This window comes from Arthrobacter sp. KBS0702, assembly GCF_005937985.2.
In the GTDB taxonomy this organism is placed as follows: domain Bacteria; phylum Actinomycetota; class Actinomycetes; order Actinomycetales; family Micrococcaceae; genus Arthrobacter.
The window spans coordinates 1304469-1765841 of record NZ_CP042172.1 but is presented as its reverse complement, the minus strand read 5'-3'; the positions used below and the strand labels follow the sequence as shown (position 1 = coordinate 1765841).

The 461373-nt window shown below is 68.1% G+C and carries 412 protein-coding genes, 8 tRNA genes, 3 rRNA genes, 3 pseudogenes and 1 riboswitch (2 of these 427 running past the window's edge); of the genes and pseudogenes, 167 read left to right on the top strand and 259 right to left on the bottom strand.

Annotated features, from left to right (window positions below; translation table 11 throughout):
- Positions 1–29: 29 nt before the first annotated feature.
- Complete coding sequence (locus FFF93_RS08095; RefSeq protein WP_138769370.1) at positions 30–1628, bottom strand: ABC-F family ATP-binding cassette domain-containing protein; 1599 nt, start codon at positions 1626–1628, stop codon at positions 30–32.
- A 323-nt stretch (positions 1629–1951) separates the two neighbouring features.
- Between FFF93_RS08095 and FFF93_RS08090 the strand changes: the two genes are divergently transcribed.
- From FFF93_RS08090 to FFF93_RS08080, 3 genes are read left to right on the top strand one after another with little or no spacing between them, the layout of a single operon-like run.
- Positions 1952–2659 carry a biotin transporter BioY gene (locus FFF93_RS08090; RefSeq protein ID WP_138769371.1) on the top strand — a complete coding sequence of 236 codons (708 nt, stop codon included), beginning with the start codon at positions 1952–1954 and terminating at the stop codon, positions 2657–2659.
- Positions 2656–3444, top strand: a complete 789-nt coding sequence (locus tag FFF93_RS08085; protein ID WP_138769372.1) for an energy-coupling factor ABC transporter ATP-binding protein — start codon at positions 2656–2658, stop codon at positions 3442–3444. Before FFF93_RS08090 ends, FFF93_RS08085 begins: the two co-directional genes overlap by 4 nt.
- Positions 3441–4073, top strand: coding sequence for an energy-coupling factor transporter transmembrane protein EcfT (locus tag FFF93_RS08080; RefSeq protein WP_138769373.1), 633 nt, complete (start codon positions 3441–3443; stop codon positions 4071–4073). The genes FFF93_RS08085 and FFF93_RS08080 overlap by 4 nt, the downstream gene beginning before the upstream one ends.
- Positions 4074–4267: 194 nt before the next feature.
- On the opposite strand, the gene FFF93_RS08075 is transcribed toward FFF93_RS08080, so the two are convergent.
- Together FFF93_RS08075 and FFF93_RS08070 are read right to left on the bottom strand one after the other, a co-directional pair.
- Positions 4268–5485 (bottom strand): thiolase family protein, encoded by a 1218-nt coding sequence (locus FFF93_RS08075; RefSeq protein WP_138769374.1) that lies wholly within the window; start codon positions 5483–5485, stop codon positions 4268–4270.
- 19 nt (positions 5486–5504) lie between these two features.
- The gene (locus FFF93_RS08070; protein ID WP_138769375.1) at positions 5505–6908 is read right to left on the bottom strand and encodes an AMP-binding protein; all 1404 of its coding nucleotides are present in this window, start codon (positions 6906–6908) and stop codon (positions 5505–5507) included.
- A 58-nt stretch (positions 6909–6966) separates the two neighbouring features.
- Between FFF93_RS08070 and FFF93_RS08065 the strand changes: the two genes are divergently transcribed.
- A complete protein-coding gene (locus FFF93_RS08065; protein WP_138769376.1) occupies positions 6967–7851 on the top strand; it encodes a neutral zinc metallopeptidase in 885 nt (294 codons plus the stop codon).
- 142 nt (positions 7852–7993) lie between these two features.
- Here FFF93_RS08065 and FFF93_RS08060 read toward each other — a convergent pair whose 3' ends face one another.
- From FFF93_RS08060 to FFF93_RS08035, 6 genes are all read right to left on the bottom strand, one after another.
- Positions 7994–8326, bottom strand: a complete 333-nt coding sequence (locus tag FFF93_RS08060; protein ID WP_138769377.1) for a metal-sulfur cluster assembly factor — start codon at positions 8324–8326, stop codon at positions 7994–7996.
- Between the two features lie 13 nt (positions 8327–8339).
- Positions 8340–9137 (bottom strand): Fe-S cluster assembly ATPase SufC, encoded by a 798-nt coding sequence (gene sufC / locus FFF93_RS08055; RefSeq protein WP_138769378.1) that lies wholly within the window; start codon positions 9135–9137, stop codon positions 8340–8342.
- Between the two features lie 116 nt (positions 9138–9253).
- The gene (locus tag FFF93_RS08050) at positions 9254–9613 is read right to left on the bottom strand and encodes a non-heme iron oxygenase ferredoxin subunit (RefSeq protein ID WP_138769379.1); all 360 of its coding nucleotides are present in this window, start codon (positions 9611–9613) and stop codon (positions 9254–9256) included.
- Between the two features lie 29 nt (positions 9614–9642).
- A complete protein-coding gene (gene sufD, locus FFF93_RS08045) occupies positions 9643–10929 on the bottom strand; it encodes a Fe-S cluster assembly protein SufD (protein WP_138769380.1) in 1287 nt (428 codons plus the stop codon).
- Positions 10929–12392 carry a Fe-S cluster assembly protein SufB gene (sufB, locus tag FFF93_RS08040; protein ID WP_138769381.1) on the bottom strand — a complete coding sequence of 488 codons (1464 nt, stop codon included), beginning with the start codon at positions 12390–12392 and terminating at the stop codon, positions 10929–10931. Before sufB ends, sufD begins: the two co-directional genes overlap by 1 nt.
- Positions 12392–13222 (bottom strand): helix-turn-helix transcriptional regulator, encoded by an 831-nt coding sequence (locus FFF93_RS08035; protein WP_395858428.1) that lies wholly within the window; start codon positions 13220–13222, stop codon positions 12392–12394. The genes sufB and FFF93_RS08035 overlap by 1 nt, the downstream gene beginning before the upstream one ends.
- A gap of 114 nt (positions 13223–13336) precedes the next feature.
- On the opposite strand from FFF93_RS08035, the gene FFF93_RS08030 reads away from it, so the two are divergent.
- The 4 genes from FFF93_RS08030 (at position 13337) to FFF93_RS08015 (ending at position 16813) form a co-directional block, all read left to right on the top strand.
- Positions 13337–14302: an ABC transporter ATP-binding protein gene (locus FFF93_RS08030; protein ID WP_138769382.1), complete on the top strand. Its 966-nt coding sequence runs from the start codon at positions 13337–13339 to the stop codon at positions 14300–14302.
- A complete protein-coding gene (locus FFF93_RS08025; RefSeq protein WP_138769383.1) occupies positions 14299–15084 on the top strand; it encodes an ABC transporter permease in 786 nt (261 codons plus the stop codon). Before FFF93_RS08030 ends, FFF93_RS08025 begins: the two co-directional genes overlap by 4 nt.
- 7 nt (positions 15085–15091) lie before the next feature.
- Positions 15092–16036, top strand: a complete 945-nt coding sequence (locus tag FFF93_RS08020) for a heme A synthase (RefSeq protein ID WP_138769384.1) — start codon at positions 15092–15094, stop codon at positions 16034–16036.
- A gap of 117 nt (positions 16037–16153) precedes the next feature.
- Complete coding sequence (locus FFF93_RS08015) at positions 16154–16813, top strand: DedA family protein (protein ID WP_138769385.1); 660 nt, start codon at positions 16154–16156, stop codon at positions 16811–16813.
- 14 nt (positions 16814–16827) lie between these two features.
- Here FFF93_RS08015 and FFF93_RS08010 read toward each other — a convergent pair whose 3' ends face one another.
- Positions 16828–17790 (bottom strand): heme o synthase, encoded by a 963-nt coding sequence (locus FFF93_RS08010; protein WP_138769386.1) that lies wholly within the window; start codon positions 17788–17790, stop codon positions 16828–16830.
- A gap of 523 nt (positions 17791–18313) precedes the next feature.
- Here FFF93_RS08010 and tkt point away from each other — a divergent pair.
- From tkt to pgl, 6 genes are all read left to right on the top strand, one after another.
- Positions 18314–20431, top strand: coding sequence for a transketolase (tkt, locus tag FFF93_RS08005; protein WP_138770474.1), 2118 nt, complete (start codon positions 18314–18316; stop codon positions 20429–20431).
- Between the two features lie 67 nt (positions 20432–20498).
- Entirely contained in the window at positions 20499–21617 is a 1119-nt protein-coding gene (gene tal, locus FFF93_RS08000) for a transaldolase (RefSeq protein ID WP_138769387.1), read from the top strand.
- Between the two features lie 6 nt (positions 21618–21623).
- Entirely contained in the window at positions 21624–23273 is a 1650-nt protein-coding gene (locus FFF93_RS07995; protein WP_138769388.1) for a glucose-6-phosphate isomerase, read from the top strand.
- 15 nt (positions 23274–23288) lie between these two features.
- The gene (gene zwf, locus FFF93_RS07990) at positions 23289–24851 is read left to right on the top strand and encodes a glucose-6-phosphate dehydrogenase (protein ID WP_138769389.1); all 1563 of its coding nucleotides are present in this window, start codon (positions 23289–23291) and stop codon (positions 24849–24851) included.
- Positions 24848–25789 (top strand): glucose-6-phosphate dehydrogenase assembly protein OpcA, encoded by a 942-nt coding sequence (locus FFF93_RS07985; RefSeq protein ID WP_138769390.1) that lies wholly within the window; start codon positions 24848–24850, stop codon positions 25787–25789. Before zwf ends, FFF93_RS07985 begins: the two co-directional genes overlap by 4 nt.
- On the top strand, positions 25779–26597 hold the full coding sequence (pgl, locus tag FFF93_RS07980) for a 6-phosphogluconolactonase (protein WP_138769391.1): 819 nt from the start codon (positions 25779–25781) through the stop codon (positions 26595–26597). Before FFF93_RS07985 ends, pgl begins: the two co-directional genes overlap by 11 nt.
- Here the strand turns inward: pgl and FFF93_RS07975 are convergent.
- The 19 genes from FFF93_RS07975 to FFF93_RS07885 form a co-directional block, all read right to left on the bottom strand.
- Positions 26550–26945, bottom strand: coding sequence for an RNA polymerase-binding protein RbpA (locus FFF93_RS07975; RefSeq protein WP_138769392.1), 396 nt, complete (start codon positions 26943–26945; stop codon positions 26550–26552). The two genes, pgl and FFF93_RS07975, sit on opposite strands and share 48 nt — an antisense overlap.
- 112 nt (positions 26946–27057) lie before the next feature.
- Entirely contained in the window at positions 27058–27315 is a 258-nt protein-coding gene (gene secG, locus FFF93_RS07970) for a preprotein translocase subunit SecG (RefSeq protein WP_138769393.1), read from the bottom strand.
- Between the two features lie 49 nt (positions 27316–27364).
- The gene (gene tpiA / locus FFF93_RS07965) at positions 27365–28180 is read right to left on the bottom strand and encodes a triose-phosphate isomerase (protein ID WP_138769394.1); all 816 of its coding nucleotides are present in this window, start codon (positions 28178–28180) and stop codon (positions 27365–27367) included.
- A 78-nt stretch (positions 28181–28258) separates the two neighbouring features.
- A complete protein-coding gene (locus FFF93_RS07960) occupies positions 28259–29485 on the bottom strand; it encodes a phosphoglycerate kinase (protein ID WP_138769395.1) in 1227 nt (408 codons plus the stop codon).
- Between the two features lie 10 nt (positions 29486–29495).
- Entirely contained in the window at positions 29496–30506 is a 1011-nt protein-coding gene (gene gap, locus FFF93_RS07955; protein WP_138769396.1) for a type I glyceraldehyde-3-phosphate dehydrogenase, read from the bottom strand.
- A 264-nt stretch (positions 30507–30770) separates the two neighbouring features.
- Positions 30771–31394: a superoxide dismutase gene (locus FFF93_RS07950; protein WP_138769397.1), complete on the bottom strand. Its 624-nt coding sequence runs from the start codon at positions 31392–31394 to the stop codon at positions 30771–30773.
- Positions 31395–31570: 176 nt separating this feature from the next.
- Complete coding sequence (gene whiA / locus FFF93_RS07945; RefSeq protein ID WP_066438143.1) at positions 31571–32551, bottom strand: DNA-binding protein WhiA; 981 nt, start codon at positions 32549–32551, stop codon at positions 31571–31573.
- Positions 32552–32561: 10 nt separating this feature from the next.
- Complete coding sequence (yvcK, locus tag FFF93_RS07940; protein WP_138769398.1) at positions 32562–33581, bottom strand: uridine diphosphate-N-acetylglucosamine-binding protein YvcK; 1020 nt, start codon at positions 33579–33581, stop codon at positions 32562–32564.
- On the bottom strand, positions 33581–34504 hold the full coding sequence (rapZ, locus tag FFF93_RS07935; protein ID WP_138769399.1) for an RNase adapter RapZ: 924 nt from the start codon (positions 34502–34504) through the stop codon (positions 33581–33583). The genes yvcK and rapZ overlap by 1 nt, the downstream gene beginning before the upstream one ends.
- Positions 34505–34618: 114 nt before the next feature.
- Positions 34619–36628 carry an excinuclease ABC subunit UvrC gene (gene uvrC / locus FFF93_RS07930; protein WP_138769400.1) on the bottom strand — a complete coding sequence of 670 codons (2010 nt, stop codon included), beginning with the start codon at positions 36626–36628 and terminating at the stop codon, positions 34619–34621.
- Between the two features lie 97 nt (positions 36629–36725).
- Positions 36726–37394, bottom strand: a complete 669-nt coding sequence (locus FFF93_RS07925; protein ID WP_138769401.1) for a 1-acyl-sn-glycerol-3-phosphate acyltransferase — start codon at positions 37392–37394, stop codon at positions 36726–36728.
- Complete coding sequence (locus FFF93_RS07920) at positions 37381–38118, bottom strand: HAD hydrolase-like protein (RefSeq protein ID WP_138769402.1); 738 nt, start codon at positions 38116–38118, stop codon at positions 37381–37383. The genes FFF93_RS07925 and FFF93_RS07920 overlap by 14 nt, the downstream gene beginning before the upstream one ends.
- 92 nt (positions 38119–38210) lie before the next feature.
- Positions 38211–41066 (bottom strand): excinuclease ABC subunit UvrA, encoded by a 2856-nt coding sequence (uvrA, locus tag FFF93_RS07915; protein ID WP_261375416.1) that lies wholly within the window; start codon positions 41064–41066, stop codon positions 38211–38213.
- Positions 41067–41252: 186 nt separating this feature from the next.
- Positions 41253–41645, bottom strand: a complete 393-nt coding sequence (locus FFF93_RS07910) for a GntR family transcriptional regulator (protein ID WP_186372258.1) — start codon at positions 41643–41645, stop codon at positions 41253–41255.
- The gene (locus FFF93_RS07905; RefSeq protein ID WP_395858427.1) at positions 41642–43498 is read right to left on the bottom strand and encodes an ABC transporter ATP-binding protein; all 1857 of its coding nucleotides are present in this window, start codon (positions 43496–43498) and stop codon (positions 41642–41644) included. The genes FFF93_RS07910 and FFF93_RS07905 overlap by 4 nt, the downstream gene beginning before the upstream one ends.
- The gene (locus tag FFF93_RS07900; protein ID WP_138770477.1) at positions 43495–45213 is read right to left on the bottom strand and encodes an ABC transporter ATP-binding protein; all 1719 of its coding nucleotides are present in this window, start codon (positions 45211–45213) and stop codon (positions 43495–43497) included. The genes FFF93_RS07905 and FFF93_RS07900 overlap by 4 nt, the downstream gene beginning before the upstream one ends.
- A gap of 229 nt (positions 45214–45442) precedes the next feature.
- On the bottom strand, positions 45443–46222 hold the full coding sequence (locus FFF93_RS07895; RefSeq protein WP_138769404.1) for a trans-aconitate 2-methyltransferase: 780 nt from the start codon (positions 46220–46222) through the stop codon (positions 45443–45445).
- 99 nt (positions 46223–46321) lie between these two features.
- Positions 46322–46954 (bottom strand): alpha/beta hydrolase, encoded by a 633-nt coding sequence (locus FFF93_RS07890; RefSeq protein ID WP_138769405.1) that lies wholly within the window; start codon positions 46952–46954, stop codon positions 46322–46324.
- A complete protein-coding gene (locus FFF93_RS07885; protein WP_261375374.1) occupies positions 46955–47596 on the bottom strand; it encodes an NADPH-dependent F420 reductase in 642 nt (213 codons plus the stop codon).
- A gap of 201 nt (positions 47597–47797) precedes the next feature.
- Between FFF93_RS07885 and FFF93_RS07880 the strand changes: the two genes are divergently transcribed.
- From FFF93_RS07880 to FFF93_RS07870, 3 genes are all read left to right on the top strand, one after another.
- Positions 47798–50344: an RNA helicase gene (locus FFF93_RS07880; protein ID WP_138769407.1), complete on the top strand. Its 2547-nt coding sequence runs from the start codon at positions 47798–47800 to the stop codon at positions 50342–50344.
- Positions 50345–50363: 19 nt separating this feature from the next.
- A complete protein-coding gene (locus FFF93_RS07875) occupies positions 50364–50864 on the top strand; it encodes a GNAT family N-acetyltransferase (RefSeq protein WP_138769408.1) in 501 nt (166 codons plus the stop codon).
- A gap of 64 nt (positions 50865–50928) precedes the next feature.
- Positions 50929–52194 carry an alpha/beta fold hydrolase gene (locus FFF93_RS07870; protein ID WP_138770478.1) on the top strand — a complete coding sequence of 422 codons (1266 nt, stop codon included), beginning with the start codon at positions 50929–50931 and terminating at the stop codon, positions 52192–52194.
- A 49-nt stretch (positions 52195–52243) separates the two neighbouring features.
- Here the strand turns inward: FFF93_RS07870 and FFF93_RS07865 are convergent, their stop codons facing one another.
- From FFF93_RS07865 to coaE, 4 genes are all read right to left on the bottom strand, one after another.
- Positions 52244–53602, bottom strand: coding sequence for an MFS transporter (locus FFF93_RS07865; protein ID WP_261375372.1), 1359 nt, complete (start codon positions 53600–53602; stop codon positions 52244–52246).
- A 55-nt stretch (positions 53603–53657) separates the two neighbouring features.
- The gene (locus tag FFF93_RS07860; RefSeq protein WP_138769409.1) at positions 53658–54686 is read right to left on the bottom strand and encodes a TerC family protein; all 1029 of its coding nucleotides are present in this window, start codon (positions 54684–54686) and stop codon (positions 53658–53660) included.
- 179 nt (positions 54687–54865) lie between these two features.
- Complete coding sequence (gene uvrB / locus FFF93_RS07855) at positions 54866–56947, bottom strand: excinuclease ABC subunit UvrB (protein WP_138769410.1); 2082 nt, start codon at positions 56945–56947, stop codon at positions 54866–54868.
- A 41-nt stretch (positions 56948–56988) separates the two neighbouring features.
- On the bottom strand, positions 56989–58230 hold the full coding sequence (gene coaE, locus FFF93_RS07850; protein ID WP_138769411.1) for a dephospho-CoA kinase: 1242 nt from the start codon (positions 58228–58230) through the stop codon (positions 56989–56991).
- A gap of 22 nt (positions 58231–58252) precedes the next feature.
- Here coaE and FFF93_RS07845 point away from each other — a divergent pair, with 22 nt between their 5' ends.
- The 3 genes from FFF93_RS07845 to FFF93_RS07835 all read left to right on the top strand — a co-directional run bounded on the left by FFF93_RS07845 (position 58253) and on the right by FFF93_RS07835 (position 60589).
- Positions 58253–58954, top strand: a complete 702-nt coding sequence (locus FFF93_RS07845; protein ID WP_138769412.1) for a YigZ family protein — start codon at positions 58253–58255, stop codon at positions 58952–58954.
- A complete protein-coding gene (locus FFF93_RS07840; RefSeq protein WP_138769413.1) occupies positions 58938–59474 on the top strand; it encodes a GNAT family N-acetyltransferase in 537 nt (178 codons plus the stop codon). The genes FFF93_RS07845 and FFF93_RS07840 overlap by 17 nt, the downstream gene beginning before the upstream one ends.
- A 680-nt stretch (positions 59475–60154) precedes the next feature.
- Positions 60155–60589, top strand: coding sequence for a DUF1810 domain-containing protein (locus tag FFF93_RS07835; protein ID WP_138769414.1), 435 nt, complete (start codon positions 60155–60157; stop codon positions 60587–60589).
- Between the two features lie 162 nt (positions 60590–60751).
- Here the strand turns inward: FFF93_RS07835 and rpsA are convergent, their stop codons facing one another.
- From rpsA to polA, 4 genes are all read right to left on the bottom strand, one after another.
- Positions 60752–62227 carry a 30S ribosomal protein S1 gene (gene rpsA, locus FFF93_RS07830; protein WP_138769415.1) on the bottom strand — a complete coding sequence of 492 codons (1476 nt, stop codon included), beginning with the start codon at positions 62225–62227 and terminating at the stop codon, positions 60752–60754.
- 179 nt (positions 62228–62406) lie between these two features.
- Positions 62407–63105 (bottom strand): polysaccharide deacetylase family protein, encoded by a 699-nt coding sequence (locus FFF93_RS07825; protein WP_261375371.1) that lies wholly within the window; start codon positions 63103–63105, stop codon positions 62407–62409.
- Positions 63106–63542: 437 nt separating this feature from the next.
- On the bottom strand, positions 63543–64829 hold the full coding sequence (locus FFF93_RS07820; RefSeq protein ID WP_138769416.1) for a GNAT family N-acetyltransferase: 1287 nt from the start codon (positions 64827–64829) through the stop codon (positions 63543–63545).
- A gap of 80 nt (positions 64830–64909) precedes the next feature.
- The gene (gene polA / locus FFF93_RS07815) at positions 64910–67549 is read right to left on the bottom strand and encodes a DNA polymerase I (RefSeq protein WP_261375415.1); all 2640 of its coding nucleotides are present in this window, start codon (positions 67547–67549) and stop codon (positions 64910–64912) included.
- Between the two features lie 211 nt (positions 67550–67760).
- Between polA and FFF93_RS07810 the strand changes: the two genes are divergently transcribed.
- Positions 67761–68225, top strand: coding sequence for a hotdog fold thioesterase (locus FFF93_RS07810; protein WP_138769418.1), 465 nt, complete (start codon positions 67761–67763; stop codon positions 68223–68225).
- A gap of 13 nt (positions 68226–68238) precedes the next feature.
- Here FFF93_RS07810 and FFF93_RS07805 read toward each other — a convergent pair whose 3' ends face one another.
- From FFF93_RS07805 to FFF93_RS07775, 7 genes are all read right to left on the bottom strand, one after another.
- A complete protein-coding gene (locus FFF93_RS07805) occupies positions 68239–68787 on the bottom strand; it encodes a dihydrofolate reductase family protein (RefSeq protein ID WP_138769419.1) in 549 nt (182 codons plus the stop codon).
- Between the two features lie 68 nt (positions 68788–68855).
- Positions 68856–69077 (bottom strand): hypothetical protein, encoded by a 222-nt coding sequence (locus FFF93_RS07800; protein WP_138769420.1) that lies wholly within the window; start codon positions 69075–69077, stop codon positions 68856–68858.
- Complete coding sequence (locus FFF93_RS07795; RefSeq protein ID WP_138769421.1) at positions 69074–70285, bottom strand: inorganic phosphate transporter; 1212 nt, start codon at positions 70283–70285, stop codon at positions 69074–69076. Before FFF93_RS07795 ends, FFF93_RS07800 begins: the two co-directional genes overlap by 4 nt.
- A gap of 191 nt (positions 70286–70476) precedes the next feature.
- Positions 70477–71160: a hypothetical protein gene (locus tag FFF93_RS07790; RefSeq protein ID WP_138769422.1), complete on the bottom strand. Its 684-nt coding sequence runs from the start codon at positions 71158–71160 to the stop codon at positions 70477–70479.
- Positions 71161–71240: 80 nt separating this feature from the next.
- Positions 71241–72110, bottom strand: a complete 870-nt coding sequence (locus FFF93_RS07785; RefSeq protein WP_138769423.1) for a universal stress protein — start codon at positions 72108–72110, stop codon at positions 71241–71243.
- A 226-nt stretch (positions 72111–72336) separates the two neighbouring features.
- Positions 72337–73653, bottom strand: coding sequence for an erythromycin esterase family protein (locus FFF93_RS07780; protein WP_138769424.1), 1317 nt, complete (start codon positions 73651–73653; stop codon positions 72337–72339).
- Positions 73650–75032, bottom strand: coding sequence for an MBL fold metallo-hydrolase RNA specificity domain-containing protein (locus tag FFF93_RS07775; protein ID WP_138769425.1), 1383 nt, complete (start codon positions 75030–75032; stop codon positions 73650–73652). Before FFF93_RS07775 ends, FFF93_RS07780 begins: the two co-directional genes overlap by 4 nt.
- Before the next feature lie 209 nt (positions 75033–75241).
- On the opposite strand from FFF93_RS07775, the gene FFF93_RS07770 reads away from it, so the two are divergent.
- Positions 75242–77020, top strand: coding sequence for a long-chain-fatty-acid--CoA ligase (locus FFF93_RS07770; RefSeq protein ID WP_138769426.1), 1779 nt, complete (start codon positions 75242–75244; stop codon positions 77018–77020).
- 346 nt (positions 77021–77366) lie between these two features.
- Entirely contained in the window at positions 77367–79724 is a 2358-nt protein-coding gene (locus FFF93_RS07765; protein WP_138769427.1) for an FdhF/YdeP family oxidoreductase, read from the top strand.
- An 84-nt stretch (positions 79725–79808) separates the two neighbouring features.
- Here FFF93_RS07765 and FFF93_RS07760 read toward each other — a convergent pair whose 3' ends face one another.
- The gene (locus FFF93_RS07760) at positions 79809–80126 is read right to left on the bottom strand and encodes a DUF6457 domain-containing protein (protein ID WP_138769428.1); all 318 of its coding nucleotides are present in this window, start codon (positions 80124–80126) and stop codon (positions 79809–79811) included.
- A 123-nt stretch (positions 80127–80249) separates the two neighbouring features.
- Positions 80250–81230, bottom strand: a complete 981-nt coding sequence (locus tag FFF93_RS07755; RefSeq protein ID WP_138770481.1) for a LysR family transcriptional regulator — start codon at positions 81228–81230, stop codon at positions 80250–80252.
- A gap of 119 nt (positions 81231–81349) precedes the next feature.
- Here FFF93_RS07755 and FFF93_RS07750 point away from each other — a divergent pair, with 119 nt between their 5' ends.
- The 9 genes from FFF93_RS07750 to FFF93_RS07710 all read left to right on the top strand — a co-directional run bounded on the left by FFF93_RS07750 (position 81350) and on the right by FFF93_RS07710 (position 90903).
- Positions 81350–82240 (top strand): xanthine dehydrogenase family protein subunit M, encoded by an 891-nt coding sequence (locus FFF93_RS07750; RefSeq protein ID WP_138769429.1) that lies wholly within the window; start codon positions 81350–81352, stop codon positions 82238–82240.
- A 5-nt stretch (positions 82241–82245) separates the two neighbouring features.
- Entirely contained in the window at positions 82246–82812 is a 567-nt protein-coding gene (locus FFF93_RS07745; protein ID WP_138769430.1) for a (2Fe-2S)-binding protein, read from the top strand.
- Positions 82809–85202 carry an aerobic carbon-monoxide dehydrogenase large subunit gene (locus tag FFF93_RS07740; protein ID WP_138769431.1) on the top strand — a complete coding sequence of 798 codons (2394 nt, stop codon included), beginning with the start codon at positions 82809–82811 and terminating at the stop codon, positions 85200–85202. Before FFF93_RS07745 ends, FFF93_RS07740 begins: the two co-directional genes overlap by 4 nt.
- Complete coding sequence (locus FFF93_RS07735; protein WP_138769432.1) at positions 85202–86128, top strand: XdhC family protein; 927 nt, start codon at positions 85202–85204, stop codon at positions 86126–86128. Before FFF93_RS07740 ends, FFF93_RS07735 begins: the two co-directional genes overlap by 1 nt.
- A complete protein-coding gene (locus FFF93_RS07730) occupies positions 86112–86741 on the top strand; it encodes an NTP transferase domain-containing protein (protein ID WP_138769433.1) in 630 nt (209 codons plus the stop codon). Before FFF93_RS07735 ends, FFF93_RS07730 begins: the two co-directional genes overlap by 17 nt.
- The gene (locus FFF93_RS07725; RefSeq protein WP_186372257.1) at positions 86738–87661 is read left to right on the top strand and encodes a MoxR family ATPase; all 924 of its coding nucleotides are present in this window, start codon (positions 86738–86740) and stop codon (positions 87659–87661) included. The genes FFF93_RS07730 and FFF93_RS07725 overlap by 4 nt, the downstream gene beginning before the upstream one ends.
- 408 nt (positions 87662–88069) lie before the next feature.
- Positions 88070–88981, top strand: a complete 912-nt coding sequence (locus tag FFF93_RS07720) for a VWA domain-containing protein (RefSeq protein WP_144766410.1) — start codon at positions 88070–88072, stop codon at positions 88979–88981.
- The gene (locus FFF93_RS07715; protein WP_138769434.1) at positions 88971–89747 is read left to right on the top strand and encodes an SRPBCC family protein; all 777 of its coding nucleotides are present in this window, start codon (positions 88971–88973) and stop codon (positions 89745–89747) included. Before FFF93_RS07720 ends, FFF93_RS07715 begins: the two co-directional genes overlap by 11 nt.
- A gap of 10 nt (positions 89748–89757) precedes the next feature.
- Entirely contained in the window at positions 89758–90903 is a 1146-nt protein-coding gene (locus FFF93_RS07710) for an XdhC/CoxI family protein (RefSeq protein WP_138769435.1), read from the top strand.
- 63 nt (positions 90904–90966) lie between these two features.
- On the opposite strand, the gene FFF93_RS07705 is transcribed toward FFF93_RS07710, so the two are convergent.
- Positions 90967–91515, bottom strand: coding sequence for an NAD(P)H-dependent oxidoreductase (locus tag FFF93_RS07705; protein ID WP_138769436.1), 549 nt, complete (start codon positions 91513–91515; stop codon positions 90967–90969).
- Entirely contained in the window at positions 91512–92381 is an 870-nt protein-coding gene (locus FFF93_RS07700; protein ID WP_138769437.1) for an SDR family NAD(P)-dependent oxidoreductase, read from the bottom strand. Before FFF93_RS07700 ends, FFF93_RS07705 begins: the two co-directional genes overlap by 4 nt.
- A 182-nt stretch (positions 92382–92563) precedes the next feature.
- On the opposite strand from FFF93_RS07700, the gene FFF93_RS07695 reads away from it, so the two are divergent.
- The 3 genes from FFF93_RS07695 to FFF93_RS07685 all read left to right on the top strand — a co-directional run bounded on the left by FFF93_RS07695 (position 92564) and on the right by FFF93_RS07685 (position 94231).
- On the top strand, positions 92564–93184 hold the full coding sequence (locus tag FFF93_RS07695; RefSeq protein ID WP_138769438.1) for an L-threonylcarbamoyladenylate synthase: 621 nt from the start codon (positions 92564–92566) through the stop codon (positions 93182–93184).
- Between the two features lie 115 nt (positions 93185–93299).
- Complete coding sequence (locus FFF93_RS07690; protein WP_138769439.1) at positions 93300–93614, top strand: hypothetical protein; 315 nt, start codon at positions 93300–93302, stop codon at positions 93612–93614.
- Positions 93615–93676: 62 nt separating this feature from the next.
- The gene (locus tag FFF93_RS07685; RefSeq protein ID WP_138769440.1) at positions 93677–94231 is read left to right on the top strand and encodes a GNAT family N-acetyltransferase; all 555 of its coding nucleotides are present in this window, start codon (positions 93677–93679) and stop codon (positions 94229–94231) included.
- Between the two features lie 185 nt (positions 94232–94416).
- Here FFF93_RS07685 and FFF93_RS07675 read toward each other — a convergent pair whose 3' ends face one another.
- Positions 94417–95121, bottom strand: coding sequence for a class I SAM-dependent methyltransferase (locus FFF93_RS07675; protein WP_138769441.1), 705 nt, complete (start codon positions 95119–95121; stop codon positions 94417–94419).
- 244 nt (positions 95122–95365) lie between these two features.
- Between FFF93_RS07675 and FFF93_RS07670 the strand changes: the two genes are divergently transcribed.
- The 3 genes from FFF93_RS07670 (at position 95366) to FFF93_RS07660 (ending at position 97763) form a co-directional block, all read left to right on the top strand.
- Positions 95366–95956, top strand: a complete 591-nt coding sequence (locus tag FFF93_RS07670) for a DUF2975 domain-containing protein (protein WP_261375369.1) — start codon at positions 95366–95368, stop codon at positions 95954–95956.
- A 74-nt stretch (positions 95957–96030) separates the two neighbouring features.
- On the top strand, positions 96031–96462 hold the full coding sequence (locus FFF93_RS07665; RefSeq protein ID WP_138769442.1) for a LexA family transcriptional regulator: 432 nt from the start codon (positions 96031–96033) through the stop codon (positions 96460–96462).
- Positions 96463–96470: 8 nt separating this feature from the next.
- Positions 96471–97763 carry a Y-family DNA polymerase gene (locus FFF93_RS07660; protein ID WP_138769443.1) on the top strand — a complete coding sequence of 431 codons (1293 nt, stop codon included), beginning with the start codon at positions 96471–96473 and terminating at the stop codon, positions 97761–97763.
- A 55-nt stretch (positions 97764–97818) separates the two neighbouring features.
- On the opposite strand, the gene FFF93_RS07655 is transcribed toward FFF93_RS07660, so the two are convergent.
- Together FFF93_RS07655 and FFF93_RS07650 are read right to left on the bottom strand one after the other, a co-directional pair.
- Positions 97819–98697 (bottom strand): BTAD domain-containing putative transcriptional regulator, encoded by an 879-nt coding sequence (locus FFF93_RS07655; protein WP_261375366.1) that lies wholly within the window; start codon positions 98695–98697, stop codon positions 97819–97821.
- 427 nt (positions 98698–99124) lie between these two features.
- A complete protein-coding gene (locus tag FFF93_RS07650) occupies positions 99125–99802 on the bottom strand; it encodes a DedA family protein (protein WP_138769444.1) in 678 nt (225 codons plus the stop codon).
- 274 nt (positions 99803–100076) lie between these two features.
- Between FFF93_RS07650 and FFF93_RS07645 the strand changes: the two genes are divergently transcribed.
- The 4 genes from FFF93_RS07645 to FFF93_RS07630 all read left to right on the top strand — a co-directional run bounded on the left by FFF93_RS07645 (position 100077) and on the right by FFF93_RS07630 (position 103428).
- Positions 100077–100448, top strand: coding sequence for a cupredoxin domain-containing protein (locus FFF93_RS07645; RefSeq protein ID WP_138769445.1), 372 nt, complete (start codon positions 100077–100079; stop codon positions 100446–100448).
- The gene (locus FFF93_RS07640; protein WP_261375365.1) at positions 100445–100897 is read left to right on the top strand and encodes a hypothetical protein; all 453 of its coding nucleotides are present in this window, start codon (positions 100445–100447) and stop codon (positions 100895–100897) included. The genes FFF93_RS07645 and FFF93_RS07640 overlap by 4 nt, the downstream gene beginning before the upstream one ends.
- 83 nt (positions 100898–100980) lie before the next feature.
- Positions 100981–101730, top strand: a complete 750-nt coding sequence (locus FFF93_RS07635) for a CDP-alcohol phosphatidyltransferase family protein (protein ID WP_138769446.1) — start codon at positions 100981–100983, stop codon at positions 101728–101730.
- A 198-nt stretch (positions 101731–101928) separates the two neighbouring features.
- A complete protein-coding gene (locus FFF93_RS07630; protein ID WP_138769447.1) occupies positions 101929–103428 on the top strand; it encodes a cell wall metabolism sensor histidine kinase WalK in 1500 nt (499 codons plus the stop codon).
- On the opposite strand, the gene FFF93_RS07625 is transcribed toward FFF93_RS07630, so the two are convergent.
- The 4 genes from FFF93_RS07625 to FFF93_RS07610 are packed head-to-tail and all read right to left on the bottom strand — an operon-like array spanning position 103376 to position 109002.
- Positions 103376–104086, bottom strand: coding sequence for a response regulator transcription factor (locus FFF93_RS07625; RefSeq protein WP_138769448.1), 711 nt, complete (start codon positions 104084–104086; stop codon positions 103376–103378). The genes FFF93_RS07630 and FFF93_RS07625 overlap by 53 nt on opposite strands.
- A complete protein-coding gene (ligD, locus tag FFF93_RS07620) occupies positions 104083–105117 on the bottom strand; it encodes a non-homologous end-joining DNA ligase (protein ID WP_138769449.1) in 1035 nt (344 codons plus the stop codon). The genes FFF93_RS07625 and ligD overlap by 4 nt, the downstream gene beginning before the upstream one ends.
- A gap of 52 nt (positions 105118–105169) precedes the next feature.
- Positions 105170–107719, bottom strand: coding sequence for a cation-translocating P-type ATPase (locus tag FFF93_RS07615; RefSeq protein WP_138769450.1), 2550 nt, complete (start codon positions 107717–107719; stop codon positions 105170–105172).
- Entirely contained in the window at positions 107719–109002 is a 1284-nt protein-coding gene (locus FFF93_RS07610) for a cyclopropane-fatty-acyl-phospholipid synthase family protein (RefSeq protein WP_138769451.1), read from the bottom strand. Before FFF93_RS07610 ends, FFF93_RS07615 begins: the two co-directional genes overlap by 1 nt.
- A gap of 156 nt (positions 109003–109158) precedes the next feature.
- Between FFF93_RS07610 and FFF93_RS07605 the strand changes: the two genes are divergently transcribed.
- The 5 genes from FFF93_RS07605 to FFF93_RS17230 all read left to right on the top strand — a co-directional run bounded on the left by FFF93_RS07605 (position 109159) and on the right by FFF93_RS17230 (position 111609).
- Positions 109159–109494 carry a hypothetical protein gene (locus FFF93_RS07605; RefSeq protein ID WP_138769452.1) on the top strand — a complete coding sequence of 112 codons (336 nt, stop codon included), beginning with the start codon at positions 109159–109161 and terminating at the stop codon, positions 109492–109494.
- Entirely contained in the window at positions 109481–110173 is a 693-nt protein-coding gene (locus tag FFF93_RS07600; protein ID WP_138769453.1) for an alpha/beta family hydrolase, read from the top strand. The genes FFF93_RS07605 and FFF93_RS07600 overlap by 14 nt, the downstream gene beginning before the upstream one ends.
- On the top strand, positions 110170–111096 hold the full coding sequence (locus FFF93_RS07595; protein ID WP_261375364.1) for an amidohydrolase family protein: 927 nt from the start codon (positions 110170–110172) through the stop codon (positions 111094–111096). The genes FFF93_RS07600 and FFF93_RS07595 overlap by 4 nt, the downstream gene beginning before the upstream one ends.
- Positions 111097–111160: 64 nt before the next feature.
- A complete protein-coding gene (locus FFF93_RS07590; protein WP_138769454.1) occupies positions 111161–111382 on the top strand; it encodes a hypothetical protein in 222 nt (73 codons plus the stop codon).
- Complete coding sequence (locus tag FFF93_RS17230) at positions 111319–111609, top strand: VOC family protein (protein WP_395858436.1); 291 nt, start codon at positions 111319–111321, stop codon at positions 111607–111609. The genes FFF93_RS07590 and FFF93_RS17230 overlap by 64 nt, the downstream gene beginning before the upstream one ends.
- On the opposite strand, the gene hrpB is transcribed toward FFF93_RS17230, so the two are convergent.
- A complete protein-coding gene (gene hrpB, locus FFF93_RS07580; RefSeq protein WP_138769455.1) occupies positions 111566–114289 on the bottom strand; it encodes an ATP-dependent helicase HrpB in 2724 nt (907 codons plus the stop codon). The genes FFF93_RS17230 and hrpB overlap by 44 nt on opposite strands.
- 490 nt (positions 114290–114779) lie before the next feature.
- On the opposite strand from hrpB, the gene FFF93_RS07575 reads away from it, so the two are divergent.
- From FFF93_RS07575 to ggt, 8 genes are all read left to right on the top strand, one after another.
- Positions 114780–116546 (top strand): hypothetical protein, encoded by a 1767-nt coding sequence (locus tag FFF93_RS07575; RefSeq protein ID WP_138769456.1) that lies wholly within the window; start codon positions 114780–114782, stop codon positions 116544–116546.
- Between the two features lie 137 nt (positions 116547–116683).
- Positions 116684–116950: a hypothetical protein gene (locus FFF93_RS07570; RefSeq protein WP_138770488.1), complete on the top strand. Its 267-nt coding sequence runs from the start codon at positions 116684–116686 to the stop codon at positions 116948–116950.
- Positions 116951–117255: 305 nt separating this feature from the next.
- Positions 117256–118299 (top strand): NAD(P)-dependent alcohol dehydrogenase, encoded by a 1044-nt coding sequence (locus tag FFF93_RS07565; RefSeq protein ID WP_138769457.1) that lies wholly within the window; start codon positions 117256–117258, stop codon positions 118297–118299.
- Between the two features lie 196 nt (positions 118300–118495).
- The gene (locus FFF93_RS07560) at positions 118496–119521 is read left to right on the top strand and encodes an SAM-dependent methyltransferase (protein WP_186372255.1); all 1026 of its coding nucleotides are present in this window, start codon (positions 118496–118498) and stop codon (positions 119519–119521) included.
- Positions 119522–119646: 125 nt separating this feature from the next.
- Positions 119647–120150, top strand: coding sequence for a GNAT family N-acetyltransferase (locus FFF93_RS07555; RefSeq protein ID WP_138769459.1), 504 nt, complete (start codon positions 119647–119649; stop codon positions 120148–120150).
- 69 nt (positions 120151–120219) lie between these two features.
- Complete coding sequence (locus FFF93_RS07550) at positions 120220–121155, top strand: hypothetical protein (protein ID WP_138769460.1); 936 nt, start codon at positions 120220–120222, stop codon at positions 121153–121155.
- A gap of 370 nt (positions 121156–121525) precedes the next feature.
- Positions 121526–122002, top strand: a complete 477-nt coding sequence (locus FFF93_RS07545) for an NUDIX domain-containing protein (RefSeq protein WP_138769461.1) — start codon at positions 121526–121528, stop codon at positions 122000–122002.
- Between the two features lie 104 nt (positions 122003–122106).
- On the top strand, positions 122107–123933 hold the full coding sequence (ggt, locus tag FFF93_RS07540; RefSeq protein ID WP_138769462.1) for a gamma-glutamyltransferase: 1827 nt from the start codon (positions 122107–122109) through the stop codon (positions 123931–123933).
- A gap of 47 nt (positions 123934–123980) precedes the next feature.
- On the opposite strand, the gene FFF93_RS07535 is transcribed toward ggt, so the two are convergent.
- Positions 123981–124487: a mycothiol transferase gene (locus FFF93_RS07535; protein WP_138769463.1), complete on the bottom strand. Its 507-nt coding sequence runs from the start codon at positions 124485–124487 to the stop codon at positions 123981–123983.
- A gap of 391 nt (positions 124488–124878) precedes the next feature.
- Here FFF93_RS07535 and FFF93_RS07525 point away from each other — a divergent pair, with 391 nt between their 5' ends.
- From FFF93_RS07525 to FFF93_RS07470, 10 genes are all read left to right on the top strand, one after another.
- Positions 124879–125604 (top strand): TetR/AcrR family transcriptional regulator, encoded by a 726-nt coding sequence (locus tag FFF93_RS07525; RefSeq protein ID WP_138769465.1) that lies wholly within the window; start codon positions 124879–124881, stop codon positions 125602–125604.
- A gap of 174 nt (positions 125605–125778) precedes the next feature.
- Positions 125779–127035, top strand: coding sequence for an acyl-CoA dehydrogenase family protein (locus FFF93_RS07520; RefSeq protein ID WP_138769466.1), 1257 nt, complete (start codon positions 125779–125781; stop codon positions 127033–127035).
- A 27-nt stretch (positions 127036–127062) separates the two neighbouring features.
- Positions 127063–128259: an acetyl-CoA C-acetyltransferase gene (locus FFF93_RS07515; protein WP_138769467.1), complete on the top strand. Its 1197-nt coding sequence runs from the start codon at positions 127063–127065 to the stop codon at positions 128257–128259.
- A 23-nt stretch (positions 128260–128282) separates the two neighbouring features.
- Positions 128283–129839 (top strand): long-chain fatty acid--CoA ligase, encoded by a 1557-nt coding sequence (locus FFF93_RS07510; RefSeq protein WP_138769468.1) that lies wholly within the window; start codon positions 128283–128285, stop codon positions 129837–129839.
- A gap of 217 nt (positions 129840–130056) precedes the next feature.
- Positions 130057–130824: an enoyl-CoA hydratase/isomerase family protein gene (locus tag FFF93_RS07500; RefSeq protein ID WP_395858426.1), complete on the top strand. Its 768-nt coding sequence runs from the start codon at positions 130057–130059 to the stop codon at positions 130822–130824.
- The gene (locus tag FFF93_RS07495) at positions 130821–131699 is read left to right on the top strand and encodes a 3-hydroxyacyl-CoA dehydrogenase family protein (protein ID WP_138769471.1); all 879 of its coding nucleotides are present in this window, start codon (positions 130821–130823) and stop codon (positions 131697–131699) included. Before FFF93_RS07500 ends, FFF93_RS07495 begins: the two co-directional genes overlap by 4 nt.
- Positions 131700–131879: 180 nt before the next feature.
- A complete protein-coding gene (locus FFF93_RS07490; RefSeq protein ID WP_138769472.1) occupies positions 131880–133079 on the top strand; it encodes an acyl-CoA dehydrogenase family protein in 1200 nt (399 codons plus the stop codon).
- A 344-nt stretch (positions 133080–133423) separates the two neighbouring features.
- A complete protein-coding gene (locus tag FFF93_RS07480; RefSeq protein WP_138769473.1) occupies positions 133424–134209 on the top strand; it encodes an enoyl-CoA hydratase/isomerase family protein in 786 nt (261 codons plus the stop codon).
- A gap of 27 nt (positions 134210–134236) precedes the next feature.
- Entirely contained in the window at positions 134237–134971 is a 735-nt protein-coding gene (gene fabG, locus FFF93_RS07475) for a 3-oxoacyl-ACP reductase FabG (RefSeq protein WP_138769474.1), read from the top strand.
- Positions 134964–135386: a thioesterase family protein gene (locus FFF93_RS07470; protein WP_138769475.1), complete on the top strand. Its 423-nt coding sequence runs from the start codon at positions 134964–134966 to the stop codon at positions 135384–135386. The genes fabG and FFF93_RS07470 overlap by 8 nt, the downstream gene beginning before the upstream one ends.
- Positions 135387–135448: 62 nt before the next feature.
- Here the strand turns inward: FFF93_RS07470 and FFF93_RS07465 are convergent, their stop codons facing one another.
- From FFF93_RS07465 to FFF93_RS07455, 3 genes are read right to left on the bottom strand one after another with little or no spacing between them, the layout of a single operon-like run.
- The gene (locus tag FFF93_RS07465; RefSeq protein WP_138769476.1) at positions 135449–136222 is read right to left on the bottom strand and encodes an SDR family oxidoreductase; all 774 of its coding nucleotides are present in this window, start codon (positions 136220–136222) and stop codon (positions 135449–135451) included.
- 17 nt (positions 136223–136239) lie between these two features.
- Positions 136240–137040 carry a CoA-transferase subunit beta gene (locus FFF93_RS07460; RefSeq protein ID WP_138769477.1) on the bottom strand — a complete coding sequence of 267 codons (801 nt, stop codon included), beginning with the start codon at positions 137038–137040 and terminating at the stop codon, positions 136240–136242.
- Positions 137037–137957, bottom strand: a complete 921-nt coding sequence (locus FFF93_RS07455; protein ID WP_138769478.1) for a CoA transferase subunit A — start codon at positions 137955–137957, stop codon at positions 137037–137039. Before FFF93_RS07455 ends, FFF93_RS07460 begins: the two co-directional genes overlap by 4 nt.
- A 124-nt stretch (positions 137958–138081) precedes the next feature.
- Here FFF93_RS07455 and FFF93_RS07450 point away from each other — a divergent pair, with 124 nt between their 5' ends.
- Both FFF93_RS07450 and FFF93_RS07445 read left to right on the top strand, forming a co-directional pair.
- Complete coding sequence (locus tag FFF93_RS07450) at positions 138082–138999, top strand: LysR family transcriptional regulator (RefSeq protein ID WP_138769479.1); 918 nt, start codon at positions 138082–138084, stop codon at positions 138997–138999.
- Between the two features lie 148 nt (positions 139000–139147).
- Complete coding sequence (locus FFF93_RS07445) at positions 139148–140539, top strand: MFS transporter (protein ID WP_222424656.1); 1392 nt, start codon at positions 139148–139150, stop codon at positions 140537–140539.
- 62 nt (positions 140540–140601) lie between these two features.
- Here the strand turns inward: FFF93_RS07445 and FFF93_RS07440 are convergent, their stop codons facing one another.
- The 3 genes from FFF93_RS07440 to FFF93_RS07430 all read right to left on the bottom strand — a co-directional run bounded on the left by FFF93_RS07440 (position 140602) and on the right by FFF93_RS07430 (position 144760).
- Complete coding sequence (locus FFF93_RS07440) at positions 140602–141357, bottom strand: IclR family transcriptional regulator (RefSeq protein ID WP_138769480.1); 756 nt, start codon at positions 141355–141357, stop codon at positions 140602–140604.
- A 217-nt stretch (positions 141358–141574) separates the two neighbouring features.
- Complete coding sequence (locus FFF93_RS07435) at positions 141575–142942, bottom strand: FAD-binding oxidoreductase (protein WP_261375361.1); 1368 nt, start codon at positions 142940–142942, stop codon at positions 141575–141577.
- Between the two features lie 66 nt (positions 142943–143008).
- Positions 143009–144760 carry an L-lactate permease gene (locus FFF93_RS07430; RefSeq protein WP_138769481.1) on the bottom strand — a complete coding sequence of 584 codons (1752 nt, stop codon included), beginning with the start codon at positions 144758–144760 and terminating at the stop codon, positions 143009–143011.
- Between the two features lie 296 nt (positions 144761–145056).
- Between FFF93_RS07430 and FFF93_RS07425 the strand changes: the two genes are divergently transcribed.
- Complete coding sequence (locus FFF93_RS07425; protein ID WP_138769482.1) at positions 145057–147243, top strand: malate synthase G; 2187 nt, start codon at positions 145057–145059, stop codon at positions 147241–147243.
- The gene (locus tag FFF93_RS07420; RefSeq protein ID WP_138769483.1) at positions 147240–147668 is read left to right on the top strand and encodes a heme-binding protein; all 429 of its coding nucleotides are present in this window, start codon (positions 147240–147242) and stop codon (positions 147666–147668) included. The genes FFF93_RS07425 and FFF93_RS07420 overlap by 4 nt, the downstream gene beginning before the upstream one ends.
- An 84-nt stretch (positions 147669–147752) precedes the next feature.
- Here the strand turns inward: FFF93_RS07420 and FFF93_RS07415 are convergent, their stop codons facing one another.
- Entirely contained in the window at positions 147753–148637 is an 885-nt protein-coding gene (locus tag FFF93_RS07415; protein ID WP_138769484.1) for an NAD(P)-dependent oxidoreductase, read from the bottom strand.
- A 223-nt stretch (positions 148638–148860) separates the two neighbouring features.
- On the opposite strand from FFF93_RS07415, the gene FFF93_RS07410 reads away from it, so the two are divergent.
- The 3 genes from FFF93_RS07410 to FFF93_RS07400 all read left to right on the top strand — a co-directional run bounded on the left by FFF93_RS07410 (position 148861) and on the right by FFF93_RS07400 (position 152028).
- Positions 148861–149667, top strand: coding sequence for an isocitrate lyase/phosphoenolpyruvate mutase family protein (locus tag FFF93_RS07410; protein WP_138769485.1), 807 nt, complete (start codon positions 148861–148863; stop codon positions 149665–149667).
- 100 nt (positions 149668–149767) lie between these two features.
- Complete coding sequence (locus FFF93_RS07405; RefSeq protein ID WP_138769486.1) at positions 149768–150310, top strand: PadR family transcriptional regulator; 543 nt, start codon at positions 149768–149770, stop codon at positions 150308–150310.
- A gap of 5 nt (positions 150311–150315) precedes the next feature.
- Entirely contained in the window at positions 150316–152028 is a 1713-nt protein-coding gene (locus tag FFF93_RS07400; protein WP_138769487.1) for an AarF/ABC1/UbiB kinase family protein, read from the top strand.
- Here FFF93_RS07400 and FFF93_RS07395 read toward each other — a convergent pair whose 3' ends face one another.
- On the bottom strand, positions 152029–152490 hold the full coding sequence (locus FFF93_RS07395; RefSeq protein WP_138769488.1) for a phage tail protein: 462 nt from the start codon (positions 152488–152490) through the stop codon (positions 152029–152031).
- Positions 152491–152608: 118 nt separating this feature from the next.
- On the opposite strand from FFF93_RS07395, the gene FFF93_RS07390 reads away from it, so the two are divergent.
- Positions 152609–153187, top strand: a complete 579-nt coding sequence (locus FFF93_RS07390) for a type 1 glutamine amidotransferase domain-containing protein (protein ID WP_138769489.1) — start codon at positions 152609–152611, stop codon at positions 153185–153187.
- Between the two features lie 14 nt (positions 153188–153201).
- On the opposite strand, the gene FFF93_RS07385 is transcribed toward FFF93_RS07390, so the two are convergent.
- The 5 genes from FFF93_RS07385 to FFF93_RS07365 form a co-directional block, all read right to left on the bottom strand.
- Positions 153202–154257 (bottom strand): DNA polymerase IV, encoded by a 1056-nt coding sequence (locus FFF93_RS07385; protein ID WP_138770491.1) that lies wholly within the window; start codon positions 154255–154257, stop codon positions 153202–153204.
- 31 nt (positions 154258–154288) lie between these two features.
- Positions 154289–154948 carry a dihydrofolate reductase family protein gene (locus FFF93_RS07380; RefSeq protein WP_138769490.1) on the bottom strand — a complete coding sequence of 220 codons (660 nt, stop codon included), beginning with the start codon at positions 154946–154948 and terminating at the stop codon, positions 154289–154291.
- A 55-nt stretch (positions 154949–155003) separates the two neighbouring features.
- A complete protein-coding gene (locus FFF93_RS07375; RefSeq protein ID WP_138769491.1) occupies positions 155004–155747 on the bottom strand; it encodes a lytic transglycosylase domain-containing protein in 744 nt (247 codons plus the stop codon).
- Positions 155748–155810: 63 nt separating this feature from the next.
- A complete protein-coding gene (locus tag FFF93_RS07370; protein WP_138769492.1) occupies positions 155811–156575 on the bottom strand; it encodes a DUF2182 domain-containing protein in 765 nt (254 codons plus the stop codon).
- Entirely contained in the window at positions 156576–157133 is a 558-nt protein-coding gene (locus tag FFF93_RS07365) for a DUF1326 domain-containing protein (protein ID WP_261375413.1), read from the bottom strand.
- Positions 157134–157411: 278 nt separating this feature from the next.
- On the opposite strand from FFF93_RS07365, the gene FFF93_RS07360 reads away from it, so the two are divergent.
- The gene (locus FFF93_RS07360; RefSeq protein WP_138769494.1) at positions 157412–157975 is read left to right on the top strand and encodes a GNAT family N-acetyltransferase; all 564 of its coding nucleotides are present in this window, start codon (positions 157412–157414) and stop codon (positions 157973–157975) included.
- A gap of 23 nt (positions 157976–157998) precedes the next feature.
- On the opposite strand, the gene FFF93_RS07355 is transcribed toward FFF93_RS07360, so the two are convergent.
- Both FFF93_RS07355 and FFF93_RS07350 read right to left on the bottom strand, forming a co-directional pair.
- A complete protein-coding gene (locus FFF93_RS07355) occupies positions 157999–158919 on the bottom strand; it encodes an NmrA family NAD(P)-binding protein (protein ID WP_138769495.1) in 921 nt (306 codons plus the stop codon).
- Positions 158920–159290: 371 nt separating this feature from the next.
- Complete coding sequence (locus FFF93_RS07350) at positions 159291–159833, bottom strand: hypothetical protein (protein WP_138769496.1); 543 nt, start codon at positions 159831–159833, stop codon at positions 159291–159293.
- Between the two features lie 664 nt (positions 159834–160497).
- Here FFF93_RS07350 and FFF93_RS07345 point away from each other — a divergent pair.
- On the top strand, positions 160498–160746 hold the full coding sequence (locus FFF93_RS07345; RefSeq protein WP_138769497.1) for a hypothetical protein: 249 nt from the start codon (positions 160498–160500) through the stop codon (positions 160744–160746).
- Here the strand turns inward: FFF93_RS07345 and FFF93_RS07340 are convergent.
- Positions 160743–161045 carry a DUF4193 domain-containing protein gene (locus FFF93_RS07340; RefSeq protein WP_138769498.1) on the bottom strand — a complete coding sequence of 101 codons (303 nt, stop codon included), beginning with the start codon at positions 161043–161045 and terminating at the stop codon, positions 160743–160745. The genes FFF93_RS07345 and FFF93_RS07340 overlap by 4 nt on opposite strands.
- Positions 161046–161377: 332 nt before the next feature.
- Here FFF93_RS07340 and FFF93_RS07335 point away from each other — a divergent pair, with 332 nt between their 5' ends.
- Positions 161378–162562 carry a winged helix DNA-binding domain-containing protein gene (locus FFF93_RS07335; protein WP_186372254.1) on the top strand — a complete coding sequence of 395 codons (1185 nt, stop codon included), beginning with the start codon at positions 161378–161380 and terminating at the stop codon, positions 162560–162562.
- Positions 162563–162589: 27 nt separating this feature from the next.
- Here the strand turns inward: FFF93_RS07335 and FFF93_RS07330 are convergent, their stop codons facing one another.
- Both FFF93_RS07330 and FFF93_RS07325 read right to left on the bottom strand, forming a co-directional pair.
- Positions 162590–162928 (bottom strand): helix-turn-helix domain-containing protein, encoded by a 339-nt coding sequence (locus FFF93_RS07330; protein ID WP_138769500.1) that lies wholly within the window; start codon positions 162926–162928, stop codon positions 162590–162592.
- Positions 162925–163389 carry an SRPBCC domain-containing protein gene (locus FFF93_RS07325; protein WP_138769501.1) on the bottom strand — a complete coding sequence of 155 codons (465 nt, stop codon included), beginning with the start codon at positions 163387–163389 and terminating at the stop codon, positions 162925–162927. The genes FFF93_RS07330 and FFF93_RS07325 overlap by 4 nt, the downstream gene beginning before the upstream one ends.
- Before the next feature lie 221 nt (positions 163390–163610).
- Between FFF93_RS07325 and FFF93_RS07320 the strand changes: the two genes are divergently transcribed.
- The 3 genes from FFF93_RS07320 to FFF93_RS07310 are packed head-to-tail and all read left to right on the top strand — an operon-like array spanning position 163611 to position 165029.
- Positions 163611–163967, top strand: coding sequence for a helix-turn-helix transcriptional regulator (locus tag FFF93_RS07320; protein WP_138769502.1), 357 nt, complete (start codon positions 163611–163613; stop codon positions 163965–163967).
- On the top strand, positions 163960–164403 hold the full coding sequence (locus FFF93_RS07315) for an SRPBCC domain-containing protein (protein ID WP_186372253.1): 444 nt from the start codon (positions 163960–163962) through the stop codon (positions 164401–164403). The genes FFF93_RS07320 and FFF93_RS07315 overlap by 8 nt, the downstream gene beginning before the upstream one ends.
- Positions 164400–165029, top strand: a complete 630-nt coding sequence (locus FFF93_RS07310; RefSeq protein ID WP_222424655.1) for a maleylpyruvate isomerase family mycothiol-dependent enzyme — start codon at positions 164400–164402, stop codon at positions 165027–165029. Before FFF93_RS07315 ends, FFF93_RS07310 begins: the two co-directional genes overlap by 4 nt.
- A gap of 214 nt (positions 165030–165243) precedes the next feature.
- On the opposite strand, the gene FFF93_RS07305 is transcribed toward FFF93_RS07310, so the two are convergent.
- Positions 165244–165606 (bottom strand): MarR family winged helix-turn-helix transcriptional regulator, encoded by a 363-nt coding sequence (locus FFF93_RS07305; RefSeq protein WP_261375412.1) that lies wholly within the window; start codon positions 165604–165606, stop codon positions 165244–165246.
- A gap of 259 nt (positions 165607–165865) precedes the next feature.
- On the opposite strand from FFF93_RS07305, the gene lgt (FFF93_RS07300) reads away from it, so the two are divergent.
- From lgt (FFF93_RS07300) to FFF93_RS07285, 4 genes are all read left to right on the top strand, one after another.
- Complete coding sequence (gene lgt, locus FFF93_RS07300; protein WP_138769504.1) at positions 165866–166819, top strand: prolipoprotein diacylglyceryl transferase; 954 nt, start codon at positions 165866–165868, stop codon at positions 166817–166819.
- Complete coding sequence (locus FFF93_RS07295) at positions 166809–168917, top strand: transglycosylase domain-containing protein (RefSeq protein WP_138769505.1); 2109 nt, start codon at positions 166809–166811, stop codon at positions 168915–168917. The genes lgt (FFF93_RS07300) and FFF93_RS07295 overlap by 11 nt, the downstream gene beginning before the upstream one ends.
- A gap of 135 nt (positions 168918–169052) precedes the next feature.
- The gene (locus tag FFF93_RS07290) at positions 169053–169271 is read left to right on the top strand and encodes an NAD(P)H-dependent oxidoreductase (RefSeq protein ID WP_138769506.1); all 219 of its coding nucleotides are present in this window, start codon (positions 169053–169055) and stop codon (positions 169269–169271) included.
- A gap of 163 nt (positions 169272–169434) precedes the next feature.
- Positions 169435–170409 (top strand): aldo/keto reductase, encoded by a 975-nt coding sequence (locus FFF93_RS07285; protein WP_138769507.1) that lies wholly within the window; start codon positions 169435–169437, stop codon positions 170407–170409.
- Positions 170410–170483: 74 nt separating this feature from the next.
- Here FFF93_RS07285 and FFF93_RS07280 read toward each other — a convergent pair whose 3' ends face one another.
- The 3 genes from FFF93_RS07280 to FFF93_RS07270 all read right to left on the bottom strand — a co-directional run bounded on the left by FFF93_RS07280 (position 170484) and on the right by FFF93_RS07270 (position 173467).
- Complete coding sequence (locus FFF93_RS07280) at positions 170484–171515, bottom strand: NAD(P)-dependent oxidoreductase (RefSeq protein WP_261375358.1); 1032 nt, start codon at positions 171513–171515, stop codon at positions 170484–170486.
- Positions 171512–172438, bottom strand: a complete 927-nt coding sequence (locus FFF93_RS07275; RefSeq protein WP_138769508.1) for an SDR family NAD(P)-dependent oxidoreductase — start codon at positions 172436–172438, stop codon at positions 171512–171514. Before FFF93_RS07275 ends, FFF93_RS07280 begins: the two co-directional genes overlap by 4 nt.
- Positions 172439–172642: 204 nt before the next feature.
- A complete protein-coding gene (locus FFF93_RS07270) occupies positions 172643–173467 on the bottom strand; it encodes a helix-turn-helix domain-containing protein (RefSeq protein WP_138769509.1) in 825 nt (274 codons plus the stop codon).
- Positions 173468–173767: 300 nt separating this feature from the next.
- Between FFF93_RS07270 and FFF93_RS07265 the strand changes: the two are divergent.
- Positions 173768–173914 (top strand): annotated as a pseudogene (locus tag FFF93_RS07265) (dihydrofolate reductase); the annotation flags it as partial.
- An 846-nt stretch (positions 173915–174760) separates the two neighbouring features.
- Here the strand turns inward: FFF93_RS07265 and FFF93_RS07260 are convergent.
- Positions 174761–176224: a putative Ig domain-containing protein gene (locus tag FFF93_RS07260; RefSeq protein WP_138769510.1), complete on the bottom strand. Its 1464-nt coding sequence runs from the start codon at positions 176222–176224 to the stop codon at positions 174761–174763.
- A gap of 310 nt (positions 176225–176534) precedes the next feature.
- Complete coding sequence (locus FFF93_RS17225) at positions 176535–176759, bottom strand: DUF6884 domain-containing protein (protein ID WP_395858435.1); 225 nt, start codon at positions 176757–176759, stop codon at positions 176535–176537.
- 504 nt (positions 176760–177263) lie between these two features.
- On the opposite strand from FFF93_RS17225, the gene FFF93_RS16930 reads away from it, so the two are divergent.
- Entirely contained in the window at positions 177264–177854 is a 591-nt protein-coding gene (locus FFF93_RS16930) for a neutral zinc metallopeptidase (protein ID WP_186372252.1), read from the top strand.
- Here FFF93_RS16930 and FFF93_RS17100 read toward each other — a convergent pair.
- Complete coding sequence (locus FFF93_RS17100; RefSeq protein ID WP_261375357.1) at positions 177851–177994, bottom strand: hypothetical protein; 144 nt, start codon at positions 177992–177994, stop codon at positions 177851–177853. The two genes, FFF93_RS16930 and FFF93_RS17100, sit on opposite strands and share 4 nt — an antisense overlap.
- Entirely contained in the window at positions 177942–178076 is a 135-nt protein-coding gene (locus FFF93_RS17220; RefSeq protein ID WP_261375411.1) for a Fic family protein, read from the bottom strand. The genes FFF93_RS17100 and FFF93_RS17220 overlap by 53 nt, the downstream gene beginning before the upstream one ends.
- A gap of 257 nt (positions 178077–178333) precedes the next feature.
- Here FFF93_RS17220 and FFF93_RS07245 point away from each other — a divergent pair, with 257 nt between their 5' ends.
- The 3 genes from FFF93_RS07245 to FFF93_RS07230 all read left to right on the top strand — a co-directional run bounded on the left by FFF93_RS07245 (position 178334) and on the right by FFF93_RS07230 (position 182519).
- Positions 178334–178777: a hypothetical protein gene (locus tag FFF93_RS07245; RefSeq protein WP_138769512.1), complete on the top strand. Its 444-nt coding sequence runs from the start codon at positions 178334–178336 to the stop codon at positions 178775–178777.
- A gap of 40 nt (positions 178778–178817) precedes the next feature.
- Positions 178818–180923, top strand: coding sequence for a M56 family metallopeptidase (locus FFF93_RS07240; protein WP_138769513.1), 2106 nt, complete (start codon positions 178818–178820; stop codon positions 180921–180923).
- Positions 180924–182090: 1167 nt separating this feature from the next.
- Positions 182091–182519 carry an ester cyclase gene (locus FFF93_RS07230; protein WP_138769514.1) on the top strand — a complete coding sequence of 143 codons (429 nt, stop codon included), beginning with the start codon at positions 182091–182093 and terminating at the stop codon, positions 182517–182519.
- A gap of 300 nt (positions 182520–182819) precedes the next feature.
- Here FFF93_RS07230 and FFF93_RS07225 read toward each other — a convergent pair whose 3' ends face one another.
- Together FFF93_RS07225 and FFF93_RS07220 are read right to left on the bottom strand one after the other, a co-directional pair.
- Entirely contained in the window at positions 182820–183116 is a 297-nt protein-coding gene (locus FFF93_RS07225; protein WP_138769515.1) for a YciI family protein, read from the bottom strand.
- Positions 183117–183317, bottom strand: a pseudogene (locus tag FFF93_RS07220) (muconolactone Delta-isomerase family protein); the annotation flags it as partial.
- A 195-nt stretch (positions 183318–183512) separates the two neighbouring features.
- On the opposite strand from FFF93_RS07220, the gene FFF93_RS07215 reads away from it, so the two are divergent.
- Together FFF93_RS07215 and FFF93_RS07210 are read left to right on the top strand one after the other, a co-directional pair.
- Entirely contained in the window at positions 183513–184292 is a 780-nt protein-coding gene (locus tag FFF93_RS07215) for an alpha/beta fold hydrolase (protein ID WP_138769517.1), read from the top strand.
- A 31-nt stretch (positions 184293–184323) separates the two neighbouring features.
- Positions 184324–184839, top strand: a complete 516-nt coding sequence (locus FFF93_RS07210; protein ID WP_315851472.1) for a VOC family protein — start codon at positions 184324–184326, stop codon at positions 184837–184839.
- Between the two features lie 552 nt (positions 184840–185391).
- On the opposite strand, the gene FFF93_RS07205 is transcribed toward FFF93_RS07210, so the two are convergent.
- Positions 185392–185473, bottom strand: a tRNA-Leu gene (locus FFF93_RS07205).
- A gap of 207 nt (positions 185474–185680) precedes the next feature.
- On the opposite strand from FFF93_RS07205, the gene FFF93_RS07200 reads away from it, so the two are divergent.
- A complete protein-coding gene (locus tag FFF93_RS07200; protein WP_056739732.1) occupies positions 185681–186286 on the top strand; it encodes an ANTAR domain-containing response regulator in 606 nt (201 codons plus the stop codon).
- A gap of 105 nt (positions 186287–186391) precedes the next feature.
- Here the strand turns inward: FFF93_RS07200 and pyk are convergent, their stop codons facing one another.
- The 11 genes from pyk to hisI all read right to left on the bottom strand — a co-directional run bounded on the left by pyk (position 186392) and on the right by hisI (position 201747).
- A complete protein-coding gene (pyk, locus tag FFF93_RS07195; RefSeq protein ID WP_138769519.1) occupies positions 186392–187891 on the bottom strand; it encodes a pyruvate kinase in 1500 nt (499 codons plus the stop codon).
- 92 nt (positions 187892–187983) lie between these two features.
- A complete protein-coding gene (locus tag FFF93_RS07190) occupies positions 187984–189441 on the bottom strand; it encodes a glutamate synthase subunit beta (protein WP_138769520.1) in 1458 nt (485 codons plus the stop codon).
- Positions 189434–194050 carry a glutamate synthase large subunit gene (gltB, locus tag FFF93_RS07185; protein ID WP_138769521.1) on the bottom strand — a complete coding sequence of 1539 codons (4617 nt, stop codon included), beginning with the start codon at positions 194048–194050 and terminating at the stop codon, positions 189434–189436. The genes FFF93_RS07190 and gltB overlap by 8 nt, the downstream gene beginning before the upstream one ends.
- 263 nt (positions 194051–194313) lie before the next feature.
- Entirely contained in the window at positions 194314–195567 is a 1254-nt protein-coding gene (lgt, locus tag FFF93_RS07180) for a prolipoprotein diacylglyceryl transferase (protein WP_138769522.1), read from the bottom strand.
- 3 nt (positions 195568–195570) lie between these two features.
- Entirely contained in the window at positions 195571–196416 is an 846-nt protein-coding gene (gene trpA / locus FFF93_RS07175) for a tryptophan synthase subunit alpha (RefSeq protein ID WP_186372251.1), read from the bottom strand.
- Entirely contained in the window at positions 196413–197762 is a 1350-nt protein-coding gene (gene trpB / locus FFF93_RS07170) for a tryptophan synthase subunit beta (protein ID WP_138769523.1), read from the bottom strand. Before trpB ends, trpA begins: the two co-directional genes overlap by 4 nt.
- Positions 197763–197854: 92 nt before the next feature.
- Positions 197855–198670 (bottom strand): indole-3-glycerol phosphate synthase TrpC, encoded by an 816-nt coding sequence (gene trpC / locus FFF93_RS07165; RefSeq protein WP_138769524.1) that lies wholly within the window; start codon positions 198668–198670, stop codon positions 197855–197857.
- A gap of 2 nt (positions 198671–198672) precedes the next feature.
- Complete coding sequence (locus FFF93_RS07160; RefSeq protein ID WP_138769525.1) at positions 198673–198960, bottom strand: HGxxPAAW family protein; 288 nt, start codon at positions 198958–198960, stop codon at positions 198673–198675.
- Between the two features lie 114 nt (positions 198961–199074).
- On the bottom strand, positions 199075–199701 hold the full coding sequence (locus FFF93_RS07155; protein WP_138769526.1) for a Trp biosynthesis-associated membrane protein: 627 nt from the start codon (positions 199699–199701) through the stop codon (positions 199075–199077).
- Complete coding sequence (locus FFF93_RS07150) at positions 199698–201266, bottom strand: anthranilate synthase component I (protein ID WP_138769527.1); 1569 nt, start codon at positions 201264–201266, stop codon at positions 199698–199700. Before FFF93_RS07150 ends, FFF93_RS07155 begins: the two co-directional genes overlap by 4 nt.
- A gap of 88 nt (positions 201267–201354) precedes the next feature.
- The gene (gene hisI, locus FFF93_RS07145) at positions 201355–201747 is read right to left on the bottom strand and encodes a phosphoribosyl-AMP cyclohydrolase (RefSeq protein ID WP_138769528.1); all 393 of its coding nucleotides are present in this window, start codon (positions 201745–201747) and stop codon (positions 201355–201357) included.
- A 144-nt stretch (positions 201748–201891) separates the two neighbouring features.
- Here hisI and FFF93_RS07140 point away from each other — a divergent pair, with 144 nt between their 5' ends.
- Positions 201892–202536: a TIGR03085 family metal-binding protein gene (locus FFF93_RS07140; RefSeq protein ID WP_138769529.1), complete on the top strand. Its 645-nt coding sequence runs from the start codon at positions 201892–201894 to the stop codon at positions 202534–202536.
- 117 nt (positions 202537–202653) lie between these two features.
- Here FFF93_RS07140 and hisF read toward each other — a convergent pair whose 3' ends face one another.
- From hisF to FFF93_RS07070, 14 genes are all read right to left on the bottom strand, one after another.
- Positions 202654–203430, bottom strand: a complete 777-nt coding sequence (hisF, locus tag FFF93_RS07135; RefSeq protein WP_138769530.1) for an imidazole glycerol phosphate synthase subunit HisF — start codon at positions 203428–203430, stop codon at positions 202654–202656.
- Between the two features lie 48 nt (positions 203431–203478).
- Positions 203479–204321 (bottom strand): ATP phosphoribosyltransferase, encoded by an 843-nt coding sequence (hisG, locus tag FFF93_RS07130; RefSeq protein WP_138769531.1) that lies wholly within the window; start codon positions 204319–204321, stop codon positions 203479–203481.
- Positions 204322–204425: 104 nt separating this feature from the next.
- Positions 204426–204689 (bottom strand): phosphoribosyl-ATP diphosphatase, encoded by a 264-nt coding sequence (locus FFF93_RS07125; protein ID WP_123254457.1) that lies wholly within the window; start codon positions 204687–204689, stop codon positions 204426–204428.
- 81 nt (positions 204690–204770) lie between these two features.
- Positions 204771–205256, bottom strand: coding sequence for a 6,7-dimethyl-8-ribityllumazine synthase (gene ribH / locus FFF93_RS07120; protein WP_138769532.1), 486 nt, complete (start codon positions 205254–205256; stop codon positions 204771–204773).
- A gap of 64 nt (positions 205257–205320) precedes the next feature.
- The gene (ribA, locus tag FFF93_RS07115) at positions 205321–206016 is read right to left on the bottom strand and encodes a GTP cyclohydrolase II (protein WP_138769533.1); all 696 of its coding nucleotides are present in this window, start codon (positions 206014–206016) and stop codon (positions 205321–205323) included.
- 23 nt (positions 206017–206039) lie between these two features.
- A complete protein-coding gene (gene ribB / locus FFF93_RS07110) occupies positions 206040–206720 on the bottom strand; it encodes a 3,4-dihydroxy-2-butanone-4-phosphate synthase (protein WP_138769534.1) in 681 nt (226 codons plus the stop codon).
- Positions 206717–207355 (bottom strand): riboflavin synthase, encoded by a 639-nt coding sequence (locus FFF93_RS07105; RefSeq protein WP_138769535.1) that lies wholly within the window; start codon positions 207353–207355, stop codon positions 206717–206719. Before FFF93_RS07105 ends, ribB begins: the two co-directional genes overlap by 4 nt.
- Complete coding sequence (gene ribD, locus FFF93_RS07100) at positions 207355–208419, bottom strand: bifunctional diaminohydroxyphosphoribosylaminopyrimidine deaminase/5-amino-6-(5-phosphoribosylamino)uracil reductase RibD (protein WP_261375410.1); 1065 nt, start codon at positions 208417–208419, stop codon at positions 207355–207357. The genes FFF93_RS07105 and ribD overlap by 1 nt, the downstream gene beginning before the upstream one ends.
- A 263-nt stretch (positions 208420–208682) precedes the next feature.
- A riboswitch (FMN riboswitch) is annotated at positions 208683–208832 on the bottom strand.
- 86 nt (positions 208833–208918) lie between these two features.
- Positions 208919–209575: a ribulose-phosphate 3-epimerase gene (gene rpe, locus FFF93_RS07095; protein ID WP_138769537.1), complete on the bottom strand. Its 657-nt coding sequence runs from the start codon at positions 209573–209575 to the stop codon at positions 208919–208921.
- 62 nt (positions 209576–209637) lie between these two features.
- Complete coding sequence (locus FFF93_RS07090; protein WP_138769538.1) at positions 209638–211212, bottom strand: RsmB/NOP family class I SAM-dependent RNA methyltransferase; 1575 nt, start codon at positions 211210–211212, stop codon at positions 209638–209640.
- Positions 211209–212129 carry a methionyl-tRNA formyltransferase gene (gene fmt / locus FFF93_RS07085; RefSeq protein WP_138769539.1) on the bottom strand — a complete coding sequence of 307 codons (921 nt, stop codon included), beginning with the start codon at positions 212127–212129 and terminating at the stop codon, positions 211209–211211. Before fmt ends, FFF93_RS07090 begins: the two co-directional genes overlap by 4 nt.
- Complete coding sequence (def, locus tag FFF93_RS07080; protein ID WP_138769540.1) at positions 212126–212716, bottom strand: peptide deformylase; 591 nt, start codon at positions 212714–212716, stop codon at positions 212126–212128. The genes fmt and def overlap by 4 nt, the downstream gene beginning before the upstream one ends.
- A 70-nt stretch (positions 212717–212786) precedes the next feature.
- The gene (locus FFF93_RS07075) at positions 212787–213632 is read right to left on the bottom strand and encodes a cytochrome (RefSeq protein WP_138769541.1); all 846 of its coding nucleotides are present in this window, start codon (positions 213630–213632) and stop codon (positions 212787–212789) included.
- Positions 213633–213719: 87 nt separating this feature from the next.
- Positions 213720–213791: transfer RNA gene (locus tag FFF93_RS07070), tRNA-Val, on the bottom strand.
- A 668-nt stretch (positions 213792–214459) separates the two neighbouring features.
- On the opposite strand from FFF93_RS07070, the gene FFF93_RS07065 reads away from it, so the two are divergent.
- The 6 genes from FFF93_RS07065 to FFF93_RS17085 all read left to right on the top strand — a co-directional run bounded on the left by FFF93_RS07065 (position 214460) and on the right by FFF93_RS17085 (position 215469).
- Positions 214460–214532 (top strand) — tRNA-Gly (locus FFF93_RS07065).
- Between the two features lie 53 nt (positions 214533–214585).
- Positions 214586–214656: transfer RNA gene (locus tag FFF93_RS07060), tRNA-Cys, on the top strand.
- Between the two features lie 40 nt (positions 214657–214696).
- A tRNA-Val gene (locus tag FFF93_RS07055) sits at positions 214697–214771 on the top strand.
- 58 nt (positions 214772–214829) lie between these two features.
- Positions 214830–214902 (top strand) — tRNA-Gly (locus tag FFF93_RS07050).
- Between the two features lie 50 nt (positions 214903–214952).
- A tRNA-Val gene (locus FFF93_RS07045) sits at positions 214953–215027 on the top strand.
- Positions 215028–215196: 169 nt separating this feature from the next.
- Positions 215197–215469, top strand: a complete 273-nt coding sequence (locus tag FFF93_RS17085) for an antitoxin (RefSeq protein WP_395858425.1) — start codon at positions 215197–215199, stop codon at positions 215467–215469.
- Positions 215470–215633: 164 nt separating this feature from the next.
- On the opposite strand, the gene zapE is transcribed toward FFF93_RS17085, so the two are convergent.
- On the bottom strand, positions 215634–216671 hold the full coding sequence (zapE, locus tag FFF93_RS07035; RefSeq protein ID WP_138769543.1) for a cell division protein ZapE: 1038 nt from the start codon (positions 216669–216671) through the stop codon (positions 215634–215636).
- Between the two features lie 213 nt (positions 216672–216884).
- Here zapE and FFF93_RS07030 point away from each other — a divergent pair, with 213 nt between their 5' ends.
- The 3 genes from FFF93_RS07030 to ybaK are packed head-to-tail and all read left to right on the top strand — an operon-like array spanning position 216885 to position 218786.
- Positions 216885–217802, top strand: coding sequence for a sulfurtransferase (locus FFF93_RS07030; protein ID WP_138769544.1), 918 nt, complete (start codon positions 216885–216887; stop codon positions 217800–217802).
- Between the two features lie 10 nt (positions 217803–217812).
- The gene (locus FFF93_RS07025) at positions 217813–218280 is read left to right on the top strand and encodes a SufE family protein (RefSeq protein WP_138769545.1); all 468 of its coding nucleotides are present in this window, start codon (positions 217813–217815) and stop codon (positions 218278–218280) included.
- 8 nt (positions 218281–218288) lie between these two features.
- Positions 218289–218786, top strand: coding sequence for a Cys-tRNA(Pro) deacylase (gene ybaK / locus FFF93_RS07020; RefSeq protein ID WP_138769546.1), 498 nt, complete (start codon positions 218289–218291; stop codon positions 218784–218786).
- Between the two features lie 73 nt (positions 218787–218859).
- Here ybaK and FFF93_RS07015 read toward each other — a convergent pair whose 3' ends face one another.
- Positions 218860–220191 carry a S9 family peptidase gene (locus FFF93_RS07015; RefSeq protein WP_138769547.1) on the bottom strand — a complete coding sequence of 444 codons (1332 nt, stop codon included), beginning with the start codon at positions 220189–220191 and terminating at the stop codon, positions 218860–218862.
- 95 nt (positions 220192–220286) lie between these two features.
- Between FFF93_RS07015 and FFF93_RS07010 the strand changes: the two genes are divergently transcribed.
- The 9 genes from FFF93_RS07010 (at position 220287) to FFF93_RS06970 (ending at position 230573) form a co-directional block, all read left to right on the top strand.
- Complete coding sequence (locus FFF93_RS07010) at positions 220287–220778, top strand: hypothetical protein (RefSeq protein ID WP_138769548.1); 492 nt, start codon at positions 220287–220289, stop codon at positions 220776–220778.
- 14 nt (positions 220779–220792) lie between these two features.
- Positions 220793–221320 carry a peptide-methionine (R)-S-oxide reductase MsrB gene (msrB, locus tag FFF93_RS07005; protein WP_138769549.1) on the top strand — a complete coding sequence of 176 codons (528 nt, stop codon included), beginning with the start codon at positions 220793–220795 and terminating at the stop codon, positions 221318–221320.
- 178 nt (positions 221321–221498) lie between these two features.
- Positions 221499–222896 (top strand): DUF6421 family protein, encoded by a 1398-nt coding sequence (locus FFF93_RS07000; protein WP_138769550.1) that lies wholly within the window; start codon positions 221499–221501, stop codon positions 222894–222896.
- Positions 222893–223627: an SDR family NAD(P)-dependent oxidoreductase gene (locus FFF93_RS06995; protein ID WP_138769551.1), complete on the top strand. Its 735-nt coding sequence runs from the start codon at positions 222893–222895 to the stop codon at positions 223625–223627. The genes FFF93_RS07000 and FFF93_RS06995 overlap by 4 nt, the downstream gene beginning before the upstream one ends.
- Before the next feature lie 37 nt (positions 223628–223664).
- The gene (locus FFF93_RS06990) at positions 223665–224756 is read left to right on the top strand and encodes a low specificity L-threonine aldolase (RefSeq protein WP_138770496.1); all 1092 of its coding nucleotides are present in this window, start codon (positions 223665–223667) and stop codon (positions 224754–224756) included.
- An 81-nt stretch (positions 224757–224837) separates the two neighbouring features.
- Positions 224838–225482 (top strand): DUF3000 domain-containing protein, encoded by a 645-nt coding sequence (locus tag FFF93_RS06985; RefSeq protein WP_138769552.1) that lies wholly within the window; start codon positions 224838–224840, stop codon positions 225480–225482.
- A 63-nt stretch (positions 225483–225545) separates the two neighbouring features.
- Entirely contained in the window at positions 225546–226997 is a 1452-nt protein-coding gene (locus FFF93_RS06980) for an HRDC domain-containing protein (RefSeq protein ID WP_138769553.1), read from the top strand.
- Positions 226998–227136: 139 nt separating this feature from the next.
- Positions 227137–228411, top strand: coding sequence for an acetyl-CoA C-acyltransferase (locus FFF93_RS06975; RefSeq protein ID WP_138769554.1), 1275 nt, complete (start codon positions 227137–227139; stop codon positions 228409–228411).
- The gene (locus FFF93_RS06970) at positions 228408–230573 is read left to right on the top strand and encodes a 3-hydroxyacyl-CoA dehydrogenase NAD-binding domain-containing protein (RefSeq protein WP_138769555.1); all 2166 of its coding nucleotides are present in this window, start codon (positions 228408–228410) and stop codon (positions 230571–230573) included. Before FFF93_RS06975 ends, FFF93_RS06970 begins: the two co-directional genes overlap by 4 nt.
- 110 nt (positions 230574–230683) lie before the next feature.
- On the opposite strand, the gene FFF93_RS06965 is transcribed toward FFF93_RS06970, so the two are convergent.
- The 16 genes from FFF93_RS06965 to FFF93_RS06890 all read right to left on the bottom strand — a co-directional run bounded on the left by FFF93_RS06965 (position 230684) and on the right by FFF93_RS06890 (position 250052).
- Positions 230684–231034: a VOC family protein gene (locus FFF93_RS06965; RefSeq protein WP_138769556.1), complete on the bottom strand. Its 351-nt coding sequence runs from the start codon at positions 231032–231034 to the stop codon at positions 230684–230686.
- A gap of 95 nt (positions 231035–231129) precedes the next feature.
- On the bottom strand, positions 231130–231684 hold the full coding sequence (locus FFF93_RS06960; RefSeq protein WP_138769557.1) for a hypothetical protein: 555 nt from the start codon (positions 231682–231684) through the stop codon (positions 231130–231132).
- Between the two features lie 7 nt (positions 231685–231691).
- Entirely contained in the window at positions 231692–232936 is a 1245-nt protein-coding gene (locus tag FFF93_RS06955; RefSeq protein ID WP_138769558.1) for an ABC transporter permease, read from the bottom strand.
- A complete protein-coding gene (locus tag FFF93_RS06950; RefSeq protein WP_138769559.1) occupies positions 232933–233652 on the bottom strand; it encodes an ABC transporter ATP-binding protein in 720 nt (239 codons plus the stop codon). The genes FFF93_RS06955 and FFF93_RS06950 overlap by 4 nt, the downstream gene beginning before the upstream one ends.
- A 3-nt stretch (positions 233653–233655) precedes the next feature.
- Positions 233656–235194, bottom strand: a complete 1539-nt coding sequence (locus FFF93_RS06945; protein ID WP_138769560.1) for an efflux RND transporter periplasmic adaptor subunit — start codon at positions 235192–235194, stop codon at positions 233656–233658.
- A 121-nt stretch (positions 235195–235315) separates the two neighbouring features.
- Positions 235316–236830, bottom strand: coding sequence for an ABC transporter ATP-binding protein (locus FFF93_RS06940; protein ID WP_138769561.1), 1515 nt, complete (start codon positions 236828–236830; stop codon positions 235316–235318).
- The gene (locus tag FFF93_RS06935; protein ID WP_138769562.1) at positions 236827–237579 is read right to left on the bottom strand and encodes an energy-coupling factor transporter transmembrane component T; all 753 of its coding nucleotides are present in this window, start codon (positions 237577–237579) and stop codon (positions 236827–236829) included. Before FFF93_RS06935 ends, FFF93_RS06940 begins: the two co-directional genes overlap by 4 nt.
- A gap of 4 nt (positions 237580–237583) precedes the next feature.
- The gene (locus FFF93_RS06930; RefSeq protein WP_138769563.1) at positions 237584–238420 is read right to left on the bottom strand and encodes an ECF transporter S component; all 837 of its coding nucleotides are present in this window, start codon (positions 238418–238420) and stop codon (positions 237584–237586) included.
- 148 nt (positions 238421–238568) lie between these two features.
- A complete protein-coding gene (locus tag FFF93_RS06925) occupies positions 238569–239585 on the bottom strand; it encodes a nucleoside hydrolase (RefSeq protein WP_138770497.1) in 1017 nt (338 codons plus the stop codon).
- A 59-nt stretch (positions 239586–239644) separates the two neighbouring features.
- A complete protein-coding gene (locus FFF93_RS06920; protein WP_138769564.1) occupies positions 239645–240622 on the bottom strand; it encodes an aldo/keto reductase in 978 nt (325 codons plus the stop codon).
- Between the two features lie 78 nt (positions 240623–240700).
- Positions 240701–240919, bottom strand: coding sequence for a hypothetical protein (locus FFF93_RS06915; protein ID WP_138769565.1), 219 nt, complete (start codon positions 240917–240919; stop codon positions 240701–240703).
- A gap of 95 nt (positions 240920–241014) precedes the next feature.
- Positions 241015–241572, bottom strand: coding sequence for a hypothetical protein (locus FFF93_RS06910; RefSeq protein ID WP_138769566.1), 558 nt, complete (start codon positions 241570–241572; stop codon positions 241015–241017).
- A 94-nt stretch (positions 241573–241666) separates the two neighbouring features.
- On the bottom strand, positions 241667–243640 hold the full coding sequence (gene dxs / locus FFF93_RS06905; RefSeq protein WP_138770498.1) for a 1-deoxy-D-xylulose-5-phosphate synthase: 1974 nt from the start codon (positions 243638–243640) through the stop codon (positions 241667–241669).
- Positions 243641–243772: 132 nt separating this feature from the next.
- Positions 243773–246586, bottom strand: a complete 2814-nt coding sequence (locus FFF93_RS06900) for an aconitate hydratase (RefSeq protein ID WP_138769567.1) — start codon at positions 246584–246586, stop codon at positions 243773–243775.
- 146 nt (positions 246587–246732) lie between these two features.
- On the bottom strand, positions 246733–248079 hold the full coding sequence (locus FFF93_RS06895; protein ID WP_138769568.1) for a class I SAM-dependent RNA methyltransferase: 1347 nt from the start codon (positions 248077–248079) through the stop codon (positions 246733–246735).
- On the bottom strand, positions 248076–250052 hold the full coding sequence (locus tag FFF93_RS06890; RefSeq protein ID WP_186372249.1) for an APC family permease: 1977 nt from the start codon (positions 250050–250052) through the stop codon (positions 248076–248078). Before FFF93_RS06890 ends, FFF93_RS06895 begins: the two co-directional genes overlap by 4 nt.
- A gap of 156 nt (positions 250053–250208) precedes the next feature.
- On the opposite strand from FFF93_RS06890, the gene FFF93_RS06885 reads away from it, so the two are divergent.
- Positions 250209–250880, top strand: a complete 672-nt coding sequence (locus FFF93_RS06885) for a TrkA family potassium uptake protein (protein ID WP_138769570.1) — start codon at positions 250209–250211, stop codon at positions 250878–250880.
- A complete protein-coding gene (locus FFF93_RS06880) occupies positions 250881–251651 on the top strand; it encodes a TrkA family potassium uptake protein (RefSeq protein WP_138769571.1) in 771 nt (256 codons plus the stop codon). It begins immediately after the preceding gene.
- A 61-nt stretch (positions 251652–251712) separates the two neighbouring features.
- Here FFF93_RS06880 and FFF93_RS06875 read toward each other — a convergent pair whose 3' ends face one another.
- The 4 genes from FFF93_RS06875 to dut form a co-directional block, all read right to left on the bottom strand.
- A complete protein-coding gene (locus tag FFF93_RS06875; RefSeq protein ID WP_138769572.1) occupies positions 251713–252489 on the bottom strand; it encodes a DUF3159 domain-containing protein in 777 nt (258 codons plus the stop codon).
- Positions 252486–252893 (bottom strand): hypothetical protein, encoded by a 408-nt coding sequence (locus FFF93_RS06870; protein WP_138769573.1) that lies wholly within the window; start codon positions 252891–252893, stop codon positions 252486–252488. The genes FFF93_RS06875 and FFF93_RS06870 overlap by 4 nt, the downstream gene beginning before the upstream one ends.
- Positions 252886–253602 (bottom strand): DUF3710 domain-containing protein, encoded by a 717-nt coding sequence (locus FFF93_RS06865; protein WP_138769574.1) that lies wholly within the window; start codon positions 253600–253602, stop codon positions 252886–252888. The genes FFF93_RS06870 and FFF93_RS06865 overlap by 8 nt, the downstream gene beginning before the upstream one ends.
- A gap of 79 nt (positions 253603–253681) precedes the next feature.
- A complete protein-coding gene (gene dut, locus FFF93_RS06860) occupies positions 253682–254227 on the bottom strand; it encodes a dUTP diphosphatase (RefSeq protein WP_138769575.1) in 546 nt (181 codons plus the stop codon).
- Between the two features lie 121 nt (positions 254228–254348).
- Here dut and FFF93_RS06855 point away from each other — a divergent pair, with 121 nt between their 5' ends.
- Entirely contained in the window at positions 254349–254831 is a 483-nt protein-coding gene (locus FFF93_RS06855) for a DUF3093 domain-containing protein (protein ID WP_138769576.1), read from the top strand.
- 40 nt (positions 254832–254871) lie between these two features.
- Here FFF93_RS06855 and FFF93_RS06850 read toward each other — a convergent pair whose 3' ends face one another.
- Positions 254872–255171: a DUF4193 domain-containing protein gene (locus tag FFF93_RS06850; protein WP_138769577.1), complete on the bottom strand. Its 300-nt coding sequence runs from the start codon at positions 255169–255171 to the stop codon at positions 254872–254874.
- 325 nt (positions 255172–255496) lie between these two features.
- On the opposite strand from FFF93_RS06850, the gene sepH reads away from it, so the two are divergent.
- Positions 255497–256975 (top strand): septation protein SepH, encoded by a 1479-nt coding sequence (gene sepH, locus FFF93_RS06845; RefSeq protein ID WP_138769578.1) that lies wholly within the window; start codon positions 255497–255499, stop codon positions 256973–256975.
- Between the two features lie 55 nt (positions 256976–257030).
- Here the strand turns inward: sepH and FFF93_RS06840 are convergent, their stop codons facing one another.
- The 3 genes from FFF93_RS06840 to FFF93_RS06830 all read right to left on the bottom strand — a co-directional run bounded on the left by FFF93_RS06840 (position 257031) and on the right by FFF93_RS06830 (position 261855).
- Positions 257031–258224 carry an alkaline phosphatase family protein gene (locus FFF93_RS06840; RefSeq protein ID WP_261375408.1) on the bottom strand — a complete coding sequence of 398 codons (1194 nt, stop codon included), beginning with the start codon at positions 258222–258224 and terminating at the stop codon, positions 257031–257033.
- Positions 258225–258303: 79 nt separating this feature from the next.
- Positions 258304–259044, bottom strand: a complete 741-nt coding sequence (locus FFF93_RS06835) for a DUF5998 family protein (protein WP_138769579.1) — start codon at positions 259042–259044, stop codon at positions 258304–258306.
- 105 nt (positions 259045–259149) lie between these two features.
- Positions 259150–261855 carry a GNAT family N-acetyltransferase gene (locus FFF93_RS06830; protein WP_138769580.1) on the bottom strand — a complete coding sequence of 902 codons (2706 nt, stop codon included), beginning with the start codon at positions 261853–261855 and terminating at the stop codon, positions 259150–259152.
- Positions 261856–261922: 67 nt separating this feature from the next.
- On the opposite strand from FFF93_RS06830, the gene FFF93_RS06825 reads away from it, so the two are divergent.
- Positions 261923–264439: a DNA topoisomerase (ATP-hydrolyzing) subunit A gene (locus tag FFF93_RS06825; RefSeq protein ID WP_138769581.1), complete on the top strand. Its 2517-nt coding sequence runs from the start codon at positions 261923–261925 to the stop codon at positions 264437–264439.
- A gap of 409 nt (positions 264440–264848) precedes the next feature.
- Here FFF93_RS06825 and FFF93_RS06820 read toward each other — a convergent pair whose 3' ends face one another.
- From FFF93_RS06820 to FFF93_RS06810, 3 genes are all read right to left on the bottom strand, one after another.
- Positions 264849–265649, bottom strand: a complete 801-nt coding sequence (locus FFF93_RS06820) for an ABC transporter permease subunit (protein ID WP_138769582.1) — start codon at positions 265647–265649, stop codon at positions 264849–264851.
- Positions 265639–266592, bottom strand: a complete 954-nt coding sequence (locus tag FFF93_RS06815; RefSeq protein WP_138769583.1) for an ABC transporter ATP-binding protein — start codon at positions 266590–266592, stop codon at positions 265639–265641. Before FFF93_RS06815 ends, FFF93_RS06820 begins: the two co-directional genes overlap by 11 nt.
- Positions 266593–266696: 104 nt before the next feature.
- Positions 266697–267080, bottom strand: coding sequence for a VOC family protein (locus FFF93_RS06810; protein ID WP_138769584.1), 384 nt, complete (start codon positions 267078–267080; stop codon positions 266697–266699).
- A gap of 64 nt (positions 267081–267144) precedes the next feature.
- Between FFF93_RS06810 and FFF93_RS06805 the strand changes: the two genes are divergently transcribed.
- Entirely contained in the window at positions 267145–267663 is a 519-nt protein-coding gene (locus FFF93_RS06805; protein ID WP_138769585.1) for a DinB family protein, read from the top strand.
- Positions 267664–267671: 8 nt separating this feature from the next.
- Positions 267672–268736 (top strand): sodium:calcium antiporter, encoded by a 1065-nt coding sequence (locus FFF93_RS06800; protein ID WP_138769586.1) that lies wholly within the window; start codon positions 267672–267674, stop codon positions 268734–268736.
- A gap of 52 nt (positions 268737–268788) precedes the next feature.
- On the opposite strand, the gene cydD is transcribed toward FFF93_RS06800, so the two are convergent.
- The 3 genes from cydD to FFF93_RS06785 are packed head-to-tail and all read right to left on the bottom strand — an operon-like array spanning position 268789 to position 274927.
- A complete protein-coding gene (gene cydD, locus FFF93_RS06795; RefSeq protein ID WP_138769587.1) occupies positions 268789–272238 on the bottom strand; it encodes a thiol reductant ABC exporter subunit CydD in 3450 nt (1149 codons plus the stop codon).
- Between the two features lie 7 nt (positions 272239–272245).
- A complete protein-coding gene (gene cydB, locus FFF93_RS06790; RefSeq protein WP_138769588.1) occupies positions 272246–273295 on the bottom strand; it encodes a cytochrome d ubiquinol oxidase subunit II in 1050 nt (349 codons plus the stop codon).
- A gap of 33 nt (positions 273296–273328) precedes the next feature.
- Positions 273329–274927 (bottom strand): cytochrome ubiquinol oxidase subunit I, encoded by a 1599-nt coding sequence (locus FFF93_RS06785; RefSeq protein ID WP_138769589.1) that lies wholly within the window; start codon positions 274925–274927, stop codon positions 273329–273331.
- A gap of 298 nt (positions 274928–275225) precedes the next feature.
- On the opposite strand from FFF93_RS06785, the gene FFF93_RS06780 reads away from it, so the two are divergent.
- The gene (locus FFF93_RS06780; RefSeq protein WP_138769590.1) at positions 275226–275609 is read left to right on the top strand and encodes a BlaI/MecI/CopY family transcriptional regulator; all 384 of its coding nucleotides are present in this window, start codon (positions 275226–275228) and stop codon (positions 275607–275609) included.
- A 6-nt stretch (positions 275610–275615) separates the two neighbouring features.
- Positions 275616–276620: a M56 family metallopeptidase gene (locus FFF93_RS06775; RefSeq protein WP_138769591.1), complete on the top strand. Its 1005-nt coding sequence runs from the start codon at positions 275616–275618 to the stop codon at positions 276618–276620.
- A gap of 69 nt (positions 276621–276689) precedes the next feature.
- On the opposite strand, the gene FFF93_RS06770 is transcribed toward FFF93_RS06775, so the two are convergent.
- The gene (locus tag FFF93_RS06770; protein WP_138769592.1) at positions 276690–278798 is read right to left on the bottom strand and encodes a type IIA DNA topoisomerase subunit B; all 2109 of its coding nucleotides are present in this window, start codon (positions 278796–278798) and stop codon (positions 276690–276692) included.
- A gap of 229 nt (positions 278799–279027) precedes the next feature.
- Here FFF93_RS06770 and FFF93_RS06765 point away from each other — a divergent pair, with 229 nt between their 5' ends.
- Positions 279028–279249, top strand: a complete 222-nt coding sequence (locus tag FFF93_RS06765; protein ID WP_138769593.1) for a hypothetical protein — start codon at positions 279028–279030, stop codon at positions 279247–279249.
- A 188-nt stretch (positions 279250–279437) separates the two neighbouring features.
- Here the strand turns inward: FFF93_RS06765 and FFF93_RS06760 are convergent, their stop codons facing one another.
- The 4 genes from FFF93_RS06760 to FFF93_RS06745 all read right to left on the bottom strand — a co-directional run bounded on the left by FFF93_RS06760 (position 279438) and on the right by FFF93_RS06745 (position 284835).
- On the bottom strand, positions 279438–280772 hold the full coding sequence (locus FFF93_RS06760) for an RNA polymerase sigma factor (RefSeq protein ID WP_138769594.1): 1335 nt from the start codon (positions 280770–280772) through the stop codon (positions 279438–279440).
- A gap of 277 nt (positions 280773–281049) precedes the next feature.
- Complete coding sequence (locus FFF93_RS06755) at positions 281050–282417, bottom strand: DUF4192 family protein (RefSeq protein WP_138769595.1); 1368 nt, start codon at positions 282415–282417, stop codon at positions 281050–281052.
- Positions 282418–282530: 113 nt separating this feature from the next.
- A complete protein-coding gene (locus tag FFF93_RS06750) occupies positions 282531–283862 on the bottom strand; it encodes a nitrate/nitrite transporter (RefSeq protein ID WP_138769596.1) in 1332 nt (443 codons plus the stop codon).
- Between the two features lie 34 nt (positions 283863–283896).
- A complete protein-coding gene (locus FFF93_RS06745; RefSeq protein ID WP_138769597.1) occupies positions 283897–284835 on the bottom strand; it encodes a proteasome assembly chaperone family protein in 939 nt (312 codons plus the stop codon).
- A 307-nt stretch (positions 284836–285142) separates the two neighbouring features.
- Between FFF93_RS06745 and FFF93_RS06740 the strand changes: the two genes are divergently transcribed.
- The 5 genes from FFF93_RS06740 to FFF93_RS06720 all read left to right on the top strand — a co-directional run bounded on the left by FFF93_RS06740 (position 285143) and on the right by FFF93_RS06720 (position 291305).
- A complete protein-coding gene (locus tag FFF93_RS06740) occupies positions 285143–286669 on the top strand; it encodes a leucyl aminopeptidase (protein ID WP_138769598.1) in 1527 nt (508 codons plus the stop codon).
- Positions 286670–286931: 262 nt separating this feature from the next.
- Positions 286932–288317, top strand: a complete 1386-nt coding sequence (gene lpdA / locus FFF93_RS06735) for a dihydrolipoyl dehydrogenase (protein ID WP_138769599.1) — start codon at positions 286932–286934, stop codon at positions 288315–288317.
- Between the two features lie 126 nt (positions 288318–288443).
- Positions 288444–290213, top strand: a complete 1770-nt coding sequence (gene sucB, locus FFF93_RS06730; RefSeq protein WP_138769600.1) for a 2-oxoglutarate dehydrogenase, E2 component, dihydrolipoamide succinyltransferase — start codon at positions 288444–288446, stop codon at positions 290211–290213.
- A 96-nt stretch (positions 290214–290309) separates the two neighbouring features.
- Positions 290310–290678 carry a hypothetical protein gene (locus tag FFF93_RS06725; protein ID WP_138769601.1) on the top strand — a complete coding sequence of 123 codons (369 nt, stop codon included), beginning with the start codon at positions 290310–290312 and terminating at the stop codon, positions 290676–290678.
- A 198-nt stretch (positions 290679–290876) separates the two neighbouring features.
- The gene (locus FFF93_RS06720) at positions 290877–291305 is read left to right on the top strand and encodes an OsmC family protein (RefSeq protein WP_138769602.1); all 429 of its coding nucleotides are present in this window, start codon (positions 290877–290879) and stop codon (positions 291303–291305) included.
- 72 nt (positions 291306–291377) lie between these two features.
- On the opposite strand, the gene FFF93_RS06715 is transcribed toward FFF93_RS06720, so the two are convergent.
- Positions 291378–294947: a S41 family peptidase gene (locus tag FFF93_RS06715; protein WP_138769603.1), complete on the bottom strand. Its 3570-nt coding sequence runs from the start codon at positions 294945–294947 to the stop codon at positions 291378–291380.
- A 74-nt stretch (positions 294948–295021) separates the two neighbouring features.
- Here FFF93_RS06715 and FFF93_RS06710 point away from each other — a divergent pair, with 74 nt between their 5' ends.
- Positions 295022–295915 carry a TIGR01777 family oxidoreductase gene (locus FFF93_RS06710; protein ID WP_138769604.1) on the top strand — a complete coding sequence of 298 codons (894 nt, stop codon included), beginning with the start codon at positions 295022–295024 and terminating at the stop codon, positions 295913–295915.
- Here FFF93_RS06710 and FFF93_RS06705 read toward each other — a convergent pair.
- On the bottom strand, positions 295912–297768 hold the full coding sequence (locus FFF93_RS06705; RefSeq protein WP_138769605.1) for a serine/threonine-protein kinase: 1857 nt from the start codon (positions 297766–297768) through the stop codon (positions 295912–295914). The genes FFF93_RS06710 and FFF93_RS06705 overlap by 4 nt on opposite strands.
- A 107-nt stretch (positions 297769–297875) precedes the next feature.
- Between FFF93_RS06705 and lipB the strand changes: the two genes are divergently transcribed.
- The 4 genes from lipB to FFF93_RS06685 all read left to right on the top strand — a co-directional run bounded on the left by lipB (position 297876) and on the right by FFF93_RS06685 (position 300937).
- Positions 297876–298544: a lipoyl(octanoyl) transferase LipB gene (gene lipB / locus FFF93_RS06700; RefSeq protein WP_138769606.1), complete on the top strand. Its 669-nt coding sequence runs from the start codon at positions 297876–297878 to the stop codon at positions 298542–298544.
- Positions 298541–299548, top strand: a complete 1008-nt coding sequence (gene lipA / locus FFF93_RS06695; RefSeq protein ID WP_138769607.1) for a lipoyl synthase — start codon at positions 298541–298543, stop codon at positions 299546–299548. Before lipB ends, lipA begins: the two co-directional genes overlap by 4 nt.
- A 90-nt stretch (positions 299549–299638) precedes the next feature.
- A complete protein-coding gene (locus FFF93_RS06690) occupies positions 299639–300400 on the top strand; it encodes a DUF4191 domain-containing protein (protein WP_138769608.1) in 762 nt (253 codons plus the stop codon).
- A gap of 174 nt (positions 300401–300574) precedes the next feature.
- On the top strand, positions 300575–300937 hold the full coding sequence (locus FFF93_RS06685; RefSeq protein ID WP_138769609.1) for a DUF3817 domain-containing protein: 363 nt from the start codon (positions 300575–300577) through the stop codon (positions 300935–300937).
- Between the two features lie 79 nt (positions 300938–301016).
- Here FFF93_RS06685 and FFF93_RS06680 read toward each other — a convergent pair whose 3' ends face one another.
- Positions 301017–301454: an RDD family protein gene (locus tag FFF93_RS06680; RefSeq protein ID WP_138769610.1), complete on the bottom strand. Its 438-nt coding sequence runs from the start codon at positions 301452–301454 to the stop codon at positions 301017–301019.
- 297 nt (positions 301455–301751) lie between these two features.
- Between FFF93_RS06680 and glnA (FFF93_RS06675) the strand changes: the two genes are divergently transcribed.
- Positions 301752–303176, top strand: coding sequence for a type I glutamate--ammonia ligase (glnA, locus tag FFF93_RS06675; RefSeq protein WP_138769611.1), 1425 nt, complete (start codon positions 301752–301754; stop codon positions 303174–303176).
- Positions 303177–303336: 160 nt separating this feature from the next.
- Here glnA (FFF93_RS06675) and FFF93_RS06670 read toward each other — a convergent pair whose 3' ends face one another.
- The 5 genes from FFF93_RS06670 to glnA (FFF93_RS06650) form a co-directional block, all read right to left on the bottom strand.
- Complete coding sequence (locus FFF93_RS06670) at positions 303337–303522, bottom strand: hypothetical protein (RefSeq protein ID WP_261375351.1); 186 nt, start codon at positions 303520–303522, stop codon at positions 303337–303339.
- A gap of 101 nt (positions 303523–303623) precedes the next feature.
- Positions 303624–304139: a GNAT family N-acetyltransferase gene (locus tag FFF93_RS06665; protein WP_138769612.1), complete on the bottom strand. Its 516-nt coding sequence runs from the start codon at positions 304137–304139 to the stop codon at positions 303624–303626.
- Positions 304140–304203: 64 nt separating this feature from the next.
- Positions 304204–304620 carry a VOC family protein gene (locus tag FFF93_RS06660; protein WP_138769613.1) on the bottom strand — a complete coding sequence of 139 codons (417 nt, stop codon included), beginning with the start codon at positions 304618–304620 and terminating at the stop codon, positions 304204–304206.
- Positions 304621–304700: 80 nt separating this feature from the next.
- On the bottom strand, positions 304701–307712 hold the full coding sequence (locus FFF93_RS06655) for a bifunctional [glutamine synthetase] adenylyltransferase/[glutamine synthetase]-adenylyl-L-tyrosine phosphorylase (protein ID WP_138769614.1): 3012 nt from the start codon (positions 307710–307712) through the stop codon (positions 304701–304703).
- A gap of 9 nt (positions 307713–307721) precedes the next feature.
- Positions 307722–309062 carry a type I glutamate--ammonia ligase gene (gene glnA, locus FFF93_RS06650; protein WP_138769615.1) on the bottom strand — a complete coding sequence of 447 codons (1341 nt, stop codon included), beginning with the start codon at positions 309060–309062 and terminating at the stop codon, positions 307722–307724.
- A 274-nt stretch (positions 309063–309336) separates the two neighbouring features.
- On the opposite strand from glnA (FFF93_RS06650), the gene panB reads away from it, so the two are divergent.
- On the top strand, positions 309337–310293 hold the full coding sequence (gene panB / locus FFF93_RS06645; protein WP_138769616.1) for a 3-methyl-2-oxobutanoate hydroxymethyltransferase: 957 nt from the start codon (positions 309337–309339) through the stop codon (positions 310291–310293).
- Between the two features lie 36 nt (positions 310294–310329).
- Here the strand turns inward: panB and FFF93_RS06640 are convergent, their stop codons facing one another.
- Both FFF93_RS06640 and FFF93_RS06635 read right to left on the bottom strand, forming a co-directional pair.
- Complete coding sequence (locus tag FFF93_RS06640; RefSeq protein WP_138769617.1) at positions 310330–310905, bottom strand: YceI family protein; 576 nt, start codon at positions 310903–310905, stop codon at positions 310330–310332.
- 89 nt (positions 310906–310994) lie between these two features.
- A complete protein-coding gene (locus FFF93_RS06635) occupies positions 310995–311159 on the bottom strand; it encodes an SPOR domain-containing protein (protein WP_138769618.1) in 165 nt (54 codons plus the stop codon).
- A gap of 126 nt (positions 311160–311285) precedes the next feature.
- Here FFF93_RS06635 and map point away from each other — a divergent pair, with 126 nt between their 5' ends.
- The 3 genes from map to FFF93_RS06620 are packed head-to-tail and all read left to right on the top strand — an operon-like array spanning position 311286 to position 313782.
- Positions 311286–312164 (top strand): type I methionyl aminopeptidase, encoded by an 879-nt coding sequence (gene map, locus FFF93_RS06630; RefSeq protein ID WP_138769619.1) that lies wholly within the window; start codon positions 311286–311288, stop codon positions 312162–312164.
- A 51-nt stretch (positions 312165–312215) separates the two neighbouring features.
- Complete coding sequence (gene ppgK, locus FFF93_RS06625) at positions 312216–313019, top strand: polyphosphate--glucose phosphotransferase (RefSeq protein WP_138769620.1); 804 nt, start codon at positions 312216–312218, stop codon at positions 313017–313019.
- A gap of 4 nt (positions 313020–313023) precedes the next feature.
- A complete protein-coding gene (locus FFF93_RS06620) occupies positions 313024–313782 on the top strand; it encodes an SDR family oxidoreductase (protein WP_138769621.1) in 759 nt (252 codons plus the stop codon).
- Positions 313783–313891: 109 nt separating this feature from the next.
- Here FFF93_RS06620 and nrdR read toward each other — a convergent pair whose 3' ends face one another.
- From nrdR to FFF93_RS06605, 3 genes are all read right to left on the bottom strand, one after another.
- Positions 313892–314383: a transcriptional regulator NrdR gene (nrdR, locus tag FFF93_RS06615; RefSeq protein WP_138769622.1), complete on the bottom strand. Its 492-nt coding sequence runs from the start codon at positions 314381–314383 to the stop codon at positions 313892–313894.
- A 150-nt stretch (positions 314384–314533) separates the two neighbouring features.
- Positions 314534–315928: a histidinol dehydrogenase gene (gene hisD, locus FFF93_RS06610; protein ID WP_138769623.1), complete on the bottom strand. Its 1395-nt coding sequence runs from the start codon at positions 315926–315928 to the stop codon at positions 314534–314536.
- A 70-nt stretch (positions 315929–315998) separates the two neighbouring features.
- On the bottom strand, positions 315999–316622 hold the full coding sequence (locus tag FFF93_RS06605) for a hypothetical protein (protein WP_138769624.1): 624 nt from the start codon (positions 316620–316622) through the stop codon (positions 315999–316001).
- Positions 316623–316826: 204 nt separating this feature from the next.
- Here FFF93_RS06605 and FFF93_RS06600 point away from each other — a divergent pair, with 204 nt between their 5' ends.
- Entirely contained in the window at positions 316827–317285 is a 459-nt protein-coding gene (locus FFF93_RS06600) for a flavin reductase family protein (RefSeq protein ID WP_138770501.1), read from the top strand.
- A 100-nt stretch (positions 317286–317385) separates the two neighbouring features.
- On the opposite strand, the gene dnaE is transcribed toward FFF93_RS06600, so the two are convergent.
- The 23 genes from dnaE to dinB form a co-directional block, all read right to left on the bottom strand.
- Complete coding sequence (dnaE, locus tag FFF93_RS06595) at positions 317386–320943, bottom strand: DNA polymerase III subunit alpha (protein WP_138769625.1); 3558 nt, start codon at positions 320941–320943, stop codon at positions 317386–317388.
- Positions 320944–320995: 52 nt separating this feature from the next.
- Complete coding sequence (locus FFF93_RS06590) at positions 320996–321946, bottom strand: RluA family pseudouridine synthase (protein ID WP_138769626.1); 951 nt, start codon at positions 321944–321946, stop codon at positions 320996–320998.
- Positions 321939–322592: a signal peptidase II gene (gene lspA, locus FFF93_RS06585; protein WP_138769627.1), complete on the bottom strand. Its 654-nt coding sequence runs from the start codon at positions 322590–322592 to the stop codon at positions 321939–321941. The genes FFF93_RS06590 and lspA overlap by 8 nt, the downstream gene beginning before the upstream one ends.
- A gap of 96 nt (positions 322593–322688) precedes the next feature.
- Complete coding sequence (locus FFF93_RS06580; RefSeq protein ID WP_138769628.1) at positions 322689–323366, bottom strand: DivIVA domain-containing protein; 678 nt, start codon at positions 323364–323366, stop codon at positions 322689–322691.
- Positions 323367–323518: 152 nt separating this feature from the next.
- Complete coding sequence (locus FFF93_RS06575) at positions 323519–323827, bottom strand: YggT family protein (RefSeq protein WP_138769629.1); 309 nt, start codon at positions 323825–323827, stop codon at positions 323519–323521.
- Between the two features lie 150 nt (positions 323828–323977).
- Positions 323978–324508, bottom strand: coding sequence for a cell division protein SepF (locus FFF93_RS06570; RefSeq protein ID WP_138769630.1), 531 nt, complete (start codon positions 324506–324508; stop codon positions 323978–323980).
- A 115-nt stretch (positions 324509–324623) separates the two neighbouring features.
- On the bottom strand, positions 324624–325370 hold the full coding sequence (locus FFF93_RS06565; RefSeq protein ID WP_138769631.1) for a YggS family pyridoxal phosphate-dependent enzyme: 747 nt from the start codon (positions 325368–325370) through the stop codon (positions 324624–324626).
- Positions 325367–326104, bottom strand: coding sequence for a polyphenol oxidase family protein (locus FFF93_RS06560; protein WP_138769632.1), 738 nt, complete (start codon positions 326102–326104; stop codon positions 325367–325369). Before FFF93_RS06560 ends, FFF93_RS06565 begins: the two co-directional genes overlap by 4 nt.
- Positions 326105–326234: 130 nt before the next feature.
- The gene (gene ftsZ, locus FFF93_RS06555) at positions 326235–327449 is read right to left on the bottom strand and encodes a cell division protein FtsZ (RefSeq protein ID WP_138769633.1); all 1215 of its coding nucleotides are present in this window, start codon (positions 327447–327449) and stop codon (positions 326235–326237) included.
- A gap of 286 nt (positions 327450–327735) precedes the next feature.
- Positions 327736–328608: a cell division protein FtsQ/DivIB gene (locus FFF93_RS06550; protein ID WP_138769634.1), complete on the bottom strand. Its 873-nt coding sequence runs from the start codon at positions 328606–328608 to the stop codon at positions 327736–327738.
- On the bottom strand, positions 328601–330013 hold the full coding sequence (gene murC / locus FFF93_RS06545) for a UDP-N-acetylmuramate--L-alanine ligase (RefSeq protein ID WP_138769635.1): 1413 nt from the start codon (positions 330011–330013) through the stop codon (positions 328601–328603). The genes FFF93_RS06550 and murC overlap by 8 nt, the downstream gene beginning before the upstream one ends.
- Before the next feature lie 183 nt (positions 330014–330196).
- Entirely contained in the window at positions 330197–331330 is a 1134-nt protein-coding gene (gene murG, locus FFF93_RS06540; protein WP_138769636.1) for an undecaprenyldiphospho-muramoylpentapeptide beta-N-acetylglucosaminyltransferase, read from the bottom strand.
- A gap of 4 nt (positions 331331–331334) precedes the next feature.
- Positions 331335–332846, bottom strand: coding sequence for a putative lipid II flippase FtsW (gene ftsW, locus FFF93_RS06535; protein WP_138769637.1), 1512 nt, complete (start codon positions 332844–332846; stop codon positions 331335–331337).
- A gap of 2 nt (positions 332847–332848) precedes the next feature.
- Positions 332849–334450, bottom strand: a complete 1602-nt coding sequence (gene murD / locus FFF93_RS06530; protein ID WP_138769638.1) for a UDP-N-acetylmuramoyl-L-alanine--D-glutamate ligase — start codon at positions 334448–334450, stop codon at positions 332849–332851.
- A complete protein-coding gene (mraY, locus tag FFF93_RS06525) occupies positions 334432–335541 on the bottom strand; it encodes a phospho-N-acetylmuramoyl-pentapeptide-transferase (protein WP_138769639.1) in 1110 nt (369 codons plus the stop codon). The genes murD and mraY overlap by 19 nt, the downstream gene beginning before the upstream one ends.
- On the bottom strand, positions 335538–336998 hold the full coding sequence (gene murF / locus FFF93_RS06520) for a UDP-N-acetylmuramoyl-tripeptide--D-alanyl-D-alanine ligase (RefSeq protein WP_138769640.1): 1461 nt from the start codon (positions 336996–336998) through the stop codon (positions 335538–335540). The genes mraY and murF overlap by 4 nt, the downstream gene beginning before the upstream one ends.
- 6 nt (positions 336999–337004) lie before the next feature.
- On the bottom strand, positions 337005–338669 hold the full coding sequence (locus FFF93_RS06515; RefSeq protein ID WP_261375338.1) for a UDP-N-acetylmuramoyl-L-alanyl-D-glutamate--2,6-diaminopimelate ligase: 1665 nt from the start codon (positions 338667–338669) through the stop codon (positions 337005–337007).
- Positions 338670–338782: 113 nt separating this feature from the next.
- On the bottom strand, positions 338783–340585 hold the full coding sequence (locus FFF93_RS06510; RefSeq protein WP_138769642.1) for a penicillin-binding protein 2: 1803 nt from the start codon (positions 340583–340585) through the stop codon (positions 338783–338785).
- Between the two features lie 44 nt (positions 340586–340629).
- Positions 340630–341301 carry a hypothetical protein gene (locus FFF93_RS06505; protein WP_138769643.1) on the bottom strand — a complete coding sequence of 224 codons (672 nt, stop codon included), beginning with the start codon at positions 341299–341301 and terminating at the stop codon, positions 340630–340632.
- Complete coding sequence (rsmH, locus tag FFF93_RS06500; protein ID WP_138769644.1) at positions 341298–342299, bottom strand: 16S rRNA (cytosine(1402)-N(4))-methyltransferase RsmH; 1002 nt, start codon at positions 342297–342299, stop codon at positions 341298–341300. The genes FFF93_RS06505 and rsmH overlap by 4 nt, the downstream gene beginning before the upstream one ends.
- Before the next feature lie 180 nt (positions 342300–342479).
- Positions 342480–342908: a division/cell wall cluster transcriptional repressor MraZ gene (gene mraZ, locus FFF93_RS06495; protein ID WP_138769645.1), complete on the bottom strand. Its 429-nt coding sequence runs from the start codon at positions 342906–342908 to the stop codon at positions 342480–342482.
- Positions 342909–343351: 443 nt separating this feature from the next.
- Positions 343352–343717 (bottom strand): DUF3040 domain-containing protein, encoded by a 366-nt coding sequence (locus FFF93_RS06490; protein WP_138769646.1) that lies wholly within the window; start codon positions 343715–343717, stop codon positions 343352–343354.
- A gap of 249 nt (positions 343718–343966) precedes the next feature.
- Positions 343967–345205 carry a DNA polymerase IV gene (gene dinB, locus FFF93_RS06485; RefSeq protein ID WP_261375334.1) on the bottom strand — a complete coding sequence of 413 codons (1239 nt, stop codon included), beginning with the start codon at positions 345203–345205 and terminating at the stop codon, positions 343967–343969.
- 73 nt (positions 345206–345278) lie between these two features.
- Between dinB and FFF93_RS06480 the strand changes: the two genes are divergently transcribed.
- Positions 345279–345806, top strand: a complete 528-nt coding sequence (locus tag FFF93_RS06480; RefSeq protein ID WP_138769647.1) for a hypothetical protein — start codon at positions 345279–345281, stop codon at positions 345804–345806.
- Complete coding sequence (locus FFF93_RS06475) at positions 345803–346897, top strand: polyprenyl synthetase family protein (RefSeq protein ID WP_138769648.1); 1095 nt, start codon at positions 345803–345805, stop codon at positions 346895–346897. Before FFF93_RS06480 ends, FFF93_RS06475 begins: the two co-directional genes overlap by 4 nt.
- A 113-nt stretch (positions 346898–347010) precedes the next feature.
- Here the strand turns inward: FFF93_RS06475 and FFF93_RS06470 are convergent, their stop codons facing one another.
- On the bottom strand, positions 347011–347364 hold the full coding sequence (locus FFF93_RS06470) for an Rv2175c family DNA-binding protein (RefSeq protein WP_138769649.1): 354 nt from the start codon (positions 347362–347364) through the stop codon (positions 347011–347013).
- Positions 347365–347666: 302 nt separating this feature from the next.
- Between FFF93_RS06470 and FFF93_RS06465 the strand changes: the two genes are divergently transcribed.
- Positions 347667–349043 carry a lytic transglycosylase domain-containing protein gene (locus FFF93_RS06465; protein ID WP_138769650.1) on the top strand — a complete coding sequence of 459 codons (1377 nt, stop codon included), beginning with the start codon at positions 347667–347669 and terminating at the stop codon, positions 349041–349043.
- Positions 349044–349143: 100 nt separating this feature from the next.
- Positions 349144–351279 (top strand): protein kinase domain-containing protein, encoded by a 2136-nt coding sequence (locus FFF93_RS06460; RefSeq protein ID WP_138769651.1) that lies wholly within the window; start codon positions 349144–349146, stop codon positions 351277–351279.
- 61 nt (positions 351280–351340) lie between these two features.
- Here FFF93_RS06460 and FFF93_RS06455 read toward each other — a convergent pair whose 3' ends face one another.
- Positions 351341–352774 (bottom strand): class II 3-deoxy-7-phosphoheptulonate synthase, encoded by a 1434-nt coding sequence (locus tag FFF93_RS06455; protein WP_395858424.1) that lies wholly within the window; start codon positions 352772–352774, stop codon positions 351341–351343.
- Between the two features lie 65 nt (positions 352775–352839).
- The gene (locus FFF93_RS06450) at positions 352840–353580 is read right to left on the bottom strand and encodes a 1-acyl-sn-glycerol-3-phosphate acyltransferase (RefSeq protein ID WP_138769652.1); all 741 of its coding nucleotides are present in this window, start codon (positions 353578–353580) and stop codon (positions 352840–352842) included.
- A 111-nt stretch (positions 353581–353691) separates the two neighbouring features.
- On the opposite strand from FFF93_RS06450, the gene FFF93_RS06445 reads away from it, so the two are divergent.
- Genes FFF93_RS06445 through FFF93_RS06435 form a run of 3 tightly spaced genes read left to right on the top strand, consistent with a single transcriptional unit; the run spans position 353692 to position 355872 of the window.
- Positions 353692–354537: a carboxylesterase gene (locus tag FFF93_RS06445; protein ID WP_138769653.1), complete on the top strand. Its 846-nt coding sequence runs from the start codon at positions 353692–353694 to the stop codon at positions 354535–354537.
- A complete protein-coding gene (locus tag FFF93_RS06440) occupies positions 354534–355337 on the top strand; it encodes a carboxylesterase (RefSeq protein ID WP_138769654.1) in 804 nt (267 codons plus the stop codon). Before FFF93_RS06445 ends, FFF93_RS06440 begins: the two co-directional genes overlap by 4 nt.
- Positions 355330–355872 (top strand): hypothetical protein, encoded by a 543-nt coding sequence (locus FFF93_RS06435; protein WP_138769655.1) that lies wholly within the window; start codon positions 355330–355332, stop codon positions 355870–355872. Before FFF93_RS06440 ends, FFF93_RS06435 begins: the two co-directional genes overlap by 8 nt.
- 44 nt (positions 355873–355916) lie before the next feature.
- Here the strand turns inward: FFF93_RS06435 and FFF93_RS06430 are convergent, their stop codons facing one another.
- Positions 355917–357017, bottom strand: a complete 1101-nt coding sequence (locus tag FFF93_RS06430; RefSeq protein ID WP_138769656.1) for an ROK family glucokinase — start codon at positions 357015–357017, stop codon at positions 355917–355919.
- A 187-nt stretch (positions 357018–357204) separates the two neighbouring features.
- Here FFF93_RS06430 and FFF93_RS06425 point away from each other — a divergent pair, with 187 nt between their 5' ends.
- A complete protein-coding gene (locus tag FFF93_RS06425; RefSeq protein ID WP_138769657.1) occupies positions 357205–359022 on the top strand; it encodes a long-chain fatty acid--CoA ligase in 1818 nt (605 codons plus the stop codon).
- A gap of 94 nt (positions 359023–359116) precedes the next feature.
- Here FFF93_RS06425 and FFF93_RS06420 read toward each other — a convergent pair whose 3' ends face one another.
- The gene (locus FFF93_RS06420; protein ID WP_138769658.1) at positions 359117–362512 is read right to left on the bottom strand and encodes a pyruvate carboxylase; all 3396 of its coding nucleotides are present in this window, start codon (positions 362510–362512) and stop codon (positions 359117–359119) included.
- Positions 362513–362828: 316 nt separating this feature from the next.
- Here FFF93_RS06420 and FFF93_RS06415 point away from each other — a divergent pair, with 316 nt between their 5' ends.
- Positions 362829–363695: a ParA family protein gene (locus tag FFF93_RS06415; RefSeq protein ID WP_138769659.1), complete on the top strand. Its 867-nt coding sequence runs from the start codon at positions 362829–362831 to the stop codon at positions 363693–363695.
- A gap of 137 nt (positions 363696–363832) precedes the next feature.
- Here the strand turns inward: FFF93_RS06415 and FFF93_RS06410 are convergent, their stop codons facing one another.
- The 5 genes from FFF93_RS06410 to gcvH all read right to left on the bottom strand — a co-directional run bounded on the left by FFF93_RS06410 (position 363833) and on the right by gcvH (position 366876).
- Positions 363833–364429: a MerR family transcriptional regulator gene (locus tag FFF93_RS06410; RefSeq protein WP_028275903.1), complete on the bottom strand. Its 597-nt coding sequence runs from the start codon at positions 364427–364429 to the stop codon at positions 363833–363835.
- A gap of 200 nt (positions 364430–364629) precedes the next feature.
- On the bottom strand, positions 364630–365133 hold the full coding sequence (locus tag FFF93_RS06405) for a bifunctional nuclease family protein (RefSeq protein ID WP_138769660.1): 504 nt from the start codon (positions 365131–365133) through the stop codon (positions 364630–364632).
- The gene (locus FFF93_RS06400) at positions 365133–365849 is read right to left on the bottom strand and encodes a MerR family transcriptional regulator (RefSeq protein ID WP_138769661.1); all 717 of its coding nucleotides are present in this window, start codon (positions 365847–365849) and stop codon (positions 365133–365135) included. The genes FFF93_RS06405 and FFF93_RS06400 overlap by 1 nt, the downstream gene beginning before the upstream one ends.
- A gap of 23 nt (positions 365850–365872) precedes the next feature.
- Positions 365873–366346 carry an FHA domain-containing protein gene (locus tag FFF93_RS06395; RefSeq protein ID WP_138769662.1) on the bottom strand — a complete coding sequence of 158 codons (474 nt, stop codon included), beginning with the start codon at positions 366344–366346 and terminating at the stop codon, positions 365873–365875.
- Positions 366347–366489: 143 nt separating this feature from the next.
- A complete protein-coding gene (gene gcvH, locus FFF93_RS06390) occupies positions 366490–366876 on the bottom strand; it encodes a glycine cleavage system protein GcvH (RefSeq protein WP_138769663.1) in 387 nt (128 codons plus the stop codon).
- A gap of 153 nt (positions 366877–367029) precedes the next feature.
- Here gcvH and FFF93_RS06385 point away from each other — a divergent pair, with 153 nt between their 5' ends.
- Positions 367030–367899: an Fpg/Nei family DNA glycosylase gene (locus FFF93_RS06385; RefSeq protein WP_138769664.1), complete on the top strand. Its 870-nt coding sequence runs from the start codon at positions 367030–367032 to the stop codon at positions 367897–367899.
- A 93-nt stretch (positions 367900–367992) separates the two neighbouring features.
- On the opposite strand, the gene FFF93_RS06380 is transcribed toward FFF93_RS06385, so the two are convergent.
- From FFF93_RS06380 to FFF93_RS06335, 10 genes are all read right to left on the bottom strand, one after another.
- Positions 367993–368069 (bottom strand) — tRNA-Pro (locus tag FFF93_RS06380).
- A 166-nt stretch (positions 368070–368235) separates the two neighbouring features.
- Positions 368236–369786 carry a ribosome biogenesis GTPase Der gene (der, locus tag FFF93_RS06375; protein WP_138769665.1) on the bottom strand — a complete coding sequence of 517 codons (1551 nt, stop codon included), beginning with the start codon at positions 369784–369786 and terminating at the stop codon, positions 368236–368238.
- The gene (locus FFF93_RS06370) at positions 369783–370481 is read right to left on the bottom strand and encodes a 1-acyl-sn-glycerol-3-phosphate acyltransferase (protein WP_138770504.1); all 699 of its coding nucleotides are present in this window, start codon (positions 370479–370481) and stop codon (positions 369783–369785) included. The genes der and FFF93_RS06370 overlap by 4 nt, the downstream gene beginning before the upstream one ends.
- Before the next feature lie 49 nt (positions 370482–370530).
- Complete coding sequence (cmk, locus tag FFF93_RS06365) at positions 370531–371274, bottom strand: (d)CMP kinase (RefSeq protein ID WP_138769666.1); 744 nt, start codon at positions 371272–371274, stop codon at positions 370531–370533.
- Complete coding sequence (locus tag FFF93_RS06360) at positions 371274–372383, bottom strand: prephenate dehydrogenase (protein ID WP_138769667.1); 1110 nt, start codon at positions 372381–372383, stop codon at positions 371274–371276. The genes cmk and FFF93_RS06360 overlap by 1 nt, the downstream gene beginning before the upstream one ends.
- Positions 372384–372385: 2 nt before the next feature.
- The gene (locus FFF93_RS06355; protein WP_138769668.1) at positions 372386–373576 is read right to left on the bottom strand and encodes a pseudouridine synthase; all 1191 of its coding nucleotides are present in this window, start codon (positions 373574–373576) and stop codon (positions 372386–372388) included.
- 109 nt (positions 373577–373685) lie between these two features.
- On the bottom strand, positions 373686–374387 hold the full coding sequence (locus FFF93_RS06350; RefSeq protein WP_138769669.1) for an SMC-Scp complex subunit ScpB: 702 nt from the start codon (positions 374385–374387) through the stop codon (positions 373686–373688).
- Positions 374384–375229, bottom strand: a complete 846-nt coding sequence (locus tag FFF93_RS06345; RefSeq protein ID WP_138769670.1) for a ScpA family protein — start codon at positions 375227–375229, stop codon at positions 374384–374386. Before FFF93_RS06345 ends, FFF93_RS06350 begins: the two co-directional genes overlap by 4 nt.
- 9 nt (positions 375230–375238) lie before the next feature.
- Positions 375239–376138, bottom strand: a complete 900-nt coding sequence (locus FFF93_RS06340; protein WP_138769671.1) for a ParA family protein — start codon at positions 376136–376138, stop codon at positions 375239–375241.
- Between the two features lie 286 nt (positions 376139–376424).
- Positions 376425–377792: a cation:dicarboxylate symporter family transporter gene (locus tag FFF93_RS06335; RefSeq protein WP_138769672.1), complete on the bottom strand. Its 1368-nt coding sequence runs from the start codon at positions 377790–377792 to the stop codon at positions 376425–376427.
- Between the two features lie 134 nt (positions 377793–377926).
- Here FFF93_RS06335 and FFF93_RS06330 point away from each other — a divergent pair, with 134 nt between their 5' ends.
- A complete protein-coding gene (locus FFF93_RS06330; protein WP_138770505.1) occupies positions 377927–379675 on the top strand; it encodes a sensor histidine kinase in 1749 nt (582 codons plus the stop codon).
- Positions 379672–380391, top strand: a complete 720-nt coding sequence (locus FFF93_RS06325) for a response regulator (protein WP_138769673.1) — start codon at positions 379672–379674, stop codon at positions 380389–380391. Before FFF93_RS06330 ends, FFF93_RS06325 begins: the two co-directional genes overlap by 4 nt.
- Here the strand turns inward: FFF93_RS06325 and FFF93_RS06320 are convergent.
- Positions 380388–382298 carry a propionyl-CoA synthetase gene (locus FFF93_RS06320; protein ID WP_138769674.1) on the bottom strand — a complete coding sequence of 637 codons (1911 nt, stop codon included), beginning with the start codon at positions 382296–382298 and terminating at the stop codon, positions 380388–380390. The two genes, FFF93_RS06325 and FFF93_RS06320, sit on opposite strands and share 4 nt — an antisense overlap.
- Before the next feature lie 171 nt (positions 382299–382469).
- On the opposite strand from FFF93_RS06320, the gene FFF93_RS06315 reads away from it, so the two are divergent.
- The 4 genes from FFF93_RS06315 to FFF93_RS06300 all read left to right on the top strand — a co-directional run bounded on the left by FFF93_RS06315 (position 382470) and on the right by FFF93_RS06300 (position 386746).
- Positions 382470–383111 (top strand): GntR family transcriptional regulator, encoded by a 642-nt coding sequence (locus tag FFF93_RS06315; RefSeq protein WP_138769675.1) that lies wholly within the window; start codon positions 382470–382472, stop codon positions 383109–383111.
- 10 nt (positions 383112–383121) lie between these two features.
- The gene (locus tag FFF93_RS06310; RefSeq protein ID WP_138769676.1) at positions 383122–384642 is read left to right on the top strand and encodes an MmgE/PrpD family protein; all 1521 of its coding nucleotides are present in this window, start codon (positions 383122–383124) and stop codon (positions 384640–384642) included.
- Positions 384642–385544: a methylisocitrate lyase gene (prpB, locus tag FFF93_RS06305; protein ID WP_138769677.1), complete on the top strand. Its 903-nt coding sequence runs from the start codon at positions 384642–384644 to the stop codon at positions 385542–385544. The genes FFF93_RS06310 and prpB overlap by 1 nt, the downstream gene beginning before the upstream one ends.
- 62 nt (positions 385545–385606) lie before the next feature.
- Positions 385607–386746 carry a bifunctional 2-methylcitrate synthase/citrate synthase gene (locus FFF93_RS06300; RefSeq protein ID WP_138769678.1) on the top strand — a complete coding sequence of 380 codons (1140 nt, stop codon included), beginning with the start codon at positions 385607–385609 and terminating at the stop codon, positions 386744–386746.
- 79 nt (positions 386747–386825) lie between these two features.
- Here the strand turns inward: FFF93_RS06300 and FFF93_RS06295 are convergent, their stop codons facing one another.
- The 3 genes from FFF93_RS06295 to FFF93_RS06285 are packed head-to-tail and all read right to left on the bottom strand — an operon-like array spanning position 386826 to position 388611.
- Entirely contained in the window at positions 386826–387314 is a 489-nt protein-coding gene (locus FFF93_RS06295; protein WP_138769679.1) for an 8-oxo-dGTP diphosphatase, read from the bottom strand.
- 35 nt (positions 387315–387349) lie between these two features.
- Positions 387350–388105 (bottom strand): hypothetical protein, encoded by a 756-nt coding sequence (locus tag FFF93_RS06290; protein WP_138769680.1) that lies wholly within the window; start codon positions 388103–388105, stop codon positions 387350–387352.
- 2 nt (positions 388106–388107) lie between these two features.
- Positions 388108–388611 (bottom strand): RNA polymerase sigma factor, encoded by a 504-nt coding sequence (locus FFF93_RS06285; RefSeq protein WP_186372248.1) that lies wholly within the window; start codon positions 388609–388611, stop codon positions 388108–388110.
- 119 nt (positions 388612–388730) lie between these two features.
- On the opposite strand from FFF93_RS06285, the gene FFF93_RS06280 reads away from it, so the two are divergent.
- Complete coding sequence (locus FFF93_RS06280) at positions 388731–389225, top strand: GNAT family N-acetyltransferase (RefSeq protein ID WP_138769682.1); 495 nt, start codon at positions 388731–388733, stop codon at positions 389223–389225.
- Here FFF93_RS06280 and FFF93_RS06275 read toward each other — a convergent pair.
- From FFF93_RS06275 to FFF93_RS06220, 12 genes and pseudogenes are all read right to left on the bottom strand, one after another.
- A pseudogene (locus FFF93_RS06275) lies at positions 389138–390884 on the bottom strand (DUF222 domain-containing protein). The gene FFF93_RS06280 and the pseudogene FFF93_RS06275 sit on opposite strands and share 88 nt — an antisense overlap.
- A gap of 142 nt (positions 390885–391026) precedes the next feature.
- Positions 391027–392094 carry a site-specific tyrosine recombinase XerD gene (gene xerD / locus FFF93_RS06270; RefSeq protein WP_261375329.1) on the bottom strand — a complete coding sequence of 356 codons (1068 nt, stop codon included), beginning with the start codon at positions 392092–392094 and terminating at the stop codon, positions 391027–391029.
- A complete protein-coding gene (locus tag FFF93_RS06265; protein ID WP_138769683.1) occupies positions 392094–392756 on the bottom strand; it encodes an NUDIX hydrolase in 663 nt (220 codons plus the stop codon). The genes xerD and FFF93_RS06265 overlap by 1 nt, the downstream gene beginning before the upstream one ends.
- A 27-nt stretch (positions 392757–392783) precedes the next feature.
- Complete coding sequence (locus FFF93_RS06260; RefSeq protein ID WP_138769684.1) at positions 392784–394547, bottom strand: CTP synthase; 1764 nt, start codon at positions 394545–394547, stop codon at positions 392784–392786.
- Between the two features lie 75 nt (positions 394548–394622).
- Positions 394623–396362, bottom strand: coding sequence for a DNA repair protein RecN (gene recN / locus FFF93_RS06255; RefSeq protein ID WP_138769685.1), 1740 nt, complete (start codon positions 396360–396362; stop codon positions 394623–394625).
- A gap of 3 nt (positions 396363–396365) precedes the next feature.
- Positions 396366–397406, bottom strand: a complete 1041-nt coding sequence (locus FFF93_RS06250) for an NAD kinase (protein WP_138769686.1) — start codon at positions 397404–397406, stop codon at positions 396366–396368.
- A gap of 46 nt (positions 397407–397452) precedes the next feature.
- Positions 397453–398259: a TlyA family RNA methyltransferase gene (locus FFF93_RS06245; RefSeq protein ID WP_138769687.1), complete on the bottom strand. Its 807-nt coding sequence runs from the start codon at positions 398257–398259 to the stop codon at positions 397453–397455.
- Positions 398256–398531, bottom strand: a complete 276-nt coding sequence (locus FFF93_RS06240) for a hypothetical protein (RefSeq protein ID WP_138769688.1) — start codon at positions 398529–398531, stop codon at positions 398256–398258. The genes FFF93_RS06245 and FFF93_RS06240 overlap by 4 nt, the downstream gene beginning before the upstream one ends.
- A 10-nt stretch (positions 398532–398541) precedes the next feature.
- A complete protein-coding gene (locus FFF93_RS06235) occupies positions 398542–399534 on the bottom strand; it encodes an HAD-IIA family hydrolase (protein WP_138769689.1) in 993 nt (330 codons plus the stop codon).
- A gap of 6 nt (positions 399535–399540) precedes the next feature.
- Positions 399541–401403 (bottom strand): hypothetical protein, encoded by a 1863-nt coding sequence (locus FFF93_RS06230; protein WP_138769690.1) that lies wholly within the window; start codon positions 401401–401403, stop codon positions 399541–399543.
- A gap of 137 nt (positions 401404–401540) precedes the next feature.
- A complete protein-coding gene (locus tag FFF93_RS06225; RefSeq protein ID WP_138769691.1) occupies positions 401541–401966 on the bottom strand; it encodes a hypothetical protein in 426 nt (141 codons plus the stop codon).
- A 193-nt stretch (positions 401967–402159) separates the two neighbouring features.
- Positions 402160–403782, bottom strand: coding sequence for a hypothetical protein (locus tag FFF93_RS06220; protein ID WP_186372247.1), 1623 nt, complete (start codon positions 403780–403782; stop codon positions 402160–402162).
- Here FFF93_RS06220 and FFF93_RS16920 point away from each other — a divergent pair.
- A complete protein-coding gene (locus tag FFF93_RS16920; RefSeq protein ID WP_222424653.1) occupies positions 403760–404062 on the top strand; it encodes a hypothetical protein in 303 nt (100 codons plus the stop codon). The genes FFF93_RS06220 and FFF93_RS16920 overlap by 23 nt on opposite strands.
- A 314-nt stretch (positions 404063–404376) precedes the next feature.
- Here FFF93_RS16920 and rrf read toward each other — a convergent pair.
- From rrf to FFF93_RS06190, 6 genes are all read right to left on the bottom strand, one after another.
- A 5S ribosomal RNA gene (gene rrf / locus FFF93_RS06215) occupies positions 404377–404493 on the bottom strand.
- Between the two features lie 247 nt (positions 404494–404740).
- Positions 404741–407864 (bottom strand): 23S ribosomal RNA (locus FFF93_RS06210).
- A gap of 493 nt (positions 407865–408357) precedes the next feature.
- Positions 408358–409884, bottom strand: a 16S ribosomal RNA gene (locus FFF93_RS06205).
- The 16S, 23S and 5S rRNA genes sit together here, the layout of an rRNA operon.
- 529 nt (positions 409885–410413) lie before the next feature.
- Positions 410414–411727 carry a tyrosine--tRNA ligase gene (gene tyrS, locus FFF93_RS06200; protein WP_138769693.1) on the bottom strand — a complete coding sequence of 438 codons (1314 nt, stop codon included), beginning with the start codon at positions 411725–411727 and terminating at the stop codon, positions 410414–410416.
- 85 nt (positions 411728–411812) lie between these two features.
- Entirely contained in the window at positions 411813–414062 is a 2250-nt protein-coding gene (locus FFF93_RS06195) for an AAA family ATPase (protein ID WP_138769694.1), read from the bottom strand.
- A gap of 194 nt (positions 414063–414256) precedes the next feature.
- Positions 414257–414778 carry an adenine phosphoribosyltransferase gene (locus FFF93_RS06190; RefSeq protein ID WP_138770507.1) on the bottom strand — a complete coding sequence of 174 codons (522 nt, stop codon included), beginning with the start codon at positions 414776–414778 and terminating at the stop codon, positions 414257–414259.
- Positions 414779–414982: 204 nt separating this feature from the next.
- On the opposite strand from FFF93_RS06190, the gene FFF93_RS06185 reads away from it, so the two are divergent.
- Positions 414983–415600: a GNAT family N-acetyltransferase gene (locus FFF93_RS06185; protein ID WP_138769695.1), complete on the top strand. Its 618-nt coding sequence runs from the start codon at positions 414983–414985 to the stop codon at positions 415598–415600.
- Here FFF93_RS06185 and FFF93_RS06180 read toward each other — a convergent pair.
- Positions 415570–416211: a DNA-3-methyladenine glycosylase gene (locus tag FFF93_RS06180; RefSeq protein WP_138769696.1), complete on the bottom strand. Its 642-nt coding sequence runs from the start codon at positions 416209–416211 to the stop codon at positions 415570–415572. The two genes, FFF93_RS06185 and FFF93_RS06180, sit on opposite strands and share 31 nt — an antisense overlap.
- A 104-nt stretch (positions 416212–416315) precedes the next feature.
- On the opposite strand from FFF93_RS06180, the gene FFF93_RS06175 reads away from it, so the two are divergent.
- Both FFF93_RS06175 and FFF93_RS06170 read left to right on the top strand, forming a co-directional pair.
- The gene (locus FFF93_RS06175; RefSeq protein WP_138769697.1) at positions 416316–417872 is read left to right on the top strand and encodes a DNA-3-methyladenine glycosylase 2 family protein; all 1557 of its coding nucleotides are present in this window, start codon (positions 416316–416318) and stop codon (positions 417870–417872) included.
- Positions 417869–418384, top strand: coding sequence for a methylated-DNA--[protein]-cysteine S-methyltransferase (locus FFF93_RS06170; RefSeq protein WP_138769698.1), 516 nt, complete (start codon positions 417869–417871; stop codon positions 418382–418384). The genes FFF93_RS06175 and FFF93_RS06170 overlap by 4 nt, the downstream gene beginning before the upstream one ends.
- Before the next feature lie 39 nt (positions 418385–418423).
- Here FFF93_RS06170 and FFF93_RS06165 read toward each other — a convergent pair whose 3' ends face one another.
- The 10 genes from FFF93_RS06165 to argC form a co-directional block, all read right to left on the bottom strand.
- Positions 418424–419164 (bottom strand): maleylpyruvate isomerase family mycothiol-dependent enzyme, encoded by a 741-nt coding sequence (locus FFF93_RS06165; RefSeq protein ID WP_138769699.1) that lies wholly within the window; start codon positions 419162–419164, stop codon positions 418424–418426.
- A gap of 76 nt (positions 419165–419240) precedes the next feature.
- The gene (locus FFF93_RS06160) at positions 419241–419762 is read right to left on the bottom strand and encodes a pyridoxal 5'-phosphate synthase (protein WP_138769700.1); all 522 of its coding nucleotides are present in this window, start codon (positions 419760–419762) and stop codon (positions 419241–419243) included.
- A 95-nt stretch (positions 419763–419857) separates the two neighbouring features.
- Complete coding sequence (argH, locus tag FFF93_RS06155) at positions 419858–421285, bottom strand: argininosuccinate lyase (protein WP_138769701.1); 1428 nt, start codon at positions 421283–421285, stop codon at positions 419858–419860.
- A gap of 5 nt (positions 421286–421290) precedes the next feature.
- On the bottom strand, positions 421291–422496 hold the full coding sequence (locus FFF93_RS06150; RefSeq protein WP_138769702.1) for an argininosuccinate synthase: 1206 nt from the start codon (positions 422494–422496) through the stop codon (positions 421291–421293).
- Between the two features lie 60 nt (positions 422497–422556).
- Positions 422557–423087 carry an arginine repressor gene (locus tag FFF93_RS06145; protein WP_138769703.1) on the bottom strand — a complete coding sequence of 177 codons (531 nt, stop codon included), beginning with the start codon at positions 423085–423087 and terminating at the stop codon, positions 422557–422559.
- Positions 423087–424100, bottom strand: coding sequence for an ornithine carbamoyltransferase (gene argF, locus FFF93_RS06140; protein ID WP_138769704.1), 1014 nt, complete (start codon positions 424098–424100; stop codon positions 423087–423089). Before argF ends, FFF93_RS06145 begins: the two co-directional genes overlap by 1 nt.
- Positions 424097–425371 carry an acetylornithine transaminase gene (locus tag FFF93_RS06135; protein ID WP_138769705.1) on the bottom strand — a complete coding sequence of 425 codons (1275 nt, stop codon included), beginning with the start codon at positions 425369–425371 and terminating at the stop codon, positions 424097–424099. The genes argF and FFF93_RS06135 overlap by 4 nt, the downstream gene beginning before the upstream one ends.
- Positions 425368–426297 (bottom strand): acetylglutamate kinase, encoded by a 930-nt coding sequence (gene argB, locus FFF93_RS06130; protein WP_138769706.1) that lies wholly within the window; start codon positions 426295–426297, stop codon positions 425368–425370. The genes FFF93_RS06135 and argB overlap by 4 nt, the downstream gene beginning before the upstream one ends.
- 40 nt (positions 426298–426337) lie before the next feature.
- On the bottom strand, positions 426338–427504 hold the full coding sequence (gene argJ, locus FFF93_RS06125) for a bifunctional glutamate N-acetyltransferase/amino-acid acetyltransferase ArgJ (protein ID WP_138769707.1): 1167 nt from the start codon (positions 427502–427504) through the stop codon (positions 426338–426340).
- The gene (gene argC / locus FFF93_RS06120; protein WP_138769708.1) at positions 427501–428532 is read right to left on the bottom strand and encodes an N-acetyl-gamma-glutamyl-phosphate reductase; all 1032 of its coding nucleotides are present in this window, start codon (positions 428530–428532) and stop codon (positions 427501–427503) included. The genes argJ and argC overlap by 4 nt, the downstream gene beginning before the upstream one ends.
- A gap of 183 nt (positions 428533–428715) precedes the next feature.
- On the opposite strand from argC, the gene FFF93_RS06115 reads away from it, so the two are divergent.
- From FFF93_RS06115 to FFF93_RS06100, 4 genes are all read left to right on the top strand, one after another.
- Positions 428716–429819, top strand: a complete 1104-nt coding sequence (locus FFF93_RS06115; RefSeq protein WP_138770508.1) for an acyl-CoA desaturase — start codon at positions 428716–428718, stop codon at positions 429817–429819.
- 141 nt (positions 429820–429960) lie between these two features.
- Positions 429961–430926 (top strand): quinone oxidoreductase, encoded by a 966-nt coding sequence (locus FFF93_RS06110; protein WP_138769709.1) that lies wholly within the window; start codon positions 429961–429963, stop codon positions 430924–430926.
- A 58-nt stretch (positions 430927–430984) separates the two neighbouring features.
- Positions 430985–434938 carry a Pls/PosA family non-ribosomal peptide synthetase gene (locus FFF93_RS06105; protein ID WP_261375328.1) on the top strand — a complete coding sequence of 1318 codons (3954 nt, stop codon included), beginning with the start codon at positions 430985–430987 and terminating at the stop codon, positions 434936–434938.
- A 65-nt stretch (positions 434939–435003) separates the two neighbouring features.
- A complete protein-coding gene (locus FFF93_RS06100; RefSeq protein ID WP_138769710.1) occupies positions 435004–436377 on the top strand; it encodes a M1 family metallopeptidase in 1374 nt (457 codons plus the stop codon).
- Here FFF93_RS06100 and FFF93_RS06095 read toward each other — a convergent pair.
- Genes FFF93_RS06095 through pheS form a run of 3 tightly spaced genes read right to left on the bottom strand, consistent with a single transcriptional unit; the run spans position 436301 to position 440783 of the window.
- Complete coding sequence (locus tag FFF93_RS06095; protein ID WP_138769711.1) at positions 436301–437122, bottom strand: 4'-phosphopantetheinyl transferase superfamily protein; 822 nt, start codon at positions 437120–437122, stop codon at positions 436301–436303. The two genes, FFF93_RS06100 and FFF93_RS06095, sit on opposite strands and share 77 nt — an antisense overlap.
- A gap of 53 nt (positions 437123–437175) precedes the next feature.
- Positions 437176–439719 (bottom strand): phenylalanine--tRNA ligase subunit beta, encoded by a 2544-nt coding sequence (pheT, locus tag FFF93_RS06090; protein ID WP_138769712.1) that lies wholly within the window; start codon positions 439717–439719, stop codon positions 437176–437178.
- A gap of 2 nt (positions 439720–439721) precedes the next feature.
- On the bottom strand, positions 439722–440783 hold the full coding sequence (gene pheS / locus FFF93_RS06085) for a phenylalanine--tRNA ligase subunit alpha (protein ID WP_138769713.1): 1062 nt from the start codon (positions 440781–440783) through the stop codon (positions 439722–439724).
- Positions 440784–441009: 226 nt separating this feature from the next.
- On the opposite strand from pheS, the gene FFF93_RS06080 reads away from it, so the two are divergent.
- On the top strand, positions 441010–441438 hold the full coding sequence (locus FFF93_RS06080) for a DUF4157 domain-containing protein (RefSeq protein ID WP_138769714.1): 429 nt from the start codon (positions 441010–441012) through the stop codon (positions 441436–441438).
- 1 nt (position 441439) lies between these two features.
- Positions 441440–442078, top strand: coding sequence for an SIMPL domain-containing protein (locus FFF93_RS06075; protein ID WP_138769715.1), 639 nt, complete (start codon positions 441440–441442; stop codon positions 442076–442078).
- Between the two features lie 36 nt (positions 442079–442114).
- Here FFF93_RS06075 and pcp read toward each other — a convergent pair whose 3' ends face one another.
- From pcp to FFF93_RS06055, 4 genes are all read right to left on the bottom strand, one after another.
- Positions 442115–442756 carry a pyroglutamyl-peptidase I gene (gene pcp / locus FFF93_RS06070; protein WP_138769716.1) on the bottom strand — a complete coding sequence of 214 codons (642 nt, stop codon included), beginning with the start codon at positions 442754–442756 and terminating at the stop codon, positions 442115–442117.
- A 48-nt stretch (positions 442757–442804) separates the two neighbouring features.
- A complete protein-coding gene (locus tag FFF93_RS06065) occupies positions 442805–443683 on the bottom strand; it encodes a hypothetical protein (RefSeq protein ID WP_138769717.1) in 879 nt (292 codons plus the stop codon).
- A 102-nt stretch (positions 443684–443785) separates the two neighbouring features.
- Positions 443786–444433, bottom strand: a complete 648-nt coding sequence (locus tag FFF93_RS06060) for a response regulator transcription factor (protein ID WP_138770510.1) — start codon at positions 444431–444433, stop codon at positions 443786–443788.
- A 5-nt stretch (positions 444434–444438) separates the two neighbouring features.
- Positions 444439–445695 (bottom strand): sensor histidine kinase, encoded by a 1257-nt coding sequence (locus FFF93_RS06055; protein ID WP_138769718.1) that lies wholly within the window; start codon positions 445693–445695, stop codon positions 444439–444441.
- Between the two features lie 185 nt (positions 445696–445880).
- Between FFF93_RS06055 and FFF93_RS06050 the strand changes: the two genes are divergently transcribed.
- Positions 445881–447041 (top strand): Rv2578c family radical SAM protein, encoded by a 1161-nt coding sequence (locus FFF93_RS06050; RefSeq protein WP_138769719.1) that lies wholly within the window; start codon positions 445881–445883, stop codon positions 447039–447041.
- A 45-nt stretch (positions 447042–447086) separates the two neighbouring features.
- Here FFF93_RS06050 and FFF93_RS06045 read toward each other — a convergent pair whose 3' ends face one another.
- Genes FFF93_RS06045 through FFF93_RS06030 form a run of 4 tightly spaced genes read right to left on the bottom strand, consistent with a single transcriptional unit; the run spans position 447087 to position 450462 of the window.
- The gene (locus tag FFF93_RS06045; protein ID WP_138769720.1) at positions 447087–448460 is read right to left on the bottom strand and encodes an NAD(P)(+) transhydrogenase (Re/Si-specific) subunit beta; all 1374 of its coding nucleotides are present in this window, start codon (positions 448458–448460) and stop codon (positions 447087–447089) included.
- Positions 448457–448819: an NAD(P) transhydrogenase subunit alpha gene (locus tag FFF93_RS06040; RefSeq protein ID WP_138769721.1), complete on the bottom strand. Its 363-nt coding sequence runs from the start codon at positions 448817–448819 to the stop codon at positions 448457–448459. Before FFF93_RS06040 ends, FFF93_RS06045 begins: the two co-directional genes overlap by 4 nt.
- On the bottom strand, positions 448819–449976 hold the full coding sequence (locus tag FFF93_RS06035) for an NAD(P) transhydrogenase subunit alpha (RefSeq protein WP_138769722.1): 1158 nt from the start codon (positions 449974–449976) through the stop codon (positions 448819–448821). Before FFF93_RS06035 ends, FFF93_RS06040 begins: the two co-directional genes overlap by 1 nt.
- 42 nt (positions 449977–450018) lie before the next feature.
- Entirely contained in the window at positions 450019–450462 is a 444-nt protein-coding gene (locus tag FFF93_RS06030) for a (deoxy)nucleoside triphosphate pyrophosphohydrolase (RefSeq protein ID WP_138769723.1), read from the bottom strand.
- Between the two features lie 176 nt (positions 450463–450638).
- Between FFF93_RS06030 and FFF93_RS06025 the strand changes: the two genes are divergently transcribed.
- Complete coding sequence (locus FFF93_RS06025) at positions 450639–451847, top strand: MFS transporter (protein ID WP_138769724.1); 1209 nt, start codon at positions 450639–450641, stop codon at positions 451845–451847.
- A gap of 48 nt (positions 451848–451895) precedes the next feature.
- On the opposite strand, the gene FFF93_RS06020 is transcribed toward FFF93_RS06025, so the two are convergent.
- The gene (locus tag FFF93_RS06020; RefSeq protein ID WP_138769725.1) at positions 451896–452816 is read right to left on the bottom strand and encodes a cation diffusion facilitator family transporter; all 921 of its coding nucleotides are present in this window, start codon (positions 452814–452816) and stop codon (positions 451896–451898) included.
- A 229-nt stretch (positions 452817–453045) separates the two neighbouring features.
- Here FFF93_RS06020 and FFF93_RS06015 point away from each other — a divergent pair, with 229 nt between their 5' ends.
- A complete protein-coding gene (locus tag FFF93_RS06015) occupies positions 453046–453312 on the top strand; it encodes a GlsB/YeaQ/YmgE family stress response membrane protein (RefSeq protein ID WP_138770511.1) in 267 nt (88 codons plus the stop codon).
- Between the two features lie 105 nt (positions 453313–453417).
- Here the strand turns inward: FFF93_RS06015 and FFF93_RS06010 are convergent, their stop codons facing one another.
- The 4 genes from FFF93_RS06010 to infC all read right to left on the bottom strand — a co-directional run bounded on the left by FFF93_RS06010 (position 453418) and on the right by infC (position 456346).
- The gene (locus FFF93_RS06010) at positions 453418–454323 is read right to left on the bottom strand and encodes an RNA methyltransferase (protein WP_138769726.1); all 906 of its coding nucleotides are present in this window, start codon (positions 454321–454323) and stop codon (positions 453418–453420) included.
- Positions 454324–454388: 65 nt separating this feature from the next.
- Positions 454389–454859: a 50S ribosomal protein L20 gene (rplT, locus tag FFF93_RS06005; protein ID WP_018774438.1), complete on the bottom strand. Its 471-nt coding sequence runs from the start codon at positions 454857–454859 to the stop codon at positions 454389–454391.
- Between the two features lie 118 nt (positions 454860–454977).
- Positions 454978–455172 (bottom strand): 50S ribosomal protein L35, encoded by a 195-nt coding sequence (rpmI, locus tag FFF93_RS06000; RefSeq protein WP_009358635.1) that lies wholly within the window; start codon positions 455170–455172, stop codon positions 454978–454980.
- Between the two features lie 115 nt (positions 455173–455287).
- The gene (gene infC, locus FFF93_RS05995) at positions 455288–456346 is read right to left on the bottom strand and encodes a translation initiation factor IF-3 (protein ID WP_261375320.1); all 1059 of its coding nucleotides are present in this window, start codon (positions 456344–456346) and stop codon (positions 455288–455290) included.
- A 437-nt stretch (positions 456347–456783) separates the two neighbouring features.
- Between infC and FFF93_RS05990 the strand changes: the two genes are divergently transcribed.
- Positions 456784–457170 (top strand): DUF1844 domain-containing protein, encoded by a 387-nt coding sequence (locus tag FFF93_RS05990; RefSeq protein WP_138769728.1) that lies wholly within the window; start codon positions 456784–456786, stop codon positions 457168–457170.
- 122 nt (positions 457171–457292) lie between these two features.
- Here the strand turns inward: FFF93_RS05990 and FFF93_RS05985 are convergent, their stop codons facing one another.
- Complete coding sequence (locus FFF93_RS05985; protein WP_138769729.1) at positions 457293–458612, bottom strand: MFS transporter; 1320 nt, start codon at positions 458610–458612, stop codon at positions 457293–457295.
- 63 nt (positions 458613–458675) lie between these two features.
- Positions 458676–459611, bottom strand: a complete 936-nt coding sequence (locus tag FFF93_RS05980) for an SseB family protein (protein ID WP_138769730.1) — start codon at positions 459609–459611, stop codon at positions 458676–458678.
- A 13-nt stretch (positions 459612–459624) separates the two neighbouring features.
- Positions 459625–460371, bottom strand: coding sequence for a bifunctional 1-(5-phosphoribosyl)-5-((5-phosphoribosylamino)methylideneamino)imidazole-4-carboxamide isomerase/phosphoribosylanthranilate isomerase PriA (gene priA, locus FFF93_RS05975; RefSeq protein ID WP_138769731.1), 747 nt, complete (start codon positions 460369–460371; stop codon positions 459625–459627).
- Positions 460372–460441: 70 nt separating this feature from the next.
- Positions 460442–460600, bottom strand: a complete 159-nt coding sequence (locus FFF93_RS16915) for a hypothetical protein (protein ID WP_186372245.1) — start codon at positions 460598–460600, stop codon at positions 460442–460444.
- Positions 460601–461373, bottom strand: the 3' portion of a protein-coding gene (gene hisH / locus FFF93_RS05970; protein WP_138769732.1) for an imidazole glycerol phosphate synthase subunit HisH. The gene runs 1 nt beyond the window's last position; 773 of the gene's 774 nt are visible here — the last part of the coding sequence; its start codon straddles the right edge of the window (only 2 of its three bases are visible, at positions 461372–461373); it ends in the stop codon at positions 460601–460603.
- A protein-coding gene (gene hisB / locus FFF93_RS05965) for an imidazoleglycerol-phosphate dehydratase HisB (RefSeq protein WP_138769733.1) crosses the window boundary here: on the bottom strand, positions 461371–461373 show its end. 624 nt of this gene lie beyond the right edge of the window; 3 of the gene's 627 nt are visible here — the last part of the coding sequence; its start codon lies off the right edge, out of view; the stop codon is at positions 461371–461373. Before hisB ends, hisH begins: the two co-directional genes overlap by 4 nt.

The following is a 461373-nucleotide window of genomic DNA, read 5'->3' as shown; positions in this document are numbered from 1 at the left end:
GGCGAGCGGAAGACGAGACCGGGCGGGGCCTACGCCAGCGTGATCAGGTCCAGGTAGTCTTCGTTCCAGAGGTCCTCGACGCCGTCCGGCAGCAGCACAACACGCTCCGGGTTGAGGGCTTCGACGGCACCCTCGTCGTGGCTGACCAGCACCACGGCACCGGTGTAGTTGCTCAGGGCCCCGAGGATTTCGGCGCGGCTGGCCGGATCCAGGTTGTTGGTGGGCTCATCAAGGAGCAGCACGTTCGCGCTCGAGGCCACGATGGTTGCCAGCGCCAGCCGGGTCTTCTCACCGCCGGAGAGCACGCCGGCCGGCTTGTCCACGTCGTCGCCGGAGAACAGGAACGAGCCCAGGATGTTGCGGACCTCCGCGTCGTTCATGTCAGGGGCCGAGGAGCGCATGTTCTGCAGGACGGTGCGGTCGACGTCGAGCGTCTCATGTTCCTGGGCGTAATAGCCCACCTTCAGGCCGTGGCCGGGGATGACCTCGCCGGTGTCGGGCTTGTCGACGCCGGCGAGCATCCGCAGCAGGGTGGTCTTGCCGGCGCCGTTGAGGCCCAGGATGACCACCTTGGAACCGCGGTCGATCGCAAGGTCGACGTCGGTGAAGATCTCCAGCGAACCGTAGGACTTGCTGAGGCCGTCGGCGGTGAGCGGAGTCTTGCCGCAGGGCGACGGGTCCGGGAAGCGCAGGGCGGCCACGCGGTCGGTCTCGCGGACCGCTTCGAGGCCGCCGAGCAGCCGCTCGGCACGCTTGGCCATGTTCTGCGCGGCGACGGCTTTGGTGGCCTTGGCGCGCATCTTGTTGGCCTGGTCCATCAGGACCTGGGCCTTCTTCTCGGCGTTGGCGCGTTCGCGCTTGCGGGCGCGCTCGTCGGTTTCGCGCTGCGTCAGGTAGCGCTTCCAGTCCATGTTGTAGAAGTCGATCTGCGCGCGGTTGGCGTCCAGCAGGAAGACCTTGTTCACCGTGGCTTCCAGCAGCTCGGTGTCGTGGCTGATCACGATCAGCCCGCCCTGGTGGTTCTTCAGAAACTCCCGGAGCCAGGCGATGGAATCGGCGTCGAGGTGGTTGGTGGGCTCATCGAGCAGCATCGTCTCGGCGTCGGAGTACAGGATGCGGGCTAGCTCCACGCGGCGGCGCTGGCCGCCGGAGAGGGTCTTCAGCGGCTGGTTCAGCAGCCGGTCCGGCAGGGCGAGGTTTGAGCAGATCGCCGCGGCCTCGGCCTCGGCGGCGTAACCGCCGGCGGCCAGGAACTCGGATTCCAGCCGGTCGTAGCGGTTCATGGCCTTGCGCTGGATGGTGGCGTCCTCGCTGGCCATTTCCTCGTGCGCGATTCGGAGCTTGCCGACGGCGATGTCGAGTCCGCGGGCGGAGAGGATCCGGTCGCGGGCCAGCTGCTCCATGTCCGGCGTCCGCGGGTCCTGCGGCAGGTAGCCGATCTCGCCGCTGCGAGTGACCTTGCCGGCGGCGGGCAGGCCCTCGCCGGCCAGCACACGGGTCAGTGTGGTCTTGCCTGCACCGTTACGGCCGACGAGGCCGATCTTGTCTCCCTTGTCGATCCTGAAGCTCACCTGGTCCATAAGCAGACGGGCGCCGGCGCGCAGTTCGAGATCCTGGACGGTAATCAATGCAGCTAAGGCCTTTCACAACGGGGAACGCCGCGGCACAACGGATGGAAACTGGACGGGGCCGGGGCGGTGTGGCCGAGAGGACGGCCCCTACCAGTCTACCGGCAGCTCCCCCGGTGGCTGACATCGGGCAAGGCAGCGTACGACGGCGGCTGCCTCCCCGTCCCGGGCCTTCCGCCCGGGTCCCCCGCCCGGGTCTCCTTTGGCGGGGTGGTCCAGCGCCGGGCCCGCGGTTTAGTGGAAGGCCTACAAAATGCCGGGGTTGCCGCAGCCGTATCGTCGAAAGTGAGAAACCCCGTTCCACCCACTCGACAGGAACCAGCATGAGCAACACCGACAATGCCGTCACCGGCACCACTCCCGCAGCAAGCCCTGGCAGCAGCGCCCCGGAGGCTCCGCGCCCGAGCCGCCGCAGCCGCTGGGATGCGACCGATCTCGCGCTGATTGCGGTGTTCGCTGCGATTGTCGCGGGTTCTGCCCTCATTGCCGCAATCCCCGTGGGCGGCCTTGGTGTGCCGATCACTCTGCAGACTCTCGCCGTGATGCTCACCGGACTCGCACTCGGCCCGGGCCGCGCCTTCGCTGCCGTGGGCCTGTACCTCCTGCTGGGCTTCGCCGGGCTGCCGATCTTCAGCGGCGGGCGCAGCGGGCTGGGGGTCCTGGCGGGACCTTCGGCCGGCTACATTTTCGGTTTCCTGCTGGCGGCCACAGCCGTCGGAGCCCTGACCGTCGTCGTCCTGCGCCGCACGGCGGCGCGCTCCGCGAAGCTCCGGGCCGTGCTGCTCTTCTCTGCCGCCATGGTCAGCAGCATCGTCTTTGTCCACGGGTTGGGGATCCTCGGCATGATGCTCAATGCCAAGCTCAGTCTCTCCGCAGCCTTCCTTGCTGATCTGGCTTTTTACCCGGGCGACGTCATCAAGAACATTCTCGCCGTGACTGTCGCCCTGACGCTGCATAAAGCGTTCCCTGACCTGCTGATCCGCCGGGTCCGCCGCTTCCACCTGGCCGGCGAGGCAGACGGACGCGCGTGAGTATTGTCCTCGACCGGGCGGCCGTCCGGGTAGCCGTTGACGGCCGCCCGGAGCCCAAGACCCTGCTCGAACCGGTGTCCCTGACGCTGACTGAACGCCGCGTCGGCGTCATCGGAGCGAACGGCTCGGGCAAATCCACCTTGCTCCGGATGCTCAACGGCCTCGTCGCACCGAGTTCCGGCGCGGTGGCGGTGTCAGGTTTCGACACGGTCCGGGACGTCCGCGCTGTCCGCCGGCGGGTCGGTTTCGTGTTCACCGATCCGCTCGCGCAACTCGTGATGCCCACCGGACGCGAAGACGTCGAACTCTCGCTGCGCCGCTCGGTGCGGAACGCCAGCGAACGGCGCGCCCTGGCGGAAGCGACGCTGGACCGTTTTGGTTTGCTGCGGCTGGCGGACCAGAGCATCTACGAGCTCTCCGGCGGTGAACGGCAGCTCGTGGCGCTCGCCGCGGTCCTGGCTGTGAAACCGGACATCCTGGTCCTGGACGAGCCGTCCACCCTGCTGGACCTGCGGAACCGGGAACTGCTGCGCCGCACCCTGGCCGGCCTGGACCAGCAGATCATCCTGTCGACGCACGACCTTGGCCTGGCCCTGGATCTGGACCGGGTGCTGGTCGTGGAGGCCGGGAAGATCGTGTTCGACGGCGGCCCAGCCGCCGCCGTCGACCACTACCGGAGGCTCTGCGCAGGGGAATCCGCCGACGTGCGTGGCGACGGGATGCGGGGAGCCGGCGGGGATAAAACCGGGGTAAGGGAAGCCGGCGGGGAGACGGCGCAGCCATGAGGGCCCATGGCTTCCTGCTAGCCAACTATGTACCGGGCACTTCCCTGGTGCACCGGACTCCCCTGGGGCCGAAGTTCTTGCTGGTTATGGCGTGCGGGATGGGATCGTTTCTCGTTGCGGACTGGGCCGCGGCGGCAGCGGGACTCGCCCTGCTGTGCGTGGTCTTCCTCCTCAGCGGGGCCGGTGTCCGCAGGCTGTTCCAGGCTGTCCGGTCGATCCTGCCCGTGCTGGCGCTGATCGGGTTGTTCCAGTGGTGGCAGTTGGGTGGCCCCGTTGCCGCGCGGATTGTGTTGAACGTTCTGGTCTGCGTGGTGGCAGCGGCAATCCTGACGGCCACCACACCCGTCCAGGTCCTGCTGGACGGGGTAGCCTCGCTGGCCCGGCCGTTTCGCCGCTTCGGCGCCGATCCCGAGCGGTTCGCCCTGACGATTGCCATCATGCTGCGCAGCATCCCCTTTATCGCGGGCGCCTACGCCGATGTCCGCGATTCCGCCCGGGCGCGCGGCCTGGAACGCAACCCCCGGGCGCTGGTGCTGCCGGTGTTCATCACTACGGTGGCATTCGCCAGGCAGACCGGCGATGCCCTGGCAGCCCGCGGCCTGGGCGAGGCGGAGTACGCGGACGACTGACGGGGACGGCCCAGCGCGGCAGGAATGGGCATGTCCGTGCCTGCACCCCGCTGCAGAGCATGCCCATCCTTCGCCGCGGGGCATGGACATATCAGCACTATGTCCAGCCTTGGAGCCAAGGAATGGGCATGTCACTCCGCGCACGCCCGGCAAGTCCAATCCCCCAGCCAAGGAATGAGCATGTCCGGCGGGCGCTAGAGGAAAGACCGGTACTCGAACAGCGCGGCGGTCCCCATGCCGCCGGCGATGCTGATCATCGCCAGCGCGAGAGTCCGTTCCGCCTCCTCCCTGCGGGCCTGGGCCAGCAGCCTAGTAACTAGCGCGGCGCCGGACGCCCCGTAGGCGTGGCCCAGGGCAAGCGCCCCGCCGTCGAGGTTCGCCCGCTGCGGGTCGATGCCCAGGTGGTCGAGGCAGGCCAGCACCTGGGAAGCGAAAGCCTCATTGAACTCGATGAGGCTGAGCTCCGCGGCCGTGACGCCCGTGGCCGCGAGCAGGCGTTCCGCCGCGGCGGCTGCTCCCATCCCCAGCAGCGCCGGTTCGACGCCGGCCGTGTCAGTCCCGAGCAGCACGAGGCCGTCGCGGGCACCGACCGCCTTCGCACGGGCCAAGGAAGTGACCACAACGGCGGCAGCCCCGTCGGCGTCGAAGCAGGAGTTGCCGGCCGTGACCGTTCCGTCCGGCACGAAGGCAGCCGGGAACCGGGCCAACACCGCAGGAGTCAGGGAGCGGCGCGGCCCGTCGTCGGCGCCGACAGGACCCTCAGGCCCGGGCAACGCCACAACTTCGCCCTCGAATGCGCCGGCCGCGGCGGCACCGAGGGCCCGCCGCTGGCTGCGGAGCGCGAAATCGTCCTGCCGCTGGCGGGAAATGCCGAAACGGACGGCGACGTTTTCGGCGGCCAGGCCCATGTCCGGGTCGCCGTGGCTGTCCGGGGCGAACCGGGCCCGGCTGAAGAACTGGGGCTCACCTCCGGGACCGGGCCTGGCCCGGAGCGGGGCGGTGCTGATGCTCTCCACCCCGCCGGCGAGATACACATCCCCATGCCCGGGGCCGCCGCCAAAGCCGCCGCCGGACGCAATCAGCCGGCAGGCCAGGACGATCGCGTCCAGGCCGGAGCCGCACTGCCGGTCCACGGTCAGCCCGGGAACACTGACGGGCAGCCCGGCTTCCAGGGCCGCCAGGCGCGCGACGTTGCCGCTCCCGCCCACGGCATTGCCGACCACGACGTCGGATACCTCGTCCGCAGCGATGCCGGTGTCGGTGAGCAGGCCGCGCAGCACCGGGGCGATCAACTCGTGGGCCTGCAGGGTCCTGAGGGCTCCTTGGGCGCGGCAGAGCGGGCTCCGGAGCGCCGCCATGATGACGGGCTGCCGGTCCTCCGGCAGCACTTCGGGGCGGTTCCCGCCGGGCATGGGACGCATTTTCGGGACCTCAGCCAAGGCGCCGGAGCCGTGGGTCGCCGCGGGTAATCCACTCGAGCAGGAGTGGGCGGCTGACCTTGCCGCGGTCCGTGAGGGGCAGTTCGGCCAGGAGGTAGTAGTCCAGCGGCCGTTTGTTGCGGGCCAGGACGTCCTCGACGCCGGCCCTCAACTGGGTGCCGGTCACGCCGCCGTGCGAGGGCAGCACCGCGGCGACGACGCGCTGGCCCCGAAGCTCATCGGCCATGCCGGCGGCCACCACAGCCGCGACCCCCGGGACGGACGCCAGGGCCAGCTCCACCTCGTGCGGGTACACGTTCGTTCCGGCGGTGATGATCATGTCCGAGCGGCGGCCCAGCAGGTGCAGCACCCCCTCGGACAGGTAGCCCTGGTCCCCCACGGTGTACCAGCCGTCGACGCATCGCAGCGCCTCGCCGTCGTCGCCCCAAAGGTAGCCGTCGCTGACCATGCCGCTGCGGACATAAACGGTGCCGTCAGCACCGTCCGGAAGGAGGGCGCCGTCGCCGTCGAGTATCCGGAGCTCGACGCCGGGGAACGGCCGGCCGATCCCGGTGCCGCCGGGGGCCGGGGCAGCGCCCGGCGGGAGCCCGGCGCCCGCGACGAAACTGAGTTCCGCCGCGCCGTAATACTCGAAAATTGTGGCGTTCGGTGCCCAGCGGCGGGCGGCCTCCAGGGTGCGTGCGTCGAGCTTGGAGCCGGCACAGATGATGCTCCGCACGCCGGAGGCGTCCACGCCGCCGGCCAGGCCGCGTTCGCTGAGCAGCCGGAGCATCGTGGGCACCAGGACCAGCCGGGTGATGCCGTCGTGGCTGACCGCGGTGTGCGCGTCGCCGACGTCGAACTGGGCCAGGGTGTGGAACTCGGAGCCGGCGTACAGGCACTCGGCGAGGGCGTAGAGGTTCAGGCTGGCGGCGAGGGGTCCGGGGGCAAGCGTCTTGTCGCCGGGGCGCAGGCCGAAGAACTCGACGGAGGAGTCGAAGGACAGCCGCCAGGACCGACGCGAACGGCTGAACGCTTTGGGGACGGCGGTGGTTCCGGAGGTGAGGCCGATCAGGAACGGAGTGTCCGGGTCACCGTCGGCGAGGTCATTGCCCGGTTCGGAGCCGCCGGCGGCGGCAGTCGCCGCAATCTGTGCGGTGAGCGCGTCCCGGAGCTGCTGAGGCCAGCTGGGGTCCAGCACCGCGCAGCGGCGGCTGCCCGCGACTGCAGCAGCGAAGGCCGAAACGAAGTTGGTGGAGTTGCTTTCGGCCAGCACCGTGACGGGAGGGGCGGCCGGCACCAGCGCGGCTGCGGCGTCGCGAAGTTCTGCCCAGCTCAGCCGCTCGCCGGCCACGACGACGGCGGTGCCGTCGGGGCGCTCGTCGGCCCAGCGCTGGAGTCTGTCGAGAAAAGGCATCGGACCAACTTTACCGGGGAGCGACGCCCCCGTACCCGCCACGGGATATTGTGACAGCATGAGTTTCAATGACAACGTCCAGCTGGACCCGTCGCAGGTCCAGGACCGCCGCGGCATGGGCCGCGGCACAAAAATCGGCGGCGGGATCGGCGGCGGCATCGTGCTGCTCCTGGCCGCGCTGTTCGGCATCAACCCCAGCCTTCTTGAAGGCCTGACCGGCACCACACCGGACCAGTCGCAAAGCCAGGGCACGGCCCCGGCATGCAAGACCGGCGCGGATGCCAATGCGCGGCTCGACTGCCGGATCAATGGCACGGTGAACAGCCTCAACGCGTTCTGGCCGGCCTACCTGGCCCAGTACGGCAAACAGTATCCGCAGCCGCAGACCGTGATCTTCGACCGGGCCACTAACACCGGCTGCGGCTCGGCGACGTCGGCGGTGGGCCCGTTCTACTGCCCCGCCGACCAGACGGCGTATTTCGATCCCGGGTTCTTCCAGGAACTCGTGGACCGGTTCGGATCCTCCGGCGGCCCGCTGGCCCAGGAGTACGTGGTGGCGCATGAATTCGGGCACCACATCCAGAACCTGCTCGGCAACATCGACCGTGCCCAGCAGGATCCGCAAGGCCCCCAGTCCGGCGCGGTGCGGGTGGAACTCCAGGCTGATTGCTACGCCGGCCTCTGGGTCCGGTATGCCACCACCACGAAAGATCCAGCCTCCGGCCAGCCCTTCCTCGCGCCGTTGAAGGACCAGGACCTGCAGGATGCCCTGTCCGCGGCCTCCTCGGTGGGCGATGACCGGATCCAGAAGGCAGCCACGGGCCGGGTCTCGCCGGAATCCTGGACCCACGGCTCCAGCGCGCAGCGGCAAAAGTGGTTCTACCAGGGCTACAAGACGGGCGACATCAACCAGTGCGACACCTTCAAGGTCGCCACCCCGTGACCCGGTAACCCGGCGACCGCTCCCAAACCGCCGTTATGGGCCTCCACAAGGGCCGCTGCGGAGCAGCCGATGGGACGACGACGGCGGGCCCACCTCCAGGAGGTGGGCCCGCCGTCGTTTTAGGCCAGGAAGGCGATGGGAGCTAGATGTTGAAGCCGAGGGCGCGCATCTGGTCGCGGCCGTCCTCGGTGATCCGCTCCGGGCCCCATGGCGGCATCCAGACCCAGTTCAGGCGCCAGTCATCGACGATGCCGTCCAGGGCCTTGCCCACCTGTTCCTCGATCACGTCGGTGAGCGGGCAGGCAGCCGTGGTGAGCGTCATGTCGATCAGCAGGGCGCCGTCGTCGTCTGAGTACTTGAGGCCGTAGAGCAGGCCCAGATCAACGATGTTCACGCCCAGTTCGGGGTCGATCACATCCTTGAGTGCCTCTTCGACATCCTCCAGGCCCGTGCGGGCCATGTTGATTTCGGTCATGGCGTAGTCCTAACTAGGCCTGTGCTGCGGCGTCGGCGGCAGCGATGGTTGCGGCTCCGGCACCGGGCAGGTAGCGGTCGTAGCCTTCTTCTTCGAGGCGGTCGGCCAGCTCCGGGCCGCCCTCTTCGACGACCTTGCCGTCCACGAACACGTGCACGAATTCAGGCTTGATGTAGCGCAGGATCCGGGTGTAGTGCGTGATCAGCAGGGTGCCCATGTTGCCGTCAGCGTGGGCACGGTTGACGCCCTCGGAGACAACCTTCAGTGCGTCCACGTCGAGGCCGGAGTCGGTCTCGTCGAGGATGGCGAACTTCGGCTTGAAGAGCTCCAGCTGGAGGATCTCCACCCGCTTCTTCTCGCCGCCGGAGAAGCCTTCGTTGACGTTGCGCTGGGTGAAGTCGGCGTCGATGCGCAGCTTCTCCATGGCGGCCTTGACGTCCTTGGTCCAGGTGCGGAGCTTCGGGGCTTCCCCATCGATCGCGGTCTTGGCGGTGCGCAGGAAGTTGGTCATGCTGACGCCGGGAACCTCGACCGGGTACTGCATGGCCAGGAACAGGCCGGCGCGGGCGCGCTCGTCGACGCTCATCGCGAGGACGTCCTCGCCGTCGAGCGTGATGGTGCCGCTCGTGACGTTGTAGCGCGGGTGGCCGGCGATGGTGGACGCCAGGGTGGACTTGCCCGAGCCGTTGGGACCCATGATGGCGTGGGTCTGGCCGGTCTTGATGGTCAGGCTGACGCCCTTCAGGATTTCCTTGGTGCCCTGCTCGGTGTCAATGCTGACGTGCAGGTCCTTGATCTCAAGAGTAGACATGTGTCTGGTTCTCCTCTGCACCGTTGCCGGGGCGGCGGTGCGTTTTCTCGTCGATAAGTTTTTGGGTGTTGCTGGCTGCCGGCCGAGCGGGGCTGGTGGTGCTGGCCCCGGCCCGGTCAGCTGAGGTTCGGAGCCTCGGCGCCGTTCAGGACGGTGCTGACATCCACATAGACGTCGTCATCCACGATCGTGACGGCAAAGACGGGCACGGGGTCGTAGGCCGGCAGCTGAAGCGGCTGGCCGCTGCGCAGGTCGAACTGGGAGCCGTGGCCCCAGCACTCGATCTTGCAGCCTTCAACCTCACCTTCGGAGAGCGAGATGTCCGCGTGCGAGCAGGTGTCGCCGATCGCATGGATTTCCCCCATCGAGTCCTTCACGACCGCTACCGGGTAGTCGTCGATCAGGATGCGCAGGGCCTGCTTGAGCTGGATCTCGCTGGCGCTGCAGACCAACTCGCCCTTTGGCTGTTCCGTCATTTGTCGTCCCTATTCTCTAGTGCCGTGCACTAGTTTTCCGTTGCCGCGAGCTCGCGCTCGACGGCTTCGGTGAGGCGTTCCTCGATGGCGGGAACCTTGATCTGCTGGATGATCTCGTTCAGGAAGCCGCGGACCACCAGTCGGCGGGCCACCTTTTCCGGGATACCGCGGGCCATCAGGTAGAACAGGTGCTCGTCGTCGAAACGGCCAGTGGCGCTGGCGTGGCCGGCGCCGGCGATCAGGCCGGTCTCGATCTCGAGGTTGGGCACGGAATCCGCGCGGGCACCGTCGGTGAGGACCAGGTTGCGGTTGGCCTCGTAGGTGTCGGTACCTTCTGCTTCCTTGCGGATCAGGACGTCGCCCACCCAGACGGTGTGCGCGTTGCGGCCTTGGAGGGCGCCCTTGTAGAGCACGTTGGACTTGCAGTTGGCTACTGCGTGGTCCACGAAGAGGCGCTGCTCGAGATGCTGGCCGGCGTCGGCGAAGTACAGGCCGAACAGTTCCGCTTCGGCACCGGGTGCGGTGAAGCGGGCCGACGGCGTGACGCGCACCAGATCGCCGCCGAGGCTGACGACGATGTGCTTGAACTTGGCGTCGCGGCCAAGCTTCGCCTGCTGGGAGGACGCGTGCACGGCGTCGTCGTTCCATTCCTGGAGCGAGATGACGGTCAGCTGAGCGCCGTCCTCCACGAGGATTTCGATGTTTTCCGAGACGACGGCGGTGCCCTGGTGATCGAGCACCACCACCGCCTTGGAGAACTTCTCCGCGATGATGACAACGTGCTGCGACGCTGCCGCGGTTCCCTGGCCGGTCAGCACCACGCTGACCTCGCCCTCGGCCTGGACCTCGGCGGGGACCGTGATGACGGTGGCCTCGCTGAAGTTCTCCCAGGCGTTGGCGGACACGCGGTCCTCGGGAATCGCGGCGGAGCCGATGCGGGCATCGTCGCGGCCAACGGTCTCGATCCGGACGCTGTCCGGGCCGGTGACGGCCACGGATGGCGCGGCACCGTTCAGGACCTCGGTGTGGAGGCCGCGGAGGCGCTTGAGCGGGGTGAACCGCCAATCCTCCTCCATGCCGGTCAGCGGCTTGAAGTCCGCCAGCTTGTACGAGGTCAGGCGGCCGGCGCGTGAGCTGTCCGGGATGCCGACGCCGCCGCCGTGCGAGTGGCGCTTGACGGCCTCGCCGCCCAGCGGGGACTTGGACTCCGCGGCGTTCAGCGGCGAGAGGCTTTCGCCTTCCTCGGTGAAACCGTTGATGAACGGCTGGGCTGAGGGCGCGCCGATGCGGGCCTTTTCAGTAGTGATGTCAGTCATTAACCGACCGATCCTTCCATCTGCAGTTCAATCAGGCGGTTCAGCTCGAGGGCGTATTCCATCGGCAGTTCACGGGCGATGGGCTCGATGAAGCCGCGCACGATCATCGCCATGGCCTCGTCTTCGCGCATGCCGCGAGACATCAGGTAAAACAGCTGTTCTTCGCTGACGCGCGAGACGGTTGCCTCGTGGCCCATGGTCACATCGTCCTCGCGGATGTCGATGTACGGGTAGGTGTCCGAGCGGCTGATGGTGTCCACCAGCAGCGCGTCACAGCGGACCGTGTTGGCCGAGTGCTTGGCACCCTCGCGGACCTGGACCAGGCCGCGGTAGGCGGCGCGGCCGCCGCCGCGGGCCACGGACTTGGAGATGATCGAGCTCTTGGTGTTGGGCGCGATGTGGACCATCTTGGAACCGGTGTCCTGGTGCTGGCCTTCACCGGCGAACGCGATCGAGAGGGTCTCGCCCTTGGCGCCCTCACCGACGAGGTAGACGGCCGGGTACTTCATGGTGACCTTGGAACCGATGTTGCCGTCGATCCACTCCATGGTGGCGCCCTCTTCGCAGATGGCGCGCTTGGTGACCAGGTTGTACACGTTCGTGGACCAGTTCTGGATGGTCGTGTAGCGGACGCGGGCGCCCTTCTTCACGATGATTTCCACAACGGCGGAGTGCAGCGAATCCGAGGTGTAGATCGGTGCGGTGCAGCCCTCGATGTAGTGGACGTAGGAATCCTCGTCCGCAATGATCAAGGTGCGCTCGAACTGGCCCATGTTTTCCGTGTTGATGCGGAAGTAGGCCTGCAGCGGGATGTCGACGTGGACGCCCTTGGGCACGTACACGAAGGAACCGCCGGACCACACGGCCGTGTTCAGCGAGGCGAACTTGTTGTCGCCCACCGGGATGATGGTGCCGAAATACTCCTGGAAGATCTCCGGGTGCTCACGCAGCGCGGTGTCGGTGTCCAGGAAGATAACGCCCTGGGCTTCCAGGTCCTCGCGGATCTGGTGGTAGACGACCTCGGATTCGTACTGGGCGGCCACACCGGAGACCAGGCGGCTGCGCTCGGCTTCCGGGATGCCCAGCTTCTCGTAGGTGTTCCGGATGTCCTCGGGCAGGTCCTCCCAGGTGGCGGCCTGCTTCTCGGTGGAGCGCACGAAGTACTTGATGTTGTCGAAGTCGATGCCGGAGAGGTCCGCGCCCCAGGTGGGCATGGGCTTGCGGTCGAAGTACTTCAGGCCCTTCAGGCGCAGGTCCAGCATCCATTCCGGCTCGTTCTTCTTGGCCGAGATGTCACGTACGACGTCCTCATCGATACCACGGCGGGCGTTCGCGCCGACGTCGTTCTTGTCGGCCCAGCCGTACTCGTAGGTGCCAATTCCGTGGAGCTCGGGATTCTTCTCCAGAATCTCCGAGATCACAGTGGATTCAGCAACCTTCTTCTCTGATAGTTGGTCCGTCATCACGGCCTTTCTTGCAGATGGTTGGATTCTTCGTCCGGGTTGCCCGCACCCGCGGGGCTGGAAGCCCCGCCGGCGGCCGGACGGCCCGTAGGTATGTGGGTGGTGCAGACATGGCCGCCGCGCGCGAGCGTGGAGAGCCGGCGCACGTCGACGCCGACCAGCCGGGAGAACAGTTCGGTCTCCACATCGCAGAACACGGGGAACTGGGCGGCGAGCTGCTGGATGGGGCAGTGGCCCTGGCACAGCTGCACACTGGAGAGCGCGGCCGGCAACGGCGCCTTAGCCTCGATGGACTGCGCCGAGGCAACGAAACCGTCACGGCTGAGTGCCTCGGACAGGGCGCGGGCGCGGGCGGTGATATCGCGGCCCGCCTGCTCGATTTCCGGCGCGTAGCGGCGTTCCATTTCGGCGAAGCGCTCGACGGCGAACTCCCGGACAGCTTCGGAGCCCGCCATTTCGCCCAGCCGTCGCAGGGCGGAGTTGGCGATGTCGAGGTAGTCGTTGCCCCACGTGGACTGGCCCTGCGAGCTGAGCACATAGCGGCGGGCCGGGCGTCCCGCGCCAGCGCCCGCGCGGGCCACGCGCTTGACTTCGATCACGCCGTGGCGCGAGAGGTGGTCGAGGTGGCGGCGAACCGCCGCGGGGGTGAAGCCCAGCAGCTCGCCAAGTTCGGCGGCGCTGATGGGCCCGTGCTCCAGCACAGCAGCCAGGACGCGGTCCCGGGTGCGGTCCTCGGCTTCTGCGGCGTGCGTGGCCGGCGGAACAGCGCCCCCGGCAGGCTCGCGCGACTCAGCGCGCATGGCAGGCGCGGCAGAAGTACTTGGGCTCATGGAATACACAACACAATCATGTCGTAATTTACTCCCTCGATCCAGTAAGGCATGGCTTTCCTGCGCCCGGCCCCGCATCGGGCCACGCCCTACTACATCGCGTAGAATGCTTTGGTGCGATCTCCCGAATCCCCCGCCCTGACCATCAGCGGGCTCATCAAGGATGTTGGCCCGTTGCCCAGCCTTGACGGCAAGATGCTGCGGGTGGTCAGCGGTTTGTCCCTCATTGCCGAACGCGGGCAGGTCACCGCCCTGCTGGGCGCCAACGGGGCGGGCAAGACCACGACGATCGAGTGCGCCCAAGGCTTGCAGAAGCGCACCGGCGGCAGCATCAGCCTGCTCGGCCAGGACCCCGACACCGCCGGGGCCGAACTCCGCGCCCGCGTCGGCGTGATGCTCCAGGACGGCGGCCTTCCGCCGTCGGCCCGGCCCATCCCCCTGCTCCGGCACATCGCCGGCCTGTACCAGGACCCTTGGCCCGTGGACGAGCTCATTGCCCGGCTGGGCATCGACACCTTCAGCCGCACCACGGTCCGGCGCCTCTCCGGCGGACAGAAGCAGCGGCTCGCCCTCGCCGCGGCCCTGGTTGGCCGCCCCGAGGTGCTCTTCCTCGACGAGCCAAGCGCCGGCTTGGACCCGCAGTCCCGCCAGCTGGTGTTCGAACTGATTGCCGAACTGCGGGACCGCGGCATGGGCATCGTCCTCACCACGCACCTGATGGATGACGCCCAGCGGCTGGCCGACTACGTCTACATCATCGACGCCGGCCGGAACGTCGCGGAGGGCACCGTCGCCCAGTTGCTGCGGCACGAGTTGACCTCCGGCTCAGATCAGCACGTCCGCACCCTCCTCTTCGAAGCCGAGCCCGGGCTTGATCTGTCCGGCGTGCTGCCGGACGCCGTCGAGGTCCGGGAAACGCGGGCCGGCAGCTACAGCGCCACCGGAGCGCTGACCCCGGCTGATCTCGCCGCCGTGACAGCCTGGTGGGCGGAGCGCGGCATCATGCCCGCCTCGATGAGCCTCGCGGCCCGCAGCCTCGAAGACGTCTTCCTCGACATCTCCGGAAGGGAAACCCGATGAGCTCCGCGCCCGCCGGAACAACAGCCGGCACGCCGCTGGGCAGTGCCCCCGCTCCCCTGTTGCGCCGGGTCCTGCTGCAGGGGCGGTATGAGACCGTCACCATGCTCCGCAACGGCGAGCAGCTGATCCTGGCCGTCATCCTGCCGCTGCTGGCCCTGGTGGGCCTGACCGTCACGCCGCTGTTGGACGGCCTCGGCTCCAGCCGCGTCAATATCGCTGTACCTGGCATCCTGGCGCTGTGCGCCATGTCCACGGCCTTCACCGGCCAGGGCATCGCCACCGGTTTCGACCGCCGGTACGGGGTGCTGCGGTTCCTGTCCACGACCCCGCTGGGCCGGACCGGCCTGATCCTCGGCAAGGTGATTGCCGTACTTGTGGTGCTGCTGCTGCAGGTACTGGTGGTCACCGCCGTCGCCCTGCCGCTGGGCTGGCAGCCGTCAGCCGCGGGGCTGCTGCCCGGGTTCGCGCTGCTGGTCCTTGGCGCAGCGGCCTTCACCGCCCTCGGCCTGCTCGTGGCCGGCACGGTCCGGCCGGAGGCGACGCTCGCGATCACCAACCTGCTCTGGATCCTGCTCGGCGCCCTGGGCGGGATCGTCATTCCGGCCGAGCGGCTCCCCGCGCTCGCCCAGGCCACCGTGCACTTCCTTCCCTCCGGCGCGCTGGGCCAGGCGCTGCGGGATGCTTTCCTGCATGGCAGCGTCAACCCTGCCGCCGTGTTTGTCCTGCTGCTCTGGACCGCCGTTGCCGGCCTCGCAGCAACCCGTTGGTTCAAGTGGAATTGAGAAAATTGTGAGTACGGCATCCCGCCCTCCCCGGATCATGTCCCGGATTTCCTCCCGGCTGCCCGTCACCGTCGACAAGACGGTCCGCCGCCTGGCCGTGCTGTCCCTGATCGGCCAGACCGTGCTGGTGGTGACCGGCGGCGCCGTCCGCCTGACGGCTTCGGGCCTGGGCTGCCCCACGTGGCCGCGCTGCACGGACAGCTCGCTCGTGAACACTCCCGAGATGGGAATCCACGGCTTCATCGAGTTCGGCAACCGCCTGCTGACGTTCGCGCTGGCCGCCGTCGCCGTGATGATGCTGGTCTACCTGTGGAACCTCCGGAGGGAGCGCCGCGACCTCTTCCTGCTGGCCCTCGGCCTGCTCGCCAGCATTCCGGCCCAGGCCATCATTGGCGGCATCACCGTCCTCACCCAGCTGAACCCGTGGGTGGTGGGCCTGCACTTCCTCGTCTCGATGGCCCTCGTGGTGCTCGCCACGCTGCTCGTCAACCGCGCCTACGGAAGGACCGGGGCGGCACGGACCCGGGAGCTTCCCGCCCTGCCGGGTGCCGCACGCCCGGTGCTGGCCGCCGTCGCGCTCTTCTCCGCCGTGGCAGTCTGCCTCGGCGTCGTCGTGACCGGCGCCGGCCCGCACGCCGGTGACGCGAACGCGCCGCGCAACAACCTGGACTGGGATCTGTTCTCGCACATCCATGCCGTTCCGGCCTACCTCGTGACCGCCGGCGCCCTGTTCGGCGTGTTCCTCGTGCTCCGGGGCCGGATTACGGGTCCGTTCCGCACTGCCGTGTTCCTGCTTCTGGGCGTTACGGTGCTGCAGGCTGTCATCGGCTTCACGCAGTACTACAACGGCATCCCCGCGCTGCTCGTGGGCGCGCACATGCTCGGCGCGGCCCTGCTGATGAGCGCATCCACCAACGCAGCCGACCTCGCGCGCAGCAGCCCGGCCAAGTAGCGGAAGACTCCAGCGCGGGGTCACTTGCCGCCCGTCCGGATGCCTGGGACCGGCGGAAACTGACCCCGCGTTGCTTGCCGGCCGGTAGCCTGACTTTGTCGAGAGAAAGGCAGCGCCGTGAACGGAGTCGTCAACAGCCTCCTGAATATGAGTCCCGCGCTGGCCTTCACGCTCGTGGCCTGCCTGGTGTTCGCCGAAGACGCGGTCTTCATTGGCTTCGTGATTCCGGGTGAGACGGCCGCGGTCCTGGGCGGCGTCATTGCGAGCCGCGGCGAGGTGCCGCTGTGGGGCATGGCCGCCGTCGTGGTCACCGCTGCCATTGCCGGGGACACCGTGGGCTACGAGATCGGCAAGCACGTGGGTCCCCGCCTGCTGGACTTCAAACTGATGAAGCGGCGCCGGCGCGGCCTGGCCCGGGCCCAGGCCTTTCTGCGCCAACGGGGCGGCTCAGCCGTTTTCCTGGGCCGCTTCGTGGCGTTTTTCCGGGCCGTCATGCCCGCCCTGGCCGGCGCCTCCCGAATGCACTACCCGAAGTTCCTGGCCTTCAATGCCGCCGGTGGACTGGTGTGGGGAACGGGCTTCGTGCTGCTCGGCTTCTTTGCTGGCAACTCCTATGACGCCGTGGCCAAGGTGGCTGGCCGGGACATCACGGCGGCGATAGCTGTGCTCGGGGTCCTGGGACTCGTCATCTGGCATCTGCGGCGCGGGCGGCGGGCCCGGCGGGATCTTCCGGAAGCGGCGGACCGCCGTGACCCGCCCGGCCCCGAAAAGCCCTGACCTCCCGCGCCTGCCTAGCTGCCGATGATCGAGGAGCCGATGAACGGGTCCACGGCCAGCGCGATGAAGAGCAGGGTGAGGTAGCTGATGGAGCCATGGAAGACCTTCATGGCGCCCTTGTTCGAGACGTCGCCACCCTGGGCCCGGTTGTAGAGCGCGTGCGACTCGTACAGGAACCAGGCGCCCGCGGCGACGGCGGTGACGGTGTAGACCCAGCCGGCGCCGCCGACCGGGATCAGCAGCAGCGAGCAGGCAACCATGGCCCACGCGTACAGGACCACCTGCACGGAGACAACCTTGGCGCCGGCGATGGCACCGAGCATCGGCACGTTGGCGTTCCGGTAGTCCTCGCCGTAGCGCATGGACAGCGGCCAGTAGTGCGGCGGGGTCCAGAGGAAGATCACCATAAAGAGGACGACGGCGGGCCACTCCACCGTGTTGGTCACCGCCGCCCAGGCGATCAGCACCGGGAAGCAGCCGGCAGCCCCGCCCCAGACGATGTTCTGGGCGGTGCGGCGCTTGAGGATCATCGTGTAGATGACGACGTAGAACACGATCGCGCCGAGTCCCAGCCAGGCCGAGAGCGGGTTGGCGCCGAACCAAAGGATCGCGATGGCGGCCGCGCCGAGAAGCCACGAGAAGACCAGTGCTTCGCGCGGGGTGACCTCCCCCGTGACCAGCGGACGGTTTTCGGTCCGGTGCATGAGCTTGTCGATGTCCCGGTCGATGTAGCAGTTGAAGGACCCCGCGCTGCCGGCGGCAAACGCGCCGCCGACGAGGGTGGCCAGGATCAGGCCGAGGGACGGGAAGCCGCGCTCGGCGTAGATCATGGTGGGCAGGGTGCTGACCAGCAGGAGTTCGATTACCCGGGGTTTCGTGAGCGCCAGGTAGGCCTTGGCTTTGCGGGCGAAGCCGATCCGGGCCGGGGCCTGGGAGGCGTTAAGCGGCGTTTCTGTTGTGCTCACGGTGGCAGTCACTCTGTTCTGTCTGGCTGTTCAGTCCGGCTGGTCGTCGCAGTGCGCCTAAGTCCGGCGCATTGCATTCGGAGGGGGTCCACGCTCAGCGCACAGGCGTGTCCTCGCCCCCATGGGTGGCCAGCCACCATCATACCGTGGTGGCAGCTGCGTTCCGGCCCCGAAGGCGCCCGCATGAGTCCGACTGATTAACACGGCCTCACCGCCGCCGCGGCACACGGTGATTCATATAAGCCCAAAACCGGTCCAATTCCTGAGATGTACCCTGCCCGGCAGGTGGAATGGGGCTAAGCTGTCTCACAGATCAGCACGCACGGGCCGGCGCCCCAACGGCGCTCACGGCCCCGTGCATGCGGCGCAATGATAGATCAACGATTCGATGGTGAACGGCTGGTACGAACCGCGGCGGGCACCGAACTGTGCCCCGGCGGAAGGCCCCGAGTTAGATCCCCCAGCGGGAAAACACAGAGGGAACCTCGTGCCACCGGCCGTCAGCACAGAGAGGGGCCCGGTTTTCGTGCCACATTTGGAAGAGCAAGAACTGTCATGGACTCATCTGGACGCCCGGGCCGTGGACACCGTCCGGGTGCTCGCGGCGGATGCCGTGGAGAAGGTCGGTAACGGCCACCCCGGCACCGCGATGAGCCTGGCTACGGCCGCCTACCTGCTCTTCCAGAAGCTGATGCGCCACGACCCGGCGAACCCGCAGTGGCTGGGCCGCGACCGGTTCGTCCTGTCCCCCGGCCACACCTCCCTGACGCTCTACATCCAGCTCTTCCTCTCGGGCTACGGCCTGGAGCTGAAGGACCTCCAGGCGCTGCGGACCTGGGGTTCCCTGACCCCCGGTCACCCGGAGTACAAGCACACGGCCGGGGTGGAGATCACCACGGGCCCGCTGGGCCAGGGCCTGGCGTCCGCCGTCGGCTTCGCCTACTCCCAGCGCCGGATGCGCGGGCTGTTCGACGCCGACGCTCCCGCCGGCACCAGCCCGTTCGACCACACCGTCTGGGTGATTGCGTCCGACGGCGACCTGCAGGAAGGCGTCACGAGCGAGGCGTCCTCGCTCGCCGGGCACCAGGAACTGGGCAACCTCGTGGTGATCTACGACGAGAACCACATCAGCATCGAGGACGACACCGACGTCGCGTTCACCGAGGACGTCCTGGCCCGCTACGAGGCCTACGGCTGGCACACCCAGCGGGTCGACTGGACCCGCACCGGCGAATACAAGGAGGACGTGCCCGAACTGCACGCCGCCCTGCTCGCCGCCAAGGCCGAGACCGGCAAGCCGTCCATCATCTCGCTTCGCACCATCATCGGGTGGCCGGCGCCGAAGAAGCAGAACACCGGCAAGATCCACGGCTCGGCGCTCGGCGCGGAGGAAGTCGCCGGCCTGAAGAAGGTCCTCGGCTTCGACCCGGAGCGGTCTTTCCAGGTTGACGAGGAGGTTCTGGCCCACACCCGCGAAGCGCAGGCCCGCGGCGCCGCGGCCCGGTCCGAATGGCAGGCGGCGTTCGAGGCCTGGCAGTCCGGCAATCCCGAGGCGGCCGCCCTGCTCGAGCGCGTCGAGGCCCGCAAGCTTCCGGCTGAGTTCGACGCCGCGCTGCCGGTCTTCGAAGCCGGCAAGGACGTCTCCACGCGGGCCGCGTCCGGCAAGGTCCTGAACGCGATCGGCCCGGTCATGCCCGAGCTGTGGGGTGGCTCCGCCGACCTTGCCGAGTCGAACAACACCACGATCGAAGGTTCGCCGTCGTTCATCCCGGCCTCCCGGCAGACCGAGGCGTGGAAGGGCAACCCGTACGGCCGGGTGCTGCACTTCGGCATCCGCGAACACGCCGCCGCGTCGATCGTGAACGGGATCTCCCTGGCCGGGGCAACCCGGGCCTTCTCCGGCACCTTCCTGATCTTCTCCGACTACCAGCGCCCGGCCATCCGGCTCGGCGCCCTGATGGGCGTCCCCTCGCTCTACGTCTGGACGCACGACTCGATCGGCCTCGGCGAGGACGGCCCCACCCACCAGCCGGTCGAACAGCTTGCCTCCCTGCGGGCCATCCCGGGCCTTGACGTCGTCCGTCCCGGGGACGCCAATGAGGTCGCCGCGGCTTGGAAGGCGATGCTCGAAAACCACGCCAACCCCGCCGGGATCGTGCTGACCCGGCAGAACATCCCCACCTGGGAGCGCGGAACCGGCGACGCCGACGGCGATACCTTCGCCTCCACCGCCGGGGTCGCCAAGGGCGGCTACGTCCTGGCCGAGGCATCCTCCGGCGGCGCGACCGCGGAGGCGCAGGTCATCCTGATCGGCACCGGCTCCGAGGTCCAGCTCGCTGTGGCAGCACGCGACGCCCTGCAGGCCGAGGGCATCCCCACCAGGGTCGTGTCCATGCCGTGCGTGGAATGGTTCAACAAGCAGGACGCCGCCTACCGCGAGGCGGTGCTCCCGGCCAACGTCAAGGCGCGGGTCTCGGTCGAAGCCGGGCTGGCCCTGGGCTGGAAGGAATTCGTCGGCGACGCCGGCCGCTCCATCAGCCTGGAGCACTTCGGAGCCTCGGCCGACTACAAGCGCCTGTTCCAGGAATTCGGCATCACCGCCGAGGCCGTGGCCGCCGCCGCCAAGGAATCCCTCGCCAGCCTCACGGCCTGACCCCCCAACTTCACGCATTCCGGGCCGCCGCCCCTGCGGCGGCGGCCCCAGACTCCAGGAGTGAACCATGAACACCACCCCCACCCAGCAGCTATCCGACGCCGGCGTTTCCATCTGGCTCGATGACCTCTCCCGCGGCCGCCTCGAAACCGGGACGCTGCGCAAACTGATCGAAGAGAAGAACGTCGTCGGCGTCACCACGAACCCGAGCATCTTCCACGCCGCGATCACCACCGGCACGGACTACGACGCCAAAATCCGTGAAATGGCCGCCTCGGGCGCCAGCGTGGACGAGACCGTGTTCGCGATCACCACCACCGACGTCGCCGACGCCTGCGAGCTGTTCGCCCCGGTGGCCGCAGCGACGAACGGCGTCGACGGCCGCGTCTCCATCGAGGTGGATCCCCGCCTCGCCTGGGACACCGCCGGCACCATCGCCGAGGCCAAGGAACTCTACGGCCAGGTCAACAAGGACAACGTCCTGATCAAGATCCCCGCCACGATCGAGGGCCTCGAGGCCATCACCGCCACCCTGGCAAGCGGCATCAGCGTCAACGTGACCCTGATCTTCTCGCTCGAGCGCTACCGCGCGGTGATCAACGCCTTCCAGAGCGGACTCGAGCAGGCCAAGGAGAACGGCCACGACCTCTCGAAGATCCACTCGGTCGCCTCGTTCTTCGTCTCCCGCGTGGACACGGAAATCGACAAGCGCCTCGACGCGATCGGCACCGCGGAGGCCAAGGCACTCAAGGGCAAGGCCGGCGTCGCCAACGCACGCCTCGCCTACCAGGTCTATGAGGAGCTCTTCTCCACCGAGCGCTGGGCCCTGCTCGCCGAGGCCGGCGCACGCCCGCAGCGCCCGCTCTGGGCGTCCACCGGCGTCAAGGATCCGGCCTACCCCGACACCCTGTACGTCACCGAGCTCGTCGCCCCCGGCGTCGTGAACACCATGCCGGAGAAGACCCTGGACGCCACCTACGACCACGGCGCCATCACCGGCAACACCATCACCCGGGGCTACGACGACGCTAACGCCACGCTCAACGCCCTCGATGCCCTCGGCATTTCCTACAACGAGGTCGTCGCCGTACTCGAGTCCGAAGGCCTCGACAAGTTTGTGGCAAGCTGGAAGGAACTGCTGGCCGACGTCGAGGGCGCCCTCGCCGCTGCACGGAAGGACGCATAGTCCCCCATGACCACTCTCAGCTACGACGCCACGGGCGCCGCCCGCCAGGCCCACGAACAGCACCTGCCCGCCCTGCTGGAGGACCGGGTCGCCACCCGGATCTTTGCCAAGGATGCCACCCTGTGGGGTCCCGACGCCGAAGCCGAGGCCGCGGTCCGGCTCGGCTGGGTGGAGGCCGCCACCGTCTCCCAGCCGCTCGTGGCGGAGATCCTGGCGCTCCGTGACGCGCTCCGCGCCGAAGGCGTGACCCGGATTGTCCTGTGCGGCATGGGCGGTTCCTCGCTCGCCCCCGAGGTCATCGCCGGAACCGCCGGCGTCGAGTTGACGGTGCTGGACAGCACCGACCCCGAGCAGGTTGCTGCCGCCCTGGCGGACCGCCTCGCGGAGACCGCCATCGTGGTCTCCTCGAAGTCGGGGTCTACCCTGGAGACCGATTCGCAGCGCCGGGTCTTCGAGCACGCCTTTACCGAGGCCGGGCTCGACGCGAAGAGCCGGATCATCATTGTCACCGACCCGGGCTCTCCGCTGGACAAGGCATCCCGCGAAGCCGGCTACCGGGCCGTCTTCAACGCCGACCCCAACGTCGGCGGCCGCTACTCGGCGCTCACCGCTTTCGGCCTGGTGCCGTGCGGGCTGGCCGGCGTGGACATCCAGGCCTTCCTGGACGAGGCCGAGGAGACCGCCGAGATCCTCAATGACGACAGCGAGGAGAACATCGGACTCGCACTCGGCGCCGCACTGGGCGGCACCAATCCGCTACGCGACAAGATCGTCATCGCCGAGGACGGCTCCGGGATCGTGGGCTTCGCCGACTGGGCTGAACAGCTCATCGCGGAATCCACGGGCAAGCTCGGCACCGGCGTGCTGCCGGTCGTCGCCGGCCCGGATGCCCCGGAGGTCACCGGCGGCGCAGACGACGTGCTGGTGATACGTCTGGTCGCGGCCGACGCCGACGTCGACCTCGGCGCCAACGAGGCGGCGATCGCCGGCGGCCTGGCAGCGCAGATGATGACCTGGGAGTTCGCCACCGCCGTCGCGGGACGGCTGCTGGGCATCAACCCCTTCGACCAGCCCGACGTCGAAGCCGCGAAGGTGGCGGCCCGCGGGCTGCTGGACGCGCAGCCGGAGCCGACGCCGGCCAGCTTCACCGACGGCGCCATCGAGGTCCGCGGCGGCGACTGGCTGGGCGGCGCGGGCACCGCTGCCGAAGCGGTCAGCGCATTGCTCGGCCAGCTGGGCGCCAACGGCTACCTCAGCGTCCAGGCCTACTTCGACCGGCTCAGCTACGCGCCGCTCGAGGGGATCCGGGACGAACTGGCCGCCCTCAGCGGCCGTCCCGTCACGTTCGGCTGGGGACCGAGGTTCCTGCACTCCACCGGACAGTTCCACAAGGGCGGCCCGGCGATTGGCGTGTTCCTGCAGGTCACGGCGGCGTCCGCGACGGACCTCGCCATCCCGGAGCGTCCCTTCACCTTTGGTGAGCTGATCTCCGCCCAGGCCGCAGGCGACGCGCAGGTCCTCAGTGAACACGGCCGGCCCGTGCTCCGCCTCCACCTCACGGACCGTGCCGCCGGCGTCCGCCAGTTGCGGGGCCTCGTCTCCGCGCTGGCCGCCAGTTCGATGGCCGGCCGCCCCGCATCCACCACCGAAAGCTAAGGCACCACAGCAACCATGCCACTCTCGCAAAACGGCGGCCGCAAGTCCGCGGGCCGGGGGCGCAATCCGCTCCGGGACCCGCGGGACCGCCGGCTGAACCGCATCGCCGGCCCGTCCTCCCTGGTGCTCTTCGGCGTCACCGGTGACCTCGCCCGGAAGAAACTCATGCCGGCCGTCTACGACCTGGCCAACCGCGGGCTGCTGCCCCCCAGCTTCGCCTTGGTCGGGTTCGCCCGGCGGCAGTGGGAAAACGAGGACTTCGCCGCCGAGGTGAAGGCGGCCGTCAAGAGCTACGCCCGGACCCCCTTCGACGAGACAGTGTGGAAGCAGCTCTCCGAGGGCATCCGTTTTGTCCAGGGCGAGTTCGACGACGACGACGCCTTCGAGCGGCTCAGCGAGACGATCGACGAACTGGACCAGCAGCGCGGCACGCGGGGCAACCACGCCTTCTACCTTTCCATCCCGCCGAAGGCCTTCGAGCTCGTCTGCCGCCAGCTCTCCAAGCACGGGCTGGCCCAGGCCGAGGGCGACAAGTGGCGCCGGGTCGTGATCGAAAAGCCGTTCGGGCACGACCTCGAGTCCGCCCGCCAACTCAACGACATTGTGGAGTCGGTCTTTCCGCCGGACGCGGTCTTCCGGATCGACCACTACCTCGGCAAGGAGACGGTGCAGAACATCCTGGCGCTGCGCTTTGCCAACCAGCTGTTCGAACCGCTCTGGAACGCGAACTACGTGGACCACGTCCAGATCACCATGGCCGAGGACATCGGCACCGGCGGCCGCGCCGGCTACTACGACGGCGTGGGCGCGGCCCGCGACGTCATCCAGAACCACCTGCTGCAGCTGCTGGCCCTGACCGCCATGGAGGAGCCGATCTCTTTCAACGCGGACGACCTCCGCGCCGAGAAGGAAAAGGTCCTGGCCGCCGTCCGCCTGCCGGAGGATCTCTCCACCCACTCGGCGCGCGGGCAGTTCACCGGCGGCTGGCAGGGTGGCGAGCAGGTCCAGGGCTACCTGGAGGAAGAAGGCATCCCCGCCGATTCCACCACCGAGACCTTCGCGGCGATCCGGGTGGACATCAACACCCGGCGCTGGAGCGGCGTGCCGTTCTACCTGCGGGCCGGCAAGCGGCTGGGACGCCGGGTGACGGAAATCGCCGTCGTCTTCAAGCGCGCGCCCAACCTGCTGTTCCGTGACCACGGCGAGGACGACTTCGGCCAGAATGCCGTGGTGATCCGGGTCCAGCCCGATGAGGGCGCCACGATCCGCTTCGGTTCCAAGGTCCCCGGCACGCAGATGGAAGTCCGGGACGTCACGATGGACTTCGGCTACGGCCACTCGTTCACCGAGTCCAGCCCCGAGGCGTACGAACGGCTCATCCTGGACGTGCTGCTCGGCGAGCCTCCGCTGTTCCCCCGCCACGCGGAAGTCGAGCTCTCCTGGAAGATCCTGGACCCGTTCGAGGACTACTGGGCGTCCCTGAACGAACAACCCGAGCCATACGCCCCCGGAAGCTGGGGCCCGGCCTCTGCCGACGAACTGCTCGCCCGCGACGGACGGACCTGGAGAAGGCCATGATCGTAGATCTTCCAGACACAACAACCTCCAAGATCTCCAAGAAGATCATGGCGCTGCGAGAACAGGGCGGCGTGATCGCCCTCGGCCGCGTGCTGACCCTCGTGGTCGTGACCAAGTCCGGTCTCGAGGAGGAGGCCATCGAGGCCGCCAACGAGGCGAGCCGCGAGCACCCCTGCCGCATCATCGTCCTCGCCGACGCTGGCGCCTCGAAGCCCACCCGGCTTGATGCCCAGATCCGCGTAGGCGGCGACGCCGGCGCGTCCGAGGTCATCCTGCTCCGCGGCTACGGTGAGCTCGCGGAGGAAAGTGAATCCCTGGTGGCCGCCCTGCTCCTTCCGGACGCCCCGATCGTGGCCTGGTGGCCGCACGGCGCGCCCCGGAACGCCTGCGAGACGTCGATCGGCCGGATCGCGCACCGCCGGATCACGGACTCCGCGAACGAGGCGGACCCGCAGGCGGCGCTGGAGAATCTCCGCAGCACCTACAAGGCCGGCGACACCGACTTGGCCTGGACCCGCCTGACCAACTGGCGGATCCAGCTGGCCGCGGTCCTGGACCAGGTGGACGCGTCCCCGGTCACCGCCGTCGCGGTCGAAGGCGCCTCGGACTCCCCCAGCACCCTGTTGCTCGCGGCGTGGCTCACGCTAGCGCTGGACGCGCCGGTGACCATCGTGGCCGATCCGGCCGGCACCGGCATCCGGCGGGTACGCCTGTCCCGCACCGGCGGCGACGTGCAGCTGTTCCGGCCCGGCTTGACCGTCGCCGAACTGACGCAGCCGGGCCAGCCCGCCCAGCGCATCTCGCTGCCGCGCCGCAGCCTCAAGGACTGCCTGGCCGAGGAGCTGCGGCGCCTGGACCCGGACGAAGTCTTCGGCGAAGTGATTACTATTGGACTGCCGCGTACCAACCTAAGGAGTGTCCGTCCCAGTGAGCGCTGACCCCAGAGTAAGCATCCATCCTGACTCGACGGTCCTGATGGCCGCGATCGCGGCACGCCTGATCACCAAGCTTGTGGACATCCAGGACAAGCACGGCGAGGCGACGGTGGTGCTGACCGGCGGCACGATGGGCATCGGCTCGCTCAAGGCGGTCGCCGAGTCGCCGGCCGCTCCCGCGGTGGACTGGTCCAAGGTGAACTTCTGGTGGGGCGACGAACGCTTTGTCAGCGCTGACGACGCCGACCGCAACGCCCGCCAGGCACACGAGGCGCTCCTGGCCCACATCAACGTGGACCCGGCGCGCGTTCACGTCCCCGGTTCCACGGACGACTTCGACACCCCCGAGGACGCCGCGGCCGACTACGCCCGACGGCTCGCCGAGGCGGCCGCCGCCGAGCACGCCGCCGACATGTCCGATGACCGCCCGGAGGAACCCGGCCGCCTGCCGCGGCTGGATATTGTGCTGCTGGGCGTTGGCCCCGACGCCCATGTTGCCTCGCTCTTCCCCGAGCAGGCGGGAATCCGGGAGAAGGACTTGACCGTCGTCGGCGTCCGCAACTCCCCCAAGCCGCCGCCGGCACGGCTGTCCCTCACGCTGCCGACGATCAACACCGCGAACGAAGTGTGGATGGTGGTGGCCGGCGACGACAAGGCCGGCGCCGTGGGCCTGGCCCTGGCCGGCGCCAACCCGGTCCATGTCCCGGCGGCGGGGCCGCGCGGGCGCTTCCAGACTCTGTGGCTGATCGATGAGGACGCGGCCTCACGCGTCCCCGAGCAACTCGTCCGGAAGGGCGCGTCGGGCGCGTAGCTTCTCCAGCGCTCCGGCCAGCACGTCTTCGGCGTCCTGGCTGGAGCGTCTTTCTTTAACGTATTCCAGGTGGCTCTTGAAGCCTTCGACGGGCTCGTCCTCCAGCGCGAAGCGGGACTCGTCCCGGGTCGCAGTCCCGCCGCAGCGCCGGCAGTCCCAGACGCCAGGGATCTGGTCTTCCGGGAGCTTCGCGAACACCAAGGCCGTCTCATGGCCCTTCGCACACCGGTAGGTGACGCCGATCCGGGGCTGGCCGACGCCGCCGCCGTCGAGCGGCTCGTGGCGGGCCGGGGCGCCGGCGACGGCACCAACGCGGATGCCCCTGAATCCGGAAGCAGAATGCAGCATCGGGAACTCCTGGCTAGTCGGCTGGTGATGTTTGCCAGCGACAGTTTATTCCTGGAGTTCCCGATGCGGGGAGGGCCGCAAGGCCCTTATGAAGTTTTGACGACGCGCGTAGTTAGGAGTCGCCGCCCGTGCTCAAACGCATCAGCAGGCCGAGGGCAATGATGACAACGCCCCAGGTGACGCCAAGGATAATCGTGAAGCGGTTGAGGTTCCGCTCGGCAACACCCGAGGAGCTGAGCCCGGAGCTCATGCCGCCGCCGAACATGTCGGACAGACCGCCGCCACGACCCTTATGAAGCAGGATGAGCAAGGTCAACAGGAGGCTGGTGATGCCCAGCAGCACCTGCAGGATGACATGAAGAACGTCCACGACGGCCTTTCAGAAGAGGGGATTGCGGGGGCCAGTAGCTGTGTCCGGACTAGTCCGTCAGCAAGTGACTCTCGAACCTGACAATATTAGCAAACTCGGCGGCGTCCAGGCTGGCACCACCGACCAGCAATCCGTCCACGTCGCGTTCCTTGAGGATCGACGCGGCGTTGTTGGCCTTCACCGAACCCCCGTAGAGCAGGCGCGTCTTCGCGGCGACCGAGGCGTCGAAGAGGCTGGCCAGCTCCGCACGGATCGCGGCGCACATCTCCTGCGCGTCCTCCGGGCCGGCGACTTCACCGGTACCGATGGCCCACACGGGCTCGTAGGCGACAACCAGCTCCGCGGCCTGTTCCGGGCTGAGCCCTTCGACGCCGGCCCGGAGCTGCGCGAGGGTGTGCTCGACGTGGGTGCCGGCCTGGCGGACCTCGAGGCCTTCGCCGACGCACAGCACCGGCGTGATGCCGTGCCGGAAAGCCGCCTTGGTCTTGGCGTTGAGGACCTCGTCGGACTCGTGGTGGATGGTGCGGCGTTCGCTGTGGCCCACCAGGACGTACCGGCAGCCGAGCTTGGCGAGGAACTGCCCCGAGATGTCCCCGGTGTAAGCGCCGGAGTCGAACTGCGAGAGGTCCTGGCCGCCGTAGGCGACGTCCAGCTCGTCACCCTGGACGAGGGTCTGCACGCCGCGGAGGTCGGTGAACGGCGGGAACACGGCAACCTCCACCCGGCTGTAGTCGTGCTTGGCGTCGGACAGGGTCCAGGCCAGCTTCTGCAGGAGGGTGATGCCCTGGACGTGGTCCATGTTCATCTTCCAGTTGCCTGCGATGAAGGGCTTGCGGTCGTACTTGCCGTTGGTTGACGTTGTCACGTGATCTCCAAAAGGTTCGTAGCAGTGAAAGAGCCGGCAGGGTGGCGTACGGGACGGCCACCCTGCCGGCTGGTGGTCCTAGCGGTCCAGGACGCTCAGGCCGGGGAGTTCCTTGCCTTCAAGGTATTCCAGGCTGGCGCCGCCGCCGGTGGAGATGTGTCCGAACTGGTCATCGGCGAAACCGAGGGTCCGGACCGCAGCGGCGGAGTCGCCGCCGCCCACGACCGTGAACGCCGCGGTCTCGGTCAGGGCCTGGGCGACCGCCCGGGTGCCGCCGGCGAAGGCGGGGAACTCGAAGACACCCATGGGGCCGTTCCAGAAGACCGTCTTGGCGCCCTGGATCCGTTCCGCGAAGGCGGCCGCCGAGTCGGGGCCGATGTCCAGGCCGATGCCGGCGGCGCCGAAGCGGCCGGACTCGATCGAGTCGGCCGGAACCGTCTCGTGCTCCGCGTCCGCGGCGAACTTGCTGGCGACGACGACGTCGGTGGGGACGACGAATTCGGTCCCCGCGTCCGCCGCCCGCTTGAGGTACTCCTGGACGACCGGGATCTGGTCCTCTTCCAGCAGGCTGCCGGCGACCTTGTGGCCCTCGGCTGCGAGGAAGGTGAACAGCATGCCGCCGCCCACCAGGATGGTGTCCGCCTTGCCGATCAGGTTGTCGATCACCGCGAGCTTGTCCGAAACCTTAGACCCGCCGAGCACAACGACGTAGGGACGCTGCGTGTCGGTGGTGAGCTTGCGCAGCACCTCGACCTCGGTGCGGACCAGGTCGCCCTGGTAGGACGGGAGCCGGGTGGCCACGTCGTAGACGCTGGCGTGCTTTCGGTGCACTGCACCAAAGGCATCGTCCACGAAGGCGCCGTTGGCACCGGTGAGGGCCACCAGTTCATCCGCGAAGGCGCCGCGTTCGGCGTCGTCCTTGGAGGTTTCGCGGGCGTCGAAGCGCACGTTTTCGAGGACCAGGGCTTCGCCGTCCTGCAGCGCCGCGGCGGCCGCGGCCGCGGCCTCGCCTACGGTGTCGCCGGCCAGGGTGACCTTGAACGGGGCGAGCTCGGCCAGCCGGGCAACCGCAGGCTTGAGCGAGTACTTCTCGTCCGGGGCGCCCTTGGGGCGGCCGAGGTGTGCTGTGACCAGCACACGGGCACCGGCGTCCGCGAGTGTCGCCAGCACCGGCAGGGAGGCCTTGATCCGGCCGTCGTCAGTCACTGTAGAGCCGTCGAGCGGCACGTTCAGGTCACTTCTGACCAGAACGTACCGCCCGCGGACACCTTCAGCGATCAGTTCGTCGAGGGTGTGGAATGTCATGAGTCTTACCCTAGCCCAGCTTCGACGCGACGAGCTCCGTGAGGTCGACGAGGCGGTTGGAGTAGCCCCATTCGTTGTCATACCAGGAAACAACCTTGACCTGGTTGCCGATGACCTTGGTCAGGCCGGAGTCGAAGATCGACGACGCCGGGTCGCCGACGATGTCCGAGGAGACAATCGGCTCGTCGGTGTAGGTCAGCAGGCCCTTCAGCTCGTCGGACTCGGAGGCGGCCTTCAGCGCGGCGTTGACCTCCTCGACGGTGGTTTCGCGCGAGACGGTGACGGTGAGGTCGGTGGCGGAGCCGGTGGGGACCGGGACGCGTATGGCGTAGCCATCCAGCTTGCCCTTGAGCTCCGGGAGGACGAGGCCGATGGCCTTGGCGGCGCCCGTGGAGGTGGGGACCATGTTGATGGCGGCTGCGCGGGCCCGGCGGAGGTCCTTGTGCGGGCCGTCCTGCAGGTTCTGGTCCGCGGTGTAGGCGTGGATCGTGGTCATCAGGCCACGCTCGATGCCGAAGGCGTCGTTGACCACCTTGGCGAGCGGGCCGAGGCAGTTGGTGGTGCAGGAGGCGTTGGAGATGATGTTGTGCGCGGCCGGGTCGTAGAGGCCGTCATTGACGCCCATCACGATCGTGATGTCCTCGTCGGAGGCGGGAGCGGAGATCAGGACCTTCTTGGCGCCGGCGTCGATGTGCTTCTGCGCATCGGCTGCCTTGGTGAAGAAGCCGGTGGACTCGATCACGATGTCGACACCCAGCTCGCCCCAGGGCAGCTTGGCCGGGTCGCGCTCGGCGAGGACCTTCACGGTCTTGCCGTCGACGACGATGTTGCCGTCCTTCACCTCGATGGATTCGGCCAGCCGGCCGCCGACGGAGTCGTACTTGAAGAGGTGGGCGAGGGCCTCCGGGCTGGTGAGGTCGTTGACGGCAACGATCTCAAGGTCGGCTCCCTGGGCGAGTGCGGCGCGGAAGTAGTTGCGGCCGATGCGGCCGAAGCCGTTGATACCAATACGTGTCGTCACGTTTTCAGTCTCCTTGGTGCTCTATCAAGCACGACTAGTTGAGTAGGCGTTCAAGCCAACTAACAGATCCCGCACGCCATTGGGCAGAGATGATTACCAGATCGGAGGGCGACCAGCCACGTTGCTGAAGGCTAACCGCCTTCCGTGATCCATCTTACGTTTAACTGGACCCGCCCCCGCAAGTGCGGGGGCGGACCTTCCACGATCCGGGCCGAACGGCCCGAAATGTGAGCTTTGTTACAGTGATATGTCGGTCTGCCGCCCTTAGAGGGTGATCAGGCCGGTGGCGTTCTTCCGGGCGGCGTCGAAACGCTTGGCGACGTCGGCCCAGTTCACGATGTTCCAGAACGCCTTGACGTAGTCGGCCTTGACGTTGACGTAGTCCAGGTAGAAGGCGTGCTCCCACATGTCCAGCATCAGCAGCGGGGTGGTGCCCAGCGCCACATTGCCCTGCTGGTCGTAGAGCTGCTCGATGACGAGGTTGCCGCCGATCGGCTCGTAGGCCAGGAAGCCCCAGCCGGAGCCCTGCAGGCCAAGGGCCGCGGCGCTGAACTGGGCGCGGAACGCGTCGAAGGACCCGAACGCATCGTCGATGGCGGCAGCGAGCTCGCCTTCGGGCTTGTCGCCGCCGTCCGGGGAGAGGTTCTTCCAGAACACGGAGTGGTTGATGTGGCCGCCGGTGTGGAAGGCGAGGTCCTTGGAGAGGCGGTTGATGTTGGCGAAATCGCCCTTCTCGCGGGCCTCCGCCAGCTGCTTCAGCGCGTTGTTGGCGCCGGCGACGTAGGCCGCGTGGTGCTTGCTGTGGTGCAGCTCCATGATTTTCGCGGAGATGTGCGGCTCCAGCGCGGCGTAGTCGTAATCAAGTTCAGGCAGTACGTATTCGGTCACAAAATCCTCCAATGTCGTGGACGGCTCGTCCGGTTTTGCTAACTCTCGGATTGTGCATCCGGATGGTTCAACACCCGGAAGTTTTCATGGATGGGGATCCAGTGGTCATAGCCTCCGGCTGCGCCGGGGTATTCCCGGCCGCTGGATCCGATTCTGGCCCTGATCCCCGGCGGTGGCTACTCGTCCAGCATTTCCGGCGTCACGTTGGCCTCGGTCCCCGGGATGCCGAGGTCCTGCGCCCGCTTGTCCGCCATCGCCAGCAGCCGGCGGATCCGGCCGGCAATGGCGTCCTTCGTCATGACCGGGTCGGCGAGGCGGCCGAGCTCGTCGAGGCTGGCCTGTTTGTGGGCCACGCGCAGTTCGCCGGCGTACTTGAGGTGGTCCGGAACGTCGTCGCCGAGGATCTCCAGCGCGCGGTCCACGCGGGCGCCGGCGGCGACGGCGGCCTGGGCCGAGCGGCGCAGGTTCGCGTCGTCGAAGTTGGCGAGCCGGTTCGCGGTGGCACGGACTTCCTTGCGCATCCGCCGTTCCTCCCAGACCATAAGCGCGTCGTGCGCGCCCATCCTGGTCAGCAGCGCGGCAATCGTGTCGCCGTCGCGGATCACCACGCGGTCCACTCCCCTGACTTCGCGGGCCTTGGCCTGGATGCCGAGACGGCGCGCCGCGCCGACGAGCGCGAGGGCCGACTCGGGGCCTGGGCAGGTGACCTCCATCGCGGAGGACCGGCCGGGCTCGGTGAGCGAGCCGTGGGCCAGGAACGCACCGCGCCAGACTGCCTCGGCGTCGGCGGCGGAGCCGTTCACCACAACGGAGGGCAGGCCGCGGACGGGCCGGCCCCGGGCGTCCAGCAGGCCGGTCTGGCGGGCGAGGGCTTCGCCGTCGCGGACCACCCGCACTACGTAGCGGCTGCCGCGGCGCAGCCCGCCGCCGGAGACCACGATGATCTCGCTCTGGTGTCCATAGACTTCCGCAATGGCGGCACGGAGCCGGCGCGCGGTCGAAGCGAGGTCCACTTCGGCCTCGATCACGATCCGGCCGGAGATGATATGCAATCCCCCCGCGAAACGGAGCATGGCGGACACCTCGGCCTTGCGGACCGAGGACTTCTTGATATCCAGCCGGGAAAGTTCTTCCTTGACTGATGCTGTCAGTGCCATGGCACCTTTCCTACCTGTTCCCGAAAATGTCGTGGTACGCCGTTGCCAGACGCAGCGGGTCGTGGATCGGCCGGCGGCTCGACGCCCCTACTTTACCCAAGACCACCTCAGCTCCGAGCATCCCTGCGGCCCGCTCGAAGTCCGGCAGGTCAGGCACCGAGGCCGGGTCGGCCAGGACGACATCGATGGTGAACTCCGGGGCGTACTCCCGCAGCACGCGCAGGTGGTCGGCGGCGGACATGCCGAGTGTCTCCTTGGTGTCCGTGGCGAGGTTCATCGTGAGGCAGCGCCGGGCTTCGGTGCTGCACAGCGCGTCGCGCATCTCCGGGAGCAGCAGGTGCGGCAGGACGGAGGTGTACCAGGAGCCGGGGCCGAGGACCACCCAGTCCGCGAGCTCAATCGCGGTCAGCGCCTCGACGCAGGCGGGGGCGGCCTCGGGCAGCAGGCGGACGGCCTCGAGCCGGCCGGCGACGGCACACCGGGCCTGCCCGCTGACCGTCTCCAGGGCCGATGTGCCGTCGGGCCGCGAGACCCGGGCCTGGCCCTCGATGGTGAGCGGGGTGGTGGACATCGGAAGGACCTGCCCCCGGGCGCCGAGGAGCGCGCCGGCCCACTGCAGGCCGGCCACGGTGTCCCCCAGCAGTTCCCACAGCGTGACGATCAGCAGGTTGCCCATGGCGTGCTCGTCGAGGGAGCCGCCGCGGCCCTTGCCGGGGACGAAGCGGTGCTGCATGACGTCGCGCCAGGTCCGGCCCCAGTCGGTGTCGTCGCAGAGCGCGGAGAGCGCCATCCTGAGGTCACCGGGCGGCAGCACGCCGTACTCCTCGCGCAGCCGGCCGGAGGAGCCGCCGTCGTCCGCGACGGTGACGATGGCGGTCAGCTCGGAGGTGAGCAGGCGCAGGGCCGAGAGCGAGGCGGAGAGGCCGTGGCCGCCGCCCAGGGCGACCACGGAGGGGCCTTTGTCCTGCTGGCCGGCGAAGGCCGCGCTGGCGGCCGGAACCAGGGGCAGGGGCCCGGTCAGGAGCGCCATTATTCGCGGCCCAGATCCCGGTGGGTGGTGGTGACGGTGACGCGGGGGTACTGTGCGAGCCGGCGCGAGAGTTCAACGGCAACGGCTACCGAGCGGTGCTTCCCGCCGGTGCAGCCGACGGCGATCGTCGCATAGTGCTTGTTCTCCCGCCGGTAGCCGTCCAGGACCGGTTCGAGCGCCAGCACGTAGCGTTCCACGAAGTTGCTGACGCCCTCCGCTTCGAGCACGTAGTCACTGACGTCCTTGTCCAGCCCGGTGTGCGGGCGCAGTTGCGGCACCCAGTGCGGGTTCGGGATGAAGCGGGCGTCGGCGACGAAGTTGGCGTCCACCGGCAGTCCGTACTTGAAGCCGAAACTCATGACGTTCAGGCGCAGTGCCACCGGACCGGTTTCGCTGAACAGCTCGGTGATGGCGGTGGCGAGTCCGTGGACATTGAGCGCGGAGGTGTCCAGGACGATGTCGGAGGATTCGCGCAGCTCGTGCAGCAGTTCGCGTTCCGCGGCGATTCCGTCGAGGATCCGTCCGCCGCCCTGCAGCGGGTGCGGGCGCCGGCCCTGTTCGAAGCGGCGGACAAGGACGTCTTCGCTGGCATCCAGGAACAGGACCCGGAAGGTGACACCGCTGGCCTCCAGGTTGCGCAGCGCGGTGCGGATGTCGGCGAAGAGGTCCTTGCTGCGGACGTCCATGACGACGGCGAGCTTGGAGATGGAGCGCGGGGCGTGGGAGACGAGTTCCGCGAGCGTTCCAAGCATCTGCGGCGGCAGGTTTTCCACGACGTACCAGCCGTGGTCCTCGAGGGCATCCGAGGCGGTGCTCCGGCCGGCCCCCGACATCCCGGTCACCACGAGCAGCTCCGCCTCTACGGGCTTGACGGGGGTCAACCCGTCCGCCTCCACGCCGGATCCTGCCGTTGACTCTGCCATCAGTCGTGCCCCATCTCTGCTGTTTGCTCTGCCGCGAGGTCGCGGCGCGGGGCAGTTGCCTGCCGGCCGCGTCGTGCCTCAGCTCCTTACCCTAGCCAAGATTGCCGGAGCTAGCTAAGTTTCGAGGATTTCGCCGGTCGTCATGTTAATTGCCGGCGCAACCAGGCCGTCCGGGCCCGAGTCGTCGCTAAAATGCCGCACGATGGCGCCGGCCAGGGCAGGACCGATGCCCTTCGCGGCCGTCAACTCCTCGATGCTGGCGGCCCGGATGCTCTTGACCGAGCCGAACTGGTTCAGCAGCGCCTTGCGCTTGGACTCGCCCAGGCCGGGGACGCCGTCGAGCGCGGAGGCCGTCATGGCTTTGCCGCGCTTTTGCCGGTGGAAGGTGATGGCGAAGCGGTGCGCCTCGTCGCGGATCCGCTGCAGCAGGTAAAGCCCGGCCGAAGCGCGCGGCAGGATGACCGGGAAGTCGCTGTCCGGCAGCCAGACCTCCTCCAGCCGCTTGGCCAGTCCGACGACGTACACGTCGTCGATACCGAGTTCGGCCAGGGCTCGGGCGGCGGCGTTGACCTGGGGCTTGCCGCCGTCGACGACGACGAGGTTGGGCGGGTAGGCGAACTTGGTCCGTGGCGCCGGCGTCGTGGTGTCCTCAAGCGGGGCGTCGGCCACGGCGGCGGCCTGGGCGGCAGCCAGGGGGGAGGAACCGGGGTCCGTCTTCTCGGCCTGTTCCTGCAGGTAGTTTCGGAAACGCCGCGTCAGGACGTCGTGCATGGCGGCGGTGTCGTCGTTGGCAGCCTCCCCCGTGACCGAGAACTTCCGGTAGTCCGATTTCTTGGGCAGGCCGTCCTCGACCACCACCATCGAGCCCACGACGTTGGTGCCCTGCACATGCGAGATGTCGAAGCATTCGATCCGCAACAGCGCAACGGGCAGGTCCAGGGCTTCCTGGAGCTCCTGCAGCGCCTGGGAACGCATGGTCAGGTCGCCGGCGCGGCGGGACTTGTGCAGCTTGAGCGCGTGTTCGGCGTTGTCCCGCACGGTGGAAAGCAGCGCGGCCTTGTCGCCGCGCTGCGGCACGCGGACGTCCACCCGGGCGCCGCGCAGCCCGCTGAGCCACTGGGCGAGCTCGGCGGCATTGCTGGGCTCGGCGGGGACCAGCACCTCGCGGGGCAGCCGGCCCTGGCTTCCGGCTTCCTCGCCGTAGACCTGCTGCAGCAGGTGTTCCACGAGGTCAGGGGTGGTGGAATCCTCGACCTTTTCCACCACCCAGCCGCGCTGGCCGCGGATCCGGCCGCCCCGCACGTGGAAGACCTGGACCGCCGCCTCGAGTTCGTCCTCGTAGAGCGCGAACACGTCCGCGTCGGTGTCTTCGGCGAGGACTACGGCGTTGCGTTCAAAGACCTTCTTCAGCGCGACAATGTCGTCCCGGACCCGGGCGGCGCGTTCGTAATCGAGCTCGGCCACGGCGGCGGCCATGTCCTTCTCCAGCCGGGAGACGAAGCGCTTGGCTTCGCCGCCCATAAAGGCGCAGAAATCTTCGGCGAGGGCCCGGTGGTCTTCGGCCGAGATGCGGCCCACGCAGGGGGCGGCGCATTTGTCGATGTAGCCGAGCAGGCAGGGCCGACCGCTGGCCTCGGCGCGCTTCAGGACCCCGGGACTGCAGCTGCGGACCGGGAAGACCCGCAGCAGGGTGTCCATGGTGTCGCGGATGGCTCCCGCCGTGTACGGGCCGAAATACCGTGTCCCCTTGCGCCGTTCGCCGCGCAGGACCTGCACCCGGGGGTACTTCTCCCCCATCGTGACGGCCAGGTACGGGTAGGACTTGTCGTCCCGGAACATCACGTTGAACCGCGGCTTGAATTCCTTGATCCAGGTGTATTCCAGCTGCAGTGATTCCAGCTCGCTGCCCACCACCGTCCACTCCACGCTGCTGGCGGTGTGGACCATCGCGTAGGTCTTGGGCAGCAGGCCGGCGGGGTTGGCGAAGTAGGAGTTCAGCCGGGAGCGGAGGTTCTTGGCCTTGCCCACGTAAATGACCCGGCCGTGCGGGTCGCGAAAGCGGTACACACCCGGGTTGGTCGGGATCTCCCCGGTCTGGGGCCGGTAACTAGCTGGATTTGCCACTGATCTATTCTACTGAGCCTTCACGGAGCCGGCCGGCAAGGGCCCGCCGGCGTAGCGGAGGCACGGCCCCGAGGCGGTGCGCAGGCGGGTGCCCCGATTAGTCGACGCTCTTGCTCTGGTTGTAGGTGGTGGCCCGTTGCTGCCCGCTGAGTTCCGCGATGGCGTCCATAATGCGGTCCGTGACCTGGCGCCGCGCGGGGAGGGAATGGTCCGGCCCGGTTTTCTCGAAGTAGAGCGGCTCGCCCACCTTCATGGTGAAGTGCTGGGGCTTGACCTTGTTGCTGTCCGCGGGTTGCAGGTTCTCCGTGCCGATCAGTCCGACCGGGATCACCGGGGCGCCGGTGGTGAGGGCAAGCCAGCCGACGCCGGTGCGGCCGCGGTAGAGGATGCCGTCGCGCGAGCGGGTGCCCTCCGGGTAGATTCCCACGCCCTTGCCGGCGTCGAGGATGTCCAGCAGCGTCTTCAGTGCCTGGACGCTGGCGGCCTGTTCGCCGCGTTCGACCGGGATGGAGCCCACGGCCTCGAAGAAGGACTTCATCATCCGGCCCTTGGCGCCGCCGGTGGTGAAGTATTCCGCTTTGGCGAAGAACGCCACCGGCCGGGGCATAAGGGCCTGCACGATCACGCTGTCCAGGAAGGAGAGGTGGTTCGGCGCCACGATGAAGGGGCCCTCCTTGGGCACATTCTCGAGGCCGATCACGGTGGGACGGCAGGTCGAGGAAATGAGCCCGCGGGTGGTCCAGCGGATCGCGTCAAACATTGCCAATGGTGTGCACCTCATTCAGGGCTTCGGTCCCCGGGCGTTCGGAGAGTCTGGTGATCGTAGCGTGGAGCGCCTGGGTGGTGTGCACGATCTCGACGGCGCCGGCCGCGTGCAGTTCGCCGTCGGGCGCAAAACCCCAGCCTACGCCGATGCAGTCGAGTCCGTTCGCAGCCGCTCCGGCCACGTCCTGTGCCCGGTCCCCCACCATCACGGCGTGCTGGATGTCCGCACCATTCCGGGTGGAGAGGTCCGCCAGTGCCGCGGCCACGATGGAAGCTTTCCCGGACGGCGCACCGGCGGCTGCCGCCTCGTTGGCAGCCGAGCCGCGGATGGTGTGGAACAGGGCGGCGATGCCGTGGTGCTCCAGGACGGTGCGGGCGATGCCTTCGGGCTTCTGGGTGGCGACGGCGACGGGCCGTCCTGCCTCGACCAGGGTTTTCAGCAGCGCCCGGATGCCCGGGTAAAGCCTGCTTTGGGCGATGCCGCTGGCCAGGTAGTCCCCGCGGTAGATGCGGATGGCGTCCTCGAGTTGTTCGGGCGGGACCCCTGCGACGTCCCTCAGCGAATGGCTCAGCTTCGGCCCGATCATAGCGTCCAGCCGGTCCCTGCCCGGAACCGGCAGGCCGAGTTCGGTGAGGGCCGCCGCGATCCCGTCCGTGATCCCCCCGGCCGGATCGACAAGAGTGCCATCGAGGTCAAAGATCACAGGCACAGTTGTATGGGTCACCGGAGTAGTTTCTCACGACCGCGCGGATGGCAGAAAATTGCATGCCCTGTCGGGAATAGATCAGGGAAAATTTCCGCCGTCCGCGCCCGCCGTCAGCCCAGGATGTCGGCGAGGAACGCCGCGGTGTGGCTGTCCTTGGACTTCGCCACCTGCTCCGGTGTGCCGGACGCGACGATCCGGCCGCCGCCGGAACCGCCGTCGGGGCCCAGGTCCACAATCCAGTCGGCGCTCTTGATGACGTCGAGGTTGTGCTCGATCGTGATCACGGTGTTGCCCTTTTCGACCAGTCCCTGCAGCACCATCAGCAGCTTGCGGATGTCCTCGAAGTGCAGGCCGGTGGTCGGCTCATCCAGGACGTAGACGCTGCGGCCGTTGGAGCGTTTCTGCAGTTCCGCGGCCAGTTTCACGCGCTGCGCCTCGCCGCCCGAGAGCGTCGTTGCGGGCTGGCCCAGCCGCACGTAGCCGAGGCCGACGTCGACGAGGGTCTTCAGGTGCCGCGCGATCGGCGAGAAGGCGGCGAAGAACTCCGCGCCCTCCTCGATCGGCATATTGAGGACGTCCGCGATGGTCTTGCCCTTGTAGTGCACCTCGAGCGTTTCGCGGTTGTAGCGTGCGCCGTGGCAGACCTCGCAGGGCACGTAGACGTCCGGCAGGAAGTTCATCTCGATCTTCAGCGTGCCGTCGCCGGAGCAGGCCTCGCAGCGGCCGCCCTTGACGTTGAAGGAGAACCGGCCGGGCTGGTAGCCGCGGACCTTGGCCTCAGTGGTCTCGGCGAAGAGCTTCCTGATGTGGTCGAAGACGCCCGTGTAGGTGGCCGGGTTGGAGCGCGGGGTCCGGCCGATGGGGCTCTGGTCGACGTGCACCACCTTGTCCAGGTGCTCGAGGCCCTGGACGGTTTTGTGCCGCCCGGCGACCTGCTTGGCGCCGTTGAGCTTGTTGGCGAGCACCTTGTAGAGGATCTCGTTGACCAGGGTGGACTTGCCTGAACCGCTGACACCGGTGACGGCCGTAAACAGGCCCAGCGGGAAGGCGGCGTCAACGTTGAGCAGGTTGTTTTCCTTGGCCCCGACGACCTTCAGCTCGCGCTTCTTGTCGTACTTGCGGCGCTTCTTCGGCACCGCGATGGACTTCCGGCCCGAGAGGTAGTCCCCGGTCAGGGACTCGGTGTTCTTCAGCAGGTCATGATAGGACCCGGAGTGCACCACCATGCCGCCATGCTCGCCGGCGCCGGGTCCGATGTCCACCACCCAGTCGGCCTCCTGGATGGTGTCCTCATCGTGTTCGACCACGATCAGGGTGTTGCCAAGGTCCCTGAGCCTGGTCAGGGTTTCGATCAGGCGCCGGTTGTCGCGCTGGTGCAGACCGATGGAGGGCTCGTCCAGGACGTAGAGGACGCCGACGAGGCCGGAGCCGATCTGGGTGGCCAGCCGGATGCGCTGGGCCTCGCCGCCGGACAGGGTGCCGGAGGGCCGTTCGAGGTTCAGGTATTCCAGGCCGACGTCGAGCAGGAAGGTCAGGCGGGCCTGGATCTCCTTGAGAACCTGGTGGGCGATCTGGGCCTCGCGGCCGGTGAGGACCAGGCTGTCCAGGAAGTGTGCGCACTCGCGCATCGGCAGCGCGGCGACCTCCGCGATGGACTTGCCGTTGATCAGGACCGACAGCGACGCCGGGTTCAGCCGGGCGCCATTGCACGCCGGGCACGGGACCTGCCGCATGTACTCCTCGTAGCGGTCCCTGGCCGAGTCCGAGTCGGTTTCGGTGTGCTTGCGGTGCACGTACTGGACCACGCCTTCAAAGCCGGTGCTGTATTTGCGCTCCCGGCCGAAACGATTGCGGTACTGCACCACGACCTTGTGGTCCTTGCCGTGCAGCACGGTCTGCCGCGCCTCGGCGGAGAGCTTCTCCCAGGGCGTGGTCATCTTGAAGCCGAGCTCTTTAGCCAGGCCGCCGAGGAGCCGGTTCCAGTATTCGGTGGTGGCGGCGCCCAGCGACCAGGGCGCAATGGCGCCCTCGGAGAGCGAGAGCTCGGAGTTGGGGATGAGGAGTTCCTCGTCCACTTCGAGCTTGGTGCCGATGCCGCTGCAGGCCGAGCAGGCGCCGAAGGGGTTGTTGAAGGAGAACGAGCGGGGCTCGATTTCGTCAATCGCGAGAGGGTGCTCGTTGGGGCAGGCGAGGTGCTCCGAGAAGGCCCGGATCCGCTCCGGATCGTCCGCCTCGAGGTCGACGAATTCGGCCAGGACACGGCCCTCGGCCAGGCCCAGCGCGGTTTCCACCGAGTCCGTGAGTCGCTGGCTGATGCCTTCCTTCACGACCAGGCGGTCCACGACGACTTCGATGGTGTGCTTGAACTGCTTGCCGAGCTTGGGCGGCTCGCTGAGCTGGATCAGTTTGTCGTCCACCCGGGCCCGGGAGTAGCCCTTGGCGGTGAGCTCCTTGAACAGCTCGACGAATTCGCCCTTGCGGCCGCGGACCACCGGGGCCAGCACCTGGAACCGGGTGCCCTCGGGCAGTTCCAGCAGCTGGTCGACGATCTGCTGGGGGGTCTGCTTGGTGACGGGCTCGCCGCAGACCGGGCAGTGCGGGCGACCCACGCGGGCCCAGAGCAGGCGCATGTAGTCGTAGATCTCGGTGATCGTGCCCACGGTGGAGCGGGGGTTCTTGCTGGTGGACTTCTGGTCGATCGAGACGGCCGGCGACAGGCCTTCGATGAAGTCGACGTCGGGCTTGTCCACCTGGCCGAGGAACTGGCGGGCGTAGGCGGAGAGCGACTCGACGTAGCGGCGCTGGCCTTCGGCGAAGATTGTGTCGAAGGCGAGCGAGGATTTACCGGAGCCGGAAAGCCCCGTGAAGACAATCATCGCGTCGCGGGGCAGGTCGAGGTCGACGTTGCGCAGGTTGTGTTCGCGTGCGCCCTTCACGACCAGTCGGGAAAGGTCGGGGCGGACCAGCTCCGCGCCCGGCGACGCCGGTCCGGATGGCTGGGGGCCGGCGCCTTTTCCGGACTTTTCCGGAGCGGCGGCGGGCTGGACATCGACGGCAGGTTCTTCAGCTACGGCTTTAGGCACGCCTCCAATGCTAATCGAAAACTTCTTCGAATATCCATTCCGGCTGCTGTTGTGCTATTGGCGGTTGAGCTAATGGCGGTCGTATGCGGCCGCCAGGAGTTGGACGGCTTCGGCGAAGCTGGCGCCCTGGGCTTTGGCGGCCGCCGCGAATTCCGCGGCGGCCGCGCTCAGTGAGCCCCAGGCCTCGTCGCGGGCACACACGACGGTGCCGTTCCTGCCACGGGTGGCGACGACGCCGGCGGCCTCGAGTTCCTTGTAGGCGCGCGCCACGGTGTGCGGCGCGACACCGAGATCGGCCGCCAGGCTGCGGACGGCGGGTAGCCGGGTGCCCGGAGCCAGGGTGCCGTCGTCGGCCCGCTCGATGATGTTCAGCCGGAGCTGTTCGAACAGCGGTACCGAGCTGCCGGTGTTGGGTTTCCAGCCGCCGGGAAAGCGTGCCAGGCCGGACTCCGGCGAGGTCACAGTTCGGGCTCCAGGACGCCGTCGAATTCTTCCCGGCCGGCGAACTGGGCACGGTAGAGGCCCGTGTAGAGGCCCTCCCCCGCCATCAGTTCCTGGTGGTTCCCTTGTTCAACAATCCGTCCGTGGTCCATGACGAGAATTAGATCAGCGTCGCGGACGGTGGACAAGCGGTGGGCGATCACGAAGCTGGTCCTGCCCTGCCGCAGCTTGGACATGGCCTGCCGGATCTGGACCTCCGTCCTGCTGTCCACCGAGCTGGTGGCCTCGTCGAGGATCAGGATGCTGCGGCCGGCCAGTTGCGCCCGGGCGATTGAGATGAGCTGTCGCTGGCCGCGGCTGAGCGAGTCGCCGTCGTTGCCCAGCATGGTGGCGTAGCCGGCCGGGAGGGCACGCACGAACTGGTCCACGTGGCTTGCCTGGGCTGCGGCGGTGATGTCGGCGTCGCTGGCGCCGGGACGGCCGTATTCGATGTTCTCCCGGATGCTCCCGGTGAACAGCCAGGTATCCTGCATCACGGTGCCGATGGCCGCCCGCAGGCCGTCGCGCGGCAGTTCCGCAATGTCCTGGCCATCCACGGTGATCTTGCCGGCGTCGAGTTCATAGAAGCGCATCAGGAGGTTGACCACGGTGGTCTTTCCGGCACCGGTGTGGCCAACGATCGCCACCGTCTGGCCCGGCTCCACGGTGAAGGACAGATCCTCCACCACGGGCGCGCCGGGGCTGTAGCCGAAGGTCGCGCCCTCGAAGGTGACCCGGCCCGTGGGCCCCGCGGACTCTCCGCCGGAGCGTGCGGCCGCGGCCCTTGCCGCGCCGGCGGCGCCCGCGGCAGGGGCATCTGCGGGGATTTCCGGTGCGTCCAGCAGTGCGAAGACCCGCTCGGCGGAGGCCGCGCAGGACTGCATCAGGGTCAGCATGCCGCCGATCTGGCCCATCGGCTGGCTGAAGAGCCTGCTGAACTGGATGAACGCCTGGACGCCGCCGATCGTCATGGTGCCGGTGGCGACCTGCAGCGCGCCGAGCACCGCGACCGCGATGTAGTTCAGGTTGGCGACGAAGATCATCAGCGGCTGGACGACGCCGGACAGGTACTGGGCGCTGGAGGCTGCCCGGAAAAGACGGTCGTTACTCGCCCGGAACGTATCTGCGGCCGCCTGCTGGCGGCCGAATGCCTTCACCACCTCGTGCCCCGTGAAGAACTCCTCCAGGTGCGAGTGCAGATCGCCGGTGCTGCTCCACTGCTCGGTGAAGTGTCCCTGCGACTTCCGCGCCACGAGCACGGTAATCACGGTGGAGACCGGCACCGAGGCGAGGGCCACCAGCGCCAGCAGCGGCGACAGCCAGAACATCATGGCCAGGGCACCTGAGAGCATCAGGACCGACATGATGAGCTGGTTGAGCAGCTGGTTGAGTGCCTGCGAGACGTTGTCGACGTCGTTGGTGGCGCGGCTGAGCACGTCGCCGCGGTGCTGGTCGTCGAAATGGCTGGAGGGCAGCAGATGCAGTTTTTGCTCCACGGAGGCGCGGAGCCCGTAACTGAGCCGCTGCACCGCCGTGGCCGTCAGGGCGCCCTGGATCCAGCTGCACAGCGAGGCGCCGAGGTACATCAGCGCCACCGCGAGCAGCAGGCGTCCCAGCTTCGACTCGTCGAAGGCGCCGCGCACGACACTTTGCACCACGACGTCGGTGGCGTCGCCAAGGTATTTGGGCGCGGCCACGTTCAGGGCGGCGAAACCGCAGGTCGCGGCGATGACGCCGGCCATCCGGAGGCGCACCGGGCGCAGGAGCCCCAACAGCCTCCCGGCCGCCCGCCATTTGGCGGCGGTCCCGGAGGCAGCCGGGAAGGCGGCGCTCACGCGGTTTCCTCCAGGACCAGCTGGGAGGCGGCGATTTCCTGGTAGGTCGGCGACGTCGCCATCAGCTCCTTGTGGGTGCCTTGCGCGACCAGCCGGCCGTCCTCCAACACCAGGATCAGCCCCGCGTCCACGATCGTGGCGACGCGTTCCGCCACGACCAGCACCGTCGCCGAACGCAGCAGTGGGGCCAGCGCCGCGCGGAGCCGCTCGTCGGTGCCGTAGTCGAGGGCGGAAAAGCTGTCGTCGAAAACGTAGACCGGGGCGGCCCGGAGCAGCGCCCGGGCGATGCACAGGCGCTGGCGCTGGCCGCCGGAGAAGTTGGTGCCGCCCTGGCGGACCGGGGCGTCCAGGCCGCCGTCGAGGCCCCGGACAAAGTCCGCGGCCTGGGCAGTCTCCAGTGCCCGCCACAGTTCCGCGTCGCTCGCGTCCGGCCCGCCCATCCGCAGGTTCTCCGAGAGGGTGCCCGAGAAGAGGTAGGAGTGCTGCGGCACCATGGCGATCATGCTTCGCAGCGACGCCAGCGGGAGGGAACGCGTGCCGCGGCCGCCGATGCTGATGGTGCCTGCCGTCGGATCGAGGAAACGCGGCAGCAGGTTCAGCAGCGTGGTCTTGCCGCTGCCCGTGGCGCCGACGATCGCCGTCGTTGTCCCGGGTACGGCGGTGAACGAGGCCCCGGCCAGCACCGGCGCCTCGGCCCCGGGATAGGCGAAGGTCACGTCGCGGAACTCCACAGTCCCTTCCGGTACGGTCCCTTCCGGCACCATCCCGTCCGGTACCGCCGCCGGCTCCACGGCCGGTCCGTCGATGGCGGGCTCGGTGTCGAGGACCGCCTGGATCCGCTCGGCGCAGGCCGCCGCGCGCGGTGCCGTGGTGAACACGTACATCGCCATCATGATGGCGATCAGGATCTGCAGAATGTAGGCGATGAATGCGGTCAGCGCACCGAGCCGCATCTCTCCGGACTGGATCCGGTGGCCGCCGAACCAGACCACCGCGACGGAGGACAGGTTCACCACCACCATGATCATCGGATTCATGCCGGCGACCAGCAGAGCGGAGTCCAGGTTGTTCCTGGTGAGGTCCCGGTTGGCGGCGTCGAAGCGGCGGATCTCGTGATCCTGGCGGACGAAGCCACGGATGACATTGGCTCCGATGATCTGCTCCCGGAGCACGCGGCTGATCCGGTCAATGAGTTTCTGGCCCTGCCGGTAGAGCGGAATCAGGCGGCGGACGATCAGGAACATGATGACCGCGAGCACCGGGATGACCGCCACCACAATCCCGGACAGGGCAAGGTCCTGGTGCACCGCAAGGGCAATCCCGCCGATGAAGCTGGCGGGCGCCGCGACCAGCATAGTAAAAGCGAGGACCGTGAGGTTTTGGATCTGGGTGACGTCGTTGGTGGCACGGGTGACGAGGCTGGGCGCCCCGAACTCGCCGATCTCCTGAGAGGAGAGGGTTTGGACCTTGGCGAACAGTTCCTCCCGCAGTTCCCGCCCCACGCGCATGGCGACGACGGCGCCGAGATAGCCGGCGCCGATGGCGGCGCCAACCTGGAGCGCGGCGACAACCGCCATCCAGCCGCCCAGCCGCAGGATCACCGGCGTGTTTCCGGCGACAATGCCGTCGTCGATGATGGCAGCGTTCAGGGTGGGGAGCATCAGATTGGCTGTGGTCTGCAGGAGTTGCAGGAAGATGATGGCCAGGACGGTCATCCTGTGGGCGGCGAGCAGCCGTCCAATCAGGTTAAAGAGCACCGAACCTCCATCATCAGAACAGGGCCCGGATCCGGAATAGATGACGGCCGCCCCCAGACCGCTTTGTCATTGTATGCCCCGTCCACTCTGCTTGTTGTCACACGGCGTGTCACATCCGTCAAAGTGGTGAGGTCCGGGGTAATTCCTCGCTCGTTGCGTACGGGAGGCGGCCCGGCGGACTGTCCCTTTAGCCGCGCTTCCGGGCAACGGCGAAGACCCGCCGGAACGGGAATTCCGTTCCGTGAGGGCGCGGCGGATAGGCCTCGCGCAGCAGCCGCGCGTACTCCGCTTCGAACCGGCGGCCCTCCTCGCCCGTGAGTGCCGCCAGTACCGGGCGGAGGCCCGTTCCCCGCACCCAGTCGAGAACCGGGTCGGTTCCGGGCAGGAGCTGCAGGTAGGTGGTTTCCCAGGCGTCAGCGTCACAGCCCGCATCGAGCATCAGCTCAAGATATTCCGCGGGTTCCGCCACCACGTCCTCGTGGCGAAGCACGCCGGCGAGGCGGCCGGACCATGCGTCCGAGCCGGCCAGGGCGCGCATCAGCGTATGGGATGGCGCATGGAAGTTGCCCGGCACCTGGAGGGCGAACCAGGCGCCCGGCCGCAGCGCAGCCAGCCAGCGGGGCAGCAGTTCGCGGTGCCCGGGCACCCACTGCAGGGCGGCATTAGTGACCACGACGTCGGTGTCCGGCGTCGGCATCCAGTCGGTGATATCCGCCAGACTGAAGGCGAGGTTTCCGGCGGCGCCAGCGAAGGCGCCGGACTTCGCGAGCATCTCGGCGGAGGAATCCAGCCCCTCCACCGCCGCCCCGGGCCACCGCGCGGCCAGGGTGGCGGTGAGGTTGCCGGGCCCGCAGCCGAGGTCCACGACGTGCCGCGGCGCGTCCGCGTGGATACGTGCGGTGAGGTCGAAGAACGGCCTGTCCCGGTAGTCGCCGAACTGCACGTACCTGGCTGGATCCCACTTCACGCATTTCCTCCGCTTCACCCGTGCACTGACAGGCGAAGCCTAACCCCGCGGAGCCGGCCGGTCCTCACAGGCAGCGCAGCCCGCGCCGCGGGCGAGAGCCTACGCCGCGGCCAGCCCGTCGATCCAGGCGCCGAGCTCGGCCAGCGTCCGTCCGGTGATGCCGTGGCCGCCGGGGTCGCGGCGGGAATGCGCCGCGGCCCCGGATTCGGTCAGCAGATACTGCCAGGTGCGCGCCAGCAGCTCCGCCGGGATGACCCGGTCCTGCTCGCCGTGGGCAACGAAGACCGGGGCGCCGGCCAGCCGCCCCGGGGTGGCGGGCACACCGGCGTCGAACGGCAAGGTGCCGTACAGGATTGCCGTGCCGGCAAAGCGTGCTGGGGCCGCCAGCAGGAGGCCGCCGGCAAACGCGGCGCCCCCGCTGAAACCGACCAGCACGACCGGCCTGCCCCCGGGCGCCACCGCGTCGAGCCAGGTCCGGAACCAGGACATGGTGCTACTCAACGATTCGGCGACGGGACGGCCGATGCCGCGGTTGGCGAACCAGGCATAGCCGCCGCCTTCGGCAATCGGCGCCCGGACCGCGGCGTAGGCAGGCCCGGCGGGAAGCCGGTCGGCAAGGCCAAGAATCTCGCGCTCGTTTGAGCCCCGGCCGTGCAGCAGCACCACCAGCGGCGCCGCCGGGTCGGCCGACCCGGCGGTCGCCACCACGGGATCCCTGAAGGTGGTCTCCATTTAGTTGGTGACCTTCAGTCCGGTGTCCCAGTTGAAGTCGGAGAACTCCGGGTTCGCCTGGAGGGTCATCAGGACGAACTGGAAGCCCTCGAGCTCCCTGGCCCGCTTGAGCGGGCCGACGACGAGCGGGCGCAGGCCGGCCGCGCCGACGAAGTCGCTGACCGCGCTGTTGGCGTCGGCGTCATCCCCCGCAATGAAGACATCCAGCGGCTGGCCGCCGGACTGGCCGGCCGCCAGGGTCCCCGCAAAGGTCGTATTGAAGGCCTTGACCACCTTGGCGCCGGAGGGGGCCAGTTTGGCGATCTCCTCGGCGGCGGACGTGTCCGGGCCGTCGACCAGGGAATCGAAGGTCTCGAAATCCACCGGGTTGGTGATGTCCACGAGGATCTTCCCGGCGAGGGCTTCGCCGTAGTTGCTGGCCACGGACGTGGCGGCGGCGAAGGGCACGGCCAGGACAACGATGCTGCCCCGCGGCGCGTCGGCCGTGGTGCTGAAAGTGACCCCGGCGCCGAGTTCGGCGGCCAGGGCCTGCGCCTTGGCGGCGTCCTGGCCGAGGATCTCGACGGTGCGGCCGGCGGCGAGGGCCGTTGTGGCGATCCCGCGGGCCATGTTGCCGTTGCCGATGATGGTGATGTCAGTCATTGCGGTCTTCTTTCCAAAGATGCGGGCCAGGAAGTTTTTCATCAGAGTCTGTTCTGCCGGATGGTGGGTGTTTGCTTGAAGCTACAACTAACATACTCGCTGACGATTGAAGGATCAAGTAATTGTCGTCGTAGACTGCCGGTCCCCTGCCGGACTGCCGGCCGCCGCCGTCCGGACCGCGGGCCACTAAGCTGGGAGGCAATGAAACTCGTTGATCAGCTCCCCGCCCCGGCCGCCCGAGTCCCCGGCAAGACCGGCCTCGATCCGGATGAGCTCTACACCCGGTTTGTCGAATGGACGGAGAGCCGCGGCTTGGCCCTCTACACGGCCCAGGACGAGGCCGTGATGGAGCTCGCCGCGGGCGCGAACGTCATCCTGGCGACCCCCACAGGCTCCGGGAAGTCCCTGGTCGCGATCGCCGCACACTTCCAGGCCATGGCCCGCGGCGCGCGCAGCTACTACACCGCCCCGATCAAAGCCCTGGTCTCGGAGAAGTTCTTCGCCCTGTGCGAGATCTTCGGGGCCGAGAACGTCGGCATGATCACCGGCGATTCCGGCGTCAACCAGGACGCGCCGATCATCTGCTGCACCGCCGAGATCCTGGCGAACGTCGCCCTGCGCGAGGGCGCTGCCGCGGAGCTGGGCACGGTGATCATGGACGAGTTCCACTTCTATTCCGACCCGCAGCGCGGCTGGGCGTGGCAGGTGCCGCTGCTGGAGCTGCCGCAGGCCCAGTTCCTGCTAATGTCCGCCACCCTCGGCGACGTCAGTCGTTTCGAAGAGGGCATCAGCGAGCTGACCGGGCGCCCGACGACGACCGTCAGTTCCGCGGAGCGGCCAATCCCATTGCACTTCTACTACCAGCAGACGCCGGTGCACGAGACGCTCGAGGAGCTGCTTTCCACGAAGCAGGTGCCCGTCTACGTCGTGCACTTCAGCCAGCTTGAGGCGATCGACCGCGCGCAGAACCTGATGAGCATCAACGTCTGCACCCGCGAGGAGAAAGACAAGATCGCTGAACTGATCGCCGGGTTCCGCTTCGCCGCGGGCTTCGGCAAGACCCTCAACCGGCTGGTCCGGCACGGCATCGGCGTGCACCACGCCGGGATGCTGCCCAAGTACCGCCGGCTTGTCGAGCAGCTGGCGCAGGCGGGCCTGCTCAAGGTCATCTGCGGCACCGACACCCTCGGGGTCGGCATCAACGTCCCCATCCGCACCGTGCTCCTGACGGCGCTCAGCAAGTACGACGGCGTCCGCACCCGGTTGCTGAACTCCCGCGAGTTCCACCAGATTGCTGGCCGGGCAGGCCGCGCCGGCTACGACACCGCCGGGACCGTGGTGGTCCAGGCACCCGAGCACGTGATCGAGAACGTCAAGGCGATGGCCAAGGCCACGGCAAAGTTCGGCGACGACCAGAAGAAACTGCGCCAAGTGGTCAAAAAGAAGCCGCCGGAGGGCTTCGTGTCCTGGGGCGAGCCCACCTATAAGCGGCTGGTGGAATCCGTGCCGGACCCGCTGGGCTCCAGCTTCACCGTCACCCACGCGATGCTCATGAACCTCATGGAGCGGCCCGGGGACCCGTTCAAGGCCGCGCGCCGGCTGCTGACCGAAAACCATGAGCCCCGTGCCGCGCAGCTGAAACTGATGAAGAAGGCCCTCGGCATTTACCGCGAACTCCTGGCCGCCGGCGTCGTCGAGCGCATCCCGCCGGAGGAACAGGGCCCGGACGGACGCAGTGTCCGCCTCACAGTCCACCTGCAGGCCAACTTCGCACTGAACCAGCCGCTCTCCCCCTTCGCCCTCGCGGCGCTTGAGCTGCTGGATCCGGAGTCGCCGTCGTACGCCCTCGACGTCGTCTCCGTGATCGAGTCGACGCTGGAGAAGCCGCGGCAGATCCTTTCCGCCCAACAGAAGAAGGCGCGCGGCGAGGCGATCGCCGCGATGAAGGCCGACGGGATCGAGTACGACCAGCGGATGGCCCTGCTCGAGGATGTCAGCTACCCGCAGCCGCTCGCGGAGATCCTCGGCGAGGCGTTCGAGGTGTACCGCAAGGCGGCCCCGTGGATCGGTGACTTCGAGCTCGCGCCAAAGTCCGTGATCCGGGACATGTACGAGCGGGCCATGAACTTCGGCGAGTTCGTGCAGTTCTACGGCCTGGCCCGGTCCGAGGGCATCGTCTTGCGCTACCTGGCCGACGGCTTCAAGGCGCTCCGGCAGACCGTGCCGCAGGATGCGCTGCGCGAGGATCTCGAGGACCTCATCGCCTGGCTCGGCGAGCTGGTCCGCCAGGTGGACTCCAGCCTCCTGGACGAATGGGAGGAACTCACCTCGGGCGCCGCCCCGACCCCGCACGACGCCCCGCCGCCTCCGCCGCCGTCGCTGACCTCGAACATCCGGGCATTCCGGGTGATGGTGCGCAACGAAATGTTCCGCCGGGTGGAGCTGTTCGCCGACGAGGCCGCCACCACCCTGGGCGAGCTCGACGGCGGCTCCGGCTGGGATGCGGAGCGCTGGGAAGACGCGCTGGACGACTACTTCGAGGAGCACGCGGACATCGGCACCGGCCCGGACGCACGCGGGCCCGGGCTATTGATCATCACCGAGGAGGCCGGCACGTGGAAGGTGCGGCAGATCTTCGATGACCCGGCCGGCAACCACGACTGGGGCATCTCCGCCGTGGTGGACCTGGCCGCCTCGGACGAAACCGGCACCGCCGTCGTCCGCGTAACCGACGTGAACCGGTTGTAGCCGCTAGTAAACTCGGGTCATGACTGTAATCCGCCCGGCCACCGCCTACGACGTCCCCGCCATCCTGCAGATGATCCACGACCTGGCCATCTACGAGAAGGAACCGGATGCCGTCCGGAACACGCCGGAGATGCTCGCGGAAGTGCTGTTTGGCGAGAACCCGCGGGTGTACGCAACCATGGCCGAGAACGAGGCCGGCGCCGTGCAGGGCTTCGCGTTGTGGTTCCTGAACTATTCCACCTGGGAAGGTGTGCACGGAATCTACCTGGAGGACCTGTACGTGATGCCGGAAGCCCGCGGAGCCGGGCACGGGAAGGCGCTGCTGCAGCACCTGGCCGCCACCGCGGTCGAGCGAGGCTACGCCCGGGTGGAGTGGAGCGTGCTGGACTGGAACGAGCCCTCGATCGCGTTCTACCGGAACCTTGGGGCAGCCCCGATGGCTGAATGGTCCACCTTCCGCCTGACCGGCGACGCCCTGGAGGCGTTCGGCAGCGCCCGGACGGCGGACGCCCGTGGCTGAGACCACGGCGACTGAGACAGCCCGGGTCCCGCACATCGTCAAGGCCCGGCACGACTACCGCGGGATGCGCACCGCAGAGCACTACTTCGAGGTGCCGCTAGACCACTTCGCAGCCGGCGGTGAGACGATCACGGTTTTCGCCCGCGAGTACGTCTCGGCCGACCACAGCGCGGAGGCAGCCGCGGAGCTGCCGTGGCTGCTGTATCTGCAGGGCGGCCCCGGCGGGCGCGGAAACCGTTTCCCCACGCTGGGCGGCTGGAGCAAGGCCGCGGCCAAGGACTTCCGGATCCTGATGCTGGACCAGCGCGGCACTGGGCTCTCCTCCCCCATCGACCGAAACACCCTGCCCTTGCGCGGCAGCGACCTGGACCAGGCACGGTACCTGGAACACTTCCGCGCCGACTCGATCGTGGCTGACGCGGAAGCGATCCGCACGGCCCTCGGCGCCGCCCCCTGGACCATCTACGGCCAAAGCTATGGCGGCTTCTGCGCGCTGAGCTACCTGTCGTTCGCCCCGGAGGGCCTGCGCGAGGCCCTGATCACCGGCGGCCTCCCGCCCCTGGCCGGCCCGGCGGACCGCGTCTACCAGGCGACCTTTCGGCGTGTGGCGTCGCGCAACGCCGAATACTTCGGCTGGTACCCGCAGGACCGGGAGCAGGTCAACCGCATCGCCCGGCACCTTCGCGACGCGGAAGAACTCTTGCCCGACGGCAGCAGGCTGACCGTGGAACGGTTCCAGATGGTGGGTTCTTACCTCGGCGGCAACACGCGGGTGGACGGGTTGCACCACCTGCTCGAGGACGCGTTCGTCAGCACGCCCGAGGGCGAACGCCTTTCCGACGCGTTCCTGGAGCAGGTCCGCGGCCTCGTCTCGCGCGCCTCAAACCCGCTCTACGCCCTCATGCACGAGTCCATCTACGGCCAGGGCGAGGCCACGGACTGGGCAGCGCTACGGGTGCTCCAGGACTACCCGGAGTTCCGACCGGACGTCCCGGCCCCCTTGCTGACCGGCGAGATGGTCTACCCGTGGTACTTCGACCAGGACCCGGCGCTCCGCCCCCTCCGCACGGTGGCCCAGCTACTGGCCGAGAAGGACGACTGGAAGCCGCTCTACGACCCGGAGCGGCTCGCGCTCAACACCGTTCCGGTGGCGGCGGCCGTGTACAGCGACGACATCTACGTGGACCGCGACCTCTCGCTGGAGACTGCCGCCGCCGTCCGCGGCCTGCAAGTGTGGGAATCGGATGAGTTCCACCACGACGGCATCGCGGACGACGGCGAGGCCATCTTCGGCCGGCTGCTCCGCATGGCCCGCGCCGCCACGGGCTGACGCTTCCGGGGCCGGGGCTCGCGGGGCTGACACTCCCGGGGACGGGGCCTCAGCCGGCGGCCGGCTCCGGGCTGCGGCGGGACCGGGCGGCCGCCGGTATAACGGCGCCAAGCACCGCGGCGGCCACGGCTGCCGCCACAAGGTTGAGCCCCTGGTAGCCGACGCCGCTCATCACGAGGCCGGCGAAGCCCGACCCCACGGCGCCGGCGACGCCCATCAGGGTGTCGGACACGCCCTGGACTAGGACCCGGTCCCCGGCCGCGACGCTCTCCGCAAGCAGCGTGGATCCGGCGATGGTGGCCGCGGACCAGCCGAGCCCCAGCAGGACCAGCCCGGTCGTGACCAGCACCGGCTGGGCCTGGCCGAAGCCCGCGACGCAGACGGCCAGCAGGATCAGCCCGTGGCCCAGCAGGATCACCGGAAGCCGGCCGACCCGGTCGGTGAGCCAGCCCATTACGGGTGAGAGGGCGTACATGCCGGCGATGTGAAGCGAAATGGTGAAACCGATCAGGACAAAAACGTCGGTGCTGGCGGCATGGGCGTGTTCGGCCGGATGCCCCGCCAGCGGTCCTTCGGTGAGCAACTGCAGGTGCAGCGGCGTCATGGACATCACGGCGGCCATGCAGCCGTGCGCGGCGACGACAGCGAGCAGCGCAAGCCGGGCGCGCGGTGCGGCCCGCACGGCCCGGAGCCCGTTGCGAAGCGCGTGCCTCCCCCGGCTGCCGGTGGTCCCTTTCGCCGGCTCCTCTGTGGTGCTGCGCAGCCGGGCGGCCAGCAGCAGCGGATCAGGGCGGAGCCCGATCAACAGCAGCAACGCGGCCAGGGCCAGTCCCGCCGTCGAAAATACAAAGGGCCCGGAGATCGGCGGCAGGCCGAGTGCCTGGCCCACGAGTGCGCCGGGCTGGATCAGGTTGGGCCCGGCCACCGCCCCGACCGTCACCGCCCAGACCACGATCGCGAGCGAGCGTCCGCGGTGCTCCGGGTCGGCCAGGTCGACGGCGGCGAAGCGTGCCTGCAGGTTGGCCGCCGTGCCGAGGCCCAGCAGGGCGGCGCCCAGCAGCAGTACCGGGAAGGCTGTGGTGACGGTTGCCAGGATTACCAGCAGGGCGCCGGTCATCGCGGAGAGCAGCCCGGTCCCGAGGGCGGCACGGCGCCCCCGCCGGCCGGCAAGCCCGGCCAGTGGAAGGGCCGTCAGCGCCGCCGTCAGCGTCATGGTGGTGGTGACCGAGCCCGCCCAGGCATTGGACCCGGCGAGCTGGACGGCCAGCAGCGAGCCGACGGACAGGCTGGCCCCGCTGCCCACGCCGCTGAGGAGTTGGGCGGCACTGAGCACAACAACGGTACGGCGCTGCACCCGTTGCGGGTCCAGCGCCGTTCCGGCCGCAGCGGCGGCGTCAAAGATTTTCACGATCCGAGCTTAGCCCGTGGCCGGCAGCCCGGCGTGCGCCGGGCTGCGCCGGGGACTACTCGGCGTCGGTGAGGCTCTTGCGTGAGTCCTCTTCGAGCCGGGCGTCCAGCTTGGCCTTGGAGGCCTTGGAGCTGACCAGGCTGGCGATGACGGCAATGATGATGGTGCCGATGATCACCGCGAGCGAAACATAGGTGGGGATCTCCGGAGCCCATTCGATGTGCTTGCCGCCGTTGATGAAGGGCAGTTCGTTGACGTGCATGGCGTGCAGCACCAGCTTGACGCCGATGAAGGCGAGGATGACGGAGAGCGCGTGCTTGAGGTAGATCAGCCGGTTCATCAGGCCGCCGAGCAGGAAGTAGAGCTGGCGCAGGCCCATCAGGGCGAAGATGTTGGCGGTGAAGACGATGAACGCGCTCTGGGTGAGGCCGAAGATCGCGGGAATCGAGTCCACCGCGAAGAGCAGGTCGGTCATGCCGATGGTCACGAAGACGATCAGCATGGGGGTAAAGACCTTCTTGCCGTCGACCTCGGTGCGGAGCTTGCCGCCGTCGAACTTTTCCGACATCGGCAGGATCCGGCGGATCCGGGCGATCAGCGGGTTTTCCTTGTCTTCCTCGTCCTCGCCCTCGTCCTGGGCCTGCTTCCATGCGGTCCAGAGCAGGAACGCGCCGAAGATGTAGAAGACCCAGCTGAACTGCTCGATCACGATTGCGCCGAGCAGGATGAAGATGCCGCGCAGGACCAGGGCGATGATGATGCCCACCATCAGCACTTCCTGCTGGTACTTACGGGGTACCGAGAAGCGGGCCATGATGATGATGAAGACGAAGAGGTTGTCGATGCTGAGGCTGTATTCCGTCACCCAGCCGGCGATGAACTGCCCGCCGTATTCCGGGCCGGTGAAGAGGAACATGGCTCCGGCGAACACGAGCGCCAGGGCGATGTAGAAGGAGACCCACAGGCCTGCTTCCTTCATGGAGGGCTCATGCGGCCGCTTCAGCACCAGGAGCAGGTCGATGGCGAGGATGATGCCGAGAACGACGAAGGAGCCGATCTCGAACCAGACGGGAAGTTCAGGCACGTAGATACCTTTCGCAGGGCACAACTAGGAGGTGTAAGTCTCTCCGGCTTAGCCGCCGCGCCCGGGCCATTGACCTCCGGTGCTGCCTTGCTGCCCGCTACGCCCGGCATGGCGTCTGTGCCCTGCGTGTTGACGATCGTAGCGCTTGGGATACTCCCCTACGTTCGATCTACTCTACCCTAGGCGTGTCCGGCCGACTGCATCTGGCGCAGTTCCTTCTTGAGCTCGCCAACCTCGTCGCGGAGCCTGGCCGCCAGCTCGAACTGCAGCTCCCCGGCCGCGGCGTGCATCTGCTCGGTCAACTGTTCGATCAGGCCGACTAGGTCTTCCGCCGGGGCCGCCGCGAGCCCGTCGGCCCGGACCTTGGAGCTGCCCTTGCCCTTGCCGCGCGTCTTGCCCGCGCTGGCCAGCAGCTCCCGGGTGTCCGCATCTTCCTTGGCCAGCTGGTCGGTGATGTCCGCGATCTTCTTCCGCAGCGGCTGGGGATCGATCCCCTTCTCCGTGTTGTAGGCCACCTGGATGGCCCTGCGCCGGTTCGTTTCGTCGATGGCGTGGGCCATGGAGTCGGTGATCTTGTCCGCGTACATGTGCACCTGGCCGGACACGTTGCGGGCGGCGCGGCCGATGGTCTGGATCAGGGAGGTCGAGGAGCGCAGGAAGCCCTCCTTGTCCGCGTCCAGGATGCTCACGAGGGACACCTCCGGGAGGTCGAGGCCTTCGCGGAGCAGGTTGATGCCGACCAGGACGTCGAAGACGCCCATCCGCAGTTCGCGGAGCAGCTCCACGCGGCGCAGCGTGTCGACGTCGGAGTGCAGGTATTCGACCTTCACGCCGTGGCCGAGCAGGTAGTCGGTGAGGTCCTCGGCCATCCGCTTGGTCAGCGTGGTGACGAGGACTCGCTCGTTCTTCGCGGTGCGGGTCCGGATTTCGCCCAGCAGGTCATCGATCTGGCCCTTGGTGGGCTTCACGATCACCTCGGGATCGATCAGGCCGGTGGGCCGGATGATCTGCTGCACGAAGCCGTCCGACTTGCCGAGCTCGAACTTGCCCGGGGTCGCGGACAGGTAGACGGTCTGGCCGACGCGTTCCTGGAACTCGTCCCACTTGAGCGGCCGGTTGTCCATCGCCGAGGGCAGCCGGAAGCCGTGGTCCACGAGGTTCCGCTTGCGGGACATGTCGCCCTCGTACATGGCGCCGATCTGCGGCACGGTGACGTGGGATTCATCGATCACCAGGAGGAAGTCATCCGGGAAGTAGTCGATGAGGCAGTGCGGCGCGGTCCCCCGGGCGCGGCCGTCGATGTGCGAGGAGTAGTTCTCGATGCCGTTGCAGAATCCCATCTGCTGCATCATTTCCAGGTCGTAGGTGGTGCGCATCCGGAGCCGCTGGGCCTCAACGAGCTTGTTCTGGCTCTCCAGGACCTTGAGCCGGTCAGCGAGCTCGTCCTCGATCCGCTTGATCGCGCGGGCCATCCGTTCCGGACCTGCCACGTAGTGCGAGGCGGGGAAGACGTACATTTCGGTCTCGTCCCGGAGCACCTCGCCGGTCAGCGGGTGCAGGGTGTAGATGTTCTCGATCTCGTCGCCGAAGAACTCGATCCGGATCGCGAGCTCCTCGTACATCGGAATGATCTCCACGGTGTCGCCGCGGACCCGGAACGTGCCGCGGTGGAAGTCCATGTCGTTGCGGGTGTACTGCATGGAGACGAACTTCCGGAGCAGGTCGTCGCGGTTCATTTCGGCGCCCTTGCGGAGGGTCACCATGCCGGCGATGTATTCCTCCGGGGTGCCCAGACCGTAGATGCAGGAGACAGTGGCCACCACAATCACGTCACGGCGGGTCAGCAGCGCGTTGGTGGCGGAGTGCCGGAGCCGCTCGACTTCCTCGTTGACGGACGAGTCCTTCTCGATGAAGGTGTCCGTCTGGGCGACGTAGGCCTCGGGCTGGTAGTAGTCGTAGTACGAGACGAAGTATTCCACCGCGTTGTTGGGCAGCAGCTCACGGAATTCGTTGGCGAGCTGGGCGGCGAGCGTCTTGTTCTGCACCATCACGAGGGTGGGGCGCTGGACCTGTTCGATCAGCCACGCCGTCGTCGCGCTCTTGCCGGTACCGGTGGCGCCGAGCAGCACCACGTCCTTCTCGCCGTTCTTGATGCGCTCGGTCAGTTCGGCGATCGCGGCGGGCTGGTCCCCCGCGGGCTGGAACTCGCTGATGACCTCGAAGGGCGCCACAACACGGTTGATTTCCTGGGCAAGGCTCATGTATCTAATCTACCGCCGCCCTGTGACAGGGTTCCCCTGATTCAGCTTTGGGCTGTACCGGACGGTCTGGCGGAGGCATACGACGGCGGCAGCCAGCCCGTGCGCCGGGCCCACTCTTCCATCCGCGGAGCGGCGTAGTCCGTGAACCAGTCCTCTTTATCGGCCGCGTAGCCCGCGGTGGACTTGTCCACGCCGTGCCGCCGTGCCGCGCGCCGCTTCTCCGCGAGGTAATCGGCGCGGGCGGCCGGGTCGTCGCGCAGCCAGTCGCGGAAGCACAGGGCGTAACGCCAGCCCGGCGACCCGGCGGCCCGGACGTGCAGGTTCACGGGCCGGCCGGGGTCCGCATTGCCATGGACGCGCTTGTCCCAGTCGGCCGGGTCGGGGTGCGCGGGTTTGGGGTTGTCCGCGCCAATGCCCGGCCAGCGCGGGAAGCCGGCCGCGGCCAGCAGGGGTTCGAGGCGGTCCGCCGTCGCCAGGTCCGGGACAGTGAGCTGAAGATCCAGCACGTCCTTGGCGTCCAGGCCCGGGACGGCCGTCGACCCGATGTGGTCCACGGCGAGGATGTCCTGCGGTGCCACCGCCTGCAGGCGGCCGATCACCCGGGCTGCCTGGGCCGGCCAGTCGGGGTTGGCGGGACTGAGCACGGGCCCGCCGGTGCGCGCGGCCATCTGGCCCTTGGCGAGGTTCTCCGCGAACGGCTGCAGGCGGTGCCCCCACAGCCGGTCCACTGCGTCCCGCAGTTCGTCCTTGGTGCCGGAGTTGTCCAGGACGACGTCGGCGGCCGCCAGCCGGTCCTCCCGCGTGGCCTGGGCCGCCATCCGGGAGCGGGCCTCCTCGGCCGTCATCTTCCGATGCTCCATCATCCGACGAACCCGGACATCTTCGGGGGCGTCGACCACCACCACGAGGTGGAAGTTCACGCCCTGGCCGGTCTCGACCAGGAGCGGGATGTCCTGGACTAGGACGGCGCCTTTCGGGGCGGCCGCGGCGAGGGCGGCGGCGCGTTCCCTGACGAGCGGGTGGATGATGCCGTTCAGCACCGCGAGGCGCTCCGGGTTGCCGAAGACAAGGGCGCCCAGGCGGGGACGGTCAAGCCTGCCGTCGGGGCCCAGGACGGAGGCGCTAAAGGCCTCCACCACCCGCGCCAGTCCGGGCGTGCCCGGCTCCACCACTTCCCGGGCCAGCGCGTCCGCGTCGACCAGGACCGCCCCGAGCTCGCGCAGCCGCGAGGCAGCCACTGACTTCCCTGAGGCGATGCCGCCCGTCAAACCGATCTTCAGCACTCCACCAGACTAAACTGAACCGGTGCCAGACGACGCGGTTTCCCCGGAAAGCAGGGCCACCGTCTACACGACCCTGGCGGCCGGCGCCGGGTTCCGGCATGAGCTGGAGATCAAGCGCTCCCGCTTCATTACCGTGCTCCGGCGCACCGGCGACGAGGAGAGCGCCCGTTCCCTGGTCGCCTCGCTGCGCCGAGAGTTCCACGACGCCCGCCACCACTGCTCGGCGTTCGTGCTCGGCCCCGACCGCGAGGTACAGCGCTCCAGCGACGACGGCGAACCCTCCGGCACGGCCGGCCTCCCAATGCTGGAGGCACTGGTCAAGCGCGAAACCGCCCCCGGCGTGACGGACCTCAGCGACGCGACCGCCGTCGTGGTCCGCTATTTCGGCGGGATCCTGCTGGGTTCCGGAGGTCTGGTCCGCGCCTATTCCGAATCCGTTTCCTCCGCGCTGGCGCTGGCGCCGCTCGTGCGCCGGCAACGGCTGCGGATCTGCGATGTGCGGGTGCCGCATGCCTCCGCGGGCCGGCTCGAAAACGACTTGCGCGCGGCGGGCTACGTGATGGCGGGCGCCAGCTATGATGCGCAGACGACGGTTCTCCGGCTGGCCCTGCCGGACGAGCCTGATGGTCTGGCGCTGGCAGCCGACCGCCTCGGGGCACTTACGGCCGGGAGCGCGGCGCTGCTGCCCGGGGAAACGGAGTGGATCGATGTCGCCATCAGCTGAGCAGGTGCCCGTGGTGGCGCTGGTGGATGTGACGGACCAGGTGCTGGAGCGGCTGCTGGGGGGGGCCCTGCACGACGCCGACGCCGACGAGGTCACCCCGCCGTTGGGGACAGCAGCGGGCTGGAACACCGAAAGGATCAGCTGGTTCCGCGCCTATCACCATGCTGCGGCGGCGGGCCTCGACGGCCCGGCTCGGCAGAAGTCCTGGGCGGTCACCGCCGACGGCGAACTGGCCGGCTCCATCCGGCTGGCCCGGGTCCCCGGGACCGGGACGGGGCCGTTCGCACACGACGGCGGGGCACTGGAGACCGGCCTCTGGCTCGGGCGGAGCTTCCGCGGCCGCGGCATCGGCGGTGAGGCGCTGCGGCTGGTCAAGGCCGAGGCCGCGGCCGCCGGTGCAGACCTGCTGGAGGCGGAAACGACCCCCGGCAACGCCGCCGCGCAGGCCCTGCTGCGGGCTGCCGGCGCCGCTCTCGCCGTCGACGGCCAGCGGGTTAAGGCACGGGTCAAGCTCGGGTAGGGCCTGCGGCGGCAAAGGATGGACATGTCCGTCGCCAGCCCGATCCAACGGGCATGCCCATCTCGCGGCGCGGGGAACGAGCATGATGGCACACTGTCCAACGTTCGGTCCCAGGGATGGACATGCCCGGCCAAGGCCGTTTCACCCCGCCGGGCATCTCCAACGCCAGCCCCAAGCAATGGGCATGCCCATCTTCCGGCGCGGGGAAGGAGCATGATGGCACTCTGTCCAACCTTCAGGCCCAGGGATGGACATGCCCGGCCGAGGCCGTTTCGCCCGGCCGGGCATCTCCAACGCCAGCCCCAAGCAATGGGCATGCCCATCTTCCGGCGCGGGGAAGGAGCATGATGGCACTCTGTCCAACGTTCAGACCCTGGGATGGACATGCCCGGCCAAGGCCGTTTCACCCCGCCGGGCATCTCCAACGCCAGCCCCAAGCAACGGGCATGCCCATCTTCAGGCGCGGGGAATGAGCATGATGGCACTATGTCCAACGTTCGGGCCCAGGGATGGACATGCCCGGCGCAACCGGTCGAGCCTGGGCCAACACGCTGGGACCAGGGCGGCGGGTAGCTGTCGCCGGGGCCAGCTGAGTGCTTGGATGAAGGGGAGGCCGCACTCCCGGCATGCGGCCGGGTAGCGGCGGGACCCGTGTGATCGGCCAGACGAGGAGAACAGACGTGGATGACCCTTTCGAGCTATCTCGTTTCGTGGACGCCCAGGACTCTGCCGGAACCTACCAGCGCGCCCTCTCGGAGCTTCGCGGCGGAAGCAAGCGAAGCCACTGGATGTGGTTCATCTTCCCGCAGATCGCCGGCCTCGGAATGAGCCCGACCTCGCAGAGGTATGCCCTTTCCTCCTTGGATGAGGCACGGGCCTATCTGCGCCATCCGCTGCTGGGTGCGCGCCTGTTGGAGTGCTTCCGGGCAGTCCTCGCCCTCGAGGATCGCAGCGCCGAGCAGATCTTCGGCGGGATCGACGCCCGAAAGCTGCACTCGTCGTCGACCTTGTTCCTCCGGGCCGCACCCGACGAGCCCGTGTTCAAACAGATCCTGGATGAATACTTCGGCGGAGTCCCCGACGCAGCCACGGACCGGATCCTGTCCGCACCCTGAACCGTCGCAACGCCATCCCTGCTCCACCGGGCACCCCGCTCCTGGTCGAGAGGACTGGGCATGTCTCCACGCCCGGAAACATGCCCCTTAACCCAAAAGCGGGCCCCTGCACGTGGCAGGGACCCGCTTGGGGTGGCCCGGAGCAACCCGGGCCGGTGGCAATTAGTTGCCGGTCAGCTTCTCGCGCAGAGCGGCAAGGGCCTCGTCCGAAGCAAGCGTGCCTGCACCGGTCTCGGCGGCAGCCGGCTCGGAGGAGTAGCTGGTGGTGCCGGAGTCGCTCTCGCCGGACGTTGCAGCAGCAGCGTCGTCGGCAGCGTGCTGGGCAACCTGCTTCTTGTGGGCTTCCCAGCGGGTCTGGGCGTCAGCGTACTGCTGCTCCCAGGCGGCGCGCTGCGTCTCGTAGCCTTCAAGCCACTCGTTGGACTCCGGGTCGAAGCCCTCCGGGTACTTGTAGTTGCCCTCTTCGTCGTACTCTGCGGCCATGCCGTAAAGAGCCGGATCGAATTCGGTGGAGTCAGCGTCGACACCCTCGTTGGCCTGCTTAAGGGACAGCGAGATACGGCGGCGCTCGAGGTCGATGTCGATGACCTTGACGAACAGCTCGTCGCCAACGGAGACAACCTGCTCGGCCAGCTCAACGTGGCGCACGGCGAGCTCGGAGATGTGGACCAGGCCTTCGATGCCGTCTTCAACGCGAACGAACGCGCCGAACGGAACCAGCTTGGTGACCTTACCCGGAACAACCTGGCCGAGGGCGTGGGTGCGGGCGAAGGTCTGCCACGGGTCTTCCTGCGTGGCCTTGAGCGACAGGGAAACACGCTCGCGGTCCAGGTCGACTTCGAGAACCTCGACGGTGACTTCCTGGCCAACTTCGACAACCTCGGACGGGTGGTCGATGTGCTTCCAGGACAGCTCGGAAACGTGAACCAGGCCGTCTACGCCGCCCAGGTCCACGAAGGCACCGAAGTTGACGATGGAGGAAACGACGCCCGGACGGACCTGGCCCTTTTCCAGCTTGTTGAGGAACGTGGAGCGGACCTCGGACTGGGTCTGCTCGAGCCAGGCACGGCGGGACAGCACAACGTTGTTGCGGTTCTTGTCCAGCTCGATGATCTTGGCTTCGATCTGCTGACCGATGTACGGAGCAAGGTCGCGCACACGGCGCATCTCGACGAGCGATGCGGGCAGGAAGCCGCGCAGGCCGATGTCGAGGATAAGACCACCCTTGACAACCTCGATGACGGTACCGGTGACGACGCCGTCTTCTTCCTTGACCTTCTCGATGTCGCCCCAGGCACGCTCGTACTGAGCACGCTTCTTGGAGAGGATCAGACGGCCTTCTTTGTCTTCCTTGGTGAGCACCAGGGCTTCGACGAGATCGCCAACGGAGACGACGTCTCCGGGATCAACATCGTGCTTGATGGAAAGCTCGCGGGAGGGAATGACACCTTCGGTCTTGTAACCGATGTCGAGCAGAACTTCGTCGCGGTCGACCTTGACGACGGTACCTTCGACGAGGTCCCCGTCGTTGAAGTACTTGATGGTGGCGTCGACTGCTGCGAGGAAGTCCTCAGCGGTACCGATGTCGTTAATCGCGACTACGGGGGTACCGGGCTTCTCGGTGGAGGTGATGGTCATGTAGTAGGGGCTCCGTTGTGGATAGTTAGTCGGTCAGGCAAACCGTCCCGCCCGCGTCGGCGACACGGGTGGAGAACACGGCACATCAAAGGCGATCCGCCGGGTCATCCTGATTTTGTGGATTGAATGCGCGCACGTAGTACACGCCCGTTTAGTCTAGTCGGATACGCCAACGCCGGTCAAAGCGCGACGGCGCCCGCCGGCAACACCCGGCCGAGCTGCGCAAACGCCGTTCCATGCGCCAGCATCCGGGGAAGCGCCTGCTCAAACCCGGCCGCAGTGCCGCTTCCTGGCCTGTTGAAGTGGGCAATCACAATGTCACCTCCTGAGGCCTTGGCCAGCGCCGCGGCGACGGCCGGGGCCGGCAGCGTTGCGCCGGCGTCGGCATTGACGCTGAAGTTCACCGGCAGCAGGCCGGTGCGCCGCGTGATCGCGACGGCGACGTCGTCATAGTAGGCGGTTCCCGGCCGGAAGAACCGCGGCGGCCTGCCGGTCAGGCTCCGGAGCACCGCCTGGTTGTCCATGATCTCGCGGTAGACCTGACCGGCGTCGGACGTGCCGGGGATGCCGTAAGCGCGTTTCCCGGTGACGGAGAGGGGGCAGTGCCTGGAGCCGTGGTTGGCGAGTTCGAACAGCGGGTCGGCGGCCAGTTCACGCGCCACACCAGGGTTCGCCTCAATCCAGCGCTGGTTGACGAAGAGGGTGGCCGGGACGCCCAGGCGCCGCAGCGTGTCCAGCAGCCGGTGGTCGCAGCCGGCGCCGCCGGGGCCGCCGCAGGCATCGAACGTCAGGGCCAGCTGGGCCGCGGGGGTCGACGTGATAACCCCGGCCACGGCAAGTCCCCAGTCGGTGGGACGGCGGCCGGAGAATTCCGCCACCACCTCCGCCTCGGTCGGAGCCGGCCGCGCCGGGACCGGCGGCGGTGCGGTTCCGACGGCGGCGGGCCCGGGGTCGACGGCGGCCGGCGGCACCGGCCTGGTGGGACCCGCCGACTCGGCGGCGGGCGCGGTGGCCGGCGGCGTGCCTCCCCCGTCCCGGCGGGCGGCGTCGACGCAGGCGTGCCCGCCGGTGCAGGGTCTAACCCGTTCTCCGCGGCGCCCAGGGCGGCGCCCAGGCCGGCGGCCGGCCCGGCGTTCCGCGCCGGCGTCAAATTCCGGGCCCCCTGGGCACGGAGCGGTACGACGGCATCAACCATGACGCCGGCGGCGAGGGCGCCCATTCCGATCAGGACGGAGCGGCGCCCGCGCAGGGCTGGTCGAGGCAAATCCCCCACGAGTATTCCTTTTGCTGATGTCAGCGGTCGGGTGACGACAGCTTAGAAGTGGGTCAGGCAGTGCGGCGCGCGTTCGACGGCGAACATCCGGGCAGCGAGGAACGCTGCGCCCGGCGTGTGCTCGCGGATCCGCCCCGAGTCGGCCAGGGTCACCGGGTGCACGCCCCCGAGGTAGAACGAGGACAGCGCAGCCACGTCCAGTTCAAGGTCCACGGCGTCGTCTTCCGTTTCCGTGACGTCGGCGGCGCCCCCGTCCACCTCCAGCGCGAACGTCCCGCCGGTCAGGCCGAGCGGATCAGCCACTTTGAGGACCAGCCGGCCGTCGGCCGGATAGTGGCGTGCCGTCAGGGCCTTCTGCACGTCCAGGATCCGCAGCCAGAGCATGTCCCGGGGCTCCGAAGCGTCAACGCAGCGCGGATCGCTGAGGGCCCATTTCAATGGGTCGTCAACCGGTGCCTCGTCCCACGTGACGCGTTCAACGAGGTCGATGGCCCCGAGGTACTGCCATAGTTCCAGGTAAGCGGCCCGGGTGGCCGCTACCAGGTCAACGATCTCCATCGTGTACGGGGTGCTGGACCAGCCCCCGAACTTGTAGGACACATAGCCATCGACGTCGCCGTCGGGGCCGTAGTGCAGCGCGACCTTGACCTTGGGGTCCTCGCCGTCGTCCCGGCTGATGGAACCGGAGACGAACTGCCGGTAGAACTCGTGCCGTCCGATGGAGCCTGGCGTCAGGCGGTGCAGGCGGTCGAAAATCACCGGGGCCAGCTCAAGCAGAACCTTGGGATCGGCCACCTCCACACTGCCGACCGGGGTGTGGTTCACGAGGAAACGGGCACTCGTGTCGACCTTGATCGACTGTTCCGACGTCGCGACGCCGTAACCGAAGCGGCCGTAAATGGAGGCTTCCGAGGCGGTCAGGGCCGCCATCGCCAGGCCCTCCTGCCGCGCCATCCCCAGGTCCTCGGCCATCATGCGGCGCAACAGTCCGCGGCGGCGGTGCGAGGTCCGCACGGTGACGGCGGTGACGAGCCGCGTGTCAAGGAGCCGCCCGAAGCCGATATTCAGGGTCTTGTTCATCGTGCCGAAGGTCGCCACCGGAATGTCGGCGCCGAGGGAATGGTCGGCGACGGGCCCGGTCTGGTAGGCGCCGGTCATCACGCGCCCGTCGGCGCGCTGCATCTCTAGGCCACGGTCCACCCGCTCGTCGCTGCGGCGGGCGTCGTGGAAGCCGAAGGCGACAGCCCGCATCCACGCGACCGACTCCGGGTACGCCGGGTCCTCTTTGGCCGCTGGCGTGAACCGCCTGATCTCGTACTGCTCTACCACGTGCTTCCCCCCGGGAAATTCCTGCAACCTTGAAAGAATTGAAAAAAGACCGTCCGGCCGGAACCGGAAGACCAACGCCCCTAGTGGCCGGCCTCGTACCAGCTGGTGCCGATGCCGATCTGCACCTCGAGCGGAACCGACAACTGCGCAGCGGAACCCATCTGTTCCGTGACCAGCTTCTCGACGGCCTCGCGTTCGCCCTTGGCGACTTCGAGGACCAGTTCATCATGGACCTGCAGCAACATCCGCGATTTCAGGCCCTGCTCGGCCAGCGCGCCGGACACACCCAGCATGGCCCGTTTGATGATGTCCGCCGCCGAGCCCTGGATCGGCGAGTTCAGCGCGATACGCTCCGCGTTCTCCCGCAGCTGGCGGTCGGTGCTGGTCAGGTCCGGCAGGTAACGGCGCCGGCCCTCGATCGTTGCGGTGTAACCGTCGATCCGGGCCTGGTCCACAACGCCGCGAAGGTAGTCGCGCACCGCGCCGAACCGGTCGAAGTAGTCCTTCATCAGGGTCCGTGCCTCGTCCACGGAAATCTCCAGCTGCTTGGACAGGCCGAACGAGGTCAGACCGTACGCGAGGCCGTAGGACATCGCCTTGACCTTGGAGCGCATCGCACTGGTCACCTGGTCGGTGGGGACGTGGAAGATGTTGGAGCCGACGAAACGGTGCAGGTCCTCGCCATCCTTGTACGCCTGGATCAGGCCGGCGTCGCCGGAGAGGTGCGCCATGATTCGCATTTCGATCTGCGAGTAGTCTGCGGAGAGCAGGCATTCGTAGCCCTCGCTGACCACAAAGATACCTCGGACGCGGCGGCCTTCCTCGCTGCGGATCGGGATGTTCTGCAGGTTGGGATTGTTGGACGAGATCCGGCCCGTGGCGGCGACGTTCTGTGCGTAGGTGGTGTGGATGCGCCCGTCTTCGGTGACGGATTTCTTCAGCGACTCCAGCATCTGGCGCAGTTTCGATGACTCACGGTGTGCCATCAGCTGGACCAGGAATTCATGCCCGGTCTTTTCCAGCAGGTTCTTGAGCGAGGCGGCGTCGGTGGTGTAGCCGGACTTGATCTTCTTCGTTTTGGGCAGGCCGAGCTCGTCGAACAGGACGGTCTGGAGCTGCTTCGGCGAGCCCAGGTTGACCTCGTGCCCGATCGCGGCAAACGCCAGCTCCTGGGCGTGGTCGATCACCTTCGCCAGGTCCGCGAGCTGCTCGTCCATGCGCTGCATGTCGATGGCGATCCCGGCGAGTTCCATGGTGGCGAGAACACGGCTGACCGGCAGTTCAAGGGTGGTCAGCAGGTCCTGGGCCTTCCGTTCCTTGAGTTCTGATTCGAAGTAGTGGCTAAGGGCCCGGACGACGGCGGCTTCGTGGACCAGCGCACCCGCCGCGGCGGCGTCGTCGCCGTCGAACGCCAGCTCCAGCTGGCCGGCCTTGGCGGCCTCGGTGGAGACCGAGATGTTGAGGTGGTGCTGTGCCAGCTCAGCGAGCTCGTAGCTGCGGCGGTCGGGCTGGATCAGGTAGCCGGAGATGGAGGTGTCGTCCACGACGCCCTCCAGGTCCAGGCCGCGGGCGGTCAGTGCCTTCAGGGCGGCTTTGAACCCGTGCATCACCTTGGGTGATCCGGCGTCGCGCAGCCAGCCGGCCAGCACGTTCTCGGCTGCGGCGTCCTGGCTGGCCAGGTCGATGTAGGCGGCGGCGTCGTCGCGGACGATTGCCAGCGCGGTGGCGTCCTCGCCGATCCGGCCGGGCACCAGGTCGACGGCCAGGGCGGACCGTTTCCCGGCTCCGGCCGCGAGGAAGGCGCCCAGTTCGGCCGCGTCCGAGGGGGTGACGAATTCCGGGGTGTCGAGGCTCTCGCGCTCGGCTTCCGTCACTTCACTGCCGTAGAGGGCGAAAAGCCGGGTCCGGATGGTCTTGAATTCGAGGGTATCGAACAGGTCCTCGAGGGCGGCTTGGTCCGGCCGCGGGTCCGCGAGGTCCTCGAGGGTGACGGGCAGCTCAAGGTCGGTGTGGAGCCTGTTCAGCCTCCGGTTGCGCTTGACTTCCTCGACGTTGGCGCGCAGGGCATCGCCCACCTTGCCGCCGATCGCGTCGAGGTTTTCCAGGACGCCCTCAAGGCCGCCATAGAGGTTGATCCACTTGGCCGCGGTCTTGGGGCCGACGCCGGGGACACCGGGGAGGTTGTCAGCGGTCTCACCCACCAGGGCGGCGAGGTCCGAGTACTGGGCGGGGCTGACGAAGTACTTCTCCTGGATGGCGTCTGCATCCATCCGGGGAATGTCGCTGACGCCCTTGCGCGGATAGAGCACAAACACGTTGTCGGTGATGAGCTGGAAGGCATCGCGGTCGCCGGAGACCAGCAGCACCTCGTAGCCCGCCTTTTCACCCATCGCGGCGAGCGTGGCCAGGATGTCATCCGCTTCCCATCCGGGCATTTTGATGGTTTTGATGCCCCACGCGCCCATGACCTTGTCGATGAGGTCGATCTGGCCGCTCATTTCCCGCGGGGTCTCATTCCGACCGCCCTTGTAGCCGTCATACTCGGCCTTCCGGTGGGTGGTGTCGTCGGAGACGTCGAACGCCACGGCCACGTGGGTGGGCTTCTGCTCCTTGATCAGGTTGATCAGCATGGACGTAAATCCGTGAACGGCGTTGGTGTGCTGGCCGGTGGCGGTGGAGAACTTGTCAGCGGGCAGGGCGAAGAACGCCCGGAAGGCCATGGAGTGTCCGTCCAGCACCAGGAGGCGGGGCTGGTCCGTGATGGGAATCACGGGGGCCTCGGTGGCGGAAACCGACTGCGCTGCCCGGCTGGTCGTTGCCGCGGGCCGGGCTGCGACCACTGATTCCGGCTCAGCTGCCGGCAGGAGGTCGGTCGCGGAAGGGGAAAGGGCCGGTTTGGTAGTTTCGCTCACAGGTGCCAGCCTAGTTCCCATGATCGACAATTTCACGCCAGCCCCGTTCGCCGCCGAGCTGGAAGCCGCCGGGGTTCCCGCTGAGCTCCATGGCTGGCTGGGCCGGATGGGCGTCGGGGCCCTCGTGGTCAAGATGGGCATCCACTTCGTGGAGCTGAGCCCGGAACGCACCGTGGCCACCATGCCGGTGGAGGGCAACACGCAGGTTGCCGGCATCCTGCACGGCGGCGCCCACGTGGTGCTGGCCGAGACGCTCGGCTCCTTCGCCGCCGGCATGCACGCCGGCCCGGGCCGGCAGGCGCTGGGGGTCGACGTCAGCGCGACGCATCACCGCGCGGTCTCATCTGGAACCGTGACGGGTACGTGCACCGCCATCCACCTGGGCCGCACCCTGACCACGCACGAAATTGTCATGACTGATGAACAGGGCCGCCGGCTTTCCACCGCACGGATCACGAACCTGCTCCGCGACATCCCCGGGTAGCCGGCCCGAGCGGTCAGGCGCCGCCTGCGACGCGGTAACGGAGTTCGACGATGCCGCGGCCCATGGTCCGGGACGCGAGCAACTCCAGGGGCGCGGTCGGGCGGACCAGCGGCAGCAGCGGCTTCCCGCTGCCCAGCACCACGGGGATGATCGAGACGATCAGCTCGTCCAGCAGGCCGGCGTCGGCGAATTGCGCGGCAAGGACTCCCCCGCCAACCACCCAGACGTTCCGGCCAGCGGCTGCGGACTTCAGGTCTTCCACGAATTCCGTCACCGGTCCGCGGACAAAGGTGACGTCCGCTCCCGGTGGGGCGGACAGTTCGTGGTGCGTGAAAACCCAGCTCGGCGTTCCGCTGTACGGCCAGTTGTCCGCTTCATGCTTCTTGAGCCAGGCGTAGGTTTCGCCGCCCATGACGATGGCGCCGATATCGGCCATAAACGCCTCGTAGCTCTCCATGCCGCCTTCAAAACCGTCGAACTGGAGCAGCCAGTCCAGGTTGTCGTCCGCGGTGGCGATGAAGCCGTCCAGGGAGGTCGCTACAAAGTACTGGAAACTCGGCATGGACTCAGCGTAGCCACTAGCGGACCCCTTTCCCAGAGCCCGCTCCGGCACCCTGGCCTACCTGCGGCCTACTTGCTGAAGTACGGGATGATCAGGTACAGCCCGAAGAGCACTGCAACGCCGCAGAGCCCGAAGCAGACGTAGGAGAGCGGACGGACCCAGCCGGGCTGGTTGGTCCGGGCATCGCCGGCGATGGCGGTCAGCCGGACGCCGAGGGCGTAGAGGACGACGACGGTCACCGCGGCTACGAGGGTGGCCCCCGCTACCATAACGAGTTCAAGCCACTTCATTTCCGGCCATCCTTGGAGTCGTTGTTGCGGCTAACCGCCGCGGCCTTCTTCTTTGCGAACTGGATGGCCTGACCGGCCTCTTCGACCTCGACGGCGTTATGGTGGCCGACGTGGGATTTCCGGGAGGCAACAAACATGTACACCACTGCCGCCGTCCCGGCGACGGCGGCGATGATGAATCCGACGGTGCCGGTGTGCACCAGCATCGCCGTCAGGGCACCGACGACGCCCGCGGCCGGCAGGGTGAAGAGCCAGCCGACGACGATCTTCCGGGCGGTCGACCAGCGGACGGTGGTGCCGCGGCGGCCCATCCCCGAACCGATGACCGAGCCCGAGGCCACGTGGGTGGTGGACAGCGCGAAGCCCAGGTGGGAGGAAGCCAGGATGGCGGCGGCGGTGCTGGTCTCTGCGGCGAAGCCCTGGGCCGGCTTGACGTCGGTGAGCCCGGAGCCCATGGTCCGGATGATCCGCCAGCCGCCGGAGTAGGTGCCGACGGCGATGGCGAGGGCGCAGGCGGCGATGACCCAGAGCTGCGGGCCGGTGCCAGGTGCCTGGCTGCCGGCCGAGATCAGGACCAGGGTGATGATGCCCATGGTCTTTTGCGCGTCGTTCGTGCCGTGCGCGAGGGCCACGAGGCTTGAGGTGAAGATCTGTCCGGTGCGGAACCCGCCGCGCTTCTGCGTGAGCTTGCTGCCGGTTTCAGGGTCGTGCCGGGACGTCAGGGCGTAGGCGAGCCGGGTGCAGACGTAGGCCACGGCCGCGGCGATTACGGGGGCGAAGACGGCTGGCAGGAGGACCTTCTGGAGTACCGAGGTGAAGTTCACCGAGTGCAGGCCGATGCCGGCGATGGCCGCGCCGATCAGGCCGCCGAAGAGCGCGTGCGAGGAACTGGAGGGCAGGCCTTTCAGCCAGGTGATCATGTTCCAGAGGATCGCGCCCATCAGGCCGGCGAAGATAATGTCCGGGGTGATCTGGACGCCGTCGGACCCTTCCCGGATGATGCCGCCGGACACCGTTTTGGCCACTTCGGTGGACAGGAACGCGCCCACGAGGTTCAGCACGGCCGCGAGGGCGACGGCGGTCTTCGGCTTGATGGCACCGGTCGCGATAGGCGTTGCCATCGCGTTGGCGGTGTCGTGAAACCCGTTTGTAAAGTCAAAGAACAGCGCCAGCGTTATGACGAGCGCCACCATTACGGTGATTTCCACCTGTTGCCCAATCTGCAGAGTCGACGGTCAGCAGTTTCATTCCCCGTGGCGGCCCTGTTGGTCACTGTTCATCCGTTCGTAAGCCGGAATCCCTTGCGCGGTTCACCAAAGCTGTCCTGAAACCCAATAGATCGTACGTGCCAATGTCTGCTGGGCAAAACATGGTGCGCCCACGCCGATGCCGCCGCGGATTAGAAGGGTGGACGGCTGCGCGTCGGGCCGGCGTCGAGCATGCCGGCGATCTTTTCCTCAAGGGAAGCCAGCGTGGCCTCCGGCAGCACGATCAAACCGTCCAGTTCGCGCCGGGCCCGTTTGTACGCCGTCTGCCGTTCTGCCGGGGTGGCCGCGGCATCTGAGGCGATCCGCAGCAGCATCCGGGCCGTGGCCAGCCGCTCGCGTTCGGGGCCGGTGAAGTTGCTGTCCTTCATCCGGCGTGCTTCGCGCTCGGCGACGTCGAAGGCCACTTCGAAGTCGCGCACCGCGGCCCGGTATTCGGCCAGCCCGGCTGCGGTGGTGATCCGCCCCGGGCCCTCGGGGCGCAAGCCGTCTGCTTCCCGTTTGGCGCGCAGGAACGCGACGGTGAGCGGCTCACGCACGTCCGTCATCATGGGGAAGTCGATCAGCTTTCCGACGTCCAGTTCGTAGTCCAGCCAGCGCCGGTTGACGGCGTCGTGGTCGTCCACGAGGGCCTGCACCTCGTTGCGGCCGGCGGTTTCCGCCTCGGCCTGACGGTTCCTGAGCCGGTATAGCTCCACTTTGCGGCGGTGCCGGCGTTCGGAAGCCTTACCCAGGGAGCGGCCCCAATGGGCCAGGAGCGCGCTCAACGGAAAGACCATCCACCAGTTGTGGCCGATCAGATTGAACAGCGAATCCACTGAAATATCCTCCCACCGGTCCCGGGCACAGGAAAGACCCCCTCCGCGGAGGGGGCCGTCCTGTCGGTCTAGCCGTGCGCTCAGCCCTCGTGCTTGACCTTGTGCACCCGGGTCACCACGGTGGGACTCGTCACGTTCAACAGCACGGCGTGGGCCGTGGAGCCGAGCACCAGCCGGGAGAAGCCGCCGCGGCCGCGGCTGCCGATCACCAGCAGGCGGGCATCCCTCGCCAGGTCGGTGAGCGCTTTCGCCGGCTCCGTGTCGGTTTCGAGGCGCTGGTGGATCACCAGGTCCGGGTACTTGTCCCCGAGGCCGGCCACTGATTCGGCCAAGGCAATCCGGTCCTCTTCGACGATCGTCTCGGCGAGTCCGCTATCGGGCAGCTGGTGCTCAACCCAGCGGGCCGGGCTGCGGAAAGCCAGGACGACGGTCAGTTCGTCCCCGCCGCGGTCAGCCTCGGCCGCGGCGAACGCCACGGCCTGAAGCGACTCTTCCGAGCCGTCCACCCCGACCACGACGCCGCGGTTGCCGGCGCCCGAGGTGCTGGGGATGACGGCCACGGGACTGTCCGAGGCGGTCACGATCTGGAGGGCCCGGTCCGTCATGGGTCCGCCGTCCATCCAGTGTTTGTCGTGGGCGCCCACGACAACCATGGAAGCTTCCTTCGACGCCTCGCGCAGGCCCGAGCCTGGGCTTCCGTGCCGCAGCTGGACGTCAACGTCGACGTCGGGGGCCTGGTTTTTTGCACTGGCTTTGGCCTTTTCCAGCAGTTCCATCCCGGATTCCCGGATGAGCTCGTGGTACTGGAAGTCCGGTGACATCCAGCGGTCATCAACGGCGTGGACGCACAGGACCGGGAGCTTGTGCGCGGCAGCGCGTTTCAGCGCCCAGGCCAGCGCGGCTTCGCTGCCCGCCGAGCCATTGATGCCGACGACGATTGGTTTACTCATGCTGAATCCTGCTCTTTTCCGTGGCGCGAACGTGGACGCGACCCCAACAGTGGTCCTGGCAGCGCACCGTTCTGTGACCGCTGCTGAGACCGCGGCGGAGACCGTTGCGGGCGGCCGCTGCTGTTTGGCATGACTCGCCGGCAGCGCCGAGGCACTGCCGACAATTCAGTGTCCCCCGGCCCCTGGCGGCCGGTTAGGGCCTTAAGCCCCTCACCGGCCCCCGGTCCTAGAAGCCGGTCGGTTCCGTCTCGAACTCAGGCTCGAGGGCCGGCCCTTCGTGGTGCACCGGGCGCAGCGCGGCGGTCTGTTCCAGCCAGATCAGCGCATCGTAGCGCTCCCCCATCCGGGTCGGCACGTAGTTCCCCTGTTCCCGCTCCGGGTGGTAAACGACGCCGATGGCCCGGTGCCCGAGCCAGGTCGAAAGCCATGGGCCGGTCCGGTCGTCGCCGAACTCCAGCACGGAGGGCACCCCCAGCGCCTCGTGCAGGAAGTCCTCATGGCTGCCGGGGCGCGCGGCGGGCACCGGCAGGATCCGCTCCGGCGTCCCCCAGGCATCCGCGGCGATCACCGTGCCGCGGTGGGAGGCGAAGCCCACCAGCAGGACCCCTTCGAGGGCATGCCGTTCCCGCAGCAGCTGGCCGACGTTGACCAGCCCGTCCTGCGCCATGTCCGTGGCACGTGCGTCGCCCACGTGGGTGTTGTGCTCCCAGATGATGCCCTTGGACGCCGCGCCCAGGTGGCGGGCCAGCCGGTCGATGGTGTCCGCCATGTGGTGGTCCCGGACGTTCCAGGACTGCCGGTCGCCGCGGACCATGATCCGGTAGTAGTGCTCGGCGTTCGCCGCCACCTCGGCGTTCTGGACGGCGTCGAAGGCCTCCTCGTCGTGGTCGCCCGGGCTGAACACCCGGCTCCGGACCTCGCTGAGCAGGGCCACGACGTCGGCCTCGCAGGAGTCCGGGACCAGCCGCGTGCTCCAGGCGTATTTGTGCGGGTCCTCGTGGTGCGGCAGGAAGCACTGCCAGGCGCGCATGGCGGCGGGCACGGCCTCGGGCAGGTGCTCTTGGAGCCAGCCGATGATCTCACGCAGCGAGTCCCAGAGTGAGTAGACATCCAGTCCGTAGAAGCCGACGCGTTGCGCCGGGGGCCGGCGTGAATTCCAGGTGCGCAGCCAGTCCAGGAACCCGGCCACTTCCTCGTTCGCCCACATCCAGGTGGGCCAGCGCTGGAACCCGGCGAGAAGCGCATGGACGCCCTGGTCCTGTCCGCTGAGGCCGCGGACCCACTGGTTGAGCCGCCAGCAATCCGGCCAGTCCCCTTCCACACCGATCCAGGTGTAGCCCTGCTCCTCGATCAGGCGGCGGCTGAGCGTGGCCCGCCAGGTATAGAACTCGTGGGTGCCGTGCGAGGCCTCCCCGATCGCGGTGAAGCGGCACTCCGCGGCGCGCCGGACCAGCCCGTCCAGGTCGCGGTCGCTGCGGAGTTGGCGGGCGAGGGAGTGGATCTCGCCGAGGACGGCCGCCTTGGTGACGTTGCCCGGGTTCACCGCGGGTCCCCGATATCGATCCGTTCCAGATGCTCCGGAACCCGGGCCCGCCAACCCAGCTCGCGCTTGATCCGGACCCGCAGCGCGTCGGCGGCGTCAGGTTCGCCGTGCGTGATGTAGGTCATCCGCGGCTCCCGCGGCGCCGCCTTCATCCAGTTGATCAGGCCGTCCGTGTCGGCGTGCGCGGACAGGTTCTCCATCTGGATCACTTCGGCCCGGATCTTCACGTCCTCCCCGTAGATCCGGAGCTCACGTTCCCCCGCAGCCAGCGCGGCGCCGCGGGTGCCTCCGGCCTGGTAGCCGCTGAGGACAATGGCGTTTTTGGCGTCGGGGCCGTAGGCGGCGAGGTGGTGCAGGATCCTGCCGCCGGTCAGCATGCCGCTGGCGGAGATGATGATCATCGGCCCGCCGCGCAGGTTCAGCAGCTTGGAGTCGTCCACGCTGCGGGTGAGCTTGGCGATGCTGTACATGTTCTCGTATTCGTCCCGTTTGAGCCGGTGCTCCTCCGGATGCCGTTGGTACATTCCGGAGGCGTCGATGGCCATCGGACTGTTCAGGTACACCGGAATGTCCGGGATCGCGTTTTTGCGGCGGAGCCTGGAGAGGTACAGCATGAGCGTCTCCGCCCGGCCGACGGCGAACGCGGCGAACATCACCACCCCGCCGCGCTTGGCGACCCGCGTAATGATCTCCCCGAGCTGCTGTTCGGGATCCAGCGTGGAGTGCAACCGGTCCCCGTAGGTGGACTCGGTGACGAGGACGTCGACGGCGCCCAGCGGCCGGGGCGGGTACATAAACGGGTCATCGGCGCGGCCCAGGTCGCCGGTGAAGTGCACCGACTGGGAGCCCAGCCGGACATGCACCTGCGCCGCCCCCAGGATGTGCCCGGCCGGCACGAACGTCAGTTCCATCCCCCCGCCGAGGTCCAGCGGGTCGTCGAAGTCGCGGATCCGGAAGCTGTTGAGCGACTTGACGGCGTCTTCGGCCGTGTACAGCGGCACCGCCGGGCTGTGCCGTGAGGATCCGCAGTGGGCCGCGTAGCGGGCCTCCTCCTCCTGCAGGTAGCCGCTGTCCGGCAGGATCAACTTGCACAGGTCCGTGGTGCCGTCGGTGGCGAAAACGGGTCCGGTGAAGCCGTCCCGCACCAGCGCCGGCACGTAGCCGGTGTGGTCCAGGTGCGCATGGGTGAGGACGACGGCGTCGATCGTCCGCGGCGGAACAGGAAAGGGCATCCGGTTGCGCTCGCGGCTGCGCTTGTAGCCCTGGAAGAGCCCGCAGTCGACGAGCACCCGGCGCCCGCCGGCTTCGAGCATGTAGCGGGAACCGGTCACAGTGTCGGTGGCACCGAAGAACCGGAGGGTCGGCTGCTCGTGTTTCATGGTGCTTCCGTTCCCGAGTCCGTCAAACCCACCTTCCGCGCAAACCGCCCCCTCCCCTAGGGCCGAAAGTCACCCCCTGCGGGCACCGCGGCCGCGGGTGTGCGGGACGCCGGTGCCCGGGCCGGTAGGCTTTCCGGGCGGGCACTTTGGGCCGGCTTGAGGGCGGGCGGCCAGCCGGACGCCGCCATTCCCAGTGGCAAGGACTGAGCATGAACAAGAAATCCACCCCCAGCCCCCCGGTCCCCGGCCTCCCTTGGGCGGACCGTCCGTGGACGAAGCAGTACAGCCCGGGAGTCCCCGCCAACCTCAAGCTGCCCAAGGGTTCGCTCGTGGACCTGATGGACTCCTCCGTCCGGCGTTTCGGAGCCAAGACGGCCCTGGAGTTCTTCGGGGCCCGGACCAGCTACCGGGAACTGGGTACCCAGATCAGCCGGGTGGCCGCCGGGCTAAAGAAGCTCGGCGTAAAAGCCGGCGACCGGGTCGCCCTGGTCCTGCCGAACTGCCCACAGCACGTGATCGCCTTCCACGCCGCCCTGCGGCTCGGCGCCGTCGTGGTCGAGCACAACCCGCTCTACACTGACCGTGAACTGCGCCACCAGTTCGAGGACCACGGCGCCGCCGTCGCGATCGTCTGGGACAAGGCGGTGGACCGGGTGCTGCGGCTCCCGGCCGACGTCGCGCTGCGTAGCATCGTCTCGGTCGAGCTGATCCCGGCGATGCCGCTGAGCAAGCGGCTCGCGCTGCGGCTGCCGCTGCCCTCAGCACGCAGGGCGCGGGCGGCCCTCTCGGCCGGGAAACTGTCCGCAGGAAGACCGTCCGCAGGAAGATCCGCACGCCAGTCCGGCGGCGTCCGGCGCCAGGTCCTGCCGTGGCGCGACCTCCTTGACGCCGGCGAACTGAAGAAGCGGCACCCGCGGCCCGCGCCGGAGGACCTGGCGGTGCTGCAGTACACGTCCGGCACCACCGGCACGCCCAAGGGCGCCATGCTGACGCATGCCAACCTGCAGGCCAACGCCGCCCAGGGCCGGGCCTGGGTGCCGGGCCTCAAGGACGGGCGCGAAACCGTGTACGCGGTGCTCCCGATGTTCCACGCGTACGGACTGACCCTGTGCATGACCTTCGCGCTGAGTACCGGTGCCAGGCTGGTGCTATTTCCCAAGTTCGACGTCGACCTGGTGCTGAAGGCGCACCGGAAGTCCCCGGCGACCTTCCTGCCCGCGGTACCTCCGATTTACGACCGGCTCGCGGCCGCGGCGGCCCGGCAGGGCGTCAGCCTCAAAGGCATCCGCTACTCCATCTCCGGAGCCATGAACCTGCCGGCCGCGACGGTGGAGACCTGGGAGCGGGCGACCGGTGGCTACCTGATTGAGGGCTACGGGCTGACCGAGACCTCGCCCATCTCGGTGGGCAACCCGTTCGGACCCAGCCGGAAGCCGGGTACGGTGGGCGTGCCGTTCCCGCTGACGGACATCCGCGTGGTGGATCCGCAGAACGTCCTGATCGACCGTGGCCCCGGCGAGCCGGGCGAGCTGCTGATCCGCGGGCCCCAGGTGTTCGCCGGCTACTGGAACCGGCCGCACGAAACGGAGGAGGCGCTGCTGGAGGGCGGCTGGTTCCGCACCGGCGACATCGTGTCGGTGGACAACGACTTCTTCGTCACGATCCGGGACCGGATCAAGGAGCTGATAATCAGCGGCGGCTTCAACATCTCGCCCACCGAGGTGGAGGACGTCCTCGCCGATTTCCCGGGGATTGCCGAGGTCTCCGTCGTCGGCCTGCCCCGGCCCGGCGGGGGCGAGGACGTTGTGGCCGCCGTCGTCCCGGCCGCGGGCGCTACGGTCGACACCGGCGCCCTCCAGGACTTCGCGCGAGGGCACCTGGCAGCCTACAAAGTCCCGCGACGCGTGGTGGTGCTGGACGAGCTGCCGCGCTCGCTGATCGGCAAGGTCCTGCGCCGGGAGATCCAGGACATGCTGGCGGCCGGCTGACGGGTCGCTGGGAACCCGCCAGCCGGCGGTGCCATCTTCCTGCCCCTGGACGCGGCGCCCGCTCGTGTACCGCGTCAGGGCGCCGGGTGCCGGGGGGCGCGAACCCGCCTCCAGAAGCTGATGGTGCTACCAGAATGCGGGCACGTTCTTGCGAAAAACTTGGATCGACCCTCCCGCCGCCAACCGCGCCCGGCGTTCGGAGGGCCCGGACCGCCGCAGGATCTGGGCAATTGCTTGCGGCGCTCCGGGCAAGCTGATAGGCCTGTTATGGGCGTGCGGGTAGGGTGCCTAGAGAAGTTGTGCCCGCCGCCGGGCCACCGGCGGCGTCTGCAGAAGGGAAGTTGACGTGACTCGTAAGACTCCGCGCATTGAGGAAACCAGCGAAAAGGACCTGGAGGTCGGCAAGGGACCGAAGCACTGGGCTGCCGGTGTCCCGGGCGTTTACCATTCGATGGTCCCGGCCGTGGAGCAGATGGGCCTCAACCGGACCCGCAAGACGGTCATGAAGATGAACCAGAAGGACGGTTTCGACTGCCCGAGCTGCGCCTGGCCTGACCCGCATCACCGGAAGGCCTTCGAGTTCTGCGAAAACGGCGCCAAGGCCGTCACCTGGGAGGCGACGCCGGTGGTCATCCCGACGTCGTTCTGGGCGGAGCACTCGGTGAGTGAACTGCGGGACCGCTCGGACTACTGGCTGGGCATGCAGGGCCGGCTGACCGAGCCGGTCTATAAGCCCAGCGGCGAGGACCACTACAAGCCGATCAGCTGGGACGACGCCATCCGGATCATCACGGAGAAGCTCAAGGGCCTGGACTCCCCGGATGAGGCCTCCTTCTACACCAGCGGCCGCACCTCCAACGAAGCTGCCTTCCTGTACCAGCTGCTGGTCCGTGGCTACGGCACCAACAACCTGCCGGACTGCTCCAACATGTGCCACGAGTCCTCGGGCTGGGCGATGGGCCAGACCATCGGCATCGGCAAGGCCACGGTCAACTTCGACGATTACGCGGACGCGGACCTGATCATCATCATGGGCCAGAACCCGGGCACCAACCATCCGCGCATGCTGACCGAGCTGGAGAACTGCAAGGAGAACGGCGGCGAAATTGTCGCTGTCAACCCGCTCCCCGAGGCCGGGCTGCACCGCTACAAGAACCCGCAGAAGGTCAGGGGCATCATCGGTCGCGGCACGTCCATCGCCGACCAGTTCCTGCACATCCGGATCGGCGGGGACATGGCCCTGCTGCAGGCCGTCTCCAAGCGGGTGCTCGACGCCGAAGCGAAGAACCCCGGCACCGTCTTGGACCACGCCTTCCTCGCGGAGCACTGCGAAGGGCTCGAGGAGCTCAAGGAACACCTGGCCCTGCTCGACGAGCAGGCAGTGCTGGAAGCGACCGGGCTGCGCACCGAGGAGATCGACGAGCTTGCCGCCCGCTACCTGAAGGCCGAGAAGGTCATCATCACCTGGGCCATGGGGATCACGCAGCAGAAGAAGGGCGTGGCCACGATCAAGGAGATCATCAACCTGCTCCTGCTGCGCGGCAACATGGGCAAGCCCGGCGCGGGCGCCTCACCCATCCGCGGCCACAGCAACGTGCAGGGCGACCGCACGATGGGCATCTGGGAACAGATGCCGCAGTCGTTTATGGAAGCCCTCGGCGAGGAATTCGACTTCGAACCGCCCCGCGAGCACGGCGTGGACGCGGTCGAGACCATCAACAAGATGCAGGACGGCGAGATCAAGGTGTTCATGGCCGTCGGCGGCAACTTCGTCGGCGCCATTTCCGACACCAACGCCGCCGAGGCCGCGATGGCCGGGACGGAAATGTCCATCCAGGTCTCCACCAAGCTCAACCGCTCGCATGTGGTGACGGGCGCCGAGGCCCTGATCCTGCCCACCATGGGCCGGAGCGAGATCGACATCCAGGAATCCGGCGAGCAGTTCGTCTCGGTGGAGGACACCGTCTGCGCGGTCCACCCCTCATGGGGCAGCGTGGAGCCCGTTTCACACCACCTGCTCTCCGAACCGGCCATCCTCAGCCGGCTCGGCAAAGCCCTCGTCGGCGACAAGATCAAGGCGGACTGGGACGGTTACGAGAAGAACTACGACCTGATCCGCGACCACATTTCGCGGGTCGTGGGCGGCTGCGAGGACTACAACACCAGGATCCGCCAGGAAGGCGGCTTCATCCTTGAGAACGGACCCCGGGACTCGCGCACCTTCCCGACGCCGACCGGCAAGGCCGTGCTCACGGTGAACGAACTCGAACACGTGGAGCGGCCGGAGGGCACCCTGATCCTGCAGAGCATGCGCTCGCACGACCAGTTCAACACCACCATCTACGGCCACAACGATCGCTACCGGGGCATCAAGAAGGGCCGCCACGTGGTGTTCGTGAACCCGGACGACATCAGGGAACTGGGCCTCTCGGACGGCCTCTACGTGGACATCCACGGCCAGTACCAGGACGGCGTCGAACGGGTGCTGCGCAAGTTCCGTGTTGTCTCGTACCCGACGGCGCCGGGCTGCGCCGCCGCATACTACCCGGAGGCCAACGTGCTGGTGCCGCTCAACCACACCGCCGAAGGCAGCAACACGCCGATCTCGAAGGCCGTCATCGTCCGGCTGGAACCAAGCCTGGACCAGACGCCGGACAGCCCGGCCCGGCTCCACGCAGCCCCGGGAGTCACCTTGCCGGCTTAGGGCCGCCGGCACCTCCGCGAAACGCAGGCAGGCCGCGCCCCCGGTGGGGACGCGGCCTGCTCGCTTTTCGCTACTGCTGCGGTGTTACTGGGCCCGCTTGGCCCAGCCCTTCTCGTCCGGGCCGCCGGCCTCACCGTTTTCGCACAGCTCGATGACCTTGTTGGACGCGGCGTGTACCGCCTCCTGGGTGCTCTTGCGGCCGTTGGTGGACGCCGTCCCGGCGGCGTAACCGACGATGAAAGCGCTGATGGCGTCCGCGTGCGGCCCGACCGCCTTCAGTGACTCGTCCGCGACTTCGACGATCTTGTCGTGGTCGACTTCCAAATCCAGGATCTGCAGGGCCTGGATCAGTCGGGCGCTCCAGTGCCGCAGCGAGCTGTCTTCATCTCGGGGCAAAGTCATGTGCTACTCCTCATCGTCGGATGCTTGGGGTCAAGCGGGTGTCCCTCAAGGGGTAGCACCGATTCCCGCCAATGTGCAACGCGACACAGCCGCTCACCGCCAAGTCGCCGGCTCCCCCGGCCGTCAACTCCACAGGGCGACATGGAATTTCGAGCCGCGGCGCTCCAGCCCGCGCGAACCGCCCCGGGCGACCATTGACGCCGTCGCATCGGCCGTGCGGACAAAACGCTGCAGGGTTTTCGCCATGGTGGTGGTCCGGTGCTGGTCCAGGGTGCTGGCCCACCACAGCCCCGGCACCGGGGTTCCGGCCACGGGAACCCGGATCAGCGCACCGCTGAGGACCTCGGCCCGGACGATGTGTCCGATCGCCAGCATGATCCCCTCCCCCGCCCGCACGGCCGCCAGGGCATCCGTCTCGCTGCTGAGCCTGATGATTTCCGGCACGACGCCGAGGCCCGCGAGCCAGCGTCCTTCCTCCGAGCTGTCCAGGATGCCCGCGGGCCCGGCGAACCACGGCCTTCCCAGCAGCCGTTCCACGGCCAGGGGGCCGCGCATCCGGCCGAGCGGGTCGCCGGCGTCCGCCACGAAGACCCGCTGGTAGCGCAGGAAGGGGACGGACTCGAGGCCTTGTTCGGTGGCGGGGGTACCCGCTGGGGCCAGCGGCCGGGCCCCCAGGGCGATGTCGTAGGCGCGTTCCAACAGGAGTCCCACCAGGTCCTCCGCCGCCACGGCGACCACGTCCACGGAGGCGCCCGGGACACGTTTGGTGAACAGGTCCAGCAGCCGGCCCGCCGCGTGCTCGGCGAACGGCGCCGTGGCGGCGATCTTCAGCTGCCCGGCGTCGTTCTTGGCGTTGGCGACCTCCCAGCGGGCCTGGTCCGCCAGCCCGACGATGTCCTGGGCGTAGTCCGCCAGCGCCCGCCCGCCCGGGGTCAGGGTGATCCCGCCCGGGGACCGCACAAACAGCGGGTCGCCCAGGTCCTGCCGGAGCGCCGCCAGGGCAGCGGAGACGGCCGGTTCGCTGACTTCCAGGGCCGTTGCAGCGGCGTGAAGCGAGCCCAGGCGTGCCACCAGCGCGAACGTCCGCAACTGGCTCAACGTCATCGACACGGCTTCATAACCTTTCGCTTATGTCGATATTGACACCCCCGTCGGGGCGGGGCAACACTTGCCTTAAATCGGCGCCGCGCGACGTTGCCTGCGCCCTGGAGTGAGGTGGGACTATGCAGATTCCGGCTCCATTCGACTATGTTCGGGCCACCACGGTGGAGAACGCGCTCGAACTCCTGGCCCGCCACGGCCCCGAATCGCGGATCATCGCCGGCGGCCACAGCCTGCTTCCGATGATGAAACTGCGGCTCGCCCGGCCCGAGTGGCTGATCGACATCAACGACCTCTTCGAACTGGACTTCATCCTGCGCGACGGCGGGGAGCTGCGCGTCGGGGCCCTCACCCGGCACAGCACGCTGCTGGAATCAGAGGAGATCGCCGGGCTGTTCCCGATTGTCCGGGACGCCGAACGCGTGATTGCCGACCCGGTGGTGCGCAACCGCGGCACCATCGGCGGCTCCCTGTGCCAGGCCGATCCCGCCGAGGACCTCTCCACGGTCTGCGACGTCCTCGGCGCCGTAGCAGTGGTCCGCGGGCCCGGCGGCGAGCGCGTCCTGTCCATGCGGGACTTCCACCGCGGCCCGTACCAGACCGCCGTCGGGCCGGACGAACTGCTGTCCGAACTCCGCTTCCCGATCCGGCCCCGCTCGTCCAGCGCCTACGAGAAGGTGGAACGGCGCGTGGGCGACTGGGCAGTCGGTGCCGCGGGCGCAGCCGTGACCCTCGCCGAGGACGGCAGCATCGCCGACGGCGCCGTCGGGCTGACGGCGCTGGGCCTGGACCACTCGGTCGCGGAGGCCGCCGAACTGCTGCGCGGCAAGCGCCCCTCCGAAGAGCTGTACGCCGACGCCGGCCGGCTGGCGGCCGAAGCCTGCGACCCGGTGGCGGACCAGCGCGGGCCGGTCGACTACAAACGGCATCTGGCCGACGAACTCACCCGGCGGGTCCTGCGACGGGCCTGCGCCCGCGCCGCCCGGACGGCCGAACAGACACAGGAAGGCTGAAGCGCATGCAGATCAGCATGACCGTGAACGGCAACGAAGTAACGTCCGAGATCGAACCCCGGGTGCTCCTGGTGCATTACATCCGGGAGGTGCTGGGCCTGACCGGCACCCACTGGGGCTGCGACACCAGCAACTGCGGGACCTGCGTGGTCCTGATGGACGGCCAGCCGGTGAAGTCCTGCACTGTCCTCGCGGCCATGGCCGCCGGGCACGACATCCGCACCGTGGAGGGGCTCGCCACCGGGGCCACGCTGGACCCGGTCCAGCAGGGCTTTATGGAGGAACACGGGCTGCAGTGCGGCTTCTGCACCCCGGGCATGATGCTCACCGCCCGCGCCCTGCTCGATAAGAACCCGCACCCGGATGAGGGCGAGATCAGGCAGGCCATCTCCGGGCAGATCTGCCGGTGCACCGGCTACGCGACGATCGTCCGCTCGGTGCAGTGGGCCGCCGCCCATCCGGCCGCCACTGCCGATGCCGGCGGCGAAGGCGCCGACGAGGTCCTCGACGGCACCGACACCGTGGTGGAGGACGTCGCCACGGAAACCGACAACGCAGAGGTGAAGGCATGACTGTCATCCATGAGCGGGGAATCAACCCCGCGGCCGGCGACGCGGACCGCCCGATCGGCTATGGCCGCATCCAGCGCAAGGAAGACCCACGTTTCGTCCGCGGCAAGGGCCACTACATCGATGACCTGGTGCTGCCCGGCATGCTGCACGGCGCGATCCTGCGCGCCCCGGTGGCCCACGCCCGGCTCGTGTCGATCGACACCACCAACGCCCTGGCCCATCCCAAAGTGCTGGCCGTCATCACCGGCAAGGACCTGGAGGGCCTCAAGCTCGCGTGGGCGCCGACGCTCTCCGCCGACGTGCAGGCAGTGCTGGTCACGGACAAGGTCCGGTTCCAGGGCCAGGAGGTCGCCTTCGTTGTGGCCGAGGACCGGTACGCCGCCCGCGACGCCCTGGAACTGATCGACGTCGAATACGACGTGCTGCCGCCGCTGGTCGACGCGCGCAAGGCCCTCGACGCCGACGCCCCCGTCATCCGGGACGAAATCGCCGGCCGGACGGACAACAAGATCTTCGACTGGGAGATCGGCAACGCGGCGGAAACCGAGGCCTTGTTCGCGAGCGCCGACGTCGTGGTCAGCCAGGAGATGGTCTATCCGCGGGTGCACCCGGCGCCGATGGAAACCTGCGGCGCCGTCGCCGACTTCGATGCCGTCAACGGCAAGCTGACCCTCTACGAGACCACGCAGGCCCCGCACGCCCACCGCACGCTGTTCGCGATCGTCGCCGGCATCCCGGAGCACAAGATCCGGATCGTGTCCCCGGACATCGGCGGCGGCTTCGGCAACAAGGTGGGCATCTACCCCGGCTACATCCTCGCTGTCGTCGGCTCCATCGTCACCGGCCGGCCGGTGAAATGGGTGGAGGACCGTTCCGAGAACCTGATGTCCACCTCCTTCGCCCGCGACTACATCATGCAGGGCGAGATCGCCGCGACCAAGGACGGGAAGATCCTGGCCCTGCGCACCAACGTGCTGGCCGACCACGGTGCCTTCAACGCCACCGCCCAACCCACCAAGACCCCGGCCGGCTTCTTCTCCATCTTCACCGGCAGTTACGACCTGCAGGCCGCCTACTGCAAGGTGACCGGCGTCTACACCAACAAGGCACCCGGCGGCGTGGCCTACGCGTGCTCCTTCCGCGTCACCGAGGCCGTGTACCTCGTGGAGCGGATGGTGGACATCCTCGCCCGGAAGCTGGAGATGGACCCCGCGGAGCTGCGGCTGAAGAACTTCATCAAGCCGGAGCAGTTCCCCTACGAAAACAAGACCGGCTGGGTCTACGACTCGGGCAACTACGAGGCGGCCATGCGCAAATCCATGGAGCTGGCCGGCTACGAGGATCTGCGGCGCGAACAGGTCGAGAAACGGGCCAAGGGCGAGCTGATGGGCATCGGCATCTCCTTCTTCACCGAGGTCGTCGGCGCCGGGCCGCGCAAGCATTTCGACATTGTCGGCCTGGGCATGGCCGACGGCGCCGAACTGCGGGTGCACCCCACCGGCAAGGCCGTGGTCCGGATCTCCGTGCAAAGCCAGGGCCAGGGGCACGAAACCACCTTCGCCCAGATCGTCGCCGAGGAACTCGGCATCCCGCCGGAGAACATCGACGTCGTCCATGGCGACACGGACCAGACGCCGTTCGGACTGGGCACCTACGGCAGCCGCTCGACGCCGGTCAGCGGCGGCGCCGTCGCGCTGGTTGCCCGCAAGGTGCGGGAGAAGGCGAAACTGATCGCCGCCGCCATGCTGGAGACCCGTCCGGAGGACCTGGAATGGGAAAAGGGCCGCTGGTTCGTGAAGGGCGACCCCACCGCGGGGAAGACCATCGAGGACATCGCGATGGCGGCCCATGGCACCCTGACCCTGCCGGAGGGGGTCGACGGCAACCTGGATGCGGAAGTCACCTACGACCCGCCCAACCTCACCTTCCCGTTCGGCGCCTACATTTGCGTCGTGGATGTCGACCCGGGCACCGGGCACGTCAAGGTGCGGCGCTTCGTGGCGGTCGACGATTGCGGGACCCGGATCAACCCGATGATCATCGAGGGCCAGGTCCACGGCGGGCTGACCGACGGCGTCGGGATGGCCCTGATGGAAATCATCGAGTTCGACGCGGACGGCAACAACCTCGGCGGCTCCTTCATGGACTACTTGATCCCCACCGCCATGGAAGTGCCGGACTGGGAGACCGGCTTCACGGTTACGCCATCCCCGCACCACCCCATCGGCGCCAAGGGCATCGGCGAGTCCGCGACGGTCGGCTCCCCGCCGGCGATCGTTAACGCGGTGGTGGACGCGCTGGCGCCGTTCGGCGTCGTGCACATGGACATGCCCTGCACCCCCGCCCGGGTCTGGGCGGCCATGCAGGGCCGGGCAAGGCCGCCGATCTGATGGCCAACACCGCAGAATCCCTCGCCGCCCGGGCCGGCGAGCTCACCGCCCGCCGCGAGCCGTTCGTGCACGCCACGGTGGTCCGCGCCCAGCATCCGACCAGCGCCCGCGCCGGGGACACCGCCCTGCTGCTGCCCGGCGGCGAGCTCCAGGGCTTCGTCGGCGGAAACTGCGTTGAGTCCTCGGTCCGGGAGTACGGGCTGCAGGTGCTGGCCTCCGGGGAGCCCCTCCTGCTGCGCGTCCTGCCCGGCGAGCCGTCGCACCGGTCCGAGGAGGGCGCCGTCGAGGTGTCCAACCCGTGCCTGAGCGGCGGTGCGATCGAGATCTTCCTGCAGCCCCGGATCCCGGCACCCCGGGTGGTGGTGGTCGGCGCAGCACCGGTGGCACAGGCGCTCGCCGAGCTGGGACCCGGCGTCGGCTTCGACGTCGAACTGGCCGAGGGCGAGGCGGCCCGGCCGCGTCCCGGGGACGCCGCCCTGATTGTCGCCTCGCATGGAAAGGCCGAAGAGGGGGCCCTCGAAGCGGCGTTGCGCGCCGGCGTGCCCTATGTCGCCCTCGTGGCCAGCGAAGTGCGCGGCGCGGCCGTGCTCGACTCGCTCGAGGTGGACGATGTGCTGCGTTCGCGGGTCTACACCCCGGCAGGGCTGCAGCTGGGCGCACGCACCCCCGGGGAAATCGCACTGTCCATCCTGGCCCAGCTGGTCCAGGAACGGGCCGTGGCACGGGCCCACGCAGACACCGGCGGGGTGCCGGCACCGTCCACCCCGCAGCCAAAGACCGCGGTGGACCCCGTGTGCGGCATGTCCGTGCCGGCGGTGGAATCGTCCCTGCACCTTGAGCACAACGGCGTCACCGTGTATTTCTGCTCCCCCGGCTGCCGCGCGGCCTTCCGCAAGGACCCGGAGCGCTATGCCCTCAGCACCTGACTCCCCCGCCCTGGCCGGCACCGCGGCCGTCATCCTGGCGGCCGGGGCCTCACGGCGCCTGGGCCGGCCCAAACAGCTGCTGCCCTACGGCGACGGCGTGCTGCTGGACGCCGTCCTCGCGACGGCACGGCGCTGCGGCTTCGCCCAGACCGTGCTGGCGCTGGGCGGCTCCGCCGCGGAGGTCCTGGGCGCCGTGGACACCTCGGGCTGCGAGGTGGCGCTCAACCCGGACTACGACGAGGGTTGCTCGTCCTCGATTGCCGCCGCGATGGCCCTGCTGCGGCCGGACACCAGCGCGGTGGTGCTGCTGCTGGGCGACCAGCCGGGCGTGCGGGCCGAGTACGTGGCGCCGCTGCTGCGGGCGCTGGCAGGGCAGCACAGTCCCGGCGCGGCCGTATGCCGCTACGACGACGGCGTCGGCCACCCCCTGGCGTTCAGCCGCCGGCTGCTGCCTGAACTGGCCTCGCTGCACGGCGACAAGGCCGTGTGGAAGCTGCTGGAGCAACGGGCAGACGACGTCGTCGAGGTCCCGACGCCGGGCACAGTCCCGCTGGATGTCGACACCGAGGACGACTACCGCCGGGTGCTGGCCGAGCTGCAGGGGGCCGGGTGAACACGGCGGCCCGGACAGGGGCCGAGGACGAGGTGCGGCGGCGGATCCCGGACGTGGCGTCGCTGATGGCGGCCCTGGACCAGCACGACTACCTGGCCGACGCGGGGCTGGCGACCGCCCTGTTCCTCGCGGTGCGGCTGCCGCAGCCCATCCTGCTCGAAGGCGAGGCGGGCGTGGGCAAGACGGAGGCGGCCAAGACCTTGGCGGAGCTGCTGGACACACCCCTGTTCCGGCTGCAGTGCTACGAGGGAATCGACGCCGGCGAGGCGCTCTACGAGTGGAACCACCAGCGCCAGCTGCTGGGCATCCGGCTGGCCGAAGCACGCGACGCCGAGGTCAGCGAAGCCGAGCTGTTCGGCCCCCAGTACCTGCTGCGCCGGCCGCTGCTGCAGGCCATCGAACACCCCGGGCCGCGACCGGCGGTGCTGCTGCTGGACGAAATCGACCGCGCCGACGCCGAGTTTGAGGCGTTCACCTTCGAGCTGCTGGCGGAGGCCTCCGTCACCATCCCCGAGCTCGGCACCATCCGCGCCACCCATCCGCCCATCGTTGTCCTGACTTCCAACCGCACCCGGGACCTGCACGACGCGCTGACCCGCCGCTGCCTCTACCACTGGATCGACTACCCCGGGCCGGCGCGGATTGCCGAGATCGTCCGCCGTAGGGTGCCGGCCAGCAGCGGCCCGCTGGCGTTGCAGGCCGCCGCGGTGATCACGCGGCTGCGGACCCTCGACCTGGCCAAACCGCCCGGCATTTCGGAGGCCATCGACTGGGTTTCGGCGCTCGCCGTGCTGGGCATTGAGCGGATCGACGCCGCCACCGCCGAACAAACCTGGGGCTCGATCGTCAAGAACCGTGACGACCTGGAACTGGTGGACTCACGCGGGGCCGCCTGGCTGGTGGGCGGCGCCGGTGACTGAGACGAGGCCGCCGGTGCAGGCTCCCGCGCCGGCGTTTGTGGAGGCTGCCGCCCTGGCCGCAGGCTTCATTACGGCGCTGCGCGGCGCCGGCCTCCCGTGCTCCCCGGACCGGGCCGCCCGGCTGGCACAGGCTCTCCGGCTGGTGCCGCCGACGAATCTGGAACGGCTCTACTGGACCCTGCGGGTGGTCCTGGTCTCCAGTCTCGAGCAGGTGCCGGTGTTCGACGCCGTGTTCGATTCAGTCTTCCGGGCCGGCTTCGATCCCGCCGCAGCGCTGGACCGCAGCGCCGGCACACCCGTGCCCGCGCCGCCGGCCCCGCCGCCCGACGAGGGGTCGCACCCCGGCCCGCCGCGGATAGCGGCCGCCCAACCGAGCCCGGCCGCACGGCCGGCCGGCGGCACCCTGCCGTGGCGACGGGCCGCGACGACGACGGCGCCCGCTCCGGCCCCGACCGGGAGGCCGTCCTCGCGATGGCGTCCACCGAGGAGCACCTGCACACTACAAACTTTGCCGAACTCTCCGAGCAGGAAGCCGCCGAGGTCCGGCGGCTGGCGGCCCGGATCCTGCTGGCGACGCCCTCGCGGCTGAGCCGGCGGACCCGAAAGTCCCCGCACAGCGGTGCCCGCCTGGACATCCGGGCCACGGTGCGGGCGGCCCGCCGCTCCGGCTACGACTCGCCCCGGATGCTCTACGCCCGGCGCCGCGAGCAACGCCGCAAACTGGTGCTCCTGTGCGACGTCTCCGCCTCGATGGAGTCCTACTCCCGGGTTTTCCTGGCCCTGCTGCAGGGCGCCGTCACGAACGCCGGGGCCGAGGCCTTCGTCTTCTCCACCCGGCTGACCCGCCTGACCCGGCAGCTGGCCCACCGCGATCCTGATCTGGCGCTTGCCCAGGCGGCTGCCACGGCGACGGAGTGGGCCAGCGGCACCAGGATCGCCGAGAGCTTCCGGCACTTCCTGGACGAATACGGCCGCCGTGGGCTGGCCCGGGGAGCCGTGGTGGTGGTGTTCTCCGACGGCTGGGCGCAGGAGGATCCGGGACAGGTCGGCGCCCAAATGGCCCGGCTGCGCCGGCTCGCGCACCGGGTGGTCTGGGTGAACCCGCGAAAGGCCGCACCGGGCTACCGGCCGCTGGCCGGCGGTATCGCCGCGGCCCTGCCCTACTGCGACGCCTTCGTCAGCGGACACAGCTACGCTGCGCTGGCGCAGCTCGCCGCCGCAATCCGGGGTGCAGGCCAGCCCGCGGCCGGCGGCCACGAAACGCGACTTGGAATGATCGGACGACAAGCGGAAGACAAGGGAGCAGCTCATGCAGATTGACAGCAGTTTTTCGGTGGTCGCACCGATCGGCAAGGTTTGGGACACCCTGATGGACTTCGAACGGGTGGCCGGCTGTCTGCCGGGCGCCCAGATCCTGAACAAACTCTCCGACGACGCCTACCAGGTAGGCATGACGGTCAAGCTGGGTCCGGTGAACTTGCAGTACAAGGGGCTGCTCAACGTGCTGGAGCGCAATGCCGCCGAGCACCGGGCCGTGCTGGGCGGCAAGGCCCAGGAGACGCGCGGCCAGGGCACCGCGGAAGCCCAGGTGACGCTGGCCCTCACGGAAGAAGGAACCACCACCCGTGGAACCGTGAGCGCCGACCTGGCGTTGTCCGGAAAGGCCGCGGCGATGGGCAAAAGCGTGATCGGCAGCGTCACGGAACAAATGATGGGGCTCTTCGCCAGCAACCTGCAGGCCATGCTCGCCGAACCCGGTGCCGCTGCCGGGGCCGGCGCCGGGACTGCTCCCGAAGTGGAGCCGGCGGCCGCGGCAGCCACGCCGGCCTCGTCCGCCGCCCCGGCAACTGCGCCCGCAACCACCGGGACCGGGACAACGACGCCGTCCCCGAGCACGACGCCGAGCACGCCGTCGCCGTCGCCGTCGGGCAGCCTCGACGCTTTCAGCCTGGCCAGAGGCATCGCCGCCGATCAGCTTTCCAGTCCCGGCAAGGTCCTGGGTCTGGTTGCCGTGGTGGCCTGCCTCGCCTACTGGGCCGGACGGCGGTCCGCGTTCCGCATGCTCCGCCTCTTCGGAAGGCTCTAGGGAGGGCACGGTGCGGGACGTCCTGGAAGCCATCATGCCGGACTGGCGGGATGGCAAGACCGCCGGCCTGGCGACGGTCGTGAATACGTTCAAGTCCGCCCCGCGGCTGCCCGGAGCTTCCATGGCCGTCACCGCCAGCGGCGCGGCCGTCGGCTCGGTTTCCGGCGGCTGCGTGGAAGGCGCCGTGTACGAACTCGCCAGCCAGGTCCAGGGAGACGGGGTCCCGGTGCTGGTGCGGTACGGGATCAGCGACGACGACGCGTTCGCCGTCGGCCTGACCTGCGGCGGGATCATCGACATCTTCGTCGAGCCGGTCTCGAGGCAACGCTTCGCGGAGCTCGAGGGCGTCCGGCAGGACATCGCCGACGGGAGGCGGGTGGGGGTGGCCACGGTCATCGAGCACCCTGACAGCAGCTGGCTGGGCCGGCATCTGGTGGTGCGCCCGGACGGCTTTGAGGGCAACCTGGGCTCCGAGCGCGCCAACCTGGCCGTCGGCGACGACACCCAGGGCTTCCTGGCGGCGGGCCGGACCGGCATCCTGAGCTACGGCCCGGACGGAGAGCGGCTGGACAGCGGGATGCGGATCTTTTTCTCGAGCTACGCGCCGGCGCCGCGTATGCTCGTCTTCGGCGCGATCGACTTCGCCTCGGCGCTGGCGCGGCTCGGCACCTTCCTCGGCTACCGGGTGACCGTCTGCGACGCCCGCGCCGTTTTCGCCACGCCGGCGAGGTTTCCCGACGCCGCCGAGGTGGTCAACGAGTGGCCGCACCGCTACCTCGCCGGGCAGCAGTCCCGTGGGCTGGTGGATGAACGGACCGTCATCTGCGTCCTCACCCACGACCCAAAATTCGATATTCCGCTGCTGGAGGTGGCCCTGCAGGGAAGTCCCGTGGCGTTTGTCGGGGCGATGGGCTCCCGCCGGACGCACGAGGACCGGCTGAGGCGGCTGCGCGAGGCAGGACTGGGCGGCGCCGAACTGTCAATGCTGCACAGCCCCGTGGGCCTGGACCTCGGCGCCCGGACCCCGGAAGAAACGGCGGTATCCATCGCCGCGGAGATCATCGCCAAGCAGTGGAGCGGCAGCGGCGAGCCGCTGCGGCAGCTGGACGAACGGATCCACCACGACGAACAGAACCGCGAACAGCCGCAGTCCTAGCCGGAGCTCGGCACCTGCCGCAGCGCCCCGGCCCGGCCGGGGCCCATCCGGGCCCCGGGAAGCCTAGCGGCCGGCGGCGGCGGGAACGGCCGAGAGCAGTTCCCGGTAGCGGGCGGCGTGGGCCGCAAGTTCCTCGGGCGTCGTCCGGGGCGCCGCATGCAGGACCAGGGGTTCTGCCATCTCCAGCCCGCAGAGGTGCGCGGTGGCCTCCAGGGGCCGCAGCAGCTCGGCCATGGTGAAGCGGTTGTGCCCCGTTGGCGTATAGGAGGATTCAGGGCCGCCGGTCGAGATGACCAACTGCAGCCGCTTGCCGTGCAAGGCGTCGCCGCCGGCACCATAGGCGAACCCGTAGGTGAGGACCTGGTCCATCCACTCTTTCAGCACCCCGGGAACTGAGTACCAGTGCCAGGGGAACTGCAGGACGATGGTGTCATGCCCGCGCAGGAGCTCCTGCTCCCGGACGGCGTCCACGCGCCGGTCGGGGTAAGCCGATGCGAGTTCCCGGACGGTGACGCCGTCGAGGTCCTTGATGGCGGCGGCGAGCGCCGCTGTGATCCGGGACGCCGCCAGGTCAGGGTGGGCAACGACGACGAGGGTGCGGTGAGCGGTCATGGAAGGTTTGTGCTTCTTTCAGAATCAGATTCGAGGCCCACCAGGGCGGCGCTGAGCTGCCAGAGGCGGTCAGCATCGGCCCGGCTGTAACTGCGTTTTGATGATTTCTTTGCCGTGCTGTTGGCAAAGTACTGGCCCGTGACATTTTCAAGTTCGGGCGCCGAGGCGAGATGGATGGACGTCTGCGCCCCCTGCTCCGGAGACTTCATCCACCGCTGCACCAGCGGCGTCAGGAACCCCTGCAGCGGGCCCGGATCCTCGGCCCCGAAGGCTGTCCGCACCACACCGGGGTGCAGCGCGTTGGCGGTGACCCGGGTGCCGGCGAGCCGGGCGGCGAGGCCGTAGGTGAACAGGACGTTTGCCAGTTTGGACTGGTTGTAGGCTCGCTGCCCCGAGTAGGATCGCTCGGCCTGAAGATCCGCGAAATCCATGCGGCCCATGGCCTGGGCTCCGGAGGAGACCGTCACCACCCGCGCGGGCGCGCTGTCCTTCAACGGCTCGAGCAGCAGGTTGGTGAGCAGGAACGGCGCGAGGTGGTTGAGGGCGAAGGTGTACTCAAGCCCGTCCGCGGTGAGTCGGCGGCTGTTCCAGAACCCGCCGACGTTGTTAACCAGGACGTCGAGGCGGTCCAGGGTCTGCATCACTTCGCCGGCCAGGCCGCGGACCTCTTGCTGGGAAGAGAGGTCCGCGATGAACACCTCGACTGGGGCCGAGGCTACCGCGCGGATCTCTTCCGCCGCCCGAGCCGCCCGCTCGGCGTCGCGTCCCGTGATGGCTACCCGCGCTCCCCTGGCTGCCAGCCCCAGCGCTGTGGCCTTGCCGATCCCGCCGGTACCCCCGGTGATCAGGACAGTCTTTCCCGCCATGGATTACGAGCCTCGTTCCCGGTGCCGCGTTCGCCGGATGACACTCCCTGCCGGCGGACCTAGACAGGATTGTCTAGGCCGGGATCGAAGTTATCAGACAGAATTGTCTGTGCACAAGCCGGGCTCGTGGCCCGGCCGGCATTGCCGCCCCTGCCCCGGGGCGCCGGGCGTAAGCTCGTGCCATGGCGAGATATTTCGATGTGCACCCCGACAACCCACAGCCGCGCTCCATCACGCAGGTGGTGGACCTGGTGAAGTCCGGCGGCCTGATCGCCTACCCGACCGACTCGTGCTACGCCCTCGGCGCCCAGCTCGGAAACAGGGAAGCGCTGGACCGCATCCGGTCCATCCGCCACCTTGACGATAGGCACCACTTCACGCTGGTCTGCAAGGACTTCGCCCAACTCGGCCAGTTCGTGCAGATCGACAACGACGTGTTCCGCAGCATCAAGGCCGTCACCCCGGGCAGCTATACCTTCATCCTGCCCGCGACCAAGGAGGTGCCCAAGCGGCTGCTGCACCCGAAGAAGAAGACGGTCGGCGTCCGGATCCCGGACCACAAGGTGGTCCAGGCGCTGCTGGCCGAACTTGGCGAGCCGCTGCTCTCCAGCACCCTGCTGCTGCCGGACGAGGAGGAGCCGCTGACCCAAGGCTGGGAGATCAAGGAGCGGCTGGACCACGTGGTGGACGCCGTGATCGATTCCGGCGACTGCGGGGCAGAGCCGACGACGGTCATCGACTTCTCCAGCGGCGTCGCCGAGGTTGTCCGCCACGGCATGGGCGACCCGTCCAGGTTCGAGTAGGGCCGATGGCCGGGTGAAGAGTAGGTTGCAGGCGCCGGGAAGGGCCACGCCGCTCCCCCTGCTGCTAGGTGTGCTGTGCTGGCTCGTCCCCGGCGCGTGGACCGGGCCTGGGATCTTGGTCCCCTCGCTGTTCGTGCCGGCAGAGGTTAGGGACTCCGGCTGGCTCGGGTCCAGCACCCTGGCCGTACTGGCCGCCTACACGGCCATCGCCATGGGCCTCCCGATCCTGATGCTGTACCGCCTCCGAATGGCCCGGACTGCTCTAACCGCGGTGGCCGGCGTCGTCTCGGCCGCCGTCGCCTCCGCCGCCACCCCGGAACCGCTGTGGGCGTACCTGGCCGTCATGGCCGGGACCGTACTGATGTGGCTTCCGCCGTCCAACCGGTATCTGCACACGCGGGTCCCCCACGGAAACGGCGCCGTGCTGTAGGTGCCTGCGTGGCACCAGGGCCGATGGCCTGGAACCGCAGCGTCGTCGACTAGGCTCTTGGGATGCCTCACCTCATCGCTCCGGACGTCCGCTACCACTCCACCTGGTTGGAAGCATCCGCGGAGTTCGACGGCGCCCACCGGGACGGCGGGGGCGCGGAAGACTGGTCCTTGGAAGAGCTCCGGAACGCGGAGTCGTTCGGTCGCTTTGTGGAGGCCCTCCTCCTGGACGCGCTGCCCGAGAGCCCACGGAAGCCGGGCTATGTGCCCTGCACGTATTTGTGGATCATGGACGGTGGCACGTTCCTCGGCTCACTTGCCATCAGGCACGTACTGAACGATTTCCTTCTCAACGAGGGTGGCCACATCGGCTACAGCGTGAGGCCTTCCGCGAGGCGCCGCGGCCACGCGGCGGCGGCGCTGGCAGATGCCCTGCCGATTGCCCGGGACCTCGGAATCGCGCCGGTCCTGCTCACCTGCGATGAGGACAATGCCGGCTCGCGGGCGACTATCGAAAAGAACGGCGGCGTCTACGAGGACAGCCGCAACGGCAAGCGCCGCTACTGGATCGACACACCCTCAACGGGCGCGCCCCGGACGACGTCGACCAGCGCGTGAGCCGCCGGCCGGCGGCCGCGTCGGGTTGTCCCATGTCCGTCGCAAGTTTTCCCGGGTGTGCCGGCCAGTAGCGAACTCGGCCATGAAGGTCCTGCGCCAGCGCCACGGGCTAGCCGCATCGGGGCGTCTTTCGTCCCCATGCCAGATCCAAGGGCGCCACCGGGCGGAGCGGGTCCAGGGGCGAGCTAGTCTGCTTCGAGGACGAAGAAGATGAAGGACAGGAACGCCGACTTCTCGCCGCTGAGGATGCGCGGCGGAAGGAGTTCGCGCGGAGTGTCGGGAGCCGGTTCGGGTTCGCTCACGGTGGCGACGCGGTACCCCGCCGACGTGAAAGCGTTGAACATAGCGTTGAGCGGCCGGTGCCAGAAGGTCAGGACCGCCGGCTCGCCGTCGAACTCGTAATCCTCCGAGTACTCCCGGATGACGAAGTAGTCCTCGGCTGGTTGGGTGACCACGCTGACGGTCGGGTGGTTGACCGACAGGATCAGTCGACCGCCCGGCTTGAGCACGCGACGCAGTTCGGCGAGCGGTGCCGACCAGTCCTCCAGATAGTGCAGGACCAGGGAGGAGACGACGTCGTCGAAGGAGTCATCGGCGAACGGGAGCGGCTTGCTGAGGTCGGCCAGGTGCAGGTCCGCGGTTGCGCCCAACCGCTGTCTTGCCAATTCCAGCATCGCGGGGCTGGCGTCGAAGCCGGTCATGATCGCGCCCTTCGCGCTCAACGCCGCGGACAGGGGGCCGGAGCCGCACCCTGCGTCCAGGACCCGGTGGCCGTCGACGTCGCCGGCGAGCGCGATCATCGCGGGCCGCTCGTAGTAGGCGTTCAGCAGGCTGGCCTCGTTCTCTGCGGCGTAGCTCTCGGCGAAGCTGTCATAGTGGTCGGCTTTCACGGCTTTTCCCTTCGGGCGAAGTCTCACGGGCGGGACAATTAGGGTTGACCCTAGCAAGCCGGACACGTCTTTCAACACCACCTCAGGGCACGCCCAGCGGCTTTAATGCCTCATCCAGGAGGGTGCGATCCCGTTCAGTGCATCGCAGATGGCCTGCAGGGACGCCGCCGGTGAAGGCCCCCACGCGGAGCGCTATTCCGGGATGTACCGCACTACCCCGGGCGGCGGGCCCGGACGTGCCGGCGTGGGCGAGTCGGTCGATCTGCTCCTTATCGACAAGCCTGAGCTGGCGTGGTTGACTCACCGAAAGCTTTGGACGGCAGGGGCCCGGTTCGGCACCCAACTGCGGCAGGAGAAAGAACGGCAGGAGAAAGAGATGGTCCGTAGAACCGCGTTCGCGCTGACGGCAGCGCTTGTCAGCCTGCTGGTCCTATCCGTGTGCGCGCAGGGGTGGCTTCTGCCCGCAGCGGTGGCGCGCGGGGTTGCCGCCTTCCCGGAGGTCGAGCCCCTCGCGGTCCCCGCCATCATGTGGGGAGTGTGCGCGATTGCCTGCTGGCAGGCCATGGCCGTCATTGGACTGCGGCTTGTTATCAGGGCCAGCGAACACAGGCTCAATACATTGTCCGGCCCATTGCTGCGCGCAATGCTTGGTTGCCTCCTCGCCTTCATCTCGCTCGTTGTGGCAGCTTTCATCGCACTGAACGCGTGGGGGTACACGACCCCGGGGGTGATGCTTGGTCTCATCGCTGGAGGATTCGGCGCTCTCATCGCGGCAGGCGCTCTCCTACTTTTCCTGGGGACCAGGCCGGCAACTCGGTATTTTTCGCACAGCTGACAGGCAAGGTCGGTTCATTGTCAGTCCGCGGGGCTACACTTGGATTCGAAGATATGTTCGAATAAGGGTGTGTTGTGGGCGTAATCATCGGGCCGCGCGTGATAGATGCGGGCTCTTCCCTACTGTCGGTGCTGATCTCGCCGGTGCCGGTCGCCGCAGGCTATCCGTCGCCGGCCCAGGACTACTTTGACGGCAGGATCGACCTCAATGAACACCTCATCAAGGACATCACCAGCACCTACGTGGTGAGGGTGTCCGGGGACTCGATGGAGGGCGCCGGCATCAGCGACGGCGACGAACTTATCGTCAACCGGGCGCTGGAACCCCGCGACGGGAGCGTCGTCGTCGCCGTCCTCGACGGCGAACTCACCGTCAAGCGCCTCCGCCTGACGGCTCGCGGGGTGGTCCTGCAGGCGGACAACCCGCGCTACCCCGACATCCGGGTGCCCGCCCTCGCCGACCTCGTCATCTGGGGCGTCGCCACCCGGTGCCTCCACCATGTCTGAGCCGCTGCATGCCTGAAACCCAGGCAGGCCGCGGCAGCATCGCCCTCGTGGACGTCAACTGCTTCTACGCCAGCGCCGAACGGGCCTTCGACCCCTCGCTGGAGGGCCGTCCTGTGGTGGTGCTGTCGAACAACGACGGTTGCGCGGTCACCCGCTCGCCCGAAGCCAAGGCCCTTGGCATCCCCCTCGGAGAACCCTGGTTCAAGATCGCCCCGCGGGCCAAGGAGTGGGGGCTGGTGGCCAAGTCCAGTAACTACGAGCTCTACGGGGACATCAGCGCCCGTGTGATGGAGCTCCTGGGGCGGTATTCGGCCTGGTTAGAGGTGTACAGCATCGACGAGGCATTCCTTGGCGTACGGGGCGCTCCGGAGGAGCTGCTGCGGCTCGGCCACGCCATGAAGACGGCGGTACGCCGGAACGTCGGCGTTCCAGTCTGCGTGGGCATCGCCGGCACCAAGACCCTTGCGAAGCTGGCCAACAAGTGGGCCAAGCACAACCCGGACTTTGACGGCGTCTGCCATTGGGACTCCGTTCCCGCGGACAGGCGGGATCACCTGATGGCCCGCCTGTCCGTGATCGAGCTCTGGGGTGTCGCCACCCGGCTCACCAAGCGCCTCAACGGAATGGGCATCCGAAGCGTACTGGACCTGGCCCGGGCGGACCCGATCAGAATCAGGGACCGCTTCTCGGTGGTGCTGATGCGCACCGTCCTGGAGCTCCAGGGCACACCGTGCATCCCGCTTGAAGAGGAGCGCGTCGGCCGAGACCAGCTGATCGTCAGCCGGTCTTTCGCCACCCCGATCAGCACGGCGGCCGGAATGCGCCAGGTCCTCGGCGTTTATGCGCAGCAAGCCAGCGCCAGGCTCGCCAGGCACGAGCTGCAGGCGTCTGTCCTTACCGCCTTCGCTGCTACGTCCTACTACAACCCCCGGGACAGCTCGCATCCCTCGGTCTGTGTTCGGCTGCCAATGCCCACCGCGGATCCGGTGCTGCTGGCCCGGGCGTCCTATGCCCTGCTCCCCCGGATCGACGGCGGCATGAAGTACGCGCGGGCCGGCATCATGGTCACGGACCTGCGCCCGACGGCCCGCCAGGCGCCGCTGGCTGTCTTTGAGAACCCCCACGAGGAACGCGGCATCGGTCCGCTGCTGGAAGAGGTCAGCCGCAAATACGGCCGGGGTTCCATTGGCCTGGGTCACGCCGGAATCCGCGGCGGCCCGGACTGGACGATGAAGCGCGACATGCTGTCGCCGCGCTACACGACGCACTGGGACGAGCTTCCCGTGGTGAGGGCGGGCTGACGGCTGCCCGCCGCCGTGCGCGCCGCGCGGTCTGTGGCGCGGGGTTCGTCGCCCGTCAGACGGCCGCGCGGACCCGCTGGAGAAATGAATCCAGAATCCGCCCGGCGTTCTCATGCAGCCGGTCGTCGGACGCCAGGCGTTGCGGTCCGGCACCCTGCAGCCTCTCGCCGAGGAAGAGCAGGGCCGCGAGCACTTCGGAGAGTTCAGTGTTTGCCTCTGCACGCTGCCGGAGGAGCCTCAGATGCACCGCCTGGAGGGCAGGACCCGGCGAGCAAGCCAAGTCGCGGTCAAAGAGGCGGCGGCAACGGTCATAGGCTGACAGGCCCTCGACCGGCAGTCCGGCAAGTTCGTACGCCGTCACCAGAACCGTCCACGCCCGCTCATTGAGCGGCTCCGCCCGGATAGCGACCTGCGCCCAGCGGATGGCCTCGTCGTACCGTTCCAGGAAGGATGCAGTCTCGGCAGCGAAGATCATCGCAGCGACACGTTCGGCGGCGTGGCGCGCGCGGGCCTCTTCGGCCCAGTCGGCAACGAGTTCGAATCCGAGGAGCGGCTCGGCGGAGAGTTCCAGCGCCTCGAGCAGGAGCGGATACGCATCGGCCGGCGCCGCAAGGTTTGCGGCGCGGAGCAGGCTGCGGAAGCGGGAAAGGTCCAAGTCCACGAGCTGCGGATCCAGCACATATCCGCTGTTGGCGGTGCGGAGCGGCCCTGTCTTGGTCTGTCCCGGCTGAATCGCGCGGCGGATGCCGCTGACGTAGCTCTCCAGGGTGGCCACGGCCCCGTCGCTGGCACTTGGACCCCAGAGGATTTCGATCAGGCGGGTTTTGGAGACCGGGGTGCCCAGATTCAGCAGGAGAATCTCAAGAATGTGCCGGGGTTTGCACCCGCCCAGATCCGCGGCGGTGAGCGCCATGCCGTCGCGGCGGATTTCCAATGATCCAAAGAGTCGAACGGATATCGATGGTGTTGCTCCCGGCAAATTGTTCACGATGTTCTCCGATTTCCCCAGGTAAAACGATTTAAATCGCGTCATTCAAAGGCCGAAGTAGAGACGGAACAGTGCGGGCTGAAACCCCTGTTCTAGCCGACCCCATAAAGCCACCGTGACACGATGAACATTGGGCAACAAGCAGGGAAACTACCCGATTTTCGGGGGAATGAAAGACGGGTACCGGGGCCAGTACCGTTGAGTAAGCGCGGGAGCAGATATGTAAGTAATCGCGCTCCGGGCCAAGTAGGCCGACCAGGGAAACAGGGCCGCTTCAAGTATTCGCGGAACCTCACCTGCAACTTTCGCAGACTCGCCAATCACGTAGCCGGAGCGCAGCCGCGGGCCCGGAAAGGGAAGGGGGACGGCGGCCCTATTTGCCTGCCGAGGTGCTGCTGCCTGATTTCCGCCGACGCAGGGCCCTGGCGACAAACCAAGCCACCAGGGCGGCGATGGCGACGTAGACGGCGTAATTAAGATACCGCGAGTATTGCTCGATCAGCTCATACTGGGCTCCGAGCACGGCGCCCAGGCCGATCAGGAGCCCGTTCCACAGCCCGCTCCCGGCTACCGTGAAGAGGCTGAAGCTGAGCATGTTCATTTTCTGGGCACCGGCAGGAAGGCTGATCAGGCTGCGCACCCCGGGGATCAGCCGGCCGAAAAAGATCGCGGGCTTGCCGTGGCGGTCAAACCAGTGCGCGGCCTTCTCGAAATCCTCGCGGTCTACCAGTGGCAGCCGGGACAGCCAGCGGATGGACCGCTCCAGCCCCAGGCGGGCGCCGAGCCAATAGAGCAGCAACGCCCCTACGTAGGCGCCGAGGGTACTGGTGAGGAAAACGAGGAGCAGGTTCATGGAACCCTGGCGGGTGAGGAATCCGGCCAGCGGCAGGATGACCTCGCTGGGGATCGGCGGGAAGACTGTTTCTGCCAGGGTAAACAGCCCGACGCCCCATTCCCCCAGGGCATCGATGGCGCGGGCCGCAAACCCGACGATTCCGGTCAGATCCTGCGACTGGGCAGTTATCGGCACCAAGACGGGCACGGACATCATTCGGACTCCTCGGGCGCGGCAGGACTCGGGTCATCCACTACCCTGCCACACCCTCTCCCGCCACACCCGGCCACCCGGCCCCCAGACGCCCCGACGCCGACGCCCGGCGCCCCGGAAGATCTTCGGTCACGGTCGGGCGCCACAGGGAGGTGTCATTTGCCCGCACCGGGAGGAAAATTGGATCAGGCAGCTTCACTGCCAGAGCCACGAAACTCCAAAGCCACGAAACGCCAGAGCCACCAACCGGGTCGCGCCGGGACAAGGGGTTTGCGCCATGAACACAGGAAATGCACGCGTCACGCTGCTGCTGGCGGCGGTCCTGCTGGGAGCGGCAGGTTGCGCCCCGGGAGGCGGATCAACTGCCTCCCCTGCCGCAAGCGCCACCTCAGCAAGCGCGGCGACGGCCATCACCATCCGCGACTTCGGCTACGGGGCGCCGCTGGTGGTCCCCGCCGGAGCCGCACTGACCGTGACGAACATGGACAGCGCTGAGCACACCGTCAGCGCCGATGACGGCTCGGCGTTCGACGTCGAGGTCAAAGGCAGCGGCGGCACGGCCACGTTCACCGCACCGTCCAAACCCGGAACGTACGCCTATCACTGCCGCTACCACCCCAATATGCACGGAACGCTGACGGTCAGGTGAGCGTGCCAATCAGCCGCGGCGCACTGGACCGGGGACGGGCCCGGGACCTCGGCCTGCGGGCGCTTACGGCGGCGGCCCTGCTCGTGGACGCCGGGGTGCACATCCATCTCGCCCCCGGTTACCAGGCCGGATCCCCGCAAGGCATCGGCCAGGGGACCCTGTTCCTGCTCGAATCCGCCGCGGCCGCGTTGGCCGCCCTCGCCGTGCTGCTTCGCGGCAGCCGGGCCGCCTACGCCTTCGCCCTGCTCGTGGCGCTCAGCGCCTTCGCCGCCGTCGTGTTCTACCGCTACGTGGACCTGCCCGCCTTCGGCCCGTTCCCGGCCATGTACGAGCCCGTCTGGTACTTCGAGAAGGCAGCAAGCGCCGTCGCCGAGGGCGCCGGGGCAGTCCTCGCCGGCATCGGCCTGGCACGGACGCGGCGGACTCCCCGCCGCCGGCCGGTGCGCTGACGGCCGCCGGCGTCCGTCACGCGCCTGTCCCGTGTCCGACTCCGTCACGAACGGCTCGTTGTTAGCATGGGGGCGAGGTGCCGATGCCAAAGAGAACACCCCGCCGTGCGACGGCCGACGTGGCGGCCGCCGCGGCCGCTTACTTCGTCGCGGGTGGATGGCTCGCCTCCCTCCACGCCCCCGCCCCGATCTCCGGGGTCCTGGCCGTCGGCGCCGGCGCCACGGTCTTGCTCCTCACGGCCGGGTCCATCCTGCAACGCAAGCCCCGGGTGTGCAGCCCGGCTGACCGCGTCACCCTGGTCCGGGCCGTACTGACGGCCTGCTGTGCGGTGCTGACCGTCACAGGCCTCCTGGGCTGGCAACTCCCGGCCACCCTCCTGGTCCTCCTCGGTGCCATGGCGATGGCGCTGGACGCCGTCGATGGCCCGGTGGCACGGCGCACCCGCTCCGCCTCCGACGCCGGCGCGCGGCTGGACACCGAAACGGATGCGGCGCTGACGCTCGTGCTGTCCTGCGCCGCCGCGGCGGTCGTCGGGCCGTGGGTGCTCCTGATCGGCCTGCTGTACTACGCTTTTGCCGCCGCCGGCCGGTTTCGCCCGGCCTTGAGGAAGACGCTTCCGCCCTCCCGGGCCCGCAAGGCAATCGGCGCTTTCCAGCCGTGCACCTTGTTGCTGGCGCTGACGCCCGGCATTCCGGCGGTTCCGGCGGCAGGCGTCCTGTTCGCGGCCCTTGCCCTGCTGCTGTTCTCGTTCGGCCGCGACGTCGCCGTGCTGGAACGGAGGGGCCCTGCGGAGCCTGTGGCCGCCGGAACCGCAGGCACCCTCGGCAGTTGAACGGAAGGTGCCCCCACACGGACGCCGGACATGTGTCCGGCCGCGCACTGGTTGAGGAGAGTGCGCGGCCGGGATCTTTGGTGTCGGAGTACAACGGGGCCTGCCTCCACTGTCGCCCATTGCACCTGAGAGGACCCTGAGGACGATCCGGCCGGCTGAACAGTTGTCGCGGACCCCGAGTTGCACCATTCTTGGATCATGGAAGACGACGCGCCTGTGGATGGGACCGCGGACGCTGGGCGCGGCCGGACCCGCCCACCCCGGGGCACCGCGACCTGGGGCCTGCGGAAGCGTTCGACGGCCGTCGCCGTCGCCGTCGTCGCCCTCGCGCTCCTGCTGGGCAGCGTGGTGCTCCTGGGGCTGTTGGAGACCTCGCTGAGCGCCTCCACGGAATCCGCGGCACGACGCAAGGCCCACGACGTCATCGCCCAGGTCGAGGACCAGAACATCGCCGACGCCGGCGAGTACCTCTTCGCCACCGCGCACGCCGGGCAGGTCGTGCAGATCCTGGACCCCGCAGGAGCCGTCGCCGCAGCCTCCGACCAGGCCGTGGAAAGGGTCCCGCTGACGGCCCTGCGTCCCCCGCCGGGCCGGACCCTGACCGAAGAGGTGAGCAGCCTGCCCGGCGTCGACGGCGGGGACGATTTCCTCGTGGTGGCCACCGGCGCCCAGGTAGGAGCGACTGCCTACACGGTGATCGTCGCCTCGACCATCCAGCTCCAGGCGGACACGCTGGCCACGGTGGCGTGGTTCATCTTTGGTGCCACGCCGTTGCTGCTCGCGGTCGTGGGGGTCTCGGTCTGGCTGCTCGTGGGGCGTTCCCTGCGCCAGGTCGAGCGGATCCGCGGCCAGGTGGCGCGGATCAATGGCCAGCGCCTCGACGGCCGGGTGGATGTGCCGCCCACGCACGATGAAATCCAGGCACTGGCCGTGACCATGAACATGATGCTGGACCGGCTGCAGGCGGCGGACCGGGAGCAGCGGCGCTTCGTCTCAGACGCCAGCCACGAACTGCGCAGCCCGCTCGCCACCCTGAGTGCCGGCGTCGAGATCGCCTCGGCCGATCCGAGCGGCGCGACCTGGAACCAGATGAAGGCCGTCCTGGCCGGGGAAACCGCCCGGATGCGTTACCTCGTGGAGGATCTGCTGACGCTTGCCAAAGCCAATGACGGGGGCCTGCGCATCGAGAACGCCGACGTGGACCTGGACGACGTCGTGGACCAGGAGGTCCGCCGGCTGCAGTCCACCAGTACCCACAAGGTGACGGCGCGGCTCAGCCCGGCGCGGATCACCGGGGACGCCCGGCGGGTCGGCCAGGTGCTCCGCAACGTGTTGGACAACGCCGACCGGCACGCCACCTCCCGGATCACGGTCACCCTCCGCACCGAGGCGGACGGGGCAGTACTGACCGTGGACAACGACGGCGATCCGATCCCCGCCGCTGACCGGGACCGGGTTTTCCAGCGGTTCGTCCGGCTTGATCAGAGCCGGTCCCGCGAGGGCGGCGGCAGCGGACTCGGCCTAGCCATCGCCGCAGGAATCATGGCAGCCCACCATGGCGCCATCCGGGCCACGGAAAGCCCTACGGGCGGGTGCCGCTTCGAAATGACCTTCCCCGCCCAGCAGGACACCGCCTCGCCCGCCGTTATGCCCCACGCTGCCGAGAAGCCCCGGCCGCTGCGCTCCGGTCGGCGCTGAGCAGATAACCCATGCCGCGGACCGTCGCCAGGCTTTGGACGCCGAACGGGACATCGATCTTGCGCCGCAAATAGCCGATGTAGACCTCCACCACGTTGTCGCCGCCGTCAAAGGCCGGATCCCATACGTTGTCGAGGATCTCGGCCTTGGAGACCACCTGGTCGTGGCGGCGCATCAGGTACTGCAAGAGGCCGTATTCGCGTGCTGTGAGGCTGATGGCTGAGTCCCCGCGGCGCACGGCCCGGGTGACCGGGTCCAAGGTGAGGGTTCCCAACGTCAACACCACCGGCCGCTCGGGAGCACCCCGCCGCACCAGCGCCCGGACCCGCGCCACCAGCACCATAAAGCTGAACGGCTTCGTGAGGTAGTCGTCGGCACCCAGATCGAAAGCGTCGGTCTCGTCATATTCGCCGTCCTTCGCGGTGAGCATCAGCACCGGCGTCCACACACTGCGTTCCCGCAGTTCGCGCAGCACGTCGTAGCCGTTCTTGAGCGGCAGCATCAGGTCCAACAGGATCACGTCGTAGCTGTTCTCGACGGCCGCGGAAAGTCCGCTCACGCCGTCGTGCGTGACGTCGACCACGAATCCCTCGTTGCTCAGGCCGCGCCGGACCGTCTCCGCCAGCGCCACTTCGTCCTCCACCATCAGGACTCTCACGGCTGCCCCGGATCCTTGCTGCGGGCCCGGCTGGGCTGCACCCGCGGCGGTTCGCCCGGCATCTTTGGAAAGTCAGGCGGGAAGGGAAGTTCGCCAAGGCCCGCGGCCAGGTCGCGCTCCCACCACCCGAGCAGCGGCCCGATGGAGCCCGGGCTGGCGTGCATGCCGGCCCACGGGTCCCCGGTGGCCTGCAGCCGCCCCGGCACGGTGGCGACGGTGAACTGCACCGGGTCCGCGTCGTCCAGCTCGTCCCACTCCAGCGGGCAGGAGACGGTGGCGGCGGGCAGCGCCCGCGGGCTGTAGGCCCCCGCGATGGTGCGGTCGCGGTTGGCCTGGTTGAAGTCGACGAAGACCCGGGTGCCGCGTTCCTCCTTCCACCACGCGGTGGTGACCTGTTCCGGCATCCGGCGTTCGAGTTCGCGCGCGGCGGCGATGACAGCGTGCCGCACTTCGAGGAACTCATGCGTCGGCTCAATCGGTGCGAAGACGTGCAGCCCGCGGTTGCCGGAGGTCTTGATGAAGGCCGTGAGCCCCGCCTCGGCCAGCACTTTGCGCAGTTCCCGGGCGGCGGGCACGGCGTCCTGGAACCCGGTGCCTGGCTGCGGATCAAGGTCGATCCGCAGCTGGTCCGGGTTGTCCGGGTTCCCGGCCCTCGATGCCCAGGGGTGGAAGACCACGGTGTTCATCTGCACGGCCCAGACGGCGGCGGCAATTTCATCGATCACCAGCTGGGGGTGGGAGCGGCCGCTCGGATAGACCACGTCCACAGCACGGACGAAGTCCGGGGCGCCCTTGGGCGGGTTCTTCGAGAAGAACTGTTCGCCGTCGACGTTGCCGGAGAACCGCTGGAGGGTGATCGGCCGGTCGCCGTTCGCGGCCAGGAAGGCATCCCCCACGGCGATCATGTAATGCGCCAGGTCCAGCTTGCTCAGGCCAGCCTCGGGCCAGAGCAGCCTGCTGGGACTTGAGATCCTGAGTTCCCTGCTGCCATCCGGCCCCTCCACGGAGACCGTTGTTTCTTCCCGCGCCATGAGGACAAGCTACCCCGGGGCGCTGCCCAGTGAAAGGGAGGCACCCGCGGCGTCAGGAGCGGCGGAGGGTCTTGTAGATTTCAAACCACGCGACGCCGGCGGCCCCCGCCAGGATGGCCAGCAGCCAGTCGCCCGCCGCGAGCGGGCCCAAATTGAAGGCACCGCGCAGCCCGGGGACGCTGAGCAGCACCACCAACAGCAGGGCCGCGCCGCCGACCACCCACTTCAGCGTGCGGTTGCGGCGCTCGCGGAACGTGCGCCAGACCGGCAGCCGCCAGGACCGGTTCACCAGGATCAGCGACAGGTTACCGGTGACGAGGGTGGCGAACGAGATTGAGCGGATCACATCGTCGGGCCGCCCGGCGGCGAGGCTCCAGAGGTAGACGCCGACGACGGCCGCGAGCACGGAGAGCCCCTGGCAGGCGGCGATGGTCAGCACCCGGCGGCCGAAGATCCCCTGGCCGGCCTCGCGCGGCGGCTGGTCCATGATCGCCGGGTCGATCTCCTCGGCTTCGAAGACCACGGAGCAGGCCGGGTCGATGATGAGTTCGAGGAACGCGATCTGGACCGGCAGCAGCACCAGCGGCCACTCGCTGACGAAGACGGGCAGCAGGGACATGCCGACGATCGGGACGTGCACGGCGATGGTGTACGCGAGGGCCTTGCGCAGGTTGTCGAAAATGCCGCGGCCCTGGCGGATTCCGCCAGCGATCGAGCTGAAGTCGTCGTCGGTGATGACTAGGTCGGCGGACTCGCGGGCCACGTCGGTGCCGCGTGCGCCCATCGCAATGCCGATGTCCGCAGCGCGGAGGGCAGGCGCGTCGTTGACGCCGTCGCCGGTCATGCCGACTACTTCGGCGTTGGCTTTCAGGGCGCGGATGAGCCGCAGTTTCTGCTCCGGTACCATCCGGGCGAAGACACTGACGGTCCGGATGCGCCGGGCGAGTTCGTCGTCCGTGATGGCCTCCAGCTCGGGACCGGTGATGACGCCGGCCCCATGGTCCAGGCCGATCTCGCGGGCGATCGCCAGGGCGGTACCGGGGTAGTCTCCGGTAATCATCACGGTGCGGACTCCGGCGCGGGCGCAGGCCGCGACGGCGTCGGCCGCGCCGGGCCGCAGCGGATCGTGGAGACCGACGAGGCCCAGGTACTCGAAGGCGAAATCGGCCTGCTGTGCCGGCAGGCGCCCGGCGCGGTCAAACGTTGCGCGCGCCACGGCCAGGACGCGCTGGCCGCTGGCGGTGGCCGCCTCCACCTCTGCCATCAGGACTGCGCGCTGGTCGGGGTCAAGGCGGCACAGTGTGGCGATCGCTTCCGGGGCGCCCTTGGCGGCCACGACGTAGTGGCTTCCGTCGGGGGCGCGCCAGACGTGTGACAGGGCGAGCAGGCCCTCGGAGAGCGGGTATTCCCGGATTAGTTCCCAGTCGGCGTGCAGATGTCCGGAGCCGTTGAGGTACCGGGCACCCACGGCCTTGAACGCCTTGTCCATCGGGTCGAAGGGGTCCACCGGGGAGGCGAGCACACCGAATTCTGCGATCGTGTGGAAGGCCTCCGGCAGCGGTCCGTCGTCAAGGGTGTGGCTCGAAGCACCGACCACCAGTTGGCGCACGGTCATGCTGTTCAGCGTCAGGGTGCCGGTCTTGTCGACGCAGATGACGGTCGCCGAACCGAGGGCTTCAATAACCGGTGACCGCCGGGTCAGGACGTGTTTTTGCGACATCCGCCAGGCCCCGAGGGCCAGGAACACGGTGAGCACCACCGGGAACTCCTCGGGGAGCATCGCCATCGCGGTCGCGATCCCGGCCAACAGGCCCTCCAGCCAGTTTCCGCGGGTCAGCCCGTACACCGTCACGACGACGACGGCGGCCGCGAGTCCGAACACGGCCAGGTACCGGACCAGCCGGTCGATTTCGCGCTGGAGCGGCGTGGGTTCATCCTCGATCGACCGCAGCGCGGAGCCGATCCGGCCCAGTTCCGTTCCCGCACCGACCGCTTTGACGCAGGCCAGGCCGTGGCCCTTCACCACCAGCGTGCCCGAGAAGACCCAGGGCGTCGCGTCTCCGCCGGGTCGGCCCATCGCCTCCTCGGCAGTGCCGGCCGGGCCCGGCGCTTTGCGCACGGGGACGGACTCCCCCGTCAGGGCGGACTCGTCCACCGAGAAGTTGCGGGCCTCCAGCAGCACCGCGTCGGCCGGTACCCGGTCCCCCTCGGACAGCAACGCGATGTCCCCGCGCACAACGTCACGTCCGGCGATGCGCACCTGTTCCCCGTCACGGAGCACGAGGGCCCGCGGCGAGGAGAGGTCCCGCAGCGCCGCGAGGGCGTTCTCCGTCTTGCGCTCCTGGTAGATGGAAATACCGATCACCACGACCACGAAGGACATCAGCAGTACGCCGTCGAGCGGTTCGGCGAGCAGGAAGTTCACCGTACCGGCGCCCAGCAGGAGCAGCAGCATGGGCTGTCGGATCACGGCCCAGGCCTGCTGCAGGAGGTTCCGCGGTTTGGCGGTCGGCAGCTCGTTCGGCCCCTCCGCGGCCAGCCGCCGGGCCGCCTCCGCCGAGGAAAGCCCCTCCGCGACGGCAGCGCCGGGTTCCGGTGCCATCAGAGCCAGGCGGTTCGGCGCAGCGGGGGTGCGGCTCCCCCGGCGCGTTGCACCAGGACCTGGTTGACTCCCGTGGTTCCGGCTTCGAATCCCAGGGCGCTGGCGGCCATGTAAAGCCGCCAGACCCGGGCCCGGCCCAGGCTGCTGGCCTGCACGGCCTCGTCCCAGTGGGTTTCCAGGTTCTGCACCCAGGCCCGCAGCGTCAACGCGTAGTGCGGGCGCAGGGCCTCGACGTCAAGCACTTCCAGGCCGCCGCCCTCCAGGGCGCCGACCATCTCTGCCAAGCTGAGCATCTCCCCGTCCGGGAAGACGTAGCGCGGAATGAAGGAATTCGGATCCGGGTCGGTGGGGCCGGCATTCCAGGAAATGGCGTGGTTCAACAGCCGGCCGCCGGGACGGAGCAGCCCGTGCAGGCGGGAGACGTAGTGGCCGATCTGTTCGCGGCCCACGTGCTCGGACATGCCTATGGAGCTGATCGCATCAAACGGGCCGTCGTCCACGTCACGGTAGTCCTGGATCCGGATCTCCACTCGGTCCGTCAGGCCCGCCTCCGCGACCCGCTTGCGCGCAAGTTCCGCTTGCTCGGCAGAGAGCGTGACTCCGACGACGTCGGCGCCGTAGCGTTGCGCGGCGTGCAGGGCGAAGCTGCCCCAGCCGCAGCCGACGTCCAGGACCCGCATCCCGGGCCGGAGGCCGAGCTTGCGGCACACCAGGTCGAGTTTGGCCTCCTGGGCCGCCTCCAGGCCGGTTTCCGGGCTCTCCCAGACGGCGCAGGAGTACACCAGCGACGGCCCGAGAACGAGCGAATAGAAGCGGTTGCCGACGTCGTAGTGGTGCGAGATGGCGGCGGCATCGCGTTTCCGGGAGTGGCGGCGGCCCTTGCGTGCCACGCGGGTTTCTTCCGGCGGCGGCGCCGGGTTGGGCCCCAGGGCGCCGAGCCGGACCGCCGCCGTGGCGAGGGTCCAGAGTTCCCGCGCCGTGGTCCGGCGGAACGGCCCTGGTTCGGCGAATTTGCCCGCCGAACTAAGGGCCGCGAAGCTGGCGAAGATGTCGCCCGGGGCCTCGATGTCACCGGCCACGTAGGCCCGGCTCAGGCCCAGTTGCCCGGGCGAGTAGAGGATCCGCCGCAGCGCCCGGCGCGAGTGGAACACCAGCAGCGGCGCCCCGGCGGGCCCGGCTTCCGAACCGTCCCAGGCGCGCAGCCGGAGCGGGATGTCCTTGGTGCCGAGCACAATGGCCAACGCCCCGGCCAGCCGCGTCGCGGCCCCAGCAGTGGTCGACATGCTTCTTTTCCTCTCTGCGCGTGGCTTGCCCCAGCCCCAATCTATTGGCAACCGGGGCGCCCGAACAGGGGCCGGACGTCCCTTAAGCGCAGGCGCGGGCGACTGTTCGGGTGCCGGTACTGGTGCTCGCCGTGGCCGCTGGTTAGGGTGGCTGACATGGCTGAGGCTTTTTCGTCCCTCGTGGACGCGTTCAGGACTGTCGGGGTGTCCCGCGCGTACGGCGACGCCGTGCAACTCGGCGGCGAGGAACTCATCCCCGTGGCGCTGGTCTCCTTCGGTTTCGGCGGGGGCAGCGCGCCCGCCTCCGACGACGCACCGGCGGGGGCCGGCGGCGGGGGCGGCGGCTTTGTCCTGCCCCTCGGGGTCTACGCCCGCAGCCAGGGAGGCTGCATCGTGTTCCGGCCCAACCCCATCGCCCTGCTGGTGGGCCTGGCCCCGGTGGTCTGCGCCGCGGGTTTGACGCTGCGCGGAATCCTGCATGCCCGCCGCTGAGCTTCCGCTCAGCATCGACGTCGGCGGCTCCATGGTCTCGGGCGTCTATGCCCGGCCCGCCAGCCCCGTCGCGACGCTGGTCGTGGCCCACGGCGCGGGCGCCGGGATGGAGCACCCGTTCCTGCGCGGCTTCACTGCCGCCCTGAACGGCGACGGCGTCGCCACGCTGCGCTTCAACTTCCCGTACCGCGAGGCGGGACGGAAGTTTCCGGACCGGCCGCCGGCGGCGATCGCGGCTTGGCGCGCCGTCATGGAGGCTGCCGCCGCCCGCTCCGACGGCGAGCCACTGTGGGCTGGCGGCAAGTCCTTCGGCGGCCGGATGGCGTCGATGGCGGTGGCGGAGGGCATGCCCGCGGCGGGGCTGGTGTACCTGGGCTATCCGCTGCATCCCCCGGGGAAGCCCGAGAAACTGCGCGACGAGCACCTCTACGGGCTGAGCCTGCCGATGCTGTTCCTCCAGGGCAGCCGCGACACCTTCGCTACCCCGGCGCTGCTGGAGTCCGTGGTGGCGCGCATCGGCCCCGCCGCGACGCTGCAGTGGTGTGAAGGGGGCGACCATTCCTTCGCCGTGGCCGGGACGAAGCGGGCGCCGGAGGAGGTCGGTGCGAGCCTGGCACCCGCTGTGGCGGAGTTCATTCGGCGGCACAGCGAGGACCGGTCAGATGAGGGCACGCCGTGACCTGGCCGGAAACCCGCAACGGGCGGCCGGGACCGCTGCGGGACAGCGATGTCCCGGCCTGGTGGCAGCGGCTGGGACTGCCGGGTCTGATCGATATCCACACACATTTCCTCCCCGAGCGGATGCTGCGGCGGGTCTGGGCGCATTTCGACGAGGCCGGACCGCTGGTGGGCCGGCCCTGGCCGATCACCTACCGCACGGACCAGGACAGCAGGCTGGCCCAGCTTCGGGCGCTGGGGGTCCGCCGCTTCACCGCCCTCGCCTACGCGCACCGGCCCGGGATGGCCGCAGACCTCACGGATTTTGCCCTGGATCTCGCCGCGGCGGAGCCGGACTGCGTGCCCAGCGCCACCTTCTACCCGGAGGACGGCGTGCTGGGGCAGGTCGCATCAGCCCTCGACCGGGGCGCGAAGGTCTTCAAGATCCACGCCCAGGTGGGCGGCTTCGACCTGCGCGAACCGGTCCTGGACCCGGTCTGGGGACTGCTTGCGGAGGCGGCCATCCCCGTGGTGGTGCATGTGGGCAGCGGCCCGGTCCCGCGGGCCGGGTTCACCGGCCCGGACAAGCTCGAGGGCGTGCTGCGCCGGCATCCCGGGCTGACCGCCGTGGTCGCGCATCTGGGCACCCCGGAGTATGGCGAGTTCCTGGCCCTGGCCGAAAAGTACCCGCACGTCCATCTCGACACCACGATGGCGTTTACCGACTTCTTCGAAGAGGCGGCCCCGTTCCCTGTGCGGCTGCTGCCAAAGCTCGCGGAGTATGCGGACCGGATCGTGCTCGGCAGCGACTTTCCCAACATCCCGTACCCGTACGCGCATCAGCTGGAGTCCCTCGAACGGCTCCGCGACAAGGAGCCACGGCTCGACGACGACTGGCTGCGTGCGGTCTGCTGGGTCAACGGGGAACGCCTGATCGGCAACTGATCCCCGCTGCTCCGCTTCCGGCGGGTGGTTCCCATAACGGCTCCGAGGCTGAAAGATGGTGCCCATGAGCAAACCATACGAATCCTCCCGGCGCGTTGAATCCGACAATCCCGATGCCGTAGTAACAGCGGTCCGCGAGGCCACCAGCGAACTCCGCGACGAGCTGCAGCGCGACGGGATCGACGTCAGCTTCCAGGACCTGGCCCTGCTCGGCCACTCGGAATCCTGGGACGGCGAAGGCCAGCGCTGGGTCCACGTGGCCTGGGACGGGGCCGAGGCCGGGTAGCGGCCGGCCTGCTCGGCCAGTCCACGGGCCAGGGCCTGTACCTGCTGCTGGACGACGTCGACGATTTCTACCGCAGGGCCGTAGCCGCTGGCGCCACCAGCGTCATCGAGCCCGAAAGCACGGCGTGGGGCGCCCGGCGGGCGCGGGTGCTGGACCCCAGTGGCGGGAGTGGAGCGCCGGGACCTACGAACCAGGCCTCCCGCAGGACTGACGCGCCGCCCCCTTGATCGGTGACATCCGGCTTTTGACCTTCGCCGTCGCGGGCGCGGTCCACGGGTCCTCCGGCCAGGGGTGCTTCGGGTAGCGTCCGCGCATCTCCGCCCGTACCTGCGCGTAGGGGCCGGCCCAGAAGGACGCCAGGTCGTCGGTCACAGCGAGCGGCCGCCTGGCCGGCGAGAGCAGGTGAAAGAGCACCGGCACCCGACCCTCCACCAGGCGCGGCGTCTGGTCCCAGCCGAAACACTCCTGCAGCTTGACCGCCACCACCGGCCGGCCGTCGTCGTCCCCGGCGTCGGGGTAGTCGATGCGGATCCGCGAGCCGCTCGGCACCGCCAGCGTCTCCGGCGCCAGCTCCCCCAGCCGGGCCGCTTCGGGCCAGGGCAACAGCCGCCGCAGCGGCTCGGCCAGGCTGATGCCGCTGGTGGGCGCCCCGGCGGCCAGGGCCTCGAGCTCGGGTGCCAGCCATTCGTCCAGCCGTGCCAGCAGGGCCGGCTCGGACATGTCGGGCCACGGCTCGCCGAGTTCACGGTGCAGCAGGGCAAGGCGGCGGCGCAGGGCGTCCGCGGCCGGGGACCAACCGATCGCCTTCAGCCCCGCCCGCTCCAAGGCGCGCGACACCGCGGTGCGGCCTTCCGCCGCGGTCGGCCGTACGGGAGTCGAGGAGAGCACGATCGCGCCCAGGCGGCGCTCCCGGCGGGCCGTGACCTTGCCTTGGCCGAACGCCGCCTCCACCGTGTCGCTGAGCAGCTGGCTGGCCGCGGCTTCCCCGGCTTCCGCCGTCAGCGGCGCGGCCGACCGGATGACGGCGCCGGTGCCGGCCGCGTCGTGCCCTTCGGCGCGTGAGACCTCGGCCACGGCCAGCCACTCGTGCCCGGAGAGGCGGCTCCCGGCGGGAAGTCCGGCCCGCGTGCCGGACGAGAGCAGGTACCGCTCCGCCGAGCCCGGGACGCGGCGGGCCACCCGGTCCGGGAAGGCAAGGGCGACGACGAACCCGGTAGCCTCCGCACTGCCCGGGGCCACTCCCGGCGCCGGTGCGGCCGCGCTGCCGCACTCCTCAGCGCGCGCGATTGCCTCCATCCGCCGTACGTCGTCGGCCCAGCGCCGGGAGCCGGGGTCCCGGCCGGAACGCAGCGCGTGCAGGAGTCCGGGCAAATCCGCGCCGGGGGCGCGCTGGCCGCCGGCGACGACGGCGACGGCTTCCGCGGCGGCGCGGATCCCGACGGCGGACGAGCCGTCCAGCAACGCACGAGCGAGCCGCGGGTCAGCGGGGACCCGGGCCAGCGTTTTGCCCAGGTCCGTGGCGAGGCCGGCGGGTCCGACGGCGCCGAGTTCCCGCAGCACGTCGACGGCCTCGTCCATCGCCGCCTTGGGCGGGGCGTCCGGGAGCGCCAGCCCGCGGCCCCCGGGGGAACCCCAGCAGGCCAGGACCAGGGCTGCGGCCGTGAGGTCGGCGACGGCGATCTCCGGGGTCTGGTGCGCCGGGGCCGCGCCGTAGCTTTTCTGGTCGTAGCAGCGCACCACCCGGCCGGGGCCCTGGCGGGCGGCCCGTCCGGCGCGCTGGTCAGCGGAGGCCCGCGAGCACGAGACCGTGACCAGGCCTGTCATACCGCGCCCGGAGTCCCGGCGCGGCTCGCGGGACAGGCCGGAATCGACCACCAGACGGACGCCCGGAACGGTCAGCGAGGATTCGGCGAGCGCGGTGGAGACGATGATCCGCGGGGGGTCGCCGGGCCGGCGGCCGGACACGGCACGGTCCTGCGCGTCGGCGCCGGCCTGGCCGTGCAATTCCAGCACCTCCGCCCCCACCCGGCCGCGCAACCGGGCAGCGACGTGGGAGACCTCCCGGGCCCCCGGAACGAAGACCAGTGCGTCGACGTCCTCTCCGCCGGCGAGCGCCGCGGCATGCGCGTGCGCGGCCGTGTCCGCTACGTGGTCCAGGAAAATCCGTGTCACGCCGCGGGCGTCGAGGCGGGGACCCGGGGCGGGCACCCACTGGATTTCCAGCGGGTAAAGTGCCGACGCGCAGCCCACGACGGGCGCCGCTGCTGCTGCATGGTGCAGGGCGTCCCCGGGCGGGGTGTCGCGGTGCGGGGTGTCCCCCAGCAGGGCGGCAAAACGGGGCGCGTCCAGGGTTGCCGACATCGCGACGAGGGTGAGGTCCCCCCGCAGCTGGCGGACCTCCGCGAGCATACCGAGCAGCAGGTCGGTCTCCAGGCCGCGTTCGTGGACCTCGTCGAGCACCACCGCGCCGGTTCCGTCCAGGCCCGGATCGGCCAGCAACCGGCGCAGCAGGATGCCGGGCGTCACGAACTCGATCCAGGTTCCGGGGCCTGCTTGACGGTCTCCACGGACCGTGTAGCCGACCCGGCCGCCGAGCTTGCTGCCGTCCAGCTCGGCGAGGCGCCGGGCCGCGGAGCGCGCTGCGACGCGGCGGGGCTGGGTCACCACGATGCGCGGCGGGGCGCTGCCGCCGCCGCGCTGCAGGGCGAGGTTGGCCAGCAGTGGGGGTACCAGCGTGGTTTTGCCGGTTCCCGGCGGTGCTTCTACCACCGCAGCGCCGGAAGATTCCCCCGCATGCAGCACGTCCCCAAGGGTGCCCAGCGAGCCGGCAAACACGAGGCCGGCTCCAATCGTCTCGAGGTCGAAAGGCCTGCGCGCTGATTCGTGGGCGGTGGGGGTTGAAGTCACCCCTCCATTGTCCCCGCGAACGGCTCGCGGTCTGGTGCGCTCCGTGACCCCGGGCCCCCGGACGGCTTTCCCGAGCGTCTTTTCTGAGCGGCTTCACTCGGTGCGGAGGTCCCGGGACCGGGTTCCAAGTAGCGAAGGAGTGGTCGCCGCAGTAATTCGAGTAACAGATACGCTTGTCCGCGAAAATCCGCGCTTCTAGGGTCGGGGCATCGAGTAATTCTCAGTCGAAGGCAGGTCTCTCAATGTGCGCGACCAGACAACTCCTCACGGAATAACGCCCGGCGCAGGGTCTATTGCCCGTCAGCCAGCCACCGTTCCCTTTACTTAGACCAGCAACGAAACCGACGACGTCGGCCACGCCCTGCCGCGAACTGTCGCGGCCTCGGGCCGGGGCCCGGGAACGGCCGCCGGTGGCGGCTGAGAGTTCGGGAGCAAACGCCTCCCTGGAACCATTTTGAGCATTTATCGTCGCCGACGTTTCGAGGACAGCATGAGAAGTCTCTACCGATTGGGCGCCGCAGTGGCGCTCACCCTTCCGCTGTTTGGCGTTGCAGCCTTCACCGGAGGGGCGGCGGTCGCCGCACCGCCCACCTGCCAACCGTCCACCCCGCTCCCCACCAACAGTTTTCCCGGCACCGTCGCCGTGGCCTCCAACTTTGAATCCGGCGACCTGACCGGGTTCACTCCCTTTGTCGCCGGCGACGCTACGGTGGGTGTGTCGTCCGCTTCGGCCCACGCCGGTGCCTGCGCGGTCTACATCCACGCCACCTCGACCAGCGGTTCCATCGCCAACATCCAGGCCCCCATCAAAGCCGGCGCAACCGAAGCCTACGCGGATGGCTGGTTCAACATCGCCTCTGAAGGCGTGCCGGGCAACAACGTTCCGTTCTTCCGCTTCTTCGAAGGCAATCTGCGGTTTATGGACGTCTTCCGCGGAAACGTCACCGGTGAACTGTCGCTGCGGATCACTTCGCCGGCCGGAACCTTTGGCTACGCCACCTTGGTCAACAAAGTCGATCTCGGCACCTGGCACCATCTGGCCATGCATGTTGTCCCCAATGGCACCGCGACCGGCGTCGAAATCTGGTTTGACGGCAGGTCCGTCTACGCAAAGACCACCCTCGTGACGAGTGCCACGACGGTGTCGGCGGTGCAGCTTGGCGCCGAGCACGACCAGCAAAAGGGCGAGATCTACGCGGACGACGTCATCGTCAAGAGCACAGCGGGAACGCCGGGACCGATTCCCGGCCCCGGTGGCGACCCGGGCCCCGCGCCCGGTCCCGGCGTGCCGCCCGCGGCGGTGACGGCGATCCAGGCGGCGGCGGCCGCGAATCCGGCCCTCGGGCCGGCGACGGGACCGGTCACCTGCGGCCTCGTCAACAGCGGCTGCTACCAGGTCTTCCGTTACGGCGTCATCTACTGGACCGCCGGCACGGGGGCGCACGCAACCTCCGGAGCAATCCGGGCCGCCTGGGCCGCGCTCGGCTTCGAAGCAGGCCGGCTTGGCTATCCCCTGACGGATCTGCTCAGCTACCCCAACGGCGGCTTCGCCCAGGCCTTCCAGCACGGCTCGATCTACTGGACCGCGGCAACCGGGGCACACTCCACCTCCGGCGCCATCCGGACCGCGTGGGGGGCGCTGGGCTATGAACAGGGCCGACTCGGCTACCCCGTCACGGACGAACTGAGCGGCTACCCCAACGGCGGCTTCGCCCAGGGCTTCCAGCACGGCTCGATCTACTGGACCGCCGCGACCGGGGCGCACTCCACCTCCGGGGCGATCCGGGACCTCTGGGGGGCGCTGGGCTTCGAGCGTGGACGCCTCGGCTATCCGGTCACGGACGAACTGAGCGGCTATGTCAATGGCGGCTTCGCCCAGGCGTTCCAGAACGGGTCGATCTATTGGACCGCGGGGACAGGCGCCCACTCGACCTCCGGTGCGATCCGCACCGCCTGGGGGGCCCAGGGCTTCGAACGCGGCGTGCTCGGCTACCCGGTGACGAACGAACTGGGCGGCTATCCCAACGGCGGCTTCGCCCAAGCCTTCCAGCGCGGATCCATCTACTGGACCGCTGCCACCGGCGCCCACTCCACCTCCGGTGCCATCCGCACCGCCTGGGCCGCCCTGGGCTTCGAAAGCGGCCGGCTCGGCTACCCCACCACGGACATCTATTCCACCGGCAACGGCGGCTTCGCCCAGAATTTCCAGGGCGGTTCGATTACCTGGACCGCAACCGGCGGGGCGGTCGTGCGGTAGCCGCGGCGTGGTGACGCGCTGCGAGGCGATGTGACGGAGTCCGGGGCGGAATAGTCCGCCCCGGACTCCGTTGCCGTGTCGTGGCGCGCCCGAAAGTACGGGAGACTGGAACCCTCCCGATGACGAAGGCGGAACCATTGATCAAGCTCCAGCAGGATGCCGAAGGCTTCATCCGCATGAAGCGGCACTTCCCCGCCAGCACGCCCATCACCATCACCTTTGCCGACGGATCCAGCGAGGAATTCACCGGCCTGCAGCTGAACGCGGCGTACGACGACGCCCTCGCCGAGTACCGGGCGCAGAACCACCTGGACGCAAAGGGTTTCTCGCGGGCGCCCAGGAAAAAGGCCGGCTCCGGCAACATGATCGAGTTCGTCCGCGTCCACCCGGGCATGGGCAGCTAGCCGGCGGAGCAGGGAGTCCCTGCCGGTACCTGTACCAGCAGGGACTCCCGCGCCGCCGCCCGGGCGCGGTTAGCTGGATCCATGGGCATTCACAGCACCGCACCGGCCACGGTCCGGAAAAAATCCGGTCCGCTGCGGAACAATCCGGCCCGGCATGGTGTTTGCCCATACTGTGCCCTCGTGCGACGTGCCTACCGGCTCACCAGCCGGTTCAGGACCGTGGTCCTGAACGAGCACACGCCCCTGGACCCCAACCCACTCTCCCCCACGACCGCAACCGCTCAATCGACTCTTACTGGAGAAGAATGCTTACCGTAAACGCATACGCCGCCCCGTCCGCCACCGAAGATCTCGTCCCCACCACCATCCAGCGCCGCGACGTCGGACCGCACGACGTCCTGATCGAGATCAAGTTCGCCGGCATCTGCCATTCGGACATCCACACGGTCCGCGGCGACTGGGGACCGCAGTCCTACCCGCTCGCCCCTGGCCACGAGATTGCCGGCATCGTCACCGAAGTCGGCTCGGCCGTAACCAAGCACGCCGTCGGTGACCGCGTCGGCGTCGGCTGCATGGTGAACTCCTGCGGCGAGTGCGCCAACTGCCAGGCCGGCGAGGAACAGTACTGCCTCAAGGGCAACACCGGCACCTACGGCGCTGTGGACCGCGACGGGACCATCACCCAGGGCGGCTACTCCACCCACGTCGTGGTGACCGAAGACTTCGTCGTCAGGATCCCCGAGGGCATCGAGCTCGACGTCGCCGCACCCCTGCTCTGCGCCGGCATCACCACCTACTCGCCGCTGCGCCACTGGAACGCGGGCCCCGGCAAGAAAGTGGCCGTCGTCGGACTCGGCGGCCTGGGCCACATGGCCGTCAAGATTGCCCACGCGATGGGCGCCGAGGTCACCGTCCTCTCGCAGTCGCTCAAGAAGCAGGAAGACGGCCTGCGCCTGGGCGCGGACCACTACTTCGCCACGAGCGACGAGAACACCTTCACCGAGCTCGCCGGCAGCTTCGACCTGATCATCAACACGGTCAGCGCCTCAATCGACATCAGCTCCTACCTGCAGCTGCTGCGCCTCGACGGCACCATGGTCAACGTCGGCGCCCCCGCCGAACCGCTGCCCGTGAACGCCTTCGCGCTGATCGGCGGACGGCGCTCCTTCGCCGGCTCCATGATCGGCGGCATCCGCCAGACCCAGGAGATGCTGGACTTCTGCGCCGAACACCACCTCGGGGCCGAGATCGAGGTCATCCCGGCCGAGAAGATCAACGAAGCCTACGAGCGTGTGCTGGCCTCCGACGTGCGCTACCGGTTCGTGATCGACACGGCAACCCTGGTCTAGTCTCCGCGGCGGCTTCGCGACGCGGTTCCAGGTTGCCGCCGCGCAAACGGTCCGGCGCTACGGGAATCCCCGTAGCGCCGGACCGTTTCCGTATCGCGGGACCATGTGCTGCGCGGAAACCGCCGCCAGGCCCTACGGCCCTTGCCGGCCAGGGCGGCTGCGGAGGAGGATGGCCGGCAACCCCAGGAGGCCCTCGATGACGCAGCTCGGCAGGCCTAACCCCGCGGCGGCAGCGTCGTTCCGCCTGATCCAGCTGGCACTCCTCCCGCTGGGGACCGCCGGCTACCTCTGGGCTCTGCCCAGGCTGCTCGTCTACAGCCATCGGACCGCCGTGTCCGCCACCCTGCTCGCGTCGCTTTACTCCCGGTATATGCAGCACCGGCTGGGGACACGGGCGGACACGCCCGCGGCGCGGCTGATGCTGGTGATGCCTAATGTCTCCCGGATCGGATTCGGCCTGGTGGCGGTCCCGACGGCGGTGGCCCACCGTCTCACCGGCTACGTGCCCAGGATCTACCGGTACCCCTATGAAGGACAGCCGCCCTTGAGCCATCAGGAGGCGGCGCGGACCAGCTTCTACGACGCCGCCCTCGTGCGGCACCTGCCCGGCATCGACCAGCTCGTTATCCTCGGCGCCGGCTTCGACACGCGAGCCTACCGGCTTCCCGCGGCCGGCCGGCCGCGCTGCTTCGAACTGGACAAGCCCCGCACCCAGGCCTTCAAACTCAGCATGCTCCAGCGGGCCGGACTCCCCGCCCGCACGGCGAGCTACGTGGCGGCCGACCTCCGGGAGGACGGCTGGTACGACAAGCTCGAGGCGGCCGGCTTCGACCCGCGCCGGCGGTCATTCTTCCTCTGGGAAGGGGTGACCATGTACCTGGACCGCCCGGCCGTCGAGGAGACGCTGCGCCGGATCGCCGGAACGGCTCCGGGCAGCGTGGTTGCCTTCGACTACTTCTCCGCGCGGACGCTCGCGTCCCGCTCGCCCTACATGCGCTTCGCCCGCGCCACCACCGCCTTTGCGGGCGAACCCCTCGGCTTCGGCATCGACACCTCGCCCCCGGCCCGGGAGCGCGTCGCTGAATTCCTCAGGCCCTTCGGCCTGGCGGTGGAGGAGCACCGGAACTTCGGCCGGGAATCCCGAAGGCGCGGGGCGCCGGCGGGGTTCGTCACCGCCGTCGTCGGCCGGACGGCGGAACGACCGGCGGCCAGCCGGCGTTAATCTACCGACGGTCTTCCCGTCGCCTGGATATCACCCTCCGGAAATGCGGCTGCAATATAGCGGGTGCAAGCTGGAAGGGGCACCCTGAGGGCGTCCAGCCGGTTGCAAGAGAGAGCAGGACCGCCATGAACCCCTTGATCATCCTGACCGCAGCGACCGGTCCACGTGAGGGCACCCGCCCGGCCGCAGCGATACGGCCCATCCAGGCCACGGACCTCCCCGAACTGTCCGCGATGTACCGGGACTCCTATGCCGACGGCCTGCCCCAGCCCCCGGACCGCGCGTCCGGATGGATCGACGCGCTCCTCGACGGCGCCGAGGGGCGGCACGTGCCGGAAGCGTCCGCTGTCCTGGCGGGCCCCGATGGCCAGCTCGCGGCCGCCATCATCGTCACGGAGCCAGCATCCGGCACCGCCGGGAACTGGGATTCCGTCATCGCCGAACTCTTCACCCACCCGGACCACCGCCGGCAGGGACTGGCGGAAGAGTTGCTGGGCCACTGCCTGCACGAACTGCATACGCTCGGCCGGACCAGGGTGGCGGTCACGGTGGACAGCGGCAACGCGGCTGCGCTGGCGCTCTACCTGTCCAGGGACTTCCGCCGGCTGGCCGACGACGACGGCGACTGAACTGCCGACGTCGCCCCGGAACGCCGGCACCCTTCCACGGACGTGGGAGCCGGTGCTAGCTTGTTGCGGATGAACGTCCTCGACTGGCTCCTCGACTCCGACCCCGCCATCCGCTGGCAGGCCCTGCGGGACCTCGCGGACTCCCCGGCGGAGGAAGCCTCCGCAGAGCGTTCCCGTGTTGCGGCCGAAGGCTGGGGCGCCCGCCTGCTGGCGCTGCAGGGCGAGGACGGGCAGTGGGACGGCGGCACGTACTTTCCGTCCCCGTTCGACGACGCCGAGCCGGGCCAGCCCTGGACCGCAACGACTTACAGCCTCCTGCTCCTGCGGGACTTCGGGCTGGACCCCCGCAGCGCCGCGGCGCGCGACGCCGTCGCCCGGGTCCGGGCGAACAGCTGCTGGGAAGAGGCGGGCCAGCCGTTCTTCCAAGGCGAGGTGGAACCCTGCATCAACGGAATGGCAGTCTCCCTGGGCGCCTACTTCGGCGAGGCCGTCGACGGCATCGTAGCCCGGCTGCTCGACGAACAACTCGACGACGGCGGCTGGAACTGTGAAGCGGAAAGGGGCTCCACCCGTTCCTCGTTTGGCACGACGATCAATGTACTGGAGGGACTCCTCGAGTACGGCCGCGCCACCGGAGGAACACCCGAAGCAGCAGCGGCGAGGCAGCGAGCCGAGGAATACCTGCTGGAGCGTGGCTTGCTCCGCCGGAAGAGCACCGGAGCACTCATCGACCCGAAGTGGCTGCAGTTTTCCTACCCGACCCGCTGGCACTACGACGTGCTCCGCGGCCTCGACTACTTCCGGGACGCCGGAACTGCCCCGGATGCCCGTCTGGCCGAGGCCGTGGACCTGGTGCGCTCGAAGCGCCAGCCCGACGGAACATGGCTGTTGGAGAACAGCCATCCCGGCCGGATTCACTTCCCGCTGGACGAGGGCGACGGCCGCCCCAGCCGCTGGAACACCCTCCGGGCACTTCGGGTGCTCAAGTGGGCCGAAACCGCCTAAAGGTATTTGTCACTTCGATGGAAATATGGCTAAATTTGGCTGTAGCAGCATCTTTTGGCGGAGCGGTTTTTTGGGGGAAGCATGAACAAGGCGCAACGACGCGCACATATGGAGCCGCCCTGCCCGGCCTGCGGCTCGCGGGTGGTGCCGATCTGGAAGGACCAGCGGCCAATGTCTGCCCGCCAGCCTGACTGGCAGGTCAGCGCCCGGCAGTGCAGCAGCCAGGCGTGCAGGATGAACGAACCGGAGAACTGGTAGAGGCAGCCGGACCGGGGCTGCCATCCACGGCGGCTCCGGGCCGGCCGCGCTTGCCTTCCCCGGGGACGCGGCCGAAGATTGTCCGGAGCCCGCCCATTGGATTGGAGGCCGGATGAGTGTTCGGAGCGCAGGACTCCTGCTGTACCGGCGGAGCGCGGAATCCCCGCTGGAGGTGTGGATCGCGCACATGGGCGGACCGTTCTGGGCCAGAAAGGACTCCGCCGCCTGGTCCATTCCCAAGGGTGAGTACAGCGCGGACGAGGACGCCCTGTCGGCCGCGATCCGGGAGTTCACCGAAGAAATAGGCACGCCCCCGCCGGCGGCCGCGTACTTTCCGCTGGGCAGCTTCCGGCAGGCCTCGGGCAAAATCATCACGGTCTTCGCGGCGGAAACCGATTTCCAGCCGGGACGAATTGTCAGCAACACCTTTCCGCTCGAATGGCCGAGGGGATCCGGCGTCGTCCGCAACTTCCCGGAGATCGACGACGCCGCATGGTTCAGCGAGCCTGAGGCACGCACCAAGCTGGTGCGCGGGCAACTGCCGGTCCTGGACGCTCTCCAGGAGCACCTGCTGGGAGACGCCGGATAGGCGCTGCGGCCCTGCCGTTAATGTGACATTGCTGTATTGAAATGTCACAACCTGGCCAACTAGTGTGACAAACACTGTCAGTTCACACGAGCCCGGGAGCGACCATGCACTACGTAGGACGTCGGCTGTCTGCCGTCACGGCGGCGATGGCCCTGAGCGTGGCAGGCGGCGCCGTCGCCAGCCCTGCCTTCGCCGACCCCCGTGAGACGCACAAGAACGCCACCGCCACCGGCTACGGCGGCGCCGTCAGCACGGTGGACCCGGAGGCCTCGGCCGCGGCGATCGAAGTGCTCCGCAAGGGCGGCAACGCAGCGGATGCCGCCGTTGCCGCGGCCGCCACGCTGGGCGTGACCGAGCCATACAGCGCCGGGATCGGCGGGGGCGGCTACTTCGTGTATTACGACGCGAAAACCGGAAAGGTCGGCACCGTCGACGGGCGCGAAACGGCGCCGGCTACGATGCCGCACGATGCATTCATCGACCCGGCAACCGGCCAGCCCTACCGCTTCACTCCGGAGTTGGTGACCAGCGGCGTCGCGGTCGGCGTCCCCGGCACCCCGGCCACCTGGCAGCGGGCACTCCAGCGCTGGGGAAGCCTGAGCCTCGGTGATGCCCTGGATCCCGCCATCAAGGTGGCCACTCGCGGCTTCGTCGTCGACGGGACCTTCCGCCAGCAGACGCTCGACAACAAGGCCCGCTTTGCGGCCTTCCCCGCGACCAGCGCCCTCTTCCTCCCAGGCGGCGACGCTCCCGCCGTCGGCAGCATCTTCCAAAACCATGACCTCGCCGCCACCTACCGGCTCCTCGCGCAACAGGGCACGGACGGCTTCTACCGAGGCCCGCTCGCGGCGGACATCGCTGCCACCGTGCAGGCTCCGGCAAAGGCTGCCGGCACCACACTGCCGGTTCCGGCGGGGTTCATGACGACGGCGGACCTGGCCGCTTACGGGGCACGGGACCAGGCGCCGACCCATGTGAACTACCGTGGCCTGGACGTCTTCGGCATGGCACCCTCGAGCAGCGGCGGCACCACCGTGGGTGAAGCCCTGAACATCCTGGCCCCCACCGACCTCGCCGGGTTGTCCAAGGGCAGCGCCCTGCACCGCTACCTGGAGGCCAGCGCCTTGGCGTTCGCCGACCGGGGCAAGTATGTGGGCGACCCGTCCCAGGTGGACGTCCCCACCGCTGCCCTCACCGATCCGATCTTCGGCAAGGAGCGGGCATGCCTGATCGACCCGCTGCACGCCGCCGCCAAGCCGGTGGCGCCGGGGAATGTGTCCGCGTACGACGGCGTCTGCCCGGCGTCGACCGCGCCCCTCGCGGCCGAAAAGGACACCGAGAACATCTCGACCACCAACCTGACCGTCGCGGACAAGTGGGGCAACGTGGCCGAATACACCCTCACGATCGAGCAGACCGGCGGCTCCGGCATGGTGGTGCCCGGCCGCGGATTCCTGCTCAACAACGAAATGACCGACTTCTCCACCGTGTACGACCCGAAGGACCCGAACCGCATCGAGCCCGGCAAGCGTCCGCGTTCCTCCATGGCACCGACCATCATCCTCAAGGACGGGGCCCCGTTCCTCGCGCTGGGCTCACCGGGCGGATCGACCATCATCACGACAGTGCTGCAGACCATCCTGAACCGGGTGGACCTGGGGATGACCATCTCCGAGGCCATTGCGGCGCCGCGCGCCTCACAGCGGAACACGGCCAAGGTCACCGCCGAGCCGGCTTTCATTGACGCGTACGGCGGCGTGCTGGCACCCTTCGGGCATCGGTTCACACCGTCCGGGGACGCGTTCACGTCGGCGGCGGAGATTGGCGCGGCAACGGCGATTGAGTTCGGTCCGGACGGGCGCCTTGTCGCCGCCGCCGAGCCGGTCCGGCGCGGCGGCGGCTCGGCCATGGTGCTGAAGCAGTCTCCGTAGGCCCGGGAGGCACTCGTTGAGGGGCAGGGCACCGATGCCCTGCCCCTTCACCGGCCTGAGTTCAGGCCCTTGGCGTACGCGGCCTGGCCGACGTGCTGGAGGCAGTCCGCGGCGATGCTCACCAGCCGGACCCCGAGGGTGACGGGCGGGTTCCAGCGGGTGTCGACGACGCGGTCGAGGTCTTCGTCGCCGAGAGACTCGAGGAAACCGACGGTCTGCCGGTGGACGGCGTCGTAATAGGCAATCAGCAGCTCAGCCGGGGCCTGGACGGCGTCGACCTGGTCGGAGGAATGTCCGTAACCGGTGTCCGTGACGGCCAGCGGAAGGTCAAAGCGTGCGGCAAAGCCCTGCGAGGTCCAGACCTGTGCCAGGCCGGCGGCCGATGCCACCTGCGCGTCCTCGCCCCGACCCAGGTGCCACACCAGCCACACGATCGAATTCCCGTTGCCTTCCGGACGCCGGCCAAGGGCCCCGGCATCGATGCCGCGAAGCGTGGCGCCGACGGCCTCGTGGATCCGGCCGAAGGCGTCTAGCAACAGCTCATTGGCTTTCATAGCAGTCCCCTCACGTTGCGTTGTCGGTGGGCCCCATGCTCGCACGGCCGGAACCGGTTGCGCTATCACTTTTGGCTGTTCTGGGCGTTGCAGAGGGACCATAAGTGATAGAGCAACTGGCTGGTTCGGGCCGTGCGCTGGACCCTGGCGGTGCGGCCTCGTGGTCAAGGTAACGGACCGCCACCTCACCCTCGGGGACACTGCGTCGGCGTCCCCGACCGTGGTCTCCGCCACGGAGTGATCTGACGTGGCTGCGTTGCTGCCCGTTGTCTGCCCGGGAATCCGCTCTGTGCCGGGAACACGCCCCGCACTTGGGCGTGTCGCACCAGGGAAGCCGGCAGGAACGCAGCCCCGCGCGGGCCTGCTCCTAGCCTGTGCTAGATTTCGGCCCATGACCACTCACCCGGCCCACCAGGCCGATGCGCCCGCTGCCGCCGCGATCGCGCTGCTCGCACGACAGGGGTACGACGCTACGTCAGTTGACGACCTGGCCGACGCCGCGGGCATGAGCCGCAGTACCTTCTTCCGGAAGTTCGGCTCCAAGGAAGACGTCGTTTTTGCGGACCACGAGCGGATCCTGGGCCAGGTGACCGAACGGCTGGCCGAATCCAGCGGCGAGCCGTTGGCCGCCATCGAGGACGCCGCGCTCCTGGTTTTCAACCACCACCTGCGCCACCGGGAAACGTCCCGCGCCCGCTACGAGCTGATGCAGGCCGTGCCCGCGCTCCGGGACCGGGAGCTGGTCACCTCGCACCGCTACGAGCGCGCGTTCCTGTTGCACCTGCTGGACCGGCTGCCCGACGGCGGCCCCGACCGGACCGGCAACCACCGCGAACACACCGCCGTTGCCTTCGCCGCCGCCACTGTCGCGGTGCACAACGCGTTCCTGCGGCAGTGGCTCCGCTCCCCTGCCGTCGCCGGGGAATCCGCGGGATCGGAGCACAGCCGGGCCGACGCCCTGGCCGCGGAGCTCCGGGGCTTATCCGCCATCTTCCGGCCGGCACTGCTTGGGCCGCCGCCAGCGGCCCAGCTGCCACCGACCGTCGTGGTGACCGTGCTGGCCGGGGCAGCGGACAAGGATGCGATTGCCCGGGCCGTCCGCGACGCGCTCCCCTGATTCGGCGGCACGCGGCGGCAACCGGCGGAGCAGAGGGCACCCCGACGCACACTGATGCGGTGACACGGAGTTTCTTGACGTGGGACTGGGTTTCAATGCATTCTTAGTCGACGTGGTGTGAGCCACGACACGAGGCGGCCGGGAGCCGCCGTCGCTATCGACGAGGACCAACACATGACGACGACGTCGCCCGCTTCAGGGCTCTCCGCTGAGCGCACCGGCGCCGAATTCCCCGCCGGAACGGTGGAACCGGACTACGTTCTGACCGAGGCGCTGGGCACCGACCCGGCCTCCCTGTTCACCGGCATCAGCGCTGAAGACCGCGCCTACTGGGACCGGGCCCGGAGCTTCGTCCAGGACGAGGTCCTCCCGGTCATCGACGGCTACTGGGAACGCGCCGAATACCCCGTCCACCTGCTCCGGCGCCTCGGCGAGCTGGATCTGCTGCGCGACGGCGTCGCCGTCGAGGGCTTCGCCCCGATGAGCAGCATGGCGGCCGGACTGGTCAACATGGAAATCAGCCGCGGCGACGGATCCGTGGCCACGATGATCGCCGTCCAGGGCGGGCTGGCGCTGCGATCGGTCGCCGAGTGCGGCTCCGAGGAGCAGAAGAAGCGCTGGCTGCCGGCCATCGCCGCCGGCACCGAGTACGCGGCCTTCGCGCTGACCGAGCCCACCCACGGATCGGACGCGGTGGCGCTGGAATCCACGGCCACCGCCACCGACGGCGGATTCCTGCTCAATGGCGAGAAGAAATGGATCGGCAACGGCTCCATCGGCGGCCTCAGCGTGGTCTGGGCCCGCGGCGGGGACGGCCAGGTCCACGGCTACCTCGTGCCGCAGGATTCCCCCGGCTACACGGGGACCAAAATCGAGGGCAAGCTCGCGCTGCGGGCCATCTGGCAGGCCCACATCCGGCTGGAGAACGTCTTTGTGCCGGACGAAAACGTCCTGCCCGGGGCACGCAGCTTCAAGGACACGGCCCGCGTCCTCCTGGCGACCCGGCTCAGCGTCGCCTGGTCCGCCGTCGGCCACGCCACCGCCTGCTACGAGACCGCGGTCCAGTACGCCAAGCAGCGCATGCAGTTCGGCCGTCCGCTGGCCGCCTCACAAATTGTGCAGGAGCGGCTGGCCCGCATGCTTAGCGAGCTCTCCAGCATGCAGCTGATGGCGGTCCAGATGACCCGCCTGGACCAAGAGGGCACGCTCACCGCCGAGCAGGCCTCACTCGCCAAGTACACGTGCACCCGCCTGGCCCGCGGCATCGCCGCCAACGCCCGGGACCTGCTCGGCGGCAACGGCATCCTGCTGGCCAACCGCGTCGCACGCCACCTGGCCGACATCGAAGCCATCCACACCTACGAAGGCACGGAGACGGTGCAGGCGCTCATCATTGGGCGCGGCATTACCGGCACCTCCGCCTTCGCCTGACAGACGCCCTCCCCGAAAGGACCTCCCATGACCCAGCACGACACCACCCCGGTGATTCTCGGCGGCGCCCGAACCCCGTTCGGCCGCTTCCGCGGCGGACTAACGCCGTTTTCGTCCAGCGAGCTCGGCGCCCACGCCATCCGCGCCGCCCTCGAGCGCACGGGGGTGTCCCCGGAGCAAGTCGGCGCCGTAATCGTCGGCCAGGTGATCCAGGCCGGTGCGGGACAGGGCCCGGCACGGCAGGCCAGCCTGGCCGCCGGCATCGGCTGGGATGTCCCGACCGTCACCATCAACAAGCTGTGCCTTTCCGGGCTGACCGCCGTGATTGATGCCGCCCGGACGATCCGGGCCGGGGAAGCCGACTTCATCGTCGCCGCCGGCCAGGAGTCCATGACCAATGCCCCGCATCTGGTCCCCGGGCTGCGCGCCGGCGTCGTTATTGGCGACGCCCCCATGCTCGACTCGCTGAACCACGACGGACTGCAGGACCCGGTCAGCGGCAAGCTGATGGGTGAGGCCACCGATGCGGGCAATGCCGAGCGGCAGATCAGCCGCGAGGAGCAGGACGCCGTCGCCGCCCGCTCGCACCAGCGCGCCGAGGCCGCCCGCGCCGCCGGGGTGCTTGCCGAGGAAATTGCCCCGATCCAGGTGCCGCAGCGCAAGGGACCCGCCGTCACCCTGGAACACGATGAGGGCATCCGCGCCGAGACCACCGCCGAGTCCCTGGCCCAATTGCGGCCCGCGTTCTCGAAGGACCAGGCCGCCACCATCACCGCGGGCTCCGCGTCCCCGCTCTCCGACGGCGCCGCCGCGCTGGTGATTGCCAGCAAGTCTGCCGCCATCGCCGCCGGCCTGGAATGGATCGCCGAAATCGGGGCCCACGGCCAGACCGCCGGCCCTGACGGCTCCCTGCACTCCCAGCCGGCCCGGGCGATCGAGCGGGCGCTCAAGGGTGAGGGTCTCAACGCGACTGACCTTGACCTGGTCGAAATCAACGAAGCCTTCGCCTCCGTCCTGATCCAGTCGGCCAACGACCTCGGCATCGAAACCGACGCCGTCAACGCCGAGGGCGGCGCGATCGCCCTGGGCCACCCGGTGGGGGCCTCGGGCGCCCGACTGGTCCTGCACCAGGCGCTGGCCCTGAAGCGCCGCGGCGGAGGAACCGGCGTCGTGGCCCTCTGCGGCGGCGGCGGCCAGGGCGATGCCCTAATTCTCAAAGCTTAATCAACCCTACGAAGAAGCAGGCCATGACCAACACGACCACCGGCGACGGCTTCGCCACCATTTCCGTTGCGGCGATCCTGGCGGAATCCGCCAAGCGCACGCCGGATAGCATTGCCCTGATCGTCGGAGAGGACAAAACCAGCTACGGCGATCTCTGGCGCCAGACCAAGGCGTACGCCGGCGCGCTCCGGGACCGTGGAATCGGCCCCGGGGACGCCGTCGCGGTCCTGATTCCCAATGTGCCTGACTTCGCCCGCGTCTACTACGCTGTGCTGTCCCTTGGCGCCATCGTGGTGCCGGTCCATGCCCTGCTCAAGGCCCGCGAAATCGAGTACGTGCTCCAGGACAGCGGCGCTCGGCTGATGATCTGCGCCGACGCGCTGCTTGGGGAGGGAGCCGCGGGTGCCGCTGCCAGCGGCGTCGACGTGCTGACGGTCATGTCGCCCGACGGCGGCGACCTCCCCCGGCTCGAAGCAGAGGCCGCCGCTGCCGAACCGATCCGGAGCTACGAACCCTGCCGGCCCTCGGACACCGCCACCATCCTCTATACCTCCGGCACCACGGGCAAGCCCAAGGGCGCACTGGGCACGCACTTCGCCCTCGTGGAGCAGACGTCCGTGATACTGACCAGCGTGATGGACTTCAAGCCCGGGGATGTCCTCTTCGGCGGCCTGCCGCTGTTCCACACCTTCGGCCAAACCGTGGTCCTGAACGCCGGGCTGCGCGCCGGCGCCACGGTGGTCCTGATGCCGCGGTTCAGCGGCGAGGGCGCCCTGGCGCTGCTGGACCGGCATCAGGTCAACATCTTCGTCGGGGTCCCCACGATGTATGTGGCACTCCTGGAGGCGGCGAAGTCGACCGACGTCCGGCCCGACGCGTTGCGCTACGGCATCTCGGGCGGGGCGTCTCTGCCGCTGGCGGTGATGGACAAGTTCCGCGACGTGTTCGGCGTCGAGATCCACGAGGGTTACGGCCTGACCGAGACGTCCCCGGTGGCTGCCTTCAACCACGTCGGCATGACCCCGCGGCCGGGCACGATCGGCATTCCCATCTGGGGCGTGGACATCGAGATTGCCCGGGCGGAAACGGTGGAGCGCATCGAACTGCTGCCCAACGGCGAACTCGGCGAACTGGTGGTCCGGGGCCACCTGCTCATGAAGGGCTACCTGAACCGGCCCGAGGCCACGGCGGAGGCCGTGGTGGACGGCTGGTTCCGCACCGGAGACCTGGGCACCAAGGACGACGACGGCTACCTCACCATCGTGGACCGCAAGAAGGACATGATCATCCGGAACGGCTACAACGTCTACCCCCGCGAAGTGGAGGAAATCCTGCTGACCCACCCGGAAGTTGTCAGCGCCGCCGTCTACGGCATTCCGCACGACGTCCACGGCCAGGAGATCGCGGCCGCAATCGTGCTCGACGCGGGAGCCACCGTGTCCGAGAAGGACCTGATGGACTTCGCCAGCGCACAGCTTGCCGCCTACAAGTATCCGCGCGTCATCCGGCTGCTCACGGAACTACCCCTCGGCCCCAGCGGGAAAATCCTCAAGCGGAACCTGGCCGCCGAGTCCAGCTGACGCTCGCCGGCGGCAACGTTTTCGAGGACGACGGCGTGGCCCTGGCCGACGCGGATGCAGATCGCGGCGACCCAGGGCCGCCCGGAGGCCTGCAGGGACCGGGCAGGGTGCCGATGATCCCAGCCCCCTTTCAGCACACCACTAATAAGTCTTTTGCAAGAATCGCATGTCGATTGGGTATTGGACGGCGGATAATCGCGGATGCAAGAGTGTTCAGGTGAAGAAGACCATCAAAATCCACGACGTCGGTGATGCCGTCCACGTCGAACTCAGCAGGCCGGAAGTCCGCAACGCCATCGATCGACTGATGGTGGACGAACTCCATACGGTCTGCTCGGATCTCGAGCGGAATCCCCGCGTCCTCATCCTCTCCGGGGCGCAACTTCCATCTGGCGGTGGTGTCTTTGCCTCCGGCGCGGACATTGCCGAACTCCGCGATCGCCGTCGCGACGATGCCCTGGCGGGGATCAACTCCGGACTTTTCCAGCGGATCGCCAAACTGCCGATGCCCGTGATCGCCGCCATTGACGGCTTTGCACTTGGCGGTGGCGCCGAACTTGCCTACGCGGCGGACTTCCGCATCGCCACAGCCCGGGCAAAGATCGGCAATCCGGAGCCCGGCCTGGGCATCCTTGCCGCTGCCGGCGCAGGTTGGCGCCTCGTGGAGCTCGTCGGAGAGCCCCTGGCCAAGGACATCCTGCTCGCGGGAAAGGTACTCGACGGCACCGAGGCGCTGGCTGTCCGGCTCGTCACCGAACTGCACGAGCCGGACCAATTGATCCCCGCGGCTTTTGCCCTCGCGGCCAGGATCTCGACCCTGGATCCGCTTGCCGTCCGGCTCACCAAGACTGTGCTCCACGCCCCACGGTCCGCACACCCTGCCGTCGACGAACTCGCCCAAGGCATCCTCTTCGAATCCGAGGCCAAGTTCGAGCGGATGCAGTCATTCCTGGATCGAAAAAAGCACAAAGGAGCCACCAGATGACCATCTCCACCCCAGCCACGGAAACTCCGGGCATGCCGGCGAAAGTAGGCGTGCTAGGCGGTGGCCGGATGGGTGCGGGCATTGCCCACGCCTTCCTGGTTTCCGGTGCGCACGTAACGGTCGTCGAACGGGACGCGGACTCCGCGGCCGCGGCCCGCGACCGCGTCACCGGGACGCTGTCCAAGGCAATCGAGAAGGCCGCGGTCAGCGAGGACCTGGAGTCACTGCTGCGCCGGTTCACCGCCTCAACGGACGCCGCCGACTTCGGCGGCTCCGGTCTGGTGGTCGAGGCCGTCCCGGAGGATTTCACGCTCAAGCAGGCAGCTCTGCGCACTGTCGAGCGCACCATCGGCGCGGATGCCTGGATTGCCACCAACACCTCTTCACTCTCGGTCAGCCGGCTGGCGGATTCACTCGGCAGCCCGGAGCGGCTGTGCGGGCTTCACTTCTTCAACCCGGTCCCGGCGTCAACCCTGGTGGAAGTCGTCCTCGGCCCCCGCTCCTCCCCGGAACTGGCCGAAGCAGCGGGCAACTGGGTTCGCGGGCTCGGCAAGACGCCAATTGTGGTCCGGGACGCCCCCGGCTTCGCCAGTTCGCGGCTGGGCGTTGCCCTCGCGCTCGAAGCCATGCGCATGCTTGAAGAGGGCGTGGCCAGCGCGCAGGACATCGACGCTGCCATGGAACTGGGCTACCGGCACGCCTCCGGTCCGCTGCGCACTACCGACATCGTGGGTCTCGATGTCCGCCTTGGCATCGCCGAATACCTGCACGAAACGCTCGGCGAACGGTTCGCCCCGCCGCAGATCCTGCGCGACATGGTGGCTCGCGGCGAACTGGGTCGCAAGTCCGGCCGGGGCTTCTACAGCTACTCCTGAACAACCACGGCCCGGAAAGCAGCGGCGCCGTCAGGCTATCCAAACACCCGCGCGCTATGGACTGACCCCGCCCGAACTGAACAGCGGCGCCCAACTGGTGCGGTCCCGGCTGGGCGACGACAACCCCGAACTGGCCGACGCTTTCGCAGGCACTCCCGCACAATCCCACGAGGAGCACTCATGACCACCGCAACGAATCTGTCCGTCAATTCCGATTTCTACGTCCTGGACGACTACCTCAACGACACCGACCGTGAGCTGATCGCCCGCGTCCGTGGCTTTGTTGAACAGGACGTCACTCCGATCATCAACGAATACTGGGAGAAGGCGGACTTCCCGTACCAGCTGGTGCCCAAGTTCGCAGAGCTGGGCATCATCGGTACAGCGATCAAGGGCTACGGCTGCCCCGGCCTGACCCGGTTGCAGGCCGGCCTGGTGGCGATGGAACTGTCCCGCGGTGACGGCAGCATCAACACCTTCAACGCGGTCCACTCCGGTCTGGCGATGGGCAGCATCAACCTGCTCGGCAGCGACGAGCAAAAGCAGCGCTGGCTCCCGGCCATGGCGAAACTGGAGAAACTGGGTGCCTTCGCCCTGACCGAGCCGGACCACGGGTCTGATTCCGTGGCCCTGGAAACCTCCGCGCGGCTCGACGGCGACCACTATGTCATCAACGGGTCCAAGCGCTGGATCGGGCTGGGCCACGTGGCCGACCTCGTCATCATCTGGGCCCGCGACACCGCCGACCAGAAGGTGAAGGCGTTCGTCCTGGACAAGAACGAGGACGGCAGCTACCCGGCGGGCTACCACGCCGAAGCCATCACCGGGAAGATGGCAAAGCGCGCCATCCAGCAGGCACAGATCGAGATCGACGGCCTGCGGATCCCCGCCGGGAACATGCTGGCCAAGTCGACGTCCTTCCGCGACGTCGGCGCGGTGTTGAACACGACGCGCAGCACCGTGGCCTGGGAATCGCTCGGCCATGCCACCGCCGCCTACGAAATGGCTGTCACCTACGCCCGGGAACGCGTCCAGTTCGGCCACCCGATCGCCAGCTACCAGCTCGTGCAGAACAAGCTGGCCAACATGCTCGCGGACCTCACCGCCATGCAGCTGATCTGCTTCCGCACCGCGGCACTCCAGGACGAGGGCAGGCTCAGCAACGAACAGGCCTCGCTGGCCAAGATGTTCACCGGGGACAAGGCGCGTACCCTGTGCCGGGACGCCAGGGACATGTTCGGCGGCAATGGCATCCTGTTGGAAAACCACGTGGCGCGGCACCTGACCGACATGGAAGTGGTCCACACCTACGAAGGTACCGACTCCATCCAGTCGCTGATCCTGGGCCGTGAGATCACCGGAATCTCGGCCTTCTCCTGATCCGCACCTGCCGCACAGGGCAGCGGGCGACGGCGGGACCTCCCGCCGTCGCCCGCTGTCCGCGGCTTCCCCCTTGGCGGAACCGCCCAGGGGGAACTGCGGGCAGACCTCGACGCAGAAATGGTCACCGATTTACTGCTCGGAGCCATTTAATACCGCTTCTTCCTCGGGGGCTCCCCCGTGGACGAGGGCTTCGGAAAGCGCCTCGTCACGCATAGCGATATATAAAAATAACGTCCTATTGGGATACAAAATTAGTATTTGCGGTTTCTAATGCCCTCTGGAAGGGTTGCCTAAACAAGGGCCCGTGCGAATTGACGCATCCCCGGGGCCGCAAAACCGCCATGGGAGGGCAGTTCGGGTTGCTCATCGAAACCATCCTCGACGACGGCGTGCTGACAATCATCCTCAACGACCCGGGGCGCCGGAACGCCATGGGCGACGGCATGCGCGGCGAACTCTTGGCCGCCTTGGAGCAGGCCAGCGCTGACATCAGCGTGCGGGCAGTCGTCCTGCGCGGCGCCGGCGGCACTTTCTGCTCCGGAGGCGACCTGGCGGCGATGCCGCCGACAAACCTGGCTACCGCACGCAACCGGCTAGCCCACGTCGCCAGCGTGGTCAGGACGATCCGCAACTCCCCCACACCAACCTTCGCGGTCGTCGAGGGAGCCGCGGCGGGCCTGGGGGCCAGTCTCGCCCTCGCCTGCGACTACCTCTACATGGCCGATGATGCGCGCCTGCTGTTCCCCTTCAGCCGGCTGGGACTGCTGCCGGACGGAGGCATCTTGCACAGCTTGGCGGCCCGCATTGGCGTGCACCGGGCAAGGCAGCTGCTGCTCGAGGGCCGGTCCGTTAACGCCGAGGAATGCCTCGACCTGGGGCTGGCTGACTACCGCTACCCGCCGGACCGGGTCATGAAGGAAGCAGCGGACAATGCCCGCGCTCTCAGCTCCGCGGCGCCGCGCTCCGTCGCGGGGATCAAGAGTGCGTTGGCGGGCGGGCTGCCGTCCCTGGAGGACGCTTTCCGCGCAGAACACGCCGGCCAGCCCGCGTGCTACTTTTCCGACGATTTCGCCGAGGGCAAGCGTGCCTTCTCCCGGCGCGAACTCCCCCACTTCAGCGGGTCCTAGGCAGCACCCATCGATTAAGGAACACTAGTGCTTTTGCAGAACAAGACCAGTGTTGTTACCGGCGGCGCCCGCGGGATCGGCCTCGCCACGGCGCAGGAACTCGCGGCGCACGGCAGCAATATTGTCCTTGCCGATCTGGACGCCGCGGCCCTGGGGCGGGCCGCGGAGACCCTGCAGACAAACGTCGTGAAGGTCGTCTGCGACGTGACCTCGCCCGGCGACGTCGACGCCCTGGTGGCGGCAGCCGTCGACTCCTTCGGTTCGCTTGACGTTATGGTCAACAACGCCGGTTTCACTCGAGACGCGACAATGCGCAAGATGACCGAATCCGACTTTGACGACGTCGTCTCCGTCCATTTGAAAGGTGCGTGGCTGGGCACCCGGGCCGCGGCCGACGTGATGCGCAGGTTGGGCACAGCGGGTTCAATCATCAACGTGTCCTCCATTTCCGGCAAGGTAGGCATGCCCGGCCAGACCAACTACAGCGCCGCCAAGGCCGGAATCGTCGGCCTGACGAAGGCGGCAGCCAAAGAGCTCGGCTTTGCCGGCATCCGGGTTAACGCCATCCAGCCGGGCATCATCCGTACGGACATGGTCGAGAGCCTCCGTCCGGAGATCCTGGACCAAAAACTCTCCGAAATCCCCTTGGCGCGGTTCGGCGAGCCCGGCGAAGTTGCCAGCGTGGTGCTCTTCCTTGCCAGCGGAATGTCCAGCTACATGACCGGAACGGTGCTCGAAATCACCGGCGGCCGGCATGCCTAGGGACAATACGAAAGTCGTGCCCTCTGCCGGCCGCGCCTCGGAGAACCATCCCACCCAGCAGCGCTTCGAGTGCGCCATGCCGCTGCGCTGGTCCGACCAGGACATCAACGGGCACATCAACAACGCCCGCATTGTCACGCTGATGGAAGAGGCTCGGATTCTGTGGCTCAACCAAAGCGCTGCGGCGGAGGGACTGGACTCGTTCCGCTGTCCGAAGGTGGTCGCATCCCTGAACGTGGAGTACTTCAGGCCGGTCAGTTACGGGCCGGAACTGTTCATGCTGCTCGACGTCTCCAGAATTGGTAGCGGATCCTTCACGGTCCGCTACGCAGCATTCCAGGGCGACGCGCCAGTCTTCAGCGGCAGCACCGTCCTGGTTCCGCTGGATGCTGTTTCAAACGCCCCCGTAAGCTAAGTGCCGCCGAAAACGCGTATCTGCTGCCGTATCTGGCCGCGGAAGCCTCGTGATCGAACCCGTCAGTGCCCGGTGAGCCGCCGGCCGCCGTCGACCACCAGCTCTGTACCGGTGATGTAGGCGCCAAAGTCGCTGAGCAAAAAGGCGCAGGCATCGGCAATTTCCTCTTTCCGGGCGAGCCTCCCCAACGGAATGGTCCGAAGGTGCTCCTGCAGCTCAGCGTCGGTTCCGTACAGGACCCCGGCGCCGCCGGTCTGCTCGGTGAGCCCGGGAGTGACGACGTTGAGGCGGATGCCGTGCGGCGCCCAGGCTGCCGCCAGCGACTTCGTCATGGCGAGCACTCCCGCCTTGGCACTGGCTGAGTGGACCGTCTCCGGGTTGCCCAGCACGGCTGCGGACGTCCCGATATTCACGACCGACAGCGGCACCGACGCTGCGATAGCGCGCCGCCCCACAGCCTGGGTGAGGCTCCACGTGCCGTTGAGCACAATGTCAACGACGGCGTTCCAGCCATTCGGCGTCAGGTCCAGGGGGTCCACCCGGAAGTTTCCGGCCGCGTTGTTCACCAGCAGGCCCACCGGACCGGAGTGGCTCTCGATTGACTCCAGGACCTCGTTCAGTGCCGCCTCGTCGCGGACGTCCGCCCGGTACCCTCTGGCATCGATTCCTTGCGCCGTGAGGGAGTCGGTGGCGGCCGTGAGCCTGGCCTCGTCGCGTCCGATGACGGCCGTCCGGGCGCCGAGGGCTCCGAGGCGTCCGGCAATGGCCAAGCCGATGCCGGAAGTCCCTCCCGTGACCAGCGCGGTCCGTCCGCTGAAGATCGGGGTGTTGAACATTCGTCCTGTTCCTTCGTTCACCGGAGATACACCCGGCCCGGATCGATTTCTTCCCGAAGAAGGCGAAGTTCCTCCGCAGTGGGCGGAGAGGTCACTGTGAGGCTGTCCATCACCTTGACCGGCCAACCGGTCCGTTCGCGCACCTGCTCCACCGTCACGCCCTCGTGGATGCTGGCCAGGCACAGTTCACCCGTCTCGTCAGCGGTGAAGACACCGAGTTCGCTGATCACGGTGGTGACTCCGGCGCCCCGCGTCGGCACTTTCGGGTCCGCCCGCCGCGCGGCGGCCGGCGAGGGGCTGGTGCAGAAGTCGAGTGTGCCGACGAAGGACGTTCGGTTATGCCGGCGCATCACGACAAACACCTCCTGGGAGTTGGCCATCACCTCTGCGGCGCCCCCGGATCCGGGAAGCCGGACCGTCGGTGAGGCCCAGTCCCCGATGACGCTGGTATTGAGGCTGCCGCCGCGGTCGATCTGCGCCGCGCCGAGGAACCCCACGTCGATCCAACCGCCCTGCAGCACGTACCCAAACAGCACCGGCATGGTCAGGATGGTCTCGGCTCCCGTGGCAAGCGAGGCGTCAGCAATGGTTTCCGGGAGTCTCGGCGGGTGGGCGCCGCAGACACCGGACTCGTAGATCTGCTCGATCTCCGGCGACGTGGACTGTTGGGCCAGCGCGACGGCGAGGGTGGGCAGACCGATCCCGGCGAAGACGCGACGCTTGCCCCGCAGGTAGCGGCAACTGACAACCGCCAACAATTCGCTCACGGAGTAGTGCGCAGCGGGCACGGTGGTGGTGACCTCGGTGGTGCTGGTCATAGGACGCTCCCATAATTGACGGGGGTGGACAGGCGAGGGGCAGGAGTCAATCTGTCGAAGAACCCGTCGCCGAGCTTGCTGAGGTAGCCAGCGTGGTCTCCGGCGTCGTGGACCCATTCCCGGATCCATTTTTCAAGCCGGACCGGGTCTTTGCTGATCGCCGACCATGACCGGTAGAAGTCGTTATCCCGGTCATAGTGGCCCTGGGCGAAGGAGGGGTGCGCCCCGTATTTGCACTCGACGACCGCGTCGACAACGAAGCCGGGGATGAGTGTCCTATTGGGATCGGAACGGATGACGTCGTCGTCGACAATCTCTTCCACCAGCACTATGGTGCGCTTGGAGGCGAAGGCAACCTCCTGCTGCGGCCCAAGGATGCCCCAGCTCTGGATGTTCCCGTGCCGGTCCGCCCGTTGAGCGTGGAGGATCGCCACATCCGGGTTCAGCGCAGGGACCACGTAGGTCTCGACGTCCTCGTCGAAGGGGGACGTGACCTTCCTCAGCCGGGGGTTGATGGCGACCAGGTCGCTGCCCGCATAGGACCGGATGGGCATGAAGGGGATCCCGGCGGCGCCTGCCTGGTACCGCGCCAGGAGACCGTAGTGGCTGTACTCCTCCAGCTCCAGCCCTCCGGTGCCTCCGGCTTCTACCGCCCTGCGCACGGCATAAAGGGACCCGACCGAACTGTTGCCGGTGAAGGCAAAAACCATCTTGTCCACACACCCGGCCGCTACGAGCTGGTCGGCAATAATGTCGGGCGTCATCCGCACAAGGGTCAGGCCTTTGACGCCTTGGCGGATGATTTCATGGCCCGCGGCGAACGGGATGAGATGCGTAAATCCTTCGAGGGCTACGACATCGTTGTCGGAAACGAGAGAGCTGATCGCATCTCTCAGCGAAATCAATTTATCGGCCAAGGGGGAAACTGCCTTCCGGAACGAGCGGCGGGTCAGCCTCAAGCTTGCACCCCAGATTTATAGCGGTCCAATACATAAATATGACTTCTGTGATAAGAATTTAGACTCAACCAAAGGGGAAATAGTGGAATTCAGGCATCTGGCCGGCTTCATCGCCACGGCGGAGGAGCTGCATTTTGGCAGGGCCGCGGCCCGCCTGCACCTGGCGCAACCCGCCCTGAGCCAGCAGATTCGCCTGCTGGAGAAGGAACTGGGGGTCCAGTTGTTTCACCGGAACACGCGCTCCGTCACCCTCAGTGACGCCGGCCAGGCACTGCTCGGCCCGGCAAAGCAGGTCATCGCCGACGTCGATATCGCCCGTCGGTCGGCGATCCTGGGGAACTCGGAAATTGTCGGGAGGGTCGTCATCGGCTTTGCCGGGGCAAGCAGCAGGAACGTACTCCCCGAGCTGGCGCGCGCCGTCCGGGCGGAACAGCCCGGCATCGAGCTGGTGCTCAAGGGGCAGACATATGCCGGCACGGCGATTGCCGAGCTCGCGGCCGGCGACTTGGACATTGGCTTCTCGCGGCTTCCGGTCACCAATCAGAGCATCGCCACCCGTGTCTACGGGTACGAACGGATGGTCGCGGCACTGCCGTCGGACCACCCGCTGGCCGGACGCGACACGATCCGCGTGGCGGACTTGGCAGGCGAGCCGTTTGTGACGTTTCCCGGAACCCAGGGCTCCACGGTGCGGGACGCTCTGATCCATGTCGCCATGGCAGCCGGCTTCACGCCGCGGATCATGCAGGAAGCCCCGGACTCCTACACCATCCTGGGATTGGTGGCCGCCGGCGTGGGCGTGACCATTACCGTATCGTCCGTGCAGCACATCGATACGCCTGGCCTTGTGTACCGGAACCTGGAGGACGAGCTTCCGGAACTGGCCGCAGTCCTGGCCTGGCGGAAGGACAATCTCTCCACAGCCACCAAGGCCGTGCTGGACATTGCAGAACGGATCCTGCCGACCCCGGCCGCAAGCGAGCGGGCAACCCGGCATTAGGCCCGATACCTGGAGAAACTAATATCGATTCACGCTAACTGTAGGTCGAATTAGATATTGGACGTTATCAGTCGAAGCTGTGAGGGTAGGGGAGGAAATTCACCGTGTGCTGCATCACACGGTGCCACAGCCAAACAATGGAGTTGTTGTGAGCACATTGCAAGAGACGGAAGCGGGCGCAGTCCAGTTCCGCCAGAAGATGGCGCGGAAGGCCGGTTTGGCCTCCTTCGCCGGAACCACCGTGGAATGGTACGACTTTTACGCCTACGGGACAGCCTCGGCGCTGGTCTTCGGAAAGATCTTCTTCCCCGCGCAGGACCAGGCCGTTGGTACTCTTGCCGCTTTTGCGACGTTCTGGGTGGGCTTCCTCGCCAGGCCGCTTGGCGGCATCATCTTCGGACACATTGGCGACAAACTGGGCCGCAAAAAAGCCTTGGTCACCACCTTGTTGATGATGGGAATCTGCACCACCGCCGTGGGTCTCCTGCCGACCTACGCCCAGATCGGTGGCTGGGCGGCAGTCATCCTGGTGGCCCTCCGACTCATCCAAGGCATCGCCATGGGAGGTGAATGGGGCGGCGCCGTCGTACTCGCGGCCGAGCACGCACCCAAGGGTAAGGGCATCCTCTACGGCGCCTTCGCCCAGCAGGGCTCCCCGATGGGGAACCTGCTGTCCACCCTGGTGTGGCTTGCGGTCGCCCAGCTCCCCGATGATGCGTTCACCACGTGGGGCTGGCGCATTCCCTTCCTGCTCTCAGCGGTACTGGTGGGCATCGGGCTTTTCGTCCGGCTCAGCATCGAAGAATCTCCGGCCATGCGCACCCTGATGGAGACCAAGACTGTGGCCAAGGCGCCCCTTCGTGAGGTCCTGCGTCACTCCAAGGGCATCGTGGCCCTGGGCATCGGCGCGTGCGTCATTGCAGTCTCGGCAACGTACTTCAAGGGCACCTTTGCGCTCGCCTGGGCGGTGGATGAAGGGCTCTTCACCAGGACAAGCTTCCTGTCCATCGTGACGATCTCCCTGGTGGTGCAGTTCCTGGTGCAGCCGTTCGGCGCTGTTGTGGCCTCCAAGCTCACCCTGCGTAAGGCCGTGCTGCTGATGCTGGTCCCTGAACTCCTGGTCCTGCCGATGATGTTCACCATGATCGGTACGGGCGACTACATGCTGGCGGCAATCGGAATGGCGATCGCTACCATCCCCCACTCGATGTACTACGCCGCGCTGGCGGGGATCCTGGCAAAGTCGTTCCCGCCCAACATCCGGTACACCGGCATATCCCTGAGCTACCAGCTCAGTTCAACCGTCTTCGCCGGGACAGCGCCCATGATGGGCCAGTACCTGCTGAACGCGACGGGATCCATCCTGGCCGTCATCGTGCTGGCGATCGTGCACGTGGTGATCACGATCGCATCAGTCCTCGGCTTGCTGGCCCGCTCCCGCAATCTGGGCGCGGGCTACGGCACCGCGGACAGCTTTGGAACGGACAGTGACCAGGCTCCCGCTGTCGAGGCAGCGGCAGAGCCCAGCCTGCAGCGCTAGCACCGAGGCGCCTGGAGCGCGGTGTCCCCCGGCGTGCCCGTGGGATACCGCGCTTTGCGCTGTTAGGCCAGATTCAACTCGTCCGAGATGGCCCGCGCGGCCTCCCGCAGAAGCGGAACTGCACGTTCCGCAAAGGCCTCGTCAACCCGGGATACCGGTCCGGAGACGGAAATGGCCATGGGGGTGGGCGCGTTTTCTACAGCCATGGCGAAGCACCGGACGCCGATTTCCTGCTCCTCTTCGTCGACGGAGTAGCCCCGCTGCCGGATCTTCTCCAGGTCCCTGAGCAGGGCGTCGATGTCCCCGATGCTCTTGCTGGTCGGCGTGGGCATGCCGCTGCGGGAGATAATCCCCCGGACTGTCGCGTCGTCGAGCTGGGCCAGAATCGCCTTGCCGACGCCGGTGGAATGCGTGTGGGCCCGACGGCCGACTTCCGTGAACATCCGCATCGAATGCCGGGAGGGCACCTGGGCGACGTAGATGATCATGTCCGCGTCCAGGACTGCCATGTTGGAGGTCTCCCCCAGCCGGTCCACGAGGGACTTGAGCTGGGGCCGGGCCAGGACGCCGAGTTGTTTGTTCGCGGCTTCGCCCAGCCGGATCAAGCGGGGGCCCAAGGAGTACCGGCGGTTGGGCAACTGCCGGACATAGCCCAGACTGACCAGGGTGCGAAGCAGCCGGTGGATGGTGGGAAGCGGCAGGGACGTAGAGGACGAAAGTTCGCTCAACATCACTTCGCCGCCGGCGTCGGTGATCAGTTCCAGGAGGTCAAAAACACGCTCGACCGACTGGACGCCGCCGGGGGCTTTTTCGGCCATATCGCTCTGCACTCCTGTTGTTGCTGCCGACATCTAATATCCGCATCGTGAAATATTGCCCTACGATTCCCAAGATACAACAGGACGGTCGAAGCGCTTCGAGTCCCCGCCAGCGCTTCGCGTCCCCGCCCCCGCCTGGGCGTCCGGCCGCGCAGGCGGCCGGACGCGCAGGCGGCCGGACGCGCAGGGGGCCGGCCGGACGAGACAGGCGGCGGTCCTAGATTGCCTTACCCGGGTTGAGGATGCCGAGCGGGTCGAACACCTTCTTGATGGCGTGCTGCAGCTCGAGGGAATCGCTGCCCAGTTCGTCCTGCAGCCAGTCGCGCTTGAGGATGCCAACGCCGTGTTCCCCGGTGAGGGTCCCGCCGAGGCTGCGGGCCAGTTCGAACATCTGACCCAGCGCGGCTTTGGCCGGGCCCTCAGTGGAGGGCTGGCCCTCGTCAAGAACGATCATCGGGTGCAGGTTGCCGTCGGCAGCGTGGGCAACCGTGAAGATCCGCACACCCGTGCGGCGCGAGATCTCCTCGATTCCGGCGACCATCTCGGCGAGGTGCCCGCGAGGTACACCGACGTCGCCGATGCAGACGTCACCCAGCAATTCCAGGGACGGAATTGCCTCCCGGCGCACTTTCAACAGTTCGGCGGTCTGTTCCGGGTCGGTGGCCTTTTCATACGAGGACGCGAGCGGCTCGATGGCCCGAATCAGCACCTCCTGTTCCAGGAAGGCCCCGTATCCGTCGGTCTGGGCGAGGAGGAAGGCGCCGCCGCGGCTCCGGTAGTCGGTCCCGAGGGCCGCGTCCACGGCCGAAAGGGTCGGGCCGTCCATCAGCTCCAGCACGGAGGGTGTGACCCGTGAGGCAATGATGGCGGAGGCGGCCTGGGCGGCGGCAACGATGTCCGGGAAGAACGCAGCGACGGTTGCCGTCGCGGCGGGGAGCGGCCGAAGCCTCAGCGTGGCTTCGACAACGATCCCCAGCGTCCCCTCGGAGCCAATCATGAGGGCATTGAGGTCATACCCGGTGACCCCCTTGATGGTTTCCCGGCCGGTCACAAGGATCCGCCCGTCCGGCAGGACAACCTTCAGGGCGAGGACGGATTCGCGGGTGACCCCGTACTTGGCGCATCGCATGCCCCCGGCGTTGGTCGCGATGTTCCCACCGATCGAGCAAATGGCGGTGCTGGCAGGATCCGGTGCGTAGAAGAGCCCGTGCTCGCCGGCGGCGGCATTGACCTCCGCGTTGAGGATGCCAGGTTCGACGACGATGATCTGTTCCAGCGGGTCGAGGCGCAGGATGCGGTTCATGCCCGAGACGTCAAGGACGATCTCCCCGGCTTGGGCGGACGACCCAGCGGCCAGGCCGGTGCCGGCGCCCCTGGCCACGATCGGAATCCTCCCTGCCGTCGCGCGGACCATGGTCTCCACGACGTCGTCGATGCAAGTGGCGTAGACGACGCCGTCCGGCAGCGTCTCGGGTGTGTAGCCCGACCGGTCGGTGTTGACGCTCCTGCGGGCAGCTTCCGCCGTCGAACCGTGCCTGGCAGCGGCGAGCAGCGTCGTCCCTGCCTCTGAAATGGTCTCACTCACGTTGGTCCTCACAAGCTCTGCTCTCTATCGGTTTCTCTAGGTTTTCTCGATCGGTCTCGGTGTGTCTCAGGGAACCATCCAGCCCAGCGCCGGGGTGGACTGCAGGAAGATCAGGATGGTCAGGAACGCCAGCAGTGCCAGGCTCCAGCCGATGAGCTTCCGGAACAGGACGCTCTCCGCCCCGTCCAGCCCAACCGCCGCGGCCGCCACGGCCAGGTTCTGCAGGGACAGCATCTTTCCGAGGACCCCGGCCGAGGAGTTGGACGCCGCCATCAGCGTCGGCGAGAGCCCCGTCTGCTGTGCGGCCGTGACCTGCAGTTGCCCGAACAGGGAGTTGGACGAGGTATCCGAGCCGGTGAGCGCAACACCGATCCAGCCAAGCAGCGGCGACAGGAAGGCGAAGAAGCCTCCGGCGGATGCCAGCGCGATGCCCAGCGAGTTCGTCTGCCCCGAGACATTCATGACAAAGGCCAGGGCCAGGACGGAGGTCACCGAGACGATGGTCCAACGCAACTGGAACAGCGTGTCGCGATAAATCCGGAGACCCCGCAGGGGTGCCAGCTTGTACAGCGCCATCGTGATGATGCCCGAGATCAGCAGCAGCGTGCCTGTGGCCTTCAGGTGGTCGAGCTTGAACTTGTGGGCGGCGACCGGTTTCCCGTCGGGATCCACCGCGTCCAGGCCCGGCCATTCGAACGTCACCGAGCCCACGGCCGTGAGCCAGTTCTTGACGGCCGGGATCTGCGCGATGGAGAACACGGCCATGATGATCAGATACGGGGCAACAGCCATCCATACCTCGCTGTTGGAGGGCCTCGCCGCGGCGTCGGACGTCCCCGTAGTTCCGGCGGGGACGGGGGCGCCGTTCCGGCTTACGCCGCCAAGCCCGGACGACGTTCCGTAGCCGGTACGGGACTGCGCTCCGGCACTGACAAGCTCGACGTCGGCAGCATCGCCGCCCGCGACTTCGTGCATTCCGATGATCTGGGCCGGCTGCCAGAACTTCAGCATGACCAGAACCACCGCCACGGTGGCAATGGCGGCGACGACGTCGGTGAGCTCAACGACCAGGAAGTTCGAGGCGACGAACTGCGCCAGGCCGAAGACGATGCCTGACACGACGGCCACCGGCCAGGTCTGCCGGACGCCGCGCTTGCCATCGACGATGAAGACAAGGATGAGGGGCACGAGCACCGCAACGAACGGCGTCTGGCGGCCGGCCATGGAGCTGAGGTCGTGCAGCGGAATCCCGGTGACGCCGTTGAGGGCAATGATCGGCGCGGCCATCGCCCCGAACGCCACGGGGGCGGTGTTGGCCAGCAGCGCCACGATGGCTGACTTCAACGGTTTCATGCCGGCGGCCATGAGCATCGCGCCGGAAATTGCCACCGGAGCGCCGAAGCCAGCCAGCGCCTCCAGCAGCGCCCCGAAGCAGAACGCGATCAGGATCGCCAGGATGCGCAGGTCATTGGAGATGGAGCGGATGGTCCGGCCCAATACTTCGAACCATGGCGTGTCCACCGTGAGCTTGTAGATCCACAGCGCGTTGATGAGGATCCAAAGGATCGGAAAAATGGCATAGAAGGCTCCCTGGCCGGCGGCGCTCAGCACCTGGCCAAAGGGCATATGCCAGCCCACGATGGCGAGCACGATGGACAGCAGCAGGCTCGCGATGGCTGCCTTGGGCGCCTTGACCCGGAAAACCCCGAGCAGGACAAATAGCAGCAGCAGCGGCAGTGCGGCGATCACGGCTGAGATGGCGAGCGAACCCGCTATCGGATCGACGACTTGCTGAAACGGCTCAAACCTTGGACTCACAAAAACTCCTTTGTTTTTCCGAGCAATCGGTGGGCACTGGGATAGCACTGCGGCATCAATCCCCTCAGGGGTTTCCGCATCGTGAAATATATCTTTTGTTCAGTGATATTCAGTGACTGAGAGTATGTGCGATCCAGGTCACAGTCAACCGCTGTTGTCCGGCGCGGCGCAGCCTCGCGCAATACCGGTCCTCGGCGTTGACACACGGCACGGCGCTGGCTAGGTTTTATATATTGGTATTTAACTTCCACAATACGAAATTCCTTTGCGTACGAAATATCTGAGAGGTGGCCGGTATGCCGAATCACGTGGAAACTAACGGGCTGAGCGTCGCCGAAGAGCTCTACGCCTTCGTCCGGGACGAAGCCCTCCCCGGGACCGGCATCGGGGCGGACGCATTCTGGGCCTGCGCCGCCGGGCTCATCGAGGAGTTCTCGCCGCGCGTGCACGAGTTGCTGAACATCCGCGACCGAACGCAGCAGCAGATCGACGAGTACCACCGGGCACACGGTGCGGCAGCCGCGGATCCCGAGGCGTATGAGGAGTTCCTCCGCTCGATCGGGTACCTGGTCGACGAACCCGGAGACTTCGCCATCGAAACCGAGCGGGTTGACCCCGAGATCGCAACGGTCTCCGGTCCGCAACTGGTGGTCCCCCTGCTGAATGCGCGGTTCGCTGCCAACGCCGCCAACGCCCGCTGGGGCTCGCTCTACGATGCGCTCTACGGTACCGACGTCATCGACGACGCGGACGGACGCGAGCACACCGGCGGCTACAACCCGGTCCGCGGAGCCGCCGTCGTCGCACACGGGCGGCAGTTCCTGGATGAGCACACTCCCCTGGCGGCCGGATCACACACCGAGGTCACCTCCTACCGCATCGCCGACGGCGCCCTCGTCGCCGAGACCCCCAACGGCCCGCAGGCGCTGGCCGAGCCGGGCCAGTTCGCCGGTTTCCGCGGAGCGGCGGCCGAACCCGAGTCGGTACTGCTCGTACACCACGGACTGCACGTGGAGATCCAGATTGACCGTAGCCACCCCATCGGCTCGGGCGACCCGGCCGGTGTCAAGGACATCGTGTTGGAGTCCGCCATCACGACAATCATGGACCTCGAAGACTCCGTGGCGGCCGTCGATGCCGCGGACAAGGTCTCGGGCTACCGCAACTGGTTGCAGTTGATGCAGGGCACCCTGACCGCCGACGTCGAAAAGGGCGGCCGCACGTACACCCGGCGGCTCAACTCCGACCGTGTCTACACCGCACCCGACGGCTCGGAGCTGACCCTGCCCGGCCGCTCGCTGCTGCTGATCCGCCAGGTGGGCCACCTCATGACCAGCGACGCCGTTCTCGACGCCTCCGGCGCTCCGGTGCCCGAAGAGATCCTGGATGCCCTGTTTACAACCCTCGGCTCCGTGCACGACCTCCGCGGTCCGCACGCCGGCCACAACTCCCGAGCCGGGTCCGTCTACATCGTGAAGCCGAAGATGCACGGGCCGGGTGAGGTCGCCGTGGCCTGCGCCCTGCTGGCCGGCGCCGAGGCCATACTGGGCCTCGAACCGCTCACCCTCAAGATCGGCATCATGGACGAGGAACGCCGCACGTCGGCAAACCTGAAGGCGTGCATCTGGGAGGCACGGGAGCGCGTGGCGTTCATTAACACGGGCTTCCTGGACCGAACCGGCGATGAGATCCACACCTCGATGCTGGCCGGCCCCATGGTCCGCAAGGCAGAGATGCGCGACTCCAGCTGGATCAAGGCCTACGAGGACGCCAACGTCGACATCGGGCTGGAGTGCGGCTTCAGCGGGCGGGCCCAGATCGGCAAGGGCATGTGGGCTGCCCCGGACAACATGGCGGACATGCTCAAGCAGAAGGTCGCCCACCCGCTCGCCGGTGCCGACTGCGCCTGGGTGCCCTCACCGACAGCCGCCACGCTGCACGCCATCCACTACCACCAGGTCGATGTGGACGCCCGGCAGGCCGAACTCGCCGGCAAGCGCCGCTCGACACTGCGGCAGTTGCTCACCATCCCCGTCGGCGATCCCGCTGGCTGGTCCGCCGAGGCCCGGCGCAACGAGCTGGACAACAACATCCAGAGCACGCTCGGCTACATCGTCCGCTGGGTGAACGACGGCGTCGGGTGCTCCAAGGTCCCGGACATCAACGGCACGGCCCTGATGGAGGACCGTGCAACCTGCCGGATCAGCTCACAGCACGTCGCCAACTGGCTCCTGCACGGCGTAGTGACCACGGAGGAAGTGGAGGCGTCCCTGCGGCGCATGGCCGCCGTCGTGGACGAACAGAACGCCGCGGACCCCCACTACACGCCCATGTCCCCCGCGTTCGACGGCGAGGCCTTCCTCGCCGCCCGCGAGCTCGTGCTCGAAGGCGCCGCTCAACCATCCGGCTACACCGAGCCGGTCCTGCACCGGCGCCGGGCCGCACACAAGCACACCGAGATTCTGGCGAGGAACGCATCATGAACCTGACATTGGAATCCGCACAATCCATCATCAGCGGCGCCCTCGCGGCCGGAGCGGAGCGCGGCTTCAAACCACTGACCGTCGTCGTCCTCGACGCCGGCGGCCACGTGATCGCTGCGGCGCGCCAGGATGGCGCCTCGAATAACCGCTTTGAGATCGCGCAGGGCAAGGCGTACGGGGCGCTGGCCCTCGGGATGGGCTCGCGTGCGATCATGGAGCGCGCAGAGCAGCAGGCCTACTTCATCGCGGCCACGACTGCCGCCCTGGGCGGCCGGCTCATCCCGGTGCCCGGCGGCGTGCTGGTACGCGAGCAGGACGGCACGCTCCTCGGTGCCGTCGGCATCACCGGCGACAGCTCGGACAACGACGAGACGGCGGCGACGACGGCGATCGAGGCCACCGGGCTGAAGGCCCAGGCCGCCTGACTCCCGGCAGTCGGACGGAGATGGCCGGTCCCCAGGACCGGCCATCTCCGTCCCTGCCGGGAAAGGTCCGGCTGTTCCAGCCTTTCAGGCATCCTGCCCGGTACTGGCGAAGTAGGCAGCGGCCAGGTCCTGCTTCGAGCGGCCCGCGGCGGCGACTCGTTCGAGCCGCGCAGCGGCCGCCTCGGCGCCGTCGAGCCGCAGGCCGTGTTCGCGGGCGGCGTCGAGGATCAGGTGTGCGTCTTTCAGCGACGTGTCGACGCCGAAGGACGCAGGTTCGAGGCGGTCTTCGAGGATCAGCTCCGCCTTAGCCCGCAGGAACGGCAGGTCCAGGCCGCCGCCCTTGACCAGGTCAAAGAACTGCCGGGGGTCCACCTCAAGGGCCTCCGCGAGCGCCAGGATTTCCCCGGCGGCGTTCGCGGCCGCGATCACCCAGCTGTTGACGACGAGCTTGAGCCGGGTTGCCGAGCCAGCGGCCGGGTCCTGACCGGTCCAGATGGTGCGGGAGCCGATTGCGTCCAGGACCGGCGCCACGCGCTCACGCAAAGCCTCCGGCGCTGCCGCGATGACAAGCAGCTGGCCGGACTCGGCCGGCTCACGGGTGCCGGAAACCGGCGCTTCAACCAATTCGAGGCCCACCTCTGCGGCCAGGTCTGCAAGGGCAGCTGCGTCGCGCACCCCGACGGTCGTCGACTGCACCCATGCGGTGCCCGGCCGGACTCCCGGGGCTGCCTGCCGAATCACGTCGCTCACGGCCGCGAAGTCATACAGCATCGTCAGTACCACCTCCGCTCCCCTGACCGCTTCGGCTGGGGACAGCGCTACCTGCGCCCCGGCGTCGGCCATCGGGACGGTCTTCGCCGGGTCACGGTTCCACACGTGGACCTCGTGCCCGGCTTTCAGCAGGTTCCGGGCCATCGCGGCCCCCATGATGCCAGTGCCCAGCACCGTCACCTTGCGATTCGCGTTCATCCTGTCGTCCTCTCGATCGCTGTGCGCGCCTGGATGGGGTGATGCCGAACCGACCTTAACACGCCTGCGGCCACGCCCGCGCCGGGTTGCTGGATCGCCGCCCCGTCCCCGCTGCACCTGGGCTTGACCCGGCGGACACCGGACCCTTGCGGCGCCCGGCCGCGTTCATAGAATGAACGGTATTGGCCTATCCGGATGGCAGCGAGTGGACAGAGGCGGGGACATGGACAGGGACATAAACACGGCAACTTTTGCAGAACTCCACCACGCTGCGGCGCCCCTGCTGCTGCCCAACGCCTGGGACATGGGATCCGCCGTGGCGTTTGTAGCAGCGGGCTTCCCGGCGATCGGAACCACCAGTTTTGGCATTGCGGCGAGTGCCGGCATGCCGGACGGCGGCCGGTCCAGCAAGGCGGCAACCGTGGCGCTCGTGGAACAGCTGTGCCGGCTGCCTGTCCACGTCACGGCGGACATCGAGGACGGCTATTCCGATGACCCTGCCGAGGTGGCGGAACTGGTGGCCCGGCTGGCGGCCATGGGCGTGGCCGGGGTCAACCTGGAGGACAGCACGGCCGGGCACCTGATCGACCCTGCAGTCTCCGCCCGCAAGATTGCCGCCGTCAAGCAGCGCAGCCCGGCCGTGTTCATCAACGCCAGAGTGGACAACATCTGGTTCGGTGAAGAACCCACTGTTGACGCCGTCCTGCTCCGTGCCCGCACCTACGCCGAAGCCGGCGCGGACGGAATCTTTGTCCCCGGCCTTGTGGTACCGGAGGACATGCAGACCATCACCGCCGGTATTGCACTGCCGGTGAACGTACTGGCCCATCCCACGCTGACCGTTGCCGAACTGGGTGAACTGGGGGTCCGTCGGGTGAGCTCCGGCTCCCTGCCGTACCGCGCGGCAATCGACGCGGCAGTGGATGTGGTCAGCGCCCTGCGTGACGGCAGGCCGGCGCCGGCGGCCACTCCGTACTGGGAGCTGCAGTCGCGGCTCGAGTCATTTAGTAGGGGGACCGTGTCGGGCTGACCGGCTGCTGCTTCCAGGATCCTGAGTCCTGAGCCACTGTTTTTCGCGTATATCGGGATGTATCGTTAGGTATCGTTCGTGATCCACTAAGGAGAGCAACATGCGCAATTCACACCCGATGGGCGGCTTTGGCGCTCCCAACATTGATGGCATGTGGCAGGCCGTCGAAGAGCTGCGTTCGAGGTTCGAGAAGCGCTCGGGCACCCGTGCGGGGCGAGGCGAGGTACGGTCGGCCGTGCTGGCCCTGCTCGCGGAACGGCCCATGCATGGCTACCAGATCATCCGTGAGATCGAGGAGCGGAGCAACGGCAGCTGGAAGCCGAGCGCCGGCTCCGTCTACCCCACCCTGCAACTGCTGGCCGATGAGGGATTGATCCGGGCCGAGGAGTCCAACGGCCGCAAGATCTACTCGCTGACCGACGCTGGCCGGGAGGACGCAGCACACGGGGAGGCGTCAGCACCCTGGGAGGCCACGGGCCCGGCGTCGGGCCCCGGCTTCGCCGCACTCCCCAAGGCAGGCGTCGAGCTCGCGCAGGCCGCAGCCCAGGTGGGTCGCACGGGCTCCCCGGAGCAGGTGCAGCAGGCGGTGTCGGTGCTCGACGAGGCGCGCCGCCGGCTGTATTCGATTCTCGCCCAGGACTGACGGGGGTGACGGCGGCCCGTCGGGAGCGAGCAGACCCGGTACCCGGCGCCGGGGACACCCGCGCCCGTTACCGTCGCATCCTGCGGTTCGCCGCGTGGAACCTCGCGGTGACCTGGTGGTTTGAGCTGCTCCTCCCCCGCGTCGGGCTGGGCAGAATCGCCGAGCGCACCAGAGCCAGGAGGATGCGGAGCTTCGCTCAACGCTTCCACGTGCTCGCGGTGGAGCTGGGCGGCCTGATGATCAAGGTGGGCCAATTCCTGTCCTCCAGGCTCGACGTGCTTCCGCCCGAGATCACCAAGGAGCTGGAGGGCCTTCAGGACGAGGTCCCGCCCGTCCCGTTCCCGGCCATCCGCGCCCTCGCCGAGGCGGAGCTGGGCGCGCCGCTGGACCTGGTGTTTGCCTCGGTCGAGGAGACGCCCATCGCCGCCGCCTCCCTCGGACAGGCCCACCGGGCGCAACTCCTGCCCGCCAATGCCGCCGATGCCGGGCTGCACGGCGTGGTCGTGAAAGTGCAGCGGCCCGGCATCGAGGCGATCGTCGACGTCGATCTGGCGGCACTGCGCAAAGTGGGCGGCTGGCTCAGCCATGTGCGCCTGGTCTCCGACCGCGCGGACGTGCCTGCCCTGGTCGAAGAGTTTGCCCAGACCAGTTTGGAAGAGATCGACTACCTGCATGAGGCGGCAAATGCAGAACGTTTTGCGGCCGATTTCGCCGAGGATGAGCGGGTTGAGGCGCCCGGCGTCGCCTGGGAGTGGAGCACCCGCCGCGTGCTCGTGCTCGAAGATGTCACGGCGATCAAGATCACGGATGCGGTGGCACTTCGTGAGGCGGGCATCGATCCGGCGAAGGTTGCGCCTGTCTTCGCCTCGGTCATGTTCGACCAGTTGTTCACCAACGGCTTTTTCCATGCCGATCCGCACCCGGGCAACATCTTCGTCACCCCGGTCACGGATGCCTCCGAGGGGCGCCCCTGGAAGCTGACGTTCATCGACTTCGGCATGATGGGCGAGGTTCCTCCCGGCACTCGGAGGGGCCTTCGGAAATTGCTGATCGCGGCAGCCTCGCGTGACGGCAAGGGCCTCGTGAGCGCGATCAGCGACGTGGGTGTGCTGGTGCCGTCGGCCGACCGGGCGGAGCTTGAGCGGGCGATGACGCACCTGTTCGCCCGATTTGGCGGGATGGGATTCGCCCAGCTCCGCGAGGTGAACCAGCGGGAGTTCCTGGAGTTTGCCGTGGAATTCGGCGACCTGGTCCGCTCGCTGCCGTTCCAGTTGCCGGAGAACTTCCTGCTCATCATCCGGGCGATGTCGCTGACCTCGGGTGTGTGTAGTTCACTGGATGACCGGTTCAATCTGTGGGACTCCGTCGAGCCCTACGCGGCGCAGCTGCTCCGCGACGAGCGCGGCAACGTGGTGCAGGATGTGGCCCAGCAGGCGTTCGACGCCGCCGGGATTGCCCTTCGACTGCCGAAACGCCTGGATGGACTGGTCACCCGGATCGAGGACGGTTCACTGTCCGTTGCCAATCCCCGCCTGGAGCGTCAGCTGGCGCGGCTGGACCGCACGGTGCGGCGGGCGGCATCGGCGCTGATTTTCGGCGCCCTGCTGATCGCGGGTTCCATCGTACGGGCGGACGACGCCGTACTCGGCGGCGTGCTGATGATCGTCTCGGTTGTTCCGCTGCTGCACGGGGCGTGGGTGGGGCGCCGCGGCCTCTGATCAGTACTGGCCTTTGATCACGAAGTAGGAGCCGCGGATGACGCCGGCCAGCTTTGATTTTTGCCGGGCGAACTTGAACGCTGCCAGTTCCTCCGGGACCTCCATACCCTCGGACAGTTTGAAGCCCACTGCGCGCTTCCCGCCGTCCTCGATGCTGTACATGACGTTGATGGACAGCCCCAACTCGTAGAACACATAGTCCATCCGCAAGCCGTCGACTTCGAAGCCGGCGGCCTCGAGCGGCCGCGAGCCGATGACAATCTCGCGCTCCTCCCTGAGGATCCGGCTGACCCGTTCTATGACCTCCGGAACCTCGCCGGCAGGGCTGACGGTGAAGACGTGGGCGTACTTATTGCGGTAGTAGCGGGCCTCGTTGGCGCGCAGCCCGGCGAGCGCCTCGGCGACCGGGGATGACTCCAGGCCGACAGTGGAAACGTTCTGGAAATCAACGACGTACGGCATGCACCCTCCCGATATAGACGTCTTGGACCAACCATAACGTGACGGCGCTTTACCGGCCGGTGGCGGGGCCGTTCCATGGGCCCTGTCGGACAGCATGGGCCGCACCTACAATTGCGCTATGGCAGTTCCCGAGTACGGCAAGGTACCGCAGACGGTCGATGGCGGGTCTCCGAAAGCGCTCGTCCTTTCCGCCGACAAGTTTGAAGACCTGGAACTGTACGTGCCCGTCTTCCGCCTCGTCGAGGCCGGGTGGGCAGTCGACATCGCTGCACCGGAAGAGGGCAGGATCACGGGCGAGAGCAGCTGGTACTACGTCGTCGCAAACAAGCGCATCAGCGACGTCGTCCCCGAGGACTACGACCTTCTCGTCGTCCCGGGCGGCAAACCTGATGGTGCACCGACCACGGTGAGGAACAACGCCAGGGCAGTGGAAATTGCGCGCTCGTTTTTTGCCGCCAACAAACCGGTCGCCGCTATCTGCCATGGTCCGTATCTCCTGGTTTCCGCGGATCTCGTCAAGGGGCGGCGGCTCACCTCCTATTGGGGCGACGGGGTGCCGGAGGAGATCACCGGCGCCGGCGGGACGTGGGAAGATGCCGAGGTGGTGGTCGATGGAAATCTCGTCACCTCGCGATGGCCGATGGACCTGGCGGCGTTCTCACGGGAAATGATGAAGCTGGTTGGCCACCGCGCCTGAACGGAATTGCGGGGTCACCAGCCGCCGCGCGTCGGGGTATGGCTCTTTCGGGCGTCGTCAGGCATTGGCATTTCGGCCCGCAGGCCAAGAAGACGGATGGGCCGGCCTGCTTCGATTCCGGCGGCGAGGTCCAGAGCCCGCGCGAGAATTTCGTTCCGGTCGAGAGTCTGGGGAATCTTCCGCGCGTGGGTCGTGGTCGAAAACGGCGCGTACCGTACTTTCAGGGTCAGCCCAATCACGGGCCGTCCTTCGGCTGCTACGTCCTCCAGGACCCGCGCTGCCAGCTCCCTGATGGCGGCGTCCACCTGGGCCGGTTCGGTCAGGTCCTGTTGGAAGGTTGTCTCCCGGCTGTGCCCTCGCGCCACCCACGGGGTGTCGTCCACAACGCTGGCGCCGTCCCCGCGTCCGAGTTCCGCGTACCAGGGACCCATCGTGGGGCCGAACTCCGGGACCAGGTCCGCAGGGTCGGAGGCGGCGAGCTCGGAGACGGTGTTGATGCCCAGTTTGGCCAGCCGGGCGGAGACCTTCGTCCCCACGCCCCACAGTTCCTTGGTGGGACGGGCCCCCATGACCTCGAGCCAGTTTCCGGCCGTGAGCCGGAAGACGCCGGCCGGCTTGCCGAAACCGGTGGCGACCTTGGCCCGGACCAAGGTATCGCCGATGCCCACGCTGCAGTGCAGCCGTGTCCGGTCCAGGACGGCGGCCTGTACTTGCCGGGCATAGGCCTCCGGATCCGCTGACTCAATGCCGACAAAGGCTTCGTCCCAGCCCAGCACCTGCACGGTGGCGCCGGGCTGCGCACGCAGGGTCGCCATGACCGTTTCGGACGCGGCGAGGTAGGCCTCCTGGTCAACGGGCAGGATCACGGCGTCGGGCACTTTCCGGGCGGCAACGCGCAAGGGCATTCCCGAACCCACACCGAAGGCCCTGGCCTCGTAGGATGCGGTCGACACCACAGCCCGTTCCGTGGGGTCGCCCCGCCCGCCAACGATGATCGGCTTGCCCGCCAGCTCCGGCCGCCGCAGTACTTCGACCGCCGCGATGAACTGGTCGAGATCGACGTGCAGCACCCACCGGGTTCCGCTCACGGCACCAGTCTGTCTACCGGGCCGTGCGACGGCTGAAGATCATATGGACGACTCCCGCTGGAGAAGGAGTCGTTTCGATGGCAAAGCGCTGTTCGAGTCCCTCGAGCCCGTCCCAGAGCCGTTCGCCCCGGCCAAGGAGGATCGGCACGACGACGATGTGCATGTGGTCGATCAGATCGGCTTCGAGGAACTGTCTGACGGTGCTGACGCCGCCGCCGATCCGGACGTCGAGGTCACCTGCCAGGGCGCGTGCCTGCTTGAGCGCCGTGACAGGGTCGGCATCGACGAAATGGAACGTTGTTCCCCCTTCCATTTCCAATACCGGCCGGGGATGGTGGGTCAGGACGACGACCGGTGTGTGGAAGACAGGGTTATCGCCCCACCATCCCCTCCATTCCTCGTCCGCCCAGGGGCCGCGCTGCGGGCCGAACTTGTTGCGCCCCATGATCTCCGCACCGACTCCGGGTGCCCAGCCGCTCGCAAACGCCTCGTCAACGCCGAACGATCCCTCCGACTCGCCGTGGAAGCCCATCTGGCGGAAGGTACGTGTCTCGAAGGCCCACTCCATGAGCCGCGAGCCGGCGTGGCCGAACGGAGCGTCGAGTTTCTGGCCCTCGCCGGTGCCGAAGCCGTCGAGCGAGATCGAGAAGTTGTGCACGCGGACGAGGGACATGTCATCTCCTGGGCTTGTCGTTTGCGGTCACTCTATGGTGATCGAACCCCACGGCTCAAGAGGTGCCCGCCTTCTCGGCGTAGGCGGTGGCTTCGTCCCGCACCTGCCTCAAGTAGGACGCGGACTGGTTGTAGGAGTAGATGGCGTCGGTCCATCCTTGCGCCGTCGAAAGGTCACGGCCGTGGGCGCACAGATAGGCCGCCGCGCTGAGCGCGGCGTCGTCAATATTGAACGGGTCCGCTGTTCCGTCCCCGTTGCCGTCCCGCCCTACAAGCCGCCACGTGGAGGGAATGAACTGCATGGGTCCGACGGCGTGGTCCCAGCGGGCGTCACCGTCAAGGGCTCCCGCGTCCGTGTCCGCGATGGCGGCGAATCCGGCGCCGTTGAGGCTCGGGCCGATGATTGGCCCGCTCGCCTGCCCTGCAGTGTTGAGGTTGCCGCCGCCGTAGGTTCCGTGCGCCGATTCGACGAAGCCGACGGCGGCCACGGTGTTCCAGCCGATCCTGCACCCCGGAGCGGAATCGTTGGCCGTGGCTGCAGCCGCAACATAGGCACGGAGCGCGCGGGCCGGGATCCCGGTCAGCTCGGCGGCCCGGGTAAGCCACTCGGCATCAGCGCTCCGGGTCACGTTCACGGCGGTGGTGAGGCCGGAGGAGGTGAGTTTTGCCCCCGCCCGCGGCGGCGGAGCCAGGGCCGTGCGAGCGTCGGCACCGGGCTGCCGGACCGCCCAGAACGAGAATGCGGCGATGACGCAGACCGCGAACACGCTGAAAACCAAAAGACGTTTGAAACGGAGCACCGACCAATCAAACCATCCAGACCCCGTTGCCGTTGACCAAGGGGCGGCTGGGGTTGCCTTTCCTCACATGGCCGTCATCATGTGGAGACCTGGCAGCAGCTCCGGGTGGGCAGGAACGAAGAGCGCAAAGACGATCAGTGCGACGCCAGTGATCCGGCTGAGGGTGGGCCCGTATTTCCACGTCTTCTCAAGGAAGATCACCGCCGTAAGCACCGCCATCCATGCCAGGTTCATCACGCCCACAGCAACGAGCACCACCATCAGCCCCCAACAGCAACCCACGCAATACACCCCGTGGTACATGCCGACGCGGACATCCCGCAGGCGGCCCTTGTACCCGGATACGTGCAACAGGAACGCTACGGGCGACCGGCAGTGCCGGAGACAGAAATCCTTCAGCGGCGTCAGCTGGTAGGCGCCGGCCGCCACGAGCACTCCAGCTCCCACCCAGGGTGCGACGTCCGCCGCGTCCTCAGCAAGCAACCCGGCGAGCGCCGCGGCCGCGTAGGCAACGACTCCAAATCCGATCCACGTCACCAGGTAACCGCCAACCAGGGCGATGGTTCGGATGGCACGGACCCGACGGCTGCGGACGGCCCGGATCGACCTGAGGTACGTCGAGGTGAGAGGCGCCAAGGCCGGCAGCATCATGGCCGCCATCATCAGCGTCCAGACGCCCAAGAAGCCCAGGAGCCCCAGCCCCATGGTTCCCGGCCCCGACATGTCGGCGAGGCCGGAGAACGTGAAATACCACGCCAGGGCGGCACACCCGATCAGTGCCAACTCTGCGGCATGGCGGCTGAGCGTCAGGCTGCTCCTGCCGGGCACTTAGGCGGACCAGGCGAAGGGGGCCGAGAAGGAGTTCTTCCCGGCGTTGTCCCAGGTCATTCCGAGCGCCTCAACGTGGGCGGTACTGGCTGTGCCAGCTGCCAAGGTGTCCGCAGGGAATCCAACGCCGCTGATTGTCACTCCTCGTCCTGTGGCATCAAAGGGTGACACGAAGTCCTCGACCACCATGTCGACGGCACTGCCAATCCGGACCCGGTGAACCCGCCCGTCGTCGGCGTAGGCCATGGTGAGGGACTCCATGCCCGCCATTTCACCGATCAGGGGGGCGAGGCCCTCCATCGGTCCGCCGAGCTGGCCGCCGAAGACTGCGCCGAGCGCTTCGGCCTGCTCAGCTGAGGCGGCGGCATCGAGCAGAAGTCCGACTTTCCAGCCGCCGTCACTCATCAGGGCCGGCGTGTCGGCAAGGACGCAGACTGTCAGACCGCCGACGTCGACACCGTTTACTTCGCCGGTCTCGACGTGGAAAGCCAAGGCCACGTTGCAGCGTTCGTTATCCGCCGGTGCCGTCTGCCCTGAAGCCGTACACGGGCAGACCATGTTGCAATTGCAATTCTCAAAATACGTGCCCTCGATATGCCACGGCATTTCGGGCTCCTTTCGAAGAGGCACCCCCAAAAGAAAGTCTCCTCGCGGCCCTGAACAGTGTCAACGGGACGCTGCAACCCCTTCAGCTCCCCCGTTCGGCCAGACGGTGCGACGTATGATCACAGCGAAGGGCCCGTGCCACGTTCCACGCGGTTGCTGGCCACCGGACCCGTCCGAGAAAATCAACCACCCCGGTGCAACCACGCCCTGGGCAGACCCCTGGAGAACCTATGTTTGAAAAAGTCGTGCGCGACGGGGTCATTTTGAAGCCTCTTGAGCCATGGCAGGCCGGCGAGTTTGCCGACCATATGAACAGGGCCAGGGACCATATCCGGCCCTGGGTCGGACCGGCATTTGTCACCGATACCGTAGACGGGGCCCGTGCCACCCTTCAGCGCTACGCTGCGGCCACCGCGAATGATGGCGCGCGAATTTATGGCCTCTGGGCGGACGGCAAGATCATCGGAGGCGTGATGTTTGTCGCGTTTGATCCGGTCTGGGGCATTTGTGAGGTCGGTTGCTGGCTCGAACCGCAGGCTGTCGGCCGCGGCCTTATCACCCGGTCGGTCGAACTGCTTATGGAGTGGGCCTTCTTAGAGCGGGGAATGTCTCGCGTTGAATGGCGATGCCGCACCGACAACGACCGCAGTGTTGCGGTCGCTCGGCGACTGCGTATGCATTCCGACGGCGTTCTCCGCAGCAGCTGGGTCTATGACGGGAATCGTTACGACAAGGAGGTCTTTTCCATACTTCGTGCCGAATGGATGGGCACACGGCCCGCTATCGCCCAGTGACCGGCGCCCCCAGTGCCAGGGTTCTACCGGGCCGGCCCGGACTCCAGCAGGTGAGCTTCCAGGACGTCGCGGACCGAGGTCCATGGCTGCGGGCCGTAGCGGTCGTTATCAACATGGCGAAGTTCGGCTTCGCCGCTGAACATGCTGACGAAGTACTGCATGCCTTGCCACGCGGGGAATGCCTCGCCCTTGTCTTTGGACAAGCGCCGGCCGATCTTGCTCATCGCCAGCAGGGTCCCCGTGGTCCCGGCCCACTGCGGTGAAAAGGTAGTTCCGGTGAGTTCGGTCATGGTTTGGGCGATGGTGCGGGCGCTGACGCGGTCTCCGGCGACTTCGACGACCCGGGGCGCGTCCCCGTCGAGGGCCACAAGCGCGACGACGCGAGCGACGTCGTCCTTGGTCGTAAAGTCAAGGATTTGGTCCGGTGCGGACCAGTACAGGACCCGGTGCCGGGAGAACAGAATCATCGGCGCCTGCCCGGTGAGCATGTCCGAGAACGCGCCGTTGAGGACGGACGTCACGCGAAGGGGCGCCGCGTCAAGCTCCCCGGCGAACTCACGGCGCAGCTCGAAGTTGCGGTTGCTGCCGGGGGTGATCCGGCGGTAGTCGGCGGAGTAGTCCGACGGGATGAACCGTGCCACGCCGGCTTCGACGGCGGCGGCGAGGAGTGCCCGCTGGACGTCGACGATGACCGGACGCGCACCGCTGACGGCCGAGACGACGGCGTCGACGCCGGCCAACGCTGCGACGAGGGCGGGCCTGTCCGTGTAGTTGGCCTCATGGACTTCCACGCGCTCCTGCCCGCCGAAGATTGCGTGGGCCTTGCCGCTGCCGGGGCGGGTCAGGACCCGGACGAGGGTGCCGGGCTGCCGGAGGAGCTCGCGAACAACGCGGCGGCCAAGGTCACCGGTGGCTCCGGCGACGAGGACGGTGCTGGCGGTCATGGTGGGCTCTTCTCGGTGGGGTTGGCGCGGACGGGGCGGCGTTGGATCAGACGGTTGGCCCCGGACGAAGGTTAACCGCGACTCTACATCCCGGGCTCGGTGCCCAAGCACGCGACTCCCGCCGGACCGGGGGTTCAGGATCCGTCCGGTCTTCTACCTTTTACCTGGGGCTGGAATATTCAGCCGTGAGGAGCTACCCAGTGGAACAGCCCACCTACCCAGACAGCGTCGGCGGGGCGCCGGTCGCCCCGCACCAACGGCCAGGGACGCCGCGGCGGCGGACAGGGCCAACCGACTGCCCTGAGCACCCCCGGCGGCGACACCAACCCGTAGTCCGGGAGCCGCTTGCGCCGCGTCCGTGCAGGAAATCTTCAGCCGCGGGGCTGGCTCGGCCGACTCGGCTGGCGCCCCGCGGCAAGGAGCTTCACGGCGAGGACTGCGGAGAGGCCGGCGAACGGCAGTTCAACGAGGGCGGCCTCGAGGATCGCCGTCGTCAGGGGCGGGCCTTGGGCCGCGGTGGCGACGTCGAAGAGTGCGTCGATGCACAGGCTCGTGGAGAAGGCTGCAGCGCTCAGTGCGGCGTACGGACTTCCCTTGAAGAAGAAGGCCGCCGTCAGGAGCGCCGCAACAGCCTCGAACCCGTCCAGCGCGAGCCAGGCCGTACTCCAGTTGTAGGCAACCGTCACCGCGGGCATCGTGCCGCTCAGGTAGAAAATCCAGACTGCGTAGAAGAGTCCGGCTGCGGCACCACAGGCAAGGGCCATCCGCCGCCACTCCAGGCCCCGCAACCGCGCCCAGACCCGCCGGCGCATGCGCAGTAGCAGGGCGATGGCCAGGGCCGCCAAGGCGATCTTGAGCCCGACAAAATGCGGCCCCGCCGGCCACATCGGGTATCCGGTTTGGAACGAAAACACGGGTGACCATCCTCTCCCTGCCGCGGCCCTCGGTGCCTGGCGCTAAGCAGAGGGTACCGGACGGGCCTGAGAGGGTGGCTTCGAAGACAAGGCTCCTGCCCTGCGTGGGGCCAGAACCGGTTCCACCCGGGAATTTCCCCCACTCCCCCCGCAAACTTTCGCGATCCACCCAGTCCGGCGCCAGTTCGACCCGTTCAAACGGTCGCGGCGTCGCCAGGCCGCCGCCGGAAGTAACGGCTGGCCCGCTGGCGATTAGACCGAGTAGGGCGCATGCTGGTCCGGAGGGCGCAGGGATCTTCGCGAAGAAGTAACTGGCGGTCTCTTGTAGTGCCAAGCCCTGGCCACCTAGACACCGGTCCGGGCTCCGTTGGAGCCGTCAAGCAGCCGGCGGTTCTGATGGTGGTACCGGAAGGCAGTTGCAGAACCGGACATTTTGGACTGAAACGTCGGATGCGGATCACCCGACACACGCCACTCCCCCTTGATCCCAGCGGGACATTCGCGCCTGATGACCACTCTGGACACGCTCTCGAAGGCGACGTAAATTCAGAGAGTCCAAAAACCCTAGGGTATTTGGTCCTTCACGGCCGGGTGCACGGCCACGAAGAGAGCCGCTGTAGCAGCACGGCGGCACCACGGATGCACCCGAGGAACGGAGCCCGGAATGGCCACCTCGCACATCACACGATTCCTCCTGGACGCCACAGTCCCCGATGAAACGCACGATCCATTGGGACCGGACTGCCTCTACGGTCTGTACACCAGCTGGTGCATGCTGCACAACATCAAGCCGGTGGAAGACTTTGCCTTCCGGTCCGCCATCCGGCGCCACGGGATAGATCCCAGTGGCAGCCGACGACGAATGGCCGGTCCCGCAGCCGGCGACTACATCCTTGCTAGCTACCCGGACTAGCCTTCGCACTCGACGCAGTACGAATGGCCCTTGCTTTCGCGTGCGAGCTGGGACCGGTGCCTAACCAGGAAACACGAGTAACAAGTGAACTCGTCCTCTGCCTGCGGGATGACTTGAACAATAAGTTCCTCCGCGACAAATTCCCCGCCGGGGGTCATGGCCTCGTCCAGTGCGTCGGACTCGTCCAGCTCTCGGACGACGCTGCGGGCGTCCGGGGCGTTGGCGGACTGCAGCGCCTCGAGTGAGCGCTCCTGGGATTCCTTGACATCGGAACGTACTTCGTCGTAATCGGTTGCCACTATGGTGCTTCTCTTTTCTGGCGTTCTTGTCTGACGGAACTGCAACGAATACGACGGCCCTGGAATTCCCGACCCCGCCCAGACCCCGCCGGACAGGGTACGCGAGGCAACGCTGAAACGACCCCAAGCAACCCGTCCGCGATCCAAAGTGTGGACACTAGCTCCTCGGCACCAGAGCCCTCCGTAGTCCGAAGCCGTGCCTGCACTGAGGCTCTGGCGGGACAGGTGGACCATCATGATGCACCGATGCATATGGGTGTTGGGCTGCCCCCGGTGCGGCTTCGGGCCGAACGGCTCTGGCAGGAGTATACCGGCCTGCTCACGATAGCCCTGTGGCACACGCAGCGCGCTCGGCAGGTCCCCCGAACCTGACCGCAACTGCCACATGGCGGCACCACCTGGACTCGCCGGTCACCTCCTCGGCGGAGGGTGTGCTGCGGGTGGCGCGCGATACCGTCGGGCTGCACTCGACTCTGCCCGGAACGCCCTACCTGTCATTGAAAGCGCGAATCGGCGACTTCACGACCGACGACCTCGACATCGAGGTCTATGAACACCGCTCGCTTGTCCGGCTGAAAGTCATGCGTGGAACCGTGTTCCTTTTGACCCGGGCCATGGCCCAGATTGCCTTCGCTGCGACCGTTGAGCTCACCCTGGGCCGCGATCGGAAGTGGCTTCGCCTCGATCCGGGCGTGTTTCGCCGCGTCGCACCCCTCGTTCTTGAGGCCTTGGGCCAGGAGTCGCTGACCACGTCGGAACTGCGCTCCCGGGTGCACCACGCCGATCTGGCCGCCGTGGTGGCGCTCCTGTGCGATGAGGCGAGAATCGTCCGCGATCGCCCGGCCGGTGGTCGCACCAGCACCAGCTACCGGTACCGTCGCTGGGACCACGCCTTCCCGGACCTGGACCTGGCTGCCTACGACGGCGAGACTGCGACGGATGAGCTCATCCGCAGGTACGTGGAAAGCTACGGGCCCGTGTCGTTTGCAGATGTTGTGTGGTGGACGGGATTGCCGGCTCAACGGGTCCGGGCCGCACTCGGCCGCATGGCCGACGAGTTGCAGACCATCAATGGCCCGGCCGCCGGGCAGCAGTGGTTGAAAACCTACGACACCAAGGATGGACAGCCCGTCCCGGGAGGACGTACGCCCCTAGTCCGGCTGCTGCCACAACTGGACCCGTACACGATGGGCTATCGCGAACGTGCACGGCTCATCGACGCGGAACATGAGGCTCTGGTCTACGACCGCGGCGGAAATGCCACCTCGGTCGTGCTCCAAGACGGACGGGTCACCGGCGTCTGGGACCTGACCGAATCACCCGCCCGCGGCGGGCGGGTGATGCTGTTCGACCCGGCGTCGGCAGTGAAGCGACGAGTCCTCGACCTGGTAGCCGAGACCGGCGAGTTCTGGTTCGGGCACAGCATTCCGGTGCGGGAGTACGAACAGATGGTGCCGTTCGGTCGGCGAACCGGGGTGATGCGCAACCCGCTCGACGGCGCCACCCCGGCAGCCTGACCACGACTGCCCGAATCCAATGGTGCGTCATCGCTCCTGGTCGCGCTGGATTGCTTCGGCGATTCCCTTGATGCGGTGCAACCTGGCGTCCCACGCGGCCCCGACTGATGACAGTTGCGCGACGGCGCGGGCGAGCTGGGCCTGGCTCACCTCGAAGATGCGCTCCCGTCCTGAATTCGTTACCTGGACCATTCCGACTCGTTGGAGGACGCCGAGGTGTTTAGCGACCGCCTGACGTGTGATGGGCAGTTGGCGGCTCAGCGTGGTCGCCGTGCCTTCGCCGTCGGTCAGCAGCAGGTCCAGCATCCGTCTCCGGGTCGAATCCCCCACCGCCGACCACAGCTCGTCGTCGATGGCGGTGTTCACGGCGTCGAGACCAGCCGAGCGACGTAAGTGAGGAGACGGGGCAGGAAATAGTCCCAGCCGCTGGCGTGCTCGCGGTACTGCTTCTCGAGGACGGCCGATTCCCAGCCCTTCTCGCGGAACCCGGTCTCAGTAAAGCGCAGCAGTGTGCCGACACCTGATGGAATCAGGTCGAAGGTTACCAACAGTGAGTTGGCTGGCGTCGCGGTCTCCCCGTCGTCGTATACCCACCGGAAGGAGAACCGCCGGAACGGATCGGCCGCCACCACCGTAAGAGCCACGATCTTGACGTCTGGCGCAGACCGGTCACCAAATGAGATGACTCCGGTGGCGCCGGCCGTGGGTTCGATCTCTGCCTTATCCGGCCACCACTCCCGAAGGTGCTCGGGCATGCTGATGACCCCGTACACCACCTCGGGGGCGGCGTCGATGTGAATCTCTCTCTCGATGCTGGCGAACTCCATGGCGTTCTCCTATCTAGGTGCAACCTTTGGTTGCACCTGACTTTAGGGCATCCCTCCTGCATGCGCAACCATTGGTTGCTCTTCCTGAATGGCCAGGGAGGGCTGCGTTTTCGAAGCAACCCCCCCCCAACGGGCCGGGCGGCCAAGCAAACGTTTATTTGCTTGACGGTTAATTAACCGATCAGTAAAGTAATCCACGTGAAGAGATATGGGAGGACCTTATGACGGTAGCGGAAGAACAGCAGCTGGATGCGATGTTCAGCGCACTCTCTGATCCGACACGGCGGGCAATCGTGGTCCGGCTCGCACGTGGTGACGCAACAGTCAATGAACTGGCGGAGCCGTTCAAGCTGAGCCTTCCCGGCGTATCCAAGCACTTGAAGGTGCTTGAGCGGTCGGGGCTGATCAGCCGGGGCCGGCAGGCCCAGTTCCGCCCCTGCCACTTGGAGTTACAGGCCCTCAATGTCGCGGCGGACTGGATCGAGGAAAACCGGCGTCTTTGGTCGGAGCGCTTCGACAAGCTCGACCAACACCTCCGCACCCTGCAAGAACCCCTGAATGGAGATCACAATGAATGAGAACACCCTCCGTTTCACCCGCACCTTCGAGGCGCCGCGGCAGCTGGTCTTCGACTGCATGATCGACCCCGAGCATCTGACTCACTTCTGGGGCCCGATCGGCGTCACCACGCCCTTGAAGACGATCACCGTAGACGCCCGCGTCGGAGGTGCCTTCACGACGGTTATGGTCAACGACGGCGACGGCAGCACCTACCCGACCAGCGCTCGGTACCTCGAGGTGAACCCGCCGGATCGACTGTCCTGGATCGAAGACCACTCCGGGATGACCGTGACTATCACCTTCACGGAGCTTGGAACCCGCCGGACCCAAGTCGACATAGTGCAAACCCACGTCCCAGCGCCAATGATGGACCCCGCCGCACAGGCCGGATTCCTCACTTCCTTGGATCGGTTCGACACCTACCTGACCGAGCGGACCGGAGCTAACCGATGAGCCCCGGCAACGACCTCATGGCCGCCATAACCAGCGAGCGGCGGCAATTCAGCCATATCCTGAAAGAACTCACCCACCAGGACTGGGACACCGCCTCGCTGTGCAAGGGCTGGCGGGTCCGCGAAGTTGTTGCACACATGACCATGCCCCTGCGCCTCTCTACCCCACAGTTCGCAGTAGAGATGATCCGCTCCCGCGGCAACTTCACCCGCATGGCAGATCGCGTCGCCCGCCACGATGCCCGGGCACCCGTCAGCACGCTGCTCGACCGCTGGCAGGCAAATGAAAACACCAAGTGGAAACCACCAGGCGGCGGCCTCCAAGGAGCACTCACCCACGACATCGTCCACGGCCTGGACGTTACAATCCCGCTTGGCATCGAACACCCTGTCAGAGACGCCAACCTCCTCACGGTCCTCGACCATGCAACGAGCCCGCTCAGCCAGAAACACTTCCGGCTTGACCTGGCTGGCATCCGATTCGAAGCCAACGACCTCGACTGGGGCTTTGGCGACGGTGAGCCTCTCCAGGGGGCTGCCCACCACCTCCTCATGGTCCTCATGAACCGGAAAATGCCCCCGGGCGCCCTCACCGGCGCGGCAGCCGTTCGGTTCACAACCATCTGATCCGGCGGTACGACGTCCCGCCGCACAAGGATGTGGCTCCGGCCCCCGAAAACAGCTGCCCGGAGCCACATCCTAAAAATCATATTAGAACCGGGGCGCTGCGTTTGACCCCTGTGACTTCATCATTTCTTCCCGACGGAGACAGAGGCTGTCCGCGGCAACTCAGTCAGGAGAAATGCACTACTTGCGGGCCAACGTGGCGTGGCCCGGGGCGTTAAGGTGCTCTGCCTGCGTCTGTGCGTTCGCCCTGGGCCTGGTCGTCGGACTCCAGCAGGGTTGCAAGGGCCGCAAGGGCTGGGACGGCGTTTTCGATGGCCCTCTGGGAATCCTCGGGCAGTCGTTGCAGCGCCTGCCCAATGCGGCGGTCATTCGCCTCCTGCCATGCGTTGAGCACCGACGTTCCCTCGTCCGTCAAGTTGAGGCTTACAGAGCGACGGTCGCCCGGGCGGGTGAGACGTTCGACGAGCCCGGAAACCACCAGATGCTGGACCAGGTTGCTGACCGTGTTGACTGCCAGCCGCTGCCGTGACGCGAGGCCGCTGATGCCCAGCCCGGGTTCATCAGCCAGCCGCTGCATGATCTCCACTTGGGCCATCGGGAGTGATTCCCATGGAAACTCCTGACGCACGCTTGAACGCAGGACACGGCGCAGACGGGTGATCACCCCGGTTAACGACCATGCGTGGGCCGTACCCCCGGCAGTCTCGGATTCCGGTGCGGATTCTGCGGCCCTCATCATCTGCCCAGCTTAGCCCGATACAGTCGGTCCTAGAATAATTCTGTGGCAGAACCAATTTGTCCGTGTCCTGCCGCGCCATCTCTTAGACAGGACCGCTATGACCGCCGGTGATTCCTTCATTCCGTCCCCGACCGTCAGCGCCTTCCATGTAGGACCGCTGACCATTCACTTCTATGCCCTCTGCATCATGGCCGGCATAGCGCTGGCGGTCTGGCTGGGGTCCCACCGATGGCTGGCCCGCGGCGGCCGCCCCGGCCAGGTCCTGGACATCTGCGTCTGGGCGGTGCCGGCGGGAATCATCGGCGGCCGGATCTACCACGTGATCACCGATCCGGAACTCTATTTCGTCCCTGGCAAGAATCCTTGGAACGCGTTCGCAATTTGGGACGGCGGCCTGGGCATCTGGGGCGCGATCGCGCTGGGCTGCGTGGGTGCGTGGATCGGCTGCCGCAGGGCCGGAGTGTCCTTTGTCGGTTTCCTCGACGTGGTGGCCCCGGGCGTGCTGTTTGCCCAGGCTCTCGGCAGGTGGGGGAACTGGTTCAACAACGAACTCTACGGCGACCCGACCGGGCTGCCGTGGAAACTGCAGATCCACCAGATGGACGGTTCCGGCTCTGCCGTCACCGACGCCTCGGGCACCCCGCTGGTCCTCGGCTACTTCCAGCCGACATTCCTCTACGAATCGCTCTGGTGCGTCGCCGTCGGCCTGCTGATCCTCTACCTGGACCGGCGGTTCAGCCTCGGCGCCGGGAGCATCTTTGCCCTGTACGTCGCAGGCTACACGGCCGGTCGCTTCGCCTTTGAGCTGATGCGCTCCGACTACGCCAACCTGGTTCTGGGGCTTCGGGTAAACACCTGGGTGGCAGCCCTGATCTTCCTCGCCGGCGCGGCCGGGTTCCTGCTCACGTTCCGTCGGCAGCGCTCGGTCGCGCTTCCTGGACCGGCGCCCGACGGCGGCGACGCGCCTCCCGCCGTCGACCCGGCGCCCGCATCCGCCCAGACTCCCGAGCCGGCCTCGACCACGCGCGGGGAGCACCGTGATGCCGAATAGGAGGTCACGCTGGCGTGCTGTCCTGGCGTTCATCGCGGCCGGGGCCGCGTGCGGAATTCTTGTCGCAGGGCTTTTCCTGCCTGCCACGGCGATGGCCGGATCCGCCGTCAGCAGTTCCATCGGCATGTTCGACCGGCTCCCCGACGACCTGAACCTCAACGCGCCGCCCGCCGCCTCGAAGGTTCTGGCAAGCGACGGATCAGTGATCGCGTCCTTCTACGCCGAAAACCGCGCGCCCGTGACCTTGGACAAGATGTCCCCGTTCATCCGGGACGGCATCGTCTCCATCGAAGACGCACGCTTCTACCATCACGGCGGAATCGATACCACCGGGATCCTGCGGGCCCTCGTGGCCACCGCCCAGGGAGGCCGCCAAGGCGCCTCCACCATCACGCAGCAGTATGTGAACAACATGATCATTGAATCCCTGGTCGCGCAGGGCAAAGGTGACGACGTCAAGCTTGGCTACGCCAAGACGATCGGCGACAAACTGCGGGAAATGAAGCTCGCCATCGCCCTGGAGAAGACCTACTCCAAGGACCAGATCCTGCAGGGCTACCTCAATGTCGTCTATTTCGGCAACGGCGCCTACGGCATCGATGCGGCCGCCCACGAGTACTTTAATGTGCCCGCCAGCGATCTGACGCTGCCCGAAGCCGCAGCCCTGGCCGGCGTCGTGAACAGCCCGGTGTATTACGACCCGCTCACCGAGCCCGACCACGTGGTGTCCCGCCGCAACGAAGTCCTGGACAAGATGCTCCAGCAGGGGCGCATCACCGCGGCCCAACACGACGCGGCCACCCATGCGCCCATCGGACTCAGCGTCCATCCAAACAGGCAGGGATGCTTCGGCGCCTTAACGGCGCCGTATTTCTGCGACTACGTCCAGCGGTTGATTCTCAACGATCCCGAGTTCGGCGCCGACGAAGCGGCCCGCAAGAAGCTCCTGTACCTGGGCGGTCTAACCATCCGCACGACGTTGGACCCGACCCTGCAAAAGGTCGCCCAGGACCAGGTCAACGCGGCCATGGCCGCCTCCGATCCCTTGCAGCGCGGTTCCTCGCTGGTCAGCGTACAACCTGGCACCGGCAAGGTATTGACCATGGCGCAGAACACCGTCTACAACCCCGAGACGGCACCGGGGAACTACATGGGAAACTTCGCGCTACCGGAGCGCGATGCGAACGGCCAGCCGCTCGATGGCGCTGGCGGATTCCAGATCGGCTCCACAATGAAGCCGTTCATCTTTGCTGAATGGCTCAACTCCGGCAAATCCATGGCTACCCAGCTGGATGGGTCGGTCCGCCTCTACAAAGCGGGGTTTCCCTGGAAGAACTCCTGCGGCACCACCACAGGCTCGTACGACCCCGCAGCCGGGACCCACCTCCTGCCGAACGACGACCCGGACCATTACGTCCGCATGAGCGTCCTGCAGGGCCTCTACCAGTCGATCAATACGATCACCTTCCAATCCGCTGCGCAGCTTGATTTCTGCAATATCCAGAAAATGGCGACGGCGGCCGGAGTCGTGAACGGACATACGAACCAGCCCTACGACCTGTCCAGCGTCGCCAGCCTGATCGGGACCCAGGACGTCGCGCCGTTGTCCATGGCAAATGCCTACGCCACGTTCGCCGCCAACGGCGTGCACTGTGACCCGGTTGCCCTGGAGTCTGTCACCGGGCCGCATGGCCGGAACTATCCGGTGCCAGACGGGAACTGCCGGCAGGCGATCGATCCCGACGTCGCGGCGGGCGTGACCTACGCCCTGAAGAATGTGCTGACCCGGGGCTCGGGCTGGAACATCCCGGTCTCCAAGAGTTCGGACATCTTCGCCAAGACCGGCACCACCGATGGAAACACCATGACGTGGACCGTGGGTGCGACCTCCGCCATTGCCACAGCATCCTGGTTCGGTAGCTACCAGGGCATCGGGCCGAAATGGGTCAACCAGGACATCACCATCAACGGCAAGTACTACGTGGGCGTGGACGGCGCCGACATTGCCGGCGGCCAATGGGGCCGCCTGATGGACGCCGCGGCGCAGCGGTACCCGGCGGATGAGTTGCCGCTGCCCCCTTCATCAATGGTGCGGTGAGAATATTGCTGCCTCTGGCCTTCCGCCGCAGCGAGGCCGGTCCGGCACCACTAGGTTTCCGCCGACGGCAAAGCCAAGCGCGCTTCCAACGGGCACTATCTAACCGCTGAAGCTGCAGCCGGACAGACAGGCGCCTTGGACACATTCATCGTTCCCGGTGCCTACGGGATGGTGGCGAAGTCTTTTGACATCCTCATCCCTCTGCAAGCCACGGCCCGTCGGCTTGGAATGCAATGGCTCAGCCCCTTTGTCCTGCACGGGGTACGCGACCTGACAGATGAACAGCTGCAGGACCTCGCCCGGGACTACCGCCGCCTGCTGGAGCCAAGCTCCGTGCCCGAGCACGTGTCATGACATAGGCGCCCGCCGGCCGGGGTATGGTCCGGAGCCCGCGGGCGCCCATCACTCTGGTCGGCAGGGTGTAATCCGGCTGGGCGGTTCCCACAAAGCGGACTTTTTCACATACCGTGGGCCTGGGCCGCAGCCTGGCCCGGGACTGTTTGACGGAGGAGAAGGCGTGGAATACATCAAACTCGGAAACACCGGCATGGACATCTCACCGTTGGCACTGGGGTGCATGACATATGGGGACCCGGGGCGGGGCACACATGCTTGGACCCTGCCAGAGGACGAGAGCCGCCCCCTGATCCGCCAGGCCGCGGAGGCAGGCATCAACTTCTTTGACACTGCCAACGTTTACTCCAACGGTTCCAGCGAGGAAATAGTGGGCCGGGCTCTGGCCGATTTCACCCGCCGGGAGGAAACCATCATCGCCACCAAGGTGCACGGAGCGATGCGCCAGAGCCCGAACGGGCGGGGGCTCTCGCGCAAGGCCATCTTCGCGGAACTTGATGCCAGCCTCACCCGGTTGGGGACAGACTACGTGGATCTCTACCAGATTCACCGCTGGGACCCGGCCACGCCGATCGAGGAGACCCTGGAAGCCCTCCACGACGTCGTCAAAGCCGGGAAGGTCCGCTACATTGGCGCCTCATCGATGGCCGGCTGGCAGTTCAGCAAAGCCCTGTACCTCCAGCGGTTGAACGGATGGACCCGTTTCGTCACGATGCAGGACCACTACAACTTGGTCTACCGGGAGGAGGAACGCGAAATGCTCCCCTTATGCGCCGACCAGAAGATCGGGGTTCTGCCCTGGAGCCCGCTGGCACGCGGGAAGCTCACACGGGACTGGGACGAGAAAACCAACCGCTCGGAAAAGGACGAATTTGGCAAGACGCTCTACACCACCGAGGAAAGCGACCGGGCGGTCGCCGAGGCGGTGCGTGACATCGCCGAACGCCGCGGAGTGCCCCGCGCCCAGATAGCCCTGGCGTGGGTTCGGGCCAACAACGTGGTCAGCGCGCCGATCGTCGGCGCCAGCAAACCGGCCCATCTCCAGGACGCCATAGCCTCACTGGAGCTGACGCTCACCCCGGAGGAAAAGGCGGAACTGGAGAGCCCCTACGTCCCACACGCCGTCGCCGGATACTAAGCACTTCAATCGATAGGGCCCGGTCCTCCGGACCGTAACGCCGGTAGGCCCGGACTACCGGGCCTACCGGCGCGTTACCCAAAGACTTTCCGCGTCCGGGACGCACCAGGACAACAGCTACTCGTGGCGCCCAGCGGGGAGCCGGACGCGCTACCGGTGGAAGACACCGGCGCCCCGGCGATCAAGTGGGCGGCAGAGGGCAGGCCGCGGGCGCCGGAGCGTGCGTAAGTGTCGATGGCTGTGACGTCCTGACCGAGGCTTGTCATGGCCGCAGCGAAGATGTCCATGTCGATGATCTGCAGGTCCTTAAGGTGGTCGGCATTGGTGGTGGTGACGGCACCGGTGAGTGCCTCGAGGGCAAAGCTGCGGCCGGTTCCGAAGAGCAGCAGGTCCGTTAGCGCGCCGAGGTCGAGGTCCAGATTGTTGGCCAGGGCCAGGATGTCCTGGACGTTCTTCTGGTTCATCATCAACAGGGCATTGTTGATGAGTTTTCCTGTCTGACCCGACCCGCCGGCGCCCATGTGGGAGACCTTCCTGGAGAACGCTTCAAAGACGGGCCGGACCGTGGCCAGCGCGTGGCTGGGGCCGCCGACGATAGTCGTCAGCTGACGTGCTTCGGCTCCGGGCCGACCGCCACTGACCGGTGCATCCAGGACGAGGACCCCTACGTCGGCGGCCCGCTCGGCCAAGGCGGCGGCGTAGCCCGGAAGTCCCGTGCCATGGTTGACGAGGATGGTGCCCGGCCGCAGGCTTCCTAGCAGGCCGCCGTCGGTGAGGACCTCTTCGACGTCGGAGTCCTCGCGGAGGCACAATCCGACCATGTCACTGGCTGCGCCGAGCGCGGCGAGGGTGTCGTGTCGGACATAAGGAAGTCCGTCAAGAGCGTCCAGGGAAGCCTCGCGTCGGACCCAGACGTTCAGTTCGAAGCCGGCCTCGGCGATGGCCCGTGCCATGGGGGCACCTTGGTCTCCGAGTCCGACCCAGCCGACACTCAGTTCCAAGGCAGTGCCGGGGGTGTTCGCCAGTGTGGTCGGTGTTGCGTCAGGTGAGCCGGCGCTGCCGGTCATGTCGTTGTCTTTCTGCGTGGAGGGGTTGATGGCTTTCATGCAGTCTTCCCGGCCAGGAGTTCGGTCGAGAGATCCCAGAGGCGCTCAGCGTTGGCCGGATCGAGTGCGTAGGGTGCCACGCCGGTGTAGTCGGGGCCTCGGTGGTCCACGGTACGAGCCTCGTTGACGTCCTCAAAGTAGCGTCCGCCGATGCCCTCAAGCTCGGGGGAAGTCGCCACATACAGGGTGGTCGCCGCACCCTGCTGGGGAGTTTTCTGGCGTTCGATGGGGGTGCGCAGGCCGCCGGTATGGCGCTGAAGGTTTGTGGCGATGGCCCCAGGCATGACGGCGTTGGAAGTGATGCCGTCCTTGGCCCAGCGTGCGGTGACGCCCACGGCGAACAAGGTTGAGGCGGTCTTGGACTGCCCGTAGGCGACAAGAGCGTCATAGGGGATGAAGTTGAAGTGAGGGTCATCGAAGATGACCGGGGAGAACAGGTGTCCGCTGGAGCTCAGGGACACGATACGGGCGTTCCCCGCCTCGGCGAGGGCTCCATGCAGGGCCTGTGCGAGGGCGAAGTGGCCCAGATAGTTCGTGGCGAACTGCATTTCCCAGCCCTCCGGGGTTCGCTCAAGTTCGGGCAGCGCCATGATGCCGGCATTGTTGACCAGCACGTCCAGCGGGCCGGTCCACTCGTCGGCGAATTCGGTGATGGTGGACAGGTCGGCCAGGTCCATTCGGCCCACGAAGATCTTGCTGTTACCTGTTGACTCGCGCAATTCTTCCGCTACTGGCGTCGCGGCCTTGACGTTGCGCACCGCCAGGGTGACTTCGGCCCCGATGTTGGCGAACGCGCGCGCTGTTTCGATTCCGATGCCGGAGGCGCCGCCGGTGACGATGACGCGCTTTCCGGTGAAGTCGATGCCCTCGGTGACATCCGAGGTGGTGGAGCTAAACCCGAACCGGGTGGTGATTCTTGCCATGGGGTTGGTCTTCTTTCGGCAGGTGGGAGGTGTTTTTCGCAGGAGCCGCCCGGCGTCCTTCGGCTGCAAGCCTGAAGGAGCACGGGGTCTAGGCAGCTCCGGGATTCAGTGTGCTCCCGCAGGAATCAGGCAGCCAGAACCCTGTGATTCATATGAATACCGTGGCTACCTTTGGCGTGATTTGGATCCGCCATGGCTGGAGGTTTAGGCCGTGCCCGGGAGTGTCCGGGCCAGTCGTTCCAGTGCCCGTTCGGAGGCGCTGCCTGGCTCGGCGTGGTGAATGACCAGGAGCTGACCGTCCGTTCCGGTGACGGCCAGTTTTTCGTGGAAGAGCTCGAGTTCGCCCACCACCGGGTGATGCAGCAGGCGCTTGCCCGCCACCTTGGGGCGGACATCGTGGCGCCCCCAAAGCTGGCGGAAGTACGTGCTGCGCTCTGATAGCTCAATGACCAGCGCCTCGAGTTGTGGGTCGTTGATGCGCTCCCCCACAGCTGCGCGGAGCCCCGCGGTCGCGTCTTCCATGACGTGTTCCCAGTCCTCGTAGAGCTCACGTTCGGCGGGATCCAAAAATGCTGCCCGCAACACGTTCGTGCCGGGTTCGTTTCTCGGTGACAGGGCAACGGCCAGCGGATTGGCGGCGAGGACGTTCATGTAGCGGTCCTGAACGAAGGCAGGAACGTGCGCCAGCGTGACGAGCAAATACGACAAACCTTCCGCCACCCCGGCCGGCGCAGGACTGGCCACGGCCTGCAGGACCGGTTGCGCGAGCCGGTGTAGATGGACGGTTGAGGGCGGGTCCAGACGCAGGGCGCGTGCCAGAGCGTCGAGTACTTGCGGGGATGGGTGGTGGTCTTTGCCCTGCTCCAGGCGCACGTAGTAATCCACACTGATGCCTGCTAGGCCTGCAACCTCTTCACGGCGAAGACCCGGAACCCGGCGCCGTCCATAGCTGGGCAGTTCGACGTCCTCCGGCCGGACAAGCTTTCGGCGCGCCTGCAGGTACTCTCCGAAAGCGCTGTTCTTTGCCACGGACCTAATCTACGCCCGGGCGCTCATCAAACGCGGCGCTGCCGAACTCAAGCAAGGTAACTATCCATTGCCGTGAGGTCCATTGTCGGGGGACCGAAAACCCGTCTGAAACTGAGATAACACTGTGCCCGAGGTGGGACTCGAACCGGGTTCCAGCCCTTGCATTTCCGCCACTCCCCCGAGAACCTCCGCAATCCGGCCCAATCCGGCACCAGTACGTCGACAGTCTGGAAGATGGGCGTTGGATCGATATTTGGACTCCTGGGGGCCAAGGTTTCCTGAACCACCCCTTACCCGCTGGAAGCCTCCCTAGCCACCCATCCGGGCCTGGTGGGCGGCGGCACTCCGTTCTTCACCTCGCTGGACAGCTGGGCGTACCTGAACCTGGTGGAGACGCGGACGTTTCCCGACGGCGTGGTCCTGACCCGGTACGAGACGAGGCGCTGAGCCCAGTTCCTCCGCGCGGTCGAGGAAGGACGCCACCACCAGCGGCCCCACGTCGACGGGCGGATGCGGCGGTGACGGGAAAATCATGGCTGCGGCGGCGGATTAACTTTTGGGAAGGCCATGGCAGCAAAGCCCATCGGTTCCTGCAAATCACACTCGAGGCCGGCCCGGCCACCACCAGGTCAGGCTCAGCGAGCTCATGATCGGCTCCGGATCGGTTGCCAGGTCATGCCGTTCCGCCCGCCTTCCTGCATGAACAGGTACCTGAGCGAAAAACCGTCTCCGGCCCCAACACGAGCCCGATCGAAAGAATAATCAGTAAGTCATGTTGTACGCGGCCCTAGCCACCATGAACTGGTGAACGCGAAACCAAACGGAAGGACGAACAAAGATGAACTCCCAGCAAAGCCCCCACCGGGCGGTCCGCGGTCCGCCGTAGCCGGCCGCTCCCCCATACAACCGAATAAGTGTATCCGGGACCCCACACACCCGGAACATCAGATCAGAGGCTGGAGAGTGTGGACACTGTCCACACGAATAGACACCAAAAAGCCCCTGAACAGGGAAAACACGTGCCCGACGTGGGACTCGAACCGGGTTCCAGCCCTTGAATTTCCGCCAGTCCCCCGCAAACATCGCCAATCCGGCCCAGTCCGACGCCAGTACGACCCGATCCGAAGCCCAGGGTGTGCACATTGTGCACACCCCCTTTCTTGACCGCTTCGCCGACTCCAACCCGCTGCTTAAACGGCCGTCCGGGTTTTCATCCGCGAACGCAATGAGCTGGCGCCGACGTGAGCTCGCCGTCGTTTCGCAGCTTCTGCCGGGTGTCGGCGTGGTTTTCGCTCAGCGGGCCGGGGCTTTGTTCACTTTGATCGTGATGCGTGATGTGACCGCGTCGGGGCTGACCCCGTTGGTGGCGGTCACTGTAAACGTTGCCTGGCCGGCCGTGGTCGGGGTGCCGGAGAGGACCCCGGTGGTGGAGTTCAGGCTCAGCCCTGTTGGCAGTGCGCCGGAGGATACGCGGAAGGTTGGGGCCGGGCTACCGGTAGCGGTGAAGGTGTAGGTGTAAAAGGTGCGGGTGCTCACTTTGGTCGGGGGCGTGGCCGCGGTGAACACCGGGGCTGCCTGTGCGGGGTTCACGGTGATCGTGATGGAGTCCGTGACCGCGTCAGGGCTGACCCCGTTGGTGGCATTCACCGTAAAAGTTGCCTGGCCGGCCGTGGTCGGGTTGCCGGAAAGGACACCGGTGGTCGTATTCAGGCCCAGACCTGCCGGCAGGGAACCCGAGGACACCGTAAAGTGCGATGCCGGGTTACCGGTGGCGGTGAAGGTGTAGGTGTATGCCGCACCGACGGTGGCGGTGGTTGGGGGTGTGGCCGCGGTGAACACCGGGGGCGCCGGGTTCACCGTGATGACCGACACCGTGCTGGAAAGGTAGTTGGTGACGTAGGCTGTCGACCCGTCCGGGCTGACCGCAACATTCGCCGGACTGTCCCCGACCGGGATTGTAGACGTCACCGTGCCCGATGCGACAGCGATAACAGACACCGTGTTGGAACCTTGGTTGGCCACGTAGGCTGTCGACCCGTCCGGGCTGACCGCAACACCCCACGGAGCCGACCCGACGGTTATCGTGGAGGTCACGGTGCCCGACGCGACACCGATGACCGACACCGTGTTGGAACCGTAGTTGGAGACGTAGGCTCTCGACCCGTCCGGGGTGAACGCAACACCGCCGGGCGCCCCCACGACGTAGATCGTGGCTGTTACCGTGCCCGACGCGACAGCGATGACGGACACCGTGCTGGAACCGGGGTTGGTGACGTAGGCTCTCGACCCGTCCGGGCTGACCGCTACACCGAGCGGCTTTGTCCCGACCGGGATCGTGGAGTTCACCGTGCCCGACGCGACACCGATGACGGAGACCGTGTTGGAACTGTAGTTGGTGACGTAGGCTGTCGACCCGTCCGGGGTGAACGCGACACCGCGTGGAGACCCGACCGGGATCGTGGAGTTCACCGTGCCCGATGCGACACCGATGACGGACACCGTGTTGGAACCGTAGTTGGTGACGTAGGCTGTCGACCCTTCAGGGGTGAACGCCAGAGCTTCCGATATGACCGGGATCGTGGAGGTCACGGTGCCCGACGGGACACTGATGACCGAGACGCCGTGATTGTCGGTGACGTAGGCTGTCGACCCGTCCGGGCTGAACGCAACGCCCTGCGGATTTGGCCCGACCGGGATTGTGGAGGTCACGGTGGCCGCGGCAGTCGCCGGGATATTGCCGACAAGCATGAGTGCCATCAGGATAGTGCTGATGATGGCTACTCGCCGCCGGAACCGGAGGGATGCGGATGCCCCCCGGCGGAACCGGCGTTCGCCGGTGCCCAGTTCTTCCTGGCTTCGGACGGAAGCCCGCCGCTGGTGTGGCAGGGACAATGTTGTTGAGAACCTCATCGGGTCCTCCTCTGCGGGGCCGATGTTGCGCCGAGACCAACGGGTGCCGACGGGCACTCGTAAAATGGTCGGCCGCCGAAATAACGGCTAAACCGAAGTGTATGGACCAAGCCGCCTCTGGGTCACCACTGGAGGGTACCTGTCTTGTGGGCCACTACTACTGGGGCAACATTCGCCAGGCCGACCAGTGAAGCGTCTTGGAGGTCGGCGAGTTCGAGGGCGAGCTGGTTTCGGACGCCGGCGGCGATGTCGGATGGTTCGTTCCGAGCCGCATGTCGTAGGGTTGGATGATCTCGTCAGGGTGGAGGAGACCGTGTTTGGCCGAGAGGATGTACCAGCGGTCGCAGGTCAGTTCGGCGTACGCGGAGGCCTTCTTGAACAGTCGCGAGACGTAGATTTCGCGGGCCGGCGCCGGCCGCTATCCGATGCCTCTTGTGTTGAGGGGATGACAAGCCTGAACCGAGCCGCTACCCTGACGCACAGGGGATGGATGGGCATCTGTTGCGGTCTCAGCTAAGCAGAGGACCCAGCCATGAACCGCCATGTTGCCCCGACCCTATTCATCGCAGCTACGACAGTATTCCTGACATCGTGCACGGCAGTTCCTGGCGCCACCGGACCCACCGCAACTCAGACGGTAACCGAAACCGTGTCCGTGACTCCCCCACCACCGCCGTCCAGCGGGACACCGGCAGCCACCCCCACAGTCAAGCCAACAGACGTGATGCCCTCCACGGCCGCAACCGTGATGGTCACACGCACTCCGGAACCTACCAACACGAAAATTGCCGCTGCCGCTCCGGCGACCGCCCAAGAACTCGCAGCGAACCAACCGCAGGTCTTCTGCCCGGGAGGGTCCCACGAGGGATGTCACAACTACGCCGACATGCCCACCTACCTGACCCACATCCTCGCGCTCATCTCGCCAATGTTTGACGAGCTCTACGGGGCCGCCAACCGGCCCTCCAACTTCTACTACATAGCCGCGGACCAGGCCGGCCCGACCGCCTGCCGTGCATCGGATGGCAATATTGCCGCATACAACCACTTGTCCTACATGTACTGCGGCGGCGATCGGGCGATCTACACGGGTCAAGACAGCCTGTGGCTGTTCTATTCGGAGATCGGAGACGCAGCCCCCGCTGTCGGCTACGCACACGAATGGGGACACCATATCCAGAACATCATGGGGGTACCGCCAGGCAGTACGCTCCAGGAGAGCATCCAGCTGGAGAATCAGGCCGACTGCATTGCCGGCGCCTGGGTGTACTTCGCCCAACAGTCCGGATTCCTGGAGTATCCCAACGATCTAGGCGACATCCAGCGGCTTCTAACGACCATCGCTTCATCGGAATCTGAAGTCAACAGGGACCACGGAACACTACAAGAGCGGTCCGACTCCATTGATTACGGGTACAACTACGGACTCCGGGGATGCAACCAATACTTCCCGGCGACACCTATCTACAACGGCTAACGGGAGCAGATGCGGGCCCCGATCCGGGGACTGGATTCTTCCAGCCCGAGGCGGCCCTCGGTGACACCGACAACCAGGGCGAAGGCGTCATCTGTGTTGAAGTCGTGCCGGTAGCTGTCCAGCCACAGGAATAGCACCATCAGGGTCAAAGGAGGTGCGCTTGTTCCCGTCCACGAGAGGGTGGTTCCGGGCGGCGGATTCGAGAAGGACGGCGGCCTTCAGCTATTCATTGTCCGCTGGAAGTTGTCCGGCAAGAAGGAACGACTGCCGGTTCGGAAGTTTGGACTGCTGGCCGTGTAATTCTGTCCCTCCCATAACACCTCAGCGCGTGCAAAGCGCCTCCGGAGCACTTGTGCTCCCTCCCTGTTAGCGGCACAATAACTCCCACCACAGACGCCTCACAGTCTGGCTGAATCTCATTAAGGGAGAACCCCGTGGGAGAGCCACGAACGGACCTGCCAGCGGACCAGTCACGCGAGTTGATTACCGAGCTGGCCAGGTTGGTCATTGATCGTGCGGCGCCCGATGAGTTGATGACGTTCGACGAAGTCGTTGAGGAATACTATGCACATCCACAATCGACTCTAATGCTCATCAAGAAAGACGAAGCAGTAGGATTCGGCCTTGAACTGGTCTTGTTGACTCCCTTCGCCATGGCAGTAGCCGAGTTTGTCATTGGTTTCGTGGGCGACCTGCTACGCGACGTCGCCAAAGATGCGGCCAAATCCCCCATCTCGGATGCCCTGAAGCGAGTGTTGCGGGGGCGTACCGACCAGGCATCTCCGCCTGATGAGATGGATCTAACCAAGGCACAGCGGGCGCAAATTTTTGCGGCTGCCAAAGAGCAGTCCGCCCGATTGGGGCTTGACGAGGACAAAGCTGTTCTGTTAGGAAACGCGATCATTGGGGTGCTTGGCAACTAGTTCTTTCTTTAGCCTGTAAGCCCAGTAGAGGGGTGGAAGTGTGGAAAAGAACCCGTTGGCCTCAACCGTGGTGGTTCGCCGTGTCAATGTACTTGCATTTCCGGCACCGACCACGGGGTTGTATCTCCTGTTCATTGCCGCCCTCCTTGGCGTTGGCCTATTCGTGGGTTCCTGGATGCACAACGTAGTCCTGGGGAAAGAGTGGATACAGGCGCTCAATAACTGCTTAGCCTTGGAAGTTGACCAGCAACGGGGCTGCACGGCTCCTACTGAGTTCAGGCGTGGTTTGTGGTCATTTGCGGGTGCAGTCCTGGTGGCAGGGCTCGCTGTAGCGGTGTTATACGCCGTCCCCTCTGTGATCAGGCGCCGTCGTACGCTTGAGCTGCCGATGCCAAAGCATCAGGCGGTGGTGGAGCGTTTTGGACAGTTGGCTTCGCAGGCAAGTTTGCTCCGGGTGCCGAGGCTGTACATTGGACCCGCAAGGATGGGCGACGCCTTCTCGTTCGGGAGGCCGGGCTCGCCCGCTGTGGCGCTTCCACCCAAGATCGTGGGCATGTTGGTGCGGCCAGGGCCGGCGGATGGCGTAGTGCTCCACGAGTTCGCGCACATCCGGCACCGGGACGTAGAACTGGCCTGGACGGCACGTAGCGCTTGGTACGTGGCGCTGTTGGCCCTTTTGTTCCCAATAGTGGGGGCTTTGTGGGAGGGCCCTTCCGTCCTCCCCAACTATCTATGGCGCGCGGCATTGCTTGCCGTTGTTGTGGAGATCGTGACGGCCGCCGTGCTCAGGGCACGCGAGTACGACGCGGACCTTCGAGCCACTGCGGAGCTACCATCGCTAGAGGCCGTAAGGTCGGGTTTGGGCCTGCTGGGCACCGGCAGTCCTCTCAATTGGCTTCGGCGCTTGCGCATGCGCCACCCGACGCGGACCGAACGGCTCGATGTCCTCGAGTCGCCACATCTGGCGACTGGCAGCAGCTTTCTCCAAGCACTCTGTGCGGGACTCCTTGCTGGAGTTCTGGGTCCACTGGTGGTCAGCACGGCGACTCCATTGCTGTCCGGAACAGAAATCGTTCTGGGCGGAATCTGGACATCAGCGGCGGTGACGGGGTCACTCTTGGGATTGACCGTGGGTCTGGACATCTGGAGATCACAATTCGCCTATTCCTTGGCTCATGGAACCAATAGGCCCGGCTCGCAGACGATGTGCGGTGTCTTCATAACGGCAGCGGGTGTGTCGGCGGGCTTGGCACTTGGACAACTCATCTCGTTGGCAGGGATCGGTCAGGACGCCTCGGCCCTGTTGGACCCCATGACATTGATCGCCCCCATAATTGCCGGCCTTGGCACAGTATTTATCTGCGCAGCGTTCGGAGCTGTTTGCCTACCCTTAGCGCTTCTCGTGACACGTCCATGGCACTTCTGGCTCCCTGCCGTGCTGCTCAACATCGCTATCTTCCTAGTGGCCACATGGATCGGGGACAGCCTGGACCTAGCGTTGACGAGCTTCGGGTGGTTGGGGGCCTCCATGTGGATCCAGGATGGCTACGACGAATGGCCAGGAATTGGTTTGGCAGTGTTGCTGACTGTCGTGGCCTTCATAGCTGCGCTCCTTGGACCCATGTCACGTCGACGCGGTGCCCGGGAATGGATGTATTTCCCGAGCCACACATCCGGGGCCACGTATTCGAGCCCCGCCCTTTCAGCGACCGGCAGAACGCTCCGGTTTCCGCTGGTCTTAGGCCTCGCGGCAGGCCTTGCGGGGAGCATTTTCCTAGTCTCGCAACTTCTGCTCACCGGTCCGATCACGACAACCGAGGCTGCTGCTCAGGCTAACTCCTTGTGGGTATCGACGACCGTGGTCTGCTGGGTAGCCACGGGTGCAATTCTTTGTTTGATCGACCCCGTCGCGGGTCCTGCGAAAGTTTTCATCGCCGGGCCGTTGAGCTTGGGGTTTTGTGCCCTTGGTGTGGCTGTTTTCTGGTTCGCAAGCACTGACTCGGCCCCTATAAACCTTCTCTGGTCCATCTGGTCTACCGCCATGGAGCGTGGTCTTGCGGTCTCAATCTTGATTGTTGGCCTGGTAGTCCCTGTCCGTTACGCCACAGTGGCCGCGCGCCGCCGGTATCGCAGAGGACAGCCCTGAGCCATTGAGTCTGAGGCCTAAGTGCCGAGGTGCCGAGGTGCCGAGGTGCCGAGGTGCCAGCACAACGCCTAGACCCTGCCGCAGCACACTAGCTCTGGGCGCTGATCCACGCATACACACCCAGCAGTACCCGACACTCCGCCCCCATCCGCACCGCCATCGCCTTCATCAACGGGTGGGAAGGCAGAGGCAGCAAGGCCCACCAACTCCTACAACTCGCCCCCGACGCCGGCGCGCCAGCCGACCGGCCAGGCTCTGCGAGCTCATGATCAGCTCCGGAGCAGTGGCCATGTCATGCCGTTCCCGACGCATTCCTGCATGAACAGGCAACAGAACGGAAAATCCGGACCAGCCGCAACCCCGAGGTCGATCGAACGAATAATGAGCAAATCATGTCGTGCGCGGCCGTGGCCACCATGAAGTGATGAACGCAAACCTCAAGGGAAGGACGGACAAGGATGAAACCCAGAAAAGGGACCACAGGGCGGTGCCCGGTCCGCCGTAGGCAGCCGCTCCCCCAGAAAACCGAATAGGCCGCTGCCGGGACCCCGCACATCCGGAACATCAGATCAGAGGCAAGAGTGTGCACAATGTGCCCACCAGAAACACCAAAAAGCCCCTGAACAGCGGAAACACTGTGCCCGAGGTGGGACTCGAACCGGGTTCCAGCAGTCGAAAAGCCGCCACTTTCCGGCAAACATCGCCAATCCGGCCCAGTCCGTCACCAGTACGACCCGCTCCGAAGCCCAGGGTGTGCACATTGTGCACACCCCCTTTTTTGCCCACTTCGGTGCCCCCAGCCAGGCTGCATAAACGGCCGCCCGGGCGGGGCGCGATTTCGCTCCAATGGTGCCCCCCTCGCCGAAGAACGGACAGGACCTGACGCCCCGATGAGCTAAAGCCATTCATTCGGACTGAGCCGCGTACACTTCGGACACCACTGGCTCACCGACGTTATGGCCGCGTGGATGCTCGGCGACGCATGGCTGGACATGGTCATCACCGCGCGCCGCCTCCACCTGACAAGCCGGGCAAAACCTCTGGCCGTCACGCGGGCCAGAGGCAGACACCTGAATATGTGACGCCCTTGTGCCTGCCCGCCGCGGTGTTGAAACTTGGTCGTAAGAGCAATTTCGGCTACCAGGATGCGTCGTTCGAGGAGGAACCATGAGCAACAGTGAAGAACTGCGGCAGGCGTACGAGCGGCTCATTGCAGCCGTTGCCGCAAATGACGAGGATGCGCTGGCCCAGGTCGTCAGCACTGGCATTGAAGACCGGAGTGCCGGTCCCGGACAGCTTCCAGGTCTGGCCGGAATTGTCTCCTGGATGCAAGGGCTCCATGCCGGCTTCTCCGGCTTCACGGGGACCGTCGAGGACACCGTCGTCGAAGGCGATAAGGTTGCCGGCCGGATAACCTGGCAGGGGACGAACACAGGGCACTTTCTGGGGTTGGCCGCTACCGGCAAACCGGTGAAGATAGCCTCCATGCACATCCTCCGCTTTGAGGACGGGCGCGCTGTCGAATGGTGGGGTGTGCCTGATCTCTTCGGAGCGCTCACCGAACTGGGCGCCCGCTTCGAACTCCCACCCGACTAAGTACCTCAAATCCAGTTGGGTGCTACAACTGCATAACCCTAGGAGCGCAGGGGGCCTTGCAGTTCGGTTGGGAGTGAACGAATCGGGCCCAGGTGGGATGAGCCCTTGCTTAGAACAGGCCCCCGTATCCCGAGGAGGTTATGCGATCGATGACGTTGGTCATTCTAAGTTCAGGCATCCCTGACTATGGCGAATGCCCCCAGACCACACTGGCGGAAAACATAAGCAAAAGCGGCCCGCGGCTCTCTCGAGCGCGGACCGCTTTCCCCTGCCTTCTTGATAATCCCGCTACATATCAGCTTAGAGGCAGTTCTTGCCGTCTAAATATGCTTTGCGCCAGCGCGCAACCACCACTTGCCGGAACAATCCGGCGCGGCTAAATGGGTCGGCGGCGATAAATTCCTCCGCCGCCGTCCGGTCCTCCACGTCCAGCAGGTAGATTCCTCCGGAAGCAGTTTGCCCGTCGTCGGAGAGTTTGGCACCGCAGGCCAGCAGCAGCCCGGCGCGGCTGTCCAGGTAGCGCAGGTGCTCCTCGCGTACCGCCAATCGCAACGCTTCCGCATCCGGCTTGTCATAGGTCTCAATTAGGTAGGGCATCTAGTGGATGTCCGAGGGGTGCTTGGCCAGCGGAATTATCCCGATGTCCATGAACGGGAACAAGGGCAGGTTCGAGATCATCTCGTGCAGTTCGTCGTTGCTCTCCGCTTCGAATACCGAGTAGTTGGCGTACTCTCCGACTACTCGCCAGATGCTGACCCATTTGCCCTCGCGCTGGAGGTTCTGTGAGTATTCCTTCTCCACAGGGCATCGGCGCCGGTAACATCCTGGAATTCAGGGCCCCGACAACGTGGCGGTTGGACTCTTCGCCCTGCCTGAGATGTGTTCGACCTGAGGCGTTTGGATGCGCTGCCTGACCGCGTATCGCTGCACCGTCGGGCCTTTCGACAGGTGACCCCTGGCCGGAGATGTTGCACCGCCCACTACAGTGAAGTCATGTTGCACTCAACCCGGCAAGGCTCCGGTAAGCCACTCCTCCTGATCCATGGGCTCGGTTCCAGTATTGGCAACTGGAACCCGATAATCCCGGCGCTGGCCGCTGAACGCGATGTCATCGCCGTCGACCTCCCCGGTTGCGGCGAATCCGCGCCGCTGGCCGGCGAAACCACCATTGCCACGCTGACCGATGCCGTCGAAGCCTTTATCCGCGACGCGGAACTGGGCGACATTGATCTGGCAGGCAGCTCCATGGGCGCCCGGATGGCGATGGAAATGGCACGGCGAGGGCACGCTGGCACCACGATCGCACTGGACCCTGGTGGATTCTGGAATGACCGCCAGGCAGCGATCTTTGGAGCAAGCATCAAGGCATCCGTCGCACTGGTACGCCGTATCCAACCGGCGCTCCCCTTCCTCACGGGCAACCCCGTTGGCCGCACGGCCCTGTTGGCTCAGTTCTCCGCCCATCCATGGAAGCTGCCGCAGGATTTGGTCCTGCATGAACTTCGCGGGTTCAAGACATCGACCAGTCTGGACCCTGCCCTCAACGCGCTGATTCACGGACCCCGCCAGGAAGGCGCACCGGCCGGTTCACTCAAGGGCAAAGTGGTCATTGGATGGGGGCGGAAGGACAAGGTCACCGCTCCCAGTGAGGCGGCGCGGGCCATGGAGCTGTTCCCGGACGCAACGCTCCACTGGTTCGAAAGCTGCGGTCACTTCCCGCACTGGGACCAACCAACGGAGGCGGCGCGCCTGATCCTCGATAGCACCGGCTGAGCTGCGGCTGAACGCCGGGGGCGGAGCCATTATGTTTGAGTTGGCCTCCGAAAGGTGGAACCTGCGACGGCTGGGGATGACGCCTCAGTCTCGGGAGGCATCGACGCCGCCGTGCACTAACGAGAGGCTGTCCGAGGATCCTGTAAGCGTTGCAACCATGACGACACATCAGATCACCCTTGGTGCGATCAACCTGGAGGCTCAGAATCCAGCCACGCTTGCCGATTTTTGGGCGTCCGTGACCGGCGCCTTGCCCTCACCGGGCGGCGACAGCGTCTACCTGCCATCTGCGGGTCCCGGAGGGTTCGCAATGTTCTTCCAACCCATGACCGGTCCTCGCCCCGAGCACCAAACGTTCCACCTAGATCTGACCGTGCCCTGGGGGTCACGACAGGCCGAGGTCAGACGCCTCCTCGACCTCGGTGCCACTTACCAGTGGGACGTCCTTGACGAATTCCCACACGTGCAGTGGACCACCCTTGCTGACCGGGAGGGGAACCTCTTCTGCGTGGCCGAACACCCACCCACAGACCAACAGGGTTTGTGACCCGACCCAAGTCAAGCATCGGGTGTGTGAGACGCTCCGCCAACGGGCGCCACGAAAACACCCAAAGACTCTGATCGCCTGCGCGCTCTTAAGCTCCCACAGCTGGATCAATTCGGACTATCCACGGCTGAAGATGGGTGTGCGGTCCGGACGCCGTGGCTCGGTTTTCGTCGCTCACCATCGTCACAGCGTGGAGCCAGTTTCAGCTTCCCGTGCAGGGCCAGAAATATTCGACACACAGGCAAGAACCGTTCGAGCCGCATCTGCCCACTCTCAACACAACCCGGTACGACAAAGACAGATCCGGAAATCTTGCCATGAACAGTCGTGACCGGAATTAGTGCAAACGAGCCGAGGCGACTCCGCTCGCCCAGCCGGCATCAGGTCATGCGGTTCAAGACCCTCCCCGCCATGAACAGATAACCAGCGACACCGCTGCCCAAACCCAGGACAAGGCACAGCCACCAACAAAAGGGCCCCCGAGGGGGGTCCATCAGTGAACAGTTTGTGCACACTCAGAGGCCCACAGGCCTCTGACCTCCGGAAACACTGTGCCCGAGGTGGGACTCGAACCCACACACCTTTCGATACCGCATTTTGAGTGCGGCGCGTCTGCCAATTCCGCCACTCGGGCGCGGAGTACACCGGCTGTCATATTCGCTTGCTCCAGGCTGCTGTGAGCAACGCGATCGCTTCCGGTGCGCGAAATTACTCTACATGCAGATAGGCTGAATTCCAGAATCGCGCCAGTGACGCCGCATCGATCCCTACCGGCCCCCAGTACACCAGCGGACTTGCCTCAGATGGTCTAGTTCCCGCCGTACCTTTCCAAGGAGTACCCGTGTCAGAACAGACGGAGTCAACCCCCACTTCCCAGCCGGCGCGCCGCGTCGTGGTCGCCGAGGATGAGACCCTCATCCGCCTGGACATCATCGAGATCCTGCGCGGCGAGGGCTACGACGTCGTCGGCGAAGCGGACAACGGCGAGAAGGCCGTACAGCTCGCGGAGGAACTGAAGCCGGACCTCGTCCTGATGGACGTCAAGATGCCTGTCATGGACGGGATCTCCGCCGCCGAAAAGATCGTCAAGGCCCGCATCGCCCCCGTGGTGCTGCTGACCGCGTTCAGCCAGAAGGAACTGGTGGAGCGCGCCCGCGACGCCGGCGCCATGGCCTACGTGGTGAAGCCTTTCACCCCGGCGGACCTGATCCCGGCCCTGGAGATCGCTCTGTCCCGGCACGAGGAAATCAAGGCCCTTGAAAGCGAGGTCAGCGACCTGCAGGAGCAGTTCGCCACCCGCAAGCTCGTTGAACGCGCCAAGAGCCTGCTCACCACCAAGATGGGCCTGACGGAGCCGGAAGCGTTCCGCTGGATCCAGAAGACCTCGATGGACCGCCGCCTGAGCATGCGCGAGGTTGCCGAGACCATCATCAACCAGGTCAACTAGGCTCCACGCCGGCCACGCAACAAAAGGGCCAGGCAACAATAAGGGAGGGTCCCCGCCGCTGATGTTCAGCGGCGGGGACCCTCCCTTTGCCATACCTGGGAAGAACTAGATCTTGGAGTTCTTCTTCTTCTTTTCCGGCCAAGGGCCGAGCTTGTCCTTGGTGACGGCGTTGTCGCCGTGGCTGCCGGCGTCGGCCAGGTCACCCACCTTGTGGACCTTGAGCATGTTGGTCGAACCGGCCTTGCCGGGAGGCGATCCGGCGGCGATGACCACCATGTCGCCGTCCTCGACCAGGTCCATCTCGAGCAGGTTGCGGTCAACCTGGGCGGTCATCTCGTCGGTGTGGCCCACCATCGGGACCAGTACCGGCTGGATGCCCCAGGTCAGCGCGAGCTGGTTCCAGACGTGCTCCACCGGGGTGAACGCGAAGACCGGACGGATCGGGCGCAGCCGCGAAAGGCGGCGGGCGGAGTCGCCGGACTGGGTGAAGGTACAGATGTACTTCGCTTCCAGCTGGTCGGCGATTTCGACGGCGGCACGGGTGATGGCGCCGCCGCGCGTCTTGGGCTTGGTGCCCAGCGGGGGGACGCGCTCCAGGCCGTGGACCTCGGTGGATTCAATGATCCGGGCCATGGTCTTGACGGTCTCGATCGGGAACTTGCCCACGCTGGTCTCGCCCGAGAGCATGACGGCGTCCGCGCCGTCGAGCACGGCGTTGGCGCAGTCGGAGGCCTCGGCGCGCGTCGGGCGCGGGTTGTCGATCATGGATTCGAGCACCTGGGTGGCCACGATGACCGGCTTGGCCCAGCGGCGGGCGAGCTCGACGGCGCGCTTCTGCACGATCGGCACTTCCTCGAGCGGAAGCTCCACACCGAGGTCGCCACGAGCCACCATGATGGCGTCGAAGGCGTCGATGATTTCCGGGAGCTGCTCCACGGCCTGCGGCTTTTCGATCTTGGCGATCACCGGCACGCGGCGGCCTTCTTCGTCCATGATTTCGTGGACGCGCTTGATGTCCGAGGCGTCGCGGACAAAGGAGAGGGCCACCATGTCCACGCCGCGGCGCATGGCCCAGCGGAGGTCGTCCTCATCCTTTTCGCTCAGCGCGGGGACGTTGACGGCCACGCCCGGCAGGTTGATTCCCTTGTTGTTGGACACGTAGCCGCCAACGACCACCTGCGCGACGACCTTGACGTCGTCGACCTCGATGGCGCGCAGGGCGACCTTGCCGTCGTCGATCAGCAGTGCATCACCCGGGTTGACGTCCTCGGTGAGGCTCTTGAGCGTCGTGGAGCAGATGTCCTTGGTGCCGGGGACGTCCTCGGTGGTGATCGTGAAGGTGTCACCGACGGCGAGCAGGTGCGGGCCGTCCACGAAGCGTCCGAGGCGGATCTTGGGGCCCTGCAGGTCGGCCATGATGGCGACGGCCTTGCCGAGCTGCCCGGCGGCCTTGCGGACGTTGTCGTAGGTGTTGTCGTGCACGGAGTAGTCTCCGTGGCTCATGTTCATCCGGGCCACGTCGACCCCGGCTTCCAGCACGGCCAGCGTGTTCTCGAAGCTCGCGATCGCCGGTCCGAAGGTGGCCACAATTTTAGCGCGTCTCATATACCTACCCTAGTTGTCTCTTGGTTGTTTTAAGTTGTCGCGGGGAAGAACGGCCGGTGTCCGGCCCGGGCCCCGACGGGGCCGGGACCGGACTACAGGACGGCAATCGCCCGATCGGTCGGCGCCACAGGCGCCGGGAGAATGGTGCTGCCCATCAGGAACTTGTCCACGGCGGCGGCGCAGGCGCGGCCCTCAGCGATCGCCCAGACAATCAGGGACTGGCCTCGGCCGGCGTCGCCGGCGACGAAGACCCCTTCGGTGTTGGTCATGTAGTAGCCGTCCCGGGCCACGTTGCCGCGGCCGTCGAATTCGGCGTGCACCTGCTCGGTGATACCGGCGGGTTCGGCGCCGGTGAAGCCCAGGGACAGGAAGACGAGGTCCGCCGGGATGATCCGCTCGGTGCCGGCCTTCGGCAGGCGCAAGCCCCCGACGAATTCGGTCTCCGCGACCTTCACGCCGGTCAGCTTGCCGTTCTCGCCCACGAATTCGACGGTGGACGCCAGGTAGGTGCGTTCGCCGCCCTCCTCGTGCGCACTGGCCACCTCGAACAGGGTGGGGAAAGTCGGCCAGGGCTGGTGGGCGGCCCGCTCGGCGGACGGCTGCTTGCCGATGGCCAGAGTGGTCACCGACGCGGCCTGGTGCCGGTGTGCGGTGCCCAGGCAGTCCGCGCCGGTGTCGCCGCCGCCGAGGATGACGACGTGCTTGCCGGCGGCGTTGATCTGGTTCTCCACGGCCTCGCCGGCCACCACGCGGTTCGCGGGGACCAGGTAGTCCATCGCGAAGTGCACGCCCTCGAGCTCGCGGCCGGGGATGGGCAGGTCCCGCGGGACGGTGGCGCCGGTGGCCACCACAACCGCGTCATAGCGGCGCCGCAGCTGCTCCCAGGTCACGTCGGTGCCGACGGCGACGCCGGTGCGGAAGCGGGTGCCTTCGGCCTTCATCTGGTCCAGGCGGCGGTCCACGTGTTCTTTTTCCATCTTGAAATCGGGGATGCCGTACCGCAGCAGGCCGCCGATCTTGTCGTCCCGCTCGTAGACGGCGACGGTGTGGCCCACCCGGGTGAGCTGCTGGGCGACGGCGAGTCCGGCAGGGCCGGAGCCGACGACGGCGACGGTCTTGCCGGAAAGGCGGGCCGGCGGCAGCGGGGTAACCCAGCCGTTGTCGAAGGCCTGGTCCACGATCGAGACCTCAACCTGCTTGATGGTCACGGCCGGCTGGTTGATGCCCAGCACGCAGGACGCTTCGCAGGGCGCCGGGCAAAGCCGCCCGGTGAACTCGGGGAAGTTGTTGGTGGCGTGCAGCCGCTCCATCGCTTCCTCGCCCTTGTCCCGCCAGACGAGGTCGTTCCACTCCGGGATGAGGTTCCCCAGCGGGCAGCCCTGGTGGCAGAACGGGACGCCGCAGTCCATGCAGCGGCCGGCCTGGCTCTTCAGTACGCCCTTTTCCTGGGCTTCGTAGACCTCTTTCCAGTCCATGATCCGGACCGGGACGGGACGGCGCGGCTGGGTTTCACGCTGGCGTACTTTCAGAAATCCGCGTGGATCAGCCACCGGTCACCTCCAGGATTCGAGACCAAACTTCTTCGCCGTCGGGGTCCAGGCCCTCTTCGATGGCGTCAAGACGGGTTTGCAGTACGGCCGCGTAGTCGCGCGGCAGCACCTTGGTAATGCGGGCTGCGGTGTCGTCGAAGTCTTCAAGCAGCCGGGCCGCGTGCTGCGACTCGGTTTCTTCAAGGTGCTTGACCAGCAGTCCATGGACAATCTCGCGGTCCTCGGCGTCGAGTTCGCGCAGCTGTAGTTCGCCGGCGTCGAGGGCCTGCTTGTTGACCCGTTCGGGCTGCAGGTCCAGGACGTAGGCGGTGCCGCCGGACATGCCCGCGCCGAAGTTGCGGCCGGTGCGGCCGATCACCAAGGCCTGGCCGCCGGTCATGTACTCGCAGCCGTGGTCGCCGATGCCTTCAACCACCGCGGTGGCGCCGGAGTTGCGCACCATAAAGCGCTCCCCCACCTGGCCGCGGAGGAACAGCTCGCCGCTCGTGGCGCCGTAGCCGATCACGTTGCCGGCGATGACGTTCCGCTCCGCCGCGAACACGTTGGTGCGGTCCGGCCGGACGATGATGCGCCCGCCCGAGAGCCCCTTGCCGACGTAGTCGTTGGAGTCGCCGAACATCCGCAGCGTGATGCCGGCCGGAAGGAAGGCGCCGAGCGACTGCCCGGCGGTCCCGGTCAGCGTGATGTCGATCGTGTCCGTGGCCAGCACGTCAGTGCTGAAGGTTTTGGTGACCACGTGGCCGAGCATGGTGCCGACGGAGCGGTCCGTGTTGATGACGTCGACGGCGATCTTCACCGGGGTGCGGTCGCTGAGCGCCTCGGCGGCCATCGCGATCAGGCGCTGGTCGAAGTGCTTGTCCAGCTCGTGGTTCTGGCCGGTGAGGTTGCGCAGCGGGGCGTCGTCGTCGAACTCCAGCCCGTGCAGGATGGGGTCCAGGTCCAGCCCCTCGGCCTTCCAGTGGCTGATCGCTTCCCGGGTGTCGAGCATTTCGGCGTGGCCGATCGCTTCCTCCAGGCTGCGGAAGCCGAGCTCGGCGAGGATTTCGCGGACTTCCTCGGCGAGGAACTCGAAGAAGTTGACCACAAATTCGGGCTTGCCGGTGAAGCGAGAGCGCAGTTCGGGGTTCTGCGTCGCGACGCCCACCGGGCAGGTGTCCAGGTGGCAGACGCGCATCATGATGCAGCCGGAGACCACCAGCGGTGCGGTGGCGAAACCGAACTCCTCGCCGCCGAGCAGCGCTGCGATCACCACGTCGCGGCCGGTCTTGAGCTGGCCGTCCACCTGCACCACCACGCGGTCGCGCAGGCCGTTGAGCATCAGGGTCTGCTGCGTCTCGGCGAGGCCGAGTTCCCACGGCACACCGGCGTGCTTGAGCGAGTTCAGCGGCGAGGCGCCGGTTCCGCCGTCGTGGCCGGAAACCAGCACGACGTCGGCCTTGGCCTTCGTGACGCCGGCCGCGACGGTGCCGATGCCCACCTCGGAGACCAGCTTGACGTGCACCCGGGCCGAGGGGTTGGCGCGCTTGGCGTCGTAGATCAGCTGCGCGAGATCCTCGATCGAGTAGATGTCGTGGTGCGGAGGCGGCGAGATGAGTCCCACGCCGGGCGTGGAGTGCCTCGTCCGGGCCACCCAGGGGTAGACCTTCTGGGCCATCAGCTGGCCGCCCTCGCCGGGCTTCGCGCCCTGCGCCATCTTGATCTGGATGTCGTCGGCGTTGGTCAGGTACAGGCTCGTGACGCCGAAGCGGCCCGAGGCGATCTGCTTGACCGCCGAACGGCGCGTCGGGTCCAGCAGCCGGTCCACGTCCTCGCCGCCTTCGCCGGTGTTGGACTTGCCGCCGAGCCGGTTCATCGCGATCGCGAGGGTCTCGTGGGCTTCCTGCGAGATGGAGCCGTAGCTCATGGCGCCGGTGGAGAAGCGCTTGACGATGCTGGAGACCGGCTCCACTTCCTCAAGCGGGACCGCCGGGCGCAGGCCGTCCTTGAACTTCAGCAGCCCGCGCAGGGTCATCAGGTTCGTGGACTGGTCGTCCACTCCCCGGGTGTACGCCTTGAAGATGTCGTAGCGGCGTTCGCGCGTGGCGTGCTGCAGCCGGAATACCGTCTCCGGGTTGAACAGGTGCGGTTCGCCGTCGCGGCGCCATTGGTACTCGCCGCCGCCCAGCAGGGGCTGGTGCGGCAGTTCGATGCCGTTCTCCGGGTAGGCCATCCGGTGCCGCGCCGCGACCTCCGCGGCGATCACGTCGAGGCCGACGCCGCCGAGCTGGGAATGCGTGCCGGAGAAGTACTCGTCCACGAGGTCCTGGCCCAGGCCAAGCGCCTCGAAGGTCTGCGCGCCGGTGTAGGAGGCGACCGTCGAGATGCCCATCTTGGACATGATCTTCAGGACGCCCTTGCCGAGGCCCTTGATCAGGTTGTAGACGCCGTCCTGCGGGGTGACCCCGGTGACGTCGCCGGAACTGATGAGCTGTTCGACGGATTCCATCGCCAGGTACGGGTTCACCGCGGAGGCGCCGTAGCCGATCAGGACGGCGACGTGGTGGGTTTCGCGGACATCGCCCGCCTCGACCACCAGCGCGGTCTTGGTGCGGTTGGCGCTGCGCAGCAGGTGGTGGTGCACGGCGCTGACCAGCAGCAGGGACGGGATCGGCGCCCATTGGGCGTTGGAGTCACGGTCCGAGAGCACCACGTACTGGACGCCGCGGTTGATGGCGCCGGAAACCTGCTCACAGATTTCGGTCAGCCGGGCGCGCAGGGCGTGTTCGCCGCCGTCGGGGCGGTAGAGGCCGCGAACCTTCATGGCCACGCGGTCGCCGTCGGCGTTCTCGATGTTTGCGATCTTGGCCAGCTGGTCGTTGTTGATCACCGGGAACGGCAGCGAGACCTGCGGCTGGCGGACCTGCTTGGTGTCCAGCAGGTTGCCGTTGGGGCCGATCGCGCAGGTCAGGGAGGTGACCAGTTCCTCGCGGATGGCGTCCAGCGGCGGGTTGGTGACCTGCGCGAAGGACTGCACGAAGTAGTCGAAGAGCAGTCGGGGCCGCTTGGAGAGCACGGCCACCGGAGTGTCCGAACCCATGGCGCCAAGCGGCTCGGCCCCGGTCCGGGCCATCGGGCCGAGCAGGATCTTCAGTTCCTCGGTGGTGTAGCCGAAGGTGCGCTGGCGGATGTTGACCGAGGCGGCGGTGTGCACCACGTGCTCGCGCTCGGGCAGGTCCTTGAGGTCGATCAGGTTGTCCTTGAGCCACTCGGCCCAGGGGTTGGCCGCGGCGACCTCGGCCTTGACCTCCGAGTCGTCGATGATCCGGCCGGCCTCGGTGTCCACGAGGAACATCTTGCCGGGCGACACGCGGCCCTTCTTGACCACCTTGGCGGGTTCGACGTCGATCACGCCGACCTCGGAGGCGAAGACGACCAGGCCGTCCTCGGTGATCCAGTACCGGCCCGGGCGCAGCCCGTTGCGGTCCAGAGTGGCGCCGACGAGGTTGCCGTCGGTGAAGGAGACGGCGGCCGGGCCGTCCCAGGGCTCCATCAGCAGCGAGTGGTACTCGTAGAACGCGCGCCGGGCGGGGTCCATCGTGGCGTGGTTTTCCCAGGCCTCGGGGATCATCATCATGATCGAGTGCGTGATCGGTCGGCCGGAGAGCCAGAGCAGTTCGGCGACCTCGTCGAAGGAGGCCGAATCCGAGGCGCCCGGGGTGCAGATCGGGTACAGCTCTTCCGGGCTGTCCCCCAGCAACGGGTTCGCAAGCTGCGACTGCCGGGCGCGCATCCAGTTGCGGTTGCCCTTGACCGTGTTGATCTCGCCGTTGTGCGCGATGGTGCGGAACGGCTGGGCCAGCGGCCAGGACGGGAAGGTGTTGGTGGAGAAGCGCGAGTGGACGATCGCGAGCTTGGTCTTGAAGCGTGTGTCCGAGAGGTCCGGGTAGAACGGCTCCAGCTGGGCGGTGGTGAGCATGCCCTTGTAGACGATGGTCCGTGAGGACAGGGACGGGAAGTACACACCGAACTTGTTCTGCGCGCGCTTGCGGATCCGCCAGGCCCGGGAGTCCAGTTCGTTGCGGGTCAGCGTCTCGCCCGTGCTGGAAGCGAAGAACGGCTGGGCGAAGTACGGCATGCACGCCCGTGCCATCGCGCCGACGAGGTCGGCCACGATCGGGACTTCGCGCCAACCCAGGACGGTGAGGCCCTCATCGGCTGCCAGGCCCTCGATGCCGGCCTTCGCGGCGTCGGATTCCCGCTGCTCGGCAGGCAGGAACGCGGTCCCGACGACGTACTGGCCGGCGGCCGGGAGCTCGAAGTCGGTAACAGCGCGGAAGAACTCATCGGGAACCTGCATGAGGAGCCCGGCGCCGTCGCCGGTTCCCTCATCGGCGCCGACGGCACCGCGGTGCTCGAGGTTGCGCAGGGCGGTCAGGGCGGCGTCGACAATGTCGTAGCCGGGCTCGCCGCGCAGGGTGGCGATGATGGCCAGGCCGCAGGCGTCTTTCTCCTGCTCCGGGTTGTAGAGTCCGGCGGCTTCGGGCAACGCCGCGAAACGCTTGAACGGGGATACCGCCGTGGTGGGCTGTTCCGGACCGGACCAGCTGGGGCTATGCAGGGTTTGGGTCATGGGAGACGTCCTTCCTCCTGATCGTGCGTATGGGAGGGACAACATTGGCCCGAATCGGTGCGCCGGTGTGACGGGCACAACAACGTGATTTTCCTACTCGAATTGTAGGCCAGCGCCGCTTCCTGCACGAACAGTTACGCGGCCGCCGGCCCCGGGCTTGCATAGCGTCCAGCTGTCTGCTGTTCGATGCAACCCTGTCGCCACGACGCTGTGGACTCGAGCCCAGCCGGCGGTCGCCCTGGAGCCCGTTTTCCGGTGCTGAGCTACTTGGTGCTGTCAGCTTCCGGCGCGGTTTCGGAGACCCGGTGGCCGGGTGTTCCGGCTTCGGGTTCTCCGTGGGCGGGCTTGGTGCCGCCGGTGGATTCCGCGGTCGCAACGGCTGGGGCCGAAGCGCGGCGCGGACCGCTTTGGTTACCCGGGAGATTATCACGCGACTCAGTATCTGAGACAGCAGAGTCCGCATGGCGGACGGGTACCGCGACCCTGTCGGCGTCGTCGTCGGTGTCGTGCCTGACGGCATGCTCGGCGTCGACCTTGCCGGCATCGTCCCCGTCCCCGTCCTCGGCCGGGGCGTCCGTCGTGGCTGCGGCGTCCTCGGCGTCGACCGCGGGTTCGGGCTCCCGTCCGGGCAGGTAGGGGGTGTCCGGCACGTCGCGCTTGCGCAGGCCCAGGACGATGAAGGCTACCAGGGCGGCGAGCAGCACAAAGATGCTGGTCCAGACGTTGAGCCGGGTGGTGATGCCAAAGAGGTTGATCTGTTCGGCGTCGTCGATCCGCATGGCCTCGATCCAGACGCGGCCCAGGGTGTAGTAGATGGCGTAGAGCCAGAACAGCCGTGCGCGGCGGAAGGAGAACTTCCGGTCCAAAAGCAGCAGCACCGCCACTCCCACGAGGTTCCAGACGGACTCGTAGAGGAAGGTCGGGTGGAACAGCGTATCGGCGGGCATGCCGGCCGGGAAGTTGGGGTTGTCGGCGTCGATCTGCAGCCCCCAGGGCAGGGTGGTGGGACCGCCGAAAAGTTCCTGGTTGAAGTAGTTTCCCCAGCGGCCGATGGCCTGTGCCAGCAGCAGCCCGGGCGCCGCGGCGTCCACGAAGGCGCTGAGCTTCACACCGGCCCGGCGGCAACCGATCCAGGCGCCGACCGCGCCCAGCACCACGGCACCCCAGATTCCCAGGCCGCCGCGCTGGATCTGCGGGATCAGGGAAAGGTCACCTGTGCCGTCGAAGCCCGGGCCGAAGTAGGCGTCCGGGGAGGACACCACGTGGTAGAGCCGGCCGCCGATGATGCCGAAGGGAATAGCCCAGATGGCGATGTCCCAGACGCTGCCCTCAGGCGCACCGCGACGGGCCCAGCGCACTGAGGTGAGCCAGAGCCCGGCGATGATGCCGGCGAGGATGCACAGCGCGTAGGCGTGGATACGCAGGGACCCCCAGGGCAGCGGGATATCGAAGCCGGACCAGTCCGGGCTCGGAATGCTCGCGGGAACCATCGCTGCCGCGTGGAGGACTGACTGCATTGCTTACGCTTCTTCCTTGGTAAGGCCGGTGCTGAGCTCTTTCGTCAAGGACGCTACAGCATCCACGCCGCCCTCACCGATCGCCGCGACGAGGGCCGTGCCGACGATGACTCCATCCGCGTAGGCCGCGATTTCGCGGACGTGGCCGGCGTTCGAGACACCCAGGCCGACGCAGACCCGTTCGGCGCCGGCCGCGTGGGCCGCCGCGACGACGTCCTTGGCAGCAGAGCTGACCGAGGTGCGGGCCCCGGTGACGCCCATGATGGAGACGGCGTAGACGAAGCCGCGGCTCGCCTCAACGGTCCGCTTCATCCGCTCCGGCGACGAGGAGGGCGCCACGAGGAAGACGCGGTCCAGGCCGTACTTGTCCGAGGCAGCCATCCATTCCGCGGCCTCGTCCGGGATCAGGTCCGGGGTGATGAGCCCTGCTCCCCCGGCTTCGGCCAGCCGGCGGGAGAATTCGTCGACGCCCATCCGGACCACGGGGTTCCAGTAGGTCATGACGAGGACCGCGGCCTCGGTCTTGCTCGTGATGGCGCGCACGACGTCGAACACCTGGTCGACGTGGAAGCCCTTGGCAAGGGCCTCGGTGGTGGCGGCCTGGATGACCTGGCCGTCCATCACCGGGTCGGAATAGGGGATGCCGATCTCGATCAGGTCGGCGCCGTTTTCGGCGAGGGCAATGCCCGCGGCGATGGTGTCCTCAACGCTCGGGTACCCGGCGGGCAGGTAACCGATGAGGGCGGACCGGCCCTGGGCCTTGGCCCGGTCGATCGCTGCCGCGGACTTGCTGCCGCTCGGCACCGTGGTCTCGGTGCGGCTCTCGGGGCTGTTTTCGGCGGTACTCACAGCTGTTCCCCCTCCTGGGCGATCTCGGCTTCGGCTGAATCCTTGTCCAGCAGGTTGAACCATTCCGCGGCGGTGGCCACGTCCTTGTCGCCGCGGCCGGAGAGGTTCACGATCAGGATCTTGTCGGCAGCGTCTCCGGTTTCGGCGGCCAGCCGCTGGCCGACCTTGATGGCGCCGGCCAGTGCGTGCGCGGACTCGATGGCCGGAATGATGCCCTCGGTGCGGCAGAGCAGCCGGAAGGCCTCCATGGCTTCGCTGTCCGTGATGGGCTCGTAGCTGACCCGGCCGATGTCGGCGAGGTAGGCGTGCTCCGGCCCGACGCCCGGGTAGTCAAGGCCGGCCGAGATGGAGTGGGACTCGATGGTCTGGCCGTCGTCGTCCTGCATCAGGTAGGAGCGGGCGCCGTGCAGCACGCCGGGCTTGCCGAGCGTAATGGTGGCGGAGTGGCGTCCGGTTTCGACACCTTCGCCGCCGGCTTCGAAGCCGTAGATCCTGACCGAGGGGTCGTCCAGGAAGCCGTGGAAAATGCCGATGGCGTTGGAGCCGCCGCCGACGCAGGCGCAGACCGCGTCCGGCAGTCGCCCGGCCTGCTCCAGGATCTGGGCGCGGGCCTCCTCGCCAATAACTTCGTGGAAGTACCGGACCATGGCCGGGAATGGGTGCGCCCCGGCAGCGGTGCCCAGCAGGTAGTGGGTGGTGTCCACGTTGGCGACCCAGTCGCGGAGGGCCTCGTTGATGGCGTCCTTGAGCGTCTGCGAACCGTTGGTCACCGGAATGACGGTGGCGCCGAGGAGCTCCATCCGGGCCACGTTGAGGGCCTGCCGGCGGCAGTCTTCGGCGCCCATGTAGACCACGCACTCCAGGCCGAGCAGGGCGGCGGCGGTGGCGCTGGCCACACCGTGCTGGCCGGCGCCGGTTTCGGCGATGATGCGGGTCTTGCCCATGCGCTTGGCGAGCAGCGCCTGGCCCAGAACGTTGTTGATCTTGTGCGAGCCGGTGTGGTTCAGGTCCTCGCGCTTGAGGAAGACGCGGACTCCCCCGGCGTGCTCGGCGAAGCGCTTGGCCTCGGTGAGCAGCGAGGGGCGGCCGGAGTAGTTCTTGTTCAGGTCCGCGATCTGTGCGGTGAACTCGGGGTCCGCCTTGGCCTTCTCGAAGGTGTCTTCAAGTTCGTCCAGCGCGGCAATGAGGGACTCGGGCATCCAGCGCCCGCCGTACGAGCCGAAGTAGGGTCCCGGGGCGTGCCGCAGGGACGGCGCGCTTTGCGGCCCGTCCTCATCCGGCCGGCTGCCCTCCAGGAAGGCGTCTACGGGGTTTTCGTCTGAGCCGGCTGTTGGCGCATCGACCATCAGTCTCACCATCCTGTTCCACTGCTATCTGGGTCTTGGGTGCCGCGCGGACGCACCGCGGTCTCCGGCCGGATGCCCGGCCGGGCCGCGGGTCAGGGACGTGCGGCGATTTCTTCGGCTCCGGCCGCCATGAATTCGGCGATCCGGTCGCGGGGCGTCGCATCGCTGACGAGCGCCTCGCCCACCAGGACTGCGTTGGCGCCGCTGGCCGCGTAGTGCCGGACGTCGTCGACGCCGCGCACGCCGGACTCGCCCACGACGAGTGCCCCGGCGGGGATGCCGGCGGCGAGCTCCGAGAAGACGGACCGGTCGACGTCGAGCGTTTTGAGGTTCCGGACGTTGACGCCGATGATCCGCGCCCCGGCGGCGACGGCGCGTTCAACTTCGCCGGCCGTGTGGGTCTCCACGAGCACGTTCATTCCCAGCTCGCGGCTGAGGGCGCTGTACTCGTGCAGCTGCGCGTCGGAGAGCGAGGCGACGATCAGCAGGATCAGGTCGGCGCCGTGGGCACGGGCCTCCCAGATCTGGTACTCGTCGATCATGAAGTCCTTGCGCAGCAGCGGGACGTCCACGGCTGCCCGGACGGCGTCGAGGTCGGCCAGCGAGCCGTTGAAACGGCGCTGCTCCGTCAGGACGCTGATCACGGCCGCGCCGCCGTCGGCGTACTGCACGGCGAGGGAGGCCGGGTCCGCGATGCTCGCAAGTGCGCCCTTGGAGGGGCTGCGGCGCTTGATTTCGGCGATGACCTTGAGCTGCGTCCGGTCCGACGGGCCGCCCAGGGCGGCCCACGCGTCGCGAGCCGGGACCGCCGCCGCGGCACGCTCCTTCAGTTCGGCGAGCGTGACGAGGCGCTGGCGGGCCTCCATATCCTCCCTGACACCGGCGTTGATGTCATCGAGAACACTCACTCCTAGTGGCCGGAGTTCTTCAGCTTGCTGCCGCCGACGCCGTAACCGGCCTTGCGCATGGCAAAGCCCACCACCAGGCCGATCAGCATGACGGCCGCACCGGCGATGAAGATCGGGGTGTTGGCGATCACGAAGGCGATGGCTGCGATGAGGGCGCCGACCAGCATGATGATCACGGTGGTCCAGGCCGCCGGGCTGTTGCCGTGGCCGGTGGGCTCGCTGTGGTCGACGCCGTCGTAGACGCCGGTGCCGGCGGCGGGCTGGGGTGCGGAAACAGGGGCTTTGCTCATGGAAATCTCCTCAGGATCAATACTGCTTACATTCTGCCATTTTTTGGCGGCGTCATTGGCCGCGTTACCGGGCACGCTGCAGGGAGCCTTGCCGGGCGTGCCCGCTGCCTGGTCTCAGGTGGGATCGTCGCCGCGGGAGAGCCGGTCCCAGCTGTCGATCTCGTCGGCCGGCTGGGCGGGGCCCGGAGCGCCGGCGGTGGCGGCGGCGTCGTACTTCGTCCGGCTCTTCCAGTAGCGTCCGGCCGGAACAATCGCGAGGGCGCTGATCCCGAGCAGGGAGCCGGCGACGACGGCGAGGACCGGGAACACGGTGAGGGCGACCTGGACGTTGCTGCCGCTGATGCCGGTGGCTGCGGCAATGGATCCCTGCGCCGCGGCCAGCGGGTCGGACAGTACGGTTACGGCAGCGGCCACGATGCCCGCGGCGGCCAGCAGGATGATCGCCGTGATGACCCAGCGGGCGATGCGCCCGGCGATCGACGCCGCGAGTCCCCCGGCCAGGGCGACCAGGGCGAGGGCGGTGACCGTGGTGGCGGCCTTGCTGCCCTGGACCTGCAGCCCGTTCTGGCTGACGCCTTTGCCCAGCTGGCCGGGATCGAGCTGGACCGTCAGCCAGGTCTGGGTGGTGGTGCCGAAAACGGCCAGTGCCAGCGCCGCGATGACCAGGACCAGGGTGGACTTCCGGGCCCAGCGCGGAACGTCCGGGCTGGTGCTCTTGATCGTGCCTGCCGCGCCGGTCATGGCTGCTCCGTCCCGGCGTCGGGCACGGTCTCTGCCGTAATGGTGCGCAGCGACTGCGCCGTATGCACGGCCCGCATCGGCGCGGCGGCCTTGTTGATGGTCTCGAGCGCCTCAGTGGCGTTGACGGAGTCGGCCACGATGCCGCCGCCGGCCTGAACGTAGGCGCGGCCGTCGCGGAGCAGCGCGGAACGGATGGCGATCGCCATGTCCATGTCGCCGGCGAAGTCGAGGTAACCCACCACGCCGCCGTAGATGCCGCGGCGGTGGGGTTCCAGCTCATCGAGGAGGCGCAGCGCGCGGGGCTTGGGGGCGCCGGAGAGCGTTCCGGCCGGGAAGGTCGCCTTGAGCACGTCGTAGGCCGTGGCGGTCGGGGCGAGCTTGCCCACCACCGTGGACACCAGGTGCATGATGTGGCTGAACCGCTCCACTTCCATGAACTGCGTGACGTCGACGGTTCCGGCCACACAGACCTTGGAGAGGTCGTTGCGGGACAAGTCCACCAGCATGAGGTGCTCGGCGCGTTCCTTCTGGTCCGCGAGCAGTTCCTCGGCGAGGGCCTTGTCCGCCTCGATGGTCTTGCCGCGCGGCCGGGAGCCGGCGATCGGGTGGGTGATGACTTCCTCGCCGGTAACCGTCACGAGGGCCTCCGGGGACGAGCCGACGATCGAGTACTGGCGCCCGGCGGCATCCTCGAGGCTGAAGATGTACATATAGGGGCTGGGGTTGGTGTTGCGCAGGACGCGGTAGACGTCCAGCGGATCGGCGCCGCATTCCATTTCGAAGCGGCGCGAGATCACCACCTGGAAGACTTCGCCGTCGACGATCGCTTCCTTGCCGCGGTCCAGGGCGGCGAGGTAGTCGTTTTCGTCCCAGCGTTCCTGCACGCTCGAGGCGAAATCGAGGGCGGCGGGCTGGAGCACGGAGACGGGCTGCTCCGTCGGGGTGCTGATCTTCGCCAGCAGCGCCTTCACCCGGGCGACGGCGTCGTGCCAGGCTTCGTCGACGCGTTCGGAGCTGTTGTCGAAGTTGATCGCGTTGGCGATCAGCAGCACCGTGCCGTCCATGTTGTCGTGCACGGCCATGTCCGTCACGAGGTTCAGCGCCATTTCCGGCAGTTCCAGGTCGTCCTCGGGCGGGCTGGTGAGTTTTTCCCAGTGTCGGACGGTTTCCCAGCCGAGGAACCCCACCAGGCCGGAGGTGAAGGGCGGAAGGCCCTCGAAGCGCTCGGTGTGCAGCGCCCGGACGGTGTCCCGGATGGCATCGACCGGGCTGCCGTCCAGCGGGACCCCGACGGGCGGCTCGCCGAGCCAGTGCGCCTGCCCGTCCTTGGTGGTCAGCGTGGCGCGGGAGCGTGCGCCGATGAAGGAGTAGCGGGACCAGGCGCCGCCCACCGCGGCGGACTCCAGCAGGAACGTCCCCGGCTGGCCCTGGGCGAGTTTGCGGTACAGCCCGATCGGGGTTTCGGCGTCAGCCAGCACCTTCAGCCGGACCGGGATAACACGGCTGTGCCCGGCGAGTTCCCGGAACTCGTCCAGGCCGGGGCTGATGATTCCAAGGTCCTGCATGGCTGTTGTGTTCCGCCTGTTCTCTTGCTCTGTTGCTTTCAAAGTGCCGGGGCGTCGAGTGCCCGGGCTGCGCCGCGGGTGCGCCGGGTCAGTCGGCGTCGCCGACGACGGCGTCCAGCGCGCGTCCGTCGAAGCACGTCCGGGTCCCCGTGTGGCAGGCGGCGCCGACCTGGTCGACCCGGACCAGCAGGGCGTCGCCGTCGCAGTCCAGCGCGAGGGACTTCACCCACTGCACGTGGCCGGAGGTGTCGCCCTTGCGCCAGTATTCCTGCCGCGAGCGGGAGTAGAAGGTGACCCGTCCGCTGGTCATGGTGCGGTGCAGAGCCTCGTCATCCATCCAGCCGAGCATCAGCACCTCGTTGGTGTCGAACTGCTGGACGATCGCGGCCACCAGGCCGGCGCTGTCCCGTTTCAGGGACTCGGCCAGGCCGGCAGGGAGGGGTGTTTCGCTGACGGGGGCGGGGGCGGGCTGCTCAGACATCAGCTCAAGTCTAGTGCCTCGGGGCCTGCCGCCGCCCTGCGCCGGCGGACCCGCGCTTAACATGCGCACCAAAAGCCCGTTGCGGCCAAAACCGCGGCGCTTCCTGTGCACACCGGAGGGCGTCTCGTGCTAGTTTCACAAGTGATGCATTTCGTCGAACCGTCCCGAGAAGTCCTGGCCGAAACCCTGCTGGCGGCCGGCCCTGACTCCCCCACGCTCTGCAAGGGCTGGCAGACCCGGGACCTTGCCGCCCACCTGTACCTGCGGGAGCGCAAAGCCCGCGTCGGGCTCGGGCTCCTGATCAAGCGGTTGTCCAAGGCTTCGGACCAGGCAACGGCCGAACTCGCCGCCACCATCAAGACCCCGGAAGCCTACGCCAAGCTGGTCAACACCTTCCGGGCCGGACCGCCCGCGCTCTCGCCGATGCGGATCAAGGCCCTGGACGAGAGCTCCAACCTGATCGAATACTTCGTCCATACCGAGGATGTCCGCCGCGCGGTCGACCGCTGGGCGCCGCGCGCCCTGGACGAGGCCTACTCCGACGCGCTCTGGGACGAACTGGTCAAGCGCGCCGCCATTCTCTACCGGGGCGTGGACCTGGGCATCGTCCTGGTGAGCCCGTCCGGTCCCCGGCACGTAGCCAAGCGCGCCCCCGTCTCCGTGGCGATTGTGGGCGAGCCGGGCGAACTGCTGATGCACGCCCACGGCCGGACCCGGCACGCGCTGGTGACCTTCGAGGGCCAGCCGGACGCCGTCGCGCTGCTGCAGTCCGCCGAAGTCGGACTCTAGTCCCCGACAGAGCACCCCCACACACAGCAACGCGGGGTCACTTAACGCCCACAATCCCCTCCGGGATGGGCGCTAAGTGGCCCCGCGTTGGTTTAAGCCGGCGGCGCCGTAGCCCGTCTAGCGGACCTGGAAGCCTGCTTCGCGGATGGCGGCCTTGACCTGGGCGATCATGTCCAGCGGGCCGAAGTGGAAGACCGAGGCTGCCAGCACGGCGTCGGCGCCGGCGGCCACGGCCGGCGGGAAGTGCTCCGGCCGGCCGGCCCCGCCGGAGGCGATCAGCGGCACCTTGACCGCGGCGCGGGCCAGGCGGATGAGTTCGAGGTCGAAGCCGTCCTTGGTGCCGTCGGCATCGATCGAGTTGAGTAGGATTTCGCCGACGCCGCGGTCGGCGGCCTCACGGGCCCAGGCGAGGGCATCGATTCCTGTCCCCTGGCGTCCGCCGTGGGTGGTGACTTCGAAGCCGGAGGGCGTCGGCTCGGAGCCGGGCCGGGTGCGCCGCGCGTCGAGGGAGAGCACCAAGACCTGGGAGCCGAAGTGGCGGGTGATCTCATCGATCACCTCGGGCCGGGCCACGGCCGCGGTGTTGATGGCGGCCTTGTCCGCGCCATAGCGCAGCAGCTTGTCTACTTCCGCCACGCCGCGGACGCCGCCGCCGACGGTCAGCGGGATGAAGACTTCCTCCGCGGTGCGCCGGACGACGTCGAAGGTGGTTTCGCGGTTGCCCGAGGACGCCGTGACGTCGAGGAAGGTCAGTTCGTCGGCGCCGCCGTTGTCGTAGCGGTGTGCGAGCTCCACCGGGTCACCGGCGTCGCGCAGGCCTTCGAAGTTGATCCCCTTGACCACACGGCCGGCGTCGACGTCCAGGCACGGGATGACGCGGACGGCTACGGACATGGCTGCTCCTGGAGTTTGCTCACGGTTGATGGCTTCACGGACGGGCCGCTAGATCCGGCAGGCGTGGATGCTGCTGACCAGGATGGCCCGGGCGCCGAGGTCGTAGAGCTCGTCCATGATCCGGTTGGTTTCCTTCTTGGGCACCATGGACCGGACGGCCACCCAGTCCGAGTCGCGGAGCGGCGAGACGGTGGGCGACTCCAGGCCGGGCGTCAGGGCGGCGGCCTGCTCCACCAGCTCCTTGCGGATGTCGTAGTCCATCAGCACGTACTGGCGGGCCACCAGGACACCCTGGAGGCGTCGGATCAGTACCTCGGTGGCCGGGTTCTGCTCGCCCTTGCGGCCGATCAGGACCGACTCGGAGTTCAGGATCGGTTCGCCGAAGATTTCCATCCCGGCGGCCTTCAGCGTGGTCCCGGTCTCCACGACGTCGGCAATCGCGTCCGCGACGCCGAGCCGGACGGAGGATTCGACCGCGCCGTCGAGCCGGACGACCTTTGCGTTGATACCGCGCTGGGCGAGGTAGCCGCGGAGCAGACCGTCGTAGCTGGTGGCGAGGCGCTTGCCTTCAAGCTGGTCGATGGAGCTGAAGTCCCCGACGGGTCCGGCGAACCGGAACGTGGAGGCGGCGAAGCCCAGCGGCAGCAGTTCTTCGGCTTCCACCTCGGCGTCGAGCAGCAGGTCGCGGCCGGTGATGCCGACGTCCAGGGTGCCCTGGCCGACATAGACGGCGATGTCGCGCGGGCGGAGGAAGAAGAATTCAATGTCGTTGTCCGGGTCCACCATGACCAGTTCGCGGCTGTCGCGGCGCTGGCGGTAGCCCGCTTCGGCGAGCATGGCGGAAGCGGCTTCGGACAGAGATCCCTTGTTCGGGACGGCAACTCTCAGCATGGGAAGTTCTTTCTGGTTAGGAAGTCATCGGTGCAGGCACAGCGGGCCACGTGGTGCGCAGGGGTCGCGGGCGGACTCGGTCCGCCGCGGACGGCGCGACGTGGCTAGAGATGCTTGTAGACGTCCTCCAGGCTGAGTCCTTTGGCGAGCATCAGAACCTGCAGGTGATAGAGCAGCTGCGAAATTTCTTCCGCTGCGGCCTCGTCGGATTCGTACTCGGCGGCCATCCAGACCTCGGCGGCTTCCTCCACGACTTTCTTGCCGATGCCGTGGACTCCGGAATCCAGTTCGGCGACGGTGCGGGAGCCCTCCGGGCGGGCGGCTGCCTTCTCACTCAGTTCTGCGAACAGCGACTCGAAATTCTTCACGCCCTCCAGCCTACTTGCTCACGGCAAGACGCCGCCTGCCGGGCCGCTGGATGACGGCCCGGATGTGAGGGAATACACAAGCTAGGAGTACTGCTTGAGTGTGACGGCGGTGGCCAGGGCGGCGGTAACGGCCTCGTGCCCCTTGTCCTCGGTGGAGCCGGGAAGGCCGGCCCGGTCGATGCCCTGCTGTTCGGTGTCGCAGGTCAGCACGCCGAAGCCCACCGGCACGCCGGTACGGACGCTGACCTCGGTCAGGCCGAGCGTGGCCGCTTCGCAGACGTACTCGAAGTGCGGCGTTCCACCGCGGACGACGACGCCGAGCGCCACCACGGCGTCGAAGTGCGGCGCCAGCCGGGCCGCGGCGACGGGCAGCTCAAAGGTGCCGGGGACGCGCAGCACGGTCGGTTCGCCGATGCCGGCTTCCTTGGCGGCGCGCAGCGCGCCGTCGAGCAGTCCGTCCATGATCTGCGTGTGCCAGCTTGCGGCGACGATGGCAAGTTTCAGCCCGGAGGTGTCCTCGGGGCTGAAGGTGGTGAGGTCGATCTGTGGGGCGCCGTGGCCGCTCATGCGTTGTCCTTGCTGTGGAGGTGTATGGGAGGGGGTGGTGCTGGTCGGATTGACGGGCGGCTGCTTAGCCTTGTTCGTGCTCGAAACCGCCCTGTCCGGCGGCGGGTGCGGCCGGTTCCATGTCCAGGACCAGCCGGTGGTCCATCCGGTCCTTCTTGGTCTGCAGGTAGCGGAGGTTCTGTTCCCGGGACGGCACCTCGGTGGGGACCATCTCGACCACCCGGACGCCGGCCTGGGCCAGCCGGTCCTGCTTGTCAGGGTTGTTGCTCAGCAAGCGGATCTCATGCATTCCCATCTCGGCCAGGATCTGCGCGGCGGCCTTGTAGCAGCGTGCATCCACGGGCAGGCCCAGCTGCTCGTTGGCCTCGACCGTGTCGAACCCGGCCTCCTGCAGGGCGTAGGCCTTGATCTTGTTGGCCAGGCCGATGCCGCGCCCTTCCTGTCCGCGCAGGTAGAGCAGCGTGCCGCCGAATTCGTGGATCATTTCCAGGGCGTAGGCCAGCTGTTCGCCGCAGTCGCAGCGGTAGGAACCGAACACGTCTCCGGTGAGGCATTCGGAGTGCAGCCGGACCAGGGGCGCCTGGCCGTCCGTGGCCGGCAGCGGGGAGCTGACGGCGAGGTGCTCGGCACCCGTGGCCAGGTCGGTCCAGGCCTGTGCCACGAAGTCTCCGTAGGCGGTGGGCAGCTGGACGATCGGTCCGCCGCTGACCGGATGCGGTTGCTGTCCCGGGGTGGCCGGCTGCGCTTCAGAAGTCGTCATTGTCTCTCCTCAATCCAAAGATGTCAGGCGGATGCCGCTGCGTGGCTGCCGGGGTTCCCGGCTTCGAGGTACGCCACCAGGTCGGCAATCGAAATCAGCGGACAGCCATGTTCGAGGGCGAAGCCCCGGAGTCCGTCCAGCCGCATCATCTCTCCGTCGTCGTGCACCAGCTCTGCAATTACGCCTACGGGTTCGAGGCCGGCCAGCCGGCACAGCTCCACTGCTGCCTCGGTGTGGCCGGGACGTTCCCGCACACCCCCCTTAACGGCGCGAAGCGGGAAAACATGCCCGGGACGGGTCAGGGAATTCGGCTGGCTCGTCGGATCGGCCAGGATCCGGGCTGTCAGCGCCCGGTCCGTGGCCGAGATTCCGGTGCTCACGCCCACGGCGGCGTCGCATGACACGGTATACGCGGTGCCTTTGGCGTCCTGGTTGATGGCAACCATCGGCGGCAGCTCCAGCGCATCGGCCTGGTCGCTTGGCATCGGTACGCAGATCACGCCGGAGCTGTACCGGATGGTCCAGCCCATCAGTGCGGGGGTGGCGTGCTGCGCCGCGAAGATGATGTCGCCTTCGTTTTCACGGTCCTCGTTATCGACCACCAGCACCGGCCGGCCGGCCGCCATGGCGCGGATGGCGTCGTCGATCGGGTCCAGCGCCGGCGCGTCGACGGTGAGTCCCGGGGTGTCCTGCAGCCGGTTCATTTTGCGGCCGCCTGGGTCTGCGCGGCGGGGGCGAAGGCGAGCAGCCGCTCGGTGTACTTGGCCAGGACGTCCACCTCGAGGTTGACGCGGCTGCCCACCGATTTGCCGCCCAGACCGGTCTCGGCCAACGTCGTGGGGATCAGGCCGACCTCGAACCACGGGGCGGGCTCGGAGGCGGGGCTTACGGCGGTGACGGTCAGGGACACGCCGTCGACGGCGATCGAGCCCTTCTCCGCGATGTAGCGGGCCAGCGGGGCCGGCACGGCGAAGCGCAGCCGGTCCCAGTTGCCGAGCGCTTCGCGTTCCAGCAGTTCGCCGACGCCGTCGACGTGCCCCTGCACCACATGGCCGTCCAGTCGGCCGCCGGCCGGGACGCAGCGTTCCAGGTTGACCGGGTCTCCCGCGGCCAGCCCGCCAATGGTGCTCCGGATCAGGGTTTCGCCCATGACGTCGACGCTGAAGTCCGTGCCGTCGATGTCCGTGGCCGTCAGGCAGACCCCGTTGACGGCGATCGAGCCGCCGTGGGCCAGTCCAGCGGTGCTCTCAGGGGCGTGCAGGCGCAGCGTGGCGCTGGTGTCGCCGTCGCGCTCGACGGACAGCACCTTCCCCTGTTCGGCGATAATTCCGGTAAACATCAGTTGCCTCCTGCGGCGGTGTCCGCGTTACTGCGCGGTGTGGAATCGGATGAAGAGTTGGTGGCGGGACGCAGGTGCAGCCGCAGGTCGCGGCCCAGCATCCGGACGGCGCCGCCCGAGGCCCCGTCCCAGTCCCAATGCTGGGCATCGGCAAGGGTGCCGATACCGAGGTCGTCCAAGGCCAGGGTGCCGGAGCCCAGCAGCGTGGGGGCCAGGTAGACGATCAGCTCGTCGACGAGGCCTGCGGCCAGGAACGCGCTGAGGATCCGCGAGCCGCCCTCGACCATGAGGTGCCGGACGCCGGCGTCGAAAAGCCGGTCCAGGGCCTCGCGGGGCTCCCGGGTTGGCAAGTGCAGCACCTTGCCGTCGCCGCCGTTGACCGCGGCGTCCGCGGGAATCCCGCGGAGACCCATCACGGCGCGCAGCGGCTGCTTTTCGGCGAGTTCGCCGTCGGGGGTGCGAGCCGTAAGGCGCGGGTTGTCCACCAAGACGGTCTGCGTGCCCACCAGGATGGCGTCGATCCTGCCCCGCAGGGCATGGTTGTCCGCGAGTGACTCCGCACTGGAGATCCACTGGCTGGTGCCGTCGCTGGCCGCGATCCGGCCGTCAAGGGTCTGGGCGATGTGCAGGGTGACGAACGGCCTTTTCGCGGCGACGGCGTCGAACCAGCGCCGGTTGAGGTCCAGGGCGGCGACGGCACCCAGGCCGGAGCGGACCCGCACTCCGGCGGCGCGGAGCGTCGCCGCTCCCCCGGCGGCGGGATCGTGCGGGTCATCGATCGCGTAGACGACGTCGGCCACGCCGGCGTCGATGATGGCCTGGGCGCAAGGGCCGGTGCGGCCGCAATGGTTGCACGGCTCCAGCGTGACCACCATGGTGGTGCCCGTGAGGTCCAGTCCGGCGGCCGCGGCTTGGGCGATGGCGTCGCCCTCCGCGTGGGCGGTGCCGGCGCCGCGGTGGTAGCCGGTGACCAAGGGCGTGCCGTCTGTTCCGATGACGACGGCGCCCACCAGAGGGTTCGCCCCGCGCGGGCCCTGCGCAGCGGCCGCCAGGGCGCTGTCCATGGCGGCTGACTCGGCAGCGCTGAAGCTGGCGGCATTGAAGACTTGTGTGTCGGGCTGATCCCGGTTGAGTTTGAACTCCGGCCCGGCGGCCGAATGCTGAACGCTCATCTGCCGTCCGCCGCGTCCATCAGGACCGCAGAGTCGGCGAAGAGCCATCGCAAGGGGTTCATCTGTGTGTCGTTCCTTCCCTCAGAACCGCGATGGCTCCGGGGGTATACGACAGCGCAATTCCGCGGCACCGTCAGGGCGCCGCAGTAACAGCTGTACGTGCTTCTCTCATCCAGACTTTAACTGTCGGTACCGGAGTTCCACCGGTTCAACCGTCCGCCGGCTGCCTCCCGAGGGAAGTGCCGGCTCGCGGGTCGCGGACTATGACCGCCGGTTCGGACTTACACCGACCCCGGAGCACGTATGTGTGTAGCTATTCTGACACAACCCCGGGTGCCGTCCGGCTATTCCCGTGCAATGGAAGATGCAGTTTGCGTCATGTTTCGGCAGGCTAGCGGCTGCCCGCGGCCCGCAGGCGCTCGATCGCGTCGGCCGGGTCATCGGCGCCGTAGACGGCGGACCCGGCCACAAAAACGTCGGCGCCCGCCTCGGCGGCCCGCCAGATGGTCTCCTCGGTGATGCCGCCGTCGACCTGCAGCTTGATGTCCAGGCCCGAGGCGTCGATGGCCGCCCGGGCCCGGCGGATCTTTGGCAGCGTGAGGTCCAGGAATTCCTGGCCGCCGAAGCCGGGCTCCACCGTCATGATGAGGATCATGTCCAGCTCGCCGAGCATGTCGAGGAACGGCTCCACCCCGCTCCCGGGCCGCAGCGCAATCCCCGCCTTGGCGCCGCGGGCGCGCAGTTCACGGGCCAGCTTCACCGGCGCAATCGATGCCTCGGCGTGGAAGGTCACCGACGCGACGCCGGCGTCGGCGTAGGCCGGCGCCCAGCGGTCCGCGTGCTCGATCATGAGGTGGGCGTCCAACGGGATCGGACTGACTTCCTGGATGCGCTGGACCACCGGCAGGCCGAGCGAGAGGTTCGGCACAAAGTGGTTGTCCATCACGTCAACGTGCACCGCGTCCGCGGTCCTGATCTTGTGGAGCTCCGACTGGAGGTTCGCGAAATCCGCCGAAAGGATGCTGGGGTTGATGCAGCAGTGGGCCATGGATGTCCTTGTCGTTGCGCTGGTCGGAAGATCAGGGAGCTGGTGCCAGTATGGCCCGAAGCTCAGGCTTTCTTGTGGATCAGCGCCAGGAACATGGCGTCGGTCCTGTGCCGGTGCGGCCACAGCTGGGCCGTGAGCTCGTGGCCGGCCTCGAGGTGTCCGGTGAGGCTTACCGCATCCAGGGCCGCGCCGGCGTCGAGCAGTTCGAGGTCGTCGCGCTTGCGCAGCGCGTCGCTCACGACGGCGGTGGTCTCGGCCGGGTGCGGGGAGCAGGTCACGTAGGCGACGACGCCGCCGGGCTTGACGGCGTCGAGGGCAGATTTGAGCAGTTCGCGCTGCAGCGGCCCAAGGTCCACCAGGTCCTTGGGGGTGCGCCGCCAGCGGGATTCCGGACGGCGGCGCAATGCGCCCAGCCCGGTGCAGGGCACATCCACGAGCACCCGGTCGAAGCTCTCCGCCATCTCCGACCCGACCTCGCGGCCGTCGCCGGTACGGACATGCCAGACCTCGTGCGGCACCGCCGCCAGGGCCTGGCGGACCAGCTTCGCGCGGTGCGGGGCAGGTTCATTGGCCAGCAGGGTGGCACCATGCTGGCGTGCAAGCGCGCCCAGCAGGGCTGCCTTGCCGCCCGGGCCGGCGCACAGGTCGAGCCAGCGTTCGCCCTCGCCGCCGTCGGCGCCTGGCTCGGCGCCGGAGTCGTTGGACAGGTCCACCGATGCCAGGGCCCGGGCCACCAGCTGCGAGCCGACGTCCTGGACCCTGGTGCTACCGTCCCGCACCGAGGCGAGCCGGCCGAGGTCTCCGCCGCTGGAGAGGGCCGATCCTTCGACCAGTTCCCCCGGGGTGGCGCCGCTTTCCAGGGCCTCGTCGAGGCTGCCGAGGCCGGGCAGCGCCACCAGGTTCACCACGGGTGCGGCGTTGTCCGCTTCGAGGAGCTCGTTGATTTCCGTAACCGGGCGTCCGTGCGCCACGAGGGACTGCCGGAAGGCGCGGACGATCCACTCGGGGTGGGCGTAGCGGACCGAGGCCACCTTGGTCTGGTCCTGCTCGTCGCTGAGGAGCAGTTCGAGCCACTCCTCGAGGGTGTGGGCGGAGACCTTGCGGAGGACGGCGTTGATCAGGCCGGACGGGCCGGCGCCGATCACGGCGCGGGCCAGGCCCACGGTTTCGTCAAGGGCGGCGTGCGCCGGGACACGCATGGCGAGCAGCTGGTGGGCGCCGATCCGCAGTGCGTCCAGGATGGCCGGGTCCAGCTGGTCCAGCGGGCGGTCCACGCAGCGGGCGAGGATCGCGTCGTAGGTGCCCTGCCCCCGGAGGGCGCCGTAGCTGAGTTCGGTGGCGAATCCGGCGTCGCGCTTGTCCAGTCCGTGGTGGCGGATCCGGGCCGGCAGCACCAGGTTCGCGTAGGCGTCCTCGGCGGCCACGGCGCGCAGCACCTCGAAGGCCACGAGCCGGGCCGGGTCGGCGCGCCGGGTGCGCTGGGAGGGGGCGTTTTCGGAGAAGCCGCGCTGCGGGCCGCGGTTCCGTTCCCGTCCCTGCGCGTTCCTCCGCACGCCGCCCCGCGGGCCCCGGTGGCCCTGGCCGCCGCGGCCGCCGGGGGCCTGTCCGCTGCCGCCGTTGGATCCGGTGTCGCTCATTCGAAGACCACGCTTTCCAGTGTTGCCTGTCCGCGCGCCCAATCGGCGGCGGTCATCATTTTCTTGCCCGAGGGCTGGATCCGGGTGAGTTCGACCGGATGCGAGCCGGTCCCGACCAGGACCGCCTTCCCATCCAGGGCCAGCTGCCCCGGGCGCAGCGGTTGCGCGCCTGGCCGGAGCAGCACAGGTTCGAGCTTCATTCGCTGCCCGTCCAGTGTCGTCCAGGCGCCGGGTTCCGGTGTTACGCCGCGGGACCGGCGTCCAATCGCGAGGGCCGGCTGCTGCCAGTCGAGGCGGCCGTCCTCAAGGCTAAGTTTGGGGGCCAGGCTGACCTCGCCCTGCTGCGGGACGGCGCTGGCCTTGCCGGCCTCGACGGCGGAGAGCGTCTGGGTCAGCAGCACGGCGCCGCTGTGCGAGAGGCGTTCCAGCAGCTCCCCCGCGGTGTCCTCAGGTCCCACGGCCTCGGTCAGGGTGCCGAAGACCGGTCCGGTGTCCAGGCCCTCCTCGAGCCGGAAGGTCACGGCCCCGGTGATGTCGTCGCCGGCGATCAAGGCACGCTGCACCGGCGCCGCCCCGCGCCAGGCTGGCAGCAGCGAAAAGTGCAGGTTGATCCAGCCGTGCCGGGGAATGTCCAGTGCCGCGCGCGGAATGAGCCCGCCGTAGGCGACGATCGCGGCGACCTCGGGCTCGGCCGCTTCGATCCGGGCGGTCACGGCCGCGTCGACCTTCGCGGCATGGATGATGTCGATGCCGAGTTCGGCGGCGCGGGCGGCAACCGGCGAGGGTGTCAGCACGCGCTTGCGCCCCAGCGGCGCGTCCGGCCGGGTCAGCACGGCGACGACGTCGAACCCGGCCGCGACGAGGGCGTCCAGCGACGGAACGGCCACGGCCGGGGTACCCGCGAAGAGGACCCTCACTGGCCGGTTCCGAAGGAGGAACCCGTGCCGAAGCTGCCGCCGCCAAAGCTTGAACCAACCGTTTTGGCCCGCTTCGACGTCGTCTGCTCGGTGATGGAGTCGTAGTTGGCGTTCCGGATCGCACGCAGCGCAGCTTTGCGGTCCTCGCCTTCGAGCCGGTCGGTGAAGAGAATCCCGTCCAAGTGGTCCGTCTCGTGCTGGAAGACGCGGGCGAGCATGCCTTCGCCCTCCAGTTCCACCGGCTTGCCGTGCACGTCAACGCCGGTGACGCGGGTGGCGCGGTGCCGGCGGACCGGGAAACCCAGGCCCGGGATGGACAGGCACCCTTCGACCTCGTCCGGCTGGAAGTCTTCGCTGTTCTCCAGCACCGGATTGATGATGTGGCCCTCCACCCCGCGGATGCGGTAGGTGAAGACCCGCTGGCTGATGCCGACCTGCGGCGCGGCCAGGCCGGCGCCCTCCACGTCTTCCATGGTTTCGGTCATGTCGGCAACGAGCTTCTCCAGCTCAGGCCCGAATTCCGTCACGGGATCGGCAACTGTGCGCAGCACAGGGTCCCCGATGATGCGGATATTCAAAATGGCCATGGGCAATCGGTCCTCACGGTGGGCGGCTACAGGATTCCGTCCAGTTTAGTGGCAGCCTCCGGTTTCCGGCTCAGCGGGCCGCCGGCGGAGCGATCGGCAGCAGGGCAGGGCCGGCGGCCACGGTGTCGGCGGACATCTCCCAGACGCGGCGCAGGGCACAGAACTTCCACCAGTGGTGCTTAAGGACGTCCGGGTTGGCCCGCTGCGGCCGCACCTCTGTCTCGCCGATGGCCACGGCGAGGAGAAGCGGGGAGTCGCCGTGCTGCCAGGGCTCCCACTCCCCTGCCACCGGATCCACCAGGCTTTCCTCCGCTTTCATGCCGGCCACGAGTTGCATGACCACCTTGGCATCGAGCGGCTTGACCGTGCCGTCCCGGCTGGTTCCCTTGGTCTTGTAGTCGATGAGGCAGGTGCGGCCGTTGATTTTGGCGACGAGGTCAAGGGTTCCGGCGTAGCCCACGGTCTTGTTCCACACCGTAATCTCCGGGGCGATCGGCTCCACCTGGTACAGCTCCCACCACTCGTCGAAGCGGGCGGCGAACGCCTCCTCGCCGTTGGCTGCCAGGGCTTCCCGGGTTTCCTTCATCTGGTGCGGCCGGCCCAGGGCGCGAAGGGCCACCTGCTCGCAGTAGTTGTGCACCCGGTCGCCGCGCTTGGCTGCGTCGTCCCGGTGCGTCTCGGCGGCCTTGGCGGCGCGGCTGACCGCCTGGCGGATCTTGGCCGGGCTGCCCAGGATGGCGGGCAGGGTGGGATCCGCGGCCAGGCTGTTCGCGCCCATGTACCCGAACCAGCCGTCCAGGCCGTGGGGCTGCTGCCCGATCACGGTGGTGATGGACGGGACGGAGAACTGTTCCGTGGTGGAACGTGCGTACATCCGGCCGTATTCGGTGGCGTGGGCGAGAAGCGGGGCGGTCATAGAAAGACTCTTTCACAGGGGTCGGACGCTGAAGGGAAAACAAAATGGCCCGCCCCGCTCTGTGAGCGGAACGGACCATGTTCCAGGTGGGCGATACTGGGTTCGAACCAGTGACCTCTTCGGTGTGAACGAAGCGCGCTACCACTGCGCCAATCGCCCCGGTGCCATTGAATGCTAGCCCACCCCGGCGGAAATCCGAAATCGGCGCTTTCGACGTCGGCGCTACGCGTCCAGGGCTCCTCCCGCCGCGCCCAATAGCCAGAGATGGCCGCATACCGGGTTGACTTAGCGGCCGTCTATGGCAACTCGACGGAGCGGCTGGTCCGGGCAAGCCACGGGTAGGCCGGCGGTACGTGCCGTGCCAAACGGACAGAGATGGCCGCACACCGGATCGACTTAGCCGCCGTCTGTGGCAAATCGACGGAGCGGCTGGTCCGGGCAAGCCACGGGTAGGCCGGCGGCGGTACGTGCCGTGCCAAATGGCCAGAGATGGCCGCGTACCGGGTTGACTTAGCGGCCGTCTGTGGCAAATCGCCGGAACAGGCTCACCCCAACGATTCGCAACCCCGCCCGGGCGCCGCCCCTTCGCTGACCGCGCCTGCCGCCGTCGTCGTCGGACACCATGTCCGCCACCCCGCCCAGGCCACGTAAGGACGGCGTGAATTACACATCTGTAATTAGCAAAAACCGCTAGATTGCAGGGAAGCGCGGGGGTGCGTCGGCGCGGATTCAGCCCCGATTTGTAGATTGACTGAACCTCCTATAGAGTTCTTACTCGTTGGAACGCGAGGAAATGCCGATTACGGCAGGGAATCGCAGGCAACATTGCGGACGTAGCTCAGCTGGTAGAGCACCACCTTGCCAAGGTGGATGTCGCGAGTTCGAATCTCGTCGTCCGCTCGCAGGACACTGTCACGGCAGCGGTTTTCTTTTTGAGGAAGCCGAAGCTACACGGTGGGTTGGCCGAGAGGCGAGGCAGCGGCCTGCAAAGCCGTATACACGGGTTCGAATCCCGTACCCACCTCGGTGAAAACCCTGGTTTCCGGTTTCGGCCGGATTTAAAGGGGCGATTGGCGCAGCGGTAGCGCGCTTCCCTGACACGGAAGAGGTCACTGGTTCGATCCCAGTATCGCCCACCAAAGCAAGGAAACTTGCTTGATCCAGTACCACCGGCCCCGCCGGAACGGACTAAAAAATGCGGACGTAGCTCAGCTGGTAGAGCACCACCTTGCCAAGGTGGATGTCGCGAGTTCGAATCTCGTCGTCCGCTCTGTTGTTTCATCAGATTCACACAACTCCACTCCGGATCCTTCCGGTTGCGGGCGATTGGCGCAGCGGTAGCGCGCTTCCCTGACACGGAAGAGGTCACTGGTTCGATCCCAGTATCGCCCACCATAAGAGCAGCTCCTACGGGGCTGCTTTTTTCATGCCCGCGTTTGCGGTCCGGTGCGTTTGCCCTCCGGCACAGGGTCTTTCTCCTCTGGGCGTACACCCTTGGCACCTCCCGATCCGCCGGTTAGGATCGAAAACGCTAGGAGCGATCTGGCTCCGCGACCGAAGGGAGGTGCCCGTGGGTTTAATTGACGATCTAAAGGGCAAGGCTCAGCATCTGATTGGTGGCAACGAACAGGCCATCAAGGACGGAATCGAAAAGGCGGGTGATTTCGTCGACTCGAAGACCGGCGGAAAGTACGCCGACAAGGTCGATGCCGCTCAGCGAGGCGCCTCCGACTTCGTGGACAACGCGGACGGCCGGCCGGAAACGGCCCCGGCCGCAGAGCCACACGTCGCAGGAGAGCCGCCCGTCCCCGGGGTAACCCGGCAGCCGGGCCTCTGACCCAGGTACGTCAGCGAGGTGCCGGTCCCGCCGAGAGGCGGCGCCGGCACCTTTGTCGTTTAACGACCAACGCGGCGCCAGCCCAACCAGCTGGCAAGTAGCTGTCGTTTTGACCGCTCAACACGACAACTGCGCGAGTTAGTTGGTTCCTATTGCACTCAGCGCTAGGACGGCTCGTGGTTCTGGCCTTCCCGGGCCAGGGCGGTGAGCCGGGAGACGGCCCGGAAGTACTTCTTCATGTACCCGCCGGTCATCATTTCCTCGGTGAACAGCTGGTCGAACGGCACGCCGCTGGCCAGGATCGGGACGTCCTTGTCATAGAGCCGGTCCGCCAGAACAACGAAGCGCAGCGCCACGGCCTGCTCGGTGATGGTCTCCACGTTGCGCCACACCACGCCGTCGATCCCGTCGATCAACTGCCGGTAGCGGCTCGGGTGGACACCGGCCAGGTGGTTGATCAGGGTGCTGAATTCGTCCTTGGCCACGGTCTGGCCGTCGAACTCCGCCTGCATGTGGTGCGTGAGTTCGTCGTTGCGCAGCGGCGCGGGGGCCTTCGGCAGTCCGCGGTGGCGGAAGTCATCACCGTCGATCCGGACGACGTCGAACTGGTCGGCCAGGACCTGGATCTCGCGGGCGAAGTCGACGGCGGCGAAGCGGCCGTCGCCCAGAGACCCAGGCAGGGTGTTGGACGTCGCCGCCAGCTTGACGCCGGCGTCGGCGAGTTCGCGCATCAGCCGGGACATCAGGACGGTGTCCCCCGGATCGTCGAGTTCGAATTCATCGATGCACACCAGCTTGTAGTGGCTGAGTGCCTCCACGGTCTTGCGGAAGGACAGGGCCCCCACCAGGTTGGTGTATTCCACGAAGGTGCCGAAGGCCTTGGGGCCGGGCGCGGCATGCCACAGCGAGGCCAGCAGGTGGGTCTTGCCGACGCCGAAGCCGCCGTCGAGGTAAATGCCCGCCCGCGAGGTCTCTTTCTTGCCGAAGAGCCGCTTGAACAGGCCGTCACCGTCCCCGGCTCCGACGCCGGCCGCAAATTTCTGCAGGGCCTGGACCGCGTGGGCCTGGCTGGGCTGGGCCGGGTCCGGCCGGTAGCTGGCAAAGGACACCTCACCGAAGCGCGGCGACGGATAAAAGCCGTTCAGGAGTTCATCCACGGAAACCGCCGGTGTTCTGGCGGCGAGCTGTTCGATCTGTACCAAGGTGGTCCGTTCTGCTGGTCTCGTGTCCCCAGAAAGGATACCGGCAAAGGCCCTCTTCCCTTCCGGGCGCGGGATCGGACGTGACCAAGGCCATATTTCCGAGTATGTAGCCGGTGGAGCAAACCTGCCGGGCCGTGGCTAGTGTTGTAACAGGCCCGGCGCCGCGCACCACCATGGCCCGGCCTCCCGACCGCCCAGTGAAAGGCCATCTCCATGCCCTACCCCGTTGAGCAGAACGAGAAATTCGCCGCCTACGCCCACCCGGAGCGCCTCGTCTCCACCGAATGGCTCGCCGCGGCGATCGACGGCGGCGCGCTCGACGGCGGCAAACTCGTGGTCGTCGAATCGGATGAGGACGTGCTGCTCTACGAAACCGGCCACATTCCCGGCGCGGTCAAGATCGACTGGCACACGGACCTCAACGACGAAGTCACCCGCGACTACATCGACGGCGCAGCCTTTGCCGCCCTCGCCGCGGCAAAGGGAATCTCCCGCGACAGCACCGTGGTGATCTACGGTGACAAGTCCAACTGGTGGGCCGCCTACGCGCTGTGGGTCTTCACCCTCTTCGGCCACGAGGACGTCCGGCTGCTCGACGGCGGCCGCGACAAGTGGATCGCCGAGGGCCGTGCCCTGACCACGGACAAGTCCGTCGTCACGCCCGGCGAGTACCCCGTGGTGGAGCGCAACGACGCCCCGATCCGCGCCTTCAAGGACGATGTGCTGGCGCACTTCGGCAAGCCGCTGATCGACGTCCGCTCCGCCGAGGAATACACCGGCCAGCGCACGCACATGCCGGCCTACCCGGAGGAGGGCGCCCTGCGCGGCGGCCACATTCCCACCGCGGCGTCCATCCCCTGGGCCCGTGCCGCTGCGGAGGACGGCACCTACCGCAGCCGCCCCGAGCTGGAGGCCCTGTACCTGGACGAAGCCGGACTCAAGGAGGGCGACGACGTCGTGGCCTACTGCCGCATCGGCGAGCGGTCCAGCCACACCTGGTTCGCGCTCAAGTACCTGCTGGGCTTCGAGACTGTGCGCAACTACGACGGTTCCTGGACCGAGTGGGGCAACGCCGTCCGGGTCCCGATCGTCAAGGGCGCGGAGCGCGGCGCCGTTCCGGCAGGCAAGTAAACTGGGAGTGATGAATACTTCTGCCCTCCCCGCCGCGCTGGCGGACATCGTTGATGATTTCCAGGCCCTTGAGGAACCCGAGCGGCTGCAACTGCTGCTGGAGTTTTCGCGCGAGCTGCCGGATCCGCCGGCACGGCTCCAGGACCACCCGGAGCTGATGGAGCAGGTGGTGGAATGCCAGTCGCCGCTGTTCCTCACGATCGAGACGGAACCGTCCGGCGACGGGCAGCCCGGCGTGCCCGAACGCGTGCGACTGTTCTTCAAGGCCCCGCCCGAGGCGCCGACCACCCGGGGATTTGCCGGGGTGCTGCACGAGGGCCTCGACGGGCTGAGCCCCGCCGAGATCCTGGCCGTCCCGGACGACATGCCCGAACTCCTCGGCCTCACCCGGGCGATCACCCCCTTGCGGATGCGCGGCATGACGGCAATGCTCGGCCGGATCAAGCGCAAAGTCGCTGCCCTGCCGCAGCACGGCTAAGCAGCCCGGTGGCCCGCAAACAGGCGTCCCAGGGAACCCCGGCGACCGCGGCACTCGCGGCGGCCGGGGTTTCCTTCGTCGCGCACCCTTACAGCCATGACCCCGCGGCCGCCAGCTACGGGCTGGAGGCCGCCGAGGTGCTAGGGATTGACCCGGCCCGGGTGTTCAAGACGCTGATGGTCGACGTCGACGGGCGCCTTGCCGTCGGCGTCGTGCCGGTGAGCGGAAACCTGGACCTGAAGGCAATGGCTGCTGCCCTGGGCGGCAAGAAGGCCGCCATGGCGGACCCGGCGACGGCTGAGCGGCGCACGGGTTACGTGCTCGGCGGCATCTCCCCGCTGGGACAGCGTCAGCCCTCCCCCACCGTGCTGGACGAGAGCGCACTGGAACTCGAAACCATTTTGGTCTCGGGCGGCCGCCGCGGCCTGGACCTGGAGCTCAGCCCGGCGGACCTGGTCCGGTTGACCGGTGCCCGTACCGCCCGGATCGGCACATCCCGCAGCTAAGACGCGCGAACGTACACTTGGGGCCCGCTTTTTCGTCCGGAACGGGGCCTCAAGTGTCCGTTCGCGCGAGGGGTTAGCCAGCCGGGGTGGGCCGCGGCGCCAGCTGCTGCCGGAGCCAGGCGGTGACCAGGGCCTCCCAGCGCTCCGGGTCGACGTTCCATTCCTTGGTGTGCCGGGCCGTGTTGAACGTTTCGAAAGTCACCATCTCCGGGTTCCGCTCGGCGAGGTCCGCGGACGGGCCGTAGGGCACGTATTCGTCGTCGACCGAGTGCAGGATCAGCGTCGGCGTCCGGAGCTCCACGGCACGGGACACCCAGTCCATGGCCTTCAGGTCCACCGGAGCGGCCAGCCCGGTGAGCCGGCGGCCCAGCCGGTGGCTCATCATCAGCTGCCCGTACCGTCCGACGGCGGACGGGATCCGGTTCAGCTCGGCGTGGTGTGCCAGCACGTTGACCCAGTTGATCACCGGAGCGTCCAGCACCATCGCCCGGATCAGGTGGTGGTAGCGGGACAAATCCGCGGTCTGCAGGCAGATCGCACCGCCCATGGACCAGCCAAAAAGCACCACTTCGCGGGCGCCATGGTCCAGCGCGTAACTGATCGCCGCCTCCACGTCGTGCCACTCGGTGGACCCCAGACCGTACCGGCCATCCTCGGCCGAGGGCGCCAGGCCGTCATTGCGATACGAAATCAGCAGGCTGGTCAGGCCCAGGTCCCGGGCCACCCGGACTGCCCGCAGGCCCTCCTGCCGCGTCGCGCCGCGCCCATGCACCATGATCGCCCAGACGTCCGACGACGGCGTCCCGGCCGGCACGTCGGCCGCCGGGGCGGCGCGGACCAGCCAGGCTGGCGCCGTTCCGCCGTCGACCTCGATCTGCACCTCTTCGGCCGGCAGCCCGATGGCCGCGGGATCTGGATGCACGGCCCCGCTCCAGTAGCCGCGCCGCGCCGTGGTCAGGTCCCCGCTGTAGACGGCTTCCACTTCCCGCAGCACCGTCTGCTCCGCGGGCGAATAGGACAGGATCCGGCCGAGCCTGGCGTGCCCGCGTCCGCCGTCAAAAAAGAAGCCGTAGACCCCCTCGACGGTGGAATCCGGGGTCGCCTTGAGGATCACCTGCAAATCCCGGCCGTCGCGGATGACTGCCAGCACCTCCTGGTCCTCCTCGCGGACCCGGACCGGGGTAATGACGCGCCGCGCGAAGTACAGGGCCAGCGCCGACGACCCTGCGGCGAGGAGGCCGGCCGCCGCGCTACCGCCGATGATGCCGCCCACCGCCCACTTGGCGCTTCCGGGCACGAGCGTGTCCGGCGCAGCGCTGTCCCGCCTGGCCGGCAGACCCCGGGGGGACCTCCGGGCAGCGGGGAACTGTTGCGTGGGAGGGCGGAAGCGCAGGGTCGAGGCCATGGCACCATTCTTACCGAACTCGCGGCCAACCCCGGCATCCGGCGCACCCGCGGCACCGTCGTGCGGGGTGGCGGCCCGGGGGCTAGGCTGGGGGCATGAGCGACCCTATCGTCATCCTGACAGAAGAGCCCCTGGGCGCGGACGACCGCGTCAACATCGAAACCCTCGTGGCCGACGGCGATTCGCCGCTCGTTGTCCTGGTCCCGGCGAACACCGAGCGCCACCTGCTGGTGGACTTCCTGGAGAACCTCTCCATGCTGGAGATCGCCAAAGCCTTCCGGGAGCTGACCGCCAAGCACCCCGACCCGGCTGTGGAACGGACGGCGGCCGCCGAAACGCTGGCCACCTCGCTCGCCGCGCTGGGCGGACTCGGCGGCGGCGTGACCGGCGAAATCGTGGAGGGCAAGGCCGTGGACGCCCTCGTCGCGAAGGTCAGGGAACTGAACGCCGGACAGGCTGTCGTGATCACCCGCCCGCATGCCGTGGCGGACACCTTCCACACCGACTGGGCCAACGAGGCCCAGGACAAGCTGGGCCTGCCGGTGCTGCATTTGTACGCCGGATCGGGATTTATCGGCGACTCCTGAGCGTTATTGAGGTCATGAGCATCTTCAGCAACAGGCCCAAGGTCCAGCCCGTCTCCTCCCCCGCCGCCGGTGACACCGCAGGGTCCTCGTCCGAACAAACGGCCGGAAGCGCCACCGGCGCGGTTGAAAAGACGGACCAGCAATGGCGCGAGGAACTGAGCCCGGAGGAGTACCGGGTGTTGCGCCAGGCCGGAACCGAACGGCCGTACACCGGTGAGTACTGGGACACCCACACCGAGGGCGTGTACCAGTGCCGGGCCTGCGGGACCGAGCTGTTCACCAGCCGGGAGAAATTCGATTCGCACTGCGGCTGGCCGTCCTTCTGGGCCCCTCTGGCCGACGGCACGGTGCGCTACATCCACGATCGCACCCTCGGGATGGAACGCATCGAGGTGCGCTGCGCTGCCTGCGATTCGCACCTGGGCCACGTGTTCGAGGGCGAGGGCTACGGCACTCCCACGGACCAGCGCTACTGCATCAACTCCGTCTCCCTGAAGCTCGTCCCCGCAGCCGACGCCGCGTCCACCGGCGCGGAGGGCTAGCGCGGACGGCTAGCACGGCCGGCCAGGCCGCGAAGCCCCTGTCCGGCTGGAGCTGGACGCCTTGCGCCAGCCTAGTTGCCTCAGACTTTCTTATGCTCGACCCGTTTTTGAGTTAGCGATTCTGTTTGCTTGCTACGCTCGCCGTAGACGTTCCCAGCAACCAGAAAGGCGCGCAACGATGACCGTAACCGCCCTCACCGCCCCTGTCCGGATTACCGCCGATTCCCCGGAATGGCAGCAGCTCAAGGCAGCCGCGACAGCCCTGCAGGCCCTCCAGGTCAAGGACGGTTCCGTACCCGACGCCGGCGACCACCCGGCCGCCGCGGCCCTCGTCGCCACCATCACTGCCGCGGTGACTGCCCTTGCCCCGGCCTTCCCGCACGACGCCGAGTACCTGGACCTGCTGGTCACGGACTTCCAGCGCTGGGCCGACGGCGGCTTCGGCGTTCCCGACTTCCTGGACTCCCTGCAGGCCTTCCAGCCGCAGCAACACCGGGTCAACGGCCTCCAGCACCTGGTGGTCTTCCCGATGTACACCCAGAACGGCAGCACCAGCCGGCTGGTCGAGGCCATCCTGATCGAGGTCATCTGGCCCGAATTCATCGACGGCCTGGAGGCGGGCGAGTACTCCAACAAACTCTTCGTGCCGATCCGCTTCCTGGACTTCACCCCCGGGTACGACACCAACTCCGCGGTGCTCTTCCCGGAGACCGTCGCCGTCCGGGAGACCCCCACCTTCACCTGGGGCGCCATCTTCGCCGACCGTGAGGCCGCCCGCTTCCGCCGGGTGCTGCGCGCCGCCGCGGACATCACCTCCCTGGAACTGCCGGCCGACGCCGCGGCCCTGCTGGAGGACCAGGAGCTGACCCAGGAAACGTTCGTCATGTGGGACCTGATCCACGACCGCACCCACATGCGCGGCGACCTCCCCTTCGACCCGTTCATGATCAAGCAGCGCATGCCCTTCTTCCTGTACTCCCTGGAGGAACTCCGCTGCGACCTGACCGCCTTCCGCGAGTCCGTGAAGATCGAAAAGGACGAGGACGCCGATCCGGAGGCGCGCCGGCACGCCAAACTCGTCCAGTACGCCGTCATCTTCGACCGCATCTTCCGCTTTGCGATCACAGGGAGCCGCGTGCGCAACTACGACGGCCTCGGCGGCCAGCTCCTCTTCGCCTGGATGCACCAGCACCACGTCCTGCACTGGACCGACAGCAAGCTCAGCATCGACTGGGACGAGGTGGCCGACGTCGTGGTGGCACTCGGCGCGAAGATCGAGGACCTGTACTGGCGCTCGATCGACCGCCCCAAGACGGCGCACTGGCTGGCCGCCTACGAGCTGATCTCCGGCACCGTCACCCCCAACCCGGCCTCCGTCTGGGCCAAGGGTCCGGGCGCCCTGCCGCTGGACGGGCCGCCCCGCGGCCTGACTGACCAGGTGCTCGACGACGAGTTCCCGCTCTCCATGTTCTACGAGGCGCTGGAGAAGAAGATGCGGACCGTGATCGAATCGACGGCCGGCATCACGGGTTCCTCGGACACCGCCACGGACACCACCCCGGGCAACGCCGGATGAGCGGCGGACACACCCTCAACATCCTGGTAGCGGGCGGCAGCAGTCCGTCCGGGATCGCCGTGGCCCGCGCCCTCCGCGGCGCCGGCCACAGGGTCTTCACTGTCGGTTCCGACGCCGGCCGGATCGCGGCCGCGGCGGCCGACGCCGGGGACGGCGTGGTGCCGCTCGCCTGCGACCTCGCCGACCCCGACGCCGTCGCCGCCCTGCGCGCGGACCTCGCCGGGCGCGGCGTCCGGCTCGACGGCGTCATGCACCTGGTGGGCGGCTGGCGCGGCGCCAAGGGCATTGCGGACCAGTCCGACGAGGACTGGGACTTCCTGGAACGGAATGCCGTGACCACGCTCCGGAACGTCAGCCGCGCCTTCTACGACGACCTCGCCGCCTCGGCTACCGGCAGGCTGGCCATGGTCTCCTCCACCACGGCGGCCGCCCCGACCGCGGGCGCGGCCAGCTACGCCGCGGCCAAGGCCGCCGCCGAGGCCTGGACCCTGGCGGTAGCCGACGGCTTCCGCCGCGAGCAGTCGGGCCATAAGGAACATCCGGTGGAGCAGCACAGCGCCGCCGCAATCTTCGTGGTCAAGGCGCTCGTTGACGACGCCATGCGCGCCGCGGCCCCGGAGCGGAAATTCCCGGGCTACACCGACGTCGCCGACCTGGGCTCCGCCGTCGTCCGGCTCTTCGACACCCCAGCCGGGGAACTCAACGGCCAACGCCTGCCGCTTAGCCGCTGAACCGGCACCTGCCTACACTGAAAGCGTGAACGAAACGATGACCAGCGCGGTCCACACCCCCGAACAAGCACCCACCATCGCCCGGCTGCACAACCCCGCGGTCCGCGGCTTCGCCTCGGACAACTACTCCGGCGTGCACGCCGAAGTGCTCGCCGCCCTGGCCGCCGCCAACGAGGGCCACCAGGTCTCCTACGGCGAGGACGACTACACCGCCCGCCTGCAGCAGCTGATGGAGGAACACTTCGGGACCGGAATCGAATGCTTCCCGGTCTTCAACGGCACCGGTGCCAACGTGCTCTCGCTGCAGTCCCTGCTGCCGCGCTGGGGCGCCGTCATTTGCGCCTCCACCGCCCACATCAACATGGACGAAAACGGTGCCCCCGAGCGGATCGGCGGCATCAAGCTGCTCCAGGTGCCCACGGCGGACGGCAAGCTCACCCCCGCGCTGATCGACCAGGAAGCCTGGGGCTGGGGCGACGAGCACCGCGCCCAGCCGCTGGCCGTGTCCATCACCCAGACCACCGAGCTCGGCACCTGCTACACACCCGAGGAAGTGCGGGTCATCGCGGAGCACGTCCACTCCAAGGGCATGAAGCTGCACATGGACGGCGCCCGGCTGGCCAACGCCGCCGCCCACCTGGGCGTGCCGCTGCGGGCCTTCACCCGCGACGCCGGCGTGGACATCCTGTCCTTCGGCGGCACCAAGAACGGGCTGCTCTTCGGCGAGGTGGTGGTGGCACTGAACCCCGACGCCGCGCACGGCCTGGTCTACCTCCGGAAAATGAACATGCAGCTCGCCTCCAAGATGCGTTTCATGTCGGCCCAGTTCATCGCACTGCTCGAGGGCGATCTGTGGCTGCGTTCGGCGTCGCACGCCAATGCGATGGCGGCCCGGCTGCGCGCCGGCGTCGAGTCGATTCCCGGCGTCGAGCTGAGCCAGAAGACCGAGTCCAACGGCGTCTTCGCCGTCCTGCCCGCCGGCGTGGCGGACCGGCTGCGGAACTCCTTCCGCTTCTACGACTGGAACGAGGCGGCCCGCGAGGTCCGCTGGATGTGCTCCTTCGACACGACCGAGGAAGACGTTGATTCCTTTATCGCCGCAATCAAGCGCGAGCTCGCGGACGCCTAGCCGCACCGCCGCGCATCCTCCCGGCCCGGCAGGGCGGCGAGCCTGCCGGGCCGGGAGGGTGCCCGTGCATACCCTTTCACTGTGAACGCACTCGACCAGGTTCCGGCGGATTTCCTCTTCGCCCTGGGGACCCTTCGAAAAGCACGGTGCCGCAGTGAGTTGCGCCTCGATGAGATCCCGGCCCCCGGCCGGCTCGCACCGTTCGCCGTGGCACTCGGCGCGGAAGTGGTGGTCCCCGGCGACGGCGCGTCCGGGGCAGTCCACGGCCCGGCGGCCGCCGCGCTGGCCCCCGCGGCCGGCAGCGACGACGTCGAACTGGCCACCGGCCGTTTCATCCTCCTTCACGACCCGGACGGATCCGCGGTCTGGGACGGCGAATTCCGGATCGTCACCTATATCCGCGCCCAGCTGGAACCGGACATGGGCAACGACGAGATGCTCGGCTCCGTCGCCTGGACCTGGCTCGTGGAGGCGCTGGAAAACCACCAGGCCGACTACCGATCGGCCGGCGGCACGGCAACCCGGGTGCTCTCCGAGAGCTTCGGCACGCTCGCTGACCGACCCGGAACCATTGACATCGAACTCCGCGCCTCCTGGACCCCGGCCGGCCGCGACATCACCGCGCACCTGGAAGCCTGGTCGGACATGGTCTGCACTTTCGCCGGCCTCCCGCCACTGCCCGACGGCGTCTCCGCGCTGCCGCGCCGGCGTCCACGGCAGGCATGAACGAGCATCGCGACGCACCGCCTCGGCCTGCAACGATGGCGTTGTCGGTAAACTGGAATCATCATGACCCCTCATAATCCGGAAATCACCACCGCGGGCACCGCTTCAAGCACCGTACCCAACACCGCTTCAAGCACCGTCACCAACACTGTCGCGAGCACCGCCGCCAACGCAGCCGCCGGCGCGGCGCAGGCCCCTGACACGGCAGCGCATATCACGGTGGAAGGCTTCGACAGCCTGGTCCCCGAGGTCATCGACCTCGACGCCCCGCGTGACGGCGTACCGCTGGTCATCGAGACCAAGGCAGGACTGGAGCGCTGCGCGGCAGCCCTGGCCGCCGGGCACGGCCCCGCGGGAGTCGACGCCGAACGGGCCTCCGGATTCCGCTACGGCCAGCGTGCCTTCCTCGTCCAGATCCGCCGCGAAGGCGCCGGCACCTGGTTGATCGACCCGGAGCCGTTCGGGGACCTCAGCATCATCAACGACGCGCTGCGCGGCGTCGAATGGATCCTGCACGCCGCCAGCCAGGACCTCCCTTGCCTCTCCGAACTGGGCATGTGGCCGGACAAGCTCTTCGACACCGAGCTCGCCGCCCGCCTCGCCGGGCTGCCCCGGGTGGGCCTTGCCGCCGTGATCGAACAGCTTTTGGGCTTCGGCCTGGCCAAGGAACACTCGGCCGCGGACTGGTCCACCCGGCCGCTGCCCGAACCCTGGCTGCGCTACGCCGCGCTCGACGTCGAGGTCCTCACCGAGCTGCGCGAGGAGCTGATCGAGCTGCTCACCGCCGACGGCAAGCTGGACTACGCGGAGCAGGAATTCGCCGCGATCCTCGAAGCCGGCCAGGCCCCGCCGCGTATCGACCCGTGGCGCAAGACGTCCGGGCTGCACCAGATCCGCGACCGCCGCCAGCTCGCCGCCGTCCGCGAACTCTGGCTGGAGCGCGATTCTCTGGCCCAGAAGCGAGACGTGGCCCCTGGCCGGCTGATCCCCGACTCGTCCCTCGTGGCGGCTGCCAAGGCCATGCCCAGCACCGTCCCGCAGTTGCTCGGCACCAAGGGCTTCCACGGCCGGGCCGCGCAGCGCGAGGCCCCGCGCTGGCTGCGATGCATCAATACCGCCCGCAGCCTCGAGGAGCTGCCGCCGCTGCACCTGCCCACCAACGCTCCCCCGCCGCCGCGCGTCTGGGCCGACCGGGATCCGGAAGCGGCGGCACGCCTCGCCACCGCCCGGCCCATGCTGCAGGCCCGGGCCGAGGAACTCAACCTGCCGGTCGAGAATTTGCTCACCCCGGACTACCTCCGCCGCGTGGCATGGCGTCCCCCGGCGGAAATCAGTGAGGAAGGCATCGCAGAAGAGCTCCAAAACCTCGGGGCCCGCCAGTGGCAGATCCAGCTCACCGCCCCGTTGATCGCCGAAGCCTTCCTCAACCCGCAGCCGCTGCCGCCGAAGGAAGCCAAAGCAGCCAAGGAAGCATCGACGGGTCCGGCCGAAGCCTCCTCCGACGGCGTTTCCTGACGCGGCGGCTCCGCCTCCTTGCCAGCTATGTTACTCATGAGTAACATAGCTAGGGATGCCGCCAGGATCATTCCTGCCCGCCCGGGCTTCACGGGTGCGGGCAGCGATCCGGCACCCATGTCTCAATGAGGAGTAATACGTGAGCCAAGCCAGCAGCGCCAAGCCGACCACCGGAAGAAAGAACACCGTCCGCGACGTCGTCTTCGTCGACGGCGTCCGCACCCCCTTCGGCCGGGCCGGCGAGAAGGGCATTTACGCCGGAACCCGCGCCGATGACCTTGTGGTCAAGTGCATCCGCGAACTCATGCGCCGCAACCCGTCCCTGCCGGCCGAACGGATCGACGAGGTGGCCATCGCCGCCACCACCCAGACCGGCGACCAGGGCCTCACCATCGGCCGCACCGCAGCCCTCCTGGCCGGCCTGCCGCGGACCGTTCCCGGCTTCGCGATTGACCGGATGTGCGCCGGCGCCATGACCGCGGTGACGACGACGGCGAGCGGGATCGGCTTCGGCGCGTACGACGTCGTGATCGCCGGCGGCGTCGAACACATGGGCAACCACCCGATGGGCGCCGGCGCGGACCCCAACCCGCGCTTTATGTCCGAACGGATCGTGGACCCGGCCGCCCTGAACATGGGCAACACCGCGGAAAACCTGCACGACCGCTTCCCCGCCATCACCAAGGACCGCACGGACGCCTACGCCGTCGCGTCCCAGGACAAGCTGGCCGCGGCCTACGCCAAGGAACAGATCCAGCCGGACCTGGTCCCCGTCGCCACCATGAAGCCCGGCCAGGGCTGGACCGTCAACACCGTGGATGAGCCGCCGCGTCCGGGCACCTCGGTCGAGGACCTCGCCGCGCTGCGCACCCCGTTCCGCGCGCACGGCCGCGTCACTGCCGGCAACGCCGCCGGCCTCAATGACGGTGCCACCGCCGCGCTTCTGGCCTCGGCCGATGCCGCCGAGGAACTTGGCCTGCCGGTAAAGATGCGGCTCGTCAGCTACGCCTTCGCCGGCGTCGAACCGGAGGTCATGGGCATCGGCCCGGTCCCGGCCACCGAGAAGGCCCTCAAGAATGCCGGACTCGGCATTGAGGACATCGGCCTGTTCGAAATCAACGAGGCCTTCGCCGTCCAGGTGCTTAGCTTCCTGGATCACTTCGGCATCGCCGACGACGACCCCCGCGTCAACCGCTACGGCGGGGCGATCGCGGTCGGTCACCCGCTCGCCTCCTCCGGCGTCCGGCTAATGAACCAACTGGCCCGCCAGTTCGAGGAAGACCCCAGCGTCCGCTTCGGCATGACCACCATGTGCATCGGCCTCGGCATGGGGGCCACCGTCATCTGGGAAAACCCGCACCACGCCGACTACGGCACCGATTACACCACCATCGAGACTGGAGCCGCAGCATGAGCGCCGCCGATTTCCACAAACTTGCCGAACTGTTTCCGGGCGAAACCGTGACCCACTCCTACGTCCAGGACATCAAGCTCCCGGCCGTCAACGGCACCAGCCCCGGGACCTTTGCGCTGGTCACCCTGGATAACGGCCTCGACCACTCGAAGCCGACCACCCTGGGCCCGAACACCCTGATCGAGCTGGGCACCGTACTGGAGGGTCTGCGGGACCGCGCCGCGCGGGGCGAGATCGTCGGCGTCGGCGTGACCGGCAAGCCGTACTTCCTGGTCGCGGGCGCGGACCTGTCCACGGTCAAATCCGTCAGCGGCCGCGAACAGGGCCTCTGGATGGCCCAGCTCGGCCACGACGTCTACGCCACCCTGGCCAATCTCGGCGTGCCCAGCTTCGCGTTCATCAACGGCCTGGCCCTGGGCGGCGGCCTGGAGATCGCCCTGCAGTCCACCTACCGCACCGTCTCCACCGGGGCCGGCGCGCTGGCGCTGCCCGAAGCGTTCATCGGGCTCATTCCGGGCTGGGGCGGCGTCTACATCCTGCCGCGGCTGATCGGCCCCGAGAACGCCGTCAAGGTCATGATCGAGAACCCGCTGAGCAACAACCGCACCCTGACCGGCCCGCAGGCCTACGAACTCGGCGTCGCGGACGCCCTCTTCGAGCCCGCGGACTTCGTCGAGCAGTCCGTCGCCTGGGCCGCCCAGGTGATCGCCGGCGCCGTCACCCCGGCCCGTGCCAACGCCGTCGACGCCTCCGCCCCGGACGTCGCCGAACGCTGGGCCGGCGCCGTCGCCGCCGGCCGCGCCTTCGTCGAGGCCAAGACCTCCAACGCCTCCCCCGCCCCGGCCAAGGTCCTGGACGTGCTGGAAGCCAACCGGACCCTGACCCAGGCGGAGTCGGCGGAGCTCGAGTGCGAGACGCTCGCGGACCTCATGCAGACCGACGAGTTCCGCTCCACGGTCTACGCCTTCCTGGACCTCGTGCAGCGCCGTTCCAAGCGCCCTGCCGGTGCCCCGGACCGCAAGCTCGCCCGCCCGGTCACGAAGATCGGCGTCGTGGGCGCCGGCCTGATGGCCAGCCAGCTCGCGCTGCTCTTCGCCCGCCAGCTCAAGGTGCCGGTGGTGCTGACGGACATCGACCAGGCCCGGGTGGACAAGGGCGTGGACTACGTGCACGCCGAGGTGGACAAGCTGCTCGCGAAGAAGCGGATCAGCCCGGACGCCGCCAACCGGACCAAGGCCCTGGTCAGCGGCTCGGTGTCCAAAGAGGCGTTCGCCGACGCGGACTTTGTGATCGAGGCCGTGTTCGAGGAACTCAACGTCAAGAAGCAGGTGTTCAAGGAGGTCGAGGCGATCGTTTCGCCCGAGTGCATCCTGGCGACCAACACTTCCTCGCTGTCCGTCACGGCCATGGCCGAGGACCTGCAGTACCCGGAGCGCCTGGTGGGTTTCCACTTCTTCAACCCGGTAGCCGTGATGCCGCTGCTGGAGATCGTCCGTGCGCCGAAGACCGACGATGCCGTGCTGGCCACCGCGTTCGAACTGGCCAAGGGCCTGAAGAAGTCCGCGGTGCTGGTCAAGGACGCCGCGGCCTTTGTGGTCAACCGGCTCCTGCTGCGGCTGATGGGCGAAGTGACCGCCGCGTTCGATGAGGGCACCCCGGCCGAGGTGGCGGACAATGCGCTGCGCCCGATGGGCCTGCCGATGACGCCGTTCACCCTTGGCGCCATGGTGGGGCTGCCGGTCGCGCAGCATGTCCAGGAATCCCTGCACGCCGCCTTCGGGGACCGCTTCACCGTGTCGAAGAACCTGCAGGTGCTGATCGACAACGGCATCAAGTCTCTTTGGGATCCGGCCTCGGTGAAGGCGGGCAAGCCTGTGATCCCGGCCGAGACCCTGGCCCTGCTGTCCTTCGGCGATTCGCCGTCCACCGCCGAGGAAGTACTGCGCCGCACGCAGGACGCCCTCGCTGAGGAAATCGGCCTGATGCTGGCCGAAGGCGTCGTGGCAGGACCGGAGGACATCGATCTGTGCATGATCCTCGGCGCCGGCTGGCCGATGTTCCTGGGCGGCATCACCCCCTACCTGGACCGGGTGGGCGCCTCCGAACGGGTCACCGGCAAGAAGTTCCTGGCACCGGGTGTGGCCTCCGAACCGGCCGCGTAAGGCAAGCAGCCTCAGCCGTTAAGCACCAAAGGCGCCGCCGTCCCCGCCAGCAGGCAGGGACGGCGGCGCCTTCGCTTGTTCATCCGGCGGCCGTCAGCCCCCAGCTGCGGCTAGCACTCGCAGATCATCAGCAGATTGCCGTCGGGGTCCCGAAAGTTGAACCACTGGCCGTCGCGGATTTCCGTGACCTCCGAGGCGGCCCGCTGCAGGTGGACGTGGGCCGCCTCGATGTCGGACGTATTGAGGTGGAACGCGGGGACGCGGAAAACCGCGTCCGGCGAGAAGATTTTGCTGTCCAGCACCAGGCCGGCGCCCTTCATCGGCAGCACGTACAGATGACCGAACAGAATCTCGCCGTCCGCCGGTACACCGAGCAGCGAGCAGTACCAGTCCCTGGCCTTGGCGATATCGCTGACGGGGACGAAGACCGTCCCGATCTCCGGGGCTACGGGGTTGACCAAGGCTTCTCCTCATCACGGCGGCAGGCGCAGGGCGCGCCAAACTTCAGAAAATATACCCCAACCGTCTGCCGCCCGAAGGGAACACGAGCAACGGGTTATCTGGAGCCGGGCTGCGCTGGAGCGGTACTCGGAGCCCCGGCCCCGCCGCCGGCAGTCCCGCTGCCGGCCGTCCCGCCGCCGGCAGTTCCGCCGCCGCGGCGGCCCTGTCCCGGCGTCGCATTCCCGGTGCCGTTTCCGGTCCCGGCACCCGGGTTCTGCACCGTGCCGAAGGTGCCGCGGGAAGCACGGGTTCCGGCGTCGATCTGTTTTTGCACGGCCGAGCCCGCGAACATACCGGCGGCAACCAGGGCAACACACACCAGGACCTTCGTGGACCGGCCCATCACATACCGGCTCTTGGGCACGAACGGCTCGTCGGCGGGGTCGTCGGCCTCGGGTGTCTCGGCGGCGTCATCGACCTCCGGTGCGAACGGCGGCCCGCCGTAGGGCAGCACCGGATCGGGCCTTGCTCCCGGAGCTGCGGGTTCCTGTGGTTCCCATGCTGCCGGCGCCGTCGGAGTCAGTGACGGCAGGACCTCAGTGCTGGCGGGTTCGGCGGACGCAGCGCGGCGGCGCCCCATGGGGTCCGCGCCGGGAAGAAGGTTTTTCATGGGGGTCCTATTCGTAGCGGAGGGCGTCGATGGGCCGCAGCTTTGCGGCCTTGTTGGCGGGGTAGACCCCGAAGACGAGGCCGATGACGGCGGAAACGGCCAGGGAGAGCCACACTGTCCAGCCCTGGACCTCGGGCTGGACGCCGAGGACCGGGAAGGCGCTGCCGGCGAAACCGATCACGATCCCGGCGATGCCACCGATCACCGAGATGATCAGGGATTCGATCAGGAACTGCGCGACGATACTGCCGCGGGAGGCGCCGATGGCCTTGCGGATGCCGATTTCCCGGGTGCGTTCGGTGACCGTGACCAGCATGATGTTCATGACGCCGATCCCGCCCACCAGGAGGCTGATGGCCGCCACGGCCCCGAGGAGGATGGTGAGGGTCTGCGTGGTGTTGGTGGCGGTGGTCAGGATCTGCGCCTGGTTCCGCACCTGGTAGTCCCGGTTGCTGGCGTCCACGCCGTGGCGGGCGTCGAGGATCATCTGCAGTTCGTTCTGCGCCTGGTTCATGACGTCAGCGGACGACGCCTGGACCGTGATGGATGCCAGCGTCGGCGCGTACCCGGTGAATTTGCTTTGCGCCGTCGAAAGCGGCACCACCACGATGTCATCCGGGTCGTTCAGCCCGGAGGAACCTTTCGCGCTGAGCACGCCGCTCACGGTGAAGTTCTGGCCGTTCAGCTGGATGGTCTGCCCGACGGCGGCGGCGGTGACGGGACCGACGAGGTCGGACGCGACCGTGTTGCCAATCACCGCGACCGGGTTGGCGGCCTGCTGGTCCGCGTCGGTGAAGAGGGCGCCCGCCGCCAGGGTGCTGTTGCTGATCTCAAAATAGGGCGCGGTGGTTCCGAGGAAGCTGGCGACGGAGTGCGTGGCGTTGTTGTATGTTCCGGTGACTCCCTGCGCCTGCACGATCGGCGCCGTCCGGGCGACGTCGGGGGCCAACACCGGGTCGGTGAGGGCTTTTTCGTCCTCCAGGGTGAGGTTGGTGCTGCGGGTCCGGCTGCCGCTGACCTGGGTTCCGGCTCCGGCCCTGCCGCCCACCGCGGTGGAGCGGCTGACCGTCAACACGTTCGTTCCCAGCTTGCCGATCTGGGCCTTGATGGCGTTGCTTGTGCCGGCGCCCACGGCGAGCAGGACGATCACGGCGGCGATGCCGATCAGGATCCCCAGCGTGGTCAGCACGGAACGCATTTTGTTGGCCGCGACGCCGGCGAGAGCGAAGCGCGCGGACTCCAGAAGGCTCACTGCACACCCGCCAGGGCCCGGCCGCGCAACGGACGCTGGCGGGTGTCGGACACGATCCGGCCGTCCTGCATGCGGATCACCCGGCCGGCACGTTCCGCCACGTCCGCCTCGTGGGTGATCATCACGATGGTCCGGCCCGCCTCGTGCAGCCGCTCGAACAGATCCAGGATTTCGTCGGAGGACCGCGAATCCAGGGCGCCGGTCGGTTCGTCGGCGAGCAGCAGGACCGGGTTGGTGACCAGTGCCCGCGCGATCGCAACGCGCTGCTGCTGGCCGCCGGAGAGCTGGGAGGGTTTGTGGTCAGCGCGGCTGGAGAGGCCGACGGCATCCAGCATCGCCAGCGCACGGGTCTGCCGCACCTGGCGGCCGATCCCGGCGTAGGCCAGCGGCATGGCGACGTTGTCCACTGCCTTGGTGCGGGAGATCAGGTTGAAGTTCTGGAACACGAAGCCGATCTTCCGGTTGCGGATCTGCGCCTGCTGGTATTCGTCCAGTTCGGCGGTGCGGATGCCGTCCAGGAAGTAGCTCCCCGACGTCGGAGCATCCAGGCAGCCGATGATGTTCATCATCGTGGATTTGCCGGAGCCGGAGGCTCCAATGATGGCTACGAAGTCGCCGCGTTCGATGGTGATGCCGACCCCGTCCAGGGCGCGCACCTCCGCTTCGCCCTTGCCGTAGACCTTGGTGACCCCGGTCAGTTCGATGACCGCCGCCACGGCCTACTGCCCCCCGCTGCGGGTGCCGCCGCCACGGTTGCCGCCGCCGAAGCCGGCGCCACCGAAGCCGTTGCCCTGCTGCGTTGTCCCGGTGCCGCTGTCCAGGGTGCTGGAGATCGCCGGAAGTTCAATCTGGTCCCCCTCGGAGAGCCCGGTCAGGATCTGGGTCCTGCCGTTGGCGGTAATTCCGGTCGTGACCCGGGTGGGGGTCGTGGTTCCGTTCCGGAGGACGTTGACGCTTTGGCGGTCCCCGCTCGTGGTCACGGCCAGGCTCGGAACCAGCAGCGCGTTATCCGCCACCGCGGTAGTGACGGTGATGTTCGCACTTTGGCCCAGGCGCAGGCTGGCCGGCGGGTTGGCGATTGATACGGTCACCGGATACGTCACGACGCCGTTGGTGGTGCTGGACGTCTGCGCAATCGACACGACCTTGCCCGTCACCGGAGCGGCGTTGGCTTGCTGGCCCAGGGCCGGGAAAACGAACTGCGCGGTCTGCTCGGGCTTCATGGTGGCGACATCGGCTTCGGAGAAGCCGGCCACCACCTGAAGGTGGGTGGTGTCACTGATGGTGACCAGGCCAGCGGCGGCCGTGGCGCCTCCGGAGGAACCCGAAGCCGCCGTGCCCGCGGAGGAACCCGAGGTAGCGGAGCCCGTTGCCGCTGAACCGCCTCCCGTTGCGCCCGAGGACCCCGCGGATCCGGCCAGCGCACCGACGGTCGCATTGACCGCCGTCACGGTGCCTGCCGCCGGCGCGTTGACGTTGCAGGAGGCAAGGTTGGCCTGGGCGGTCTCCACCGCCACCTGGGCGCTGGTGATGTTCGTGCCGCCGGCTGAGGCGGCCGAGTTCTGGGCGTTGCCGAGGGCCGTTGATGCGGTCGCGAGCTGTTGCTTGTCCTTGAGCTGCGTCGTGGACGCCTGGTTCTGCGCCTGGGTGAGGACCTGCTGGTCCTTGGCGAGCTGGTTCTGCGCCGCGGTGACCGGGTCCGTCCAGTTGGCCGGTTTGGGGTTGGGCACGGGCTGGGCCTGTGCGGCGGTGACCGCGGCGGTGTCCGTGTCCACCGCTTTCTGGGCTGCCGCCACCGCGGCAGCCTGCTGCGATGCGTCCAGGCTGGCGGACTGCTGGGCGTTGACCAGGTTCTGGTTGGCGGAAGTGACCTGGCCGGCGGCGCTCACCTCCTGCTGGTTCGCCTGGGCGCTGACCGAGGCCAGCTGCGCCTCGGCAGTCTTGAGCGCATTCTGGGCGTTGGTGGGATCGATGGTCAGCAGTTGCTGGCCGGCCGTCACTTGCTGGCCCAGCGCTGCGTTGACCGAAATGATGGCGCCGGTGCAGTTCTGCGCGTTGACCACAGTGGTGGTCGCGGAGGTGACGTTGCCGGACGCTGTGGCCACCGAGGAGATGCCGGCCTTGCTCACCGCTACCGTCCGCACCGAGGCTGCCTGGGACGTGGAACCGGCCGCCGTGACAGACAGGTAGGTACCCGCTCCGAGCGCGAGAATCACCGCGCCCAGGGCAGAGTTGATGACAAGGGTTTTTGAGGTCATGGCTGGACGGTATCCGCCGTGGCTGGGTGAAAGCCGGGAAAAGGGTTGGAGATCGCCCGGCCGGCCGAAATCGGCTCGGCAAGCACAGGCGCCGGAACGGGCGCCAGGAAGCGTGCCCGGCTCAGGCGCTGCCGCGCCGCCACGTCTCCCGCAGGGTGCCGCCGTCGAGCGCGAGGACGCGGTGGGCGCTGGCCCGGGCGTAGTCCAGGTCGTGGGTGACCATCACGACGCCGGCGCCCCGCGCCGCCGCCGCGGCCACGGCGTCGGCGAGGTGTTCGAGGCCGTGCCGGTCCAGTCCCACGGTGGGCTCATCCAGGGCCAGGACGGCCGGCCTGCGGGCCAGCACGGTGGCCAGGGCCAGCAGCCGCTGCCGGGAGGACGGGAGTTCGGCGGGGTGCTCCCCCGCGGCGTCGGAGAGTCCGACGGCGGCCAGCGCCTCGCGCGCCCGTCCGGCCGCGGCTCCGGCGCCGACCAGGCGGGGCAGGCCGAAGCCGACCTCCCGCAGCGCCGTCCGTTCAAAGAGCTGGTCGCGCGGCTGCTGGAACAGCAGGCCGACCGAGGCGGCGATGCGGCCGGTCGGGATCCCGTCGATGCTTTGTCCCTGGACGCGCACATCGCCGGCGTCGGGCCGGAGCAGCCCGTTGAAGTGGCGCAGCAGCGTGGATTTTCCGCTGCCGTTGGGGCCGGTGACGGCGACGATTTCCCCCGGGCGGACGGTGAGGTCCAGGTTCCGCAGCACGCCGGCGGGGCCGTAGCCGAAGCCGATCCCCCGCAGTTCAAGGACCGGCGCCGCAGCCGCTGCCGGGGCGGCGGGCAGCGCCTGCGGGGGTGCGGCGGCCATGGCCGCCACCACAACCCCGGCGTCGCGCAGGTGGGGGCCGCCCGCCAGCTCGGCCGGCGCGCCTTCCGCCGTCGCCGTGCCGCCGTCCAGCACGAGCCAGTTCCCGGCGCTGCGGGCCAGGGCGTCCACTGCCTGGCTCAACAGCACGACGGCGGTGCCGGCGGCAAGCAGCCCGTCCACCAGCGTCCGGAGCTGGCGGCCGCCGGCCGCATCGAGGGAGGCCAGCGGCTCGTCCAGGACCAACACCTCCGGCTCGGCAATGACAGCGCAGGCCACCGCCAGCCGGCGCAGCTCGCCGCCGGAAAGCTCCGCCGGGTTCCGCTCCATGAGACCGGACAGGCCGGTCAGTTCCGCGCTCCGCGCCACGCGCCGGAGCATCTCCAGGCGCGGGACGGCCCGGTTCTCGAGGCCGAAGGCCAGTTCCTCGGCGACCGTGGAGCGCACCGAGGAGAGCATGGCACCGGCGTCCTGCGGCACGTAGCCTACCCGGCCGGACCAGGCGGCCGGGTCGATCCGGGGGTCTCCGCTGGCGCCGTTGAACTCCAGGACATCCGCGCCGAGGGCCAGGCTCCCGCGCAGGATCCCGGAGTGGCCGGCCCGGAGCCAGCCGGCGAGTACCTTGCCGAGGGTGGTCTTGCCGCTGCCGGAACCTCCCAGCACGGCGGTCAGGGAACCCGGCTGCACGGACAGCCGTATGTCGCGCAGGGCCTCCCCCGCGTCGCCGTGGAAGCTGAAGCTGACGATCCGCGCGGCGGCTGCCGGCGGCGAGGAGGTGGCGCGTCCGGAGGCGCTCATGCGGGGATCGCCGCCGGCCAGGCGGTGACGAGCCGCAGCACCACGGCGGCAGCGGTCAGCAGGAGCGCCGCGGCACGGAACATTCGCTGCCCGGGCGGGTCCTGCAGCTGCCGGTAGCTGGTCCGCGGGCCCGGCGCGCCGAAACCGCGCGCGTCGAGCGCCTGCGCCCGGACCCCCGCGTCTTCCAGGAGGCCCAGGACCAGCGGCACCGCCTGGAGCCTGGCCGCGGCCAGCCGGGGCAGCAGCCCGCGCCGCACCACCAGCCCGCGCGCCTCCTGGGCCTGCCGGATCTTCTCCAGCCGGCCGGCCATGGCGGGGACCAGGGTGAGCGTGGAGGCGAGCACAAAGCTGAACTGCGGGGGGATCCGCCGAACGGCCAGGGCGGTCAGGAGATCCGGGACGCTGACGGTGAAGGAGAACAGCAGGAGCACCAGGACCGACGCGGCCGTCCGCGAGGCCAGCTCCAAGGCGAAGCCAAGCCCCTCGGTGGTCACCCGGGCCGGACCCCACTTTGCCAGCACCGTGTGGCCTTCCGGGAAGAAGAGTCCGTGCAGTACCAGCAGGGACAGGCACAGCGGCGCCAGGATGACCGCGGCGGACGCCAGCACCCGGGGCCCCACGCCCGCACGCACGGCGAGCAGCACGGCCGCCAACACCACCGTGAGGGACAGCGGCCAGCTGCCCGCCGCCGTCGTGGTGACCGCGGCGCAGCCGGCCGCGGTCAGGGCCGTCAGCGGGTGCAGGCGCATGGTTCTAGGCGACGGGTGCCGCCGGGGCCTTGCCTGCGAGCACCCGGAAGCGGCGGACGAAGGCGAACTGGAACGTGGTGCGTCGCGGCAGGGCGTACGCCAGCAGGGCGGCGATCGTGAAGACGATGGCCTTGTCCATCGGGTCCGAGATGAGGGCCTGCTTGGTGATGGCGGCCAGCAGGGTGTCGCCCATGGCGCGGAAGGCGCTGACGACGGCTCCGGTGCCCAGGCCCGCGGTTCCGCCATAGACGAACGCCGCAATCGGGGCGGAGACAACGCCGGCCAGGATCCCGGTGACGAAGCCGGCCACGGGCGCGAGGTAGAAGCGGCGGAACAGGCCGCCGCGGGCGGCGAGCCCGGCGAGGAAGCCGATCAGGGCCGCGCCGGCGGCGAAGGGAAGCACCGTGGGGTTGAAAAAGGACCATACGATGCTGCCGAGCACCCCGGTGGCGGCGCCGGCGGCCGGGCCGGCCAGGACGGCGATCAGGACCGTGCCGATCGCGTCAAGGTAGAACGGCAGTCCGGTGCTGCCCATCAGCTGGCCGAGAACCACGTTGAGCACGATCGCCACCGGCATCAGGACCAGGGTGGACGTGGGCAGCACGGGCAACACGGCGACCAGCAGCAGCGCCGCGCCGAGCAGGAAACCGCCAAGGGCGACGAGCGCGGAGAAGCTGGCCAGGCCGTCGGCGAGCTCCACCGGCTGGGTCAGGACGAGGAAGACATAGGTGGCGGCGATGGCCGCGGCGCCCGCGATTTCGAGCAGCCGACGGCGGCGCGGGGCCCGTGCGGCTCCGTTCCGGGAGCCTGCGTCGGGGAGGGTCAGGGGCTGCTGTGACATGGGAAAAGTCCTTCGGCGTGGGTCTGGAATATCCGCCTCATGTCACCTCGGCGCAGCTATCATCTTAGCGATCCCCCGCCCCGCCGGAAACACCGCCCGGAACACCGGGGGGTACACCGCCGGCGCGGGCTCCCGTTCCGGGCTGCGGCTACCGTGAGGCCAGCGACCGGGCCAGCGCGCCCACCGAGGAAATCAGCTCGTCGAAGCACTGGCCGGGATCGTTGTCCGCGACGATCCTGGCGTTCGGCGGGAGCCCCCAGAGTCCCCGGAAGTCGGCCACGGTGGTGCCGGCCAGCAGCGGAGAGTCGGTCTCGACGTCGACCGTCGCCGCCCGGGTGCTGAAGGGTGTGCGTCCGACGGCGGCGCAGGCGGCGAACGCATCGTGCATGTGGGCCACGTAGCCCTGGTCGTAGAGCCGGTGGAACTCCATGTAGAAGCGGATCGCGTCGGACAGGCAGGCGACCAGCGGGCTGCTGGAGGTGCTGCGCTGCCCCTCGGGTTGGTCCGGGAGCACCAGCTCGGGTTCGGCGGCGCCGGCGGCCTCGCCGAGCCGGCGCAGGTGTTCCGGCAGCATCTCGATCCGTTCGGTCGATTCGAGGGCGCAGACCAACGGCAGTTTGTCCTCCGGCAGCCCGCGGTAGGCGGCGAAGACTTCCTTGGCGGCGTGCGGATCCACCGAGGTGTTCCATTCCGCCGTCGGCGTGGTGTTGCCCTGGTAGTAGAAGCTGCCGCCCATGATGACGAGGCCTTTGAGCAGCCGCGGCAGCTCCGGTTCGCGGCGCAGGGCGAGGGCGAAGTTGGTCAGCGGTCCGGTGATCAGCCCGGTGATCTCCCCCGGGTGCGCCCGGGCCTCCTCCACCCAGACGTCGACGGCGTGGCGCTGCGAGATCGGCTGGGCGGGGGCGGGCAGTTCGGCGTAGCCGATCCCCTGCGGCCCGTGGGTCTCTTCGGTGGTGACGAGCGGGATTTCCAGCGGGACCTCGGCGCCGATAGCGACTTCGATCCCCTGCCGCCCGCACAGCTCCAGCAGTGACAGGCTGTTCAGGGCCACCTGGCGTGCGCCGACGTTGCCGGCGGTACAGGTGATCGCCTGCAGGTGGACCTCGGGCCTGGACAGCAGGTAGACGATGGCCAGGGCGTCGTCGATGCCGGTATCGACATCCATCAGGATCCGCCGGACGGCGGCGTCAGTCTCGGGCACGGTGCGGCTCAGAACAGTGCGGCTCAGAACAGTGCGACCTTTGGCGTGCGCGGGAAGATCGCATCGAGTTCGGCGAGCTCCTGGGCGTCCGGGACCCAGGCGACGGCGGCGGCGTTCTGCCGGACTTGTTCGGGCCGGGTCGCGCCCGCGATGACGCTGCTGACGGAGGGCTGGGCGGCGAGCCAGGAGAAGGCCACCTGGATCTCGGTCAGGTCCCGCTCGGCGGCGAAGGCGGAGAACGCGCCCAGCTGTTTCCAGTCGGCGTCGTGGACGAGGTTGGTGCGGGTGTGGCTCAGGCGCGAACCTTCCGGCGCCTGGCCCTCGGAGTACTTGCCGGTGAGCAGGCCGTTGGCGAGCGGGAAGTAGGGCAGCACGCCCAGGCCGTAGGCTTCGGCTGCAGGGGTGACTTCCAGTTCGGCGCGGCGGTCCAGCAGGTTGTAGTGGTTCTGGCTGGAGATGAACCGGGCTCCGCCGCGGGCGCGGGCAACAAATTCGGCCTCGGCGATCTGCCAGCCGGCCCGGTTGGAATGGCCGATGTAGCGGACCTTTCCGCTGGTCACGAGCTCATCGAGCGCCGCAAGGGTCTCGTCGATGGGGGTCAGCGGGTCCGGGGTGTGGAACTGGTACAGGTCGATCCAGTCGGTTCCGAGCCGCCGCAGGGACGCCTCGGCCGCCTCGATGATGTAGCGGCGGGATCCCCGGGCGCCGAAGTCGTTGCCGTTGGTCCCGCGCATGTCCATGCCGAACTTGGTGCCGATCACGGCGTCGCCGCGGCGGGACCCGAGTGCGTTGCCCAGCATGGTTTCGCTGAGCCCGGGCTCCCGGCCGTAGGCGTCGGCGACGTCGAAGAAGGTAATGCCGGCGTCCAGGGCCGCATGCACGACGGCGTCGGTCCCCTCCTGCGACTCGGTGGCGGTGTTGGCCCGGCCCAGGTTGTTGCAGCCCAAGCCCACGACGGAGACGGTCAGTCCGGAATTTCCTACGCGGCGGTATTCAGTCATGGGATTCAGCCTATAACGGCCGCGCGCGCCGCCGCGTCAGGGGCGGCACGCTCCCCTCCGCCACAGAGCCCCGTGCCCCTATCCCGCGGGCAGTTCCAGCCCGTGTTCGTCCATGGCGTCCTGGAGCTGGGCCAGGGTGCGCGGGCAGACGCCCGGCATCCCGGTCAGCCGGCGGCGGCCCAGTTCCATGACATGTTCGAGGGTTTCCACGCCCGCATGGGCCAGGGACTTGCGGGCGGGGGCCGCCAGCCCTGCGGGAAGTGGAGTGCTGCCGGGTCGAGGGGATTTTCGCGTCATTGCGTTGCCTTCCAGTCGCTTGCCCCCAAAACTGATGTAAGCCGTGCCCGGCTCCTGGCAGGTACTTTCCGGGCCAGTGTCCGGACGGATGGTGCCTAGAGCGTGAAGCTGTTGGCGGGTTTGGCCGAGTGCTTCAGTTTGAAGTCCGTTCCGCCGAACGGTGCGGCGCCGATGCTGAGCTTGGTGAAGTCCAGGTCCTCGCCACGGATGCAGACCTTGATCGCATTGACCGTTTTGTTGACCTCGGGCGTGAGGCAGAAGATGTTCAGCTTGGCGTCGGAGAATTCGGAGCGGTCCACCACTCCGAGGCCGCGCCAGGCGAGGTGGCTGATCAGGGCGTCCTTGGCCTTTTCCTCGAGGTAGCGGTCGCGGCTGGTGCCGTCCTTGGTCTTGAGCGCGTACTGCGCCACCACCCAGAACTGCTCGTCCTCCGGGATTTCGGCGTAGCCGTCCTCGGCGCACTGCACGGCGAAGGCGTCCATGAGCCGCTCCGCAGTCTCTGCGTCGGCCGCGTCGGTTTCCTCGGTGGTGCTCTGGTGCCCGACGACGCCGTGGTTCATCACGAACTCGTGGTATTGCTCGTCGATCCAGGCCTCCCTGAAGTGCAGGACTCCCTCTTCGTCGCGTTTGTAAACCCGGATGATGCCGCTCATGGCTGTCCCTTCGTAAACCGTCCGCGGCAGGTGCCGTCGAAGGGTGCTTGCTGTGCCGTGACGGCGTGGTACTGCTGGTCCAACGACGGGGTCCTCACAGGATCGGCAGGCTGCCGGTGCTGGGGTGCGCCTGGCCGGGCAGCGGCCGGGCGAACGGCACCTTGGTCCCGAGGACCTGGGCGACGACGTCGTGGGTGATCTGCTGGGCGGTGAGTCCCACGCGCTCGAGCACCTGGCTGCGGCTCCCGTGGTCCAGGAACTCCACTGGAAGGCCTACCTCGTTCAGCGCGGTGTCCACTCCGGCGGCACGCATTTCCTGGCGGATCCGGGAGCCCACGCCGCCGGCCCGGACGCCGTCCTCGATGCAGATCACGAGTCGGTGGTGCGAGGCGAGGGCGATGACGGACTTGGGGACCGGCAGGACCCAGCGCGGGTCCACCACCGTGGAGCTGATGCCTTGGGCGCCCAGGCGGTTGGAGACGTCAAGGGCGAGTTCGGACATGGCGCCGACGCTGACGATCAGGACGTCGTTTTCGCTCGACCCGGCAGGCCGGCGCGCCAGCACGTCGACACCGTCGCTGAGCCGTTCGAGTGCTTCCACTTCGGCGCCGACTGTGCCTTTGGAGTAGCGGATGACGGTGGGTGCGTCTTCGACGGCGACCGCCTCGCGCAGTTCCTCGCGCAGCCGGGACGCGTCGCGGGGCGCTGCCAGGTGCAGGCCGGGAACGATCTGCACCATTGCCATGTCCCACATGCCGTGGTGGCTGGCGCCGTCGGGCCCGGTGACGCCGGCCCGGTCCAGCACCACGGTGACGCCGGCCTTGTGCAGCGCCACGTCCATCAGCAACTGGTCGAAGGCGCGGTTCAGGAAGGTCGCATAGACGGCCACCACCGGGTGCAGTCCGCCGAAGGCCATGCCGGCCGCGGAGGTGAGGGCGTGCTGTTCGGCGATGCCGACGTCGAACACCCGGTCCGGGTGGCGCGCGGCGAACTTGTGCAGCCCCACCGGGATCAGCATGGCCCCGGTGATGCCGACGATGTCCTTGCGTTCATCGGCGATGGCGGCGATCTCATCGGCGAACACGGAAGTCCAGGACTTCGCGCCGCCGGCTTCGGTGGGCTCGCCGGTTTCCGGGTCGATGATCCCGACGGCGTGGAACTGGTCCGCCTCATGGGCTCGGGCCGGCGCGTAGCCGTGGCCCTTTTCGGTCATGGCGTGGACGATCACGGGCCCGGCGTAGTTCTTGGCCGTGGACAGCGCGTGCTCCATGGCCTGGAGGTTGTGGCCGTCCACCGGGCCGATGTACTTCATGCCGAGGTCCTCGAACATGCCTTGCGGCGCCCACCAGTCCTTGATGCCCTTCTTCATGGCATGCAGGCTCTTGTAGGTGAACTGGCCGACGGGGCCGCCGCTCTGCAGCCGCTTCTTCCACCAGTCGAGGGCGCCTTCGTAGGCGGGCGCGGCGCGGAGCGAGTCGATCGTGGGGCGCAGCGAGGCGAGGTAGTCGGCGACGCCGCCGACGGTCGGGGCGTAGGAGCGGCCGTTGTCGTTGACGACGATCACCACGCGGCGCTTCTTGTCCGCGGCGATGTTGTTGATGGCCTCCCAGGCCATGCCGCCGGTCAGGGCGCCGTCGCCGACGACGGCAATGACGTACCGGTCGCCGTCGCCGGTCAGCCGGCGGGCGCGGGAGATGCCGTCGGCCCAGGACAGCGAGGAGGAGGCATGGGAGCTTTCGACAATGTCGTGCTCGGATTCGCCGCGGTCCGGATAACCGGAGAGGCCGCCCTGCTGGCGGAGCGTGCTGAAGTCCTGGCGGCCGGTGAGGAGCTTATGCACATAGGACTGGTGGCCGGTGTCAAAGACGATGCTGTCGCGGGGGGAATCGAAGATCCGGTGCACCGCAATGGTGAGTTCAACGACGCCGAGGTTCGGCCCGAGGTGGCCTCCCGTCTGGGAAACGTTGCCGATCAGGAACTCCCTGACCTCGGCTGCCAGCTGTTCCAGCTGCGCCTCGGACAATTTGCTCAGGTCCTGCGGACTCCGGATGGTCTCCAAGATTCCCAACGGCCCCTCCTTGCGGGTAGTAGACATGCCTTTTAACTCTAACGCCTCGGAACCGGGCGGGATGCCGGAAACGGGAAAGCCCCGGTCCGTCGGGGACGGACCGGGGCTTTCGGTCGGTGCTGCCGGACGCCGCTAGCTAGCGGAGATCTGGCGCAGCACGTACTGCAGGATGCCGCCGTTGCGGTAGTAGTCGGCTTCACCCGGGGTATCGATGCGCAGGACCGCGTCGAAGCTCGTGGTGGTGCCGTCTTCGGCCGTGGCGGTGACCTTGAGGGTCTTCGGCGTGGTGCCTTCGTTGAGGGCGGTGACGCCCTCAACCGCGAAGGTTTCCGTGCCGGTCAGTCCCAGGCTGGCGGCGTTCTGGCCGGCCGGGTACTGCAGCGGCAGGACGCCCATGCCGATCAGGTTGGAGCGGTGGATGCGCTCGTAGCTCTCCGCGACGACAGCCTTGACACCCAGCAGTGCGGTGCCCTTGGCGGCCCAGTCACGGGACGAGCCGGAGCCGTACTCCTTGCCGGCCAGGACAACCAGCGGGGTGCCGGCGGCCTGGTAGTTCTGCGCGGCGTCGTAGACGTAGGCCTGCGGGCCGTCGGCCTGCGTGAAGTCGCGGGTGAAGCCGCCCTCGACGCCGTCGAGGAGCTGGTTCTTGATCCGGATGTTGGCGAAGGTGCCGCGGATCATGACTTCGTGGTTGCCACGGCGTGAGCCGTAGGAGTTGAAGTCCTTGCGCTCCACACCGTTGGCCAACAGGTACTGGCCGGCCGGGGTGTCGGACTTGAAGGAACCGGCCGGGGAGATGTGGTCCGTGGTGACGGAATCGCCGAGCTTGAGCAGCACGCGGGCTCCGGTGATGTCCTTCACGGGCTCCGGCTTGGCCTGCATGCCCTCGAAGTACGGGGGCTTCCGGACGTAGGTGGACTTCTCATCCCAGGCGAAGGTGTCGCCGGCCGGGGTGTCGAGCGCCTTCCAGCGGTCGTCGCCCTCGAAGACGCCCTCGTAGCCGCGGGCGAACATGCCCTTGTCGATCGAGGAGTCGATGACCTGCTGGACCTCGACCGGGTTCGGCCAGATGTCCTTCAGGAAGATGTCGTTGCCGGCTTCGTCCTGGCCCAGCGCGTCGTTCTCGAAGTCGAAGTCCATGGTTCCGGCCAGGGCGTACGCGATGACCAGCGGCGGGGAGGCCAGGTAGTTCATCTTGACGTCCGGGTTGATCCGGCCTTCGAAGTTGCGGTTACCAGAGAGGACTGCCGTGACGGAAAGGTCGTTGGCCTGGATGGCCTCGGAGATTTCGGCGTCGAGCGGGCCGGAGTTACCGATGCAGGTCGCGCAGCCGTAGCCGACGATGTAGAAGCCGAGCTTCTCCAGGTACGGGGTCAGGCCAGACTTGTTGTAGTAGTCGGTGACGACCTTGGAACCCGGGGCCACAGAGGTCTTGACCCACGGTTTGGAGGCGAGGCCCTTCTCCACGGCGTTGCGGGCCAGCAGCGCGGCGGCCAGCATCACGGACGGGTTGGACGTGTTGGTGCAGGAGGTGATCGAGGCGATCGACACCGCACCGTGGTCCAGCTCGAACTCGCGGCCGTCGGCCGTCTTGACGGCCACCGTCTTGGACGGGCGGCCGTTCGACTTCGGGCCGTGCGCGTGCGGCGCCTGGTCCGTCAGGTGCGAGCCGGAGGCGGTGAACGACGGCGAGTCGGACGCCGGGAAGCTCTCGTCGATCGCTTCGTCCAGGCTGCCGTCGGCGAGGTCTTCCTTGACGTAGTTGCGCAGGTCCTCGCGGAACTGGGCCTTCGACTCGGTGAGGATGATGCGGTCCTGCGGGCGCTTCGGGCCGGAGATCGACGGGACAACCGTCGAGAGGTCCAGCTCGAGGTACTCGGAGAACTTGATCTCGCGGGAGGGATCGTGCCAGAGGCCCTGCTCCTTCGCGTAAGCCTCCACGAGGGCCACGTTCTCGTCCGAGCGGCCGGTGAGGCGCAGGTAGTCGAGCGTGACGTCGTCGATCGGGAACATGGCGGCGGTGGAGCCGAATTCGGGGCTCATGTTGCCGATGGTGGCGCGGTTGGCCAGCGGCACGGCCGCGACGCCTTCGCCGTAGAACTCCACGAACTTGCCGACCACGCCGTGCTGGCGCAGCTGCTCGGTGATGGTGAGCACGACGTCGGTGGCGGTGGCGCCGGCCGGAATGGAGCCGGTCAGCTTGAAGCCGACGACGCGCGGGATCAGCATGGAGACGGGCTGGCCCAGCATGGCAGCCTCGGCTTCGATGCCGCCGACGCCCCAGCCGAGCACGCCCAGGCCGTTGACCATGGTGGTGTGCGAGTCGGTGCCGACGCAGGTGTCCGGGTAGGCGCGGAGCGCCCCATCAACTTCGCGGGTCATCACGGTGCGGGCCAGGTATTCGATGTTGACCTGGTGCACGATGCCGGTTCCCGGCGGGACGACCTTGAAGTCGTCAAACGCGGTCTGGCCCCAACGCAGGAACTGGTACCGCTCGCCGTTGCGCTGGTACTCGATCTCCATATTGCGCTCCAGTGCGCCGGAGTTGCCGAAGGCGTCGATCTGGACGGAGTGGTCGATGACCATTTCCGCCGGCGCCAGCGGGTTGACCCGCTTGGGGTCGCCGCCGAGTTCCTTGACGGCCTCACGCATGGTGGCGAGGTCGACAACGCAGGGCACGCCAGTGAAGTCCTGCATGATCACGCGCGCCGGCGTGAACTGGATTTCAGTGTCGGGCTCGGCGTTGGGATCCCAACCGGCCAGTGCGCGGACGTGATCGGCCGTGATGTTGGCGCCGTCCTCGGTCCTCAACAGGTTTTCAAGCAATACCTTGAGGCTGAACGGAAGGTTTTCTGCACCTTCAATGGAGTTCAACCGGAAAATTTCGTATTCGGTACCGGCTACATTAAGTTTGCCTTTTGAACCGAAGCTGTCCACAATGCTCATCGCAGGACTCCTCTCGCAACAGTTTCATCTTTGTCGCGCCGCAGACCCCTTGCTAGTTAGGCCAGCCTAACTAAGACATGGGTGGTGAAAGTCATTCCAGGGACTGCAGTGCGCGATGTCGGACTACTCCGCCCATCCTAGTGGCCTCAGCCCCGCGGAGTCAGTAACGCCACAGTCTCCAGGTGGTGGGTGTGCGGGTACAGGTCGAAGGCGCGCAGCCCCTCCAGCGCCCAGCCGGCCTGCTGGAAGTACCCCACGTCCCGCGCGAACGACGCCGGATCGCAGGAGACGTAGGCGATCGCCCGGGGCCCGGCCGCGACCAGCTGGTTTACGACCGCCTTGCCGGCGCCGGCTCGGGGCGGGTCCAGCAGCAGGGCATCGAAGCTGCGTGGCTGCTGCCGCAGCACCCGCTCGACCTTGCCCTGGATGATTTCCACCTGGGGCGCGCCGTGCAGGTTCTTGCGGGCATCCCGGCTGGTGCCCGGCGCCCCTTCCACGGACAGTACGGACCCGGTGACCCCGACGGCGTCGGCCAGGGGTGCGGTGAAGAGTCCGGCTCCGGCGTACAGGTCCGCCACGACGGACCCGGCGGCGAGGTAGCCGCCGTCGTGCAGGAATCCGGTCACGGCGCCGACCAGCGTCTCCGGGGCGTCGCGGTGGATCTGCCAGAAGCCGTCGCCGCTGACACGGTACTCGTGGCCGGCCGCGGTTTCCTGCACCCAGGTGCGGCCGCGCAACTGTGTCAGGGCGCCCGTGTCCGGGTCAACGGCCGCCACCGAGACGTCTTCCGGCAGCTGGGCCGCGATGGCGCTGAGCCGCTTGGCCCGGGTCCCGGCGGACGGGACCAGGAGCACCAGTGGGCGGGACCCGTTGGCCGGTGCCGCGACCTCCACCCGCTCGATCCCCTGCAGGTCGATGTCCCAGAGCCTCAGCGCGTTGATGGCGTCGACGGCCAGCGGCATCTCGCGGACCGGAAGGACGGCGTCGGAGCGGTGCGCGTGCATGCCGAGCTTGCCGCCGGCCGTCACGGCGAAGCCCGCGCGGGTCCGCCAGGCCAGGCCGGTGCCGGCCCCGGCCGCTGCCTCCCCCACGGCCTCGACCGGAACGGCCAGGTCGACGCCGGCAAGCCGGTGCAGCTGCTCGGCCAGGACCTCGGCCTTGAGGCGGCGTTGGCGGTCCAGCGAAATGTGGCCCAGCTCGGCGCCGCCGACCGGCGGGTGCCCGTGCGACCAGGAGCGCTGCGCGTCGGCCGCGTGCCAGAAGTGGTCCACCCGGTCCGGGGAGGGCTCCAGCACCTCGACGACGTCGGCGCGCCAGAACTTCGCGGCTTCGCCGTCCTCGGTCAGCCGGATCCGCACTTTTTCGCCGGGGATCCCGTGGCGGACGAAAATCACGCGGCCCTCGTGCCGGGCCACGCAGTGGCCGCCGTGGGCAACGGGGCCGACGTCGACAATCAGCTCGGTGCGGGCGGGTGTCCGGGTGTCGGTGCTCATTGGATATCCTGCAGTTTCTTGGCTTCTTCGGACGATTTCAGCTGCCACGGCACGCTGGCCACCATGACCCCGGGCTCAAAGTGCAGCCGGGTCTTGATCCGCAGCGCCGTCTGGTTGTGCACCAGCTGCTCCCACCACTTGCCCACGACGTATTCGGGGATGTAGACGACGATCAGGTCACGCGGCGAGTCGCGCCGCATGTTCTTGATGTACTCCATGATCGGCGTGACCGTCTCGCGGAACGGGCTGGCCAGCACGGTCAGCGGCACCGGGATCTCCAGTTTCTCCCAGTCCTCCAGTGTCTGCTCGGTCTCCTCCGGGCTGATGTCTACCGTGATGGCGTCCAGCCGGGAGGGCCGCGAGGCGCGGGCGTAGGCCAGCGCCCGGAGCACGGGCTTGCGGACGTGCGAGACGAGCAGCACGGCGTGCACCCGGGTGGGCAGCGCCCGGGGCGAGGAGTCCTCATCCACGGCGAGTTCCTTGGCCACGTTGTCGTAGTGCGCCCTGATGCTCCACATGATCAGGAAAAGGATGAACATGGCCAGCAGCGCGATCCAGGCCCCCTGCTCGAACTTCGTGATCAGCACGATCACCAGGACCAGTCCGGTCATGCCGAAGCCGATCGTATTGATGGTGCGGGACCTGAGCATCCGCAGTTTCGCGGCCGGGTCCTTGGCGAGTTTCAGTTCCCGGCCCCAGTGCCGGATCATGCCGAGCTGGCTCAGCGTGAACGAGATGAAGACGCCCACGATGTACAGCTGGATGAGCTTGGTGACGTCGGCGTTGAAGGCGATGATCAGCACCAACGCACCGGCGGCCAGCGCCAGGACCCCGTTGCTGAACGCGAGCCGGTCACCGCGGGTGCGGAGTTGGCGCGGCAGGTAGCCGTCCTGGGCCAGGATGGAGCCGAGGACCGGGAAGCCGTTGAAGGCGGTGTTCGAGGCAAATACCAGGATGACGCCGGTGGCGGCGACGACGATATAGAACGGCAGCGAGCCGGCACCGAAGACGGTCTGCGCGATCTGGCTGATGGCCGGGTTCTGGATGTAGCCCTCGTCCACCGGTTTGCCGTTGAGCAGGAACTCCGTGGCCGGGTCCTGCACGATGTGCACCTTGGTGGCGTTGGCCAGGTAGATGATGCCGGCCAGCATGGAGGCCGCGATCACACCGAGCAGCAGCAGCGTCGTCGCGGCGTTCTTGCTCTTGGGCTTCTTGAAGTTCGGCACGCCGTTGCTGATGGCCTCCACGCCGGTCAGCGCTGCGGCGCCGGAGGAGAACGCCCGCAGCAGCAGGAACGCTCCGGTCAGGCCGACCAGCCCCTCGTCGAACCCCGGGGCGGGCACGATCTGGAATTCGGCCGACGGCGCCTGCCCGAGCTGGCCGGTCGCGGCCTGAAAGACGCCGACGGCGGTCATGCCGAGGATGGAGAACATGAAGATGTAGGTCGGCACGGCGAAGACGCTGCCGGCTTCGCGGATGCCGCGCAGGTTCACCAGGGCCAGGACCACAACACCGATCGTGGCTATCGTGGCCTGCTGGCCGTGCAGCGAGGGGACGGCGGTGGTGAGGTAGGCGGCGGCAGAGGACATCGACACCGCGACCGTAAGGACGTAGTCCACCAGCAGGGCCGCGGCGACCGTGAGGCCCGCGTACTTGCCCAGGTTTTCGTTGGCGATCTCGTAGTCGCCGCCGCCGGAGGGGTAGGCGTGGACGTTCTGGCGGTAGGACGCCACGACGGTGAGCAGCACCACCATCACGGCCAGGCCCACCCAGGGTGAAAAGGCCACGGCGCTGACGCCGGCCAGCGCCAGGGTCAGCAGGATTTCGTCCGGCGCGTACGCCACCGAGGAGAGCGCGTCGGAGGCGAAAATCGGGAGCGCGATCCGCTTGGGCAGAAGGGTGTGGGCCAGACGGTCGTTCCGGAAGGGCCTGCCTACCAGCACCCGCTTCACGGCATTGAAAATTGTCAGCACCAGACAAAGCTAGTCTGATTCGGACGCGATGTCATGACGGCGGACCCCGCCCGCAGGCGCCCGGCGGACCGCACCGCCGTCGGACCGTCTCCCGGGCGCCCGTGGCCGGTACAGTTTTACGCAGCAGCAGAACAAAAGAAGCTTGAGGAGGCACGTGTGGCGCACTTCGTGATCATGGGTTGTGGCCGCGTTGGGGCAACCCTGGCGCACACACTGGAGGACGCCGGCCATTCGGTCGCGATCATCGACCAGGACGACCGCGCTTTCCGGCGGCTACGGACCGGCTTTTCCGGCCGTAAGGTCACCGGCGTCGGCTTTGACCGGGAAACGCTCAAGCAGGCCGGCGTCCAGGAGGCCTACGCCTTCGCGGCCGTGTCCAGCGGTGACAATTCCAACATCCTTGCCACCCGGGTGGCCCGCGAGACGTTCCACGTCCCGCACGTCGTGGCGCGGATCTATGACCCGGGCCGCGCGGAAATCTATCAGCGGCTCGGCATCCCGACGGTCGCGGCGGTGCGCTGGAGCGCGGACCAGGTGCTGCGCCGGATCCTGCCGGAGCAGCACCTCGCCGGCGATTTCCGCGATCCTTCCGGGCGGCTGGTGCTGGCCGAGGTGGACGTGGACTCCGGTTGGATCGGGCAGCCGCTGTCCGCGATCGAAAAGGCCGCCGACATCCGCATCGCGTACCTCACCCGCTTCGGCGAGGGCATCCTCCCCGGCCCGGGAACAGCCTTCCAGGACGGAGACACCGTCCACGCCATGCTGAGCGTGGACCGCACCTCCGAGGTCGCCCACATTCTTGCCAAGTCCCCCGTCAAGGAGTCCTAAGTGAAAGTCGTCATCGTCGGGGCAGGCAGCGTCGGTTCATCGATCGCCCGTGAACTGCTGGCCCACAAACACGAGATCCTGCTGATCGACCTCAAACCCGAAGTGATTGGCCGCAGCGGGCTGCGCGGGGCGCACTGGCTCGTCGGCGACGCCTGCGAACTCAGCACGCTCAAGGACGCCCGCTTGGAGGACGCCGACGTCGTGGTGTCCGCGACGGGCGACGACAAGGTGAACCTGGTGGTCTCGTTGCTGGCCAAGACCGAATTCGGCGTCGGCCGGACCGTGGGCCGGGTCAACAACCCGAAGAACGACTGGATGTTCGACGATTCCTGGGGCGTCGACGTCGCGGTCAACACCCCGCAGCTGATGACGGCCCTCGTGGAGGAAGCGGTGGAGATCGGCGACCTGGTCCGGCTGCTGACCCTGCAGACCGGGGTGTCCTCATTGGTGGAGTTCACCGTGCCGCACGATTCGCATGTGATCGGCCTGACGGTGGGCGACATTGACTGGCCCGAGGACGCGGCCCTGGTCGCGATCCTGCGCGACCAGGCCCCGATTACGCCCAGCCGCGACGACGTGATCGACGGCGGCGACGAGCTGTTCTTCGTCACCACGATCGCCGCCGAGGACGGGTTGCGCGCGCTGCTTTCCGCCCCGGAGTCCGGCATCGAGTCCGCCGGGGAGCCGTCTGCTGCCGGCCAGCACCCGGTCACCGCCGACCAGCACGGCCGGGAGACCCAGTCCGCCGGCGACGACGGCTTCGAAGGCTGACCTGCCCAAGTTGCTGGCAGTTGGTGCCGTTTTGACGCCTTAAGACGGCAACGACTGCGAGTTAGTTGGCTTCGGCCGGCCCGTCGGCGGGCTCTTCTACGGCGGCCGGCGCGGGGCGGGTGAGCAGCCAGGCCACCCACATGCCCAGGATGTACAGCGGGGCACCCATGATCAGCCGGGTGGTGGCGAGGCCGGCGAGGCCCTGCTCCCCCATGAAATACAGCGGGACCTGGACGAGCAGGCGCAGGACCAGGACTGAGATGATCACCCAGGTACCGATCCGGTACGCCTTCACGCGGGCCGGGTGCTTGCGCCAGTCCAGGCCTTCGTTCCGGATGAAACCGAAGAGGAGCCCGGCGAAGGGCCACCGCACCGCGATCGAGATGGACATCGCAATGATGTACCCGAGGTTGGTGAAGAACCCGAGCACGTAGAAATCCTCGGCCTTGCCGGTCGAGTTCGCCAGCCACGCAGAGAGTCCGACGCCGACGATGCCGGCCAGCGCCTGCGTCAGCGGCTTGCGCTGGATGAGCCGCGCGACGGTGAACGCCGCGGCCACGGCCAGCGAGGCCACCAGCGCCAGCGGAAGTTCGCGGCTGACGGTAAAGGCGATCAGGAACACGAGTCCCGGAAGGATACTTTCGGCGAGGCCCTGGACACCGCCGGCGCTCTTGAGCACGTCGATGTTGCCGTTGCCGGAACGGTGCAGTCCGGCCTTGGCCGCATAGCCTTCGGCGAGCTGGGCCACGGTGGGCTGCTCGGGGCCTGGCTGCTCGGGGCCTGGCTGCGCGGTGCCCTGGGGCGCGGTGCGCGGCTGCGGGTCTTCGGGGGTGCTCATTGCTCCTCCTGGCGGGAGAGTATTTCGTAGCGCGGATTGAACATGGTGGGCAGCCCGTCACGCACCGTGACCATCCCCTCGAGCCGGAGTTCCAGGCCAGCCTTGACGCCCGGGATCCTGCGGCGTCCCAGCCAGATCACCCGGAGTCGGTCGGCGGCCACGGCGGGGCCCTTGCGGCGGGCCCCGGACTGGCCGGCCTGAGCGGCCGGGCGTGCCTGCACGGCAGTGCGTGCTTTCGGCGGCGGGGCGTCATGGTCGGTGACGATGGCGGTGAAGGCGGCCACTTCGCCGGCCGGGGCATACGTCACGGACTCGATGAACCCGCGGCACAGTACGCGTCCGCGCTCCGGGAGCCCCCGCACTGGGACGGCGGCGGCAGGATCCTTGCCGGAGGCATCACCCAATCTGGGTAATCTCCGGTCCGCGCTCGGGCTGGTCAAACTCCGGGGCACCCTGCGGCGCGGGCGCGCCGGAGTCCCGGGGAAGGCGGAGCTGGAGCAGGTCGCGCGGCGGCATCGGGTTCTCGCCCCGCACCACAACGATCTGGCGGAAAAGCTCCTCGAGCCCGGCGGCGGCGGAACGGTCCAGCGCCGCTTCCCCGCCGAGGACGCCGCGGAGGAACCAGCGGGGACCGTCGACGCCGATGAACCGGGCCACGCGGTAGCCCTCGCTGCCGTCGCCGGCGGGCAGCTTGGCGACGAGTTCGATGCCGAAGTGGCCCTCGATCTCATCCACCTGGCCGCCCTGGCTGCCCACGGACTGGCCGATCTGCTCGCGGATTTCGTCCCAGAGGCCCTCGGAGCGTGGCGCCGCGAAAGCCTGCAGCTGCAGGCTGGAACCTTCCAGGTCCATGGTCACGGCGACAACGCGCTGGGTGGCTTCCTCGACCTCGAGGCGGAGCTGCAGACCTTCGCGCGGGGCAATCAGCAGGGCGCCGAGGTCGACGTAGCCGTCCTGGTTGTCGATTTCCGAGGCGTCATACGGGCCGGCATTGCGGACGGCATCGTCCTTGGCCCCGGCGGCTGCGCCGGCGTCAACACCCTCGGCTTCCCGGGTCTCGCCGGTGTCCGTCAACTGCTCCTGTTTGGCTTTCCTGCCACGCCCAAAAACCATGGGGTTGTCTCCTTAGTTGTGATCCCGCCCGACGCCCTCGGCCGCCGTGCGGGGAACAGCTGTGTCTAACGGCCGGGGTTCAGGCCCCGGGGGCGCCGAATCCGCCGGTGGAGCCGAAGCCGCCGCCGCCGCGGACGGAATCGCTGAGTTCCTGGACGGGCACGAAGTCGGCGTACTCCACCCGCTGGATGACCATTTGTGCAATTCTATCGCCGCGCCGCAGTTCAATCGCCTGCTCACGGTCAGTATTCAGCAGAGTCACCGCGATCTCCCCGCGGTACCCCGCATCCACGGTGCCGGGAGCGTTCACGACGGTCAGACCGTGCTTGGTGGCGAGGCCGGAGCGGGGGTGGATCAGCGCGACGAAGCCGTCCGGAAGGGCGATGGAGACGCCGGTGGGCACCAGCCGACGCTCCCCCGGGCCGAGGACGACGTCCTCGCGCGCGCGCAGGTCCGCGCCAGCGTCGCCCGGGTGGGCATACGACGGCGGCTCCAGGCCGGCGTCGAGCATTTTCAGCTGCACCTTCAGGGTGGGGGCTCCGTAGGCAGGGATGTCGGCGGCCGGGAAGGCGCTGGCGGCGGGCTCTGCCGGCGGGGTGTTCACAGCAGTCGTTTCTTCAGTCACAGTTCCCCACTGTAACGCCCGCGGGGAGGATCGACCTACCGCGCCGCCGCCGCTGCCGCGCGCCGGGTAGCGACGGCCTGGCCAAGGTGAAAAGGCCCGGGAAAAGTGGAAAGCTGGACCCATGCCCGAATCCAGCGCCGCCGTGCCTGCCTCCAACACCCCCCACAACGCCACCGTCCTCTATAGCGAGAAGCTCTGGCCGAGCTTCTGGATCTGGCTGGTGGCGGCTGGGCTGGCCGGGGCCGGCATCCTGGTGTTCGCGCCGATCAGCATCGCCGCCGGCATCACGGCCGCCGTGGTGCTCTTCGTCATCCTGGCCGTACTGCTGGTCCTGTCCACACCCTCCATCTCGGTCACCGCCGGAACCCTGCGCGTCGGGCGGGCCACGATCGACCGGAGCTTCATCGGGGCCGCCGAGGCGTTCCGCGGGGCGGAGGCGACGGCGGAGCGTGGCACCCGGCTCAACGGCCTGGCGTTCATGTGCATCCGCGGCTGGATCGATCCCGTGGTCCGGATCGAGATCACCGACCCCTCGGACCGAACCCCGTACTGGCTGGCGTCCTCGCGGCACCCGGACGAGCTCGTCGCCGCGCTGTCCCGCTGAAGCTGTTCCGCTAACGCTGTCCCGCTGAACCTGGCGGCCCTTAGCCCTCGCAGTCCTTGCAGTACTTAAGGCCGTCCTTTTCGCGGGCGATCTGCGAGCGGTGGCGGACGAGGAAGCAGGAGGCACAGGTAAATTCGTCTGCCTGGGCGGGCAGGACCCGAACCAGCAGCTCCTCGCCGGACAGATCAGCGCCCGGGAGTTCATAGCCTTCGGCGAGGTCGGTTTCGTCCTCATCGACCACCGCGGAAGGCTTGTCCGTACGCCGCGACTTCAGTTCCTCGATGGAATCCTCGTTGAGGTCTTCTTCAGTCTTGCGCGGCGCATCGTAGTCTGTCGCCATTAGTTGTTGCTCACACTCCGCATTGGTTGGGTTGGGTCGCCGCCTCCGCACCGGTGGGGGCTGGTAGCCCCCGGTACGGCCGGGTTCGGTTCACCGATGTCAACGCCGGACAAGCGCTTTTTGTGCCCGATGTCGGGCCATTTTTACGCGCATCCCAAGCCGAATACCAGAGGCATGCGGTCCGGGTGCAACAGGGCCTGCCCTAGTCACGCCGAATGAGGCGGAAAGTCGCGGAAAATCACGGCGCGCCCACCCTCCTAACCGGATTCGCTGCCCATCGGTGGCAGAGTTTCGAATGTTAGTAATGCCAGGGTGGAGGATTTGTATGCAGGATCTACGGCTTGTAGGCGTCCACGACGACGGGGAGCATCTCCTGTTGAGTGGCACCGGCGGCGAGATGTTCCAGCTGCCGATCGATGAGGCTCTTCGGACGGCTGCCAGCCGGACGCCGGCGAAGGCCGCTTCCGGTGTGGGCACCGCGCCCATTGCCATGTCCCCCCGCGACATCCAGGCCAGGATCCGCAGCGGCGCCACGGCCGCCGAGGTGGCCGAACTTTCCGGCATTCCGCTGGCGAAGGTCCAGCGCTACGAGGGCCCTGTGCTTGCCGAACGCGAGTACGTCGCGCAGCAGGCCCGCAAGATCGAGGTGGCGTCCCCGTCCGCAGGGCACGACAGCTACCGCTCCTTCTTCGGCGACCAGCCCGCCACACTGGACGAGATGGTCACACACCGGCTCCGGGCCCACGGGATCGAACCCTCCAGCGTGGAGTGGGATTCCTGGCGCCGCCCGGACGGCAGCTGGAAAGTGGTGGCCCGGTTCGAAGCCCCGTCCGGCGCCCACGCCGCGATCGGCGAAGAGCCGCCGGCGATGTGGACGTTCAGTCCGGCGCGCAAGTCGCTGCAGAACGCCAACCGCTGGGCCCAGCAGCTCAGTGAACTCGAGCCGATTGACGGCCCGGTCCCGGCCCGCAGGCTCTCCGCGGTCTCGGACCGCCCCTTCGATTTCGAAACCGACGCGGAGGCCGCGGCCCGCACCGCCACCGCGCAGCTCAGCGTCGTCCATCCCTTCGGGGCCCAGCAGGAAAAGGACGCCGACGGACTGCTGGACATGCTCCGGTCACGCCGCGGGCACCGCCTGGGCCTTGACGAGGACGCCGACGACGCCTTGGCGCTGCTCCTAACCAACGGTGTTCCGGCCGCCCACCCCCGGCCGTCCGAGGTCCCACCGCCGACGGACGACGGCGGCGGCCACGACGACGCTTCCGGGAAACCCGCGCCCGCTGCGGAGGAAGAGACGCCGTCGGCAGCCAAGACCGAGCCGCACTCGGAACCTCGCCCGGATGCGGTTCCTGATGCATTTGCGCGACGCCGGGACGCCCGGCCCTCAATGCTCTCGCGGCTGAGCCTGGCGCCGCGGCACCAGGACAACGACGACGGCGACGACGCGCTGAAGCTGCACGACGGGGTCAGCACCGAGACCCGCGAAATCACCATCGCGGCTTCGCAGTTGCGGCCGGTCCGCACCGGTCCCACGTCCAGCCCCGGGCTGGATGAGCTGCTCGGCGGCGGACCGTCCCGGCGCGCGCAGGCCGGCTCCCCCGCAGCGCAGGGCCCGGCCTCCCCCCGCACCGATCCGGCCCACGCTGGCCCGGCCCGCCCGGACCTGTCCGGCACAGAGTCATCGCACAGCGATTCCTCCCGCGACGAGCGGGAGCCGGAAACCCCGGAACGCCAGCCCTCCAAGCCCAAGCGGTCCAGCGTTCCCAGCTGGGATGAAATCGTCTTCGGCACCCGCAGCGACTAACACGTACCGCCCGGCACGAACCGCCCGTCAGGCTAGGGCCGAAACAGGAAGAGGTTCAGCGCCGCGGAACCTTGCGGGCAGCCTTCGCTCCGCCGGTTTTCCCCTCAGCCTTGAAGCACAGCAGCGGGACCTCCCGCTCCGCCCTGGTCAGCGAACCGTGCTGGCCGACCACCTCAAGCGCGCGCGCCTGGACCCGCCGGGTGTCGTAGAAGGCCAGCGCGTCGCGGGCGGCGATCATGACGTCGCCGATCCGTGCAGTCACCGGGCCGCGGACTTCACCGAACAGCCCGGCGGCCACCGCCTCTTCCCGGGTGAAGGCCCAGATCCGGTCGCCGAACCGCGTCCGCCAGGCGTCCAGCAGCCGCCGCCGGCCGGCGTCGTCCGTTCCGTCCTCAAGGTAGAGGTGCACCATGCGCGGCTCCCCCGCCGTGTGCCGGACGCCGACAATCAGCTCCGGGTGGGCAGAGTAGTCGATCCGCTGCGGTTCAGGAACGTCGACCATTCCGTGGTCGCCGGTGACCAGCACTGTGGTGCCGGCGGGGAGGGCTGCATTGAGCCGGCGCACGGTCGCGTCCAGCTCTTCGAGCTGGTGTTCCCACTGCGGTGACTGGCAGCCGTAGCGGTGCCCGGCCTTGTCCAGTTCGTGGACGTAGAAGTACATCAGCGAGCTCTCGGCGGCGGCCATGGCCTCCCCCGCGGCGGCGGTCCGGGCGTGGGAGGTGGTCCCGGCCAGGAAGCGTCCGCCCCGCAGCGCGGCCCTGGTCATCGCGGAGTCGCTGAACCGCGGCAGGGCGACGGTGCTGACGTCGACATGCCCGGCGGCCCGCTCGAAGACAGTGGGCAGCGGCTGCCATTGCTGCGGGTCGACGCCGTCGTCCCAGTTGCCCAGCATGTTGACCACCCGGTCCTGGTCCGGGTCGAGGACGTCATAACCGACCATGCCGTGCTGTCCGGCGGGCAGTCCGGTGCCGAAGCTGGCCAGCGACGCGACAGTCGTGGACGGGAAGGCCGAATCGACCCAGGCCGGCACGGCGCCCTGGCCCGCCTGCAGCACGGACCGCAGGAACGGCGTGTGGGCTGACTTCTGTTTGAGCAGCTGCCGGCCCAGGCCGTCGGCGAGGACAACGCAGACATGCTTCGCGGCGGGGAGCTTCAGCCGGTTGTCGAAGCCCGGGACGCCGAGGCTGGCCGCGGCGCTGCTGAGCACCTCGGCGATGGAACGGTCCCCGTAGGCCGGGGCGGCCGGCATCCCCGCCTGGCCGCCGGGGGTCGGGAGGGGCGCCTGCGGGGCGGGCACCGGGGACTGGGAGGCACGGACCGGCATCATTTCAGCGCTGGTGGCCGCGGCTGAGGCGGTTTCCGAAGACGCCGGCGCGGGGACGCTGCGGCAGCGCCGAGACTCCGTGCGCGGCGGGCGCGGTGGAGCCGGTGTTCACGGCCCGGAGCGCCCGGGCGAACAGCTTGGCGTCCTGGACGGCCTGGAGACCGTCCGCCTCCGCGCTGATCCGCAGAACGATGTCCTCCTGCGCGATGGTGCCGCTGTAGCCGTGGTCGGCCTCGCACTGCGGGTCGCCGCAGCTGGCCGGACCCATATCGAGGCGCTGGCCGCCGGACCAGGCGATCGACAGGGTCAGTTCACGGACCGGGTCCGAGGGCTTGTAGTCCTGCGGCTGGGCGTAGACGTAGCTGAGCACCACGGAACGGATCTGCGTCACCGGAACGGATTCGGTGGAGACCTGGGCGACGATTTGCTCGCCGGCCTCGTCGAGCTGCTGGTCGTCCACATGCGTGATGACCAGCATGTCCTCGGTCAGCACCAGCACGGTGATGTGCCGGCGCACCTCGGCCCGGTCGAAGTGGGTCTCGAGGTGGACGAGGTGGGCCACGCAGTCCCGGCCGTCCAGGGCGTCGGCGACGACGTCGGCGACTAGGCGGGGGTAGAAGCCTGCCTGCTGGAGGGCGCCTTCCAGGCTCTGGCCCTGCGCGCTGTGGTCGTGCAGGCCGTGGTGCGAGCCGTGGCGGGCGGGGGCCGGCGCCTGGGGCTTGGATGCTGGAGGCTGGGAGCTCATGGCTTCCATTTTCACAGATCGGCTGGGGACTTGCTAACTGCCGTGCTGTTCCTGCCCTGCTGTTCCTGCCCAGCCGGCCCATGCTCCCGCGCGGTGGCCTGCGTGCTAGTTGCGCATGGCCCGCCGTGCCGTGTCGGTGCGCTGCGCGGCGTTGGCAATGCGGACGTCGGCTGCCAGGATCACCGCGCCCTCGGGACCGGCCAGGACCGGGTTGAACTCCACCAGCACGATCTCCGGGTGGTTGTCCTTGAGCCGGGTCAGCCGGGCCGCGAGATCCTCGAGCGCGGCGGCGTCGACGGCGGGCAGGCCCTGGTAGCCGAAGAGTTTGCGGGAGGCGCGGGGTGCGCGGATGAAGTCGTGGACGTCCGAGTTGGAGAGCGGCGGAACCCGGTGCGCCCAGTCATCGAGCAGGTTGACCGCGTCGCCGGCGAGCCCGAAGGACACCACCGGGCCCAGCAGCGGGTCCTCGATGGCGCGGAACGTGCAGGCCTGCCCCACCGGGGCCATCGACTGCACCTCCAGGGATGGCGAGCCGTAGCGCTGCAGTGACTTGCGCATCTGCACAATGTTGCGACGCAGCGAGTCGGCGTCTTGGATGTCCAGGCGCACCCCGCCCAGGTCCAGCCGGTGCCGCAGCGCCGGGTCGGTGGTTTTCAGCGCCACCGGCCAGCCCAGCCGGTCGGCGGCAGCGACGGCGTCGTCCTCGCTCTCAAATCCTTCGGAGGGCAGCACACGGATGCCGTAAAAACCCAGCAGCCGGGCGGCCGCGGCCGGATCCAGCCGGACCAGCTGTTCGCCGCCGACGGGCCGGAGCAGTTCCTCCAGGTCCTCGTGGGCGCCCTCGGGATCGCAGCCTTCGGGTTCCACGAACAGGCCCTGGTCGCGGACCACCCACTGGGCGTACCGCACCACCGCGGCGAGGGCGGCGACGGCGGCCCCGGGGTTGGAATAGCAGGGCACCCCGGCGGAGGATTCCGCCGCGTCGTCCTCGGCGGCCCCGACCATACCCTCGACGTAGATGGACGGGTCAAGGAGGCCGGTGAACGCCGCCACCACGGGTTTCGCCGCGGCAGCCGAGCACTCGGCCAGCACCGCGCCGATCTTCTCCACGGTGAGCCCGCGGGCCGGCAGCAGGGCGACCACCACGGCGTGGACCGACTCGATGGTCAGCGTCTCCTGCAGGCTGCGGCGCAGCGCCGGCAGCGCCCGGGACATGCCGGCGTCCAGGTCGACGTCCGCGACGATCCGCTCCACGCCGAGACCGGCCGCGGCCGCCCGGTCCGCCACCACCTTGCCAAGCGCACTCGAGTTGCTGAACACGGCGACGCCGGGGCCCTGGGGCAGCGGCTGGCTGGAGACAATCTGGGCGACGTCCATGAGCTGCTCGATGGTTTCCACCCTGATTACGCCTGCCTGGCGCATCATGGCGTCCAAGGCTTCGGGCGGCGCCTGGGTGGTGCGCACGGCATGCCCCGGCGGCAGGTTCAGCCCCATGGCGTCGGACTTGGCCACGATCACCGGTTTGGTCCGAGCGAGCCGCCGGGCCAGCCGGGAGAACTTGCGCGGATTGCCGATGGATTCGAGATACAGCCCGACGGCGGTGGTATCGGCGTCGTCCTCCCAGAACTGCATCATGTCGTTGCCGGACACGTCCGCGCGGTTTCCGGCGGAGAGGAACGTGGAGATGCCCACCCGGCGGCGGCTGGAAGCGGCGTAGAGCGAAACACCGATCGCCGCCGACTGGCTGAACAGGCCAAGCCCGCCGCGGCGGGCCAGCGAGGGCGCCATCGAGGCGTTGAGGGACACGGCGGGGTTGGTGTTGACGATCCCGAGCGAGGCGGGGCCGATCACACGCATCCCGTTGGCGCGGGCCTGCCGGACCAGTTCACGCTGCCGGGCGAGGCCGCGTTCGCCGTCCTCCGCGTAGCCGGCGGTGGCCACCACGATGCCCTTGACCCCGGCCTCGGCGCACTCCTGGACCACCTTCGGGACCTCGTCATACGGGACCGCGATGATCGCGAGGTTGACCGGGCCGGGCACCTCGGAGAGCTTGGCGAAGGACAGCATGCCGGCCAGTTCCAGGGCCTCGGGGTTGATCGCGTAGACCGGGCCGGTGAAGTGGCCCTCAATGATGTGCTCCAGCAACTGGTAGCCCACGGTGCCCCACTTGCGGCTGGCCCCGATCACGGCCACGGAGGACGGCGCGAGCAGCTCCTGGATGCTGCGGGCCTCGGCGCGGTGTTCGCGGGACTCCATCACGGCCCGGGACTTGTCCGTGGGGTCGATGTTGAATTCAAGGCTCACGACGCCGTCGTCGAAGTGCCGTTTGACGTCGTAGCCGGCGTCCGAGAAGACCATCAGCATCTTGCGGTTCTCCGGCAGCACTTCGGCGCTGAACTTGCGGATGCCGTTCTCCCGGGCCGCGGCGGCCAGGTGTTCGAGCAGGATGGAGCCGATCCCGCGGCCCTGGTGCGCGTCGGCGATATTGAAGGCCACCTCCGCCTCCTCCGGGTCATCGAGCCGGTCGTAGCGGCCGATGCCCATGATTTCGCCGCCGATGGTGATCACGAGGGCCACCCGGTCCTTGTAGTCGACCTCGGTGAACCGCTTGAGTTCCTTGGCGGAAAGTTTGGACTTGAAGGCGAAGAAGCGCATGTAGATGGACTTCTGCGACTGGCCCACGTGGAAAGCCTGCACGGCGTCGGCGTCGGCGGGGTGGATGGGGCGAAGGTGCGCGGTGCCGCCGTCGCGCAGCACGACATCAGCTTCCCAATGTTCCGGATATACGCCGTCCGCGGGCTGATCCACCATAGGCTTAGCCTAGCCATAAACTTACGCAGTACCCGTTCAGCACCCCGAAGAAGGATCCACCCGCCTCATGGCACGCCGCCAAACCACGCCCCCGGCAGGGGAAGCCCCGGACTTCGTCGAGAACATCGTCGACATCGACGTCACTTCCGAAATGGAAGGCTCGTTCCTGGAGTACGCCTATTCGGTCATCTACTCCCGGGCCCTGCCCGACGCCCGCGACGGCCTCAAGCCCGTGCAGCGGCGCATCCTGTACATGATGAGCGAGATGGGCCTGCGCCCGGACCGCGGCCACGTCAAGAGCGCCCGCGTGGTGGGCGAAGTGATGGGTAAGCTCCACCCGCACGGCGACACCGCCATCTATGACGCCATGGTGCGGATGGCGCAGGACTTCTCCCTGCGGCTGCCGCTGATCGACGGCCACGGCAACTTCGGCTCGCTCGACGACGGCCCGGCGGCCCCCCGGTACACCGAGGCCCGGCTGGCCGCGGCGGCGCTGACCCTGACGGACCACCTCGACGAAGACGTGGTGGACTTCGTCCCGAACTACGACAACCAGCTCACCCAGCCGGACGTACTGCCGGCGGCGTTCCCGAACCTTTTGGTCAACGGCGCCACGGGCATCGCCGTCGGTATGGCCACCAACATGGCCCCGCACAACCTTGCCGAAGTGGTGGCGGCGGCCCGGCACCTGATCGCGCACCCGGACGCCACGCTCGAGGACATCATGAAGTTCGTCCCCGGGCCGGACCTGCCCACCGGGGGCCGGATCGTGGGGCTGGATGGCATCCGCGATGCCTACGCCACCGGCCGCGGCTCCTTCAAGACCCGGGCCAAGGTGGACGTCGAACAGCTCTCGGCTCGCCGTACCGGCCTCGTGGTCACGGAACTGCCATACATGGTGGGCCCGGAGAAGGTGATCGAGAAGATCAAGGACGCGGTCAACGGCAAGAAACTGACCGGCATCAGCGACATTGTGGACCTGACCGACCGCAAGCACGGGCTGCGGCTCGTGATCGAGCTGAAGAACGGGTTCAACCCGAACGCGGTGCTCCAGCAGCTCTACCGGTTCACGCCGATGGAGGACTCCTTCGGCATCAACAACGTCACGCTCGTCGACGGGCAACCGCAGACCCTGGGCCTGCTCGAGCTGCTCTCCGTTTACGTGAACCACCGGATCAACGTGGTGCGGCGCCGCACCTCGTTCCGGCTGGGCAAGAAGAAGGACCGCCTGCACCTGGTCGAGGGCATGCTCATCGCGATCGTGGACATCGACGAGGTCATCCAGATCATCCGTTCCTCGGACGAATCGGCAGAGGCCCGGACGCGGCTGATGTCCATCTACGACCTCACCGAGATCCAGGCGAACTACATCCTGGAACTGCGGCTCCGGCAGCTGACCAAGTACTCCCGGATCGAGCTGGAGAAGGAACAGGACGAGCTGCGCCGAGAGATCGCCGAGCTTCAGGCGATCCTGGACTCGCCCGAGCTGCTGCGCGGGCTGGTCTCCGACGAACTCGGTGAACTCGCGGACAAGTACGGCACCCCGCGCCGGACCGTGCTGCTCGAATCCGAGGCCGTCTCCCCCACGGTCGCCGCCGCCCTCGCGGCGCCCGGCGCCAAGGGCAAGGCCGCCCCGCTGGCCCTGGAGATCGCGGACGACCCCTGCTGGGCCATCCTGACGGCGTCCGGCCAGATCGCCCGCACGGCCAACCAGGACAGCCTCGCTGAGTCAGGGCCGCGGACCAAGCACGACGTGTTCCGCTCTGTGGTCAAGACCTCCGCGCGCGGCGAGATCGCCGCGGTCACCTCCCAGGGCCGCATGCTGCGGCTCCAGGTGATGGACATGCCGGTGCTCCCGCCCACCTCCGGAACCCCCAATATGGCCGGCGGTGTGCCGGCCAGGGACTTCATCACGCTGCTCAAGGGCGAAACCCTCGTCGCGTTCGCCCCGCTGGACCAGGTCCTCGCGATCGGGACCGCGCAGGGCGTGGTCAAACGTGTCCAGCCTGACTACCCGCTGAACCGCGAGGACTGGGAAGTGATCGCGCTCAAGGACAAGGACACCGTGGTGGGCGTCGAGCCCGCCGCCGGCGACGACGTCGAGCTGGTCTTCGTGACGCGCCAGGCCCAGCTGCTGCACTTCAGCGCCTCCGCGGTCCGGCCGCAGGGACGCACCGCCGGCGGCATGGCCGGGATCAAGCTGGCTGCCGGGGACCGGGTGTTGCACTTCGGCACGGCCCGCTCAGACGACGACGCCGCCGTGGTGGTCACCATCGCCGGCGCCGAGGGCGCGTTGCCGGGCACCGCGCCCGGCGCGGCCAAGGTGACGGCACTGGCCGAGTACCCGGCCAAGGGCCGCGGCACGGCAGGGGTCCGTGCGCACCGCTTCCTCAAGGGCGAAGACACCCTGCTGCTCGCCTGGGCGGGCCACGGCCCGGCGAAGGCGTCCTCGCTGGCCGGGGTTGCCCGCTCCCTGCCGGGCGAGCACGGCCGCCGCGACGGCTCCGGCATCCCGCTCTCCCAGGCCATCGACGCGATCGGCCCGAGCGTGGCCTGGGCGGAGGAAGCCGCGCCGGAAGGGTAGGCCGGGCTCGCAGGCCGCGAATGTGGTGCCGGGCGCCTCGGTGCTTCACCCCGTGCTGCCGACGCCCCGGATTAAGTCCACCCGTTCGCCACAGACGGCCGCTGTGAGGCCCGTATATGCGGCCATCTCTGGCGAATGATGGACGCCGCTCCTGTGGACGGGTCCTTACTCGGGACGCCCGGCCCGGCACGAGAACGGTCGCGACGGCACCCGGCCTCGCGACCCGCAGATTGCCTCCTTGCCCCGCCCTGCACCGCCCTCCGCTCACCCATTTGCCACCCACGGCCGCTGAGGGTTTCGCCATGGCGGCCATGTGTGGCAAATGACCGGGGGCGCACTCACATGTGAGCCACTCCGGCACGGAAAGCGCGTTGCCATGCCCCGGTAGTCCGTCGGTTGGGAAACGCGTTCAGGCGGCGACGTCCCTGCGTCGGAAGCCGACGACGGCGAGCGCCAGCAGCACCGCGACGGTGGTCACGGACACGGCCACCCCGTCCCAGGCAACGCCCTGCCTCAGCGGATCGTGGGCAATGTACTGGAAGAACGGCGAGACCTTCTGGACCCGGTCGAAAGCGTCCACCAGCGGCGCCAGGGCATTGACGATGTAGGCGAACACCGCCAGCGCGGCGGGTACCCCGCGGCTCAGGCCGGTCCTCCCGGTGCCTGCGGAGAGCGCCAGCGCCAGCGCCCCAAACACGACGCCGAGCAGGGCCAGGTGGAACATGGTGGCGGCCACCTTGTCCGGGGGCAATTCCAGGTCCACGAGCTTGCCCTCAAGTACCAGCGATACTCCCATCACGGCTGCCAGCAGGAACGTGCCGAGAGCCATGGCCAGGAACTTGTCCAGCACCACCCGGCCGCGGCCCACCGGGTTGGAGAGCAGCAGGTCCATGGTGTGGCGGTCTTCCTCCCCGCCGATCGCCCCCGCACCCGCGCTGATGGCGTAGAGCAGGACCGCGATCGGTCCCATGAAGGACAGCAGTTCAACCTGGATGTAGCCGGTGGGGGTCGACATATCCGCGCCGGAGGTGGCGAACATGGAACGGAACGCCTCGGGCATCTGGTCGATGAAGTCACCCATCGAGGGCTGGTCGCGGACGGCGGGCCACACGGCCGCGTACATGGCCACCAGCAGGACCAGGGAAACGGACCATGCCAGCAGGCTCCGGCCCTGGTCCCGGAGCGTCTTCGCCAGGACACTAAGCAGCATCTCGGCCTCGGGCCCCTGCCGGGACCCCGGCGTCCGCGCCGCCGTTGCGGTCCGTGCCGTAATAGCTCAGGAACGTGTCCTCCAGCGGGGCCTCGGCGCACTCGAAGTCCTCCACCTGCCGCGCACTGACACGTTTCAGCAAGGCGTCCAGGGCCGATTGCGGGGCACTGCAGCTGAACGCGCGCCCGTCGACCACCACATCCCGCAGGCCGGGGATCCCGGCGAAGTCGGGCGGGGCCACCTCCTCGGCGAAGCGGGCCCGCACCTGGTGCAGGGACCGTGCAGCGAGGTCCCGCAGCCGCTCCACCGCGACGAGCTTTCCCCGGCGCACGACGCCGATCCGGTCGGCGACGCGCTCCACCTCGCCCAGCACGTGGGAGGAGAACAGCGCAGAGCCGCCGTCGGCGGTGTGTTCGAGCAAGATGGCGTGAAAGACCTGCTGGACCAAGGGGTCGATCCCGCTGGTGGGTTCATCCAGGACCAGCAGCCGCGGCCGGGACATCACAGCCAGGATGACGGCGAGCTTCTGCCGGTTCCCCCGGGAGAGGGTGCGGGCGGGCCGGTCCAGGTCCAGGCCGAGCCGGTCCGCGAGCTGGGCTGCGCGTTTCGCATCATCACGGTGCCGCAGGTGGGAGCAGTAGGCGACGTGCTGGTGCCCGGTGAGCCGATCGTAGAGGGCCGGCTCGCCCGGGACGTACCCCACCAGGCGGTGTACCTGCACGGACTGCTGCCAGGTATCGAGGCCCAGCACCTTGGCGGTGCCCGAGGTGGGCCGCAGCATCCCCATGATCAGCCGGATGGTGGTGGTCTTACCCGCGCCGTTCGGCCCCAGATAGCCGAAGACCTCCCCGGCTTCGATGGTGAGGCTGACGCCGTCGAGCGCGGTGCTCTTGCCAAACCGCTTACTGAGGCCATCGAGCCGAACCAGGGCTTCCGCGCACATGCGCCTAGTCTGGGCGGCAGCGGCTGACCGTTCCAGAGTCTTTGGGCCCGCGCCGAATCCCGGGCCGCCGCCACGCATGGCGGCCCGGGATCAGTGCGGGGTCGCTACATCCCCGAGTTGATATTCAGGATGTTGCCCTCGCTGTCGAGGAACCAGGCCGCGGTGCTTCCGTCCGGCAGGGTGGCAATGCCGTCTTCAGTCTTCAGGCCCGGGAAATCGTACTCCTCGAAGACGACCCCCGCCGCGCGCAGCTCGGCGACAGTGGCCGGCACGTCGGGGACCATCCATCCCATCTGGGTGTTCTTGGCCGATCCCGCGTTGGGCGTCTGGTACAGCAGGAATCTGCTGCCGGCGCCGCACGTGTACATCAGGTTGTCCTCGGCATCCGGGTTATCCGGTTCAAGTCCGAGTTTGTCGCGGTAGAAACCCCGCGCACGGGCGAGGTCCGCGGCCGGCAGAACGGCGCCGACCGGGTGGTCTTTGAGCATGGCTATGTTCCTTTCCAGGCCCTTCCCCCGGAACGCATCCTACTCCTTCCCCTAGACTGCAGACATGCCTATCGTGCCCGATCAAAAAGACTGGACCTGGGTGCTCGCCCGGCCGTGCCCCGAGTGCGGTTTCGACGCCTCCACCTGCACCCCGGCCACGACGCCGGGACAGCTCGCCAACATGCTGCCGCGCTGGCGGGCCGTGCTGCGCCGCCCGGACGCCGCAGTGCGCCCGGATGAGGACACCTGGTCGCCGCTGGAGTACGCCTGCCATGTCCGGGACGTGTTCACACTCTTTGACCACCGCCTCGACCTCATGCTCACCGAGGACGACGCCCGCTTCGAGGACTGGGACCAGGACCGGACCGCGGTCGAGCAGGACTACGCCGGCGCCGATCCGGCCGAGGTGAGCGCCGCCCTGACGGCCGAGGGCGAACAGATCGCCGCGTCCTTTGGCCGCGTCCCGGAGCGGGACTGGGACCGCAAGGGCACCCGCAGCAACGGCTCGGAATTCACGGTGCTGACGTTCGCGCAGTACTTCCTGCACGACGTCGTGCACCACCTTCACGATGTGGATGGATAGCGCACCCCATGGAATCTATGGCACTGGGGTTCCTGGTTCTCATTTTCGCCGCGGCCGCGGCAGTGATCTGGGTGGCAGGAACGCAGCTATCCAAGCAAACAGACGTTCTTGACGCCAGGTTTCATCTCGGGTCCGCCCTTGGCGGGTTGATTCTCCTGGCCGTCGCCACGAACCTCCCGGAAATTGCCATCACCTTTAGTGCGGCGGCAGCCGGCAACGTGGGAGTCGCGGTCGGCAACATTCTCGGCGGCATCGCTATCCAGACGGTAGTGCTCGTGATCTTGGATGCCTTCGGAAACAAAGGCAAGAGACCCCTCACGTACCGGGCGGGGTCCCTGTCCCTCGTCATCGAGGCCGTCACCGTGGTCGGTGTGCTTGGCGTGGTGATCGCCGGAAGCCAGATGCCTCCGGGCCTGGTCCTGTTCAGGCTCACGCCTGCAACAGTGCTGATCGTCCTGATCTGGCTGCTGGGCCTCTTCCTGGTACAACGATCCCAGAAATCCCTCCCGTGGCACGGTCAGGGCCACGCTCCCGACAGCCAGACGCAGCCCCAAGGCCACAGCAAGACAACGCAGTCAAGCGGCAAGAAGTCCCCGCGTACGGCGACGTCGCTGTTGATATTCCTGGTCGCGGCGGCCGCCACGCTTGGCGCAGGCGTGCTTCTCGAACGCAGCGGCGAGGCGATCGCCGGGCACATCGGGCTCTCCGGCGTCCTCTTCGGCGCGACGTTCCTCGCTTTGGCGACAGCATTGCCGGAAATCTCCACCGGCCTGACATCCGTGAAAAAGGGCGACTACAAGCTCGCCTTCAGCGACATCTTCGGCGGGAACGCGTTCCTCCCCGTGTTGTTCCTTGCAGCCGTGCTCATCTCCGGAAAGCCCGTACTGCCGCAGGCACACGCCACAGACATTTACCTCACCGCCCTGGCTATCCTCCTGACCCTCGTCTACATGCTTGGCCTGATTTTCCGTCCTAGCCGCAAAATTCTGGGGATGGGCGTCGATTCGCTCGTCGTCCTCAGCCTCTACCTGCTTGGTGTCGCGGGACTGTTCGCTGTTGCCTCGTCCGCTTAACCGACCTCACTGACGCCCGATCCAGGACCAGCCACCGCAGCCGGGCCGGCGGCTATCCCCGCGCCAGCACCGGTTCCGCCTGCGACGCCGCACGATCCAGGTCCAGCCGGCTGTCCTCCGGGCGGATGTCCTCCGGGTTGTGCGTCACCAGGACCACCGTTCGGCCGGCCAGCCCGCGGCGCAGTTCGGCCAGCATGTGCCGCCCTGCCTCCGCGTCCAGGTGCGCCGTGGGTTCGTCGAGCAGGATCACGTCGGCGCCGGTCAGCAACGTGCGGGCCACGGCCAGCCGCTGGCGCTCGCCGCCGCTGAGGAAGGCGCCGCCCGGGCCGATGGGGGTGTCCAGCCCGCCGTCGAGCCGCTCCAGCAACGGTTCCAGGCCGACGGCGGACAGCGCATCAGCCAGCTGCCGCTCGAGCTCCCCGGGCCCCGCCCCGGCCGCGGCCGCAGGGCGTGCGGTCTCGGGGAGTCCGAGCATCAGGTTGCCGCGGATGGTGGAGTCGAAGAGGTGCGCCTCCTGCGGGCACCAGGCGGCGCGGCCGGTCAGGAGCAGCTGTCCCCCGGCGGCCGGCAGGAAGCCAAGCATGGTGGCGAGCAGGGTGGACTTGCCGGACCCGGATGCGCCGGTCACGGCCAGCCAGCGGCCGGGTTCGGCGCTGGCGGACAGGCCGCTGAAGACCTCGGGCCCGCCCGGCCACGCAGCCGCCAGGTGCCGGAGTTCCACGCCGGGCCGCCCACCGGGCCGCGCGGCCAGCGGCACGGTCCCGGGCGATTCCTGCTCCTCGGGGGCGAGGACGCCGGAGGCGCTGATGCGCCGCAGCACCGAACGCAGCGCCGGGTACTGCCGGACCGCCGTCGTGATGGCCGCGTACGGTTCCACCAGGGCCAGCTGAAGCAGCACAACGACGGCGACCGTCGCCGGCTCCGCCGTGCCGCGGAAGACCGGGGCCGCGGCGAGGACGACGCTCGCCAGCGCGGCGGCCCCGCAGGCCAGCACGGTGAGTCCCTGCCCGAGCCCCTCGGCCAGGGCCGACCGCTGCGACGCAACCGTTGCGGCCCGGTCGGCCCGGTGGATGGCGTCCAGGACCGGGGCGCCGACGCCGTTGGCGTGGAGTTCGGCGCGCGCCTCCAGGGCCGCAGCGACCCGGCGCAGCACACCGGAGCGCAGCTGCTGTTCGGCGCGGGCGGACATCCGGTCCGCGAGCAGCGCAAGGGCCGGCGCGGCCGCGAGACTGACCGCAGCACCGGCAATCGCGGCCGGCAGGGCTGCCGGCAGCAGCAGCCCGATACCCACGACCGCGGCCGCACCGACGGCCGCGGCCGTCAGCGGCGGCAGGACCACCCGCGGCAGCAACTCCCGGACGGTGTCCACGTCGTCCACCACGGCCCCCAGCACGTTGCCACCCTGCAAGAGCCGCCGAAGCGACAGTGCCCGCCGGCTCAGCGACTCCCAGAGCCGGCCGCGGAGCCGCGTCAGCGCGGTGAACACAGCGTCATGCAGGAGCAGCCGTTCGGCATACCGCAGGGCGGCCCGGCCGACCCCGAAGAAACGCACCCCCACGATGGCGGTAAGCAGGTACAGGATGGGCGGCTGTTCGCTGGCGCGGATGATGAGCCAGCCGGACAACCCGGCGAGGGCCACGGCGAACAGCGCGGCCAGGACGCCGACGACGCCGGCGCCGGCAAATTTCTCGGCCACCGGCGCCAGCAACCGGCGCAGCTGGGATGCCGCCGTCCCGGCGCGGGCGCCACTGTCCGCCGGGTCAACCACGCTGCCGGACGGTTCCGCACCATGATCGCCGGCCGCCGCGGTAGCCGAAGGTCCGGTGCTGCCGGCGGCCGGGGAGTCCGTGGCGGTCGCGGCCGCGCCGGAGCGCGCCCCCACGGCCACCAGCCGGTCCGCGAGTTCCCGGGTCTGCCGGTCGTGGGCGACCAGCAGCACGGTGGCCTTCCCCCGCAGCCCGGCGATACTGCGGCTGACCGCGTCGGCCGAGGCCCGGTCCAGGTGTGCGGTGGGCTCGTCCAGGAGCAACACCGTGGCGCCGGCCGCGATCCGGGCCAGCCCGCGGGCCACGGCCACCCGGCGCAGCTCCCCCGGGCTGAGCTCGGCCGGATGCTTCGCGGCAAGATGGTCAGCCGCGCAGGCGGCGAGGCAACGCAGGGCCTCGGCAGTGGCCTCGGGGCTGGACTGCGCCGCCGGCCGGTCCAGGGACCGCTCCGGGGCGGCCCCGAGATAAAGCAGGACCTCCGCCAGCACCGTGGGTTCCACCATCACGGGGTGCTGCGGCACCCAGGCGAGGTCCGCCGTCGTGAATCCCTCCAGCTCCCCGGTCACGTCCGTGCCGGCGCCGGCACCGATGGTGCCTGCCAGCACCCCGAGCACGGTGCTCTTTCCCGCCCCGCTTGGTCCGTCCAGGGCGGTGATTTCGCCGGGAGCCGCGGTGAAGCTCAGCGGTCCGACGGCGGCCTCCGTGCGGCCGGCGTAGCGAACGGCCAGTCCTTGGACCGTGACGGCCGGCGGAACGTGAACGCCGCCGTCCCGGCGGACCGGAGCGGGGACGAGCGGTGCGGCCTGGGCGGCGTCGAGTACCTCAGTGGTGTCGGCGAGCGCGGCCCGGCCTTCGTCACTGGCGTGGTGCGCGGTGCCGAGTTCGCGCAGCGGCAGGTAGCAGTCGGGGGCCAGGATCAGGGCCAGCAGTCCGGCCTCGAGGCCCATGTCCCCGTGAACCAGCCGGACGCCGATGAAGACGGCCACCACGGCGACGGAGATCGTGGCGATGAGCTCCAGGGCGAGCGCCGAGAGGAAGGCGGTGCGCAGGGTCCCCATGGTCTTGGACCGGTATTCTTCCGAGATGTCCTCAAGGGCCTTGCGCTGGGCGGTCGCGCGGCCCAGTCCCACCAGCACGGGGAGGCCCTTGGCGAGTTCCAGCATGTGGCCGGAGAGCCGGGACAGCGCCGCCTGGGCGTCCCGGACCCGGTCCTGGGTGAAGCGGCCGATCAGGACCATGAACAGCGGCACGAGCGGGACGGTCAGGACGATCACGACGGCGCTGATCCAATCCGCGAACAGGATCCGGGCCCCCAACAGCAGCGGAATGGCGGCGCAGTTCACCAGGGCGGGCAGGAACTGGGTGTAGTAGTTGTCCAGCGCGTCCAGCCCGCGGGTCGCCAGCACGGCGAGTCCGCCGTCGGCCGGACCGGCGGCGCGGATCCCGGTATGCAGGGACCGCTCGAGCAGCCGGGAGCGCAGTTCCTCCTTCACCCCCAGCACGGCGCGCCGGGAGGCCACGGCCTGCGCCCACACGGTCAGCGAGCGCAGCACCACCCCGGCCAAGCCCCAGCTCAGCTGTTCGGCCCAGGCGGGGCTGTGCGCGATCAGGCCCACCAGCATGGCGGCGACCGCCTGCCCCATCAGCACCAGGGACAGCGCTTTGAGGGCAGCCAGGAGCCCCAGTAGGTAAAGCGCGGAGCGGGTGGCGGGGCCGGTCGGGAACTGCGGTTTCATCGGGCAGCTAGTCCTTCGGCGCCAGGGCCTTGGCAGCCACGGCGGGTAGGAAGCTGTGCGCCTCGGGAATGTGGGCGGCGCTGACCCGGCGGCGGAACACCCAGTAGGTCCAGGCCTGGTAGGCCAGGACCAACGGCAGGCCGATGCAGGCGACGATGGTCATCAGGCCCAGGGTGTAGTCCGAGGACGAGGCGTTGGCGACCGTCAGGCTGAAGTCCGGGTTGAGGGTCGAGGGCAGCACCACCGGGAAGGCCGCGCCGAAGATCGAGGCGCTGCCGAGCAGCAGGAAGACGCCCAGCGACAGGAAGGCCCGGCCTTCGGCGCCGCCACGGGCGAAGTTCCAGGCCAGTGCGGCGGCCACGACGGCGGCGACGACGGCGGCGACGGTCCAGGCCTTGCCGCTGTGCAGCTGCAGCACGATCGCCCAGCCGGCAATCGGCAGGAGCAGCGCCGGCAGCAGCCGGACGAACCACTGCCGCGCGCGGTGCCGGACGTCGCCGTCGGTCTTCAAGGCCAGAAACGCCAGCGCGTGCAGCAGCGAGAAGCCGACGACAGCGAGGCCGCCCAGCACGGCGTAGGCGCTGAACCAGGCGAACGGTCCGCCCTCGCGGTCACCGTTGGCGTTCAGCGGCAGTCCCGTGGTGGTCAGCGCCAACGCGGCCCCTACCCCGAACGCGGCGACCAGGGAACCCAGGGCGATGGCCCAGTCCCAGCGCGCCCGCCACTGCGGGGTGTCCACCTTGCCGCGGTACTCGAACGCCACGGCGCGGAAGATCAGGGCGACCAGGACCAGCAGCAGCGGCAGGTAGAGCGCGGAGAACAGGGACGCGTACCACAGCGGGAACGCCGCGAAGGTGGCGCCGCCGGCGGTGAGCAGCCAGACCTCGTTGCCGTCCCAGACCGGGCCGATGGTGTTGAGCAGCACGCGGCGTTCGGTGTTGTTCCGGGCGAAGCCCTTCATGAGCATGCCGACGCCCAGGTCGAACCCCTCCAGGAAGAGGTAGCCCGTCCACAGCACCGCGATGGCAATGAACCAGATGGTGGGTAGCAGTTCCATGCTGAATTTCCTCTGCAGCTTGTTTCGGTGCCGTTAGTAGGCGAAGGCCAGGACGTCGTCGGCTTCGGGCTTGCCGGGGGTACCGCCGGGCGGGGTCTGGTCCTCGTTTTCGTCCGCCGGGGCGTGGGCCAGCTCGGGCATCGCGGACACGACGCCGCCGCGGATGTACTTCACGAGCAGCTTCACCTCGACCACCAGCAACACTGCGTACACGGCGGTCAGCACCACCAGGGAGGTCAGCAGTTCCCCGGCGGAGACTCCCGGGGAGACCGCCGCCGCGGTGAACATAACGACCTGGTCGATGCCGCTGAGGTCAGGGTTGGGCGCCACCACAAAGGGCTGCCGGCCCATTTCGGTGAAGATCCAGCCGGCGGCGTTCGCGCCGAAGGGGGCCAGGATGCCGAACACGGCGAGCCGCATCAGGCCGCGGGAGGCGGGCACGGTGCCCTTGCGGGTGAGGAAGAGCGCCACCAGGGCGGCCAGCGCGGCCACTCCGCCGAAGCCGATCATCATCCGGAAGCCCCAGTAGGTGACTTCCATGACCGGGACGTACTGGATTTCCTGGCCGGCCCGGTCACCGTAGATCGGGTTGTCCGGCAGGTGGGTGCCGAAGTCCGCCTTGTACTGGTCCAGCAGGCTGTTCACGCCCTTGACCTCGGTGTTGAAGTCGCCCTTGGCCAAGAAGGACAGGATGCCGGGGACCTCGATCACGGCGACGACGTCGTCGCAGTTCTTGGAGCCGACATTGCCGACGCTCAGGATGGAGAAGCCGGTGCCGTCGTGGCAGGCGGCCTCGGCGGCGGCCATCTTCATGGGCTGCTGCTCAAACATGAGCTTGCCCTGCAGGTCGCCGGTGATGGCGGTCCCGGCGAAGGAGATCATGGCGACGACGGCGCCGATCCGCAGCGAGCGGATCCAGACGGCGTGGTCAGCGCGGTCCCGGCCCGGGATGGCGGACTCGCCGGGGATGACCTTTCCGTCGGCGCCGACCGTGTCGATGCCGTCGTGGCGGCGGCGCCACAGGTGGTACCAGGCGATGCCGAGGAGGAAGGCCCCGGCGACGGCGAGGGCACCGAACAGCGTGTGCGGCACGGCCACGAGGGCGGTGTTGTTGGTGAAGACCGCCCAGGCGTCGGTCATCACTGGCCGGCCGTTGATCATCTCCACGCCCACGGGGTGCTGCATCCAGCTGTTGGCCACGATGATGAAGTAGGCGGAGAAGACCGAGCCGATGACCGCGATCCAGAGGCACGCCAGGTGGACGCCGCGCTTGAGCTGCTTCCAGCCGAAGATCCAGAGGCCCAGGAAGGTGGACTCAACGAAGAAGGCCAGCAGCGCCTCCATCGCGAGGGGCGCGCCGAAGACGTCCCCGACGAAGCGGCTGTACTCGCTCCAGGCCATGCCGAACTGGAATTCCTGGACGATGCCGGTGGCCACGCCCATGATGAAGTTGATCAGGAAGAGCTTGCCCCAGAACTTGGTCATCCGAAGGTACTCGGGCCGGCCGGTGCGGTACCAGAGTGTCTGGATCACGGCCACCACCAGGCCCAGGCCGATCGTGAGCGGCACCATCATAAAGTGGTAGACGGTGGTGATGCCGAATTGCCAGCGTGCGATTTCCAAGGCGTCCAAGGCAGTCCCTTTGGCTAGGTTCCCGAGAGTTTTCTACATTGCGTAGAACTAACTTCTACAGAGTGTAGAACAAATCCGCACCCTCCTGCACCCAGCGTGACATGGCGCACCCCTGCCCGCAATGGAGCGCTCACCCGCCCCTCGGAGGCGCGGAACCCGGCGCGCCGGCGGGACACGGCGGCCATGTTCTACCTTATGTAGAAACTGGACGCAAAACGCGGTAAATTTAAAGCTGAAGTATTCGGCAACCGTCCGGCGCAGACACGTCGCCGTGCGGCACTCACGAAGGACATACGGAATGGCAAGTCTCGGCGAACTGGAACGGGCAGTGATGGACCTGCTCTGGGCAGGCCAGGAGGCTGCGACGGCGAACACCCTGCGGGACCTGCTGGCGCAGAGCACCCGGTCGCCCGAGGGCTCCGGCCACGAGGGCAAGGACCTGGCCGTGACCACGGTGCTGACCGTCCTTTCCCGGCTCGAGCGGAAGGGCCTCGTGGAGCGCGAACGCGGCACCCGCCCGCACCGCTACCAGGCCGTTTCCAGCCGCGCCGACCACACAGCGGAACTGATGCACGAGGTGCTCGGCTCCGCCCCGGACCGCGAGGCCGTGCTGGCGCGCTTTATCGGCTCCGTCTCCGCGACGGAGGCTGAAACGCTGCGCAAACTGCTGGACCACAGCTAACACCGGATGTTCTGGACCTCATATTTTCTGGCGGTCCTGGCGATAGTACTGGCGTGGCCGGTGCCTATCCTGCTCTCCCGTGCCCAGTGGCCGGCCCGTTCCCCCTTTACGGCAATGCTGCTCTGGCAGACGATCGCCCTCGCCGGCGGCCTCTCCATGATCGGCGCCATGCTCGTCTATGGCCTGGAACCGGTCGGCGACAACCTGCTGGCCGGACTCCGGTCGCTGGCGGGCATGGTCTTCCGCAACGAGCCCACCACGGCACTGGGCTTCTGGCACATCTTCGCGCTCTCCGCCGCTGCGCTGCTGAGCGCCCACCTGGTCTTCACCCTGCTGCTGACCTATTACAAGATCCAGCGCCAGCGCCGGCGCCACCGCGAGTTGCTGGCCCTGCTGGCCTCCCCCTCGGCCGACGGGCCCCGGACCATGGTGATCAGCCATGACTCGCCGGTGGCGTACTGCCTGCCGGGCGGCGCCCGCTCGGTTACGGTACTCTCGGACGGCCTGATGGCGGCCTTGGAGCCGGACGAGCTGCGCGCGGTCCTGATCCACGAAAACACGCACTTGAGCCAGCGGCACCACTTGCTGCTCTGGGCCTTCGCAGCCTGGCGGCAGGCCCTGCCCTGGCTGCCGACCACCCGGCTGGCCCAGGAGGCGGTCAATTCGCTGATCGAGATGCTGGCCGACGACGTCGCGCTCAAGACCGAAAGCAGGGCCACCCTGATCAAGGCGATCGCGATCGTGGCGAGCGGCTCCGCCGGGGCGGCTGCTGCCCCGGCGCTGCCCGCAGCCCGGATGGCGTTCGGCGACCCCGGTGCGGAGGCCGACGCCGGCCAGCCCGGAGCCACCGGCGGTGCCGGTTCGGCGGCCACCACTGCCTCGCGCGTCAGCCGGCTGCTCTACCCCAGGCCGCCGCTGCCGGAGCCGCTGCGCTACGCGGTGCTCGGCGCCTGCCTGCTGCTGCTGGCGGTGCCCACGGCGCTGCTGATCGTCCCCGGGCTGCTCGGCTGAACCGGGGTCCCCGGGCTCCCGGCCGGGCCGGCTTCCCGAAGCCGGGCCGGGGGCCGGGCCGGGGGGCGGTCAGGCGTCGATGCGTTCCCGGTCCAGGCTCGCGGCCCCGGCAATGATGAAGTCCTTGCGTGGGGCCACGTCGGAGCCCATCAGCAGGTCGAAGGTTTCCTCGGCCTGCTTGGCGTTCTCGATCCCGACCTTGCGCAGCGTGCGGTGCCGCGGGTCCATCGTGGTTTCGGCCAGCTGCTCCGCGTCCATTTCGCCCAGGCCCTTGTAGCGCTGGATCGGCTCCTTGTACCGCTTGCCTTCCTTGGCGAGCCGGGCCAGCAGCACGTGCAGTTCCGCCTCCGAGTACGTGTAGATCATCTCGTTGGCCTTCTGGCCGGCGTTGATGACCTCCACCCGGTGCAGTGGCGGGACGGCGGCGAAGACGCGGCCCTCGTCAATCATCGGGCGCATGTAGCGGAAGAACAGGGTCAGCAGCAGGGTCCGGATGTGCGCGCCGTCGACGTCGGCGTCGGTCATCAGGATGACCTTGCCGTAGCGGGCCGCACTGATGTCGAAGCTGCGGCCCGAGCCGGCGCCGACCACCTGGATCAGGGCGGCGCACTCGGCGTTGGAGAGCATGTCCCCCACGGAGGCCTTCTGGACGTTCAGGATCTTGCCGCGGATCGGCAGCAGCGCCTGGAAGTCGGAGGAGCGGGCCAGCTTGGCGGTGCCGAGGGCGGAGTCACCTTCCACGATGAACAGCTCCGAGCGTCCGACGTCGTCCGTCCGGCAGTCCGCGAGCTTGGTCGGCATCGAGGAGGTCTCCAGCGCGTTCTTGCGGCGCTGCGTCTCCTTGTGGACGCGGGCCGAGATACGGGACTTCATCTCGCTGACGACCTTTTCCAGCAGCAGCGCCGACTGGGCCTTGTCGTTGCGGTTGGACGAGGCGAGCTTGGCGTTGATCTCCTGCTCCACCACCTTGGCCACAATGGCCCGGACGGCGGAGGTGCCGAGGATCTCCTTGGTCTGGCCCTCGAACTGCGGTTCGGCGAGGCGGACCGTGAGCACGGCTGTCAGCCCGGCAAAGATGTCGTCCTTTTCGATCTTGTCATTGCCGGCCTTGAGCTTGCGGGCGTTGGTTTCCACGGCCTTGCGGAAGGTCTTGAGCAGCGCCTGCTCGAAGCCGGACTGGTGCGTGCCGCCCTTGGGGGTGGAGATGATGTTCACGAAGCTGCGGACCGTGCTGTCGTAGCCGATGCCCCAGCGGAGGGCGACGTCCACCTCACAGTCTCGCTCCACCTCGGCCAGCTGGCTGTGGCCGCGTTCGTCCAGGACGGGGACTGTTTCCTTGAACTTGCCGGCGCCGTGCAGCCGCCAGACGTCGGTAACGGCCGGGTCGGCGGCGAGGAACTCGACGAACTCGGAGATGCCGCCGTCGTGGTGGAACACCTCCTCGTGCGGGCCGGACTCGCCGGGGGTGCCGGCGACCCGGCGCTCGTCCCGCACGGTGAGCTTAAGCCCGGGGACCAGGAAGGAGGTCTGCCGGGCGCGGGCGGCGAGCTCGTCGTAGGAGAACTTCGCGTCCGGGGTGAAGATCTGCCGGTCGGCCCAGTAGCGGATCCGGGTGCCGGTGACGCCGCGCTTGGCCTTGCCGATGACGTCGAGCACGGAACCGTCGACGAAGGGCTCGAAGACGGCGGCGGGGTCCGGTTTGGTGCCCGGGTCCTTGAAGCGGCCCGGCTCGCCCCGGCGGAAGGACATCTTGTAGGTCTTCCCGCCGCGGTCCACTTCGACGTCCAGCCGGGAGGACAGGGCGTTCACGACCGAGGCGCCGACGCCGTGCAGGCCGCCGGAAGCAGTGTAGGAACCGCCGCCGAACTTTCCGCCGGCGTGCAGCTTGGTGAAGACGACCTCGACGCCGGTGAGCCCGGTCTTGGGTTCGACGTCGATCGGGATGCCGCGGCCGTCGTCGTGGATCTCCACCGAGTTGTCCGCATGCAGGATGATCTTGATGTCGTGGCCGAAGCCGGCGAGGGCTTCGTCGACCGAGTTGTCGATAATCTCCCAGAGGCAGTGCATCAGACCGCGGGAGTCGGTGGAGCCGATGTACATGCCCGGGCGCTTGCGGACGGCCTCGAGGCCTTCCAGCACGGAGAGATGCCGGGCGGTGTAATCAGAACTTGGGGCCACGGGTCGGAAACTCCTTCAGGGATGGAACGTAAAAGACGCTCTTCCTAGGTTAGTCGGCTTGCGGCCCGACGCCGGGTTGCCACTCCCCCCACGGGACAAGCCGGCGGCCATCGCCGCCGGGGCCGTTATTGAGCCGTGATACGCGGACAGCGAAAGTGGCCCATCCTTGCCATGGAATGTCTGCGAATACTGGTTATATAGATGTATCGATCTACTAAGGAGGCCGAACATGACAACAGCAGTTGCGGACCGCACACTCACCACCGTTGACCGGTGCGACCGTTGCGGAGCTCAGGCATACGTCCGGGTTGTTCTCGGAGCCTCCGGCGGTGAACTGCTCTTCTGCGCTCACCACGCACGCGCCGTTGAACCGAACCTTCGCCCGCTCAGTTCCGACTGGCACGACGAGACGGGCCGCCTCAACGAGAAGGCACCGGTTCCGGTCGGCTAGACGTCCACTCAAGAAGGGCCCCTCCGTTGCGGAGGGGTCCTTCTGCGTTAACGCCCGCGATAACTCACGCTGCGGGGTTCAGGCTGCCGGGGTGACGCTGCGGCTTAAGCAGGAACGCGGGGCCGGTTCCCGCCCGTGGATCCGTAGATCTTGGGCGGGGACCGACCCCGCGTCGCCTGAGGCGGTGCTTAGTCCAGGTAATCCCGCAGGACCTGCGAGCGGGAGGGATGGCGCAGCTTGGACATGGTCTTCGATTCGATCTGGCGGATGCGCTCGCGCGTGACGCCGTAGACCTTTCCGATTTCGTCTAAAGTCTTCGGCTGGCCGTCGGTCAGCCCGAAGCGCATCGCGACGACGCCGGCCTCGCGCTCGGAGAGCGTGTCCAGGACAGAGTGCAGCTGCTCCTGCAGCAGGGTGAAGCTCACGGCATCGGCCGGAACGACTGCCTCGGAGTCCTCGATCAGGTCACCGAACTCGGAGTCGCCGTCTTCACCCAGCGGGGTGTGCAGCGAGATCGGTTCGCGGCCGTACTTCTGGACCTCGACAACCTTCTCCGGGGTCATGTCCAGCTCAAGGGCCAGCTCTTCCGGGGTGGGTTCGCGGCCGAGGTCCTGCAGCATCTGGCGCTGGACGCGGGCGAGCTTGTTGATGACTTCCACCATGTGCACCGGGATGCGGATGGTGCGGGCCTGGTCTGCCATGGCGCGGGTGATGGCTTGGCGGATCCACCAGGTGGCGTAGGTGGAGAACTTGAAGCCCTTGGTGTAGTCGAACTTCTCGACCGCACGGATCAGGCCCAGGTTGCCTTCCTGGATGAGGTCCAGGAAGAGCATGCCGCGGCCGGTGTAGCGCTTGGCCAGGGAGACCACGAGGCGGAGGTTGGCTTCCAGCAGGTGGTTCTTGGCGCGCTTGCCGTCGTGGATGACGAATTCGAGTTCACGCCTGAGCTTCGGGTCCATGGAGCCGTCGTCAGCCGCGATCTTCTCCTCGGCAAAGAGGCCTGCCTCAATGCGCAGGGCGAGGTCCACTTCCTGCTCGGCGTTCAGCAGGGCGACCTTGCCGATCTGCTTCAGGTAGTCCTTGACCGGATCGGCGGTGGCACCGGCGGACATGACCTGCTGCACCGGGGCGTCGTCGTCGTCGGCATCGGAGTAGACGAAGCCGGAGCCGGTGGTGGCTGCTGCCGCCTTGCCTGCTACCTCTTCGCCGTCTTCGCCGAGCTCGGCGGCGTCGGGGGTCACGTCATCGAGTTCCTCGTCGACCTCAACGTCGTCGGAGTCCTCGTCTCGGGACTTGCTGGCGGCTTCGGCCGCGGCTTTGGCGCCGGGCTTTGGCCCGCGCTTCTTGGGCTCAGGCTTGGCGACTCCCGTGGCGGAGTCATCGCCCGCGGCGGAGGCTGCGTCTTTTGCAGCCTTGTTGGCTGCACGCGTGGCGGCACGCTTGGCGTTTGCCGCCGCCTTCTTCTCCTCGGGAGACAATACGGCCTGGTCGGCGGGTTCCTTCTTCGCGGAAGACGGGGTCACAGAAAACCTTTCTAGCAGCGGTCTGTGGAATCGCCATAAGGGCAACACCACTATGACCCTGTCAAGTCCGTGTTTGACATCAAGCGCAATCACGACCAGCAGAGCCACTTAGTAGAACTGCCGGAGCGACCGTAATGTTCCCTGTTTCCAAGGTTCTTTACTCGCACTCAATCCACGGACCCAACCGGGTCTCGCCAACCATTGTCTCACGATTTTCCGGATCGGGGGCCTCGGAGACGCCGCCGCCGCGCAATATGGCACATCTGGCCGCCGGGGTTCAGGCGGCGTCCGGGTCGAACTTCTGCCAGGCAGCGTCCCTCCGCCTCGCCCAGCCGCACAAGGTTCCGCGGCGGCCCAGCTCGGCCAGCAATTCGGCCAGCCGGTAGCCGGGCTGGGCTGTGCCGGCGGCGGTGAACAGTGCGTCGGCGAACGACCCGCGGCCGCGGCACCATTCAATCCAGCCCCGGCCAGTGAGGGCCGCGGCCCGGGCTTCGCCGCCGCCGCAGCCTCCGAGGCGGACGAGAACCCGGTCGAGGCCGGCCAGGCGCGCCCAGTCGGGCGTCGGCGGCGCCAGGCCCAGCAGCACCTCCCCGTAACCCGGAACCGCCCCGGCCTCGGAAGCTTCCCTGCCCGCCACGGCGTCCCCCGGCGCACCGGGCGCCGTGACGGCTGCTGGCGCAACTGGGGGGAAGCCGTCGAGTTCGGGCAGCGCGGCGGGCGTGCCCGGGCCGCCGTCGAACACGCCGAACTCCTCAGCCCCGGCCTCAGCGGCGGCGCGCCCGGCGGCGGCCATCACGAGGACCGCGTCCCGCCACGACGTCACGCACAGGGTGGCCCGCAGGTATCCGGCGAGGTTGGGCGGCAGGGCGGCAGGCAGCACTCCGGGCTGCTGCCCGGATGCGGCCGATGCCGCCGGGCGCCCGGCGGCATCCAGCACACGCTCCCAGAGACCGAGCACCGTTTGGAACTGCGTCCGGTCCCGCCACCGGCCCGAAAATTCCTGCGCCCAGCGTTCCTCGGCCTCCAGCGCGGCCGGCGCGTCCTGCGCCGTTGTGCCCGCCGGGGCGGGAAGGCCGGGGGCGGCACCCACGCTGCTGCCCCGGAAGACCAGCTCGGCGTTGAGCGGGCTGTTCCTGATTTCTTCGATCGGCCGGCCAGGCGGAGCGCAGCAGGAGGGGTCGGTGCAGTGGGCGTTGCGCCAGTACCGCTCCCCGATCAGCCAGGCATCCCGCACCGGCAGTCCCGCCGCACCGAGGGTTCGCTCCAGTTCGCGCAGCAGCCGGGCCAGTGCGGGAGAGCCGGAGTCGCCGGCATCGGGGTCGGAGCCATCTGTTCCGGGAGCGCCGTCCGGCGGGCCGCCGTCGGCGATGTCCTCCCCCGGCTGCCCGGCGAAGACCGCCAGCAGGGTGCCGTCGGCCTCCTCATCGGCCTCAAGGTAGTCGCGGATTGTCCGCGCAAAAGCGGCCAGCGCGGGCCCTCGGCAGCGGGAGGGCTCCGGGAGGTCGACGCGCAGGGTGGCGCCGAGCCGCTTCCCCTGCAGCGTCATGGCCACGAGGCTGTTGACCGGCCAGTAGCCCAGCGAATGCGGGATGAAGCCGAGGATGTCCTCGGGACCGGTGATCTTTAGATGGTCGGGGGCTGTCATAGCCCCAGCTTCGCCCGCCCCGGCAGCGGCAGTCAGGCCCGGTGCTTCCTATGTGGATAAACGCGCTATGTGGACAAACGCGCTATGTGGACAAACGCGGAGAAGAGCCGCGGTCAGGGGGTGCGCCGGCGCTCGGCGACGAGCCGGCGCTGCCGGGCCAGCGACTGGAGCAGCGGCGGCACCACCACGCCCTGCGCCGCCATCTGACGGCGCACCTTCCGTCGGGTGATCAGGATGGCCGTGGCACCCGCCAGCAGAAGCAGGAACTGCACGCTCAACGCGAGCCGGAACGCGCCCAGGCTGTAGAGCCCCTCCGGCGAAAGCCCGGCCAGGTGCAGCCCGTCCAGGGCCAGGCCAATCAGGAAGATGGACAGCAGCGCGGCGATGAAGCCGCCCACGTTCACGATCCCCGTGGCGGTTCCGATCCGGTGGGCGGGGTTAAAGGTCCTGGCGAAGTCGAAGCCGATCATTGAGCCGGGGCCGCCGACAGCCAGGACCACCACCAGCCCGGCCAGCAACCAGAGCGGCGAGCGGGCCGGCTGGAGCAGCACCGCGGCCCATGCCACTGCGGTGGCCCCGGAGATCAGCAGCACCATCGTGGAGCGGCGCAGCGGGTGGCGGGCCACGAAGCTGCCCATCAGCGGCCCGGCGGCAATCGCGGCGGCCACGTACAGCGCCATCAGGGCAGACACCGTTCCGGTGTCCAGCCCCTGCGCCGAAATCAGGAAAGGGTAGCCCCAGGTCATCGCGAAAACGGTGCCGCTGAACTGCACGGTGAAGTGGCTCCAGAGGCCCAGCCGGGTACCCGGTTGCCGCCAGGCCCGGGACAACGACACCCCGGTGGCGCGAAGCCCCTGCGAGGGGTCCGGAGCAGGGTGGCCAGGCGGCACGTCCTGCAACAGCAGCACCACCAGCACGACGGCGAGCCCGGACATGGCGGCCAATGTCAGGAACGCCGGCGTCCAGCCCGCGGAGTGCAGGATCAGCGCGAACGGCACCACGGAAAACAGCTGTCCCAGCTGGCCGGACATGCCGGTCAGCTGGGTGAGCAGCGGCACCCGGGACGGTGCGAACCAGAGCGGGATCAGCCGGATCACGGAGACGAAGGTCATGGCGTCGCCGGCACCCACCAGCACGCGGCCCAGCACACCGCCGGGGATGCTGTCGGCGAAGGCCAGCTGGAGCTGGCCGAAGCCCATCAGCAGGGCGCCGCCGGCGATCATGGCGCGTGAGCCGAAGCGGTCCACCAGCACTCCCACCGGGATCTGCAGGGCTGCGTAGACCAGCAGCTGCAGCACGGTGAAGAAGGAGATTTCGGCGGCGCTGGCATGGAAGCGGGCAGTGGCCTCGAGGCCAACGACGCCGAAGGAGGTGCGCTGGCTGACCGCCACCAGGTACGCGAAGACCCCGATGATCCAGATCAGCCAGGCGCGGGGGGAAGTCACTCCCCCATTATGCCCGGAGCGTCATAAATAGTATTTATTCGCCGGGTTCTTTACGGGCCAGGTAGGCCTCGACGGCGGCGCCGAGTGCGTCGGCGTTCGGGAGCTGGTCATTCTCGTCTGCGAGCAGGGAGCGGCGCACCGTGCCCTCGGCCTTTTCGTCGTACCGGGTTTCCAGACGGGAGACGACCTGCTGGACTTCCTCGGACGCGTCGATCTGCTCGGCGATCTGCCGGCCGACTTCGCGGCCCGCTTCGCGGAGCCGGTCCGTGGGGAGCATCAGCGAGGTCGCCGCGCCGAGGTATTCCAGGCCGGCGACAGCGGCCGTGGGGTATTCGGCCTCGGCCAGGTAATGCGGGACATGGATCACGTAGCCGGCGATGTTCCGTCCTGCCTCGACCAGACGCAGTTCGAGGACGTGGCCGATGGCGGCCGGCACCTCGACGGTCGGCTTCCAGACGGAGATCCCCTCGATCAGTTCCGGCCGGTTGCCGTGCACGGTGACCCCCACCGGGCGGGTGTGTGGCACCGGCATCGGGATGGAGTGGATCCAGGCCGCCAGATTGACGTCAAGTTCCTCCACGATGCCCACCACGGCGCGGGCGAAGCGCTCCCACTGCAGGTCCGGTTCGAACCCGGCCAGCAGCAGGAACGGCTTCCCGAGCCCGTCCTGCAGGCGGTACAGGGCCAGGCGCGGGGCCTGGTAGTCCTGCAGGTGGTCTTCGACGAAGCTCACCTGCGGCCGCCGCGACCGGTAGTCCATCAGCTGGTCGGCGTCGAACTCGGCGACCAGCTCGGAGTCGAGGGTGTCAAGCAGTTCAGCGGTGATCTGTTTGACGACGTGGCCCGCATCGGCGAAGCCGGTGAAGCCCATCAGCAGGTTGAGCCCGCGCAGCTCGGGGCTGCGGAACAGCGCGTCATCACGGACGTAAAGGGTTTGGGGGTCCAGCAGGGAGCCGGAAATCCGTTCCATCACGGCATGTTCCTTTCGCAGTAGCAGGTCGAGGGGCGGCGAAGCCAAGGGGCGGGCCCCCAAGGGGTGCCGACGTGCCGATACCTGCTACAACGCCCCGCCGGCCGGGGTAATTCCTGCCGCGACTGTGGTCCAGCTCTCATTAAATTGAACTCCGGCGCCGGGGACAGACTACGATCGGAGCTGGCCTTATAGATGGCCTTGCAGACACCGGATCGCGTGCCATGGCGACGGTGGCTCAGGTACCCGTGGCAGGGCGCCGAACATGCAGTTCCTGCCGAAAAATTACAGAGAATTGAGGACTGTCCTCGTGGTCAAGAATACCGAAGTCAAACTGAGTGCGATCGCCGGAGACTTGAAGAAGTCGCCCTCCGACGCCCTCGTCGTGGGCGTGGGCCAGGGCACCGACGGCCCCGTGCTGCTCGAGAACCCGCTGTCGGCCAAGGCGGCCGAGGCGCTCGCCGAGTCCCTGGCCGTTCTTGGCCTCACCGGCGCCGCCGACCAGGCGCACCGCCTCCCCGGCCTGCCTGAGGCCGGCGCCTCCGTCCTGGTCCTGGCCGGCGTCGGCAAGGTCGCCGCGGGCACCCCGCTCTCCGAGGAAGCACTGCGCCGGGCTGCCGGCTCGGCCGTGCGCCAGCTCGCCGGCGTCGCCACCGTCACGCTCGCCCTGCCGACGCCGAACCTCGCCGCGGTCGCGGCCGTCGCCGAAGGCGCCGCGATGGGCGCCTACTCCTTCAACGAGTACCGCACCGCCAAGGACAGCATCAAGGACCCGGTGAAGAATGTCCGCATCCTCACCGACTTTGCCGCGGACAAGGCACTCGCTCCCGTGCTCGAGCGCGCCGCCCTGATCGGCAAGGCCGTCAACGCCACCCGCACGCTGGTCAACCAGCCGCCGAGCCACCTCTTCCCCGAATCGTTCGCCGACGCCGCCAAGGAACTGGCCAAGGGCCTGCCGGTCAAGGTCACCGTCTGGGACGAGAAGCGCCTGGAGAAGGACGGCTTCGGCGGCATCCTCGGCGTCGGCAAAGGCTCCACCCGGCAGCCGCGCCTGGTCAAGGTCGAATACGCCCCGGCCAAGGCCACGGCCAAGATCGCCCTCGTGGGCAAGGGCATCACCTTCGACACGGGCGGAATCTCGCTCAAGCCGCACCTGGGCATGGGCGAGATGAAGTCCGACATGGCCGGTGCCGCCGTCGTGCTGAACACCGTCCTGGCCCTGGCCGAACTGGGCCTGCCGGTCAAGGCCACCGCCTGGCTGTGCATCGCGGAAAACATGCCTTCCGGGGCCGCCCAGCGTCCCGCCGACGTGCTCACCATCTTCGGCGGCAAGACCGTCGAGGTCCTGAACACCGACGCCGAGGGCCGCCTGGTTATGGCGGACGGCATCGTTGCCGCCAGCCAGGAGTACCCGGACGCGATCATCGACGTCGCCACCCTCACCGGCGCGCAGCTTATTGCCCTGGGCGACCGCACCGCCGGCGTGATGGGTTCCGAATCCGTCACCGGCGCGCTCAAGGCCGCCGCGGACCGCGCCGGCGAGCTTGTCTGGCCGATGCCGCTGCCCGAGGAGCTGCGCCCCAGCCTGGACTCGCAGGTCGCGGACATCGCCAACATCGGCGAACGCCACGGCGGCATGATGACGGCCGCCGTCTTCCTGCGCGAATTCGTCGGCAAGGGCAAGGACGGGGAGCAGATCCCGTGGGCCCACATCGACATCGCCGGCCCGTCGTTCAACAGCGGCAGCCCCTACGGCTACAACCACAAGCAGGGCACCGGCTGCACCGTGCGGACCCTGGTGGCCTATGTCGAGGACATTCTCGCCACGGCCGTCTAGTCAGGGTCGCGGCCTTGTGGCCGGGGCTGATACCCCGGCCACAAGGCCGCGTGACACTGGACACAAGCGCTCCACAAACGCCACGGCAAGGTGGAGCATGTATTAGTGGTTCGCTAAGGTGAACCGTAGTTTCAAAGCAATTAGCTTCACAGAAGTAATTCCAAACGAAAGGGAACCGGCCTGCTGGCATAATCACGGCAGACAGTTCCAAGACCAGATGATGCGTACTCTCGTGTCATCGTTCACGCGAGGGAGCGTTTTAGTGGCCGATCAGGCAACTGCGCAAGAATTCGACATCCTGGTACTCGGTGGCGGCAGCGGCGGCTACGCAACTGCGCTCCGCGCCGTCCAGCTCGGCCTTACGGTCGGCCTCATCGAAAAGGGAAAGCTCGGCGGCACCTGCCTGCACAACGGCTGCATCCCCACCAAGGCCCTGCTGCACTCCGCGGAACTGGCCGACCACGCCCGTGACTCCGCCAAGTACGGCGTCAACGTGACCCTGGACAGCATCGACATCAACGCCGTCAACACGTACAAGGACGGCATCATTGCCGGCAAGTTCAAGGGCCTCCAGGGACTCATCAAGGGCAAAAAGGGCATCACCGTCATTGAGGGCGAGGGCAAGCTCCAGGGCACCGACACCGTCGTCGTGAACGGCACCGCGTACAAGGGCAAAAACATCGTCCTCGCGACCGGCTCGTACTCCCGCACCCTGCCCGGCCTGGAAATCGGCGGCAAGGTCATCACCTCCGACGAAGCCCTCACCATGGACTTCATCCCGAAGAGCGCCATCATCCTCGGCGGCGGCGTGATCGGCGTCGAGTTCGCCTCGGTCTGGAAGTCCTTCGGCGTCGACGTCACCATCGTCGAAGGCCTGCCGTCCCTCGTCCCGAACGAGGACGCGACGATCGTCAAGAACTTCGAACGCGCCTTCAAGAAGCGCGGCATCAAGTTCTCCACTGGCGTCTTCTTCCAGGGCGTTGAGCAGAACGACGACGGCGTCAAGGTCACCCTCGTGGACGGCAAGACGTTCGAAGCCGACCTCATGCTGGTCGCCGTCGGCCGCGGCCCGGTCACGGCCAACCTCGGCTACGAAGAGGCCGGACTGACGATCGACCGCGGTTTCGTCATCACCAACGAACGCCTGCACACCGGCGTCGGCAACATCTACGCCGTGGGCGACATCGTCCCGGGCGTCCAGCTCGCACACCGCGGCTACCAGCAGGGCATCTTCGTGGCCGAGGAGATCGCCGGCCTCAAGCCCGTCGTGGTGGAAGACGTCAACATCCCCAAGGTCACGTACTCCGAGCCGGAGATCGCGACCGTGGGCTACACCGAAAAGGCCGCCAAGGCCAAGTTCGGTGACGACCAGATTGAAACCCAGGAATACAACCTCGCCGGCAACGGCAAGAGCTCTATCCTGGGCACGTCCGGCCTGGTCAAGCTGGTCCGCCAGAAGGACGGCCCCGTCGTCGGCGTCCACATGATCGGCGCCCGCATGGGCGAGCAGATCGGCGAGGCCCAGCTGATCGTGAACTGGGAAGCCTACCCGGAGGACGTGGCCCAGCTGGTGCACGCCCACCCGACGCAGAACGAGTCCCTCGGCGAAGCCCACCTGGCCCTCGCCGGGAAGCCCCTGCACGGGTAGCAGTTCCGCCCGCACCATCGCAAGACCATCGTGCTTAGTGCATCCGGCCGGAAAAGCCGGGTGCACTAAGCTCGAACCAGGCAGCAACCATCCGCACCAAAGATCAATAAGGAGAACGGGGACGACATGTCTGAATCCGTTAACTTGCCCGCCCTCGGTGAGAGCGTCACCGAAGGAACCGTCACCCGCTGGCTCAAGCAGGTCGGTGACCGGGTAGAGGTGGACGAGCCCCTGCTCGAAGTCTCCACCGACAAAGTAGACACCGAGATCCCCTCTCCGATCGCCGGCGTGATCGAGGAAATCCTCGTCGCCGAAGACGAGACCGCCGAGGTCGGCGCGCCCCTGGTGCGCATCGGCGACGGCTCCGGCTCCGGTTCCACTGAGACCGCCGCACCCGCCGCCGAAGAAGCCCCCGCCGAATCGCCTTCGGCCGCCGAAGCGCCGGCTCCCGAAGCCGAGGCTCCCGCTGCGGCCGCCGAGGCGGCCCCGGCCGAGGCACCCGCCGCCGAGTCGGCCCCGGCCGGCGAAGGCCACGAAGTGACCCTCCCCGCCCTGGGCGAGAGCGTCACCGAGGGTACCGTCACGCGCTGGCTGAAGAGCATTGGTGACACCGTCGAGGTTGACGAGCCGCTGCTGGAAGTTTCGACCGACAAGGTCGACACCGAGATTCCGTCCCCGGTTGCCGGCACCCTGCAGGAAATCCGCGTCGCCGAAGACGAAACGGCCGAGGTCGGTTCCGTCCTCGCCGTCATCGGCTCCGGCGCTGCAGCTCCGGCTGCCGCCCCCGCTACCGAGGCCCCCAAGCAGGAAGCCCCCAAGCAGGAGGCGCCGGCTCCGGCCGCCGCCCCCGCTCCCGAGGCCCCCAAGCAGGAAGCCCCGAAGCAGGAGGCTCCGGCTCCGGCCGAAGCGCCCAAGCAGGAAGCGCCGAAGCAGGCAGCAGCCCCGTCCGCACCCGCGGCGGCGGCCGAGTCCGGCTACGTCACTCCCCTGGTCCGCAAGCTCGCCAACCAGCAGGGCGTGGACATCTCCTCGCTGACCGGCACCGGCGTCGGCGGCCGCATCCGCAAGCAGGACGTGCTGGCCGCGGCCGAAGCCAAGACCGCCCCCGCCGCAGCTTCCGCACCGGCCGCGGCCTCGTCGGCCCCGGCCGCCGCTTCGGGTGAGCTGTCCTCGCTGCGCGGCACCGTGCAGAAGGCCCCGCGCATCCGCCAGGTCATTGCCCGCCGCATGCGCGAGTCGCTGGACATCTCCACCCAGTTGACCCAGGTGCACGAGGTGGACATGACCAAGGTCGCCAAGCTGCGCGCCAAGGCCAAGAACTCCTTCCAGGCCCAGAACGGCTCCAAGCTGACCTTCCTGCCCTTCATCGCCAAGGCTGTCGCCGAAGCCCTGAAGCAGCACCCGAAGGTCAACGCCTCCTACGACGAGGACAAGCAGGAGATCACCTACCACAACGCCGAGCACCTGGCGATTGCGGTGGATACGGACAAGGGCCTGCTGGTTCCGGTCATCGCCGACGCCGGCAACCTGAACCTGGCCGGCCTGGCCGGCAAGATCGCCGACGTCGCCGACCGCACCCGCAATGGCAAGATCGGCCCGGACGAGCTCTCCGGCGGAACCTTCAGCATCACCAACATCGGTTCCGTGGGCGCCCTCTTCGACACCCCGATCATCAACCAGCCGCAGGTGGCCATCCTTGGCACCGGAGCGATCGTCAAGCGCGCCGTGGTGGTTTCCGATGAGAACGGCGACGACTCGATCGCGATCCGTTCGATGATGTACCTCTCCCTGACGTACGACCACCGCCTGGTGGATGGCGCCGACGCAGGACGCTTCCTGCAGACGCTGAAGGCGCGCCTTGAGGAAGGCGCCTTCGAAGCCGACCTCGGCCTCTAGGCTGCAGCGCACCTGTCCTGGTGCGTGAAGGGCACCTTCCCGCCAGGGAGGGTGCCCTTCGCAATTTACGGACACTTTGTCGCTAAGCTAGGGCGCATGACCATTCTTTTCTACTTCCTGCTCTTCCTGCACATCATCGGCGCCTCCATGGTGGTCGGTATCTGGATCGCCAACATGAAGTCCCCGACGGTCCACCCGCGGCAGCGCGACGGCGCCTTCGTCCAGCTGATCACCGGCATCGCCATGATGGGAATCCTGCCGATTCTGCACAACCAGAACCCGGCCGAGTTCGACCCCAACTACTTCAAGCTCGGCATCAAGTTTGCCGTTGGCCTGGCCGTGGCCGTCCTCGCCTTCATTGGCGCCCGGAAGGTTAGGAAGGGCGAAGCCGTCTCCAAGGGCCTCGCCCACGGCGTCGGCGGCCTGGGGCTGCTCAACGTAGCCATCGCCACTCTCTGGCAGTAGGCTCCGGCCACCGCAACGACGGCGACGCACCCGCGCGGGTGCGTCGCCGTCGTCGTTAAGCCCGGCCCGGCCCGAATGTCGAGGCTATCCTCTGAGAGCGGACACCGGGTGCGGCGGCCGCGCCGAATCCCTAGGATGGGAGCGGCAGGATCCGCCTATCTGACCGGATCGCTGATTCAACGACGCTGAGGAGTGGACATGGCAACAACACGCACCGCACACACTGTATGGAACGGCGACCTGATGTCGGGGGCGGGCAACACCAGCCTGGACAGCTCCGGCCTCGGCAACTTCGACGTCACCTGGAAGGCGCGCGCCGAAGCGGCCGAGGGCAAGACCAGCCCGGAGGAACTGATCGCCGCGGCGCACTCGGCCTGCTTCTCGATGGCCTTCAGCCACGCGCTGGCGCAGGCGGGCCACGCACCTGAGGAAGTCAACACCAAGGCCGACGTCACGTTCGAGCCCGGCACCGGCATCACGGGCAGCCACCTCACGCTGAACGCCCGCGTGCCCGGCATCTCCGAAGAGGATTTCCAGCGCATCGCCGAGGAAGCCAAGACCGGCTGCCCGGTTTCGGCGGCCCTGACCGGCATCAAGATCACCTTGGACGCCACGCTGGCCGCCTAGCAGCCAGCTCCCCCAGGGACGCCGAAGGCCCCCGCACCGGATTTCCCGGGGCGGGGGCCTTCGTGGTGTCTGCTAGTTTCCCTGCCGGCGGGCCGGCAACGGGGCCGGACGCACCGTGCGGTAGCCCTCGCGGAGCGGCGGGCGGTCGGTGGGAAGCTCCTGGATCATTTCCTTGAGTGCCCCGATGCCGTATTCCAGCTGCGGGTCCGCGCCGGCGGCGTAGGCGTGCGGCGGGAAGGCGACCTCGATGTCGGGGGCGACACCATAGTTTTCGACGCCCCAGCCCACACCGCCGGTGAACCAGGTGGCGTAGCGGGGCTGGGTGACTCCGGTGCCGTCCGCGAGGGCAAAGCGGTTGTCGATGCCGACGACCCCGCCCCAGGTCCGGGTGCCGATGACCGGCCCGATCCCGCGGAGTTTGGACACCTGGGTGATGATGTCGCCGTCGGAGCCGGCAAATTCGTCGGTGAGGATGATGACCGGCCCGCGCGGGGCATGGTGCGGGTACGTACGCGGCCGCTCGCCGCGCGGCATGCTCCAGCCGGTGACCTTGCGGCCGATCAGCTCGGCCACAAGCTGCGAGGTGTGGCCGCCGCGGTTGCGGCGGACGTCCACGATCAGGCCGTCGAGCGAGGTTTCGGTATCCAGGTCGCGGTGCAGCTGGGCCCAGCCGTTGGCCATCATGTCCGGGATGTGCAGGTACCCGAAGGTCCCGTGCGAGGCCTCCCGCACCGTGCGGCGGTTGGAGGCGACCCATTCCTGGTAGCGCAGCCGTTCCTCGTCCTTGACGGGCACGACGGCGACGCGGCGCTGCTTCCCTGCCTGGTCACCGTGTCCGGCGCCGTTGCGCAGGGTCAGTTCGACGGCGCGGCCGGCGGCGCCGGCCAGCTGAACGGCCGGGGTGAGAGCCTCGGACAGTTCGACGCCGTCGATGGCCAACAGGACATCGCCGACCCGGGCGTCCGCCCCAGGCCGGGTCAGCGGCGAGGTCGCAAGCGGGTCCGAGGATTCACCGGCCAGGATGCGGGTGATTTGCCAGCCCTCGCCGTTGAAGGCGAGGTCCGCACCGAGGCGGCCCTGGCCGTTGCTGCCATTCTCCGTCACCAGTGCCGGACGGACGTAGGCATGTGAGGTGCCCAGCTCGCCGTGGAGCTCCCAGAGCAGGTCCACGAGGTCATCGTGCGAGCCGAGGCGTTCCACGATCGGCCGGTAGCGGGCATGCACGGAGTCCCAGTCCTGGCCGGCCATGTCCTCGGTCCAGAAGAAATCGCGCTGCAGGCGCCAGGCCTCGTCGAAGGCCTGCCCCCAGACGCTGACCGGATCCAGGCGGACCCGGATGCGGTTCAGGTCGACCTTAACCAGCTGCCCGGAGTCCTCATCGGCCTTGGCTGCGGCCGGTGAGACGCGGATCTGTTTGTCCTGGACCAGGATGACCTTTTCGCCGTCGCCGGTAAGCCGGTAGCTGTCCAAAGCTTCGACGATTGTGGTGGTGCGGCGCTTGGCAAGGTCGAAGCGGACCAGGCTCGGCGCCGCGTTCTTGTCCTCCAGGGTGGCCCGGCCTTCCCCCGTTACGCCGGCCAGCTCGTGGTCGAGCCAGAGCAGCGCGCCGGCGGTCGCGGAGAGGTCCGAGTAGTTGCCCTGCGGGACCGGGACATTGATGACACGGTGGGCCAGCCCTTCGGCGTCGACCTTGACCGACACCGAGGCTTCAGTGTTGCTGGCCTCCGTGGCGTCGGCGCGGTCCGCGTCGTCGTCGGGCAGGGCAACGCTCGGCCCGAACGGGGACGGGGTGTCGGCGGCCAGGGCCACGAGGTACGGCTTGATCGGGCTCGGGAAGGAGAGGTCGAAGGAGTGTCCGTCGTAGACCGGGTCGAAGCTGCGGTTGGACAGGAAAGCGAGGAACTTGCCGTCCGGCGTGAACGCGGGCGACTCGTCCCGGAACCGGCCGTCGGTGACATCGATGATTGCCGGCCGCGCTGCCGCGTCCGCCGTGCCCGCTTCCCCCGTGCCGGCCCCCGCCTTCCCCGTTCCGGACGCGATCCCGGCAAGCCGGAGCCGGGTGCGGGAACCGAAGGAGGTCACCGGTTCGGCCCAGCCCAGCCACGCCGAGTCCGGCGACCAGCTGAAGCCGTCGATGCTGCCCTCGCCGATGCTGCTCAGGAGCGTCAGGGCGCCGGTGCGCGTGTCCGCGAGGTAGACGTCGCCGAAGGCAGTGCCGACGGCGACCCAGTTGCCGTCCGGGCTGGCCTCAAGGGCGCTGGCGCGGCTCGGCTTTGGGAAGTCGATCCGGGTCTGCTGTCCGGCGTCGGCGCGCTCCGCGGCGGATCCGGCACCGCTCTTGGCCGCGCCGACCTGGGTAACGCCGTGCTGGGCTTCGAACTCGTGGGCATCGCCGGCGGCTTCGGCGGAGACGACAGCGGTGGCGTCCGGCCGGGTCAGGGCGGCAGCCGAGACCGGCCGGGGCAGCGGCGTGCCGCCGTCGGCAGTGTGCTCCGTCGTGGCGGTGGCAGCCGGTGCGGGCGCCGGGCCGGCGGAAGCGTTACCGCCGTGCACGGGTGCCGCGATGGCCTTCAGGTAGAGGGCTTCGACTCCCCCGTGGTCCGCGACGTAGGCGATCCGGCCGGCGCCGAAGGGGCGGGGCAGGCGTGCGCGGACACCCGGGGTGGCCTCCAGGATCCGTGACGGGCCGTCCTTGTGCCGCAGCCAGTGCAGGGTGCCGTGGGCTTCGACTGCGCTGGAGTCGCCGGTGTGGTCGGGGATGACGTCGCCGAGGTGGCGGGAGGTCTTCAGCGCGGACGCGCGCCGGGCCTGCGAGGCGGACCCCAGCGTGATGTCGAGTTTGACCGCGTCCGTGTCGAGGCCGGCCAGGAACCAGAGTTCACCGGCGGATTCGAAGATGACCCGTTTGCCGTCGGTGGCTGCGTGCCGAACGTAGAAGTCCTCGTGGTCGGTGTGGCGGCGCAGGTCCGTGCCGTTGGGCAGCACGGAGTAAAGGTTGCCGTAGCCCTCGTGGTCGGAGAGGAAGGCGATCCGGCCCCCGACCCACATGGGATCGGTGAGGTTGCCGTCGAGTTCGGGGGCGAGCCGTTCGAACTCGCCGTTTCCGTCGGCGTCAATCCAGAGCTTGCCGGCGGCGCCGCCGCGGTAGCGCTTCCACCAGGCGGGTTCGCGCGAAAGCACACTGGCCAGGACTACGGGGCGCTCGTCCCCAACGACGGTGCCGAAGGCCACCGACTCGACCGGCCCGAACGGCAGTTCCTCGGCCCAGCCGCCGTCCACCGGCAGGCTGTAGGCATGCGTGAGGCGGCTGTCCGCCTGCCGGAAGGCACTCGTCACCACCACGTCGCCGTCGGGGGTGAAACCCTTGACCTTGGTGGAGCTGTGGCCGAAGTAGCTGAGCTGACGGTATCCGCCGCCGTCGACGTCCGCCGTCACAACCTCGGGCGCCGTGCCCTGGATAACTGTCCACACCAGGCGCTGCCCGTCGGGGGTGAAGCGGGGGTTGCGGGCGGGCAACTGCAGGGAGGAAACCCGCCAGGCGCGGCCGCCGTCGAGGGGCGCGATCCAGACGTCGTCCTCGGCCACGAAGGTGACCAGATCGCCGTGCAGATGCGGAAAACGGAGGTAGCTCGAAGAGGTCATCGTTCGATCATAGTCAAAACGGACGCGGCCTCCGGGGAGGTTCCCCTGCCGTGCCGGGCATGGTGAGATGGATCATGCGAATCCTCATTGCCGGTGCCTCCGGGCTGATCGGAACTGCCCTGTCCGACACGTTGCGCGGCAGCGGACACGACGTCGTCAGCCTGGTCCGGCGGCCGCCCGCCTCGCCCGCCGAGGTCCAGTGGGATCCCGCGGCGGGACGGATCGACGACACTGCCCTCAAGGGCGCCGACGCCGTCATCAACCTTTCCGGTGCGGGGATCGGCGACCGGCCCTGGACGCGGCGCCGGATCAGCGAACTGAGCTCCTCCCGGCTTGGCGCGACGCGGACCCTAACGGCGGCGATGGGACGCATGGACACCCCGCCGCCGGTGTTCCTTAGCCAGTCCGCCTCCGGCTACTACGGCAACGCCGGGCCGGCCGTGCTGCGGGAGAACGCCCCGGCAGGGACTGGCATCCTGGCCCGGATCTGCGTCGACTGGGAGGCCGCCGCACACGAGGCGCCGGCCGGGGTCCGCGTGGTCACCGCGCGCACCGGCGTCGTCCTGAGCCGGAACGGCGGCGCCCTGGGCCGGCTGCTGCCGCTGTTGCGCCTGGGCGTGGGCGGCCCCCTTGGCAACGGCCGCCAGTATTGGCCGTGGATCACGCTTCCCGATGTGGCGGCCGCCTTTGAGTTCCTGCTCACCGCACCGTTGGCCGGGCCGGTCAATGTCTGCGCGCCGGAGTGCGCGGACGTGAATTCGTTGATCGCGCGGCTGGCCGGCGCCCTGCACCGGCCGGCCCTGCTGCGGGTACCCGCGCCGGTGCTGCGCCTCGTGATGGGCCAGCTGGCCAACGAGCTCCTGCTGGCCAGCCAGCGGATGGAGCCAGCGGCCCTGGCAGGGGCCGGATTCCAGTGGCAGCACCCCTCGCTCGCCGAGGCCGCGGCCTGGGTGGCGGACCGCACCTAGCCTCCGGCGTCGGGGAGGATGTCCTGGATCCGCCACCTGCCGTCCACCGGCACCAGGACCAGGCGGAGCCGCCGTTCCATGGCGGCGGGCGCTTCGGCGACCACTGTGCCGGCAGCGTCGCGCTCCTGGTAGGGCGGCGAGGCAACGCTGAGCGACACCACGGCCCGGGTGGCGGTGCTTTCCGGCAGGGCCCGGACCGTCGACAGCCGGGCCTCAAAGCCGTCCAGCACGTGGCCGGACTCCGCCAGTCGGGAACCGAGCGCAGCGTCCGCGGCGGCGGCGGGCGACGCCGGGGCGGTGACCTGTTCCAACAAGCCGAGGCTGCCCGATGTGAGGGCGTAGGAGCGGAGGCCGGCGAGACCCCGGACGGCATCCTCCGGCCGCGGTGCCGCGAGCAGTTCCTGGAGTTCCGCCGGAACGGCTTCGGCTGCCGCGGCTGCCTTCCCGTTGGCTGCCGCGGCCGGCCCCGGGCGTGGCCCTTGGCTTGGCGCCGCTGCTCCGGAGCCTGGTCCGGTGCCCGGACGTGGTCCGGAGCCCGGTGTCGGGTCGACGGCAGCTCCGGCAGGCCCGGCGGGTCCGGCGGGTCCGGGCGCCGGACCGGCAAGCAGCGGCGCCGCGAGGATGCCGACGGCCGTGAGGAGGGCTGCCAGCACGAACCCGGCCGCGGTCCGCCGGATGCCGGTCCCCGGGGCGCCGGTCCGCCGGATGCCGGTCCCTCGAAGCTGCAGCCGGTGACGCTGCACGCGGACCCGGGATGCGGCATGCCGTGCGCGGGCGGCCGCTCCGCTCGCGGCTTCGGTCCCGGCTCGCTGTGTCGAATCAGCGAGCCCGGGGCGAAGCCGCGAGCCAACCGCCGGACTCCGCCCCCGGCCGTACCCGAGGCCCGGCACCCGGCCCGGCGCCCGTGACCGCCAGTTCCGCAGCCGGCCTGCCCGGCGTTCCCGCGCACCCGGGGGCAAGGAGCCCCTGGTCAGCAGCTGCGGCAGCACTGTGGGGTGCACGGAGGCTGACAGGTCCACGGGCTCGGCCGGCGCGCTCCGGAATATGGCGGCCGCGAGTTCCGCCGCGGACGGCCGCTGGCGCCGGTCGGTGCGCAGCCCCGCCTCGAGGGCCTCGGCGAGCCGGGCCGGAACACCCGGGACCAACAGCGGCAGCGGAGGGCGCTGCGGCTCCGGTTCGGGCGCCCGGCCGGTGAGGCAGAACCAGCCCAAGGCAGCCACCGAGTAGACGTCACCCTCCGGCTGCAGGCCTGCCCGGACTGCATCAACCGGCGCGGGGTCGCGGAACCCGTCCGTTCCGGGGCGGGAAGGTTCCCGCGGGTCCGCCAGCATCCGCGCCACCCCGAGGTCGGCGAGCAGCGGTTTGCCCTGGGCGGTGAACAGCACGTTGCCGGGTGAGACGTCGCCGTGGGTAAAGCCGTTTCCGTGCAAATAGGCCACCGCCTGCGCGATCGGCGTCAGAACGGTCACGGCCTCCCCCGGGGGGAGGCTCCCGCGGGCCGCCAGGAGTTCCGCCAGCGATCCGCCGTCGGCGTAGTCCAGCACCAGGCCCAGCCCCGTACCGCCGCCGGTCCCGTGACGCACCCGGACCACCGCGCGAACCTTGACGAGGTGCTCGTGCTCGAGCACGGAGAGGATCCGGACCTCGCGCCGAGCGGCTTCCTCGGCATCTCCCGCTTCCGGCGGGCCGCCGGCAGCCAGGCACTTCAGCGCGACGTCACGGCGCGTCACATGCTCCGTGGCGAGCCAGACGGCAGCGGTGCCGCCGCACCCCAGCAGCCGACCGACGTCGTAACCGGGAACCTCCGGCGCCGGCCCCGGACCGGGCACGGAGGACAGCTTGTCATCATCCATAGCTCAGGAATAGCCGATTCGTGGCGTCCCTGCAGAAGTTATCCACAGGCATGAGAGCTTCACCACAGAAGCGGTGGGCAGCACAGCCGAGGACTAAGCTGGATGCCATGACTCTTGAGTTCTCCCAGCTGGGTCTCGCCCCCGAATTCGTCGACTACACCCGCGGCTGGGACATCCAGCGCGAACTGCACGAGAAAGTCGTCGCCGGGACCGCACCCAGCACCGTTCTGCTGCTCGAACATTCCCCGGTCTACACCGCCGGCAAACGCACCGAAGACCACGAGCGCCCCTTCGACGGAACCCCGGTTGTGCCGGTGGACCGCGGCGGCAAGCTGACCTGGCATGGCCCCGGCCAACTAGTGGGCTACCCCATCATCAAGCTGAAGAACCCGGCCGGCATCCGGGACTATGTTGAACGCCTCGAAGCCGTCATCATCGCCGTCCTGGCCGACTACGGCATTGACGCCGTCCGCATCAAGGGCCGCGCCGGCGTCTGGATCGACCAGGACGAGAAGGGGCCGGCACGCAAGATTGCCGCCATCGGCATCCGCGTCCACGAGGGCGTCACCATGCATGGCTTCGCGATCAACTGCAACAACGACCTGGCCCCGTACGGCCAGATCATCGCCTGCGGCATCACCGACGCCGGGGTCACAACGATCGCGCAGGAGACCGGCCGGGACGTCACCCCGGCGGACCTCGTGTCGCGGATCACCGAGGAACTGCGCAACAATGAAGAAGCCCTAGTTGCAACCCACGAAGGAGCTCTACTGTGACACTGGCACCAGAAGGCCGGAAGATGCTGCGTATCGAGCAGCGCAATGCGGCCACCCCGGTGGAACGGAAGCCCGACTGGATTAAGGCCAAGGTCCAGATGGGCCCGGAGTTCGTCCAGCTCAAGAACCTCGTCAAGAAGGAAGGCCTCCACACGGTATGTGAGGAGGCCGGCTGCCCGAACATCTTCGAGTGCTGGGAAGACAAAGAGGCCACCTTCCTGATCGGCGGCTCCGAATGCACCCGGCGCTGCGACTTCTGCCAGATCGACACCGGCAAGCCCTCCCCCGTGGACATGTTCGAACCCACCAAGGTGGCCCGCTCGGTCCAGTCCATGCAGCTGCGCTACGCCACCGTCACCGGCGTGGCCCGCGACGACCTCGCCGACGAGGGCGTCTGGCTCTACGCCGAAACGGTCCGCAAGATCCACGAGCTGAACCCGGGCACCGGCGTCGAGCTGCTGATCCCCGACTTCTCCGGCAAGCCCGAGCACATCGAGGCCATCTGCGACTCCAAGCCGGAGGTCTTCGCGCACAACGTCGAAACCGTGCCCCGGATCTTCAAGCGCATCCGTCCCGCCTTCCGCTACGAACGGTCCCTGGACGTCATCACCCAGGGACGCAAGCTCGGCATGGTCACGAAGTCCAACCTGATCCTGGGCATGGGCGAGACCCGCGAGGAAATCTCCGAGGCGCTTCGCGACCTGCACGAGGCCGGCTGCGACCTGATCACCATCACGCAGTACCTGCGCCCGAGCGAACGCCACCTCCCGGTGGACCGCTGGGTCAAGCCGCAGGAGTTCGTGGACCTGCAGCAGGAAGCCGACGAGATCGGCTTCCTCGGTGTGATGAGCGGACCGCTGGTACGATCCTCCTACCGCGCCGGCCGGCTCTGGGCCACCGCGATGCGCAAGAAGGGCTGGGAAATCCCCGCCGAGCTCGCGCACATCGAAAGCTCGGGCAGCACCCGGCAGGAAGCCAGCTCGCTGCTCGCTGCACACTCCTGAACGACCCCGTACACCCATGCCGCCCAGGGCCGGCGCCGGAGCAATCCGGTGTCCGGCCCTGAGCCGTGCATCACGTAGAATTAAGGCACTATGGCGAATTTCCCTGACTCCAGCACGTCCCCGTCTTCAGCCGATGAGCCGAAGCGTGGCCTTTTTTCCCGCAAGCCCAAGGAAGCCAAGGTCAAGAAGCCGAGCCGGCTGAAGCAGATCAGCGAAGTCTTCCAGATGACACGCCGCCATGACCCGATGGTGCCGTGGCTCATGCTGCTGGCCTTCCTCGGCGTCGTCGCGGTCAGCTTCCTGGTGGGCTTCCTGCTGGAGAACTGGATCACCGGCCTGATCATCGGCATTCCGCTGGGCATTCTGGCGGCCACCCTGATCCTGTCCCGCCGCGCCGAGCGCGCAGCGTTCGCCCAGATTGAGAACCAGCCGGGCGCTTCGGGCGCTGCACTGGGCACCCTCCGCCGCGGCTGGATCACCGAGGAGCAGCCGGTCGCCGTGAACCCGCGCACCCAGGACGCCGTGTTCCGCGCCATCGGCCGCCCCGGCGTCGTGCTCGTCAGCGAGGGCCCGAGCCACCGCGTCAAGCCCCTGCTCGACGGCGAACGCAAGCGCCTCTCGCGCATCCTGCCCAACGTCACCATCCACGTGATCGAGAGCGGCCGGGGCGAGGGCCAGGTGCCGATCAGCCAGGTCGCCCGGAAGATGGGCAAGATGAAGAACGAACTGACCAAGACCGAGGTCAGCACCGTCTCCAAGCGCATCGCCTCGCTCGGCAGCCGCCTGCCCATCCCCAAGGGCATTGACCCGTACAAGGCACGCCCGGACCGCAAGGCGGCCCGCGGCCGCTAGGGGCGCCAACGCTTTCCAGAAACGCCCCGGTTACCGGCCTCAAGCCGGGAACCGGGGCGTTTCGCATTGACCGCCACGACTAACACGTCCGACGCCGGCGCACAGCCCGGCACTCCCCACTCACCGCCACGGCACGCCCACGGGCACCGCCACGACCGAATCCGGAGAGCCCCCATGAAACTTCCCTCGAAAACCGCCGTCGTCGGGACTTTCCGCGTGCTGGCAGTCGCTGAAGCCTTCAGTTGGGCAGCGCTGCTCGTCGGGATGTTCCTCAAGTGGGTGCTGAAGGCCACCGAACTGGGCGTGGAAATTGCCGGTCCGATCCACGGGGCCTTCTTCATCGGCTACGGGGTTGCGGCCCTGGCCCTGTGGCGGCAGCAGCGCTGGCCGTTCCGGGTAGCGCTTTTCGCCGGGCTCGCCGCGGTGCTGCCGTTCGCCACCGTCTGGTTCGAACGCTGGGCCGGCCGCCGCGGCCACCTTGCGGTGCCAACCGGCGCGGACGAACTCACCCCCGCCCAGGAGCCGGCGCGGGTCTAGGTGTACTGCCCCCGTTGATTAGCCGCAGCTGGCCGCTGAGCGCTGCGAAATACTGGCCATCGCTGGCAAATCGCCGAAGCTACATCCGGACGAGGACGGTGTTCATGGCCTTATCGTGCAGGCCACGGTGGTCCGGGTCGAAGATGACCGCGGGCACCACGAGGCAGAGTAGGACGCTGCGGACCAGGGCGGGGAGCGGGCCCGCCGGGCCGCCGCCGAGGCGGACAACGTGGATGCCCATGATCCGGTGGCCGATGCTGTAGCCCAGCGTCCCGACCAGCAGCGCCTGCTCCACAGCGAACACGGCAAGGGTCGCCCAGGAGTTCCCGGCGAAGGCGAAGTTGCTGATCAGCAGGGCGATCCCCCAGTCGATACAGATGGCGAGGATCCGCCGGCCGGCCCGGGCAATGGAGCCGGGGCCGGACTCGGGCAGGCCCAGGCGCTCCCCCGGGTACTTGGAGATGCCGGACGTATCCGGTCCACTGAGCCACGAGCCTATGTCTTTGCGATCAACCACCCTCCAAGCCTATCGGCTCCCGGCGGCACCCCGCGTTGACCACTATTTGGACTCTCGTCGGTCACAGAGCGGACCCGGATAGGCCACACTGTGGACAGCGACTAACTTTAACACGTCAGCGCATTCTGTAACCTCCCCGAAACAAAGCGGACACCGTGGGGAAATCCCGTGTCCTTAGGGTGGTAACAGTTGCCAGCGGCATCGTGGGCGGGGTGAACACTGCGTTTTCCCCGCCGTCGGACTGCGCTGGACCACACGGCCCGATGGCCAGATCTTTCATATGCGTAAGGAGCATAGATGTTCAAGACTGCGGACGAAGTCCTCAAGTTCATCAAAGACGAAGACATCAAATTCGTCGATATCCGCTTCACCGACCTCCCGGGCGTTCAGCAGCACTTCAACGTGCCCGCCAAGAGCGTAGACGCGGACTTCTTCGTCAACGGCCAGCTCTTCGACGGCTCGTCGATCCGCGGCTTCCAGGGCATCGCCGAGTCGGACATGCAGCTCATCCCGGACGTCACGACGGCGTTTGTTGACACCTTCCGCATCGAGAAGACCCTCGCGCTGAACTTCTCCATCGTGAACCCCCGCACGGGTGACCCGTACCACCGCGATCCCCGCGGCGTGGCCGAGAAGGCCGAGGCCTACCTGGCCTCCACCGGCATCGCCGACACCGCCTTCTTCGCCCCCGAGGCCGAATTCTTCGTCTTCGACAACGTCCAGTACCAGTCCTCCCCGCAGGGCAGCTTCTACAAGATCGACTCCGAGGAAGCCCACTGGAACACCGGCCGCGAGGAAGAGGGCGGAAACCTCGGCTACAAGACCCCCGTCAAGGGCGGTTACTTCCCGGTCTCCCCCACCGACAAGCAGGCCGACCTGCGCGACGCCATGTGCATCGCCCTGGACGAGGCCGGCCTTGAGGTCGAGCGCAGCCACCACGAGGTGGGCTCTGCCGGCCAGGCAGAAATCAACTACAAGTTCACCACGCTGACCCACGCGGCCGATGACCTGCAGAAGTTCAAGTACGTCATCAAGAACACCGCGGACGCCTGGGGCAAGTCGGTCACCTTCATGCCGAAGCCGGTCTTCGGTGACAACGGCTCGGGCATGCACTGCCACCAGTCGCTGTGGAACGGCGGCGAGCCGCTGTTCTACGACGAGAAGGGCTACGCCGGCCTGTCCGACACCGCCCGCTGGTACATCGGCGGCCTGCTGAAGCACTCCTCCGCCGTGCTGGCCTTCACCAACCCGACGGTGAACTCCTACCGCCGCCTGGTCAAGGGCTTCGAGGCTCCGGTCAACATGGTTTACTCGCAGGGCAACCGCTCCGCCGGTATCCGTATCCCGATCACGGGCTCCAACCCGAAGGCGAAGCGCATCGAGTTCCGCGCTCCGGACCCCTCCTCCAACCCGTACCTGGCCTTCGCGGCCCAGCTTATGGCCGGCATCGACGGCATCCGCAACCGCATCGAACCCCCGGCTCCGATCGACAAGGACCTCTACGAGCTCCCCGCCGAGGAAGCCAAGGACATCCCCAAGGCCCCGGGCACGCTCGAGGAGGCCCTGGAAGCCCTGGCCGAGGACAACGAGTTCCTGCAGGCCGGCGGCGTCTTCACCCAGGACCTGATCGACACCTGGATCGAATACAAGTACGAGAACGAGATCCGTCCGCTCTCGCTGCGCCCGAACCCGTACGAGTTCGAGCTCTACTACGGCGTATAGCCGGATCAGGCGGCCGCGCCGGGACTAGTCCGGGCGGGTCCGCCCGGTTACAACAAAGGCCGGTCCGAGGTTCACCACCTCGGGCCGGCCTTTTTGATGTGCAGGCAACTCGACTACGGCTCCGACGGCGGCGCCGCACGGTTGGAGCCCTCCCGGGCGGTCAGTCGTCGCAGTTCTGCAGAACCCAGTGCTGGGCGCACCAAACGATGTTGTAGAGGTTGTAGGGCGCGACGTCATAGGTGTCCCACCGCTGGCCGACATGGGCGGTCCAGCGCGGAATGGCGCCACAGCAGACACGGTGCCCGAAAATACGGAACAGGGCATGGGGCAGAGCGCGTTTCAGCATGGAATGCCTTTCCATTGTCGCCGGCCCCTGGTGGGCTAGCGTAGGTTCGCGCTCATAGTCCCCATGCTATCGGAACCGCCAGCCATCCCAGGAAGCGCCGGTCAGAACGCCCGGTACATGGTCCTCTGCGGGCCGGCGTCGCGGCCAAGGTATTGCCCGCGGTCCTCGAAGCCGGCCTTCCGGTAGGCGGCCTGCCCCGCAGGATTCTCTTCGTTCACGGACAGGACGACGCCGGCCTGGCCGCCGCCGAAGGCTGCCGTCAGTTTCTCCGCCGCCCGGACGGCGGCCTCCGCTGCCAGCGCACCGAGGCCCTTGCCCTGCTGCCGGCGGTCGATCAGGAAGCCGCGCAGCAGCCAGACTGAAGTGTCGTCCGCCCAGCCGGCCAGGGTCGCCGCTCCGGTCTGCAGGGTCAGGACACCGACGGCGGATCCGCCGACGTCGATGACAAAGGGGTGCCGGGCGTCCTCTTCAAGGCCCATCAGCATCATCCGCAGCGGGTCCCCGACAAACCTGCGTTGGCCCTCGCCGAGCTCAACTTCGGCGACCTCGCCCAGCTTGACGGCGCGTGCGTCGTCGTCGAGGTCCTTCAGCGGCAGCAGCCAAACGTGTTCAGACATGACAGAAGCGTATCCAAAGCGGGGCCGCGCCGCGGTCACGGGGCGCCCGGCGTTGGCCCGCACGCTACAGCGCGGCGTCCTTGGGTGGCCCGGCCGGGTCCATCCAGAACACCTCCCAGAGGTGGCCGTCCGGGTCCTGGAAGCTGTGAGTGTACATAAACCCGTAGTCCTGGGCTTCCTCCGACGGCGTTCCGCCGGAGGTCAGGGCGGTCCTGACCAGCGCGTCCACGGCCTCACGGCTTTCCAGCGAGAAGGACATAATCGCCTCGCTGCTGCTGCGGGCGTCGGCAACAGCCTTGGACGTGAACGTCTTGAAGTAGCTCTCCACCAGCAGCATCACGTAGGCGTCGTCGTTGACGATCATGCAGCCTGCATTCTCATCGGTGAAGTCGGGGTTGAAGGAAAACCCCAGCGCGGTGAAGAATTGCACCGTCTTCGCGAGGTCTTTCACGGGCAGGTTCACAAACAGTTGCCTGGTCATGCGCCCCAAGGTAGCACCGTGGCCCGTGGCGCGTCAGCAGACGGCCCGTGGCGCGTCAGCAGCAGGCCGCTGCCGTGCGGCTACTGACCGTAGAAGACGCGCTCGAAGACGGCGCGGGCCCGCCGGCTGAGCCGCAGGTAATCCTCCTCGAGCGCGGCGGCGTTCCCCGGGCTGTAGCCGCACCAGCGTGCCACCGCCTCGAGGTCGCGCCGCGACGAAGGCAACAGGTCCGAGGCGCGGCCGGTCCAGATGACGTTGGCTGAGCGGATCCGGCTCGCGAGCCGCCAGGCCCGCAGCAGCAGGACCACTTCCCCGGCCTCCAGCAGCTCCAGGCTGGCGGCCGCCTCAAGGGCTTCCACGGTGGAGGTGGTCCGCAGTTCCGGGTGCCGGCCGGCGTGCCGCAGCTGCAGCAGCTGGGCGAGCCATTCGACGTCGCTCAGGCCGCCGCGGCCCAGCTTCAGGTGCCGCGCCGGATCCGCGCCGCGGGGCAGCCGCTCGGCCTCGATGCGTGCCTTGACCCGCCGTACCTCGCGGACATCCTGGTCGGCAATGGCCTCCGGGTACCGGATCGGATCGATCAGCGCGACGAAGTCGGCGGCGAGGTCGTCGTCGCCGGCCATCGGCCGGGCCCGCAGCAGAGCCTGGGCCTCCCAGATGAGGGACCAGCGGCGGTAGTACTCGGCAAAGGAGTCCAGCGACCGCACCATCGGCCCGCTTTTGCCTTCCGGGCGCAGGTCCGCGTCGACCATCAGCACGCGCTCAGCCAGGATGGCGGGCTTGAGCGGCTGGGTCAGCAGGCTGGAGAGCTTGTTGACGATCAGGGCCGCCTGCTCCTGCGCCTCGTTCTCCGGGACCCCCGGCAGGCCGCGGTGCACGTACATCACGTCGGCGTCGGAGCCGTAGCCAATCTCCCGTCCGCCTTGGCGCCCCATCGCGACCACCAGCACCCGCGTCTTGAGCGGGCCTCCGGCCGCGACAACCGTCTCGGCCACCCGGAGCGCGCCGAGTACCGCGGCGCGGTCGGTGTCGGCCAGGGCCGCACCCACCTGGTCCTGGTCCAGCAGCCCGGCGCTGTCGGCGATGGCAATCCTGAGGATTTCGCGGCGCCGGATCAGCCGGATCAGGCGCATGGCGCTTTCCGGGTCCGCGTGCCGGGACATCTTGGAGGTGATCTCCAGCCATTGTGCCTCGTAGCTGAGCGGGACCAGGTCCTTGTCCGAGCCGAGCCAGGCCACCGACTCAGGCGAGACCTCCAGCAGGTCGGAGATCAGCCGGGAGTTGGCGAGCACGTGGCAGAGCCGCTCGGCCGCCGCCGTCGAATCCCGCAGCAGCCCCAAGTACCAGTGCGTCGTGCCGAGCGCCTCGCTGACGCGGCGGAAGGCCAGCAGGCCGCCGTCGGGGTCCACCCCTTCGGCGAGCCAGCCGAGCAGGATGGGCAGCAGTTGCCGCTGCAGCGCGGCACGGCGGCTGACCCCGCCGGTGAGCGCCTCGATATGCCGCATGGCGCCGGGCGGGTCGAGGTAGCCGAGCGCGGCGAGCCGGCCCTGCGCGGCCTCGGGGGTCAGCCGGGCTTCCTCACTGCTGAGCGCGGCCGCGGTGTTGAGCAGCGGGCGGTAGAAGATGCGTTCGTGAAGTTCCCGGACGGAGCGCTTGGTCTTCCGCCAGGCCGCGAGCAGCGCATCCGGGTGCGGGCGTTCGTTGGAGAACGGGCCCAGCACGGCCTTCGCGAGGGAGCGCAGCGAGGCCTCCTTGACCGGCATCAGGTGGGTGCGGCGCAGCTGGAAGAGCTGGATCCGGTGTTCGAGCAGCCGCAGGTAGCGGTAGTCGCGGTCGAATTCCTTGGCGTCGGAGCGCCCGATGTAGCCTCCGGCGGAGAGCGCGGCAATGGCCGAGGTGGTGTCCCGGCAGCGCAGCGTCTCGTCCGATCTGCCGTGTACCAGCTGGAGCAGCTGGACGGTGAATTCGACGTCGCGCAGCCCGCCGCGGCCGAGTTTGATCTGCCGCTGTTCCTCCTCGGCCGGGATGTGTTCGGTGACGCGCCGGCGCATGGACCGGACCGACTCAACGAACCCCTCCCGGCCGGCGGAGGACCAGATCAGCGGTGCGACTGCGGCCTCGTAGCGTGCTCCGAGGGCGGCGTCCCCGGCGATGGTCCGGGCCTTGAGCAGCGCCTGGAACTCCCAGCTTTCGGCCCAGCGCGCGTAGTAACTTTCGTGCGAGGCGAGGGTGCGCACCAGCGGCCCGGATTTGCCCTCAGGCCGGAGGTTGGCGTCGACCTCCCAGAGCCCGGGCTCCCGGCTGGTGGACATGATGGCCCGCGAAATCCCCGAGGCCAGGGCAGTTCCGATGGTGTTTGCCCGCGAGTCTTCCAGTGCGCCGGCGTCGATCACGTAGATGACGTCGACGTCGGAAATGTAGTTGAGTTCGCGGGCGCCGCACTTGCCCATCCCGATCACGGCCAGGCCGACGTCGGCCACGTCCCCGGCGCCAAACTGCACTGCCGCCTCGGCCCGGGACACGGCCAGGGCGGCCTCGATCGCGGCACCGGCCAGGTCCGCGAGCTCGGCCCCGACCGCGGGCAGGTAGTCCAGCGGGTCGGCGGCGCAAAGATCCTTGACCGCCAGCTCCACGAGTCCGCGCCGGTAGGCCGTGCGGAGGGCGGCATACCCTTCCTGGCCGGCCAGGCCCGCGACCGGACGGGCAGCCTTGGGATCGGCGCGGACCGACTGCAGGAGCCGGGCGCGCAGCGCGGCGGCGTCTGCGGCGGCAGGTTCGGGGCTGGCCGGGGCGTGGAAGGCATCGAGGTGTTCGGGGTGCCGGATGAGGAACTCGCCCAGGGCCTCCGACGCGCCGAGCACGCGGTACAGCGGCTCGCTGCGGTCCGGCTCGGCTGCGGCGAGGCGCCGCAGGTCCGGGTGCTTCTCGATCAGCCGGACCAGCGACTGCAGGGCGGTGTCAGGGTTGGCGGCCAGTTGCAGCCCGGCGAACAAAACGTCCTGGTCCAGGCCGTCCAGTTCGGGGGCGGCCAGGAACCGCTCGCCCTTCTCGAGGTCGTTGAAACCTGCGGCGATGAGGCGCCGTGCCAGGCTCACCGCGGCCGCCTAAAGGATGGCCAGGTTGCGCTGCAGCTCGTAGGGCGTCACCTGCAGGCGGTAGTCCTGCCACTCGGCGCGCTTGTTGCGCAGGAAGTGCTCGAAGACCTGCTCGCCGAGGATCTGCGGCATCAGCTCGGAATCCTCCATGGTCCGGATCGCGTCGTGCAGGCTGGCCGGCAGCGGGTCGTGGCCCATGGCGCGGCGCTCCGCCGAGCTCAGCGACCAGATGTCATCCTCGGCGGCGGCGGGCAGCTGGTAGCCCTCTTCGATGCCCTTCAGGCCGGCGCCGAGCAGCACGGCGTAGGCGAGGTAGGGGTTGGCGGCGGAGTCGATACCGCGGTATTCGATCCGCGCGGACTGGCCCTTGCCGGGCTTGTACAGCGGGACACGGACCAGGGCGGAGCGGTTGTTGTGGCCCCAGCTCAGGTAGCTCGGGGCTTCTCCCCCGCCCCAGAGCCGCTTGTAGGAGTTCACGAACTGGTTGGTGACGGCGGTGAACTCGGGGGCGTGCTTGAGGATGCCGGCGATGAACTGGCGGGCGGTCTCGGAGAGCTGGAACTCCGCGCCGGCCTCATAGAAGGCGTTGGTGTCGCCCTCGAACAACGAGAAGTGCGTGTGCATGCCGGAGCCCGGGTGCGCGGTGAACGGCTTGGGCATAAAGGTGGCGTAAGTTCCCTGCTGCAGCGCGACCTCCTTGATCACGGTGCGGAAGGTCATGATGTTGTCCGCGGTCTGCAGGGCGTCCGCGTAGCGCAGGTCGATCTCGTTCTGGCCGGGGCCGGCCTCGTGATGGCTGAACTCCACCGAGATGCCCACGGACTCCAGCATGGTCACGGCGGTCCGGCGGAAGTCCTGGGCCACACCGCCGGGGACGTGGTCGAAGTAGCCGCCCTCGTCCACCGGGACCGGCGCGCCGTCCGGGCCGGGCTGCTGTGACTTGAGCAGGTAGAACTCGATTTCGGGGTGCGTGTAGCAGGTGAAGCCCATGTCCGCAGCCTTGGCCAGGTTGCGCTTGAGCACGTTGCGCGGGTCCGCGGCGGAGGGCTCGCCGTCGGGCGTCAGGATGTCGCAGAACATCCGCGAGGTCGCTTCCGTCTCGCCGCGCCACGGCAGGATCTGGAAGGTGGAGGGGTCCGGCTGGGCGAGCATGTCGGATTCGAAGACGCGCGCCAGGCCCTCGATCGAGGAACCGTCGAAGCCCAGGCCTTCCTCGAAGGCGCCTTCCACTTCGGCCGGGGCCAGCGCCACGGACTTCAGGGATCCCACGACGTCGGTAAACCAGAGGCGCACGAAGCGCACATCACGCTCTTCGATCGTCCGCAGGACAAACTCTTGCTGGCGGTCCATGGTGCCTCTTTCCGGGTCTACGTCCGTGCCCCGGACCCGTCCCGACTACTCGTCTTGGTTGGTGCCCGCAGCTGCTCACGCATCACTCTACTAAGCATTCCCGGCGATTGCTGGCGGAGCGCACCCGCGTAACACACCGTTAACACAATGGCCTCCGGAGCCGCGTTACGGCGCCGCCCCGGCCACGCCTGGACGCAGCATTTGTGACGGCTTTCGCCGCTCCGCCGCAGCCGCCCGGTAGCTAGGACCCCGGGTATCGCACTACGCTCGTGGCATGGCCCCCAGCAACAGCCCCGAATCCAGCATGTCCGCCGAACTCGCCGCGCCTTACGGCAACGGCCCCGCGTCAGGCGCCCCGGCCCAGGTCCCCCCGGCCCAGGTTCCGGCGCCCGACAGCGCCACTAAGGACAGCGCCACCAAAGACGCCGCCAAGCGCGTCGGCCGGATCCGCACGCACCACCTGCGCCAGGCGAAGCTCAACGGCGAACACTTCGCGATGCTGACGGCGTATGACCAGTACACCGCCGAGATTTTCGACGAAGCCGGCATCGAGGTCCTGCTGGTGGGAGATTCGGCCTCCAACAATGTCTTCGGCAATGAAACGAGCCTGCCGGTCACGGTGGATGAGCTGATCCCGCTGTGCCGGGCCGTCACGCGCTCCGCCCGGCGTGCCCTGGTGGTGGCGGACCTGCCCTTCGGCAGTTACGAAGTGTCCGCCCAGCAGGCGGTGGCCACCGGCGTGCGCTTCCTCAAGGAGGGTCTCGCGCACGCGGTCAAGATCGAGGGCGGGAAGTTCTACGCCGAAACCGTCCGGGCCATGGTCCAGGCTGGCATTCCGGTGATGGCCCACATCGGCTTCACCCCGCAAAGCGAGCACGCCCTCGGCGGCTACCGGGTCCAGGGCCGCGGCGACGACGCCCAGCGGCTGATCGACGACGCCGTCGCCCTCGCCGACGCCGGTGCGTTCTGCGTGCTGATGGAAATGGTTCCGGCGCCGACGGCGGCCGCCGTTGACGCCGCCGTCGAGGTCCCCACGATCGGCATCGGGGCCGGCAACGCGACCACCGGCCAGGTGCTGGTGTGGCAGGACATGGCCGGGCTGCGCGGCGGGAAGATGGCCAAGTTCGTCAAGCAGTACGCAGACCTGCGGACCACGCTCAGCGACGCCGCCAAAGCCTACGGCGACGATGTCCGCTCGGGCCAGTTCCCCGGCCCGGAACACTCGTTCTAGAGCCGGGTCCCCCGGGCCGGCAGACCGGCCTCGGCCTTAGCCGTTGGCAGTCGTGGCGCTGTCTTCGGTCTTGATCGCTGAGACCTCGAACTCCAGGGTGATCTTGTCCGACACCAGCACTCCGCCGGAATCCAGGGCAGTGTTCCACTTGAGCCCGAAGTCCTGGCGGTCGATGCGGCGCGAACCCTCGAAGCCCGCGCGCAGGTTGCCCATGGGGTCCCGTTCGACGCCGATGAAGTCGATCGGTATCGAGATCTCCTTGGTGACGCCCCGGATCGTGACGTCGCCGCTGACGATGAAGTGTCCCTCGTCCACCTGGTCCACCCGGCTGCTCACAAAAGTGATCTCCGGAAACTGCGGGGCGTCAAAGAAATCATTGGTCCGCAGATGCTGGTCCCGGTCGGCGTTGCGGGTGTCGATGCTCGCGACCTTGACCGTCAGCTCTACCTTGGATCGTTCCGGGTTCTCCGGGTCGACGGTGATCACGCCCTCGAAGTCATTGAAGGCTCCGCGCACCTTCGTGACCATGGCGTGCCGGGTGGAAAAGCCGATACGCGTATGGGTGGGGTCGAATCGCCATTGTCCTGCGTATTCGGGCCTGAGTTCGGCCATGGTATGCCTCCTTGCAGGGCCGGCCGGGCCGGCACCCGGATATGGGTAGAAATGGTTGCGAACGGAAGTCCGGCTGGAGGGCCGCTGTCTTAGTCGTCTTCGCCCTTGTCCCAGGCCTCGTTGCGGGCCTTGACCTTTTCGAGGGCATGCTCAGCTTCCTCGCGGGTCTTGTACGGGCCGATCAACTGGCTCCAGTCGGACATGGCGTCTTCTTCGATTTCGTGGGTGTTGACGTTATACCAGTATTCGGTCATCGGGACTCCTCCTGCGCTGGCCCGGTTCGGGCTGTGTTTTCCTGCTGTTCTCCGACATCTTCCGGCCGTTTTCCGAAGTTTTCGGCCTGTTTTCCGGCCTTCGGCCACTGCTTATAGAATCAATCTATGCCTTCCCTGACCTCGACTGCACCCATCGGCACCCTTGTCCCGGGAACAGTCAGCCCCCAGCTCGCCGTGCCCGCGTCCATTCCGCGCCCCGAGTACGTCGGCAAGCCGGCTCCGGCCAAGTTCACGGGATCCGAGGTCAAGTCCGCGGAGACCATCGAGAAGATCCGGATCGCCTCGCGGATTGCGGCCCAGGCGATCGTTGAGGTCGGCAAGCACATTGCGCCCGGCGTCACCACGGACCAGCTGGACCGGGTGGGGCACGAGTTCCTGCTCGACCACAAGGCGTATCCCTCCACCCTCGGCTACCGGGGCTTCCCCAAGTCCCTCTGCTCCTCGCTCAACGAGGTGATCTGCCACGGCATCCCCGACAGCACTGTGGTCCAGGACGGCGACATTCTGAACATCGACATCACGGCGTTCATCGGCGGCGTGCACGGCGACACCAACCACACCTTCCTCGTCGGCGACGTCGACGAGGAGTCCCGGCTGCTGGTCGAGCGCACGGAAGAGTCGCTGCGCCGCGCCATCCGGGCGGTGGCTCCCGGCCGCGAAATCAACGTGATCGGCCGGGCCATCGAGTCCTACGCCAAGCGCTTCGGCTACGGCGTCGTCCGGGATTTCACCGGGCACGGCGTCGGCGAGGCCTTCCACACCGGGCTGATCATCCCCCACTACGACGCGGCCCCCGCCTACAACACCGTCATGGAAGCCGGTATGGTCTTCACGATCGAACCCATGCTCACGCTGGGCACGGTCGACTGGGACATGTGGGCCGATGACTGGACCGTCGTGACGCGCGACCACAAGCGGACCGCGCAGTTCGAGCACACCCTGCTGGTCACGGAGTCCGGCGCCGAAATCCTCACCCTCCCCTGATTCCGCAGCACCCCTAAGACCTGCCCCGCCCCTGCCACGAACGGAAGCCCATTGGCCAAGAAGGACGAGAAGTCGAAGAAGAACGCCCCGCTGATCGGCATCGACATCGGTGGCACCGGCATCAAGGGCGGCATCGTCGATCTGAGGAAGGGCAAGCTGATGGGCGACCGGCTCCGCGTGCCCACCCCCAAGCCCTCCACCCCGGAAGCCGTGGCCGAGGTCGTGGCCCAGGTCGTCGCCGAGCTTTCCAAGCGGCCCGACGCCCCGGCCGCGGACTCCCCCGTGGGCGTGACCTTCCCGGGAATCATCCAGCACGGCGTGGTCCACTCCGCGGCGAACGTTGACCACGCGTGGCTGAACCTGGACATCGACGCGCTGCTGACCGCGCGCCTCGGCCGGCCGGTGGAGGTCATCAACGACGCCGACGCCGCAGGCCTCGCCGAGGCACGCTACGGTGCGGGCGCAGGCGTAGCTGGCACCGTCCTGGTGATCACCCTCGGCACCGGCATCGGCTCGGCTTTCATTTTCAACGGCAAGCTCGTTCCCAACGCCGAACTGGGGCACCTGGAAATCGACGGCTTCGACGCGGAAAGCAAGGCCTCCGCCGTCGCCCGTGAGCGCGACGGACTGAGCTGGACCGAATACAGCGTGCTGCTACAGCGGTACTTCTCCCACGTCGAGTTCCTCTTCTCCCCCGAACTCTTCATCGTCGGCGGCGGCATCTCCAAGCGGGCCGACGAATACCTCCCGCACATGTCGCTGCGCACGCCGATCGTGCCGGCAGAACTGAAGAACGACGCCGGCATCGTGGGTGCGGCGATTGAGGTCGCCCTCACGCACAAGCTGGCCAAGTAGCCCCATGACGGGGCCGACGCCCGGCGTTCTCATCGTCACGGGCGCCAGCAGGGGCATCGGCGCGGCGGTGGCACTTCGGGCCGCCCGGGCCGGGTACGCCGTCGTGGTGAACTATTCCGCCGACGCCGCCGGTGCGGACTCCACCGTCGCCGGCATCGCCGCCGGCGGCGGCGTCGCGGTGGCCGTCCGCGCGGACGTCAGCGACCCGGCCGCCGTCACACGGCTGTTCGACGCGGCCGCGGAACTTGGGACCGTCGCCGCCGTCGTAAACAACGCCGGCATCACCGGAAACCTGATCGGGCCCCTCACGGACGTCCCGTCAGCGACCATCCGGCGTGTTCTCGACGTCAACGTCGCCGGCGTCCTCTATGTCTGCCAGGAGGCCGTACGACGGCTCAGCACGGAACAAGGCGGCCGTGGCGGGTCGATCATCAACATCTCTTCGACCGCCACCAAGGCAGGCTCGCCGGGAACCTGGGTGCACTATGCTGCGTCCAAGGGAGCCGTCGACGTGCTGACGGCGGGGCTTGCGGCCGAGGTCGCAACGCAGGGCATCCGCGTGAATGGTGTGGCTCCGGGCAGCACGAACACGGGCTTGCACGCGGCCGCCGGGATGCCGGACCGCGTGGAGCGGCTTAATCCAACGGTTCCCATGGGCCGGGGCGCCGAACCGGATGAAGTAGCCGCCGCTGTGCTCTGGTTGCTTTCCGCGGAGGCCAGCTACATCACCGGGGCTGTGCTGCCGGTCTCCGGCGGCCGCTGACGGTACCGTCCCGCTGGGGGTGGTGGTCCCGCTCCCAGGCCGGAGCGAAATTGGAGCCGGTGGTGGCCACGGCTTCCCCTCCGCTGCCACCACCGGAACTTAGCTGAGCCTAGAGCGGGCTCTTTTGCGAGTTCTTGCCTTCCAGCCCCTTGGACTCGGCCTCATGGCGGAGCAGGGCGATGGCGGACTCGAAGTCTTCCAGCGATTCAAAGGCCTGGTACACACTGGCGAAGCGCAGGTAGGCCACCTCATCGAGGCGCTGCAGGGGGTTCAGGATCGCGAGGCCCACTTCATGGGCATCGATTTCGGCGGCGCCGGAGGCCCGGATAGTCTCTTCGACCTCCTGGGCCAGCATGGCGAGGTCGTCTTCGGTGACGGGGCGGCCCTGGCAGGCCTTCCGCACCCCGTTGATGACCTTGCTGCGGCTGAACGGCTCGCCGACGCCGGAGCGCTTGATAACGGTCAGACTGGTGGTTTCCACGGTGGTGAAACGCCGCCCGCATTCGGGGCACTGGCGGCGGCGCCGGATCGCTGATCCGTCGTCGGCAATGCGGCTGTCGACGACACGCGAGTCAGGGTTGCGACAGAACGGGCAATACACGTCGGTTCCTCCCCTGTCGCAAGCCTGGCCGCCCCGAGGGGGGGCGCCGCAGCACCGTGCGGTGCTTCCGGAATCAGTTTACGACTAGATGTTGCTGAATAACAAGCCTGTAATTACTACATGTTGTGGTTGCGCGCGTTCCAGGGCTGACTAGCTGCCGGTCGCGAATCGGGCGGTGACCGCCTCGCCGTGGGCCGGCAGGTCTTCGGCGCCGGAGAGGCTGACGATGTGCCTGCTGACTTCCTCAAGTGCGCTTCTGCTGTAGTTAATCACCTGGATGGCGCGCAGGAACGTGGTGACGTTCAGGCCGGAGGAGAAGGCTGCCGTTCCGCTGGTGGGCAGCACGTGGTTGGACCCGGCGCAGTAGTCTCCCAGGCTGACCGGGCTGTAGTCCCCCACGAAGATGGCCCCCGCGTTGCGGATCCGGCCGGCCACTGCGGCGGCGTCCGCGGTCATGATTTCGAGGTGTTCTGCGGCGTATGCGTCGCAGGCCGCGATTCCCTGCGCCAGGTCCTCGACGAGGACGACGCCGGACTGCGGACCGGAGAGGGCCTGCCGGACCCGGGCACTGTGCTTGGTCGCCGCCGCCTGCACGTCGAGTTCGCTGCGGACGGCAGCGGCGAGCTCCTCCGAGTCCGTGATCAGCACGGAGGCGGCCTGGGGGTCGTGCTCAGCTTGGCTGATGAGGTCGGCCGCAACCAGTGCCGGCCGGGCCGTCGCGTCGGCCAGAATGGCGATTTCGGTGGTGCCCGCCTCCGAGTCAATCCCCACGACGCCCTTGACCAGCCGCTTGGCGGTGGCGACGAAGATGTTGCCCGGCCCGGTGACGACATCGACAGCGTCAATGCCAGCGTCAATGCCTGCTTCGGCGCCGCTGCCGGCGGGGATGCCGTAGGCGAAGGCGGCGATGGCCTGGGCACCGCCGATCGCGTAGACCTCTTCGATGCCCAGCAAGCAAGCGGCAGCGAGGATCGTGGGGTGCGGCAGGCCGCCGAAGTCCTTCTGCGGCGGCGAGGCCAAGGCGATGGACTCGACGCCGGCGGCCAGCGCCGGGACGACGTTCATGATGACCGAGGAGGGGTAGACCGCCAGGCCGCCCGGGACGTAGAGCCCGACGCGGGCCACCGGGACCCAGTTCTGGCTGACCACGGCGCCCTCGCCGAGTTCGACGTCGGTGTCGGCCGGCCGCTGCGCGTCGGCGAAACGCCGCGCCCGGCGGATCGACTCCTCGAGGGCAGCGCGGACGGCCGGCTCCAGCCCGGCCAGGGCGGCCGTGAGCGCCTCTGCGGGAACGCGCGGGTGGGCCTGTTCGACGCCGTCGAAGTTAAGGGCCAGTTCGCGCAGGGCCTCGAAGCCACGTGTGCGGACGGCCGAAATGATGTCCTGGACCTTTTGCTCGGCGTCGGCCACGGTACCGTGCTGCGCGCGCGGGACGGCGGCGCGGAGCCCCGCGAGGGACAACCGCTGGCCGCGGACGTCCACGGTGCGGAATGTCACGGTGCGGTCAGTGTCGGTGGATGCGGGGCTGTCAGCAGTTGAGGTCACCCGACCATTTTACGCGCCGGCGTGTCCGGTCCCTGACCGGGCTGCGCCGGCCGTGGTGTCCGCCGCCGAATCAGGCCTCCGGTCCCGGTGCCGGCCCGGACTGGGGCTCGGGCTCGTTCTCGGAGTGGCCGAATACCGTGGCGAAGAAAATCGCCAGGGCGATGGCAGCAGGCCAGATCAGCAGCAGGGCGTAAGCCCGCAGCGAGAAGGCAATACTGGCGCTGGCCGAGGTGTCCTCCGCCGCGCCCCACCAGCTGCCGGCGAGCACGCCGGTGCCCCAGGCCAGGAGTGCACCTGCGAGTCCCGCCGCGACGGCCAGGACCACCGTCGCGGTGCCCAGCCGGGCAGGGCGGTTGCCGGCCAGGAACACGCCGGAAAGGCAGCCGGCCAGCAGGAAGAGTCCGGCCAACACCAGGTCCCGCGGTAGCCAGGTCTCGGGGTTGCTCCCCGCGGCCAGGGCGGGGTCACGGGTGATGAGGTTGAGGCCGGTCGGCGCCAGGAGCCACCAGAGCAGGCCCACGGGAAGTCCCGCCGCCGCGATCGCCACCAGCCCCTTCCATGGCAGTCCGTTCCACTGCACTCCCTGCCAGGGCAGCCGCCGCCAGGGGACGGCCCGGCGGGGCGGGACGGCGGTGTCGGGCCCGGTGGCGCCGTCGTGGTGGTCAACGGGCAGGTGCACCGCGGGTTGTGTCATGCAACAAATCTTAACAAGGGATCCGGCGGGGCCGGACATTACGCCGCCGCACGCCACGTGACGCGTGGAGGGCGGGATGGCGGGGTGCGAATACCGTGCGCCTTGCCCGGCGGAATACGCTGGCAGGAAGCACTCGTCACAAGCGCAGGGAGATGAACCACAGTGGCCTCAGCCGAAGAAGCCTTCGAGGGAACGTTTAAGGAGATGTTCCGCCGGCACGCGGCCGGCGTCGCGATCATCACGGCCAACTACAACGGCGTCCCCTACGGTTTCACCGCCACCTCGGTGGCGTCGCTCTCGGCCAAGCCGCCGCGCTTCACCTTCAACATGGCCCGCACGTCCAGCTCCTGGCCCGCCGTGGCCAACTCCGCCTACATCGGGGTGCACATGCTCGGCCTGGAGAACCAGGAGCTCGCCGAGCGCTTCGCCCGTGCCCGCAACCGGTTCGAGGGCGACCACTGGGCGCTTGGCCCGCACGAGGTGCCGATCCTCAAGGATGTGTCCGGCTGGCTGATCGGCAAGATCCAGATGCGGCTCTCCTTCGAGAACAACGCTGTCGTGGTCGTCGAGGTCGTCGCCGGCGAGGTCGGGGAGCACGGCGCTCCCCTGCTCTACCACGGCGGCAGCTACAGCCAGCCCGTTCCGCTCGACTACGAGATCTAGGCGCGGGCCGCCCGTTTCGACGGTTCCCTGCCGGCCGGGTGTTTGCCGACGTCGGGTGGGCACGGAACCGTCGAAACGGCAGGTGGCGGCGGTGAAGCGGCTAGCTGTCCAGGCAGGTCGGGCCGAGCAGCACCTTCAGGTCGCCGAACAAGGACGGGCTGGGGTTGACGCGCAGATGCACGGGCAGCCCCATCACCTCCACCCGGGAGTCACCGTGCAGATGCAGCCGGACCTCGGACTTGCCGCGGTGGGTCCTGAGCACCTCGCCGAGTTCGTTCACCACGGCCTCGGTCGCCTTGTGCGTCGGCATGGTGATCACCAGCGGCCCGTCGAGGCCCTCGCTGAGGTCCGGAACCGAGAGTTCCATGCAGTTCAGGGCCACGGCACCGTCGTCGCGGCGCTGCAGCCTGCCCTTGACGACGACGATCAGGTCCTCGGCCAGCACGGAGGCGATCGGGCCGTAGACCTGCCCGAAGAACATCACTTCCACCGAACCGCCGAGGTCTTCGATCTCGGCGCGGGCGTAGGCGTTGCCACTGGCCTTCGCGATCCGCCGGCTCAATGAGGTGATCATGCCGGCGATGGTGATGATGGCGCCGTCGTGCGGTCCGTCCTCGGCGATGATCGAGGTGATCGACTGGTCCGCGTGCTGGCTCAGGAGGCCCTCGAGGCCCTGCAGCGGGTGGTCCGAGACGTAGAGCCCAAGCATGTCGCGTTCGAAGGAGAGTTTGTCCTTCTTTTCCCACTCGGGCAGTTCGGGAATCTCGATGCTGAGCGAGGACTCCGATTCGGTGTCCTCGATGCCGGCGAACAGGTCGAACTGGCCGATCGCCTCGTTGCGCTTGAGCGTGATGACCGAGTCGATGGCTTCTTCATGGATCATGGCCAGGGCCCGGCGGTGGTGGCCCAGCGAGTCGAAGGCGCCGGCCTTGATCAGCGATTCGATGGTGCGCTTGTTGCAGACGACTGCGGGCACCTTCATCAGGTAGTCCTTGAAGGAGGTGTAGGCTCCCTCACGTTCGCGCGCGGCCACCATCGCCTCGACGGCGTTGGCGCCGACGTTGCGGATGGCGCCCATGCCGAAGCGGATGTCGTTGCCCACCGGGGTGAAGTTGAGCGCCGATTCGTTGACGTCGGGCGGCAGCACGGTGATGCCCATGCGCCGGCACTCGTTCAGGTAGATCGCCGACTTGTCCTTGTCATCGCCGACGGAGGTGAGCAGGGCCGCCATGTACTCCGGCGCGTAGTGCGCCTTCAGGTAGGCAGTCCAGTAGGAGATCACGCCGTACGCCGCCGAGTGCGCCTTGTTGAAGGCGTAGTCGGAGAACGGCAGCAGGATGTCCCAGAGGGTCTTGACGGCGGCCATCGAGTAGCCGTTGTCCTGCATGCCCTGCGAGAAGCCGGCAAACTGCTTGTCCAGTTCGGACTTCTTCTTCTTGCCCATGGCACGGCGCAGGATGTCGGCCTGGCCCAGGGTGTACCCGGCGAGTTTCTGCGCCACGGCCATGACCTGCTCCTGGTACACGATCAGGCCGTAGGTGCCGCCGAGGATTTCCGCGAGGGGCTCCTCGAGCTCGGGGTGGATCGGGATGACTTCCTGGATCTTGTTCTTACGCAGCGCGTAGTCGGTGTGCGCGTTGGCGCCCATGGGTCCCGGTCGGTACAGCGCCAGGACGGCGGAGATGTCTTCGAAGTTGTCAGGCTTCATCAGCTTCAACAGCGAACGCATCGGGCCGCCGTCGAGCTGGAACACGCCGAGTGTGTCGCCGCGGGCCAGCAGCTCATAGGAGGCCGCGTCGTCCAGGGCCAGCGATTCGAGGTCCAGCTCCACCCCGCGGTTCATCTTGATGTTTTCCAGCGCGTCGGAAATGATCGTCAGGTTCCGCAGGCCGAGGAAGTCCATCTTGATCAGGCCCAGGCCCTCGGAGGTCGGGTAGTCGAACTGCGTAATGACCTGGCCGTCCTGGAAACGGCGCATGATCGGGATGACGTCGATGATGGGGTCCGAGGACATGATGACGCCGGCGGCGTGGACGCCCCACTGCCGCTTCAGGCCTTCGATGCCCAGGGCGGTCTCGAAGACTTTCGCGGCTTCCGGGTCCGTGGCGATCAGCTGGCGGAAGTCCCCGGCCTCGCCGTAGCGCTTGGCCTCGGGGTTCTGGATGTCCGCCAGCGGAATGTCCTTGGCCATCACGGCCGGCGGGAGTGCCTTGGTCAGCTGCTCGCCCATGCTGAAGGGGTACCCCAGCACCCGCGAGGAGTCCTTGAGGGCCTGCTTGGTCTTGATGGTGCCGTACGTGACGATCATCGCCACACGTTCGTCGCCGTACTTGCGCGTCACGTAGTCGATGACCTCGGAGCGTCGCCGGTCATCGAAGTCGACGTCGAAGTCAGGCATGGAGACGCGGTCCGGGTTGAGGAAGCGCTCGAAGATCAGGCCGTGGTGCAGCGGGTCGAGGTCGGTGATGCGCATGGCGTAGGCCACCATGGAGCCGGCACCGGAGCCACGGCCGGGGCCTACCCGGATGCCGTTGTTCTTGGCCCAGTTGATGAAGTCGGCCACCACCAGGAAGTAGCCCGGGAAGCCCATCGAGGTGATGACCTCCAGCTCGTAGTCGGCCTGGGTGCGGACCTTGTCCGGGATGCCCTGCGGGTAGCGGTAGCGGAGCCCCTTGTCCACTTCCTTGACCAGCCAGGACGTTTCGTCTTCACCTTCCGGGCAGGGGAACCGTGGCATGTAGTTGGCGCCGGTGTTGAACGAGACTTCGCAGCGTTCGGCGATGAGCAGCGTGTTGTCGCAGGCGTCCGGGTGGTCCCGGAACAGTTCCCGCATTTCCTGCGGCGACTTCAGGTAGTAGCCGCTGCCGGAGAAGGCGAACCGCGAGCCGCCGTTGTCGTAGGTGGGCTCCAGCAGGGTGGAGCCGGACTGGATGGCCAGCAGCGCCTCGTGGGCCTTGGCGTCGTGTTCGTGCGTGTAGTGCAGGTCGTTGGTGGCCACGAGGGGAAGGTTCAGTTCCTTGGCCAGCCGCAGGAGGTCGCCGGTGACCCGCCGCTCAATGTCCAGGCCGTGGTCCATGAGTTCGCAGAAGTAGTTTTCGGCGCCAAAGATGTCGCGGAACTCGGCCGCGGCCTCAACGGCTTCACGGTACTGGCCCAGCCGGAGCCGGGTCTGGACCTCGCCGGAGGGGCAGCCGGTGGTGGCGATCAGGCCCTCGGAGTAGGTGTTCAGCAGTTCCCGGTCCAGCCGGGGCCACTTGCCGAAGACCGAGTCCAGCGACGCGATCGAGGAGGCCCGGAAGAGGTTCCGCATGCCCACGTTGTTGTAGCTGAGCAGCGTCATGTGCGTGTAGGCGCCGCCACCGGAGATGTCGTCCTTGCGCTGGCTTTCGTCGCCCCAGCGCACACGGGTCTTGTCGGTCCTCGCGGTTCCCGGCGAGACATAGGCCTCGACGCCGATGATCGGTTTGATGCCCTTGTCCGTGGCGCGCTTCCAGAAGTCGAACGCCCCGAAGAGGTAGCCGTGGTCCGTGGTGGCCAGGGCGGGCATGCCCAGCCGCTCGGTCTCATCGAAGAGTTCCCCGAGCCGCGCCGCACCGTCCAACATGGAGTACTCGGTGTGGTTGTGGAGGTGGACGAACGAGTTGTTGCTGGAAGTCACCGAATCATTCTAGTGCCGGGCACGGACACTTCCGCGCCCGGCACGCGGCCGGTCAGGCCTGGCCGGACTCCAGCACCTCGAGGGCGTACTTGAGGTCCTGCGGGTACTCGCTGGTCACGGTGACCCGCTCCCCCGTCCGCGGGTGGTCGAAGGAGAGTTGCCGGGCGTGCAGCCACTGCCGGGTGAGCCCGAGGGTGGCGGCGAGCCGGGGGTCGGCGCCGTAGGTCAGGTCGCCGGCGCAGGGGTGGCGCAGTGCGGCGAAATGCACCCGGATCTGGTGGGTGCGGCCGGTTTCCAGGTGCACCTCCACCAGCGAAGCCTTGCCGAAGGCTTCCAGCACCTCGTAGTGGGTCACCGAATCGCGGCCGTCCTCGATCACGGCAAAGCGCCAATCGTGGCCGGGGTGGCGGCCGATCGGCGCGTCGATGGTCCCGGCCAGCGGGTCCGGCAGGCCCTGCACGACCGCGTGGTAGACCTTGTCCACGGTGCGTTCCTTGAAGGCCCGCTTGAGCGCCGTGTAGGCGTTCTCGGTCTTGGCCACCACCATGACACCGGAGGTGCCGACGTCGAGCCGGTGCACGATCCCGGCGCGTTCCGGTGAACCCGAAGTGGAAATCCGGTACCCGGCGCCGGCGAGGCCGCCCACCACCGTCGGGCCCACCCAGCCGGGCGACGGGTGCGCCGCGACGCCGACGGGTTTGTCGACGACGACGAATTCGTCGTCGTCGAGCAGGATTTTCAGGCCTTCCACAACTTCCTCCACGACTTCCAGGGGGTCCCGGCGCTCCGGCACGACGACGTCGAGCTGGCCGCCGGCGCTGAGCTTCAGGGATTTGCCCACGGCCTTGCCGTGGCTGCTGACATTGCCCTCGGCAATCAGGGTGGCCGCCTGTGAGCGGGAAATGTCCATCAGTTTCGCCAGCCCGGCATCCACCCTCGTGCCGGCAAGCTCCTCGGGGACGGTAAAGTGCCGGGGCGTCGTCGCCGGTCCGGTCTCAGACATTGTTTTCCCGCCCGTTTTCTTCAAGCACTGCCGGCCGGGCGGCCGTCTTGTCCTGGCGCGGATTCAGGCGTGAGCCATCCAGGGCGATCCCGCGCAAGGTCAGCAGGCAGATCAGCACCACGGAGGACACCACGGCCGAGTCCGCGATGTTGAAGATCGCGAAGTTGGGCAGTTGGATGAAGTCCACCACATGGCCCATCGCGAACGAGGGCTCGCGGAACAGCCGGTCGGTCAGGTTGCCGAGCGCGCCGCCCAGCAGCAGCCCGAGCGCCAGCGCCCACCAGGCGGAGCCGAGCTTGCGCAGCTGCAGCAGGATGGCGACGGACACGGCCGCCATGATGATGGTGAAAACCCACGTGACGTTCTCGCCGATCGAGAATGCGGCGCCCGAGTTGCGGATGTAATACCAGTGCAGCAGGGGCGGCAGCACCGGAATCCGCTCGCCCTCGGTCATGGTTCCAGTGACCCAGAGTTTGGTCAGCTGGTCGAACACGTAGGCGAACACCGCGAATCCGGCGAACAGGGACAGCAGCAGCGCACGCCGCGGCCTGCGGGGCCGGGGCTCTGCGGCGGCGGACTGTTCGGCGTCGGCGGACAGCGCCGCGTCGGCGGGCTGGGCGGCGTCTGGGGTTGGTGCTTCAGTCATAGTGCTTTCGTTCCGGTGCCGAGGGGGCGGTTAATGCCAAAAGCCGGTGGCCGAGGAGTCCTCAGCCACCGGCTTTCAGAATACTTGCTAAACGTCCTAGTTGGCTTCGACCTCAGGGGCCGCCACCGAACCACGGGCGTCCAGGTCACGCAGCTGGCCTTCGATGTAGGCCTTCAGGCGGGACCGGTAGTCACGCTCGAAGCCGCGCAGCTGCTCAACCTTGCGTTCCAGGACGGAGCGCTGCTGCTCGAGGGCGCCCAGGATCTTGCGGGACTTCTCCTGCGCGTCGTTCACCAGGCTGCTGGCCTCGATCTGGGCCTCAGCGATGATCTTGTCGCGCTGCTGCTCGCCATCGGCGATGTGCTTGTCGTGCATCTGCTGCGCCATGGCCAGCAGGCCGGCGGCGGACTCAGCAGACGCGGTGGCGGCAGCGGGGGCCGGTGCAGCGACCGGGACGGGAGCCTTCTCGGCTTCCTTCTTCTTGGCGGCTTCGGCGGCCTTGGCCTCGGCTTCTGCCTTGGCGCGGTCTTCCTTCTCGGCCTTGACGGGTGCCGGCACCTTTTCGACGACGGGAGCAGCCGCAGCGGAGCTGGCGGCCGTGCCGGAACCGGCTTCGGCGAGCTTCTTGCGCAGCTCGTCGTTTTCCTGGTTCAGGCGTCGCAGTTCGACGACGATCTCGTCCAGGAAGTCATCAACTTCGTCCTGGTCGTAGCCTTCGCGGAACTTGGTCGGCTGAAAGCGCTTGTTGACAACGTCTTCTGGCGTCAAAGCCATCTGGTCACCTCGTTGGTCTAGTTAGTCAGGAGGCCTTCCGGCCGTCAAAACTACGGTACCTAAATATGGTCTGGTTCCTCTAATTCAACACCGCGGTGTCAAACCAGAGTTTTATATCTTTTTCGGCGGGCGGAGCTGGTCCGCCGCCGGGGTTACGTGGCGAGCGGCTGCGCGTACGTGAAGTACCGGGCAACGCCCATGGCCACCGAAACGGCCAAGAAGAGCACCAGGAACGCCAGGTCCAGCGAGATTCCGCCGAGCCGCAACGGCGGGAGGATCCGGCCGAGCAGCTTCAGGGGCCTGTCCGTAACGGAGTAGACGGCATGGGCGGTGACGAGGGCCACGCCGCGCGGACGCCAGCTGCGGGCGAACATCTGCACCCAGTCGAAGATCAGTCGGATGATGAGCGCGACGAAAAAGAGCAGCAGTGCGATGTAGACGAGTCCGAAAACAATTCCCATGAGTTAGCTCATATCTCCATGATCATTCCGGATACCGCAGTAGCCCGACAGTGGTTGCTCATCCATTCCAGCACGTCCATTCCAGCACGGAAAGTCGGGCACGGATGCCAGGCAGGTCTCCCCGCCCGGCATCCGTGCCCGAATCCTGGACTAGCTTTGGTTGAAGAAGCTGGCCTGGGTCTCGCTGATCTTCTTGTCGTCGCCGATCACTTCGACGTACGACGGCGAGAGCAGGAACACCTTGTTGGTCACCCGCTCGATGCTGCCGCGCAGGCCGAAGACAAGGCCGGCCGAGAAGTCCACGAGCCGCTTGGCGTCCGCTTCGCCCATGTCGGTGACGTTCATGATGACGGGGATGCCATCACGGAAGCTTTCGCCGATCAGCTTGGCGTCGTTGTAGGACCGCGGGTGGATCGTCGTGATCTGCCGGAGGCCGGTGGTTTCGTCGCGGCTCGCGGCCGCTCGCTTAATGGGTGTCACGGGTGCGCGGTATTCCTCTTCAGCGGCGTAGGGCTCTTCCCGGGTGGCCTCGCGGACAGGGGCCGGTGCGCGGCGCTCCTCGCGGTCGTGCTCCATGGAATCGTCCTCATCCTTGTGCGGGGTTTGATGCTCGGACTCATAGTGTTCGTCGCCATCAGCGAGCCCAAGATAGATCATTGTCTTGCGCAGAGCGCCAGCCATGGTCGACTCCTAATCGTGTCCGTATGCGGGCCGCTTTGTGACTTGACTGTGTTGGAGTCACTGTTTTGTAAACACTGCATTGGAATCCCCGCCATTACCTTCCAATACGTCGAACCTACCGCAGTGCCGGGCGCGGACCGAGAATATCGGAGCCAATTCGTAGGTGTGTCGCCCCGCAACGGATGGCAGCCTCGAGGTCCTGGCTCATGCCGGCTGAGATGGCGGTGGCCTGCGGATACTCGCTGCGGAGCCGGGCGGAAATGGCCGCCAGTTTTTCAAATGCCGCCTCAGGGTCTGCCGCGAGGGGCGCCACGGCCATTACTCCTGCCAGGCGGAGGCCCGGGGAGGCTGAGAGCACCTCGGCCAGGCCCGGGACGTCCGCCGGCAGGGCACCGCCGCGGTGGCCGTCGGCGTCCTCGTCCAGGCTGACCTGGATGAAGCACTCAAGGTCCGCCCGGCCCGTGCGCTCCTGCTCTGCGCGCACCGCCTTGGCAAGGCCAGCGGCCAGCTGGGGCCGGTCCACGGAGTGCACGGCGTGGGCATATCGCACCACGGATTTGGCCTTGTTGCTTTGCAGCTGGCCGATGAAGTGCCAGCGCAGCCGCAGCTCCGCCAGCCGGGCGGCCTTGTCCGCCGCCTCCTGGTCACGGTTCTCGCCGACGTCGGTGATCCCCAGGGCGGCCAGCCGCTCGACATCCTCGGCCGGGTGGAACTTGGTGACCACGATCAGCTGCGGCGGCTCGGCCTGCCGTCCGGCGTCGGCCACCGCGGAGTCGATCCGTTGTCGGACAACCGCGAGCCGTTCACGCAGTTCCGCGAGGCGCGGGTCGTGGCTGCCGGACGCCGCTGCTGGCGCCTTCACGCGCGCGCCCCTGCACCGGCAGTCCAGACAAGGCCAGCGAACCGGCCCGTATGGTGGTCGCGGCGGTACGAGAACAGTTCCGCGTCCTCGCGGGTGCACCCGCCGGAATATTCGACGGCGACACCCGCAGCCTCCAGCTGGCTGCGGACCCCTGCTGGCAGGTCCAGGCCCGGCGTGCCGTGTGATGTGGTGCACCAAGCCGCCGGAACGAGCGCAGCGACATCAGCGCGCATGTCCTCCGGAACCTCGTAGCACTTCCCGCAGATGGAGGGGCCGATCCAGGCGCTGACGGTGGTGGCTCCGAGCGCATCCATCTGTGCCACGGCGGCCGGGACCACCCCGGCAGCCAAGCCGGGCCGGCCGGCGTGGACAACCCCCAGCACAGGCCCTGACGGGCCGCCTGCGCCACCCTCCCCCACCAGCACGATCGGCACGCAGTCGGCCACCATGACTGCCAGCGGCTCCCCTACGGAGACCATCGCGTCGGCAGTGGGGGCCCCGGGCGGCCGCGGGTCGGCGGGGGCGGGACCGGCGATGACGGCCACTTCGTTGCCGTGGATCTGGTTCATAAACCGGAAGTGCCGCGAGCCCAGCCCTGCGGCCTCTTCGAGGGCTGCTCGGCGCGCGTGCACCGCGGCCGGATCGTCGCCGACGTGGAGCGCCAGGTTGCCTGCCGCAACGTTCGTGAACGCCGCCCAGACGCCGGGCCGCACCTCGGCTCGCCAGGAGAACACTCAGCCCACCGCCACGTCAGGAACCTGCACCATTGAAAACTTCATACCAAACACCGTAACCCGCGAAAGCACCATGGCACCGCCCGGGGGCGGTGCCATGGTGTTGATTGTTGATGGTGGACCGCTGGCCCTACTTCAGGAAGTCGGGAACGTCCAGGTCGTCCGAGTGGCGGCCGGAGAGGTCCGGTTCGACCACGGAGGGCAGGTCAACGTCAAACCCCGAGTCGGCCGGGACGGCGGAGGGGCGCTGCTGGCCCCAGTTGCTGAGTCCCGAGGCGCCGACGCCGGCGTGCAGCGGCTGGACGGAGGCCGAGGCGGGAGCCTGGGCCGGAGCCGGTGCGGGTGCGGCGGGGCGCGCGGGAGCGGGCTGGGACTGGTCCATCGAGGGTGAGGTGGCCTTGACGTCGTCGAACCCGGCGGCGATCACGGTCACGCGGGCTTCATCGCCCAGGGCGTCGTCGATTACGGCGCCGAAGATGATGTTGGCCTCCGGGTGGGCGACTTCCTGGACCAGGCGGGCGGCTTCGTTGATTTCGAACAGGCCGAGGTCCGAGCCGCCCTGGATGGACAGCAAGACACCGTGGGCGCCGTCGATGGACGCTTCCAGCAGCGGGGAGGCGATGGCCAGTTCCGCAGCCTTGACGGCGCGGTCTTCGCCGCGGGCCGAGCCGATGCCCATCAGCGCGGAGCCCGCGCCCTGCATGACGGACTTGACGTCCGCGAAGTCGAGGTTGATCAGGCCCGGGGTGGTGATGAGGTCCGTGATGCCCTGGACACCGGACAGCAGGACTTGGTCGGCGGAGCGGAACGCGTCCAGCACCGAGACGTTCCGGTCGCTGATCGAGAGCAACCGGTCGTTCGGGATAACGATCAGGGTGTCGACCTCGTCACGCAGGGCGTCGATGCCGGCCTCCGCGGAGCCGGCGCGCCGGCGGCCTTCGAAAGTGAACGGACGGGTAACGACGCCGATTGTCAGTGCGCCCAGCGAACGGGCGATGCGGGCCACAACGGGCGCGCCGCCGGTGCCGGTGCCGCCGCCTTCGCCGGCGGTGACGAAGACCATGTCGGCGCCACGGATGACTTCTTCGATTTCGTCGGCGTGGTCCTCCGCAGCCTGCCGGCCGACCTCAGGATTCGCACCGGCGCCCAGGCCGCGGGTCAGCTCGCGTCCGACGTCGAGCTTGACGTCGGCGTCGGACATCAACAGCGCCTGCGCGTCGGTGTTGATGGCGATGAATTCGACGCCGCGGAGACCGACTTCGATCATGCGGTTGACTGCGTTCACGCCACCGCCGCCGATGCCGACGACCTTGATGACGGCCAAGTAATTCTGCGGAGCTGCCACGTTACGTGTCCCTTGTTCGTGTTCTGTTGCGAAAACTGATGGAGTCAAGCTTGAAGCTTGCAACCTTAACCTTCCAGTTGAAGGTTATAGTTATGTCAAGTAACTCATGTCTGTGACGCTATTTCCTATGCCGGGGACATTCAATAACCGGCGCCGCGTGTCGCGGTAATACCGGGGAAATGCCTTCCGTTTCTGCCTTGCGGCAGCTTTTTGGGCCGCGCCGGATCCCGGCGGAAGCACCAGTTGCACTATCGCCCGGAGCAGCGTGCATGTAAGTGATTCATGGCTATCGGGTGACCGGATGCCGCGGCACACTGACGTCGTAGACCCGGACCGGATTCTTCGGGTCCGCCGGAGCCTTCAACAACGCCGCAAGCACCTTCGCCTTCAGCTCCTTCTCCCCCGCGTTGCCCCACACAATGGTCTGCCCGTCCACGAGCTTGAGTTCCACCGCGTCGGCGGATTTGGCCGAGGCGTCGGAGAGCCTGGCGAGCACATCCGGGGGCAGCGCCCCGAGAACTGCCGTGACCGCGTGGAACAGGTCCTGGTTCAGGGCCCCGCCGCCGCCGTCAACGACCGGAAGCTTGACCGAGGCGGGGTCCGTGGCAGTGCCGAGCGGGACGCCGTCGACGTCCACAAGTTGGAACGCCTGGCCCTGTTTGAGCAGCGCCACCGGCACGCGCTCGACAATCTTCACCTGCAGGGTGGAGGGCGGGCGCGCCTGGGTGGTGACAGCCTTGACTTGGACCAGGGGCTGCAGCAACCCGCTGACCTGATCATCGCTGATCTGCGGCAGCGGCTTGCCCTGAAGCGGCGCCAAGGCTGCCTTGATCTGCTCCGGGGTGAGCATCCGGGTGCCCTCCACGGAGACCGTCTGGACGGCCAGCCAGGGAGAGTAGATGGCCGCCGCCACGATTCCGGCGAGGAGCGCCACGATCACCCCGGCCGTGCTGAGCACGATCCGGCGGCGCCGCTTGGCTTTGGGTTCGGGGAAGGACAGTACGTTGCCGCGCTGTGTCTCCGGCGTGGCGGGCCCGCCCTGGCCCGCACCGGCCGGCGTCTGGGTTGTTGGAGCCGGGGTGGCGGAATCTTCTTTCGACGCCGAGATGACGTCCGGCAGCCCGCGGGAGGGATAGCTGGGACGGCGGGTACTAGCCATCCTGTGCCTCGGTCCTCAGCGCCTCGACGATCAGCGGTCCGTAGGCCGTGACATCTCCGGCGCCGGCCGTGAGCACGATGTCCCCCGGCGCCGCGGCCTCGAGCACGGCCCGGACGGCTTCCTCGCCGGGGCCGACGAGCCTGCCGCGGGAGCCGAGGTGGTCGGCGATGAGCTGGCTGGTGACTCCCGGGATGGGGTCTTCCCGGGCCGGATAGATGTCCAGCACCAGGGCCGTGTCCGCGGCATTCAGGGCCGCCGCGAACTCGTGCGCGAATTCCCGGGTGCGGGAAAACAGGTGCGGCTGGAACAGCACGTGGACCCGGTGTTCGCCGGCCACCGAGCGGGCCGCGGCGAGGGCGGCGCGGACCTCGGTGGGATGGTGGGCGTAATCGTCGTACACCCGCACGCCGCCAACCTCGCCCTTGAATTCGAAGCGGCGCGCGGCGCCGGAGAAGTTCGCCAGCGCGCCGGCCGCCGCCTCTGGCGCGACGCCGAGTTCCGTCGCCACCGCGAAGGCCGCGGCGGCATTCAGGGCGTTGTGCCGGCCCGGCACCTGGAGTTCGACGGCGAAGCGCCCTGCGGGGGTGGTGATCGAGACGTCGCCGGGGCCGCCGTCGTGCAGCTTCACGTCGGCGTCCTCGGCCGTCCCGTAGAGGACGACCCGGGTGTTGTTCCGCTCCCGGGTGCGCTGCGCGAGGGCGCGGGCGCCGTCGTCGTCCGCGCAGGCCACCAGCAGGCCGTCCGCGGGAAGCAGGGCGGTGAACCGGTCGAATGAGGCATAGACCGCTTCCGCGGTGCCGTAGTGGTCCAGGTGGTCCGGTTCGACGTTGGTCACAACGGCGATCTGCGGGCGGTAGTTCAGGAACGAGCCATCCGACTCGTCGGCTTCCGCAATGAAGACCGGGGACGTCCCGGTGGCCGCGTTGACGCCGAGGGCTGGGACGTTGGCGCCGATGGCGAAGGACGGGTCCAGCCCGGCGCCCTGCAGGAGCACCGTGATCATCGAGGTCGTGGTGGATTTGCCGTGCGTCCCGGCGACCGTGACGGCGGTGTCCTGCGCCATCGTCGCGGCCAGGGCCTCGGAACGGTGCAGCACAGGCAGTCCGGCGGCGTGGGCGGCGGCCAGCTCGGGGTTGTCCTGGCGAATGGCCGACCCGGCGACGACGGTCTGGGCATCGCCGAGGTTCGCCGCGTCGTAGCCGACCGCGATCCGGGCGCCAGCCGCGGCCAGCTCAGCCATGACCGGAAGGTCCTTGGCGTCGGAGCCGCTCACCGGCAGGCCCCGGGCCACCATGATGCGCGCGACGGCGGACATCCCCACCCCGCCGATGCCGATGAAGTGCACGCGGCCCAGCGATTCCTGGGTGCGGGCCGCCGGCGGAGTGCCGTTCTGGGCCTGGGTCATTGCTTTACCGCTTCCTGCCTGCTGTTCGATGTCACTGCCGTTCAAAGGTGCTGCCGTTCAAGGGTGCTGCTGTTCAAGGGTGCTGCCGTTCAAAGGTGCTGCCATTCAAGGGTGCTGCCGTTCAAAGGTGCTGCCATTCAAAGGTGCTGCCGTTCAGGGGTGCTGCTGTTCCACATTGCTGCGCTAGTGGCCGGGCGCGGCCTGCGTGGCCTGCGCTGATTGCGCGGCCTCGAGGACCAGGGCGGCCATCCGCCGGTCGGCGTCCCGAATGCCCAGTTGCTCTGCTTCGGCGGCCATCCGGTCCAGCCGGGCGCCGTCGCCCAGCAGCGGGATGAGATTGGCGCTGACCCAGCCGGCGTCGAACGCGGCGTCCTCGACCAGGACTGCGGCGCCGGCGTTGACCAGGGCCGCCGCGTTCAGGGCCTGTTCCCCGTTGCCGATCGGCAGCGGGACGAAGACGGCCGGAACGCCGACGGCGGCGACCTCGCACACGGTCGCGGCACCGGAACGTGCCAGCAGCAGGTCCGCGGCGGCGTAGGCCAGCTCCATGCCGTCCACGTACTCGACCTGGCGGTAGCCGGGCGCGGCCAGCAGTTTGCCCTGCGCGTCATGGACGGTCTTGCCGCGTCCGGTGATGTGCAGGGTCTGGATGCCCGCGTCGGCCAGCGCGGCAACGGAAGCGGCGATGGCACGGTTGATGCTTTGCGCCCCGGACGAACCGCCGGTGACAATCAGGCTGGGTTTGTGCTGTTCCAGTCCGAGCGCGGTGCGTGCGGCCGCCCGGGCAGTAGTCCGGTCGAGGCCGGAGATTTCGCGGCGCATCGGCATGCCGACATGCCGGGCCCCGCGGATCCTGGTCTCCGCGAACGCTACGGCGACGTAACGGCTCAGCCGGGCGCCGACCCGGTTCGCGAGCCCGGCCCGGGTGTTGGCCTCATGCACCACGATGGGAATCTTGCGGCGCCAGGCGGCAAGGTACAGCGGGGTGCAGACGTAGCCGCCAACGCCCACGAGGACGTCCGCGCCGGCTTCGTCCAGGATGGTGCCGGCCTGCCGGACGGCGCCAGCGAGCTTGCCCGGAAGCCGGAGCAGCTCGAGCGATGGTTTGCGCGGAAACGGCACGCGGCTGACGGTGGCCAGTTCCAGCCCGGCGGCCGGAACCAGCCGGGTCTCCATCCCGCCCGGAGTACCCACGGCCAGCAGCCGCGCCTCGGGACGGACCTCCAGGATGGCGTTGGCGATGGCCAGCAGGGGGCTGATGTGCCCGGCGGTGCCGCCGCCGGCGAGGACGACGGAGAGGGACGAGTCGGTCTTCATGGGGCTAGCTGCGCTTTCGTGCGGGGTTCTTGGGGGCGGGGGTCCTGGCACCGGGCTTCCGGCCCGCGGTGCTTCCGGCAGGGGAGCTTCCGGCCGCGGTACGGGCGGCACGGGACTTGGCCGCCGGCGCCGGGGGTGCAGCGGCCGGACGCTGGGTTCCGCTCCGGGCAGCTGCCTGCTTGCGGAGGACTTTAGTGAACCCGGCGGGCCCGAACTTGAACAGCCCCTTCGGCTGCATGTTCGGTTCCATCTGTGCCCGGGCCAAGGACAACACTACGCCGACGGCACAGAGCGACATCAGCAGGGCCGAGCCGCCATAGGAAATGAAGGGCAACGGAACACCCACCACGGGGAGCAGCCCGGTGACCACGGCCATGTTGACGGTGGCCTGGCCGAGCAGCCACACCATGATCGCACCCGCAAGGACGCGGTGGAACAGATCCTGCTGAGCCACCACCACGCGGTACATGGCCGTGCCCAGGATGGCGAACAGGACCAGGACAACGATGGTGCCGATCAAGCCGAGCTCTTCGCCGATGATGGCGAAAATGAAGTCGTTGTGGGCTTCCGGAATCCAGCTGTACTTCTGCCGGCTCTGGCCCAGACCGACGCCGAACCAGCCTCCGGACGCCAGCCCGTACAGACCGTTGGTGGACTGGTAGTTCAGGTCGGATCCGTCGGCGCAAGTCTGCCCGGTCCAGGACAGGATGCGGCACATCCGGTTGGGGCTCGTGATCGCCAGGAAAGCCGTGCCGGCCGCCAGCACCGCGCCGGCGATGCCGAACAGGTAAAGCTGCACACCGGCAAAGAATAATCCGGCAGCCAGGATCATCATGACGATCATGGCCGTGCCAAGATCGTTTCCAGCGAGGATCAGCACCAGGATCGCAGCGGCTCCGGGGATGACCACCGGGACCAGGACATGCCGCCAATTGTCGAGGAGCTTGGCCTTTCGGTTGAGCACCGTCGCCATCCAGAGTGCCAGCGCGAGCTTTGCCGCTTCCGAGGGCTGGAAGGTGAACGGCCCGACGTCGATCCAGTTCTGGTTGCCTAGTGTGCTGCGTCCGATCAGGAGCACCAGCCCCAAGAGAATGACCGCCAGGACAATGGCCGGCCAGGCGAGGCGTTTCAGCCACACCACGTTGACGCGCGACAGCACGAACATCACAAACACACCGATGGCGGCAAAGAGCCCCTGCTTGAGGGCAGCGGAATAGGGTGACTCCCCCGCGGCGATCGCCTCCACGCTGGAGGCGGACAGCACCATCATGATGCCGATCGCGGTCAGTGCGAGGGTGGATCCGAGGATCAGGTAATAGGTGGAGCCGTTCCGGGACTTCCCGGTGCCCTCCAGGGCGGACCAGAAGCCGCGGTACCAGCCGCGGACGCGGTCCGCGGGCCGTGGTCCGGCGGGAGGCGATGCCGCGCCGGCGGGTTTGCTGCCTGGTTTACTGCCTGGTTTGCTGCCTGCGGCAGGGGTCCGTGCCGCCGTGGGACGGGTGGGCGTGCTGACCATTACTACTCCTCGGTGGTCTGAGCCTGCCCTTCCACGAGCTCGCGGACAGCTTCGATAAAGGCGTCGCCACGGTGAGCATAGGAAGAGAACTGATCCATGGACGCAGCTGCCGGGGCCAGGAGCACAGTGTCCCCGGAGGTGGCCAGCTGTGCCGCTGACGCCACGGCCCGCGCCATCACAGTCTCTCCGAAAATCGGCGAGGGGCCTGCGTCGGCGTGGGCAGTTCCGGCAGTCTGCACCTCTTCAGTGTCGCCCTTCGCGTGGCCGATTACGGGGACATCCGGCGCGTGTCGCTGGAGCGAGGCCCGCAGGTCCGACGAGTCCGCCCCGATCAGCACGACGGCCTTGAGACGCCGGGCGTTGTCCCGGATCAATGCGTCGTAATTCACACCCTTGGACAGGCCCCCGGCGATCCACACCACGTTCTCGAAAGCCGAGAGCGAGGCCGACGCGGCGTGCGGGTTGGTGGCCTTCGAATCGTTGATCCAGAGCACGCCCTCATGGCGGGCCACCGGCTGGATACGGTGGTCCCCGGGCAGGTAGTTCTGCAGGCCCTGGCGGACGGCGGACGGCTCCACGCCGTAGGCGCGCACCAGGGCGGCAGCGGCGAGGGCGTTAGCCACCATGTGCCGTGGCGCCACCGGCCCGAGGTCGGTCATCGCGGCCAGCTCGGCGGCGCTGTCCTTCCGCTCGGGGATGAAAGCCCGGTCCACGAGCAAGCCCTCGACGACGCCCAGCATGCTGATGGCCGGGGTGAGCGTGGTGAAGCCCACCGCGCGGCAGCCCTCCACGACGTCGGCGTCCTCCACCATGCGCTCGGTCTCGATCTGTTCGGCGTTGTAGATGCACGCCTTCTGGGTCCGTTCGTACACCTTGGCTTTGTCCGCAAGGTACGAGTCATAGGAGCCGTGCCAGTCGACGTGGTCTTCGGCGACGTTGAGGCACACACTGGCCACCGGGGACACCGAATGGCTCCAGTGCAGCTGGAAGCTGGAGAGTTCGACGGCGAAGACGTCGTAGTCCACCGGGTCGCGGAGGGCGTCCAGGATGGGGGTGCCGACGTTGCCAACGGCGATCGCCTTGAGCCCGGCGGCCTGCAGCATGGATTCGGTCAGGCCGACCGTTGTGGTCTTGCCGTTGGTGCCGGTTATGGTGAGCCAGTCCGCGGTTTTGCGGCCCTGGCGTTCGCGCACGCGCCAGGCGAGTTCGACGTCGCCCCAGATGGGGATGTGGGCCCGGGCGGCCGCGGCGAGCAGCGCCTGGTCCGGGCGCCAGCCTGGCGAGGTGACAATGAGTTCGGGCTTTTCGCCGTCGACCTTCGGCACTGCGGTGACCGCGTCGTCGCCCAGCAACACCTCGGCGGCCCCGACAATCCGGAGCGTGTCCGCCTGGGCCCGCGCCTTGGCGCTGTCCGCGGCGTCCACCACGACCACCCGGGCGCCGAGTTCAATCAGGGTGTCGGCAGCTGCGAAACCGGAGATCCCGATGCCGGTCACGACGACGCGGAGCCCGGACCAGTCCGAATCCCAGCTGGTGAGGGTGTCGAGCCTGGGCGAGGTGGCCAGCGGCTCGGGAATCGTTCCGCTCACAGCAGCACCACCCATTCGGCGTAGAAGATGCCCAGGCCGGCGGCCACGAAGAGTCCGCACAGGATCCAGAACCGGACCACGACGGTCACTTCGGCCCAGCCCTTCAGTTCGAAGTGGTGCTGCAGCGGGGCCATCTTGAAGAACCGTTTGCCCTTGGTGATCTTGAAGTAGCCCACCTGGATGATGACCGAGAGGGTGATCAGGACGAAGAGGCCGCCGATGAAGGCGAGCAGCAGTTCGGTCCGGGAGAGGATCGCGAAGCCTGCGACGGCTCCGCCGATGGCCAGCGAGCCGGTGTCGCCCATAAAGATCTTCGCCGGCGAGGTGTTCCACCAGAGGAAGCCGACCAGCGCTGCGCTGAGGATGGCGGCGAGGAGCGCAAGATCCAGCGGATCGCGGACGGTGTAGCAGCCGCTGCCGGCCTGCCGGGGCGAGCCGCAGGACTGGTTGCTCTGCCAGATGCCGATCAGGGTGTACGCGCCGAACACCATGACGGAGGCGCCGGCGGCCAGGCCGTCCAGCCCGTCGGTGAGGTTCACCCCATTGGTGGCGGCGGTGACGATGAGGTTGGACCAGAGCACGAACAGGATCGCACCGACCACGGTGCCGCCGAACGCGAGGTTCAGCCACGGAATGTCCCGGACCAGGGAGATCTGGTACGAGGCCGGGGTGACGAAGTTCTCGTCCGGGAACTGGAGCGCGAGGACCGCGAAGATGATGCCGACCGCGGCCTGCAGGATGAGTTTGGCTTTGGCGTTGAGGCCCAGGCTGCGCTGCGCGGAGATCTTGATGAAGTCGTCCAGGAAGCCCACGAGCCCCATGCCGACCATCAGGAAGAGCAGCAGCAGGGCCGAGGCGGACGGCCCCGGCGAGAGCGGGTTCATCATCCACATGATGAGGTGGGTGATGCCATAACTGGCCAGCACCGCAACGACCACGACGGTGCCGCCCATGGTGGGCGTCCCGCGTTTGGTGTGGTGCGAGGTGGGTCCGTCGTCCCGGATGAATTGCCCGTAGCTCTTGTGGACCAGGAACCGGATGAAGAGTGGTGTGCCCAGGAAGGAGAGCAGCAGGGCCAGCCCGGAGCCCATCAGCAGTGCGATCACGGCAGCGGGCTCCCTTCAGTGGCGGTTGCGGGTAATGCTATCCGATCCCCCAGATGGCGCAGGCCGATGCTGTTGGATGACTTGAAGAGGACCAGGTCGCCGGGCTCCAGGGCGGAGCGCAGGATCTCATACGCCTCGTCAACGGTTTCGGCGAAGAGGCATTCGTCGCCCCAGGACCCCTCGTTGACCGCAGAGACGTACAGGGCGCGGGCCTCGCGTCCGATCACCAGCAGTCGGGAGATGTTGAGCCGGACCACCTGGGTGCCGACGGCGGTGTGCTCGCGGATGGAATCCTCGCCGAGCTCCAGCATGGCCCCGAGCACTGCCCAGGTCCGGCGGCCTCGGCCCAGGTCAGCGAGGGTCCGCAGAGCGGCCCGCATGGACTCCGGGTTGGCGTTGTAAGCGTCGTTGATGATGGTCACGCCGTCGGGCCGCTCGGTGCGTTCCATCCGCCAGCGGCTGGCAGCCGACTGGGCGCTGAGGGAGGCTGCGATCTGCTCGCCGGGGATTCCGGCGGCGTGGGCGGCCCCGGCAGCAGCAAGCAGGTTGGCCACGTGGTGGGCGCCGATCAGCTGGGATGCCACGTGGTGGCGGTCGCCGCCGGGAAGGCGGAGCTCGAATTCGGGGTTGCCCCCGGCGCTCAGTTCAACGTCTTCGGCCAGGACCGGGGCCGATTCGCCGGCCTTGTCCGGCTGGGCGGAGAACCCCAGGACCGTTGCCCTGGTGCGGCTCGCCATGGCCGACACGCGGGCGTCATCCAGGTTCAGCACTGCCGTGCCCTCGGCGGGAAGTGCTTCGACCAGTTCGCCCTTGGCCACGGCGATGTTCTCGACGCCGCCGAATTCGCCGGCGTGGGCCGTGCCGACGCCAAGCACCACGCCGATGTCGGGGCGGACCAGTTCCGCGAGGTAGCGGATGTGGCCGATGCCGGTGGCGCCCATCTCGATCACCAGGTAGCGGGTGTCGAAGCCGGCTTTGAAGACGGTCAGCGGCACGCCGACCTCGCCGTTGTAGGAACCCTGCGGCGACACCGTTTCGCCGTGTCCGGCCAGGATCCCGGCCAGCAAATCCTTCGTGGTGGTCTTCCCCGCGGATCCGGTGATGCCGATGACGGTGAACGACTGGCCGGCGTCGGCCCGGCGGGCACGGATCCGGCGGACCGCTTCGGCAGCCAGCGCGCCCATGGCCAGCACGGAGTCCTCGACAACGACAGCCGGGTAGAGTTGTCCGGCGCCGTCAGCAACGTCGTGCTGCACGAGGGCCAGCACGGCTCCTCGGTCGAAGGCGGCGGCCACGAAATCGTGCCCGTCGGCGGCTTCCCCCGGTTTGGCCACGTAAAGGGAACCCGCCGTGGCTTCGCGGGAGTCGGTCACCACAGAGCCGGGCGTGAGGCCCGGATCTGCGGCCAGCCGGCCGTGGGTAATTTCGGCGATTTCCGCCGCGGTAAATGCAATCATCTCGGTTTAGGACTCTATCCGCTGGTCATCGAGAATGGTGAATCCTCGAGCTGTCAAGGCTGACCGCAGCTCCACCCGGTCGTCGAGGGCAAGGTTGACGCCCTTGACCTCCTGCCAGACCTCGTGGCCGCGGCCGGCCACCAAAATGGTGTCCTGCGGGCCCGCGAATTCCACGGCTTTGCGGATGGCGGCGTCGCGGGGAAAGACCTCAAGGACGGTGCAGCCGAGGCCCCCGCCGGCTTTGGCCTCGAGGGCGCCCGCCATCACGTCGGCGCGGATGGCTGCGGCGTCCTCATCGTGCGGGTCGTCGTCGCTGACGATCACGACGTCGGCGAGCCGGGCGGCAATGGCCCCCATCGCGGGCCGTTTGCTGTGGTCGCGCTGGCCGGTGGCGCCGAAGACGATGATCACCTTGGAGCCCGGCTCCGGGGAGCGCACGGCTTCGAGCGCGCGTTCGAGGGCGTCCGGGTTGTGCGCGAAGTCGACGACGGCGGCGGGGGCCGTCGCGACCAGCTGCATGCGCCCCGGAACCGCCACCATGAACGGATCCGCACTGTCCAGCGCGGCCTGTACCTCGGCCGCGCCGGTGCCGCCGGCGAGGACCATGACGGTGGCCAGTGCGGCGTTGGCGACGTTGAAGCTGCCGGGCAACCCGGTGTGCACCCGCAGTTCGGTGCCGTCCCGGTGCCGGAGGCCGAATTCGGTGCCGAGGCCGCGCGGCCGCGGATGGACGACGGTCCAGTCCGCGGCGGGAGCGCCCGTGATGCTGCCGGCCGGAGCGGTGCCGGCCGTGGCGAGGGTGGTGACCGGGATGTCGGCGGCGGCGGCCAGCTTCTGGCCCCACTCATCGTCCACGGTCACAACGGCCGCCCGGGCGCGCCCAGACGTGAAGAGCCGGGCCTTGGTCTCGAAGTACTCCGTCATGGTTCCGTGCAGGTCCAGGTGGTCCTGGGTCAGGTTGGTGAAGCCGGCGACGTCGAACACCACGCCGTCAACCCGGTGGAACGAGATGGCGTGCGAGGAGACCTCCATCGAGGCCGCGTCGAGGCCGCGTTCGCGCATCAGCGCCAGCAGGGCGTGCACGTCCGTTGACTCGGGGGTCGTGAGCAGGCTCGGGATCGCTTCGCCACCGGCCAGGATCTCGATGGTGCCGATCAGCCCGGTCTTTCGCCCGAGTCCCTGCAGCAGGGAGTTGATGAAGTACGTGGTGGTGGTCTTGCCGTTGGTCCCGGTGACGCCGAACAGGGCCGGGGCTGCCGCGTTGTCCGGCCGGCTCCGGTAGATCTGGGCGGAGAGGCGGCCCACCAGGCTGCGCGGCTCCTCGGCCAGCAGCACGGGTACCGAGATGTCGTTGGAGAGGGCCAGCAGGCGCGCGCCGGCGTCGTCCGTCAGCACCGCGACGGCGCCGGCGTCGACCGCCTGGGAGACGAAGTCCGCGCCGTGCCGGGTAGCGCCCGGCAGGGCAACGTACAGGTCCCCGGGCTGGACGGCCCGGGAGTTCAGCGAGATCCCGGTGACCGGGACGGCAGCGGAGGCGCCGGGAACCATGACGCCGATCCACTCGCCGATGGTTTCCAGCGGCACAGCGGCAACCGTCGCGGGCCGGAACGCCGCGCTGGAGTCCTGGCCGGTCGGCGCGGTAGCCGCATCCTGGGCATTGAGCTCTGACAAGGGGGTCTCCGTCGTGTGGTGCTTAGGCAGCTGGCGCCGTGCGCGGAGCATTGCCCGCACGCAGGCCCGGCTGCGTGAAACTGGTTGTTGCTGCTGACTCGTGGTGTTGGGTGCTACTTGGCGTACTGCGGCAGCCTGGCCGGCTCCCCCGTGGACGGCTGGACGTTGTAGGTGCGAAGCGTCTGGCTCATCACCGAGCGGAACACCGGTCCGTTGGTGATGCCGTAAATATTGCCCTTGGGCCGTTGCAGGACCACTTCAACAATAAACCGCGGATCGTCCATCGGCGCCATTCCCACCATCGAGGCGGTGAAGCCGCAGTACCCGGACTTTCCGTCATCGCACGGCGACTGGGACGTTCCGGTTTTGGCCCCAACCCGGTAGCCGTCGATAGCCGCTTCCTTGATCTCGCCCTCAGTCACTGCACTTTCGAGGATGTCGCGCACCTGCTTGGCGGTGTCCTTGGAGACGACCTGCCGGCTCTCCTTGGCGGGCACCTTTTCCTCGGTGCCGTCGGGGTTGATGTAGCTGTCGATCAGGCGCGGCTGGAGCATGACGCCGTCGTTGGCGATGCTCTGGTAGGCGCGGACTGTCTGCAACGTCGACTGGGCAACACCCTGGCCGAAGAGCACCGTGTACTCCTGCCGGCCGTCCCACTGGTCGGCCGGCGTCAGGATGCCCTTGGCCTCGGCGGGCAGGCCGATGTCCGGGGTTTCGCCGATGCCGAACTTCTGCAGCCAGTCATGCCGCTGGTCCTTGCTCAACCGCTGGCCCGCCATGACGGTGCCGGTGTTCATCGAGTACCCCAGGATGCCGGCCAGGGTGCGTTCCTCGGTGCCATGCTCAAAAGCGTCGGTGAAATTCTGGCCGTCCACGGTGTAGGACGGCGGGATCGTGAACCTGTCCAGCGGGCTGGACTTGCCCTCTTCGATGAGTGCCGCAGCCGTGATCATCTTCTCCACCGAACCCGGCTCATAGGCGGCGGTCACGGCACGGACGCCCCGGTCCTTGGCGTCCACCTTGCCGGGGGCGTTGGGGTCCGGAGCATTGGTGTCCGCCATTGCCACGATGTTGCCGGTCTTGACGTCCGATACGACAATGACACCCCATTCGGCGCTGAGCTTGTCCTTCTGGCTCTGGATGGCCTGCTGGGCGAAGTACTGCAGGTCGGAATTGAGCGTGAGCTTGATGTCCTTGCCGTTCACGGCCGGGGTGAACTGGTCCACGCCCACCGGGATCCGCAGCCCGTCGGCACCGATTTCGAAAAGCCGCTTCCCGGCCGTGCCGTTGAGCACATCGTCCTGGGTCTGTTCGAGCCCGGCCTGGCCCGTGGTGCCGTCCTTGAGGAAACCGACGATTCCGCCGGCCACGGAACCATTGGGGTAGACCCGCTTGCTGGTGCCCTCCGTGACGATGCCGGGGATCTGAAGCTTCGAAATTCGGTCTTCGACGTCGGGCCGGATGTCTTTCGCCACGATGTAGTAGCGCTGCTTGCCGGTCAACGCCTCCTTGAGGTCGTCCTTTTTCATCCCGAGGACGTTCGCGAGCTCTTCGATGCCCTGGTCGCGCGGGATTTTGACGATCGTGTCCTTGCCGTCGACCTGTTCGAGCCGCGGGAAGGATTCGGTCTTGGTGTTGACGGTCTGGTCCACTACGACGTTGTAGCGGATCACGCTGCTGGCCAGGACCGTGCCGTGGGCGTCGAGGATGCTGCCACGCTCCGCGGGCAGCTCAATGGGCTTGAGCCTGTTCTTGAGGGCCGCCTCGGCCATGCCGCCGGCGTCGAGGCCCTGGACCAGGAAAAGCTTTCCGCCGACGACGAGCAGGAGCGAGAGCATGATGCCCAGCCCGAGCCGCAGCCGCCGCGTGGCGCTGGGCGTCTTGCCCGCGCGTGCCTTGCCGGTGTTCTGCGCCACGATGTTTCCTTGCTGCTTGCCTGGCTGGTCGTTGGTCCCGTCGGCTATTTTCCGGGGATCTTCTGCGCGGGGGCCGGGATGGAACCGCCGTGCAGGTTGACGGCCGGCACGGGCGCCGGCGCCGGGACGGGGACCGCAGGTACCGCGGGGACAGCCGGCACCGCGGCGGCCGGGATACTCTCGGCCGGCTTGCGGTTGGCGAGCGGGTCCTTCGCAGAAGCTGCCGGAACCACGTTGACCTGGCCGGCCACGGCCGGCGCGGCAATCACGGCACCGGGGGTATCGCCCTTGACGGCCGGCTTCGCCTTTCCGGTCACTGCCAGGGTGGAAAGGTCGATCTGGCCCTTGCTCGTGGAGGCCACCATACCCAGCTCCGTGGCCTTGGCGGCCAGGTTCTGCGGGGCGTCGAAGTTTTGCACCTGCTGCGTCAGGTCCTGGTTCTGCTTGGTCAGGGTGGACTGCTTGGCCCGCAGCTCCACCAGCTGGTACTGCGCCGAGGAAACGGAGATGTTCAGGACCAGCACCGCCATCAGCGCCACTGCCAGGATCCCGAAGCACATCACGACGAAGGGCGCCCGGCGCTTGCGCGGAGCGGTGCGCACGACGGAGAGCGGGGTGCGGGTCTTGCGGGCCGGCGCACCCGGCCGCAGCTCCGGCAACGCACGGGCTGTGGCTGCGGTGGCAACGGGGAACCTGTTGACGGCGGCGGTGCTCATGCGACTCTCCTGGCTTTGATGCGTTCCACGGCGCGGAGCCTGGCGGAGGCGGCCCGTGGGTTTTCTGCGATTTCTGCTGCGGTGGGCACCTCGGTGCCCTTGGTCAGCGTCTTGAGTTCGGCCTTGTGTTCCTCGAGTTCCACCGGGAAGCCCAGCGGGGCCGAGGACTTGGAACCGGCCTGGAAGACGGCCTTGACGATCTTGTCCTCCAGCGAGTGATAGGACATCACGACAACCCGGCCGCCGACGGCGATCGAGGCCACGGCTGCCGGAATCGCGCGCTCCAGGACGTCGAGCTCCTCATTGACCTCGATCCGGAGTGCCTGGAAGGTGCGCTTGGCCGGGTGGCCGCCGGTCTTGGCCGCGCCGGCGGGAACCACGGCGCGGATAGTCTCGACAAGTTCCCCGGTGGTGGTGAACGGCTTTTCGGCGCGGGCCGCCACGATCCGGTTGGCGATCCGGCCGGCGAATTTTTCCTCGCCCCACTTGCGGATGATCCGGACGAGGTCTTCTTCGCTGTAGTTGTTCACGACGTCGGCGGCGGTCTGGCCGCGGCTGGTGTCCATGCGCATGTCCAGCGGCGCGTCGAAGGAGTAGGCGAAGCCGCGTTCGCGCTCGTCCAGCTGCAGTGAGGAGACGCCGAGGTCCATCAGGATGCCGTGGACCTCGGTGAAGCCGAGGTCCTCGAGGACCTCGGGGATTTCGTCGTACACCGCGTGGACCAGGTCGATCCGGGAGGCGAAGGGCTTCAGGCGCTCCCCCGCCAGGGCGAGGGCTTCCTCGTCGCGGTCGATGCCGATCAGGTGCAGGTCGGGGAACCGCTGCAGCATGGCTTCGGAGTGTCCCCCCATGCCGAGCGTCGCGTCGACGACGACGGGCGTCTCGCCCCGGCGTCGGGCCGCTTCGAAACCCGGTGCCAACAAATTGATGCACCGGTCCTTGAGGACCGGTACATGGCGTTCGGACGTAGGCTTCGCCTGGTTGGAGTCGTCGCTCATGCCTGCGTCCTTTCGTTGGAGGGAGTGCCTGTCGGGTGGTGCTGTGCTTCTTGGTCCAGATCCCCATCCGCGCCTACCCTGCGGCCCGCCTGGCTCCGGGGAAGTGAGCCAGGTGAACTGCCGGATGGGCGGCTGGAGATCTCGATCAAGAAGCGGTGGTGCTGACGGTGCCGGCGGGCTTCAGAGAATTCCCGGAATGGCGTCGTCGGTTTCCGAGAAGGCGGTTTCCTTTTCGGCCAGGTACTCGTTCCAGGCTTGGGCGTCCCAGATCTCCGCCCGGGTGCCTGCGCCGATGACGGCCAGCTCCCTGCCGAGACCTGCGTATTCCCGGAGCGCCGGCGGAATCGTCACGCGCCCCTGCTTGTCAGGTACCTCGTCGGAGGCTCCAGAGAGGAAAACGCGGATGTAGTCACGAGCCTGCTTGGAGGAGATTGGAGCCTCCCGCATCTGTTCGTGAACCCGGCCGAATTCCGCCTCACTGAAGACGTAGATGCAACGTTCCTGGCCCCTTGTGAGAACCAGTCCGCTGGCAAGTTCCTCGCGGAACTTCGCTGGGAGGATGATTCGACCCTTTTCGTCCAGACGCGGCGAATGAGTGCCGAGAAACACGGCCCACCACCTGTCTGTTGTAGGAAGTCCAACGTCCCCTGTGCTGCCACTACCCTCTTACGTCCTCCACATTACTCCACTTCACTCCCCCGTCAACGACATTCGGCGTGTTTTTGGGCAAATTTGGTGCATCTTTGACTCAAAAGTTCCTTGCGAATAAAGGAAAGCGAGAAAAGTGGTGCGCAGTGGAGGGAATTTCACCTCCGGCCGGCTGCCGGGCAGCCCCCAAGCTGCCCCACCGCTCGCGTCGGTCCGGCTCGGCAGCGGGTGCTCCGTAAGTGCCCTTTTGGCGCCCCACAACGGCACCAACGGAGCAGCGGATGCCGGTTAGATGCGGGTTAAACGGCAAAAGACCCGCCGAAGCGGGTCTTGAGTTTGCCTGACGGAGGCCTGGGTGGTGCGGAATGGAGGAGCGGCCCTGCCGGCCGAACGGAAACGCCCGGTCAGGAATCCCCGCGGTGCCGTTCCTCCCAGCGCTCCTCAAGGTTGCTCATAAAGGAACTGCGCGGCTTGCCCGGTTTTCCGCGGGTGCCGGCGGCCCTGCCGCCGGAGTTGCGCATCGTCGCGAAATAGACGCCGGCACCCATCACAATGAAGCCCAGCACCCCGACGATGATGCTTTGCAACGAAACCCCCAGCAACAGCAACAGGATCCCTGCCAAGGCGCCAAGGACCCCAATGACCAGATGCCGGGTAGACCAGGAGCGACCCGGATCCGAGCCCATGGAACTGGCAAACTTGGGATCGTCCTCGTGCAGCTGCTTCTCAAGTTGCTCCAGCAACTTCTGTTCGTGCTCCGAGAGCGGCATCACGACCTCCTTAAGTCGGCCAACGTCCAGACTTGACGCGACCCTTGTCCCTAAATCCCTAACGTTCGGGATTCCCGCCTGGTTCCCATTCCCCGCCATTGGACGAAATGTGGATTCCGGGTTCCCTGAAAGGTGTTTAGTTGGCATGGCCGGCAGCCCGAACGTTTGATCCGGTCGTTCGAAATCTACGTATATCTAGGATAGTTTGTTGCGCCCTGTTCTGAAAGACGCTCCCGTCGGCTTCGCGGCTCAGCCGGAGCCGCGCCCGGGGTCCAGCAAGCGGGCCGGGAGCACGGATTTGTTGCCGAACTTGCGGGTGACCCGGTCCAGGGCCTGCTCGGCGGCGCGCCAGTTGTCATCCCGCCGGTCCAGACTGAGCTGCAGGGGCGCCTGGGCGGCCTCCTCGAGCTGTTCCGCCCGGATCCCGACGAGCCTGACCGTCATCGGCCGGTCACCAACCGACTCCAGCAGTTGGAGGGCGACGCCGTAGAGCAACTGCGCGCTGTCAATCGGGGTGCTGACCGTCCGGCTGCGGGTAATCGTGGAGAAGTCCGCGTAGCGCAGCTTCAGTGCAACAGTCCTGGCATGCATGCCGGCGCTCCGAAGCCGTTCCGCCGTCCGGTGTGAGAGCCGCAACAGCTCCCGGTGCAGCAGGGCGTCGTCGGCCGTGTCCACCGCAAAGGTCTCTTCCGCGCCGATGCTCTTTTCCAGCCGGACCGGTGTCACCGGCCGCGGGTCGATCCCCCACGACAGCCGGTAGACGTGCTCCCCCGTGGCGCCCAGGATCTTCCGCAGCGACGGCAGCGGCGTCGCTGCGACATCCGCGACGGTCCGGATCCCCATCCGGGCGAGTACCTCGACCGTCTTGGCGCCGACCCCCCACAGCGCCCCGACCGGCAGGGTATGAAGGTAGGGCACGGTCTCCTCGGGGCCGATCAGCAACAGGCCGTCCGGCTTGCACCGCGTCGATGCGATCTTGGCGACAAACTTGCTGGCGGCAATGCCTACCGACGCCGTGATGCCCAGCTCGCCGGCCACCCGGCGGCGGATCAGTTCGCCGATGTCCCGGGGCGCCCCGAGCCGCCGGATGGCGCCACCGACGTCGAGGAAGGCCTCATCAACGCTCAGCGGCTCCACCAGGTCTGTGACCGAGCCGAAGATTGCCATGATCTGGCCGGACACCTCGTAGTAGAGCTTGTGGCGCGGTTCAATGATGACGGCCGAGGGGCACATCCGGGCCGCGACCGCCATCGGCATCGCCGACTTGACGCCAAACTTGCGGGTCTCGTAGGAGGCCGACAGCACCACTGAGCGGTCCGCGGGATAGCCCACGATCACCGGCCGGCCTTTGAGTTCTGGCCGGCTGCGCAGTTCCACGGAGACAAAGAAGGCATCCATGTCCACGTGCAGGATGCTGCTGCGCCGGAGCTCGCGAAGGCCCGCTTCGCTGTACTGTTTTCCGCTTTGGTTCTCGCTCTCCGGCCCCACACATCAATCCTATGCGCAGGGACTGACTAAACTGGAGGCTGAATCCGGCATCAACACCAGGAGGAATGTCCGCGTGAAGGTTTTTGGAGCGCACAATCGCGCCGTGGCGGCTGTGGCCGCCGCAGGCGCCTTGCTGGCCCTGGCCGCCTGCAGCCCCGGCCAGGGGGCGCCGGCCGCATCGTCTCCCGCGGCGTCGGCAGTATCCACCACACAAGCCTCCACGACGGCCCCTCCGAGCCCGTCCGCCGAACCCGGCACCTCCGCGACCGTGGGCGCCCTCGTGGCGGGCTTCCCGCAGAAGCTGCTGCCGGTAATGCCCGGCGCCAAGGTGGAGTCAAGCAGTTTCGACAAGTCCGGGGCCCCGGCAACCGTGGCCCTGGTGGGGAAGATCACCTCACCGTCGGCCGGAGTTGTGGCGTTCTATACCAAGGAACTGGAAAACCAGGGCTTCAAGGCAGTGCCCGGCGAGAGCGTCGGGGCGGTGGCTTCCAAGGACTTCCTTCGCGGCGACAATGAAACCGTGAACCTCGCCGTGGTGGAGGCCGCCGGGGTCTCAACCTTCACGATCGGCGCCAACGTAGCCGCAGAGTCCGTCAAGTGAGCCTGGCCGAGCAACTCCGGGTTGAGCAGACGGAGTTCGTGGCAGCCGTGGCCGGCAAGCTGACAGACTTCCTGGTCGACCGCACCACGGTGATGTCCACCATCTCCCCGGATATCGACCCGCTGATGGGATCGATCTCCAACCTCGTCACGGGCGGCAAGCGCCTCCGAGCCCTGATGTGCTACTGGGGTTGGCGAGGTGCGGGCGGCGACGCCGGCGCCGCCGAGGTGGTCACCGCAGGCTCGGCGCTCGAGCTGTTCCAGGCCGCGGCGCTCATCCACGACGACATCATTGACCGGTCCGACACCCGCCGCGGTGGCCCGAGCGTGCACCGCCGCTTCAGCGAACTCCACGCGAGCCAGGGCTGGGCCCTTGATCCGGAGCGCTTCGGCCACGCCGCCGCGATCCTGACCGGCGATCTGTGCCTGTCCTTCAGTGAGGAATCGTTCACCGAGATCGGCGACCGCGCAGCTTCCGGAAGCCGGGCACGACTCATCTTCAACCTGATGCGGGCCGAGGTTATGGCCGGGCAGTACCTCGACATCCTGGAAGAGGTGGCAGGTCCGCACCGGGACCGCGCCGGCGCCGTCAGCCGCGCCCAGTCCATCATCCGCTTCAAATCCGCCAAATACTCTACTGAGCACCCGCTGGCCCTCGGTGGCGCCCTGGCCGGGGCGCCGGACGAGCTGCTCCGCGGCTACTCGGCATTTGCCCTCCCGCTGGGCGAGGCCTTCCAACTCCGCGACGACGTGCTGGGCGTCTTCGGCGATCCCGTCACCACTGGGAAACCGGCAGGCGATGACCTCCGTGAGGGCAAACGTACGGTGCTCGTGGCCTTCGCCCTCGACCAGGCCGCGCCGGCCGAATCGGCCTTCATCGACGCCAAGCTGGGCAGCCCGGACCTGACCACCGACGACGTCGAGGAAATCCGCCGCATCATCGTCGACTGCGGGGCGCTTCAGGCCACCGAGGTCTTGATCGAGGAATTCGGCCGGGCAGCGTTCGAGGCCCTGGAGCTGCTGCCCCTGGAGGAACTGCCCAAGACTGCGCTACGCAAGCTCGCCGAGGCCGCAGTCAGCCGCACAGCCTAGCTCCGCGGCCCACCGCCGCCCACTCCACAAGCGGCCGGTTCCACAGGAGCCCGCGCACACAAAAGGCCGTGCACAACGCCTACGCGCCATGCACGGCCTGGGCCGTGGTGCTGTTACCAGGCCATGGTCTGGGCCCGGCGCCGGATCTCGGTCTTGCGCCCCTCGCGGAGCGCGTCGATCGGCCGTCCGCGCAGGGAGTCGTCCGGGGTAAAGAGCCAGGTGATGAGTTCCTCGTCCGAATAGCCGGCGTCCGAAAGCACAACGATCGTACCCTTCAGGCTCTCCACGGCGTGACCGTCCTGGATGAACGCCGCCGGCACGGAACGGATCCGCCGGTCGCCGATCCGCACGGCTGCGAGAGCACGCTCGTCCAGCAAGGCATGAACCTTGGTAATGGAGACGTCCAGCAGCTTTGCTACGTCGGGCAGGGGCAGCCATTCGCCTACAAGGCTTTCTACAGTACTCACGGATCAAGATTGCCATGCCGGACCGGATTGCGCCTAGTCAGCCACGATCGAATAGTGCGACCTCTTAATACAACCGCCCGCGGGCCGCCGCGGGGGCGGCTTCCTGGCCACCTTCAAGCCACCGGTGGCGACACTCCCGAATCCCGGGTTTGCGGAATGTCAAACAGTTCTTGTGCTATTTCGCAATTCATGAGAGATTCACATAGATCACATTTGTAACTGCAGTATCTTTAGTCACACTGGTAACACCAGTAACACCGGCCTGACCTGCAGCGTTCGCCGCTGAGAAGAGGATTTTTCCCATGACGACGTCACGTTCGCCGAAGCCCAACACGAGGCCAGGCCTCCCGCTGATCGCGGCGACGACAGCGGCCCTGCCCGCCGTCGTGCTGTCGTCGTTGGCGATCGCCCAGCCCGCTGCGGCCGAACCGCGCCCCCGCGCGATCCCGGCGACGCTTGCGGCGGCCATGAAGGCCCAGGCCCAAGGGCTGGCCGCCACCTCGCTGCCCTCGCTGCTGATTCCTGCGGCTTCAGTCCCGGTTACCATTCCCACCGCGTTCCGCCCCGCACAGGTCTCCGCGCCCGCCGAATACACCATCGCCCGCGGCGACACAATCAGCGCGATCGCCGGCAAGTTCGGTCTGGACACCTACGCGATCCTCAAGCTGAACAACCTTCAGGCCAACACCGTGATCTACCCCGGCCAGAAGATCAAGCTGACCGGCTCCGCGACGGCTCCAGCTGCTCCCGCCCCCGCCGCTCCGGCACCGGCCGGCGGCAAGGTCTACACCGTAAAGTCCGGCGACACCCTGAGCGCCATCGCCGCCCGGCACGGCGTCCAGCTTTCAGAGGTCTTCAACTGGAACGGCCTCAACATGCGCTCCGTGATCCACCCGGGCCAGCAGATCAAGATCGGCGCTGCCTCGGCACCGTCCGCTCCTGCCCCGGCACCCGCGCCGGCTCCCGCCCCGGCTGCACCTGCCCCGGCCAGCTCGGCGTCCTACACCATCAAGGCGGGCGACACCCTCTCCGGCATCGCAGCCCGGCACGGCGTCAAGCTCTCCGACATCCTGTCGGCGAACCGCCTGACCATGAGCAGCGTTATCTACCCCGGCAACAAACTGGTCATCCAAGACTCCAGCACCGGCTTCCTCAACCCGTCCTCGAGCCAGCCTCCGGCCACCGTGACCCCGCTCGTGCCCAGCACGTTCCTGGGCTTCAGCTACCCGGCGGCCGTCGTCGACTCGGCCAACCAGAACAAGGCGCTGCTCAACGCTTCGCCGGTTCCCAGCCGCGAGCAGATGAAGCAGATCGTGGCGGACACCGCGCGACGGATGGGCGTGGATCCCTCCCTGGCACTGGCCTTCGCCTTCCAGGAGTCCAGCTTCGACCACCGCTCGGTCTCCCCCGCCAACGCCATCGGCACCATGCAGGTGATTCCCTCCTCGGGCCAGTGGGCCTCGGACCTGGTAGGCCGGAAGCTGAACCTGCTGGACCCGTACGACAACGCCACGGCCGGCGTCGCCATCATCCGCCAGCTGGTCCGCACCAGCAAGGACCTGGACAACGCGATCGCGGGCTACTACCAGGGACAGTATTCGGTGAGCAAGTACGGTATGTACGACGACACGAAGGCCTACGTGGCCTCGATCAAGAAGCTGCAGAAGCAGTTCAGCTAAACCGCCAGCATCGCGCGGGGCTGAGCCCTCCGTCGCGTAACGATACGGGTCCGGATTGCATGTCAATCCGGACCCGTTTCCGTGCAGAGCTTAGGATCAAATGGTGCAGGAATACACATCGGACGCTCTTGTCGGGACCCTGGTGGACAACCGGTACCTGATCCGTTCCAAGCTGGCCCGCGGCGGGATGTCCACGGTTTACCTCGCCACGGACCGCCGGCTGGAGCGGGATGTCGCGCTCAAGGTCCTGCATCCGCATATGGCCGGAGATCCGCAGTTCCTGGACCGGCTGGGCCGCGAAGCCAAGGCCGCCGCCCGGCTCTCACACCCGCACGTGGTGGGCGTGTTGGACCAGGGCGAGGACGGCCCGCTCGCCTACCTGGTGATGGAGTACATCAAGGGCCACACCCTGCGCGACGTGATCAAGGACAAGGGCGCGCTCACGCCGCGGCTGGCTCTGGCCCTGATCGACCCGGTCGTCGAAGGCCTCGGAGCGGCCCACGCCGCCGGCCTCATCCACCGGGATGTCAAGCCGGAGAACGTGCTGATCGCCGACGACGGCCGGATCAAGATCGGCGACTTCGGGCTGGCACGGGCCATCACCACGACCACCAGCACCGGGGCACTGATCGGGACCGTTGCCTACCTCTCCCCCGAGCTCGTGATGGGCCGGCAGGCCGACGCCCGCAGCGACATCTACTCCTTGGGCATCATGCTGTACGAGATGATCACCGGACGGCAGCCGTTCGACGGCGACGTCCCCATCCAGGTCGCCTACCAGCACGTAAACTCCACCGTGGGCGCACCCTCGGAGCTGGTTCCTGGCCTGGCTGGCGAACTCGACGAGTTGGTGCAGTGGTGCACCGCCAACGACCCCGAGCAGCGCCCGGTGGATGGCAACGCCCTGCTATCCGAACTGCGCCACATCCGGACCAACCTCAGCGACGCCGAGCTTGACTTGCGGCCTCCCGCGGCGCTGCCCAACTCCGGCACTCCGGCGGGAGCGGCTGCGGGCTCCATTGCAGGCGTGGCCGGCGCACGGCCCGGAACGCAGCCCGGCGCGTCCGGGGAGGCCCACACCGAACTGCTCGGCGGTATCCAGCGGCCCACCGAAGTCATCAGCCGGGACAGCCATCATCCGACGACTGTCCTCTCCGGCACCCCTCGGCCCGGCGCGTACGGCCCGCTCTCCGCCCCGGACGAGCACGGCTTCAGCGCCTCGGCGGACGAACCGATTGGCATGCCGGTCCCGGCCAGCAAGCGCGCCCTGCGGAAACAGGACCGCGACGAGGAGAAAGCCCGGCAGCGCGCGGCGGCAACGCCCAGCCGCAGCCTGCGTCCGGGCAACCCGCGACGCCGCGGCCTGGTCTGGATCCTGGTGCTGGTTGTGCTGGCGTTGCTCGCGGCCGGGGCCGGCTGGTTCTTCGGCATGGGCCCGGGGTCTCCCGGCACTATCCCGCAGCTGGCCAACAAAACCGTGGCCGAGGCGCAGCAACTGCTCCGCACCGCCGGATTCCAGTCCACCACCCGCGATGTCTTCGACGACGACGTCTCGCCCGGACTGGTGGTGGGTTCGGAGCCGAGCGCCGGGCAGGTGGTCCGGAAGTTTGAGTCCGTCTCGCTCGCCGTGTCCAAGGGCCCAGAGCTGTTCCCCCTGCCGGAACTGACGGGCAAGTCGCTCGACGATGCGAAGTCGGCCCTCAACGGCGCCGGAATGGCCCTGGGGCCCGTCACGGAAAGCTATGACGACGCGGCGGCGGCCGGTACCGTCCTGTCCCAGACCCCGCCGAAGGGCACCGCAGCCAAGCACGGGACACCGGTGGCGCTGACGGTCTCCAAGGGCCCGCAGCCGATCCCGGTGCCGGATGTGCGCGGCAAGGACCAGGACGCCGCGGTCAAGGCCCTCGAAGCAGCAGGCCTCAAGGCCGTCGTCGCCCCGGAACCCGTCTTCGACCGCGCAGTGGCCAAGGGGAAAGTCGCCGGCCAGGACCCGGCCACTGGCAACCTCACCAAGGGCGGAACAGTGACCCTGACCATCTCGAAGGGGCCGAAGTTCGTCCAGGTCCCGGACGTGTTCCGCAAGCCCGAAGCGGAGGCGGTCAAGGCCCTCAAGGACGCCGGCTTCGAGGTGAAGGTCAGCTACGCCTTCGGCTCCTCCGTGCTGGGCCTCGTGGCCGGCCAGGACAAGACCGGACGGCAGCCGGAAGGGTCGCTCATCACCATCACCGTGACCTGAGCCCCGCGGCATCGGCCGACTGGCCCGGTAACCCGAGCCGTGGCCGATGCCCTGGCGCCGCCTAGCGCTTGGAGAGGGCCCCCGCCACCAGGAACGCCATCTCGAGGGACTGCATGTGGTTCAGGCGCGGATCGCAGACTGACTCGTAACGGTCCAGGAAAGCGTCCTGGTCGATCGGGTCGGCGCCGCCGAGGCATTCGGCCACGTCGTCGCCGGTCATCTCCACGTGCAGGCCGCCCGGGACGGTGCCCAGGCCGTGGTGCACTTCGAAGAAGCCGCGCACTTCGTCGATGACGTCGTCGAAGTTGCGGGTCTTGTAGCCGTTGGGTGAGGTCACCGTGTTGCCGTGCATCGGGTCGGTGACCCAGAGGACCTGGGCGCCGGAGCCAGTAACCCGCTCAACAATGGAGGGCAGCTTCTCCCGGATGTTGCCGGCACCCATCCGGGTGATGAAGGTCAGGCGGCCAGGCTCGCGGTTCGGGTCCAGCTTGTCGATCAGCCGGAGCGCGTCGTCGCCGCTGGTGGACGGGCCAAGCTTCACGCCGATCGGGTTCCGGACGCGGGAGAGGAAGTCGACGTGCGCGTGGTCCAGCTCGCGGGTGCGCTCCCCGATCCAGAGGAAGTGCGCGGAGGTGTCGTACGGCAGGCCGGTGCGCGAGTCGATGCGGGTCAGGGCGCGCTCGTAGTCCAGCAGCAGGGCCTCGTGGCTGGCATAGAACTCCACCCGCTTGAGCGCCTCGAAGTCCGCTCCGCAGGAGGCCATGAACTTGATGGCCCGGTCGATGTCCCGTGCCAGCGACTCGTAACGCGCGTGCGCCGGGTTCTCCGTAAAGCCCTTGTTCCACTGGTGCACCAGCCGCAGGTCCGCGAAGCCGCCCTGCGTGAACGCGCGGATCAGGTTCAGGGTCGACGCCGAGGTGTGGTACGCCTTGAGCATCCGGCTGGCGTCGTGGGCGCGCGACTCCGGGGTGAAGTCGTAGCCGTTGACGATGTCGCCGCGGTAGGCCGGCAGCGTCACGCCGTCGCGCGTTTCATCGTTGGAGGAACGCGGCTTGGCGAACTGGCCCGCCATGCGTCCCATCTTGATCACGGGCATGGCCGCGCCGTAGGTGAGCACAACGGCCATCTGCAGGATGGTCTTGACCCGGGCGCTGATCTTGTCCGCCGTGGCGGCTTCGAAGGTCTCCGCGCAGTCCCCGCCCTGGAGCAGGAACGCCTTGCCCTGCGCCGCCGCGGCGAGCCGCTCGCGCAGGATGTCCACTTCGCCGGCGAAAACCAGCGGCGGCAGCACCGAGAGTTCCTTCACCGAGGCCTCAAAGACCGCCGGATCGGACCAGCTGGGCTGCTGCGAGGCGGGGAGTTCCCGCCAGTGGTCGAGACCGGGATAGTTGGCGGCACCGCTCTGGGCCGTGCTGGCGAGGGCGGTGCCCGCCAGCGAGGGATTGTTCAGCGAGGAATTTTTGGGGGACGTCGAAGGCGCAGATAGCTCAGTCACCCTCTAAGGATAGTTGCCCCCGCGCGGAACAGGGGCGCCCGCCGTCATTGACCGCCGGCGTTCCGTCACACAGTTCCGGGAGTCTCCGGACCCTGGCCGGCGCCGGCCTCCGGCACCTCGGTGGCCTTTCCGGCGAGCCGCAGCTTGACCACGGCGGCGTACTCGTCGACGTACTCCTGGCCGGAGAGCCGCATCAGCTCGTACATGATCTCGTCGGTCACGGAGCGCTGGATCAGCCGGTCATCCTCCATGCCGTAGTAGCGGCTGAAGTCCAGCGGTTCGCCGAAGATCATCCCGATGCGCCGGATGTTGGGCATCCGCTTGCCGATCGGCTGGACTTTGTCCGTGCCGATCATCGCGACCGGGATCACCGGGACCCTGGCCTGCAGGGCGAGCCGCGCCACGCCGACCTTGCCGCGGTACAGGCGGGCGTCAGGGCTGCGGGTGCCCTCGGGGTAAATGCCCAGGAGCGAGCCGTTCTTCAGCACGTCCATTCCGGCGTCAAGCGAGCGGGCGGACGCAGCCCCGCCGGACCGGTCCATCGGCAACTGGTTGGTCAGGCGGAAGAAGGCCGCGGTGAGTTTGCCTTTGATTCCCTTGCCCGTGAAGTACTCCGATTTAGCCAGGAACACCACCGGCCGGGGCACCATGAGCGGCATAAAAATCGAGTCGGAGAAGGAGAGATGGTTGGAAGCCAGGATCGCCGCGCCCTCGGCCGGAACATTGTCCATACCCTTGACCCACGGCCGGAACAGCGTTTTCAGGACCGGCCCAAGGACGAAGGTCTTCATGAACCAATAAAACACGTGGTGAACCTCTCCGGCAGGCGTCTGGCCGGCCCTTCTTCGGGCCCGGCCAGGACTTCAATGACACCCTACTCTAGTGAGTTTTGTCGCGAACAGTGACACGATGGGCACATGAGCGAAAGCAGCACTCCGATGGCGCCTGCCGCTTTCAGCTACCCGGGCCACGGCGCCAACGCGGGCATCGGCGTGGCCATCTGCCACGGCTTCACGGGAAGCCCCCTGAGCGTCCTGCCCTGGGCCGAACATCTGGCGGCCCTGGGCCACGCCGTATCCGTCCCGCTGCTCCCCGGACACGGCACCGACTGGCGGGACCTGGCCCGGCACCGCTGGCAGGACTGGTACAGCGCCTTCGACGCCGCGTACCTCGACCTCGCGGCCCGAACGGACGCCTGCTTCGTCGCCGGCCTGTCCATGGGCGGGACTATCGCGCTGCGGACCGCGGCGCGGCACCCCGTGGCCGGCGCCGCGGTCGTCAATCCCGGATTCAGCTTCTACGACCGCCGGGTGCGCTACATCGGGGTCCTCAAGCACCTGCAGCGCACCACCGTCCCGGTTCAGGAGACGGAGTCCACGGCGGCGCCCACCCAGGACGGGGATTACGCCCTGACCCCGCTGAAGGCCGTCCATCAGCTGCGCAAACTGTTTACCGCCACCTTGCGGGAGCTGCCCGCCGTCGGCGCTCCCGTCCTGGTCTTCAAATCCGACACCGACGCGGTGGTCCCGCCGACGTCGCTGGCGCTGCTCCGCGAACGGCTCGGATCGCGGGAGCTGGCCGTGGTGCCGCTCCCGGGCAGCGGCCACGTTGCCACGCTCGACGTCGACGCGCCGCTGATCTTTGACCAGTCCGCCCGCTTCTTTGCCAGCCACGCGGCGCCGCACACCGTCCACTCCACCGTCCCCGCCGGCCCAGAGCTGTCAAGAAACCCAGAGCAGTCAAGAAACACGGAGCCCGCATGAGCACAGCCCCCGACCACTCACCGTTCAGCAGCCCGTTCACCGGATCGGGTCCGCGGACCGGCGTTGTTGTCTCCCATGGTTTCACCGGCAGTCCGCACGGCGTGCGGGCGTGGGCCGAGTCCCTGGCCGCGGCCGGCTACGCCGTGCGGATGCCGCTGCTGCCGGGCCACGGCACCAGCTGGCAGGAACTGGCCCGGACACGCTGGCAGGACTGGCATGCGGGCCTCGACGCCGCCTACCTGGAGCTGGCAGCCGAATGCGACCACGTCGTGGTGGCGGGCCTGTCCATGGGCGGCGCACTGGCCCTTCGGCTTGCGGCCACCCGCCCGGTGGCGGGTGCGGTGCTGGTGAACCCGGGCCTGGTCATCGACGATCCGCGGGCCCCGCTGGCGGGCATCCTGAGGTTCGTACTCAAGAGCACCCCGGCGATCGCCAACGATATCCTCAAGGCCGGGGTGGATGAAGGCGCCTACCCGCGGACCCCGGTTGCGGCGGCCCATGAGCTGAACAAGATGTTCAAAGACACCCTGCGGCTGCTGCCGAGGATCACCGCCCCGGTCCGGGTTTACCGCTCCACCGTGGACCACGTCGTCTCCGACACCAGTCTGGCGGCCCTGCGCCGCGGCCTGACCAACGCCCCGCTGGAGGTCATCCGGCTGGAAAACAGCTACCACGTGGCTACCATGGACAACGACGCGCCCCGGATCTTCAGCGGCACGGCCGAATTCATCCGGTCGGTTGTGGAAGGGCACACCCCGGGCGCAGCCGGCGCCAGCCAGAAAGAAACGGCAGATGACTAAATCCGACCCCGGCTCCCCCGACCCGGATTCCCCGGACTCCAGCGCCAACCAGGACGACGCCGTCTGGCGTGACCTGGTGGCCAGGCTGGAGGGCACCGATTCGGGTCCCGCCGCCGGGCCCGGCGGCGGGAGCGCCGCCGCGCGGACGTTCCGCGACTTTGACCCGCTGGGCCTGTCGGCCCCGCCGCCGCCAGGTCCCCCGGCCGGGACCCGGCCGGCCCCGGACACCGGCGTGGACGACGACGGCGACCGGGACGCCGTGGCCGGCCCCCGGGACTACGAGGCGGACGACGACGAAGGCGCGTTCGTCCCGGAGGAACCGCCCAGCCTGGCTGCGGCCGACCCGATGACGGTGCTGGCATGGCTGGGCGCTGTCGGCGGTCCGATCGCCCTGCTCCTGTCCGCCATCTTCTGGCGCTCCGCACCCCTGCTGGCCGTCGTCGGCATGGTGGTTGCGTTCGCGGCGTCGGTGGTGTTCCTGATAATGAAACTGCCGCACGAAAAAGACGAGCACGACGACGGAGCCAGGGTTTAGCCGGTTGTGGACCGGATGGCTGCGGCGTAGCCGGCTGTGGTTGGCTAGCTGTGCATGCGGCTGCTGACCCGGGAGAGGTCCGCGGCGCCGATCAGGCCGGCATTGGGGCCGAGAGCGGCCAGCTCAATCCCGGCCGCCGGACGGAAGCCGCGGCCGGTCAGGTTGCGGGCGAAGGCCTTCCGCGCCGGGGCCACAAGCAGTTCACCGGCATCGCACAGGCCGCCGCCGATGACGAAGGTACCCGGGTCCAGGGCCGCGGCCAGGTTCGCCAGTCCCAGGCCAAGCCACTCCCCTACGTCCTCCAGGAGTTCCCTGGCGGTGGCGTTGCCGGCCTTGGCGAGTTCGGTGACGATCACGCCGGTGATCAGGTCGGCACGCCCGTCGACTGCCTTCAGAAGTTCCTGGGCCACCGGTGAGTTGGCACTGGCAAGTTCCCTGGCCTCGCGTCCGAGCGCGTTGCCGGAGGCATACTGTTCCCAGCAGCCGCGGTTGCCGCACTCACAGCGGTGGCCACCTGGCATGATGATCTGGTGGCCGAATTCGCCGGCAACGCCGAAGCGGCCCCGTTCCAGCCGTCCGTCCATCACCATAGCGCCGCCGATCCCGGTGCCCAGGGTGATGCAGACCAGCCGGCTCTCGCCGCGCCCCGCACCGAAGCGCCACTCCGCCCAGCCGGCGGCGTCGGCGTCGTTGGTCAGCAGCACAGGCCGGCGCAGCAGCCGCTGCAGGTTGTCCCGGAGTGGCTCATTGCGCCAGGCAAGATGGGGGCTGAACAGCACCGTGGCGCCGTCGAGGTCCATCCAGCCGGCCGCCCCGATGCCGACAGACCAGATGCGGTGCCCGCGGCCCAGCTCCTCGACGAGTTCGACGATCACCTGTTCGACGGCTCGCGGGTCGTTGCCCGGCGTCGACCGCCTGGCCTCGCGAAGGATGCGCCCTTCGGCGTCGACCACTCCGGCCGCGACTTTGGTGCCGCCGATGTCCACGCCAATCGCCAGCCCCTTGCGGCCAAGGCGCAGGTGTTCGCGCAGGCGGCTGGCCCGGCCGGAACCGGGACGGCCCGGTGTGCCGCGGCGCCAGGCGGCCGTCCTGGGCTGCGGACCGGGCTGCGAGCGGGGCTCCGGACCGGGTGTTGGAGTATGCATCGTTCCCCATTCTAGGCCCGCCCGCACCTATGCGGCGGGGCATCCGGCCCCTGCCGCAAGTGGCGCCACCAACCGGCTTCACCGTAAAGTTACTCGCCAGTAGGTGAAGTGGAACACACCCCGCGGTGGCCACATACTACTGTTAGTCGTACCCCCTAGCGGGTCTATGGATATCAAAGGAGCTATCGTGCGAGAAATCAGTGTCCCGCCCCTGGTCACCGTCCCCCCGGAAACGAACATCACAGACCTGGTGCTGCGCCAGGCCGCCAAGGCATCGAACCCGGCCCTGTTCTCCCGGCTCGACGCCGCCGGGCAGTGGCAGGACATCCGGGCAACCGATTTCCTGGCCGATGTGTCCCTGCTCGCCAAGGGCCTGATGGCCAGCGGCGTGGCGGCCGGCGACCGCGTCGGCATCATGTCCCGCACCCGCTACGAATGGGCCCTCATCGACTTCGCGATCTGGTTCGCCGGAGCCGTCTCGGTCCCGATCTATGAGACTTCCTCCCCGTCCCAGGTGGCCTGGAACCTCGGCGACTCGGGCGCCGTCGCCGCCTTCGGCGAGTCGGCCCACCACGAAGACATCATCCGTCAGGCCGCCACGTCGGAGGGGCTGACCGCGCTGCGGCACGTGTGGCAGCTCGAAGGCGACGCACTCGACGAGCTCCGCTCCGCCGGCACCGGGATCAGCGACGAGGAGCTCGAGCAGCGGCGCCGCCAGGCCGGGCTCTCGGACCTCGCCACGATCATCTACACCTCCGGCACCACCGGGCGTCCCAAAGGCTGCGAACTGACCCACGGCAACTTCGTGGAACTGTCGGACAACGTGCTCGCCACCTCGCTGGGCCAGACCGTCCACGAGCACGCCCGGACCATCATGTTCCTGCCCCTGGCGCACGTCTTTGCCAGGTTCATCTCGGTGCTCGCGGTGGCGGCCGGCGTGACCGTCGCGCACACCCCCGACATCAAGAACCTGCTGCCGGACCTGCAGAGCTACCGGCCGACCTTCATCCTCGCGGTGCCGCGGGTCTTCGAAAAGGTCTACAACTCCGCCCTGACCAAGGCCGAGGACGGCGGCAAAGGCGCCATCTTCCACCGCGCCGCGGAAACCGCCATCGCCTACTCGCGGGCCCGGCAGGACGGCAAGGTGGGCCTGGGCCTCAAGCTCAAGCACGCGCTGTTCGACAGGCTCGTCTATGGAAAGCTCCGCGCCGCCATGGGTGGCCAGGTGGCGCACGCGGTGTCCGGCGGCGGTCCCCTCGGGGCGCGGCTCGGCCACTTCTTCCAGGGCATCGGGCTGCAGATCCTCGAAGGCTACGGCCTGACCGAAACGACCGCCCCGATTACCGTTAACACCCCGTCGCTGATCAAGATCGGCACGGTCGGCGCACCGATTCCCGGCAACGCCGTCAAGATCGCCGACGACGGCGAAATCCTCGCCAAGGGCGTCTGCGTGATGCGCGGCTACTTCAACCGCGATGACCTCACGGCCGAGACCTTTGTGGACGGCTGGTTCCGCACCGGCGACATCGGGCAGCTCGATGAGGAGGGCTTCCTGACCATCACCGGCCGGAAGAAGGAGATCATCGTCACCGCCGGCGGCAAGAACGTGGTGCCGGCGTTGCTTGAGGACCAGATCCGCGCCGACGCGCTCGTCTCGCAGGTGCTCGTGGTCGGAGACAACCGTCCCTTCATCGGCGCCCTGGTGACCCTCGATGAAGAGGCCCTCCCGGGTTGGCTGCAGCGCCACGGCCTGCCGGCGTCGACGTCGGTGGTCGAGGCCGCGGAGAGCCCCGCCGTAAAGGCGGCGGTCCAGGAACTGATCAACCGGGCCAACCAGTCCGTGTCGCAGGCGGAGGCGATCAAGTCCTTCCGGATTGTGCCGTCCGATTTCACCGAAGCCTCCGGGCACCTCACCCCGTCCATGAAGGTCAAGCGCGCCCAGGTGATGAAGGACTTCGACAATGTGATCGAAGAGATGTACTCCGCGAAGCGCGCCAACGTTTAGGCTTTCGCCGCCAGCAACACCAAAAGGGCTCCCCCGGCCGTGCTTCACGGCAGGGGGAGCCCTTTTTGGTGTTGCCCCCGGGTCGGGGGTCCCGCTACTCCACGACCAGCAGCAGGTCGCCGCCCTGGACTTGTTCGACGGCGCCGACGGCGAGGCGTGCGACGGTGCCGGCTACCGGCGTCGTGATGGAGGCTTCCATCTTCATGGCCTCGATGGTCGCGACGGTGTCCCCGGCCTTGACCGTGTCCCCGGCCTTGACCGTCAGGGTGACCGCACCGGCGAACGGCGCAGCGACCTGGCCCGGCTGCGAGGCGTCGGCCCGTTCGGCCGCCTTGACGTTGCTGACCACGGAACGGTCGCGGACCACCACGGGCCGGGACTGTCCGTTCAGCGTGCACATCACGGTGCGCATGCCCTTCTCGTCCGGCTCGGAGACGGCCTCCAGCGACGCGATCAGGCGCACGCCCTTCTCGAGCTCAATCTCGTGTTCCGCCCCGCGCTGCAGCCCGAAGAGGTAGTCGCGGGTGTCCAACACCGAGAGGTTGCCGTACGCCTCGACGCTCTTCTGGTAGTCCTTGGTGGGGCCGGCGAAGAGCAGCCGGTTGAGCGTCTGCTGGACCGTCTTGGAATCGCCCTTGAGCGCCGCGCTGTCCTCGGCGCTCAGCTCGACGTCGCGGACCTTGACGCTGCGGCCCTGGAGGGCCTTGGTCCGGAACGGCTCGGGCCAGCCGCCGGGCGGGTCGCCGAGTTCCCCGGAGAGGAAGCCGATCACGGAGTCCGGGACGTCATACTTTTGCGGGTTCTCGTTGAAGTCCGCCGGGTCGGCGTTGAGCCCCACCAGGTGCAGGGCGAGGTCGCCCACCACCTTGGACGACGGGGTGACCTTCACGAGCCGGCCCAGGATGCGGTCCGCCGCGGTGTACATGTCCTCGATCGCCTCAAAGCGCTCACCGAGTCCCAGCGCGATGGCCTGCTGGCGCAGGTTGGATAGCTGGCCGCCGGGGATCTCGTGCTGGTAGACGCGGCCGGTGGGGCCCGGCAGTCCCGACTCGAAGGGGGCGTAGACGCGGCGCACGGCCTCCCAATAGGGTTCCAGGGCGCACACATTGGCCAGGCTCAGGCCGGTGTCACGCGGGGTGTGGGCCAGCGCCGCGACCAGCGCGGAGGCGGACGGCTGGCTCGTGGTGCCGGCCAGCGACGCCGATGCAACGTCCACGGCGTCCACCCCGGCGTCCACGGCCGCGAGCAGGGTGGCCAGCTGGCCTCCCGCGGTGTCGTGGGTGTGCAGGTGGACCGGGAGGTCGAACTTCTCCCGCAGGGCCGTGACGAGGCGGGCGGCGGCCGCCGGTCGCAGCAGCCCGGCCATGTCCTTGATCGCGAGGATGTGCGCGCCGGCATCGACGATCTTCTGCGCCAGCTCCAGGTAGTAGTCGAGCGTGTACAGCTTCTCGTCCGGGTCGAGCATGTCCGCCGTGTAGCAGAGCGCCACCTCGGCGACGGCGGTCCCGGTCTCGCGCACGGCGCGGATCGCGGGGGCCATCTGGTTGACGTCGTTGAGGGCGTCGAAGATGCGGAAGATATCGATGCCCGCAGCGGCGGCCTCGTTCACGAACGCCACCGTCACCTCTTCCGGGTACGGGGTGTAGCCGACGGTGTTGCGGCCGCGGAGCAGCATCTGCAGGCAGATGTTCGGCAGCACCTTGCGCAGCGCTGCCAGGCGGTCCCAGGGGTCCTCCCCCAGGAAGCGCAAGGCGACGTCATAGGTCGCGCCGCCCCAGGCCTCGACGGACAGCAGTTCCGGAAGCATCCGGGATACGGCCGGTCCGGCCGCCGCCAGGTCGCGGGTGCGGACGCGGGTGGCGAGCAGGGACTGGTGGGCGTCGCGGAAGGTGGTGTCGGTGACGGCGACGGCGTTCTGCTCGCGCAGTGCCCGGGCGAAGCCCTCCGGGCCGAGCTCGAGGAGCCGCTGGCGTGACCCCGCGGGGGCCTCGCCGTCCGCCAGGGCGGGCAGCTTGTCCGCCGGGTCGGTGTGGACCGTGAGCTCGCCGTTGGGCTTGTTGACGGTAACTTCGGCGAGCCAGGTCAGCAGTTTGGTACCCCGGTCCGCGGAGACGCGGGCCTTGAGGAGTTCGGGGCGCTCGTCGATGAACGAGGTGGCCACGTCCCCGGCGACGAAGTCCGGATCGTCCAGGACGGCCTGCAGGAAGGAGATGTTGGTGGAGACGCCGCGGATCCGGAACTCGGCGAGGGCGCGCCGGGCCCGGGCGACAGCGGTCGGGTAGTCGCGGCCGCGGCAGGTCAGCTTGACCAGCATCGAGTCGAAGTGCGGGCTGATCTCGGCGCCGGAGTACACGGTGCCGCCGTCGAGCCGGACGCCCGCGCCGCCCGCCGAACGGTAGCCGGTGATCTTTCCGACGTCCGGCCGGAAGCCGTTGGCCGGGTCCTCGGTGGTGATGCGGGACTGCAGCGCGGCGCCGTTGAGTTTGACGGTTTCCTGCGAGAGGCCAAGGTCCGCAAGGGTCTCCCCGGAGGCGATGCGCAGCTGGGCCTGGACGAGGTCGACGTCCGTGACTTCCTCGGTAACGGTGTGCTCGACCTGGATGCGGGGGTTCATCTCGATGAAGACGTGCTGGCCAGCCCGCTCGCCCACGGTGTCGACCAGGAACTCCACGGTGCCGGCATTGACATAGTTCAGGGCCTTGGCGAATTTCACGGCGTCCCGGTAGAGGGCCTGCCGGATGCCTTCGTCGAGGTTGGGCGCGGGCGCAATTTCGATCACCTTCTGATGGCGGCGCTGGATGGAGCAGTCGCGCTCGAAGAGGTGCATGACGTTGCCCTCGGCGTCCGCGAGGATCTGTACCTCGATGTGCCGCGGCCGCAGCACCGCCTGTTCCAGGAACATGGTGGGGTCACCGAAGGCGGCGTCAGCCTCGCGCATCGCGGCCTGCAGGGCCTCGGGCAGGGCCTCCCGGGTGTCGACCCGGCGCATGCCGCGTCCGCCGCCGCCAGCGACGGCCTTGGCGAAGATCGGGAACCCGATTTCGTCCGCCGCGGCGATAAGTTCGTCCACGTCCTTGGACGGGGCGCTGGACTTGAGCACCGGGACGCCGGCCTTACGCGCGGCCTCGAGTGCCGCGACCTTGTTCCCGGCCAGTTCGAGGACCTCTGCAGGGGGCCCGACGAAGGTGATGCCGGCGGCCGCGGCGGCGCGGGCCAGGTTGGGGTTTTCCGAGAGGAAGCCGTAGCCGGGGTAGATCGCGTCCGCGCCCGCCTCCTTCGCGACACGGACCACCTCATCGACGTCGAGGTATGCCCGGACCGGATGGCCCTCCTCGCCGATCAGGTACGCCTCATCCGCCTTCTGGCGGTGGATCGAGTTACGGTCCTCGGTGGGAAACACCGCAACGGTCTTGGCACCCAGCTCGTAGCTGGCACGGAAGGCGCGGATGGCAATTTCGCCGCGGTTAGCCACCAGAATCTTGGAAAACATACTTCTCCTGCATCATCGCGGGCGGTTCGGTAAGTCGTCACAGTTTCTAAGACTGGTGTGCGCAAACACAAATCATTGTGGCGCCCATCACAAGATTATGCGTCATTTCGGCCGAAGAAGGCAGATCGCCGTGGTTCCGGGGGTTCCCGCGCGAATCCGAGTTGTCCGGGCGGCCGCCGGGCCAGATGAGACGGGATTCGCCTGCCGGTCAACATATGATGAGGTGGTGGGTGGCGCATGCTCGCCCCGGTCCGAAGGAACGCACGGGCCGGCATGACCCAGTCTCGGCAACCGGCGTTAGGTATTGGTTTTTCAAGTGCAAGTAGTCAGCATCAGCAGCCTCAAAGGCGGGGTCGGCAAGACATCCGTGACAACCGGACTGGCGTCGGCAGCACTCGCAGCCGGCATCCCCACCCTCGTCGTCGATCTCGACCCGCACGCGGATGCCAGTACCGCCCTCGGCGTCCGGCCCGACGAACAGCTGGACATCGGCCGGATGCTCAAATCCCCGCGCCGGGCACGTCTCGCGGACAACGTGGTTCCCAGCGGCTGGATCGAGCACGCCAACGGTTCGTCCCGCAACGGTTCCTCCCGCAGCAGCGTGCCTGTCCTGGACGTTGCCTTCGGCTCCGCCTACACCGGGATCTACGACCGACCGGACCTTGGCCGCCGCGACCTGCGCCGGCTCTCCGCCGTGCTCGCGGGCGCCGGGGACTACGAGCTGGTCCTGATCGACTGCCCGCCCTCGCTCAACGGGCTGACCCGGATGGCCTGGACGGCCAGCGACAAGGTCACCCTGGTCGCTGAGCCCGGCCTGTTCTCCGTGGCGGGCACCGAGCGCACCATGCGCGCCATCCAGCTGTTCCGGCAGGAATTCGCGCCGGGGCTCTCCCCCGCCGGCATCGTGGCCAACCGGGTGCGGACCGGCTCCTCGGAGCACAGCTTCCGCCTGGCCGAGATGGAGTCGATGTTTGGCGAGCTGCTGCTGAGCCCGCACATCCCGGAACAAGCCAACTGGCAGCAGATCCAGGGCGCGGCCCATCCAGTCCACCACTGGCCCGGCGAATCGGCCAAGACCGCCGCCGCCTTGTTCGACTCCCTGCTCGCCAACCTGATGCACGGCGGCGGCGCCAACGGCGACGCGGCGTCCTCGGTCAGGGTCCGGAGCCGCAGCCAGCGCTAGCGTGACTGGGCCGGCCGCCCGGACCCGGGGAAACTTCCCAAACACAACAACGCGGGGTCACTTCCCGCCGATCCTGAGGTTCAGGATGGGCGCGAAGTGACCCCGCGTTGCTCTTTGCTGAGGCGTTAGGGGTTGCGCTAGCCGATCTTGCGGGCCGCGCGTCGCTTGCTGAGTTCGTCGTCGGGGAACGACTGGTCCGCTGCGTGTTCGCTCGGAAGGGCCGCTAGGCTGCCTTCCACTTCACGCCAGACGCGGCCGACGGCGATGCCGAAGACACCCTGTCCGCCCTGGACCAGGTCGATGACTTCATCCGCCGAGGTGCATTCGTAAACGCTGGCGCCGTCGCTCATGAGCGTGATTTGGGCGAGGTCCTCGACCCCGCGCTCCCGGAGGTGTTCGACGGCGGTGCGGATCTGCTGCAGCGAAACGCCGGTGTCGAGGAGCCGTTTGACGACTTTGAGGACCAAAATGTCGCGGAAGCCGTAGAGCCGCTGTGAGCCGGAGCCTGCGGCGCCGCGCACCGCGGGCTCGACGAGTCCGGTGCGGGCCCAGTAGTCCAGCTGGCGGTAGGTGATGCCGGCCGCTTTGCAGGCCGTCGGTCCGCGGTACCCCGCGTCCTCGTCCAGAACAGGAAGATCCTCGGTGAAGAGCAGGCCCTGGGCACCGCTCGCGGGCACAGCAACGCCTGCCGTCGAGGCCTGCTTGAGCTCGCCTGCTTCGCCTTTCGGACTCACGTGGATCCTCCTTGTCATGAGTTCCCGCGGGAACTTGCAGCAACAGCGCGCCGATTTCCAGTGTGACTTGCGCGGCTGTCGTATGCAATGGGAACTTGTACCTCTGACGTTAGGCCTGCCGGAGGCCAAGGTCAAAGACGCTGGGACTATTGCCGGGGCGTGTCGAAACTTTCGACCTCGACTTTAAGCTTTAAGCCGTTTCAGCCGGCGAAGTCCTCGGGTTCGACGTCGTCCAGGAACTCCCGGAAGCGGCGCAGCTCCCCCTCCTCGTCGACGGCGGGACCGGGCTGGGCTTCCTCGCCGTCGTCGTGCTCGGTGATCCGCACACCGGCTTCCTCCATCACGGCGTCCGCGCACCAGATCCGGCACTTCGCGCGCAGGCCAAGGGCGAGGGCGTCCGAGGCCCGCGAGCTGACGGTGGTGCCGTCTTCGAACTGCAGCTGGCCGTAGAAGATGTTGTCCTCGACTGCCACGATGTTCACGCTGACGATCGAGTGGCCCAGCGCCTCGACGACGTCCACGAGCAGGTCATGCGTCATCGGCCGCGGCGGGACCACGCCCTGCTGCGCCAGTGCAATCGCGCTGGCTTCCGGGGTGCCGATCCAGATTGGAACGTGGCGCTCACCGTGAATCTCCTTGAGCAGGACCAGCGGCTGGTTGGACGGCAGTTCGATCCGCACGCCTACAATTTCCACCTCAATCATCAGCTGTCCATCCTCGAGATGCGGTCCTGCACCAGGGCGCGGTGCAGTGAGAGGCAGAGTTCGCTGATTTCCCGCGCGGCCTCAGCGGCGCGGGCCTGCGAGGCGGCGTCCTTGCGGGATGTCAGCGTGGCTACCGCGCGTTCGACCAGCCCGAACTCGCGGTCGGCTGCGGCCTGGAACGGCCGCAGGTGCCGGGGCTCGAGGCCGTGGCTTTCCAGCTGAACGCAGGCGCGGGCGACCTGCAGGGCGTGGTCGTCAAACTTGCCGTTGACGTGCCCGATCAGGCCGAAGCTCAACAGCGACTCGAGCAGCGGGACGCTGGCCCCGGACTCGGTGCGGAGCTGTTCTTCGCTGAGCAGTCGTACCCGGTTGTTCAGCTCGGAGGCGAGTTCGTCGGAAACGATCCGCGGCGAAACCGTTACGCCCGGCGGCAGGTTCTCCGGCCGTTCGCCGCGGTCGATCGCGTCGAGATAGTCCTTGATCACCTTCAGCGGCAGGTACTGGTCCCGCTGCAGCGACAACACAAAGCGCAGCCGTTCGACGTCCCCTTCGGAATACTGCCGGTAGCCGGCGGGGGTCCGCTGCGGATTGATGAGGCCCTTTTCTTCAAGGAACCTGATTTTCGACGCGGTCATGGAGGGGAAGTCGTCGCTCAGTTGAGCCAGGACCTCCCCGATGTTCAGGACCTGGGGTCCGCGCCGTTCGGCTTGTGCCATGGCCACCGGCAATTACCCCGATATCAGACGTTGCCTGCGGTACGGGCAGGGCTGAGGTAGAAAGTGAGTCGGAACTTGCCGATCTGCACCTCGTTACCTGACTTCAGCTCCACGCTGTCAACACGGTCGTGGTTGACGTAGGTGCCGTTCAGGCTCCCGGTGTCCACCACCTCGAAGCTGCGCGCCGTGCGGCGGAATTCGACGTGCCGGCGCGAAACCGTCACGTCGTCGAGGAAGATGTCGGCGTCAGGGTGGCGGCCCGCCGTCGTGACGTCCGAGTCGAGCAGGAAGCGGGCACCGGAGTTGGGGCCGCTGTGGGCCACCAGCAGGGCGGAACCGGCGGGCAGCGACTCGATCGCCGAACGTTCCTCGTTCGAGACCTTGGGGGTAATGGTGGGCTCATCGCGCACGGGAGTGAGATGGATCGACGTGGTCTCCGAGGCTTTCACTCCACCCGTGCCGTATTCACCGGTGTCGTTCTGTCCGTGCCCAACCATTGAGTCCTCCTCATTCGTTGCAGGTGTCCCCCCTGCAAACAACGCATGCGTCCGGAAAAGCCTGGCAGATCCGGTAGTCAATCCCCCGGCCGGCCACTGCGTCCACTAAGTGTGTCCAGTAACACGGCCCGGAGATCTTCCCATTAGCCTACCTGCTGTTCGTACTCCGATGCACTCAGCAGCGACTCCACGGCGTCAGCCTCCGCAAGCTTGATTTCGATCAGCCAGCCCTCGCCGTACGGATCCGAATTGATCAGGGCCGAATCGGTGTCCAGCGCCTCGTTGCGGGCCACGACTTCGCCGCTCACGGGGGCGTAAATGTCGCTGACACTCTTGGTGGACTCGACTTCCCCGACGACGTCGTTGGCCTTGATATCGGTGCCGACCTCCGGCATCTGCGCGTAGACGACGTCCCCGAGGGCGTCCTGGGCAAAATCCGTGATCCCCACGCGCACGACGCCGTCGGCATTCGGCGCGGAAACCCATTCGTGTTCGGCGGTGTAGGACAGTTCTTCGGGAATGATGCTCATGACGGGCCTTTCGTCGGGTCAATCACCAAGGTCGACGGCGGCCGATCGATCGGGCCGCCGCTGAAAGTATAGGCATATCCGCCCTGCGCCCGGGAGGACTCTGACATGATGGGGCCATGGCAGCACCTGCACCCGTTCCGGACGGATTTGCCCATGCCTGAGCTACCGGAAGTGGCGGCCCTGGCGGACTTCCTGGACGCCCGCCTGCGCGGAACCGTCCTGGCCAAGATCCAGCTCGTCTCGTTCGCCGTGCTCAAGACGGCGGATCCTCCCGTCTCGGCCCTGGAGGGCAGGACCGTGACGGGCGTGCGCCGGCACGGCAAGTTCGTGGATCTCGACGCCGACGGGCTGCATCTGGTCTTCCACCTGGCCCGGGCAGGCTGGGTCCGCTTTACCGATTCCCCCACCGGCGCCGTGTTGAAAATGGGTGGCGGCCACATCGCGGCGCGGCTGTCGTTTTCGAGCGGGGACGGCCCGCTCGACCTGGACCTGACCGAGGCCGGCACGAAGAAGAGCCTGGCGATGTACGCGGTCCGCGAACCCGCAGACGTCCCCGGGGTCGCAGCCCTTGGCCCGGACCCGTTCAGCCCCGGGTTCGACGTCGATGCGCTGGCCGCGATCCTGGCGGCCAACTCCCAGCAGATCAAGGGTGTGCTGCGCAGCCAGGGCATCATCGCCGGCATCGGCAACGCGTACAGCGACGAGATCCTGCACGCGGCAAAGACATCCCCGTTCGCCCTTGCCAGTTCCCTCGACCGGGCGGCGGTGGGACGCCTCTACGACGCCATCCACGACATCCTTGGCACGGCGCTGGCGGAAGCCGCCGGGAAGCCGCCCAGCGAGCTCAAGGACACGAAACGGAGCCACATGCGGGTGCATGGCCGGACCGGTGAGGCGTGCCCGGTCTGCGGTGACACCGTGCGCGAGGTTTCCTTTGCGGACACCGCGCTGCAGTACTGCCCTGGCTGCCAGACTAAGGGGAAGATCCTGGCGGACCGGCGGACGTCGCGCTTTTTAAAGTAGGTGCTCCCTGAAGCAGGCGGTGCCCGAACCGACGTGTGCCGGGAAACAGAAAACCCCGCCATTCCGTTGCCGGAATGGCGGGGTACTTTCTGTTGGTCGGGCTGACAGGATTTGAACCTGCGACCCCTTGACCCCCAGTCAAGTGCGCTACCAAGCTGCGCTACAGCCCGCTGGTTCCGCCGTTCTCCGCTCCCGATGCTTCTTTTGGAAATCCAAAGGAATTCATCTGAGCAGTCCGGCCGAACCACCTCCAAAAGCTTACACGATTCCGGAGGGTGCCCGTGACACTTTCACTTGTGTCACGGGAACTTTTTCCCGCAACGGGCGCGTTCGGAACTAGCGCTTCTTGCCGCGCTTTTCCCGGACCCGCATGTTGACCTCGATCGGCGTGCCCTCGAAGCCGAAGGTTTCGCGGAGCCGGCGGGTGATGAAGCGGCGGTAGCCGGGATCCAGGAAGCCGGTGGTGAAGAGTACGAACTTCGGCGGCCGGCTCGAGGCCTGGGTGCCGAAGAGGATGCGGGGCTGCTTGCCGCCGCGGACCGGGTGCGGGTGTGCCGCCACCAGTTCGCCGAGGAACGCGTTCAGGCGTCCGGTGGGGATGCGCTTGTCCCAGCTTTCCAGCGCGGTGTCCAGGGCCGGGACCAGCCGGTCCTTGTGCCAGCCGGTCTTGGCCGAGATGTTCACGCGCGGGGCCCACGCCACGTGGGCGAGGTCCTGCTCGATTTCCCGTTCCAGGTAGGTGCGGCGTTCGTCGTCGAGCAGGTCCCATTTGTTGAACGCCAGCACCAGCGCGCGGCCGGATTCGATCGCCAGCTGCAGGATGCGGACGTCCTGCTCGCTGAGCACCTCGTCCACGGCGAGGAGCACGACGGCGACCTCGGCCTTTTCGAGCGCGCTCTGGGTGCGCAGCGAGGCGTAGAAGTCCGCGCCCTGGGCCATGTGCTGGCGGCGGCGGATGCCTGCCGTGTCCACGAAGCGCCAGGTGCGGCCGCCGAGCTCGATGAACTCATCGACAGGGTCGCGGGTGGTGCCGGCAGTGTTGTCGACGACGACGCGTTCGGAGCCTGCAAGCTTGTTCAGCAGCGAGGACTTGCCGACGTTCGGCCGGCCGATCAGGGCGATGCGGCGGGGGCCGCCGCTGCGCTCGAGGCCTTCGATGGTGGAGAACTCCGGGAGCGTGTCCATCACGTGGTCAAGCAGGTCGGCGACGCCGCGGCCGTGCAGCGCTGAAACCGGGTAGGGCTCGCCGAAGCCGAGGCCCCAGAGCGCGGCCGAGTCGGCTTCCTGGGCGAAGTCGTCGACCTTGTTGGCCACCATGATGACCGGCTTCTTGGATTTGCGCAGCATCTTCATGACGCCCTCATCTGTGGCGGTCGCGCCGACGGCGGAGTCCACCACGAACAGCACGGCGTCGGCGAGCTCCACGGCCATCTCGGCCTGCTCGGCCACGCGGGCGTGGATGCCGCGGGCGTCGTGCTCCCAGCCGCCGGTGTCGACGACCGTGAAGTTCCGGCCGTTCCAGTTCGCCGAGTACATCACTCGGTCACGGGTGACACCGGGGGTGTCCTCGACCACGGCTTCGCGGCGGCCCAGGATGCGGTTGACCAGGGTGGACTTGCCGACGTTAGGGCGGCCGATGATGGCCAGGACCGGGTCAAGCTTGACCGGGCCATCGAAGTCCTCGTCCTCGTAGCGGCCGCTCAGCAGGGCGGTGTCTTCCTCGTCCAGCTCGTAGTCATCCAGGCCGGCGCGGAGCGAGGCCGCGCGGAGTTCGGCTTCCTCGTCGTCCAGGGCGGCAAGATTCTCCGCCACCTGGTCCGTGCCGGTGGGCGTGTATTCGTCTTCGCCGGCGCCGAAGTGGCCGGGGGTTTGAGTCGTATCGCTCATTGCACTTTCCTTAGGTGGTGATCTGCCGGCGTCCCGGCTACTGCTGTCTGGCGTTCTTGCGGGGAATCCGCGTCGGGCAGGCTCTGCCCGCTGCACTGAATGGTGTCTTGGACGTGCCGTGCGAGGGCGGCGCGGATCTCGGTACCCACCCTGTCCATTGAAGCACGCCCGGTCTCCCCGGGCTTGCGGCTGAGATTGAGGGCGCCGCCGAAGCTGACATGCAGCCGGCGGCCGGGCCGGGGAACCGCGTTGAGGTGCTCGCCGCCGATCCTGGTGCCCAGGATCGCGACCGGGATCACGGTGGCGGCTGAGTTCAGCGCAAGCCAGGCCACCCCGTTGTTGATCGCCGCGGCTTCCCCGTTCCCCCGGGTACCCTCGGGAAGGATCCCGACGCACCGTCCGGCGTCGAGGACGCTCTTGGCCCGCTGCAGCGCCGTCCGGTCACCCGACCGGTCGACCGCCAACTGGCCGGAGGCTTTCAGCACCAGGCCCGGGAAGCCCCGGAACATCTCCTTCTTGACGAAAATGTGCATCGGCCGCGGCGCGGCCCCGAACATCACCGGGCCGTCCAGGAAACTGATGTGGTTTCCGGCAAAAATGACCGGGCCGGCGTCCGGCACGTTGGAACGGCCCCTGACGGTGGTCCGGTAGACCAGATGGTCCAGGATCCAGCCGACCGGCCGGCTCCATGCCATGGTCCCGTCGAGGAACCAGCGGCCGGGGTGCTCCGCCCCGGCTGGGCGCTCAGTCACGGTTGATGGCCGTGTGGTTGATGACCGTGTGGTTGAGAACCTTGTGCACGATCCCAAGGGCCGCATCGACGGTCTGGGCGAAGTCCAGGTCCGAGGAGTCGAGGGTGACCACGCCGTCGGCGGCCTGGGTGAAGTTCACCACGGTGGAGTCCTTCGCGTCACGGGCCGTGACCTGCGCCGCGAGCTGTTCGGCGCTCTGGCTGCCGCCGAGCTGGATGCCGCGGCGGCGGAGGCGTGCCTCCTCGTTGGCGGTGAGCAGCATGCGTACCTCGGCGTGGGGTGCGACGACGGTGGTGATGTCCCGTCCCTCGACCACCATGCGGCGGTGGTGCTTTTCGATCAGCTCGCGCTGCCGGCGGATCAGTTCGGTCCGCGCGCCAAGCGTGGTGGCGATGGCGCTGACCGCGGCGGAAATGGCCGGTTCGCGAATGGCGTCGGTGATGTCGGTCCCTGCGACCCGGACATATTCTTCCTGCGGGCTGGTGCTGATCTCGAGCTGGAGTCCCTCGGCGGCGGCTTCAATGGCTTCGCCGTCGGCCAGGTTCGTGCCGTTGTCGAGGCAGAACCAGGTCAGGGCCCGGTACATGGCGCCGGTGTCGAGGTAGGCCAGCCGTAGCCGGCGTGCCACCTCTTTGCTGACGCTCGATTTGCCGGAGCCGGAGGGGCCGTCGATTGCGACGACGAGGCTCTTGCCGGGGCGGACGACGTCCACCGTTTCAATGAGTTCCTGGGTCATTACTGGAGTACCCGCCATCCACGGTCGTTGAGGGCTTCGATGAGCAGCTCGTGCTTGTTAGGCAGCACGGAGATTTCCACCATGCCGACATTCTGTCCCGAGGAGTGGTCCAGTCGGAGGTCCTCGAGGTTGACGCCGATTTCGCCAATCTCCGTCAGGAGCTTCGCGATCTGGCCGGGCGTGTCGTCCACCAGCACGGTCAGCCAGGAGTAGGCCTGCGGCGGTCCGCCGTGCTTGCCCGGGATCCGGGCCTGGCCAGCGTTGCCTTCGCTGATCAGCTGGGCAAGGTCCAGCCGGGCGCCCGGCGCCGTCGGATCCTCGAGGGTTCCGATCAGACGCTTCAGGTCGTCGCGGACGCCGTAGAGGATCTCCACGATCTGGGCCGCGTTGGCGCCGAGGATCTGCACCCACAGCGTGGGGTCGCTCGCGGCGATCCTGGTCACGTCGCGCAGGCCGTTGCCGGCCAGCGAAAGGGCGTGCAGCGGGGTGCCCTGCAGCCTGCTGGCCACCAGCGAGGACATGACCTGGGGCAGGTGCGAGACCAACGCGACGGCTTCGTCGTGTTCCTCGGCGCCGAATTCGGAGACGACGGCGCCTAGGTCGCCGGCCAGCGCGCGGGCCGCCTGCAGTGCCTCGGGCCGCGTTTCAGCCGAGGGGCAGAGCACCCAGGGCATGGAGGTGAACAGTTCGCCGCGGGCGGCCACCGGGCCGGACTTCTCCCGGCCGGCCATCGGGTGCGTGCCGACGTAGCGGCCCAGGTCCGCGCCGCGGGCGCGCAGCTCTGCCAGGATGGACGCCTTGACGCTGGCGATGTCGACCACCACGGCCTGCGGGTAGTCCGCGAGGGCCTTGGCGACGACGTCGGCGGTCACGTCCGGCGGCGCGGCGACCACAACGAGCTCCGGCGCTTCGTCCTCAAGGCGCGCCAAAGGCAGGCCGGCGCCGATGTCGACGGCGACGGCCTGATTGGTCGGCGAAGGGTCGGAGAGGAACACGGCCACTCCCCGGCCGCGGAGGCCCAGCCCGATGCTGGTGCCCAGCAGCCCGGTCCCCACGACCACGACCGGCCCGTTCAGGTGGCCGCGGCCGTGGGTGCGAAATGCGGACATGCCTACAGCCCCACGGATGCCAGCAGGTGGCCGACTTCCTGCTTGCCGAGGTTGCGGATGCTGCCCTGGCGCTGGTCGCCCAGGCCGATGGGTCCGACCTTGACGCGCACCAGGCGCAGCACCGGGAAACCGACGGCGTCGAAGAGGCGGCGCACGATGCGGTTCTTGCCCGAGTGCAGCACAACCTCGATCAGCACGTGGCCCGGGGTCGAGTCGACGAGCTTGAAGGAGTCCACGGAGGCGATGCCGTCTTCAAGTTCGATGCCGGCCTTGAGCTGGGCGCCGACGCCCTGCGGGAACGGCCCGCGGACCTGGACGAGGTACGTCTTGGGCACCTCGTAGGACGGGTGCGTCAGGCGGTTGGCGAGCTCGCCGTCGTTGGTCAGCAGCAGCAGGCCCTCGGTGGCGACGTCGAGGCGGCCAACGTGGAAGAGGCGTTCGCCGTGGTGGTTGCGGACGAAGTCGCTAATGCACGGGCGGCCGTCCGGGTCCTCCATGGTGGAGACGACGCCCTTGGGCTTGTTGAACACCATGTAGACCATGTTTTCGTCCAGCTGGATGCGCAGGCCGTCGACATGGATCACGGCGGTCTTGGGGTCGACGCGCACGCCGAGCTCCGTGACGACCTGGCCGTCGACCTCGACGCGGCCTTCGGCGATCATTTCCTCGCAGACGCGCCGGGAGGCGACGCCGGCGGAGGCCATGACCTTCTGCAGGCGCACGCCGTCGGCGTCGTGCAGCTCGGACTGCGGCACGGCGCCGCGGGGTCCGCGCTTGCGGGCCGGCTTGCGGACGGGGCCGAGGCTCTGGCCGAAGCGTTCGCTGCCGAAGGCGCGGGACCCGACTGCCTTGGCGGCACCGGCGCCGACGCGCGGCTTGGGCTTGAGCGCACCCGGGGTGCCTGGAACCTTGCCGGCGCCCGGCTTGCGGGCCGCGGGCTTGCGGGCGGCGGGCTTGGCGCCGCCCTTCCGGTCAGCCTGGTCCGGTGCTCCGCCGCCCGGGTTCAGATCCGGGTCGACGAAAGCTTCTTCGCGCGGCTTGGGGCGCTTGAAGGGGCGGTCGCCGCCGCCTTTGGAGAAGTCGCGCTGGCCTCGGCCTGCGCCGCCCGCACCTTGGGTGCGCGCTGATTGTTGTCCGGCGCTGGTGCGTCCCGAACTGTTACGTGGTGAACCCTGGCGTCCCGCCTGTGTCATGACCCGTCCTTCGTTTGGTGGCCCGTGACGGCTGCCTCACGGCAGTCCCCCACCGGCCGGGCAAATGGTTCTGCCCTGGTGGATACTCTTACGCAGGCAGCATTCCTGCCTACATTCTTCCTGCGTCGTAAAACTCTGCTATGCCTTCAAGCCCTGGAAGATGGGGTGAAAGCTGAGGCAACTCAGCCACCGAGCCGATTCCCATGCGTTCGAGGAAATACGACGTCGTGCGGTACAGGATGGCCCCGGACTCGGGATCGTTTCCCGAGTCCTCGATCAGGCCGCGCTGGGTCAGCGTCCGCACCACGGAGTCAACATTGACCCCACGAATTGCAGAGACCCGCGCCCTGGAGACGGGCTGGCGGTAGGCGATGACGGCGAGCGTTTCGAGCGCCGCCTGCGTCAGCCTGGCCGTCTGGCCTTCCAGCACGAATCCGCCTACGACGTCGGCGAACTCAGCGCGGGAATAGATCCGCCAGCCACCGGCGATATTCCGCAATTCAAAACCCCGGGGGGCGGCACTGAAGCTAGCAGTAGGTAAAGACGTGCTGGCGTCATCCGCATCCGGGGCATTACCAGTATAGCCGTTATACTCCCGCTGCAGTTCCCCGAGCAGTCCTTCGACGACGTCGACCGTCAGGTTCAGGCCGGTGGCGAGCTCCGTGACGGTGGCTGGCTCGTCGATCACCATAAGCACGGCTTCGAGGGCCGCACGGGCGCCCCCGGGCAGGCCTGCGAGGTCAGGAATGCCGGGCTCTCCGGCGTCTCCGGCGTCGGCGTCGGGTGCGGGAAGGTTCGCTGCGTCACTCATGGCTGTTCCTCGTATTCTTCACTCAGGTTCTCGCTGCTCCAGTCCGCGTCGTCGGCGGTCCAGTGCACGGACAACTCGCCTAGGGGCAGCAGCTGGTCGAACGCGACCGCTTTGTCCCGGAACATTTCCAGCAGGGCAAGGAACCGCGCCACCACCACGAGGGTTGATTCGGCGTCGGCGATCAAGGACCTGAAGGTGAGCGGTTTGCCGAGCCGCAGGCGCAGACCCAGGATTTCCGCTTGTTCCTTCACACTGACCGGCGTCCCGTGCAGGTGGGCGAGACCAACCTCGGTGGGGGCCGCTTCCTTGGGTTTCAGGGCCTTCTCGGCGAGGGCGGCGAACTCCGCCGGGCTGTGCTTCCAGACGAGTTCGGGCAAAAGCGCGGCGAAGTGGCCCTCCAGGGCGACCTGCCGCGGGTAGCGCCGGCCCTCCAGTTCCAGGGTCGAGCCGAGAAGTCCGGCCACGTGTTTGAAGGCCTTGTACTGCAGCAGCCGGGCGAACAGCAGGTCGCGGGCCTCGAGCAGGGCGATGTCCTCGTCGTCCTCGACCTCGCCGGCGGGCAGCAGCCTGGCCGCCTTCAGGTCCAGCAGGGTCGCGGCGATGACCAGGAATTCGCTGGCCTCATCCAGCGCCCAGTCTTCCCCCAGCCGCTGCAACCCTTTGATGTACTTGATGAATTCGTCGGTGACCGTGGCCAGCGCCACCTCGGTGATGTCCAGCTGGTGCTTGGAGATCAGGCCCAGCAACAGGTCGAACGGACCGGTGAAATTGGCCAGCCGAACCTCGAAGCCGGGTTTCTTGGCGGACGGCGACAGTTCCGCCGTCGGGGCTGTCGCTACCACGGCCCTGGCTTAGGGCGCGCCGCCGCGCGAGATCAGCTCTTTGGCCAGTCGGCGGTAGGCGTCGGCGCCGGCGTGGTTCCCGGCGTAGCTGGTGATGGGTTCGGCGGCGACCGTCGCGTCGGCGAACTTGATGGACCGCTTGATAACGGTCTCGAAGACCTTGTCGCCGAAGGCTTCCACGAGCCTGGCGATTACTTCGCGGCCGTGCAGGGTACGGGCGTCGTACATCGTGGCGAGCACGCCGTCGACCTGGAGCCGCGGGTTGAGCCGGTCCTGGACCTTGTCGATCGTCTCGACCAGCAGCGCTACCGCGCGCAGCGCGAAGAACTCGCAGATCAGCGGGATGATGACGCCGTGCGCCGCCGTCAGCGCGTTCACCGTGAGCAGTCCCAGCGATGGCTGGCAGTCGATCAGGACGACGTCGTAATCGTCCTCGACCTTCTTCAGCGCCCGGTCCAGGACCTGTTCGCGGGCGACCTCATTCACCAGTTGGACTTCAGCGGCAGAGAGGTCGATGTTGGCCGGCAGCAGGTCCACGTTCTCGACGCCGGTCTTCTGGATGGCGTCGCGGATATCGACTTTGCGGTCCATCAGGACGTTGTAGACCGTCAGGTCCAGTTCGTGCGGGTTGGTGCCCAGTCCGGCGGAGAGCGCGCCCTGCGGATCGAAGTCGACCAGGAGGACACGGCGTCCGTATTCGGCCAGGGCCGCGGCCAGGTTGATGGTGGACGTGGTCTTGCCCACGCCGCCCTTCTGGTTGACCATGGCGATGACCCGGGCCGGGCCGTGCGAGGACAGCGGCGCGGGTTCCGGGAAATCGCGGTAAGGGCGCCCGGTGGGGCCCATCACGGCGTCTTCCAGGTCGAGTTCGGTGCCTTCCAGAGTGGCTGAACCCTGTTCGCTGCTCACGTATCTATCCACACTTTCGATGACGGTGATTTTCCTGCCGGATCCGGCTGGTTCGGCGCTGCCTGCTGAGGCTGGCGCCGTCCGGGACGGATCGTTATTCCTCCCAAGGTTACAGCCCCCGACACGGTATTCGACGGACCTTGACAACCGCCGCCCGGCGCGTCTGACCCTCTGGTAGAGGTCGAGGGTTGCTGGCCGGCGGATCCCTCGACCGCGCAAAACCGCCCGGACGCGGGTTAGGCGTCCGGGCGGTCTTGGGGTGATCTGAGAGTGCCGCTGCGGGTGCTTAGGCGTTGGCAGGGACCGGCTGCGCCGGGTGGGAGGCCGGCTCAACTGCGGGCTGCGCGGCGCTGTGCCCGGCGATCATGGTCTGCTCGTCGAAGGGCTCGGCGCCGGAGAGGACGCGTTCGACCTGCCCGCCGTCGATCTCCTTGACCCAGGTGCCGATCAGGATGGTCGCGACGGCGTTGCCGGTGAAGTTGGTCAGCGCACGGGCCTCGGACATGAAGCGGTCAATGCCCACGATCATGCCGACGCCGCCGAGCAGCTCCGGCCGGTGGGCCTGGAGGCCTGCGGCCAGGGTGGCCAGGCCGGCGCCGGTGACACCGGCGGCGCCCTTGGAGGCGATGATCATGAAGATCAGCAGCGAGATCTGGGCGCCCAGGTCCAGCGGGGTGCCCATGGCGTTGGCGACGAACAGGGAGGCCATGGTCAGGTAGATGGCCGTGCCGTCCAGGTTGAACGAGTAACCGGTGGGGACAGTGACGCCGACGACCGGCTTGGACACACCGAGGTGTTCCATCTTCGCGATCAGGCGGGGCAGGGCGGCTTCGGAGGAGGACGTGGAGAAGATCAGCAGGTACTCGCGGGCCAGGTACTTCATCAGGCGGAAGATGTTGACGCCCGAGACGACCTGGAGGAGACCGCCGAGGATCACGACAATGAAGACCGCGCAGGTGATGTAGAAGGCGACCATGAGGGTGGCCATGCTGATGATGGCCTGGACGCCGGTGGCACCGACGACGGCGGCGATGGCGCCGAAGGCGCCGACCGGGGCGAGCCACATGACCATGATCAGGATGCGGAACACGAGGGCCTGGCCGTGGCCGATGGCCTTCAGGATCGGGGTGGCCTGCGGGCCCATCTTCTGCAGCGCGAAACCGACCAGGATCGCGGCCAGCAGGGTGGGCAGCACGGGGATGTCACCCGGGATGATGCCGAGCAGGAAGTCGACGGTGCTGTCCGTGGCTGCCTTCTTGTTCGGATCGTACGGGGCAAGCTTGAGGCCCTCACCCGGGTGGATCAGGTTGCCGACGACGAGGCCGATGGCCAGGGCGAACGTCGACATCACGATGAAGTAGCCGAGGGCCAGGCCGCCGACCTTGCCGACCGTGGCGGCCTTGGCGATGGAGCCGATGCCCAGCACGATGGTGCAGAAGATGACCGGGGCGATCATCATCTTGATGAGCTTGATGAAGCCGTCACCGAGGGGCTTCAGCGACTTGCCGACCTCGGGGAACATCAGGCCGACAACGGCGCCGAGGATGACGGCGGCGATGACCGCGATGTAAAGGTAGTGGGACTTGTCCAGACCCTTGCGCTGCTTGACCGGCGCCGCGGCCGGTGCCGCTGACTCTCCTCGTTGAGAGGCCATGTTGTTCTCCTTGGATAGGCTGGACTTTGATGCGGCTTGGGATGCGCATCACGTCCGTTCTGCGTGTTCCTCCATCATTGGGGATGAGGTGATGCGCATCACCGTTGCGTTCATATTGGTCATGGAAGGTGCAGTTGATCCATCACTGGAGCATCGCCCGCAGGCTGTTCGTGGCCCACCTGCTGTTCATGCTGGCCCTGACCGCCGTCGTCGGCACGGCCACCTTCGTGGACGCGCGCGACCACGCCTACGAAGAAGCGGGCCGGCGGATGGCCGGGATCGCCACCGCAGTGGCAGACAACCCCCTGGTCCTGCAGGCGGCCGGCTCCCCCGATCCATCCGCGCTGCTTCAGCCCTATGCCCTGCAGGTGATGCGGGACGCCCGCGCGGACTTCATTACGATCATGGCGCCGGACCGGACCCGCTGGACCCATCCCCGCGACGAGGAGCTGGGAAAGCCGTACATCGGCTCAATCGACGCGGCCCTAAACGGCCAGGTCTTCACCGAAATTATGGCCGGGACGCTCGGACCCTCGGTGCGCACCATCGCCCCGGTCAAGGACGCGAACGGCACGGTCCGGGCCCTGGTGGCGGCGGGCGTGACGGTGGGGACAGTGGATGTGGCGTTTTCCGGCCGGCTGCCCGCCCTGCTGGCGATCGCCGTCGCCCTGCTGGCGGGCGGATCGGTGGCCTCCTGGCTGCTGGGCCGGTACCTCCGACGGGTGACCCGCGGCTGGGGGCCCGAGCAGCTCGCCCAGCTGTTCGCCTACTACGAATCGGTGCTGCACTCGGTCCGCGAAGGCGTAATCCTCGTCGATCGCAAGGGCAAAGTGGTGATGTACAACGACCAGGCGGCCGCGTTGCTGGGGGTCCCGCCCCGCGTGGTCGACGGCGGCTCCCCGCGCGGCCGCGGCGTGGCGGCACCGTCGCTGGCCGAACTGCCGCTGGCGCCGAGCCTCAAGGAGCTGTTCGAGTCCGGCCGCACCGCGCAGGACGAAATCCACCTGACCGGCGAGCGCGTGCTGGTGGTCAACCAGGGCCCCGCGGTGGGCCCCCGCTCCCCCGCATCACGCCAGCGCGAGACGGCGGGGCCGCCGGTCTACGGCACGGTCGCCACCATCCGGGACCGCACCGAGATCGAGTCGCTCGGCAGTGAACTGGAAACCATGCGCACGCTCTCGGACGCGCTCCGCGCCCAGACGCACGAGCATGCCAACCGGCTGCACACCATGGTGTCCCTGATGGAGCTGGGCCGCGGCGCCGAGGCGCTCGATTTCGCGACCAAGGACCTGGAGCTGAGCCAGCGGCTGACCGACGACCTGGTCAGTTCCCTCGACGAGCCGGTGCTCGGCGCGCTGGTCATGGGCAAAGCCGCCGAGGCGCACGAACGCGGCGTCGAACTCATCCTCACTACCGGCGGCTCCACCGCCGTCACCGGCCTGGCCGTCCAGGACCTTGTGGCCATCCTGGGCAACTTGCTCGACAACGCGATCGACGCGGCCGCCGATGCTCCTCCGCCGCGGCTTGTTGAGCTCTCGGTCGCGTCGGAGGGGGGAGCCTTGCAGATCTCGGTGGAGGACAGCGGCCCGGGCATCGATCCGGATGCGGTGGAGGACGTCTTCCGGCACGGGTTCAGCACCAAGGCGCCGGGGCCGTTCGGGCGCGGACTCGGGCTGGCCCTGGTGCGCCAGGCCGTGCAGCGGCTGGGCGGTAGCATGACAATCACCAGCCCGGCCGGGGCACTGTTCCGTGTCACGCTGCCGACGGCGCCAGCCGTGGCAGCCGCCGCAGCTTCAGGCCCCGCAGCCGGCACCCCCGCAGCATCACAACCCGCAGCAGGCTCCCAGGACGAAGCCGCCGGGACAGCAAAGGAACAGCAATGAGCGAGATCCGCGTACTCGTGGTCGAGGACGAACCGATTGCCGCGGCGGCCCACGCCGCCTACATCGGCCGGCTGGACGGGTTCACCCTGGCCGGATCCGCCCCCGACGGGCAGTCCGCGCTGCGCCTGATGTCGGAGCTGTCGGCCGCCGGCCAGCCCGTGGAGCTGGTCTTGCTGGACATGAACCTGCCGGACCTGCATGGGCTGGACATCGCCCGCCGGATGCGCGCCTCCGGCCTGTTCGCCGACATCATCGCCATTACGGCGGTGCGCGAACTGAGCATCGTCCGCAGCGCCGTGGCGACCGGCGTCGTGCAGTATCTGATCAAACCCTTCACTTACGCCACCTTCGCGGACAAGCTCCGCAGCTACCGGCTGTTCCGCGAGCAGTTGGCGTCCCCCGGGCCCGGCGGTGCCGGGGCGGGCGCATCCCAGAGCGACGTGGACCAGGCCTTCGCGAGCCTGCGGGCGCCCTCGGAACTACCTCTGCCCAAGGGCCTGTCCGGGTCCACCCTGGATTCCGTACAGGACTTCATGAAGTCCCAATCCGGGGCCGTGTCCGCCAGCGAGGTGATGGAGGCACTGGGCATGTCCCGCGTGACGGCCCGCCGCTACCTCGAGTACCTCGCCGACGCCGGCACCGTGTCCCGCACCGCGCGTTACGGTGCGCCCGGCCGGCCCGAGAACGAATACCGCTGGAGCCGGACCGGGTCCTAGGCGGGCCGTTCCCCCGCGGCTCCGGGCCGCAGCGTCTCCAGAAGCTGGTCGATCACACCGGCGTCCTCGATGGTCGAGGGCACCACGTAGTCGTCGCCGTCGGCGATCTGGCGCATGGTCTTGCGCAGGATCTTGCCGGAGCGGGTCTTGGGCAGGGCCTCCACCACGGTGACGTGCTTGAAGTCCGCCACGGCGCCGATGTCCCGCCGGACCAGCGCGATCAGGTCCTTGACCAGCAGGTCCTCCGGCACCTCCACCCCGGATTTGAGGACCACGTAGCCGCTGGGGCGCTGGCCCTTGAGCGGGTCGGCGAGACCGATCACGGCGCATTCGGCGACGGCCGGATGCTGGCCGATCACCTGCTCCATGGCGCCGGTGGAGAGGCGGTGGCCAGCGACGTTGATGATGTCGTCGGTGCGGCCCATCACGAAAAGGTAGCCGTCCTCATCCTGGTAGCCGGAGTCGCCGGTGGCGTAGCAGCCCTCGAAGGCCTGCAGGTAGGAGGAGATGTAGCGCTCGTCGTTGCCCCAGAGCGTGGTGAGGGTACCCGGCGGCAGCGGCAGTCCCAGGACAATATTGCCCTCGGTGCCGGCCTCCACTTCCTCTCCGGCCCCGTCGAGGATCCGCAGTTTGAAGCCGGGCATCGGCACGCTCGGCGAGCCTGCCTTGATCGGCAGCCCGTCCAGGCCGCGCGGGTTGGCACAGATGGCCCAGCCGGTCTCGGTCTGCCACCAGTGGTCCACGACCGGGACGCCAAGGATGCGGGAGGCCCAGTGGAAGGTATCGGTGTCGAGCCGCTCGCCGGCGGCAAAGAGGGTCCGCAGGCTGGAGATGTCGTACTGTCCCAGGAGCTTTGCCTCGGGGTCGGCCTTCCGGATGGCCCGCAGCGCCGTCGGCGCGGTGAAGAGCACATTGACCTTGTGGTCCTGGATCACGCGCCAGAACGCACCGGCATCCGGGGTTCCCACCGGCTTGCCTTCGTAGATCACGGTGGTGGCGCCGGCGAGCAGGGGCCCGTAGACGATGTAGGAGTGCCCCACCACCCAGCCGACGTCGGACGCAGTCCACATCACGTCGCCGGGGCCGACGTCGTAGATGTTCTCCAGCGTCCAGCTCAGGGCGACGGCGTGGCCGCCGTTGTCCCGCACCACGCCCTTGGGCGCGCCGGTGGTCCCGGAGGTGTAGAGGATATAGAGCGGGTCCGTGGCCTTCACGGCCACCGGGGCGGCGGGCTCGGCGGACGCCATGGCCGTGTCCCAGTCCAGCCAGCCCGCATGGTCCGCCGCGTTCGCCTCGAAGCCGTCCCGTGCCTTGACCAGCACGGGGGTTTCGGGGGCGCCGGCCAGTTCGAGGGCCTCGGCGACGGCCGGCAGGTATTCGATCCGGCGGGACGGTTCGATCCCGCCGGACGCGGTGACCACCGCCGCCGGTGCGGCATCCCGGATCCGGGCGGCGAGTTCCTTCGGCGCGAAGCCGCCGAAGACTACCGAGTGGATCGCGCCGAGCCGGGCCGTGGCCAGCATGGCGATGGCAGCTTCGGGGATCATCGGCATGTAGATCACGACCCGGTCGCCTTTGCCCACCCCCTGGCTGCGCAGCACGCCAGCGAAGCGGGCCACGAGCTCGGTGAGCTCGGCGTAGCTGAAGCGCTGCTGCGTGCCCAGCATGGCCGAGTCGTAGATCAGTGCGTCCTGGGCGCCGCGGCCCTCCGCCACATGCCGGTCCAGGGCGTTGTAGCAGGTGTTCAGCACGCCGTCGGGAAACCAGCCGTAGAGCGGCGCGCGGCTGGAGTCGAGGGCCCTGCCGGGCGGCGTGCTCCAGTCGATTTTTCCCGCGGCCTCAAGCCAGAAGTCCTCCGGCTGTTCAACGCTGCGCTGGTAACTGTCCCGGTAGCTCTTGGTGACCATGAAGTAATCCCGTCCACGACGTTGTGATGCAGCTCATGGTAGCCCCGCAGGAGCCACGCCACAAGAGCTATGTATACAACGGACAGTGAATTTTCCTCTTTGCGGCCAAAAAGCTGGGCTGCTGTGCCAATTGTGTATACACTGATGGGGTCAGCTAACGAAGGAGTCAGGATGCGCGCCAGCGACAAGGCCTACGCGGCCCTGCGCGAGGACATCATTGAATGGCGCCTTGCACCCGGGACAGTCCTCGCCGAAGTGGAGCAGTCCGAGCGGCTCGGCATCTCGCGGACCCCGCTGCGGGAGGCCCTCAGCCGGCTCACCGCGGAAGGGCTGACCACGACGGCGGGCGGCCGCGGCGTCGTCGTCACCGACATCTCCCTCGAGGACATCGACGAACTCTTCGAACTCCGCGAAACCCTCGAAGGCAAGGCGGCAGCGTTGGCGGCCGAGCGCGGCGACGCCGCGACCTTCGAGCAACTGCGGCGTGAGCTCCTGCGAACGCCGGAGATGATTAATGGCGCAGACCCGGCACGGCACGACTACTACAGCCTGGTCGGCCGGCTCGACGCGGCCATCGATGCCGCGATCTCCAATTCCTACCTGGTCCAGGCCATGCGCAGCCTCCGCGTTCACCTGGTCCGGGTGCGCCGGCTGGCAGCCGACGACGCCGAGCGTCTCACCGCTGCTGCCGCCGAGCATGCCGCCATCGCCGAGGCGATCGCCGCCGGCAACCCGCGGCTGGCCGAGGCCGCCACCACCCTGCATCTTCACCGCAGCCTTTCCCACGTCAAAGCAACCCACGTACCTCACTAGAAGGAGAACCATGGTTAAGGAACACCACGTCCGCGTTTACAAGAGCGAGGAAAACCTGGCCCGCGAGGACCAGCTCGCCTACAAGATCGCCAAGGTGGCCGCGGATCCCGTCGCAGTCTCCGACGAGGTCACCGACATGGTGATCAACCGCGTCATCGACAACGCCTCGGTGGCCATCGCCTCCCTGAACCGCGCCCCCATCGTTGCGGCCCGCGCCCAGGCGCTCACCCACGGCCCCAGCACCGGCGGCAAGGGCTCGAAGGTCTTCGGCATCGAGGAGCGCGTGGCCCCGGAGTGGGCGGCCTGGGCCAACGGCGTCGCCGTCCGCGAACTCGACTACCACGACACGTTCCTGGCTGCGGATTACTCCCACCCGGGCGACAACATCCCGCCGATCCTGGCCGTCGCCCAGCACGTGGGCTCAAGCGGCCAGGACCTGATCCGCGGCATCGCCACCGGCTATGAGATCCAGGTCAACCTGGTCAAAGCCATCTGCCTGCACAAGCGCAAGATCGACCACGTAGCGCACCTGGGCCCGTCGGCCGCCGCCGGCATCGGCACCCTGCTGGGCCTCGATGTCGAGACGATCTTCCAGTCCATCGGCCAGGCGCTGCACACCACCACGGCCACCCGCCAGTCCCGCAAGGGCGAGATCTCCACCTGGAAGGCCCACGCCCCCGCCTTCGCCGGCAAGATGGCTGTCGAATCCGCCGACCGTGCCATGCGCGGCCAGACCTCCCCGGTGCCGATCTACGAAGGTGAAGACGGCGTCATCGCCTGGATGCTCGATGGCCCCGACGCCAACTACACCGTCCCGCTGCCCGAGGACGGCGAAGCCAAGCGCGCCATCCTGGACACGTACACCAAAGAACACTCCGCCGAGTACCAGGCCCAGGCCTGGATCGACCTGGCCCGGAAGCTGCACGGCGAACACCCCGAGGTCACCGACCCGGCCAACGTCGAATCCGTGCTGATCAAGACCAGCCACCACACCCACTACGTGATCGGCTCCGGCGCCAACGACCCGCAGAAGTACAGCCCCACGGCAAGCCGCGAGACCCTGGACCACTCCATCCCGTACATCTTCACGGTGGCCCTGCAGGACGGCGCCTGGCACCACGTCGATTCCTACGCGCCGGAGCGCGCGGGCCGCCCGGACACGGTGGAACTGTGGCACAAGGTCACCACGGTCGAGGACCCGGAATGGACCCGCCGCTACCACTCCCTCGACATCTCGGAGAAGGCGTTCGGCGGCTCCGTGGAGATCACCCTCAAGGACGGCACCGTCATCACTGACCAGATCGCCGTCGCCGACGCGCACCCGCTGGGCGCCCGGCCGTTCGCCCGCGAGCAGTACGTCAATAAGTTCCGCACCCTCGCCGCCGGCGTCGTGGCCGAGGAAGAAATCGAGCGCTTCCTGGCCGCCGCCGCGCGGCTGCCCGAACTGGCCGCCGGCGAGCTGGACCAGCTCAACATCAAGGCCGCCGACGGCGTGATCGACCTCGCGTCCGCACCGAAGGGACTCTTCTAATGCTGTATTCGAAGACCACACCGGAGCAGAAGCGGATCCGCTTCCGGGAGCTGCTCGCCTCCGGGACCATCCAGCAGTTCCCGGGCGCGTTCAACCCGCTCTCGGCCCGGCTCATCGAGGAAAAGGGCTTCGCCGGGGTGTATATTTCCGGAGCCGTCCTCGCTAACGACCTCGGCCTGCCGGACATCGGCCTGACCACGCTCACCGAGGTGGCCACCCGCGCCGGGCAGATCGCCCGGATGACGGACCTGCCCTCGATCGTCGACGCCGACACCGGCTTCGGCGAGCCGATGAACGTGGCGCGCACCGTCCAGGAACTCGAGAACGCGGGCCTGGCCGGCCTGCACATCGAGGACCAGTTCAACCCGAAGCGCTGCGGCCACCTCGACGGCAAGAACGTCGTGGACCTGGAGACTGCCACCAAGCGGATCCGGGCCGCGGCCGATGCGCGCCGGGATCCGAACTTCCTGATCATGGCCCGGACCGACATCCGGGCCACGGATGGCCTGGAGGCGGCGCAGCAGCGTGCCAAGGCCCTCGTGGAGGCAGGCGCGGACGCGATCTTCCCCGAGGCCATGAAGGACCTGAGCGAGTTCCAGGCGATCCGCGACGCCGTCGACGTGCCGATCCTGGCCAACATGACCGAGTTCGGCAAGAGTGCGCTGTTCACGGTGGACGAGCTGGCCGGCGTCGGCGTCAACATGGTGATCTACCCGGTGACGCTGCTCCGTAGTGCCATGGGCGCTGCTGAGCGTACTCTGGAATCGATCAAATCCGACGGCACCCAGGAGGCACAGGTTTCGAGCATGCTGACCCGTGCGCGGCTCTACGACCTCGTGGACTACGAGGCCTACAACCGCTTTGACACCGGGGTCTTTAATTTCCAGATCCCCGGCATCTGACACCCCCACCGGACTGCCGGCCCCGGCCGGTCAACAGGCGTTAGGAACAAAGGAGTTTCAGCATGGCTGAAAATGAGATTAAAAAGGGCCTTGCCGGCGTCGTGGTGGACTACACCGCGGTTTCCAAGGTCAACCCGGACACCAATTCGCTGCTCTACCGCGGCTACCCCGTCCAGGAGCTGGCCGCCAAGTGCAGCTTCGAGGAAGTGGCGTACCTGCTGTGGAACGGCGAGTTGCCCACCGAGGAGCAGTTGGCGGAGTTCACCGCACGGGAACGCGCGGGCCGCGCGCTGGATCCGGTGGTCAAGCAGGTCATCGATGCGCTGCCGCTCACTTCGCATCCGATGGACGTTTGCCGCACGGCGGCCTCGGTGATGGGTGCCCGGCATCCGCTCGCCGAGGACTCCTCGCGGGAGGCCAACATGGCCAAGGCAGTGGACCTGTTCGCCGCAATGCCGGCCGTGGTCGCCTATGACCAGCGCCGCCGGCACGGTCAGGGTGTTGTGGAGCCCCGGGAGGACCTGGGCTACTCGGCCAACTTCCTGTGGATGTCCTTTGGCGAGGAGCCGGTGCAGGAAGTTGTGGAGGCGTTCAACGTCTCGATGATCCTGTACGCCGAGCACTCCTTCAACGCCTCGACCTTCACGGCCCGGGTGATCACCTCGACGCTCTCCGACCTGCACTCGGCCGTCACGGGTGCGATCGGGGCGCTCAAGGGGCCCCTGCACGGCGGCGCGAACGAGGCCGTGATGCACACCTTCGACGAGATCGGCATCCGGCAGGAGGAGTCGCTCGACGAGGCGGCGGTGCGGGCGAAGGCCTGGATGGAAGACGCGCTGGCGCACAAGAAGAAGGTCATGGGCTTCGGCCACCGTGTCTACAAGCACGGCGACTCCCGGGTTCCCACCATGAAGGCGGCCCTGGACAAGATGATCGCGCACTACGGCCGTCCGGAGCTGCTGGGGCTCTACAACGGGCTTGAGACCGCGATGGACGAGGCGAAGGCGATCAAGCCGAACCTCGACTACCCGGCGGGTCCTACGTACCACCTGATGGGCTTCGACACCCCGACGTTCACTCCACTGTTCGTGGCCAGCCGGATCACCGGCTGGACCGCGCACATCATGGAACAGCTGGACTCGAACTCGCTGATCCGCCCGCTGAGCGAATACAACGGTGTGGAGGAACGGCACGTGCCGTAGTTCCTGCCGACAGTAACAGCGCGGGCCGGCCACCTTGGACAGGTGGCCGGCCCGCACTTTTTGCTGGGCGGCCGGTGCCTCAGCCGCCGCGACTCTGCTTTTCCACCGTCGCGACGGTTTCGTTGTCCTCATTGAGGACGACCATGATGTCGATTGTTTCCCCTGCCAGCGCCGGGGGCAACCAGTGCTCCGCGTCCTGCCACATCCGCTCCAGCGGCAAGGACGCGGCGTCGAACCACTCGGGCGTGATTTCCGGGCTTTCGGCGGGCTCGCCTTCCCAACGCCTGGTGGTGAAAAGCCGGCAGGTCATGTTCCACTCCGGCCGGGCGGGAAAGACGAACTCGACGACGCCGGCGTGGTCCAGGTCCTCCTCGAGTACCACGATGCCGGATTCCTCCCAGACTTCGCGGACCACGGCCTCGGCGTCGCTCTCCCCGGGCTCCACGTGGCCGCCGATGCCAACGATCTTGCCGAGGCCGAAGCCGGTCCGCTTCAGGCCCAACAGCACTTCCGTACCGCGCTCCGACTCACGGAGCAGGAAGCAGAGGGTGACCGGTGTGGACGTCATGTGCTCAACCCTATAGCCGGCGCGGGGAGCCGCGGCTATCCGGCTGCCGGCCCGTCGCCCACGAGCTGAGGACGCAGCTCGACGGGTATGCCCTTCTGCGCGAATTCCTTGTCCATGGCCTGCTGCGGCGTGAGGCCCTGGTTGTTCGAGGCCTGGAACTCCCAGTTGAAGACGCTGGACCACTGCTGCCGGACGTCGCAGAGGAATCGCCCGTTCTGCAGTTTGGCGATCTTGAACCAGGCGTTGCCGCCGTCGAGCTGGAGTGCCCGGACCCCGTCGTCGGAGATGGAGTAGGCGAGCCAGCCGCCGGCGCAGCCCAGCACCGTGTAGTAGCCCTCTTCGGCGGGGGCAATCGGGATGATCGCCCGCTGCTGGTCACTGCGCTGCTGGTCGACGTTGGACAGGGTGCAGGCGACACCGCCGGTGCTCAAAGCGGCAGGACTCGATTTCGTGGGAGACGCCGTGGGGGCGGCACCGGACGGGCTTGGGGAGGCCGGTGTTGAGCTGGCGGAGACGGCAGGCGCCGGGGTGCCCGTCTGGGCGGGTCCGGGGGCAGGTTGCGGCATCAGGTTGCCGCCGACGACGACGGCGGCCACGACTGCTGCGGCGGCCAGGACGGTCGCCGCCGCCGTCCGCAGCCCAGTCCGCCGCGTCCGGGTGCGCCCTGCGAGGCTGACGACGTTCGGGTCGGTGGAGTAGACCATCGAGCCGGCAGGCGGGCTTCCCGGAACTGCACCGGGTGCTCCCACCCGTGGTTTGGCATCCCTCATGAGCTGTTCGATGCGGTCCATGGCTAGTCCTTCCGTTCTGTCATGAGGTGTGAGGGGGCGGCCTTCGCGAACGCGCGACGTGCACGGTGCAGGCGGACCGCGGCGGCCGACGTCGAACATCCCAGTGCCTGGGCCAGTTCAGCGGTGGTCAGATCGTCCCAGTAGCTGAGCATGAGGACCTCGCGGTCGCGCTCCCTGAGTTGTACGAGCACTTCAGCCACGGCGGACCGTTCTTCGGTGTGCGGCTCGGGCACGTCGGTGCGGGCTTCCTCTTTGAGCCGTTCCACCAGTTCCTGCCGGCGCCGGCGGCCCTTGTACTCGTTCCCGACGACGTTCCGGGCGGTCGCGAGGAGCCACCCGATACCGGGCGGCTCAGGTAGCTGTTTCTCCCACGCGATCCTGAAGACATCCGCGGCAAGTTCCTCGGCCCGGTGCCCGTCATTGATACGGCACGTTATGTAGGCGTACACCCGCGCGGAATGCTGGGTGTGCAGGTCAATGAATGCTTGCTCTTTCGCAGCCAACATGGTGGTTCCCCCGGACATCGGATGACTTCTTCCTGAAGACTAAGTGTCCCGGCAGGCAGGTTTTCTTACACAAACTAATAAGAACATTCACCGGGCGAGGATTCTGGCAGGATGTGCTGATGGCCTTCATTTTGCGCGAACCCACGCTCCCCGATGCACCTCGGATCGCTGAACTGCACGTGGCCACGTGGCGGGAGGCGTACTCGCATTTGCTTCCTGAGGGGTTCTTTACCGCGGAGCACGTCCAGGGCCGGCTCCTGATGTGGAACCAGATTCTTGGGAATCCACGCCCCGGCTGGACGATCAGAATCGCGGAACACAACGCACGGGTCGTCGGCTTCGGGTTCGCCGGCGCCAGCTACGGAGCGGAAGGCCAGGACCTCCCCCGCGATCGTCACCTATTCAGCCTGTACGTGGCGGCGGAGCACCAGGGAACCGGTGCGGGGCAGGCGTTGCTGGATGCGGCCTTGGGCGGTGGTCCGGCGATGCTTTGGGTTGCCAAAGACAATCCCCGGGCGGTTGCGTTCTATCGTCGCAACGGTTTTGCCTTCGACGGTACGGAGCAGACCGACCCCGGAGCTCCACGGATCATTGACGCCCGCACGGTGCGGTAAGAATCCGAGGCTGAGGCAGGAAACCGCGGGGTTGACTGGGGCGCCCCGCGGAAGCCAAGCCACGGGCCGGTCAAGCGCAACGCCGCAGGGACCTTAACGGCACACGGTGCTGGCGCCGAGAACAGAGCCCATTCCGGGAAAGGGTCCTCGGGCAGCCCGTACTCTGGCTCCAGGTACTGTCCGGGGTCCGGGGGTGGTTCGGCTTCGGGCTCCCACCCGAAATCCTGGAATTGGTCCATATCCGCCGCCAGGATGGTGCGCGGCCAGCGGGGTGGTTCCCAGTCCTGGTGTTCGCTGGTGTACTGCCGACCGGCGGGTGAGGTCCATCCGGGAGGACCGGTTTTGCTGGCTGCCGTGGGTCTCCACGGGGAGCCGTGTTTGAGGCGGTGGTGTTTGCGGCAGGGCTGGCCGAGGTTGCGGATGCCGGTGGTGCCGCCGTCGGCCCAGGCCAGGAGGTGGTCGGCGTCGTTGTCCAGGGAGGTGCTGTTGCAGCCCGGGAACGGGCACTTGCCGTCGCGCAGGCGCAGCCATTGCCGCAGGGCCTTCGGCACCCGGTAGCTGCTCCGGCCGATCTCCAGCGGGGCTCCGTCGCGTGGGTCGGTCAGGACCCGGTAGAACGAATCGGCCCCGTCCGCGACGAGGCGCCGGGCCATGGACGGCGGGATCGGACCGTGCCCGTCCAGGACGGCCGGCTCGTCGGTGGCGCCGAGCAGGGCCATGACCGGGACTGTGATCAGAACCTGCGCGCGTGGCGACGGCACACCCCCGGCAAGCCCCTCGGGCAGTCCTTCGCCCTGGCCGGCGACGGTTTTTGCATCTGCCGCTCCCCCGCCAGCGTTTCCTCTGGTGAGCAGCCACGTCGCGGCGATGTCGGCGCGTAGCTGGGGCAGGGTCCGGGCCTCGGCCGGGCCCTGCAGGGCGCGGGCGGCGGCGGTGATCCGTTCCCAGATCCCGGCGGCGGTGTCGGCGGGCAGGTAGGCCGAGAGCCAGGCCATGCCGTCCCGGTCCGGGCAGTACTCCACGCGCCGGTCCTCAACTTTTGGTGTGGCGCGTTTCGATGCTGACCGGGTGGTGGCGTTCGCGCCAGGTGCGGGCCTTGGCACGGAACCGGCCGGGGACGAGTTCCCCGGCCGGGCAGCCGCGGGCGGGGTTGGGTGCGGCGGGGTCCAGGAAGTGCGCTTCCAACGCCGCCGCGCCGACCGGGTCCAAGTTCGCGGTTTCGTCGACCATAATCCGGGCGTGCTGCCAGGAGATCGTGCCGGCCTGCAGTGCTGCCAGGGTCAGCGGCAGCCCCGCCGTCAGGGTCCGGGCTTCGGCCAGCAGTGCCCCGGCGGTGCGTTCGCTCACGGTCAAGACACAGGCGACCTCGGCAACGACCGCCATCTCCCGAACGGTGCAATCCTGCGGCGTCGCCGCCGGGGGCGCCAGGGCCTCGGCCGCCCGGAGGTACTCCGCGGCGAGCCGGACCTTCAACGCCGCCATCCGGGCCTCCCACCGGGCGGCCTCGGCCAGGGCGTCCAGGCAACCATCAGCCAAAGCCCGCAGCGGATCGGGATGCTCTCCGCGGTCGTTGAGGACGGCAGTCAGCGCAGCGACAGACGCGGCGTTGGCCGCCAGGGCCTCCCTGGTCTCCGCACTCCAAGCCGCTCCGCTCTTCATATCCCAAGCATATGAACGAGCACCGACAATTATTGGTGCTGTAGCTCCGGGATACTGACGACCACCGGCGGCCGGGCTATGCGGTCGCGGCGGTGCGGCCGGCACGGGGCCAGCAACGGCCTCACGCGACGAACCGCCCGCCTCAGCCCAGCGCCCTCGGATGCGCGGCGGCGTAGATCTCGCGCAGCGTGTCAGCTGTCACCAGGGTGTAGACCTGCGTGGTGGTCACGGATGCATGGCCCAGCAGCTCTTGCACTACCCGGACATCCGCCCCGCCTTCCAGCAGGTGCGTGGCGAAGGAGTGCCGCAGGGTGTGCGGCGAGACGTCCTTGGTGATGTTGGCCTTCTCTGCTGCCGCCTTGAGGATGGTCCAGGCGCTTTGCCGGCTGATCCGGCCGCCCCGGGCGTTCAGGAACAGCGCCGGCGTTCCCTTTCCCTTGGCGGCCAGCAGCGGCCGCCCACGGATCAGGTAGGCGTCCAGAGCCCGGGCCCCGAAGGATCCCAGCGGCACCAACCGCTCCTTGGAGCCCTTGCCGAACAGGCGGACGATGGCGGGGCCCGGTTCGTCGTCCCCCTGCAGCGAGATGTCATCGACGTCCAGGCCCACGGCTTCGCTGATGCGTGCGCCGGTGGAGTAGAGGAATTCAAGCAGGGCGCGGTCGCGCAGGCCCGTGGCTGTGTCGGTGCCGGCCGCTTCCAGGATGCGGGTGACCTCGTCCACCGTGATGGCCTTGGGCAGCCGCTTTCCGGGCATCGGCGGGTGCACATCGCTGGCGGGATCGGTGGGCGTGACACCCTCCAGCGCCCAAAACTTATGCAGCCCGCGGACTGCGACCACCGTGCGGGCCGCCGAGCGCACGCCCAGGGCCGAACCGCCGTCGGAGCCGTCGGAGAGTGCCTGCACGAAGCCGGTCACGTCGCGCCGGGTGATGTCCTCGGGACGCCGGCGGTCTGCCGCGGCCAGGTGCCGGGCGTAGCGGGCCAGGTCGCGGCGGTAGGCGGACAGTGTGTTGGCGGCCAGCCCGCGTTCCACCCCCATGTGCTGCAGGTAGTCCGTGATTGCCCGGTCGACGGCGGTCAGCGGCCGGGCAGCCGGCTCGGCAACGCGCGAGGCTGCGGGCGCGGCGTCGGGCGCGGCGCCAGGTTCTGAGGCGCCAGGCTCTGAAGCCCCGGGCGAGGCGGCGGGTCCGGCCGCCAGCACTCCGGTCATCAGCGCTGGCTGGGGTGGGCGGGCCACGGCGCGCCGGCCGGGCGGAGGCCTTCGAAGCCGTCCGCTCGCGCCGCCGCGGCGGCTAGGATCCCGACGACGGCGGACGGGTTGTGCAGGCGGCCCTCCAGGACTGCCCGGACCGCATCGTCGAGCCGGATCCAGTGCAGCTCGATTTCCGCTTCCTCGTCGGTACGTTCGTGCAGTTCGTGGCCGGGGACGTCGCTCAGGCCACGGGCCAGGTAGATGCGGATCGCCTCGCTGGAGGAGCCGGGCGAGTTGAAGAAGTCGGCCAGCACGTTCCAGCGCGCAGCCACCAGGTCTGCTTCTTCGGCGAGCTCCCGGGCCGCCCCGGCCACGAAGTCCTCGCCCTCGACGTCGAGCAGTCCGGCCGGAATCTCCCAGAGGGCCATGCCCACCGGGTGGCGGTACTGCTTGATCAGCAGGATCTCGCCGTCGTCGTTCATCGGGAGCACGGCAACGGCCCCGGGGTGGTCGATGTAGTCGCGGACCAGGGGCTCGCCGTCGTCGCTTAGCTGGAAGCTGTCGCTGACGACATCCCAGATCCGGCCTTGATAGACCTTCTCTGAAGACAAAAGACGGCGCGGGCTCGGCTCGTCCGAAACCTGCCGTGCAGCATTGGGGGTCTCAGGCTTACCGGGCATCGCGCCGTCCTTTGATTCAGTTGGGAGTTACTTCGACGCTGCCGGGGCGGTTTTGGCAGCGGCCTTGGCAGTCGCAGCGGCAGGCTGGCCCGCGCCGTGCTGGTGGTCCAGGGCGGCCTTGACCAGCCCGGCGAACAGCGGGTGCGGACGGGTAGGTCGTGAGCTGAGCTCCGGGTGCGCCTGGGTGGCCACGTAGTACGGGTGGACTTCGCGGGGAAGCTCGACGTACTCGACCAGCTTGCCGTCCGGTGAGGTTCCGGAGAACACCAGGCCCTCGGCGGCGATCTGCTCGCGGTACTTGTTGTTGACCTCGTAGCGGTGCCGGTGGCGTTCGCTGACCTTCGTGGTGCCGTAGGTCTCGGCGATGACGGAGCCCTCGTCCAGCTTGGCTTCGTACAAGCCCAGGCGCATGGTGCCGCCCAGGTCGCCCTTGCCGTCGACGATGTCGAGCTGCTCTTCCATCGTGGCGATGACCGGGTACTTGGAGTCCGGCTCGAATTCGGAGGATGACGCGCCCTCGAGGCCGACCACGTTGCGGGCGTACTCAATGACCATGCACTGCAGGCCCAGGCACAGGCCCAGGACCGGGAGCTTGGATTCGCGGGCGTACTTCAGGGCGCCGAGCTTGCCCTCGAGGCCGCGGATGCCGAAGCCGCCCGGAACGCAGATCGCGTCCACGCCGTCCAGGGACTTGACCGCCCCCTCGTGGGTTTCGCATTCGTCCGAGGGGACCCAGCGGATCTTGACCTTGGTGTTGTTCGCGAAGCCGCCGGCACGCAGCGCCTCAGTCACGGACAGGTAGGCGTCGGGCAGGTCAATGTACTTGCCGACGAGGGCGATTTCCACCTCGTGCTTGGGGTTGTGCACGGCGTCGAGGAGCTTGTCCCAGCTGGTCCAGTCGACGTCCTTGAACGGCAGGTCGAGGGCGCGGACGATGTAGGAGTCCAGGCCCTGGGAGTGCAGGGTCTTGGGGATGTCGTAGATGCTCGGTGCGTCCGGGCAGCCGATCACGGCGTCGATGTCGACGTCGCACATCCGGCCGATCTTCTCGCGCATGGCCTGCGGAACGTCACGGTCCGAACGGATCACGATCGCCTCGGGCTGGATGCCGATGGAGCGCAGCGCGGCAACGGAGTGCTGCGTGGGCTTGGTCTTGAGCTCCTGCGAGGGGCCGATGTACGGCACCAGCGAGACGTGCAGGAAGAACACGTTGTTCCGGCCCACGTCCTGGCGGACCTGGCGGGCGGACTCGAGGAACGGCTGGGATTCGATGTCGCCGACCGTGCCGCCGATTTCGGTGATGATGACGTCCGGGGCGTTCTTGCCCTCGGCGGGCAGCCGCATCCGGCGCTTGATTTCATCGGTGATGTGCGGGATGACCTGCACCGTGTCGCCGAGGTACTCGCCGCGGCGCTCCTTGGCGATGACCGTGGAGTACACCTGGCCGGTCGTGACGTTGGCCGAACCCTCGAGGTTTTCGTCGAGGAAGCGCTCGTAGTGGCCGATGTCGAGGTCCGTCTCGGCGCCATCGTCGGTTACGAAGACTTCGCCGTGCTGGAAGGGGTTCATCGTGCCCGGATCCACGTTCAGATAGGGATCGAGCTTTTGCATTGTTACAGACAGGCCGCGTGCCCGCAGGAGGTGACCGAGGCTCGAAGCCGTCAGTCCCTTACCGAGCGAGGACGCCACACCACCGGTTACGAAGATGTGTTTGGTCGTCTTGGACGAGCCCGGGAACCGGGAATTTACACGGGAATTTGATCGCTGCACCACGGAATTTGAGCCTATCATCAATTCGGTCTTCCTAGGGTCGGTAAAACGCCGTTGTGATGGCCATCCCAGTCCCGGCCGCGGCGGCCGGATCTGTCAGGCCTGCTGCGGCAACAGCCGTGCGTCATCCAGCAACTCCTGGGCGTGGGCCCGCGCCGATTCGGAATCTTCCTGGCCGGCCAGCATGCGGGCCAGTTCGCGTACGCGTTCCGCCTCGTCGAGGAGTTGGACGTCGCTGGAGGTGAAGCCCGTGGCTGTCGCGCCGTCGGCCCCGCGGACCGAGGTCTTGGTGACCCGGATGTGCTGGTCGGCGAACGCCGCCACCTGCGGCAGGTGGGTGACCACCAGGACCTGGACATGCCGGGCGAGCATGGCCAGCCGGCGGCCGATTTCGACGGCGGCGCGGCCGCCGACGCCGGCGTCGACCTCGTCGAAGACAAAGGTCGGCACAGGGTCGACAGCGGCCAGCACCACTTCGATGGCGAGCATCACGCGGGAGAGTTCACCGCCGGAGGCGCCCTTGCCCAGCGGCCGGGCCGGCGCGCCGGAGTGCGGCTGGAGCAGGAAGGAAATCTCGTCGCTACCGAACGGGCCCAGCTGCTCACCGGGGTCCACGTTGATCACCAGGGTGGCGTCTGCCATGGCCAGGGCAGTCAGCTCGGCGCTGACCCGGGCGGAGAGCTCCTTGGCGGCCTTCTTCCGTGCCTTGCTGATGGCGGTCGCCTGCTTGCGGAGATCGGCCTCGGCGCGGACGACGTCGGCGTCCAGCGCTTCGATCCGGGTGGAGTCGTCCTGGAGCTCCTCGTACCGTGCCCGGGCCTGCTCGGCCCAGGCCAGCACCTCGTCGATACTGGGCGCATACTTGCGCACCAGTTTGGCCAGGGCGGCGCGGCGGTCCTCGATTTCGGCGAGGCGTTCCGGGCCCTCAGTGTCGAGGGAGGCCTGATAGCTGGCCAGCTCCGCGGCGATGTCGTTGAGCAGGAAGCCCACCTCCGCCAGCCGGGCGGCGGCGGAGCCGAGTTCCCCGTCGTGTTCGGCCACGTGCTCCAGGGTGCGTTTCGCGGCGTCCACCAGTGTGGTGGCGTCGGCTTCTTCGCCGAAGTCCTCGGCTATGAGGGCCTGGTGCGCCGTGCTGGCGGCAATCCGGAGCTCTTCGACGTTGGCAAGCTTGACGGCCTCGGCCTTGAGGGACTCGTCCTCGCCCGGCTGCGGATCGACCGCGTCGATCTCGGCCAGCGCGGCCTCGAGGGATTCCGCCTCGCGCAGCCGTTCGCGGGCGGCGCTGCGGAGTTCGTCCAGCTCGGCCTGGCTGGCCTTCCAGTGTCCGTACAGCTCCTGGTAAGCGGCCAGGGAACCGGCGAGCGACTCCCCCGCGAACTTGTCCAGAGCCTCGCGCTGGGCCACCGGACTCTTGAGCCGGATCTGGTCAGACTGTCCGTGGACCACCACCAGCGTCCCGCCGATCTCGGCGAGGACGCCGACCGGCGCGGTGCGGCCGCCGAGGTAGGCGCGGCTGCGCCCGTCGGCACCGACGCTGCGGGCGAGCAGCAGCTCGGCGCCCCCGTCGAACTCCTCGACCTCGGCCCCGGCCTCGCGGGCGCGGCTGACCGCGGCATGGCCGGCGTCGAGCTTGAGCACTGCCTCGGCCGAGGCGCTCTTCGCACCGCTGCGGACGGCGCCGGCGTCGGACCTTGCGCCGAGCAGGAGGCCGACGGCGGTGACCACCATGGTCTTGCCGGCGCCGGTCTCGCCGGTCACTACGCTCAGGCCTGGGCCCAGCGGGAGCGTCGCGTCGGTGATGACGCCGAGGTCGCGGATTCTCAGTTCTTCAAGCATGGATCACTTCGCAGTCGATGGATCGGTGGGCGCGCCAGGGTCCGCGTGCTGCGGTTCTACTTGCGGCGGCGTTGGCAGGGGCGGCATGGGCCGCGGGGTGCGCACCACCGGCAGGGGTCCGGTGTGGATGGCGTCGGGCTGCGGAACGGGGCCTCGCCAGCCCTGGATGGGAAGTTCGAACTTGCGGACCAGCCGCCCGGAGAACGGGGTCTGGTGGGTGCGCGCGAGCCGGACCGGGGTGGCCGAGCGGGTGACTTCCACGCGGGCGCCCGGCGGCAGGTCCACGGAGCGCCGGCCGTCGCACCACAACACGCCCTGCGCGTCGGTGCGGTTCAGGATTTCGACGGCAAGCCGGGACCTGGGCGAGACCACAAGGGGTTTGGCGAAGAGCGCATGCGCGCTGATAGGCACGATCAGCAGCGCCTCGACTTCCGGCCACACCACCGGGCCACCGGCGGAAAAGGCGTAGGCGGTGGATCCGGTCGGGGTGGCAAGGACGACGCCGTCGCAACCGAAGGACGTCAGCGGACGTTCGTCGACTTCGGTGACCACCTCGAGCATCCGTTCCCGGTTGCCCTTCTCGATGGCGGCCTCGTTCAGCGCCCAGGTGTGCCAGATCTTCTGGCCGCGGACCCACACCTGTACGTCGATGGTCATCCGCTCCTCCACCGTGTACTGGCGGCTGGCGATCCACTCCACGGTCTGGGCAAGGTCCGCCCGCTCGCTTTCCGCGAGGAAGCCGACGTGGCCGAGGTTGACGCCGAGCAGCGGCACGTCGACCTCGCGGACCAGTTCCGCGGCGCGCAGGATGGTGCCGTCGCCGCCGAGCACCATCACGAGCTCGACGTCGGGAAGTTTGACGTGGTCGTGCAGCACCTCAACGGGCTGGTCCAGCCGCCCGTAGAACCGGACCATGTCGCCGAGTTCGGATTTCTGCATCACGGGGACGATCCCGGAGGCATGCAGCTGGGCGCACGCTTCCCAGGCGGCCTTGAGGGATTCCTCGCGGCCGGTGTGGGCAAGGATGAGGACACGCCTGCTCATCGGGTTCCGCCTTCTAGTGCTTCTCGTGCTGCTTGTGCTTTCAGTGCTACGGCCAGATCGTTCCGAGTAACGCAGCAACGGCTGCGTCCCGCTCTTCGATCTTAGGCAGGTCCGTCCGGTTCCCGCGTTTTATCCACAGGAAGTACTCGACGTTTCCGTCCTGGCCCGGCAGCGGGCTCTGCGCCAGGCCCTCCAATTCCAGGCCCGCGTCCATCGCCGCGGCCGCCACCTTGGCGACGGCCATCCGGCGTTCCCGCTCGGACGTGACCACCCCGGTGCGGCCCAGGCGGTCCTTGCCGATCTCGAACTGCGGCTTGACCATCAGGACCAGGTCTCCGCCGGGCGCGGTGCACGCCGCCAGCGGCGCCACCACGAGGGTTAACGAGATGAAGGACAGGTCAGCCACCGTCAGCGCCGCCGGACCGCCAATCACATCCGGGGTAATGTAGCGGACGTTGAGGCCTTCATGGACCGAGACCCGGGCATCGTTGCGGATCTGCGGCACCAGCTGGTCATGCCCGACGTCGACGGCCACCACGTGCGCGGCGCCACGCCGGAGCAAAACTTCGGTGAAGCCTCCGGTAGAGGCTCCGGCGTCGAGGCAGCGTTTGCCAGCAACCGCGACGGCGGGAAAGGCGTCCAGGGCGCCGGCGAGTTTGTGGGCCGCACGGCTGACGTAGTCGTCCTCGCTCGTGGTGGCTACGTCCAGGGCCATGCCGTCCTGAACCTGCAAGGAAGCTTTGGCAAGCACCTCCCCCGCCGAGCTGACTTTGCCTTCGCTAATCAGGCGCGCGGCGTGGGTGCGGGACCTCGCCAGCCCGCGGCTGACGAGGGCCTGGTCGAGCCTGGTCATCGTGGGGTGTCCCCCGCTCCCTGTCCAGCCACGTCCTCGTTGAGGGCCGCGGCCAGCTCGTCGTGCAGGCCGGCGTAGACCTCGCCGTGGGACGCGACCGGCAGCTCCGGCACGTCGCCAAGGCGGAGCAGCAAGGCGCCGACGGCGGGGTCGCCGGCCGCGGGGTCGCCCCCGGGTGCCGGCCAGTCGATCCGGGCTTCAGCGCGTTCGGTGCTTTCCGCGCTTTCACGGCTATCCGGCTGGGCGTCGGTGGAGGGGTTCGGCTCGGTCATGCTCTCCAGTCTAGTGATCCAGCCATTCCAGGCTGGGTGCCTTGGCGGTGGGTTCCTCCGGGTTCGCGGCCCACCAGGCGGCACAGGCCGCACGCCACGAATCGAGGTCCGCGGGATCCCCGCTGACGCGCAGGCTTGTACCGAGCACCTCGGCCGAGGCGCCGCCGCAGCGGTAGCGCCCGTCGCCGTCGTCCTCCACCGCCGGATAGGGCCGGTAAAGATCGGTGAGGTCATTGATCAGGAACGTGGGCCGTTCCATGGTGCGGGCGGCGAGGATGGATTCGCGCGTGTCGACGCCCGTCAGCACGGCGACGGTGGCGAAGCCTGCGTTGTTGCCGCCGAGAATATCGGTGTCCAGCCGGTCGCCGACCACCAGGGGACGGTCGGCGGCCAGCCGCTTGGCGGCGGCGTGGAACAGCGGGGCCTCGGGCTTGCCGGCCACCAGCGGCTGACGGCCGGTGGCGGCAGCGACGGCGGCCACCAGGGTGCCGTTGCCGGGCGCCATGCCGCGCGCCTGCGGAATGGACATGTCCGTGTTGGTGGCCACCCATAGGGCCCCGGCCGCGACGACGTAGGACGCCTCCGCGAGGTCCTTCCAGCCCACCTCGGGGTGGAAGCCCTGCACGACCGCGACGGGGTCTTCTGCCTCGGCGCGGACCGGTACCAGGCCCGCGAGCTCGACCTCGCGGGCGAGTGCCTCGCCGCCGGTGATCAGGACGCGGGCACCGGCGGGCAGCATGGAAGCGAGCAGCTCGGCCGCGGCCTGGGAAGAGCTCACCACCTGCTGGTCCTCGGCGGGGGCGCCGAGCTCGCGCAGGTGCTGCGCCACCTCGGCGGGCGACCGCGAGGCATTGTTCGTCACGTAGCCCAGCCCGACGCCGGCGCCGGCGAGGCGCTGGAGCGACTCCACGGCGCCGGGAATGGCCTGCGGGCCGGCGTAAACGACGCCGTCCAAATCGGCCAGGAGCGCGTCGAACCGGGAAATCAGATCAGCTTCGGCCATGGCTGTTTAGCCCTCGCCGCGTTCCGGAACGCGGGACTCTTCATGGTGGGCATCTCGACTTTCCGTGTCGCCGGCCTCGAGTTCGTCCGCTTCAACGGAATCTTCGTCGGATTCGGCGTCGTCGGACTCGAAGAAGTCCGGCTCTTCGTCGTCGGAGCCGGCCTCAAGCTCGTGAGCAGCGGCCTGGGGTGCCGCGTCCTCCGGGAGCCCGGCTACCGCTTCGGCGCTGGCGGCGCGCGGTGCCCGCTCACCTGCGGCCCCCTCGGCCTGCTCAGCGGACTGCTGCTGCAGGATCCGGCGGCGCCGCTGTTCCTCGCGGGCTTCCTCTTCCTCGTCCCAGCCGAGGTCGATGATGTCCGGCTCCTCGTCGACGCCCAGGCCGAGGGCATTCTCGGCCACAACGGCCTGGCGCTGCCACTTCGCGGCTTCGGTTTCGCGGCCGACGGCGGTCAAGGCATCGGCGTAGGCACGGAAAAGCCGGGGGCTGTAGGAGAAGGCGCGGTTCATGTCCAGTTGCGCGATTTCCAGCTCGGAGACGGCGGCGTCGAGCTGGCCCAGGTCGGTGCGGGCGCCGGCGGCGACGATTGCGAGCTCCACCTTGCCGGGAGCGTCAAGGTCCTTGGCTTCTTCGGAGCGGGCCATGTCCAGTGCCCGGTCGGGGCGGCCCAGGCCGCGTTCGCAGTCCGCCATCACCGGGAGGTGCATGTTGGATCCGCTGATCCGGCGGTAGGTCCGGAATTCGCGCAGCGCTTCGCCGTAGTGGCCCGCCGCGTAGGCGGTCAGGCCGACGGCTTCGCGGACCGCTGCGAGGCGGCCACCGCGGCGGCTGGCGGCCAGGGCGTGCTGGAAGGCGAGTTCCGGCTCGTCGTCGATGAGGCGGCCGGCCATGACGAGGTGGCGTGCAACCCACTCGGCACTGTTGTCTTCAAGGGTCTTGATCTGGTGCTGCGTGGCGCGGTCCAGTTCCTTGCCCGTGACGTCCTCATCGATCTGGGGTGAACGCTCGCGGTCCGGGCGGTTGGCACTGCGCAGGTCCCTGGCGTTCGGTTCGCGAACGGGACGATCCTCGGCGCGGTCGCGGCCGAACTGTCGGGGACCTGAGTCGCCGCGGTCGAAGCTGCGAGCCGGACGGTCCTCGCGGTTGCCGAAGGGCTTGCGGTTGTCGCCGCCGCTGAACGGCTTACGATCACGGTCACCGCCGAAGCTCCGACGCTCGCCGCCCTCACGGGACGGACGATCACCAAACGGCTTACGATCACGGTCACCACCACCACTGAACGGCTTACGATCACGGTCGCCGCCGAAGCTCCGACGCTCGCCGCCCTCACGGGACGGACGATCACCAAACGGCTTACGATCCCGATCACCACCACTGAACGGCTTACGATCCCGGTCACCACCACTGAACGGCTTACGATCCCGGTCACCACCACTGAACGGCTTACGATCCCGGTCACCACCACTGAACGGCTTACGATCCCGGTCGCCACCACCACTGAACGGCTTACGATCACCTTCACGCGACGGGCGATCACCAAACGGCTTACGATCCCGGTCACCACCACCACTGAACGGCTTACGATCACCTTCACGCGACGGGCGATCACCAAACGGCTTACGGTCCCGGTCGCCACCACCACTGAACGGCTTACGATCACCTTCACGGGACGGGCGATCACCAAACGGCTTACGATCCCGGTCGTTGAAGGACGGGCGCGATCCCTCCGAACGGTCATCCCTGGCCCGGAAACCGCGCGGGGCTCCGCCGGAGTTGTTCGCGCCGCGGAATCCCCCGCCGCCGGAATTGCGTCCGCCGCCGAAGTTGCCGCGGTCGTTGCCGCCGCGGTTGCCGTCGTTGTGCTCAGCCATGCTGGGTTCCTGTCCGAGGCAGCCGTTCTCTCGACACAGCCGCACCACTCTTCTCAATAGTCTTTTGGACAACTCGCTTCGCAGGATCAACCGTGCGAACTACGCGAGTCCCGTCCATTCTATTGCAGTGCGGAGGTTCAGATTTTGGCCTTGCGTATTATCCGCTCCAGAACGGCTCGGCCCTGCTCCCGGTCCCAGCCGTCTGCGCCGTTTGGCCGCGCGACAAGCAGTCGATAGGCGGCTTGGGACGTTTGCACCCTGAGACTGAACTCACTGGAGCCGGAGAGCCGCACCATCGAATATTGGGCTTTGGATCCGAGTCCGGACACGTCCTGGGCGTCTGTCACCGGGCCGAAGTCGGCGATGGCAGGAGCCTTTGAACCTGTGCCGTCCCAGATAACCTCCATCACGACGGCGTTCGTCGTCACCCCGCTCGCGTCGAGCGGATACACGCATGTGTCCTTCTCGAGGCCATCTTCGAGGCGGACACCCGACGGTTCCGGCGCCTTCATCGAAGAGGCAACGCTGCCCAGGGCGTTCTTGAGCTCAGTTGGGTCAAGCACGCCACAGGCCCGGGTCTGCCCGGTGGGTATCAGGGACGGAGTGGTACGCCCCGGCGATGCCGACTCCGGAACCCCCGGGGTCTCCGTGGAAATCGACGGAGTGGGCGGCGGCGCTGTGGCCGTGCAGGCTGCAAGCCCAACGACGAGCAGCCCACAGGCGGAGACCGCCCGGAGGCCGCTCGTCCAGCGTTGGCTAGCGGAAGACATCTCCACCCACTCCCATGACAATCCGGTCGCCCGGCGCAGCAGACCTGATGTAGCGGGTGACGTCATCTTCCAGCAGCGAAATACAGCCCCAGGTCGGGACCCGGTTGGCGTGCAGGAAGATGGCGAAGCCAGCGTTCATCACGATGGGCGAATCCGGCGGCCGGTTGTAATTGATCACCACGCCCTGTCGGTAGTCGTGCGACGGGCGGGTGGCGTAGTACCACATGTTCTCGTCGGGGAAAACGTCTGCACTGGACTCAAAGTACTTGTTGTAGTTGCCGTTGAGCCTGCCGCCCCAGCGCGAGTAGGAGTTGAGCGTGAGGTAGTTCAGTTTAGTACCCGGGTTCCCCAGGCCGAAAGCGTCCGTGACAGTGAAGGATCCGGTAGGCGAGTACTTATTGATCGTCGGACCGGTCGGTACACCGGCCCACGCGAAGCCGCTCTCGCCGGCGTAGCCCGGCACGTTCCACTCCAGCGTGTAGCCGCTGTCGCCCTTGAGGCAGGTTGCGAAGGAGACGGGCGTGGCGACGTAGCGCTCTGCGATGGCGAAGGACACGCGCTGCGCGCCGGCCGTACCGTACTTAACGCCGCCGCGGTTGAGTGCCTCGCAATAGCCCACCGGGTTCAGGTGGAACATCACCCAGCCGGAGGGCTCCCAGTCGAGCCATCCCCACTGGAAGTACTGGCGGCAGCCGGAGGCGCTGCAGTATTCCGGCGAGTTCGGGTAGCCGAGGGCGCCCCCGCCGCTGCCGCGCTGCTGGAATTCACCGCGGATAGCTCCGCTGCTCGGCTGGGCGCCGGTTGCCGGGGACCAGTAGAACGTGGCTCGCTGGAACTCCTGCAGGCAGCCGTTGCCCGGGAGGCCACACGTTTCCCGCCCGACGGGGTATCCCATCCAGCTGTTCTCGTAGCCGTACTCGGCCCAGCGGGTCCGGATGGCGCCCCAGGTGGGCTGCGCGCCCGACGCCGGTGACCACATCATCGTTCCGCGCTGGAAGTTCTGGAAACAGCCGGACGCCGTCAGGCCACAGATCTCCCTGCTCGTGGGGTAGCCGAGGCCGCCGTCCTGCGCATTGAGCTCAAGCCAGCGCAAGCCGATTCCGCCGCCGACCTCCCAAGCACCCGCTGTTGCGGTCCAGCCAATCGATCCGCGCTCAAAGCGCTGGACGCACCCACCTTGGGCAAGTCCGCACACGAGCAGGCCCGCCGGGTAGCCAAGGCGGCTTGAAACGCCGCCAATCTGGTTCCACCGCTGGCCGATGCCGCCGCCGGTGGGGAACGCGCCGGTCCGCGGCGACCAATAGAGGGTGCCCGACTGGAAGTCTTGGGAGCAGCCATCGCCCGCCAGGCCACAGCGCTCGGCGGAAAGCGGGTACTTCAGCCAGGAGCCCTCGGCACCGAGCCTCTTCCACTGTCCGCCAATTGCACCGTTCCACACGGCAACGGCGCCGGTTGTTGCGGTCCAATAGATGGATCCGGAGGTGAAGTCACGTTTGCAGCCGTCGGCGGCGAGCCCACATTCAGCGGGAGCCAGCGCAGGCCCATAGGATCCCGTGGCCCCGCCCAGTGCCGCCCACTTATCATCGATGGCGGCAATGCCGGCGGACACGACAGCAGCGTTGACGGTCTTTGCCGGCGCCGTCGGTACGGTGGCAGTGGGCGCCGCGCTGGGCATGGGCGCCGTCGTCGCAGTCGGGGTCGCTACGGGGGACGTCGACGTCGACGTCGGAACCGGTGTGGCGCCGCCGGTGGCGCTCTCACTGGGGCTCGGTGTCGGCTGCGGAACGGCGACCGTGGTGGTCGGACTCGGAGCCGGAGTGCCATCGGCGGCTGATGCCGGTGCTATGGCACCGATGGCGAGAACACCTGCCAGGGCGGCAGCGGCGTAGATACGCCCAACGGATTTGCTAATCAATGAATCCCCCAAAATCACAAGCTGAAAAAGTAGTCTCCGGTATCGGGCGGGGACGGGACCGTAGCGCCGTCAATAGCCCGCCGGCGATTTCCATTCCCCAAAGCTATCCCACCCTAACTTCCCGGCCCCAGACATTCGCCAGCTCCCGCTATTTGTTTCCGGATCGTTGTGGTCGGCCCTTTCGCGGGGGCACCGCCATTGTTGCCGGCAGCCGGCGCTCCGGGTGCGTTTTGGGTGTTAAATGGCGCAGGCCCCGACACTGTGTGTCGGGGCCTGGCTGTAATGGTTGTCCGGCGGTGACCTACTCTCCCACACCCTCCCGGGTGCAGTACCATCGGCGCTGTGGGTCTTAGCTTCCGGGTTCGGAATGGGACCGGGCGTTTCCCCCACGCTATGACCGCCGTAACCCTGTGTCCGCGCCCTTGGGGTCTGTGAAAGCCGCCCCCTGGGTGGGAAATCTGTGGTTACAACATGTTTCCTGCAGTGACCTGCAGTTGTGGTGTTGTTATTTTGTTGTCGGTTCCTGTGCAACGTTTCGTCTGGTGACGGGTTTGTTGTTTGGGAACCACATAGTGGACGCAAGCAGTCTTGTTTCTTTGTACCCTCTTCCATGGTGTGAACGTCTTTTGAATCCGTTCACGGAAGGGGGTGTGTGGTGTAAGTTATCGGCCTATTAGTACCGGTCAGCTTCACGAGTCGTTAGTCCTCGCTTCCACATCCGGCCTATCAACCCAGTGGTCTGGCTGGGGGCCTCTCACACACAAGGTGTATGGAAATCTCATCTCGAAGCGAGCTTCCCGCTTAGATGCTTTCAGCGGTTATCCCATCCGAACGTAGCTAATCAGCGGTGCACTTGGCAGTACAACTGACACACCAGAGGTTCGTCCGTCCCGGTCCTCTCGTACTAAGGACAGCCCTTCTCAAATTTCCTGCGCGCGCAGCGGATAGGGACCGAACTGTCTCACGACGTTCTAAACCCAGCTCGCGTACCGCTTTAATGGGCGAACAGCCCAACCCTTGGGACCTACTCCAGCCCCAGGATGCGACGAGCCGACATCGAGGTGCCAAACCATGCCGTCGATATGGACTCTTGGGCAAGATCAGCCTGTTATCCCCGAGGTACCTTTTATCCGTTGAGCGACGGCCATTCCACAATGTACCGCCGGATCACTAGTCCCGACTTTCGTCCCTGCTCGAGATGTCTCTCTCACAGTCAAGCTCCCTTGTGCACTTACACTCGACACCTGATTGCCAACCAGGCTGAGGGAACCTTTGGGCGCCTCCGTTACTTTTTAGGAGGCAACCGCCCCAGTTAAACTACCCATCAGGCACTGTCCCTGACCCGGATTACGGGCCGAAGTTAGATGTCCAAAGTGACCAGAGTGGTATTTCAACGATGACTCCACCCGAACTGGCGTCCGGGCTTCAACGTCTCCCACCTATCCTACACAAGCCACTCCGAACACCAATACCAAACTATAGTAAAGGTCTCGGGGTCTTTCCGTCCTGCTGCGCGTAACGAGCATCTTTACTCGTACTGCAATTTCGCCGAGTTTATGGTTGAGACAGCGGGGAAGTCGTTACTCCATTCGTGCAGGTCGGAACTTACCCGACAAGGAATTTCGCTACCTTAGGATGGTTATAGTTACCACCGCCGTTTACTGGGGCTTAAATTCTCAGCTTCGCCTTGCGGCTAACCGGTCCTCTTAACCTTCCAGCACCGGGCAGGAGTCAGTCCGTATACATCGTCTTGCGACTTCGCACGGACCTGTGTTTTTAGTAAACAGTCGCTTCCCCCTGGTCTCTGCGGCCCCTGCACGCTCCGGACAGCTAGTGTCCATCACGATAGGGGCCCCCCTTCTCCCGAAGTTACGGGGGCATTTTGCCGAGTTCCTTAACCATAATTCTCTCGATCGCCTTAGTATTCTCTACCTGATCACCTGTGTCGGTTTGGGGTACGGGCGGCTAAAACCTCGCGTCGATGCTTTTCTAGGCAGCATAGGATCACCGAATCCCCCCATACGGGGGTCCCGTCGGGTCTCAGGCATCATGAACGGCGGATTTGCCTACCGTTCGCCCTACATCCTTAGACCGGGACAACCATCGCCCGGCTCGGCTACCTTCCTGCGTCACACCTGTTAATACGCTTGCCTCCCAGGATCAGGTCCCGCGCTCCACCAAAACCCTCACACCACAAGGGTGATCGGGCAGGTCTCGGGCGGTTAGTATCCCCTGTTCAGCATGGGCGGTTTTTCGCCGGTACGGGAATATCAACCCGTTGTCCATCGACTACGCCTGTCGGCCTCGCCTTAGGTCCCGACTTACCCAGGGCAGATTAGCTTGACCCTGGAACCCTTGATCATTCGGCGGACGGGTTTCTCACCCGTCTTTCGCTACTCATGCCTGCATTCTCACTCGTGTAGGCTCCACCGCTGGTTTCCACCGCGACTTCACTGCCCACACGACGCTCCCCTACCCATCCAGACGCCTGAACCACAAGGGCTTAGCTAATATCTGAATGCCACAACTTCGGCGGTGTACTTGAGCCCCGCTACATTGTCGGCGCGGAATCACTTGACCAGTGAGCTATTACGCACTCTTTTAAGGATGGCTGCTTCTAAGCCAACCTCCTGGTTGTCTTCGCAACTCCACATCCTTTCCCACTTAGCACACGCTTAGGGGCCTTAGTTGGTGGTCTGGGCTGTTTCCCTCTCGACTATGAAGCTTATCCCCCACAGTCTCACTGCTGCGCTCTCACTTACCGGCATTCGGAGTTTGGCTGACGTCAGTAACCTTGTAGGGCCCATTAGCCATCCAGTAGCTCTACCTCCGGTAAGAAACACGCAACGCTGCACCTAAATGCATTTCGGGGAGAACCAGCTATCACGAAGTTTGATTGGCCTTTCACCCCTACCCACAGCTCATCCCCTCCATTTTCAACTGAAGTGGGTTCGGTCCTCCACGACGTCTTACCGTCGCTTCAACCTGGCCATGGGTAGATCACTTCGCTTCGGGTCTAGATCACGCCACTGCAACGCCCTGTTCAGACTCGCTTTCGCTACGGCTTCCCCACACGGGTTAACCTCGCGACGTAACACTAACTCGCAGGCTCATTCTTCAAAAGGCACGCCGTCACAACTACAAGGCTGCTCCGACGGATTGTAAGCACACGGTTTCAGGTACTGTTTCACTCCCCTCCCGGGGTACTTTTCACCTTTCCCTCACGGTACTGGTCCGCTATCGGTCATTAGGGAGTATTTAGGCTTATCAGGTGGTCCTGACAGATTCGCACGGGATTTCTCGGGCCCCGTGCTACTTGGGATACTTCCCAGGCGGCACACTACATTTCGGTTACGGGGCTCACACCCTCTCTGGCCGGCCTTTCAAGACCGTTCACCTATGCACATGCTCTCACCCCACTGTCCCGGCAGAGACAGAACGGAAAGTCCCACAACCCCGACCATGCAACGCCCGCCGGCTATCACACATGGAACGGTTTAGCCTGATCCGCGTTCGCTCGCCACTACTGACGGAATCACTATTGTTTTCTCTTCCTGCGGGTACTGAGATGTTTCACTTCCCCGCGTTCCCTCCACGCACCCTATGTGTTCAGATGCGGGTCACCAGATCACTCGCGCGTCTGGCGGGGTTTCCCCATTCGGACACCCTGGGATCACAGTCCGGTTATCGACTCCCCCAGGCTTATCGCAGATTCCTACGTCCTTCTTCGGCTCCTAATGCCAAGGCATCCACCGTGTGCTCTTAAAAACTTGACCACAAAAGATCAAGGAGTAATTTCGAGAGAACCATGAAAACCACCCCCACACCCAAAGGCGCAAGGACAGATCCAGGTTCATATTCTTGGAAATTGCTTCTTATAAAAGATGCTCGCGTCCACTATGTAGTTCTCAAACAACAACCCCGTACCACACACCCCACACGCACCCACAAAAGGGCAAACCGTGTGCTCGCTGCAGCCGGGAAACCAGAAACACAAGTCCCGGGGAAAACCCCGGTCCTGTTGTCTCAGGACCCAACAGTGTGCCAAACACTAAACCGCTTATCCCCCGTCCGCACCGTTCCAGGACACGCCCCCTCAAGAGGGAACAGCATCCGTACTGGGTGCCGGCAGGAAACCGGCGGCCGCTATTTGTTGATATTCCACCCGTGAGCACCCGCCGCAGAACAATCGTCTGCGCAACGGGCGTACTCCTGACAACACCACCACACCCGCATACACGGGGTGAGGTTGTTGTAGGTGCTCCTTAGAAAGGAGGTGATCCAGCCGCACCTTCCGGTACGGCTACCTTGTTACGACTTAGTCCCAATCGCCAGTCCCACCTTCGACAGCTCCCTCCCACAAGGGGTTAGGCCACCGGCTTCGGGTGTTACCAACTTTCGTGACTTGACGGGCGGTGTGTACAAGGCCCGGGAACGTATTCACCGCAGCGTTGCTGATCTGCGATTACTAGCGACTCCGACTTCATGGGGTCGAGTTGCAGACCCCAATCCGAACTGAGACCGGCTTTTTGGGATTAGCTCCACCTCACAGTATCGCAACCCTTTGTACCGGCCATTGTAGCATGCGTGAAGCCCAAGACATAAGGGGCATGATGATTTGACGTCGTCCCCACCTTCCTCCGAGTTGACCCCGGCAGTCTCCCATGAGTCCCCGCCATTACGCGCTGGCAACATGGAACGAGGGTTGCGCTCGTTGCGGGACTTAACCCAACATCTCACGACACGAGCTGACGACAACCATGCACCACCTGTGAACCGGCCCCAAAGGGGAAGGACTGTTTCCAGCCCGGTCCGGCCCATGTCAAGCCTTGGTAAGGTTCTTCGCGTTGCATCGAATTAATCCGCATGCTCCGCCGCTTGTGCGGGCCCCCGTCAATTCCTTTGAGTTTTAGCCTTGCGGCCGTACTCCCCAGGCGGGGCACTTAATGCGTTAGCTACGGCGCGGAAAACGTGGAATGTCCCCCACACCTAGTGCCCAACGTTTACGGCATGGACTACCAGGGTATCTAATCCTGTTCGCTCCCCATGCTTTCGCTCCTCAGCGTCAGTTAATGCCCAGAGACCTGCCTTCGCCATCGGTGTTCCTCCTGATATCTGCGCATTTCACCGCTACACCAGGAATTCCAGTCTCCCCTACATCACTCTAGTCTGCCCGTACCCACCGCAGATCCGGAGTTGAGCCCCGGACTTTCACGGCAGACGCGACAAACCGCCTACGAGCTCTTTACGCCCAATAATTCCGGATAACGCTTGCGCCCTACGTATTACCGCGGCTGCTGGCACGTAGTTAGCCGGCGCTTCTTCTGCAGGTACCGTCACTTTCGCTTCTTCCCTACTGAAAGAGGTTTACAACCCGAAGGCCGTCATCCCTCACGCGGCGTCGCTGCATCAGGCTTGCGCCCATTGTGCAATATTCCCCACTGCTGCCTCCCGTAGGAGTCTGGGCCGTGTCTCAGTCCCAGTGTGGCCGGTCACCCTCTCAGGCCGGCTACCCGTCGTCGCCTTGGTGAGCCATTACCTCACCAACAAGCTGATAGGCCGCGAGTCCATCCAAAACCACAATAAAGCTTTCCACCCCCCACCATGCGATGAGGAGTCATATCCGGTATTAGACCCAGTTTCCCAGGCTTATCCCAGAGTTAAGGGCAGGTTACTCACGTGTTACTCACCCGTTCGCCACTAATCCCCGGTGCAAGCACCGGATCATCGTTCGACTTGCATGTGTTAAGCACGCCGCCAGCGTTCATCCTGAGCCAGGATCAAACTCTCCGTTGAAGTAAAACAGACACACCATGCGCCCCCGGGAAAACGGGATGCACACAATGCACAAAATTTGAAACCAGCTAAAAACACCGGACCCATCCACGGGGTGGCGGATCCGGCACAATCAACCAATTCAATACAATAAATTGGTATCAACAAACTTGGCACACTATTGAGTTCTCAAACAACAGACACATTCGAATACTTGCCGAAACAATTCACTTAGTGAATTTATTTGTCTCGTTTTTCTTCGTTGCGATGTATTTAGCTTATTTCATTCATTTCCACTTTGCAAACCCGGAAGTTTTTCCGGAATTCACCTCGTGGAAGCGAATCCGCCCAGCAAAATGCGAAGCAATTTCGATTTCCGACGACGAGCGACGAGCGACGGAAGAATTGCTTCTCTTGTTTGGGGGTTTGTCACCACTCAGCGGCGGCGACTCAGAAAACAATACACGCTCCTCTCCGGCCGTGCAAATCGGCTGGAGAGGAGCGTGCAGGAAGGGTCACGGGCGGCGCGGCAGACGCGCGGAGCAGCCGGCTAGACGCCGGAAACCTCCACGGTTGCCAGGTTCTTCTTGCCGCGGCGCAGCAGCAGGAACCGGCCGTGCAGAAGTTCCGCGGGGGCGATGACGGCGTCGGGGTCCGAGATCTTGGTGTTGTTCACGTAGGCGCCGCCCTCGCCGACGGTCCGCCGGGCAGCGGACTTACTTTCGGACAGCCCGGTGGCCACCAGCAGGTCGATGATGCCGAGGCTGGAGCCATCCACGGTGGCGGAGGGCAGCTCCGCCGTGGCGGCCTGCAGGCTCGCAGCATCGAGGACCGTCAGGTCTCCCCCGCCAAACACGGCAGCCGATGCCGCAATGACTTTCTCCGTAGCTTCCACGCCGTGCACCAGCGAGGTCACCTCGTACGCGAGTTTGCGCTGGCCCTCGCGGGCGAACGGCCGCTCAGCCACCGAGGTCTCAAGGGCTTCGATCTCGGCCCGGCTGAGGAAGGTGAAGACCTTGAGCCGGGCCGCGACGTCGGCGTCGGCAGTGTTGAGCCAGAACTGGTAGAAGGCATAGGGGCTGCACATGTCGGCGTCCAGCCAGATCGCGTTGCCCTCGCTCTTACCGAATTTGGTGCCGTCCGAGTTGGTGATCAGCGGCGTGCCCAGTGCGTGGACGTGCTTGCCCTCCACCTTGCGGATCAGGTCCGTGCCGCTGGTGAGGTTGCCCCACTGGTCCGAGCCGCCGGTCTGCAGGACGCAGCCGTAGTCGCGGAACAGCTGCAGGTAGTCCATGCCCTGCAGGATCTGGTAGCTGAACTCGGTGTAGCTGATGCCCTCGTCGGAATTCAGGCGGGTGGCCACGATGTCCTTTTTGATCATCGTGCCGACGCGGAAGTGCTTCCCGATGCCGCGCAGGAAATCGATGGCGCTCAGGGGGGCGGTCCAGTCGAGGTTGTTCACCATCCGGGCCGCGTTCTCGCCGTCGAAGCTGAGGAAGCGCTGGACCTGTCCCTGCAGCCTGCCGACCCATTCCGCCACCGTCTCCGGGGTGTTGAGCACGCGCTCGGCGGTCTGCCGCGGGTCTCCGATCAGCCCGGTGGAACCTCCCACCAGGCCCAGGGGCTTGTGCCCGGCCAGCTGGAGCCGGCGCATCAGCAGAAGTTGCACGAGGTTTCCGAGGTGGAGGCTGGGCGCGGTGGGGTCGAAGCCGCAGTAGTACGTCACGGGGTCGCCGGCGAGCAGTTTCTCCAGCTCGGCCTCATCCGTGGACACGTGGACAAGGCCGCGCCACTTCAGCTCCTGCCAGATGTTGGCGAAGCCGGGGTCGTTCTGCTGGGACTGAAGATCATTTAGCTGGGACACGGAATCTAAGTTAGCAGGAACGCCGGGGCCGGACGGCCCGTCCCCGGCACGTGACGGAACACCACGTGCCGGTCCCCGCCCGTCCCTAGCTCCGTGGTCCGCGGGCTTCCTCTTCGATGCCGGCCGGCACGCCGGCGGCCGCGATGAGGCGCAGCCGCTGGGTGGGGCGGGTCATTGCCACGTACAGATCCCCCACCTTGCCGTGCTCATGGTTGAGCATGGCAGACGGTTCCAGCACCACGACGCCGTCGAACTCCAGCCCCTTGGCCTCGCGGGGGCTGATCACCACGATGTCCTGCTCGTAGCTGCCGGCGCCGGTGCCGACGCGGCGGCCGTAGGCGCCGCGCAGCGCGGCGGTGGCTTCGGGCAGGAGTCCGCCGTCGGCAATCACCGCGAGCAGGCCGCCGTCGAGCGCGTCCAGCTCGTCGGGAAGGACCTCCAGGAGCCGGTCGACGATCGTGCCGGGCTCGACGCGGTCGATCACCGGCGACCAGCGGCCGTCCCGGACGGCCTTGGGGGCGGAGACGACGAGTCCGGCGGCGTTGGCCATCCGCGCTGCCGCCTCGGCGATCTGGGCGGGGGTGCGGTAGTTGACGGTGAGTTCCTCGAGCTGCCAGCGGTCCCCGAACATCGGGGCCAAGGCGCTCTGCCAGGATTTGGCCCCGGCCACCGAGCTCGTCTGGGCGATGTCGCCGACGATCGTGAAGGACTTCAGCGGGCAGCGGCGCACCAGCAGCCGCCACTGCATCGGCGAAAGCTCCTGCGCCTCGTCCACCACAATGTGCCCGAAGGCCCAGGTGCGGTCGCTGGTGGCGCGCTCGGCCGCGGTCAGCCGACCCTCGCGTTCCTGGTTCTGGTCCACCAGTTCCTCGGCCGAGATCAGCACATCGACACCGGCGGTTTCCATGTTGACCAGCGTCTGCTTGGCGTTGGCCAGGTCACGGGCACGGTCGTGCTCCTGCTGGGCCAGGCCGCGGCCGGCAGCCGGGTCCAGTTCACCAAGCAGTTCCGCGGCCTCGTCCAGCAGCGGCACGTCCGCCTCGGTCCACGGCGAACCGGCCGGCCGGAGCAGCAGGGCCCGCTCGGCCGGGCTGAGGCTGGGGGTGCAGGCCTCCAGGATGGCTGGCTTACTCAGCAGCTCCCCCACCAGCTTCTCCGGGGTCATCGGCATCCAGCACAGGTTCAGGGCCACGCGGACGTCCCGCGCCGAGCGGACGTCCTCGGCGAGGTAGGAGCGGTCGGCGTTGTTGCCGATGCTGCCCGCCTCGACCAGCTCGGTCATCTGCTCGGTCAGTTCGCGCAGCAGGATCTTGACGAAGGAGACCCGGGCCTCGTTGTGCGGTTTTCCGGTGGCACGTGCCTTGTCCCGGGCACGGCGCACCTGCCGGGGGGTCAGCACGAGTTTGCGGCCGTCCACCTCGAGGATCCGGTTTTCCGCCGGGATCCGCTGCCGGTTGGCGACTGCGTTGGCCACGACCTCGGCCATGTCGAGCCGGCCCTTGATCGCCGCGACATCGGCGTCGTCCTCGGCGACGGCGTGGATGCCGGGCATCAGCCGGCCCAGGCTGGCCATGACGACGCCGGTCTCACCCAGGGACGGCAGCACCCGTTCGATGTAGTTCATAAACGACGAGGACGGGCCCACCAGCAGCACGCCGGCTGTCTTGAGCCGGTCCCGGTGGGTGTAGAGCAGGTAGGCGGCACGGTGCAGGGCCACGGCGGTCTTGCCCGTGCCGGGGCCGCCCTGGACCACCAGCGCGCCGGAGATGGAGGAGCGGATGATCCGGTCCTGCTCGGACTGGATGGTGCCGACGATATCCGACATCCGGCCGGTGCGCTTGGAATTCAGCGCGGCGAGCAGCGCCCCTTCGCCCTGCAGGGAGTCGTTGTCCGCCAGCAGGTCGGCGTCGAGCACGTCGTCCTCGATGGCCTTGACCTCGCGGCCCTGCAGGATCAGGTGCCGGCGGCGGCGAACGCCTTGCCGGTCGAAGGCTGTGGCCTGGTAGAAGTGGCCGGCCTCGGGGGCGCGCCAGTCGACCATCAAGCGTTGCAGGTCCTCGGTGGTCAGGCCGATGCGCCCGATGTACTGGGCCTCACCGGAGTCCAGGTCGAGGCGTCCAAACACGAGGCGGTCGTCGACGGCATCGAGCTGGGCGAGGCGGTCCTCGTAGAGTGCGGCAAACGCGTCCCGCTCCGAGACGTTCTGCATGGTGCCCACGGCGCCGGCGCGGCGGACCTGGGCCAGCTGGGCGCGCTTTTCCGCCCGCAGCTCATCCAGCCGGGCGTACAGGCCGGCCACATAGTCGCGTTCATGGGCCAAATCAGCGTCGTGCATCGAGCGTTCCCCTATCGAAAAAGACAGACCAACCATTCTACAGCGATTTCGGTGATCTCTCCCGAAATATGTCGGTTTTCTTCCGGCCGCACTTTTTCAGGCATTCTACCGAGGCGGCCGCCAGGGTCCAGCCAGCGGTCCAGCCAGCGGTCCCGCCGCGCAGCCGGCGGGCGCCGCCGCCCGGCGTGCCCGGGTTAGAGGCTGAGCAGGGAGTGCACGCGGTGTCCGTCCAGGGCGTCCCGGCCCTTCAGTTCGCCAAGCTCCATCACCACGCCGACGCCGGCCACTTCTACGCCGCAGCGCGCGAACAGCCGTGCGGCGGCGCCCAGGGTGCCGCCGGTCGCGAGGACGTCGTCGAGGATAAGCACCCGGGTGCCTGGGGCCAGGTCCGCGCTATGCAGTTCCAGGGTGGCGGTGCCGTACTCCAGCGAGTAGTCCTCCGAGACGACCTCGCGGGGCAGCTTGCCGGCCTTGCGGACGGTGACGACGCCGGTGTCTGTGGCGTAGGCGGCCGCCGCAGCCAGCAGGAAGCCGCGCGCTTCCACCCCGGCGACGGCGTCGAACTGCCCGTGGAAGGGCTCCACCAGGGCATCCACCATGGCCTTGAGCGCGGCGCCGTCGGCGAAGACCGGGGTCAGGTCCTTGAAGACGATGCCCGGCTTGGGATAATCCGGGACGGTGGCGCACAGGCTGGCAATCAGCTCCTGCACCGGCACGCTGGTGGCGGCCTGCTGGGGGTGTTCTGCTGGATTGGCTTGGGGTTCGCGTCGGCTTGGATTCACCCGTCCACCTTACGCGGTGGCGCCAAACCGCAGGCGGGGGCCGGTCTGCACTGAGGCCACCCGGGCGTTGCCAACTGTTCATGCTGAGGGCCCCGTTTTTCCGTTACCCAGGGCCTGCCGCGGTGATTCAATACTGCAATGCAGCACGAAATCGCCTTGTCCGGACACGGCGTTTGCGCCGTACCGCTCTCGCCGCGGCACGCGTCGGCGCTCTTTGACTTTGTGGATCCGGAGATGTGGGCCGGCATGGCCGCGGCCCGGCCGCTCGACGCGGCGGGGCTGGCCGCTTTGTTCCGTGCGCGGCTGGAGGACCCGTCCGTGCTCCCGTTCGCAGTGGCGGACCAGCGGACCGGTGCGCTGCTGGGCACCACCTCGCTGTGCGACTACGTCCCCACGCAAGACCGCATCGAGATCGGCGGCACGTTCTTCGGCCGTCAGTTCTGGGGCAGCCACGTCAACGCGGCGACGAAGAACATGCTGCTTGGCTACGCCTTCGAGGTGCTCGGAGCGCACCGCGTGGGCTTCCGCTGCGATGCCACGAACCTGCGCAGCGCCGCCGCGATCGAGCGCCTGGGCGCCCAGTTCGAGGGGGTCCTGCGCGGACACCGGACCGCTCAGGACGGCGGGCGCTCGAACACCGCCGTCTTTTCGATCCTGGCCGGCGAGTGGCCCCGGGTACGGGACGGCCTGAGGTCCCGGCTGGCCCCTTTTGAAGTTCCTGCCGGCTACGCCGTTCGGACCTTCGCGGACTTGTAACGGGAGACCGTCGGGTCCCCGCTGAGCCAAAAGCGCCAGGGGTAGTCATCGGTGCCGCCTGCGCCGGAGACGCCGACCCGGGGCCCGGAGCTGATACCCGACGCCGGTTTGTCCGGCAGCTCGAGCCGGAACGGCGGCCCGAGCGCGTCACGGCCGCTGTCCGCCGTCGTGAGTCCCAGGGTGGTGGCGAAGCGGGCGGGGCCGCTGGCCAGGTCCTTCGGGGATTTCGACGTCGGCCTCCGGGCCAGGGCCAACTCCTCCCCCGCCACCACTTCGCCGGCGCGCAGCAGCAGGGCCGAAGCGACCCCCTCGGGGCCGCAGACGATGTTGGCGCAGTGGTGCATGCCGTAGGTGAAGTACACGTAGAGGTGGCCCGCCGGGCCGAACATCGGGGCGTTCCGCCTGGTCTGGCCGCGGAATGTGTGCGAGCCGGGATCTGGGTGGAGCGAGTCCTCCGGTCCCAGGTAGGCCTCGACCTCGGTGATCCGCACCGCCACGGGCCCGCCGTGGCTCTCGTGAGTGAGCACCGCGCCGAGCAGCAGCGGCGCCACGGTGCGGGCGTCGCCGGACAACAGCCCGCGCAGGGCCTCAGGGGTCAGGCGCGAATCCATCCTCCGACTTTAACAAACCCAAGGCGGCGGGCTGCGGCCAGGCCTCCACGGCCGTGTCCGATTTCCGCTAGCAGGGACTGGTTCGAAGCTGGCAGGATGGAGCCATGGACTTCTGGCAGCGCTACCGGGCAATCGACGCCCGGGATACCCGCTTCGACGGGCAGTTCTACACCGCTGTCCGGACCACCGGCATTTACTGCCGTCCTTCATGCCCAGCCCGGACACCCAAGGCGGACAACGTCACGTTCTATGAAACGTCCGCTGCCGCACACGACGCCGGCTACCGGGCCTGCAAACGTTGCCTGCCCGAGGCTGTGCCCGGCACGCCGGCGTGGAACGTGCGCTCGGACATCGCGGGCCGGGCCATGCGGTTGATCAACGACGGCGTGATCAACCGCGACGGCGTCGAAGGGCTGGCGTCCCGGCTGGGCTACTCCTCGCGCCAGCTCAACCGGATCCTCAGCCACGAACTCGGCGCCGGTCCACTGTCCCTGGCGCGGGCCAGCCGCGCCCAGACCGCCCGGACACTGCTGGTCTCCACCCCGATGAAGGCCGCCGACATCGCTTTCGCCTCGGGGTTCAGCAGCGTGCGCCAGTTCAACGAGACCATCGCCGAGGTCTTTGCCATGACCCCCTCGGAGCTGCGGGCCACGGCCCGGCACCAGCACCCCCCGGGCCGGGCCGCGGTGTCCTCCACGGCCCTGACGTTGAATCTGCCCTACCGGGAGCCGTTCGATCCCGGCGTCTTCGAGTTCCTGGCCGTCCGTGCCATCCCAGCCATCGAGGAAGGCACGTCGACCTCGTACGCCCGGACGCTTCGGCTGGCCCACGGGGACGCCCGATTCCGGGTGGAGTACTGCGCCGATGCTCCGGGACGCCCGATCAGGCTCAGCATCGGCGCGGTGGACCTGCGGGACCTGGCCTCGCTGCTGAGCCGGGTCCGCCGCCTCTTGGACCTCGACGCCGATCCCGTCGCCATCGACGGGGCGCTGGGGGCGGATTCCCGCCTGGCGGCCAGCGTTGCGGCTGCGCCGGGGATGCGGATGCCCGGCGCCGTGGATCCTCAGGAGCTGTTGATCCGCGCCATGATCGGCCAACAGATCACCGTGGCGGCTGCCAGGACAGCCCTGGTCCAGCTCTCCGAGTGCGGCAGCGGAAGCCTGGTTCCCACGGACGGACTGCACCGGATCTTCCCGACGCCGGCCGAAATCGCGGACACCGGATTCCAGTTGCTCCGCGGACCGCAGCGCAGGATCGATTCCATCCGCGGCGCAGCGGCGGCGATGGCCGCCGGCGAGCTGGATTTCGGCTACGGCGACGACCTGGCCGGGCTGCAGACCAAGCTCCTGCCGCTGCCCGGCGTCGGACCGTGGACGGTGGGATACCTCGCGATGCGGGTGATCGGCGCGCCGGACGTCTTCCTGGCCAACGACGCCGCGGTCCGCAACGGCATCCTTTCACTGGCCGAGGCGGCGGCCCCGGATTCCCTTTCGCCCGATTCGCTCTCCCCGGATTTTCGCGAGCTCAGCCCCTGGCGCTCCTACGCCACCATGCACCTGTGGCGCGCGGCTGCCGCGGCCCAGTCCAGAGCCCGGACCAGGGCGGTCCGCACCACATCAGCCCGTAACAGCACACTTGCCCCGAAGAAAGTGACGCAATGAACGCCCAGTTATTGACCATGGACACGCCCGACGGCCCGTTCACCATCATCGCCCGCGACGGCGCCGTCCTGGCCTCCGGCTGGACTGCGGTGCCCGGCGAACTCACCGGCCAGATCCACCCGGAGCTGCTGCCGGGCGGCTACGAACCGGTCGCGGGGCTGGGCGGGATCTCGGCTGCCGTCGAGGAGTTCTACGCGGGCAACCCCGGGGCCGCGATGGAGGTCCCCGTGCTGCAGAAATCCGGGCCGTTCCGCAGCCACGCATGGGACATGCTGCGGACCGTTGCCGCGGGACATCCGGTGACCTACACCGAGTACGCGGAACTGTCGGGCAACGCCAAGGCTGTCCGGGCGGCGGCAAGTGCCTGCGCCTTCAATGCGGCCGCGTTGTTTGTGCCGTGCCACCGGGTGATCCGGACCGACGGGAGCTTGGGCGGTTTCCGCTGGGGACTGGCGATCAAGGAGAGCCTGCTGGACCGCGAGCGGCAGCTGGCCCTGGCCGCGCAGGCCTAATCAAGCACGCCTAATCAAGCACGCCTCGTTCCAGCGGCCCTACTTGGTCACGGGGACACCCGCGGGCCAGGGCAGCAGCGCCGGCAGCTCGACGCCGTCGGCCGCGGCCGTGGCGCGCAGGCTGCCCAGGGTGGGCGTCCGCCCGGCGAGCCACGCCGCGATGTCGGTGAGCATGCCGTTGATCACGGTCGAGCGCCCACCCGCTGCGCCGAGGGCGACGGACGGCAGGCCGAGCGGCTGCAGCACGAATCTCTCCCCCTCGGGCACCCGGGCGGCGAGGAATTCGAAGAGGTGCTCGCAGAACGGCCGGCTCCAGGTTTCCGGGCCCCGGCCCGTGCCGAGGTCGGTGGCGTGGATGGTGAGTTCGCGCCAGAGTGCCAGGCCGCCGTCGAACACCACGCCGTCGCGGAAGGTGATGGGCGCCTGCCAGCCTTCCTCGTCGAGGGAGCCGAAGGCGGCCAGGGCGCGGTCGATGGCAGCTCCCACGGCGGCGCGGTGCTGCTCCGCGCCGTGGCCGGCGGCCAGCTCGATGGCGCGGTTGCGGCCTTCGAAGCCGCCGTCGTAGAGCTCGATGCGTTCCCCGCGGGTGGAGTACTCCACCTGGCGGGCCATGGCGTTGGCGATCCCGGTCACGTGGGCCAGGACGTGCCCGCGGGTCCAGCCGGGCAGTTCCGACGGCGCGGCCACCGCGGCGTCGTCGAGGCTGGCGGCGATTCCGGTCACGACGTCGGCGGCGCGGCGGAGTTCTGCCAGTAGATATTCGGGCGTGATTGAAGTCATGGCGCCCATCCTAACGGAGCCGTTTGATTAATCCGGATTAACCGGCGCCCCGCGCCGCGGACGCCGGGAGTTCCGCTTATTGCGGCCCGTAGCGGTGCCGGATGTGCCGGCGGTCGTGCCGTGCCTGCCAGAATTCGAGCTCCCTCGGACGCAGCGCGTAAAGCTGCCAGGCTGAGTTCTCACTCCCGTCGGCGCCGGGCCGGGCATGCCAGTCGGCCGCGGAGGCCGCGGAGGAGAGCTCCACGACGTCCCCGGCCACGCGGACCTGCCGGCCCTGCTGCTGCCAGAAGAAGTTCAACGCGGCGTTCGGGTTGGCCCTCAGCTCCCGGCCCTTGCGGGACTCACGGGAGGTGGCGAAATGCCAGCCGTCGGCGTCAATGTCCTTGAGGATCAGCATCCGCGAGGACGGCCGGCCGTGTTCATCGGCCGTGGCGAGGCTGCAGGCGTTGGGCTGCGGGACCCCGGCGGCCAGCGCTTCGCCGAGCCACTGCCGGAACAGTTCCGCGGGGTCCGCGGGCGCCGCCGCAGGGTCGAAGTCCGGGAGCACGTCCGGGAAATCGGGCAGGGCACGCAGGAACTGGCGGAACGATTCGCTCATGCCGTAATGCTACCGAGGAGTGGTCGGCGGCCAACGCACAACGCTCCCTCACCTTTGGCAGGAATCGGTGCCAAAGGTGAGGGAGCGTCTGGTTGCTACCCGGCGTACCCACGCACTGCGTCGAGCTCCGCCTCGAGCGCCAGCAGCTGGCGTTCGACGGCGGCCGGCGCGGTGCCGCCCTGCGAGTTCCGGCTGTTGAGCGAGCCCTCGGTGGACAGGACCGTGCGGACCTCCGGGGTCAGGTGCTCCGAGATGGCAGCGTATTCCTCATCCGTCAGGTCCCAGAGTTCGACGTCGCGGCTTTCGGCCTGCTTGACCGCGGCACCGGAGAGCTCGTGCGCCTCGCGGAACGGCACGCCCTGGCGGACCAGCCATTCGGCGATGTCCGTGGCCAGCGCGAAGCCCTGGGGTGCCAGCGATTCCATTCGCTCGGTGTTGAACTTCAGCGTCGCGATCATGCCGGACACGGCCGGAAGCAGCAGCTCCAGGGTGTCGGCGGCGTCGAAGACCGGTTCCTTGTCCTCCTGCAGGTCGCGGTTGTACGCGAGCGGCAGGCCCTTGAGGGTGGCGAGCAGTCCGGTCAGGTCGCCGATCAGCCGGCCGGCCTTGCCGCGGGCCAGCTCGGCCACGTCCGGGTTCTTCTTCTGCGGCATGATCGAGGAGCCGGTGGAGTAGGAATCGTGCAGGGTCACGAAGGAGAACTCCTTGGTGGCCCACAGGATCACTTCCTCGGAAACCCGGGACAGGTCCACGCCGATCATGGCCGAGACCCAGGCGAACTCGGCGAAGACATCGCGGGAGGCGGTGCCGTCGATCGAGTTGTGCGTGGCCGAGTTGAAGCCCAGGTCCGCCGCGACGGCCTCCGGGTCCAAGCCGAGCGAGGAACCGGCGAGGGCGCCGGAGCCATAGGGAGACACCGCCGCCCGCTTGTCCCAGTCCGCCAGCCGCTGCACATCGCGCAGCAGCGCCCAGGCGTGGGCCAGCAGGTGGTGGCTGAGCAGGACCGGCTGGGCGTGCTGCAGGTGGGTGCGGCCGGGCATGGCCACGCCCTGGTGTGCCTTGGCCTGGCCGATCAGGGCGTCGATAGTGGCGAGCACGCCGCGGGCGATGATCCGGGCATGGTCGCGCAGGAACATCCGGCCCAGGGTGGCCACCTGGTCGTTGCGCGACCGGCCGGCGCGGAGCTTGCCGCCGAGCTGGGTGCCGGCGCGCTCGATCAGGCCGCGCTCCAGCGAGCCGTGCACGTCCTCGTCCGACTCGGCCGGGGTGTACGCCCCCGATGCCACGTCCGCGTCCAGCCGGTCCAGGGCGTCGAGCATGCCCGCCAGTTCGGCGTCGTCCAGCAGGCCGGACGTGTGCAGCACGCGGGCGTGCGCCTTTGACCCGGCGATGTCGTAGCGGGCCAGCCGCCAGTCGAAATGCGTGGACTTGCTAAGCGCGGCGAGGGCGTCCGCGGGGCCGCCGGCGAACCGGCCGCCCCACAGCGCGCCTGTGTTCGTCGCCTCCGATTTTTGCTCAGCCACAGAGACTACTTCCCCGCGACGCGGATGTCGCGGCCGGAGGCGACCTTGGCGGACATGCCCCACAGCTCGATGAAGCCGCGGGCCATCGACTGGTCGAAGGTGTCGCCGGTGTCGTAGGTGGCGAGATCGAAGTCGTAGAGCGAGGTCTCCGAGCGGCGCCCGTTGACGATCGCCTGGCCGCCGTGCAGGACCATGCGGATGTCGCCGGAGACGTAGCGCTGCGTGTCCATGATGAAGGCGTCAAGGGAGCGCTTGAGCGGGGAGAACCACTGGCCGTCGTAGACCAGTTCGGCCCAGCGCTGGCCGACGGTCGCCTTGAAGCGGGCCTGCTCGCGCTCGATCGTGATGTCCTCGAGGTGCTTGTGCGCGGTGATCAGCGCCATCGCGCCGGGGGCCTCGTAGATTTCGCGGGACTTGATGCCGACGAGGCGGTCCTCGACGACGTCGATCCGGCCGACGCCCTGGGCGCCGGCGCGGCGGTTCAGTTCCTTGATGGCCTGCAGCGGGGTGACCTTGACGCCGTCGATCGCGACCGGGATGCCGGCTTCGAAGGAGATGGTGACTTCATCCGGGGCCGGCGGGAATTCCGGGGTGGCGGTGTAGTCGTAGATGTCCTTGGTGGGGGCATTCCAGATGTCCTCGAGGTAGCCGGTTTCGACGGCGCGGCCCCAGACGTTCTGGTCGATCGAGTACGGGTTCTTCTTGGTGGTCTCGATCGGCAATCCCTTTTCCTCGGCGAAGGCAATGGCCTTGTCGCGGGTCAGGGCGAGGTCGCGGACCGGGGCGATGCACTTCAGGTCCGGGCCTAGGGTCTGGATGCCGACCTCGAAGCGGACCTGGTCGTTGCCCTTGCCGGTGCAGCCGTGCGCCACGGTGGTGGCGCCGAATTCGCGGGCGGCCTTGACCAGGTGCTTGACGATCACCGGGCGGGAGATGGCGGAGACCAAGGGGTAGTGGCCCTGGTAGAGGGCGTTGGCCTGCAGCGTGGGCATGCAGTATTCATTGGCGAACTCGTCGGAGGCGTCGGCCACGTAGGCCTCGACGGCGCCGCAGCCCAGGGCACGCTGACGGATGGTCTCCAGCGACTCGCCGCCCTGTCCGACGTCGACCGCCACGGCAATGACCTCGGCGCCGGTCGCTTCACCGATCCAGCCGATGGCTACGGAAGTATCCAGGCCACCGGAGTAGGCCAGCACAATACGCTCAGTCACTTCAAATGCTCCTTAGTTGTTTGGGTTCTTGGTTGTCTGGTGAAAGTTCACGGGTAAAGCTCATTGGCCGGCCTCTTCGGCCAGCTGCAGGAAGCGGGCGGCGACGGCGGCGCCACCGGCCGGGTCGCGGGTGACCAGCAGCACGGTGTCGTCCCCGGCGATGGTGCCCAGGATCGAGGGCATCACCGAGTGGTCGATCGCGAGGGCCAGGAAGTTCGCGGCCCCCGGCGGGGTCCGGAGCACCACGAGGTTCGCGGACGCCTCGGCCGTGACGAGCAGTTCGCCGCAGAGCCGCGCGAGGCGGGCGTCGAGGATTTCCTGGGTCACCCCGCTCTTGGCGCCGCGTTCGCCGCCCTCCCCCGGCACGGCGTAGACGAGCACGCCATCCTTGCCGCGGACCCGGACGGCGCCGAGCTCCACGAGGTCGCGGGACAGCGTCGCCTGGGTGACCTGGACGCCGTCGTCCGCGAGCAGCGCCGCGAGCTCCGCCTGCGAGCGGACGGACTCGCCGGTGAGGATCGCGGTGATCCGCGCCTGCCGGGCCGTTTTGGTGGCCGGACTGGCCCCCTGGGCGGCGGGCTGGACGGACATCAGTCCAGCCCGTCCACCGGCGCCAGCCCCTCGACTGGCGCGAGCCCGTCAACAACGGCCAGGCCGGAGCGGTGCATGAGCCACGCCATCAGGGCCTTTTGGGCATGGAGCCGGTTCTCGGCCTCGTCCCAGACCACGGACTGCGGGCCGTCGATCACGCCGGCGGCAATTTCGTAGCCGCGGTAGGCGGGCAGGCAGTGCAGCACGACGGCGTCGGGAGCGGCGAGCTTCATCGCGGCCTCGTCGACGGAGTAGTCGCGGAACAGCTGCAGCCGCGCTTCCTTCTCGTCCTCCTGGCCCATCGACACCCAGGTGTCGGTGGCGACGACGTCGGCACCCCGGAGCGCCTCGGCGGCGTCGACCGTGACGAGCACCGAGCCGCCGGTCTGGGCGGCACGCTCCTCGGCGGCGGCGACGATCTCGGCGGCGGGCAGGTAGCCCTGCGGGCCGGCGATGCGCACGTGCATGCCGGCCGTGACGCCGGCCAGCAGGTAGGAGTTGGCCATGTTGTTGGCCGCGTCGCCGAGGTAGCTCATGGTCAGGCCCGCCAGCCCGCCCTTGTGCTCCTTGACGGTCAGCAGGTCGGCCAGGAGCTGGCAGGGGTGGTAGTCGTCGCAGAGGGCGTTGATGACCGGGACACGGGAGTTTTCCGCCATCGCGACGAGGCCGGCGTGCGCGCCGGTCCGCCACACGATGGTGGAGACCATGCGCTCGAGGACCTTGGCAGTGTCCTCGACCGATTCCTTGTGGCCGATCTGGGCCTCGCCCGGGTTGATGATGAGGGCGTTGCCGCCCATGTCCGCGATGCCGGTGGCGAAGGAGACGCGGGTGCGGGTGGATGTTTTGTCGAAGATCACCGCCACCGTCTTGCGCCCGCTGCCCTCCGCGGCAAAGGGCTGGACGCTGTACGGCGCGGCCTTCATCCGGACGGCGAGGTTCAGGACCTCGGCCTGCTCGGCCGGGGTGAGGTCCGTGTCCTTGAGGAAGTGGCGGGTGGTCACAGGTGCAGTCACTGGGCGTCCTTTGCGGTCTGGAGGAGAGCGGGCAGCGCGGCGAGGAAGCGGTCGGCCTGCTCCTTGGAAAGGATCAGCGGCGGCGCGAGCCGGATGGTGTGCGGTCCGGGGCTGTTGACGATGAACCCGGCGTCGAGCCCCGCGGTGACGACCGCGGGGGCGACGTCGGCGTCGAGGTCGAAACCGATCAGCAGTCCTTCGCCGCGGACCTCGGTGACGCCGTCGATCGCGGCGAGGCCGGAGCGCAGGTGCTCCCCCACCTTCCGGACGTGGGCCAGCACCTGCTGGCTTTCCAGCACGTGCAGGGTGGCCAGGGCCGCCGCGGTGGCCACCGGGTTTCCGCCAAAGGTCGTCCCGTGCTGGCCGGCGGACAGCAGGGCGGACACCTCCGGGCCGAAGGTGAGCAGTGCGCCGATCGGGAAACCGCCGCCGAGGCCCTTGGCAAGGGTCACCGCGTCGGGGACGATCCCGGCGTCCTCACTGGCCAGCCACTTGCCGGTACGTCCGATGCCGGTCTGGACCTCGTCCAGGATCAGCAGCGCGCCGGCCGCGGTAGTGGCCTCGCGGGCCGCCAGCAGGTAACCGGCGGGCAGCGGGCGGACGCCCGCTTCGCCCTGGATCGGTTCGAGGAAGACGGCGGCGGTGGTGTCGTCGATCGCGGCGCGCAGGGCCTCGATGTCGCCGAACGGCACGTGCACGACGCCGCCGGGCAACGGCGCGAACGGTGCCCGGTAGGCCTCCTTGGCGGTCAGCGCCAGGGCGCCCATGGTGCGGCCGTGGAAGGCGCCCTCGAGGGCGATGATTTTAGTGCGCGGCGCGTCCGGCGAGCCGGCGTTCCGCCGGGCCAGCTTGAAGGCCGCCTCGACGGCCTCGGTGCCGGAGTTGGCGAAGAACACCTTGGACCCGGCCGGCGCTTTGCTGATCTCCAGCAGCTTCTCGGCGAGGGCCACCTGCGTGGGGCTGGTGAAGAAGTTGGAGACGTGGCCCAGGGTGGCGAGCTGGCTGGAGATCACGGAGGTGACGAACGGGTGTGCGTGGCCGAGCGCGTTCACTGCGATCCCGCCGAGCAGGTCCAGGTACTCCTTGCCGTCGGCGTCCCAGACCAGGCATCCGGCGCCGCGCACCAGGACCCGCTGCGGGGTGCCGAATACGCCGAGCAGCGCCGAGGAATAGCGGGACAGCCACTGCGCGCCGGTGGCGTGCGAAGCGACGAGCTCGCCGACCGGGGAGTGGTCGAGGTCCGTGGATGGTGCAGTTTCAATCTGGTTCATTTGCTTTCCTCATCCGGGACGACCTGGGTGCCGATGCCGGCGGTCGTGAAGGTTTCCAGCAGCATTGAGTGCGGCAGGCGGCCGTCCACGATGTGCGCGCGTTCAACGCCGTCGTCGATGGCTTTCAGGCAGGCCGCCATTTTCGGGATCATGCCCGACTCCAGCCGGGGTAGCATCTCGCGCAGCTCCGAGGCCGTCAGGGAGGAGATCAGCGAGGAGCGGTCCGGCCAGTTGGCGTAGAGGCCTTCGACGTCGGTCAGGATAACCAGTTTGGAGGCGCCCAGGGCGGACGCGACGGCGGCGGCGGCAGTGTCCGCGTTGACGTTGAGCACCTGGCCGGTGGTGGAGCCGTCGTCGTGGATTTCCGGCGCGACGGTCGAGATCACCGGGATCCGGCCGGCCGCGATGATGTCCAGGATGCCTTCGGGGTTCACGCCGACGACTTCGCCGACGAGGCCCAGGTCCACTTCTTCACCGTCGACCACGGTGCCGGTCCGGACCGCGCGCAGCAGCCCGCCGTCCTCGCCGGACATGCCGACGGCGTAGGGGCCGTGCGAGTTGATCAGGCCTACCAGTTCGCGGCCCACCTGGCCGGTAAGGACCATGCGGACCACGTCCATCGCTTCGGGCGTGGTGACGCGCAGGCCGCCCTTGAACTCGGATTCGATGCCGAGCCTGCTGAGCATGGCGTTGATCTGCGGACCGCCGCCGTGCACCACGACCGGGTGGATGCCAACGTGGTGCAGGAAGACGACGTCCTCGGCGAAGGCGCGGCGGAGCTCGTCGTTGACCATGGCGTTGCCGCCATACTTGATCACCATGGTGGTCCCGGCGAAGCGCTGGATCCAGGGCAGCGCCTCGATCAGGGTGCCGGCCTTGCCCCGGGCATCTGCCATGGAGGTGGTTTCGCGGGTCTGCGTGTTCATGCTGTTCGTCCCAACTGTTGTTTGTCCCTCCCGGGCCGGCCTAGCTGGAGTAGGCGCTGTTTTCGTGGACGTAGTCGTGCGTGAGGTCGTTGGTCCAGATCGTCGCCTCGGCGGCCCCGGCCTGCAGGTCGATCTCGACGAGGACTTCGCGCGGTTCCAGGTCCACGAGGTTCCGGTCGTCGCCGATGCTGCCGTTGCGGCAGATCTGCACGCCGTTCATCGACACATTGAGCTGGTCCGGTTCGAAGGCCGCGTCGGTGGTGCCGACGGCGGAGAGCACCCGGCCCCAGTTGGGGTCCTTGCCGAAGATCGCCGTCTTGAAGAGGTTGGAGCGGGCCACGGCCCGGCTGACCACTTCGGCGTCCTTTTCGCTGGCGGCGTTGAAGGTGCGGATGGCAATGTCATGGCTGGCGCCCTCGGCGTCGCCGATCAGCTTGCGGGCCAGGTCGGCGCAGACCTGGGTGAGGCCCTTGCCGAAGTCGGCGGCGGATGGCACGGACCCCGAGGCGCCGGAGGCGAGCAGCACCACGGTGTCGTTGGTGGACATGCAACCGTCCGAGTCGGCCCGGTCGAAGGTGACGCGGGTGGCGTCGCGGAGGGCAACGTCGAGCAGTTCGGGCTGGACGTCCGCGTCCGTGGTCAGGACGACGAGCATGGTGGCCAGGCCCGGGGCGAGCATGCCTGCGCCCTTGGCCATGCCGCCGATGGTGAACTCCCGGCCCTCGGCGTCGGTGCCGGTGAAGAGCGCCTGCTTGGAGACCGAGTCGGTGGTCATGATGGCGGTGGCGGCGGCCGGGCCGCCGTCGGCGCTCAGCTCCCCGGCCGCGACGCTGATGGCCGGGACCAGCTTGTCCATCGGAAGCTGCTCGCCGATCAGGCCGGTGGAGCAGACGAAAATGTCCGTCGCGGAAGCGCCAAGGGCCTCTGCGGCCTTTTCCGCGGTGGTGTGCGTGTTTTGGAAGCCCTGCGGTCCGGTGCAGGCGTTGGCGCCGCCGGAGTTGAGGATGACGGCGTCCACGCGGCCGTCCTTGATGACCTCGCGGGACCAGTGCACGGGGGCCGCGGCCACCCGGTTGGAGGTGAAGACGGCGGCGGCGGCCTTGTTGGGGCCGTCGTTGACCACAAGGGCCAGGTCCGGGTTTCCGGAGGCCTTCAGGCCGGCCTTGACGCCGGCGGCGCGGAATCCCTGGGGGGCGGTGATGCTCACGGTGCGACTCCCTGCAGTTCGAGGCCGGCGGTTTCCGCCAGGCCGAGGGCAATGTTCATGGACTGCACGGCGCCGCCGGCGGTCCCCTTGGTGAGGTTGTCGATGGCGCAGGTGACGATCACCCGGCCGGCGCGGGCGTCGAGGGCCAGCTGCATCACGGCGTGGTTGGAACCCTGCACGGACTTGGTGGAGGGCCACTGGCCTTCCGGCAGCAGGTGGACGAACGGTTCCTCGTCGTAGGCCTCGGCCCAGGCGCGCCGCAGTTCCTCGGCCGTCACGCCCGGGCGTACCTTCGCCGTGGCGGTCGTGAGGATGCCGCGGCTCATCGGAGCCAGGGTGGGGGTGAAGGAGACGGTAACCGGGGCATTCAGTGCCTTGGAGAGACCCTGCTCGATCTCCGGGGTGTGCCGGTGCCCGCCGCCGACGCCGTAGGGGCTCATCGAGCCCATCACCTCGGCGCCGATGAGGTTCACCTTCGCGGCTTTGCCGGCCCCGGAGGTGCCGGACGCGGAAACGATCACGACGTCGTCGGCCTGGAGCAGGTGGTTGCTGAAGCCCGGGGTGAGGGCCAGCAGTGCCGACGTCGGGTAGCAGCCGGGCACGGCGATCCGCTTGGCGCCGCGGAGGGCCTCACGCTGGCCCGGAAGTTCGGGCAGGCCGTAGGGCCAGGTGCCGGCGTGCGGCGAGCCGTAGAACTTCTCCCACGCCGCCGGGTCCTCCAGCCGGTGGTCCGCGCCGGCGTCGATCACCACGGTGCCTTCCGGCAGCTGCGCTGCGATCGCCGCGGACGCGCCGTGCGGCAGCGCGAGGAACACCACGTCGTGCCCGGCGAGGTTCTCCACGGTGGTGTCCTCGAGGATCCGGTCCGCCAGACCGTGGAGATGCGGCTGCAATTCCCCTAGTCTGGAACCGGCGTTGCTGTGCGCGGTGATGGCGCCGATGGTGACGTCGGGATGACCGGCCAGGAGCCTCAGGACTTCGCCGCCGGCGTAGCCGCTCGCACCGGAGACGGCAACAGAAATAGTCATAGCCCCGAGTATACAGCAAGACTATGCATAGAACCCGATATTTATGCATCTAGTTGGCCGTGCCCTGCGCCTCGGCCCCACCGCGCCAACCTCCCGCGTATGCTGGGTAGAGGGTGATCCAGACCGTGCCGCTGCAAATGTCAGCTGCAGCGTTGCCCGTAACAGTTACGAGGCATGCGTTCCATGACCCCCACCACCACACTTTCCGCCGAAAAACCGGCGCGCCCGCAGCCGCGGGTCCGGCAACCGAACACCGTCGTCCTGAGCTATTCCGAGCTGCTGAAGCGCGTCAAGGCCGAAGGCCTGCTGGAACGCCGCACCGGGTTCTACCTCACGGTGTTTTCCGTTTTGGTCCTGCTGATGACCGCCACCTGGTTCGGGTTCGCCCTGATCGGTGACAGCTGGTTCCAGCTCCTTATCGCCGCCGCCCTGGGCATTCTCTGCACCCAGCTGAGCTTCCTGGCCCACGAGGCCGGGCACCGGCAGATCTTCGCCTCGCGCCGCGCCAACGACTGGGCCGCGCGGCTGCTCGCCACCTCCGTGGCCGGCATCAGCTACTCCTGGTGGGAGCAAAAGCACGGCGCGCACCACAACCACCCCAACGTCATCTCCAAGGACCCGGACATCGCCACCGGCGCGATCGCCTTCTTCCCGGAAGCCGCCGCAACCCGGCAGGGGCGGTTCTCCTTCCTGACCCGCAAGCAGGGCTGGTTCTTCTTCCCGCTGCTGTTCCTGGTCGGCCTTGGCCTGCAGATCGATTCGGTCAAGTTCATCTTCCAGCGCGCCAAGGTCACGCACCGCTGGGTGGAGATCCCCATCCTGGTGGCCCGCCTGAGCGTGCTGCCGGTCCTCGCCTTCACGTTCCTGCCCTTGGGCATGGCGTTTGCCTTCATCGGTGTGCAACTCGCCGTCTTCGGCTTCTACATGGGCGCCTCCTTCGCACCAAACCACAAGGGCATGCCGGTGCTGCCTGCAGACAGCCGGGTGGACTTCTTCAGCCGCCAGGTCCTGACCTCGCGAAACATCTCCGGCGGCCGCTTTATGGACATCCTGCTCGGTGGCCTCAACCGCCAGGCCGAGCATCACCTCTTCCCGGACATGGCGCGCCCGCAGCTGGACAAGGCGGCAGTGATCGTTCGCGAGTTCTGCGCCAAGCACCAGGTCCCGTATACCGAAACCACGCTGCTTCAGTCCTACGGCATCATCGTGCGCTACCTCAACGACGTCGGCCTCGCCGCGGGCCGCCACTTCGAATGCCCGATGGCCACCGTTACCCGCCGTTACTAGCCTCCGGCCGGGCATGCTTCGCCCGGCGCGGCCCTGTCCCTAGGATGGTCTCAGGATCCGGGCCGAGAAACCCTTCTCCCCCGGTGCGCTGATAATTCGGTGCGCTGATGAATCGCAGCGCTGCACTTCAGAAGGAGACACATGACGCACGCAATTGTGGCCCGGCAGTCCGGCGGACCCGAGGTCCTCGAACTGGCAGAAGTCGACCGTCCGGTTCCGGGCCCCGGCCAGCTGCTGATCAAGGTCGCCGCCGTGGGCGTGAACTTCATCGACACCTACAAGCGCAGCGGCGTCTACAAGGTGCAGTACCCCTTCACCCCGGGTTCCGAGGCCTCCGGAACCGTGGAGGAAACCGGCGACGGCGTGACCGGCTTCTCCGCCGGTGACCGGGTGGCGACGGCCGAGGGCGTCAACTGCTACGCCGGGTACGCCCTCGTGGACGCGGACAAGGCGCTGCCGGTGCCGCGCGGCGTCGACGACTTCACCGCTGCCGCGCTCCCCCTGCAGGGCATCACCGCGCACTACCTGATCAACTCCTCCTTCAAGGTGGAACCGGGCCACACGGTGCTGCTGCACGCCGGCGCCGGCGGCGTCGGCCTGCTCCTGATCCAGCTGCTCAAGGCCCGGGGCGCGAACGTCATCACCACGGTCTCCACCGACGAGAAGGAAGCGCTGGCCCGCGAAGCCGGCGCCGACCACGTGCTGCGTTACGACGGCTTCGCCGCCAGGGTGCGCGAACTGACCGGCGGCGCCGGCGCGCACGTGGTGTACGACGGCGTCGGGAAGGACACCTTCGACGGATCGCTGGCTGCCCTCCGGATCCGCGGCACGCTGGTGCTCTTCGGCGCGGCATCGGGTCCGGTGCCGCCGTTCGACCCGCAACGTTTGAACGCCGGAGGCTCGCTGTACCTGACCCGGCCGACGATCACGCACTTCCTCCAGGACGCACAGGAACGCCGCTGGCGCTCCGACGAGCTCTTCGCCGCCGTGGCGGACGGCAGCCTCAAGGTCCGGATCGGCGCCCGCTACGACCTCGCCGACGCCGCCACGGCCCACACCGACCTGGAGCAGCGGCGCACCACCGGCAAAGTCATCCTGGTTCCCTGATCCCGCACGGGAGCGACGCCGAATTCTCCCGTTCATCTGCCCCGAGGAGAATCACGCTGTGATCGAGCAGCTACCGCCCGCCGGCGGCACTCCCCCGGCCAGCCCCACCTACCAGCCGCAGCTGGCGGGTGCCTTCGCTGCACCGCCGGAACGGACGCTGATCGATGTCCTGCAGGACACCGCCGCCCGCTTCCCGGATGCCTCCGCGCTCGACGACGGTCACCGTTCCCTCAGCTATGCCCAGCTGATGGACGAGGTCCGTGCCGCCGCGAGGAAGCTGCACCTCGCCGGGCTCGGCGCCGGCGACAAGATCGGCGTCCGGATCCCCTCGGGCACCAACGAGCTCTACATCTCCATCCTGGCCGTGATGTTCGTCGGGGCCGCCTACGTTCCGGTGGACGCTGACGACCCCGACGAGCGCGCCAAACTGGTGTTCGGCGAGGCCCGCGTCTCCGGAATCATGCGCGCCGGCGGCACCATCGTCGCGGACACCGCCCGCCCCCGGCCGTTCCCGGCCGCCAGGCAGCCGGTCCCCGCCGACGACGCCTGGGTCATTTTCACCTCCGGATCCACCGGCACCCCCAAAGGCGTCGCGGTGCGGCACAGCTCGGCAGCCGCGTTCGTCGACGCCGAGGCGCGGATCTTCCTGCAGGCCGAGCCGGTGGGACCCCAGGACCGGGTGCTGGCCGGACTCTCGGTCGCCTTCGACGCCTCCTGCGAGGAAATGTGGCTCGCGTGGCGGAACGGGGCATGCCTGGTCCCGGCGCCCCGGGCCTTGGTCCGGACCGGCATGGACCTCGGCCCGTGGCTCATCAACCATGGCATCACGGTGGTGTCCACGGTGCCCACGCTCGCCGCGCTGTGGCCCGTCGAGTCGCTGGAAAGTGTCCGGCTGCTGATCTTCGGCGGCGAGGCCTGCCCGCCCGAACTTGCCGAGCGCCTCGCCGTGGACGGACGCGAGGTCTGGAACACCTACGGGCCCACCGAGACCACCGTCGTCGCCTGCGCCGCGCCGCTGGGCGGGCCGGGACCGGTCCGGATCGGACTGCCACTGGACGGCTGGGACCTCGCCGTCGTCGGCTCCGACGGGGTGCCGGTCGCCGAGGGCGGCATCGGGGAGCTGATCATCGGCGGCGTCGGGCTTGCCCGCTACCTCGATCCGGCCAAGGACGCGGAAAAATACGCTCCGCTGCCGGCCCTGGGCTGGTCCCGGGCCTACCGCTCCGGGGATCTGGTCCGCTACGAACGGGCGGGCCTGCTCTTCGTGGGCCGTGCCGACGAACAGGTCAAACTCGGCGGCCGCCGGATCGAGCTCGGCGAGATCGACGCCGCGCTCCAGTCCCTGCCCGACGTCGCCGGCGCGGCGGCGGCGGTCCGCACGACGGCGGCCGGGAACCAGGTGCTGGTCGGTTACCTCTCCCCGGTCGACGGCCGCGAGCTGGACCTGGCGGCCGCGCGGGCCCTGCTCGCCTCCAGCCTGCCCGCCCCGCTGATCCCGCTGCTTACCGTCGTGGACGCCCTGCCGACCAAAACCAGCGGCAAGGTGGACCGGCATGCCCTGCCGTGGCCGCTGGCCGGCGCAGGGGCCGCGGACGCCGCGTCGGCGCCGTTGAACCTGCCTGACGACGCCCGCTGGATCGTCGAACAGTGGAGTGCCGTGCTGGGCGGGACCGTTGCGGACCTGGACGCCGACTTCTTCGCCTTCGGCGGCGGTTCCCTGGCCGCGGCCCAACTTGTCTCCGCCCTGCGGGTGCGCTACCCGACGATCACGGTGGCGGACATCTACGCGACACCCCGGATCGGCGCCTTGATCGACGCCGCCCGCCAGTCCCTGCCGGAGGGCGGAGCCGCCGCCGCCGGCGAGCGATCCGTGCGTCCCACCTCCCGCCGCGCCCAATGGGCCCAGACGCTGCTGGGGGTTCCGCTGCATATCCTCGTCGGCATGCGCTGGCTGACGTACCTGATGGTGGCAAACAACCTGCTGTCGTCCCTGGCCGGTTTCACCGCGGCGCCGACGCTGTCCTGGTGGTGGGTGGCCGCATCCTGGCTGGTGTTCGTGAGCCCGGCCGGGCGGATGGCGATCTCGGTCGCCGCGGCCCGGCTCCTGCTGCGCAACGTCGCCGAGGGACGCTACCCCCGCTCGGGCAAGGTGCACCTGCGCCTGTGGCTGGCCGAGCAGATCCAGGACCTGGCCGGCGCCATCAGCCTGGCCAGCGCGCCGTGGGTGCCGTACTACGCACGGGCCCTCGGCGCCACCATTGGCGCCAACGTCCAACTCCACTCGCTGCCGCCGGTCACGGGAATGCTGTCGCTGGGCAACGGCTGCAACATCGAACCCGAGGTCGATCTGTCCGGCTGGTGGATCGACGGCGACTCTGTCCACATCGGCGCGATCCGCATCGGCGCCGGGGCCGTCGTCGGCGCCCGCAGCACCCTCATGCCCGGTGCGAGCATCGGGGCCGGGGCGCAGGTGGAACCAGGCTCCGCCGTCCTCGGTCGGGTCAAGGCCGGTCACTTGGTGGCCGGGTCCCCGGCGGAACGCCGCGGCAAGGCCAAACAAGGCTGGCCGGACGCCCCGCCGGAGCACCACCTGATCGGCCGGCTCTGGTTTGCCGGCTTCGCCTCCGCCTCGGCCGTGCTGGCCCTGATCCCCTACCTGTCCGCCGCGGCCGCCGCGCTGGTGATGTTCGGCTTCATCCAGGGCCGGGACTCACTGGCCGAGGCCCTGCCGCAGCTGGCTGTGTCGCTCCCGCTGGCCGCCTTGGCGTGGTTCGGCACAAACCTGGCGCTGGTCCTCGCCAGCACGCGGCTCCTCGGGATCGGCCTGCGCGCCGGCTATTACCGGGTGCGCAGCCGGATGGGCTGGCAGGTCTGGGCGACTGAGCGGGTCCTCGACTTGGCCCGCGACCTGCTGTTTCCGGTCTATGCCAGCCTGTTCACCCCCGTCTGGCTGCGGCTGCTCGGGGCCAGGGTCGGCAGGAACGTGGAGGCGTCCACGGTGTTGCTGATCCCGAAAATGACGACCGTGGGCGAAGGCGCCTTCCTCGCCGATGACACGTTGATCGCGTCCTACGAGCTCGGCGGCGGCTGGATGCGGATCGCGCCCGCGAAAGTGGGGAAACGCTCCTTCCTCGGCAACTCCGGGATGACCGCCGCGGGACGGAACGTCCCCAAGAACTCCCTCGTGGCCGTGCTCTCGGCCACCCCTGCGAAGGCGAAGTCCGGCACGTCCTGGCTGGGCAGCCCGCCGGTGCGGCTGCGACGGACCGCCATCGCCTCGGACGACACCCGCACCTTCCAGCCGCCCCGGCGGCTCAAGCTGGCGCGTGCCCTGTGGGAGCTCTGCCGCTTTGTCCCGCTGGTGCTCACCGTCGCCGTCGCCGCCGGCGTGCTGGTGGCCCTCGACTGGCTGGCCGGCACCTTCAACTACGCCGTGGCGGCGCTGCTGGGCGGTATGGTGGTCCTGCTGGCCGGCGCCGTCGCCGCCGGAAGCGCCGTCGTCGCCAAGTGGCTTCTGGTGGGACGCATCCGCCCCGGCGAGCACCCGCTCTGGAGCTCCTTCATCTGGCGGAATGAGGTGGTGGACACCTTCATCGAAATGGTCAGCGCCCCGTGGTTCGCGCGGGCCGCGTCCGGCACCCCGGCGCTGGTGTGGTGGCTGCGCGCCCTCGGCGCCAAGATCGGAGCCGGAACGTGGTGCGAAAGCTACTGGCTCCCCGAGGCGGACCTTGTCACCCTGGGCCGCAGCGCCACGGTCAACCGCGGCTGCGTGGTCCAGACCCATCTGTTCCACGACCGGGTGATGAGCATTGACACTGTTACCCTCGAAGACGGGGCCACGATGGGCCCGCACGGAGTGATCCTGCCGCGCGCCCGGATCGGCAAGGGTGGCACGGTCGGCCCGGCATCACTCGTGATGAGGGGTGAAACGGTGCCGGCCGCCACCTACTGGATGGGAAATCCGGTCAGTCCGTGGGGCGGCCCGGACGTTCCGGCGCCCAAGCCGAAGTAGCCCCGCCCCGTCCGTGCAGGACACACCGAGAGCACCACGCCCACCGCAACCACTAAGGCCAACTGATGAGTCCAACCGCTTCAGCCGCCGAGGAATTTCCCGCTGAATTGCCTCCCGAACTGCCCGCCGAGGCCCCGGACCCGTACATGCCCGGCCACGGCACCGAGGTCTACCGGGTGACCCGCTACGAGCTCGAGCTCGACTACCGGATCAACAGCAACCACCTCGCCGGCAGGGCGACGCTGCACGCGGTCGCGCGGCGCCAGAGCTCGGCGATTGTCCTGGACCTGACGGGGCTCCGGGCCACCAAGGTGCTGATGCCGGGCCGGAAAGTGCGCAAGTTCACCCAGCGGGCCGAACGCCTCGTTGTGGTGCCGGACGCGGCGCTGCTGCCCGGCGACGAATTCACCCTCGACATCCGCTACGAGGGCAATCCGGCCCCGCGCCGCGGGCTCTGGGGGGAGGTGGGCTGGGAGGAGCTGACCGACGGCGTCCTGGTCGCCGGGCAGCCCAACGGCGCGGCGTCCTGGTTCCCCTGCAACGACCACCCGCGGGATAAGGCCAGCTACCGGATCGCGGTCACCACGGATGCGAACTACCGGGCCGTCTGCAACGGTGTGCTGGTCTCCCACCAGGCCCGGTCCAGCCGCGAAACCTGGGTTTACGAGCAGTCCGAACCGATGGCAAGCTACCTCGCCACGGTCCAGATCGGCCGGTACGAACTGCTTCCCCTCAACCCGGAGCGGCCTGCCGGCGACGTCGCCCAGGTGGCAGCGGTGCCGGCGGAGCTCTCGGCCGAGGCGCGCACCGGGCTCGCCCGCCAGCCGGAGATGATGCGCACCTTCACCAGCTGCTTTGGGCCGTATCCCTTCGCCGGCTACACCGTGGTGGTCACAGAAGATGCCCTGGAAATCCCGCTGGAGGCGCAGTCCCTGTCCATTTTCGGCCGCAACCACCTGGGGCAGGACTGGGAATCGCAGCGGCTGATCGCCCACGAACTGTCCCACCAGTGGTTCGGGAATTCACTGACCGCGGCCTCGTGGAGGGATATCTGGCTGCACGAAGGTTTCGCCTGCTACGCCGAATGGATATGGTCCGAGGAGGCCCGGGTCATGACCGTGGCCGACCGGGCCCGGGCGGCCTGGCGGATGCTCAGGGCGGAGGACCAGGACCTGCTGGTGGGTGATCCCGGGCCGGAACTGATGTTCGACGACCGTGTCTACAAACGCGGCGCCCTCGCCCTGCACGCGATCCGCCTCAGTTGCGGCGATCTGGCATTCTTCGCACTGCTGCACGACTGGACCGGGGGCCGCCGCCACGGCTCGGTCACGACGGAGGACTTTATCCTGGCAGCGCACCGCGTCACCGGGATCGACGCCGAGGCCGTGCTCCACCCCTGGCTCTATGAAGAGGCACTCCCGCCGCTGCCCGCCGGCTGACCCCCGCTGACGGCCGTTGGCGCGCCGGTGGTCCCGGCGGTTGTCCCGGTGGGAGGCCGTCCGGGGTGCCGGCCAGGGCGACAGCGGCGGCAAAATGCGCGGGGAGCCCGGATTCGGCGGGCGGCAGGTCCCTGATGCCGGGGTGCCCAAGCACCTCCACGCTGTCCGGCGCGGTCCGCAGCCCGGTACCGCACAGCTTGAGCCAGGCCTCCTTACGGGCCCAGAGCCGGGCACGTTCGGCCAACAGCTCGGCGCCGGCCAGGCTGCGCAGGCTCGCGCGTTCGGCCGGGCCGAGCACCAGCTCGTCGAAGCCGGCAAAGTCCGTGCCCGCAGGGTCCTGCACGTCGACGCCGAGCCGGAGTCCCGGCGCAGGATCCGGCACCGCTGCCAGCAGGACCCAGCCCGCGCTCCGCGAGAGGCTCAGCAGCAGCGGCACCGGCACGCCATGCAGCGTGTAGCCGGGCCGGCCGTGCGGACTACCGGGGCCGCACTGCGGACAGTTATAGGCCGCCCGGAGGTCCGCCGCCGGCACACCCAGCAGTTCCGCCGCAAAGCGCCGCAGCGCCAGCCGGCCGGCCAGGAAGTCCTGCCGCGGACGGGGTTCCAGCGCCCGCGCACGGCCGAGTTCGACGTCGTCCAACAGCCCATGGGCTGCCGCCTCCAGGGACCCCGTGGCGCCGGGAACTTCCGCGGCGCCGGGAACGCGGAAGGGCGGGACCGACCGCACCATCAGCTGCGACGTCATATCCCGCCCTCCTATGTTTACCGCCGGTGTTTAGCTCCGGAGGCTATGTGCCGTTAGCGCTGGACCGCACCGAACCGCTCATGGGCGGCGGCAACCGCGCTGTCCCGGGCCGCCGAGGCCTCGTCCGCGGTCAGCGTCCGGTCATCGGCGCGGAAGCGCAGGTTGAAGGCCAGCGACTTCTTGCCCTCTTCGATGCCCTTTCCCGCATATACGTCGAACAGTGCGACGTCCTCGAGCAGCTCCCCTGCACCGTCACGCAGGGCGGCCAGCACCTCGTCCGCGGCAACCTCGGCCGCCACCACGAGGGCGACGTCCTGGGTGGCCACCGGGTAGGTGGAGATGTGCCGGGCGACGATCACGTCGGCGGCGGCTTCGAACAGTGCGTCGGCGTTCAGTTCCAGCGCCACTGAGCGGGCCGGCATGTCGTGCGCCGCGAGCAGCTTCGGGTGCAGTTCGCCGGCGTAGCCCAGGACCTCGCCGTTGCGGAGCGCCAGCTGCGCGGCCCGTCCCGGGTGGAAGGCCTGGTGCTGGCCCTGGCTGATGACGATCTCGACGCCGAGGACGTCGCCGGCGAGCCGGGCGATGTCCAGCGCGTCAGCCCAGTCCCAGGCGCGGGGCGCATGCGCCGGTGCGGCAGGCGAATCGTGGCCGGTCAGCACCGCGGCGAGGTACAACGGCTGGTCCGGGACGCCGTCGTACAGTCCGTCCAGCACCTCGTCGGCGGGCTTGGCGCCCAGCGGCGGGATGGAGGCCGTGCCCAGCGTGTCCCCGGGCAGGAAGACGAGCCCGGACTCGAACAGCGCGAGGTCGCGGAAGCCACGGGAGTGGTTGCGCTTGGCGACCTCGATCAGGCCCGGCAGGATGGAGGTCCGCAGGTAGCCGTGCTCTTCGCTGATCGGGTTGGCCAGCTTGAGCGCTTTTCGCTCCGCGCCGGCCTCGGGGGTCCCGAAGGTGTCGTTGGCGGCCTTGGAGACAAACGGGTAGGCCAGCACTTCGGTGAGGCCGGCGTCCGCCAGGGCCTGGACGAGCCGGCGGCGCTGCTGCTGCACGCGGGTCAGTCCGCGGCCCGGAGGGGCCACGGGCAGGGTGGCGGGGATCTTGTCATAGCCGACCAGGCGGGCGATCTCCTCGGAGAGGTCCTCCTTGGTTTCCAGGTCGGTGCGCCAGCTCGGGGCCGTCACGGCGTAGCCGGTGCCGGTCTTCTCGACGACGGCGCCGAGATCCTGCAGCGAGGTCAGGATCTGGTCCTCGGTGAAGTCGATGCCGATCCGCTCCGCGGCGAAGGCCGCGGGCAGTTCGACGGCGACGGCGTCCGGTGCGGTGCCGACGTCGGTCCCCTCGGCCACGGCGGTGCCGCCGGCGAGCTCGACCAGGAGGTCGACGACCCGCTGGGCGGCCACCGGGGCGATGTGCCAGTCGACGCCGCGTTCGAAGCGCTTGGAGGCCTCGGACGGCAGTTTGTGGCGGCGGCGGGAGCGTGCGATCGACACTTCGTCGAAGTGCGCGGCCTCGATCAGGACGTTGGTGGTGGCGTCGGACACCTCGGTGGCGGCGCCGCCCATCACACCGGCGATGCCGATCGCGCCGGAACCGTCGGTGATGAGGAGGTCCTCGGCGTCGAGGGTGCGTTCCTTGGCGTCCAGCGTGGTGATCTTCTCCCCGGCCACCGCACGCCGCACCACAATGTCGCCGGACAGCGTGTCGAGGTCGTAGCAGTGGGTGGGCTGCCCGAGTTCCAGCATGACGTAGTTGGAGATGTCCACCGGCAACGAGATGGACCGGATGCCGGCGAGCCGGAGCCGGGAGCTCATCCACGGCGGGGTCGGCCGGGTGGCGTCGACTCCGCGGACGGTGCGTGCCACGAAACGGTCACAGCCGGGCTTGCCGTAGATCGGCGCGTCGTCGTTGAGCTTGACGCCGTAGCCGCCGGTGAGGTCCGCGGGCGCCTGCACCTTGGACGCCGGGTCGGTGAAGGGCGTGCCGGTGGCGTGGGCGTACTCCCGGGCCACGCCGCGGATCGAGAACGCGTAGCCGCGGTCCGGGGTGACGTTGATTTCGGCGGCCTGGTCGTAGAGGCCCAGCAGTTCCATGGCGTCGGTGCCGATTTCCGGGTCTAGTCCGATCCGGGAGAGCACCAGGATGCCGTCGTGGTCCTCGCCGATGCCGAGCTCGCGCACGGAGGCGATCATGCCGGCGGAGAGGTGCCCGTAGGTTTTGCGGGCGGAGATGCGGAAGTCCCCGGGCAGCACGGCGCCGGGAAGGGTGACCACCACCTTGTCCCCCTCCACGAAGTTATGGGCGCCGCAGATGATGCCCTGGACGCCCGAGGGGTCGATGCCCTCGCCCGTCAGGGTCTGCTGCTGGCCTTCCGGGACGACCCGGACCTGGCACCAGTTGATGGTCTTGCCGTTGGTCTGGGGTTCCTTGACGATGCTCAGCACCTGGCCCACCACCACGGGGCCCTGGAGGGCGTCGGTGGGGCGGTGGACTGCCTCTTCTTCAAAGCCGACCTTGACGAGGTCCGCCATCACGTCTTCGGCCGTCGCTCCGGCCGGTACGGCTGCAAATTCACGCAGCCAGGAAAGTGGGATACGCACTGTTAGATCTCCATCCCGAAGTGCTGGCTGAAACGTACATCGCCTTCGATCATGTCGCGCATGTCGCCGACCTCATTGCGGAACATGAGGGTGCGTTCGATGCCCATGCCGAAGGCAAAACCTGAATAGACGTCCGGATCGATGCCGGCTGCGCGCAGCACGTTGGGGTTGACCATGCCGCAGCCGCCCCACTCGATCCAGCGCGGGCCGCCCTTGGCGCCCGGGTGCCAGATGTCCAGTTCCGCGGACGGCTCGGTGAACGGGAAGTAGTTGGGGCGCAGCCGGATCTGGGCCTCGTCGCCGAACATCTGGCGGGCGAAGTGCTCCAGGGTGCCGCGCAGGTCGGCCATGCTGAGCTTCTTGTCGATGGCCAGGCCCTCGAACTGGTGGAACACCGGGGTGTGCGTGGCGTCGAGTTCGTCGGTGCGGAAGACCTTGCCCGGGCACAGCACGTAGATAGGGACCTCGCGCTCCAGCATGGAGCGGACCTGCACCGGGGAGGTGTGGGTGCGCATCAGCAGGTGCGCCTCGGGCGGCTCCACGAAGAAGGTGTCCTGCATTTCGCGGGCAGGGTGGTCCGGCTTGAAGTTCAGCGCATCGAAGTTGAACCACTCCGACTCGACCTCGGGACCCTCGGCGATTTCCCAGCCCATGCCCACGAAGATGTCCGCGACGCGGTCCTGCAGCGTCGACAGCGGGTGGCGTGCACCGGCACGACGGCGGCGCGGGGCGGCGGTGACGTCCACCGTCTCCTCCACCAGGATGCGGGCGTCGTTCTCCGCTTCGAGCTCGGCGGTACGGTCCGCGAGCGCCTTGTTGACGCGTCCGCGGGAGGCGCCCATGAGCTTGCCGGCTGCGGCCTTCTGGTCCTTGGGCAGCCCGCCGATTTCCCGGTTGGCGAGGCTCAGCGCGGATTTTTCGCCGGTGTGGGCGAGCCGCACGGCCTTAAGTTCATCGAGCGTCGAGGCCGCGGCAATGGCGGCGACGGCCTGGTCTACGGCGGCGGTGATGGCGGCTTCATCCAGAGGGTTCGGGACGGCTGCGCCCGGCAAAGTTTCAGTCATCTACTGTTCTTAGCTACGAGTCGGTTCATGCCAACGGCACAGGACCTTCAACAGGAGCAGGGACCAGTGCGTTGACAAAGGGCAGGGCTCGCCAAAATCGTTCCGGCGGGCGCTCCCCCTCAGTCTAGTTGAAGGCACTCAGGTGCCCGAACGTGACGGCGCTGCGCCCACCGGCCTCCCGCACTGCGTCATATCCCGCGCGCGGGTGCCCCGCTAGCATGGCCTCATGACTCCCGGACAGCGGCTGCGGCAGCTTGCCAACGTGGTGAATGCATCGACCCCGCTGGGGCTGTTGCTGGCGGCCTGCGCACGGACCAGGCTCCGCCGCGGCCCGCGCGGCCTGCTCCTGGCCACCGGCTACCGCTGGCGCCTGCCGTTCGCGGCGGCGTTTACCGTGGGGAATGTGGTGCTCTTCCGCGCCGGGCCGGACGAGGCTGTGGGCAACCCGGCACTGCTGGGTCATGAAGAGCGGCACGCCACCCAGTACGCCTGGTGCCTCGGGGTGCCGTTCCTGCCGCTGTACTTCCTGGCGGCGGCCTGGTCCTTGATCCGGACGGGCAACCCCGGATCCGCCAATTTCTTCGAGCGGCACGCCGGACTGCAGGCCGGCGGCTACCCTCCGGCACTCCCGACCCACGAACGGAACGAGGCATAACATGACGGAAAATCCCAGGTCCATTTCGGTGACCGGCTCGGCCACTGCGGAGGCGGCGCCGGACCTGCTCATGCTCTCCCTCGGCGTCGAATGCAGGCGCCCGGGCGTGGACGCGGCTTACCGGGACGCCGCCCGCGCCTCGTCCGCGATCACGGCCGTGCTCCGGGATCACGGCGTCGGAAATCCGGACATCACCACCTCGGGGCTGAACGTCCGGGCCGAGGTCAGCTGGCAGGAGGGACGGGGCCACATTGTCTCCGGCTACCTGGCCTCCAGCATGCTCACCGTCCGGCTTCGCGACCTGGCGGCCTCCTCCGGGCTCATTGCGGCCGCCGTCGAGGCCGCCGGGGACGACGCCCGCCTCAACGGACTCGAACTGGGCTTCTCGGATCCTGCTGCGGTCGAAGCCCGGGCCCGTGAGGCCGCGTGGAACAATGCCCGGGCGGCCGCGGAACATTTCGCCGCACTGGCCGGGACGCGGCTGGGCAAGGCCATCTCCGTTACCCAGCAGCCGGGGACCGCTCCGCCGCTGCCGCTGGCCGCCATGCAGCGCGCCGTGGCGTCCGAGCCGCTGACCGTCGAGGCGGGCGCGGCCGGTATCACCGCGGCCGTCGGCGTTGTCTGGGAACTGCTGGACTGATCGGTTCCGGCGCGGTTCCGGCGCCGGGGGCCGGCGCTAGTGGGTGGCGCCTGCTGCGAGCTTGAGGTCCGCCGCCGTCGCCAGCGCGGTGCGGACCACGACGGCGAGCGCCTGCGTCATCTGCTCCAGCGGCAGCGAGGCCAGGCCGCTCCCCGGCGGAACCTGGTCCGGTGCGTACGGGACGTGGACGAAGCCGCCCCGGGTGCCGGGGGTGAGTCGCAGGGCGTGCATCAGGGCGTAGAAGACGTGGTTGCAGACGTAGGTCCCCGCGGTCTGGGACACCTCCGCCGGAATGCCGGCCGAGCCCAGCGCCGCCAGGGCCGCCTTGACCGGCAGGGTGCTGAAGTAGGCCGCCGGTCCGCCGGGGACCACGGGCTCGTCGACTGGGGCGTTCCCGGCGTTGTCCGGGATCCGCGCGTCGTCGCAGTTGATCGCGATCCGTTCCAGCGAGATTCGGGCCCTGCCCCCGGCCTGGCCCGCGCAAATGACGAGCTCCGGCCCGTGCTCGGCGATGGCGCCCTGCAGGACGGCGATGGCGTCGCGGAAGACGCAGGGCAGCTCCACCGCCGCGACCTCGAGCCCTTCGGCTTGAAGCAGGGCGGCGGCTCCGCGCGCCGCGGTCCACGACGGATTGGTGGTTTCGCCGCCAAACGGTTCGAACCCGGTCAGGAGAATCATGGGCCCAGCCTAGCAACGTCAGGACGCCGCCGATTCTTTGGCCCCTGCCTATTTCGACGCGGTGACCCCCAGCGTCGCCGCGTTCGCAGCAGCCGTCCGGCGGATCTCCTTGACCTTGGCGATCTGCGGGGCGAGCTCCTGCATGCGCGTTGTCAGGTACTTGTCCAAAACCTTGTCGAGCGCGGCGTGGAACCCGGTCTTGTCCCGGCAGACCGCGTCGGTCACGGCGATTCTGAACTCTTCCTGCCCGCCGGCCCGCCTTCCCGCATCGGCGGCCTGCTGCGGGTTGGTGAACGTGGCGAAAGGGGTGTCCTTCATGCACGCTTCCCAGTCCTTGATGGCCTTGGCCGTTCCCGGGTCCTGAGATGCCGACCCGCTGGCGGGGAACAATGCGTTGGCCGCCACGCCCGTGGCCAGCATGTAGTTTTCGGCGCTGCCGTAGATCTGTGTCATGGACTCGCCCCGGCAACCGCCGGAGGAGGTTCCCATGCCGCCCACCGTCGTCATTGAGGCGGTGTCCGCGGGGCCGGTGAGTGCCTTCGTGAAGGCCGGATTAGCGAAGAGCCTGCCATCGGTTGACTCGGGAGCCGGCTCGCGGGGTCCAAGAGATCCGGTGCTGGCATAGCCGCTGGCCTTCGCGGCGTCGACCGTGAGCCGTTTGAATCCGATCGCTCCGTTGAGGTCCAAGGTCATCGCGGCGGTGGGCGGCGTGTAGTCGAAGCCGGCCTTGGCCATGCAGAGCCGGACAGCCTCCTGCATGCCCTTTTCGGCGATCGGATCCGCTGCGGCGTAGGCCTCCGCCTGCCGGATAATCCCTGGGATGGGCTCCGGGGACGCGGTAACTGACCCGGCCGGGATCGCAGCCGCGCCGAGAGCGGCGCCCGTGCCTACGATCAGGACGGCAGCGCCGAAGACTCTCTTGTTCATGATGGCTCCTTCTGTTGTGGGCAATGCTGTTTTGGGCAATGCTGTGGCGGGCCTTCGCTGCGCGCGAAGGTCTCGGTGGGTAGGACGGTGCTGCTGCGGGGGCTAGTTGAGGACGTTGTTTTCGTAAGCGAAGGCGACGAGCTGGATCCGGTTCTTCAGCTTCAACTTCGCCAGGATGCTGCCGACGTGGGATTTCACCGTGGCCTCGCTGAGCACCAGTGAGGCCGCGATCTCGGCGTTTCCGAGCCCTTTGGCCGTTAGCAAAAACACGTCGCGTTCCCTCCCGGACAGGTCTGCCAGTGCGGCGTCGTTCCCGGAGGACGGCGTGGTGTAGTCGCGCAACAGCTCGTTGGTGATGGCCGGGGCGATGACCGAGTGCCCCGAGTGCACTGTTCGGATGGCGGCCAACAGGAAGTCCGGTGTGGTGTCCTTGGTCAGGAAACCGGCAGCACCGGCCTGGATCGCCCGGACGACGGCCTCGTCGTGCTGGATCGTGGTCAAAACGATGATCTTGGTGCCGGCGTTGCCGGGAGTTGCCACAATCTTCTTTGTCGCAGTGATTCCGTCCATAACAGGCATCCGGATATCCATCAGGAGCACGTCGGGGCAGGTCGCCTGGACGAGTTCGACGGCGGCCTCTCCATTGACTGCTTCGCCGACAAGGTCCAGGTCCGCCTGGCTGCGCAGGATCATTTTGAGTCCGGCGCTGAACAGCGGCTGGTCGTCGGCCAGCGCAATCCGGATCGGCATGCCGGTCACAGCAGCGCTCCGTCCAGGACCGGAAGGTCAGCTGCCGCGGGGGCGGATTCCGGGCACCTGTCCGGACCCGTCGCGGGCAGGAACGCCAGTACTTCGAACGTCTCTTCGCCCCGGACCGTTTCGATCCACCCGCCGACGGCGGCGGCGCGGGCCCTCATGCCTGCCAGTCCGCGACCGGAGGGAGGCGTCGACGTCGCGGTGTGGCCGGTGGTCAGCGACGATCCGCACCGGAGTTCGAGGGACGCCGCGGTCCAGATGAGGTGCAGGTGCGCGCCTTGCTTTCGATCCCCGTGCTTGAAGGCGTTGGTCAAGCTCTCCTGCGCCAGGCGGTAGACCGTCAGCTGCTGCGCGGCGGTCAAGGCCCACGGCTCGCCGGTTGTTTCGATCGTGACGGGCATGCCGCTGGAGCGCAGACGCTCGGCAAGCAGCGCGAGGTCCTCCACCTCGTGATTTGGATGGTCGCTGAGCGCCGCGGAGAAGCCTTCGATCAGCCGGCGGGTTTCGATCAGTGCGGTCCTGGCTGATTCGGCGATGACCGTGGAGGCGCCCTCGACGGCGTCCGGTTCGGTGCGGTGGATGAAGCGTATGCCGTCGGCCTGGGCCACGATGACTGTCAGTGAATGCGCCAGGACGTCGTGAAGCTCCATGGCGATCCTGTTGCGTTCCTGTTCGACGGCCAGTTCAGTCGCTGTCTCCCGGTACCGGGTTTCCGCCGCAAGCTGCGCCCTTCGGCTTCTCGATACGTTGTTCACTGCCACACCGACGGCCCAGGCGGCGAGATTCAGCGCGGCGAACGCCCCGAAGACCAGAAAAGCATAGGTGAGGGTCCGCAATGGTCCACGGCCATACAACTGGTTGCCGAAGATGAAATTGATCCACGTCTGGTCGGTGAACCAGCTGGCGGTCGTGATGCCGGCAAAGATGACAGCGGCCACGGGTGCAATCCACCGGTTGCCGGCTTTCCACCCGATCACCGCGAAGAAGATGGCCACCGGAACGGCTGCGTAGCTCAGCACGCCGGACAGCAGGACCAACGGAAAGAACCTGACGCTCTGCAGGACCAGGGCGACGAAAACCAGCCCCAAGGCGGCGGCCGGAAGGAGCTCAGCCACAGCGATGCCGGTGAGCAGCGCCAGCAGCAGCGCGCTGTTCTGGTCGAAATGGCGCTCCTCGAGGACAAAGAGGGCCCCCGTAAGCAGCACGGCGGCGGCCGGGGCCGCGAGGAGCCGCAGGGACTGGATCGGTTTGAACATGCCTTCACCCTATGCGGGCTCCGTCACCACAGAGGCGCCATTCGGGTAAGTTCCAACCCGATGATGAGGAAGTTCCCCCGAGGGGATGACTGCTCCGTCGACCCAAGGCCGGCGCTGCTGACCAGTGACGCCACGTGCGATGCGACATCCTTGACTTAAGATCGAACATATATTCGAATGTAGTCATGAGATGGGACGCGCAGGCACTCAGGCCGGCTGACACCACAGCCGATGGTCGGGTATCCGGGGATGCCGCCCCCGGCGCGGGCCCGGCCGCTCCGGCGTTGCTGCCGCTGGCCGGGTTGGTGCGCTCCGTCTCCACCCCTGAGTTTGCCGGGGTCACTTTCCATGAGGTCACTGCCAAATCGGTGCTCAACAAGGTGGCCGCCGGTTCCCGGATGCCCTTCGAGTGGACGGTGAACCCGTACCGCGGTTGCAGCCACGCCTGCGTGTACTGCTTCGCCCGCAAGACCCACACCTATCTGGACTTCGACGCCGGCCTGGACTTCGACAGCCAAGTGGTGGTCAAGATCAACGCCGCCGAGGTCCTGCGCAAGGAGCTCGCCAAGCCGTCCTGGCAGCGCCATCACGTCGCCCTCGGCACCAACACGGACCCGTACCAGCGCGCCGAGGGCCGGTACCAGCTGATGCCCGGCATCATCAGCGCCCTGGCCGACTCCGGCACTCCCCTGTCCATCCTGACCAAGGGCACACTGCTGGCCCGAGATATTCCGCTGCTGAAGCACGCGGCCGCCCAGGTCCCCGTGGGTGTGGGGATATCGCTGGCGATGACTGACGAAGGGCTCTCCGAGGCGGTGGAGCCGGGGACTCCCGGACCGCGGGCCCGGCTGAAGCTGGTATCCCGGCTGCGTGAGGCGGGTCTTCCCTGCGGTGTGATGGCGATGCCGATCCTGCCGTGGCTCTCCGACTCGGACGAAGCATTGGATTCCCTCTTCGGCTCGCTTGCCGCTGCCGGCGCCACCGGTGTTACAGCCGGGGCGCTCTACCTCAAGCCTGGCACCCGCGAATGGTTCATGCAGTGGATTGCCAAGGAACACCCGCAGCTCGCCGGCAAGTACCGCCGGTTGTACGGCGGCGGGTCCTACGCCTCGAGGGAATACCGGGCCTGGCTGGCCGCGCGGATCCGGTACTTCAAGTCCCGGCACGGCTTCCTCGGTTCCTCGGGGTTCAGCCACCGGGACCTCGACGACGATCCACGGGAAGAGGAAGCCCAGTACCCGGCCGGCAGCATCCCCGACCCGGCGGCGCAGCGCGCGTTCGCGGCAGGAACGCCTCCGCGCCATGCCGCTGCCAGCGCCGGGGCCGCTCAGCCCACCTTGTTCTGAGCAGCGCGGTTGGGCCCGGCCCCTGGCCGGATCCTGCCTCGGCCCCTAGAGGATCTTGACCGCGCCGAGGACCTTGGAGAGCGAATCCTTGGCGTCGCCAAACAACAGGGTGGTCTTCGGATCGTGCAGCAGCTCATTCTCGATGCCGGCAAAACCCGGGCGCATCGAGCGTTTGAGGAACACCACCTGCTGGGCCTGGACCACCTCCAGGATGGGCATCCCGAAGATCGGTGACCCCGGGGAGGTCTTTGCGGCCGGGTTGACGACGTCGTTCGCGCCCACCACGAGGACGATATCCGTGCTCGCGAACTCCGGATTGACTTCTTCGAGTTCCCGCAGCGACTCGTAGGGCACGTTCGCCTCGGCCAGCAGCACATTCATGTGCCCGGGCATCCGGCCGGCGACGGGATGGATGGCGAAGACGACGTCGACTCCCCGGGCGGTCAGGGCGGTCGCCAGTTCGGCCACCGTGTGCTGGCCCTGCGCGACGGCCAGGCCGTAGCCGGGCACGATCACGACGCGCTGGGCATACCCGAGCTGGACGGCGACGTCCTCAGGCGAGGATGAGCGCACCGGCCGGTCGCTGAGCGTGGTCGAGCCTGCCGTGGACCCGCCCCGGAAGGCGCCGAACATGATGCCGGCTACGCCGCGGCCCATCGCGGAGGCCATCACCTTGGTCAGGATGGTGCCGCTGGCGCCGACGAGCGTCCCGGCGACGAGCAACAGCACGTTGCCCAGCACGATCCCGGACGCCGCGACGGCGAGGCCGGTGAAGGCGTTCAGCAGCGAGATCACGATGGGGACGTCGGCACCGCCGACCGGGAGCACGAGCAGCAGCCCCGCGGCCAGTCCGAGCACCAGCAACGCACCGGCCCAGCCGGGCGAGCCCGTCCCCACAATGAAGCCACCGGCGGTGAGCGCGCCGGCCAGCACGACCACCATCACGGCGGGCATGCCCGGGAACAACAGCGGCCGGGTGCTGATCAGCTCCTGCAGCTTCCCGACCGTGACGGCCGAGCCGGCGAAGGACACGGCACCGACCAGCATGGTGAAGACGACTGCCAGCCGGACCCAGGAATCCCCGCTGTGCCCGAGTTCCAGCACCGCGACGAGCGCGGCCGCGCCGCCGCCGACGCCGTTGAACAAGGCAACCAGTTGGGGCATCTGCGTCATCTGCACGCGCCGGGCGACCGGAACTGCGAGGGCGGTTCCGACCGCAATGGCGGCCAGGATCAGCGGGATGTTCTCCAGCCGCGCCGAGAGGAACACGGTTACGACGGCCACCGCGGCACCGGCTGCTCCGATGACGTTTCCGCGCCGGGCGGTCCGGGGGGAGCTGAGGCCCTTCAGCGCCAGGATGAAGCACACGGCCGCCACGAGGTAGAGCAGGGCGGTCCAGGCGGGGGCGAGGATGCTCACGGGCGCTCCTCCCCCGCCCGACCGGCGGCTTCCGACGTCCCCGCCGGGGTGCCGGCACCGTCCGCCGGGTGTGCGGCGGCTGCTTTCCGCGGGCCGAACATTTCCAGCATCCGGTCAGTGACCACAAAGCCGCCCACCAGGTTGACGGTCGCGAGGGCCACCGCCAGCAGGGCGACGGCCAGCAGCCAGGGGTCGTCGGCCTGGCCCGCCACGATGATCGCGCCGACCAGAATGATCCCGTGGATTGCATTGGCCCCGGACATCAGCGGCGTGTGCAGCTTGCTGGTGACCTTGGAGACGACTTCAAAGCCGACGAAAACGGCGAGTACCACCACCGTGAGTAACGTGACCGCGTCCATTAGTTATGCGCCTCCATAGCCGCGGCCGTCCCGGCGTGCCGGACGGCGCCGTCGCGGGTCAAGCAGGCTCCGGCGACGACGTCGTCGTCGAAGTCGGGTGCCACCGTGCCGTCAGTGGTCATCAGGGCGAGCAGGTTGGCGACGTTTTTGGCGTAGAGGCGGGACGCGTCGGAGGCGACGGCGGATGCCGCGTCCTGCATCCCCACCAGAGTCACGGCGCCGCCGGGGACCGGCACCAGGACGTCCCGGCCGGCGATGACGCCCTCGACGTTGCCGCCGGACTCGGCGGCCAGGTCCACGACGACGGACCCGGCCCGCATGCCGGCCACCATGTCGGCGGTGACGAGCAACGGGGCGGCCCTGCCCGGGATCGCCGCCGTTGTGATGAGCACGTCCGCGGCGGCGACGTGCGGCGCCAAGAGCGCGCGCTGCCGGGCGGCGCGGTCCTCGCCGAGTTCCCGGGCGTAGCCGCCGGTGCCCTCAGCGGACGTGTCTGCGGCCCGAGTGTCGAGGTCCAGGTTGATGAAGGTGCCGCCCATCGACGCGACCTCGTCCGCGGAGGCCGCCCGGATGTCGTTGGCGGAGACGCGGGCACCGAGCCGTTTGGCGGTGCCGATCGCCTGCAGGCCCGCGACGCCGGCGCCCAGGACCAGCACGCGGGCCGGCGGGATTGTGCCGGCGGCGGTCATGTAGAGCGGGAAAAACCGCGGGTACCGCAGGGCCGCTTCCAGGACGGCGCGGTAGCCGGCGACGAGGGACTGGGAGCTGAGGGCGTCCATCGACTGGGCGCGGGAAATCCGGGGAACGAGTTCCAGGGCGAAGGACGTCACCCCGGCGGCGGCCAGGGCGCCGACCGCAGGCAGCTCCGAGGCCGGCGAACCGAAGCCGATGGTAACGGCGCCCGGCCTCAGAGCGGCGGCGATCTCAGGGGTGAGCGGTCGGACGTGCAGCAGGACATCCAGCGCCCGGAGCGGTAGGTGCGGAACAAGGGCAGCCCCGGCCGCCTCATAGTCGGCGTCGCCGTAGCCGGATTCGAGCCCGGCACCGCATTCCACCAGCAGCGCCAGGCCGAGGCCCGCCAGTTGCCGCACCGTCTCCGGTGTCGCCGCAACCCGGCGTTCCCCCGCACGCTGTTCCCGTCTGACCCCGACCTGCACGCCCAGCTCCTCCCAGTTGGGCCCAGCGTAGACACACGGAGCTCAGTTTGGCGAGGGCTCGCCCGCGACGGCCGCCAGCAGGGCCTCGACGATCGGAAGGTCCGCCGGGATCCACGGCAGGCCCAGTACCTCCGCCGGGTCCGCCAGCGCGACCCAGCGCAGCTCGTCGTGGTCCTCCAATGGCTGGGGGGTGCCTGCCGCCAGCTCGGCGAACCAGACCCGCATTGCCGCCCTACCGTTGAGCGGCCAGCCCGTCGGGGATTCGGCGGGCAGTTCCGGCCCCAGCCGGACCTCCACCCCGAGTTCCTCGTACAGCTCGCGGTGCAGGGCACGCTCCGGGGCCTCGCCGGGATCCACCTTGCCGCCGGGGAACTCCCACATGCCCGCGAACTGGGGCGGCGCCGTCCGCCGTGCCACCAGGAGGGTCCGGGGTGCGGCCAGGGAATCCACTACTGCGCCGCCGACGACGCTGATGAGTTCAGTCACGTCCACCAGTCTAGGGGCGCGCCGCCGGCGCTGCCGGGGGACAATGGTGGGACGCACCACGTCAGGCGCCGGAATACCAGGCCCCGCGCCCCGCGTTGCCCCACTGACAGCAAGAGCCGATCCACCACGCCGCATTCTCCCGGCCCCGGCCGGGATTGTTACCGAAAAGCAGACGGATGACCATCACTAAAGACGCCCCCGCGACGCCCAAAACCGGCACCCGCCACCTCGCCCTCGCCATCATCTCGCTCGCCATGGGCGGGTTCGGCATCGGCACCACGGAGTTCACCATGATGGGCCTGCTCAAGGAGGTGGAGCAGGGCCTGGGCATCGGCACCCCGGAGGCCGGGCACCTGATCTCCGCCTACGCCCTGGGCGTGGTGGTCGGCGCCCCGGTGCTGGCCGCGGTCGGCGCCAAGCTGCCGCGCAAGTACCTCGCGCTGGGGCTCATGCTGTTTTTCAGCCTCGCCAACCTCAGCTCCTTCATTGCGCCGGACTACGGCACCATGCTGGTGTCCCGTTTCGCTGCGGGGCTGCCGCACGGCGCCTTCTTCGGGGTTGCCGCGGTCATCGCCTCGTCGCTCGTGGCCCCGACCCGGCGCGGCTGGGCGATCTCGATGGTGATGGCCGGCCTGACCGTGTCCAACGTGATCGGTGTGCCGTTCGGGACCTGGCTGGGCCAGAACTTCGGCTGGCGCCTGCTCTTCCTGCTCGTGGGCCTGATCGGCATTGCCACGATGGCGATGCTGTGGAAGTTCGTGCCGTTCCAGAAACCGCATGCCGACGCCAGCATTCGGCGCGAACTCGGTGCGCTGAAGCGTCTGCAGGTCTGGCTGGCCATCCTGATCGGCATTGTCGGTTTCGGCGGTTTCTTCGCCACGTACACCTACATTGCCCACACCATGACCTCGGTGGCCGGCATCCCCGCCCAATGGCTGCCGCTCGTCGTCGCGCTGTACGGTGTGGGCATGGTGGCCGGCAACATCATCGGCGGCCGCATCGCGGACAGGTCGGTCATGGGCACCATCTACTGGGTCCTGCCCGGCGTGGCCGTGGCGCTCGTGGTCTACGCGGTGGCCGTGCACTGGCCCTGGTCCGCCTACGTAATGGTCTTCGTGGTGGGCGCGGCCGGTTCCATGCTCGTTCCGGCGCTGCAGACCCGCCTCCTCGATGCCTCCCCCGATGCGCCGTCGCTGGCGTCCTCGTTGAACCATGCCGCACTGAATGTGGCCAACGCCCTGGGCGCGTTCCTCGGCGGCCTCGTCATCGCGTGGGGCTGGGGCTACGTGGCCCCGGCCCTGGTGGGAGCTGTGCTGGCCATCCTGGGCCTCGGCGTCGCGGTGCTCAGCGGTGCGGTGGAACGCAAGAGACCGCTGGTCCGGTAGCCCGCGAAATGCGGCCCCGGCCCAGCGGCCTCGGTGCGACGCCCGGCCCTAGCCGGCGTTGACGCGCTCCAGGTCCGGCTCCAGGTAGATGACCCGCGCCGTCGGCACGGCGTCCCGGATCCGGGTCTCGGCGGCGTCGATTGCCGCCGCGACTGCCCGGCCCGTATCGGAGTGGCCGACACCGATCTTGGCCGCCACCAGCAGTTCCTCGGGGCCCAGGTGCATGGTCTTGAGGTGGATGATGCGGGTGCCGTCCGCTTCGATGGCGCCGCGGATCTTCGCGACGTCGGCCTTCGTGGCGGACTCGCCGAGGAGCAGGGACTTGGTTTCCACGGCCAGCACCCCGGCGATCGCCACCAGCAGCAGACCGATCATGGCAGTGCCCAGCGCGTCCCAGATGCCGTTGCCGGTGACCAGCGTCAGGCTCACGCCGAACAGTGCGAAGGCCAGGCCCAGCAGGGCGCCGAAGTCCTCCAGCAGGATCACCGGCAGCTCGGGCTGCTTGGCGTTGCGGATGAAGTGCACCCAGCTCTGCTTGCCGCGGATGTGGTTGGATTCAATGATTGCCGTCCGGAACGAGAACGACTCGGCGATGATGGCGCCGACGAGGACCGCGAGCGGCACCCACCAGAAGTCGCCCTCGATGCCGTGGGGGTGCTGCAGCTTGCCCCACGCCTCGTAGAGGGCAAAGAGGCCGCCGACGCTGAACAGCACAATCGAGACGATGAACGCGTAGATGTACCGCTCGCGCCCGTAGCCGAAGGGATGCTCGGGGCTTGCTTCCTTCTTGGCGCGCTTGCCGCCGATCAGGAGCAGCAACTGGTTGCCGGAGTCGGCGAGGGAGTGGATCGCCTCGGCCAGCATCGATGAGGAGAACGTCAGGATGTACGCGACGAACTTCAGGACGGCGATCGTCAGGTTGGCGGCCAGCGCCGCGACAATCGCCTTGGTACCGCCATTTGCAGCCAAGAGAGCTTCTCCTTTGGAGGTTTTTTGAGGGAATCGCGGACGCCGGGAAGGGCCTGCATCCGCAAGCAACACCGTACCCGTTCCGGGCCCGCTCCCGCACCGCGGCGGGGCATCCGGAAGCACGTAACGATTGGGGGTGATGTTGCTGACATGGGATGAGGCCGTGTGTTAGCTTGAAGCCATAATCGGGATTCCTAAGGTGAATGCCGACGAATATGTAGGAGGAGAAATGGGCTTTCTAGGCTGGATCATTCTCGGACTCATTGTAGGTGCAATCGTTAAGGCAGTTATGCCTGGCAAGGTCGGCGGCGGCTGGGTCACCAGCCTCGTGCTCGGCGTCGTCGGAGCCATTGTCGGCGGCTGGATCGGCGACCTGCTGTTCGGCGGCGGCAAGATGGAATTCTGGAATCTCGGTTCCTGGCTCCTGGCCATTGTCGGCGGCCTCCTTGTTGCCGGCATCTACGGCGCAGTCACCGGCCGCAACCGGACCACATAATCTCTCAAGCCACCGCCCCGGCAGCAGTGCCGCAGCGGTGAAAGGACGACGGCGGGGGCCCACCTACTGGTGGGCCCCCGCCGTCGTTGTTTCTGGGGACGCGCGCTATGAAGAGGCCGTCGGCTGCTGGGACCGCGCGCTGGCGTACAGGCACACGGTCGCCGCGGTGCCGAGGTTGAGGCTTTCGGCGGCCCCGTAGACGGGCACGGCCACCCGGTGGTCAGCCAGCGCGAGTTCCTCCTCGGACAGTCCCTGCGCCTCGTTGCCGAAGAGCCAGGCGGTGGGCTGTTCCAGCGCGAAGGCCGACTCTGCGGCGGAGGCGCCCAGGCGCCGGGCCGCGTTCTCGTCCTGGAGGCGGTCCAGGTTCAGCTGGCCCTGGCCGTCCGCCGCGAGGATTCCGATGCCGCGTTCCTTGCAGCGGGCCACCAGCTCCTCGACGTCGGCGCCGAGCACCACGGGCAGGTGGAAGAGCGATCCAGCCGTCGAGCGGACGGCCTTGGGGTTGTAGATGTCGACGCTGGAGGCAGTCAGGATGACGGCGTCCGCGCCGGCGGCGTCGGCCGCCCGGAGCACGGTTCCGGCGTTGCCGGGATCGCGGACCTGACACAGCACCGCGATCAGCTGCGGGGCCGCGTCCAGGACCTGGTCGAGCCCGACGTCCAGGAAACCGCAGACCGCGAGGATGCCCTGCGGGGTGACCGTGTCCGCCATCGCGGCCAGCACTTCGTCGGTGGCGAGGTATGCGGCGGTACCCTCCGCCAGGGCCTCCAGGTCGGGGTGCCGGTCGAGGCAGGCCTCGCTGGCGTAGACCTCATAGACGAGCCCGGGTTCTCCCGCGGCGATCCTCTTCTGGTGCAGGACCAGTGCCTCCCGGACAGCCTGGGGGCCCTCAGCCAGGAACTCGCTGCGCTTTAAACGGGCCGGGCGCCCGGCAAGCTGTGCCACCTTCCTCACTCGATCGGCTCGAGGATTGGAAAGTGGAAAGTCTTGCGGGCGCCCGGTTTCGTTCATATAAGAACCTTAGTTGCTTTCGCAGCCGGTCCTTGAACTGCGCTGTCTTTCGACGGCGGCAGGGACTACTTTGCGGCCTCGGCATCAGCCTTCTTGGCAGCAGGCTTCTTCGCGGGAGCCTTCTTGGCGGCCTTCGGAGCCGGAGCGGCTTCAGCCTGGACGGCCGGAGCGGAGGTGTCTGCCGGCAGCGAGTCCTTGGCGACCTTGACCAGTGCGGCGAAGGCGTTGGCGTCGGAGACGGCCAGCTCGGCCAGCATACGGCGGTCAACCTCGACCTCAGCGGCCTTGAGGCCCTGGATCAGACGGTTGTAGGTGAGGCCGTTGGCGCGGGACGCAGCGTTGATGCGCTGGATCCACAGGCGGCGGAAGTCGCCCTTCTTCTTCTTGCGGTCGCCGTAGCTGTACACAAACGAGTGCAGCAGCTGCTCTTTGGCCTTGCGGTACAGGCGTGAACGCTGTCCACGGTAGCCCTTTGCGCGTTCGAGGATAACCCGGCGCTTCTTGTGGGCGTTGACCGCCCTCTTCACACGTGCCACGTGCGTACTCCTTCAGAATTCTGATCCCAAGCGTCTACTGCCGGAAAACCGGCTGGCCTGAGAAGCCTTTTTGGTAGTGGACCGCTGCCAGGTGGCAATCGATCCGAGAACTTGGAACTTAGATGCCGAGCATCTTCCGGATGACCTTGGCGTCGCCCTTGAAGACGATCTTGTCGCCGGCGAGGCGGCGGGTCAGCCTGGAGGACTTGTGCTCGAGGTAGTGGCGGCGGTTGGCCTGCTGGCGGCGCAGCTTGCCGCTACCGGTCAGCTTGAAGCGCTTCTTAGCACCGCTGTGGGTCTTCATCTTCGGCATGGGAACCGATCTCCTTACGTATCCGCAGACTGGGTCTGCAGTCTTTCGTGCAGCCACCCCTGCGGGCGGCGTGCTGGTTGCTTGCTGCCGGACATTGCTGTCCGGCAGCCGTGAACTAGTTGGTCTTCTTGCTGCCCGGCTTCGGGGCGGCCTTGGGGGCTGCCGGCCGTGCCGCAGGCTTCGGCGCCGCAGGCCGGGCCACCGGCTTCGGAGCCGCGGCCGGCTTCGGAGCAGGCTTCTCGGCGGCCGGCGTCGCGGCGGCGGGGGTCGCAGCAGCGGGCGCCTTCGGTGCAGCCTTGGGGGCCGCGGCCTTAGGAGCAGCCGGTGCCTTGCTTACTGCCGGCTTCGCGTCGGCCTTGGGAGCCGCCTGCTTCGGAGCTGCCGCCGGGGCCTTGGGGGCCTCCTGCTTCGGCTCTTCCGGGGCGGGAGCTTCAACAGCCGGAGCCTTCTCGGCAGCGGCTTCCTCGGCCTTCGGCACCTCGACGGCGGGAGCTTCCGTTGCCGGAGCCTCCGTCGCGGCTTCCTCAGCCTCAGGTGCCTCTGTCCGGACCTGGTAGCCCTCCGGAAGGAGATCAGCCAGGGACTGTGTCAGGGGTGCCTCGGGGCCGGACGTGTCAACGCGGCCTCCACCGGACGCCTTGGCTTCGTTCTCGGCCTTGGCTTCTGCGCGCTGCGTTGCACGGCGGGCTTCTGCCTTCGCCTCGGCCTTGTTCTTCAGCGGACCAACCACCATGACCATGTTGCGGCCATCGATACGCGGGCTGGACTCCACGACGCCCACTTCGGCAACGTCGTCGGCGAAACGCTGGAGCAGGCGGATGCCCATCTCGGGGCGCTGCTGCTCACGGCCGCGGAACTGGATCATGGCCTTGACCTTGTCACCGGCGCCGAGGAACCGGAGCGCGTGGCCGCGCTTCGTCTCGTAGTCGTGGGTGTCGATCTTGAGCCGGAACCGGATTTCCTTCAGAACCGTGTTGGTCTGGTTCTTCCGGGCCTCGCGTGCCTTGACGGCGGCTTCGTACTTGTACTTGCCGAAGTCCATCAGCTTGCACACCGGAGGCTTCGCCTGCGGTGCAACTTCAACGAGATCAAGATCGGACTCGGCAGCCAAACGCAGGGCATCCTCAATACGGACGACTCCTACCTGTTCACCTGCAGGGCCGACCAGCCGCACCTCGGGGACGCGGATACGCTCATTGATTCTTGGCTCGCTAATGTTAAAGCTCCTGTGATCGTGGGGGTACTTCGCCGGCAAATGAAGAAGGCCTCCAATTGCCGGAGCAATCGAAGGCCTCGAAGATCGGAACTGCCCTCCCCTTGAGGAGACGGCATGCGTCCCCCGCCAGGCGTAACGCCCAGGAAGGATGCCCGACCAGGTACCCGGCAACCTTGATTCCGTGAAGAATACGCGCGGCTGGCGCGGGTGGGAGAGAACTCCGCTTGCAAACTGAAAGCCATTCTACAGAAAGGCACCCGGTCAACGCACTTATGCGCCGGCGGGTTCCACGTGGTGTGTCTCAACCGGTGTTTCCTAACCGGTGTTTCTCAACCGGCGTTTCTCAACCCTGCAGAAATAACGACATTCAGTCGGTCTGTGACAAGCTTACCAGCATGAGCACTTCAGATAGTAATTCACACGTTTACCAGCCGGCCGACGCGCAGGCCGACGTCTCCCAGCAGATCCGCGACATCTCCGAGGTCCCCGCGATCGAGGTCATTACCACCGCCGCCGTTCACCTGATGAGCGCCGCCGCCGTGAAGCTCGGCCTGGCCGCCGAGGACAACGCCGAAGAGCTCAAGGACCTCGACGAAGCGCGCAAGCTGATCACGGCCCTGGCCGGACTCGTCACGTCCGCGGCACCCGAAATCGGTTCCCAGCACGCCGGGCCCTTGCGCGACGGGCTGCGCTCCCTGCAGCTCGCTTTCCGCGAGGAATCCGTCATCCCGGACGCGCCGGGCAAAGGCCCGGGCGAGAAGTACACCGGCCCGGTCAACTAAGGCAACGGGCTGCGAACCAGCAGCCCACAGCGACGGCGGCGGGAGGACCAGAACGGTCCGCCCGCCGTCGTCGTTTAACCGGCTGGCCGGCAGGAGCGGCCTGCGGGATCGGAGCGAGCCGGTCAGGCCGGGGCGAGCCGCCGCCGCCGGCGGTGCTGCAGGACCAGTCCCACCAGGCACAACACGACGCCGGCCACCCCCACCGCGACGAACCCCGCGCCCGGGCCCACGCCGTCGATAAAGAGCCCGGCCAGCGGAGCGCCGAGTGCCACGCCGCCGGTGAGGGCAGAGCCGTACCAGCCCATCGCCTCGCCGCGGCGGCCCTCCTCGACCAGTTCTGCCACCTTCTCCGACGCGGCGGAGAGCACCGGCGCGCAGAGCAGGCCCGGCAGCAGCGACAGCACCGCGAGTGTCCAGGTGTCGTGCGCGAAGGCCATCGGAATCGTCAGTGCGGACATGCCCAGCAGCAGCAGGACCGGGGACACCGGCCGGTGCATGGCGCCGTAGACCAGTCCGCCCAGCACGGATGCCGCGCACCAGAGGAGGAAAACGATGCCGATTTCGGCCTGGTGCCCTCCCCTCTCGAGGGCCGCGACGATGCCGACGTCGGTGCCGCTGAGCACCATGCCGGCGCCGGCCGCGACGGCGAAGACCGCCGCCACGCCAGCCGTGAACCAGGCGAAATTGCGGACGACCTTGTGCCGCAGGCCGGGGCGGCCCTGCCGCCGCTGCTCCGCGGCGGCCAGTGGTGCCAGTTCGGCAGCGGCTTCCTGGACGTGGGGTGCCGCGGCCACCAGGGCCGTTTCCGCGCCTTCCTGCTGGGCCGCCTCGAACGCTGTGTCCGGCTCAGCCCCGGAGTCGGCGCTGCGGGTGGGCGGGTTGATCCACATCAGGAACAGGCCGGACAGGGAGGTGGCGATGCCCACCACGGTCAGGCCCAGCGCGGAGTATCCTGCGGTGGCGACGACGGCGCCGGCCGCGGGGCCGATCATAAAGACCAGTTCGGTGCTGATCGCGTCCAGGGCGAAGGCCGTCCGGCGTTGCTCGCCGCCGGCGAGGATGCCCAGCGATTGGCGCACGACGCTGAAGATCGGCAGCGTCAGCAGGCCTCCCACGAAGACCAGGGGCAGCAGCAGTTCGTAGCCGACGTGCGGCACGATCGACCAGATGACGGTCTCCGAGACGACGGACGGGATCAGCGCCCGGCGCAGGCCCACGGTGTCCACCCGGCGTCCGCGCCACGGGGCTCCGACGGCGATGCCGATCGTCATGACGGCCGCGGCAGCCCCGGCGGCCGCGTAGCCCTGTCCCAGGGTGAGGACGATGTGCAGCGTCAGCAGCACCCCGGCCGCGGAGTGCGGGATGCGGGCGACCATGCCAACGAGCAGGAGGTTCCTGACGGGCCTCACGGCCAGCAGGTCCCGGTAGAGCGCGAAATTCACGAAACTGCTTTCCTTTGTGTACTGCCGTTGGCAGCACCCGGAGGCCCTCGTGCCGGCTTTCGGCTAGGGTGCTGCGCGCTGCAACTTGATGTCGATCGAGTCAACCCGCTCGGCAAATGTTTCATTCCGGGCCAGAGCGTTGTTCAGCCCGGCCACGAGGGACTGCACCGCGGCGGCGTCGAGCCCGTCTTCAAGGTACAGCACCATCCGCAGCTCCGGACCGGCGCCCCCGCCGGGGAGCTGGCCGCCGCCGGCCTGCGCCGATGCCACTCCCCCGCCGGGAAGGATCTCAACGCGCCGGAGCGCCGGAAGACCAGCCGCCGCGCTGGCGACAGCCTCGGCCACCGCCGGATCGCTGTAGCTCGGCGTCCAGCCGTGCTGCCGGGCCAGGGCCCAGACGGCGGGCCGGCGCACCACAAAGGTGGCAGCCGAGCCGGGGTCGAGGACCAGCAGTTCGGCCCCCTCGGCGACGGCGGAGAGCGCGGCCCGCGCCGCGTAGACCGCCACGGGCCTCGCCTCCGCGTGCCAGGCCGCCAGGGCCCGGGCAGAGGTGAAGACCGGCAGCGCGGTCCGGCCGTCGGGGGCCTGCAGGGTCACGAGGGCCATGTCCGCCTGTTTGTCGCCCTGCAGTTCCTCCCCGTGCTGTTTCTTGCCCTCCTGGCCGGCCACGCCCTCGCCTTCTTCGGCAAGCCGGGCCACGATCGGCACGAAGACGCGCGCGGTAGCCAGCGATGCCACCACTGCTGCCTCGTCCCCGGTGCCGGCGGCGAGGGCGTCCAGCGCGGCCAGGTAGCCGGCGTCGGCGGCGCCGTCGTCGTCCTCGAAGTTGTGGATCTTGGCGTCGTCACCGCTGAGGCTGCGGCCGGCCCAGGGCTGGCCGGCGGAGTCCGTCGCGCCCCCGGTGCCGGCGAGGGCGGCGGCGATGTGGCCGGGCAAGGGGCGTCCGCCGGGCTGGCGGTGCTCGGGCAATGTTCCCTTAGACAGGGGGTTGTGCTCCATGGCCCGGACTTCCCTAGCGGCGGCCGGCGATGTCGAGGGCTTCGGGCAGCGTGAAGTTGCCGTTGTAGAGGGCCTTGCCGATGATGGCGCCCTCGACCCCGAGCGGTACCAGGGAGCGCAGGACTTTGAGGTCCTCGAGGCTGGAGATGCCGCCGGAGGCTACAACAGGCTTGCCGGTCCTCTCCACCATTTGGCGCAGCAGCTCGACGTTGGGGCCCTGCAGGGTGCCGTCCTTGGTGACGTCGGTGACGACGTAGCGGGCGCAGCCGGCTTCCTCGAGGCGGCCGAGCACGTCCCAGAGGTCGCCGCCCTCTTTGGTCCAGCCGCGGCCGGCGAGGGTGGTGCCGCGGACGTCGAGGCCGACGGCGATCTTGTCGCCGAAACGCTCGATCACACGGGACGTCCACTCGGGATTCTCCAGCGCGGCGGTGCCGAGGTTCACCCGGGCCACACCGAGGTCGAGGGCCTTTTCCAGCGACTCGTCGTCGCGCAGGCCGCCGGAGAGTTCGACTTTGATGTCCAGCCGCCCGACGACCTCGCGCAGCAGTTCGGCGTTGGAGCCACGGCCGAAGGCTGCATCGAGGTCCACCAGGTGGACCCATTCGGCGCCCTGTTCCTGCCAGTTGAGCGCTGCCTCCAGCGGAGTGCCGTAGCTGGTTTCGCTGCCGGCTTCGCCCTGGACCAGGCGCACGGCCTGGCCGTTGACGACGTCGACGGCGGGGAGCAGCTCGAGTACCGGCAGCGGGGTTTCGGTGGTCATCGTTGGGTCCTCACGTATTGGGGTGGCGGTCGGGGCGGGCGGGGACGTGGTGGTCAGGTGCCCGGGAGGGTCAGTTCCCCGGCAGGGTTAATAGCCAGGCGGCCAGCAGCGACATGCCGGCCAGGATGTAGAACACGATCTGGACCCAGAGAGGGCTTTTCTGCTGCCGGAAGGACAGGGCGCCGCCCACCAGCAATCCGGCGAGGCCCATCAGGACTATGGACCACATCTAGGCGGTCTGTTCCGGGGTGCCAGGCTGGGCTGTTCCGGCCTCGGCGGCACTGGTGGTGGCGCTGCTGCGCAGACCGTCCACCCAGTTGCGGAGCAGGCGCGCGCCGGCGTCGCCGGACTTTTCGGGGTGGAACTGGGTGGCGCAGAGCGGACCGTTTTCCACCGCTGCGATGAACGGGGCACCGTGTTCGGACCAGGTGACGAGCGGCGCCTTCATGCGCGGCTGGATCACGTCGAAATCCCAGTGCTGCACACCGTAGGAGTGCACGAAGTAGAAGCGCTCGTTCTCGACGCCGGCAAAGAGCCGGGAGCCCTCCGGCACGGTGACGGTATTCCAGCCCATGTGCGGCACCACGTCGGCCGGCAGCAGCTCGACCTTGCCGGGCCACTCCCCCATGCCCTCGGCGACGGTGCCGTGTTCGACGCCGGCCTCAAACAAGACCTGGAGTCCGACGCAGATCGCCAGCACGGGCCGGCCGCCGGCGACCCGGCGTCCGATCATCCGGACGGCGTCGACGGCCTTGAGCTCGTTCATGACGGTTTCGAAGGCCCCGACGCCGGGGACGACGAGCCCGTCGGCGTTGAGCACATCTTCCGGCTTGGCGCTGAGGATGACCTCGGCGCCGGCACGCTCGAGGGCGCGCACGGCCGATCGGACGTTACCCGAACCGTAGTCCAGCACGGTGACCGTGGGCTTACCGTCGGGCGACGCGGGCTTCCGGTGGGCGTCAGGGTCGATGATCGCGCCGTCCTGGAGAACTTTGCCGCTCA

Coding starts and splice junctions, on each gene's coding strand:
- FFF93_RS06025 (WP_138769724.1), top strand. CDS start 450,639: ATGACCATCACTAAAGACGCCCCCGCGACGCCCAAAACCGGCACCCGC.
- FFF93_RS07225 (WP_138769515.1), bottom strand. CDS start 183,116: ATGCCCTACCTAATTGAGACCTATGACAAGCCGGATGCGGAAGCGTTG.
- FFF93_RS08035 (WP_395858428.1), bottom strand. CDS start 13,222: ATGAGCCCAAGTACTTCTGCCGCGCCTGCCATGCGCGCTGAGTCGCGC.
- cydB (WP_138769588.1), bottom strand. CDS start 273,295: ATGGAACTGCTACCCACCATCTGGTTCATTGCCATCGCGGTGCTGTGG.
- FFF93_RS06805 (WP_138769585.1), top strand. CDS start 267,145: ATGCCTATCGTGCCCGATCAAAAAGACTGGACCTGGGTGCTCGCCCGG.
- FFF93_RS07645 (WP_138769445.1), top strand. CDS start 100,077: ATGAACACAGGAAATGCACGCGTCACGCTGCTGCTGGCGGCGGTCCTG.
- FFF93_RS06690 (WP_138769608.1), top strand. CDS start 299,639: ATGGCGAATTTCCCTGACTCCAGCACGTCCCCGTCTTCAGCCGATGAG.
- priA (WP_138769731.1), bottom strand. CDS start 460,371: ATGACCACCGAAACCCCGCTGCCGGTACTCGAGCTGCTCCCCGCCGTC.
- FFF93_RS16915 (WP_186372245.1), bottom strand. CDS start 460,600: ATGTGGTCCATAGTCCTGATGGGCCTCGCCGGATTGCTGGTGGGCGGC.
- FFF93_RS07010 (WP_138769548.1), top strand. CDS start 220,287: ATGAGCGACCCTATCGTCATCCTGACAGAAGAGCCCCTGGGCGCGGAC.
- cydD (WP_138769587.1), bottom strand. CDS start 272,238: ATGAAACCGCAGTTCCCGACCGGCCCCGCCACCCGCTCCGCGCTTTAC.
- FFF93_RS07155 (WP_138769526.1), bottom strand. CDS start 199,701: ATGACCGGCGCGGCAGGCACGATCAAGAGCACCAGCCCGGACGTTCCG.
- FFF93_RS06710 (WP_138769604.1), top strand. CDS start 295,022: ATGCGAATCCTCATTGCCGGTGCCTCCGGGCTGATCGGAACTGCCCTG.
- rpsA (WP_138769415.1), bottom strand. CDS start 62,227: ATGACCATCACCTCCACCGAGAAGCCCGGTACCCCCGTAGTCGCGATT.
- FFF93_RS07495 (WP_138769471.1), top strand. CDS start 130,821: ATGACCATCTCCACCCCAGCCACGGAAACTCCGGGCATGCCGGCGAAA.
- FFF93_RS06420 (WP_138769658.1), bottom strand. CDS start 362,512: ATGTTTTCCAAGATTCTGGTGGCTAACCGCGGCGAAATTGCCATCCGC.
- FFF93_RS06290 (WP_138769680.1), bottom strand. CDS start 388,105: ATGGACCGCATCGAACAGCTCATGAGGGATGCCAAACCACGGGTGGGA.
- FFF93_RS07515 (WP_138769467.1), top strand. CDS start 127,063: ATGACCCAGCACGACACCACCCCGGTGATTCTCGGCGGCGCCCGAACC.
- FFF93_RS06040 (WP_138769721.1), bottom strand. CDS start 448,819: ATGGACGCGGTCACGTTACTCACGGTGGTGGTACTCGCCGTTTTCGTC.
- glnA (WP_138769611.1), top strand. CDS start 301,752: ATGTTCAAGACTGCGGACGAAGTCCTCAAGTTCATCAAAGACGAAGAC.
- FFF93_RS06635 (WP_138769618.1), bottom strand. CDS start 311,159: ATGACCGAATACTGGTATAACGTCAACACCCACGAAATCGAAGAAGAC.
- recN (WP_138769685.1), bottom strand. CDS start 396,362: ATGCTTGAAGAACTGAGAATCCGCGACCTCGGCGTCATCACCGACGCG.
- gltB (WP_138769521.1), bottom strand. CDS start 194,050: ATGACCCAAACCCTGCATAGCCCCAGCTGGTCCGGTCCGGAACAGCCC.
- FFF93_RS06055 (WP_138769718.1), bottom strand. CDS start 445,695: ATGTTCAAACCGATCCAGTCCCTGCGGCTCCTCGCGGCCCCGGCCGCC.
- FFF93_RS07630 (WP_138769447.1), top strand. CDS start 101,929: ATGGAAGACGACGCGCCTGTGGATGGGACCGCGGACGCTGGGCGCGGC.
- FFF93_RS07160 (WP_138769525.1), bottom strand. CDS start 198,960: ATGAGCAAAGCCCCTGTTTCCGCACCCCAGCCCGCCGCCGGCACCGGC.
- FFF93_RS07875 (WP_138769408.1), top strand. CDS start 50,364: ATGACTGTAATCCGCCCGGCCACCGCCTACGACGTCCCCGCCATCCTG.
- FFF93_RS07705 (WP_138769436.1), bottom strand. CDS start 91,515: ATGACCGCTCACCGCACCCTCGTCGTCGTTGCCCACCCTGACCTGGCG.
- FFF93_RS07395 (WP_138769488.1), bottom strand. CDS start 152,490: ATGCCGTACGTCGTTGATTTCCAGAACGTTTCCACTGTCGGCCTGGAG.
- FFF93_RS07140 (WP_138769529.1), top strand. CDS start 201,892: ATGCATTTCGTCGAACCGTCCCGAGAAGTCCTGGCCGAAACCCTGCTG.
- FFF93_RS07545 (WP_138769461.1), top strand. CDS start 121,526: ATGAGTGTTCGGAGCGCAGGACTCCTGCTGTACCGGCGGAGCGCGGAA.
- FFF93_RS06175 (WP_138769697.1), top strand. CDS start 416,316: ATGGACTTCTGGCAGCGCTACCGGGCAATCGACGCCCGGGATACCCGC.
- gcvH (WP_138769663.1), bottom strand. CDS start 366,876: ATGAGCATCATTCCCGAAGAACTGTCCTACACCGCCGAACACGAATGG.
- FFF93_RS06865 (WP_138769574.1), bottom strand. CDS start 253,602: ATGGTTTTTGGGCGTGGCAGGAAAGCCAAACAGGAGCAGTTGACGGAC.
- FFF93_RS06895 (WP_138769568.1), bottom strand. CDS start 248,079: ATGAGCACCGACACCCGGACACCCGCCCGCACCGAGCTGATTGTCGAC.
- FFF93_RS06990 (WP_138770496.1), top strand. CDS start 223,665: ATGACCAGCGCGGTCCACACCCCCGAACAAGCACCCACCATCGCCCGG.
- FFF93_RS07695 (WP_138769438.1), top strand. CDS start 92,564: ATGGCGAGATATTTCGATGTGCACCCCGACAACCCACAGCCGCGCTCC.
- FFF93_RS07900 (WP_138770477.1), bottom strand. CDS start 45,213: ATGACCGTCCTGGCCATCATCTTCCTGCAACTCCTGCAGACCACAGCC.
- FFF93_RS07295 (WP_138769505.1), top strand. CDS start 166,809: ATGCCGAATAGGAGGTCACGCTGGCGTGCTGTCCTGGCGTTCATCGCG.
- FFF93_RS06170 (WP_138769698.1), top strand. CDS start 417,869: ATGAACGCCCAGTTATTGACCATGGACACGCCCGACGGCCCGTTCACC.
- FFF93_RS06430 (WP_138769656.1), bottom strand. CDS start 357,017: ATGCATACTCCAACACCCGGTCCGGAGCCCCGCTCGCAGCCCGGTCCG.
- FFF93_RS07030 (WP_138769544.1), top strand. CDS start 216,885: ATGCCCTACCCCGTTGAGCAGAACGAGAAATTCGCCGCCTACGCCCAC.
- FFF93_RS08025 (WP_138769383.1), top strand. CDS start 14,299: ATGAGCTCCGCGCCCGCCGGAACAACAGCCGGCACGCCGCTGGGCAGT.
- FFF93_RS17100 (WP_261375357.1), bottom strand. CDS start 177,994: ATGGTGCTATTCCTGTGGCTGGACAGCTACCGGCACGACTTCAACACA.
- panB (WP_138769616.1), top strand. CDS start 309,337: ATGGCCCCCAGCAACAGCCCCGAATCCAGCATGTCCGCCGAACTCGCC.
- FFF93_RS06685 (WP_138769609.1), top strand. CDS start 300,575: ATGAAACTTCCCTCGAAAACCGCCGTCGTCGGGACTTTCCGCGTGCTG.
- FFF93_RS07730 (WP_138769433.1), top strand. CDS start 86,112: ATGCCCTCAGCACCTGACTCCCCCGCCCTGGCCGGCACCGCGGCCGTC.
- whiA (WP_066438143.1), bottom strand. CDS start 32,551: ATGGCACTGACAGCATCAGTCAAGGAAGAACTTTCCCGGCTGGATATC.
- FFF93_RS06940 (WP_138769561.1), bottom strand. CDS start 236,830: ATGAGCGCCTCCGGACGCGCCACCTCCTCGCCGCCGGCAGCCGCCGCG.
- FFF93_RS06570 (WP_138769630.1), bottom strand. CDS start 324,508: ATGGCTGGCGCTCTGCGCAAGACAATGATCTATCTTGGGCTCGCTGAT.
- FFF93_RS06575 (WP_138769629.1), bottom strand. CDS start 323,827: ATGGGAATTGTTTTCGGACTCGTCTACATCGCACTGCTGCTCTTTTTC.
- FFF93_RS07565 (WP_138769457.1), top strand. CDS start 117,256: ATGCTTACCGTAAACGCATACGCCGCCCCGTCCGCCACCGAAGATCTC.
- sufB (WP_138769381.1), bottom strand. CDS start 12,392: ATGACGGACCAACTATCAGAGAAGAAGGTTGCTGAATCCACTGTGATC.
- FFF93_RS06970 (WP_138769555.1), top strand. CDS start 228,408: ATGAGCGCCGCCGATTTCCACAAACTTGCCGAACTGTTTCCGGGCGAA.
- FFF93_RS06295 (WP_138769679.1), bottom strand. CDS start 387,314: ATGACGTCCACACCGGTCACCCTCTGCTTCCTGCTCCGTGAGTCGGAG.
- murG (WP_138769636.1), bottom strand. CDS start 331,330: ATGAAGACCGACTCGTCCCTCTCCGTCGTCCTCGCCGGCGGCGGCACC.
- FFF93_RS06260 (WP_138769684.1), bottom strand. CDS start 394,547: ATGATAGGCTCAAATTCCGTGGTGCAGCGATCAAATTCCCGTGTAAAT.
- FFF93_RS06405 (WP_138769660.1), bottom strand. CDS start 365,133: ATGATTGAGGTGGAAATTGTAGGCGTGCGGATCGAACTGCCGTCCAAC.
- FFF93_RS07880 (WP_138769407.1), top strand. CDS start 47,798: ATGAAACTCGTTGATCAGCTCCCCGCCCCGGCCGCCCGAGTCCCCGGC.
- FFF93_RS06110 (WP_138769709.1), top strand. CDS start 429,961: ATGACGCACGCAATTGTGGCCCGGCAGTCCGGCGGACCCGAGGTCCTC.
- sufD (WP_138769380.1), bottom strand. CDS start 10,929: ATGACTGACATCACTACTGAAAAGGCCCGCATCGGCGCGCCCTCAGCC.
- FFF93_RS06945 (WP_138769560.1), bottom strand. CDS start 235,194: ATGACCTCAAAAACCCTTGTCATCAACTCTGCCCTGGGCGCGGTGATT.
- FFF93_RS07310 (WP_222424655.1), top strand. CDS start 164,400: ATGAGCCCCGGCAACGACCTCATGGCCGCCATAACCAGCGAGCGGCGG.
- FFF93_RS07015 (WP_138769547.1), bottom strand. CDS start 220,191: ATGGCCTCGACCCTGCGCTTCCGCCCTCCCACGCAACAGTTCCCCGCT.
- trpB (WP_138769523.1), bottom strand. CDS start 197,762: ATGGTCGATGCGCCAACAGCCGGCTCAGACGAAAACCCCGTAGACGCC.
- FFF93_RS07360 (WP_138769494.1), top strand. CDS start 157,412: ATGTTTGAAAAAGTCGTGCGCGACGGGGTCATTTTGAAGCCTCTTGAG.
- FFF93_RS07345 (WP_138769497.1), top strand. CDS start 160,498: ATGGCCACCTCGCACATCACACGATTCCTCCTGGACGCCACAGTCCCC.
- FFF93_RS06850 (WP_138769577.1), bottom strand. CDS start 255,171: ATGGCGACAGACTACGATGCGCCGCGCAAGACTGAAGAAGACCTCAAC.
- FFF93_RS06370 (WP_138770504.1), bottom strand. CDS start 370,481: ATGGCATGGAGCCGGCCGGTCGGCTGGATCCTGGACCATCTGGTCTAC.
- FFF93_RS07650 (WP_138769444.1), bottom strand. CDS start 99,802: ATGATGTCCGTGCCCGTCTTGGTGCCGATAACTGCCCAGTCGCAGGAT.
- lgt (WP_138769504.1), top strand. CDS start 165,866: ATGACCGCCGGTGATTCCTTCATTCCGTCCCCGACCGTCAGCGCCTTC.
- FFF93_RS06135 (WP_138769705.1), bottom strand. CDS start 425,371: ATGAACCAGATTGAAACTGCACCATCCACGGACCTCGACCACTCCCCG.
- FFF93_RS07605 (WP_138769452.1), top strand. CDS start 109,159: ATGGCTGAGGCTTTTTCGTCCCTCGTGGACGCGTTCAGGACTGTCGGG.
- FFF93_RS07215 (WP_138769517.1), top strand. CDS start 183,513: ATGTTGCACTCAACCCGGCAAGGCTCCGGTAAGCCACTCCTCCTGATC.
- FFF93_RS06320 (WP_138769674.1), bottom strand. CDS start 382,298: ATGGTCACCAAGAGCTACCGGGACAGTTACCAGCGCAGCGTTGAACAG.
- FFF93_RS06315 (WP_138769675.1), top strand. CDS start 382,470: ATGCGCGCCAGCGACAAGGCCTACGCGGCCCTGCGCGAGGACATCATT.
- FFF93_RS07465 (WP_138769476.1), bottom strand. CDS start 136,222: ATGTTCAACACCCCGATCTTCAGCGGACGGACCGCGCTGGTCACGGGA.
- FFF93_RS06050 (WP_138769719.1), top strand. CDS start 445,881: ATGAGATGGGACGCGCAGGCACTCAGGCCGGCTGACACCACAGCCGAT.
- FFF93_RS06590 (WP_138769626.1), bottom strand. CDS start 321,946: ATGTCTGAGACCGGACCGGCGACGACGCCCCGGCACTTTACCGTCCCC.
- FFF93_RS07775 (WP_138769425.1), bottom strand. CDS start 75,032: ATGAAACACGAGCAGCCGACCCTCCGGTTCTTCGGTGCCACCGACACT.
- FFF93_RS06385 (WP_138769664.1), top strand. CDS start 367,030: ATGCCTGAGCTACCGGAAGTGGCGGCCCTGGCGGACTTCCTGGACGCC.
- FFF93_RS07480 (WP_138769473.1), top strand. CDS start 133,424: ATGGGAGGGCAGTTCGGGTTGCTCATCGAAACCATCCTCGACGACGGC.
- FFF93_RS06900 (WP_138769567.1), bottom strand. CDS start 246,586: ATGAGCATTGTGGACAGCTTCGGTTCAAAAGGCAAACTTAATGTAGCC.
- FFF93_RS08080 (WP_138769373.1), top strand. CDS start 3,441: ATGAGGGCCCATGGCTTCCTGCTAGCCAACTATGTACCGGGCACTTCC.
- polA (WP_261375415.1), bottom strand. CDS start 67,549: ATGGCCTTCCGGGCGTTCTTCGCCCTGCCCGCTGACAAGTTCTCCACC.
- FFF93_RS07510 (WP_138769468.1), top strand. CDS start 128,283: ATGACCAACACGACCACCGGCGACGGCTTCGCCACCATTTCCGTTGCG.
- FFF93_RS06780 (WP_138769590.1), top strand. CDS start 275,226: ATGGCAAGTCTCGGCGAACTGGAACGGGCAGTGATGGACCTGCTCTGG.
- FFF93_RS07590 (WP_138769454.1), top strand. CDS start 111,161: ATGAGCAAACCATACGAATCCTCCCGGCGCGTTGAATCCGACAATCCC.
- yvcK (WP_138769398.1), bottom strand. CDS start 33,581: ATGGCGCTCCTGACCGGGCCCCTGCCCCTGGTTCCGGCCGCCAGCGCG.
- FFF93_RS06435 (WP_138769655.1), top strand. CDS start 355,330: ATGACTAAATCCGACCCCGGCTCCCCCGACCCGGATTCCCCGGACTCC.
- prpB (WP_138769677.1), top strand. CDS start 384,642: ATGCTGTATTCGAAGACCACACCGGAGCAGAAGCGGATCCGCTTCCGG.
- FFF93_RS06185 (WP_138769695.1), top strand. CDS start 414,983: ATGCAGCACGAAATCGCCTTGTCCGGACACGGCGTTTGCGCCGTACCG.
- FFF93_RS07090 (WP_138769538.1), bottom strand. CDS start 211,212: ATGAGCGACACCGGATCCAACGGCGGCAGCGGACAGGCCCCCGGCGGC.
- FFF93_RS06605 (WP_138769624.1), bottom strand. CDS start 316,622: ATGACACAACCCGCGGTGCACCTGCCCGTTGACCACCACGACGGCGCC.
- FFF93_RS06840 (WP_261375408.1), bottom strand. CDS start 258,224: ATGCCGGCCGCCCCGGCCTACGGGGACCGTTCCATCGCCGAGGTGCTC.
- FFF93_RS07870 (WP_138770478.1), top strand. CDS start 50,929: ATGCGCACCGCAGAGCACTACTTCGAGGTGCCGCTAGACCACTTCGCA.
- FFF93_RS07760 (WP_138769428.1), bottom strand. CDS start 80,126: ATGACTTTGCCCCGAGATGAAGACAGCTCGCTGCGGCACTGGAGCGCC.
- FFF93_RS06465 (WP_138769650.1), top strand. CDS start 347,667: ATGACGACGTCACGTTCGCCGAAGCCCAACACGAGGCCAGGCCTCCCG.
- FFF93_RS07985 (WP_138769390.1), top strand. CDS start 24,848: ATGATCGTAGATCTTCCAGACACAACAACCTCCAAGATCTCCAAGAAG.
- FFF93_RS07415 (WP_138769484.1), bottom strand. CDS start 148,637: ATGAACGCGAATCGCAAGGTGACGGTGCTGGGCACTGGCATCATGGGG.
- FFF93_RS06230 (WP_138769690.1), bottom strand. CDS start 401,403: ATGGCTGAGCACAACGACGGCAACCGCGGCGGCAACGACCGCGGCAAC.
- FFF93_RS06960 (WP_138769557.1), bottom strand. CDS start 231,684: ATGAAAAACCTTCTTCCCGGCGCGGACCCCATGGGGCGCCGCCGCGCT.
- FFF93_RS06670 (WP_261375351.1), bottom strand. CDS start 303,522: ATGCTGAAACGCGCTCTGCCCCATGCCCTGTTCCGTATTTTCGGGCAC.
- FFF93_RS07740 (WP_138769431.1), top strand. CDS start 82,809: ATGACTGTCATCCATGAGCGGGGAATCAACCCCGCGGCCGGCGACGCG.
- rsmH (WP_138769644.1), bottom strand. CDS start 342,299: ATGAGCGACGACTCCAACCAGGCGAAGCCTACGTCCGAACGCCATGTA.
- FFF93_RS07000 (WP_138769550.1), top strand. CDS start 221,499: ATGACCGTAACCGCCCTCACCGCCCCTGTCCGGATTACCGCCGATTCC.
- FFF93_RS06280 (WP_138769682.1), top strand. CDS start 388,731: ATGGCCTTCATTTTGCGCGAACCCACGCTCCCCGATGCACCTCGGATC.
- lipB (WP_138769606.1), top strand. CDS start 297,876: ATGACTCTTGAGTTCTCCCAGCTGGGTCTCGCCCCCGAATTCGTCGAC.
- FFF93_RS06910 (WP_138769566.1), bottom strand. CDS start 241,572: ATGAGCGGCATCATCCGGGTTTACAAACGCGACGAAGAGGGAGTCCTG.
- FFF93_RS06580 (WP_138769628.1), bottom strand. CDS start 323,366: ATGGCTTTGACGCCAGAAGACGTTGTCAACAAGCGCTTTCAGCCGACC.
- FFF93_RS07410 (WP_138769485.1), top strand. CDS start 148,861: ATGGACAGGGACATAAACACGGCAACTTTTGCAGAACTCCACCACGCT.
- ggt (WP_138769462.1), top strand. CDS start 122,107: ATGCACTACGTAGGACGTCGGCTGTCTGCCGTCACGGCGGCGATGGCC.
- FFF93_RS06165 (WP_138769699.1), bottom strand. CDS start 419,164: ATGACTTCAATCACGCCCGAATATCTACTGGCAGAACTCCGCCGCGCC.
- FFF93_RS06065 (WP_138769717.1), bottom strand. CDS start 443,683: ATGAACAAGAGAGTCTTCGGCGCTGCCGTCCTGATCGTAGGCACGGGC.
- FFF93_RS06755 (WP_138769595.1), bottom strand. CDS start 282,417: ATGACAGCCCCCGACCATCTAAAGATCACCGGTCCCGAGGACATCCTC.
- argB (WP_138769706.1), bottom strand. CDS start 426,297: ATGAACACGCAGACCCGCGAAACCACCTCCATGGCAGATGCCCGGGGC.
- FFF93_RS07800 (WP_138769420.1), bottom strand. CDS start 69,077: ATGAAGTGGCTTGAACTCGTTATGGTAGCGGGGGCCACCCTCGTAGCC.
- argC (WP_138769708.1), bottom strand. CDS start 428,532: ATGACTATTTCTGTTGCCGTCTCCGGTGCGAGCGGCTACGCCGGCGGC.
- FFF93_RS07315 (WP_186372253.1), top strand. CDS start 163,960: ATGAATGAGAACACCCTCCGTTTCACCCGCACCTTCGAGGCGCCGCGG.
- murD (WP_138769638.1), bottom strand. CDS start 334,450: ATGGGTGGTGCTGCTGTGAGCGGAACGATTCCCGAGCCGCTGGCCACC.
- FFF93_RS06075 (WP_138769715.1), top strand. CDS start 441,440: ATGACGGAAAATCCCAGGTCCATTTCGGTGACCGGCTCGGCCACTGCG.
- FFF93_RS06550 (WP_138769634.1), bottom strand. CDS start 328,608: ATGGCTAGTACCCGCCGTCCCAGCTATCCCTCCCGCGGGCTGCCGGAC.
- FFF93_RS07390 (WP_138769489.1), top strand. CDS start 152,609: ATGGCAGTTCCCGAGTACGGCAAGGTACCGCAGACGGTCGATGGCGGG.
- FFF93_RS06060 (WP_138770510.1), bottom strand. CDS start 444,433: ATGCCGATCCGGATTGCGCTGGCCGACGACCAGCCGCTGTTCAGCGCC.
- FFF93_RS07425 (WP_138769482.1), top strand. CDS start 145,057: ATGCCGAATCACGTGGAAACTAACGGGCTGAGCGTCGCCGAAGAGCTC.
- FFF93_RS08065 (WP_138769376.1), top strand. CDS start 6,967: ATGAGTTTCAATGACAACGTCCAGCTGGACCCGTCGCAGGTCCAGGAC.
- FFF93_RS06240 (WP_138769688.1), bottom strand. CDS start 398,531: ATGACCGAGCCGAACCCCTCCACCGACGCCCAGCCGGATAGCCGTGAA.
- der (WP_138769665.1), bottom strand. CDS start 369,786: ATGAGCGATACGACTCAAACCCCCGGCCACTTCGGCGCCGGCGAAGAC.
- FFF93_RS06245 (WP_138769687.1), bottom strand. CDS start 398,259: ATGACCAGGCTCGACCAGGCCCTCGTCAGCCGCGGGCTGGCGAGGTCC.
- FFF93_RS06665 (WP_138769612.1), bottom strand. CDS start 304,139: ATGTCTGAACACGTTTGGCTGCTGCCGCTGAAGGACCTCGACGACGAC.
- lgt (WP_138769522.1), bottom strand. CDS start 195,567: ATGCAGTCAGTCCTCCACGCGGCAGCGATGGTTCCCGCGAGCATTCCG.
- FFF93_RS07975 (WP_138769392.1), bottom strand. CDS start 26,945: ATGCTGCATTCTGCTTCCGGATTCAGGGGCATCCGCGTTGGTGCCGTC.
- FFF93_RS07420 (WP_138769483.1), top strand. CDS start 147,240: ATGAACCTGACATTGGAATCCGCACAATCCATCATCAGCGGCGCCCTC.
- FFF93_RS07105 (WP_138769535.1), bottom strand. CDS start 207,355: ATGTTTACCGGAATTATCGCCGAACAGGGGAAGGTGCTGTCCGTCGAG.
- FFF93_RS07405 (WP_138769486.1), top strand. CDS start 149,768: ATGCGCAATTCACACCCGATGGGCGGCTTTGGCGCTCCCAACATTGAT.
- FFF93_RS06335 (WP_138769672.1), bottom strand. CDS start 377,792: ATGGCCTCTCAACGAGGAGAGTCAGCGGCACCGGCCGCGGCGCCGGTC.
- FFF93_RS06080 (WP_138769714.1), top strand. CDS start 441,010: ATGACTCCCGGACAGCGGCTGCGGCAGCTTGCCAACGTGGTGAATGCA.
- FFF93_RS08070 (WP_138769375.1), bottom strand. CDS start 6,908: ATGCCTTTTCTCGACAGACTCCAGCGCTGGGCCGACGAGCGCCCCGAC.
- hisF (WP_138769530.1), bottom strand. CDS start 203,430: ATGTCCGTAGCCGTCCGCGTCATCCCGTGCCTGGACGTCGACGCCGGC.
- FFF93_RS06720 (WP_138769602.1), top strand. CDS start 290,877: ATGGCAACAACACGCACCGCACACACTGTATGGAACGGCGACCTGATG.
- FFF93_RS06115 (WP_138770508.1), top strand. CDS start 428,716: ATGACCCCCACCACCACACTTTCCGCCGAAAAACCGGCGCGCCCGCAG.
- FFF93_RS07785 (WP_138769423.1), bottom strand. CDS start 72,110: ATGAGTAAACCAATCGTCGTCGGCATCAATGGCTCGGCGGGCAGCGAA.
- FFF93_RS07305 (WP_261375412.1), bottom strand. CDS start 165,606: ATGCAGCGGCTGGCTGATGAACCCGGGCTGGGCATCAGCGGCCTCGCG.
- FFF93_RS07025 (WP_138769545.1), top strand. CDS start 217,813: ATGAATACTTCTGCCCTCCCCGCCGCGCTGGCGGACATCGTTGATGAT.
- sepH (WP_138769578.1), top strand. CDS start 255,497: ATGCAGGATCTACGGCTTGTAGGCGTCCACGACGACGGGGAGCATCTC.
- FFF93_RS07075 (WP_138769541.1), bottom strand. CDS start 213,632: ATGACCGCCCCGCTTCTCGCCCACGCCACCGAATACGGCCGGATGTAC.
- FFF93_RS06440 (WP_138769654.1), top strand. CDS start 354,534: ATGAGCACAGCCCCCGACCACTCACCGTTCAGCAGCCCGTTCACCGGA.
- FFF93_RS06640 (WP_138769617.1), bottom strand. CDS start 310,905: ATGGCCGAACTCAGGCCCGAATACGCAGGACAATGGCGATTCGACCCC.
- FFF93_RS06285 (WP_186372248.1), bottom strand. CDS start 388,611: ATGTTGGCTGCGAAAGAGCAAGCATTCATTGACCTGCACACCCAGCAT.
- FFF93_RS07700 (WP_138769437.1), bottom strand. CDS start 92,381: ATGGCGGGAAAGACTGTCCTGATCACCGGGGGTACCGGCGGGATCGGC.
- FFF93_RS07685 (WP_138769440.1), top strand. CDS start 93,677: ATGCCTCACCTCATCGCTCCGGACGTCCGCTACCACTCCACCTGGTTG.
- FFF93_RS06250 (WP_138769686.1), bottom strand. CDS start 397,406: ATGAGCAGGCGTGTCCTCATCCTTGCCCACACCGGCCGCGAGGAATCC.
- FFF93_RS07440 (WP_138769480.1), bottom strand. CDS start 141,357: ATGGCCGAAAAAGCCCCCGGCGGCGTCCAGTCGGTCGAGCGTGTTTTT.
- FFF93_RS07755 (WP_138770481.1), bottom strand. CDS start 81,230: ATGACGTTGAGCCAGTTGCGGACGTTCGCGCTGGTGGCACGCCTGGGC.
- FFF93_RS06600 (WP_138770501.1), top strand. CDS start 316,827: ATGTTCCGCCGGCACGCGGCCGGCGTCGCGATCATCACGGCCAACTAC.
- FFF93_RS07840 (WP_138769413.1), top strand. CDS start 58,938: ATGTCGCCATCAGCTGAGCAGGTGCCCGTGGTGGCGCTGGTGGATGTG.
- FFF93_RS06300 (WP_138769678.1), top strand. CDS start 385,607: ATGGCTGAAAATGAGATTAAAAAGGGCCTTGCCGGCGTCGTGGTGGAC.
- FFF93_RS07150 (WP_138769527.1), bottom strand. CDS start 201,266: ATGCAGGACCTTGGAATCATCAGCCCCGGCCTGGACGAGTTCCGGGAA.
- FFF93_RS06160 (WP_138769700.1), bottom strand. CDS start 419,762: ATGAGCGAATCGTTCCGCCAGTTCCTGCGTGCCCTGCCCGATTTCCCG.
- FFF93_RS06875 (WP_138769572.1), bottom strand. CDS start 252,489: ATGAGCACCCCCGAAGACCCGCAGCCGCGCACCGCGCCCCAGGGCACC.
- FFF93_RS06825 (WP_138769581.1), top strand. CDS start 261,923: ATGGCACGCCGCCAAACCACGCCCCCGGCAGGGGAAGCCCCGGACTTC.
- FFF93_RS06660 (WP_138769613.1), bottom strand. CDS start 304,620: ATGACCAGGCAACTGTTTGTGAACCTGCCCGTGAAAGACCTCGCGAAG.
- FFF93_RS07520 (WP_138769466.1), top strand. CDS start 125,779: ATGACGACGACGTCGCCCGCTTCAGGGCTCTCCGCTGAGCGCACCGGC.
- FFF93_RS06925 (WP_138770497.1), bottom strand. CDS start 239,585: ATGGATGTCGATACCGGCATCGACGACGCCCTGGCCATCGTCTACCTG.
- FFF93_RS06920 (WP_138769564.1), bottom strand. CDS start 240,622: ATGACTGAATACCGCCGCGTAGGAAATTCCGGACTGACCGTCTCCGTC.
- sufC (WP_138769378.1), bottom strand. CDS start 9,137: ATGTCTACTCTTGAGATCAAGGACCTGCACGTCAGCATTGACACCGAG.
- FFF93_RS07745 (WP_138769430.1), top strand. CDS start 82,246: ATGCAGATCAGCATGACCGTGAACGGCAACGAAGTAACGTCCGAGATC.
- FFF93_RS06705 (WP_138769605.1), bottom strand. CDS start 297,768: ATGGATGATGACAAGCTGTCCTCCGTGCCCGGTCCGGGGCCGGCGCCG.
- FFF93_RS07365 (WP_261375413.1), bottom strand. CDS start 157,133: ATGGTCTGCCCGTGTACGGCTTCAGGGCAGACGGCACCGGCGGATAAC.
- sucB (WP_138769600.1), top strand. CDS start 288,444: ATGTCTGAATCCGTTAACTTGCCCGCCCTCGGTGAGAGCGTCACCGAA.
- pheS (WP_138769713.1), bottom strand. CDS start 440,783: ATGACTGAAACTTTGCCGGGCGCAGCCGTCCCGAACCCTCTGGATGAA.
- FFF93_RS07555 (WP_138769459.1), top strand. CDS start 119,647: ATGAACCCCTTGATCATCCTGACCGCAGCGACCGGTCCACGTGAGGGC.
- FFF93_RS06445 (WP_138769653.1), top strand. CDS start 353,692: ATGAGCGAAAGCAGCACTCCGATGGCGCCTGCCGCTTTCAGCTACCCG.
- pcp (WP_138769716.1), bottom strand. CDS start 442,756: ATGATTCTCCTGACCGGGTTCGAACCGTTTGGCGGCGAAACCACCAAT.
- FFF93_RS06915 (WP_138769565.1), bottom strand. CDS start 240,919: ATGACGCGAAAATCCCCTCGACCCGGCAGCACTCCACTTCCCGCAGGG.
- FFF93_RS07810 (WP_138769418.1), top strand. CDS start 67,761: ATGATCGACAATTTCACGCCAGCCCCGTTCGCCGCCGAGCTGGAAGCC.
- FFF93_RS06095 (WP_138769711.1), bottom strand. CDS start 437,122: ATGACGTCGCAGCTGATGGTGCGGTCGGTCCCGCCCTTCCGCGTTCCC.
- FFF93_RS07600 (WP_138769453.1), top strand. CDS start 109,481: ATGCCCGCCGCTGAGCTTCCGCTCAGCATCGACGTCGGCGGCTCCATG.
- FFF93_RS07610 (WP_138769451.1), bottom strand. CDS start 109,002: ATGTCGACCACTGCTGGGGCCGCGACGCGGCTGGCCGGGGCGTTGGCC.
- FFF93_RS06100 (WP_138769710.1), top strand. CDS start 435,004: ATGAGTCCAACCGCTTCAGCCGCCGAGGAATTTCCCGCTGAATTGCCT.
- FFF93_RS06765 (WP_138769593.1), top strand. CDS start 279,028: ATGACAACAGCAGTTGCGGACCGCACACTCACCACCGTTGACCGGTGC.
- FFF93_RS06265 (WP_138769683.1), bottom strand. CDS start 392,756: ATGCCCGGTAAGCCTGAGACCCCCAATGCTGCACGGCAGGTTTCGGAC.
- FFF93_RS07490 (WP_138769472.1), top strand. CDS start 131,880: ATGACCACCGCAACGAATCTGTCCGTCAATTCCGATTTCTACGTCCTG.
- FFF93_RS06830 (WP_138769580.1), bottom strand. CDS start 261,855: ATGGTGGATCAGCCCGCGGACGGCGTATATCCGGAACATTGGGAAGCT.
- FFF93_RS06350 (WP_138769669.1), bottom strand. CDS start 374,387: ATGAGTGACGCAGCGAACCTTCCCGCACCCGACGCCGACGCCGGAGAC.
- murF (WP_138769640.1), bottom strand. CDS start 336,998: ATGATTGCATTTACCGCGGCGGAAATCGCCGAAATTACCCACGGCCGG.
- FFF93_RS07460 (WP_138769477.1), bottom strand. CDS start 137,040: ATGACCAGCACCACCGAGGTCACCACCACCGTGCCCGCTGCGCACTAC.
- FFF93_RS07525 (WP_138769465.1), top strand. CDS start 124,879: ATGACCACTCACCCGGCCCACCAGGCCGATGCGCCCGCTGCCGCCGCG.
- FFF93_RS06490 (WP_138769646.1), bottom strand. CDS start 343,717: ATGCCGCTCTCGGAGCACGAACAGAAGTTGCTGGAGCAACTTGAGAAG.
- FFF93_RS07260 (WP_138769510.1), bottom strand. CDS start 176,224: ATGGCACTCATGCTTGTCGGCAATATCCCGGCGACTGCCGCGGCCACC.
- FFF93_RS06400 (WP_138769661.1), bottom strand. CDS start 365,849: ATGGCACAAGCCGAACGGCGCGGACCCCAGGTCCTGAACATCGGGGAG.
- FFF93_RS07770 (WP_138769426.1), top strand. CDS start 75,242: ATGAACAAGAAATCCACCCCCAGCCCCCCGGTCCCCGGCCTCCCTTGG.
- ribD (WP_261375410.1), bottom strand. CDS start 208,419: ATGGACAGCGCCCTGGCGGCCGCTGCGCAGGGCCCGCGCGGGGCGAAC.
- FFF93_RS07960 (WP_138769395.1), bottom strand. CDS start 29,485: ATGACATTCCACACCCTCGACGAACTGATCGCTGAAGGTGTCCGCGGG.
- ribH (WP_138769532.1), bottom strand. CDS start 205,256: ATGAGCGGCCACGGCGCCCCACAGATCGACCTCACCACCTTCAGCCCC.
- FFF93_RS07535 (WP_138769463.1), bottom strand. CDS start 124,487: ATGAAAGCCAATGAGCTGTTGCTAGACGCCTTCGGCCGGATCCACGAG.
- FFF93_RS07550 (WP_138769460.1), top strand. CDS start 120,220: ATGAACGTCCTCGACTGGCTCCTCGACTCCGACCCCGCCATCCGCTGG.
- FFF93_RS07750 (WP_138769429.1), top strand. CDS start 81,350: ATGCAGATTCCGGCTCCATTCGACTATGTTCGGGCCACCACGGTGGAG.
- FFF93_RS07635 (WP_138769446.1), top strand. CDS start 100,981: ATGCCAAAGAGAACACCCCGCCGTGCGACGGCCGACGTGGCGGCCGCC.
- xerD (WP_261375329.1), bottom strand. CDS start 392,094: ATGACCGGAGTGCTGGCGGCCGGACCCGCCGCCTCGCCCGGGGCTTCA.
- FFF93_RS06195 (WP_138769694.1), bottom strand. CDS start 414,062: ATGCACGACGCTGATTTGGCCCATGAACGCGACTATGTGGCCGGCCTG.
- FFF93_RS07660 (WP_138769443.1), top strand. CDS start 96,471: ATGCCTGAAACCCAGGCAGGCCGCGGCAGCATCGCCCTCGTGGACGTC.
- FFF93_RS08050 (WP_138769379.1), bottom strand. CDS start 9,613: ATGACGGAACAGCCAAAGGGCGAGTTGGTCTGCAGCGCCAGCGAGATC.
- rpmI (WP_009358635.1), bottom strand. CDS start 455,172: ATGCCGAAGATGAAGACCCACAGCGGTGCTAAGAAGCGCTTCAAGCTG.
- map (WP_138769619.1), top strand. CDS start 311,286: ATGCCTTCCCTGACCTCGACTGCACCCATCGGCACCCTTGTCCCGGGA.
- FFF93_RS06855 (WP_138769576.1), top strand. CDS start 254,349: ATGCCCGAATCCAGCGCCGCCGTGCCTGCCTCCAACACCCCCCACAAC.
- ftsW (WP_138769637.1), bottom strand. CDS start 332,846: ATGGTCAGCACGCCCACCCGTCCCACGGCGGCACGGACCCCTGCCGCA.
- ribB (WP_138769534.1), bottom strand. CDS start 206,720: ATGAACCGGCTGCAGGACACCCCGGGACTCACCGTCGACGCGCCGGCG.
- FFF93_RS06810 (WP_138769584.1), bottom strand. CDS start 267,080: ATGCTCAAAGACCACCCGGTCGGCGCCGTTCTGCCGGCCGCGGACCTC.
- FFF93_RS07715 (WP_138769434.1), top strand. CDS start 88,971: ATGCAGATTGACAGCAGTTTTTCGGTGGTCGCACCGATCGGCAAGGTT.
- FFF93_RS07280 (WP_261375358.1), bottom strand. CDS start 171,515: ATGAAAGCCATCAACCCCTCCACGCAGAAAGACAACGACATGACCGGC.
- ribA (WP_138769533.1), bottom strand. CDS start 206,016: ATGACGACTTCTGAAGCGCAGCCGGCCACCCCGGGACAGCAACCGCAT.
- msrB (WP_138769549.1), top strand. CDS start 220,793: ATGAGCATCTTCAGCAACAGGCCCAAGGTCCAGCCCGTCTCCTCCCCC.
- lspA (WP_138769627.1), bottom strand. CDS start 322,592: ATGACTGAAGCACCAACCCCAGACGCCGCCCAGCCCGCCGACGCGGCG.
- FFF93_RS06395 (WP_138769662.1), bottom strand. CDS start 366,346: ATGGTTGGGCACGGACAGAACGACACCGGTGAATACGGCACGGGTGGA.
- FFF93_RS06180 (WP_138769696.1), bottom strand. CDS start 416,211: ATGGATTCGCGCCTGACCCCTGAGGCCCTGCGCGGGCTGTTGTCCGGC.
- FFF93_RS06930 (WP_138769563.1), bottom strand. CDS start 238,420: ATGTCACAGCAGCCCCTGACCCTCCCCGACGCAGGCTCCCGGAACGGA.
- FFF93_RS07230 (WP_138769514.1), top strand. CDS start 182,091: ATGAGCAACAGTGAAGAACTGCGGCAGGCGTACGAGCGGCTCATTGCA.
- FFF93_RS06010 (WP_138769726.1), bottom strand. CDS start 454,323: ATGAACGAAACCGGGCGCCCGCAAGACTTTCCACTTTCCAATCCTCGA.
- FFF93_RS07615 (WP_138769450.1), bottom strand. CDS start 107,719: ATGGCACCGGAACCCGGCGCTGCCGTCGCGGAGGGGCTTTCCTCGGCG.
- FFF93_RS06995 (WP_138769551.1), top strand. CDS start 222,893: ATGAGCGGCGGACACACCCTCAACATCCTGGTAGCGGGCGGCAGCAGT.
- FFF93_RS05990 (WP_138769728.1), top strand. CDS start 456,784: ATGAGCACTTCAGATAGTAATTCACACGTTTACCAGCCGGCCGACGCG.
- FFF93_RS07325 (WP_138769501.1), bottom strand. CDS start 163,389: ATGGAGTTCGCCAGCATCGAGAGAGAGATTCACATCGACGCCGCCCCC.
- FFF93_RS08060 (WP_138769377.1), bottom strand. CDS start 8,326: ATGACCGAAATCAACATGGCCCGCACGGGCCTGGAGGATGTCGAAGAG.
- FFF93_RS08075 (WP_138769374.1), bottom strand. CDS start 5,485: ATGCCCGGCGGGAACCGCCCCGAAGTGCTGCCGGAGGACCGGCAGCCC.
- FFF93_RS07995 (WP_138769388.1), top strand. CDS start 21,624: ATGACCACTCTCAGCTACGACGCCACGGGCGCCGCCCGCCAGGCCCAC.
- FFF93_RS06460 (WP_138769651.1), top strand. CDS start 349,144: ATGGTGCAGGAATACACATCGGACGCTCTTGTCGGGACCCTGGTGGAC.
- murC (WP_138769635.1), bottom strand. CDS start 330,013: ATGACCCAGGCCCAGAACGGCACTCCGCCGGCGGCCCGCACCCAGGAA.
- FFF93_RS06775 (WP_138769591.1), top strand. CDS start 275,616: ATGTTCTGGACCTCATATTTTCTGGCGGTCCTGGCGATAGTACTGGCG.
- FFF93_RS06015 (WP_138770511.1), top strand. CDS start 453,046: ATGGGCTTTCTAGGCTGGATCATTCTCGGACTCATTGTAGGTGCAATC.
- FFF93_RS06235 (WP_138769689.1), bottom strand. CDS start 399,534: ATGGCCGAAGCTGATCTGATTTCCCGGTTCGACGCGCTCCTGGCCGAT.
- def (WP_138769540.1), bottom strand. CDS start 212,716: ATGGCCATTTTGAATATCCGCATCATCGGGGACCCTGTGCTGCGCACA.
- uvrB (WP_138769410.1), bottom strand. CDS start 56,947: ATGAGCCTTGCCCAGGAAATCAACCGTGTTGTGGCGCCCTTCGAGGTC.
- FFF93_RS06935 (WP_138769562.1), bottom strand. CDS start 237,579: ATGCGCCTGCACCCGCTGACGGCCCTGACCGCGGCCGGCTGCGCCGCG.
- FFF93_RS07560 (WP_186372255.1), top strand. CDS start 118,496: ATGACGCAGCTCGGCAGGCCTAACCCCGCGGCGGCAGCGTCGTTCCGC.
- hisG (WP_138769531.1), bottom strand. CDS start 204,321: ATGCTGAGAGTTGCCGTCCCGAACAAGGGATCTCTGTCCGAAGCCGCT.
- FFF93_RS16920 (WP_222424653.1), top strand. CDS start 403,760: ATGGCGGCAATGCCGGCGGACACGACAGCAGCGTTGACGGTCTTTGCC.
- ligD (WP_138769449.1), bottom strand. CDS start 105,117: ATGGCGCGGGAAGAAACAACGGTCTCCGTGGAGGGGCCGGATGGCAGC.
- rapZ (WP_138769399.1), bottom strand. CDS start 34,504: ATGGCAGAGTCAACGGCAGGATCCGGCGTGGAGGCGGACGGGTTGACC.
- FFF93_RS06715 (WP_138769603.1), bottom strand. CDS start 294,947: ATGACCTCTTCGAGCTACCTCCGTTTTCCGCATCTGCACGGCGATCTG.
- FFF93_RS07210 (WP_315851472.1), top strand. CDS start 184,324: ATGTTTGAGTTGGCCTCCGAAAGGTGGAACCTGCGACGGCTGGGGATG.
- FFF93_RS07320 (WP_138769502.1), top strand. CDS start 163,611: ATGACGGTAGCGGAAGAACAGCAGCTGGATGCGATGTTCAGCGCACTC.
- FFF93_RS07275 (WP_138769508.1), bottom strand. CDS start 172,438: ATGGCAAGAATCACCACCCGGTTCGGGTTTAGCTCCACCACCTCGGAT.
- FFF93_RS06145 (WP_138769703.1), bottom strand. CDS start 423,087: ATGTCCGTCCAGCCCGCCGCCCAGGGGGCCAGTCCGGCCACCAAAACG.
- zwf (WP_138769389.1), top strand. CDS start 23,289: ATGCCACTCTCGCAAAACGGCGGCCGCAAGTCCGCGGGCCGGGGGCGC.
- FFF93_RS07805 (WP_138769419.1), bottom strand. CDS start 68,787: ATGCCGAGTTTCCAGTACTTTGTAGCGACCTCCCTGGACGGCTTCATC.
- rpe (WP_138769537.1), bottom strand. CDS start 209,575: ATGGCCCACTGCTGCATCAACCCCAGCATCCTTTCGGCGGATTTCGCG.
- FFF93_RS07735 (WP_138769432.1), top strand. CDS start 85,202: ATGGCCAACACCGCAGAATCCCTCGCCGCCCGGGCCGGCGAGCTCACC.
- FFF93_RS06725 (WP_138769601.1), top strand. CDS start 290,310: ATGACCATTCTTTTCTACTTCCTGCTCTTCCTGCACATCATCGGCGCC.
- FFF93_RS06800 (WP_138769586.1), top strand. CDS start 267,672: ATGGAATCTATGGCACTGGGGTTCCTGGTTCTCATTTTCGCCGCGGCC.
- FFF93_RS06360 (WP_138769667.1), bottom strand. CDS start 372,383: ATGTCCGCATTTCGCACCCACGGCCGCGGCCACCTGAACGGGCCGGTC.
- FFF93_RS16930 (WP_186372252.1), top strand. CDS start 177,264: ATGCCCACCTACCTGACCCACATCCTCGCGCTCATCTCGCCAATGTTT.
- FFF93_RS06620 (WP_138769621.1), top strand. CDS start 313,024: ATGACGGGGCCGACGCCCGGCGTTCTCATCGTCACGGGCGCCAGCAGG.
- FFF93_RS06505 (WP_138769643.1), bottom strand. CDS start 341,301: ATGAGCACCGCCGCCGTCAACAGGTTCCCCGTTGCCACCGCAGCCACA.
- FFF93_RS07890 (WP_138769405.1), bottom strand. CDS start 46,954: ATGGAGACCACCTTCAGGGATCCCGTGGTGGCGACCGCCGGGTCGGCC.
- FFF93_RS08090 (WP_138769371.1), top strand. CDS start 1,952: ATGAGCAACACCGACAATGCCGTCACCGGCACCACTCCCGCAGCAAGC.
- glnA (WP_138769615.1), bottom strand. CDS start 309,062: ATGGACCGCCAGCAAGAGTTTGTCCTGCGGACGATCGAAGAGCGTGAT.
- pyk (WP_138769519.1), bottom strand. CDS start 187,891: ATGAGACGCGCTAAAATTGTGGCCACCTTCGGACCGGCGATCGCGAGC.
- FFF93_RS06325 (WP_138769673.1), top strand. CDS start 379,672: ATGAGCGAGATCCGCGTACTCGTGGTCGAGGACGAACCGATTGCCGCG.
- FFF93_RS07470 (WP_138769475.1), top strand. CDS start 134,964: ATGCCTAGGGACAATACGAAAGTCGTGCCCTCTGCCGGCCGCGCCTCG.
- FFF93_RS06835 (WP_138769579.1), bottom strand. CDS start 259,044: ATGAGCTCCCAGCCTCCAGCATCCAAGCCCCAGGCGCCGGCCCCCGCC.
- FFF93_RS07885 (WP_261375374.1), bottom strand. CDS start 47,596: ATGACTGACATCACCATCATCGGCAACGGCAACATGGCCCGCGGGATC.
- tal (WP_138769387.1), top strand. CDS start 20,499: ATGAACACCACCCCCACCCAGCAGCTATCCGACGCCGGCGTTTCCATC.
- FFF93_RS06815 (WP_138769583.1), bottom strand. CDS start 266,592: ATGTGCGCGGAAGCCCTGGTTCGGCTCGATGGCCTCAGTAAGCGGTTT.
- cmk (WP_138769666.1), bottom strand. CDS start 371,274: ATGACCCAGGAACTCATTGAAACGGTGGACGTCGTCCGCCCCGGCAAG.
- FFF93_RS05980 (WP_138769730.1), bottom strand. CDS start 459,611: ATGGAGCACAACCCCCTGTCTAAGGGAACATTGCCCGAGCACCGCCAG.
- FFF93_RS06310 (WP_138769676.1), top strand. CDS start 383,122: ATGGTTAAGGAACACCACGTCCGCGTTTACAAGAGCGAGGAAAACCTG.
- hisI (WP_138769528.1), bottom strand. CDS start 201,747: ATGTCTGAGCAGCCCGCCCCCGCCCCCGTCAGCGAAACACCCCTCCCT.
- FFF93_RS07380 (WP_138769490.1), bottom strand. CDS start 154,948: ATGTCCCTCGTCCGCGTGCACAACTTCTCGATCTCGCTCGACGGCTTC.
- FFF93_RS06820 (WP_138769582.1), bottom strand. CDS start 265,649: ATGCTGCTTAGTGTCCTGGCGAAGACGCTCCGGGACCAGGGCCGGAGC.
- FFF93_RS07355 (WP_138769495.1), bottom strand. CDS start 158,919: ATGACCGCCAGCACCGTCCTCGTCGCCGGAGCCACCGGTGACCTTGGC.
- FFF93_RS07575 (WP_138769456.1), top strand. CDS start 114,780: ATGAGAAGTCTCTACCGATTGGGCGCCGCAGTGGCGCTCACCCTTCCG.
- FFF93_RS06355 (WP_138769668.1), bottom strand. CDS start 373,576: ATGACACAGGCGGGACGCCAGGGTTCACCACGTAACAGTTCGGGACGC.
- FFF93_RS06980 (WP_138769553.1), top strand. CDS start 225,546: ATGACCCCTCATAATCCGGAAATCACCACCGCGGGCACCGCTTCAAGC.